322 protein-coding genes, 18 tRNA genes, 1 other RNA gene, 4 pseudogenes and 1 riboswitch (1 of these 346 only partly in view) are annotated in these 360,196 nt (G+C 70.6%); of the genes and pseudogenes, 176 read left to right on the forward strand and 169 right to left on the reverse strand.

Annotated features, from left to right (window positions below):
• Window positions 1-328 carry the 3' portion of a type 2 periplasmic-binding domain-containing protein gene (locus P1K89_RS23445; RefSeq protein WP_284618956.1) on the forward strand. Its footprint begins 125 nt before the window's first position, so only the last 328 of its 453 coding nucleotides appear in the window; its start codon lies off the left edge, out of view; it ends in the stop codon at window positions 326-328.
• On the forward strand, window positions 318-2,012 hold the full coding sequence (locus P1K89_RS23450) for a diguanylate cyclase domain-containing protein (protein WP_284618957.1): 1,695 nt from the start codon (window positions 318-320) through the stop codon (window positions 2,010-2,012). The genes P1K89_RS23445 and P1K89_RS23450 overlap by 11 nt, the downstream gene beginning before the upstream one ends.
• A 9-nt stretch (window positions 2,013-2,021) precedes the next feature.
• Here P1K89_RS23450 and P1K89_RS23455 read toward each other — a convergent pair whose 3' ends face one another.
• Both P1K89_RS23455 and P1K89_RS23460 read right to left on the reverse strand, forming a co-directional pair.
• Window positions 2,022-4,520, reverse strand: coding sequence for a hybrid sensor histidine kinase/response regulator (locus P1K89_RS23455; protein WP_284618958.1), 2,499 nt, complete (start codon window positions 4,518-4,520; stop codon window positions 2,022-2,024).
• Window positions 4,517-5,668 carry an ATP-binding protein gene (locus P1K89_RS23460; protein WP_284618959.1) on the reverse strand — a complete coding sequence of 384 codons (1,152 nt, stop codon included), beginning with the start codon at window positions 5,666-5,668 and terminating at the stop codon, window positions 4,517-4,519. The genes P1K89_RS23455 and P1K89_RS23460 overlap by 4 nt, the downstream gene beginning before the upstream one ends.
• Before the next feature lie 372 nt (window positions 5,669-6,040).
• Between P1K89_RS23460 and P1K89_RS23465 the strand changes: the two genes are divergently transcribed.
• From P1K89_RS23465 to P1K89_RS23495, 7 genes are all read left to right on the forward strand, one after another.
• The gene (locus P1K89_RS23465; protein ID WP_284618960.1) at window positions 6,041-7,237 is read left to right on the forward strand and encodes a substrate-binding domain-containing protein; all 1,197 of its coding nucleotides are present in this window, start codon (window positions 6,041-6,043) and stop codon (window positions 7,235-7,237) included.
• A gap of 85 nt (window positions 7,238-7,322) precedes the next feature.
• Window positions 7,323-8,102: an ABC transporter ATP-binding protein gene (locus tag P1K89_RS23470; protein WP_284618962.1), complete on the forward strand. Its 780-nt coding sequence runs from the start codon at window positions 7,323-7,325 to the stop codon at window positions 8,100-8,102.
• The gene (locus P1K89_RS23475; protein ID WP_284618963.1) at window positions 8,099-8,836 is read left to right on the forward strand and encodes an ABC transporter ATP-binding protein; all 738 of its coding nucleotides are present in this window, start codon (window positions 8,099-8,101) and stop codon (window positions 8,834-8,836) included. The genes P1K89_RS23470 and P1K89_RS23475 overlap by 4 nt, the downstream gene beginning before the upstream one ends.
• Window positions 8,837-9,011: 175 nt before the next feature.
• Complete coding sequence (locus P1K89_RS23480) at window positions 9,012-9,938, forward strand: branched-chain amino acid ABC transporter permease (RefSeq protein WP_439898031.1); 927 nt, start codon at window positions 9,012-9,014, stop codon at window positions 9,936-9,938.
• A gap of 9 nt (window positions 9,939-9,947) precedes the next feature.
• Window positions 9,948-11,018, forward strand: coding sequence for a branched-chain amino acid ABC transporter permease (locus P1K89_RS23485; protein ID WP_284618965.1), 1,071 nt, complete (start codon window positions 9,948-9,950; stop codon window positions 11,016-11,018).
• Window positions 11,015-11,851, forward strand: a complete 837-nt coding sequence (locus P1K89_RS23490; protein WP_284618967.1) for an alpha/beta fold hydrolase — start codon at window positions 11,015-11,017, stop codon at window positions 11,849-11,851. The genes P1K89_RS23485 and P1K89_RS23490 overlap by 4 nt, the downstream gene beginning before the upstream one ends.
• A gap of 31 nt (window positions 11,852-11,882) precedes the next feature.
• Window positions 11,883-12,866 carry an esterase/lipase family protein gene (locus P1K89_RS23495; RefSeq protein WP_284618968.1) on the forward strand — a complete coding sequence of 328 codons (984 nt, stop codon included), beginning with the start codon at window positions 11,883-11,885 and terminating at the stop codon, window positions 12,864-12,866.
• 9 nt (window positions 12,867-12,875) lie between these two features.
• Here P1K89_RS23495 and P1K89_RS23500 read toward each other — a convergent pair whose 3' ends face one another.
• Both P1K89_RS23500 and P1K89_RS23505 read right to left on the reverse strand, forming a co-directional pair.
• The gene (locus P1K89_RS23500; RefSeq protein ID WP_284618969.1) at window positions 12,876-15,299 is read right to left on the reverse strand and encodes a hybrid sensor histidine kinase/response regulator; all 2,424 of its coding nucleotides are present in this window, start codon (window positions 15,297-15,299) and stop codon (window positions 12,876-12,878) included.
• A 12-nt stretch (window positions 15,300-15,311) separates the two neighbouring features.
• The gene (locus P1K89_RS23505) at window positions 15,312-16,421 is read right to left on the reverse strand and encodes an ABC transporter substrate-binding protein (protein WP_284618970.1); all 1,110 of its coding nucleotides are present in this window, start codon (window positions 16,419-16,421) and stop codon (window positions 15,312-15,314) included.
• 322 nt (window positions 16,422-16,743) lie between these two features.
• Here P1K89_RS23505 and uvrA point away from each other — a divergent pair, with 322 nt between their 5' ends.
• Complete coding sequence (gene uvrA / locus P1K89_RS23510; protein WP_284618971.1) at window positions 16,744-22,467, forward strand: excinuclease ABC subunit UvrA; 5,724 nt, start codon at window positions 16,744-16,746, stop codon at window positions 22,465-22,467.
• A 22-nt stretch (window positions 22,468-22,489) separates the two neighbouring features.
• Here uvrA and P1K89_RS23515 read toward each other — a convergent pair whose 3' ends face one another.
• From P1K89_RS23515 to P1K89_RS23550, 8 genes are all read right to left on the reverse strand, one after another.
• On the reverse strand, window positions 22,490-22,729 hold the full coding sequence (locus P1K89_RS23515; RefSeq protein ID WP_284618972.1) for a hypothetical protein: 240 nt from the start codon (window positions 22,727-22,729) through the stop codon (window positions 22,490-22,492).
• Between the two features lie 70 nt (window positions 22,730-22,799).
• Window positions 22,800-23,402, reverse strand: a complete 603-nt coding sequence (locus tag P1K89_RS23520) for a hypothetical protein (RefSeq protein ID WP_284618973.1) — start codon at window positions 23,400-23,402, stop codon at window positions 22,800-22,802.
• Window positions 23,403-23,516: 114 nt separating this feature from the next.
• Window positions 23,517-24,668: a hypothetical protein gene (locus tag P1K89_RS23525; RefSeq protein WP_284618974.1), complete on the reverse strand. Its 1,152-nt coding sequence runs from the start codon at window positions 24,666-24,668 to the stop codon at window positions 23,517-23,519.
• Window positions 24,669-24,741: 73 nt separating this feature from the next.
• On the reverse strand, window positions 24,742-25,371 hold the full coding sequence (gene msrQ, locus P1K89_RS23530) for a protein-methionine-sulfoxide reductase heme-binding subunit MsrQ (protein ID WP_284618975.1): 630 nt from the start codon (window positions 25,369-25,371) through the stop codon (window positions 24,742-24,744).
• A gap of 13 nt (window positions 25,372-25,384) precedes the next feature.
• On the reverse strand, window positions 25,385-26,368 hold the full coding sequence (msrP, locus tag P1K89_RS23535; RefSeq protein ID WP_284618976.1) for a protein-methionine-sulfoxide reductase catalytic subunit MsrP: 984 nt from the start codon (window positions 26,366-26,368) through the stop codon (window positions 25,385-25,387).
• 81 nt (window positions 26,369-26,449) lie between these two features.
• Window positions 26,450-27,817: a c-type cytochrome biogenesis protein CcsB gene (gene ccsB / locus P1K89_RS23540; protein ID WP_284618977.1), complete on the reverse strand. Its 1,368-nt coding sequence runs from the start codon at window positions 27,815-27,817 to the stop codon at window positions 26,450-26,452.
• On the reverse strand, window positions 27,814-29,982 hold the full coding sequence (locus tag P1K89_RS23545; RefSeq protein ID WP_439898027.1) for a cytochrome c biogenesis protein ResB: 2,169 nt from the start codon (window positions 29,980-29,982) through the stop codon (window positions 27,814-27,816). The genes ccsB and P1K89_RS23545 overlap by 4 nt, the downstream gene beginning before the upstream one ends.
• A gap of 197 nt (window positions 29,983-30,179) precedes the next feature.
• Window positions 30,180-30,800 carry a c-type cytochrome gene (locus P1K89_RS23550; protein ID WP_284619272.1) on the reverse strand — a complete coding sequence of 207 codons (621 nt, stop codon included), beginning with the start codon at window positions 30,798-30,800 and terminating at the stop codon, window positions 30,180-30,182.
• A gap of 87 nt (window positions 30,801-30,887) precedes the next feature.
• On the opposite strand from P1K89_RS23550, the gene yihA reads away from it, so the two are divergent.
• Entirely contained in the window at window positions 30,888-31,631 is a 744-nt protein-coding gene (gene yihA, locus P1K89_RS23555) for a ribosome biogenesis GTP-binding protein YihA/YsxC (RefSeq protein WP_284618978.1), read from the forward strand.
• Complete coding sequence (locus tag P1K89_RS23560) at window positions 31,571-32,506, forward strand: alpha/beta fold hydrolase (protein WP_284618979.1); 936 nt, start codon at window positions 31,571-31,573, stop codon at window positions 32,504-32,506. The genes yihA and P1K89_RS23560 overlap by 61 nt, the downstream gene beginning before the upstream one ends.
• 15 nt (window positions 32,507-32,521) lie before the next feature.
• Here the strand turns inward: P1K89_RS23560 and P1K89_RS23565 are convergent, their stop codons facing one another.
• Window positions 32,522-34,795 (reverse strand): patatin-like phospholipase family protein, encoded by a 2,274-nt coding sequence (locus P1K89_RS23565; RefSeq protein ID WP_284618980.1) that lies wholly within the window; start codon window positions 34,793-34,795, stop codon window positions 32,522-32,524.
• On the reverse strand, window positions 34,795-36,210 hold the full coding sequence (locus P1K89_RS23570) for a DUF1631 family protein (protein ID WP_284619273.1): 1,416 nt from the start codon (window positions 36,208-36,210) through the stop codon (window positions 34,795-34,797). The genes P1K89_RS23565 and P1K89_RS23570 overlap by 1 nt, the downstream gene beginning before the upstream one ends.
• Here P1K89_RS23570 and P1K89_RS23575 point away from each other — a divergent pair.
• Together P1K89_RS23575 and P1K89_RS23580 are read left to right on the forward strand one after the other, a co-directional pair.
• Complete coding sequence (locus P1K89_RS23575) at window positions 36,100-36,435, forward strand: hypothetical protein (RefSeq protein WP_284619284.1); 336 nt, start codon at window positions 36,100-36,102, stop codon at window positions 36,433-36,435. The two genes, P1K89_RS23570 and P1K89_RS23575, sit on opposite strands and share 111 nt — an antisense overlap.
• A 101-nt stretch (window positions 36,436-36,536) precedes the next feature.
• The gene (locus P1K89_RS23580; RefSeq protein WP_439898028.1) at window positions 36,537-37,340 is read left to right on the forward strand and encodes a choice-of-anchor L domain-containing protein; all 804 of its coding nucleotides are present in this window, start codon (window positions 36,537-36,539) and stop codon (window positions 37,338-37,340) included.
• 171 nt (window positions 37,341-37,511) lie between these two features.
• On the opposite strand, the gene groL is transcribed toward P1K89_RS23580, so the two are convergent.
• The 10 genes from groL to ispB form a co-directional block, all read right to left on the reverse strand.
• The gene (groL, locus tag P1K89_RS23585) at window positions 37,512-39,155 is read right to left on the reverse strand and encodes a chaperonin GroEL (protein WP_284618982.1); all 1,644 of its coding nucleotides are present in this window, start codon (window positions 39,153-39,155) and stop codon (window positions 37,512-37,514) included.
• A 55-nt stretch (window positions 39,156-39,210) separates the two neighbouring features.
• Entirely contained in the window at window positions 39,211-39,501 is a 291-nt protein-coding gene (gene groES / locus P1K89_RS23590; protein WP_140626030.1) for a co-chaperone GroES, read from the reverse strand.
• Between the two features lie 151 nt (window positions 39,502-39,652).
• The gene (locus P1K89_RS23595) at window positions 39,653-39,871 is read right to left on the reverse strand and encodes a DNA gyrase inhibitor YacG (RefSeq protein WP_284618983.1); all 219 of its coding nucleotides are present in this window, start codon (window positions 39,869-39,871) and stop codon (window positions 39,653-39,655) included.
• Window positions 39,872-39,894: 23 nt separating this feature from the next.
• Complete coding sequence (gene zapD / locus P1K89_RS23600) at window positions 39,895-40,650, reverse strand: cell division protein ZapD (protein WP_284618984.1); 756 nt, start codon at window positions 40,648-40,650, stop codon at window positions 39,895-39,897.
• A gap of 72 nt (window positions 40,651-40,722) precedes the next feature.
• Window positions 40,723-41,328, reverse strand: coding sequence for a dephospho-CoA kinase (coaE, locus tag P1K89_RS23605; RefSeq protein ID WP_284618985.1), 606 nt, complete (start codon window positions 41,326-41,328; stop codon window positions 40,723-40,725).
• Between the two features lie 3 nt (window positions 41,329-41,331).
• Window positions 41,332-42,204, reverse strand: a complete 873-nt coding sequence (locus tag P1K89_RS23610) for a prepilin peptidase (RefSeq protein ID WP_350081996.1) — start codon at window positions 42,202-42,204, stop codon at window positions 41,332-41,334.
• 66 nt (window positions 42,205-42,270) lie between these two features.
• Window positions 42,271-43,491 (reverse strand): type II secretion system F family protein, encoded by a 1,221-nt coding sequence (locus tag P1K89_RS23615; RefSeq protein ID WP_284618987.1) that lies wholly within the window; start codon window positions 43,489-43,491, stop codon window positions 42,271-42,273.
• A 52-nt stretch (window positions 43,492-43,543) separates the two neighbouring features.
• Window positions 43,544-45,259, reverse strand: a complete 1,716-nt coding sequence (gene pilB, locus P1K89_RS23620; RefSeq protein WP_284619274.1) for a type IV-A pilus assembly ATPase PilB — start codon at window positions 45,257-45,259, stop codon at window positions 43,544-43,546.
• A 165-nt stretch (window positions 45,260-45,424) separates the two neighbouring features.
• Window positions 45,425-45,501, reverse strand: a tRNA-Pro gene (locus P1K89_RS23625).
• A 49-nt stretch (window positions 45,502-45,550) separates the two neighbouring features.
• The gene (gene ispB / locus P1K89_RS23630) at window positions 45,551-46,492 is read right to left on the reverse strand and encodes an octaprenyl diphosphate synthase (RefSeq protein ID WP_284618988.1); all 942 of its coding nucleotides are present in this window, start codon (window positions 46,490-46,492) and stop codon (window positions 45,551-45,553) included.
• A 218-nt stretch (window positions 46,493-46,710) separates the two neighbouring features.
• On the opposite strand from ispB, the gene rplU reads away from it, so the two are divergent.
• The 4 genes from rplU to proB all read left to right on the forward strand — a co-directional run bounded on the left by rplU (window position 46,711) and on the right by proB (window position 49,579).
• Window positions 46,711-47,022 carry a 50S ribosomal protein L21 gene (rplU, locus tag P1K89_RS23635; RefSeq protein ID WP_284618989.1) on the forward strand — a complete coding sequence of 104 codons (312 nt, stop codon included), beginning with the start codon at window positions 46,711-46,713 and terminating at the stop codon, window positions 47,020-47,022.
• 32 nt (window positions 47,023-47,054) lie between these two features.
• Window positions 47,055-47,312, forward strand: coding sequence for a 50S ribosomal protein L27 (gene rpmA / locus P1K89_RS23640; RefSeq protein WP_284618990.1), 258 nt, complete (start codon window positions 47,055-47,057; stop codon window positions 47,310-47,312).
• Window positions 47,313-47,394: 82 nt separating this feature from the next.
• On the forward strand, window positions 47,395-48,468 hold the full coding sequence (gene cgtA, locus P1K89_RS23645; RefSeq protein WP_284618991.1) for an Obg family GTPase CgtA: 1,074 nt from the start codon (window positions 47,395-47,397) through the stop codon (window positions 48,466-48,468).
• The gene (gene proB, locus P1K89_RS23650; protein WP_284618992.1) at window positions 48,461-49,579 is read left to right on the forward strand and encodes a glutamate 5-kinase; all 1,119 of its coding nucleotides are present in this window, start codon (window positions 48,461-48,463) and stop codon (window positions 49,577-49,579) included. The genes cgtA and proB overlap by 8 nt, the downstream gene beginning before the upstream one ends.
• A 34-nt stretch (window positions 49,580-49,613) precedes the next feature.
• Here the strand turns inward: proB and P1K89_RS23655 are convergent, their stop codons facing one another.
• Both P1K89_RS23655 and P1K89_RS23660 read right to left on the reverse strand, forming a co-directional pair.
• Complete coding sequence (locus P1K89_RS23655) at window positions 49,614-50,387, reverse strand: tetratricopeptide repeat protein (protein WP_284618993.1); 774 nt, start codon at window positions 50,385-50,387, stop codon at window positions 49,614-49,616.
• Window positions 50,388-50,415: 28 nt separating this feature from the next.
• Window positions 50,416-51,081, reverse strand: a complete 666-nt coding sequence (locus P1K89_RS23660) for a TetR/AcrR family transcriptional regulator (protein ID WP_284618994.1) — start codon at window positions 51,079-51,081, stop codon at window positions 50,416-50,418.
• Window positions 51,082-51,315: 234 nt separating this feature from the next.
• On the opposite strand from P1K89_RS23660, the gene P1K89_RS23665 reads away from it, so the two are divergent.
• The 15 genes from P1K89_RS23665 to P1K89_RS23735 all read left to right on the forward strand — a co-directional run bounded on the left by P1K89_RS23665 (window position 51,316) and on the right by P1K89_RS23735 (window position 61,442).
• Entirely contained in the window at window positions 51,316-52,242 is a 927-nt protein-coding gene (locus P1K89_RS23665; RefSeq protein WP_284618995.1) for an ABC transporter ATP-binding protein, read from the forward strand.
• Window positions 52,239-53,000: an ABC transporter permease gene (locus tag P1K89_RS23670; protein WP_284618996.1), complete on the forward strand. Its 762-nt coding sequence runs from the start codon at window positions 52,239-52,241 to the stop codon at window positions 52,998-53,000. The genes P1K89_RS23665 and P1K89_RS23670 overlap by 4 nt, the downstream gene beginning before the upstream one ends.
• A gap of 16 nt (window positions 53,001-53,016) precedes the next feature.
• Complete coding sequence (locus P1K89_RS23675) at window positions 53,017-53,295, forward strand: BolA family protein (protein WP_284618997.1); 279 nt, start codon at window positions 53,017-53,019, stop codon at window positions 53,293-53,295.
• 102 nt (window positions 53,296-53,397) lie between these two features.
• Window positions 53,398-54,054, forward strand: a complete 657-nt coding sequence (hisG, locus tag P1K89_RS23680; RefSeq protein ID WP_284618998.1) for an ATP phosphoribosyltransferase — start codon at window positions 53,398-53,400, stop codon at window positions 54,052-54,054.
• Window positions 54,051-55,382 (forward strand): histidinol dehydrogenase, encoded by a 1,332-nt coding sequence (gene hisD / locus P1K89_RS23685; RefSeq protein WP_284618999.1) that lies wholly within the window; start codon window positions 54,051-54,053, stop codon window positions 55,380-55,382. Before hisG ends, hisD begins: the two co-directional genes overlap by 4 nt.
• Window positions 55,383-55,433: 51 nt before the next feature.
• The gene (locus tag P1K89_RS23690; RefSeq protein ID WP_284619000.1) at window positions 55,434-55,670 is read left to right on the forward strand and encodes a CopG family transcriptional regulator; all 237 of its coding nucleotides are present in this window, start codon (window positions 55,434-55,436) and stop codon (window positions 55,668-55,670) included.
• Entirely contained in the window at window positions 55,667-56,116 is a 450-nt protein-coding gene (locus tag P1K89_RS23695; RefSeq protein ID WP_284619001.1) for a PIN domain-containing protein, read from the forward strand. The genes P1K89_RS23690 and P1K89_RS23695 overlap by 4 nt, the downstream gene beginning before the upstream one ends.
• Window positions 56,113-57,207, forward strand: coding sequence for a histidinol-phosphate transaminase (gene hisC, locus P1K89_RS23700; protein WP_284619002.1), 1,095 nt, complete (start codon window positions 56,113-56,115; stop codon window positions 57,205-57,207). Before P1K89_RS23695 ends, hisC begins: the two co-directional genes overlap by 4 nt.
• A gap of 23 nt (window positions 57,208-57,230) precedes the next feature.
• Window positions 57,231-57,821: an imidazoleglycerol-phosphate dehydratase HisB gene (hisB, locus tag P1K89_RS23705; RefSeq protein ID WP_284619004.1), complete on the forward strand. Its 591-nt coding sequence runs from the start codon at window positions 57,231-57,233 to the stop codon at window positions 57,819-57,821.
• The gene (gene hisH, locus P1K89_RS23710; RefSeq protein WP_284619005.1) at window positions 57,818-58,480 is read left to right on the forward strand and encodes an imidazole glycerol phosphate synthase subunit HisH; all 663 of its coding nucleotides are present in this window, start codon (window positions 57,818-57,820) and stop codon (window positions 58,478-58,480) included. Before hisB ends, hisH begins: the two co-directional genes overlap by 4 nt.
• Window positions 58,481-58,498: 18 nt before the next feature.
• Window positions 58,499-59,248 carry a 1-(5-phosphoribosyl)-5-[(5-phosphoribosylamino)methylideneamino]imidazole-4-carboxamide isomerase gene (gene hisA / locus P1K89_RS23715; RefSeq protein ID WP_284619006.1) on the forward strand — a complete coding sequence of 250 codons (750 nt, stop codon included), beginning with the start codon at window positions 58,499-58,501 and terminating at the stop codon, window positions 59,246-59,248.
• Window positions 59,249-59,256: 8 nt separating this feature from the next.
• Window positions 59,257-60,018 (forward strand): imidazole glycerol phosphate synthase subunit HisF, encoded by a 762-nt coding sequence (gene hisF, locus P1K89_RS23720; RefSeq protein ID WP_284619275.1) that lies wholly within the window; start codon window positions 59,257-59,259, stop codon window positions 60,016-60,018.
• Window positions 60,015-60,623 carry a 16S rRNA (guanine(966)-N(2))-methyltransferase RsmD gene (gene rsmD / locus P1K89_RS23725; protein WP_284619007.1) on the forward strand — a complete coding sequence of 203 codons (609 nt, stop codon included), beginning with the start codon at window positions 60,015-60,017 and terminating at the stop codon, window positions 60,621-60,623. The genes hisF and rsmD overlap by 4 nt, the downstream gene beginning before the upstream one ends.
• Before the next feature lie 5 nt (window positions 60,624-60,628).
• Window positions 60,629-61,135, forward strand: coding sequence for a pantetheine-phosphate adenylyltransferase (gene coaD, locus P1K89_RS23730; RefSeq protein WP_439898029.1), 507 nt, complete (start codon window positions 60,629-60,631; stop codon window positions 61,133-61,135).
• 19 nt (window positions 61,136-61,154) lie between these two features.
• Window positions 61,155-61,442 carry a YfhL family 4Fe-4S dicluster ferredoxin gene (locus tag P1K89_RS23735; RefSeq protein ID WP_284619009.1) on the forward strand — a complete coding sequence of 96 codons (288 nt, stop codon included), beginning with the start codon at window positions 61,155-61,157 and terminating at the stop codon, window positions 61,440-61,442.
• 4 nt (window positions 61,443-61,446) lie between these two features.
• Here P1K89_RS23735 and P1K89_RS23740 read toward each other — a convergent pair whose 3' ends face one another.
• The 3 genes from P1K89_RS23740 to P1K89_RS23750 are packed head-to-tail and all read right to left on the reverse strand — an operon-like array spanning window position 61,447 to window position 63,420.
• A complete protein-coding gene (locus tag P1K89_RS23740) occupies window positions 61,447-61,851 on the reverse strand; it encodes a hypothetical protein (protein ID WP_284619010.1) in 405 nt (134 codons plus the stop codon).
• Complete coding sequence (pth, locus tag P1K89_RS23745; RefSeq protein WP_284619011.1) at window positions 61,848-62,468, reverse strand: aminoacyl-tRNA hydrolase; 621 nt, start codon at window positions 62,466-62,468, stop codon at window positions 61,848-61,850. The genes P1K89_RS23740 and pth overlap by 4 nt, the downstream gene beginning before the upstream one ends.
• Window positions 62,469-62,475: 7 nt before the next feature.
• Window positions 62,476-63,420, reverse strand: coding sequence for a LysR family transcriptional regulator ArgP (locus P1K89_RS23750; protein ID WP_284619012.1), 945 nt, complete (start codon window positions 63,418-63,420; stop codon window positions 62,476-62,478).
• Between the two features lie 99 nt (window positions 63,421-63,519).
• On the opposite strand from P1K89_RS23750, the gene ald reads away from it, so the two are divergent.
• Window positions 63,520-64,635 (forward strand): alanine dehydrogenase, encoded by a 1,116-nt coding sequence (gene ald / locus P1K89_RS23755; RefSeq protein ID WP_284619013.1) that lies wholly within the window; start codon window positions 63,520-63,522, stop codon window positions 64,633-64,635.
• Window positions 64,636-64,731: 96 nt separating this feature from the next.
• Here the strand turns inward: ald and P1K89_RS23760 are convergent, their stop codons facing one another.
• The 6 genes from P1K89_RS23760 to P1K89_RS23785 all read right to left on the reverse strand — a co-directional run bounded on the left by P1K89_RS23760 (window position 64,732) and on the right by P1K89_RS23785 (window position 69,883).
• Window positions 64,732-65,388 carry a 50S ribosomal protein L25/general stress protein Ctc gene (locus tag P1K89_RS23760; RefSeq protein WP_284619014.1) on the reverse strand — a complete coding sequence of 219 codons (657 nt, stop codon included), beginning with the start codon at window positions 65,386-65,388 and terminating at the stop codon, window positions 64,732-64,734.
• Window positions 65,389-65,507: 119 nt separating this feature from the next.
• Window positions 65,508-66,470: a ribose-phosphate pyrophosphokinase gene (locus P1K89_RS23765; RefSeq protein ID WP_284619015.1), complete on the reverse strand. Its 963-nt coding sequence runs from the start codon at window positions 66,468-66,470 to the stop codon at window positions 65,508-65,510.
• Between the two features lie 71 nt (window positions 66,471-66,541).
• A tRNA-Gln gene (locus P1K89_RS23770) sits at window positions 66,542-66,618 on the reverse strand.
• Between the two features lie 38 nt (window positions 66,619-66,656).
• Complete coding sequence (gene ispE / locus P1K89_RS23775) at window positions 66,657-67,562, reverse strand: 4-(cytidine 5'-diphospho)-2-C-methyl-D-erythritol kinase (protein ID WP_284619016.1); 906 nt, start codon at window positions 67,560-67,562, stop codon at window positions 66,657-66,659.
• A 3-nt stretch (window positions 67,563-67,565) separates the two neighbouring features.
• Complete coding sequence (locus tag P1K89_RS23780) at window positions 67,566-68,105, reverse strand: outer membrane lipoprotein LolB (protein ID WP_284619017.1); 540 nt, start codon at window positions 68,103-68,105, stop codon at window positions 67,566-67,568.
• On the reverse strand, window positions 68,105-69,883 hold the full coding sequence (locus P1K89_RS23785) for a tetratricopeptide repeat protein (RefSeq protein ID WP_284619018.1): 1,779 nt from the start codon (window positions 69,881-69,883) through the stop codon (window positions 68,105-68,107). Before P1K89_RS23785 ends, P1K89_RS23780 begins: the two co-directional genes overlap by 1 nt.
• Before the next feature lie 138 nt (window positions 69,884-70,021).
• Between P1K89_RS23785 and mutM the strand changes: the two genes are divergently transcribed.
• From mutM to mutY, 3 genes are all read left to right on the forward strand, one after another.
• On the forward strand, window positions 70,022-70,849 hold the full coding sequence (gene mutM / locus P1K89_RS23790) for a bifunctional DNA-formamidopyrimidine glycosylase/DNA-(apurinic or apyrimidinic site) lyase (protein WP_284619019.1): 828 nt from the start codon (window positions 70,022-70,024) through the stop codon (window positions 70,847-70,849).
• Window positions 70,850-70,969: 120 nt separating this feature from the next.
• Window positions 70,970-72,964: a dynamin family protein gene (locus P1K89_RS23795; RefSeq protein ID WP_284619020.1), complete on the forward strand. Its 1,995-nt coding sequence runs from the start codon at window positions 70,970-70,972 to the stop codon at window positions 72,962-72,964.
• The gene (gene mutY, locus P1K89_RS23800) at window positions 72,961-74,016 is read left to right on the forward strand and encodes an A/G-specific adenine glycosylase (RefSeq protein ID WP_284619021.1); all 1,056 of its coding nucleotides are present in this window, start codon (window positions 72,961-72,963) and stop codon (window positions 74,014-74,016) included. The genes P1K89_RS23795 and mutY overlap by 4 nt, the downstream gene beginning before the upstream one ends.
• Before the next feature lie 33 nt (window positions 74,017-74,049).
• On the opposite strand, the gene P1K89_RS23805 is transcribed toward mutY, so the two are convergent.
• Genes P1K89_RS23805 through P1K89_RS23820 form a run of 4 tightly spaced genes read right to left on the reverse strand, consistent with a single transcriptional unit; the run spans window position 74,050 to window position 78,216 of the window.
• A complete protein-coding gene (locus P1K89_RS23805; RefSeq protein ID WP_284619022.1) occupies window positions 74,050-74,685 on the reverse strand; it encodes an LON peptidase substrate-binding domain-containing protein in 636 nt (211 codons plus the stop codon).
• Window positions 74,682-75,587, reverse strand: coding sequence for an RNase adapter RapZ (gene rapZ, locus P1K89_RS23810; protein WP_284619023.1), 906 nt, complete (start codon window positions 75,585-75,587; stop codon window positions 74,682-74,684). The genes P1K89_RS23805 and rapZ overlap by 4 nt, the downstream gene beginning before the upstream one ends.
• On the reverse strand, window positions 75,584-77,341 hold the full coding sequence (locus tag P1K89_RS23815; RefSeq protein ID WP_284619024.1) for a DNA repair protein RecN: 1,758 nt from the start codon (window positions 77,339-77,341) through the stop codon (window positions 75,584-75,586). Before P1K89_RS23815 ends, rapZ begins: the two co-directional genes overlap by 4 nt.
• The gene (locus P1K89_RS23820; RefSeq protein ID WP_284619025.1) at window positions 77,341-78,216 is read right to left on the reverse strand and encodes an NAD kinase; all 876 of its coding nucleotides are present in this window, start codon (window positions 78,214-78,216) and stop codon (window positions 77,341-77,343) included. The genes P1K89_RS23815 and P1K89_RS23820 overlap by 1 nt, the downstream gene beginning before the upstream one ends.
• A gap of 108 nt (window positions 78,217-78,324) precedes the next feature.
• Here P1K89_RS23820 and hrcA point away from each other — a divergent pair, with 108 nt between their 5' ends.
• On the forward strand, window positions 78,325-79,353 hold the full coding sequence (hrcA, locus tag P1K89_RS23825) for a heat-inducible transcriptional repressor HrcA (protein WP_350082010.1): 1,029 nt from the start codon (window positions 78,325-78,327) through the stop codon (window positions 79,351-79,353).
• Here hrcA and P1K89_RS23830 read toward each other — a convergent pair.
• The gene (locus tag P1K89_RS23830; RefSeq protein ID WP_284619027.1) at window positions 79,350-80,285 is read right to left on the reverse strand and encodes a LysR substrate-binding domain-containing protein; all 936 of its coding nucleotides are present in this window, start codon (window positions 80,283-80,285) and stop codon (window positions 79,350-79,352) included. The two genes, hrcA and P1K89_RS23830, sit on opposite strands and share 4 nt — an antisense overlap.
• 100 nt (window positions 80,286-80,385) lie before the next feature.
• Between P1K89_RS23830 and P1K89_RS23835 the strand changes: the two genes are divergently transcribed.
• Complete coding sequence (locus tag P1K89_RS23835) at window positions 80,386-80,745, forward strand: DUF2917 domain-containing protein (RefSeq protein WP_284619028.1); 360 nt, start codon at window positions 80,386-80,388, stop codon at window positions 80,743-80,745.
• On the opposite strand, the gene P1K89_RS23840 is transcribed toward P1K89_RS23835, so the two are convergent.
• Window positions 80,711-81,385, reverse strand: a complete 675-nt coding sequence (locus P1K89_RS23840; protein WP_284619029.1) for a hypothetical protein — start codon at window positions 81,383-81,385, stop codon at window positions 80,711-80,713. The two genes, P1K89_RS23835 and P1K89_RS23840, sit on opposite strands and share 35 nt — an antisense overlap.
• A 139-nt stretch (window positions 81,386-81,524) precedes the next feature.
• On the opposite strand from P1K89_RS23840, the gene P1K89_RS23845 reads away from it, so the two are divergent.
• Both P1K89_RS23845 and P1K89_RS23850 read left to right on the forward strand, forming a co-directional pair.
• Window positions 81,525-81,601 (forward strand) — tRNA-Ile (locus P1K89_RS23845).
• An 89-nt stretch (window positions 81,602-81,690) separates the two neighbouring features.
• Window positions 81,691-83,157 carry an ATP-binding protein gene (locus tag P1K89_RS23850; RefSeq protein ID WP_284619030.1) on the forward strand — a complete coding sequence of 489 codons (1,467 nt, stop codon included), beginning with the start codon at window positions 81,691-81,693 and terminating at the stop codon, window positions 83,155-83,157.
• Here P1K89_RS23850 and P1K89_RS23855 read toward each other — a convergent pair.
• Genes P1K89_RS23855 through P1K89_RS23925 form a run of 15 tightly spaced genes read right to left on the reverse strand, consistent with a single transcriptional unit; the run spans window position 83,105 to window position 103,493 of the window.
• Window positions 83,105-83,782, reverse strand: coding sequence for a response regulator transcription factor (locus P1K89_RS23855; RefSeq protein WP_284619031.1), 678 nt, complete (start codon window positions 83,780-83,782; stop codon window positions 83,105-83,107). The genes P1K89_RS23850 and P1K89_RS23855 overlap by 53 nt on opposite strands.
• A gap of 4 nt (window positions 83,783-83,786) precedes the next feature.
• The gene (locus P1K89_RS23860; protein ID WP_284619032.1) at window positions 83,787-85,076 is read right to left on the reverse strand and encodes an NAD(P)-binding domain-containing protein; all 1,290 of its coding nucleotides are present in this window, start codon (window positions 85,074-85,076) and stop codon (window positions 83,787-83,789) included.
• Window positions 85,073-86,440: a c-type cytochrome biogenesis protein CcmI gene (gene ccmI / locus P1K89_RS23865; RefSeq protein ID WP_284619033.1), complete on the reverse strand. Its 1,368-nt coding sequence runs from the start codon at window positions 86,438-86,440 to the stop codon at window positions 85,073-85,075. Before ccmI ends, P1K89_RS23860 begins: the two co-directional genes overlap by 4 nt.
• Window positions 86,437-86,928 carry a cytochrome c-type biogenesis protein gene (locus P1K89_RS23870; RefSeq protein WP_284619034.1) on the reverse strand — a complete coding sequence of 164 codons (492 nt, stop codon included), beginning with the start codon at window positions 86,926-86,928 and terminating at the stop codon, window positions 86,437-86,439. Before P1K89_RS23870 ends, ccmI begins: the two co-directional genes overlap by 4 nt.
• Window positions 86,912-87,451: a DsbE family thiol:disulfide interchange protein gene (locus P1K89_RS23875; RefSeq protein ID WP_284619035.1), complete on the reverse strand. Its 540-nt coding sequence runs from the start codon at window positions 87,449-87,451 to the stop codon at window positions 86,912-86,914. The genes P1K89_RS23870 and P1K89_RS23875 overlap by 17 nt, the downstream gene beginning before the upstream one ends.
• Window positions 87,448-89,517 carry a heme lyase CcmF/NrfE family subunit gene (locus P1K89_RS23880; RefSeq protein WP_284619036.1) on the reverse strand — a complete coding sequence of 690 codons (2,070 nt, stop codon included), beginning with the start codon at window positions 89,515-89,517 and terminating at the stop codon, window positions 87,448-87,450. The genes P1K89_RS23875 and P1K89_RS23880 overlap by 4 nt, the downstream gene beginning before the upstream one ends.
• On the reverse strand, window positions 89,514-89,933 hold the full coding sequence (gene ccmE / locus P1K89_RS23885; protein ID WP_284619037.1) for a cytochrome c maturation protein CcmE: 420 nt from the start codon (window positions 89,931-89,933) through the stop codon (window positions 89,514-89,516). The genes P1K89_RS23880 and ccmE overlap by 4 nt, the downstream gene beginning before the upstream one ends.
• The gene (gene ccmD / locus P1K89_RS23890) at window positions 89,933-90,112 is read right to left on the reverse strand and encodes a heme exporter protein CcmD (protein WP_284619038.1); all 180 of its coding nucleotides are present in this window, start codon (window positions 90,110-90,112) and stop codon (window positions 89,933-89,935) included. Before ccmD ends, ccmE begins: the two co-directional genes overlap by 1 nt.
• On the reverse strand, window positions 90,109-90,888 hold the full coding sequence (gene ccmC / locus P1K89_RS23895) for a heme ABC transporter permease CcmC (RefSeq protein WP_284619039.1): 780 nt from the start codon (window positions 90,886-90,888) through the stop codon (window positions 90,109-90,111). The genes ccmD and ccmC overlap by 4 nt, the downstream gene beginning before the upstream one ends.
• A 5-nt stretch (window positions 90,889-90,893) precedes the next feature.
• Window positions 90,894-91,634, reverse strand: a complete 741-nt coding sequence (gene ccmB / locus P1K89_RS23900; protein ID WP_350082016.1) for a heme exporter protein CcmB — start codon at window positions 91,632-91,634, stop codon at window positions 90,894-90,896.
• Window positions 91,631-92,284 carry a cytochrome c biogenesis heme-transporting ATPase CcmA gene (gene ccmA / locus P1K89_RS23905; protein ID WP_284619040.1) on the reverse strand — a complete coding sequence of 218 codons (654 nt, stop codon included), beginning with the start codon at window positions 92,282-92,284 and terminating at the stop codon, window positions 91,631-91,633. The genes ccmB and ccmA overlap by 4 nt, the downstream gene beginning before the upstream one ends.
• Window positions 92,274-94,661, reverse strand: coding sequence for a tetratricopeptide repeat protein (locus P1K89_RS23910; RefSeq protein ID WP_284619041.1), 2,388 nt, complete (start codon window positions 94,659-94,661; stop codon window positions 92,274-92,276). Before P1K89_RS23910 ends, ccmA begins: the two co-directional genes overlap by 11 nt.
• A gap of 32 nt (window positions 94,662-94,693) precedes the next feature.
• The gene (locus P1K89_RS23915; RefSeq protein ID WP_284619042.1) at window positions 94,694-100,546 is read right to left on the reverse strand and encodes a cytochrome c3 family protein; all 5,853 of its coding nucleotides are present in this window, start codon (window positions 100,544-100,546) and stop codon (window positions 94,694-94,696) included.
• Complete coding sequence (locus tag P1K89_RS23920) at window positions 100,543-102,555, reverse strand: cytochrome c3 family protein (protein ID WP_284619043.1); 2,013 nt, start codon at window positions 102,553-102,555, stop codon at window positions 100,543-100,545. Before P1K89_RS23920 ends, P1K89_RS23915 begins: the two co-directional genes overlap by 4 nt.
• 29 nt (window positions 102,556-102,584) lie before the next feature.
• Window positions 102,585-103,493, reverse strand: coding sequence for a hypothetical protein (locus P1K89_RS23925; protein WP_284619044.1), 909 nt, complete (start codon window positions 103,491-103,493; stop codon window positions 102,585-102,587).
• Between the two features lie 423 nt (window positions 103,494-103,916).
• Here P1K89_RS23925 and P1K89_RS23930 point away from each other — a divergent pair, with 423 nt between their 5' ends.
• The 4 genes from P1K89_RS23930 to P1K89_RS23945 all read left to right on the forward strand — a co-directional run bounded on the left by P1K89_RS23930 (window position 103,917) and on the right by P1K89_RS23945 (window position 108,595).
• Window positions 103,917-104,891, forward strand: coding sequence for a chromate resistance protein ChrB domain-containing protein (locus P1K89_RS23930; RefSeq protein WP_284619045.1), 975 nt, complete (start codon window positions 103,917-103,919; stop codon window positions 104,889-104,891).
• 113 nt (window positions 104,892-105,004) lie between these two features.
• Complete coding sequence (locus P1K89_RS23935; RefSeq protein ID WP_284619046.1) at window positions 105,005-105,910, forward strand: Fe-Mn family superoxide dismutase; 906 nt, start codon at window positions 105,005-105,007, stop codon at window positions 105,908-105,910.
• Between the two features lie 51 nt (window positions 105,911-105,961).
• Complete coding sequence (locus tag P1K89_RS23940; protein WP_284619047.1) at window positions 105,962-106,891, forward strand: ornithine cyclodeaminase family protein; 930 nt, start codon at window positions 105,962-105,964, stop codon at window positions 106,889-106,891.
• 60 nt (window positions 106,892-106,951) lie between these two features.
• A complete protein-coding gene (locus tag P1K89_RS23945) occupies window positions 106,952-108,595 on the forward strand; it encodes a M28 family metallopeptidase (RefSeq protein ID WP_284619048.1) in 1,644 nt (547 codons plus the stop codon).
• A 33-nt stretch (window positions 108,596-108,628) separates the two neighbouring features.
• On the opposite strand, the gene rtcA is transcribed toward P1K89_RS23945, so the two are convergent.
• The 22 genes from rtcA to P1K89_RS24055 form a co-directional block, all read right to left on the reverse strand.
• Window positions 108,629-109,687: an RNA 3'-terminal phosphate cyclase gene (gene rtcA, locus P1K89_RS23950; protein WP_284619049.1), complete on the reverse strand. Its 1,059-nt coding sequence runs from the start codon at window positions 109,685-109,687 to the stop codon at window positions 108,629-108,631.
• Window positions 109,668-110,501 carry a nucleotidyltransferase domain-containing protein gene (locus P1K89_RS23955; protein ID WP_284619050.1) on the reverse strand — a complete coding sequence of 278 codons (834 nt, stop codon included), beginning with the start codon at window positions 110,499-110,501 and terminating at the stop codon, window positions 109,668-109,670. Before P1K89_RS23955 ends, rtcA begins: the two co-directional genes overlap by 20 nt.
• A 57-nt stretch (window positions 110,502-110,558) precedes the next feature.
• Window positions 110,559-111,782 carry an RtcB family protein gene (locus P1K89_RS23960; protein ID WP_284619051.1) on the reverse strand — a complete coding sequence of 408 codons (1,224 nt, stop codon included), beginning with the start codon at window positions 111,780-111,782 and terminating at the stop codon, window positions 110,559-110,561.
• Between the two features lie 552 nt (window positions 111,783-112,334).
• Complete coding sequence (locus tag P1K89_RS23965) at window positions 112,335-113,909, reverse strand: vWA domain-containing protein (protein ID WP_284619052.1); 1,575 nt, start codon at window positions 113,907-113,909, stop codon at window positions 112,335-112,337.
• A gap of 50 nt (window positions 113,910-113,959) precedes the next feature.
• Window positions 113,960-114,532, reverse strand: a complete 573-nt coding sequence (locus P1K89_RS23970; RefSeq protein WP_284619053.1) for an HNH endonuclease — start codon at window positions 114,530-114,532, stop codon at window positions 113,960-113,962.
• A gap of 159 nt (window positions 114,533-114,691) precedes the next feature.
• Window positions 114,692-114,829 carry an SEC-C metal-binding domain-containing protein gene (locus P1K89_RS23975; protein WP_284619054.1) on the reverse strand — a complete coding sequence of 46 codons (138 nt, stop codon included), beginning with the start codon at window positions 114,827-114,829 and terminating at the stop codon, window positions 114,692-114,694.
• 203 nt (window positions 114,830-115,032) lie between these two features.
• Window positions 115,033-115,117 (reverse strand) — tRNA-Leu (locus tag P1K89_RS23980).
• Window positions 115,118-115,126: 9 nt separating this feature from the next.
• Window positions 115,127-115,202: transfer RNA gene (locus tag P1K89_RS23985), tRNA-Lys, on the reverse strand.
• A 21-nt stretch (window positions 115,203-115,223) separates the two neighbouring features.
• A tRNA-His gene (locus tag P1K89_RS23990) sits at window positions 115,224-115,294 on the reverse strand.
• A 45-nt stretch (window positions 115,295-115,339) separates the two neighbouring features.
• A tRNA-Pro gene (locus P1K89_RS23995) sits at window positions 115,340-115,415 on the reverse strand.
• Between the two features lie 11 nt (window positions 115,416-115,426).
• A tRNA-Pro gene (locus tag P1K89_RS24000) sits at window positions 115,427-115,504 on the reverse strand.
• Window positions 115,505-115,520: 16 nt separating this feature from the next.
• A tRNA-Ile gene (locus P1K89_RS24005) sits at window positions 115,521-115,597 on the reverse strand.
• An 8-nt stretch (window positions 115,598-115,605) separates the two neighbouring features.
• Window positions 115,606-115,681 (reverse strand) — tRNA-Asn (locus P1K89_RS24010).
• A gap of 34 nt (window positions 115,682-115,715) precedes the next feature.
• Window positions 115,716-115,802: transfer RNA gene (locus P1K89_RS24015), tRNA-Cys, on the reverse strand.
• Window positions 115,803-115,813: 11 nt separating this feature from the next.
• Window positions 115,814-115,889, reverse strand: a tRNA-Trp gene (locus tag P1K89_RS24020).
• 42 nt (window positions 115,890-115,931) lie between these two features.
• Window positions 115,932-116,008, reverse strand: a tRNA-Arg gene (locus P1K89_RS24025).
• Between the two features lie 18 nt (window positions 116,009-116,026).
• A tRNA-Asp gene (locus P1K89_RS24030) sits at window positions 116,027-116,102 on the reverse strand.
• A 40-nt stretch (window positions 116,103-116,142) separates the two neighbouring features.
• Window positions 116,143-116,226 (reverse strand) — tRNA-Tyr (locus P1K89_RS24035).
• 7 nt (window positions 116,227-116,233) lie between these two features.
• Window positions 116,234-116,309: transfer RNA gene (locus P1K89_RS24040), tRNA-Ala, on the reverse strand.
• A gap of 90 nt (window positions 116,310-116,399) precedes the next feature.
• Window positions 116,400-116,477, reverse strand: a tRNA-Glu gene (locus P1K89_RS24045).
• A 132-nt stretch (window positions 116,478-116,609) separates the two neighbouring features.
• Window positions 116,610-116,685: transfer RNA gene (locus P1K89_RS24050), tRNA-Gly, on the reverse strand.
• A 246-nt stretch (window positions 116,686-116,931) separates the two neighbouring features.
• A complete protein-coding gene (locus P1K89_RS24055; RefSeq protein WP_284619055.1) occupies window positions 116,932-117,141 on the reverse strand; it encodes a hypothetical protein in 210 nt (69 codons plus the stop codon).
• 197 nt (window positions 117,142-117,338) lie between these two features.
• Between P1K89_RS24055 and P1K89_RS24060 the strand changes: the two genes are divergently transcribed.
• The 4 genes from P1K89_RS24060 to P1K89_RS24075 all read left to right on the forward strand — a co-directional run bounded on the left by P1K89_RS24060 (window position 117,339) and on the right by P1K89_RS24075 (window position 119,248).
• Window positions 117,339-117,701 (forward strand): hypothetical protein, encoded by a 363-nt coding sequence (locus P1K89_RS24060; protein WP_284619056.1) that lies wholly within the window; start codon window positions 117,339-117,341, stop codon window positions 117,699-117,701.
• Between the two features lie 77 nt (window positions 117,702-117,778).
• A complete protein-coding gene (locus tag P1K89_RS24065) occupies window positions 117,779-117,916 on the forward strand; it encodes a type II toxin-antitoxin system HicB family antitoxin (protein ID WP_284619057.1) in 138 nt (45 codons plus the stop codon).
• Window positions 117,913-118,239: a hypothetical protein gene (locus tag P1K89_RS24070; RefSeq protein WP_284619058.1), complete on the forward strand. Its 327-nt coding sequence runs from the start codon at window positions 117,913-117,915 to the stop codon at window positions 118,237-118,239. The genes P1K89_RS24065 and P1K89_RS24070 overlap by 4 nt, the downstream gene beginning before the upstream one ends.
• Window positions 118,240-118,339: 100 nt before the next feature.
• Complete coding sequence (locus tag P1K89_RS24075) at window positions 118,340-119,248, forward strand: relaxase/mobilization nuclease domain-containing protein (RefSeq protein WP_284619059.1); 909 nt, start codon at window positions 118,340-118,342, stop codon at window positions 119,246-119,248.
• Window positions 119,249-120,186: 938 nt separating this feature from the next.
• Here P1K89_RS24075 and P1K89_RS24080 read toward each other — a convergent pair.
• Window positions 120,187-120,897: an NYN domain-containing protein gene (locus P1K89_RS24080; protein WP_284619060.1), complete on the reverse strand. Its 711-nt coding sequence runs from the start codon at window positions 120,895-120,897 to the stop codon at window positions 120,187-120,189.
• Between the two features lie 269 nt (window positions 120,898-121,166).
• Between P1K89_RS24080 and P1K89_RS33395 the strand changes: the two are divergent.
• Window positions 121,167-121,262: pseudogene (locus tag P1K89_RS33395) on the forward strand (restriction endonuclease); the annotation flags it as partial.
• Here the strand turns inward: P1K89_RS33395 and P1K89_RS24085 are convergent.
• Complete coding sequence (locus P1K89_RS24085; protein ID WP_284619061.1) at window positions 121,262-121,450, reverse strand: hypothetical protein; 189 nt, start codon at window positions 121,448-121,450, stop codon at window positions 121,262-121,264. The pseudogene P1K89_RS33395 and the gene P1K89_RS24085 sit on opposite strands and share 1 nt — an antisense overlap.
• A gap of 106 nt (window positions 121,451-121,556) precedes the next feature.
• On the opposite strand from P1K89_RS24085, the gene P1K89_RS24090 reads away from it, so the two are divergent.
• Window positions 121,557-122,030 carry a disulfide bond formation protein B gene (locus P1K89_RS24090; protein WP_284619062.1) on the forward strand — a complete coding sequence of 158 codons (474 nt, stop codon included), beginning with the start codon at window positions 121,557-121,559 and terminating at the stop codon, window positions 122,028-122,030.
• 104 nt (window positions 122,031-122,134) lie between these two features.
• Window positions 122,135-122,593 (forward strand): annotated as a pseudogene (locus tag P1K89_RS24095) (DsbA family protein); the annotation flags it as partial.
• A gap of 376 nt (window positions 122,594-122,969) precedes the next feature.
• On the opposite strand, the gene P1K89_RS24100 reads toward P1K89_RS24095, so the two are convergent.
• The gene (locus P1K89_RS24100; RefSeq protein WP_284619063.1) at window positions 122,970-123,659 is read right to left on the reverse strand and encodes a Crp/Fnr family transcriptional regulator; all 690 of its coding nucleotides are present in this window, start codon (window positions 123,657-123,659) and stop codon (window positions 122,970-122,972) included.
• Between the two features lie 142 nt (window positions 123,660-123,801).
• Between P1K89_RS24100 and P1K89_RS24105 the strand changes: the two genes are divergently transcribed.
• From P1K89_RS24105 to P1K89_RS24150, 10 genes are all read left to right on the forward strand, one after another.
• Complete coding sequence (locus P1K89_RS24105) at window positions 123,802-125,421, forward strand: FAD-binding protein (protein WP_284619064.1); 1,620 nt, start codon at window positions 123,802-123,804, stop codon at window positions 125,419-125,421.
• A gap of 24 nt (window positions 125,422-125,445) precedes the next feature.
• The gene (locus P1K89_RS24110) at window positions 125,446-127,125 is read left to right on the forward strand and encodes an acetolactate synthase large subunit (protein ID WP_284619065.1); all 1,680 of its coding nucleotides are present in this window, start codon (window positions 125,446-125,448) and stop codon (window positions 127,123-127,125) included.
• A gap of 147 nt (window positions 127,126-127,272) precedes the next feature.
• Window positions 127,273-130,371 carry an ATP-binding protein gene (locus P1K89_RS24115; RefSeq protein WP_284619066.1) on the forward strand — a complete coding sequence of 1,033 codons (3,099 nt, stop codon included), beginning with the start codon at window positions 127,273-127,275 and terminating at the stop codon, window positions 130,369-130,371.
• Between the two features lie 38 nt (window positions 130,372-130,409).
• Window positions 130,410-131,075 (forward strand): redoxin domain-containing protein, encoded by a 666-nt coding sequence (locus P1K89_RS24120; protein ID WP_284619067.1) that lies wholly within the window; start codon window positions 130,410-130,412, stop codon window positions 131,073-131,075.
• A gap of 73 nt (window positions 131,076-131,148) precedes the next feature.
• A complete protein-coding gene (locus tag P1K89_RS24125; protein WP_284619068.1) occupies window positions 131,149-135,636 on the forward strand; it encodes a DEAD/DEAH box helicase in 4,488 nt (1,495 codons plus the stop codon).
• A 130-nt stretch (window positions 135,637-135,766) separates the two neighbouring features.
• On the forward strand, window positions 135,767-136,579 hold the full coding sequence (locus P1K89_RS24130; RefSeq protein ID WP_284619069.1) for a crotonase/enoyl-CoA hydratase family protein: 813 nt from the start codon (window positions 135,767-135,769) through the stop codon (window positions 136,577-136,579).
• Between the two features lie 2 nt (window positions 136,580-136,581).
• On the forward strand, window positions 136,582-138,423 hold the full coding sequence (locus P1K89_RS24135) for a feruloyl-CoA synthase (protein WP_284619070.1): 1,842 nt from the start codon (window positions 136,582-136,584) through the stop codon (window positions 138,421-138,423).
• Window positions 138,424-138,439: 16 nt separating this feature from the next.
• Complete coding sequence (locus P1K89_RS24140) at window positions 138,440-139,222, forward strand: SDR family NAD(P)-dependent oxidoreductase (protein WP_284619071.1); 783 nt, start codon at window positions 138,440-138,442, stop codon at window positions 139,220-139,222.
• 49 nt (window positions 139,223-139,271) lie between these two features.
• On the forward strand, window positions 139,272-140,153 hold the full coding sequence (locus P1K89_RS24145; protein ID WP_284619072.1) for an amidohydrolase family protein: 882 nt from the start codon (window positions 139,272-139,274) through the stop codon (window positions 140,151-140,153).
• 46 nt (window positions 140,154-140,199) lie between these two features.
• Window positions 140,200-141,207, forward strand: a complete 1,008-nt coding sequence (locus tag P1K89_RS24150) for a Bug family tripartite tricarboxylate transporter substrate binding protein (protein WP_284619073.1) — start codon at window positions 140,200-140,202, stop codon at window positions 141,205-141,207.
• A gap of 45 nt (window positions 141,208-141,252) precedes the next feature.
• Here the strand turns inward: P1K89_RS24150 and P1K89_RS24155 are convergent, their stop codons facing one another.
• The 5 genes from P1K89_RS24155 to P1K89_RS24175 all read right to left on the reverse strand — a co-directional run bounded on the left by P1K89_RS24155 (window position 141,253) and on the right by P1K89_RS24175 (window position 147,689).
• Complete coding sequence (locus tag P1K89_RS24155) at window positions 141,253-143,529, reverse strand: xanthine dehydrogenase family protein molybdopterin-binding subunit (protein WP_284619074.1); 2,277 nt, start codon at window positions 143,527-143,529, stop codon at window positions 141,253-141,255.
• Window positions 143,526-144,014, reverse strand: coding sequence for a (2Fe-2S)-binding protein (locus P1K89_RS24160; RefSeq protein WP_284619075.1), 489 nt, complete (start codon window positions 144,012-144,014; stop codon window positions 143,526-143,528). Before P1K89_RS24160 ends, P1K89_RS24155 begins: the two co-directional genes overlap by 4 nt.
• 288 nt (window positions 144,015-144,302) lie before the next feature.
• Complete coding sequence (locus tag P1K89_RS24165) at window positions 144,303-146,186, reverse strand: hybrid sensor histidine kinase/response regulator (protein ID WP_284619076.1); 1,884 nt, start codon at window positions 146,184-146,186, stop codon at window positions 144,303-144,305.
• A gap of 8 nt (window positions 146,187-146,194) precedes the next feature.
• Window positions 146,195-147,307, reverse strand: a complete 1,113-nt coding sequence (locus P1K89_RS24170) for an amino acid ABC transporter substrate-binding protein (RefSeq protein WP_284619077.1) — start codon at window positions 147,305-147,307, stop codon at window positions 146,195-146,197.
• Between the two features lie 166 nt (window positions 147,308-147,473).
• Window positions 147,474-147,689, reverse strand: a complete 216-nt coding sequence (locus tag P1K89_RS24175; RefSeq protein ID WP_284619078.1) for a hypothetical protein — start codon at window positions 147,687-147,689, stop codon at window positions 147,474-147,476.
• Between the two features lie 286 nt (window positions 147,690-147,975).
• Between P1K89_RS24175 and P1K89_RS24180 the strand changes: the two genes are divergently transcribed.
• On the forward strand, window positions 147,976-148,344 hold the full coding sequence (locus P1K89_RS24180; RefSeq protein WP_284619079.1) for a BON domain-containing protein: 369 nt from the start codon (window positions 147,976-147,978) through the stop codon (window positions 148,342-148,344).
• 95 nt (window positions 148,345-148,439) lie between these two features.
• On the opposite strand, the gene P1K89_RS24185 is transcribed toward P1K89_RS24180, so the two are convergent.
• The 3 genes from P1K89_RS24185 to P1K89_RS24195 form a co-directional block, all read right to left on the reverse strand.
• A complete protein-coding gene (locus P1K89_RS24185) occupies window positions 148,440-152,093 on the reverse strand; it encodes an ABC transporter permease/M1 family aminopeptidase (protein ID WP_284619080.1) in 3,654 nt (1,217 codons plus the stop codon).
• A gap of 17 nt (window positions 152,094-152,110) precedes the next feature.
• Complete coding sequence (locus P1K89_RS24190; protein WP_284619081.1) at window positions 152,111-153,019, reverse strand: ABC transporter ATP-binding protein; 909 nt, start codon at window positions 153,017-153,019, stop codon at window positions 152,111-152,113.
• Window positions 153,020-153,166: 147 nt separating this feature from the next.
• Window positions 153,167-153,724 carry an HNH endonuclease gene (locus tag P1K89_RS24195; protein ID WP_284619082.1) on the reverse strand — a complete coding sequence of 186 codons (558 nt, stop codon included), beginning with the start codon at window positions 153,722-153,724 and terminating at the stop codon, window positions 153,167-153,169.
• Window positions 153,725-153,982: 258 nt separating this feature from the next.
• On the opposite strand from P1K89_RS24195, the gene P1K89_RS24200 reads away from it, so the two are divergent.
• The 11 genes from P1K89_RS24200 to P1K89_RS24250 all read left to right on the forward strand — a co-directional run bounded on the left by P1K89_RS24200 (window position 153,983) and on the right by P1K89_RS24250 (window position 165,068).
• Window positions 153,983-154,672: a TetR/AcrR family transcriptional regulator gene (locus P1K89_RS24200; protein WP_284619083.1), complete on the forward strand. Its 690-nt coding sequence runs from the start codon at window positions 153,983-153,985 to the stop codon at window positions 154,670-154,672.
• 35 nt (window positions 154,673-154,707) lie between these two features.
• Window positions 154,708-156,498, forward strand: coding sequence for an acyl-CoA dehydrogenase C-terminal domain-containing protein (locus tag P1K89_RS24205; RefSeq protein WP_284619084.1), 1,791 nt, complete (start codon window positions 154,708-154,710; stop codon window positions 156,496-156,498).
• Between the two features lie 32 nt (window positions 156,499-156,530).
• The gene (locus P1K89_RS24210) at window positions 156,531-156,965 is read left to right on the forward strand and encodes a DUF2147 domain-containing protein (RefSeq protein ID WP_284619085.1); all 435 of its coding nucleotides are present in this window, start codon (window positions 156,531-156,533) and stop codon (window positions 156,963-156,965) included.
• Between the two features lie 126 nt (window positions 156,966-157,091).
• Window positions 157,092-159,473 carry a 3-hydroxyacyl-CoA dehydrogenase/enoyl-CoA hydratase family protein gene (locus P1K89_RS24215; protein WP_284619086.1) on the forward strand — a complete coding sequence of 794 codons (2,382 nt, stop codon included), beginning with the start codon at window positions 157,092-157,094 and terminating at the stop codon, window positions 159,471-159,473.
• Between the two features lie 14 nt (window positions 159,474-159,487).
• Complete coding sequence (locus P1K89_RS24220) at window positions 159,488-160,717, forward strand: acetyl-CoA C-acyltransferase (protein WP_284619087.1); 1,230 nt, start codon at window positions 159,488-159,490, stop codon at window positions 160,715-160,717.
• 4 nt (window positions 160,718-160,721) lie between these two features.
• Window positions 160,722-161,252 (forward strand): DUF1569 domain-containing protein, encoded by a 531-nt coding sequence (locus P1K89_RS24225; protein ID WP_284619088.1) that lies wholly within the window; start codon window positions 160,722-160,724, stop codon window positions 161,250-161,252.
• 22 nt (window positions 161,253-161,274) lie between these two features.
• The gene (locus P1K89_RS24230) at window positions 161,275-162,135 is read left to right on the forward strand and encodes an alpha/beta hydrolase family protein (protein WP_284619089.1); all 861 of its coding nucleotides are present in this window, start codon (window positions 161,275-161,277) and stop codon (window positions 162,133-162,135) included.
• A 21-nt stretch (window positions 162,136-162,156) separates the two neighbouring features.
• Window positions 162,157-162,924 carry an enoyl-CoA hydratase gene (locus P1K89_RS24235; protein WP_284619090.1) on the forward strand — a complete coding sequence of 256 codons (768 nt, stop codon included), beginning with the start codon at window positions 162,157-162,159 and terminating at the stop codon, window positions 162,922-162,924.
• Window positions 162,925-162,944: 20 nt separating this feature from the next.
• The gene (locus P1K89_RS24240) at window positions 162,945-163,676 is read left to right on the forward strand and encodes an SGNH/GDSL hydrolase family protein (RefSeq protein WP_284619091.1); all 732 of its coding nucleotides are present in this window, start codon (window positions 162,945-162,947) and stop codon (window positions 163,674-163,676) included.
• A gap of 11 nt (window positions 163,677-163,687) precedes the next feature.
• Window positions 163,688-164,530: an SDR family oxidoreductase gene (locus P1K89_RS24245; RefSeq protein WP_284619092.1), complete on the forward strand. Its 843-nt coding sequence runs from the start codon at window positions 163,688-163,690 to the stop codon at window positions 164,528-164,530.
• A gap of 10 nt (window positions 164,531-164,540) precedes the next feature.
• Entirely contained in the window at window positions 164,541-165,068 is a 528-nt protein-coding gene (locus P1K89_RS24250) for a DUF2799 domain-containing protein (protein WP_284619093.1), read from the forward strand.
• Between the two features lie 5 nt (window positions 165,069-165,073).
• Here P1K89_RS24250 and P1K89_RS24255 read toward each other — a convergent pair whose 3' ends face one another.
• Together P1K89_RS24255 and P1K89_RS24260 are read right to left on the reverse strand one after the other, a co-directional pair.
• Window positions 165,074-165,748, reverse strand: a complete 675-nt coding sequence (locus tag P1K89_RS24255; protein WP_284619094.1) for a flavodoxin family protein — start codon at window positions 165,746-165,748, stop codon at window positions 165,074-165,076.
• A complete protein-coding gene (locus tag P1K89_RS24260; protein ID WP_284619095.1) occupies window positions 165,733-166,641 on the reverse strand; it encodes a MaoC family dehydratase in 909 nt (302 codons plus the stop codon). Before P1K89_RS24260 ends, P1K89_RS24255 begins: the two co-directional genes overlap by 16 nt.
• A gap of 90 nt (window positions 166,642-166,731) precedes the next feature.
• Between P1K89_RS24260 and P1K89_RS24265 the strand changes: the two genes are divergently transcribed.
• Entirely contained in the window at window positions 166,732-167,685 is a 954-nt protein-coding gene (locus P1K89_RS24265) for a LysR family transcriptional regulator (RefSeq protein WP_284619096.1), read from the forward strand.
• Between the two features lie 47 nt (window positions 167,686-167,732).
• On the opposite strand, the gene P1K89_RS24270 is transcribed toward P1K89_RS24265, so the two are convergent.
• The 3 genes from P1K89_RS24270 to P1K89_RS24280 all read right to left on the reverse strand — a co-directional run bounded on the left by P1K89_RS24270 (window position 167,733) and on the right by P1K89_RS24280 (window position 169,988).
• Window positions 167,733-168,143 carry an Rrf2 family transcriptional regulator gene (locus tag P1K89_RS24270; RefSeq protein ID WP_284619097.1) on the reverse strand — a complete coding sequence of 137 codons (411 nt, stop codon included), beginning with the start codon at window positions 168,141-168,143 and terminating at the stop codon, window positions 167,733-167,735.
• Between the two features lie 10 nt (window positions 168,144-168,153).
• Window positions 168,154-168,642: a GNAT family N-acetyltransferase gene (locus tag P1K89_RS24275; protein WP_284619098.1), complete on the reverse strand. Its 489-nt coding sequence runs from the start codon at window positions 168,640-168,642 to the stop codon at window positions 168,154-168,156.
• Window positions 168,643-168,746: 104 nt separating this feature from the next.
• Complete coding sequence (locus P1K89_RS24280) at window positions 168,747-169,988, reverse strand: carbohydrate porin (protein ID WP_284619099.1); 1,242 nt, start codon at window positions 169,986-169,988, stop codon at window positions 168,747-168,749.
• Between the two features lie 283 nt (window positions 169,989-170,271).
• On the opposite strand from P1K89_RS24280, the gene P1K89_RS24285 reads away from it, so the two are divergent.
• From P1K89_RS24285 to P1K89_RS24375, 19 genes are all read left to right on the forward strand, one after another.
• Window positions 170,272-171,420 (forward strand): ABC transporter substrate-binding protein, encoded by a 1,149-nt coding sequence (locus P1K89_RS24285; RefSeq protein WP_284619100.1) that lies wholly within the window; start codon window positions 170,272-170,274, stop codon window positions 171,418-171,420.
• Between the two features lie 36 nt (window positions 171,421-171,456).
• Window positions 171,457-172,332 (forward strand): branched-chain amino acid ABC transporter permease, encoded by an 876-nt coding sequence (locus P1K89_RS24290; protein WP_284619101.1) that lies wholly within the window; start codon window positions 171,457-171,459, stop codon window positions 172,330-172,332.
• Window positions 172,307-173,302, forward strand: coding sequence for a branched-chain amino acid ABC transporter permease (locus tag P1K89_RS24295; RefSeq protein WP_284619102.1), 996 nt, complete (start codon window positions 172,307-172,309; stop codon window positions 173,300-173,302). The genes P1K89_RS24290 and P1K89_RS24295 overlap by 26 nt, the downstream gene beginning before the upstream one ends.
• Entirely contained in the window at window positions 173,299-174,093 is a 795-nt protein-coding gene (locus P1K89_RS24300; RefSeq protein ID WP_284619103.1) for an ABC transporter ATP-binding protein, read from the forward strand. Before P1K89_RS24295 ends, P1K89_RS24300 begins: the two co-directional genes overlap by 4 nt.
• 11 nt (window positions 174,094-174,104) lie before the next feature.
• A complete protein-coding gene (locus P1K89_RS24305; RefSeq protein WP_284619104.1) occupies window positions 174,105-174,797 on the forward strand; it encodes an ABC transporter ATP-binding protein in 693 nt (230 codons plus the stop codon).
• Window positions 174,798-174,818: 21 nt separating this feature from the next.
• Window positions 174,819-175,265 carry a thioesterase family protein gene (locus P1K89_RS24310; protein ID WP_284619105.1) on the forward strand — a complete coding sequence of 149 codons (447 nt, stop codon included), beginning with the start codon at window positions 174,819-174,821 and terminating at the stop codon, window positions 175,263-175,265.
• A 19-nt stretch (window positions 175,266-175,284) separates the two neighbouring features.
• The gene (locus P1K89_RS24315; RefSeq protein WP_284619106.1) at window positions 175,285-178,098 is read left to right on the forward strand and encodes a molybdopterin-dependent oxidoreductase; all 2,814 of its coding nucleotides are present in this window, start codon (window positions 175,285-175,287) and stop codon (window positions 178,096-178,098) included.
• Entirely contained in the window at window positions 178,095-178,994 is a 900-nt protein-coding gene (fdhD, locus tag P1K89_RS24320; protein WP_284619107.1) for a formate dehydrogenase accessory sulfurtransferase FdhD, read from the forward strand. Before P1K89_RS24315 ends, fdhD begins: the two co-directional genes overlap by 4 nt.
• Before the next feature lie 10 nt (window positions 178,995-179,004).
• Window positions 179,005-179,664 (forward strand): 4Fe-4S dicluster domain-containing protein, encoded by a 660-nt coding sequence (locus tag P1K89_RS24325; RefSeq protein WP_284619108.1) that lies wholly within the window; start codon window positions 179,005-179,007, stop codon window positions 179,662-179,664.
• Between the two features lie 67 nt (window positions 179,665-179,731).
• A complete protein-coding gene (locus tag P1K89_RS24330; protein WP_284619109.1) occupies window positions 179,732-180,574 on the forward strand; it encodes a hypothetical protein in 843 nt (280 codons plus the stop codon).
• A 24-nt stretch (window positions 180,575-180,598) separates the two neighbouring features.
• A complete protein-coding gene (locus tag P1K89_RS24335) occupies window positions 180,599-181,930 on the forward strand; it encodes a phenylacetate--CoA ligase family protein (RefSeq protein WP_284619110.1) in 1,332 nt (443 codons plus the stop codon).
• Between the two features lie 80 nt (window positions 181,931-182,010).
• Window positions 182,011-182,511, forward strand: a complete 501-nt coding sequence (locus P1K89_RS24340; RefSeq protein ID WP_284619111.1) for a (2Fe-2S)-binding protein — start codon at window positions 182,011-182,013, stop codon at window positions 182,509-182,511.
• Complete coding sequence (hcrA, locus tag P1K89_RS24345; RefSeq protein ID WP_284619112.1) at window positions 182,508-184,853, forward strand: 4-hydroxybenzoyl-CoA reductase subunit alpha; 2,346 nt, start codon at window positions 182,508-182,510, stop codon at window positions 184,851-184,853. Before P1K89_RS24340 ends, hcrA begins: the two co-directional genes overlap by 4 nt.
• Window positions 184,854-184,875: 22 nt before the next feature.
• Window positions 184,876-185,850, forward strand: coding sequence for a 4-hydroxybenzoyl-CoA reductase subunit beta (gene hcrB / locus P1K89_RS24350; protein WP_284619113.1), 975 nt, complete (start codon window positions 184,876-184,878; stop codon window positions 185,848-185,850).
• A 38-nt stretch (window positions 185,851-185,888) separates the two neighbouring features.
• On the forward strand, window positions 185,889-187,388 hold the full coding sequence (locus tag P1K89_RS24355; protein ID WP_284619114.1) for an AMP-binding protein: 1,500 nt from the start codon (window positions 185,889-185,891) through the stop codon (window positions 187,386-187,388).
• A 70-nt stretch (window positions 187,389-187,458) separates the two neighbouring features.
• Window positions 187,459-187,725, forward strand: a complete 267-nt coding sequence (locus P1K89_RS24360; RefSeq protein WP_284619115.1) for a DUF2249 domain-containing protein — start codon at window positions 187,459-187,461, stop codon at window positions 187,723-187,725.
• 16 nt (window positions 187,726-187,741) lie between these two features.
• Window positions 187,742-189,049, forward strand: coding sequence for a hypothetical protein (locus tag P1K89_RS24365; RefSeq protein ID WP_284619116.1), 1,308 nt, complete (start codon window positions 187,742-187,744; stop codon window positions 189,047-189,049).
• A 57-nt stretch (window positions 189,050-189,106) separates the two neighbouring features.
• Complete coding sequence (locus P1K89_RS24370) at window positions 189,107-189,583, forward strand: hemerythrin domain-containing protein (protein WP_284619117.1); 477 nt, start codon at window positions 189,107-189,109, stop codon at window positions 189,581-189,583.
• Between the two features lie 31 nt (window positions 189,584-189,614).
• On the forward strand, window positions 189,615-190,628 hold the full coding sequence (locus P1K89_RS24375) for a GNAT family N-acetyltransferase (protein ID WP_284619118.1): 1,014 nt from the start codon (window positions 189,615-189,617) through the stop codon (window positions 190,626-190,628).
• Here the strand turns inward: P1K89_RS24375 and P1K89_RS24380 are convergent.
• The 9 genes from P1K89_RS24380 to had form a co-directional block, all read right to left on the reverse strand.
• Window positions 190,615-191,205: a DUF1579 family protein gene (locus tag P1K89_RS24380; RefSeq protein ID WP_284619119.1), complete on the reverse strand. Its 591-nt coding sequence runs from the start codon at window positions 191,203-191,205 to the stop codon at window positions 190,615-190,617. The two genes, P1K89_RS24375 and P1K89_RS24380, sit on opposite strands and share 14 nt — an antisense overlap.
• Before the next feature lie 117 nt (window positions 191,206-191,322).
• A complete protein-coding gene (locus tag P1K89_RS24385; RefSeq protein ID WP_284619120.1) occupies window positions 191,323-191,568 on the reverse strand; it encodes a YfhL family 4Fe-4S dicluster ferredoxin in 246 nt (81 codons plus the stop codon).
• A gap of 41 nt (window positions 191,569-191,609) precedes the next feature.
• Window positions 191,610-192,455, reverse strand: coding sequence for a benzoyl-CoA reductase subunit D (gene bcrD / locus P1K89_RS24390; protein WP_284619121.1), 846 nt, complete (start codon window positions 192,453-192,455; stop codon window positions 191,610-191,612).
• Window positions 192,452-193,786, reverse strand: a complete 1,335-nt coding sequence (gene bcrA / locus P1K89_RS24395; RefSeq protein ID WP_284619122.1) for a benzoyl-CoA reductase subunit A — start codon at window positions 193,784-193,786, stop codon at window positions 192,452-192,454. The genes bcrD and bcrA overlap by 4 nt, the downstream gene beginning before the upstream one ends.
• Before the next feature lie 17 nt (window positions 193,787-193,803).
• A complete protein-coding gene (gene bcrB, locus P1K89_RS24400; RefSeq protein ID WP_284619123.1) occupies window positions 193,804-195,174 on the reverse strand; it encodes a benzoyl-CoA reductase subunit B in 1,371 nt (456 codons plus the stop codon).
• Between the two features lie 465 nt (window positions 195,175-195,639).
• The gene (bcrC, locus tag P1K89_RS24405) at window positions 195,640-196,818 is read right to left on the reverse strand and encodes a benzoyl-CoA reductase subunit C (RefSeq protein ID WP_284619124.1); all 1,179 of its coding nucleotides are present in this window, start codon (window positions 196,816-196,818) and stop codon (window positions 195,640-195,642) included.
• The gene (locus P1K89_RS24410) at window positions 196,818-197,591 is read right to left on the reverse strand and encodes a cyclohexa-1,5-dienecarbonyl-CoA hydratase (protein ID WP_284619125.1); all 774 of its coding nucleotides are present in this window, start codon (window positions 197,589-197,591) and stop codon (window positions 196,818-196,820) included. The genes bcrC and P1K89_RS24410 overlap by 1 nt, the downstream gene beginning before the upstream one ends.
• Complete coding sequence (oah, locus tag P1K89_RS24415) at window positions 197,584-198,711, reverse strand: 6-oxocyclohex-1-ene-1-carbonyl-CoA hydratase (protein WP_284619126.1); 1,128 nt, start codon at window positions 198,709-198,711, stop codon at window positions 197,584-197,586. Before oah ends, P1K89_RS24410 begins: the two co-directional genes overlap by 8 nt.
• Window positions 198,712-198,724: 13 nt before the next feature.
• Window positions 198,725-199,792, reverse strand: coding sequence for a 6-hydroxycyclohex-1-ene-1-carbonyl-CoA dehydrogenase (gene had / locus P1K89_RS24420; RefSeq protein WP_284619127.1), 1,068 nt, complete (start codon window positions 199,790-199,792; stop codon window positions 198,725-198,727).
• Between the two features lie 232 nt (window positions 199,793-200,024).
• Between had and P1K89_RS24425 the strand changes: the two genes are divergently transcribed.
• The 9 genes from P1K89_RS24425 to P1K89_RS24465 all read left to right on the forward strand — a co-directional run bounded on the left by P1K89_RS24425 (window position 200,025) and on the right by P1K89_RS24465 (window position 209,270).
• Window positions 200,025-201,782 (forward strand): 2-oxoacid:acceptor oxidoreductase subunit alpha, encoded by a 1,758-nt coding sequence (locus tag P1K89_RS24425; protein ID WP_284619128.1) that lies wholly within the window; start codon window positions 200,025-200,027, stop codon window positions 201,780-201,782.
• A 58-nt stretch (window positions 201,783-201,840) separates the two neighbouring features.
• On the forward strand, window positions 201,841-202,674 hold the full coding sequence (locus P1K89_RS24430; protein ID WP_284619129.1) for a 2-oxoacid:ferredoxin oxidoreductase subunit beta: 834 nt from the start codon (window positions 201,841-201,843) through the stop codon (window positions 202,672-202,674).
• The gene (locus tag P1K89_RS24435) at window positions 202,671-203,177 is read left to right on the forward strand and encodes a ferritin family protein (protein WP_284619130.1); all 507 of its coding nucleotides are present in this window, start codon (window positions 202,671-202,673) and stop codon (window positions 203,175-203,177) included. Before P1K89_RS24430 ends, P1K89_RS24435 begins: the two co-directional genes overlap by 4 nt.
• A 14-nt stretch (window positions 203,178-203,191) precedes the next feature.
• A complete protein-coding gene (locus P1K89_RS24440) occupies window positions 203,192-203,626 on the forward strand; it encodes a RidA family protein (protein ID WP_284619131.1) in 435 nt (144 codons plus the stop codon).
• Window positions 203,627-204,168: 542 nt separating this feature from the next.
• On the forward strand, window positions 204,169-204,738 hold the full coding sequence (locus P1K89_RS24445; protein ID WP_284619132.1) for a 2-oxoacid:acceptor oxidoreductase family protein: 570 nt from the start codon (window positions 204,169-204,171) through the stop codon (window positions 204,736-204,738).
• Window positions 204,735-206,387, forward strand: a complete 1,653-nt coding sequence (locus P1K89_RS24450) for an FAD-dependent oxidoreductase (protein WP_284619133.1) — start codon at window positions 204,735-204,737, stop codon at window positions 206,385-206,387. The genes P1K89_RS24445 and P1K89_RS24450 overlap by 4 nt, the downstream gene beginning before the upstream one ends.
• Window positions 206,384-207,535: a pyruvate ferredoxin oxidoreductase gene (gene porA / locus P1K89_RS24455; RefSeq protein ID WP_284619134.1), complete on the forward strand. Its 1,152-nt coding sequence runs from the start codon at window positions 206,384-206,386 to the stop codon at window positions 207,533-207,535. Before P1K89_RS24450 ends, porA begins: the two co-directional genes overlap by 4 nt.
• An 11-nt stretch (window positions 207,536-207,546) precedes the next feature.
• The gene (locus P1K89_RS24460; protein ID WP_284619135.1) at window positions 207,547-208,482 is read left to right on the forward strand and encodes a thiamine pyrophosphate-dependent enzyme; all 936 of its coding nucleotides are present in this window, start codon (window positions 207,547-207,549) and stop codon (window positions 208,480-208,482) included.
• A gap of 17 nt (window positions 208,483-208,499) precedes the next feature.
• The gene (locus P1K89_RS24465; protein WP_284619136.1) at window positions 208,500-209,270 is read left to right on the forward strand and encodes an ABC transporter ATP-binding protein; all 771 of its coding nucleotides are present in this window, start codon (window positions 208,500-208,502) and stop codon (window positions 209,268-209,270) included.
• A gap of 4 nt (window positions 209,271-209,274) precedes the next feature.
• On the opposite strand, the gene P1K89_RS24470 is transcribed toward P1K89_RS24465, so the two are convergent.
• Window positions 209,275-210,201, reverse strand: coding sequence for a LysR substrate-binding domain-containing protein (locus P1K89_RS24470; protein ID WP_284619137.1), 927 nt, complete (start codon window positions 210,199-210,201; stop codon window positions 209,275-209,277).
• Between the two features lie 99 nt (window positions 210,202-210,300).
• Between P1K89_RS24470 and P1K89_RS24475 the strand changes: the two genes are divergently transcribed.
• Window positions 210,301-211,098 carry a crotonase/enoyl-CoA hydratase family protein gene (locus P1K89_RS24475; protein ID WP_284619138.1) on the forward strand — a complete coding sequence of 266 codons (798 nt, stop codon included), beginning with the start codon at window positions 210,301-210,303 and terminating at the stop codon, window positions 211,096-211,098.
• 13 nt (window positions 211,099-211,111) lie between these two features.
• Here P1K89_RS24475 and P1K89_RS24480 read toward each other — a convergent pair whose 3' ends face one another.
• From P1K89_RS24480 to P1K89_RS24490, 3 genes are all read right to left on the reverse strand, one after another.
• Entirely contained in the window at window positions 211,112-212,038 is a 927-nt protein-coding gene (locus tag P1K89_RS24480; RefSeq protein WP_284619139.1) for a YihY/virulence factor BrkB family protein, read from the reverse strand.
• A gap of 16 nt (window positions 212,039-212,054) precedes the next feature.
• Window positions 212,055-212,231 carry a DUF1328 domain-containing protein gene (locus tag P1K89_RS24485; protein ID WP_284619140.1) on the reverse strand — a complete coding sequence of 59 codons (177 nt, stop codon included), beginning with the start codon at window positions 212,229-212,231 and terminating at the stop codon, window positions 212,055-212,057.
• Between the two features lie 107 nt (window positions 212,232-212,338).
• On the reverse strand, window positions 212,339-212,764 hold the full coding sequence (locus P1K89_RS24490) for an acyl-CoA thioesterase (protein ID WP_284619141.1): 426 nt from the start codon (window positions 212,762-212,764) through the stop codon (window positions 212,339-212,341).
• Between the two features lie 112 nt (window positions 212,765-212,876).
• On the opposite strand from P1K89_RS24490, the gene P1K89_RS24495 reads away from it, so the two are divergent.
• Together P1K89_RS24495 and P1K89_RS24500 are read left to right on the forward strand one after the other, a co-directional pair.
• On the forward strand, window positions 212,877-214,736 hold the full coding sequence (locus tag P1K89_RS24495; protein WP_284619142.1) for an ABCB family ABC transporter ATP-binding protein/permease: 1,860 nt from the start codon (window positions 212,877-212,879) through the stop codon (window positions 214,734-214,736).
• Window positions 214,737-214,779: 43 nt separating this feature from the next.
• On the forward strand, window positions 214,780-215,745 hold the full coding sequence (locus P1K89_RS24500) for a LysR substrate-binding domain-containing protein (RefSeq protein WP_284619143.1): 966 nt from the start codon (window positions 214,780-214,782) through the stop codon (window positions 215,743-215,745).
• Window positions 215,746-215,778: 33 nt separating this feature from the next.
• Here P1K89_RS24500 and P1K89_RS24505 read toward each other — a convergent pair whose 3' ends face one another.
• The 5 genes from P1K89_RS24505 to P1K89_RS24525 all read right to left on the reverse strand — a co-directional run bounded on the left by P1K89_RS24505 (window position 215,779) and on the right by P1K89_RS24525 (window position 220,491).
• Window positions 215,779-216,522: an amino acid ABC transporter ATP-binding protein gene (locus P1K89_RS24505; protein WP_284619144.1), complete on the reverse strand. Its 744-nt coding sequence runs from the start codon at window positions 216,520-216,522 to the stop codon at window positions 215,779-215,781.
• Between the two features lie 5 nt (window positions 216,523-216,527).
• A complete protein-coding gene (locus tag P1K89_RS24510; RefSeq protein ID WP_284619145.1) occupies window positions 216,528-217,631 on the reverse strand; it encodes an amino acid ABC transporter permease in 1,104 nt (367 codons plus the stop codon).
• 1 nt (window position 217,632) lies between these two features.
• Complete coding sequence (locus P1K89_RS24515) at window positions 217,633-218,817, reverse strand: amino acid ABC transporter permease (protein WP_284619146.1); 1,185 nt, start codon at window positions 218,815-218,817, stop codon at window positions 217,633-217,635.
• A gap of 24 nt (window positions 218,818-218,841) precedes the next feature.
• Window positions 218,842-219,870 carry an amino acid ABC transporter substrate-binding protein gene (locus tag P1K89_RS24520; protein WP_284619147.1) on the reverse strand — a complete coding sequence of 343 codons (1,029 nt, stop codon included), beginning with the start codon at window positions 219,868-219,870 and terminating at the stop codon, window positions 218,842-218,844.
• Between the two features lie 228 nt (window positions 219,871-220,098).
• Window positions 220,099-220,491 carry a nuclear transport factor 2 family protein gene (locus tag P1K89_RS24525; protein ID WP_284619148.1) on the reverse strand — a complete coding sequence of 131 codons (393 nt, stop codon included), beginning with the start codon at window positions 220,489-220,491 and terminating at the stop codon, window positions 220,099-220,101.
• An 86-nt stretch (window positions 220,492-220,577) separates the two neighbouring features.
• Between P1K89_RS24525 and pyrC the strand changes: the two genes are divergently transcribed.
• Genes pyrC through P1K89_RS24540 form a run of 3 tightly spaced genes read left to right on the forward strand, consistent with a single transcriptional unit; the run spans window position 220,578 to window position 224,515 of the window.
• On the forward strand, window positions 220,578-221,630 hold the full coding sequence (pyrC, locus tag P1K89_RS24530; protein WP_439898030.1) for a dihydroorotase: 1,053 nt from the start codon (window positions 220,578-220,580) through the stop codon (window positions 221,628-221,630).
• A gap of 8 nt (window positions 221,631-221,638) precedes the next feature.
• Window positions 221,639-222,220: a GNAT family N-acetyltransferase gene (locus tag P1K89_RS24535; RefSeq protein ID WP_284619278.1), complete on the forward strand. Its 582-nt coding sequence runs from the start codon at window positions 221,639-221,641 to the stop codon at window positions 222,218-222,220.
• Between the two features lie 51 nt (window positions 222,221-222,271).
• Window positions 222,272-224,515 (forward strand): patatin-like phospholipase family protein, encoded by a 2,244-nt coding sequence (locus tag P1K89_RS24540; RefSeq protein ID WP_284619149.1) that lies wholly within the window; start codon window positions 222,272-222,274, stop codon window positions 224,513-224,515.
• Between the two features lie 73 nt (window positions 224,516-224,588).
• On the opposite strand, the gene cysK is transcribed toward P1K89_RS24540, so the two are convergent.
• Window positions 224,589-225,503, reverse strand: a complete 915-nt coding sequence (cysK, locus tag P1K89_RS24545) for a cysteine synthase A (RefSeq protein ID WP_284619150.1) — start codon at window positions 225,501-225,503, stop codon at window positions 224,589-224,591.
• Between the two features lie 38 nt (window positions 225,504-225,541).
• Between cysK and rnpB the strand changes: the two genes are divergently transcribed.
• An RNA gene (gene rnpB / locus P1K89_RS24550) (RNase P RNA component class A) lies at window positions 225,542-225,989 on the forward strand.
• Window positions 225,990-226,249: 260 nt separating this feature from the next.
• Here rnpB and P1K89_RS33310 read toward each other — a convergent pair.
• A pseudogene (locus P1K89_RS33310) lies at window positions 226,250-226,558 on the reverse strand (hypothetical protein); the annotation flags it as partial.
• 80 nt (window positions 226,559-226,638) lie between these two features.
• Here P1K89_RS33310 and P1K89_RS24560 point away from each other — a divergent pair.
• The 3 genes from P1K89_RS24560 to P1K89_RS24570 all read left to right on the forward strand — a co-directional run bounded on the left by P1K89_RS24560 (window position 226,639) and on the right by P1K89_RS24570 (window position 229,508).
• A complete protein-coding gene (locus tag P1K89_RS24560) occupies window positions 226,639-226,983 on the forward strand; it encodes a winged helix-turn-helix transcriptional regulator (protein ID WP_284619152.1) in 345 nt (114 codons plus the stop codon).
• Window positions 226,984-227,044: 61 nt separating this feature from the next.
• Window positions 227,045-228,250: a multidrug effflux MFS transporter gene (locus P1K89_RS24565; protein ID WP_284619153.1), complete on the forward strand. Its 1,206-nt coding sequence runs from the start codon at window positions 227,045-227,047 to the stop codon at window positions 228,248-228,250.
• Between the two features lie 127 nt (window positions 228,251-228,377).
• Window positions 228,378-229,508, forward strand: a complete 1,131-nt coding sequence (locus tag P1K89_RS24570) for a carbonic anhydrase (RefSeq protein WP_284619154.1) — start codon at window positions 228,378-228,380, stop codon at window positions 229,506-229,508.
• Window positions 229,509-229,511: 3 nt separating this feature from the next.
• Here P1K89_RS24570 and P1K89_RS24575 read toward each other — a convergent pair whose 3' ends face one another.
• Complete coding sequence (locus tag P1K89_RS24575) at window positions 229,512-229,931, reverse strand: MarR family winged helix-turn-helix transcriptional regulator (RefSeq protein WP_284619155.1); 420 nt, start codon at window positions 229,929-229,931, stop codon at window positions 229,512-229,514.
• Window positions 229,932-230,033: 102 nt separating this feature from the next.
• Between P1K89_RS24575 and P1K89_RS24580 the strand changes: the two genes are divergently transcribed.
• The 24 genes from P1K89_RS24580 to P1K89_RS24695 all read left to right on the forward strand — a co-directional run bounded on the left by P1K89_RS24580 (window position 230,034) and on the right by P1K89_RS24695 (window position 258,407).
• Window positions 230,034-230,810, forward strand: coding sequence for a siderophore-interacting protein (locus tag P1K89_RS24580; RefSeq protein WP_284619279.1), 777 nt, complete (start codon window positions 230,034-230,036; stop codon window positions 230,808-230,810).
• Between the two features lie 144 nt (window positions 230,811-230,954).
• Window positions 230,955-231,551, forward strand: coding sequence for a hypothetical protein (locus P1K89_RS24585; RefSeq protein ID WP_284619156.1), 597 nt, complete (start codon window positions 230,955-230,957; stop codon window positions 231,549-231,551).
• 312 nt (window positions 231,552-231,863) lie between these two features.
• Window positions 231,864-232,304, forward strand: a complete 441-nt coding sequence (locus P1K89_RS24590; protein WP_284619157.1) for a division/cell wall cluster transcriptional repressor MraZ — start codon at window positions 231,864-231,866, stop codon at window positions 232,302-232,304.
• The gene (gene rsmH, locus P1K89_RS24595) at window positions 232,304-233,239 is read left to right on the forward strand and encodes a 16S rRNA (cytosine(1402)-N(4))-methyltransferase RsmH (RefSeq protein WP_284619158.1); all 936 of its coding nucleotides are present in this window, start codon (window positions 232,304-232,306) and stop codon (window positions 233,237-233,239) included. The genes P1K89_RS24590 and rsmH overlap by 1 nt, the downstream gene beginning before the upstream one ends.
• 1 nt (window position 233,240) lies before the next feature.
• Entirely contained in the window at window positions 233,241-233,525 is a 285-nt protein-coding gene (ftsL, locus tag P1K89_RS24600) for a cell division protein FtsL (protein WP_284619159.1), read from the forward strand.
• Window positions 233,526-233,535: 10 nt separating this feature from the next.
• The gene (locus P1K89_RS24605; RefSeq protein ID WP_284619160.1) at window positions 233,536-235,302 is read left to right on the forward strand and encodes a peptidoglycan D,D-transpeptidase FtsI family protein; all 1,767 of its coding nucleotides are present in this window, start codon (window positions 233,536-233,538) and stop codon (window positions 235,300-235,302) included.
• A gap of 14 nt (window positions 235,303-235,316) precedes the next feature.
• Window positions 235,317-236,882: a Mur ligase family protein gene (locus P1K89_RS24610; RefSeq protein WP_284619161.1), complete on the forward strand. Its 1,566-nt coding sequence runs from the start codon at window positions 235,317-235,319 to the stop codon at window positions 236,880-236,882.
• A 14-nt stretch (window positions 236,883-236,896) separates the two neighbouring features.
• Complete coding sequence (locus tag P1K89_RS24615) at window positions 236,897-238,282, forward strand: UDP-N-acetylmuramoyl-tripeptide--D-alanyl-D-alanine ligase (protein WP_284619280.1); 1,386 nt, start codon at window positions 236,897-236,899, stop codon at window positions 238,280-238,282.
• Window positions 238,272-239,450 carry a phospho-N-acetylmuramoyl-pentapeptide-transferase gene (gene mraY, locus P1K89_RS24620; RefSeq protein WP_284619162.1) on the forward strand — a complete coding sequence of 393 codons (1,179 nt, stop codon included), beginning with the start codon at window positions 238,272-238,274 and terminating at the stop codon, window positions 239,448-239,450. The genes P1K89_RS24615 and mraY overlap by 11 nt, the downstream gene beginning before the upstream one ends.
• Window positions 239,447-241,216 (forward strand): UDP-N-acetylmuramoyl-L-alanine--D-glutamate ligase, encoded by a 1,770-nt coding sequence (gene murD / locus P1K89_RS24625; protein ID WP_284619163.1) that lies wholly within the window; start codon window positions 239,447-239,449, stop codon window positions 241,214-241,216. Before mraY ends, murD begins: the two co-directional genes overlap by 4 nt.
• A 70-nt stretch (window positions 241,217-241,286) precedes the next feature.
• Window positions 241,287-242,555, forward strand: coding sequence for a putative lipid II flippase FtsW (gene ftsW / locus P1K89_RS24630; protein ID WP_284619164.1), 1,269 nt, complete (start codon window positions 241,287-241,289; stop codon window positions 242,553-242,555).
• A complete protein-coding gene (murG, locus tag P1K89_RS24635; protein WP_284619281.1) occupies window positions 242,555-243,628 on the forward strand; it encodes an undecaprenyldiphospho-muramoylpentapeptide beta-N-acetylglucosaminyltransferase in 1,074 nt (357 codons plus the stop codon). The genes ftsW and murG overlap by 1 nt, the downstream gene beginning before the upstream one ends.
• Window positions 243,625-245,052: a UDP-N-acetylmuramate--L-alanine ligase gene (gene murC / locus P1K89_RS24640; protein WP_284619165.1), complete on the forward strand. Its 1,428-nt coding sequence runs from the start codon at window positions 243,625-243,627 to the stop codon at window positions 245,050-245,052. Before murG ends, murC begins: the two co-directional genes overlap by 4 nt.
• On the forward strand, window positions 245,049-246,038 hold the full coding sequence (locus P1K89_RS24645; protein ID WP_284619167.1) for a D-alanine--D-alanine ligase: 990 nt from the start codon (window positions 245,049-245,051) through the stop codon (window positions 246,036-246,038). The genes murC and P1K89_RS24645 overlap by 4 nt, the downstream gene beginning before the upstream one ends.
• A 1-nt stretch (window position 246,039) precedes the next feature.
• A complete protein-coding gene (locus tag P1K89_RS24650) occupies window positions 246,040-246,852 on the forward strand; it encodes a cell division protein FtsQ/DivIB (RefSeq protein WP_284619168.1) in 813 nt (270 codons plus the stop codon).
• Between the two features lie 12 nt (window positions 246,853-246,864).
• Window positions 246,865-248,097 carry a cell division protein FtsA gene (gene ftsA, locus P1K89_RS24655; protein WP_173132847.1) on the forward strand — a complete coding sequence of 411 codons (1,233 nt, stop codon included), beginning with the start codon at window positions 246,865-246,867 and terminating at the stop codon, window positions 248,095-248,097.
• Between the two features lie 84 nt (window positions 248,098-248,181).
• On the forward strand, window positions 248,182-249,402 hold the full coding sequence (gene ftsZ, locus P1K89_RS24660; RefSeq protein ID WP_284619169.1) for a cell division protein FtsZ: 1,221 nt from the start codon (window positions 248,182-248,184) through the stop codon (window positions 249,400-249,402).
• Window positions 249,403-249,549: 147 nt separating this feature from the next.
• A complete protein-coding gene (locus P1K89_RS24665; RefSeq protein WP_284619170.1) occupies window positions 249,550-249,789 on the forward strand; it encodes a hypothetical protein in 240 nt (79 codons plus the stop codon).
• 86 nt (window positions 249,790-249,875) lie between these two features.
• Window positions 249,876-251,111, forward strand: coding sequence for a serine hydrolase domain-containing protein (locus P1K89_RS24670; protein WP_284619171.1), 1,236 nt, complete (start codon window positions 249,876-249,878; stop codon window positions 251,109-251,111).
• Window positions 251,112-251,235: 124 nt separating this feature from the next.
• A complete protein-coding gene (locus P1K89_RS24675; RefSeq protein WP_284619172.1) occupies window positions 251,236-253,320 on the forward strand; it encodes a C2 family cysteine protease in 2,085 nt (694 codons plus the stop codon).
• A gap of 106 nt (window positions 253,321-253,426) precedes the next feature.
• Complete coding sequence (locus tag P1K89_RS24680; protein WP_284619173.1) at window positions 253,427-254,920, forward strand: protein adenylyltransferase SelO; 1,494 nt, start codon at window positions 253,427-253,429, stop codon at window positions 254,918-254,920.
• 133 nt (window positions 254,921-255,053) lie between these two features.
• Window positions 255,054-256,415, forward strand: coding sequence for an alpha/beta hydrolase (locus tag P1K89_RS24685; RefSeq protein WP_284619174.1), 1,362 nt, complete (start codon window positions 255,054-255,056; stop codon window positions 256,413-256,415).
• Between the two features lie 59 nt (window positions 256,416-256,474).
• Window positions 256,475-257,419 (forward strand): LysR family transcriptional regulator, encoded by a 945-nt coding sequence (locus tag P1K89_RS24690; protein ID WP_284619176.1) that lies wholly within the window; start codon window positions 256,475-256,477, stop codon window positions 257,417-257,419.
• A 10-nt stretch (window positions 257,420-257,429) separates the two neighbouring features.
• Entirely contained in the window at window positions 257,430-258,407 is a 978-nt protein-coding gene (locus tag P1K89_RS24695; protein WP_284619177.1) for a tripartite tricarboxylate transporter substrate binding protein, read from the forward strand.
• 33 nt (window positions 258,408-258,440) lie between these two features.
• On the opposite strand, the gene P1K89_RS24700 is transcribed toward P1K89_RS24695, so the two are convergent.
• On the reverse strand, window positions 258,441-259,712 hold the full coding sequence (locus tag P1K89_RS24700) for an MFS transporter (protein WP_284619178.1): 1,272 nt from the start codon (window positions 259,710-259,712) through the stop codon (window positions 258,441-258,443).
• A 125-nt stretch (window positions 259,713-259,837) separates the two neighbouring features.
• On the opposite strand from P1K89_RS24700, the gene P1K89_RS24705 reads away from it, so the two are divergent.
• Entirely contained in the window at window positions 259,838-260,761 is a 924-nt protein-coding gene (locus P1K89_RS24705; RefSeq protein WP_284619179.1) for a LysR family transcriptional regulator, read from the forward strand.
• 12 nt (window positions 260,762-260,773) lie between these two features.
• On the opposite strand, the gene P1K89_RS24710 is transcribed toward P1K89_RS24705, so the two are convergent.
• Entirely contained in the window at window positions 260,774-263,458 is a 2,685-nt protein-coding gene (locus P1K89_RS24710; protein WP_284619180.1) for a winged helix-turn-helix domain-containing protein, read from the reverse strand.
• A gap of 143 nt (window positions 263,459-263,601) precedes the next feature.
• Here P1K89_RS24710 and P1K89_RS24715 point away from each other — a divergent pair, with 143 nt between their 5' ends.
• A complete protein-coding gene (locus P1K89_RS24715) occupies window positions 263,602-264,081 on the forward strand; it encodes a SixA phosphatase family protein (protein WP_284619181.1) in 480 nt (159 codons plus the stop codon).
• 36 nt (window positions 264,082-264,117) lie between these two features.
• Here P1K89_RS24715 and P1K89_RS24720 read toward each other — a convergent pair whose 3' ends face one another.
• The gene (locus tag P1K89_RS24720) at window positions 264,118-264,624 is read right to left on the reverse strand and encodes a hypothetical protein (RefSeq protein WP_284619182.1); all 507 of its coding nucleotides are present in this window, start codon (window positions 264,622-264,624) and stop codon (window positions 264,118-264,120) included.
• Window positions 264,625-264,696: 72 nt separating this feature from the next.
• The gene (locus P1K89_RS24725; RefSeq protein WP_284619183.1) at window positions 264,697-267,105 is read right to left on the reverse strand and encodes an HzsA-related protein; all 2,409 of its coding nucleotides are present in this window, start codon (window positions 267,103-267,105) and stop codon (window positions 264,697-264,699) included.
• A gap of 236 nt (window positions 267,106-267,341) precedes the next feature.
• Here P1K89_RS24725 and P1K89_RS24730 point away from each other — a divergent pair, with 236 nt between their 5' ends.
• Complete coding sequence (locus P1K89_RS24730; RefSeq protein WP_284619184.1) at window positions 267,342-267,977, forward strand: hypothetical protein; 636 nt, start codon at window positions 267,342-267,344, stop codon at window positions 267,975-267,977.
• A 57-nt stretch (window positions 267,978-268,034) separates the two neighbouring features.
• On the opposite strand, the gene P1K89_RS24735 is transcribed toward P1K89_RS24730, so the two are convergent.
• Window positions 268,035-268,439: a hypothetical protein gene (locus P1K89_RS24735; RefSeq protein WP_284619185.1), complete on the reverse strand. Its 405-nt coding sequence runs from the start codon at window positions 268,437-268,439 to the stop codon at window positions 268,035-268,037.
• 113 nt (window positions 268,440-268,552) lie between these two features.
• Between P1K89_RS24735 and lpxC the strand changes: the two genes are divergently transcribed.
• The 3 genes from lpxC to P1K89_RS24750 are packed head-to-tail and all read left to right on the forward strand — an operon-like array spanning window position 268,553 to window position 269,962.
• Window positions 268,553-269,488 carry a UDP-3-O-acyl-N-acetylglucosamine deacetylase gene (lpxC, locus tag P1K89_RS24740; RefSeq protein WP_284619187.1) on the forward strand — a complete coding sequence of 312 codons (936 nt, stop codon included), beginning with the start codon at window positions 268,553-268,555 and terminating at the stop codon, window positions 269,486-269,488.
• 17 nt (window positions 269,489-269,505) lie between these two features.
• Complete coding sequence (locus tag P1K89_RS24745; RefSeq protein WP_284619188.1) at window positions 269,506-269,691, forward strand: hypothetical protein; 186 nt, start codon at window positions 269,506-269,508, stop codon at window positions 269,689-269,691.
• A 58-nt stretch (window positions 269,692-269,749) separates the two neighbouring features.
• Complete coding sequence (locus P1K89_RS24750; protein WP_284619189.1) at window positions 269,750-269,962, forward strand: hypothetical protein; 213 nt, start codon at window positions 269,750-269,752, stop codon at window positions 269,960-269,962.
• A gap of 12 nt (window positions 269,963-269,974) precedes the next feature.
• Here the strand turns inward: P1K89_RS24750 and P1K89_RS24755 are convergent, their stop codons facing one another.
• From P1K89_RS24755 to P1K89_RS24775, 5 genes are all read right to left on the reverse strand, one after another.
• The gene (locus P1K89_RS24755) at window positions 269,975-270,670 is read right to left on the reverse strand and encodes a dienelactone hydrolase family protein (protein WP_284619190.1); all 696 of its coding nucleotides are present in this window, start codon (window positions 270,668-270,670) and stop codon (window positions 269,975-269,977) included.
• 16 nt (window positions 270,671-270,686) lie between these two features.
• Complete coding sequence (gene ruvC, locus P1K89_RS24760) at window positions 270,687-271,235, reverse strand: crossover junction endodeoxyribonuclease RuvC (RefSeq protein WP_284619191.1); 549 nt, start codon at window positions 271,233-271,235, stop codon at window positions 270,687-270,689.
• The gene (locus P1K89_RS24765; RefSeq protein WP_284619192.1) at window positions 271,232-272,233 is read right to left on the reverse strand and encodes a phosphatidate cytidylyltransferase; all 1,002 of its coding nucleotides are present in this window, start codon (window positions 272,231-272,233) and stop codon (window positions 271,232-271,234) included. The genes ruvC and P1K89_RS24765 overlap by 4 nt, the downstream gene beginning before the upstream one ends.
• Window positions 272,230-272,877 (reverse strand): lysophospholipid acyltransferase family protein, encoded by a 648-nt coding sequence (locus tag P1K89_RS24770; protein WP_284619193.1) that lies wholly within the window; start codon window positions 272,875-272,877, stop codon window positions 272,230-272,232. Before P1K89_RS24770 ends, P1K89_RS24765 begins: the two co-directional genes overlap by 4 nt.
• Before the next feature lie 98 nt (window positions 272,878-272,975).
• Complete coding sequence (locus P1K89_RS24775) at window positions 272,976-273,812, reverse strand: alpha/beta hydrolase (protein ID WP_284619194.1); 837 nt, start codon at window positions 273,810-273,812, stop codon at window positions 272,976-272,978.
• 37 nt (window positions 273,813-273,849) lie between these two features.
• Here P1K89_RS24775 and P1K89_RS24780 point away from each other — a divergent pair, with 37 nt between their 5' ends.
• Both P1K89_RS24780 and P1K89_RS24785 read left to right on the forward strand, forming a co-directional pair.
• A complete protein-coding gene (locus tag P1K89_RS24780) occupies window positions 273,850-274,758 on the forward strand; it encodes an NAD-dependent epimerase/dehydratase family protein (protein ID WP_284619195.1) in 909 nt (302 codons plus the stop codon).
• Window positions 274,755-275,348, forward strand: a complete 594-nt coding sequence (locus P1K89_RS24785; protein ID WP_284619196.1) for a GNAT family N-acetyltransferase — start codon at window positions 274,755-274,757, stop codon at window positions 275,346-275,348. Before P1K89_RS24780 ends, P1K89_RS24785 begins: the two co-directional genes overlap by 4 nt.
• A 14-nt stretch (window positions 275,349-275,362) precedes the next feature.
• Here P1K89_RS24785 and P1K89_RS24790 read toward each other — a convergent pair whose 3' ends face one another.
• The 5 genes from P1K89_RS24790 to thiC are packed head-to-tail and all read right to left on the reverse strand — an operon-like array spanning window position 275,363 to window position 280,986.
• On the reverse strand, window positions 275,363-276,958 hold the full coding sequence (locus P1K89_RS24790) for a PfkB family carbohydrate kinase (RefSeq protein WP_284619197.1): 1,596 nt from the start codon (window positions 276,956-276,958) through the stop codon (window positions 275,363-275,365).
• A gap of 58 nt (window positions 276,959-277,016) precedes the next feature.
• The gene (locus tag P1K89_RS24795) at window positions 277,017-277,829 is read right to left on the reverse strand and encodes a thiazole synthase (RefSeq protein ID WP_284619198.1); all 813 of its coding nucleotides are present in this window, start codon (window positions 277,827-277,829) and stop codon (window positions 277,017-277,019) included.
• Window positions 277,830-277,833: 4 nt separating this feature from the next.
• Complete coding sequence (gene thiS, locus P1K89_RS24800) at window positions 277,834-278,049, reverse strand: sulfur carrier protein ThiS (RefSeq protein WP_284619199.1); 216 nt, start codon at window positions 278,047-278,049, stop codon at window positions 277,834-277,836.
• Window positions 278,042-279,106 (reverse strand): FAD-dependent oxidoreductase, encoded by a 1,065-nt coding sequence (locus P1K89_RS24805; RefSeq protein ID WP_284619200.1) that lies wholly within the window; start codon window positions 279,104-279,106, stop codon window positions 278,042-278,044. The genes thiS and P1K89_RS24805 overlap by 8 nt, the downstream gene beginning before the upstream one ends.
• 2 nt (window positions 279,107-279,108) lie before the next feature.
• Window positions 279,109-280,986 (reverse strand): phosphomethylpyrimidine synthase ThiC, encoded by a 1,878-nt coding sequence (thiC, locus tag P1K89_RS24810; protein WP_284619201.1) that lies wholly within the window; start codon window positions 280,984-280,986, stop codon window positions 279,109-279,111.
• A gap of 118 nt (window positions 280,987-281,104) precedes the next feature.
• Window positions 281,105-281,209, reverse strand: a riboswitch (TPP riboswitch).
• A gap of 88 nt (window positions 281,210-281,297) precedes the next feature.
• Between thiC and P1K89_RS24815 the strand changes: the two genes are divergently transcribed.
• Complete coding sequence (locus tag P1K89_RS24815) at window positions 281,298-281,783, forward strand: ribosomal protein L7/L12 (protein WP_284619202.1); 486 nt, start codon at window positions 281,298-281,300, stop codon at window positions 281,781-281,783.
• A gap of 12 nt (window positions 281,784-281,795) precedes the next feature.
• Here P1K89_RS24815 and P1K89_RS24820 read toward each other — a convergent pair whose 3' ends face one another.
• From P1K89_RS24820 to P1K89_RS24830, 3 genes are all read right to left on the reverse strand, one after another.
• The gene (locus P1K89_RS24820; RefSeq protein ID WP_284619203.1) at window positions 281,796-283,355 is read right to left on the reverse strand and encodes a methyl-accepting chemotaxis protein; all 1,560 of its coding nucleotides are present in this window, start codon (window positions 283,353-283,355) and stop codon (window positions 281,796-281,798) included.
• 23 nt (window positions 283,356-283,378) lie between these two features.
• Entirely contained in the window at window positions 283,379-283,840 is a 462-nt protein-coding gene (locus P1K89_RS24825) for a cache domain-containing protein (protein WP_284619204.1), read from the reverse strand.
• Between the two features lie 236 nt (window positions 283,841-284,076).
• Entirely contained in the window at window positions 284,077-284,505 is a 429-nt protein-coding gene (locus P1K89_RS24830) for a GFA family protein (RefSeq protein WP_284619205.1), read from the reverse strand.
• Window positions 284,506-284,706: 201 nt separating this feature from the next.
• Here P1K89_RS24830 and P1K89_RS24835 point away from each other — a divergent pair, with 201 nt between their 5' ends.
• Entirely contained in the window at window positions 284,707-285,621 is a 915-nt protein-coding gene (locus P1K89_RS24835; RefSeq protein WP_284619206.1) for an alpha/beta fold hydrolase, read from the forward strand.
• Here P1K89_RS24835 and P1K89_RS24840 read toward each other — a convergent pair.
• From P1K89_RS24840 to dusB, 11 genes are all read right to left on the reverse strand, one after another.
• Window positions 285,608-286,477 (reverse strand): PEP-CTERM sorting domain-containing protein, encoded by an 870-nt coding sequence (locus P1K89_RS24840; protein ID WP_284619207.1) that lies wholly within the window; start codon window positions 286,475-286,477, stop codon window positions 285,608-285,610. The two genes, P1K89_RS24835 and P1K89_RS24840, sit on opposite strands and share 14 nt — an antisense overlap.
• Entirely contained in the window at window positions 286,470-287,525 is a 1,056-nt protein-coding gene (locus tag P1K89_RS24845) for a PEP-CTERM sorting domain-containing protein (protein ID WP_284619208.1), read from the reverse strand. Before P1K89_RS24845 ends, P1K89_RS24840 begins: the two co-directional genes overlap by 8 nt.
• An 87-nt stretch (window positions 287,526-287,612) precedes the next feature.
• On the reverse strand, window positions 287,613-290,435 hold the full coding sequence (locus P1K89_RS24850) for a serine/threonine-protein kinase (RefSeq protein WP_284619209.1): 2,823 nt from the start codon (window positions 290,433-290,435) through the stop codon (window positions 287,613-287,615).
• A 1-nt stretch (window position 290,436) separates the two neighbouring features.
• A complete protein-coding gene (locus P1K89_RS24855) occupies window positions 290,437-290,994 on the reverse strand; it encodes an ECF-type sigma factor (protein WP_284619210.1) in 558 nt (185 codons plus the stop codon).
• A gap of 51 nt (window positions 290,995-291,045) precedes the next feature.
• Complete coding sequence (locus tag P1K89_RS24860; protein WP_284619211.1) at window positions 291,046-291,819, reverse strand: hypothetical protein; 774 nt, start codon at window positions 291,817-291,819, stop codon at window positions 291,046-291,048.
• Between the two features lie 204 nt (window positions 291,820-292,023).
• A complete protein-coding gene (locus P1K89_RS24865; protein WP_284619212.1) occupies window positions 292,024-292,977 on the reverse strand; it encodes a spherulation-specific family 4 protein in 954 nt (317 codons plus the stop codon).
• 102 nt (window positions 292,978-293,079) lie between these two features.
• Entirely contained in the window at window positions 293,080-293,418 is a 339-nt protein-coding gene (locus P1K89_RS24870) for a hypothetical protein (protein ID WP_284619213.1), read from the reverse strand.
• Entirely contained in the window at window positions 293,412-293,954 is a 543-nt protein-coding gene (locus tag P1K89_RS24875; RefSeq protein ID WP_284619282.1) for a nucleotidyltransferase family protein, read from the reverse strand. The genes P1K89_RS24870 and P1K89_RS24875 overlap by 7 nt, the downstream gene beginning before the upstream one ends.
• Before the next feature lie 31 nt (window positions 293,955-293,985).
• The gene (gene purH, locus P1K89_RS24880) at window positions 293,986-295,563 is read right to left on the reverse strand and encodes a bifunctional phosphoribosylaminoimidazolecarboxamide formyltransferase/IMP cyclohydrolase (RefSeq protein ID WP_284619214.1); all 1,578 of its coding nucleotides are present in this window, start codon (window positions 295,561-295,563) and stop codon (window positions 293,986-293,988) included.
• Between the two features lie 58 nt (window positions 295,564-295,621).
• A complete protein-coding gene (locus tag P1K89_RS24885) occupies window positions 295,622-295,858 on the reverse strand; it encodes a Fis family transcriptional regulator (protein WP_284619215.1) in 237 nt (78 codons plus the stop codon).
• 73 nt (window positions 295,859-295,931) lie between these two features.
• Window positions 295,932-296,969, reverse strand: coding sequence for a tRNA dihydrouridine synthase DusB (dusB, locus tag P1K89_RS24890; protein WP_284619216.1), 1,038 nt, complete (start codon window positions 296,967-296,969; stop codon window positions 295,932-295,934).
• A gap of 169 nt (window positions 296,970-297,138) precedes the next feature.
• Here dusB and P1K89_RS24895 point away from each other — a divergent pair, with 169 nt between their 5' ends.
• From P1K89_RS24895 to P1K89_RS24910, 4 genes are all read left to right on the forward strand, one after another.
• Window positions 297,139-297,621, forward strand: a complete 483-nt coding sequence (locus P1K89_RS24895; RefSeq protein WP_284619217.1) for a YqaA family protein — start codon at window positions 297,139-297,141, stop codon at window positions 297,619-297,621.
• A gap of 106 nt (window positions 297,622-297,727) precedes the next feature.
• The gene (locus P1K89_RS24900) at window positions 297,728-298,348 is read left to right on the forward strand and encodes a hypothetical protein (protein WP_284619218.1); all 621 of its coding nucleotides are present in this window, start codon (window positions 297,728-297,730) and stop codon (window positions 298,346-298,348) included.
• Window positions 298,345-298,902, forward strand: a complete 558-nt coding sequence (locus P1K89_RS24905; protein WP_284619219.1) for a hypothetical protein — start codon at window positions 298,345-298,347, stop codon at window positions 298,900-298,902. Before P1K89_RS24900 ends, P1K89_RS24905 begins: the two co-directional genes overlap by 4 nt.
• Before the next feature lie 109 nt (window positions 298,903-299,011).
• The gene (locus P1K89_RS24910) at window positions 299,012-300,508 is read left to right on the forward strand and encodes a carboxypeptidase M32 (RefSeq protein ID WP_284619220.1); all 1,497 of its coding nucleotides are present in this window, start codon (window positions 299,012-299,014) and stop codon (window positions 300,506-300,508) included.
• Here P1K89_RS24910 and P1K89_RS24915 read toward each other — a convergent pair.
• Window positions 300,496-301,308, reverse strand: a complete 813-nt coding sequence (locus P1K89_RS24915) for a helix-turn-helix domain-containing protein (RefSeq protein ID WP_284619221.1) — start codon at window positions 301,306-301,308, stop codon at window positions 300,496-300,498. The two genes, P1K89_RS24910 and P1K89_RS24915, sit on opposite strands and share 13 nt — an antisense overlap.
• Before the next feature lie 86 nt (window positions 301,309-301,394).
• Here P1K89_RS24915 and P1K89_RS24920 point away from each other — a divergent pair, with 86 nt between their 5' ends.
• Window positions 301,395-301,814 carry an MAPEG family protein gene (locus P1K89_RS24920; protein ID WP_284619222.1) on the forward strand — a complete coding sequence of 140 codons (420 nt, stop codon included), beginning with the start codon at window positions 301,395-301,397 and terminating at the stop codon, window positions 301,812-301,814.
• Between the two features lie 16 nt (window positions 301,815-301,830).
• Here P1K89_RS24920 and P1K89_RS24925 read toward each other — a convergent pair whose 3' ends face one another.
• The 3 genes from P1K89_RS24925 to P1K89_RS24935 form a co-directional block, all read right to left on the reverse strand.
• Window positions 301,831-303,042, reverse strand: coding sequence for a patatin-like phospholipase family protein (locus P1K89_RS24925; protein ID WP_284619223.1), 1,212 nt, complete (start codon window positions 303,040-303,042; stop codon window positions 301,831-301,833).
• A gap of 138 nt (window positions 303,043-303,180) precedes the next feature.
• On the reverse strand, window positions 303,181-303,786 hold the full coding sequence (locus tag P1K89_RS24930) for a phasin family protein (RefSeq protein WP_284619224.1): 606 nt from the start codon (window positions 303,784-303,786) through the stop codon (window positions 303,181-303,183).
• Window positions 303,787-303,946: 160 nt separating this feature from the next.
• Window positions 303,947-305,557: a phospholipase D family protein gene (locus P1K89_RS24935; protein ID WP_284619225.1), complete on the reverse strand. Its 1,611-nt coding sequence runs from the start codon at window positions 305,555-305,557 to the stop codon at window positions 303,947-303,949.
• 102 nt (window positions 305,558-305,659) lie between these two features.
• Here P1K89_RS24935 and P1K89_RS24940 point away from each other — a divergent pair, with 102 nt between their 5' ends.
• From P1K89_RS24940 to P1K89_RS24955, 4 genes are all read left to right on the forward strand, one after another.
• On the forward strand, window positions 305,660-306,589 hold the full coding sequence (locus P1K89_RS24940; RefSeq protein ID WP_284619226.1) for a hypothetical protein: 930 nt from the start codon (window positions 305,660-305,662) through the stop codon (window positions 306,587-306,589).
• A 212-nt stretch (window positions 306,590-306,801) separates the two neighbouring features.
• Entirely contained in the window at window positions 306,802-308,799 is a 1,998-nt protein-coding gene (locus P1K89_RS24945) for an SDR family oxidoreductase (protein ID WP_284619227.1), read from the forward strand.
• A gap of 353 nt (window positions 308,800-309,152) precedes the next feature.
• On the forward strand, window positions 309,153-310,835 hold the full coding sequence (locus P1K89_RS24950) for an AAA family ATPase (protein ID WP_284619228.1): 1,683 nt from the start codon (window positions 309,153-309,155) through the stop codon (window positions 310,833-310,835).
• A gap of 11 nt (window positions 310,836-310,846) precedes the next feature.
• Window positions 310,847-311,716 (forward strand): DNA adenine methylase, encoded by an 870-nt coding sequence (locus P1K89_RS24955; RefSeq protein ID WP_284619229.1) that lies wholly within the window; start codon window positions 310,847-310,849, stop codon window positions 311,714-311,716.
• Between the two features lie 257 nt (window positions 311,717-311,973).
• On the opposite strand, the gene P1K89_RS24960 is transcribed toward P1K89_RS24955, so the two are convergent.
• Window positions 311,974-313,473 (reverse strand): AAA-like domain-containing protein, encoded by a 1,500-nt coding sequence (locus P1K89_RS24960; RefSeq protein ID WP_284619230.1) that lies wholly within the window; start codon window positions 313,471-313,473, stop codon window positions 311,974-311,976.
• 745 nt (window positions 313,474-314,218) lie between these two features.
• On the opposite strand from P1K89_RS24960, the pseudogene dctP reads away from it, so the two are divergent.
• Window positions 314,219-314,546: pseudogene (gene dctP / locus P1K89_RS24965) on the forward strand (TRAP transporter substrate-binding protein DctP); the annotation flags it as partial.
• 36 nt (window positions 314,547-314,582) lie between these two features.
• On the opposite strand, the gene P1K89_RS24970 reads toward dctP, so the two are convergent.
• The gene (locus P1K89_RS24970; RefSeq protein ID WP_284619231.1) at window positions 314,583-315,872 is read right to left on the reverse strand and encodes a lipase family alpha/beta hydrolase; all 1,290 of its coding nucleotides are present in this window, start codon (window positions 315,870-315,872) and stop codon (window positions 314,583-314,585) included.
• Between the two features lie 74 nt (window positions 315,873-315,946).
• Complete coding sequence (locus tag P1K89_RS24975) at window positions 315,947-316,402, reverse strand: GNAT family N-acetyltransferase (RefSeq protein ID WP_284619232.1); 456 nt, start codon at window positions 316,400-316,402, stop codon at window positions 315,947-315,949.
• Window positions 316,403-316,707: 305 nt separating this feature from the next.
• Between P1K89_RS24975 and P1K89_RS24980 the strand changes: the two genes are divergently transcribed.
• From P1K89_RS24980 to P1K89_RS24995, 4 genes are all read left to right on the forward strand, one after another.
• Entirely contained in the window at window positions 316,708-319,788 is a 3,081-nt protein-coding gene (locus tag P1K89_RS24980; protein ID WP_284619234.1) for an AAA family ATPase, read from the forward strand.
• A gap of 149 nt (window positions 319,789-319,937) precedes the next feature.
• Entirely contained in the window at window positions 319,938-320,924 is a 987-nt protein-coding gene (locus P1K89_RS24985) for a TRAP transporter substrate-binding protein (RefSeq protein ID WP_284619235.1), read from the forward strand.
• Between the two features lie 11 nt (window positions 320,925-320,935).
• Complete coding sequence (locus P1K89_RS24990) at window positions 320,936-321,430, forward strand: TRAP transporter small permease (RefSeq protein ID WP_439898032.1); 495 nt, start codon at window positions 320,936-320,938, stop codon at window positions 321,428-321,430.
• Window positions 321,427-322,701 (forward strand): TRAP transporter large permease, encoded by a 1,275-nt coding sequence (locus P1K89_RS24995; RefSeq protein ID WP_284619236.1) that lies wholly within the window; start codon window positions 321,427-321,429, stop codon window positions 322,699-322,701. The genes P1K89_RS24990 and P1K89_RS24995 overlap by 4 nt, the downstream gene beginning before the upstream one ends.
• A 69-nt stretch (window positions 322,702-322,770) precedes the next feature.
• Here the strand turns inward: P1K89_RS24995 and P1K89_RS25000 are convergent, their stop codons facing one another.
• Window positions 322,771-323,490, reverse strand: a complete 720-nt coding sequence (locus tag P1K89_RS25000) for a DAPG hydrolase family protein (RefSeq protein WP_284619237.1) — start codon at window positions 323,488-323,490, stop codon at window positions 322,771-322,773.
• A 79-nt stretch (window positions 323,491-323,569) separates the two neighbouring features.
• Here P1K89_RS25000 and P1K89_RS25005 point away from each other — a divergent pair, with 79 nt between their 5' ends.
• Window positions 323,570-324,205, forward strand: a complete 636-nt coding sequence (locus P1K89_RS25005) for a TetR/AcrR family transcriptional regulator (protein ID WP_284619238.1) — start codon at window positions 323,570-323,572, stop codon at window positions 324,203-324,205.
• A 311-nt stretch (window positions 324,206-324,516) separates the two neighbouring features.
• Entirely contained in the window at window positions 324,517-327,078 is a 2,562-nt protein-coding gene (locus tag P1K89_RS25010; protein ID WP_284619239.1) for an EAL domain-containing protein, read from the forward strand.
• Window positions 327,079-327,090: 12 nt separating this feature from the next.
• Here the strand turns inward: P1K89_RS25010 and P1K89_RS25015 are convergent, their stop codons facing one another.
• A complete protein-coding gene (locus P1K89_RS25015; protein WP_284619240.1) occupies window positions 327,091-327,858 on the reverse strand; it encodes a glutathione S-transferase N-terminal domain-containing protein in 768 nt (255 codons plus the stop codon).
• 76 nt (window positions 327,859-327,934) lie between these two features.
• Here P1K89_RS25015 and P1K89_RS25020 point away from each other — a divergent pair, with 76 nt between their 5' ends.
• Both P1K89_RS25020 and P1K89_RS25025 read left to right on the forward strand, forming a co-directional pair.
• Window positions 327,935-328,630, forward strand: coding sequence for a hypothetical protein (locus P1K89_RS25020; RefSeq protein ID WP_284619241.1), 696 nt, complete (start codon window positions 327,935-327,937; stop codon window positions 328,628-328,630).
• Window positions 328,630-329,088: a hypothetical protein gene (locus tag P1K89_RS25025; protein WP_284619242.1), complete on the forward strand. Its 459-nt coding sequence runs from the start codon at window positions 328,630-328,632 to the stop codon at window positions 329,086-329,088. The genes P1K89_RS25020 and P1K89_RS25025 overlap by 1 nt, the downstream gene beginning before the upstream one ends.
• A 25-nt stretch (window positions 329,089-329,113) precedes the next feature.
• Here P1K89_RS25025 and P1K89_RS25030 read toward each other — a convergent pair whose 3' ends face one another.
• The 4 genes from P1K89_RS25030 to P1K89_RS25045 all read right to left on the reverse strand — a co-directional run bounded on the left by P1K89_RS25030 (window position 329,114) and on the right by P1K89_RS25045 (window position 332,849).
• Window positions 329,114-329,623, reverse strand: coding sequence for a cupin domain-containing protein (locus P1K89_RS25030; RefSeq protein ID WP_284619243.1), 510 nt, complete (start codon window positions 329,621-329,623; stop codon window positions 329,114-329,116).
• Window positions 329,624-329,670: 47 nt separating this feature from the next.
• On the reverse strand, window positions 329,671-331,530 hold the full coding sequence (locus tag P1K89_RS25035) for a DUF885 domain-containing protein (protein WP_284619244.1): 1,860 nt from the start codon (window positions 331,528-331,530) through the stop codon (window positions 329,671-329,673).
• A gap of 12 nt (window positions 331,531-331,542) precedes the next feature.
• Entirely contained in the window at window positions 331,543-332,193 is a 651-nt protein-coding gene (locus P1K89_RS25040; protein WP_284619245.1) for a hypothetical protein, read from the reverse strand.
• 65 nt (window positions 332,194-332,258) lie between these two features.
• Window positions 332,259-332,849, reverse strand: coding sequence for a hypothetical protein (locus P1K89_RS25045; RefSeq protein WP_284619246.1), 591 nt, complete (start codon window positions 332,847-332,849; stop codon window positions 332,259-332,261).
• A gap of 258 nt (window positions 332,850-333,107) precedes the next feature.
• On the opposite strand from P1K89_RS25045, the gene P1K89_RS25050 reads away from it, so the two are divergent.
• The 4 genes from P1K89_RS25050 (at window position 333,108) to P1K89_RS25065 (ending at window position 336,677) form a co-directional block, all read left to right on the forward strand.
• A complete protein-coding gene (locus tag P1K89_RS25050) occupies window positions 333,108-334,064 on the forward strand; it encodes a hypothetical protein (RefSeq protein ID WP_284619247.1) in 957 nt (318 codons plus the stop codon).
• Window positions 334,065-334,147: 83 nt separating this feature from the next.
• Window positions 334,148-335,872, forward strand: coding sequence for a right-handed parallel beta-helix repeat-containing protein (locus tag P1K89_RS25055; RefSeq protein WP_284619248.1), 1,725 nt, complete (start codon window positions 334,148-334,150; stop codon window positions 335,870-335,872).
• Between the two features lie 195 nt (window positions 335,873-336,067).
• A complete protein-coding gene (locus P1K89_RS25060; RefSeq protein ID WP_284619249.1) occupies window positions 336,068-336,379 on the forward strand; it encodes a type II toxin-antitoxin system RelE/ParE family toxin in 312 nt (103 codons plus the stop codon).
• Complete coding sequence (locus tag P1K89_RS25065; protein ID WP_284619250.1) at window positions 336,363-336,677, forward strand: helix-turn-helix domain-containing protein; 315 nt, start codon at window positions 336,363-336,365, stop codon at window positions 336,675-336,677. The genes P1K89_RS25060 and P1K89_RS25065 overlap by 17 nt, the downstream gene beginning before the upstream one ends.
• A 42-nt stretch (window positions 336,678-336,719) precedes the next feature.
• Here P1K89_RS25065 and P1K89_RS25070 read toward each other — a convergent pair whose 3' ends face one another.
• Entirely contained in the window at window positions 336,720-337,277 is a 558-nt protein-coding gene (locus tag P1K89_RS25070; protein WP_284619251.1) for a GNAT family N-acetyltransferase, read from the reverse strand.
• A gap of 334 nt (window positions 337,278-337,611) precedes the next feature.
• On the opposite strand from P1K89_RS25070, the gene P1K89_RS25075 reads away from it, so the two are divergent.
• Genes P1K89_RS25075 through P1K89_RS25090 form a run of 4 tightly spaced genes read left to right on the forward strand, consistent with a single transcriptional unit; the run spans window position 337,612 to window position 342,750 of the window.
• Window positions 337,612-338,838, forward strand: a complete 1,227-nt coding sequence (locus P1K89_RS25075) for a 3-methyl-2-oxobutanoate dehydrogenase (2-methylpropanoyl-transferring) subunit alpha (RefSeq protein ID WP_284619252.1) — start codon at window positions 337,612-337,614, stop codon at window positions 338,836-338,838.
• Window positions 338,839-338,851: 13 nt separating this feature from the next.
• A complete protein-coding gene (locus tag P1K89_RS25080; protein ID WP_284619253.1) occupies window positions 338,852-339,913 on the forward strand; it encodes an alpha-ketoacid dehydrogenase subunit beta in 1,062 nt (353 codons plus the stop codon).
• A gap of 2 nt (window positions 339,914-339,915) precedes the next feature.
• A complete protein-coding gene (locus tag P1K89_RS25085) occupies window positions 339,916-341,241 on the forward strand; it encodes a dihydrolipoamide acetyltransferase family protein (protein ID WP_284619254.1) in 1,326 nt (441 codons plus the stop codon).
• Window positions 341,242-341,268: 27 nt separating this feature from the next.
• Window positions 341,269-342,750: a dihydrolipoyl dehydrogenase gene (locus P1K89_RS25090; RefSeq protein WP_284619255.1), complete on the forward strand. Its 1,482-nt coding sequence runs from the start codon at window positions 341,269-341,271 to the stop codon at window positions 342,748-342,750.
• Between the two features lie 29 nt (window positions 342,751-342,779).
• Here P1K89_RS25090 and P1K89_RS25095 read toward each other — a convergent pair whose 3' ends face one another.
• From P1K89_RS25095 to dmeF, 3 genes are all read right to left on the reverse strand, one after another.
• The gene (locus tag P1K89_RS25095) at window positions 342,780-345,689 is read right to left on the reverse strand and encodes a CHAT domain-containing tetratricopeptide repeat protein (RefSeq protein ID WP_284619256.1); all 2,910 of its coding nucleotides are present in this window, start codon (window positions 345,687-345,689) and stop codon (window positions 342,780-342,782) included.
• Window positions 345,690-345,791: 102 nt separating this feature from the next.
• The gene (locus P1K89_RS25100; protein WP_284619257.1) at window positions 345,792-346,883 is read right to left on the reverse strand and encodes a calcium:cation antiporter; all 1,092 of its coding nucleotides are present in this window, start codon (window positions 346,881-346,883) and stop codon (window positions 345,792-345,794) included.
• Complete coding sequence (dmeF, locus tag P1K89_RS25105; protein WP_284619258.1) at window positions 346,880-347,935, reverse strand: CDF family Co(II)/Ni(II) efflux transporter DmeF; 1,056 nt, start codon at window positions 347,933-347,935, stop codon at window positions 346,880-346,882. Before dmeF ends, P1K89_RS25100 begins: the two co-directional genes overlap by 4 nt.
• Window positions 347,936-348,040: 105 nt before the next feature.
• On the opposite strand from dmeF, the gene argB reads away from it, so the two are divergent.
• The 3 genes from argB to slmA all read left to right on the forward strand — a co-directional run bounded on the left by argB (window position 348,041) and on the right by slmA (window position 350,447).
• Window positions 348,041-348,949, forward strand: a complete 909-nt coding sequence (gene argB / locus P1K89_RS25110; RefSeq protein WP_284619259.1) for an acetylglutamate kinase — start codon at window positions 348,041-348,043, stop codon at window positions 348,947-348,949.
• 5 nt (window positions 348,950-348,954) lie between these two features.
• Window positions 348,955-349,641 (forward strand): pyrimidine 5'-nucleotidase, encoded by a 687-nt coding sequence (locus tag P1K89_RS25115; protein WP_284619260.1) that lies wholly within the window; start codon window positions 348,955-348,957, stop codon window positions 349,639-349,641.
• A gap of 125 nt (window positions 349,642-349,766) precedes the next feature.
• Window positions 349,767-350,447 carry a nucleoid occlusion factor SlmA gene (slmA, locus tag P1K89_RS25120; protein ID WP_284619261.1) on the forward strand — a complete coding sequence of 227 codons (681 nt, stop codon included), beginning with the start codon at window positions 349,767-349,769 and terminating at the stop codon, window positions 350,445-350,447.
• 38 nt (window positions 350,448-350,485) lie between these two features.
• Here slmA and P1K89_RS25125 read toward each other — a convergent pair whose 3' ends face one another.
• From P1K89_RS25125 to P1K89_RS25160, 8 genes are all read right to left on the reverse strand, one after another.
• Window positions 350,486-351,757 carry an AGE family epimerase/isomerase gene (locus P1K89_RS25125; protein WP_284619262.1) on the reverse strand — a complete coding sequence of 424 codons (1,272 nt, stop codon included), beginning with the start codon at window positions 351,755-351,757 and terminating at the stop codon, window positions 350,486-350,488.
• A 2-nt stretch (window positions 351,758-351,759) separates the two neighbouring features.
• On the reverse strand, window positions 351,760-352,836 hold the full coding sequence (locus tag P1K89_RS25130; RefSeq protein ID WP_284619263.1) for an ABC transporter ATP-binding protein: 1,077 nt from the start codon (window positions 352,834-352,836) through the stop codon (window positions 351,760-351,762).
• A gap of 24 nt (window positions 352,837-352,860) precedes the next feature.
• Window positions 352,861-353,994, reverse strand: a complete 1,134-nt coding sequence (locus tag P1K89_RS25135; RefSeq protein ID WP_284619264.1) for an ABC transporter substrate-binding protein — start codon at window positions 353,992-353,994, stop codon at window positions 352,861-352,863.
• 14 nt (window positions 353,995-354,008) lie between these two features.
• Window positions 354,009-354,863 carry a carbohydrate ABC transporter permease gene (locus P1K89_RS25140; RefSeq protein ID WP_284619265.1) on the reverse strand — a complete coding sequence of 285 codons (855 nt, stop codon included), beginning with the start codon at window positions 354,861-354,863 and terminating at the stop codon, window positions 354,009-354,011.
• Window positions 354,860-355,738 (reverse strand): carbohydrate ABC transporter permease, encoded by an 879-nt coding sequence (locus P1K89_RS25145; RefSeq protein ID WP_284619266.1) that lies wholly within the window; start codon window positions 355,736-355,738, stop codon window positions 354,860-354,862. Before P1K89_RS25145 ends, P1K89_RS25140 begins: the two co-directional genes overlap by 4 nt.
• Window positions 355,739-355,860: 122 nt before the next feature.
• Window positions 355,861-357,123 carry an ABC transporter substrate-binding protein gene (locus P1K89_RS25150; protein WP_284619267.1) on the reverse strand — a complete coding sequence of 421 codons (1,263 nt, stop codon included), beginning with the start codon at window positions 357,121-357,123 and terminating at the stop codon, window positions 355,861-355,863.
• A 57-nt stretch (window positions 357,124-357,180) separates the two neighbouring features.
• On the reverse strand, window positions 357,181-358,386 hold the full coding sequence (locus P1K89_RS25155; protein WP_284619268.1) for a maltoporin: 1,206 nt from the start codon (window positions 358,384-358,386) through the stop codon (window positions 357,181-357,183).
• Between the two features lie 146 nt (window positions 358,387-358,532).
• Window positions 358,533-359,978 carry a sensor histidine kinase gene (locus tag P1K89_RS25160; protein ID WP_284619269.1) on the reverse strand — a complete coding sequence of 482 codons (1,446 nt, stop codon included), beginning with the start codon at window positions 359,976-359,978 and terminating at the stop codon, window positions 358,533-358,535.
• Between the last annotated feature and the right edge of the window lie 218 nt (window positions 359,979-360,196).

Genomic DNA, 360,196 nt, shown 5'->3' on the forward strand with positions numbered 1-360,196 from the left:
GCTGACGCAGAAGGAGGCGGTCGACCTCTTCATGGGCAAGACCCGCCACTTCCCGAACGGCGACTTCGCGCTGGCCTTCGACCTGCCGCGCGACAGCCCGGCCCGCGCGGCCTTCTATCAGGCGCTGACCGGCCAGGGCGTCGCGCAGGTCAACAGCTACTGGGCGCGGCTGATGTTCACCGGCCAGACACTGCCGCCGCAGCCGGTGCCCGACGAAGCGGCGATGGCCGAGCTGGTCAGGCGCAACCCGAGCGCGATCGGCTACCTGTCGCGCGAGCCCGGCGACCGCGGGCTGCGCATCGTGCTGGTGCTCAAGGATGGGCACTAGGGCGCACGAGCGCGCCGGCCCGGCGCCGGCGACACCGGGCGAGGCGCCGTCGTCCGACGGCACGCACCGCGCGCTGCCGCTGCTGCGCCTGCGCAGCCTGCAGCTGCATTTCACGCTGGTGCTGGTGGCCGGCGCCGCGGTGGTCAGCGCGTTGCTGGGCACGCTGTCGTACTACATCGGCTACGAGCGCGCGATCGGCTTCCGCCGCGACGCGCTGGGCGCGATGCTGCAGGCGGTGGAGAAGAGCGCGGCGGTGGGCGCCTACGCGCGCGACCGCATCCTGCTCGACGAGCTGACCGACGGCCTCGCGCGCAATCCGCTGGTCGCGCGCGTGGAAGTGCTGGCGCCGGACGGGACGCTGCTGGCGCAGCGCGGCGCCGCGCGTACGGCCGACGCGGCCGACGTGGTGGTCGAGGCGCGGCTGGCGGCGCCCTTCGATGCGAACGAGTCGGTCGGCCGGCTGCGCATCGTCGCCGACCCGGACCGCGTGCGCGCCGACGCGCGCGGCCGCGCCGCGACGCTGGCCGCGGCGATGGTCGCGCAGACCGCGGTGCTCGCCTTGCTGCTGTACGTCTTCGGTGCGCGGGTGGTGTCGCAGCCGATCGTGCGGCTGGCGCGCGAGCTGCGCGAGGCCCAGCCCGGCAGCGGCCGCCGGCTGACGACGCCGTGGAGCCACCGCGATGACGAGCTCGGCACCTTGATCGCCGGCGCCAACGCACTGCTCGACACCAATGACGCGGCGCTGGCGCGCGAACGCGAGCTGCGCGCCAGCATCGAGGTGATGGAAGCGCAGTACCGGCAGATCTTCGACTCGACCAGCGCCGGCATCTTCGTGCTCGGGCCCGACGGCCGGCTGATCAACGGCAACCCGACGGTGCTGAAGGTCATCGGCATGCCGGTCGACGAAGTGCGGCGTTGGCAGGGCGGGGAGTTCATCCAGCGCGTGTTCGCGCGGCCCGACCGGGTCGAGGCGATGATCGACGAATCGATCGCCCGCGGCGAGACGGTCTCGGCCGACCTCGAGCTGCTGCGCCGCGACGCGGAGCCGCGCTGGGTGCACTGCCTGATCTCGGTACAGGGGGATGCGGCCAGCGGCAGCGACATGATCGAAGGCGTGATGTACGACATCACCGAACGGCGCCGCGCCGAGCACGACGCGCGCCACCAGGCCGAGCACGACCCGTTGACCGGGTTGAAGAACCGCGCCGCGTCCGAGGCGCAGATCGACCGCTTCATCGCCGAGGCCGCGGCAGCCGGCGGCGAGATGGCGCTGCTGTACATCGACCTCGACGGCTTCAAGCAGGTCAACGACCGCCTCGGCCACAAGGCCGGCGACGTGGTGCTGCAGCGCTGCGCGGCCCGCCTGCAGTCGGCGGTGCGGCGCACCAGCGACCTCGTCGGCCGCATCGGCGGCGACGAGTTCGTCGTCGCGCTCGGCCACAGCGGGCCGCAGGACGCGGCGCTCGGCCAGATCGCCCGCACGATCGTCACGCGCCTGTGCGAGCCGCAGGAAGTGGATGGCGAGCCGGTGCAGATCGGGGCGTCGATCGGCATCGCCTGCTACCCGCACCATGGCACGGTGCGGCGGCAGCTGATGCAGGCGGCCGACGAGGCGATGTACGAGGTCAAGCGCTCGGGCAAGAACAGCTTTGCGATGGCGGCGGCGCCGGGCCGCGCGGGCTGAGCGCGCGGGTCAGCCGATCGCCGTCTCCGCGGCGACGATGCGCGCCAGCTGGCCGCTCACTTTGTCGTTCAGCTCGCGCAGCGCCTTCAGCTGCAGCGCGACCTCGTCCGGCGCGATATCTGCAGAAGCCAGGGCCTGCCGGACCGACGCCGCCTGCATCGCCACCTCGCGCAAGCCGAGCGTCGCCGCCGCGCCACCCAGCGCATGCAGCAGCCGCAGCAGCTCGTCGACCGCGTCGGCCTGGTACAGCCGCAGCGCCTCGTGGCCATCCTGCGCGTGCAGCCGGTGGTAGGTCGCGAGCAGGCTGCGGTAGAGCTTCAGGTTGCCGCCCAGGCGTTCGAGCCCGTCGCGCACGTCGACCGTCGGCAGCAGCCCCTGCAGCGCCTGCACGTCGCCGTCCGCAGCCGGTGTGGCGGCGGCCGCGGCTGCGGCCGCCGTCGAGGCGCCGGGCACGATCCACGTCAGCAGCATCGTCTCCAGCGCTTCGGGGCTCACCGGCTTCGGCAGGTGCGCGTTCATGCCGGCGTCCAGGCAGTCCTGGCGGTCGCGTTCGAGCGCCGAGGCGCTCATCGCGACCACCGGCACGCCGCCGTTGGGCAGCCGGCGCAGCAGCCGCGTCGCCTGCAGGCCGTCCATCACCGGCATCTGCACGTCCATCAGCACCAGGTCGAAGGCCGCGGCGCGCAGGCGGTCGAGCGCGTTGATGCCGTCCTGCGCGATCGTCACCTGCAGGCCGGCGTTGGCCAGCATCTCGCCGGCGACCTGCTGGTTGATCGGGTTGTCCTCGACCAGCAGCACGCGCGCGCCGCGGATCGCCTGCAGGGCCGCCGCGCGCTCGGCCGGCGGCCGCGGCGCAAGGCCTGCATCGTCGGCCGGCCGGCCGAAGCGCGCGCTGAAGCTGAACTCCGAGCCGCGTCCCGGTTCGCTGCGCACGGTGATCTCGCCGCCCATCATCTCGACCAGGCGCTTGCAGATCACCAGGCCCAGCCCGGTGCCGCCGAAGCGCCGCGTCGTCGAGCGGTCGGCCTGCGCGAAGGGCTTGAACAGCCCGGCGGCCTGGTGCGGCGTCAGGCCGATGCCGCTGTCCTGCACGGCAAAGCGCAGCACCGCGTGCTCGGCCTGCTGCGCGAGCAGCGTCGCGCTGATCACCACCCGGCCTTCGCGGGTGAACTTCAGCGCGTTGCCGACCAGGTTGTTGAGCACCTGCGACAGCCGCAGCGCATCGCCGACCAGGCGCGGCGGCAGCGCCGGGTCGAGCTCGACCGCCAGCGCCAGGCCGGCCAGCTCGGCGCGTGCGGAGAACAGGCCGGTGACGTCGTGCACCACCCGGCCGGGCTCGAAGACCTCCTGCTCCAGCGCCAGCTTGTCGGCTTCGATCTTCGAGTAGTCGAGGATGTCGTCGAGCAGCCGCATCAGCGACTTCGATGCCGCCTGCACCTTCACCAGGTAGTCGCGCTGGCGCGCATCCAGCGGCGTGGCCAGCGCCAGGTGCGTCAGGCCGATGATGGCGTTCATCGGCGTGCGCACCTCGTGGCTCATGTTGGCGACGAAGCGGCCCTTGGCTTCGTCGGCCGCCTGCGCGGCGTCGCGCGCGGCGGCCAGCTCGGTGGCGCGGTCGTGTTCCTCGCGGTGCATCTGCACCAGCCGGGCATGCAGCCGGCCGTTCTCGACCAGCAGTTCCATCAGCACGTAGCTGGCGGCGAACAGGCCGTAGATGCGGCCGAAGTAGAAGCCCAGGTCGAAGCGGCCGGCATTGAAGACCGCGGACAGCGCGACGTCGGCGATCCACGCGCCCATCACCACCAGCAGCCACAGGTCGAGCACGCTGCGGCGCCGGCCCGCGGCCAGTTGCCAGGCCAGCACCGCGAAGGCCGCGGCCGCCGCCAGCCACACGCTGCCGACGACCATCAGCATCGCCGGCGTGTAGCGGTTACCGGCCATGATCGGCGGCAGCAGCGCCTCCCCGGCGGTGGCCAGGCGCACCAGCGCCGCGGCGACCGCCAGCAGCAGCAGTCCGCCGACCAGCACCTGGCGCGGCGACAGCGGCGCGTGCGGATCGCCGCGTGCGTAGGCGATCACCAGCAGCGGGAAGCCGGCATGCCAGAACATGTAGAGCCACGCGGTGCTCTGCGCGCCACCGCCGATCAGCCCGCCCGGCGCGAACAGGCCCGGAAAGCTCAGCAGGTGCGCGCCGGCCAGCAGCGCAGTGAAGAGGTAGGCGCCGGCCAGCAGCGCCAGCCCGCGCGCGCGGGCGACGCGGTACTGGCCGGCGAGCAGCGCCGCGGTGATCAGGTCGCTGACGATGAGCGCCGATTCGTAGACCGGGATGAAGCCGGGCAGCGGCGGCAGCGGCTGTTTCGCGAAAGGCAGCAGCGCGGCGCAGACCAGCGCCGAGCCGGCGACCATGCCGAGCGCGCGGCGGCGCATGCCGGCCGGCACGCCGTCGGACGACAGCACCAGCGGTCCGGCCAGCGCCGCGCGATCCTCGTCGATCCGCGCGGCGGTCAATTCGCCGTCTCGCCGAGCGTGAAGTAGAAGCTGGCGCCCGCGCCGGGCGTCGCGTCGGCCCAGACCTCGCCGCCGTGGCGGTGCACGACGCGCTCGACGATCGACAGCCCGACGCCGTTGCCCTCGAACTCGTCGGGCCGGTGCAGGCGCTGGAAGGCCTGGAACAGCTGTTCGGCCTGCGCCATGTCGAAGCCGGAGCCGTTGTCGCGCACGTGGAACACGGTGCGGCCGTCGCGCCGCGCGCTGCCGATCTCGATGCGGGCCGCGGGGGTGTGGCGGGTGAACTTGAAGGCGTTGGACAGCAGGTTCATGTAGACCTGGCGCAGCAGCGAGGCATCGCCGTCGACGGTGGGCAGTTCGCCGAAGGTGATCTCGGCGCCGTGCGCGGCCTGGTGGCGCTTCAGGTCCTCCAGCACGTCCTGCACCAGGGGCTGCAGCGCGACGGGGCGTCGCTCGAGCGCCTGGCGACCCAGGTGCGACAGCCGCAGCAGGTCGTCGATGAGCCGGTTCATGCGCCGCGCCGAGGACTCGATGTCGGCCAGCCACTGCTGGTGCCGGGGTTCCAGCGTCGACGACGCATGCTTGCGCAGCAGCAGCGCGAAGCCGAGCACCGCGTTCAGCGGCGAGCGCAGGTCGTGCGACGCCGAGCGGGTGAAGGCATCGAGCTCGCGGTTGCTGGCTTCCAGGTCGGCGACGTGGCGGCGCACGCGCTGCTCCAGCTCGGCGTTCTGCTGGCGCAGCCGCCGCATGGCCAGGCCGCGCTCGATGGCCGCCAGCACGCCGTCGAGCTGGAAGGGCTTGAGCAGGTAGTCGCCGGCACCGGCGCGCATCGCCTCGACGGCGCTGCCGATGGTGCCCTCGGCGGTCATCAGCAGCACCGCGATCAGCGGGTCGATCCGAAGGGCCTCGCGGGTCAGCGCGATGCCGTCGGTGCCGGGCATCACCAGGTCGGTCAGCAGCATGTCGTGGCTGCCCGGACGCAGGTGGACCAGGGCTTCGGCGGCGCTGCTGCAGCCGGTGATCTGGAAGCCGCGGCCTTCGAGCGCACCGCACAGCGCCAGCAGCTGCACCGGCTCGTCGTCGACGATCAGCAGCCGTGCGGGCGAAGCCGCCGTGCCGTTCCAACCGGTGCGTTGCTGGCCGCTCATCGTTGCCCTGCCGCTGCGTTCGGATGATAGGAAGGAGAGCACTGCACCCGACCCTCTCCCGCCGCGCAGCATGCCATGCAGCGCGACCGGTGTCAGGGCCCATTGCGCCGGGGCGGGGCATTCGCCTGGAATTCAGACACCGCCATCACGCGGTTGACCGGATATCGGACATTCATGGTGACTGAATTTCGGGCAATCGAGCCGCTGGCGGCGGTGATGTGCACTGGAAGCGCGCGCACACCGCCCGCTTTCCTGCGGTTTGCTCGGGGTTTGCACTAGGTTCGTGCGTTCCGGCATGGGCGTTGCACAGGAGTTGCCCGACCGCGGGCCGAGGTCGTCCCGCGCCATTCATTCCAACGAGGAGCATCACCGATGAAGCGTCGCCCGTTCAGCCTGGGCCTGATGGCCGCTGCCAGCCTTGCCGTGCTGGCCGCCGGCACCGCCGCGCAGGCCGCCGACGAGATCCGCATCGCGCACGTCTACAGCAAGACCGGCCCGCTGGAAGCCTACGGCAAGCAGACCGCGCTCGGCTTCATGATGGGCCTGGAGTACGCGACGCAGGGCACGATGGCCGTCAACGGCAAGAAGCTCGTCGTCATCGAGAAGGACGACCAGGGCAAGCCCGATCTCGGCAAGAGCCTGCTGGCCGCGGCCTACAACGACGACAAGGCCGACCTCGCGGTCGGGCCCACGTCGTCGGGTGTCGCGCTGGCGATGCTGCCGGTGGCCGAGGAAGCCAAGAAGATCCTGCTGGTCGAGCCTGCGGTGGCCGACTCGATCACCGGCGACAAGTGGAACAAGTACATCTTCCGCACCGGCCGCAACAGCTCGCAGGACGCGATCTCCAACGCCGTTGCGCTGGACAAGCCCGGCATCACGATCGCCACGCTGGCGCAGGACTACGCCTTCGGCCGCGACGGCGTGAAGGCCTTCAAGGAGTCGATCAAGAACGCCAAGATCGTCCACGAGGAATACCTGCCGACGACCACCACCGACTTCACCGCCGGTGCGCAGCGCCTGATCGACAAGCTGAAGGACCTGCCGGGCCGCAAGGTGATCTGGATCATCTGGGCCGGCGCGGGCAACCCGTTCAAGATCGCCGACCTCGACCTGAAGCGCTACGGCATCGAGATCGCCACCGGCGGCAACATCCTGCCGGCGATGGCCTCGTACAAGCAGTTCCCGGGCATGGAAGGCGCCACCTACTACTACTTCGGCATCCCGAAGAACCCGGTCAACGAGTGGCTGGTGGCCAACCACTACTCGAAGCACAAGGCGCCGCCGGACTTCTTCACCGCCGGCGGCATGAGCGCGGCGATCGCGGTGGTCGAAGCACTGAAGAAGACCAAGGGCGACACCAACACCAACAAGCTCATCCAGACGATGGAAGGCATGAGCTTCGACACGCCCAAGGGCAAGATGACCTTCCGCAAGGAAGACCACCAGGCCATGCAGAGCATGTACCACTTCAAGATCAAGGCCGACCCGGCCTTCGCGTGGGGCGTGCCGGAGCTGGTGCGCGAGATCAAGCCTGAAGAGATGCAGGTTCCGATTCGCAACAAGCGCTGACGCGCTCACCGCAGTGGCATCGAGGCGCCCCCGGCCGCGCCGGGGGCGACGTTTGCGCTCGCGCTGACTTCCGAATGACGCGGCCATGCTAGAGACCCAGAACCTGACCATCCGCTTCGGCGGCCACGTGGCGGTGGACCACGTGAGCTGCCGCTTCGCGCCCGGCACCTTGACCGCCATCGTCGGCCCGAACGGCGCCGGCAAGACGACCTACTTCAACCTCATCTCCGGCCAGCTGCCGGCGAGCGAGGGCCGCGTGCTGCTCGATGGCGAGGACCTGACCGCGCTGCCGGCGCCGCTGCGCACGCGCCGCGGCCTCGGCCGCGCGTTCCAGCTGACGCAGCTCTTCCCGAACCTCACCGTGCGCGAAAACGTGCGGCTGGCGATCCAGGCGCGTGAATCCGGCCGTGGCCACGGCGGCCCGCTCGGCGGCCTGGACCTCTGGCACGTCTGGCTCGACCGAAAGGCCTGGGTCGACGAAGCCGAAGCGCTGCTCGCGCAGGTTCGGCTGGCGGACAAGCACGACATCGCCGCCTCCGCGCTGCCGCACGGCGACCAGCGCAAGCTGGAGGTGGCGCTGCTGATCGCGCTCGATCCCAAGGTCTTCATGTTCGACGAGCCGACCGCCGGCATGAGCGTCGACGAGGTGCCGGTGATCCTCGACCTGATCCGCCAGTTGAAGCAGCGCCGCGACCGGCTGATCCTGCTGGTCGAGCACAAGATGGACGTGGTGCGCGAGCTGTCCGACCGCATCATCGTGCTGCACAACGGACAACTCGTCGCCGACGGCGAGCCGGCCGCGGTGATCGCCTCGCCGGTGGTGCAGCAGGCCTACCTGGGCATGGCGGCGGAGGAGCCGGCATGAACACGCCTATCCTCGAACTGACCGGCGTGCACACGCACATCGGCGCGTACCACATCCTGCACGGCGTCGACTTCGCGGTGCCGGCCGGCGAGGTGACGATGCTGCTGGGCCGCAACGGCGCCGGCAAGACGACCACGCTGCGAACCATCATGGGCCTGTGGCAGCCCAGCCAGGGCGACGTGCGCTTCAAGGGCCAGAGCCTGAAGAGCATGGGGACGCCGGACATCGCGTCGCGCGGCATCGCCTACGTGCCCGAGAACATGGGCATCTTCTCGGACCTGACCGTCAAGGAGAACATGGTGCTCGCCGCCCGCCAGGCGCGCCATGCCGGCGAGCTGGACACCAAGCGCCTCGACTGGATCTTCGACCTCTTCCCGGCGCTGAAGAAGTTCTGGCTCTATCCCGCAGGCAAGCTCTCGGGCGGGCAGAAGCAGATGCTGGCCGTCGCGCGCGCGATCTGCGAGCCGCGCGAGCTGATCCTGATCGACGAGCCCAGCAAGGGCCTCGCGCCGTCGATCATCCAGAACCTGATCTCGGCCTTCAGCGAGCTGAAGCGCCAGCGCACGACGATCCTGCTCGTCGAGCAGAACTTCATGATGGCCAAGGCGCTCGGCGACTCGGTCGCGGTGATGGACGACGGTCGCGTCGTGCACCGCGGCGCGATGCGCGAGCTGGCCGAGGACGCATCGCTGCAGCAGCGTCTGCTGGGGCTGTCGCTGGGAGCGCATCAATGATCGCCGCCGGGCCGTTCCCAAGGCGATCGCTCCCCCGTGGGGGGACCGGCGCGCAGCGACGTAGGGGGTACAAATGAACACCGCCGTGAATACCGGCGCGGCTCCGGCGGCCACGGCCGCGGCCGCGGTGCCGAAGGCCCGCTTCGACTGGCTGCCGCTGGCCATCGTCGCCGCGATGGCGCTGATCGCGCTGCCGCTCATCGGCAGCGGCAGCACCTGGCTGACGCTGACCGTCGCCGGCCTGGCGATGGGGCTGATCGTCTTCATCACCGCGTCCGGTCTGACGCTGGTCTTCGGCCTGATGGACGTGCTGAACTTCGGCCACGGCGTGTTCATCGCGCTCGGCGCCTTCGTCGCCACCAGCGTGATGGGCGCCACCGCCGGCTGGACCGGCGGTGCCGGCCAGCTCGGCGGCGTATTCCTCGCGATGCTCGCGGCGATGGCCACCGCCGGCGCGATCGGCTGGGCCTTCGAGCGCGTGATCGTGCGGCCGGTCTACGGCCTGCACCTGAAGCAGATCCTGATCACGATGGGCGGCATGATCGTCGGCGAGGAGATCATCAAGGTGATCTGGGGGCCGGGCCAGATCCCGCTGCCGCTGCCGGAGGTGCTGCGCGGCTCCTACCTCATCGGCGACGCGGCCATCGGCAAGTACCGCGTGCTGGCGATGGTGATCGGGCTCGTCGTGTTCGCGGCGCTGGTGTTCACGCTCAACCGCACGAAGATCGGCCTACTGATCCGCGCCGGCGTGCAGGACCGCGAGATGGTCGAGTCGCTCGGCTACCGCATCCGGCGGCTGTTCGTCGGCGTGTTCGTCGCCGGCTCGGCGCTGGCCGGACTGGGTGGCGTGATGTGGGGCCTGTTCCAGCAGAACGTCATCCCGCAGCTCGGCGGCCAGGTCAACGTCCTCATCTTCATCGTCATCATCATCGGCGGCCTCGGCTCGACGCTGGGCTGCTTCGTCGGCGCGCTGATGGTCGGGCTGCTGGCCAACTACACCGGCTACCTGGCGCCGAAGGTGGCGCTGTTCTCGAACATCGGGCTGATGGTGGCGATCCTGCTGTGGCGGCCCCAGGGCCTCTATCCGGTGACGAATCGCTGAAGGCCAGCCATGCTCCATCGAATCCTCTCCCATGACCTGCCGAAGAGCCGCTGGCTCGCCGTCGCGCTGGTCGTGATCCTCATCGCCCTGGCCGTCGCGCCCTTCGCCTTCCCCGGCAGCAAGGCGCTCGGCGTCGCCGCGAAGATGCTGGTCTTCGTGCTGCTGGTCGCCAGCTACGACCTGCTGCTGGGCTACACCGGCATCGTCAGCTTCGCGCACACGATGTTCTTCGGCATCGGCGCCTACGGGGTGGCGGTCGCCAGCACGCGGCTCGGCGAAGGCTTCGGCGCGGTGCTGACCGGGCTGGTGGTCGCGCTGGCGATCTCGCTGGTGCTGTCGCTGGTGATCGGCCTGTTCTCGCTGCGCGTCAAGGCGATCTTCTACGCGATGATCACGCTCGCCGTCGCCGCCGCCTTCCAGACGCTGGCCTCGCAGCTGTCCGACCTGACCGGCGGCGAGGACGGGCTGAGCTTCAGGAACCCGGCGGTGCTGAGCCCGTCCTTCGAGCCTTTCGAGAACCCGGTGCTCGGTGTCACGGTCGACGGCAAGCTCTTCAGCTACTACCTGCTGTTCGTGGTCGCTCTGGTGCTGTTCCTGGCGCTGCTGCGCATCGTCAACTCGCCCTTCGGCCGCGTGCTGCAGGCGATCCGCGAGAACGATTTCCGGGCCGAGGCGATCGGCTTCCGCACCGTGGTCTATCGCACGCTGAGCAACGTGATGGCGGCCCTGTTCGCCACCATCGCCGGCGCGCTGCTGGCGCTGTGGCTGCGCTACACGGGACCGGACACGACGTTGAGCTTCGAGATCATGCTGGACATCCTGCTGATCGTCGTCATCGGCGGCATGGGCACGATGTACGGCGCGGTGGTCGGCGCGGTGCTGTTCGTGCTGGCGCAGAACTACCTGCAGGACCTGCTGAAGCTCGGCGAAGCGGCGCTCGCCGACGTGCCGGTGCTGTCCAGCCTGGTATCGCCCGACCGCTGGCTGCTGTGGCTGGGCGTGCTGTTCGTGCTGTCGGTCTACCACTTCCCGACCGGCATCGTCGGCCGCCTGCGCCTGGCCGCTCGGAGGGCTTCATGAGCCGTACATCGCACTACATGCACTGCGAAGGGCGCGAGCTGCACTACGTCGAGTGGGGCGCGCAGCACGCCGAGACCGTGATCGCCTGGCACGGCCTGGCGCGCACCTGCCGCGACATGGACGACATCGCCGCGCACCTGTCGCAGCGCTTCCGCGTGATCTGCCCCGATACCCTCGGCCGCGGCCTGTCGCAGTGGAGCCCCGAGCCCGAGAAGGAATACTGCCTGGCGTTCTACGTGCGGCTGGCGAGCGCGCTGCTCGACCAGCTCGGCCTGGAGCGCGTGCACTGGCTCGGCACCTCGATGGGCGGCGCGATCGGCACGCTGGCCGCAGCCACCGCGCTGCGCGGCCGCATCAAGCGCCTGGTGCTCAACGACAACGGGCCGCAGCTCGCGGCGTCGGCGATCGATCGCATCCGCAGCTACGTCGGCAACCCGGCCGCGTTCGCGACCGTCACCGAGCTGGAGCAGTACTTCCGCAGCGTCTACAAGCCCTACGGCTGGTTGTCGGACGCGCAGTGGCGGCGACTGGCCGAGACCTCGACGCGCCGCCTGCCCGACGGCCGCGTGACGCCGCACTACGACCCGGCGATGGTGATGCAGTTCACCCACCACGACGACGACTACAACCTGTGGTCGGCGTGGGACACGCTGGACCTGCCGGTGCTGTGCCTGCGCGGCATCGATTCCGACCTGCTGCTGCCCGAGACCGCCGACGAGATGCGCAAGCGCGGGCCGCGCGCGGTGGTCGTCGAGATTCCCGATTGCGGTCACGCGCCGGCGCTGAACACGCCGGCGCAGTTCGCGCTCGTCGAGCGCTTCCTGTCTGCATGAGCGTCCTTAACCAACCACGAGGAGAGATCGGATGACACGGTGGATCAAATGCCTGGGCGCTGTTGCGGCGGCGCTGGCGATGGCCTGCGGCGCGGCGCGGGCCGACACGGTGGGCACGAGCTTCCCGGCCGACTTCCCGGTCATCACGGACGCCTCGCTCGGCGTGCCGGTGATCGGCTTCGGCGCCGCCGGCGCGGTCAAGCGCACGCCGGTGATCTTCCTGCACGGCAACAACGACGTGCCCTACGCGGCCGGCACCTGCCAGCCCTTCCAGGGCAACATCCACCGCCTCGCGCAGCACCTGGCCGACAACGGCTACGCGACGAGCGAGCTGTGGGGCCTGGGCTACCAGGGCACGCAGTGCGACCTGCTGGCCGACAATACGCGGCGCTCGGGCGTGGCGCACACCGCGACCGCCAACGTCGACGACCTGCGCCGCTTCGTGCGCGCGGTGATGGACTACACCGGCGCCAGGGAGGTCGACATCGTCGGCCACAGCCTGGGCGTGGTGCTCGCGCGCGAGTGGATGCGGCAGGACAAGGCGTGGCGGATGGTGCGCCGGCTGGTCGCGATCGACGGGCCCAACCACGGCATCATCAACTGCTCGCCGTCGCCGGCGAACTACTACCAGCTCGCGGCGTTCGGCGGCTTCACGCCGCAGAGCGCGGTGTGCCAGGAGCTGGGCTCGCCGAACACACCGTTCCTGCAGCGCCTGAACCGCGGCAGCGACACGCAGGGCTCGACGCGCATCCTCGCGATCCGCAATGCCGACACGAGCTTCGTCTATTTCTCGGCGCAGGACGGCTTCTTCACGCCGGTGCCGGCGATGGACGTCTACGGCGAGGCGGTCGACTTCTCGGAGAGCGCGGCGCTCAAGGGCGCCGACCGCCTCGACCTGACCGGCCAGGGCGCGTACGACCCGATCCTCGGCACCGCACACCTGGGCATCCTCAGCTCGCCGGTGACCTGGCAGGCGGTGCTGCAGTACCTGACGTCGGAGTCGAAGCGGCGCTGACCGCGTTCGCTAACGGTCGTTGTCCTCGGCCCCGAGCCATTGCAGCAGCGCCTGCCGCAGCGCTTCCAGCGCCAGCGGCTTCGTCAGCACGCCGTCCATGCCGGCGGCCAGGCAGGCGTTGCGGTCGGTGGCCGCGGCGTGCGCGGTCAGCGCAATGATCGGCGCGCCCGGCCAGCGGCCGGCCTGCTGCAGCAAGCGCAGCCGGCGCGTCGCCTCCAGGCCGTCCATGCCCGGCATCTGCAGGTCCATCAGCACCAGCGACGGCGGGCGCTCGAGGCAGGCCTCGATGGCCTGCGCGCCGTCGGTCGCGGTGCGCACCGCCAGCCCCAGCGTGCGCAGGAACTCCTGGCCGATCAGCTGGTTCACCGGGTTGTCCTCGACCAGCAGCACCTCGCTGCCGACGCGCCAGCGCGAGGCGACCGGCGCCAGCGCCGGCCGGGTCACCGTGACGGCGGACAGCGGCGCCGGCGCGTCGATCTCTTCGCCGAGCGCGGCCAGTGCCGACGGCGCGAGCGGCGCCACGGCCTGACCGATGCCCAGGCGCCGGGCCTGGGCCTCCAGCGCCGGTTCATGCCAGTCGGGCCGGATCAGCAGGTGCATGGGCACCCGCGGCAGCGCAGCGCGCAGCGGCGCGAGGTCGAGGCCGGCGTGCAGCGCCAGCTCCGACAGCAGCACCAGCTGCGGCTGCTGCTCGCGGCTGGCGGCCAGCAGCTGATCGAGCGAGGGCAGCAGGCGCACCTGCCAGCCCAGCCGGCGCAGGCGCCGCGACAGCCAGTCGCCGCCACCTTCGGTCGTCGCGACCAGCCAGGCCGTGCCGCGGAGTCGCGGGGGCGGCGGCGCTTGGTTGTCCGGCCCCGGCTGCATGCGCAGCTTCAGCGTGAAGCGGGCGCCGCCGCCCGGCGGGCTGTCCAGCACGATGTCGCCGCCCATGTCGAGCGCCAGCGCGCGGGAGATCGCCAGGCCCAGCCCGGTGCCGCCATGCTCGCGCGCCAGGCTGTCGTCGCCCTGCTCGAAGGCATCGAAGACCTGCGCGCGCCGTTCGGGGGGGATGCCGGGGCCGGTGTCCTCGACGCTCAGGGACACGTCGAGCCAGCCGTTGGCGGCGTCGGTGACCTCGACGACGACGCCGATGTAGCCGCGTTGCGTGAACTTGGCGGCATTGCCGATCAGGTTGGTGGCGATCTGGCGCAGGGCGCGCTCGTCGCCGATCAGCTGGCCGTCGCGGCCGATCCAGTCGAACATCAGCAGCACGCCGCGTTCGCGGGTCAGCGGCATCACGCCGCGCATCGTCGCGATCAGCGCCTGCACGAGATCGAAGGGGCGCGGCTTCAGCTCGGCGCGGCCGGCCTCGACACGCGAGAAGTCGAGCACCGCGTTGATCACCTGCAGCAGTGTCTCGCCGGAGCGCCGCGCGGTCTCCAGGTAGCGCTGCTGATCGGGCAGCGTGGCGACACGCTGCGCCAGCTCGAGCATGCCGAGCACGCCGTTCAGCGGCGTGCGGATCTCGTGGCTCATGTGGGCGACGAAGCGCGACTTGGCGGCGTTCGCGCGTTCCGCCTCGATCTGGCGCTCGCGCGCCAGCTGCAGCGCCGACTCGAGCCGCGCGGTGCGCTCGGCCACCAGGGCCTCCAGCTGGGTGCGCGTGCGCTCGAGCTCGTGGCGCTGCAGCGTCTGCTCGTGCACGTCGGCCAGCATGCCGGTGATCAGCGTGCGGCCGTCGGGCAGGCGCTCGGCGCGGCCGCGCTGGCGATACCAGCGGTATTCGCCGTTGCCGTGGCGGAAGCGGTAGTCGAGCTCCCAGCGCCGGCCGGCGCGCATGGCGTCGCCGACCACCTGGCGGAAGCGCTCGTGGTCGTCCGGGTGCAGCCGCCGGCCCAGGGCCTCGGGCTCGGTCGGCGCGTCCTCGCGGCGGTCGCCGATCAGCTCGAGGTAGCGGTCGGTCATGAACAGGCCGGGCTCGCCGAGCACGCGCTCGAACAGGCCCTCGGCCGACGCATCGACCGCCCGCTCGAAACGTCGCGTCAGCGCCAGCAGCGACTGCTGCGCGGTCTTCTCCGCATGCACGTCGCTGATCGCGCCGGTGATGAAGGCCGGCTTGCCGTCGTCGCCGGCCCAGACGCGGCCGCGCCCGCGGACCCAGCGCCACTGGTCCTGCGCGTCGAGGTAGCGCAGCTCGTAGCTGAAGCGGCCCAGCGTGGCGATGGCCTGCTCGTAGCGCGCGAGGAATTCCGGCATGTCGTCCGGATGCATGCGCGCGTTGACGATCCTGCGGTCGTCGGGCAGGGCATCGGGCGCGAAGCCGAACATCTCGCGGAAGCTGGGCGAGTACCAGCTGGTGTCCGCGCGCAGGTCGCGCTCCCAGTAACCGTCGCGCGAGCCGCTGGTGACGCGCTCCAGGCGCTCCAGGCGTGCGCGCAGCTGCTCGTCAGTCACTGGCAGGGGGTCCTAACGCTTGAAGCGACCGTCCGATCCGACGATCGACAGTTCGGAGTAGACGAGGCCGGTGTGGTCGCCGGGCGAGTAGCTGACCTCCAGCCCGCCGATGTCCACCCGGTTCATCGAATCGAGCGCGCGCTGCAGGCTGCTGCGCGTGAGGTCCTTGCCGGCGCGGCGCAGGCCTTCGACCAAGACCTTCGCGGCGGCGAAGCCTTCGAGCATCGCCGGCGACACCTCGGCCAGGCCCTTGGCCACCGCGAGGTCGTGCGCTTCCTTGACGATCGGCGCGGCCAGCGAGCGTTCGTACGGGAACACCTGGCTGACGATGGTGCCGCGCGCGTGGTCCTTCAGCGACTTGACGAAGCCGGCCGACGCGTTGTTCGACAAGGTGACGAGCTGCGCCCGCGAGCCGGCCGCGCGCAGCTGGTTGATGCCGTCGACGACCGCGTCGCCCGAGCCGATGAACATGATCGCCTGGGCCTGCGACGCGACCACCTTCGGCACGATGGCGCTGAAGTCCGGCTTCGTGCGGTCGTACTTCTCGTGCAGCACCGGCGCGGTGACCGGCGCCTTGAAGCCCTTCAGCGCGCCGGTCGCGGCATCGGCGCCGAACGGATCGTCGACCTGGATGATCGCGATCTTCTGCATGCCGATCGACGCCAGGTGCGACACCGCGCGCTCGGCCTCGCGCTGGTAGGTGGCGCGCACGTTGAAGACCCACGGGTTGACCGGCTGGTGCAGCGCCATCGCACCGGTGGACGGCCCGACCAGCGGCAGCTTGTGTTCGGCCAGCAGCGGCAGGATGGCCTGCGAATGCGGCGTGCCGCGCGTCAGGAACAGCGCCACCACGCCCTGGTCGATCAGCTTCTTCGCGTTCTTCGCTGCTTCGGCGGGCTTGAAGTTGTCGTCCAGCGAGATCAGCTCGATCGTTTGGCCGTTGACGCCGCCCTTGGCATTCACCGCGTCGAGGTAGAGCCTGGCGCCGTCGGTGATCTCCTTGACGCCGGCGGCGACCGGGCCGGTGAAGCCGGCCGTCTGGCCCACCTTGATCTGCGCCATCGCGGCGCCGTGCGCAAGAAGCCCCGCCATCAACCAGACGATCGCCCGCAACGACTTCATGCCCTGTCTCCCACGTTGCCCCCAAAGGACGCCTTGCGCCGGCCCCCCGGAAGGGGCGTCGTCGCCTGGGGACGGCCCGGCGGCGACTGTCGACCCGCTGTGCGCGGTGGCCGACATTCTGAGCCCAGCGGGTGGGCTTGCGTCTGTACGTAAGGACCGCCGGGGGCGTGACGGATTGCGCGCGAGCGCCGCCGGGACGCCCGGCGCCTGCTGACAACGCGGTGTCAGCAGGCGCCGGCGGTGCGCTTCCCCCCTCGCTGCAGGGTCGGGGGCGCTGCATAGAATGCCCCGCTCCGCCTCCTCGAGCCCGTCCCGAGCCCCCATGAACGGCGCCGACCTGCCCCCCGATTCCCTCCGCCACGGCGCCGGCCTGATCCGCATCCGCGGCGCCCGCCAGCACAACCTGAAGAACCTCGACCTCGACATCCGCACCGGCGAGATGACGGTGGTCACCGGGCCGTCCGGCTCGGGCAAGTCGAGCCTGGTCTTCGACACGCTGTACGCCGAGGGCCAGCGCCGCTACGTCGAGACCTTCAGCGCCTACGCGCGCCAGTTCCTCGACCGCATGGACCGGCCGGCGGTCGACAAGGTCGACGGCGTGCCGCCGGCGATCGCCATCGACCAGACCAACCCGGTGCGCACCTCGCGCTCGACGGTCGGCACGATGACCGAGCTGAACGACCACCTGAAGCTGCTGTTCGCACGCGCGGCGGAGCTCTTCGACCGCCAGACGGCGCAGCGGGTGCGCCACGACTCGCCGGAGACGATCTACGCGGACCTGGTCGCGCGGGCGGCCGCGGCGGGCGACCCCCGGGTCGTGATCACCTTCCCGGTCGAGCTGCCCGAAAGCGTGACGCCGGCCGAGGTCGAGCAGTGGCTGTCGGCGTCGGGCTTCACCCGGGTGCAGGCCGAGCGCATCGTCGAGCATCGCAAGCTGCTCGACGTCGTCGCCGACCGCTTCCGCATCGCGGGCACCGAGAAGGCGCGGGTGGTCGAGGCGATCGAGCTGTCGCTGCGGCGCGGCAGCGGCCGCGTCAATGTCTACGCCTTCACGAACGGGGCCGATGAAGCCGCTGATTTGTGGCGTTATTCCACCGGCTTGCACTGCCCCGACAGCGACCTGCGTTATGCCGATCCGCAGCCGGCGCTGTTCAGCTTCAACTCCGCCTTCGGCGCCTGCGAAGCCTGCCGCGGCTTCGGCCGGGTGATCGGCGTCGACTTCGGCCTGGTGATCCCCGACCATCGCAAGACGCTGCGCGCCGGTGCGATCAAGCCGCTGCAGACGCCGGCCTGGAAGGAGTGCCAGGACGACCTGATCAAGTACGCCGGCGAGGCCGGCATCCCGCGCGACACCGCGTGGAGCCAGCTGACCAAGGCGCAGCAGGACTGGGTGATCGAGGGCTCGCCGCACTGGAACGGCAACTGGAACAAGCAGTGGTACGGCGTGCGCCGCTTCTTCGGCTACCTGGAGAGCAAGGCGTACAAGATGCACATCCGCGTGCTCCTGTCGAAGTACCGCAGCTACACGCCCTGCGACACCTGCGGCGGCGCGCGGCTGAAGACCGAGGCGCTGCTGTGGCGCCTGGGCGCGAAGGCCGATGCCGATGGCGTGATGGCGTCGGGCCGGCGCTTCCTGCCCAAGGGCGTGACCTGGTCGCGCGCGCAGCTCGAGGCCTTGTCGGGCCTGTGCCTGCACGACCTGATGCTGCTGCCGATCGAGCGCCTGCGCCGCTTCTTCGACGGCCTGACCTTGCCGAGCACGATGCTCGACGAAGCGCTGAAACTCCTGCTCGACGAGGTGCGCACGCGGCTGAAGTACCTCTGCGACGTGGGCCTCGGCTACCTGACGCTCGATCGCCAGAGCCGCACGCTGTCCGGCGGCGAGGTGCAGCGCATCAACCTGACCACCGCGCTCGGCACCTCGCTGGTCAATACGATGTTCGTGCTCGACGAACCGTCGATCGGCCTGCACCCGCGCGACATGAACCGCATCGTCGAGGCGATGCACCGCCTGCGCGATGCCGGCAATACGCTGGTGGTCGTCGAGCACGACCCGGCGGTGATGCTGGCCGCCGACCGGCTGATCGACATGGGGCCCGGCCCCGGCGAACGCGGCGGGCAGATCGTCTTCGACGGTCCGCCCGAAGCCGCGCGCCACGCCGACACGCTGACCGGCGCCTACCTCGGCGCGCGCAAGCACGTGGGCATCGGCATCCGGCGCTTCGTCAACGAAGCGACGCCGAAGCTGATCCTCGAAGGCGCGCGCGAGCACAACCTGAAGGACCTGCACGTCGAGTTCCCGCTGCAGCGGCTGACGGTGGTCACCGGCGTCTCCGGCTCCGGCAAGAGCACGCTGGTGCAGGACGTGCTGGTGCCGGCGCTGCTGCGCCACTTCGGCAAGCCGACCGAAGGCGCCGGCGAGCACGACCGGCTGCTCGGCGCCGACTGGCTCGCCGACACGGTGTTCGTCGACCAGAGCCCGATCGGCAAGACCGCGCGCTCGAACCCCGTGTCCTATGTCGGCGCGTTCGACGAGATCCGCAAGCTGTTCGCGCAGGCACCGCTGGCGATCGAGCGCAACTACGGCGCCGGCATGTTCAGCTTCAACGCCGGCGACGGCCGCTGCGCGACCTGCGGCGGCTCGGGCTTCGAGCACGTCGAGATGCAGTTCCTGTCCGACGTCTACCTGCGCTGCCCGGATTGCGACGGCAAGCGTTTCCGCGCCGAGCTGCTCGAAGTCAAGCTGACGCGCGGCCACTACCGGCTGTCGGTGGCCGACGTGCTGGAACTCACCGTCGCCGAGGCCTGCATCGTCTTCAGTGGCGACCCGCAGGTGGTCGCGCGGCTGCAGCCGATCGTCGACGTCGGCCTGGACTACGTGCGGCTCGGCCAGCCGGTGCCGACCTTGTCCGGCGGCGAGGCGCAGCGCCTCAAGCTGGCGGGGTTCCTCGCCGAGGCCGCGAGCGGGCCGAAGCAGCCGGCGGCGAAGAAGGGCACGCTGTTCCTGTTCGACGAGCCGACCACCGGCCTGCACTTCGACGACATCGCGAAGCTGATGCGCTCGCTGCGCAAGCTGCTGGAGGCCGGGCATTCGCTGATCGTCATCGAGCACAACCTCGATGTGATCCGCTCGGCCGACTGGATCATCGACCTCGGGCCGGAAGGCGGCGATGCCGGTGGTGAGATCGTCTGTGCCGGCACGCCGGAGGACGTGAAGAAACACGCCGCGTCGCACACCGGTCGCGCGCTGCGCGAGTACGAAGCGGCGCTGGGCATCGGCGAGCACCGGGTCGAAGAGGGCCGGCCGCTGCAGCTGATCGCGAAGGCGAAGCGCGACGCGCGCAAGGTGATCGACGAGTCGATCCGCATCGTCAACGCGAAGGAGCACAACCTCCAATCGCTGAACGTCGACATCCCGCGCGGCAAGTTCAGCGTGATCACCGGCGTCTCGGGCTCGGGCAAGAGCACGCTGGCCTTCGACATCCTGTTCAACGAGGGCCAGCGCCGCTACCTCGAGTCGCTGAACGCCTACGCGCGCAGCATCGTGCAGCCGGCGGGCCGGCCCGAGGTCGACGCTGTGTACGGCATTCCGCCGACGGTGGCGATCGAGCAGCGGCTGTCGCGCGGCGGCCGCAAGAGCACGGTGGCGACGACGACCGAGGTCTGGCACTTCCTGCGCCTGCTGTGGGTCAAGCTGGGCGCGCAGTACTGCGTCAACGACGGCGCCGAGGTGCGGCCGCAGAGCATCGAGAGCATCGCGGCGCAGATCCTGCGCGACTACAAGGGCCAGCATGTGGGTCTGCTCGCGCCGCTGGTGGTCAACCGCAAGGGCGTCTACACCGACCTGGCGAAATGGGCCAAGGCGCGGGGCCACTCGCACCTGCGTGTCGACGGCGAGTTCCTGAAGGTCGACCCGTGGCCGCGCATCGACCGCTTCAAGGAGCACACGATCGAGCTGCCGGTCGGCGACCTGATCGTCAACGCCGACGACGAGGGCGCCCTGCGCGAAATGCTGGCCAAGACGCTGGAACTGGGCAAGGGCGTGCTGCACCTCCTGGCGCCGCTGGACGGGCTGGCCGGCGCGATGGCCACCGGCGGCGCCACCGGCCGCATCGGCGCGCTGAAGGTCTTCTCGACCAAGCGCGCCTGCCCGCAGTGCGGCACGAGTTATCCCGAGCTCGACCCGCGCATGTTCTCGTACAACAGCAAGCACGGCTGGTGCACCACCTGCGTCGGCACCGGGCTGACCTTGACGCGCGAGCAGCGCAAGGCCTACGACGACTCGGTGCGCTCGGACGACGACAAGGGCCGCGAGCAGAGCTTCCCTTCGGAGGAGATCGAGCCCGAGGGCCTGGGCGGCGAACCCTGCCCGGACTGCGCGGGCACGCGGCTGAACCCGGTGTCGCGCTCGATCCGCTTCGACGACCAGGCGATCACGACGGTCGCGCAATGGTCGGTCGGCGAAGCGCGGCAGTGGGTCGAGGCGCTGGAACCTTCGGGCCGCCTGAACAAGCGCGACCTGGCGATCGCGCGCGACGTGATCGTCGAGATCCGAAACCGGCTCGAGTTCCTCGAGGAGGTGGGCCTGGGCTACCTGACGCTGGACCGCGCGGCGCCCACCCTCTCCGGCGGCGAGGCGCAGCGCATCCGGCTGGCCGCGCAACTGGGCAGCAATCTGCAGGGTGTCTGCTATGTGCTCGACGAGCCGACGATCGGCCTGCATCCACGCGACAACGGCATCCTGCTGAAGGCGCTCGGCCGGCTGTCGGAGCAGGGCAATACGCTGGTCGTCGTCGAGCATGACGAGGACACGATCCGCCGCGCCGACCACATCATCGACATCGGTCCCGGCGCCGGCAAGCGCGGCGGCCGGCTGATCGCGCAGGGCCGCACCGCCGATCTCGCGAAGCACGCCGATTCACTGACCGGCCGCTTCCTCGCGAACCCGTTGAAGCATCCGTTGCAGTCGCGGCGCGTGGTGAACCTCGCGACCTTCCAGCTCGCGCTGGAGGGCGCGCACCTGCACAACCTGAAGCAGATCGGCGTGCAGGTGCCGCTGCAGCGGCTGGTCGCGGTGACCGGCGTCTCCGGCTCCGGCAAGAGCACGCTGGCGCGCGACGTGCTGCTGGCCAACGTGCAGACGGCGGTGCAGCTGAAGGCGACCAAGGCCGGGCGCGAATCGCTGGCCAAGGGGCTGGCGCTGGTGGGCTGCACGGGCCTCGCGGGCTACGAGCCGATCGACCGCGTGCTCGAGGTCGACCAGACGCCGATCGGCAAGACGCCGCGCTCCTGCCCGGCGACCTACATCGGCTTCTGGGACAACATCCGCAGGCTCTTCACCGAGACCCTCGAAGCCAAGGCGCGGGGTTACGCCGCCGCGCGATTCAGCTTCAACACCGGCGACGGCCGCTGCGCCGCCTGCGAAGGCCAGGGCGTGCGCACGATCGAGATGAGCTTCCTGCCCGACGTGAAGGTGCCCTGCGACCAGTGTCACGGCATGCGCTTCAACCCGGAGACGCTGGCGGTCAGCTGGCGGGGCAAGAGCATCGGCGAGGTGCTGCAGATGGAGGTCGACGAGGCGGTCGAGTTCTTCGCGTCGATGCCGTCGATCGCGCACCCGCTGAAGCTGCTGCAGGACGTCGGTCTCGGCTACCTGACGCTGGGCCAGCCGTCGCCGACCTTGTCCGGCGGCGAGGCGCAGCGCATCAAGCTGGTCACCGAGTTGAGCAAGGTGCGCGACGACATCACGCGGCGCGGCCAGAAGCCGCCGCACACGCTGTACGTGCTCGACGAGCCGACGGTCGGCCTGCACATGGCCGATGTCGAGAAGCTGATCCGCGTGCTGCACCGGCTGGTCGACGGCGGCCACAGCGTGGTCGTCATCGAGCACGACCTCGACGTCATCGCCGAGGCCGACTGGGTGCTGGACCTGGGGCCCGAGGGCGGCGGTGCCGGTGGCACCATCGTCGCGGCCGGGCCGCCAGAGCTGCTGGTCGAACGGCGCACGCACACCGGCGAGGCGTTGAGGCCGGTGCTGCAACGCTGAGCGCGGTGCCCGGCGCGGTTCGTCAGACGTCGAGCTCGTAGACCTCGGCCGCCGCCCGCGCGGCCGGCGTGCTGCCGGCGAGCGCCTTGTCCCACTCGGGCGCGGTGGCGCTGCGCGTCGGTGCGAGGCCGGTGGTCATCACCGCGATCTCCTCGGTGCCGGCGTCGAACTCGGCGACACGCAGGCGCGCGGCGGTGAAGAGCATCGCGGTCTGCGCACCGTCGCTGTCGATGATCACGAGGTAGCGCGCGGGCGCTTGCATGCGGCAGTCTCCGGGGACATCGGTCCTGCCGAGTGTGCCGCAAAGCGCCGGGCCGCGACCGGCGCGCCGCTCACATCAGCAGCATCGAGCCCGGTGCCAGCGTCGGCTCGGCGCCTTCCTGTGCGGCGCGCGACAGGTCGGCATTCAGGCCCATCAGGCTGATCGCCCGGTTCTGCATCGTCGCCGCGTCGTCGTGGTCGCCGCAGCGCTCCAGCACGTCGCTGATGCGCAGCAGCACCTTCACCTCCCACTGGGCGTCGCTGGTCTGGCCGGCCAAGCCGGCCGCCTCGAAGGCATGGTCGCGGGCGCGTTCGAGCGCGGCGCGCAGCACTTGTCGGTCCTCCTCGCCGGCGGCCTGTTCCGATTCGGCGATCGCGCAAGCCACTTCGGCGAGCTCGCAGACGAGGTCGACGCGGGCATCGAGGCCGGGCACCAGCGTGCTCCAGCGCAGCGCCTGCGTGAGGTAGTCCTCGGCGGGGATGAAGGCACCGAGCGCCTTCAGGCAGCGCGCCACCTGCGCCAGCGCGTTGCTCAGGTCGGCCGGGCGGCCGCGCAGCTCGGCGAGGTCGAGGGCCTTCATCGCCAGCGTCAGCGCCTGGCGCGCGAAGCCTTCGGGCAGGCCGCGCTCGGCGCGGTCCATCAGGGCGGCGTGGGGGCGATGGTCGGGCTGCATGGGTGAGATGCTAGGCACGGCGTGCGCGCTTGCCTTCCCCGCGAGCCCGGGGGACGACGGGCCGTCGATCGTGACCGGTTTCACGAACGGCGGCGACGAGCCGCCACGTGCGGCTCAGCCGCGCTGAAGCGGCATCGGCGCGCTGGCGAAGGGCGTCGGCGCCGAAGCCAGCGCCATGTCGACGTCCTGCCGGTTGACCATCAGCCGCGCCTGCGCGCGGGCCTGCAGCGACAGGCGCTGCATCTCCATCGCGTGGTAGGCCTCGAAGTGGTTCAGCGCCGGCTCGAAGCGGCCGAGCGCCTTGTACGACTGGTGCAGCGCGCGGTGTACGCGCATGCGGGTGTTGGCATGGTCGTTCTGGCGCAGCGCCTCGAGCGACGCATGCAGTTCGATCAGCGCGTCGTCGTGCCGGCCCTGCAGCATGCGCAGCTCGCCCAGGTTGTAGCGGGTGCGCAGCTCGACGGCCTTGTAGCCGCGATCGCGCGCGACGCTCAGCGTCTGCAGCAGCAGCGCCTCGCCGAGGTCGAACTCGCCGAGCAGCGACAGGATCTCGCCCAGGTTGCCGCGCACGACGCACTGCCGGTAGGCATCGGCGGCGCGGTCCACCAGCTGCAGCACGGCTTCCGCATGCGCGCGGCCGCGTCGCAGGAAGGCATGCGCGCTGGCGTTCTCGCCGCGCTGCGTCAGCAGGTGGTAGGCGCCGATGCCGGTGGCTGCCAGGTTGTTCAGCGCCATCGTCTCGGCCGGTTCGTCGCCGAGGGCGCGCGCCTGCTGCAGCGCGCTGAGCAGGTACTGCTCGCCCCGCTCGGGGTCGCCCAGGCGTTCGTGGCAGATGCCGAGCCGGTTCAGCGCCTCGACCTCGCGCGTGGCCAGGCCGTGGCGGCGCGACAGGTCGAACGCCGCGGCGGCATGGCGCAGCGCTTCTTCATGCAGGCCGAGCTCGGTGAACGCGGTGGCGATCAGGCAGTGGGTCTCGCAGGCCGGGCCGGGATCGCCGAGCTGCTGCCACAGCACCAGCGCACGGCGCGCGGTCAGCGCAGCGTCCTCGAAGAGACCCAGGCGCCACTGGTGGGTGGCCAGCAGGTGGAAGGCACGCGCCAGGTCGGCGGGCGGCAGCGCGGCGGCCTGCGCGCGTTCGATGGCCAGCTGCGCCTCCTCGGCGCCTTGCGCATGTCGTCCTTCGGCCAGCGCCCGCGCCGAGGCCTGCAGCCGGTTCGAGAACTCGGCATCCGCGGTGGGGGAGGAGGGCGCGGCAGTGTCGGTCATCGGTCAGGGCCGAGCGCGATGACACTCATTGTGGCCCTGCGGCGCGGTGGGCGCCACGGCGGGCGCCTGCGGGTCAACCCGCGCCTTGGCGGCCCGGCCTCAGGACGGCACGGCTGGCCAGGTGGCGCAGCCGCCAGCCGAGCAGCAGCGCGACGATCACCGCGTAGACCGACCACTCGGCGAAGTCGTTCTTGCCGGCGCGCATCCAGAAGAAGTGCAGCAGGCCCAGCAGCACGATGGCGTAGACCAGCTTGTGCAGCGCCTTCCATCGCGCCGCGCCCAGCGCCTTGATCGCGCGGTTGAACGAGGTGGCGGCCAGCGGCGCCATCAGCAGCAACGCCAGCGTGCCGACCAGCACGAAGGGCCGCTTCGGGATGTCGCGCACGATGTCCTCGAGCACCAGGCCCATGTCCAGCCAGGCATAGCAGAGGAAGTGCAGCACGCCGTAGAAGAACGCGAACAGCCCCAGCATGCGGCGCAGCCGCGCCAGCGCGCTCCAGCCGGTCAGCTCGCGCAGCGGCGTGACCGCCAGCGTCAGGCACAGCAGGCGCAGCACCCAGTCGCCGGTGCCACGGATCAGCGCCTCGGCCGGGTTCGCACCCAGCGTGTCGAGGATCGCGCCGGCCAGCAGCTGCACGAAGGGCCCCAGCGCCAGCACGAACAGCGCCGGCTTGGTGGCCGGGTGCAGCAGCAGCTTGTTCACGCGACCGACCGGATCAGTAGTTCTTCGCCAGGTCCAGCCCGGCGTAGAGCTGGCCGACCTGCGGCTCGTAGCCGTTGAACATCAAGGTCGGCCGCTTCTTGGCGAAGATGCCGCCGGCCTCGCCGATGCGCCGCTCGGTGGCCTGGCTCCAGCGCGGGTGGTCGACCTTCGGGTTGACGTTCGAATAGAAGCCGTATTCCTGCGCCGCCGCCTTGACCCACGCGGTGCGCGGCTGCTTCTCGACGAAGCGGATCTTGACGATCGACTTTGCGCTCTTGAAGCCGTATTTCCAGGGCACCACCAGCCGCACGGGTGCGCCGTTCTGGTTCGGCAGCACCTCGCCGTACATGCCGAAGGACAGCAAGGTCAGCGGCTGCATCGCCTCGTCCAGGCGCAGGCCTTCGACATACGGCCAGTCGAGCACGCGCGAGCCGACGTAGGGCATGGTCTTCGGATCGGCCAGCGTTACGAACTCGACGAACTTCGCGTTGCCGGTCGGCTCGGCCTGCCGGATCAGCTCGGACAAGGAGTAGCCGACCCACGGGATCACCATCGACCAACCTTCGACGCAGCGCAGGCGGTAGATGCGCTCTTCCATCGGGGCGAGCTTCAGCAGCTCGTCGATGTCCCAGGTCTTCGGCTTCTTCACCTCGCCCTCGATCGCGACGGTCCACGGCCGTGTCTTCAGCGTGTGGGCATTGCGCGCGGGGTCGGATTTGTCGGTGCCGAACTCGTAGAAGTTGTTGTAGGTGGTGGCGTCGTTGTAGGCTGTCGGCGCGTCCATCGCCATCGCACCGGCGACGCTGCTGCGCGCACCGGCGAGCTTCGGACCCTTGCCCTGCGCATGCGCCGGGCCGCTGCCGAGTGCGGCGGGGCCGCCGACGGCCATCGCGGCGCCGGCCAGCAACCAGTCGCGGCGGCGCAGGTAGCTCTCGCGCGGGGTGATCTCGGACGGATGCGGATGGATGAATCCGCGGTCTTGCGGCAGCAACAGCATGGTGCTCGGGCTCCTGGTTGAACCGTCAGTCGGGGTGGGAGCGCCAAGCCTTACGCCGAGTTCACTCCGGCGTGCCGAGAATCACAACTCGCCGTACGAATGCAGGCCAGACAGGAACATGTTGACACCGAGGAAGGCGAAGCTCGTGACCAGCAGGCCGGCCAGTGCCCACCAGGCCGACATTGCGCCGCGCAGGCCCTTCATCAGGCGCATGTGCAGCCAGGCCGCGTAGTTCAGCCAGACGATCAGCGCCCAGGTTTCCTTCGGGTCCCAGCTCCAGTAGCCGCCCCAGGCCTCGGCGGCCCAGAAGGCGCCGAGGATGGTGGCGATCGTGAAGAACGCGAAGCCGACCGCGATGGACTTGTACATCACGTCGTCGAGCACCTCGGGCGCCGGCAGCTTGGCGGCGATGCGCCGGCGCGCGGCGAGGATGCCGCCGACGATCAGCAGTGCGACGCCGAAATACACCGCCCAGTAGCTCGACAGCCCGGCGATCGCGTTCTTGCGGAAGACCACCGGCTGCAGGCACAGCACCACGCCGACCAGCGCCAGCGGCGCCAGCTTCCACCAGTTCGTCTCGCCCGCCGAGCGCTGCACCAGGTAGGCGAAGGCCACCATCGCGGCCAGCGAGAAGGTGCCGTAGCCGATGAAGTTCGCCGGCACGTGCAGCTTCATCCACCAGCTCTGCAGCGCCGGCACGAGCGGCTGGATCTGGTGCGCGTCGCGCGCGACCGTGTACCAGAGCAGGAAGCCGACCGCCGCAGACACCACCAGCATCACGAAGGCGCCGAGCGCGCGCGTCTTGTAGTGCTGCTCGTAGTACAGGTAGAACACCGCCGTCAGCCAGCAGAACAGCACGAAGACCTCGTAGAGGTTGCTGACGGGGATGTGGCCGATGTCCGGGCCGATCTGGTGGCTTTCGTACCAGCGCACCAGCGTGCCGACCATCGCCATGAAGACGCCGGCCCACGCGAGCAGCGAGCCGACCTTCTGCGCGGTGTTGTCGTCGGCCTTCACCAGCAGCCCGATCCAGTACAGCACGGTGCTCATGAAAAACAGCACGCCCATCCACAGGATCGCGCTCTGGCTGGACAGGAAGTACTTCAGCAGGAAGACGTTCTCGGCCTGCGCGAGGTCGGCGCCGAAGCTGTCCGCGGCCCGGCCGTAGAGCGCGATCGCCAGCAGCGCCGCGGCGCCGACACCGACCGCCAGCGCGCGCATCGAGCGCCAGAACCAGCCCACGGCGATCAGCGCCGGCACGCTGCCGACGAGGATCGCCTGTTCGTAGCCGTCCATCGAGGCCTGGTAGCGGCGGAACGCGTAGATCGCGCCGGCAACGATGGCCAGCGCGAACAGCCAGTCGGCGAGATCGCGCCGGGCCAGGAAGCCCGGGCGGCCGATGGCGATGGTCTGCGTCGTCGCGGCGGAAGGGGTCGTCGTGGTGTTCATGTCGCTGCCTGGTCGGTCGCGTGGCGGGCTTGATCAGGGCGCCGTGCATCGTGCAGCAGCGCGGTCTTCAGGGTCTCGAACTCGGCGTCGGCGTCCAGCGTGCGCCGCGTCGTCGACAGCGCCGCGCGCACGCGCGTGCCGCCGGCCGGGTCCGGTTGGAGCCAGATCCACAGCCGGCGTTCCCGGATGTACAGCATCGCGAACACGCCGATGATCAGCAATGCCGCGCCGAGGTAGACGAGCTTCTGCCCCGGCGCGCGCGCGACCTGGAACACGCTGGCCTGCACCTGCTTGAAGTCGGCCAGCTGCAGCAGCACCGGCGCCGGGTAGAACACCGCGTCGGACAGCGACAGCACGGCCTGCTGCATGAAGCGCGCGGTGGCGTCGTCGGCCGCCAGGGCCTTGAGCCCGGCGCGTTCGCGCGACAGGTTGGCCAGCTCGAACAGGCAGCCGTTGAGGATGCGCAGCATCACCTCGGAAATGCGCGGCCGCTCGGCCTCGGGCACCGTGGACTCGATGAATTGCGCCAGCGCGTTCAGGCCGCCGGACGGGCCGGACGACGCGGCGGCGGACGGCGGGGTGCCGCCGGCGAAGAGCTGCAGCACGCGCTGCGCGGTGATGAACAGCTGCTCGGCCATCTCCGGCTTGTCGGTGGGTGTGGCGAGCGCGACGTAGCGCTTCGCGGCCTGCTCGCGCAGCGCCGGGTCGGCCAGCGCCGCCTTCAGGCGCATCCAGCCGTCGATGCTGCCTTGCTCGTCGGCCGGCATGCGCAGGTAGCGGAAGGGCTCGTTCGGCGTGTCGCGCACGCCGGCGAGGAACAGCGTCTGGCCGTCCAGCTGCACCGGCAGCATGTAGTTGTTGTACTCGCGCGCCTGGCCGCTGGCGTCGCGCAGCTTGTAGCTGAACGACGGGCCGACGTTGCGGAGGGACTTGTCCTTCGGCGCCTTCGCGCCCGAGCCCAGGTGTTTGTCCAGCGAGCCGACGAGGTCGACCTTGCGCACGTCGGTCGCGCCGGTCTCGGCGGCGCCGGCGCTGTTGCCGTCGAGGTTCTCGACGTTGATCACGCGAAGGCCGGTGAACTCGACCGTCAGCTTCTGGTCACCGTTGGTCAGGGCCGTCGAGCTGCCGACGGTGGATTCGATGGCGAAGCGCTGGCCACCGGCGTTCATCGGCAGCGCCTGCAGCTTCAGCTGCGAGCCGCCGTCGTCGAAGCTGCTCTGGTAGATCGCGATGCCGCGGTGGATCGCCGGCTCGTTGACCTTCACCGCCGCTTCGGTGCGCGTGCCGTCGATGCGGTCGTGGATCACGATGTCGCTGGCGAACAGCTTCGGCATGCCGGTGTCGTAGAAGTCGACCTTGAACTTCTTCAGCTCGACATCGAAGGGCAGGTCCTGCAGCACGATGCCGTCGGACATGCTCAGCACGGCGACGCCGGCGCGCGTGCCCTCGGACACCAGCAGGTTGCCGCGGAAGGTCGGGTTGCGCTCGGACAGGCGGTGCTTCTCGGCCACGTCGCGGATCAGCCCGCCGCCGGCGTAGGTGGTCTTGCCGAGCGCGGCCATCTGCAGCCGCACGATCAGATCGCCGTCGAGCAGGCCGCCGATGCAGATCAGCACGATCGCCGAATGCGCCGCGAGGTAGCCGATCTTGTTGGCCATGCCCTTGCGCGCGGCGACCATCGTGCCGCCCTCGCGCAGTTGCGCCTTCGCCTGCCAGCCATGTGATGAAAGCAGCGCCGACGCGCGCTGCAGCGCGGCCTCGGGCGCCAGCGCCAGCGTGCCGTGCGCGCGGTGGTGGAAGGCCATCAGCGCGCTCTCGCGCACCGATTCCTTGTAGCTCTTCAGCTCGGCGACGATCTTCGGCGTATTGCGCGCGATGCACAGGCTGGTGGAGATCACCAGGAAGCCGAGGATCAGCAGGAACCACGGCGTGCTGTAGATCGCGTACAGCCCGACCGAACCGAACACCTCGGCCCAGTACGGCCCGAACTGGTTGACGTAGTTGTTGTAGGGCTGGTTCTGCTGGACGACCGTGCCGATGATCGAGGCGATGCAGATCAGCACGAACAGCGCGATCGCAAAGCGCATCGACGACACCAGCTCGTAGGTGTCGCGCAGGCGGTGCGAGGCGGCGTGCGGCGGCAGGCCGGCGGGGACGGAGGACATCAGCGCCCGCCCGGCCGCCCGAAGGGCGCTGAGCCCCCCGGGGTCCCGAAGGGGATCCTTCGGATCCTTGGGGGAGCGAACAAAGTGAGCAGGGGGTCGACCATGGGGCGGATTATCCGGTCGAGGGGTCCGGAAACGACGAAGGCCGGTCAGTGACCGGCCTTCGTGACGGGGGAAGCAGCAGCGAGCGCGCGCGATCAGCGCAGGCCGGCCATGTAGTCGGCGACGGCGCGGATCTCGCGGTCGCTCATCTTCTGCGCGACCTGCTGCATCTGCGGCGAGTTGCCGCGCTTGCCGTCGCGGAAGGCGATCAGCTGCGCTTCGGTGTAATCGGCATGCTGGCCGCCCAGGCGCGGGTACTGCGCGGGGATGCCGGCGCCGGTCGGGCTGTGGCAGCCGGCGCAGGCCGGCACGTGCTTGTCGGCGATGCCGCCGCGGTAGATCTTCTCGCCCAGCGACACCAGCTGCTTGTTGCGCGCGAAGCCGGGCTTGCTGTCCTTGCTGCCGTAGAACGCGGCGACGTTCTTCACGTCGGCTTCCGACAGCGGCGCGGCCATGCCCTGCATCACCGGGTTCAGGCGCTTGCCTTCCTTGAACTCCATCAGCTGCTTGGCCAGGTAGGCCGGGTGCTGGCCGGCGATGATCGGGTTCGCCGGTGTGCCGCGCGAGCCGTCGGCGGTGTGGCAGGCGGCGCAGACCTGCTTCGAGATCGCCTCGCCCTTGGCGAGGTCCGGCTTGGCCGCTGCGGCGGGGGCGTCGGCGGCAAACGCAGGCGCGGCCAGCGCGGCCAGCAGCGTCACGGAGAGCAGCGACTTCATGACGGTCGGGGCGTGCAGCGACTTCATGTCGGAATGGACCTTGGCTTGGTGTGCGGGAAGCAAAACCGGGCGATTTTACAATGCTCCATGACCTCCCCCGACCGCGCCGCCCCGGCGCCCGCCGCGCCCCCCGCGGTCAGCCCCGAAGAACGCACGGCCCTGGCCTGGACGCAGAGCGCCCGTTTCCTCACCACCGCCAGCAAGCTCGACCAGTTGCCGCCGCCCGGCCTGCCGGAAATCGCGTTCGTCGGCCGCAGCAATGCCGGCAAGTCGACGGCCATCAATACGCTGGCGCAGCAGCGCCGCCTGGCCTTCGCCTCGAAGACGCCGGGCCGCACGCAGCACATCAACCTGTTCCAGCTCGGCCCCGCCGAAGCACCGGATGCACTGTGGGCCGACCTGCCGGGCTACGGCTACGCCGCGGTGGCGCGCGACGCCAAGCTGCGCTGGCAGCAGGTGATGGCCGACTACCTCGCGCACCGCCATGCGCTGGCCGGCGTCGTGCTGATGGTCGATGCCCGCCACGGCTTCACGACGCTCGACCGGCAGCTGCTCGGCTTCGTCGGCGAGCGTGTCGGCAACGGCGAGGTCAAGCTGCTGGTGCTGCTGACCAAGGCCGACAAGCTCAGCCGCAACGAGGCGGCGAAAGCGCTGATGCAGGCGCAGAAGGTGCTGGCCGAGCTGGCGAGCGACGACGCCGACATCGGCATCACGCTGTTCTCGGCACTTACGCGACAGGGCCTGGGCGACGCGGCCTGTACGCTGCGCGCATGGACCAGCCCGCCCGCTTCGAATCCCCAGCCGACGCCGGAATCGACACCTTCGACCTGACGCTGCCGCACGGCATCACGCTGTCGTGCCGCGGCGCGGGCGCGGCCGACGCACCGCAGCGCGTCGTGCTGCTGCACGGCTTTCCCGAGGCCGCGTTCGTCTGGGACGAGGTGATGGCCGCGCTCGGCGGCGCCGCGGTGCGTTGCGTCGCCCCCAACCTGCGCGGCTACGAGCGTTCGAGCGCGCCCGAAGGCATCGAGGCCTATCGTGCAAAGCACCTGGTGGCGGACCTGGTGGCGCTGATCGAGGCGATCGGCGCGCCGATCGACGTGCTGGTCGCGCACGACTGGGGCGGCGCGGTCGGCTGGAACCTGGCGGCGCTGCGGCCGGACCTGGTGAAGCAGCTGGTGGTCATCAACTCGCCGCACCCGGGCACTTTCCTGCGTGAGCTGCGCGACAACCCGGCGCAGCAGGCGGCCAGCGACTACATGAGCTGGCTCGTGCGCCCCGATGCGGCGGTGCTGCTGGCGCAGGACGATTTCGCGCGGCTGTTCGCGACGCTCGACCGCTTCGGCCGCGCCGACTGGCTGACGCCGGCGCTGCGCGAGCGCTACCGCGCCGTGTGGTCCTGCGGGCTCGAGGGCCCGCTGAACTACTACCGCGTGTCGCCGCTGCGGCCGCCGACCGCCGGCGATCGTTCGATCGACTCGCTGCAGCTGCCCGATTCGGTGCTGAAGGTCGCGCTGCCGACGCGCGTGCTGTGGGGCGACGCCGATGCCGCGCTGTTGCCGGTGCTGCTGCAGGGGCTGTCGCAATGGGTGCCCGACCTCTCGGTGCGGCACGTGCCCGACGCCACGCACTGGATCGTGCACGAGCGGCCGGCGCTGGTGATCGAGACGATCGCCGACGCGCTGCGCGACGCCCGCGCCGCCTGAAGGCACCGCCGCCCGTCAGGGCCGGCCGATGAACAGCACGACGCCTGGCACGCCGCGCGGCGCCCAGGTGAAGCCCAGATAGAGCGGGCCGATGCCGGTGTCGGCGCCGACGAACAGGCTCATGCCGCTGCGCAAGGAACCGATCGACATGGCGCGGTGGTCCGCCCAGGCGTTGCCCAGCTCGAGCGAGCCGCCGACGAAAAAGCCGCGCGTCAAGGTCGGGGCCTGGTTCAGGCGCCGGTACCAGGTCAGCCGCAGCAGCAGCACGTCGTTGCCGCTCAACTGGCCGCTCTGGTAGCCCGACAGCTGGTGGAAGCCGCCGAGCGAATAGCGCTGGATGCTGTCGCCACGGCGCTGGCCCGCCATCAGCAGCGTGCCGTGCAGGTTCACCGTGTGCGAGCCGCGGCTGGTGGCGCCGGTGGCGTGCAGCTCCAGCCGCGTGAAGTCGCCGCGCAGGTCGCCGGTGCGGCGACCCCAGGCGAGCTCGCCGTCGAGGCGGTAGCCGGACGACGGGAAGCTGGCGTAGTCGAGCTGGTCGATCACGACGCGGGCGCGCGGGCCGTTCTCGGCCAGGTGCAGGCGCTGCGTCGGCCCCTGGAACCCGGCACCGATGACGATGGGCACCGCGCGCAGGCCCAACGTCGACCAGCCCAGGCGCAGCTCGCCGAACTCGCCCCACGGCTGGCCAAGGTCGATACCACCGACGAAGAGATCGCGGCGGAAGACCGCGTCCTCGTCGCCGGTGTCGGCGGCGTAGATCGGCTGGCGCCGCCGCTCGACGCCGGCATACGCCGCGGCGAACCAGTCGTCGGCCCGCGACGAGGTCCACAGCAGCGGGTGATAGATCTCGGTGAAGACGCCGGGCGACTCACCGATCTGCACGCGGTTGCGCCACTCGGTGCCGTTCTTCGTCAGCCAGTGGCGGTTGTGGCTGAGCTTCAGCGTGAAGGCGCTGCGGCCGCGGAAGTCGGTCGACAGGTCGAGGCCGGCGCGCAGGTAGTTCGGTCCCCAGGCCTTGTCCTCGAGGTCGAATACCAGGCCGTCGCCGGCCGCTTCGCGCACCAACTGGTAGTCGGCGCGCACGTAGTCGCCGCCGCCGGCGAGGCGCTTGGCGTCGAGCTCGGCCCGCGCCGCGTCGAAGACCTGGCCCGGTTTCGACTCGAGCATCGCCTGCAGGCGCTCGGGGTTGGTCTGCGTCGTGCCCTCGATGCGCACGAAGGCCAGGCGGGTCGGTGCGAGCGAACGGGCGGCATGGCCGGCGCGCCACGCGGCATATGCGGGTGGTTCGAGCGCCAGGCCGGTCAGCCGGTCGCTGCGGCCGCGCGCGCCGGCGTCACCCAGCGCGATCAGCTGCCGCACCTGCGCGAAGTCCGACGAGCTCAGCGTGCCGAGCGATGGCGCGATCAGCACGTCCTGGGCCTTCAGCGTCGCCAGGCTGCGCTGCACGTTCTGCTCGGTCAGGATGTTGATCATCTGCTGCGTCAGCCCGAGGGCGGACCCGAAGGTCTCGCGGCCGGCCAGCGGCGTGCCGATGTTGACGACAATGACGATGTCGGCGCCGAGTGCGCGCACGACGTCGACCGGCGTGTTGTTGACGAGGCCGCCGTCGCCGAGGATGCGGCCGTCGACATCGGTGGGCGCGAAGACGCCGGGCACGCTCATGCTCGAGCGCAACGCCAGCGCGAGGTCGCCCCGATCGAGGATCACCGCCGCGCCGGTTTCCATGTCGGTGGCCACCGCGCGGAAGGGGATCGGCAACTCGTCGAAGGTCGCCGCGTGGCTCACCGGCAGCGTGTAGCGGCGCAGCAGCGATTCGAGTCCGCGGCTCGAGACGGCACCCTGCGGCGTGCGCAGTTCGCCATCGCGCAGGCCGAGCTCGATCAGCGGCGAGATCTCGAAGTCCTCTTCCTTGCGCCGCTGCGACAAGTGGCGGCGTTCGATGCGGGGCGAGAACACCTCGTCCCAGCGAACCTGCATCAGTTCGCGCTCGAGCTCGGCGGCGCGCATGCCGCTGGCGTACAGGCCGCCGACGATCGCGCCCATCGACGTGCCGGCGATGACGTCGACCGGCACCTGCATCTCCTCCAGCACCTTCAGCACGCCGACGTGCGCCAGGCCGCGCGCGCCGCCGCCGGACAGCACGAGGCCGATCTTCGGGCGCTGGCTGTCGGCCTTCGGCGTGGCGGCCGCCGCGTTGGTCTGGGCCGGTGCGTCGGCCGGAACAACAGCCAGGACGGCGAATGTCGCCACCGCCAGCAGCCCGGCGCGCAACATCCGCGCGCCGAGCATCAGCGCGCGATGGGCGGCATCGAGCGCAGCATGCGGTCGGCCGCAGTGCGCACCAGCGAACGCGGCCGCACCGGCAGCGCCAGCTGCGCTGCGGCCAGGCGTTCGACCGCGCGCAGGCGCAGCGCCCAGTGGCGCGTCGTCGCGGCATCGCGCAGCAGCCAGGTCTCGCCGCTGCGGTCGGTCCACAGCAACTGCATCAGGCGCCAGTCGCCCTGCAGGTAGGCGCGCAGGTGCTCGCCGGGCAACAGCACCACCGGCTGGATGGCGTTGGCCGGCGTGATCGTCGCGTCGTCGGGCAGCAGCTCGGCGGGCACGGTGTCCATCGTCTCGATGTCCAGCGTCTGCTCGGCCGGATCGGCAGTCTGCTGCAGGCTGCTGATCTCGGGTTGCGCGACCAGCAGCGCACGCTCGAAGCTGTGGCGCTCGTACGCGGTGATGCGCTCGAGCGCCCATTGGAAGCGCGCGACATCGGCGGCGCCATCGGCGACCAGGTGGTCCACCAGCTGGCGGGCGAACTGCAGCCAGCGCTCGAGCTCGATCGCGTGCGCGGTCGAGATGCAAAAGGCCAGCCGGTCCATGAAGCGCCAGACCGGGTGGTCGTAGTCGTCGAGCATCGAGGCGTCCTGAACCGCGAGGCGCAGCGCGGTCGGATGCAGCCGCAGCAGCAGCGCGAGGCAGGGGGGCGGCAGCGAGCGGTCGGACTGGATCGCGTCGAACAGGCGCGACAACAGGTCGATCAGCTGGTGGTCGATGCGTGGGCCGGCGGCATGGGATGGCAGCGGCGGCACGCCGCCCAGCGGCATCGGCAGGCTGTCGCGGATCTCCTGCAGGCTGACGTCCACCTGGGCGGCCGCCGTCTCATGGTGCATCGGGCCGCCGCGGGTGGCGGGCGATACGACGATCGTGCGGTAGACGGCCGGCTCGATGCCCTGATCCTCGAGGCGGCTGCAGGCGGCGGCGTAGCCCTGGCGCAAGGTCTTTGCCAGCGCGTCGGCGGCATCGTGCAGCAGCGCAGCCTGGCCGCCGCGGCTCATCGGCAAGGTCTGCGCGCCCTGCCACAGCGCACGCACGTAAGCTTCCGGGCGGAAAGGGTTGGTGTCCTTCGACACGTTGAAGTCACCGACCAGCGCGGACGTGAAGGCCTGCAGCTCGCGAAGCTCGAACTCCGCCATCGACTTGATGCGCTCGATCGCGCGCGAGACCTCGATGTCGGCGGCCACCTCGTCTTCGTCGATCAACGACAACTCGAGCTTTTGGGGTGCCGCGGGGCCCCCGGCCCCCGGCACGGCGGCGGCAGGCCCGCGATGCGCCGATACCTGCTGGCGCAATGCGCGCACCGCCTCGGACACGAGATCGCCGCGGTGGCTCTGAAGTACCCGGGGCGCATCGATGCCGTGGCGCAGGCCGTGGCCGATCGCCTTGCGCCACATCTCGAGCACGGCGTCGACGACCTGGTCGAAAAGCAGAGGCGCACGCAGCATCTCGTCATCGACGAAATCCTGCAGGGTGGGACGGCGGTTCGACTGCATTGGCTGTTGGCAGATTATGCGTCTGGCGTCGAAGCGACCCGGCGACACCCAGAACAGGGGTGTCGGGCGCGCTTACAGACCACGCTGAAACCGCTGGATACGATCTTCTAAGTCATTGATGAAAAAAGAGTTTTAGACAATGGCACACAGGTTGCTTTTTGTTGGCCGGGATTGGGGCCACCCAGGCTCCGCAAACCAACCAGGAGAAGCAGATGATGTTCAAGCGGATTGCCGCAGCGTGCGCTCTCGTAGCCGCCGCCGCGGGTGCCCAAGCGATCGTGGTGACCAACAACACGGACGCCACGGCGCTTGCCAACGCGATCGCCGGTTCGGGCGTGACGATCACCAACGCGACGTTGACGTCCAACACCGCCGCCCCGTCGGGCACGTTCACCGGCGGCGCCAACTCGGTCGGTTTCGAGTCCGGCATCGCGCTGACGACCGGTACGACCGGTTGCATCCCCGGCCCGAACAACCAGGGCAGCTGCACCGGCGCCGGCAACATCACGACGCTGGCCTTCGACTTCACGACGACCACCGGCGAGGTGTTCTTCAACTACGTGTTCGGCTCCGAGGAGTACACGCAGTACGCACCGTCGGGCTTCAATGACCGTTTCGACCTGCTGCTGAACGGCGTCAACATCGCCCAGCTGCCGAATGGTCTCGGCGTCGTCGAGATCAACAACGTGAACTGCCTGACGAACTCGCAGTTCTACCGCAACAACCGCGACGGCGAGGCCAACCAGCCCCCCGGCTGCGTGAACCAGAACCTCGACATCCAGCTGGACGGCCTGACTGTCGTGCTGAAGGCGACCGGCCTGCTGCAAGCCGGCACCAACCACTTCGAGTTCCGCATCCGCGACATCGGCGACAGCAACCTCGACTCCGTCGTGTTCATCCAGGCCGGCTCCTTCGGCGGCACGGATCCGAACAACCCGGCGCCGGAACCGGCGTCACTGGCCCTGGCGGGCCTGGGCCTCGCCGCGCTGGCTGCGTCGCGCCGCCGCCGCGCCTGAAGACCGAAAACACTGCCAGTCGGAAAGGGCGCCCTCGGCGCCCTTTCTTTATGCCCGCTTTCGGGGGCCGCGCTGGCCAAGAAAAAACCCTCCAGGGCGTGAGCCCGGGAGGGTTTCGTGGATGGGGCTTGAGGCCGCGAGCGGCAGGTGCGACAGCACCTGCCTGCGACATCACATGTCCATGCCCATGCCGCCCATGCCGCCCATGCCACCGCCCGGCATCGCCGGCGCGTCTTCCTTGGGGGCCTCGGCGACCATCGCTTCGGTCGTCAGCATCAGGCCGGCGACCGACGCGGCGTTCTGCAGCGCGGTGCGGGTGACCTTGGTGGGATCCAGGATGCCCATCTCGATCATGTCGCCGTAGGTGTCGTTGGCGGCATTGAAGCCGAAGTTGCCCTTGCCCTCGAGCACCTTGTTGATCACGACGCTCGGCTCGCCACCGGCGTTGGCGACGATCTCGCGCAGCGGCTGTTCGACGGCCCGCAGCACGATCTTGATGCCGGCGTCCTGGTCGGCGTTGTCGCCCTTGATCGAGCCGATCGCGGCGCGGGCGCGCAGCAGCGCGACGCCACCACCGGCCACGATGCCTTCTTCGACGGCCGCACGCGTGGCGTGCAGCGCGTCTTCGACGCGGGCCTTCTTCTCCTTCATCTCGACTTCGGTCGCGGCACCAACCTTGATCACCGCCACGCCACCGGCCAGCTTGGCCACGCGTTCCTGCAGCTTTTCACGGTCGTAGTCGCTGGTCGCTTCCTCGATCTGCACGCGGATCTGCTTGACGCGCGCCTCGATGTCGGCAGCGGCACCGTTGCCGTCGATGAGCGTGGTGTTCTCCTTGCCCACCTCGACGCGCTTGGCCTGGCCCAGGTCGGCGAGGGTGACCTTCTCGAGCGTCAGGCCGACTTCCTCGGCGATCACCTTGCCACCGGTCAGGATCGCGATGTCCTCGAGCATGGCCTTGCGACGGTCACCGAAGCCCGGCGCCTTGACGGCGACGACCTTCAGGATGCCGCGGATCGTGTTGACGACCAGGGTCGCCAGCGCTTCGCCTTCGACTTCCTCGGCGATGATCAGCAGCGGCCGGCCGGCCTTGGCGACTTGCTCCAGCGTCGGCAGCAGGTCGCGGATGTTGCTGATCTTCTTGTCGAACAGCAGCACGAACGGGTTCTCGAGGATCGCCGACTGCTTGTCCGGGTTATTGATGAAGTACGGCGACAGGTAGCCGCGGTCGAACTGCATGCCTTCGACGACGTCGAGCTCGTTGTTCAGGCTCTTGCCGTCCTCGACGGTGATGACGCCTTCCTTGCCGACCTTGTCCATCGCGTCGGCGATGATCTTGCCGATCGACTCGTCGGAGTTCGCCGAGATCGAACCGACCTGGCTGATCTCCTTGCTGGTCGTCGTCGGCTTCGAGGCCTTCTTCAGCTCTTCGGTCAGGGCGGTGACCGCCTTGTCGATGCCACGCTTCAGGTCCATCGGGTTCATGCCCGCGGCGACGAACTTCATGCCTTCGCGCACGATCGACTGCGCCAGCACGGTCGCGGTCGTGGTGCCGTCACCGGCGTTGTCGCTGGTCTTGGAAGCGACTTCCTTGACCATCTGGGCGCCCATGTTCTGGAGCTTGTCCTTGAGCTCGATCTCCTTGGCGACCGAGACACCGTCCTTGGTGACGGTGGGGGCGCCGAACGAGCGCTCGAGCACCACGTTGCGGCCCTTGGGACCGAGCGTGACCTTGACGGCATTGGCCAGGATGTTCACACCCTCGACCATGCGATGGCGCGCGTCCGCGCCGAAGACAACGTCTTTTGCTGCCATTTGATTGCTCTCCGGATTCAGTTCAGGGGTTCAGGCGGGCGGCCGACAAGGCCGGTCACTTCTCGACGACGGCGAAGAGGTCCTCTTCGCGCATCACCAGCAGTTCGTCGCCGTCGACCTTCACGGTCTGGCCGCTGTACTTGCCGAACAGCACGCGGTCGCCGACCTTGACGTTCAGGGCGACGAAGTCGCCCTTGTCATTGCGCTTGCCCGGGCCGACCGCGAGCACTTCGCCCTGGTCGGGCTTCTCGGCCGCGTTGTCGGGGATCACGATGCCCGAGGCGGTCTTGGTTTCGTTTTCGAGGCGCTTGACGATCACGCGATCGTGCAACGGACGAAGTTTCATCGCATCTCCTTGATTGGTCGCTGTCAACCTGAAACAGCAGCGCCCGCTTGTCGGGCGCTGTCTTGATGGTCGTGCCGGTGGATTATCCGGCCGTTAGCACTCGCGATCGGTGAGTGCTAGCAATCGGATTATAGGGACGGGTGGGGCGGCTTCAAGGGGTCGCCGCAGGATCGTCATCGCCGTCGTCGCGCCGGTCACCGGATACGTCCACGCGGTAACGCTCGCTGGCCCATGCGCCGAGGTCGACGCTGCGGCAGCGCTCGCTGCAGAAGGGCCGCCAGCGGTTGCTGGGCGCGAAGAGCGTCATTGCGCCGCAGGTGGGGCAGCGCACCCGACGCGCCGTGGTCGGGTCGTTCCCGGTCGACGCCATCCTCGAGCGGCCGAGTCGTCCGGTCAGGCGCAGAGCGCCAGTTCGAGCGGCAGGTCCTCGGCCGCGGGCCGCAGACGCCCGTCCGCGTCGCAGCGCATCAGTCGGATTGAGACCATCAGCCGGTGACCCGAGATCTCGGGTATCAGCCCGGTAGAGCCGTCCATCCTCAGGCGCAGCAGCTGGTAGGCGCGGCCGGGCGGAATGCCCTGCTGGTACTGGCCGCCGGTGGTGAAGACCTTGTGCGGCGCGCCGGTGTCGCGCAGCAGCTGCAGCAACAGTTGCACCGCCTCGGCCATCGGCTCCAGCGTCGCCACCCAGCCCTGCAGGTCGACGCGCCGACGCGCTCCCTCGAGCTGCTGCCAGGCGTAGTACGCCGGCAGATCGAACTCGCAGGTACCGGCCGGGATGCTGATGCGGCTGCGCACGCTCATCAACCACTCATGGGCACTCAGTGACACGCCGGCCTTGCCGGCCTGGTGGCTGAGGCCATCGAAGGCGTGCTCGATGCGCGAGATCACGTCGTCGAGCGTCTTCTGCGAAACCTGCGGGTTGCTGCGATAGGCCACGAGCTGTGACTTGTGGCGCTCGAGCTCCTTCAGCAGGTCCGACTTCAGGTCGGCGCGGGATGAGACGTCGAGGATCTCGAACAGCGTGACCAGCGCGAAGTGGTGGTCGACCGCTGCGTCGCGGGGCAGCAGCTGGCCCAGCCGATCGAACAGATGCTCGAGGCGGAGCATCGTTCGGATGCTCTCGTTGAACGGGTACTCGTAGAGAACCAAGGGGGGCTTCCTCTTGTCGTGCGTTGCCGCACGCTGGCTGAGGATTGTTTCACACGCGCCCGGCCCGACGTTTCAAGATCGAACGGCGAGCCAGCGTCGCCACAGCGCTGTGGCCTGCTCCCGGACTTCGTCGAGCGACAGGCCGTCGTTGTGGATCACGGCGTCGGCGATCGAGCGGCGCAGGCCGCGTGGGGCCTGCTGCGCGATGACCTGGCGCACCTGCTGCTCCGGCCAGCCCGAGCGCGCCATCACCCGCTGCACCTGCGTCGCTTCGCTGCAGTCGACGACCGCGATGCGGTCGCACCGCTGTCGCCAGTGGCGGGTTTCGGCCAGCAGCGGCACGTCGAAGACCACGGCGCCGGAGGCCGCGGCAGCCTGGCGTTGCGCCTCGGCACCGATCATCGGGTGCAGCAGGGCCTCGAGCCGGCGGCGGGCATCGGGCTCGGCGAAGACGATCGCCCGCATCCGCACCCGATCGAGTCCTGCTTCCGGCGCCTGTTCGATGTGATCGCCGAACGCATGCCGCAAGGCCGGCATCGCGGCGCCGCCCGGGCCGGTCAGCGCGTGCGCGATGGCGTCGGTGTCCACCAGCGTTCCGCCCAATGCCACCCATGTGGCTGCCACCGTGCTCTTGCCACTGCCGATACCGCCGGTGAGGCCGATGCGGACCGTGGGCAAGGTTCAGCCGATCTGCCAGAGATGGCCCAGCTGCGCGCCGAAGAACAGCGCCGCCACGCCACCGCCGGCCAGGTAGGGGCCGAACGGAATCGGCACGCTTCGTTCATGCCGGCGCGCAACGATCATGGAAACGCCTACGGCCGCGCCCACCACCGACGACAGCAGGATGATCGACGGCAGCGCCTGCCAGCCCAGCAGCGCTCCGAGTCCGGCCAGCAGTTTGAAGTCGCCTTCGGCCATGCCTTCGGCGCCACGAAGCACGCGGTACAGCCACGCGACCGCCCATAGCGCAAAGTAGCCGAAGAGGGCGCCCAGCGCCGCATTGGCCAGCGTCACCGGGATCCACTGCTGCCATGCGGCCACCAGTCCCAGCCCGATCAACGGCAGCGTCAGGTCGTCCGGCAGCAGGGTGGTGTCGAAGTCGATGAAGGCCGCGGCGATCAGCACGGCGACCGCCAGGCAGTACACGAGCGTCGATGCGGTCGGTCCGAAGCGCCAGCCGACCGCCCAGAACAAGGCGCCCGTCAGCAACTCGACGAGCGGATATCGCCCGGAAATCCTGGTCTTGCAGCCCGCGCACTTTCCGCCGAGGCGCAGCCAGCCGAACAGCGGAATGTTCTCGTGCCAGGCGATCGGTCGGGCGCAGTTCGGGCAGCGCGAGCGTGGCCGCGACAGGCTCAGCGCTGGCAGCGCCTCCAGCTCGCCTTCGAGGGCTCGCCCGACGCCGGCGAGCTCGTCCAGCCGGCGCCGGTTCGGGCCCAGCACGCGTTGCATCGCAGTGCCGTCCTGCAGGTACTGGGCCGCGTCATTCAGCCACTGGCGCTCGAGCAGGACCGGCTTGCGGTGGATGACGACGTTGAGGAAGCTGCCGATCACCAGACCGAGCACGCCCAGGGCCAGCGGCGACAGCAGCCCGTCCCAGATTCCTGCCAGCATGCGCGACTAGACGACGGCGCCGAGCTTGAAGATGGGCAGGTACATCGAGATCACGATGCCGCCGATCATCACGCCGAGGATGACGATGATGAACGGTTCCATCAGGCTCGACAGGCCCTTCACCATGTCGTCGACTTCTTCCTCGTAGAACTCGGCGGCCTTGGCGAGCATGTGGTCGAGCGAGCCTGCTTCCTCCCCGATGGACGTCATCTGCAGCACCATCGTGGGGAACACGCCGGTCGTCTGCATCGCGGTCGTCAGCGCCGAGCCGGTCGAGACATCGCGCTGGATCTGCTGCGTGGCCTCGACGAACACGGCATTGCCCGAGGCGCCGCCGACGGAGTCGAGCGCCTCCACGAGCGGCACGCCGGCGGCGAACATCGTCGACAGCGTGCGGGTCCACCGCGCCAGCACCGACTTGTTGATCAGCGATCCGAAGACCGGGATCTTCAGCAGCAGACGATCCATGAACATCTGCATCTTCTCGGAGCGCTTCCAGGTCTGGAAGAACATGTAGCCGCCACCGATCATCACGCCGAAGATGATGTACCAGTAGGACACGAAGAACTCGGACATCGCGATCACCGCCAGCGTCGGCGCCGGCAGGTCGGCGCCGAACGACTTGAAAACGTCCTTGAACGCCGGGATCACCTTGATCATGATCACCGTCAGCACGATGAAGGCGACCACGATCACCGAGATCGGGTACATCAGCGCCGACTTGATCTTGCTCTTCAGAGCCATGATCTTTTCCTGGTAGATCGCCAGGCGGTCGAGCAGCGCTTCCAGGATGCCGCCCGCTTCGCCGGCCTCCACCAGATTGCAGTACAGCGCGTCGAAATACATCGGATGCCGGCGGAATGCTGCCGACAGGCTGGTGCCCGTCTCGACATCGGTCCGGATGTCGTTCAGCAGGCGCGTCAGTTTCGGGTTCGTCGCGCCGCGCGCGACGATGTCGAACGACTGGAGCAGCGGCACGCCGGCCTTCATCATCGTCGCGAGCTGGCGCGTGAAGACAGCGATGTCCTTCTGCTTGATCGAGCGGCCGCCGCTGGTGCGGCGCTTCTTCAGCTTCGTCAGCAGGATGCCTTGTCGGCGCAGGCTGGCACTGACCGCCGCCTCGCCGCCGGCACGCACCTCGCCGCGCACGATCTTGCCGTTCTTGTCCCGTCCTTCCCACTCGAACACCATTTCCTTGATGCTCTTCGCGGCCGCTGCAGTCGCCATGGTTGCTCCGACTCTTTCGTGTTGCTGCGACGGATCTTTGCCCGTCGGACCGTCATTCGTTGGTGACCGCGATCACCTCTTCCAGCGTGGTCACGCCCAGGCGGACCTTGACCAGACCTGACTGGCGAAGGTCGCGGACTCCGTCCTTGCGGGCCTGCGCGGCGATGTCCATCGCGGTGCCTTCGGACAGGATGATGCGCTGCTGGGCCTCGGAAATCGGCATCACCTGGTAGATGCCGACGCGGCCCTTGTAGCCGGCATTGCAGGCCGAACAGCCGACCGCGCGGTACGGTCTCCAGCTGCCGTCGAGATCCTCTGGCTGGTAGCCGGCCCGCAGCATCGCCTCACGCGGGTAGTCGGCCAGCTGCTTGCAGTTCTCGCACAGCCGCCTCGCGAGGCGCTGCGCCGTGATGAGGATCACGCTCGACGCCACGTTGAACGGCGCGACGCCCATGTTGAGCAGCCGGGTCAACGTCGTGGGGGCGTCGTTGGTGTGCAGCGTGGACATCACCATGTGGCCGGTCTGCGCGGCCTTGATCGCGATGTCGGCCGTCTCCAGGTCGCGGATTTCGCCGACCATGATGATGTCCGGGTCCTGCCGGAGGAAGGACTTCAGGGCCGCCGCGAAGGTCAGCCCGGCCTTGTCGTTCACGTTGACCTGGTTGATGCCGGGCAGGTTGATTTCCGCCGGATCCTCCACGGTCGAGATGTTCACGCCCGGCTGGTTCAGGATGTTCAGGCAGGTGTACAGCGATACCGTCTTGCCCGAGCCGGTCGGGCCGGTCACCAGCACCATGCCGTAGGGCCGCACGATCGCGGCCATCAGCCGGTCCTTCTCGATCTTCTCGTAGCCGAGGGCTTCGATGCCGAGCCGGGCGCTGGACGGGTCGAGGATCCGGATGACGATCTTTTCACCGAACAGCGTCGGCAGCGTCGAGATCCGGAAGTCGATCGCCTTGCTGCCGAACTTGAGCTTCATGCGGCCGTCCTGGGGCACGCGCTTTTCGGCGATATCCAGGCGGCTGATGACCTTGATGCGCGAGGCTAGCTTTTCCTTGATCGCGATCGGCGGCTGCGTGATCTCGCGCAGTTCGCCGTCGACGCGGAAACGCACGCGGTAGTGGCTCTCGTAGGGCTCGAAGTGAAGATCCGATGCGCGCATGTTGATCGCGTCGATCAACATCTTCTGGAGGAAGCGCACGACGGGCGCATCCTCGACATCGGTGGCGACTTCGGCCGACTCCGGCGCGGTGTCTTCTTCGGTGACATCGAACTCGAAATCGCTGCCGGCGATGCTCTCCAGGGCCTCGGCGGCGCTGGTGCCCTGCGACTCCAGCATGCGGGCCAGCTTGTCGTATTCGACGATCACCCATTCGGGCGACAGCTGCGTCGCGAACTTGATGCGTTCGCTGGCCTCCTGATCGGTCGGGTCAGCGCCGCCGATGAACAGTCGGCTGCCTCGGCGCGCGAGCGGAACGATCTGGTATTGCTGGGTCAGCTTGTTGTCGACAATGGCCTTGGGCAGCTTCTCGACGTCGACCGCGTTGAGGTCGACCAGCGGCACCGCCAGGGCCCCGGACAGCGTGTGCGCCAGATCCGACGCGGAGATCGCGCCGGAAGCAATGACGGCCGCGACGAAGCCGATCTTGCGGTCGTGCGCGGTCTTCGAGAGTTCCTCGGCGGCCTTGCTGCTCAGCTTGCCGGCGTTGACAAGTACCCGGGCCGCGCCGGAAAGGCTGGACTGGGGGCTGTCGACAAGTGTGTCCACGCAGGAAGGCTCTTCACGAAGCAAGCAATGAGGCGATCAGACCATGATCACCGATCCCTTGCGCACTGTAAACCGAAGAAGCCAGCGGTTTCGGACCGACTTCACGCGATGCCGCCTGCCGAACGAAAACGGCCTGTGCAATGCACAGGCCGTTTCATGATGTCCTGGTCGGGGTGAGAGGATTCGAACCTCCGGCCTCTACGTCCCGAACGTAGCGCTCTACCAGGCTAAGCTACACCCCGATGAGGCCCGATCTCGGCAGACAAGTGCCTGCGGGCCGCTGATTTCAGGTCAAGAAGATCTCTCCACCGACCGAACACATAATTCTAGCAGAGCTTCGCGAGCCGGCGTTGCGGGCAACACACAAATTGCCTTGCGGGCCTTGTCGGCCTCGCTGCGGGCGGCGTCGCGCGTCACTTCCAGGGCCCCGGTGTGTCGCACGATCGAGATGATTTCGCCGAGGCGTTCGCTCTCGCCGTGTTCGATCGCGTGACGGATCGTCTGGCGTTCGGCGGGCGTGCCGCGCTCCATCGCGATCAGCAGCGGCAGCGTCGGCTTGCCCTCGCGAAGATCGTCACCGACGTTCTTGCCGAGGGCCTGCGTGTCACCCTCGTAGTCGAGCAGGTCGTCGATGAGCTGGAAGGCCGTGCCGAGTGCACGACCATAGTCGGCACAGGCCGTCTCGAGTGCGCGATCCGCATTCGCCAGCACCGCGCCGAGCTGCGCGCTCGCTTCGAACAGCTTGGCGGTCTTGTAGCGGATCACACGCAGGTAGTCGTCGACCGACAGATCGGCGTCATGCATGTTCATCAGCTGCAGGACCTCGCCTTCGGCGATGACGTTGGTGGCATCGGCGAGGACTTCGAGCACGCGCATGCGCTCGACGCCGACCATCATCTGGAACGCGCGCGAGTAGAGGAAGTCGCCCACCAGCACGCTCGCAGCATTGCCGAACAGCGCGTTGGCGGTCTGTCGGCCCCGGCGCAATGACGATTCGTCGACCACGTCGTCGTGCAGTAGCGTCGCGGTGTGGATGAACTCGACGGTTGCCGCGAGCTCGAAGCGTTCATCCCCGGTGAAACCGAACGCGGATGCGAACAGCAGTACGAGGCGCGGCCGGATGCGCTTGCCGCCCGCACTGACGATGTAATGCGCGATCTGGTTGATCAGCACCACTTCCGACTGCAGGCGCCGGCGGATCACGTCGTCGACCTGCCGCATCTCGGCGGCCATCGGATCACTGGTGGCCGGGGCGAGGGAAGGGCGTTCGGTCACGGGCGCGTAGGGGCGGAAGTCAGCCGGAAATTATAGGGAGCGCCGCAGCCAAGCCCGACGGAGCGGTCGCGCCGAAGGCGGCGAACCGACGACCGCGGCGGCAGTGCTATACTTTAAGGTTCCTTCGTCCCGCCCGGGGCGGAGGTGCTTTTTCAGTTTATCGCAAAGAGGCACTTATGTACGCGGTCATAAAAACCGGCGGCAAGCAATACAAGGTTGCAGCCGGCGAAAAGATCAAGGTAGAACAGATTGCTGCGGACGTGGGCCAAGAGATCACCATCGACCAGGTTCTGGCAGTCGGCAACGGCGCGGATCTGACGGTCGGGACTCCCTTGGTGGCCGGCGCCAGCGTGAAAGCCACGGTGGTGTCGCACGGCAAGCACGACAAGGTTCGCATCTTCAAGATGCGCCGTCGCAAGCACTACCAACGGCACGGCGGCCATCGCCAGACCTACACCGAGCTTCAGATCAGCGCCGTGAGCGCCTGATCGACACGCCGAATCCGCAGGAGTTCTGAACCATGGCACAGAAAAAAGGCGGCGGTTCCACCCGCAACGGCCGCGACTCGCAACCCAAGATGCTCGGCGTCAAGGCCTTCGGTGGCCAGGTCGTCCCGGCCGGCTCGATCATCGTGCGCCAGCGCGGCACGCGCTTCCATGCCGGCGACAACGTCGGCATGGGCAAGGACCACACGCTGTTCGCGCTCGTCGACGGCCAAGTGTCCTTCGCCACGAAGGGTGCGTTGAACCGGCAGACGGTCAACATCACCCCGGTCTGACGCAGCGTCGCACAGGCCAACGAAGCCCCGGCCTGCCGGGGCTTTTTTTCTTTTCCGGGTCGCGCTCCGCGACACTGACACCATGAAATTCGTCGACGAAGCCACCATCGATATCGCGGCCGGCAACGGCGGCGCCGGCTGCGTGAGCTTCCGGCGCGAGAAGTTCATTCCCTTCGGCGGTCCGAACGGGGGTGATGGCGGGCGCGGCGGCAGCGTGTACGCCATCGGCGACCGCAACCTGAACACGCTGATCGACTACCGCTATGCGCGCCGCCACGAGGCGCGCAACGGCGAGCCCGGGCGCGGTTCGGACCAATTCGGCGCCGCGGCCGACGACATCGTGCTGCGCATGCCCGTCGGCACGATCATCAAGGATGCCGAGACCGGTGAGGTGCTCGCCGAGCTGCTCGCGCCGGACGAGCTCGTGCTGCTCGCCAAGGGTGGCGACGGCGGTTTCGGCAACATGCACTACAAGACGAGCACCAACCGGGCGCCGCGGCAGAAGACGCCGGGCTGGCCCGGCGAGCAGAAGAAGTTGAAGCTCGAACTGCGCGTGCTCGCGGACGTCGGCCTCCTGGGCATGCCCAACGCCGGCAAGTCGACGCTGATCGCGGCGATCTCCAACGCGCGACCGAAGATCGCCGACTATCCCTTCACGACGCTGCACCCGAACCTGGGCGTCGTGCGCGCCGGCCCCGAGCGCAGCTTCGTCGTCGCCGACATTCCGGGTCTGATCGAGGGGGCGTCCGAAGGCGCTGGCCTCGGCCACCAGTTCCTGCGGCACCTGCAGCGCACGCGGCTGCTCCTGCACATCGTCGACCTGGCGCCCTTCGACGAGGCCGTCGATCCAGTCGCCCAGGCCAAGGCCATCGTCAAGGAGCTGCGCAAGTACGACGAATCGCTGTACGAGAAACCGCGCTGGCTGGTCTTGAACAAGCTCGACATGGTGCCGGCCGAGGAACGCGAGGCGCGCGTGAAGGACTTCGTCAAGCGCCTGCGCTGGAAGGGCCCGGTCTTCCAGATCTCGGCGCTGGCCCGCAACGGCCTCGATCCGCTCGTCCAGTCGATCTACGAACACGTCGCCGCGCACGTGGAGAAGGCGCCGCCGGACGTTGATCCTCGTTTCGAGGCCTCCGTCGGGGGTGCCGATGCCTGATGTCCTGAAGCAGGCTCGCCGCATCGTCATCAAGGTCGGCTCCAGTCTGGTCACGAACGAAGGGCGCGGCATCGACGCGGCCGCCATCGGCAACTGGTGCCGGCAGCTGGCCGCGCTCGCGCGCGAAGGCCGCGAGGTGATCATGGTGTCCAGCGGCGCGATCGCCGAGGGCATGAAGCGCCTGGGCTGGACGACGAGGCCGACCGAGCTGCACGAGCTGCAGGCCGCCGCCGCCGTCGGCCAGATGGGACTCGCGCAGATGTACGAGACCCAGCTGTCGCAGCACGGCATCGGCAGCGCGCAGGTGCTGCTGACGCATGCCGACCTGGCCGACCGCGAGCGCTACCTGAATGCACGATCGACGCTGCTGACGCTGCTCGGCCTGCAGGTGATCCCGGTCATCAACGAGAACGACACCGTCGTCAACGACGAGATCAAGGTCGGCGACAACGACACCCTGGGCGCGCTGGTCGCGAACCTCGTCGAAGCCGACGCGCTCGTGATCCTGACCGACCAGCGCGGGCTGTACTCGGCCGATCCTCGGCGCGATCCGCAGGCTCGGTTCATCGACGAGGCCACCGCGGGCGACCCGGCGCTCGAACGCATGGCCGGCGGCGCGGGGTCCTCGATCGGCAAGGGCGGCATGATCACCAAGATCCTGGCCGCCAAGCGCGCGGCGCGCAGCGGGGCGTCGACCATCATCGCCTGGGGCCGCGAGCAGGATGTGTTGCTGCGCCTGGCCGCTGGCGAGGCGATCGGCACCGCGCTGATCGCCGGCACGGGCAAACGCGCCGCGCGCAAGCAGTGGATGGCCGATCACCTGCAGCTGCGCGGCGCAGTGCTGGTCGACGACGGCGCGGTGGTGAAACTGCGCGACGAAGGCAAGAGTCTGCTGCCGATCGGCGTGACCGGCATCGAAGGCGACTTCCATCGCGGCGACGTGATTGCCGTACGCACCGCGGCGGGCGTGGAGATCGCGCGTGGCCTGGCGAACTACTCGTCGGCCGAGGCTCGGCTGATCGCCCGCAAGCCGTCGTCGCAGATCGCCGGGCTGCTCGGGTTCGCCAACGAACCCGAGCTGATCCACCGCGACAACCTGGTGCTGTCCTAGCGCGTGAAAGCTGCGGGCTCGCCGCGCGGCCCGATCAGTCCTCGAGCTCGGCCTTCGCCATCTCGACGTCGAGGCACTCCATCGCATCGGCCGGCTCGACGGCCGCGGCATCGGCGTAGAGCTTCTCGGCCTCCTTCATGCGCTTGTCGCCTTCGAGCATCACGAGGCCGTTGGCGTACTCGACCATGGCGATGGCCGAGCCCGGGTTGAGCTTCAGCGCCTGCTGGTACATCTTCAGGCCGGTCGAGGTGTCGGCGCCCTGCGTCTTGCCCAGCAGCTTGCCGACCTTGTCGATCACCTCGGCGTGGAACGCGCCCAGCGCGATGTGCGCGTCGGCATGCTTGGGCGCGAGCTTGATGGTCGTCTCGAGCGCCGTCTTGACCTTGCCCCCGAGGCCCTGGGCGAGCGCCTTCGCGACGCTGATGCCCTGGCTGTAGCGACCCAGCGCGTACGCCATCCAGTAATGCGCGTTGGCGTTCTTCGGGTCCTCCGCAGCCTGCGCCTCGGCGCGCTCGGCCACTTCCTGGAACATCGCGAGCTTGGTCTTCTCGCTCTTCTCGAGGTAGTTCGCGTAGATGGCCTGCGCCTTGTTGGCGACGGTGATGCCGGCGCCGCCCGCCTTCATGCCGGCGTCGTAGGCCTTCTGAAACTCGCCGGCATGGAACAGCGCCCATGCAGCGAGCACCTTGTCGTCCTTCGGCAGCGGTTCGGCGTCGCCGGCGTGCAGGCGTGCCCACTGCTTCTTCAGCGTCGCGGCGTCGTAGGTGTACGCGCCGTTGTCGTAGGGAAAGGCGGTCCACTTGGCCATGCGTGTCTCCTCGTCGTCAGGGAAGGGGTCAGTCGCCGTTGCGGTACGCACCGGCGAGGCGGAACAGGTGCTCGCGGCTCTGCTGGTCCAGGTAGGGCATCAGCAGGCTCAGCACGTGGTAGGCGCCACGCGCGAGCGCGGCGCCAGCGCTGTCGGGTTCGAGCGCCTTGCGCGGATCGCGCACGTACTCGTAGCTCAACCAGTAGGTCAGCACGACGACCATCGCGTTCGCGACCGCATCGGCTTCGCGCGCGTCGATGCGCACGGCGTGCGCGCGCGTCAGGCCGTTCAGCACGATGCCGACGGCGCGTGACTTGTTCTTCAGAACGAACTGGAAGTGCGTCTCCAGCCGGCGGTTCTTGCTGAGCAGGTCGTTGAGGTCGCGGTACAGGAAGCGGTACTGCCAGATCAGCTCGAACAACATGTGGAAGAAGAGCCACGCGTCCTCGACGTTGCCGACGTTGTCAGCCGCGTTGAGCAGTTCCGACAGCGCGCGTTCGTAACGGTCGAACAGCGCGTTGATCAGCTCGTCCTTCGCCGGGTAGTGGTAGTACAGGTTGCCCGGGCTGATGCCCAGTTCCGCCGAGATCAGCGTGGTGCTGACATTGGGCTCGCCGAAGCGATTGAAGAGATCGAGCGTGACCTCGAGGATGCGTTCGGCCGTTCGGCGTGGCTTCTTGGTCGTGGGCTGCATGGGACGGCTGCGAAGGCTCGCCGGAATCTAGCACCAGAAGCCGGCCTCACGAAGTCGGCCATGCTGGCAGGCGACCTGGCCCAAGGCGCCGTGGCGAACGCCGGAGACGGGGTCGCCAGCAGGGACCGAGCGCTCTCCCTACAATCGCGCGCCCATGATCGACCCCCAGCCCACTGCAGTCGCGCGTGCTTTCGAGGGCATGGCGCCCGCCGGCCTGACGACGAGCGCCCACTGATGCCCGCCGTCTGCTTCCAAGAGGTCGCGAAGACCTACGTCGGGCCGCGCGGCCGCTTCCAGGCCTTGAGCGGCGTCAGCTTCGACATCGAGCAGGGCGAGTTCTTCGGCCTGCTCGGACCCAACGGTGCCGGCAAGACGACGCTGATCAGCATCCTCGCCGGCTTGACGCGGGCCACGGCCGGCCGCGTCACCGTGATGGGCCACGACGTGCGCGAGGACTACGCGGCCGCGCGCAAGGCGCTCGGCATCGTGCCGCAGGAGTTGGTCTTCGACCCGTTCTTCTCGGTGCGCGAGGCGCTGCGCATCCAGAGCGGGTACTTCGGCGTTCGGAACAACGACGCGTGGATCGACGAGCTGCTGGAGAACCTGGGCCTGGCCGACAAGGCGAACAACAACATGCGCCAGCTGTCGGGCGGCATGAAGCGTCGCGTGCTGGTCGCGCAGGCGCTGGTGCACCGGCCGCCGGTGATCGTGCTCGACGAGCCGACCGCCGGTGTCGACGTCGAGCTGCGGCAGACGCTGTGGGCCTTCATCGCGCGCCTGAACCGCGAGGGCCACACGGTGCTGCTGACCACGCACTACCTCGAGGAAGCCGAGGCCCTGTGCCACCGCATCGGCATGCTGAAGCAGGGCCGGCTCGTCGCGCTGGACCGCACGGCGCAGCTGCTCGCCGGCACCGCGAGCACGATGCTGCGCTTCAAGACCGACCATGCGCTGCCGCCGGCGCTGCAGGCGCAAGCCCGGGTCACCGGACGCATCGTGCAGCTGAAGGCCCATGACGCGGGCGAGGTCGAGCAGCTGCTCGCAGCGCTGCGCTCGGCCCAGGTGCCGATCGAGGACCTCGAGATCGGCCGCGCCGACCTGGAGGACGTGTTCCTCGAGATCATGCAGGGTGGCGGTGCGCTGGCGGAGGCCTCGGCATGAGGCTCGAAGGCGCCCGCACGCTGTTCTACAAGGAGGTGCTGCGCTTCTGGAAGGTGGCCTTCCAGACCGTCGCCGCGCCGGTGCTGACCGCGGTGATGTACCTGCTGATCTTCGGCCATGTGCTCGAGGACCGTGTGCAGGTCTTCGAAGGCGTCGGCTATACCAGCTTCCTGATCCCTGGCCTGGTGATGATGAGCGTGCTGCAGAACGCGTTCGCCAACAGCTCGTCGAGCCTGATCCAGAGCAAGATCACCGGCAACCTCGTTTTCCTGCTGGTCTCGCCGCTGTCGCACTGGGCCTGGTTCGTGGCCTATGTCGGCGCGTCGGTGGTGCGCGGGCTGGCGGTGGGCTGCGGGGTCTACCTCGTCACGGTGTGGTTCGCGCCGCCGGCCTATGCCGAGCCGTGGTGGATCCTGATCTTCGCGGCGCTGGGCGCCGGCATGCTGGGCTCGCTGGGCCTGATCGCCGGCCTGTGGGCCGAGAAGTTCGATCAGATGGCCGCTTTCCAGAACTTCATCATCATGCCGATGACCTTCCTCTCCGGCGTGTTCTATTCGGTGAAGTCGCTGCCGCCGGTGTGGCAGGCGGTGAGCCACCTGAACCCGTTCTTCTACATGATCGACGGTTTCCGCCGCGGCTTCTTCGGCTCGAGCGATGTTTCGCCGTGGCTGAGCCTGGGCATCGTCGGCACCAGCTTCATCGTGGTGTCGAGCGTCGCGCTGAAGCTGCTGGCCAGCGGCTACAAGCTGCGCCAGTGAGATAATCCGCCGCATCATGGCCGACCCGACCGCCGACGACGTGCGTGGCTTCATCGCCGCGGGCCTCGATTGCGAGCATCTCGCAGTCGAGGGCGACGGGCGCCATTTCTTCGCGACGATCGTCTCACCGGCGTTCGAAGGGCTGAGCCGCATCAAGCGCCACCAGCGCGTGTATGCCGCGCTCGGCGAGCGCATGCGCGAGCAGGTCCACGCGCTGTCGATGAAGACGCTCACGCCCGCCGAGTGGGCCGCCGACCCCGGCAGCTCGGCCACCCCGGCCCACGCCCACCACTGATCCATCCGCGGCCCGTAGCGCTGCGGACGATGCCGACGCGTCCCTTCCCGACGACATCGGCCTCAGCCTTCAGCACGGCGTGCCGCACAAGCGAGCAGACCCATGAATGCCCCGATCACGCTGGCCCTGTCGAAGGGGCGCATCTTCGAAGAGACCCTGCCGCTGCTCGCTGCCGCTGGCATCGAGGTCGCCGAGGACCCCGAGAAGAGCCGCAAGCTGATCCTAGCGACCAGCCGGCCCGACGTGCGCGTCGTGCTGGTGCGCGCAAGCGACGTGCCGACCTACGTCGAGCAGGGTGGCGCGGACCTCGGCGTCGCCGGTCTCGACATCCTGATCGAGCACGGCGGCGCGGGCCTGTACCAGCCGCTGGACCTGGGCATCGCGCGCTGCCGCATGAGTGTCGCGACGCGCGCCGACTTCGACTACGCCGCTGCGGTCAAGCAGGGTTCGCGCATCCGTGTCGCGACCAAGTACACCCAGATCGCGCGTCAGCACTTCGCCGACAAGGGCGTGCACGTCGACCTGATCAAGCTGTACGGCTCGATGGAGCTGGCGCCGCTGACCGGCCTGGCCGAGGCGATCGTCGACCTCGTGTCCACCGGCAGCACGCTGCGCGCGAACCACCTCGTCGAGGTCGAGCGCATCCTCGAGGTCAGCTCCCGCCTCGTCGTCAACCAGGCCGCGCTGAAGCTCAAGCGCGAGACGATCCGCGGCGTCATCGACGCCTTCGCCCAGGCCACCTCGAAGGCCGTGCCATGACCGACCTTGCCCTCCGCCAGCTGCGCAGCGATGCCACCGACTTCGACGAGCAGCTGCGCCGCCTGCAGCACTGGTCGGCCGAGACCGACAAGGCGATCGAGCAGCGCGTCGGCGAGATCATCGACGACGTGCGCCGCCGCGGCGACGCCGCGGTGCTGGAGTACACCGCGCGCTTCGATGCGCTGCCGGTGCCCTCGATGGCCGCGCTGCAGTTGTCGCGCGACGAGCTGAAGCAGGCCTTCGACGCCATCACGCCGGCGCAGCGCGACGCGCTGCAGGCCGCCGCGCAACGTGTGCGCAGCTACCACGAACGCCAGCTCGAGGCCTGCGGCCGCAGCTGGCAGTACCGCGACGAGGATGGCACGCTGCTCGGACAGAAGGTCACGCCGCTGGACCGCGTCGGCATCTACGTGCCGGGCGGCAAGGCCGCCTACCCGTCGTCGGTGCTGATGAACGCGCTGCCGGCGCAGGTGGCCGGCGTGGCCGACATCGTGATGGTGGTGCCGACGCCGCGCGGCGAACGCAATGCGCTGGTGCTCGCGGCGGCCTATGTCGCCGGCGTCACGCAGGCCTTCACCGTGGGTGGCGCGCAGGCAGTCGCGGCCCTGGCCTACGGCACGGACACCGTGCCCCGCGTCGACAAGATCACCGGCCCCGGCAACGCCTATGTCGCCAGCGCGAAGCGGCGGGTCTTCGGGCAGGTCGGCATCGACATGATCGCCGGCCCGAGCGAGATCCTGGTGCTCGCCGACGGCAGCACGCCGCCCGACTGGGTGGCGATGGACCTCTTCAGCCAGGCCGAGCACGACGAGCTGGCACAGAGCATCCTGCTGTGCCCCGACGCGGCCTACATCGACGCCGTGCGCGAGTCGATCGGCAAGCTGCTGCCGGCGATGCCGCGCCGCGACGTGATCCGCGCGTCGCTCGAAGGCCGCGGCGCGCTGATCCTGACGCGCTCGATGGCCGAGGCCTGCGAGATCAGCAACCGCATCGCGCCGGAGCACCTCGAGGTCAGCTCGCGCGATCCCGGGCGCTGGGAGCCGCTGCTGCGCCATGCCGGCGCGATTTTCCTCGGCGCGTTCACCAGCGAGAGCCTGGGTGACTATTGCGCCGGGCCGAACCACGTGCTGCCCACCTCGGGCACCGCGCGCTTCAGCTCACCGCTGGGGGTGTACGACTTCCAGAAGCGAAGCAGCCTCATCGAAGTCAGCGAAGCCGGCGCTCACAAACTGGGGCCGATCGCGGCCGAGCTGGCCTACGGCGAAGGCCTGCAGGCGCACGCACGGGCGGCCGAGATGCGACTCGAGCGCGGCATCGAACGCGATTGACACGAAGTTCGTGGAACACGAGAATCGTGCAACACTGAGTTCGTGTCGACAATGAGGAACGTCACCGTCACGATGGAAGACAGCGTCGCCGAATGGGCCCGGCTCGAGGCGGCGCGCCGCAATACGAGCGTCTCGCGGCTGATCGGCGAGATGCTGGCCGAGAAGATGCGGCACGACGACGCCTACGAGCGCGCGATGCGCGAGGCGCTGGAGTTCAAGAGCTTCGGCGCCTCGGAAGGCCGCTATCCGACGCGGGCCGAGACCTACACCCGGGGCCAACGCGGATGAGCGAGGTCTTTGTCGACACGAACGTCCTGCTGTACGCCGTCGACGACCGCGACCTCGTCAAGCGCGACGCCGCGCGGCGCTGGCTGGCCGAATGTTGGCACCGCCGTTGCGGGCGCCTGAGCAACCAGGTGCTCAGCGAGTTCTATGTCAGTGCGCGCAGGAAGTTTCCGAGCGCCGTCTCCGCCGGCGATGCGCGTGCCGAGGTGCGGCGCTACCAGAACTGGCGTCCGTGGGTGACCGATCACCCGACCGTCGAGTCCGCGTGGGCGATCGAGAGTCGCTACGGCCTGAGCTACCGGGACGCGTTGATCGTCGCCGCCGCGCAGCAGCAGGGCTGCACGCGCCTGATCTCCGAAGAACTGCAGCACGACCTGCTGATCGACAGCGTGCGCATCCTCAACCCCTTCATCGTGGGCCCCGAAGTCCTCGACGCCCCCGCCGCATGAACACCACCGTCTCCCTCGAAGCCAGCATGGCGCGCTCGATCCGCAGCGACATCCAGGGCATGCACGCCTACGCGGTGCAGCCGAGCGCCGGCATGGTCAAGCTCGACACGATGGAGAACCCGTACCGGCTGCCCGAGCACCTGCAGCAGGCGCTGGGCGAGCGGCTGGGCCGCATCGCCATCAACCGCTACCCGGCCGAGCGCACCGACGACCTGCGCCGCGCGCTGGCCGCGCATGCCCGTCTGCCCGAAGGCTGTGCGTTGACGCTGGGCAACGGCTCCGACGAACTGATCACGATGCTCGCGATGGCCTGCGACCTGCCGGGCGCCGCGGTGCTCGCGCCCGAGCCCAGCTTCGTGATGTATGCGATGTCGGCTGCGCTGCAGGGCATCCGCTACATCGGCGTGCCGCTGACGGCGTCGTTCGAGCTCGACGAGGCCGCGATGCTGACGGCCATCGAGACGCAGAAGCCGACGCTGCTGTACCTCTCGTACCCGAACAACCCGACCGCGAACCTGTGGGACGACGGCGTGATCGACCGGCTGATCGAGGCGATGGGCCGCATCGGCGGCTTGGTGGTGATGGACGAGGCCTACCAGCCCTTCGCCGCGCGTGACTCGATGGCGCGGCTGCAGCGCTGGCCGCATGTGCTGGTGATGCGCACGATGAGCAAGTTCGGCTTGGCCGGTGTGCGCATCGGCTACCTGATCGGCCGTGCGCCGCTGATCGCGCAGATCGACAAGCTGCGGCCGCCGTTCAACATCAGCGTCCTGAACGCCGAGGCGGGCCTGTTTGCGCTCGAGCATGTCGACGAGTACGCCCGCCAGGCGGCGGCGATCCGCAGCGAGCGCGAACGGCTGCTGCGTGAGCTCGCCGAACTGCCCGGCGTGCACCCGTTCCCCAGCCAGGCCAACATGATCCTCGCGCGCGTGCCCGACTCGGCGAAAGCCTTCGCCGGCATGAAGGAACGCGGCGTGCTGGTCAAGAACCTCGGCCGCATGCACCCGCTGCTGATCAACTGTGTGCGCCTGACCATCGGCACGCCCGACGAGAACGCCTCGATGATGGCTGCGCTGCGCGCCTCGATGTGAAACCCGCCACCGACCACCCCATCATGGACCGCACCGCCGACGTCCGCCGCGACACCAAGGAAACGCAGATCCGCGTTCGACTCAACCTCGACGGCAGCGGCCAGTCGAAGCTGGCCACCGGCATCGGCTTCTTCGACCACATGCTCGACCAGGTCGCGCGCCACGGCCTCATCGACCTCGACATCGAGGCCCAGGGTGACCTGCACATCGACGGCCACCACACCGTCGAGGACGTCGGCATCACGCTGGGGCTGGCGGTCGCGCAGGCGGTCGGCGACAAGAAAGGCATCACGCGTTACGGGCACTCGTACGTGCCGCTCGACGAGGCGCTGTCGCGCGTGGTGATCGACTTCTCCGGCCGGCCCGGGCTGCACATGGACATCCCGTTCCGCGCCGGCATGATCGGCGCGTTCGACACCCAGCTGACCTACGAGTTCTTCCAGGGCTTCGCGAACCATGCGCTGGTCACGCTGCACATCGACAACCTGAAGGGCGCCAACGCGCACCACCAGGCCGAGACGGTATTCAAGGCCTTCGGCCGCGCGCTGCGCATGGCGCTGACGCTCGATCCGCGCTCGGCCGGCGTGATCCCGTCGACCAAGGGGTCGTTGTGAGCCGACGTCTCGTCGCCGTCGTCGACTACGGCATGGGCAACCTGCGCTCGGTATCGCAGGCGGTGCAGCATGTCGCCCTCGGCAGTGATGTCGAGGTGGTCGTCACCCAGCGCCCCGACGAGGTCTACGCGGCCGAGCGCATCGTGCTGCCCGGCCAGGGCGCGATGCGCGACTGCATGCGCGAGCTGCACGACTCCGGGCTGAAGGAGGCGGTGCTCGACGCCGCGAAACGCAAGCCGCTGATGGGCGTGTGCGTCGGCATGCAGATGCTGCTGGACCGCAGCGAGGAGCAGGACACGCCGGGCCTCGGCCTGCTGCCGGGCGAGGTGCGCCGGTTCCGCCTGGAAGGCCAGCGCCAGCCCGACGGCAGCCGCTTCAAGGTGCCGCAGATGGGCTGGAACCGCGTGTTCCAGGCCGCGCACGACGGCAGCCCGCATCCGATCTGGGCCGGCGTGCCCGACGGCAGCTACTTCTACTTCGTGCACAGCTACTACACGGTGCCGAAGCATGCGCGCGACAGTGCCGGCGAGGCCGACTACGGCGGCCGCTTTACCTGCGCCGTGGCGCGGGATAACATTTTTGCCACCCAGTTCCACCCAGAGAAGAGTGCCGACCAGGGCCTCGCCCTGTACCGCAACTTCCTCTCCTGGCGGCCCTGAAGCGGTCGCTCCCTTTCCATGTTGTTGATCCCCGCAATCGACCTCAAAGACGGCAAGTGCGTGCGCCTGAAGCAAGGCGACATGAATGCCTCCACCACCTTCGGGGAAGACCCCGCGGCGATGGCCCGACGATGGGTGGACGCCGGTGCCCGGCGCCTGCACCTGGTCGACCTGAACGGCGCCTTCGCCGGCAAGCCGGTCAACGAAGCGGCGGTCAAGGCCATCCTCGCCGAGGTCGGGGATGAAATCCCGGTGCAGCTCGGCGGCGGCATCCGCGACCTCGACACCATCGAGCGTTACCTCGACGACGGCCTGAGCTTCATCATCATCGGCACCGCAGCGGTCAAGAACCCGGGCTTCCTGAAGGACGCCTGCAGCGCCTTCGGCGGCCACATCATCGTCGGCCTCGATGCGAAGGACGGCAAGGTCGCCACCGACGGCTGGAGCAAACTGACCGGCCACGAAGTGGTCGACCTGGCGCAGAAGTTCCAGGACTACGGCGTCGAGGGCGTGATCTACACCGATATCGGACGCGACGGCATGCTGACCGGCATCAACATCGATGCGACCGTCAAGCTGGCGCGGGCATTGACGATGCCGGTGTACGCGTCCGGCGGGTTGTCCGGCCTCGAGGACATCGAGCGCCTGTGCGCGGTGCAGCAAGAAGGCATCGACGGCGTGATCTGCGGCCGCTCGATCTACACCGGCGCGCTCGACTTCGCGGCCGCGCAGGCCCGCGCCGACGCGCTGCTGCAGGCCGCGTCGTGACGCCCGCGATGCTGGCCAAACGCATCATTCCCTGCCTGGATGTCACTGGCGGGCGCGTCGTCAAGGGCGTCAACTTTGTCGAGCTGCGCGATGCCGGCGATCCGGTCGAGATCGCCGCGCGCTACAACGAGCAGGGCGCCGACGAGCTGACCTTCCTCGACATCACCGCCACCAGCGACGCCCGCGACCTGATCCTGCCGATCATCGAAGCCGTGGCGTCGCAGGTCTTCATCCCGCTGACCGTCGGCGGCGGCGTGCGCACCGTCGAGGACGTGCGCCGGCTGCTCAATGCCGGCGCCGACAAGGTCAGCTTCAACTCCGCCGCCGTGGCCAACCCGCAGGTCATCGCCGACGCGTCGGCGAAGTACGGCGCGCAGGCCATCGTCGTCGCGATCGATGCCAAGGCGCGCGCCGATGGCGGCGGCTGGGACGTCTACACGCATGGTGGCCGGCGCAACACCGGGCTCGATGCCGTGGCCTGGGCGCGGCAGATGGCCGAGGCCGGTGCCGGCGAGATCCTGCTGACCAGCATGGACCGTGACGGCACCCGCGCCGGCTTCGACCTCGCGCTGACGCGTGCGGTCAGCGACGCGGTGCCGGTGCCGGTGATCGCCTCCGGCGGTGTCGGCAACCTCGAGCACCTGGCCGATGGCGTGCAGCAAGGCGGCGCCGACGCGGTGCTGGCCGCGAGCATCTTCCACTACGGCGAATACACGGTCGGCCAGGCCAAGGCGCTGATGGCCGCACGCGGCATTCCGGTGCGGCAGTGACGGCGCGTCGCGGCGGCGGTCCGCCGCCGCACGAGGTCCGCCTGATCGGCGGCCAGTGGAAGCGCAGCAAGCTGCCGGTCGCCGACCGGCCGGGCCTGCGGCCCACACCCGACCGCGTGCGCGAAACCTTGTTCAACTGGCTGGGCCAGGACCTCGCCGGTTGGCGTGTGCTCGATGCGTTCGCCGGCAGCGGTGCGTTGGGCTTCGAGGCTGCGTCGCGTGGCGCAGCGCAGGTGGTGCTGCTCGAACGCGACGCCGAGCTGGTGCGCAGCCTGAAGGCCAGCCAGCAACGATTGAACGCCGGTGCGCTGACGGTGCAACCGGCGGACGCCCTGGTGTGGATGGCGAGCCAGGCGCCGGGCCGCTTCGACCTCGTGCTGCTCGATCCGCCGTTCGACGCCGGCCTGCTCCCACCGGCGCTGAAGGTCGCCGCACCGCTGGTCGCGCCGAACGGCTGGCTCTACGTCGAGAGCGGCGCGCCGCTGCAGGAGCCGCTGCCTGAGGGTTTCGCCGCCTGGCGCGACGGCCGTGCGGGCGCGGTGTTCTATCACTTGCTGCGCCGCAGCAGCTACACTGCCGCCGAGCCAGCCGACGACCAGGAGTGAACGTGGTGGAGCACCCGAAGCCGCTGATTGCCGTCTATCCGGGTACTTTCGATCCGATGACCCTGGGCCACGAGGACCTGATGAAGCGGGCCTCGCAGCTGTTCGACAAGTTGATCCTCGCGGTAGCCGCCGGCCACCACAAGCGCACGATGTTCACCATCGCCGAGCGCCTGGAGATCGCCACCGAGATCGCGCTGCCGTACAAGAACGTCGAGGTCGTCGCCTTCCGCGGGCTGCTGCGCGACTTCGTGGTCGCGAATCACGGCAAGGTGGTCGTGCGCGGCCTGCGCGCGGTCAGCGACTTCGAGTACGAGTTCCAGATGGCCGGCATGAACCGCCAGCTGATGCCCGAGGTCGAGACGCTGTTCCTGACACCGTCGGACCAGTACCAGTTCGTCAGCGGCACCTTCGTGCGCGAGATTGCCACCTTGGGCGGTGATGTCTCGAAGTTCGTGGCACCGTCGGTGCTTTACCGGCTGAAGGAGCGCGTGGCGCACGTGCCGGAAGCCTGAGAGGGAGTGAGGCCGCGGTATGGCCCTGATGATCACCGACGACTGCATCAACTGCGACGTCTGCGAACCCGAATGCCCGAACCAGGCGATCTCGATGGGCGAGGAGTTCTACGAGATCGACCCGAAGAAGTGCACCGAGTGCGTCGGCCACTTCGACGAGCCGCAGTGCGTGCAGGTCTGTCCCGTGGCCTGCATCCCGGTGAACCCGGCCCACATCGAGACCCGCGACCAGCTGTGGGGCAAGTACCGGCAGCTGATGGGCATCACCGAAGTCGCGGCCACCGTGCCGCCGACCCCGACCGACTGACGGATCAGCGCTGCGGCGCGGACGCCTTCGGTTTCGAGGGCTTCGGCTGCTTCGGCTTCGGCTTGCCCTGCGTCTTCTTCGGCGCCGAGGCGCCCGCTGACGCCTGCGCTGCGGCGGGGCCCACGTTGGCCGCTGCGGCCGGCACGATGGCCTTCTCGCGCGCACGGCGATCGGCCGCCAGCCGATCCGCCAGCTTGCGGTCGCGCGCCGCGACGTCCTCGGCCGCGCGGCGCTCTTCAGCGCTGCGGGCATCGTCGGGCAATGCGCTCCCGCCTGGGCAGGGCGTCGCCGAATACTGCTTGCCGTCCGGCCCGCAGCGGTAGACGGTGCCGGTCGTCGCCGGCTGGGCGTGCAGCGCACTGGCGGCCAGCGTCAGCGCAACAAGCATCATCGATCGCATCCTGTTCATGAAGCCTCCTCCGCCGGGCGCGATGCCGGCGGCGGCTTCGGCCGCGGCGGCTTGGAATGGATCTTCATCATCGCCCGTTCCATCGGTCCGTCCAGCAGCAGCGGCAGCGCCTCGATCGACTGCGCGATGCACTGCTCGATCGCCTCGCGATGCTCCGGCGCCGGCTTGCGCAGCACCCAGTTGGCGACCTCCGATCGCACGCCCGGATGCCCGATGCCGATGCGCAGCCGCCAGAAGTCGGCGCTGCCCATCTGCGCCTGGATGTCCTTCAGCCCGTTGTGCCCGGCGACGCCGCCGCCCTGCTTGATCTTCATCTGGCCGGGCAGCAGGTCGAGCTCGTCGTGCACGACCAGGATCTCGCTCGGGTCGATCTTGAAGAAGCGCGCGAGCGCACCGACGGACTTGCCCGACAGGTTCATGTAGGTCTGCGGCTGGAGCAGCCACACCGGGCCCTCGGGCCGGTTCACGCGGGCGACGAGCCCGTGGTACGCGCGGTCGTGCGACAGGCGTGCGTTCAGCACGCGCGCGGCGGCGTCCACCCACCAGAAGCCGGCGTTGTGGCGCGTGCCTTCGTATTCCGGGCCCGGGTTGCCCAGGCCCACCAGCAATCGAATCATCCCTCGATTATCCCGGGGCGGGCTTGAGCGCCACGCGCGCGCCGTCGATCAACGCGTGGCCGATGCGGTCCAGCGCGCCGGCGCGCAGCGCGGGTTCGGCGCTCGAGTCGTCGGTGCGCAGCTTCCACTGGTGCCAGTGCAGCAGCACGTCGATCCACACCTCGGGGAACAGGCCGACCAGCGCGCCGTCGGCCAGGGCCGGCGCCGCCATCTGCTCGGGCATCACCCCGATGCCCCAGCCCATCTCGGCGGCGCGCACATGGGCCTCGGTCGACGGCACGAAACGTTCGACCAACCGCGGCCCCTGCACGCCGAAGGCCTTGGAGACCCACAGCGCGTGCATGTCGTCCTTGCGATTGAAGACGAGCCACGGCACGCGTGCGAAGTTGCTGCGGTTCAGGCCCTCCGGCAGCAGCCGTTCGCAGAACGACGGGCTGGCGACCGCGATGTAGCGCATCGTGCCCAGGGCCACCGCGCTGCAGCCGCGCAGCGCCTCGGCCACCGTGCTGACGCAGCCGAGCACCGCGCCCTCGCGCAGCCAGTCGTGCGTGAAGTCCTGGTCGTCGACGATCAGCTCGAGACCGAAGCCGTCCCGCAGGCCCGCCTGGGCCACCGCATCGAGCGCCGGCAGCACCCAGGTGGCGAGGCTGTCGGCATTGATGGCGATCGGCAGCCGCTCATCCTGGCCGAGGGTGGCGCCGAGCTCGCGCGACAGGTCGGCGCGCATCGCCTGCATCTGGCGTGCATAGCGCAGCAGGACCTTGCCGGGTTCGGTCAGCCGCAGCGGCCGCGAGCGCACGACCAGCAGCCGGCCCAGCGCCGTCTCCAGCGACCGCAATCGCTGCGACACCGCCGACTGCGTGATCGACAGCTGCTGCGCCGCACGGTCGAAGCTGCCGGCATCGGCCAGCGCGGCCAGGCACTCCAAGGCGGCAGGATCGAACGCATTCATCAGCGGAGCTAATGTAATCGGACAAATCCAGATGCACCTTCGTGCGGCCGGCCGCGATTTCCACAATGACGCGATCGACCCACACGACGGAGGCAGCCCATGCGCATCGCGGTACCCAAGGAGATCAAGAACCATGAATACCGCGTCGGCCTGACGCCGGCCAGCGCACGTGAGCTCGTCGAGCGAGGGCACGAGGTGTGGGTCGAGCGCGGCGCCGGCGCGGCGATCGGATTGAGCGATGCGGCCTACGAGGCGGCCGGCGCGAAGCTGGCCGCCGATGCGGCGGAAGCCTTCCAGCGCGGCGAGATGATCGTCAAGGTCAAGGAGCCTCAGGCCGCCGAGATCGCACGGCTGCGCGAAGGCCAGCTGCTCTACACCTACCTGCACCTGGCACCGGATCCGGAGCAGACCGCGGGGCTCGTCAAGTCGGGCGCGGTGTGCATCGCCTACGAGACCGTCACCGGCCCCGGCGGCGGCCTGCCGCTGCTGGCGCCGATGAGCGAAGTCGCCGGCCGCATGGCGGTGCAGGCGGGCGCGGCACACCTCGAGAAGTCCAAGGGCGGGATGGGCGTGCTGCTGGGCGGCGTGCCGGGCGTGGCACCGGCGCATGTGGTGGTGCTGGGCGCGGGTGTCGTCGGCACCCATGCGCTGCAGATGGCCGTCGGCATGGGCGCGCGCGTGACCGTACTCGACAAGAACGTCGACCGGCTGCGCCAACTGGACCTGATCTTCGGCAACCGCATCACGACGCTGTACTCGACCGCGCACAGCGTCGAGGAAGCGGTGCTCGCGGCCGACCTCGTGATCGGCGGCGTGCTGATCCCCGGCGCGGCGGCACCGAAGCTGGTGACGCGCGCCATGGTCTCGCGCATGAAGCCGGGCGCGGTGGTCGTCGACGTGGCGATCGACCAGGGCGGCTGCTTCGAGACCTCGCGGGCCACGACGCACGCGGAGCCGACCTACGTCGTCGACGGCGTCGTGCACTACTGCGTCGCGAACATGCCGGGCGCGGTTGCACGCACGTCGACCTTCGCGCTGAACAACGCGACGATCGGCCATGCGATCACGTTGGCCGACCAGGGCTGGCGGGCCGCGCTGCGCGACGACGTGCACCTGCGCGCGGGCCTGAACGTCGCGTTGGGGCAGGTGACCTGTGCGCCGGTGGCCGAGCAGCTGGGCTACGCGTACGCACCGGCGGAGACGCTGCTGGGCTGAAAAGCAGACAACCCCGCCGAGGCGGGGTTGTCGTCGAAGCCGGAAGGCGACCGTGCGGGCCGCGCAGTCCCGAAGCGGCCCTTCAGCCGCGTCGGATCACTTCTTCTTGGCGTCCTTCGCCGGGGCCTTCGCGGCGGGCTTGCCGCCCTTGGCCGGGGCTGCCGGCGCGGCGTCGGCCGGGGCTTCTTCGGCCTCGACCTTCGGCGGCGTGGCGGCGACGATCACCGGGTTCAGGCTGCCATGGCGCACCAGCTTGATGCCCGCGGGCAGCTGGATGTCGGTGGCGTGCAGCGACTGGCCCTTGGTCAGGCCCGACAGGTCGACGGCGATGAACTCGGGCAGCTGGGTGGCCAGGCACTCGATCTCGATCTCGTTGGCGACGTGGCTGACCAGGCACTTGTCGGTCTTCACCGCGACGGAATTCTCTTCGCCCGAGAAGTGCAGCGGCACCTTCTTGTGCAGGCGGGTCGTGTCGTCGACGCGCTGGAAGTCCACGTGCAGCACCTGTTGCTTCCACGCGTGCATCTGGAAGTCGCGCAGCAGGACCTTCTGCGTCGCGCCGGCCAGGTCCATCTCGAGGATCGACGAGTGGAAGGCTTCCTTCTTCAGCGCGAAGTACAGCGCGTTGTGGTCCAGCTCGATGGTCTTGGGCTCACCGGCCCCGTACACGATGCCGGGCACCTTGCCCGACAGACGCAGGCGGCGGCTCGCTCCGGTCCCCTGCAGCGTGCGCTCGTAAGCGACGAATTTCATGGTTGACTCCATGTGGGAGCGCCCGCGACCAGGCGCTCGAGGTAACGCGGCCGGACGGCCGCAACAAACGGAATGGGTTGCCTGAGACTGGCTCCTGGCCGCCCGTTCCTACGACTACTTCAGAAGTTATTGTTCTGCTCGGCGAACAGCGACGTCACCGACTCGCCGTCCGAGATGCGCCGGATGGTCTCCGCGAACAGGAAGGCCACCGACAGCTGGCGGATCTTCTTGCAGCCCTGCGCCGCATCCGACAGCGGGATGGTGTTGGTGATGACGACCTCGTCGAGCTGGCTGCCGGCGATGCGCTCGATCGCCGGGCCGGAGAAGATCGGGTGCGTGCAGTACGCGAAGACGCGCTTCGCGCCGCGCTCCTTCAGCACCTCGGCCGCCTTCACCAGCGTGCCGGCGGTGTCGATCATGTCGTCCATGATCACGCAGTTGCGGCCTTCGATCTCGCCGATGACGTGCATCACCTCGGAGACGTTCGCCTTCGGGCGGCGCTTGTCGATGATGGCCAGGTCGCTGCCGAGCTGCTTGGCCAACGCGCGTGCGCGCACCACGCCGCCGACGTCGGGCGACACGACCACGAGGTCGGGGTAGGCCTTGCTCTTCAGATCGGACAGCAGCACCGGCGACGCGTAGATGTTGTCGACCGGGATGTCGAAGAAGCCCTGGATCTGGTCGGCGTGCAGGTCCATCGTCAGCACGCGCTCGACACCGACGGTCTCGAGCAGGTTGGCGACCACCTTCGCGCTGATCGGCACGCGCATCGACCGCGGGCGGCGGTCCTGGCGCGCGTAGCCGTAGTAGGGGATCACGGCGGTGATGCGGCGCGCGCTGGCGCGCTTCAGCGCATCGACCATGATCAGCAGTTCCATCAGGTTCTCGTTCGTCGGCGCGCAGGTCGGTTGCACGACAAAGACGTCGCGGGCGCGCACGTTCTGATGGACCTCGACGGTCACCTCGCCGTCGGAGAAACGGCCGACGGTGCACTTGCCGAGCTCGACACCGAGGCTCTTGCCGATCTCTTCGGCCAGGGCGGGGTTGGCGTTGCCGGTGAACAGCACGGTGTTGAACAGCACGGCTTAGCTCCGCGAAGGCTCAGATCTGCTGGGAATGAACGACGGAACGACGACGGAGAAAGCGAGATGTTTGGCAGGGGAGGAAGGACTCGAACCCTCGCATGTCGGAATCAAAATCCGATGCCTTGACCAACTTGGCGACTCCCCTACACAGGACCCGGCTCGCGCCGGACCCTTGAAATCCTTTCAGTCCGCCCAGCCCACCAAGGGGTGCTGGTCGAGACTGCGGCTCAGGCGGCCGACCCATCGGGGCGGGAGATCACTCTCGTCCCAAGTCGCCACGGGCTTGTCGCCTGCGCCGGCTCTTGCGAACACCGTGCTGCCGGAACCCGACATCCGGCTGTTGCCGAAGCGGTCTTCCAACCACCGGGCGGCTTGCGCCACCTCGGGACAATGGTGCTCGGCCGGGGCTTGCAGGTCGTTGCGGCCATACTGCATCGCCGCTGATCCCGTCCCTTCGCCGGACAACCACTGCGTAAGCTGGGTGTCTGCGAGAAAGTCCGCCACTATAGCAGCTTCGTTATCGCGCCGCAGCAGAGGGCTGGAAAAAATCGCCGCGGTCGGGATCGAGGCCTCGGGCTTCACGAGGGCGAACCACTGGCGCGGCAGTGCGATCGGTGTCAGCTGCTCGCCGATGCCTTCGACGAAGGCGTTGTGGCCACCGACGAAGAACGGCACGTCGGCGCCCAGCGGCAGGGCGAGCTGCTGCAGGCGTTCGCGCGGCCAGTGCAGGTTCCACAAGCGATTGAGCGCGAGCAGCGTGCTGGCGGCATCCGAGCTGCCGCCGCCGAGGCCCGCGCCCCAGGGCACCTGCTTCTGCACTGCGATGTCGGCACCGAGCGCCGTGCCGCTGGCCAGCTGCAATGCGCGCGCGGCACGCAGGCTCAGGTCGTCCGCGGGCAGCGCTGCCCCGAGGTCTTGGCGTGCGAGCTGCCCGTCGTGCCGCAGCTCGAAGTGCAGCGTGTCGCACCAGTCGAGCAGCACGAACACCGATTGCAGCAGGTGGTAGCCGTCGGCGCGCCGGCCGACCACGTGCAGGAACAGGTTCAGCTTGGCCGGGGCCGGGACGTCGAGCAGCGCGCGCAAGCCCACGGTCTACGAGCCGGCGCCGTCCAGCTTCGCGCGCACCGTGACCACCGGCGCGGCCGGCCGCCGCGCCTCGACCCAGCCCTCGGACCAGCGCGCGAGGCTGATGCGCCAGCCCAGCTGCTCGAAGCCCGCTTCGCCGTCGCTGCGCGGTGTGGATTTCGCGCCCGGCCAGGCGCGGCCGCGCAGCCAGTCGAACAGCGCGGCGATCGGAATGCGTTCGCCGAGGGCCTCGACCGCCAGGCTGTCGAGGTCGGGATAGGCGGTGCGGCCGTCGCTGGTGATCAGCGCGGCTTCGCCGGGCGCCCAGCGCGCCTGCGCCGCGGTGGCGCCGAGCGGGCCGCTCAGCACGAGCAGGCCTTGCGCCGGCGTGCCGGTGAGCTCGAAGCTGGCGCTCATGCTGCGCGGCGGCTGGCTGTCCACACGCACCGCGAGCCGGCCGGACAGTGTTTCCGCGGCGCCCGGTGCACCGGGCCGGGGCGGCGTCGCGCAGCCGGCCAGCAGTGCTGCCATGCCGAAGGCCAGCAGGTCGCGGCGCGGCGGACGCATCACAGCCCGACCTTCAGGCGAGTGAGCGTCTCGCGCAGCACTTCGTTCTCGGCGTCGCGGCCGCGCGCGTCCTGCCAGATGCGGCGCGCTTCATCACGTTCGCCCATCGACCAGAGCACCTCGCCCAGGTGCGCGGCGATCTCGGTGTCGGGGCGCGCCCGGTAGGCCTGGCGCAGCAGGCGCGCCGCTTCCTCGCGGTTGCCGAGGCGGTACTCGACCCAGCCGAGGCTGTCGGTGATGAACGGGTCGCCGGGCGACAGGTCGAGCGCCTTGCGGATCAGGTCGCGCGCTTCGGGCAGGCGCTGCCCGCGATCGGCCAGCGAGTAGCCGAGCGCGTTGTGCGCATGCGGATGTTCGGGCTTGAGCTCGATCACGCGGCGCAGCAGGCGTTCCATCTCGCTGAAGCGTTCGACCTTCTCCTCGGCCATCGCCTGCTCGTAGATCAGGTCGGCGTCGTCGGCGAAGCGCCGGTTCGCGGCGGCCAGGACGTCGACCGCGTCGCGCCAGCGCTTGCCGTCGCGCAACAGCTGGGCTTCGGCCAGCAGCTTGGCGCGCACGTCGTCGGCATTGCGCTCGGGCACGGCCTGGATCAGCGCGCGGGCCTCCTTGACCTTGCCCTGGCGCAGCAGCATCGATGCGCGCCGGCTCTGCACCTCGAGCGCGCGCTGCGGGCTGTCGACACGCGAGAGCCACTGCTCGGCGGCCTTCATGTCGCCGCGCTGTTCGGCGACCTGCGCCAGCAGCAGCCAGGCCTGCGTGGTCGCACGGTCGGCGATCGTCGCCGGCGTATCGTCGTCGTCGTCTTCGCGCACCTCGGCCTGGGCCTCGCCGCGCTGGGCGATCTCGACGAAGCGCATCAAGGCGGCCTCGGCTTCGCGCAGCTGCTTCAGTTCCAGCCGCAGCGCGCCCAGCGACAGCCAGGGTTCCGCCAGCTGAGGGCGTTCGCGCGTCAAGGTCTCGAGCTGGATCGCGGCATCGGTGTAGCGCTGGGCCTGGGTCAGCAGGCGCACGTAGGCCAGGCGCACCGCCGGCTCGGCCGTCGGCTTCGACAGGTGATCCAGCACGATGGCTTCGGCCGCCGTCGTCGCCGGCAGCATGTCCAGCGCGACCAGTGCCGGCCCCGGCGCCACCGGATCGGCGGCCTGCGCTTCGCGCAGGCGTTCCAGCGCCGCGGCGTTCTCGCCGGCGTTGACCTGCGCGCGGGCCAGGGCGACGAGGCTCGGAATGCGCGTCGCGGGCTGGTTCGCGTACGGGGCGAGGGCCTGCTCGGTGATCGCCAGCGCACGCTTGCGGTCGGCCGCGCGCTGCAGCATGCGGGGCAGCGAGGCGATCAGCAACGGCCGGTCCGCCGGCGACACCGCGCCCAGCCAGGCCTGCAGCGGTTCGCCGATGTCGTCGATGCGGTTCAGCGCCAGCAGGATCTGCACCTCGTAGCGCATCGCCTCGACCACCTGCGGTCGGGCAACGCGCCACGCGCGAGCAGCCGCGAGCGCCTGGTCGCCGGCGCGGGCCTGCAGCGCGATCTCGACGGCGCGGCGGAACAGCGCGTCGTCGTTGTGCCGGCGGGCGGCGTCGAGCATCACCTCGAACGCACTGCCGGCACGGCCCGCGCTCAGCTCGAGCTCGCCGATCAGCAGCTGGTAGAACAGCGGCGCATCGAGCGGCGAGTTGACGGTGGGCGACTCGTCCTGGGCGAGAACGGCGCCAGCGCCGATCGTGAGCACCGCGCTGGCGATCCAGGACCGCAGGCGGCGCGAAGGCGCAAGGCAACGGGGCATCGTGATTCCTCGAACAGGCGTCGATTCTATGGGGGTGGTTTCGGTCGGGATAATGCCGAGATGTCATGCCCCCAGCTCACCATGTTCGCGGCCCCCGAGGGGCGCTCAGCGCCCTTCGGGCGGCCGGGCGGGCGCTGAATGCCGGAGCTGCCCGAGGTCGAAGTGACACGCATCACGCTGGCCGAGCGCCTGCGTGGCGGGCGGGTGCAATCGGCGCGCCTGGGCAAGCCGCTGCGCTGGCCGCTGGGCTGTGCGCCCGAGGCGCTGGCCGGCCTGCAGGTGGGTGAGCTGCAGCGCCGCGGCAAGTACCTGTGGATGCCGCTGGCCGGTCCGGCGCGGCGGGGCGGGCTGCTGCTGCACCTGGGCATGTCCGGCTCGCTGAACCTGGCCGATGCACCACCACCGGCCGGCGTGCACGACCACTTCGAGCTGCGCACCGACCGCGGCACCTTGCGGCTGACCGATCCGCGCCGCTTCGGCGCCGTCGTCTGGTCCGACGGGCTGGACGCGGCGCCCGCATCGACGCTGCTCGCCCGGCTCGGCCCCGAGCCCTTCGATCCGGCGTTGACGCCCGAAAGCTTTCACCGCGCGCTGCATGCCCGCCGCTGCAACGTCAAGGCGGCGCTGCTCGGCGGTGAGCTGATCGTCGGCGCCGGCAACATCTACGTCAGCGAGGCGTTGTTCCTCGCCGGCATCGATCCGCGCGCCCGCTGCGACCGCATCAGCCGTCCGCGTGCGGAAAAGCTGCTGGCGGCGCTGCGGCAGACGCTGGCGCGGGCGATCGCGCTCGGCGGCTCGACCCTGCGCGACTTCCGCGACGCCCACGGCATGAGCGGCGCTTTCCAGGACCAGGCCCATGTCTACGGGCGCGAAGGCGATGGCTGCACGCGCTGCAGCGGCACGGTGCGCCGGATCGTCCAGGGCCAGCGCTCGACCTTCTTCTGCCCCGGCTGCCAACGGCGCTGACCGGTTCGTCGTGGCGGCGCGACGCCGGTCACGCTGAATGCACCGAGCGCGCCTTTTGCACGCCGATGGAAAGAATGCATGCGCTAGCATCTTTTGCATCTCCGTCCGCCACCTGATCGCATGTCGTCGACCCTGTCGCGTGAGCTCGATTCCCTGGCCGATTGGCGCCGGTCGCTCGACCGCCGCATCGACCAGTTCGCCGCCCTGCTCACCGACCACGACCTGCTCGATCCGGAAGCCTCGGCGCTCGCCACCACGCTGCGCCAGCGGCTCGCGTCGGACCGGCTGGTGCTGGCCTTCGTCGCCGAGTTCTCGCGCGGCAAGTCCGAGCTGATCAACGCGCTGTTCTTCGCCGACAACGGCCGCCGCGTGCTGCCCGCGACCCCGGGGCGCACGACGATGTGCCCGGTCGAGCTGGCCTGGGACCCGCAGGAATCGCCGGGCCTGTCGCTGCTGCCGATCAATACCCGGCGCGGTGGCCAGCCGGTGTCGGCGCTGCGGACGCGGCCCGAGCTGTGGGAGACGCGCAGCCTGCCGGCCGGCGACCCGGCGGGCCTGGCGAAGGTGCTGGAGGAAGTCACCCGCACGCAGCGCGTGCCGATCGACGACGCCCGCGGCCTGGGTCTGTGGGACGACGAGACGCCCGAGGACAACCCGCCGCGCGACGAGAACGACATGGTCGAGGTGCCGGCCTGGCGCCACGCGCTGATCAACTACCCGCACCCGCTGCTCAAGCGCGGGCTGGTGGTCGTCGACACGCCGGGCCTGAACGCGATCGGCGCCGAGCCCGAGCTGACCCTGGGCCTGTTGCCGTCCGCGCATGCCATCGTCTTCCTGCTGGCCGCCGACACCGGCGTGACCCGCTCCGACCTGTCGATCTGGCGTGACCACCTCGGCGACCGTTCGCTCGAGCGCTTCGTCGTGCTGAACAAGATCGACATCCTCAACGATCCGCTGCTCGACGCCGCGCAGATCCAGGCCCAGGTCACGCACCAGTGCCAGACGGTGGCCGAGACGCTCGGCATGCCGCCGCAGCGCATCTTCCCGATGTCGGCGCGCGAGGCGCTGCTGTCGCGCCTGGGCGATGCCGACGTCGGCGACGGCGGCCTGCCGGCGCTGGAGCAGGCGCTGTCCACCGAACTGCTGCCGCAGCGCAGCGCGGTGATCGGCCGCCTCGTCGAGGACGGCGTGCTGGTGCTGCAGCAGCGGGCGCTGAAGCGCCTGACCGACCGCCGGCGGCAGGTCACCGAGCAATTGCTCGACCTGCGCGGCCTGCGCGGCAAGAGCAGCACGAAGCTGCAGATGGTCACGCGGCGCTTCGAGGCCGATGCGCAGGCCTTCGAACAATGCATGCCGCGGCTTGCGGCGCTGCGTGCGGTGCAGTCGCGCCAGCTGCGCGACGTGCTGAAGCTGCTGGCCAGCGACCGCGTGCGCGCCGAGACCCAGCGCATGCAGCACGACAGCGAATCGAGCTTCTTCAAGCTCGGCGCCGGCAAGGCCTTCGCGCAGCTGGGCGAACGGCTGCGCTCGATGCTCGACGCGGCCCAGATCGGCATCGACGAGATCGACCAGATGCTCGGCGCGAGCTACCGCCAGCTCAACGCCGACTTCGGCTTCGCGCTGGCCGCGTCGCCGAAGCCGGACATCGACAGCGCCCGCCGCGAGCTGCAGCGCATCGAGGCCAGCTACAGCCGCTACTTCGGGCTGACGAAGCTGTGGCGCCTGTCGGAACCGGGGTTCCTCACCCAGTTCCAGCAGGTGCTGCTGTCGCGACTGCGCGTGGTGTTCGAGAGCGCCGCGGTCGAGATCGAGCTGTGGGGCAAGGCGGCGACGTCGCAGCTGGAATCGCAGCTGCGCGAACGCCGCCGCAGCCTGCGCCACCGGCGCGAAGCCTATGCGCGCATCCAGGCTGCCGAGGGCGAACTCGAGTCGCGCATCAGCGAGGTCGAAGGCCAGGAGCAGCGCCTGCAGCAGACGGTTGAACGGGTTGAGGCGGCGGTCGATGCGCTGCGCATCCTCGCCGCATCGCCGCCGCGCGCCGATGCGGCGCACGAGCCGGCGCCGCGGCTGTCGCTGGTGCACTCGAGCGCCCAGGCCTCGCGCGGCGCCGCGTGACGGCGGCAAAGCCGTCGGCGGCGGCGCTGATCGCCTGGCAGCGCACGCACGGCCGTCACGAGCTGCCGTGGCAGCGCACGCGCGATCCGTACCGCGTCTGGCTGTCGGAGATCATGCTGCAGCAGACACAGGTGTCGACGGTGGTCGGCTACTACGAGCGCTTCCTGCAGCGCTTTCCCGACGTGCAGGCGCTGGCCGCCGCGCCGCAGGACGAGGTGCTGGCGCTGTGGAGCGGCCTGGGCTACTACAGCCGCGCGCGCCATCTGCATGCGTGCGCGAAGGCGGTGGTCGAGTGCCATGGTGGCGCCTTCCCGCGCAGCAGCGCGGCGCTGGCAAAGCTGCCCGGCATCGGCCGCTCCACCGCGTCGGCGATCGCCGCGTTCTGCTTCGGCGAGCGCACCGCCATCCTCGACGGCAACGTCAAGCGCGTGCTGACGCGTGCGCTCGGCTTCGATGCCGACCTGACCGTCGCGGCCAATGAGAAGCGCCTTTGGCAGCACGCCGAAGCGCTGCTGCCTAAGGACGGCATCGAGGCCTATACGCAAGGCCTGATGGACCTGGGCGCGACGATATGCACGCTGCGCCGGCCGGCCTGCGACGCCTGCCCGTGGCGAGCGCCCTGCGTCGCAAGGGCGCAGGGCCGTCCCGAGGCCTATCCGGTCAAGACGCGCAAGCTCAAACGCGGCCAGCGCGACAACAGCCTGCTGCTGCTCAGCGCCGGCCGCCAGCTGTGGCTGGTGCAGCGTCCGACGCCGGGCGTGTGGGCCGGCTTGTGGAGCCTGCCCGAGTACGACGCCGAGGCCGTCGCGCTGCTGTTGCTGGCCGACCGCGGGCCCGGCGAGATCGAGCGCCTGCCGGCGGTGCGGCATGTGCTGACGCACTTCGACTGGCAGTTGCGCCCCTGGCACTGGCGCCTGCCGGAGAAGGTGGCGGCGTCCACGCGGTCGCGCATCGAGCGCTCGCTTCCGCCAGGGCGCTGGTTTCACGTCGACGAAGCGTTGGCCGCCGGGCTGCCGGCGCCGGTGCGCAAGCTGATCGAGGCGCTGGCCTGAATTGAAGAGCGGACGGGCGGCTCCGCCGCCGCTTCAGCGGTTGCCCTGGATCACGCCCTTGCCGCGCAGGTACTCGTCGACGAGCTTGAGCCGCATCTCCGGTTCGGGCAGCTCCATCAGCTTCTGCTTCGCCGCCAGCGAGATCGGCAGGATCTCGCACCAGCGGTTGGCGACCCAGGCGGCATCGTCGAGGCGGTAGGGTTCGGCGAATGGCACGTGGCCCTGCTGGCGCAGCGATTCGATCGCGTTCGTCAGCGCAACCACCGTCGCCGCCTGCTCCGGCGGCGGCGGCTGGATGGCATCGGCCGGCAGCAACTGCGCTTCGGCGGTCCACAGCCCGTCGGTCTGCTGCTTCGGCATGCCGGTGCGAAAGCGCAGCCCGCCGCGGCAGCGCACGCGCAGGATGCCGGTCTGCTCGGCATCGACATCCTCCAGGTGCGCCAGCACGCCGACGGCCTCGAAGCGCACACGCTCGCCGCCGGCGAGCTGCACGTCCGAGCCCTGGTTCAGGCAGACGACGCCGAAGGGCGTGGCCTGGCGCAGGCAGCGGCTGACGAGGTCGAGGTAGCGCGCCTCGAACACCTTCAGGCTCAGCAGGCCGCCCGGGAAGAGCACCGTCTGCAGCGGGAACAGGGGCAGACCGGCGAGGCGCTTGGCCGATTCAGTCAATCGATGGCATCCAGTTCGCGGTGGCGTGTCAGCGTAGCACCGTGGTCGACGAAACGTTCGCGCAATTGCTCGACGATGTACACGGAGCGGTGCTGGCCGCCGGTGCAGCCGATCGCCACGGTGACGTAGGCTCGCTGGTCGGTGGCCAGCGCCGGCAGCCAGCGGCGCAGGAAGGCCTCGATCTGGTCGAGCATCTCGCCGGCCTCCGGCTGCTCGGCGAGGAACTGCGCCACCGGCGCGTCGCGGCCCGACAGCGGCCGCAGCGCGCGCACGTAGTACGGGTTCGGCAGCATGCGCACGTCGAACACGTAGTCGGCATCTAGCGGCACACCGTACTTGAAGGCGAAGGATTCGAACACCAGCGTCAGCCGGTCGTGACGCGCCTCGACCAGGTTGCGCACCTGCTGCCGCAGGCCCGCCGGGCGCAAGGTGCTGGTGTCGATGACCGTCGACACCTCGCGCAGCTCGGCCAGCAGCAGGCGCTCGAGCTCGATCGCCTCGATCAGCGCGTGGTGCGTACCGCCGGCCGCATCGGGCTGCGACAACGGGTGCGGGCGGCGCGTCTCGGAGAAGCGCCGCACCAGCGTATCGGTGCTGGCATCGAGGAACAGCGGGCGGATGGTCACGCCTTCGCTGCGCAGCTCGAAGATCAACGGCACCAGCGCCGGCAGCGAGCGGGCGGCGCGCGCATCGACGGCGATCGCCACGCGCTCGGTGTAGCGCGGGTGGTCCAGCCGCATGTACTCGCGCAGCAGCTCGGGCGGCAGGTTGTCGACGCAGAAATAGCCGGCGTCCTCCAGCGCATGCAGCGCGACCGACTTGCCCGAGCCGGAGATGCCGGTGATCAGGATCAGCTCGCGCGAGACGTCCTCGGCCCGGCGTGATGCGTTGGCGTCGTTCATGCCTTGGTCTTGCGCTTGGGCGCGGGCGCCGCATCGCCGCCAAGCAGCGCCTGCGCATGGGCGAGGCTGGTGCCGGCCAGGTGCTCGCCGCCGAGCATGCGCGCGATCTCGGCGACGCGGGACTCGCCGGCCACCAGCTGCACGTCGCTGGTCGTATGGCCGCGCTGCTCGGACTTCGAGACGACATAGTGCTGGTCGGCACAGGCGGCGACCTGCGCGAGGTGCGTCACCGCCAGCACCTGGCGCTCGCGGCCGAGCTGCTTCATCAGCGCGCCGACGGTGTCGCCGACGGCGCCGCCGATGCCCGCATCGATCTCGTCGAAGATCAGCGTCGCGGCACCGCCGTCACGCCGCCCCTTGGCCGTCGCTTCGCTCCGTCCGTCCCCCGAGGGGATGGCGGGAAGTGGCAGAGCCACATTCCCGCCGCCGCGCACCGTGGTGACCGCGATCGCCAGCGCGAGGCGCGACAGCTCGCCGCCCGAGGCCACCTTGGCGAGCGGCCGCGGCGTGCTGCCGGCATGGCCGGCGACGGTGAACTCGACCGACTCCATGCCGAAGCTCTGCGGTGCGCTGACCGCCGGCAGCGTGACCTCGAAACGGCCGCCCGCCATGCCCAGCGTCTGCATTGCCTGGGTCACGGCGCTCGACAGGGCCGCGGCCGCCTTCCTGCGGGCGGCGCTGACCTTCTTCGCTTCGTCAAGATAACGTGCATCGGCCGTGGCCAGGGCGTGCTCCAGCGCGGCCGTGTCGGTCGCGGCGTCGAGCGCCCGCTGTTCGTCGCGCCAGCCGGCCAGCAGCGCCGGCAGCTCTTCCGGCGGCCGGCGGTAGCGGCGCGCCAGGCCCAGCCACGCCGCCAGGCGCGCATCGACCTCGGCGAGGCGATCGGGGTCGAGCTCGGCATGGCCGAGGTAGCCGTTCAGCGAGTGGGCGGCATCCTGCAGCTGCGCCATCGCGCCCTGCAGCACCTCCATCACCGGCTGCAGCCGCGCGTCGTGCGCGACGACGTCGGCCAGCGCGTCGATCGCGCGCTGCGTCAGCCCGGCGGCGGGCGCTTCGCCGTCGTCGATCGCATCGAGCGCACCGCGTGCGGCGTCGATCAGCGCCTGCGCATGCGACAGGCGCTGGTGCTCGGCGCTCAAGTCGGTCCATTCGTCGTCGCCTGGCGCCAGCTTGTCGAGCTCGCCGATCTGCCAGGCCAGGCGCTCGCGCTCGCGCTCGATCTCGTCGCTGCGTTCACGCGCACGCTGCAGCGCATCGGCCGCGGCCTTGCGCGCGAGGTACGCGTGCGCCAGCGGTGCCGTGTCGATACCGGCCTGGCCGTCGAGCAGCTCGCGCGTCGCGGCCGGCCGCGTCAGGCCCTGCCAGGCATGCTGGCCGTGGATGTCGAGCAGCGCGTCGGCCAGCTCGCGCAATTGCGCGATCGTCGCCGGGCTGCCGTTGATCCACGCGCGGCTCTTGCCCTGCGCATCGATCGTGCGGCGCAGCAGCAGCGTGTCGTCTGCAGCGAAACCGGCTTCGTCGAGCCAGCCGGCCAGCGAGGGCAGCGCGTCGAACTCGGCGCTGACCTCGGCGCGGGGCGCGCCTTCGCGCACGACGCCGGCATCGCCGCGGCTGCCCAGCGCGAGCTGCAGCGCGTCGATCAGGATCGACTTGCCGGCGCCGGTCTCGCCGGTCAGCACCGAGAAGCCCGCGTGGAACTCCAGTTCCAGCGTCGGGACGATCACGAAATCCCGCAGCGCGAGGCGGCGCAGCACTAGACCACTCCTTCGTACCAGCGCAGCTTGCGCCGCAGCGTGGCGTAGTAGCTCCAGCCGCGCGGATGCAGGAAGCGCACCTTGCGCGCCGAGCGCTGCATGCGCACCTGGTCGCCGTGCAGCAGGCTGGCCAGGCGCTGCATGTCGAAATTCGCCGACGCGTCGCGGCCGGCGACGACGGTGATGCGCACCTCGCCGCTGTCCGGCAGCACGATCGGCCGGTTGGACAGCGTGTGGGACGCGATCGGCACCAGCACCCAGCCGGCGATGCCGGGGTGCAGGATCGGTCCGCCGGCGGACAGCGAATAGGCGGTGGAGCCGGTCGGCGATGCCACGATCAGGCCGTCGGCGCGGATGTTGGCGACGAATTCGTCGCCGATGTCCACGCGCAGCTCGACCATGCCCGCGGTGGCGCCGCGGCTGACGACCACGTCGTTCATCGACAGGCCTTCGAAGATGCGCTCACCGTCGCGCCAGACCTCGCCCTCGATCATCGCGCGGTGTTCCTCGGCATAGTCGCCGGCGATCATCGGTGCCAGCGCGTCGCGGAACTGGCCGATCGGCACGTCGGTGATGAAGCCCAGGCGGCCCTGGTTGATGCCCACCAGCGGAATGTCGAAGCGGGCGAGCTCGCGCGCGAAGCCGAGCATCGTGCCGTCGCCGCCGACGACGACGGCCAGGTCGCAGCGCGCACCGATGGCCTCGGCGTCGAGTGCGTCGTAGTCGGTGACGCCGGTGTTGTGCGCGGTCTGCTGCTCGAACGAGACTTCGAGCCCCTGGCGGACGAGGAACTGCGCAATCTCTTCCAGCACCGGCCGGATGCCTTCGGCCTGGTACTTGCCGACCAGAGCGGCATGCTGAAAACGTCGGCCCATCGGCGGCGCGAGTTGCGGGGAATGCGAGGCATTACACCACAGCAAACCCGGCGCAACGACGCGCCGCCGAGGGGCGGCCGCGGGCGGATTCGTACAATGAAAACCGAGATGGACGAGCGTTCCCGTACCCTGCTGAAAGCGCTGGTCGAGCGTTACATCGCCGATGGTCAGCCGGTGGGCTCGCGCACGCTGTCGAAGGCCTCCGGGCTGGAGCTGTCGCCGGCCACCATCCGCAACGTGATGGCCGACCTCGAGGACCTGGGGCTGATCGCCAGCCCGCACACCTCGGCCGGCCGCGTGCCGACGCCGCGCGGCTATCGGCTGTTCGTCGACACGATGCTCACCGCGCGCCCGGTCGACCTGGCGCATGCGCCGCCCGAGATGGCGGGCGTGCGCGAGCAGCTGCAGCCCGACCAGCCGCAGCGGGTGATCGCCCAGGCCGCGCAGTTGCTGTCGAACCTGTCGCACTTCGTCGGCGTGGTCACCGCGCCCAAGCGCGCCGGCGTGTTCCACCACATCGAGTTCATGCGCCTGGGCGAGAAGCGCGTGCTGGTGATCCTGGTGTCCTCCGACGGCGACGTGCAGAACCGCGTGATCTTCACGCGGCGCGACTACTCGCCCTCCGAGCTCTCCGAAGCCACCGCGCTGCTGAACACGCACTACGCGGGCCTGGCGATCGACGAGATGCACACCCGGCTGCACGGCGAGATCGAGTCGCTGCGCGGCGAGATCGCGGTGCTGATGCAGGCCGCGGTGCAGGCCGGCACCGATGCGCTGCAGCAGGGCAGCGAGCAGGTGGTGGTGTCCGGCGAGCGCAACCTGCTGGGCGTCGAGGACTTCGGCCACGACCTCGGCTCGCTGCGCAAGATGTTCAACCTGTTCGAGCAGAAGACGGAGCTGATGCGGCTGCTCGAAAGCTCCGGCCGCGCCGAGGGCGTGCGCATCTACATCGGCGGCGAATCGGGCGTCGTGCCCTACGAATCGCTGTCGGTGGTGTCGGCGCCCTACGAGGTCGACGGCCGGGTCGTCGGCACGCTGGCCGTCGTCGGGCCGACGCGCATGGCCTACGACCGCATGATCCAGCTGGTCGACATCACCGCGCGCCTGGTCGGCAACGCGTTGTCGGGACCTCGCTAACTCAATTCGAGCGCGTCCATCAGCGTGCGCGTGCGCGCCGCTTCTTCGAGCAGCCAGTCGACGAAGCGCCGCCGCGAGGCTGAATCGCCGCCGCGGCGCTCGATCAGCCAGTAGCCGTAGTCGGCGCTCAAGGGCCGGCCGCGGGACTTCAGCGCGACCAGGCGCCCGTCGGCGATCAGCTGCGCCACCAGCGGCGCCCGGCCGAGCGCAACGCCGTTGCCGGCGAGTGCGGCGAAGATCACCTGGTCGTACTGGCTGAAGCCGAGGCGCGCGCGAGGTTTCAGCCGGCCGAGGCCGAGTGGCCGGATCCAGTCGGTCCAGCGCAACCAGGGCTGCGCGATCTCGTCGTACTCCAGCAGCGTCAGCCGGCTGAAGTCGTTGTCCTCCAGCGTGGCCTCGAGCCCGAGCGCGGGGCTGGCGACCGCGACGATGGTCTCGCCGAAGCAGCGCACCGCGCCGTACGGTGCCCGTTCGGGCGGGCCGTAGCGCAGCGCCAGGTCGACGCCCTCGCGCTCCAGGTCGACTGCGCGGTTGCCGGCCGAGACCCGCACGTCGAGCGACGGGTGCGCGGCCTGGAACTCGCCCAGCCGCGGCAGCAGCCACAGCGAGATGGCGCCGATCGTCGAGGTCAGCGTCACCGGCGTCTCGGCGTGGCGCTGGCGCAGCGACTCGACATGCTCGGCCAGCTGCACGAACCACGCGTCGGCCAGGCGGAACAGCCGCTCGCCTTCCGGCGTCAGCTCGATCGCGCGGTGGCGGCGCAGGAACAGCGGCACGCCGAGGTGCTCTTCCAGCCCGCGGATCTGTCGGCTCACCGCCGACTGCGTCAGGAACAGGTCGGCCGCCGCCAAGGTGACGCTGCCGCGCCGCGCGACCGCGACGAAGCCGCGCAGCAGATCCAGCGACGGCAGGCGGGCGAGGGCGCTATCCATGAGCCTGATGCATGCGAAGCGTGCGAATTGATCGTTCGACGGGAAGCGGATGCTCAGGTGAAATGCCGTCACCGTCAACGCGAATCCCGAAGGGAAGATCATGAACCTGATGCATGTCATTCCGAACCGTGGCGAACTGCCGTCGACGACGGCGATGCGGCTTCAGTCCTCGGACCTGATCGCACTGGACCTGCAGGCCGGCGACCGCCTGCGCAGCGATGCCGGCACGCTCTGGATCACCGTCGACGGCGAGCCCGACGACCTGATGCTGCAGGCGGGCGACGTGCACACCGTCGCGGCCGACAGTCGGCTCAACGTCTCGGCGCTGCGCAGCGCCAGTCTCGTCGTGCTGGGCCGCGGGCCGCTGCGCTGGCAGCGCGCCAGCGAGGCCGGCCGCGGCGTCGCGGACCGCATCGCCGACGCCTTCAGGGCGCTGTCTTCACGACCTGCGTGGCATTGAAGCTCGTCGCCTGCGGCGGCCTGGCCAGGGTCGTGTAGGTCCCGGTCAGCCCGCCACTGCCGTTGAAGGCGAGTCGCGACGTCAGGCCGGCGCCGTTGGCCGACACGCCGGTGAACTGGCTGCCGACCAGCGCGCCGGTGAAGATCTGCTGGCTCACCGTCTTGTCGGCGTTCAGCGTGACGTCGATCTGCAGTCCGATGCGGCCGCTGCCGGTCTCGAGCACGCAGAAGACGAGGTAGGCGTTGGCCGGCGACGTCTTCTGCCAGATGCCCGCGTATTCCGTGCCGACCCAGGCCAGCGCGAGCGACGCGTTGAACGGCTGCTGCACGCCGCCGAGCGTCATCGAGCCGTTCATCGCCGAGCCGGCGACGTTGGCGACCAGCAGGTCGTTCGGCTGCACCAGCCCCTGCAGGCTGAGCGCCGACGCCGAGCCCGTGCCCAGCCAGACGCGCAGGCCGTCGAGCGTCGACGGCACCTGCAGCGCGAAGGTCGAGCCGCTGGTGGCGTCCTGCAGGAAGAGCGCGTAGTCGCCGCTCGACGTGGTCCACAGCCCGTTGAAACCGGCTGCCTGCGCGGTCGAGGCGAGGGCGCTGCAGGCGAGCAGCCAGAAGGTCAGCAGGCAGCGGCGCAGCAGCGGCATGGTGGTCGTCTCCGGGATCGGATGGGGGCTGGCATCGATTGGACCGCGCGCGGCGGCCGGGCAATGCGATGAAATCCGACGCCTTCACCCGCCTTTGTGACGTCCGGGCCCCTCCTACAATCGGCCGCCTTCGCCCGGGGGGCCGTTAGCTCAGTCGGTTAGAGCAGAGGACTCATAATCCTTTGGTCGCAGGTTCGAGCCCTGCACGGCCTACCAGAACGATGCGGCAAATTGCTCGCGCTGGCGCGCAGCGAGCCCCAGCGGGCAGGTCCGACCGCGTCGCCCGTCCGCCGTAAAGTCGATCCATGCGCCCCGCCGACGCAGAACCCACGCCGCTGCACGCCAGCGCGGCGGACCAGTCGCCCGAACTGCGGCCGTGGTCCATCCGTCGCCGCATGCTGGGCATCGCTCTCGGCGTCGCATTGCTCGCTTGGCTGGTGGGCGGCGTGGCGGCGTACCTGGCCGACCAGCAAGCCGATGCCCAGCTGCGCGACGGCCGGCTGGCCCACCTCGCGGAGACGCTGGCGGCGCTCTCCGAGCATGAGCTCGGCGAGCAGGCAGCCGATGCGCCCGGCGCGGAAGGGCACGGCACCGTGCGGCTGGAGCGCGACGTGCTCGGCGGCCGCTACCTGTTCCAGGTCTGGCGCGCCGATGGCCGCCTGGTGCTGCGCAGCCGCAGCGCGCCGGCCGATGTTCCGCTGATCGCACGCGCCGAGCCCGGCTTCGGCGCGTCCGTGCAGGGTGGCGATCGCCTGCGCACGTACCTGATGCGCAGCCGCGGCGGCGGTGGACCCGATGCGCTCGAGATCCACGTGGCCGAACGGCTCGACCCGGCTGAGAACAACTTCGCCACCTTGGGCGCCGGGCTGGTGGCCGCCATGCTGCTGTCGATGGGTGCCGTGGCGCTGCTGGCCGGATGGCTCGTGGTGCGTGCGCTGCGGCCCATGGGCGTGATCGAGGCGGCATTGAGGGGGCGCCAGCCTGCCGACGTCGCACCGCTGCCGGCCCACGACGTGCCGGAGGAGATGCGACCCATGCTGGCCGCCTTGAACGGCCTGATCCGTCGTGGTGGCGAGCGCCTCTCGCGCGAGCGTGGCTTCACCGCGCTGGCCGCGCACGAGCTGCGCATGCCGCTGGCCACGCTGCGGCTGCGGGCGCAGGTGGCGCTGCGCGAGACCGATCCCGACAAACGCGCGGCCCAACTCGCCGCGCTGCTGCCGGTGGTCGATCGCTGCGATCACCTGATCGCGCAATTGCTGACGCTGGCGCGTCTGGAGCAGGACGAACGCGCCGAGGCGCCCGAGCCGGTCGATCTGCGTGCGCTGGCCGACGAGTTGCTCGACGAGCTGGAGCCCATGGCCGCGAAGCGCCGTGTCCGGACGGTGCTCGAGCTCGACGCGCCGCAGTTGCGAGGCCGCCGCTTCGGCCTGCAGATGCTGCTGCGCAACCTGGTGGTCAACGCGCTGCGCCACAGCCCCGAAGGCGGCACCGTGCGCATCGCCAGCCGGCACGAGCCCGGCGCGACGCTGATCGAGGTCGACGATGCCGGTCCGGGCATTGCGCCCGCCGACCGTGAGCGCGTGTTCGAGCGCTTCGTGCGCCTCGATCGCGATGCCGCGGGCGTCGGCCTCGGGCTGTCGATCGTGCGCGCGGTGGCCGAGGCCCATGGCGCGAGCACGGCCCTGCTCGAGGCGCCCGGCGGCGGCCTGCGCGTGCGCGTCAGCTTTCCGGATGGGCCGGGCCCAGCCGGTAGCCCAGGCCCCGCACCGTGACGATGATGTCCGGCGCGAGCTTGCGGCGCAGGTAGTGCACGTAGACCTCGATCGTATTGCTCTCGATGCCGGTGGGGCCGCCGTAGAGCGCAGCTTCCAGCTGCGTGCGCGAGAAGAGGTGCGTCGGATGACGCATGAACTGCTCCAGCAGCCAGCGCTCGCGTTCGCGCAGCACGATGCGGCGGCCACGCCAGGACACCGTGCCCTGCGCCGGGTCGAGTCGCAGCGCGCCGTGCTGCAGCGCGCTGCCGCGGCCCGGCTGCGCATGCACGCGGCGCGTCACCGCGCGCAGGCGGGCGCTCAGCTCGCCGAGGTCGATCGGCTTGACCAGGTAGTCGTCCGCGCCGAGGTCGAGCATGTCGATGCGGTCGCTGTGCTGGCCACGCGCGGAGATCACGATCAGCGGCGTCGTGTCGCGGCGCTGGCGCATCTCGCGCAGCAGCACCTGGCCGTCGGCGTCGGGCAGCGTCAGGTCGAGCAGCACCGCGTCGAAGCGGTCGGACAGCAGCATCGATTCGAAGCGTGCGCCGCCGCGGACCCACAGCACCTCGTGACCCTCCTGCTGCAGGCCGTCGCGCAGCGCGGCGCCGAAGTCCTCGTCATCCTCGATCAGCAGCAGCTTCATTGCGCTACGCGGTCCCGAACTTGGTTTCGAAGCGGATGCCGACCTTCTGCAGCAGCGGCGTCGGCAGCAGGCCGCCGGCGCAGACGATCACCGCGTCGTTGGGCAGCTCCCGGCGGCCCTCGGCCAGGCGCAGCGTGACGCGGTCGGCCGCGATGGCCTCGACCTGCGAGGACAGCAGCACCTCGATGCGGCCGTCGCGCTGCGCCAATTGCAGCGCGTCGCGGTTCCTGGCCTTCACGCGCGAGAAGGCCTCGCTGCGGTAGGACAGCGTGACCGTGGTGCCGGGCTCGGCGGCCAGCGCGAGCGCGGCTTCGAGCGCGCTGTCCCCGCCGCCGACGACCAGCACGCGCTGGCCGCCGTACTGGGCCGCGTCGATCAGGCGATAGCAGACCTTGGGCGAGTCCTCGCCGGGCACATCCAGCTTGCGCGGCGTGCCGCGCCGGCCCATCGCGAGCAGCACGCAGCGCGTGCGGTACGCGTGCTGCTGGGTGTGCACGACGAAGCCTTCGCCGTCGGCGACGATGTCCTGCAGGCACTCGCGAAACTCGATGCGCAAGCCGGTCTTGTCCACGACACCGTTCCAGAACTCCAGCAGCGCTTCCTTCTGCACTTCGCCGAAGCGCACCTGCCCGACGACGGCCAGCTTCACCGGCGCGGTCATCGCGATCTTCTGGCGAGGATAGTGGAACACCGCCCCGCCCAGCGAGTCTTCCTGCTCCAGCAGCTTGTAGCGCAGCCCGTGCTCGATGCAGGCCAGGCCCGCCGACAGCCCGGCCGGCCCGCAGCCGACGATCACCACGTCGAGCTCGAAGCCGCTGCCGCCGCGGCGGCGGATCGCGTCGACCGCCTGCCGGCCCTGCTCGGCGGCCTTGCGGATCAGGCCCATGCCGCCGAGCTCGCCGGCGATGAACAGGCCCGGCACGTTGCTCTCGAACTGCGGCGAGACGTCGGGGATGTCGATGCCGCGGCGCTCGGTGCCGAAGACGAGGCGGATCGCCTCGAACGGGCAGGCGGCGTGGCAGGCGCCATGGCCGATGCAGGCGGCGGCATTGACCAGCGTCGCCTTGCCGCCGACCATGCCGAGCGCGCCTTCGGGACAGGCCTTGACGCACGAGCCCGAGCCGATGCAGGTCAGCGGGTCCACCACCGGATGCAGCGACGGCGGCTCGATCAGGCCGGCCTCCAGCGCCTGCTGCAGCTCCGCCGCATGCGCGCGCTGCTGCCGCTGTCGGCGCACGACGTAGAACGCCAGCACCAGTGCGAGCGCGACGGCGTACAGCGGCAGCCAGTTCATCGTGGCGGGGTCGGCGGCGTGACCGCCTGATCGATCTCGATGCGCAGGTCGCCGCTGCCCGGCGCGATTGCGGGCGACAGGCCCTGCAGGTCCCCGGGCTGCGGCTGCGCCTGGCCGCTGCGGCTGACGCGCGCGCCGACCACCACGCGTGCATCCCGCGGCAGCGCCGACAGCCGCGCGGCCGGCGACATCGCATGGCGGTCGTCGAGCGTGAAGCGCAGCGGCAGGTCGCGCACCCGGTGGCGCGTGATCGCCAGCGGCATGCGCCCGCCCTCGGCAGCGCGGGCGAAGACGAAGACGGTGTCGTCCGGCGCGGCCTGCGCGCGCAGCGCGGGTGACAGCGTGACCAGGCCGGCCAACGTGGCGGGCGACGGCTTGGCCGACGCGGTGACTGTCGCTGTCGCGGCCGTCCCGGCTGTCGCCGATGCGTCGGGTGTTGCCCGTGCCGCGGGTGCAGCGGGCGCCCCGGCCATGGTGCGCGCCTCGTCGATGGCCGGCAGGACCTGGCGGCGCATCGGGTTGTCGGCGGGCGCGGTGTCACGCAGGTGCTCCCAGTGCGCGAGTGCGCCGGCCGGGTCGCCGCGGTCGAAGGCTTCGGTGCCGGCGAGGAACAGGGCCTTCGGGTTGTCGGGCTGCAGCTCGAGCGCGCGCCGCACCAGGCGGATCGGCTCGCCGTCCAGCCGCCGCTGCTGCGTCATCGCCAGCGCATCGGCGAAGTCGGCCAGCAGCATGGCGTCGTCGGGCTGGCGCTTGCTGGCCTGGCGGAAGGCCGGCACGGCCTGGTCGTGGCGGCCGGTCACCGCGTACGAGCGCGCCAGCATCGCCCAGCCGGCGGCGTCGTCGGGCTGCTGCTGCAGGCGGGCGGCGAGGCGCTCGGTCATGCCGGCGATCTGCTCGCGGCCCAGCTCGTGTGGCGCGGCCGGGTCGCCGGCGGTGGCCGCCTCGGGGCCGAGCGACGGATGGCCGGCGGGCATCGCGCCCGCGGTGGGTGGCGCGGCGTCCAGGGCCGCCAGATCGCCGAGCCATGAATAACCGCCGATCAGCACGGCCATCGCCATCGCCACGATCGTGCCGATCAGCCGCCGCGGCAGCGGCCGTCGTGCGGCGGCGGCGGACGCCGGCACCGCGGCAGCGACGTGCGCGCCGATCTGGCGCTCGAGCGCGGCGCGGGCCTCGGCGTGCGCCGGGTCGCCCAGCGCGCCGGCGGCGTGCAGGCCGTCGAGCTGGTGCAACTGCTCGCGCCAGCGCGGCAGCGGATCGTCGATCGCCGGCGTGCGGTGCGGCGCGGCATGCCACAGCGGGCGGGTCAGCACCAGCAGGGTCAGCGCGGCCAGCGCGGCGGCGAGCATCAGGAAGGTGGTCATCGCGCGGCCTCCGGCTCGTCGTCCATCTCGGTGTCGAAGCGGCCGGGGTCCAGCCGCGCGCGCCGGCGCAGCGTCAGCGCCAGCGTGCCGAGCGCACCGGCCAGCAGCAGCCCGGGGCCGGCCCACAGCAGCCACGTCGCCGGCTTCAGCGGCGGGCGGTAGAGCACGAAGTCGCCGTAGCGCTCGGTCATGTAGCGGCGCACCTCGTCGTCGCTGGCGCCGCGCTTCAATTGCACGCGCAGCTCGCGCCGCAGGTCCTCGGCCAGGCCCGAATGCGAGTCGGCGATGGTCTGGTTCTGGCACACCAGGCAGCGCAGCTCGGCCGCGACGGCGAGCATGCGCGCCTCGAGCGCCGGGTCGTCGGCCGCGGGGGCCGCCTCGCCGGCATGGGCGGGCAGCAGCGCGGCCAGGCACAGCGCCACGGCGGCCGACCGGAGGGTGTGGCGCAGGCAGGGCAGGGGGCGCAGAGCCTCAAGGCGTCTTCGCATGCAGTGTCTCCAGCAGCGGCACCAGCTGGCCGCGAATGATCTCGGCATCGAGCGGACCGACGTGCTTGAACCGCACCACGCCGGCGCGGTCGATCACGAAGGTCTCCGGCACGCCATAGACGCCGAAGTCGATGCCGGCGCGGCCGTCGCCGTCGTGCAGCGACATCGCATACGGATCGCCGTGGCGCGCCAGCCAGCGCGTGGCGGCGCCGCGCTCGTCCTTGTAGTTGAGGCCGACGATGCGTACCGCCCGCTGCCGGGCGAACGCCAGCAGCGCCGGGTGTTCCGCCGCACAGCCGGTGCACCAGGAGGCCCACACGTTGAGCAGCCAGACCTCGCCGGCGAAGTCCTCGCGCCGTATGGTGCGCGCGGCGTCGTCCAGCCGCCCCAGCGCGAACGCCGGCGCCGGCTTGCCGACCAGCGGGCTCGGCACCGCGCGCGGGTCGAGTTGCAGGCCGCGGCCGAGGAAGAAGACCAGCACGGCGAACACCGCCAGCGGGATCGCGAAGCGCAGCCACTTCATGCGGCGGCCTCCTGCGGATGAGCGGCGGACGGCGGCCCGGCTGTGGTGGCCGGTGACGCTGCGACGGCGGTCATCTCCGCCGCGGCACCGGCGGCCGCCGCGGTCGCGGCGTCGACAACGCCGGCCTTGGCCGCGTTCTTCGCGCGATAGCGACGGTCGCTCGCCGCCAGCGCGCCGCCCAGCGCCATCAGCACGCAGCCGCCCCAGATCCAGTCGATGAAGGGCTTGACGTACAGCCGCACGATCCAGGTGCGGTCGTCGACCGGCTCGCCCAGCGACACGTACAGGTCGCGCAGCAGGCCGGGCGCGATCGCCGCCTCGGTCATCGGGTTGCGCTGCACGCGGTAGACGCGCTTCTCCGGCGCCAGCCGCGCGATGACGCGGCCGTCGCGCTCGACCGTCACCTCGCCGCGCACGGCGTCGTAGTTCGGCCCCGGCACGTCGCGCAGCGCGGCGAGCGTGAAGCGCAGGCCGTCGAGCTCGGCATGGTCGCCGACGCCCATGCGCAGGTCGCGCTCGACCTCGTGGCTGCGCACCACCGTGACGCCCAGCACGAAGGCGGCGACGCCCAGGTGCGCCAGCATCATGCCGGCGCTCGCGCGCGGCAGGCTGCGCAGCCGCGCCAGGCGGGAGCCGGCGGCACCCGGTGCGAGCCAGCGCGCGAAGTCCGCGACCGTCGTCGCGACGATCCACAGCGCGACGACGAGGCCCACGGTCGTCAGGCTGGCCAGCCGGCCGCCCAGCGCGGCGATCGTCACGCCGGCGCCGATCGCGAGGCCGGCGCACCAGGCCAGCGGCCGCGCGAGCTGGCGCCACGAGGCCTGCTTCCACGCCGCCAGCGGGCCGATGCCCAGCAGCAGCAGCAGCGGCAGCATCACGGGCACGAACACGGTGTCGAAGTAGGGCGGGCCGACCGAGATCTTGCCCAGCCCCAGGGCATCCAGCGCCAGCGGGTACAGCGTGCCCAGCAGCACGCTGGCCATCGCGGCGACCAGCATCACGTTGTTGGCCAGCAGCATCGACTCCTTCGATACCAGCCCGAAGCGCGCGCCCAGGCCGATGCGCGGCGCGCGCCAGGCGTACAGCGCGAGCGACGCGCCGACCACCAGCGCGAGGAAGCCGAGGATGAACAGCCCGCGCCGCGGATCGGTGGCGAAGGCATGCACCGACGACAGCACGCCCGAGCGCACGAGGAAGGTGCCCAGCAGCGACAGCGAGAAGCCGAGGATCGCCAGCAGCACGGTCCAGCTCTTGAACGCGCCGCGCTTTTCGGTCACCGCCAGCGAGTGGATCAGCGCGGTGCCGACCAGCCACGGCATGAAGGAGGCGTTCTCCACCGGGTCCCAGAACCACCAGCCGCCCCAGCCCAGCTCGTAGTAGGCCCACGCGCTGCCGAGCGCGATGCCCAGCGTCAGGAAGCACCAGGCCGCGGTGGTCCAGGGCCGGGTCCAGCGCGCCCAGCGGTGGTCGAGGTCGCCGCCGATCAGCGCCGCGACCGCGAACGCGAACGCCACCGAGAAGCCGACGTAGCCCATGTACAGCAGCGGCGGATGGAACACCATGCCCGGGTCCTGCAGCAGCGGGTTGAGGTCGCGCCCATCGGGCGGCACCGGCCACAGGCGGTCGAACGGGTTCGACGTGACGAGCAGGAAGACGAGGAAGCCGACCGACAGCATGCCCATCACCGCGAGGATGCGCGCCAGAACCGGCGCCGGCAGCGCGCGGCCGAGGCGGCTGACGGCCAGCGTCCAGCCCTGCAGCATCAGCAGCCACAGCAGCATCGAGCCCTCGTGGCCGCCCCAGACGGCGGCGATGCGGTACGGCAGTGGCAGCAGCCGGTTCGAGTTCTGCGCGACGTAGGCGATCGAGAAGTCATGCCGCACGAAAGACGCGGCCAGCAGCGCGAAGGCCAGCACCACCAGCAGCGCCTGCGCGTCGGCGGCGCTGCGGCCCAGCGCCATCCAGTCGTCGCGCGCGCGCGCGGCACCCGCCAGCGGCAGCGTGGCCTGCACGAGGGCCGCGCCGAGCGCGAGCAGCAAGGCCACCTGGCCCAGTTCAGCGATCACTTGCGCGCCTCCTGCAGGGCCTGCGCCGCTTCCGGCGGCATGTAGTTCTCGTCGTGCTTGGCCAGCACTTCCTGCGCGACGAAGACCCCGTCGGCGCCCAGCCGGCCCTGCGCGACGACGCCTTTGCCCTCCTTGAACAGGTCCGGCAGGATGCCCTCGTAGCGCACGGCGATCGTGCGCGCGGTGTCGGTGACGCGGAAGTGCACCGTCAGGTCGCGCCGCTGCACGCTGCCGCGCTCGACCAGGCCGCCGAGGCGGAAGGTGCGGGCCGCGGGCGCCTCCTGCGCCGCCACCTGGCTGGGCGAGTAGAAGAACACGAGGTTGCGGTTGAACGCGTTGAGCACCAGCGCGACGGCGGTGCCGAGCACCGCGAGCCCCGCGGCAATGGCCGCCATGCGGCGGTGGCGTGGTTTCATCAGCGGGTCTCCGTGTCCAGGTCGTCGAAGTCGCGCGGCGCCTCGCCGCGGCGCTCGGTGCGCCGCGCCGCCCAGGCCTCGGCCAGCAGCGCGAGCAGCGTCAGGCCGTAGGCACCCCAGACGAAGACGCCATGGCCGCCGAGCGCCAGCCATGCGGGCCAGTCGGCAACGGCACTCATGCGCGATGCTCCTGATGGGCGCGGGCCCAGTCGTGGACCGCTTCGCGCGCCAGCGCGAGGCCGCGCGCGCGGGTGAAGACGGCGGCGAAGGCGAAGGCCCAGAAGGCCAGCGTCATCACCAGCATGGCCGCCAGCATCGTTCGCGCCATCGTCGGCGCGGCCGTGATGCTGACGCTCGCGCCCTGGTGCAGCGTGCTCCACCAGCGCACCGAGAAGTAGATGATCGGCACGTTCAGCGCGCCGACGATCGCCAGCAGCGCGGTCGCCGCGTCGGCGCGGCGGCGGTCGTCGATGGCCGCGCGCAGCGTGATCACGCCGAGGTAGAGGAACAGCAGGATCAGCTCCGAAGTCAGCCGCGCGTCCCAGACCCAGTAGGTGCCCCAGGTCGGCCGGCCCCACAGCGCGCCGGTGACCAGCGCGACGGCGGTGAACATCGCCCCGGTGGGCGCGATCGCCTCGGCCAGGATCGCGGCCATGCGCACGCGCCAGGCCCAGCCGACCGCCGCCCAGCCGGCCATCGCCAGGTACAGCAGCATCGACATCCAGGCCGCCGGCACGTGGATGTAGATGATCCGGTAGGCCTCGCGCTGCACCGCGTCGGTCGGCGCGACGGCGAAGCCGAGCCACAGGCCCACCAGCGCGAGCGCGATGCAGGCGGCCCAGAGCCAGGGTACGACGGTCCTTGCCAGCGCACAGAAGCGCACCGGCGCGGCCCAGGTGGTCAGGCGCCAGCGCGCGCCGGGGGCGGGCGAGGGCAGGTCGAGGGCGGGAAACATGCGAGTCACTCCATGGCGATGCGCAGCGCGTGCGCGGTGGCCCAGGGGGCGAGCACGGCGCTGAAGAGCGCGAAGGCGCCCAGCAGCGACAGGTGCGCCGCCGCGCTCAGGCCGTCCTGCGCCGCGGCCACCGCGGCGGCGCCGAACACCAGCACCGGCGTCAGCAGCGGCAGGATCAACAGCACCAGCAACATGCCGCCGGCGCGCAGGCCCAGCGTCAGCGCGGCACCCAGGCCGCCCAGCAGGCTGAGCACCGGTGTGCCGAGCGCGAGCGAGGCCACCAGGACGCCCAGCGCCGCGGCGTCGAGCCCGAAGACCAGGCCGATCACCGGCGCGGCCAGCAGCAGCGGCACGCCGGTCACGCACCAGTGCGCCATGGCCTTGGCCGCGGCGAGCGCGAAGCCGCTGCGCGGCGCCAGCAGCATCTGCTCCAGCGAGCCGTCGGCGGCATCGGAGGCGTACAGCGTGGCTACCGACAGCATCGCCGCCAGCAGCGCCGCGACCCACAGCACGCCGGCCGCCATCTGGCGCAGCACCGCGGCCTCCGGCCCCACGCCGAGCGGGAACAGGCTGGTGGCGATGACGAAGAAAGTGAGCGGCAGAACGATGTCGATGCGGCGGCGCGAGGCGAGCAGCAGGTCGCGCTGCAGCAGCGCGGCGAAGCCGAGCTCGTCGTCGACCTCGTCGGCCGGCATCGCGTCGCCCGCCAGCGATTCGGCCGGCAGCGCCGGCACGGCTGTCCTCATGGCCGCACCTCGTCCAGGTCGAGCACGTCCACGGCCGGCATGCCCTGCGGCGGCGGCTGGTGGCTCGCGAACATCAGGCTGCCGCCGCGCGCCACATGCGCCGCGGCCAGGCGGGCGAGCCAGCGCAGCGCGTCGGCATCGAGTGCGTCGAAGGGCTCGTCGAGCAGCCACAGCCCCGGTGCGTCCTCCAGCGCCAGACGCGCCAGCGCGACGCGCCGGCGCTGGCCTTGCGACAGCGTGCGCACCGGCCGCACCGCGTGCGTGGCGACGCCGGCGCCCTCCAGCGCCGCGGCGATGCGCGGCGCGTCGAAGCGGCGGCCGTGCAGCCGCGCGACGAAGCGCAGGGCCTCGGCGGCACTCAGGTCGTCCTTCAGCGCGTTGCCGTGGCCGATCCAGACCCGCTCGCGCCGGAAGCGCGCGCTGCGCGCCAGCGGCTCGTCGCCCCACTGCAGCGTGCCGGCGGCCGGCTCCGCCAGGCCCGCGGCCAGCCGCAGCAGGCTGGTCTTGCCGCGGCCGTTGCGCCCGCGCAGCCACAGCGCGCGGCCGGCCGGCAGCGTCAGGGCGAGGCCGTGGAACAGCCAGCGCTCGCCGCGCCGGCAGGCCAGCGCCTGGGCGCTCAGCGTGGGCAGTCGATGGTGCTCAGAACTCAATGCGCACCCCCAGCGAGTAATTGACGCGGCGCGTGGACTCCTGCGTCGTCGTCAGCGCGCCGTCGACGGCGTTCTGGTGCCGCGTCGCGCGGCCGATCTCCCAGGTCACGGCCGACTCGACCGCCAGCCGCTTCCAGCCGCGATAGGTCACGCGCAGGCCGGGCGACCAGCGGCGATTGCTGCTGCCGGTGCTGGTGGTGTCGCGGTACCACTGCAGCGTCGGCTCGACCAGCCATGAACCCAGCAGCGACGAGTTGTTGTAGCTGACGAGCGTGCCGTCGAGCAGCACGCTGGCGATGCGGCTGACCGACAGCACGTGCGTGTCGCGCGCCGAGTACAGGTTCAGCCCGATCAGCTGCGCGCTGGTGGTGACGATGTCGCCGGTGGCCGGGCGGCCGTTCTCGAAGCCGGCGACCTCGGGCACCGGCGGGATTGCGCCGGTGTTGGTCAGCTGCACGCTGCCGGCGACCTGCCAGTTCTTGTTCAGCGGCTTGGTGACGCCGACCTGCGCCTGCGTGATGTCCGGCGTGATGCGCCTGACCTGGTCGCGCAGCGCCGCCACCGTGGTGCCGGCCAGCCGGTCGCGGATGCGCCGCATCAGCACGCCGGGCTGGGCCGGGTCCTCGAAGGTCAGCGCGTTGCCCAGCGCCAGCGTGCTGAGCTTGCGCCGGTCGTAGAGCGCGTTCCACACCGTGTTGTCCTCGGTGATCAGGGTCGCCTGCACGCTGGCGGTGTTCAGCGCGCCGATCGCCACGTCGTAGTCGAACTGCGAGAACACCGTGGTGCCGGCGCGGAAGAAGCGCAGGTCCAGGCCGACCGCGCGGCGATCGGTCAGGCCGTCGATGCGCTGCTCGATCGCGTAGACGCCGAGGCCGAAGCCGCCGGGCAGCCGCTCCGCGTCGACCGACGCGCCGAGGAAGCGGCGCTTCGAGTCGAAATAGCGGTCGGTCGGCTCGCCGGCCACGGCGCCGATCTTCAGGCGCGGCGTCAGCTGGTAGCTGCCCCTGGCGCCGTCGAAGCGGCTCGTCACGCCGCCGCCGGTGGGCGACTGGCGGCCCAGGCGCACGCTCCAGCCGCCGGCGATCGAGCGGTGGTCGAAGTACAGCGCCGACAGGCGGTTGCGGCTCTTGTCGGGACGCAGCTGGTCGCGCGTGTACGAGTCGCGGAAGACGAAGCGCTGTTCGAGCGCGCTGTTGCGGCGGCGCCAGTTGAGGTCGACGTCGGTGTAGAGCTGGCGCGAGCGATCGGCGCTCAGCGTCGGGTCGCCGGCGACCTGCGGCACGCCGGCGATCGGCGAGTCCAGGAAGTCGCGGCTGCGCACCTGGCCGTTGCCGCCGTACGCGGTGAGCGAGGTCGAGCCGTTGATGGTGACCTCGGGCTCGGGTGGCGGTGCGGTGATGGCCTCGGCCATGGACGGGGCGCCCGGCATGCCCGGAGTGGCCAGCGTGGGTGCCGCCGGCAGCGTGGCCAGCAGCGCGCGCACGCGGTCGCTGCCCTCGCCCTGCGGCCACAGCGTCAGGTAGGTCTCCAGCTCGGCGCGGGCGCGCGCGGGGTCGCCGGCGGCCAGGTGCACGCGGCCGGCGAGCTCCTGGGCGTCGCGCGTCGACGTCGTCGGCGGCAGCTCGAGCAGCTGGTTCAGCGCCTCGATCGCCTCGGCATGGCGGCCGGCGTCGAAGGCGGCGCGGGCGCGGGCGAGAAGCTCGGCGGTGCGGGCTTCGAGCTCGGGCGACGCGGCGGCCGTCGCGGGCGCCGCGGCGGTGCCGGGCGCGGCGCCTGCCGGCGGCGCGACCGGAGGCCCGGCCGTGGGGGCGGTAGTGGGTGGTGCGGTGATGGGTGCGGTGGTGGGCGCGGCTGTCGGGGCGGGCGCGGGGACGGGTGCCGGGGCCGGGGCCGGGGGGCGTGCGGGTGCGGCGCGTGCGGCCGGGGACGCGGGCAGCGGCAGGCCGCGTCCTTTGCCCGTCAGCACGACGTCGATCGCGCGGTTGCCGCGGCCTGCCCGCACACGCAGCTGCACCGGCTCGCCGAAACGCAGCACCAGGCGGCGCAGCTGGTCGCCGGGTTCGCTGCGGTCGGCCTCGTCGGTCAGCTCGATCTCCGGCACGCCGGCGGCAGCGCGCAGCCGCCGCGCCTGCATCGGCGTCGCCAGCTGGCGGTTGGTCGTCGTCAGCAGCGAGTAGACGACCTGCGTCAGGTCGCCCGAACGGGTGGTGGCGGAGCGCTGGAACTGCACTTCGGTGGCGAAGCGCACCTGCAGCACGGCATCGTCGCCTTCGCGCCGGATGTCGACCTCGTCGATGACCTGCGAGCAGGCGGCGCCGGCAGCGAACAGCAAAGGCGCGGCAAAGGCGCAGGGCAGGATCGGGAATGGTGGCTTCAAGGCGGTGCTGCGGGCGGGTTGGAGGAGGCGGGTCAGTCCCACTTGGTGTACGGGCTGCCCTTGGTGCCGAGCGGGCGGTGGCAGCCGGACTGCGAGCAGTCGGTGACGCCGGTGGACTTCTCGTGCGTCAGCGACTTGCGCTCCATGCCGCCGGCGTAGCTGGTGCCGCTCTGGTGGCAGGCCTTGCACCAGCCGGCGCCGTTGCCGAGCGAGCCGTTGTGGTTCATCTTCTGCGTGCCCCAGCTCGTCGTGCTGCTGTGGCAGGCGTTGCAGTCCATGCCCGCGCCGTTGAGCAGCTGCACCTCGGGAATGTGGTTCGCCGGCTTGGCCAGCGCGTTCGAGCCGGTGTAGCTGCCGTTGTGGCAGGACTTGCACAGCCCGGTGGTGACCACGCTGTGGTTCATCGTCACCGAGGTGGTCCACGAGGCCTGCGACTTGTGGCAGGAATCGCAGCGCGCGATGCCCGACGGGATCGGCAGGTGCGTGGCGGGCTTGCCCTTCGCGGTGCTGCCGTTGTGGCAGGTGTCGCAGGTGCCGGTGCCCACCGCATTGCTGGGCGAGTGCGCGAACGACACGTTGGCCCAGCTGGCGGTGGACTTGTGGCAGCTCTCGCAATTGCCGGTGACGGTGGCGTGCAGCGGCGTCGGGGGCTTGCCGACGGCGTTGAGGTAGCTGCCGGTGTGGCACGAGAAGCAGCCGGTGGAGACGCTGTAGGACGCGTGGAACTTGCCGTTGGCCCAGGTCGTGGTGCTGCCCTTGTGGCAGGCGTCGCAATTGGCGGCGGCGGACACGGCGACCGTCTGATAGGGGATGTGGTTGCCCGGGCGGCCGTCCGCAGGTGGGTAGCCGCCCGTGTGGCAGCTGGCGCATTGCGCGGCGACCAGCACTTGCGTGTGGTTCCACTTCGACGGCACCCATGCGGTGGTGCCGTGGCAGGCGAAGCAGTTGGTCGCGCCCACGGGGATGTGCGTGCCGGGCTTGCCGGTGGCGCTGCTGCCGTTGTGGCAGTTGGCGCAGATCGTCGCGTCGTTGAAGCCGGTGTGGTCGACCTTGGCGCCGGCCCAGGTGGTGGTGGACTTGTGGCAGCTCTCGCAGTTGCCGGTGACGGTGGCGTGCACGGACGTGGCGGGCTTGCCGACGGCGTTGAGGTAGCTGCCGGTGTGGCACGAGAAGCAGCCGGTGGAGACGCTGTAGGACGCGTGGAACTTGCCGTTGGCCCAGGTCGTGGTGCTGCCTTTGTGGCAGGCGTCGCAGTTGGCGGACGACGACACGGCGACGGTCTGGTACGGGATGTGATTGCCCGGCCGGCCATCGGCAGGCGGATAGCCGCCGGTGTGGCAGGACGCGCATTGCGCGGCGACCAGCGTCTGGGTGTGGTTCCACTTCGATGGAATCCACGAGGTCGTGCCATGGCAGGCGAAGCAGTTGGTCGCGCCCACGGGGATGTGCGTGCCCGGCTTGCCGGTGGCGCTGCTGCCGTTGTGGCAGTTGGCACAGATGGTCGCGGCGGTGAAGCCGCTGTGATCGACCTTGGCGCCGGCCCAGGTGGTGGTGGACTTGTGGCAGCTTTCGCAGTTGCCCGTGACGCTGGCGTGCACGGCGGTCGCCGGCTTGCCCACCGCATTGAGGTAGCTGCCGGTGTGGCAGGAGGCGCAGCCGGTGGAGACGCTGTAATACGCGTGGAACTTGCCGTTGGCCCAGGTCGTAGTGCTGCCCTTGTGGCAGGCGTCGCAGTTGGCGGACGACGACACGGCGACGGTCTGGTACGGGATGTGATTGCCCGGCCGGCCATCGGCAGGCGGATAGCCGCCGGTGTGGCAGGACGCGCATTGCGCGGCGACGGCGGTCTGGGTGTGGTTCCGCTTCGACGGTACCCAGCCGCTGGTGCCGTGGCAGGTGAAGCAACTGGTCGAGCCCGCGGGGATGTGCGTCCCGGACTTGCCGGTGGCCGACGAGCCGTTGTGGCAGCTCGCGCAGTTGGTCGCGTCGTTGAAGCCCGTGTGGTCGACCTTGGCGCCGCCCCACGTGGTGGTGGACTTGTGGCAGCTCTCGCAATTGCCGGTGACGCTGGCGTGGATCGGCGTCGAGGGCTTGCCGACGGCATTGAGGTAGTTGCCGGTGTGGCAGGCGGCACAGCCCGACGAGACGCCGTAGTAGGCGTGGAACTTGCCATTGGCCCAGGTCGTGGTGCTGCCCTTGTGGCAGGCGTCGCAATTGGCCGACGACGACACGGCCACGGTCTGGTAGGGGATGTGGTTCGCCGGCCGGCCATCGGCAGGCGGATAGCCGCCGGAGTGGCAGGACGCGCATTGCGCGGCGACGGCGGTCTGCGTGTGGTTCCACTTCGATGGAATCCACGACGTCGTGCCATGGCAGGCGAAGCAGTTGGTCGCCCCGACGGGGATGTGCGTGCCGGACTTGCCGGTGGCGCTGCTGCCGTTGTGGCAGCTCGCGCAGTTGGTCGCGCCATTGAAGCCGCTGTGGTCGACCTTGGCGCCGGCCCACGTGGTTGTCGACTTGTGGCAGCTCTCGCAATTGCCGGTGACGCCGGCATGGATCGGCGTCGAGGGCTTGCCGACGGCATTGAGGTAGTTGCCGGTATGGCAGGAGGCACAGCCGGACGAGACGCCGTAGTACGCGTGGAACTTGCCATTGGCCCAGGTGGTGGTCGATCCCTTGTGGCAACCGTCGCAATTGGCCGATGACGAGACCGAGACCGTCTGGTACGGGATGTGGTTCGCCGGCCGGCCATCGGCAGGCGGATAGCCACCCGAGTGGCAGGACGCGCATTGCGCGGCCACAGCGGTCTGCGTGTGATTCCACTTCGACGGCGTCCAGCCACTGGTGCCGTGGCACGCGAAGCAGTTGGTCGAGCCCGCCGGGATGTGCGAACTCGACTTGCCAGTGGCCGACGAGCCGTTGTGGCAGCTCGCGCAGTTGGTCGCGTCGTTGAAGCCGGCGTGGTCGACCTTGGCACCGGACCAGGTCGTCGTCGACTTGTGGCAGCTCTCGCAGTTGCCGGTGACGCCGGCGTGGATCGGCGTCGAGGGCTTGCCGACGGCATTGAGGTAGTTGCCGGTATGGCAGGAGGCACAGCCGGACGAGACGCCGTAGTACGCGTGGAACTTGCCATTGGCCCAGGTGGTGGTCGATCCCTTGTGGCAACCGTCGCAATTGGCCGATGACGAGACCGAGACCGTCTGGTACGGGATGTGGTTCGCCGGCCGGCCATCGGCAGGCGGATAGCCACCCGAGTGGCAGGACGCGCATTGCGCGGCGACGGCGGTCTGCGTGTGATTCCACTTCGACGGCGTCCAGCCACTGGTGCCGTGGCACGCGAAGCAGTTGGTCGAACCCACCGGGATGTGCGAGCTCGACTTGCCGGTGGCCGACGAGCCGTTGTGGCAGCTCGCGCAGTTGGTCGCGTCGTTGAAGCTGGCGTGGTCGACCTTGGCGCCGGACCAGGTGGTGGTGGACTTGTGACAGCTCTCGCAGTTGCCGGTGACGCTGGCGTGGATCGGCGTCGAGGGCTTGCCGACGGCGCTCAGGTAGTTGCCGGTATGGCAGGAGGCGCAGTTGGACGAGGCGCCGTAGTACGCGTGGAATTTGCCGTTGGCCCAGGTCGACGTCGACCCCTTGTGGCACCCGTCGCAATTGGCCGACGACGACACGGCGACGGTCTGGTACGGGATGTGGTTCGCCGGCCGGCCATCGGCGGGCGGATAGCCGCCGGAGTGGCAGGACGCGCATTGCGCGGCGACGGCGGTCTGCGTGTGGTTCCACTTCGATGGAGCCCAACCGCCGGTACCGTGGCAGGCGAAGCAGTTGGTCGAGCCCGCCGGGATGTGCGTGCCGGACTTGCCGGTGGCCGACGAGCCGTTGTGGCAGCTCGCGCAGTTGGTCGCGTCGTTGAAGCCCGTGTGGTCGACCTTGGCGCCGGCCCACGTGGTGGTGGACTTGTGGCAGCTCTCGCAGTTGCCGGTGACGCTGGCGTGGATCGGCGTCGACGGCTTGCCGACGGCATTGAGGTAGTTGCCGCCATGGCAAGCCGCGCAGCCGGCCGAGACGCCGTAGTACGCATGGAACTTGCCGTTGGCCCAGGTCGTGAACGAACCCTTGTGGCAGGCGTCGCAGTTGGCCGATGCCGCCGCCGCGATGTTCTGGTACGGGATGTGGTTGGCGGGTCGCCCGTCGGCCGGCGCATAGCCCCCCGTGTGGCAGGCGCTGCATTGCGCGGTGACGGTGGCCTGCGTGTGGTTCCATTTCGATGGCAGCCAGCCCGTGGTCGTGTGGCAGCTGGCGCAGTTGGCGCTGCCCACCGGGACGTGCGTCGCCGCCTTGCCCGCGGCGGCCGTGCCGTCGTGGCAGCTCGCGCAGGCGGTGCCGGCGCTGAAGCCGGCGTGGTCGACCTTGGTGCCGGCCCAGGTGCCGGTGGACTTGTGGCAGCTCTCGCAGTTGCCGCTGACGTTGGCGTGGACCGCATTGGACGGCTTGGCCGTGGCGGCCAGCCGGGTGCCGTCGTGGCAGGCGGCGCAGCCGGTGGCGACGGTGAAGTTCGCATGCAGCCGGCCGTTGGCCCAGCTCGTCGTGCTGCCCTTGTGGCAGGCATCGCAGTTGGCGGAGGCCGTCGCGGCGACGCTCTGGTTAGGGATGTGCCTGGCCGGGCGGCCGTCGGCGGGCGGGAAGCCCCCAGAGTGGCAGCTGGCGCATTGCGCTGCCACCGCGAACTGCGTGTGGTTCCAGGTCGACGGCTTCCAGCCGGTCGTCGCGTGGCAGGCGCCGCAGGTCGCCGCGCCGGCGGGCATGTGCGTGGCCGGCTTGCCCGCGGCGGCCGCGCCGTCGTGGCAGCGCGCGCAGGCGGTCGATGCGTCGAACACGGCATGGTCGACCTTGGCGCCGGCCCAGCTGGTGGTGGACTGGTGGCAGCGCTCGCAGGTGCCGCTCACATTGGCGTGTATCGTGTCGGCCGGCTTCGCTGCGGCATTGGCGACGCCGCCGCCGTGGCAGGTGGCGCAGCCGCCGGACAGCGCGACGCCGGCATGCACGCGCGCGCCGGACCAGCTCGCATACCCGGCCTTGTGGCAGGCGCCGCAGTCCGCGCCGGCGATCGCGGCCACGCTCTGGTAGGGCACGTGGTTCGCCGGCTTGCCGTCGGCCGGCGGGTAGCCGCCCGAGTGGCAGCCGGCGCACTGGCCGGCGACCGGCAGCTGCGTGTGGTTCCACGCGGTCGGCCGCCACTGCGCGTACGAGCGGTGGCAGTCGTCGCAGGCCGCCGCGCCGGTAGGCACGTGCTGTGCCGGCCTGGCCGTCGCGCGGCTGCCGTTGTGGCAGCTCGCACAGCTGCCCGGCGCGACGCCGGCGTGGTCGAAGGCGACCAGCGGCAGCCAGGCGCCGCTGCGGTGGCAGCTGTCGCACGAGGCACGTGTGGCGACGTGGTTCGCGGGCTTGCCCGGCGCGGCGCTGCCGTTGTGGCAGGTGGCGCAGCCGCCGTTGGCAGCGGCGGCATGGTTGAAGCGCGCGCCGGCGAAGGACTTGGTGCCGTGGCAGCTGTCGCAGGCCAGCGTCGTGGGCAGGTGGTTGGCCGGCATCACCACGTTGCCGCGCGCGAAGCGCTGGCCGGCACGGTGGCAGGCGGCACAGTCGCGCGGCGTGCCCTGCAGGATGCCGTCCTGGTGGCAGGCCTCGCAGCGCGCCTGCGCATGCTGGCCGCTCAGCGCGAAGCCGGTGCGCAGGTGGTCGAAGCCGGACGTGCCCGCCTGGCCGCGCGCCGCGGTGGCCGCGGCCAGCACCGCCAGCACCAGCAGCAGCAACCCCAGCCACAGGCGCGCGCGCCGGCCGGAACCCGGCGGCGCCCCGGCGCCCAGGCGGTGCCGACGGCCCGTCATGACGGCGCCCTCGGTGCCGGCGTCTCGCTGCCGCGGTGGCGGATGCGCTTCCAGTCGCCGGTGTCGTGGCAGCGCTCGCATTGCGCGCCGAAGGCGCCGTCGTGGCGGTCGTCGCGTTGGTGGCAGGCCAGGCAGCCGCCGCCGATGGGCGCGATCGGCTGGCCGCGTGGCGCGGGCGCCGCGTGGCAGCGCTCGCAGGCCAGCTTCAGGTGCGCGCCGTCGAGCGCGAAGCGCGTGCGCCGCGCATGGTCGAAGGACCACAGCCGCCAGCTTCGTGCGTTATGACAGCTGTCGCAGGCGCTGCCCAGGCGCAGCTGGTGGCGGTCGTCGGCGCGGTGGCAGCCGTCGCAGTCGCGCGGCGCCTCGCGGTAGCGCTTGCTCTTGTGGCAGGCGCCGCACTCGACCGCCAGGTGTCGTCCCAGCAGCGCAAACCGGGCGCGCGCATGGTCGAAGCGCACGTCGAGCCAGCGCGTGTCGGCATGGCAGGCCTCGCAGCGCTCGCCGAGCTGGCCGGCGTGGCTGTCGTCGCGGCGATGGCAGGCGATGCAGTCGCGTGGCGTGTCGCGGTAGTGCTTCGCGTCGGCATGGCAGTCGCGGCAGGCGATGCGCGGTGCCGCATGCGCGCCGCGCAGCGCGAAGCGGGTGCGCTGGTGGTCGAAGGCCGGCGCCGGCTTCCAGGCCGCCTCGCCATGGCAGTCGGCGCAGCGCGGGCCCAGCGTGCCGGCATGACGGTCGTCCGTGCGGTGGCAGGCCGCGCAGTCCGTCGGCGTGGCGCGGTAGTCGGCACTGCGGTGGCAGGCGGCGCACTTCGTGTCGCGATGGCGGCCGCGCAGCACGAAGCGGGTCTTGTCGTGGTCCAGGCGCGCGACGTCCTTCCAGCCGCGCTCGGCGTGGCAGGCGGCACAGTCCTCGCCCAGGCTCGGCCGGTGCCGGTCGTCCTGGCGGTGGCAGGCGATGCAGGTCGACGGCGTGTCGCGGTAGCGCGTGTCGCGGTGGCAATCGGCGCAGCGCACGTCGCGGTGCCGGCCCAGCAGCGCGAAGCGCGTGCGGTCATGGTCGAAGCGGCCGCCGGTCTCCTTCCAATCGCGCTCGCCGTGGCAGGCCTGGCAGTCGCGGCCCAGCGCACCCTGGTGCTTGTCGTCGCGGCGGTGGCAATCGATGCAGGCGCTGCCGAGCTTGTCGCGGTACAGCGCCCCGGTGTGGCAGGCGCCGCACTCGGCGCTGCGGTGCTTGCCGCGCAGCGCGAAGCGCGTCTCGGCCTCGTGGTTGAAGCGGTGCGGCTTCCAGGCCTGCGTGCCGTGGCAGCTCTCGCACTTGGGGCCGTAGCGGCCGCGGTGGCCGCGCGCGCCGTCGTCGTCCTTGCGGTGGCAGCCGATGCACTCGCGCGGGGTCTCGCGCAGCGCGCCGCCGCGGTGGCAGTCGGCGCACTTGGCGTCGGCATGGCGGCCGGCCAGCGCGAAGCGCGTGCGGTCGTGGTCGAAGCGCGCGGGTTTCCAGCCGGCTTCGCCGTGGCAGTCGGCGCAGGCGTTGCCGAGGCTGCCCTTGTGCACGTCGTCGCGGCGGTGGCACGAGGCGCAGTCGGCGGGCGCCTGGCGGTGCTTGCGGCCGGCCGGGTGGCACTGGCTGCACGCCACCTCGCGGTGGCGGCCGCGCAGCGCGTAGTCGGTCTGGGCATGGTCGAAGCGCTTCTCGTCGAGCAGGACGATGCGCGCGTCGCGCCCCTTGTGGTCGGTGTGGCAGCCGCGGCAGGGCTGCGGCCGCTGGCGGCCATGGAACCCGGTGTGCTGCCGCACGTCAGCCCCGACGTCCTGGTGGCAGGCCATGCAGCGCTCGTTCTGCGCGGCGCGGTCGAAGCGCACGTGGCATTGCGCGCAGTCGTCGTCCCACTTCGCATGGCCGCGGATGAGCTCGCCCGGACGCAGCACCGATTCGATGCCCTGCGCCGGCGCCGCGGCCGCGGCCAGCAGCAGGGCGCAGGCGGCGATCAGCCGGCGCAGCGCGGAGTGCATCGATGTCCGTCATCGGCGCGCATCGGCGGTCAATAGGCATGCACCGCGACCACGTGCACCACCGCGCTGATGCCCAGCAGCACCACGAAGGGCAGGTGCGCGACGTGCCACAGCGCGAACACGCGTTCGTAGGCGCTGAACTGCGCCACGCGCACCACGGCCTCCAGGTAGCGCGCGACGAGCCGGCGCGCGTGGCGGCGCCGGCGCTGCAGCACGCCGCGCGGCGCGGGGTCGCGCACGGCGCGCTCGGCCAGCGGTCGTTCGAGCGCGCGGCTGCACTGCAGGCGGACGTGCCACTGCTGCAGCGGCAGCCACAGCACGTGCCGCAGCGCGGTGGCCAGGCCCGGCGGCGCGGCGAGCACGCGCTGCTCGAAGGCGAGCAGCGCCGACTCGACGTCCGGCGCGAAGGCCAGCCGGGAGCGGGCATTGTTCTCGATGAAGCCGGCGCGCGCCTGCAGCTCGCGCAGCGACGTGCGCTCGCCGTCGAGCCCGCGGTGGACCCGCACGTACAGGTAGCGGCCGACGAGGCCGCTGATCACCACGATCACCATGCTCCACAGCGCGACGCCGGCATTGAGCGAGCCGATGCGCCATGTCGAGTGCACGAGGATCAGCCAGGGGCCCAGCAGGCCGCAGGCCATGTGCATCAGGAACCAGCCGCGCACGCGGCCCCATTCGCGCATGAAGCGCAGGTGCTTGCGCGCCGGGTACAGCAGCAGCACCGCCATCATCGAGCCACCGAGCACGGCCATCCAGTAGCTGATGTCGTCCCCGGAGCGGAACCAGCCGGAGCGGCCTATCCACCACGCCGAGGCGGTCATCAGCATCAAGGCCACGGCGATCGGGCTGCCGTGCCCCCTGCGGCCGCGGTCGGCCCGTTCGCGTGCCGGCGGTGCCACCGCCGGGCCGCTGCCCTTGCTCGCCACGCTGGTTCCCATCGTCGCCCTCGCCGCCGGCGACAAGCCCTGGCCCCTCGGGCCATGCGTCGCCCGAGATGCCGGCGTCGCGCCGTTCCCAACGTCTTTCATTCGACCGCAGACCCTGCACCGGGCTGCGAGCCGATGATCGGGCGCCCGACGACAGGTGCGACTAAGGCGAATTAAGGGATGAAGCGGAGTGTTTCAGGGCGCGAGGATTCCACTGCAGGCAGTCGAGGAGCGTCTGCTGCACATCCACGGGGATGGCGCTTCCGGTCTCTCCGAAGGGCTGCCGAAGCGTTGCGGAACAGAAATGACCCGCGAGCCTCGGGGCGGACGTGTTCCGACTTGCCCAGGTTCTGGACCGTCCTCTCGTCCATTTCTCTACATGGATGTAGAGATAAGCACTTGTAGATATGCGGACAAGTATGTATCGTTCGCTACATGGCCAACGAAGATCCACCGGGCTGGCTGCTGCTGGTCGTCTCGCTGCCCACCGACGGCGCGACCGCGCGAATGCGCATATGGCGGGCCCTGAAGGCCCTCGGGTGCGTAGCGCTGCGCGACGGCGCCTATCTGATGCCAGGTGGTGATGAACGTGCCCAGGCGCTGAAGGACCTGGCCGATGAGTGCATCCGCGAGCGCGGCAACGCATGGTTGATGGCCGTGCAGCCTCGCCTGGCCGACGAGGACGAGACCTGGCGCGCGCTCTTCGATCGCTCGAACGAGTACGCCGAACTGCGCAAGACGTGGAAGGAAGCGAACCGCGGCCTCGCGGCCCTTTCAGCGGCCGAGCTCGCTCGCCTGCAGCGCAAGCTGCAGCGTGAGTTCGATGCGCTGAAGGCCATCGACTTCTTCCCGGGCGATGCTTCGGCCGAGTCCGAGGCGGCATGGACGGACTTCTGCCGCCGCATCGACTCCGTGCTGTCGCCCGACGAGCCGCACGAGATGGCCGGCAGCATCCCGCGGCTCGACCCCGCGCAGTACCAGGGCCGCACCTGGGCCACGCGGCGTCGCCTGTGGGTCGACCGCGTGGCCAGCGCCTGGCTGATCAGGCGCTTCATCGATTCCGAGGCGCGCTTTCGCTGGCTCGCCGCGCCGTCCGATTGCCCCAAGAGCGCGCTGGGGTTCGACTTCGATGGCGCGCGCTTCACGCACGTCGGCAACCGCGTGACCTTCGAGACGCTGATGGCGAGCTTCAGTCTCGACGGCGACCCCGCGCTGCAGCGGCTGGCCACCATCGTGCACCACCTCGACGTCGGCGGCGATCCCGTGCCCGAAGCCAGTGGCTTCGAGGCCGTGATGGCCGGCGCTCGGGAACGCCTGGACGATGACGACGCCTTGCTGGCGGAAATGAGCACGGTGCTCGATTCGTTGTACGCGCACTTCGAGCGCGCTGCGCACAAGGCCAAGACCTGAGGACGACCCTGCCATGAACGAGACGGCAAGCCCTTCGGATGGCGGAGGCACCTCATCGGGCTGGTGCCGCACCCCTTGATGACCCGCTGAACCAACCATTGAAAGAGAGCCGCATGGACTCGCTCATCCAAGACCTGCCGTTCGACCCCGCTTCCCTCGAGGGACTGTCCGAGAAGCTGCTGCGCAGCCACCATGCGAACAACTACAGCGGTGCGGTGAAGCGGCTGAATGCGCTGCGCGCGCGACTGGCGCAGACCACGATGGCCACGGCGCCCGGCTTCGAGCTCAACGGGCTGAAGCGCGAGGAGCTGATCGCGACCAACTCGATGCTGCTGCACGAGCTGTACTTCGCGAGCCTCGCCGGCGGCGGCAAGGTCATGGAGCCGGCGATGGCGCTTGCGCTCGCGGCCAGCTTCGGCAGCGTCGACCGCTGGCGCGAGGAGTTCGTTGCCTGCGCCAAGGCGCTGGGTGGCGGCTCGGGCTGGATGCTGCTGCAGTTCCAGCCGCGCGAGGGCAGCCTCGTCAACCAATGGGCGGCCGACCACACACATGCGCTCGCCGGTGGCGTGCCGATCCTGGCACTTGACATGTACGAGCACGCCTACCACCTGGACTTCGGCGCCGCCGCCGGCGCCTACGTCGACGCCTTCATGGGCAACATCGACTGGGCCGCGGTGTATCAGCGCTACCAGGTCGCAGTGCATGCGGCCAGCGAGCCGTTCGCTGCGACGCAGGACGACGCGGCCTCGGCGCTCGTGATCGACGTGCGCCGAGCCGGTGTCTTCGAGAAGGCCAAGCAGATGCTTCCAGGCGCGCGCTGGTTCGACCCCGCGTCCGTGGCCCAGTGGGCCGGGGAGTTGCCCAAGGACCGCGACGTCGTCGTCTACTGCGTCTACGGCCACGAGGTCGGCCGCTCCACGGCCATGCGCCTGCGTGCGGCCGGTGTCAATGCGCGTTATCTGCAGGGCGGCTTCGACGGCTGGCAGGCCGCCGGCCGATCACTTGCGCCGAAGTCCTGAGCAGGCCAGCGCCGGCGCGCGCGTCGCTCATCCTTGCCCAGGGCGGCCGTCATGCTGATCTCGTCGGAACAAGTGCTGCGCGACATCCAGATCGGCCAGGCCATCACGGCTGTCGAGCAAGCCCTCCTGCGCATGGGAGCCGGGCTGGTGAGCGCCCCGGTGTCGATGGGGGTGGCGGTCGCCGATGGCACGTTTCATGTCAAGGCCTGCACATCGACGCCACCGGACGCTGCCGGCCTCTTCGTGGCCAAGATCAACGCGAACTTCCCGGCCAATTCCGCCACGGGCAGGCCGACGATCCAGGGCGCGATCGCCGTGTTCGACACACGCCACGGCGATCTGCTCGCGATCGTGGACTCACCCTCGATCACCGCACTTCGCACCGCAGCGACGACCGCCCTGGTGATCCGGCACCTGGCGCCGCGCGACGCCCGTGTGGCAACCGTCGTCGGGTGCGGCATGCAGGGGCGCTTCCACCTGGAAGCCCTCCAGGCCTGCGGCATTCAACGCGTCCATCTCTTCGACACGGTGTCGCCGCAGGCTCGCGCGCTGGCGCAGTGGGCGCGCGTCACGCTCGGCATCAATTGCGAGGCCGTCGACGACATGCGGCGTGCAACGCTGGCAAGCCGGGTCATCGTCACCTGCACGCCGTCGCGCCAAGCGTTTCTCGGCGCCGACGACGTGGGGCCGGGCACGCTGGTCGCGGCAGTCGGTGCGGACAACGAAGGCAAGTCGGAGATCGATCCGGCATTGCTCACGCGGGCGCGCGTGGTGACCGACCTCACCGCGCAGTGCCTCAAGGCCGGCGACCTCCATCACGCGCCGACATCCGTTGTCTGCGGCGAACTGGCCGACGTCGTGGCGGGCCGGGTGGCGCGAACCGCAGCGGACGACATCGTGGTCTTCGATTCGACCGGGCTGGCAGTGCAGGACCTGGCGCTCTGCGAATTGCTCGTCTCGGCCCGCCCGCCGTTCGCATGAGCGCGCTGCAATGACCGCCCGGCACCTGCCGTCGATGAACACGACCACCCGGAGGCCATCATGAAGTCCTGCGCGCTTGCCTGCGTGATCTCGTGCGCCCTGTCGACGGGCGCGTTGGCCGCGGTCGGCGATGCGGACCCAGCCACGATCAAGGCGCATGTCGAGTTCCTGGCGGACGATCTGATGGAAGGCCGGGAGGCGGGAACCCGCGGCTACGACATCGCGGCCCGCTATGTCGCGAGCCAGTTCGCACGCATCGGCCTTCGACCTGGCGGCGACGCGGGCACGTTCCTGCAGCGGGTGCCGTTGCGTTCCACGCAGTTGCTGCCGAACACATCGGAGTTCGAGGTGGCCGGGCCTGGACAGGTAGGGCCATACAAGTTCGGCGAAGACTTTGTCGTGCTTCCCAGCCGCCATGCCGACAGCACGGACGCGAGTGCCGAGGTCGTCTATGCCGGTCACGGCATCGTGGCCCACCACCTCGGCGTCGACGACTATGCAGGCCTCGATGCCAAGGGAAAGTTCGTCGTCGTGCTGGCAGGCAGTCCGCCCCTTCTGTCCGGCGACCAGGCGGCGCACTTCGCGAACCCGCGGCTGAAACAGGAGTTCGCCGCCGCGCGCGGTGCAGTCGGCGTGATCACGCTGCAGACGCCGGCCAACGAAGCACTCTTCCCCTTCGCGCAGATCCCGCGAACGCTGCACTTGTTCCGTTCATTCGCCTGGCTCGACGCCAACGGAACGCCCCACGGCGGCGGCACCGCGGTTCCCCACCTGGCCACCTTGTCGATCGCCGGCGCGGAGAAGTTTCTCGGCCATGCAGGCCTGAAACTGGCGGACCTCGTCGCACGGGCCGGGCAGGGACTGCCACCGCGCACCGTCGAGATGACCGCCAAGGTCCGGATCGCACGCAAGAGCCGCATGCAGGACGTGGCCAGCGCCAACGTCGTCGGGGTCATCGAAGGCAGCGACGCGCTGCTGAAGCACGAGCACATCGTGGTGTCGGCGCACCTGGACCACCTGGGCATGGTGCCGGGAACGACCGGCGACACCATTCATAACGGCGCCCTGGACAACGCCACCGGCGTCGCCGTGATCACCGAGGCGGCGCGCCTGCTTGCCGCGATGCCGAGCCGGCCGAAGCGCTCCATCGTCTTCGTAGCCTTGACCGGCGAAGAGGCCGGCCTGCTGGGGTCCGAGCACTTCGTGAGCCGCTCGCACGCGGCGGGAACGGCGCTGGTGGCCAATCTCAACGTCGACATGCCGATACTGACCTACGACTTCCGCGACATCTGCGCCTTCGGCGCGGAACATTCGAGCATCGGCGAACTCATCGCCAGGGTCGCGCAGTCCAAAGGCGTGCAGGTATCGCCGGACCCCAAGCCGGAGCGGCGCCGATTCACACGCTCGGACCAGTACTCGTTCGTGAAGGCCGGGATTCCGGCGGCGTTCCTGAACACCGGCGTGCACTCGATGAACGAGGACGGCGCGGGTCAGAGGGCCCGGGACGAGATCGAGGCGAGGCACTACCACCGCGTCAGCGACGACACCTCCCTGCCGATCAACTACGGCGCCGCGGCGCGGTTCGCGGGGCTGGGCGCGGCGATCCTCGTCGAACTGGCGAATGCGCCGACACGCCCGCATTGGAAGCCGGGGAACTTCTTCGGCGAGACCTTTGGTCGAGGCAGCGGCGAACTGGCGCGCTGACGAGAGCGATGGCGGGACCCGGGCGCGAGGCGCTCATCGTTCAGTCGCCTGCCCGGCAATCACACGCACGCGAGGGCACGAGCCCGTCGAGTGCACATCGAACCTCACCGGCAGGAACTGCTCGATCACGCCGATGTTGGTCGTGGCATGGTCGGTCATCGTGGTGCAGGTGAATGACGCCTCGCCGCCTCGTGCCGCGACGGCGAGTGCCAGCGGCAACATCCACTGGTCCGCCAGGTGCTGCCCCAGAGCACCCTCGCTCGCCTGGTGCGCCCTGATCTCCTGGACCAAGGCATCCGCCACCTGCTCGGCACGCACGCCCTTCTCGCCGAAACTCGTCACGACCTCGTTCACATGCGCATAGCCCAGCGTGGCCATCAGCGCGTTGCCCGGGCCTTCGTTCTGCCGCACGGCCGGCGTGCGCAGCTGCTCACCCGACCAGCCCAGTGCGCGCGACAGCGCCGCGAGTTCGCGCGCCGCCACGGCGCTCGGCAAGGCCGGCGCGAAACACTCTGCGTACGCCTCCTGCAGCGGTCCGCGATCGGTCAGGTCGAAGGGTTGCAGGCCCGCGGCGGCCGGATGCACCACGGCTGAAATCTCGCCGCCGCCCGCCGGATAGAAGCCCAGCCGGCGCAGGTCCAGGTCGAGACCCACACCGAGGCGCCGCAGCAGCGGTGCGAAGCTGCGTTCGAGGAAGTGAAACGGCGGCGCCATCGGGTTGTGCGTGCCGCCGCTGAGCGACACGCGGCTGGGCTCGGCACCGAGCATCAGGGCCGGCAGCACCGTCTGCAGCACCAGCGTGCAACTGCCCGCGGTGCCGACATTGAAGGCGTAGTCGCCGGCGCGCACGGCGCCAGGCTCGAAGACCACGGTCTGCGAGCCGAGCTCCGCCCCCTCCACCCGCGCGCCGCAGACGGCCACGGCCGCCTGCACGCAGGTCAGGTGCTGGCGCATCAAGCCCGGCTTCGCACGCTTCGCACGGATGCGTTGGATCAGCATGGGCTGGCCGGTGCACATCGACAGGGCCAGGCCCGTGCGCAGGATCTGGCCACCACCTTCACCGGTCGAGCCATCAAGTTCGATCACGTTCATTCTTCTCTCGTTCTTCCCTCAGGACCGTCTCGGCCAGGAAGGCGTCCAGCATCGTGGTGTCAGCGCGAGACGGATCCACGACCACCTGGGTCGCGGCCGTAGCGAGCTCGCTCTCGATGAAGGCGTGGATGGCGGTCCACCGAGGACTCGTGGCCGCTTCACCGGCACGCATCTTCACTTCGAGCAGTCGGTTGATCTCGTCCAGCAGTGCGTGGTCGTCGAGCGTGGCCTGCGCCAACGCCGCAAAGCGCATCGGCGGCACACCTCGCCCGTCGCGAATCCACCGGGCGGCCAGCAACGGCCGCAGCACGTACAGGTATTTCTTGTAGCGAACCTCTTCCCCACGCAGATGCTCGCGGAAGTTCTTCTTCGCCATCGACACGTAGTGGTGGTAGCCGCGCACGGCCGAGAAGCCGTCTTTCGCCAGCACACGCAGGCGCGCTGCCGCGTCGACCTCTTCGCGGTAGATGATCGGCGAGCGCAACCATTCGAGCAGCGTCGGGTTCGACTGGCGCAGCAACAGCAGCGTCTTGCGCAGGTCCCAGCCGTTCACGTCGAGGTCGCCGCTGATCGGCTGCTCGATCACGTCGCGCCCCGGCTCGACAGTCAGGTACCACGACAGGCGGTTCACATAGATGAAGCGCACGTCGTAGTCGCTGTCGGGCGACGCGAAACCCCAGCCGCGACTGCCGGACTCGCAGGCGAACAGCACCTTCACATCGTTAGCGGCCTCGATCTGCCGCAGACAGTCGAGGATCCGATCGCGCATCGCCGGGTCGATCGGGTGCGCACTGATCAGTGTTTCGTTCTTCATGACTCTCTCCCCATCCTCTTCAGAAGGGGAGGGAGCCACCCGGCCCGACCTCCCCAACTAGCCCTTCACACACACCACCTGCTTCAAGGTGTGGACGACTTCCACCAGGTCCTTCTGCGCCTCCATCACCGCATCGATGTCCTTGTAGGCCATCGGGATCTCGTCGATCACGTCCTTGTCCTTGCGGCACTCGACACCTTCGGTCGCCTTGATCTGGTCGTCGATCGTGAACAGCTTCTTCGCCTTGGTGCGGCTCATCACGCGGCCGGCACCGTGGCTGCAGCTCTCGAAGCTCTCGGCGTTTCCCAGGCCGCGCACGATGTAGCTGCGCGCACCCATGCTGCCGGGAATGATGCCCAGCTGACCACGCTTCGCGCTCACCGCGCCCTTGCGCGTCACGAACACGTCCTCGCCGAAGTGATGCTCCTGCTGCACATAGTTGTGGTGGCAGTTCACCGCCTCGACATGCGATTCGAACGGCTTCGTGATCACCTTGCGCACCGTCGCGATCAGGTTGCTCATCATCACCTCGCGGTTGCGCGCCGCGAACTTCTGCGCCCAGCCCACGCCGCGCACGTAGTCGCCGAAGTACTGCGCACCTTCCTCGAAGTACGCCAGGTCCTGGTCCGGCAGGTTGCGTTGGTGCAGTTCGGCGTCCTTCTTCGCCAGTTCGATGAAGTGCGTGCCGATCGCATTGCCCACGCCGCGCGAACCCGAGTGAAGCATGAACCACACGAAACCGTCCTCGTCGAGGCAGACCTCGATGAAGTGGTTGCCGGTGCCCAGCGTTCCCAGGTGCTTGCGGTTGTTCGTGTTCTTGAGGCGCGGGTGCAGCTCGCACAGCGCGTCGAACTCGTCCGCCAGCATCGCCCAGACCTGGTCCACCGCCTCGGGCGGGTTCTCCCAGCTGCCCTGGTCGCGGCCACGGTTGCGCGGTGACGAGCCGTGCGGCACGGCACGCTCGATCGCGGCACGCAGCGGCGCCAGGTTGTCGGGCAGGTCGTTCGCGTGCAGCGTGGTCTTGCAAGCCATCATGCCGCAGCCGATGTCCACGCCGACGGCGGCCGGGATGATCGCGCGCAGGGTCGGGATCACCGAACCCACGGTCGCACCGATGCCCAGGTGCACGTCGGGCATCGCGGCGATGTGCTTGAACACGATGGGCAGGCGCGCCGCGTTGGCGAGCTGCTGCTTCGCTTCGTCTTCCACGGGCACGCCGCGCGTCCACATCTTGATGGGCACGCCGCCTTCGGGTTGCTCGGTGTAGTAGTTCTGTTCCATGTTCATCATCTACCGCAAAAATGGTGCCTCGTTGCGACAAGGGTTGGTGAAACGTCGTGCTCTACCGGACTGAGCTACGGCCCCCCTGATGTGAGACCGGCGGGATTCGAACCCGCGACCACGAGATTAAGAGTCTGTAGTTCCACCTGCATTCGCAACGCGACATCAATACAAACGCGACAAGGGACGGCAAGACGTCTTGCCATTGCCGGTTTCCCGGCAACGGGGGATCGAACCCCCATGGCTCCCGATGTAGTCCTGCCTGCATTCGCGTCAAAACCTCAATTCCTTCGAATGCTCTCGAGTGGCGACTAGAAATCCGGTGAAACCTTGAGCGTGGACAACGATGTAGTTCCACCAGGCATTCGCCACTCGACAACATTCACGGTCAGGTCGGTACCGCACGCGACCAGATTCGCAAGAGTTGCCGGCCAGCGTCTTGATCAAAAGAGCGCTGGCTGCGGGCTTGCAGGCCCGCGTGGCAGTGTGGTGCTGTACTCCTGCGCGCATTCGCATGCGGCACCTTCCTTACTTCACTTCCTTCCCTTCTTGCTACTGTGCGGCCAGCGAGACCTTCTCGATCTCGCCCACCCAGTGTTCCGGGCCCGTCTTGCCCTCGGCGAACGCGGCCATCACCGAGAACACCGCATCCGAGAAGCCGCCGACATTCATGATGTCGTGCCGCTCCGCCGCCTGCGTCGTGCCGTGCGGCTGGACGTCGATGCACACGAGCCGTGCTTGCGGGTTGCGCTGCTTCAGCACTTCCCACTCGCGCATCGTCTGCGTCGCACCGCGCCGCGTGGCATCGACCCACGACTCGTTGTCCGAGACGAGGATCACCAGTTCCACCTTCGCACGCTCCTTGTTGAGCAAGGCCAGCGGCGCGCTGCAGTTGGTGCCACCGCCTCCGATGGCGGCCAAGGCTTGCGCATTGGTCATCACCGAGTCGCGGGTGTTCAACGACAGCTTCACCACGTCCTGCTCGAACGGCAGAACACGCGCCGCCGGGTTCTTGCGCAACACCGCTGCCGAGACCAGGGCCGCGACATCGATGCAACGCACGCTCGACGTTGCCGAGCCGCGGTGACCCGTCACTGACGAGCTCATCGAGCCCGACACGTCGGGGCACACCACCACACGGCCATCGAACGCCGGCACGTTGGCCAGCGCCGCCTCCATCGCGTCCTGCAGCGCATCACGAACCACCGCCGGCACACCTTCTCCCGTCGCCTTGAAGGCCGACATCAGCTGGTACGGCAGCACGCGCGCGTGAACCACAGCCTTCGGGTCCCGCAGCTTGGCTGCGATCGCCTCGGCCATGCCGTCAAGCTCGAACACGCCGTGACGCGCGAAGGTGTTCAGGTTCTGGCGCACCATCTGCCACGAACCCGCACGCGCGATCTGCGCCCACTTCGCGGTGCTCAGCGCCAGCGCGGTCAGCATCTGGAACGGAACGTCCGGCACCTCGCACACCGCGCCATCGGCCACGGCCCGCTTGAAGCGCTCGAAAGCTTGCGTGATGGGCGGCAGCGCCGTCTCATCGACGGCCTTGCCGATCAACCACGCGAACCACGCAGCGCGCCAGGCCTCTGCCGGCTTCGGGTGAACCATCTTCACCACGTCGGCCAGCGACGGCGTGTTGCCCACCGCGGCGTTCAACAGCTGCTTCTCGCTGGCGGTCAGCAGCCAGTGCTGAACGAGCTTCTTCGGACGCGAACCCAGCGACCTGCGGCCCACCGAGCCACTGCGCACGATCTGCACGAAGTTGCGCAGCATCTTGCCGTTGTCGACCACGCGGCCGAACACCTGGCCCAGCAGTGCCACGTCGCGCACGGCAAGCGTGGCGGCCAGCACGGCCGGCATGTCCTTCATGTGGCCGGCCTGGCGTGCGTAGATGGCGGTCTTGGCCACGAACGCTGCGTCCACGGTTTGCGCCAGGGCACGCACCGTGTCCAGCTGCGAGTCCGCGCTCGCATAGAAGGTCTGGTTCAGGCAGCCGGTCGCAGCGAGCTGCGCCAACTGATGGCGCGCGCTCAGGGCATAGGCCGGCGCCTGCTCGTGGTTGCGAGCGGTGGCATCCGGCAGCAGCACGCCCTTGAGCGTCTTGAAGAGTTGGGTGTTGACCATGAGTGTGTTCTCCTCTCTGTGCATTCAACTTGTATGGCGATGCGCGCGGCTCAGTTCAGTCGCGAGCCCTTCGGCAGCCTCGCGGTGAGCCACTCGTGCACGTCCGCCCGGATGTGCCGGCCTTCGAGCAGGAAGTCCTCGAAGCGGCTCGGCACGTAGGGCAGGTACAGCAGCGGCATGCTCGCTTCCTCGGGCGTGCGGTCGGCCTTGCGGCCGTTGCAGGCACCGCAGGCGGTGACCAGGTTCATCCAGGTCCAGCGGCCGCCGCGCGATTCCGGCACGATGTGTTCGCACTGCAGGTCACGCTCGTTGAAGCGCTGGCCGCAGTAGGCGCACGTCAGCCGGTCACGCCGGAACAGCTTGCCCTTGCTGAACGCGGGCACCACGTCGAACAGGTTGACCTTGGACGCGCCGTGCAGCGCGATGATCGGGTGCACATCGATGATCGACTGCCGGCCGCGCCCGACGTTGAAGCCCCCACGCAGCGTCGCTAGCGGGCCATCGCCGTCGACCCACGCCACCGAGTCCGTGGCCACATGCAGGGCCGCGTGCTCGAGCGAGATCCACGCCTGCGGCGTGCCCTGGATGTCGAGTTGCAGCACATGGCTGTGGCGTGGGTGCATGGGTGGCCTCCCTTCTTGGCCGCTTCGTGGATGATTTCGGTTTGGCACGTGATGGCGGGGGTGACAGGATTCGAACCTGTGTGCACCGGGTCAAAGCCGGCTGTCTGAGGCCACTCGACTACACCCCGTCGTCCGTTCAACGCTGATAGTGATCGCGGTTCACGCCGTCAAAAGCGACCGCTGCGCATGCAGCAACGCTTGAAACGACTTCGCGGAGCCGCATGGGCACGGATCGTTGCGCCCGAGCTTCTCGATGAGTTCCTTCGCGCCGCCGACGATGCGGTCACCGCGCTTCACACCCGTCTCGGACGGGAAGCCTTTGCGCCGTTTGCTCGTAGTCGTGAAAGCTCACGTCGTCTTCATGGATCGGTTTCATGGCATACCTCCCGGGTGGTTGATGTTCTCGGCTCTGCTGTAGTTGGTGGTCCGGGGTGGGCACGATCCACCGGCCTTCGCCTTGTGAGGGCGCTGCTCTGCCGCTGAGCTACCGGACTGCTGCCTGGTCCCCTCGGTCCGAGTCGAACGGACATGCCCTGCGGCTCCGGTTTCTGAGACCGGTGCGTCTGCCTATTCCGCCACGAGGGGGTTGATGGGTGGTGCGTCGCCACGGGCTTGAACCCTGACCATCCGGGGTAAGAGCCCGGTACTCTGCCGCTCGAGTTCGCGACGCGTTGAAAGGCATGCGCTTGGGGGTGACCAGCCGGAGTCGAACCGGCACCAGCGGGTCCACAACCCACGGCTCTGCCATTGAGCTACGGCCACACCCAAACGCACGACATGCGGTGCACTTCGGTGTCCTGGAACTGATGGTCTCGGCGGCAGGGATCGAACCTGCGACCTGATGCTCCCAAAGCACCCGCGCTTCCAACTGCGCTACACCGAGAAGGTTGAGAATGGTCGGCGTGGGCGGATTTGAACCGCCGGTCTTCGCGTCCCGAACGCGACGGATTGGCCAGGCTTTCCCACACGCCGTGGAACTGGTTGATGATGGTGGCCACAGTTGGACTCGAACCAACGACTCCCGCCTTATCAAGACGGTGCTCTACCGGGCTGAGCTATGCGACCCCGAATGGTGGCTCCCCGAGACGGCCTCGAACCGCCGCGCTTCCGGTTAACAGCCGGACGCTCTACCCACTGAGCTATCGGGGAAAAGGTGCGGCAACATGCTGCCGCAGGTGCAAGATGGACTCGACGGACGGATTCGAACCGACGCGGGCTGGACGCCGACAGTTTTGCAGACTGCGGCCTTCGACCACTTGGCTACGTCGAGTGAGGAAACTGTGGCGGGGGTGCACGGACTCGAACCGCGTACCTTCGGTTTTGGAGACCGACGCTCTGCCTGTGGAGCTTCACCCCCTCTTTGACACGCTGAGCGAACACGGTTGCTACGTATTCGGTCTGGAGCCTCGTGCACGATTCGAACGTGCGACCTCCGATTTCGTAGACCGGCGCTCTGGTCCGCTGAGCTAACGAGGCGTGTGATGGTGTAAGACCTGGCGCCCCGTGCGGGAGTCGAACCCGCGGCTTCCGGCTAGACAGGCCGGCACTCTGGCCACTGAGTTAACGGAGCATGCGAGAACCGGCGGCCGGCCGGGTCGGGTGTTGATGAGTGGTGGGCGCTGATGGATTCGAACCACCGTGTCCTTGGAAACTGCTTTACAGGCAGCCGCATTCGACCTCTCTGCCAAACGCCCGGCGAACTGGTGGAGATGGCCGGCTTCGAACCGACGACCCTCTGCTTGCAAAGCAGGCGCTCTGCCATCTGAGCTACACCCCCTGTGAAGTGTCCGGTGACGGGTTCCGGCGCCGCCCAATCGTTGCGGCCGATTTCCGCCCTCGAGGCGCGCTTGCGCCGAGGGCTCCTGTCTGGCATCCCGTACGGGAAGTCGAACCCGTGATCTCCGAGTTGAAAGCCCGGTGTCCTTGACCACTAGACGAACGGGACATGGGAATCCATGTCGGCTGTGCCCACACGCGCGGCGCCCGGTGCACCAGGCGCATCGCTGCACGTGCCCCGCAGCGTGGCCACGCACATGCACGCCGGCGGACCGGCGCTTGTGCACGGACACACCCGACATGGAGCGGATGACGAGTCTCGAACTCGTGGCCCCGACCCTGGCGAGGTCGTGCTCTGCCAACTGAGCTACATCCGCATGTTGCGAAAACGACCTGCCGGCCAGTACCGGCGTCGCCTCGCTGCAACTTGTTAAAGAGCCACCTGCAGCCAATGCGGCAGGTGTCGCGGACCAAACAGCCTCGGTCCGCTGCGACCTGCCTGCCAGGCAGGTCGCGGTTGGGTTGATGACGCCTGGGCAGCGCCTGGAATGACAAAGGCCCGGATCCTTTCGGATTCCGGGCCTCTTTCGAGCCTGCTCTCGCGAGCTGGGAGGGATGTGCGTCTACGCGCTCCCCTCGCCCGGTTGCATCTGGTCCTCATACGCTGCCAGTTCAAGCCTGGCGGCGACGACGCACGGATGCAGGTTGGTGCACCGATCCAATGCCTTGGCATTGACCATGACCTTCGAGAACGCCGGCCAACCGGCGCGCACGGCCGCACCGCAACCCGATGCGGGTCGAATGCTGGTCGTTGCAAATCGGCTGGCGTTCACGGCGTGTCCTCGATGGGTCCTGGTGGTTCGGTCGGTTGTTCGGTCCTGGTTCCGTCGGACAAGTCTTTGACCTGACGTCCGGAACCGATGGGCTGAAGTGTGAAGACTCTTCACGCGGGCGTCAACCCCTTTCTGTGAAGAATCTTCACGTTGATGCGAAAATCCCATCTTCGCTTCCAAGACCGTCCGCTGCTCCCGTGACCGACCCCCACCACGTCCGCCGCAACAACGCCCACGCGGCGTTCCAGGCCTTCGCAGAGCAGCGCCTGGCATCTGGCCATGCGCCGAAGGGGCTCGAACAGGCATTCGCCGAGGTGCTGGAGATCAGCCCGGCACTGTGGTCGATGACCAAGTCCGGCTCGCGCCCGATGAGCGACAAGCTCGCTCGCCAGTTCGAGGTGCGGCTGGGCAAGCCGGTCGGCTGGATGGATGAGGAGCGCGAGCCGCATGGGCTGACGCAGGCGGAGCAGCACACGATGGCACTTGCGCTGGCGGCGTATCGACGCACCAACGCCGAGGGGCGCCGGCGCCTGCGCGCCTTGCTGAAGGATTTCACTTGAGCTGCGCGGGGTCGCTCACGTGCACCACCGGGTAGGCCGGACGTCGATACGATCGAACCCGTCGATGGAGCGTGAACATGGCAAAGCTTGTCGACTACCCGTTCGAGGTTCGTCCGCTGGGTCAAGAAGAAGGCGGGGGCTATCTCGTCTCCTTCCCCGACTTCGCTGAGTGCATCTCAGACGGCGAAACGATTGAAGAAGCAATCGTGCAGTGAAGGCCATGCTCGACGAGACACCGCGCGACGCAGGCGACGGCAGCCCGATCGATTGCGCCGCCGACACCCAGGCCATCAGGGTCACCTTGCGCATGTCCGGCTCACATGCCGTGACGCTCGCCAGCCGCGCCCGCGCGGCCGACGTCTCGCAAGGAACGTACGTCGCCAGGCTCATCGACGGCACGCCGGCCCAGCCGCTTTCGCCGGATCACACGCAGGCCATTACCGCGCTGATGGCGTCGACCGACCGACTCGCCGCCCTCAGCGTCGATCTCAATGCCTTCATGCGCCTCCTGGGCCGCGCACAGAAGAGCGAACTCTAGCCCTACCGCACCGCCTCCAGTCCCTGATCAAGGACGTTCGTGTGCACCTTGAAGCCGCCGCGGCGCTGGTTGCTGCGCTGCGCGCAGCGAGAGGACGGCGATGAGCTCGGGACCCACCGTCGACGGTGTGCTCGTGCAATGGGGCGAGCGGCTCTTCTATCCATCCAACCGGATCGTCAAGCCAGCGCCGACCCCGCGCCTGAACACGCTGACGCGACGCAAGGCTGCCGTGATCCGCCGGCGCATCGAAGCGACGGCCACATGGCGAGCGCCACAGGTGATGGTCAAAGTGACGGGCGGAGGTCGGGACATGAAGGCGATCGCCGCTCACTTCCGCTACATCAGCAAGAACGGCCGGCTCGCCATCGAAGACGATCGAGGTGTCGTGCGAGACGGCAAGGAAGCGCTGCACGACCTGGCCGAGCAGTGGCGCTACGGCGGATCGTTGATCGGCGACGTGGGGCACCGGCGCGAGGCCTTCAACATCATGCTGTCGATGCCGCACGGCACCGATCCGCGCCTGGTGCAGAAGGCAGCGCGCGAGTTCGCGCAGGCCGAGATGTCGGAGCATCGCTACGTGATGGTTCTGCACGAGCACCAGGCCAATCCCCACGTGAACCTGAGCGTTCGTGCGGAGTCGCGGACGGGCGAACGCCTGAACCCGCGCAAGACCGACCTTCACCGTTGGCGAGAGACGTTCGCCGAGAAGCTGCGAGGGTGTGGCGTCGAGGCCGAGGCGACGCGTCAGGCCACGCGCGGCGGGAACCGCAACTTCGATCCGCTGTGGCGCGTGAAGGCCAGGCAGGACGGTCGCCTGCGCCAGACCGGTGCCGCGACGAAGGCCGGCCAGCGCTACTGGGACAGCCGGGCCGACGCCATGAGGGGCTGGGCGCACATCATGAAGGCGTTGGCAGCCTCCGAGAGTCCTGAGGCCCGCAAGCTGGCCGAGCACGTCTCGCGCTTCGTGCGAGGCGCGCCCTTCGTGCGGGAGGCGGTGCGTCAGCGGTAAGCGGAGGTGGCCGTCGCATCCCGGCAGCCGCCCGGCCCGCAGCCACAGAGCGGCAAGGCGATCGACCGACCCGGCCCTGAGCTCGAGCGTTGACCCCACCCCACCCCCTCACCCCGCCCCCGCGGGGCGGGGCAGTCCTTGCCGCCGGACGGGCTCGGGGGCTGGCCTCACCTGGTGACGCCAGCCCCCAGTCAGCGTGCAGCTTGCCACTCCCCGTCAAGGGTTCGCTGCGCCGGGCGCTGCCCGCCCTTGACCGGGCGCGGCCAGCTGGAGAGTGCGTGTCGCTGCGCACAGGGATTGCAGCACTGCGCCAGCGGCAAAGCCTTGGGGCACAAACTGACCGACAGTCCAGGCCTCGATTTCCGAGATTTCAAACTGCACCCGCCTGGTCCTGGCCCGCAATTGCGCGCACGGAATTCAGAACGTCCTGCGCCCACAGTGCGACGCGCCCTTGTCTAGGGTTGACTGCGCCCTTTGATGCCACGACTGGTGGGTATGTGCTGTTCAGGCCGCTGTTTCCTGGGTGAGCTACCTTGACTACTCGCTTCCCGTACGGGCCAAGTTTCCCGGCGAGGAGTTGAGCCTTCCTTCCGCAGAGGACCACCAGATCGCAGCCATTCAGTTCCTCGATCACTCGTGCCACGTTCTGGGCCTCGACGACCTCAGCGTCTCGTGCTTCCGAGGAACTGTCGCCGAGCGATTTGGCGCGGGCCTTGGCGAATGCGTTTGTGATTCTGTACTCGTAGCGTCCTGTGGAAGGGAAGTTCGTCGGGTCTTCCGCATGCAGGAGATGCAACGCGGCGTCAAGGTTTGCTCCCGTGTCCCCAGAGACCGGCCGTCCGGCGGCAGCTTCTGCAGCGCCCGGTACGCTCAGGACGAAGGCCGTAGATTGCGTGCCATGACAGTAGTGAGGGGAGAAGGCAGGCATCTGGTGCGGCCTAACGCAGTTTCACCGACAGGTGCACGAACCCAGAGGCGTCCGTCGTCTCCTTGACCTCCAGGTAAACCTGCTTGCGCACGAGTTCGCTCAGCTTGGTGAAGCCGTAGTTCCGAGGATCGAAGGAGGTGTTGTTCTTATTGATGAAAGATCCGACCGCAGACAGCGGGGCCCAACCACTGTCTCGCAACGTCTCCCGGACAGCGTGCATCAGCAATGCCTTCAGATCCGGCATCCCCGCCACTTGCACCGGAGGAGCAGCGTCCGAGGGCCTGTGAAGAACTTCGAAGAAGATGAACTTGTCGCACGCGGCGATGAAGGGCTCAGGCGTCTTGCGTTCACCCAGCCCGTAGACGATCTTGCCTGCTTCGCGCATCCGCGTGGCGAGGCGAGTCAAGTCACTGTCGCTCGAAACCAGGCAGAAGCCGTCGACGTTGCCGGCGTACAGCAAGTCCATGGCGTCGATGATGAAGGCCGAGTCGGTGGAGTTCTTGCCCTTGGTGTAGGCGAACTGCTGCATCGGCTGGATCGCGTGGCGATGCAGGTGCTCCTTCCAGCCCACAAGGTTCTGCGTGGTCCAGTCGCCGTAGGCACGTTTGATCGTGGCCGTGCCGTACTTCGCGACCTCTTCAAGCAGCTCCTTGACGACAGATGCCGTGGCGTTGTCAGCGTCGATCAGTACCGCCAGGCGCGCGGTCTCCGTTGCAGCCATGTCGTGAGCTTCCTCCCGTCGTGGCCCACGTTACGCCGGACCGGTGCCTTCCGTCAAACCGGCCGAGCTGATCGAGAGGGAAGCCGGCAGGCCGTCGACCGCCTCTCTCGCGGCGCCCGGCAGGGCCGTGGTCGGACTGTCCGACTCGCAGGCTCGAGACGCGACCGACTGCATGGATGACTTCTTGGTGATTGCAGGATAGGCTGCCCGCCAGCAATTGGCTGCCACGCAGCCTGGTACAAGAGCGACCAGAGGGAGGCGACGCCGCGATGGCAAGACGGAAGAAGTCCAGTCCTATCGAGGACCTCGTCGAACTGGTCGCCATGCTGCCGTGGTGGGCTGGTGTCGTCCTCGCTCTGCTGAGCTAGATGCCGATGGGCTCGCGGGATGTCTTGCCCTCGAGCGAGTAGCGCCAGTAGAACTGCACCGCCTTGCCGGACAGCATGCGCACCTGCAGCGAGCCGCCATGCGGCAGCTGCTCCACCGTCACGAAGGTTCCGGGGGGTGCGTACTTCAGCAGCGAGGGGATGCCGCCCGGCTTGTTCGAGCTCATGTCGGTTGCTATCGTTCGACCCACGAGAGGGCGTCCCGGTGGTCATCAACGCACTGCGCTTTCTGGCGTACAAGTCGGCCGTGGCCACAGCAGCGGACGCCGGTTCATGAAGCGACCTCACCTCGACCCGCCGCCCACGACAGCCAGCGCCGAGCGCTCGGCGAAGCACGCGACCTGGACGCTGTTGTTTCTCGCGTGGTCGATTGCCTTGTCCGCGACCGCCGGTGCGCTGTTCCTGGGCGAGGTGATGGGCATGACGCCGTGCGTGTTGTGCTGGTACCAGCGCATCGCGATGTTCCCGCTGGTGATGATCCTCGGCGTCGGCCTGCTGGAGCCCGATGCTCGCGCCATTCGATACGCGTGGCCGCTTGCGTGGGTCGGCTGGATCCTCGCGGCCTACCACTGCCTCGTCTTCTGGGGCGTCGTGTCTGAAGCCCTGGTGCCGTGCGGCAAGGGCACGTCGTGTGCAGACGTCGACGTGCAGGTGGCCGGCGTGGTCCCGATCCCGTTGGTATCGCTGGGCGCCTTCACGGCCATCCTGGCCCTGTTGTGGGTTGCACGAAGAAGGGAGACATCGTGAACTGGAAGCTGCTGGTCGCCTCGACGCTGGCTGTGGTCGTGGTGGCCTTCGTCGCCGCCGTCGTGATCTATCGGGGTCGCGCCGACCAGGTGGCGGCGACGGTCGTGCAGAACAACAACCAGGCGCTGGTCAGGGCACATTCGCCGGTCTACGGCAATCCCGCCGCGCAGGTCACCATCGTCGAGTTCTTCGATCCCGCCTGCGAGACCTGTCGTGCGTTCTATCCGCTCGTCAAGCGCATCGTCAACGCGAGCTTCGGCCAGGTGCGGCTGGTGATGCGATATGCGCCGCTGCACCAGGGCTCGGACACGGCCGTCAAGATCCTGGAAGCGGCCCGGGAGCAGGGCAAGTACTGGGAGGCGCTCGAACGGACGCTCGGCGAGCAGCCCCGGTGGGCCTCGCACCACAAGCCTGAGCCCGAGCTGATCTGGAGCCTGATCTCCGATCTCGGCATCGACATGGCAAAGGCGCGGGCCGATGCAGCCGGCCCGGCCATCGCCCAGCGGCTGAGCCAGGACGTCGCCGACATGCAGGCCTTGAAGGTCGACAAGACGCCTGGCTTCTTCGTCAACGGCACGCCGCTGCGCGACTTCGGGCACGAGCAGTTGAAGGCCCTGGTCGAGCAGGAGACCCGGAAGTCAAGGCGCCGTAGGTCCGCTGCAGGGGCGCGGTGGGTTCCCGCTCGGCGCCGGCGGCCGCCTTGCGCCCGCTTCGCGCGCCGCGGCGGTTCCAAAGTGACGCGGGCGCTGCCACCGGTGGTGGAAGCGCCCGCGGGTCTGGTCGAGACCTGGCTACATCACGTAGAGAGGTCCCTCTCGGACCAAGAGAATGAAGACATATCACCTCCTTTCGCTGTTGCCGGGAGGACTGAAGCGTACTCCTTCTCGGAATCCCCGGTGGCCGAGCGGGGTCGTTCCAGTCGGATATTCGGGCCGTCCTTCACGCCGCGCTGCGCAGCGCCGCCAGATCCAGCACCTCGATCGCCGCGCGGCTGCGCCGGATCGCCCCGGTCGCTTCCAGTTCCTTCAGCGCCTGGTTCACGGTCTGCCGCGACAGCGCCAGCATCTGCGCGAGCTGTTCCTGCGAGACCTTGAGCACGCGCGCGCCGCCGCGGTCGAGCGCGCCGTGGCCGGTGGCCATCAGCGCCAGGCGGCCGGCGACGCGCGGGGTCGGCGGCAGCAGCACCAGGCCTTCCATCGCGACGAATGACACGCGCAGTTTGTGTGTCAGCAACCGGCCGAAGTGGCGCCAGTGCGCGGGCTGCTGCGACAGCAGCTCGTCGAGCGCGAACTGCGGCACGTGCCGCAGCGTGGCGTCGGTCTGCGCCCAGGCGTCATGCGTGCGCGGCTCGTTGTCGAAGAGCGCGATCTCGCCGAACCACTGCGGCGCTTCGCAGATCGCGAGGATCGCTTCCTGCCCGGTTTCAGTGATGCCGGTGAAGCGCATCTGCCCGGCCGTGATGCCGTAGAGGCCGTCCGGTTGGTCGCCGCGGGCGAACAGGCGCTGGCCGGCGCGCAGCGCGACGGGCCGGGCCGTGCCCAGCAGCCATTGCCGCAGCGATGCCGGCAGCGACTGCAGCCACGGATCGGGAGCGGCTTCGCAGACATCAAGTCCGGCACCCGGGTTCATGCGGGGGCCTTGTGTCGAAGCCCCGACAGACGGCCGGCCGGGCCGTCGGCAAGATGCGGTGGCACTGCAAAGCACATGACGCGAGACGCTGCGTGGGATCGCTGATCGTAGCGGCCGCAGCGGCCGGCTCGCCCACAACGCCATGCCTGTTCCGTCCTCCCCTTCGTCCGATGTCGTGGTCGCCGGCGGCGGCCTCGCGGGCATCGTCACCGCGCTGGAAGCGCTGCGCGCCGGCCTGCGCGTCACGCTGATCGACCGCGACAGCCCCGAGCGCCTCGGCGGCCTCGCGTTGTGGGCCTTCGGTGGCATGGCGCTGGTGGGCACGCCGCTGCAGGCGCGCATGAAGATTCCCGACACCCCGGAGATTGCGCTGCGCGACTGGCTGCGCTTCGGCGAGCTCGATGCCGACGACGTGCACGCGATGCAATGGGCACGGCACTACGTCGAACAGTCGCGCGGCGGCGTGCACGACTGGCTGGTCGGCGAGGGCCTGTCGTTCATGCCCGCGGTGAACTGGGTCGAGCGCGGACTGCATGGCGAGGGCAACAGCCTGCCGCGCTATCACATTGTCTGGGGCACGGCGCGCGAGCTGGTGCGCCGCCTGGTCGCCGCGATGCGCCGCGCGGGCAGCGGCGGGCGGCTGACCGTGCTGCACCGCTGCCGCGTCTCGGCGGTGGAGCGCGCGGGCGGACGCATCGCCGGCGTGCAGGTGTGCGATGACACCACCGGCGCGACGGCGCTGGTGCGCGCGCCGGTGGTGGTGCTGGCGATGGGCGGGCTCAACGGCAGCCATGCGCAGGCGCGCGCGAACTGGCCGGCGGCACGGGCGCGGCCGGCGACGATGCTCAACGGCGCGCACCCGTATGCCGATGGCCTCCTGCACGAACATGTGCGCGACACGTTCGGCGGCCGCATCGTGCGCGCCGGCGAGATGTGGAACTACGCCGCCGGCATCCCGCATCCCTATCCGCACTTCGACGGTCATGGCCTGTCGCTGATCCCGTGCAAGTCGGCGCTGTGGCTGGACCACCGCGGCCGGCGCATCGGCCCCGAGCCGCTGGTCACCGGCTTCGACACCCACTGGCTGTGCCAGCGCGTCGCGCAGCAGGAGAAGCCCTGGACCTGGCACCTGCTGAACTGGCGCATCGCCACGAAGGAACTCGCGCTGTCCGGCGCCGAGCACAACCCGCGCATCCGCGACCGGCAGTTCCCGCTGTTCGTCAAGGAGACGCTGCTCGGCAACCACCGCCTGGTGCGGCAGATGGCGCGCCAGAGCCCGCAGTTCCTGGTCGACGATAGCCTGAGCGGCCTGGCCGCGAAGATGAATGCGCTGACCTGCTCGCACGACATCGATCTGACCGTGCTGCAGGCCACCGCCGATGCCTTCGATGCCAACTTCGCCGGCGGCCGTCGGCTGCACAACGACGACCAGATCCGCCGCATCCTGCATGCGCGCCAGTGGGGCCCGGACCGCTTGCGCACCTGCGCGCCGGCGCCGCTGCAGCAGCGCTGGGCGGGGCCCTTCATCGCGATCCAGGTGCAGCTGATCACCCGCAAGAGTCTGGGCGGGCTGCGCACCGACCTGCAAAGCCGCGTGCTCGATGCCGATCAACGGCCGATCGATGGCCTCTACGCCGTCGGCGAGGCCGCGGGCTTCGGCGGCGGCGGTGCCTGCGGCCGGCGCTCGCTCGAAGGCACCTTCCTGCCCGGCTGCATCCTCACCGCGCGCGCGGCGGCGCGGTCGATCGCCGCCGGACGCTGAAGACGAACACCCAGGAGACATGCGATGCCCGACCGACCGGCCCCCCCGACGAATGGCGCGCAGGCGCTGATGAAGACGCTGGTGGAGGCCGGCATCGAGGTCTGCTTCACCAACCCCGGCACCAGCGAGATGCATTTCGTCGCCGCGCTCGACAAGGAGCCGAAGATGCGCGCGGTGCTCACGCTGTTCGAAGGCGTGGCCACCGGCGCGGCCGATGGGTATGCCCGCATGGCCGACAAGCCGGCGGCCACGCTGCTGCACCTGGGCTGCGGGCTGGGCAACGGCCTGGCCAACCTGCACAACGCGCGCAAGGGCAAGGTGCCCGTCGTCAACATCGTCGGCGACCACGCCACCTTCCACGTGCCGCTGGACGCGCAGCTGCAGTCGGACATCGAGACCGTCGCGCGCAATGTCTCGCCCGGCTTCGTGCGCACGTCGCGCAGCACCGCCGAGCTGTGCCGCGACGCGGCCGACGCGGTCGCCGCCGCGCGTGGCCTGCCGGGCAGCGTGGCCACGCTGATCCTGCCGGCCGACGTGTCCTGGGGCGCGGGCGGCCAACCCTGCGCGGTGGCGCCCGTCACCGCGGCCCCGGTGGCCGACGACACGGCCGTCGCGGCCGTGGCCACCGCCATCCGCTCCGGCGGCAAGGTGGCGCTGCTGCTGGGCGGACGCTCACTTCGAGAGTCATCCCTGATCGCCGCCGCCCGCATCGCCGCGCACAGCGGCGTGGTGCTGCTGGCCGAAGTCTTCCCGACGCGGCTGACCCGCGGCGCCGGCTTGCCGGCGGTCGAGCGCATCGCCTACCTCGCCGAGATGGCCGGGGTGCAGCTGGCCGACCTCCAGCACCTCGTGCTCGTCGATGCCAAGGCGCCGGTGTCCTTCTTCGCCTATCCCGGCAAGCGCAGCCAGCTGGTGCCCGAGGGCTGCACCGTGCACACGCTGGCCACGCCGGCGCAGGATGCCGGCGCCAGCCTGCAGAAGCTGGCCGACGCGCTGGGTGCCGGGCATGCCGAGCCGCGGCTGCAGCCCGCGCTGCGCCCGGGCCGGCCGCGCGGCCGGCTCAGCGCGGCGAAGGTCTGCAAGGCCGTCGGCCACCTGCTGCCCGAGAACGCGATCCTGGTCGACGAGGCGATCACCTCCGGCCTGATGCTGTCGGTGATGACCGCCGGGGCGCCGCGCCACGACCTGATCACGCTGACCGGCGGCGCGATCGGGCAGGGCCTGCCGAACGCCATCGGCGCGGCCATCGCCTGCCCGGACCGGCCGGTGCTCGCGCTGGTGGGCGACGGCACCGCGATGTACACGATCCAGGCGCTGTGGACGATGGCGCGCGAACGGCTGCCTGTCATCTGCATCGTCTTCAACAACGCGTCGTACTCGGTGCTCAACGTCGAGCTCGAGCGCGTGGGCGCCGACGAGGTGGGCCCGAAGGCACGTTCGCAGCTCGACCTGCGCGGGCCGGTGCTGAACTTTGCGCAGCTCGCGCAGGGCATGGGCGTGCATGCGGTGCGCACCGATTCGGCGGACGAGTTCAGCGCGGCGCTCGAGTACGCGCTGGCCCAGCCCGGTCCGCACCTGATCGAAGCCGTGGTGCCCGAAGCGCTGTCCGGCGCCAAGCGCAGGCTGCTGCCGTGGCTGCTGCGCTCGATGCCGCGCCTGCCGCAGCCGGTGGCACGGGCGCTGAAGCGCAAAATCGCGCCCTGAGCATTCGACGGCGGCCCGCCTCGGGTCGCTGCGCTCGCCGAGGGATCCCAGGCGATGGTGATGCGCTGCAGCGGCTGCGGTTTCGAAGCCCCGCCGGCCTTTGCGTTCTGCCCACAGTGCGGGCAGCGGCTCGCGGGCGCGGCGGCGATGCCGGTCGGTGCCGTCGCCCCGGTTGCGCCCGCCCTCCCGGTCGCCCCGGTCGCCGCACCCGTCCCCAGCGTCGCGCCGGCCGACGCCACCGACGGCGCCGACCGCCGCCCGGTCACCGTGCTGTTCGCGGACCTCACCGGCTTCACCTCGCTGTCCGAGTCGCTGGACCCCGAGCACGTTCGCGCCTTCCAGAACGCGATGTTCTCGATGCTGGCGCAGGCGATCGAGCGCCATGACGGCTTCGTCGAGAAGTTCGTCGGCGACGCGGTGATGGCGGTGTTCGGCGCACCGGTCGCGCACGAGGACGACCCCGCGCGCGCCTTGGCCGCGGCGCTGGCGATGCAGCAGGGCATGGCCGCGCTCGCCGAGCGCTGGGCCGCGCGCCTGGGCCGCAGCGTGCAGCTGCACATCGGCGTGCATACCGGCCCGGTCGTCGCCGGCCACCTCGGCGCCGGCGCCGGCAGCGCCTACGCGGTGACCGGAGACACGGTGAACACCACCGCGCGGCTGCTGTCGGCCGCCGACCCGGGCACGGTGCTGGTGTCCGAGGTCACGCAGCGGCTCGCGAACCACCGCTTCGCCTTCGCGCCGCCGATCGAGCTCGAACTGCGCGGCAAGGCGCGCACGGTGCGTGCGCACCGCCTGCTGCAGCCGCTGGATCAACCGGGCAACGCGCGCGGGCTCGCCGCGCTGGGGCTCGCGGCGCCGCTGGTCGGCCGCGCGGACGAGCTGGCGGCGCTGCGAACGGCCTTCGACCGCATGCAGGCCGGCCGTGCGCAGCTGGCGGTGCTGGCCGGCGAAGCGGGCAGCGGCAAGTCGCGCCTGCTCGCCGAGTGGCTCGCGGGCCTCGGCGCCGACGGCCGGCTGGCGGGCCTCGCCGTGCGCCGCATGGCCTGCTCGTCGCTGGGCGAACCGACCTACGGCGTGTTCGCCGCGCTGTTTCGCGAGGCCTACCAGGTCGACCAGGCCGATTCGCTGGCCGCGGCCCATGACAAGCTCGATGCCGGCCTGCGTGCGCTGGGGGCCCTGCCCGACGAAGCGGCGTCGATCGCCGGCGTGCTGCAGCACCTGCTCGGGCTGGCGCCGATCGGCGCGGCCGACATCGATCCCGAACAGCTGCAGCGCCAGATCGGCCTGGCCGCCGTCGCGCTGGTCGAGCGCCGCCTGCAGCAGCAGCCGCTGCTGGTGATCGTCGAGGATCTGCATTGGGCCGACGCGGCGTCCGTGGACCTGCTCGGCGTGGTGCTGGACCGGCTGGCCGACCGGCCGCTGATGCTGCTGGCGACGCAGCGCCCGGAGGCGCGCAGCGTGCACGCACCGGCGGCCGGCGAGACCCGGCTGCCGCTGTCCGCGCTGCCGACCGCGCAGGCGCAGGCCCTGGTCGGCGCGCTGCTCGGCTGCGGCGCCGACGCGGCGCTGCAGGCCTTCGTCGCGCGGCGCTCGGGCGGCAACCCGCTCTTCGTCGAGGAGATCCTGCGCAGCCTGATCGCCGACGGCCGGCTGGCGCGCGATGGCGAGGGCTGCTGGCGCGGCGCGCCGTCGCTCGAGCAGGCCGACGTGCCCGATACGCTGCACGGCCTGCTGCTGTCGCGCATCGACCGGCTCGATGGCGCCGCGCGGCAACGGCTGCAGGTGGCCGCGGCGCTGGGGGCGGAGTTCGACGCCGCGCTGTGGCGGCAGGTGGGCGGCGCGCCCGCGGACGCCGCCGCGACGGCGCTGGCCGATGAAGCCGTCGATGCGCTGGTGCGCAGCGACCTGCTGCAGCCGGCGGGCGAGGGCCGCTGGCGCTTCAGCCATGCGCTGCTGCACGAGGTGGTCTACCGCAACCTGCTGCTGGCGCGCCGCACCGAGCTGCACCGGCGCATCGGCTGTGCGCTGGAGGCGGCGGTCGGGCCGGTGCCGCAGCGCCTGGCCGACCTGGAGGCGCTGGGCCACCACTGGAGCCTGTCGGACGAGCCGCGCAAGGGCGCCGGCTACCTGCTGTCGGCCGGGGAGCGTGCACGGGTGCTGTACGCGAACGACGACGCGATGCGGCACTTCGAGCGCGTGCTGCACACGCTGGGCGAGGAGTCGGCGCTGGCCGAAGCGCTGGCCGCCCGCGAGGCGCTGGCCGACCTCTGCGGCCTCGTCGGCCGCCGCGACGACGCGCTGGCGCACTACGGCGCCTTGCTCGCGCGGCGCAGCGACCGCGACGACCCCGTGCGCACGGCCCGCCTGCAGCGCAAGATCGGCGGCCTGCAGTGGGAAGCCGGTGAACGCGAGCGTGCACTGGCCTGCTTCGACGCCGGCCTGACCGCGCTCGGTGTCGAAGCGTCGCCCGTCGCGGCGATCGAACGCGGGTGGCTGCTGCAGGAGCGTGGCCGCCTCGCGTTCCGCGCCGGCGACCACCCGTCGGCGATCGCGCTGGCCGAACAGGCGCTGCGGTCCATCGCGGGCGTCGAGGGCCGCGATGCCGTCATGGTCGAGGTGCAGGCGCGCAACACGCTGGGCATCGCGCTCGCGCGCAGCGGCCGGCCCGCCGATGCGGTGGCGCAGATCGAGCGCAGCATCGCGCTCGCCGAACGCCACGAGCTGCTGCAGACGGCCTGCCGCGGCCACACCAACCTCGGCGTGCTGTACGCGTCGCTCGACCCGCCGCGCAGCATCGAGACCTGCCAGCGCGGCCTGGCGCTGGCGCGCCAGGTCGGCGACCTGGGCTTCCAGTCGCGCCTGTACGCGAACCTCGCGGTCGCCTACTGCGCGCTGACGAACCGCTGCGAGGCCGAAGGCATCGAGGCCGCGCAGGCGGCCGTTCAGCTCGACCGCCGGCTCGGGCTGCTGGACCACCTGGCCGTGCCGCTGATCGTGCTGGGCCAGATCGCGCAATGCCACGGCGACCTCGGCCAGGCGCTGGCCTGCTACCGCGAAGCGCTGGCGCTGGCCGAACGCATCGGCGAACCACAGCTGCTCTTCCCTTGCTACGATGGCCTGGCGACCCTGCATCTCGACGCGGGCGACCCGGCCCAGGCCGAGGCCTACCTGGCGCAGGCACAGGCGGTGTGCGAGCGCGCGGGCCTCGACCCCGACGCGCTGACGCTGCTGCCCTTCCTGTGCTGACCGCGCCGCGACGTCACCCGGCCGCGAAGGAGATCGTCATGTCGACCCCCGCACCCCGACCGCCCGTCGGCCCCGGCGAAGCGGCGCCACCGTTCGCGCTGCCGGCCGTCGCCCGGCCCGACCGCTTGGTCACGCTCGACGACTACCGCGATCAGAGCCCCTTGTTCCTGGCGCTGATGGTCGGGCTGTGGTGCCCGTTCTGCCGCCGCCAGCTGGTGCAGCTGGCCGCTGTCGACCAGAAGCTGAAGGCGCTGGGCGTGCAGAGCCTGGCGGTCGTCGCGACGGCGCCGGAGAACGCGCAGGTCTACTTCCGCTTCCGCCCGACGACGCTGATGCTCGCGTCCGACCCGGCGCTGGCCACGCACCGCGCCTATGGCGTGCCGAAGCCGGAGGTCACGCCGGCCCTGCTGTCGGAGATGGAGGCGACGCGCATCAACCCCTTCGGCGATGCGCCCGCGCCGATGGCGCCGAGCCAGCTCGGCGCCTGGATGCAGCAGCGCGACGGCTACCAGCCCACGCCGTCCGACCAGGGCGACGTCGACCGCCAGTGGCCGCAGCTGAAGGGCCAGTTCCTGATCGACCGCCACGGCATCGTGCGCTGGGCCTACATCGAATGCGCCACCGAGGGGCTGGCGGGCCTGGGCAAGCTGCCGACCGACGAGACGATCCTGGCCGCGGCGCAGTCGGTGCTGAATCCCCATTGAGCGCTGCAGGGGCATCGCCGACCGATCGCACAATGGTCCGATCGCGGGCACGGCGCCTGCAACGCCACCCGCCATGCCCGCGAACCTGCCTCTGCCTTTCCATCCGGCCGTCGCCGGCTGGTTCCTCGACCGTTTCGGCCAGCCCACCGAGGTGCAGGCCCGCGCCTGGGCGGTTACCACGCAGCACCGCCACGCGCTGATCGCCGCGCCGACCGGCTCGGGCAAGACGCTCGCGGCCTTCCTGTCGGCGATCAATGACCTGGTGGTCGAAGGCCTGGCGACCGGACGCGAGGGCCAGGGCACCGGCCTGGCCGACGAGGTGCACGTGCTCTACGTGTCGCCGCTGAAGGCGCTGTCCAACGACATCCGCAAGAACCTGCAGGAACCGCTGGCCGGCATCCGCGCGGCGCTGCAGGCGCAAGGCCTGCCCGACGTGCCCATCCGCGACGCGGTGCGCACCGGCGACACGCCGCAGGCCGACCGTGACCGCATGCGCCGCCAGCCGCCGCACATCCTGGTGACGACGCCGGAATCGCTGTACATCCTGCTGACCTCGGCCGCCGGCCGCACGATGCTGCGCTCGGTGAAGAGCGTGATCGTCGACGAGCTGCATGCGGTGGCCGGCAGCAAACGCGGCGCGCACCTGATGCTGAGCCTGGAACGGCTCGAGGCGCTCGCCGAGCGGCCGCCGGTGCGCATCGGGCTGTCGGCGACGGTGAAGCCGCTGGACGAGATGGCGCGCTTCCTGGTCGGCGCGCGCGATCCCGGCGCCGGCGGCGCGGTCGAGGTCATCGACACCGGCCACGCGCGCCGGCGCGACATCGCGCTCGAGCTGCCGCGCTCGCCGCTGGCGGCGGTGATGGCCAACGAGGTCTGGGACGAGATCTACGACCGCCTCGCCGAGCTGATCGCCCAGCACCGCACGACGCTGATCTTCGTCAACCAGCGGCGCGTCGCCGAGCGGGCGGCGCGGCACCTGGCCGAACGTCTCGGCGAAGAACACGTCACCGCGCACCACGGCAGCCTGGCGCGCGAGCACCGCCTGCAGGCCGAGCAGCGGCTGAAGGCCGGCGCGCTGAAGGCGCTGGTGGCGACCAGCTCGCTGGAGCTGGGCATCGACATCGGCGATGTCGACCTCGTCTGCCAGCTCGGCTCGCCGCGCGGCATCAACGCCTTCCTGCAGCGCGTGGGCCGTGCCGGGCATGCGGTGCGCGCGGTGCCGAAGGGGCGGCTGTTCCCGCTGTCGCTCGACGACCTGCTCGAGTGCAGCGCGCTGCTCGATGCGGTGGCGCGCGGCGAGCTCGACCGCATCCGCACGCCGCTCGCCCCGATCGATGCGCTGGCGCAGCAGATCGTCGCCGAGGTGGCGTGCCGCGAGTGGGGTGTGCAGGCGCTGTACGAATGCTTCGTGCGGGCGCAGCCCTACCGGCGGCTGTCTCGTGCGACCTTCGACGACGTGGTGCGCATGCTCGCCGAGGCCTACACCACGCGCCGCGGCCGCGCCGGCGCCTACCTGCACCACGACGCGGTCAACGGCATGCTGCGCGCGCGCCGCGGCGCGCAGCTGACGGCGGTCACCAACGCCGGCGTGATTCCCGACCAGTTCGATTCCGACGTCGTGCTGCTGCCCGAGGAGCACCGCGTCGGCACGCTGAACGAGGACTTCGCGTTCGAAAGCCTCGCCGGCGACGTGTTCCAGCTCGGCAATACCTCGTACCGCATCGTCAAGGTGGAGACCGGCAAGGTCTTCGTCGAGGACGCCAGGGGCCAGCCGCCGTCGATGCCGTTCTGGCTCGGCGATGCGCTGGGCCGCAGCGACGAGCTGAGCCAGGCGGTCGCGCGGCTGATGGAGAACGCCAGCGGCTGGCTCGGCGACGCGCGGGACGAGAGCGGCACTGTGCTGGTCGATAGCGAACGATGTGAGCGTCAGCTGCGCGACGAGCTCCACCTGCCCGAGCCCGCCGCCCGGCAGCTGGCGCACTACCTCGGCGCCGCCAAGGCCGCGCTCGGCGTGCTGCCGGGCGACCGGCGCGTGGTGATCGAGCGCTTCTTCGACGAGGTCGGCGACACCCACCTCGTGATCCATGCGCCGGCCGGCTCGCGCATCAACAAGGCGTGGGGGCTGGCGCTGCGCAAGCGCTTCTGCCGCCAGTTCAACTTCGAGCTGCAGGCCAGCGCGCTGGAGGATTCGATCGTGCTGTCGCTCGGGCCGACGCACAGCTTCGCGCTCGACGACGTCAAGCGCTACCTGCGCTCGGCCAGCGCGCGCGACGTGCTGGTGCAGGCGCTGCTCGACGCGCCGATGTTCGCCACCCGCTGGCGCTGGAACGCGACCGCCGCGCTGGCCGTCAAGCGCATGCGCGGCGCGCGCAAGGTGCCGCCGCAGTTCCAGCGCAGCGATGCGCAGGACCTGCTGTGCGTGGTCTTCCCGGACCAGGTGGCCTGCGCCGAGAACATCACCGGCCCGCGCGAGATTCCCGACCATCCGCTGGTGCAGCAGACGCTGCACGACTGCCTGCACGACACGATGGACGTCGACGGCTTCCTGCGGCTGCTGTCGCGCATCGAATCGGGCGACATCGAGGTGGTCACGCGCGAGCTGACGGCGCCTTCGCCGCTGTCGCTGGCGGTGCTGAACGCGCGGCCCTATGCCTTCCTCGACGACGGCGCGGCGGAGGAGCGCCGGACCAAGGCCGTTCGGCAGGGCGGGCTGCCGGACCTGCACAGCGCGGCGGACATCGGGCGGCTGAACCCGGAGGCGATCGCGCAGGTGCGCGACGAGGCGCGGCCGTCGATCGCGCACGCGGACGAGTTGCACGATGCGCTGGTCGTGCACGGTTTCCTGACGGCCGATGACGTGCGCGACGGCGGCGCCGAGGCGGTGGACGTGTGGATCGAGGCGCTGCAGGCCCAGCGCCGCTGCACCTGGCTACAGGCGCCGTCCGGCGCACCGCTGCTGGTGGCGGCCGAACGGCTGCACGAACTGCAGGCGGTGTTGCCGGGTGCGCCGATCCGGCCGCCGATCACGGCGGTCGGCGCGGTGCCGGCCGATGCCGGCGACGCGCTGCGCGAGCTGGTGCGCAACCGGCTCGAGATGCTCGGTCCGGTGACGCTGGCCGCGCTCGCGGCACCGCTGGGTCTGGCGCCCGATGCCGTGCACGGCGCGTTGCTGCGCCTGCAGGCCGAAGGCGCGGTGATGCAGGGGGGCTTCACCTCGGCGAGTGCCGACGAGTGGTGTGACCGGCGCCTGCTCGCCCGCATGCACCGCCATACCCGCGACCAGCGGCGTGCCGAGATCCGGCCAGTGACTGCTGCGCAGTTCATGCGCTTCCTGTTCCGCTGGCACCAGCTGAGCGGCGCCGACGGCCGCGCGGACGACATCGACGAGCGGCCCGACGGCGAGCCGGGCCTGCTGGCCGCGCTGCGCCGGCTCGAAGGTTTCGGCGCGCCGGTGGCCGCCTGGGAGGACGACCTGCTGGCGGCCCGCGTGCGCGACTATTCGCCGGCGATGCTCGACCGGCTGTGTGCGACCGGGCGGATCAGCTGGTGGCGGCCGGTCAGGGCGGTCGCCGCCGACAGCCCGCAGGAGGCCCGGCCGAAGTCCGGCCCGATCCGCGCGACGCCGGTGCTGCTGTGCGAGCGCGAGGCGCTGGTGCACTGGCAGCTGGCGGCGGCCGGCGAGTCGGTCGAAGGCGGGGAAGGCCCGGCGCTGTCGCCCAAGGCCGCGCGCGTGCTGGACGTGCTGCGCACGCAGGGCGCGAGCTTCTTCGCCGACCTGCTGCACGACACGCGGCTGCTCGGCACCGAGCTGGAGAACGCGCTGGCCGAGCTGGTGGCGCAGGGCCTCGTCAGCTGCGACAGCTTCGCCGGCCTGCGGGCGCTGGTGATGCCCGCCGACCGGCGCGACAAGCTGCGCCGCCGTCATCCGGGCCGCGACCCGGCGATGGACGATGCCGGACGCTGGTCGCTCGCGCGGCGGCAGCGTGCGGCGGTCGACGCACCGGGCGCGCTGGCCGATCCGCATGTGGAGCACATCGCGCGTGTGCTGCTGCGGCGCTACGGCGTGGTCTTCCGCATGCTGCTCGAGCGCGAGGACGGCCTGCCGCCGTGGCGCGACCTGCACTACGTGCTGCGCCGGCTCGAGGCGCGCGGCGAGATCCGCGGCGGGCGCTTCGTCGGCGGTTTCGCCGGCGAGCAGTTCGCGTTGCCGGAAGCGGCGGCGGCGCTGCGCGCGCTGGCGCGTGAACCGCGAGACGCCGGCTCGGCGTCGGTGGACGGGGCCGGCGACGGGCCCGGGGAGGCCGCCGCGCTCGAACGCGTGACGATCTCGGCCGCCGATCCGCTGAACCTCGTCGGCATCCTGGTGCCGGGCGAGAAGGTGCCGCGGCTGCCCGGCAACCGCGTGCTGTTCGAGCGCGGGGTGCCGGTGGCCGTCGAGGTCGGCGGCGACGTGCGCTACCTGAAGCCGCTCGACGCGGCGCAGCAGTGGGCGCTGAAGAACCTGCTGATCCGCCGCCAGCGGCCGGGCAGCCTGCTGCCGCCGGGGCGGTTGGCGCATTGAGCAGGCTTTCTAGTTAACGCATTGAATTACTGAGGCAGGCTTTCAATCGCCGTTTTGGTGTTGAAGTAGGTATTTTCCCGAGTCATCTTCATTCACTTACTGAACTACATTGACGGCAACAGGAGGCCGCATGAGCCACGTCTTCACGCCCGTCACCGAAGGTCCGCTCGCCGCGCTGGACCTGCTGCAGATCAGCACCGACGGTGCCGTCGCGCACATCCGGCTGAACCGCCCCGCCAAGCGCAATGCACTGAGCGATGCGCTGATCCAGCAGCTGCACACCGCCTTCGTCAACCTGCCCGCCGGCATCGGCGCGGCCGTGGTCAGCGGCGAGGGTGAACATTTCTGCGCCGGGCTGGACCTGGCCGAACTGGTCGAGCGCGACGTCGCCGGCGGCGTGCTGCATTCGCGCATGTGGCATGCGGCCTTCGACCAGGTGCAGTTCGGCCGCGTGCCGGTGGTCGCGGTGCTGCACGGCGCGGTGGTCGGCGGCGGGCTGGAACTGGCGGCCTCGTGCCATGTGCGCATCGCCGAACAGTCCGCCTACTACGGCCTGCCCGAAGGCCAGCGCGGCCTGTTCGTCGGCGGCGGCGGCTCGGCGCGCATCCCGCGCCTGATCGGCGTCGCGCGCATGAGCGACATGATGCTCACCGGCCGCGTGCTCGACGCCGCCGAAGGCGAACGCGTCGGCCTCGCGCAGTACCTCGTCGCCGACGGCGCTGGCCTCGCCAAGGGCATCGAGCTCGCGCGCCGCATCGCGACCAACTCGCCGATGTCGAACTTCGCGGTGATGCAGGCGCTGCCGCGCATCGCCGAGCAGTCGCAGAGCGAGGGGCTGTTCACCGAATCGCTGATGGCCGCGGTGGCCGAGAGCACGCCGGACGCGCAGGCGCGGTTGCGCGCCTTCCTGGAAAAGCGCGCTGGCAAGGTCGTGAAGGGCTGAGCATGGCCGCTCCTCGTTATCGCGATGCGAACGTCGGCGGCTGCGTCGCCGCCACCCTCGAACGCCGGGCCGACGGCAGCACGCTGCTGCGCTCGACGACGCCGCTCGGCGCGCATCCGCCGCGGCTGACCGATCACCTCGAACACTGGGCCCGCGAAGCGCCGCAGCGCACCTTCGCCGCCCGGCGTGATCAGGGCGGCGACTGGCGCCGCATCGGCTACGCCGAGATGCTGCAGCGCGTGCAGTCGGTCGGCCAGGCGCTGCTGGACCTCGGGCTGTCGGTCGAGCGGCCGCTGGTGATCCTGTCGGGCAACGACCTCGAGCACCTGACGCTGGCGCTCGCCGCGATGTGGGCCGGCATCGCGCACGCGCCGGTGTCGCCGGCGTATTCGCTGATCGCGCAGGACTTCGGCAAGCTGCGGCACATCGCCCAGACGCTGACGCCGGGCGCGGTCTATGCGGCCGATGCGTCGTACGGGCGCGCGATCGACGCGGTCTTCGACGGGCTGCCGGTGATCCTCGGCCAAGGCACGTTGGAAGGCCGGGCCAGCCTGGCGTTCGACGCACTGCTCGACACCGCGCCCGGTGAATCGCTGCAGCGCGCGCACGCGGCGGTCGGCCCGGACACGGTGGCCAAGTTCCTCTTCACCTCCGGCTCGACCAAGCTGCCGAAGGCGGTGCCGAACACCCAGCGCATGCTGACGGCGAACCAGCAGATGCTGCGCCAGTGCATGCGTTTCCTGGCCGACGCACCGCCGGTGCTGGTCGACTGGCTGCCGTGGAACCACACCTTCGGCGGCAACCACAACGTCGGCATCGTGCTGAGCAACGGCGGCACGCTGTACATCGACGACGGCAAGCCGACGCCCGCGGGCATGGCCGAAACGCTGCGCAACCTGCGCGAGATCTCGCCCAGCGTGTACTTCAACGTGCCCAAGGGCTTCGAGGAGATCGCGCGTGCAATGGACGACGACGCGGTGCTGCGCACGACGCTGTTCCGCGAGGTCAAGGCCTTCATGTTCGCCGGCGCCGGCCTGGCGCAGGCCGTGTGGGATCATCTCGACGCGCATGCCGAGGCCACCATCGGCGAGCGCATCCGCGTGATCACCGGCCTCGGCATGACCGAGACCGCGCCCAGCTGCACCTTCGCGGTCGGCACCGACGTGCGCGCCGGCTGGATCGGGCTGCCGGTGCCGGGCGTCGACGTGAAGCTGGTGCCGCTCGGAGACAAGACCGAGATCCGCTTCCGCGGCCCCAACGTGATGACGGGTTATTGGCGCGCCCCCGAAGAGACCGCCGCGGCCTTCGACGATGAAGGCTTCTACTGCACCGGCGATGCCGTGGTCGGCGTCGACCCGGCCGACCCGACGCGGGGCCTGATGTTCGACGGCCGCATCGCCGAGGACTTCAAGCTCTCCAGCGGCACCTTCGTCAGCGTCGGCCCGCTGCGCGCGAAGGTGCTGGCGCTGGGCGCCCCGATGGTGCAGGACTCGGTGGTCGCCGGGCTGAACCGCGACGACATCGCGCTGCTGGTGTTCCCGCGCCTGGAGGACTGCCGCCGCCTCGCGGGCCTCGACGCGGGCAGCGCCGCGCCTGCTGTGGTCCGGCATCCGGCGGTGCGCCACTTCTTCCAGCAGCTCGCCGACCGCCTCTGGCACGAGGGCACCGGCAGCGCGAACCGCGTCGCCCGCCTGCACGTGCTCGCCGAGCCGCCGTCGCTGGAGGCCGGCGAGCTGACCGACAAGGGCTCGATCAACCAGCGCGCGGTGCTCAAGCGCCGCGCCTCGCTGGTCGACGCGCTGTACGAGGGCGCGGACCCGCTGGTCATCCTGCCCAACCGCTGATCACGAGGAGACACGCATGAAGATCGAAGGCCATGTGGCGATCGTCACCGGCGGCGGCTCGGGGCTCGGCGCGCAGACCGCGCGCGGGCTGGCGGCGCTCGGCGCGAAGGTGGCGGTGCTGGACATCAACGGCGATGGCGCCGAGCGCGTGGCCGGCGAGATCGACGCCGACCGCGGGAACCGCGCCATCGGCCTGCGCTGCGACATCACCGACGAGGCCAGCGTCGAGGCCGCGCTGGCCGCCGTGCGCGAACGCTTCGGCCCGGTGCGCCTGCTGATGAACGTCGCCGGCATCGGCAGCGCCAAGCGCATCGTCGGCAAGGACGGCCGCGCCGCGCCGCTGGCCGACTTCCGCCGCGTCATCGAGGTCAACCTGATCGGCACCTACAACGTCGCGCGCCTCGTCGCGGCGCAGATGGCCGCGCTGGAGCCGCTGGCGGACGGCGAACGCGGCGTGATCGTCAACACCGCGTCGGTCGCCGCCTTCGACGGCCAGGTCGGCCAGGAAGCGTATTCGGCGTCCAAGGGCGGCATCGTCTCGATGACCTTGCCGATGGCGCGCGACCTCGCGCAGCACGGCATCCGCGTCGTGACGATCGCGCCGGGGCTGTTCCTGACGCCGCTGGTCGCCGAGCTGCCCGAAGCCGTGCAGGCGTCGCTGGCCGCCAGCATCCCGTTCCCGCAGCGCCTGGGCAAGCCCGAGGAATTCGCGCAGCTGGCGGCGGCGATCGTCGAGAACGTCGCGCTCAACGGCGAGGTGATCCGCCTCGACGGCGCGCTGCGCATGGCGCCGCGCTGATCCCGCGTTAGCGACAAGGTAGCGACAAGGTAGCGACAAGGACCCCGCGATGAATCCCGACGCGCTGATCGCCATCGACACGCACACCCACCTCGAGGTGTCGTGCCGCAACCCGTTCGACAACTACGGCGAGGAATACGACCGCGCCGCCGACAAGTACTTCAAGTCCTCGCGCCGGCCGACGATGCAGGAGACGATCGACTTCTACCGCGAGAAGAAGATCGGCTTCGTCAACTTCACCGTCGATGCCGAGACCCAGCTCGGCCGCCGCCGCATCCCGAACGAGGAGATCGCCGAGGCCGCGCTCGCGAATCCGGACATCATGATCGCCTTCGGCTCGATCGATCCGCACAAGGGCAGGATGGGCGGGCGCGAGGCCCGCAAGCTGGTCGAGGAGTTCGGCGTCAAGGGCTTCAAGTTCCACCCGACGGTGCAGGGCTTCGAGCCGGCCGACCGCATGGCCTGGCCGATCTACGAGGTCATCAACGAGCACAAGCTGCCGGCGGTGTTCCACAGCGGCCACTCGGGCATCGGCAGCGGCATGCGCTGCGGCGGGGGCCTGCGGCTGCAGAACTCGAACCCGATGCTGCTCGAGGACGTGGCGATCGCCTTCCCCGACATGCAGATCATCATCGCCCACCCGTCGTGGCCGTGGCAGGACGAGGCGATCTCGCTGGCGATGCACAAGCCCAACATCTGGATCGACCTGTCGGGCTGGAGCCCGAAGTACTTCCCGCCGCAGCTGGTGCAGTACGCGAACACGCTGCTGAAGGACCGCATCCTCTTCGGCAGCGACTTCCCGCTGATCTCGCCCGACCGCTGGCTCGCCGACTTCGAGCAGGCGGGCTTCAAGGACGAGGTCAAGCCGCTGATCCTCAAGCGCAATGCGATGCGCCTGCTCGGACTGGAAGGCAGCAACAAGACTGCCTAGTTCCTGAAAGGAGCGTCATCGGGGCGCTCCACCCCTCGGAGACTTCATGCAACGCAGAGACCTTCTGCTGGCCGCCGCCACGGCCAGCATGGCGCCGCTCGCCCTGGCGCAGCCAGTGCCATCCCCGCAGCCCGCGCAACCGGCGCCCGCCGCGCCGCTGGACACGTCGCGCATCCTCACCGGCTTCCCGGCCGGCGGCACGGTCGACGTCGTCGCCCGCCGCATCGCCGACCGGCTGCGCGGCCCGCTCGCGAAGACCGTGCTGGTCGACAACCGCGCCGGCGCCGGCGGCCGGCTGGCGGTCGACGAGCTGCGCCGCAGCGCGGCCGACGGCTCGACCTTGCTGGTCAGCCCGGCGGCAATGGTCACGCTGTACCCGCACCTGTACCTGAAGCTGCCCTACGGCCTCGACGACGTGACGCCGGTGGCCGGGCTGACCTCGGTGGTCTTCGGCCTCGCGGTCGGTCCCGCGGTGCCGGAGTCGGTGAAGACGCTGAAGGACTTCCTGGCCTGGGCCAAGTTGAATCCGAACGCCGCCAGCTACGGTTCACCCGGCGCCGGCTCGCCGCCGCACCTCGTCGGCGCGCTGCTGGAGAAGGAGAGCGGCGTCGCGCTGAACCACGTGCCCTACCGCGGCACGATGCCCGGCATCCAGGACCTGCTGGGCGGCCAGATCGCCAGCTTCAGCGGCCCGATCGGCGACTACCTGCCGCACGTGAAGACCGGCAAGCTGCGCGTGCTGGCGACCTCCGGTCCGAAGCGCTCGCGCTACCTGGCCGAGGTGCCCACCTATGCCGAGCTGGGCTTCAAGGCGCTGGAGCAGGTCGAGTGGTACGGCCTGTTCCTGCCGGGCAGGGCGTCGCCGGAACTGGTCAGGCGCGTGTCGGAGCAGGTGCGCGCGGCGATGCTGGCGCCCGAGATGGCGCCGGCGCTGGCGCAGTTCGGCCTGGAGGTCGCGCCGACCTCGCCCGCGGAGCTTCAGAAGGCGGTGCGCGACGAACACGCCGCGTGGGGGCCGATCGTCAAGCGCGTGGGCTTCACGCCGGAATCCTGACGCCCGAAAGACGCGGCAGGGCGGGACGCGGCAGGACCGGGCGAATCAGGCCCCTGCGCCGCCGACGCGCCCCAGGTCGAAGGGCAGCGCGCGCAGCCGCCGCCCGGTCGCCGCGAACACCGCATTGGCCAGCGCCGCGGCGGTGCAGTGCGACGCCGGCTCGCCGATGCCGGTCGGCGGCGCGTCGCTGTCGACGAGCACCGTCTCGATCGCCGGCATCTCGTCGAAGCGCAGCAGCGGCAGGTCGTGGAAGTTGCTCTGCTGCAGGCGGCCGTCGACCACCGTCGGCGCGGGCTTCAGCGCCGCGGTCAGCGCGAAGACGATGCTGCCCTCGACCTGCGCCTTCACCAGCTGCGGGTTGATCACTCGGCCGCAGTCGATGGCGCTGATCACGCGCACGATCTTCAGGCCGGGGCCCTGCGGCGCGAGCTCGATCACCTGCGCGACGTAGCTGTCGGTGCAGGTGCTCGCCAGGCCCCGGCCGGCGCCGGCGGGCATCGCGCGGCCCCAGCCGGCGGCCTCGCAGGCCAGGCGCTGCACGGCCGCGAGGCGGCCGGTGTCGATGGTCTCGAAGTCGCCCTCGTTCTCGTAGCGCAGCATCCGCGCCGGCGCGAGCAGGCGCTGGCGGTACGCCAGCGGATCTTCCTTCGCGGCGTGCGCGCACTCGTCGAGCAGCACTTCGTTGACCAGCGTGTTGTTGGCGGTGAAGCCGCGCCGCCACCACAACACGCGCATCGTCTGCTCGACGATGCGGTGACGCACGTGCATCTGCGCGGCGCCATAGGGGAACTTCTCGCCGTCGATGACGATGCTGCGGTCCAGGCCGCTCGGCGCGATCGACGCGCGTTCGCTCTGCTGGCGCACCGACAGCGCGGCCACCGAATGTTCCAGCGCGGCGATGCGGCCGTCGGCGGCGAGCGCCGCGCGCACGCGGTGGCGGCTGGGCGGCGAGAAGAAGCCGTGCTGGAAGTCGTCCTCGCGTGTCCACAGCAGCTGCACCGGCCGCCCGGCCTCGCGCGACAGCATCGCCGCCTCGATCGCGTAGTCCGGCATCAGCCGGCGGCCGAAGCTGCCGCCCAGCAGCGGGGTGTGGATGATCACGCGCTCCGCCGGCAGCCCGGTGAGCTCGCGCAGCGCGCGCAGCAGCAGGCTCTGGAAATGGCAGGGCGCCCAGACCTCGCAGCGCTCGGCGCTCCAGTGCGCCACGGCGTTCATCGGCTCCATCGGCGCATGCGGGAGCATCGGCACGTCGACCTCGAAGTCCAGCACCTGGCGTGCGCCGGCGAAAGCCTGCGCCAGGCCCTCTGGCGTGCCGGTGTGCAGGCCGCTGACCCACGGGTGCAGGCCTTCGCGCGGGGCGTCGGGGGTACCGTCGGCGAGCGCGCGCCTGAAGTCCTCGGCCAGCGATGCGGTCGAGGCCAGTCGGCCGCCGCGCGGCTTGCGGTCGGCGCCGCGCTCGTTCCACGTCGCCTTCAGGCGGCGCCGGCCCTGCAGCGCGGCCCAGGTCGAATCGGCCAGCACCGCGACGCCGTCGCGGATGTAGAGCTCGGCATCGGGGAAGGTATTGCCGCGCATCGGGATCACGTGGCGCACGCCCTTCACCGCGCGCGCCGCACGCTCGTCGAAGCCGGCGAGGCGGCCGTTGATGACCGGGCTGCGCTCGATGCTGGCGAACAGCATGCCGGGCACGCGCACGTCGATGCCGTAGACGGCCTGGCCGCGCACGATGGGCGTCAGGTTCTTGGCGGGCAACGGGCGGCCGATCAGCTGTTGCGCGGCGCGGTCCTTCAGCGCGGGCTGGGCCGGCACCGGCAGCGTGGCGGCGCGCGCGGCGAGCTCGCCGTAGCCCGCGCGCCGGCCGCTGGCCGGGTGCAGCACCGCGTGGCGCTCGGTGCGGCAGTCGGCCGCCGGAACGCCCCAGGCCAACGCGGCCGCCTCGCGCAGCATCTCGCGCGCCTGGGCGCCCGCGATGCGGGCCGGCTGCCACGCGCCGCTGATGCTGTACGAGCCGCCGGTGATCATGAACTGCTTGCCGTCGGGCCGCATCGTGCCGACGGCGACGCGGTCCCAGTCGGCGTCGAGCTCGTCGGCCACCAGCATCGCGAGGCCGGTCGCGGTGCCCTGGCCCATCTCGGTCTTCGAGATCGAGACCCGCACGGCGCCGTCGCGCGCGATCGTGAGCCAGGCGTTCGGCCGGAAGTCGGCCGCCGGCGCGGCGGCTTGCGCGTGGGCCGCGCCGCCGAGGCGGAAGCCCAGCACCAATGCGGCGCCGGCGCGCATCAGGTCGCGCCGCGTCGGCGCAGGCTGCAGCGCGGCGCTCACGAGCGCCTCCCGCGGTCGGTCATCAGCGCTGCCGCGCGGTGCACCGCGGCGCGGATGCGCGCATAGGTGCCGCAGCGGCACAGGTTGGCGCGCATCGCGTCGTCGATCTGCGCATCGGTCGGCCGCGGCACGCGCTGCAGCAGCGCGGCGGCCGACATCATCTGGCCGGCCTGGCAGTAGCCGCACTGCGGCACGTGGTGCTCGGCCCAGGCCTGCTGCACCGGGTGCAGGCGCTCGCCCTGGCCGAGTCCTTCGCACGTCAGCACATTCCGGCCGTCGAGCGCCGTCATCGGCTGCGCGCAGGCGCGCACCGCCTGGCCGTCGACGTGCACCGTGCAGGCGCCGCAGGCGCCGATGCCGCAGCCGTATTTGGTCGCCGTCAGGCCGAGCTCGTCGCGCAGCATCCACAGCAGCGGCTGCTCGCCGTCGCCCGCGTACGAACGCGCGACGCCGTTGACCGTCAGCCGTATCCGTCGTGCCGCCATGCCGGCCTCCCGTGAAAGGTATTCGGGCGGCATTCTTCGGCGCCAGCGGCCGCGCCACCAGCGCACATCGACGGACGACGGTATTCGAACCGCGAACCGCGGTGATCCCACAGGCGGTGGGGTTTGCCGGCCGGGCGACGATTCAGGGACGCGGAGGCTGGACGTGTGGCAGCCCCTGCGGGCTGCCGCACGCCTGCCGACGGGCCCGAGCTCTGCGAGGGCGCGGCCTGCAAGGCTGAGGAGCCCGGCCGGCAAACCCCGCCGCCTGTGGCGCAGGCCACCAGCCCGCTACTCCGCGTACACCCAGTCCAGCCCCAGCCGCGCGCCGATCTGCGCCACCAGCTCGTCGGGCCGCAGCGGCTTGGTGATCACGTCGTCCGCCCCGGCATCGAGCGACGCGCGCAGGTCCTCGGCGAAGGCGCCGGCGGTCACGGTGAGGATGGGCGTGCGGCGGAACTCGTCCATCGCCCGCAGCCGGCGCGTCGCCTCCAGCCCGTCCATCACCGGCATCACGCAGTCCATCAGGATCAGGTCCGGCCGCAGGCGGCGCGCGGTGTCGATGCCGGTCGCGCCGTTGTCGGCCTCGATCACCTGGAAGTCCAGTTCCTGCAGCAGGTCGCCGATCAGCGCGCGGTTCTCGTCGACATCGTCGACCACCAGCACTGCGCGCCGCGCGCCCTGGTAGCCGATCGGTCGGCGCGCCGGCCGCGGGGCATCGTCGGGCGAGGGCAGCACCGGCAGCATCAGCTCGAAGCGGAAGACGCTGCCCTGGCCCGGCGTGCTGTCCAGCGCGATGTCGCTGCCCATCGTGCGCACCAGCTGGCGGCTGATCGCCAGGCCGAGCCCGGTGCCGGCGGCGCGCCGCTGCGCGTCACCCAGTTGTTCGAAGGGCTGGAACACCATCTCGTGGCCGCTGGCCGGGATGCCGGGGCCGGTGTCCTGCACCTCGAAGCGCAGCACGGCCTGCAGGGCGTCGCCGCCCAGGCAGCGCCGGATGCGCAGCGTGACCTCGCCACGCTCGGTGAACTTGATCGCGTTGCCGACCAGGTTCAACAACACCTGCCGCAGCCGGCGCTCGTCGGCCAGCACCTGTGCCGGCAGGTCCGGGTCGAGGTCGAGCGCGAAGCGCAGCTGGCGTGTCTGCGCCTGCACGCGCGCCAGGTCGGCGACCCCGGCCAGCAGCCGCTGCAGCTCGAAAGGCGCGGGCACCAGCGCGAAGCGGCCCGCTTCCACCTTCGCGAGGTCCAGCACGTCCTCGATCAGCCGCAGCAGGTGGGCGCCGCTGTCCTCGATCGTGCGCAGCCGCGCGACCACCTTCGGCGCCAGCCCGGGCGTGCGCTGCAGCAGCTGCGCGAAGCCCATGATCGCGTTCAGCGGCGTGCGCAGCTCGTGGCTCATGCTGGCGAGGAAGCGGCTCTTGGCCTGGTTCGCGGCTTCGGCCGCCTCGCGCGCGCGGCGCTCGGCCTCGGCCCGGCGCGTCGCCTCCATCATCGATCCGATCGAGTGGCCGAGCTGCTCGAACTCGGCGACGCCCTCGTAGCTCGGCGGCCGGTTGTGCTGCACGTCGTCCATGATGTGGCGGATCGGCGCCTCCAGCCGCGACGCGATCAGGAACATCATCAGCGCGACGCCGACGGCCAGCGCCAGCGAGGCCACGCCGGCCAGCGCGAACAGCTCGCCGAAGAGTCGTGAATACGGCGCGAGGTCCTGCACCACCGTCAGCTGCCAGCGCCAGGGCTCGAAGCGGCGCGTCATCTGCCGCGCATCGTCGGGCATCAGCGACAGCAGCCCCCGCGCGGCCGGTGCCGCGGCGCCCAGGTCCTCGATGCGGCCCTCGTCGCCGGCATCGATGCGCACCGCCAGGCGGTTCACTCGTGCATAGTCCTCCACGGCGACCAGCGCCAGCAGGCGGCGTTCGCGGATCGCGGCCGCGTCGCGCTGACGGCCGGTGCGCTGCAGCTCGTCGTGGCTGGACTCGACGATCTGCATCACGCCGAGCGAGCGCCAGTGCAGGTCGGCGGCCGCCTGCCGGCCGACGAACTCGGCGACCGCGGCGGTCGCGGCCACCAGTGCGATCAGCCCGAGCAGCAGCGCGAACAGCCCGGCCGGGGCCATCAGCCGGAAGGCCAGGCGGCGGCGCAGCGGGACCGGTGGCGCGGCGGTGGGGCCCATGGACCGGTTCAGCGCACGAACAGCGGCGGCGCGGTGCGCAGCTCGCTGGGCCAGACGATCTCGCGCTTGCCGCCCTGCCACTGCACGATCAGCGCCAGCGCCCTGGCCTGCGCGCCGGTGGCGTCGGCGGCATAGCGGCCGATGATGGTGGTGGTGTCCAGCGTCGCGAGCGCGCGCCGCACCGCGGGCCGCTCGGCGCTGCCGGCCCGGGCCACCGCCTGCTCCAGCAGCTGCCCGCCCGCAAAACACAGCGCCGCGTGGTAGGACGGCGCTTCACCGAAACGCTGCAGGAAATCGCGCAGGAAGTCGGGCGAGCCGGGATGCGCGAGGTCCGGACGCGGCTCCCACAGCGAGGTGCCGAAGGTGCCCTGCGCGTCCGCGCCGAGCTGCTCGTGGTAGCGCGGCATCGCGGCACCGGCGGAGACGTAGTACGGCGGCGACCACGCCAGCGCCTTCAGCACCCGCCGCATCGCGACGCCTTCGTCGAGCCGGCCGGCCAGCAGCAGGGCCTGCGCGCCGGCGTCGCGCGCCTGCACGGCCAGGCGCTCGAAGTCCTCCACCCCGGAGGCCGCGATCGCGAAGGCGACCAGCCGCAGCCCGACCACCGGCGCCCATTTGCGCGCGCCCTCGGCGACGCTGCGCGGACCGGCATCCGGCAGGCCGATCACGGCGATGCGCTCGATGCCGGCTTCGCGGAACAGCGACAGCGCGCCGAGCGCGTAGCGGCTGGTCAGCGGGTACAGGCCGAACAGGTGGTCGTAGCCGGCGTTCCACAGCTCGTCGCTGGCGCCGCCGACGGCCAGCAGCGGATGCCGGTGGCGCTGCGCCACCGGCGCCACCGCCGCGGTGATGGCGCTCGAATAGGGCCCGAGCAGCAGGTCGACGCGGTCCTCGCGGATCAGCTGCTCGTAGGCGCTGGCGGCGCGCGCGGGGTCGCTGGCATCGTCGCGCACCACCAGCTCGATGCGCCGGCCGAGCAGGCCGCCGCGGCGATTGACGTCGGCTTCCCAGAGCCGGCAGCCCTTGGCCTGCATGCCGGCCAGCGCCGAGTAGGGGCCGCTCAGGCTGAGCGACATGCCCACGCGCAGCGGCGAGGTCGTCGCGGCGGGGCAGGTCGCCATGGCGAGTGCGGCGAGCGCAAACGCCGCGATCGGTCGTCGGTGGGACGGTGACAAGCGCAGCTCCCCCGATGTGGCGGGCTGCGTCGGATCTTAGGCGCGTCGGCGGTGCCGGGTCATGGCTGAAAACGCGGAAGGCGGCGGCCGAAGGCCGCTGCGCTGACGGATTTCACCAGCCGCGCTGCAGCTTCGCCTCTCGCGCCGGGCCGTCCGCCGACGGCGCGGACCAGGGGCCGTCCGGTGGCGCGTCGTAGTCCGACGCGGGATCGATCCGCGAATCGATCATCCATTCCAGCGGACGCTGCAGCTGTCGGCTGATCCAGCCCATCATCGCCAGCGCGGCGACGGCCAGACCTGCGACGACCAGCCATTCATGCCATTCCATGACCGCTCCCCGTCCGTGCGCCGGCTCGGGTGCCGGCAGCTGGACGTCAGTGTCCGGCGCGGGGGTGCCCGAGCGGGCGGGCAGGCGCCGGCTTCTTCTGCCAGCCAACACTGCGCCGTCCCGTAGGAAGGCGCCGACAGCAGTCGGTTGGCTCCGACAGGACAACCCGTCCATGACCGATCCGGCCCGCGGGGGGCGCCGCCTATCGTTGACACCAGCCGCCGGTCATGCGGCGCGAGTACCCACCGCTCATCCGCTCCATCCACCTTTCGCAAGGAGAACTTTCATGAACGCTTCGATGACCCGCACTTCGCTGATCGCCGCCGCCTGCGCGGCCGCGCTGACCATGGGCCTGGCCGGCTGCGACCGCCGCGAGGCGGCAGCGCCCAAGGACGGCACGGTGACCGGCCAGGTGGAACGTGGCGCCGACAACGCGCAGGTCGCCATCAACGACGCCGCGATCACCGCCTCGGTCAACGCCCGCCTCGCGCGCGACAACGAACTGAGCGCGCTGCGCATCGACGTCGACACCGTCGACGGCAAGGTCGCGCTGAAGGGCACGGCGCCGAATGAAAGCGCGCGTGAGCGCGCGGCGAAGCTGGCGCAGGCCGTCGATGGCGTGCGCACGGTCGACAACCAGCTGACGATCGGCTGAGCCTCGGCCGGCCGCCGCGTCGGCCACGTCAATCGCACTGGATCCTGGACGCCGGCCCGCGGGCAACCCGGGCCGGCGTCGTGTTTCTTCCCCGCTCAGCGCCGCTCGACCGCCTTCAGGTTGTCATCGCTGAGCCGGTCGATGCGCTTGTTGTACGGATCGACGCCGGCCCACTGCGGCTCGCGGTCGAGCACCAGGTTGAAGGTCTGGCGGCCGCTGCGCAGCGGCTGCACCGCCAGCGACAGCACCGCCGCCGGCCCGAAGCCGGCCTTGCCCGGTTCCGCTGCGAACACGCCGATCTCCACCGGCTCGTCCTGCAGCGGCGCGTCGGTTTCCTTGCCCAGGCCGTCGGCGTAGCGCTTGTGCGCCTCGATCACGAGCTCCAGCTCCCAGCGCCTGTCCTCGCGCGGGCGCTTGATCGCCGACACTGTCTTCAGGTCCAGCAGCGTGATCTTCTCGAACAGGTCGGTGATCAGCGCGTCGTGCTGCGGGCCGGCCTCGGCGCGCAGCAGCGCGAGGAAGTCGCGTGTGTTCGGATACGGCGCGGCCTTGAACGCATGCTGCGCGAGGAACTTCGACAGCGCCCGGTTCAGCGCCGGCTCGCCGACGCGCTCCTTGAGCCAGTACATCGCGAGCGAGCCCTTGTTGTAGTGGATGTAGGGCTGGTTCTCGACGCGCGCCAGCGGCAGCTCCTCGACCACTTCGCCGCCGCGCGCGCGCAGGTAGCGGTCGAGCTCGTACTTGAGGAACCTGCGGATCTGCTCCGGCCCGTACAGCCGCTCCATCACCAGCAGCGCCGAGTACTGCGCGAAGGTCTCGACCAGCATCGTCGCGCCCTGCTGGTACGCCGGCACCAGCTGGTGGCCCCACCACTGGTGCGCGATCTCGTGCGCGGTGACGTAGCTGACCATGTCGATCTTCTCCGGGTCGACCTGGCGGTGGATGAAGCCGATCGTCTCCGAGTACGGGATGGTGTTCGCGAAGCTCTGCGCGAAGTCGGCGTAGGCCGGGAACTCCAGGATGCGCGCCTGCTGGAACTGGTAGGGGCTGAACTGCTCGGAGAAGACCTGCAGCGACAGCTTCATCGCCGCCAGCATGCGGTCGACGTTGTACGGATGCGCCTCGTGGTAGTAGACGGCGAGCTGCACGTCCTGGCCCGGCGACGCCTGCGGAGCCTGCGGATTCGCCGACCCGGTGGGCCGCCAGCTGTCGCGCCTGACCGCGTAGCGCGCCGACTGGATCGAATAGAAGTGCTCGATCGGCGCATCGGGCTTGAAGCGCACGGTGCGGCGGCCACCGGTCACCGTGTCGGACAGCGTGGTGCCGGGGGCGATCGGCGTCTGGTCGGCATCGGTGGTGACGCTCATTTCGAGCGTCACGAATCCGCTGTCGGGCCGGAACAGCGTGCGGGCGCGTCCGCTGTCGTCCTCCAGCGTCGGCGGCCGCAGGTCCGGCGGCAGGCCGTGCTTGCGGCGCTTGCTGCGGTCCTTCAGCAGCGCCTCGCGCGATGCGCCGATGAAGGGGGTGATCTCGGTGTTGTCGAGGAAGCTGCCGTTGGCGACGATGCGCGTCAGCGGCGCGCGGTTCGGGAAACCGCGTTCTTCCAGCGTGGTCGTGAAGCCCAGCGTGCGTCGCTCGCCGGGCTGCATCGGCTGCGCGAGCCGGTAGATGCGGTAGTGCAGCGTCGGCCATTCCTGCTCGAGGCGCGCGCCGTCGAGCTCGACCGCATCGAGCTTCAGCGCCGGCACCCACGCCAGGTGCAGCGTGTCGATCGCGGCGGCCGTGCGGTTCTCGATGACATAGCGGCCGCGCGTGATCGCGCGCGCCTCGCGCGGATGCAGGTCGACGTCCAGCGTGACCGCGGTGATGGTCGGCTGGGCCACCGTCTCGAACTTCAGCAGCGTCTTCTCGGCCTCGGCGAGCAGCGCTTCCTGCTCGGGTTCGGGCCGGTAGCGGTTCAGCACGTTGGTATTGAAGAAGATCCACGCGCCGCTGCCGGCCCAGACGGCGAGCGCGCCGCCGAGCACGATCAGCGCGCGGCCGCGCAGGCGGCGCGTCAGCTGCGCCAGGCGCGGGCGCAGCGCAATCGTCGCGCCCCGGCGCCACAGCGCGTAGGCGAAGACCGTCAGCACCAGCGCGAAGGCCGACCAGTAGACCTGCGTCCACGCGGCGCCGATCCAGAAGCGGCCGAGCCCGTTCATGTCCGACAGCGGCACCGGCGTCGTCGCGCCGTAGTTGTAGAGCACGTGCTCGAAGCCGGCATTGCCGAGCGAGATCGATGCCACCAGGAACACCAGCATCGCGCCCCAGCCGAGGAACTTCTGCGGCACCAGCACCTGCACGAAGACCGACAGCACCGCCAGCTGCAGCGCGCCGATCGCCGTGGGCAGGACGAACCACAGCACGTAGGCGTCGAGCTGGTAGCGGTGGAAGCCCTTGATCGTCTGCACGACGATGCCCGCCAGCGCGCCGACCGCCGCGGTGGCCAGCAGCACCAGCGCGATCGCGATGATCTTCGGCACCAGATGGGCCCAGTCCGGCGCCGCGGTGGCATCGACGATCTCGTGCATGCGGCGCTCGCGGTCGCGCCAGACCAGCTCGCCGCCGTAGTAGATCGCGATGATCACCGGCATGATCGTGTAGGCGTTGTTGAGCGCCTGCACCATCAGCCGCGTCACCGGCCACGACGGGCTGCCGTAGAGCTCGCCGTCGAACCACAGGCTCGCGCCGGCGTTCAGCAGGCCGATCGCCAGCAGCACGAAGAAGGCCGGGCTGCGGAAGACGAAGGCCATGTCGAAGCGCGCGAGGGCCCAGGCCTGGGCCCGGCGCGTGGCGCCATCGCTGCGCGGCGAGGGCAGCGCGACCGGGCCGCGCTGGGCATCGGCCAGGCGCGCCAGGCGCGCGGCGGTGCTGGCGTCGTCATCGGCCGCCGCAGCAGTGACGCTGCGCTGCGTGCGGCCCTCGAAACGGAACAGCCGGTAGGCCAGCGCGAACAGCGCCAGCGCGATGCCGGTCCACAGCACGCGGTTGGCCAGCAGCAGGCCGGCGAGCGCGGGCAGCTGGCTGTTGCGTTCGGCGGCGGTCCAGTAGCGCGTGGTGATGCGCAGCACCGACATGCCGAAGGGATCGACCAACGCCGCCACCGCATCGTGGCGCGGGTCGCGCAGCAGCACGCTGGTGACGAAGTACAGCACCAGCAGCCCGACCGTGCCGACGTAGGTCCACATCATCGAGCGCGTGGCGGTGGCCAGCGCGAAGAAGGCCGCGGCGGTGATCAGCAGCGTCGGCAGCGCGAAGACGAACAGCGGCCACAGGTAGTCGGCCCAGCGCCAGGGGCCGATCTTCTCGGCATCGAGCCAGGGCATCAGCGTGCCGAGCGCGATGGCCAGCGGAATCGTGCACAGCACCAGGAAGGCGGCCGCGCTGGCGCCCACGAAACGGCCACCGAGGTAGGCGCCCTTGCTGACCGAGGTCGAGCGCAGGATCGGCGCGAAGCCGGTCTCGTCGTCGCGGATCACGACGTTGGCGACCATCGCGACGGTGACGAAGACCGCGAACAGGCTCATCACCGCCAGCGTCTGCAGGATCGCGTACGGCGCGTTGACGTTGACGTTGCCGCGGCTGCCGATCTGGATCTGCTCGATCGTCGTCGCGCCGAAGGTCAGCAGGAAGAAGATCAGGCAGCCGACCCAGAACACCGGGCTCTTCAGCTGGTAGCGCCACTCGAAGGCGGCGATGTGTCGAAACATCGTTCAGGCCTTTCGAGTCATGCGGCGGCGGTTTCGCCGTTGCGGCGCCGTTCGCGGTGCAGCGTCGCGAAATAGACGTCCTCCAGCGCCGCCGCCACCGGCTCGAAGCGCGGATCGGGCGCCGCGTCGGCCAGCACGTGGATCTGCGTGCGGCCGGCACGCAGCCGCGTCGCGATGACCTGGAACTGCTTGCGCAGCTCGGGCAGCTCGGCCTTGTCGATCACGCTGGTCCAGACGCGGCCGGCGATCGACTCGATCAGCGCCGTCGGCGTGTCCTGCGCGACGATGCGGCCGTCGACCAGGATCGCCAGCCGCGAGCACAGGTCGGCGACGTCGTCGACGATGTGCGTCGACAGGATCACGACCACGCTCTCGCCGATCTCGCTGAGCAGGTTGTTGAAGCGGTTGCGCTCCTCGGGGTCGAGGCCGGCGGTGGGCTCGTCGACGATGATCAGCTGCGGATGGCCGATCAGCGCCTGGGCGATGCCGAAGCGCTGGCGCATGCCGCCGGAGAAGCCGGCGATCGCGCGCTTGCGCACGTCCCACAGGTTCACCTGCTGCAGCAGCGCCTCGACCGTCTCGCGCCGCTCGCCGCGCGAGGCGATGCCCTTGAGCACCGCCAGGTGGTCCAGCATGTCGGTGGCCGATACGCGCGGGTAGACGCCGAAGTCCTGCGGCAGGTAGCCCAGCGTCGCGCGCAGGCGTTCGGGCTCGGCATTGACGTCGATGTCGCCGAAGCGGATGCGGCCGGTCGTCGGGATCTGCAGCGTCGCCAGGCAGCGCATCAAGGTCGACTTGCCGGCGCCGTTGGGCCCCAGCAGGCCGAACATGCCGCGCGGAATCTCGAGGTTCACGCCGTCGAGCGCGCGTGTGCCGTTGGGGTAGACATGGCTGAGCTGCTCGATCTGCAGCAGGGGCGGGGACATCTCGGGGCTCTCCGGAAGCTGGCTCGGGCGCCATGTTCCCACCTCGCCGCGCGAGGACAAGCGCGGGGCGACGAAGCGGCAGGGCGGAGGGACGAGGCGTCGGGCCGGCGCCACAGGCGGGCCCGCGCGGGGCGGCGGGGCCGAGGCTCAGCCGTGCAGCCGGCTCGAGCGCGGCACGCTCGCCAGCAGGAATTCCATCTGGTCGGTCAGGATGCGGCGGCCGCGCAGGATCATGTCCTCGTGCAGGCTCGGGATGTAGGGCAGGTACAGCAGGGTCATGCGCGCTTCTTCGGGCATGCGATTGCCCTTGCGGCCGTTGCAGGCGCGGCACGCGGTGATGCAGTTCATCCAGGTGTCGCGGCCGCCGCGCGAGACCGGCACGATGTGCTCGCGCGTCAGCGTGTCGAAGCCGAAGCGGCCGCCGCAATAGGCGCAGACATGGCGGTCGCGCACGAAGAGCTTGGTGTTCGTCAGCGCCGGGGTCTGCCGCCAGGCGCGGCTGGGGATGGCGCCGCGCACCGCGACGATCGAGTGCACCTCGATGCGCGACTGCAGGCCGGTGGTGCGCTGGATGCCGCCGCGCAGCACGTGGCAGGCGCGGCCGAGGGTCCAGGCGATGCCGTCGCTGGCGTAAAGCAGGGCCGCCTCCCGCGGCGTGATCCACGCTTGCGGGCGTCCGGATACATCGAGCTGCAAAACGTCCAAAGGGCCAGGCCTCCGGTGCACGACGTCCCGAGCGTAATGCATTCCGGTGTCATTCCATCACTACAAGGCATCTTTCGTGCCGTGATGCGCCAGAGGGACGGACTCGCACCCCCGGGTGAACCCGGACGGGGCGCCGCGAGGGGGAAATTGCTGCAGCTTCTAGAACCTGAACCCTAGAAAAACCGGGATTTCCTGGCGACACGGCGGATCGGACTTCTGCAAAATAGCACGATCGTTCGTTCCATTCGGGACCCCACCGTGACCGTCACGCCCCTGCCTCCGCCGCGCAAACGCTCCTCCGCCAGCGCCGCCGCGCGTTCGCTGCAGAAGGGCCAGCAGACCCGCGCCGCGATCCTCGAAGCCGCGCTGGGCCTGGCGTCGCACATGGGCCTGGAAGGCCTGTCGATCGGCGCGCTGGCCGAAGTGACGCAGATGAGCAAGTCGGGTGTCTTCGCCCACTTCGGCTCGCGCGAGGAACTGCAGATCGCGGTGATCCGCGAGTACCACCAGCGCTTCGAGGAAGAGGTGTTCTTCCCCGCGGTGCGCGAGGCGCGCGGCCTGCCGCGGCTGCGCGCGCTGTTCGAGCGCTGGGTCCGGCGCGTCTCGGTCGAGCTCGACTCGGGCTGCATCTACATCAGCGGCGCCGTCGAGTTCGACGACCGGCCCGGCCCGGTGCGCGATGCGCTGGCGTCGATGGTGCGCGCCTGGCAGGCCGCGCTGGAGCGCGCGATCCGGCTGTCGATCGACGAAGGCCACCTGCGCGCCGACACCGACACCCTGCAGATGTTGTTCGAGATCCACGGCCTGATCCTCGCGCTGCACCACGACGCGCGCTTCCTGCGCCTGCCGGGCGCCGTCGAGCGCGCGCGCACCGGCTTCGAACGCATCGTCACCCAGTACGTCACCGCGACGCCGGACCGCAAGGCCGCGCGGGCCGCGGTGCGCTGATCGTTTCCCTTCGTCGTCACTTCAGGAGCTGTCCCATGCCCCAGTACACCCCGCCGCTTCGCGACATGCAGTTCCTGATGCACGAGGTGCTGAACGCCGTCGACGAACTGAAGCTGCTGCCCAAGCATGCCGACGTCGACGCCGAGACGCTGAACGCCGTGCTGGAAGAGGGCGGCAAGTTCGCCGCCGAGGTCATCGCGCCGGTGAACCTGTCCGGCGACGCCGAAGGCTGCAAGCTGGACAAGGCCACGCACGAGGTCAAGACGCCCAAGGGCTTCAAGGAAGCCTATGCGACCTACGTCGAAGGCGGCTGGCCGGCGCTGAGCGTCGACCCCGAGTTCGGCGGCCAGGGCCTGCCGATCCTGGTGAACCAGTGCTTCTACGAGATGCTGAACTCGGCCAACCAGGCCTGGACCATGTACCCCGGCCTGTCGCACGGCGCCTACGAGGCGCTGCATGCGCACGGCACGCCGGAGCAGAAGGCGTTGTACCTGCCGAAGCTGACCAGCGGCAAGTGGACCGGCACGATGTGCCTGACCGAGCCGCACTGCGGCACCGACCTCGGCATGCTGCGCAGCAAGGCCGAGCCGCAACCCGACGGCACCTACCGCATCAACGGGCAGAAGATCTTCATCTCGGCCGGCGAACATGACCTGGCCGACAACATCGTGCACCTGGTGCTCGCGCGCCTGCCGGACGCGCCGGCCGGCTCGAAGGGCATCTCGCTGTTCGTCGTGCCGAAGTACCTGGTCAATGCCGATGGGTCGATCGGCGAGCGCAACGGCATCTTCTGCTCGGGCCTCGAGCACAAGATGGGCATTCACGGCAATTCCACCTGCCAGATGACGCTGGAGGACGCCGTCGGCACGATGGTCGGCGAGCCCAACAAGGGCCTGATGGCGATGTTCGTGATGATGAACGCGGCCCGCCTGGGCGTGGGCAACCAGTCGCTCGGCCTGACCGAGGTGGCCTACCAGAACGCCGTGGCCTACGCGAAGGACCGCATCCAGATGCGCGCGCTGTCCGGCCCGAAGGCGCCCGACAAGCCGGCCGATCCGATCATCGTGCACCCGGACGTGCGCAAGATGCTGCTGACCGCCCGCGCCTACGCCGAGGGCGGCCGCGCGCTGTCGATGTTCACCGCGCTGCAGCTGGACAAGCTGCTGGCCAGCGACGACGAGGACGAGCGCCGGGACGCCGACGACCTCGTCGCACTGCTGACGCCGATCATCAAGGCCTTCCTGACCGACAACGGCTGGATCGCCACCTCGCACTGCATGCAGGTCTTCGGCGGCCACGGCTACATCCACGAATCGGGCATGGAGCAGTACGTGCGCGACGCGCGCATCAACATGATCTACGAAGGTACGAACACCGTGCAGTCGCTGGACCTGCTGGGCCGCAAGGTGCTGTCGGACAACGGCAAGAAGCTGAAGAAGTTCGGCAAGCTGATCGCCGAGTTCGTCGAGGAAGAAGGCGTCGACGAGGCGATGCAGGAGTTCGTCAACCCGCTCGCCGACCTGGGCGACAAGGTGACCAAGCTGACCACCGAGCTCGGCATGAAGGCCTTCGGCAATGCCGACGAAGTGGGCGCCGCGGCGGTGGACTACCTGCGCATCGTCGGCCACCTGTGCTTCGCCTACTTCTTCGCCCGCATGGCGAAGGTGGCGCTGGCCAAGCAGGGCGCGGGCGATCCGTTCTACACCGCCAAGCTGCACACCGCGCGCTTCTACTTCGCCAAGCTGCTGCCCGAGACCGCGTCGCTGATCCGCAGCGCGCGCGCCGGCCTGGCGCCGCTGATGGCGATGGACGAGGCCTTGTTCTAAGCTGCCGCCTCCTAACCTTGGAGACGCACGCCATGAAGAAGCCTCTTGTTGCAATCGCCCTCGCCCTGACCGCCGGCGTCGCCTTCGCGCAGGCCTCGCCGGTGGGTCTGTGGAAGACGATCGACGACGAGACCAAGACCGAGAAGTCGCACGTGCGCATCAGCGAATCGGGCGGCGTGCTGACCGGCAAGATCGAGAAGTTCCTCGATCCGAAGGCCAAGCAGGACGCCGTCTGCGACAAGTGCAGCGACGAGCGCAAGGACAAGCCGATCCTCGGCATGACCATCGTCCGCAATGCCAAGCCCGATGCCGAGAAGGAGCACTGGGAAGGCGGCGACATCCTCGACCCGAACAACGGCAAGGTCTACCGGCTGCGCCTGAAGCCGCTGGACGGCGGCAAGAAGCTCGAAGTGCGCGGCTACATGGGCCCGTTCTACCGAAATCAACAATGGATCAGGGTGGAATGACCCCCCCGTAGCGCCTGCGGCGCCTCCCCCCAGGGGGCACCGCCAGCGGCCCGGCAGAGCCGGTTCCGCGTCGGTCGCTTGGGAAGGCACGACGGTGGCTACAGCAACGATTTTTCTGGAGAAGACATGAGCAAGTTCAACGTGCGCAAGGTCGCCGTGCTGGGCGCTGGCGTGATGGGGGCGCAGATCGCGGCCCACCTCGTCAACGTCAAGGTGCCGGTCGTTCTGTTCGACCTTCCGGCCAAGGAAGGCCACAAGAACGGCATCGTCACCAAGGCGATCGAGGGCTTGAAGAAGCTGAAGCCCTCGCCGATCGGCAACGCCGACGACCTGGGTTTCATCCAGGCCGCGAACTACGAAGAGCACCTGGACCTGCTCAAGGACTGCGACCTGGTGATCGAGGCGATCGCCGAGCGCATGGACTGGAAGCTCGACCTCTACACGAAGATCGCGCCGCACGTCGCCCCGCACGCGATCGTCGCCTCCAACACCTCGGGCCTGTCGATCACCAAGCTCGCGCAAGCGTTGCCGGAGTCGATCAAGCCGCGCTTCTGCGGCATCCACTTCTTCAACCCGCCGCGGTACATGTACCTCGTCGAGCTGATCCCCACCCCGACCACGCAGCCGCAGGTGCTGGACCAGCTCGAGACCTTCGTGACCTCGGGCCTGGGCAAGGGCGTCGTGCGCGCCATGGACACGCCGAACTTCGTCGCCAACCGCGTCGGCATCGCCGGCATGCTGTCGACGATCAAGGAGGCCGAGAACTACGGCCTCACGTACGACATCGTCGATGACCTGACCGGCAAGAAGCTCGGCCGCGCCAGCTCGGGCACCTTCCGCACCGCGGACGTCGTCGGCCTCGACACGATGGCCCACGTCGTCAAGACGCTGCAGGACAACCTGCAGGACGACCCCTTCTATCCCGCCTACGCCACGCCGCCGGCGGTGCAGAAGCTGCTGGACGCCAAGGCGCTGGGCCAGAAGACCGGTGCCGGCTTCTACAAGAAGGTCGGCAAGGACATCCTGCGCTTCGATCTCGCCAAGGGCGACTACGTGCCCGCGGGCGCGAAGGCCGAGGCCATCGTCGACCGCATCCTGAAGAAGCCCGCCGCCGAGCGCCTGAAGCTGCTGCGCGAATCGAGCCATCCGCAGGCGCAGTTCCTGTGGGCCATCCTGCGCAACAGCTTCCACTACGCCGCGGTGCACCTGGCCGAGATCGCCGACTCCGCGCGCGAAGTGGACCAGGCGATGCGCTGGGGCTTCGGCACCAAGCAGGGCCCGTTCGAGCTGTGGCAGGAAGCCGGTTGGCAGCAGGTGGCGACCTGGGTCAAGGAAGACATCGATGCCGGCAAGGCGCTGTCGAAGGCGCCGCTGCCCGCGTGGGTGTTCGACGGTCGCACTGGCGTGCACACGCCGGAAGGCTCGTGGAGCGCGTCGCAGAACAAATACCTGGCGCGCTCGTCGCTGCCGGTCTATGCGCGCCAGCTGTTCCCCGAGGCGCTGCTGGGCGAAGGCGCGACGTCGCCGCTGCAAGCCGGCACCGAGGAATTCAAGAACGACGAGCTGCGCGCGTGGACGCTCGACGGCGAGGTGCTGATCGCGACGATCACCTCGAAGATGCACCTGATCGGCCCGGGCGTGATCGATGGCCTCTTGAAGGCGGTCGAGCTGGCCGAGGCCAAGTACAAGGGCCTGGTGATCTGGTCGCCGGATGAGCCGTTCTCGGCCGGCGCCAACCTCGAGGCGATGCTGCCGACCTTCATGAAGTCGGGTGCCAAGGGCATCGCGCCGGAGATCAAGAAGCTGCAGGATGCGCTGCTGCGCGTGCGCTACGCTTCCGTGCCGACGATCGCCGCGGTGCGCGGCATGGCGCTGGGCGGCGGCTGCGAGATCGCGGTGGCCTGCGCGAAGCGCGTCGCTCACATGGAAAGTTATGTGGGCCTGGTGGAAGTGGGCGTCGGCCTGCTGCCCGGCGGCGGCGGCCTGACCTACATCGCGCGCCGCGGCGCCGAGAAGGCGAAGGCAGCCAACAACACCGACTACCTGGCGTTCGTCAAGGATGGCTTCCAGGCCGCGGCGATGGCCACCGTCGGCACCAGCGCGCTGGAAAGCCGCAAGCTGGGCTACCTGCTGGATGACGACGTGATCGTCGCCAACAAGGACGAACTGCTCTACGTCGCGATCGCGCAGGCCAAGGCGATGACCGACGCCGGCTGGCGTGCGCCCTTGAAGGCCTTGATTCCGGTGGCCGGCCGTTCCGGCATCGCGACCATCAAGGCCCAGCTCGTCGCGATGCGCGACGGCGGCTTCATCGGCCCGCACGACTACCACATCGCCAGCCTGATCGCCGACGTGGTCTGCGGCGGCGAGGTCGATGCCGGCTCGCTGGTGACCGAGGAATACCTGATGACGCTGGAGCGCAAGCACTTCTGCTCGCTCTTGGAACATCCCAAGACTCAGGAGCGGGTCATGGGCTTCCTGCAGACCGGCAAGCCCGTGCGCAACTGATCGGAGCAAGAGACATGAGCAAGCAGATTCAAGACGCCTACATCGTCGCCGCCGCCCGCACGCCGATCGGCCGCTCGCACCGCGGTTTCTTCCGCAACACCCGTCCGGACGACCTGCTGGTCGCGGCGATCCAGGGCGCGCTGCGCCAGGTGCCCTCGCTGGACCCGAAGGCGATCGAGGACGCGATCGTCGGCTGCGCGATGCCCGAGGGCGAGCAGGGCCTGAACGTGGCGCGTGTCGCCGCGCTGCTGGCCGGCCTGCCGAATTCGGTCGGCGGCATCACCGTCAACCGCTTCTGTGCCTCCGGCCTGTCGGCCGTGCAGATGGCGGCTGACCGCATCCGCGTCGGCGAGGCCGACGTGATGATCGCCGGCGGCGCCGAGAGCATGAGCATGGTGCCGATGAGCGGCAACAAGCCCTCGTTCAACCCGGCCGTGTTCGCCAAGGACGAGAACGTCGGCATCGCCTACGGCATGGGCCTGACGGCCGAGAAGGTCGCGCAGCAGTGGAAGGTCAGCCGCGAGGCGCAGGACGCCTTCGCGCTGCAGTCGCACCTGAAGGCGATCAAGGCGCAGCAGGCCGGCGAATTCACCGACGAGATCGTGCCGGTCGACGTGCTCGAGCGCCTGCCGAACCTCGCCACCGGCGAGGTCGACATCAAGACGCGCACCGTGGCGCTCGACGAAGGCCCGCGCGGCGACACCACGCTGGAAGCGCTGGCCAAGCTGAAGACCGTCTTCGCGTCGGCCAAGACCCCGGGCGGCCAGCCCACCGGCCTCGGCTCGGTCACCGCCGGCAACAGCTCGCAGACCAGCGACGGCGCCGGCTGCCTGATCCTGGCCAGCGAGAAGGCCGTCAAGCAGTTCGACCTGAAGCCGCTGGCGCGCTTCGTCAGCTTCGCGTCGCGCGGCGTGCCGCCGGAGATCATGGGCATCGGCCCGATCGAGGCGATTCCCGCGGCGCTGAAGTACGCGAACCTGAAGCTCGAGGACATGGGCTGGATCGAGCTGAACGAGGCCTTCGCGGCGCAGGCGCTGGCGGTGATCAACACCGTGGGTCTGAACCCGGACGTCGTCAACCCGATGGGCGGCGCGATCGCGCTGGGCCACCCGCTGGGCGCCACCGGGGCGATCCGCGCGGCCACCGTCGTGCATGCGCTGCGCCGCCACAACCACAAGTACGGCATGGTGACGATGTGCGTCGGCACGGGGCAGGGCGCCGCCGGCATCTTCGAGCGCGTCTGATCCGATGCTGCGCCGGCGACACCTGATCGTTGCCGGCGTGGCCGGCAGTGCGCTGCCGTTGTCCGGTTGCAGCGAGACACCGCCGCAGCTCTTCGCCTCGATTGCCGCGGCGCGGGATGCGGTGGCGGCGCTGCCGAAGCGAACAGGCGCGCGCAGCACCGGCGCCTGGGGCCTGCCCCAGGTGCTGCAGCATGCGGCGCAGAGCATCGAGTACTCGATCGACGGCTACCCGGCCATGAAGTCGGTGCTGTTCCAGGGCACCGTCGGTGCGGCGGCGTGGCGCGTCTTCAGCGCGCGCGGCCGCATGAACCATTCGCTGGACGAGCCGATCCCCGGCGCGCCGGCGTTGGACACGTCCCTGACGCTCGAGGCCGCTGCCACGCGCCTGCTGGCCGCCTTCGAGCGCTTCGACAAGCACACCGGCGCGCTTCGGCCGCACTTCGCCTATGGCGCGCTCGACAAGGCTGCCTACACCCGCGCTCACCTGATGCACCTGGCCAACCACTGGTCCGAGGTGTCCTTCGCCACCGCCTGATCCGCCAACAGGAGTTGAAGCGATGCAGTCGATCACCATCACCACGGCCGACGGCTTCGCGCTCGCCGGCACCGTCTACGGCGACCCCGCCACCGCGCGCGCGGCCCTGCTGATCGCGCCGGCGATGGGCGTCGCGCAGAACTACTACGCGTCCTTTGCGCGTTGGCTGGTTGGGCAGGGCCTCGTCGTGCTGAGCTTCGACTACCGCGGCATGGGCCAGTCCCGCCCGTCCGAACACGCGCGCTCGCTGCGCGGCTTCGAGGCCGACATCCACACCTGGGCCGAGCAGGACGCCGCGGCCGCGCTGGCGGCGCTCGACGGCCTGGTGCCGGCGGCTACGCCGATCCACTGGCTCGGCCACAGCCTGGGCGGCCAGATCTTCGGGCTGGTGCCCAACCGCGCGCGCGTCGATCGCCTGGTCACCGTCGGCTGCGGCTCGGGCTATTGGCTCGAGAACGCGCCGCCGCTCAAGCGCATGGTCTGGTGGCTGTGGTTCGTGATCGTGCCGGTGGTGCTGCCGCTGGCCGGCTACTTCCCGGGGCGGCGGCTGAAGAAGGTCGGCGACCTGCCGGCCGGCGTGATCGCGCAATGGCGCCGCTGGTGCCTGGATCGTGACTACATGATGGGCGAAGGCGGCCCCGAGCTGCGCGAGCAGTACGCCCGCGTGCCGACGCCGATCCTCTCCTTGAGCTTCACCGACGACGAGTTCATGTCGGCGCGCAACATCGAGTCGCTGCACGGCTTCTATGCCGGCGCACCGCGCACGATGCGCCGCATCGCGCCGGCCGAAGTCGGCGAGCGCCGCATCGGCCACTTCGGCTTCTTCCGCCCGCAATTCCAGGCGTCGCTGTGGCCGCACGTGAGCGGCTTCCTGGCCACCTGAACGATCCAACGAGGAGACACCATGACGGACCACATCAAGACCGCGACGATCAACGGCGTGCTGACGATCGAGATCGCGCGGCCGGAGAAGAAGAACGCGCTGACGCAGGCGATGTACCAGGCGATGGCCGACGCGATCAACGGTGCGGCCCAGGACAACGCGGTGCGCGCGCTGCTGATCACCGGGCAGCCCGGCATCTTCACCTCGGGCAACGACCTCGAGGACTTCATGCAGCGTCCGCCGCAGGGCGCCGACTCGCCGGTGTTCCGCTTCATGCAGGCGCTGGTGGCCTGCGACAAGCCGGTCATCGCCGCGGTGACCGGCGGCGCGGTCGGCATCGGCACGACGCTGCTGCTGCATTGCGACTTCGTCTACGTCAGCGACGAGGCGCGCCTGGCGATGCCCTTCGTCAGCCTGGGCCTGGTGCCGGAGTACGCGTCCAGCCTGGTGCTGCCGGCACTGATGGGCCATGTGCGCGCGGCCGAGAAGCTGCTGCTCGGCGAACCCTTCACCGGCGCCACGGCGGTCGAGTGCGGCATCGCCAACGCGGTGCTGCCGGCCGCCGAAGTGGTGCCGCATGCGCGTCGCATGGCCGAGCGCTTCAACGCGCTGCCGCCCGGCGCCGTGCGCGACACCAAGAAGCTGATGCGCGCGCCGCAGCGCGAGGCCATCCTGAAGACCATCGCCACCGAGGGCGAGATCTTCGGCGCACGGCTGCGCAGCCCCGAGGCGATGGAAGCCTTCCAGGCCTTCTTCCAGAAGCGCAAGCCGGACTTCTCGAAGTTCTGATCGCGTCCGCCACAGGTCCGATGTCGCTGGCGCTGAAGCTCGCGCTGTCGCCGCTGCTGCTGACGCAGGCGGTGCTGACGCGCCGGCGCCTGCCGAGGCTGCCCGAGGCCGACGGCCCGCGCCGGGGCAGTGTCGGCCGCGGGCGCGTGCTGTCGCTGCTGGTGGTCGGCGATTCGTCGGCCGCCGGCGTCGGCGTCGACACGCAGGACGACGCGCTGGCGCTGCAGTTGGCGACCGCGCTGGCGGGGCAGGGCGGCCGGCGCGTGCGCTGGCAGCTCTGCGCGCGCTCGGGCGTCACGACGGCCCAGGCGCTGGACCTGCTGCGCGAGGACGCGCCGAGCCCGGCCGCGGTCGCGGTGCTGGTGACCGGCGTCAACGACGTGATCGACCAGGTGCCGACGGCGCGCGCCGTCGCCGCCCGCGAGACGCTGCACCGCACGCTGCGCCACGATCATGGCGTGCGCCACCTCGTGCTGACGCCGGTGCCGCCGATGCAGCGCTTCGCCGGGCTGCCGCAGCCGCTGCGCTGGATTGCCGGGCGCGACGCCGCGGCGCATGATCGCGCGATGGCGGCCTGGGCGGCCGGCCGCGACGACGTCAGCCACCTGCCGTTCGACCTGCCGCTGGACGGCCCGCTGCTGGCGCGCGACGGCTTCCATCCCGGCCCGCAGGTGTACCGGGCCTGGGCGCAGACGCTGGCCGATCACATCAGCCGGCAGGTGCTGCCGCGCATCGAACGCACCAACCACTGAGGAGACATGCCATGACACAGGAACGCACGCTGAAGGGCCAGACGCTGTTCATCACCGGCGCATCGCGCGGCATCGGCCTGGCCATCGCGAAGCGCGCCGCGCAGGACGGCGCGAACATCGTGCTGGTCGCCAAGACCACCGAGCCGAACCCCAAGCTGCCCGGCACGCTGTACAGCGCCGCGGAAGAGATCCAGGCCGCCGGCGGCCAGGCGCTGCCGGTGCAGACCGACATCCGCGACGAGGAGGCGGTGGCCCGTGCGGTGGCCGCGGGCATCGAGCGCTTCGGTGGCATCGATATCCTGGTGAACAACGCCAGCGCGATCAACCTGACGCCGACGGCCGCCACGCCGATGAAGCGCTTCGACCTGATGATGGGTGTCAATGCGCGCGGCACCTACTGCTGCACGCAGGCCGCGCTGCCGGCGCTGATCAAGTCGGCGCAGGCCGGCCGCAACCCGCACGTGCTGAACATGTCGCCGCCGCTGTCGATGAAGGACCACTGGTTCGCGCCGCATGTCGCGTACACGATGGCCAAGTACGGCATGAGCATGTGCACGCTGGGCCATGCGCGCGAGTTCAGGAAGCACGGCATCGGCGTCAACAGCCTGTGGCCGCGCACGGCGATCGCCACCGCCGCGCTGCAGATGATTCCCGGCGTCGACACCAACAAGTGCCGCGTGCCGGAGATCCTGTCCGACGCCGCGTACTTCATCCTCACGAGCGACGCGAAGGCCACCAGCGGCAACTTCTTCATCGACGACGAGCTGCTGGCGCAGCACGGCATCACCGACCTCGACAAGTACGCGGTCGTGCCGGGCACGACCGACTTCATCCCCGACTTCTTCATCGACTGAAAGCCGTTCGATGCGCGCCGCCTTCGCGATCGCCTTCGGCACGCTGGTTCTCTCGGGCTGCGCCACGCTGTCCGAGAAGGAATGCCGCAACGCGAACTGGCAGAGCATCGGCCAGCGCGACGGTGCGTCCGGCTACACGATGAGCCGCCTCGACGAACATGCGAAAGCCTGCCGCGAGGTCGGCGTGGTGCCCGATCCCGCGGCCTGGGCACGCGGCCGCGAGCAGGGGCTGCTGCAGTACTGCCAGCCGGCCGTCGGCCGCACGAAAGGGGCGGAGGGTGCGAGCTACTACAACGTCTGCAGCGGCCCGGCCGAAGTCGGTTTCCTGCGCGGCTACCAGGTCGGCAAGCAGATCCACGACCTGAAGAAGCTGCAGGACAGCAACCGCCGCCAGCGCAAGGAGCTGACCGACGCGCTGGCGAAGAAGGACATCAAGGAAGACGAGAGCAAGCGCATCCGGCGCGAGCTGGAGCGGCTGGACAACGACGACCGGCGGCTGCAGCGGCTGGTCGAGCAGGCGTACCAGATCCCCCTCTAGAGCGTTCAGGCGGCCCGGAGGCGGGCTGCCCGCAGCGCCGCCGCCGTGGCCAGGTCATCCACCCGCTCGGTCACGTGCGTGCCCTCGCCGCGCCAGTGGCGCACGATGCTGGCGAATCGTTCTCCGTAGCGCTCGCCGGTGCGCAGGTCGCTGGCCGGTATGGACTGCTCGAGCGGCAGATCGGTGATCGCCTGGCTCATCGGGCCCAGGAAGGCACCGAGCCGGTTGTTGTCGTCCGCGCTTCCCCCGCTCCAGTTGGCGCCGGGGTGGTCGCCCATCGGCACCCACATCATCCCCATCTGCGCGGCGAATACGAGCAATTGGATCTGGGTATTGGTCTTGTCGCCATTGAGCGAGGCCGAGTTGGTGAAGCCCCCCGCGAACTTGTCCTTCCAGCCTTGTGCCGCCCAGGGCACGAAGGCGCCTTCCATGAAGGCCTTGAAGGGTGCGCTGACCATGCCCATCAGCGTGGGACAGCCGAAGACGACGCCATCGGCGGCCATGATCGCGGCGCTGATCGTGTCGTCGCGCCAGCGGCCGTTGGCGCCGATCTGGGTCGCGGTGATGCGGTGCGTCGCCACGTCGACGTGTTCCAGCCGTGCCGCGCCGCGGTGCACGGCCTGCGCCAGCAAGGCGGTGTGGTTGCTGCCGGAGTGGTAGACGATCACGATGCGGGCCATGCGCGGTTCCTTCGAAGTTGGGGCATCAGCGAGCCGGTGAGATGCGGCTTGCCGCTGCGGGAATCGGCCAGGCCAAAGGCCGTGCCGCCCCCGGCCTGCCGCTCGACACTGAAGTCGACCTGTGCCGGCAGCAGCACGGGCGACTTGAATTGCACGTCGACGCTGAAGGCATCGGGAAGGCTGTGCTCGAGCGCCGCGAGGCAACGCGCCTTGGTCCACATGCCGTGGGCGATGGCACGCGGAAATCCGAACAGCCTGGCCGTGATCGGGTAGAGATGAATCGGGTTGTGGTCGCCCGAGGCACTGGCATATCGGCGTCCGGTATCGGCGGGAACCGTCCATTGCTCGGCGGCGTGCGCCGCGGGCGCATCGGCGCCACGCGCCGCGGGCGCATCGGCGCCGCGCGCCGCCTTGGCCGGGCTGCCACTGCCCTGTCGACGCAAGGTGCTGCTCACCGACTCCCAGACCACTTCGTCGGCCACGCTGAGCGTGACGAGGGTGTCGAACTGCAAGCCCTTGTCGTGGGGTCGCAGGTTGGCCGCCCTGACGCTCAAGGTGAGCGGCTCGGCGAGGCCGATGGGCCGATGCTGCCGAATCCTGTTCTGCAGATGCACCACGCCGATGATCGGGAACGGGAACGCCGCATCGGTGAGGATTTCCATCTGCAAGGGAAAGGCCAGCACGAAGGGATACGTCGGCGACAGCATGTCCGCACGGCGGAAGCCGCAGGCCTGGTTGTAGGCAGCGAGGTGCGCGTGGTCGACGGTGACGTGGCGCCTCACCAGTTCCAGTTCGGGCAAGGTGCCTTCGGTGCGCCTTGCAAAGGCACCGAGCAGGGCGCGCGTCAGAAGGGTGGTCGACCGTGCCGGCGCGGCGACTTCTCGAACGGTCATGTGCGGGGTGTCCTTTCGTCGCGGGCCGCGTGGGGGTTGGGGCATGGGCGGGATCGGCCCACGCCGGGAGCGGACTCTACAATTCCGTCCATGCAATCGAAATGCGCACCCGTGGAATCAACGATTGCATCGGCGCAATACAGGGTGTCGACCGACGAGCTGGTCACGCTGCTGTCCCTGGCACGCTCGCGCACGCTGGCGCAAGCCGCCCTGCAATGCGGCGTGGCCGCCTCGACGGTCTTCCGTACCGTCCAGCGGATGGAGCAGGGGCTCGGGCGGCGACTCTTCGAGCGTTCCAGGGCAGGCTACCGGCCCACGGAGCTGGGCGAGCAGCTGTGCCGGCACGCGCTGGCCATCGAGGAAGCGCTGCAGGCCGCGCACGGCGCTTGCGCCCTGACCGACAGCGAGGTGTCCGGCGTCGTGCGCATCAGCGCGGTCGACGCGGTCCTGCACCGGTTCGTGGTCCCGGCGCTCGGTTCCATGCTGGCGGCCCACCCGATGCTGCGCGTCGAGCTGCAGGGGTCCAATGCACTTCGCAGCCTGACCCACCGCGATGCGGACATCGCGCTGCGTTCGACGGACCGCCCACCCGAACACCTGGTGGGCAAGCGCCTGGGCGCGATGCACTTCGCGGTCTACGCCGGGCGAGGCTTGAAGCGCGGCCAGCGCGGGGCCCTGTCCTTGCCGCAGCTGGCGGCCATGCCCTGGATCGGCATCGACGAGGCCATGCCCGACCACCCCGGCGTCGCCTGGCGCAAGCGCATGCTGCCGAAGGTGCAGCCGGTGCTGCAGGTCAACAGCATGGTCACGGCAGTCCAGGCGATCGAGGCCGGACTCGGCGTCGGCGTGGTGGCCCTGTTCCATGCCGCGCAGCGCAAGGCGCTGGTGCAAGTCAGCCCGACCCTGGACCATTGCGAAATCGGCCTGTGGTTGTTGACCCATCCGGAGTCGCGCCACTTGCGGCGAATCGCCGCGGTGGCCGGCCGGATCGAGCAGCACAGCTTGTCCGTCGGGGTGGATGGGCAGCGCGATCCGCCCCCTTAGCGCTGCTGGCCCCAGGCTTCCCCGGCGCCGTTGAAGTCGCGCTGCGCTCAGCCCCGCGCTGCGCGCGCGACCATCTTCAACATCGTCGCGATCGTCACCGATCCGAACGTGGCCTGCGAGATCTGGTCGATCTCGGCCAGCACGCCGGCCAGCGCCAGCTGCACCGGCGTGCTGCTGCCGGCGGCCGCCGGCGACTCGGGGTCCAGGTTCTCGAAGAGGCGGATCACGTCCAGCAGCGTCAGCCGGCGCGCGTTGCCGACGAAGCGGTAGCCGCCACCGACGCCGCGCACCGAGTCGACGAGGCCGGCGCGTGCGAGGTCGGACATCACCTTCGCCAGGTGGTGCGCGGATTCGCCGTACGTCTCCGCCACCTCGATCGCCGAGACGAACTGCCCCGGCCGCGCCGCGAGCTCCAGCACGCTGTAGAGCGCCAGGCGGGTGTTCTTCTGCAGTTTCATGCGGCCGTCCTCAGGCGCCCGGGCCGATCGGCAGTTCCAGCGGCAGCAGCTTGCCCGCCGTCATGCCCTGGCTGCGGAAGAACGACAGGATCAGCGTGTTGTCGACGTGCAGCATCGTGCGCAGCATGTCGACGCCGACGTGCTCGAAACATTCGCGCAGCGCCGCCAGCAGCTTCGCGCCCAGGCCGTGCTCGCGCCAGCGCGGGTCGACGTCGATCGCGAACAGCCAGCCGCAGGGCGGGGAGCCGAACTCCCAGTCGCGCACCTCGCCGATGACGAAGCCGGCGACCTCGCCGTCGCAGGTGGCCACCAGGAAGTGCCGCAGGCCTTCGCCGGCCTGGCCGTAGCGGCGGTAGATGCGCTGCCAGTAGTCGGCCTTGTGCAGCCCGGTGACGGTGGCATCCAGCGCGATCACCGCCGGCAGGTCGGCGCGGCGCACCGGGCGCACCTTGACCACCGTCTCGCGGTCCGGCGCCGCCCGCCTGGCGTTCCCTCGCATCGACGTCTCCTCGAGCCTGTGCGGAGCGGATTCTAAAGTTGTATTCCAGTACCGGAATGGGTCTGGGCGGATCGATCGACGGCCCGCCGCCCTGTGCGCAGCGCTCACCAAGCCAGCTTCGCACGCAGGCCGATCACGGTGAAGCCCGGCGCGCCGGCCTGGGCGGCCGCGCGGCCGATCCACTGCAGGTCCGGAGACAGCTCGATCCGATCGGTGACGTGCCAGCGGTAGTACAGCTCGGCGATGCGCTCGGCGCGGAGGGCGTGCTGGCCTGCAAAGGACGCGTCCGAGGCGGCGCTGCGCCCGGCCGAGCCCGCGGGCAGCCAGGCCAGCGCGACGCCGAAGCCATCGGCCGGGCGGCGCCACGCCTCGCCGCTGATCTCGGCGCCGAGCGTCGTCGCGCGGTCGAAGGCACCGTGGCCGGTGGTGCGGCGCCCGTGGCGGCCGAACAGCCGCACCGAGTCGCTCAACGCCTGGTCCACCGAGACGCCCCAGCCGCGGTGCCTGCGCGTGCTGCCATCGGCTTCGGTGGCCTCCCCGTTGTGCCAGGCGTAGAAGCGCCAGTGCCCCTGCAGCGTGCGCCACGGGAACCAGATGGTCTCCAACTGCCCGATCACGAAGGCGCGTCCGGGCAAGCCGGAGAAGCGGGCGGCCGTGCCGGCGCCGAAGACGCCCAGCGACGCGCCCCAGGCCGGACCCGCATCGGCCCCTCTCCGATACGCCAGGCGCAGTCCGGGCGCGAATCCGTAGGCATCGGCACCCACGTCGCCGCCCGAGTCGAGCAGCGGGTTGTGCACGAACACGTTGTTGACGAAGCGGGTGGATTCGTCGTCGGCCGCGGCGTTCTGGTCGAAGAAGACGAAGGGGTCGAGCTTGCCCACGGTGAGCTCGAGGCGGCGACCGGCGGGTTGCTCGGCGCCACCCGGCGACAGCGGCAGCGTGAGCTGGTACCACGCCTGGGCCAGCACGGCGAAGGACGAGTGCGCGCCATCGTCGCCGGAGAACTCGAAGGCGGTGCTGTTGGCGCTGCTGGTGAAGGTCGGCCGCAGGGCCACGCCCTGGCCGCGGCCGAAGCGCAGGTGGGCGAAGAGCTGCCCCTCGGCCTCACCCGGTGCGGCGGCCGGCAGCGTGAGCGTCAGGTCGCCGCGGACGTTGGCGCGCGTGGCCGGGTGGCCGTCGGCGCTGCCGCCACCGCCTGCCCGCTGCACCATCGACGTGAGCGCGACGCTCACCGTGGGTCCGTCCGGCGCCTCCCCGGCGGGCGCGCTGTCGGCGATGGCGGGCGCGGCGGCCAGCGCGAGCAGCGCCGCCGCGGCGAGCGCCCTGGGTGGTGCGGATGCGGCCATGGTCAGTGTCTGCCTTTGTCCTGCGGACGGGTCCGTGCAGTGTTGACGACGGTGTCGGGCCGGTGCAAGGCGACTCCTCGGATGCAAACACGAATGCTTCGCAACGGTCAGGGGCTTCGATCGACTTCACCCTGCGCTGGCTCACCCGCGATGTTCGCCTAGGGTTCCCTCGCATCGCGAGTCTCTGCCGACCTAATCCAGATCAAACTTCAAAGCGGTATTCCAGTACCAGAATGGGTTTGATCGGGTCCCGTTGCGTTCCTTTGCCTACCAGGAGACGACCATGACCGTTCCTTGCCGCGCCCGCCGCTGGGCCCTGGCCACGATGCTCGCGCTGCCGCTGTGTGCCGCCTGGGCCGAGGAGCCGATCCGCGTCGGCGCCTTCCTGTCGGTCACCGGCCCGGCCGCCTTCCTCGGCGACCCGGAGCTGAAGACGCTGGAGATGCTGGTCGACAAGCTCAATGCCGACGGCGGCGTGCTCGGCCGCAAGCTGCAGCTGATCGCCTACGACGACGCCGGCGATGCCGAGAAGGCGCGCACCTTCGCCAAGCGGCTGCTGGAACAGGACAAGGTCGACCTGATCGTCGGCGGCTCGACCACCGGCACCACGATGGCCGCGGTGCCGCTGGCCGAGCAGGCCGGCGTGCCCTTCGTCTCGCTGGCCGGCGCGGTGGTGATCGTCGAGCCGGTCAAGCGCTGGGTGTTCAAGACGCCGCACACCGACCGCATGGCCTGCGACAAGATCTTCGTCGACATGAAGGCCCGCGGCTTCACGCGCGCGGCGCTGATCTCCGGCGGCGGCGGCTTCGACAAGTCGATGCGCGGCGAGTGCCTGAAGGTGGCGGGCAACCACGGCGTGCAGATCGTCGCCGACGAGACCTACGGCGCGGCCGACAACGACATGACCGCGCAGCTGACGAAGATCCGCGGCTCGGGTGCGCAGGCGGTGCTCAACGCCGGTTTCGGCCAGGGCCCGGCGATCGTCACGCGCAACCACCGCCAGCTCGGGCTGGCGCAGCCGCTGTACCAGTCGCACGGGGTCGCGTCGAAGGAATACATCAAGCTCTCGGGCGACGCCGCCGAGGGCGTGCGCCTGCCGGCCGCGGCGCTGCTGGTGGCCAACCTGCTGCCCGCGGGCGACCCGCAGAAGCCGGTCGTCACCGCCTACCGCGATGCCTACGAGACGCGCTACAAGAGCGAGGTCTCGACCTTCGGCGGCCATGCCTACGACGGCCTGATGCTCGCGGTGCAGGCGCTGAAGACCGCCGGCAGCGCCGACAAGGCGAAGGCGCGCGATGCGCTGGAGGCCACGCGCGGTTATGTCGGCACCGGCGGCATCGTCAACATGTCCGCGAACGACCACATGGGTCTGGACCTGAGCGCCTTCCGCATGCTGGAAGTGCGCAACGGCCAGTGGACGCTGGTCCGGTAGCGCCCGGACGACGGCTCCACCCGACAGCGCGACACCATGGGCGGCTCGTGGCTGCAATTCGTCGCCGGCGGCGTCACCGCCGGCTCGATCTACGCGCTGGTCGCGCTCGGCTTCTCGATCGTCTACGGCGCCAGCCACGCGATCAACTTCGCGCAGGGCGAGTTCGTGATGGCCGGCGGGCTGGGCGCGGTGTCGCTGCTCGCGCTGGGGCTGCCGCTGATCGTCGCGGTGCCGCTGGCGGTGGCCGGCGCGGCGCTGGCCGGCCTGCTGGTCGAGCGCTGCGCGATCGAGCCGGCCGGTGATGCCAGCGTGGTCACGCTGATCATCATCACGATCGGCGTCTCGCTGGTGCTGCGCGGGCTGGCGCAGGTGGTGTGGGGCAAGGGCCTGCACGTGCTGCCGGCCTTCACGGGCAGCGCGCCGATCACGTTCTTCGGCGCGTCCATCGTGCCGCAGAGCCTGTGGGTGCTGGGCGGCAGCGCGCTGGCGGTGGGTGCCCTCGGCTGGTTCTTCAACCGCACGCTGTTCGGCAAGGCGATGCGCGCAACCGCGCTGAACCCGCTGGCCGCGCGGCTGATGGGCATCGATACGCGGCTGGTGATGCGGGTCAGCTTCGCACTCGCCGCGATGCTGGGCGCGCTGGGCGGTGCGCTGACCGCGCCGATCACCTTCGCCTCCTACGACGTCGGCGTGATGCTCGGCCTGAAGGGCTTCGCCGCGGCGATCCTCGGCGGGCTGGGCAGCTTCGGCGGCGCGGTGGCCGGCGGGCTGCTGCTGGGCCTGCTCGAGAGCTTCAGCGCGGGTTTCATCTCGTCGGCCTACAAGGACGCGATCGCCTTCGTCGTGCTGCTGGCCGTGTTGTTCTTCCTGCCAAGGGGGCTGTTCGGTGCCGGCCATTCCGAACGCGTCTGAACGCGCCGCCCCGCGCGCCAGCGGCCGGCCGTCGCTGCGGCTGCCGTCGCGCCGCGCGGCGCTGGCCGGCTTCGCGCTGGCGCTGGCGCTGCTGCCCTTCGCGCTGCCGAACAGCTACTTCCACGAGCTGGCGATCACCGTCGCGTTGAACGCGATCGTCTGCATCGGCCTGAACCTGCTGATCGGCTACGCCGGACAGATCAGCCTCGGCCATGCGGCCTTCTATGCGCTGGGCGGCTACGGCAGTGCGCTGCTGGCCGCGCATGCCGGCTGGCCGCCGCTGCTGGCGATGCCGGCGTCGGTGGGCGCGGTCGGCGCACTGGCCTGGCTCGTCGGCCGGCCGACGCTGCGCTTCTCGGGCCACACGCTGGCCATGGGCACGCTGGGGCTGGGCGTCATCGTGTCGATCGTGCTGACGAACGAGGACCGCCTGACCGGCGGGCCCGATGGCATGGCCGTGCCGCCGCTGGGCTTCGGCAGCGTCGCGCTCGCCGGCGAGCACACCTGGTACGTGATCGTCGCGCTCGCGCTGTGGCTGGCGGTGTGGGGCGCGCTGAACCTGATCGAGTCGCCCACCGGCCGCGCGCTGCGGGCGCTGCACGGCTCGCCGATCGCCGCCGAGACGCTGGGCATCCCGGTCGCGCGCTACAAGCTGCGGGCCTTCGTGCTGTCCGCGGTGTTCGCCGCCGCCGCGGGCGCGCTGGCCGCGCACCACGCCGGCTTCATCACGCCGGCCAAGGCCTCGTTCCTGCACTCGGTCGAGCTGGTGATCATGGTGGTCTTCGGCGGCATGGCCTCGGTCGGCGGCGCGCTGCTCGGCGCGGTGGTGCTGACCCTGCTGCCGCAGCTGCTGACCGCCCTGAAGGACTACGAGATGGTCGCCTTCGGTGCCGTGCTGGTGGCGACGATGGTGTTCTTCCCGCGCGGCGTCGTGCCCACGCTGGCGCGCTGGCTGGGGGAACGACGATGAACCCGCTGCTGACGGTGCGGGGCCTGGGCAAGCGCTTCGGCGGCCTGCAGGTGCTCGACGGCGTGGGCTTCGACGCCGAGGCCGGCCGCGTGTTCTCGATCATCGGCCCGAACGGCGCCGGCAAGACCACGCTGCTGAACCTGCTGGCCGGCGTCTACCGGCCCGATGAAGGCCACATCACGCTCGGCGGCCAGGTGCTGAACGGCCCGTCGCCGCATCGCCATGCCGCCGCGGGCCTGGGACGCACGTTCCAGAACCTGCAGGTGTTCTTCAACATGAGCGCGCTCGACAACGTGATGACCGGGCGCCACCTGCACGAGCCGCAGGGCATGGCGGCGGCGATGTGGCGCGCGCCGTCGGTCCGGCGCGCCGAAACCGCGAGCCGCGCGCGGGCGGTCGCACTGCTGCAGCAGCTGGGCCTCGACGCCTGGCTCGACGCCCCCGCCGACGCGATGCCCTACGGCGCGCTGAAGCGCCTGGAGATCGCCCGCGCGCTGGCCGCCGAGCCGCGCCTGCTGCTGCTGGACGAGCCGGCCGCCGGCCTCAACGCCACCGAAGCGCAGGAGATCGGCGCGCTGGTGCGCCGCCTCGCGGCCGACGGCATGGCGGTGCTGCTGGTCGAGCACAACATGCGGCTGGTGATGTCGGCCTCCGACCGGGTGCTGGTGCTGGACCATGGCCGCAAGCTGGCCGAAGGCACGCCGCAGCAGGTGGCGGGCGATGCGCGCGTGATCGAGGCCTACCTCGGCGCGCAGCCGGCGGCCGAGGCCGAGGAGCCCAGCCATGCCTGAGGAGCGCGCTCATGCTTGAAGTGCGGGCACTCGGCAGCCGCTACGGCCGCATCCCGGCCCTGAGCGGCATCGACCTCGACGTGCGCGCCGGCGAGCTCGTCGCCGTGGTCGGCGCCAACGGCGCGGGCAAGACCACGCTGCTGCGCACGCTGTCGGGCGTGCAGCCGGCTTGCGGCGGCACGCTGCGCTTCGAGGGCCGCGACATCGGCCGCACGTCGCCGCGCGAGCGGGTGAAGCTGGGCATCGTGCAGGTGCCCGAGGGCCGGCAGCTCTTCGGCGCGCTGAGCGTCGAGGACAACCTGCTGCTCGGCGCCTTCGCGCGCGGCGCGGCATCGCGCATCGACGAGGTGTGGGCCCTGTTCCCCATCCTGCACGACAAGCGCGCGCAGCCGGCCGGCATGCTCTCCGGCGGGCAGCAGCAGATGCTGGCGATCGGCCGCGCGCTGATGGCCGAGCCGACGCTGCTGCTGCTCGACGAGCCCAGCATGGGCCTGGCGCCGAAGCTGGTGGCCGAGATCTTCGGCCACGTCGCTGCCCTGAAGCGCCGTGGCACGACGGTGCTGCTGGTCGACCAGAACGCGCAGGCCGCGCTGTCGATCGCCGATCGCGGCTACGTGATGGAGACCGGCCGCATCGTCGACGCCGGCCCCGCCCAGACGCTGCTGCGCGACCCCCGCGTGCGCGAGGCCTACCTCGGACTCTGAACTTCGCGAAGGAACGACACCATGAAGACCACGCTGCAAGCCGGACTCGCCGACACGGTCACGCTGACCGTCGACCGTGAGCGCACGATCGATTTCATGGGCGAGGCCGCGCGCGTCTACGCCACGCCGATGCTGGTGCGCGACATCGAGATCGCCTGCCGCGAGCTGCTGCTGAAGCACCTTGATCCGGGCGAGGACTCGGTGGGCACGCGGGTCGAGATCGACCACCTCGCCGCGACGCTGCTGGGCATGGCGGTGACGCTGGAGGTGCGCCTCGTCGGGCTCGACGGCCGCGCGGCGGTCTTCGAGATCGAAGGCCGCGATGCGGTCGAGCCGATCGTGCGCGGCCGCCACCACCGCTTCATCGTCGACACCGCGAAGACCGCGCAGCGGCTCGCGGGCAAGGCGCAGAAGGCCCGGCAGGCCCAGCAAGCCCAGCAGGCGCCCACCGCCGCCGGCGCGGCCTGAGCTGGCAGGAGCATCCACCATGTCCTCGACCGCCCACGACATCCGGCGCGTACCGACGTACTGCTACCAGTGCGTCGCCGGCCCCGACCTGATGACGGTGAAGGTCGAGGACGGCGTCGCCACCGAGGTCGGCCCGAATGCCAAGGCCGCCGGCATCCATCCCGCCGACGGTCGGCCCTGCGTGCGCGCCTACGGGCTGATCCAGAAGACCTACAACCCGCACCGCGTGCTGACGCCGATGAAGCGCAGCAACCCGAAGAAGGGCCGCGACGAAGATCCCGGCTTCGTGCCGATCTCGTGGGACGAGGCCCTGGACGCCATCGCCGCGAAGCTCAATGACATCCGCGCGCGCGGCCTGCTCGACGAGCAGGGGCTGCCGCGCGTGGCCGCGACCTTCGGCCATGGCGGCACGCCGGCCAGCTACATGGGCAGCTTCCCGGCGTTCCTCGCGGCGTGGGGACCGATCGACTACAGCCTGGGCTCCGGCCAGGGCGTCAAGTGCGTGCACTCCGAGCACCTCTACGGCGAGTTCTGGCACCGCGGCTTCACCGTCTGCGCCGACACGCCGCACACGCGATTCGTGCTCTCGTTCGGCGCCAACGTCGAGGTCTCCGGCGGCGCCTGCGCGGTGCGCCGCCATGCCGATGCGCGCGTGCGCGGCGTGCGGCGCATCAACATCGAGCCGCACCTGTCGGTCACCGGCGCCTGCTCGGCCGAATGGGTGCCGATCAAGCCGAAGACCGACGCGGCCTTCATGTTCGCGCTGCTGCACGTGCTGCTGTGCGAGGTGGCGCCGGAGCGGCTGGACCAGGCCTTCCTGCGCGACCGCAGCGCGTCGCCCTACCTCGTCGGCCCCGACGGCCATTACCTGCGTGATCCGGCCAGCGGCAAGCCGCTGCTGTGGGACACGCGGTCGATGCAGGCGGTGCCGCACGATACGCCGGGCGCGGTGCCGGCGCTCAACGGCCAGTTCCTGGTCGAGCATGCCGTGAGCCAGCGTGCCGACGGTGAACGCGCAGAGCACCACGACGTGCTCGGCCGCACCGCGCTCGACGAGACGATCCACGCGATGCGCGACTGCACGCCCGAGTGGGCGGCGGTGATCTGCGACGTGCCGGCGGCGACGATCCGCCGCGTCGCCATGGAGTACCTCGACGCGGCCTGCATCGGCGAGACGGTGGTGATCGACGGCCGCACGCTGCCCTTCCGTCCGGTCGCGGTGACGCTGGGCAAGACCGTGAACAACGGCTGGGGCGCCTACGAATGCTGCTGGGCGCGCACGATGCTGGCGCTGCTGGTGGGTGCGCTCGAAGTGCCCGGCGGCACGCTGGGCTCGACGGTGCGCCTGAACAAGCCGCACGACAACCGCCTGGCGAGCGTGACGGCCGGCGACGACGGCTTCATGACGTGCCACTTCAACCCCACCGGGGAGAAGACCTGGGCCGCGAAGCCCACCGGCCGCAACGCGCACCGCACGCTGGTGCCGCACGTCGGCAACTCGCCGTGGAGCCAGGCGCTGGGGCCGACGCACCTGGCGTGGCTCTTCATGCGGGAGGCCCCGCCGCGCTGGACGCAACCCACGCTGCCCGAGCTCTGGTTCGCCTATCGCACCAACCCGGCGATCTCGTTCTGGGGCAACGATCGCCAGGTCGAGACCATCGCGAAGCTGCCGTTCATCGTCGCCTTCGCGTACACGATGGACGAGACCAACCACCAGGCCGACATCCTGCTGCCCGAGGCCACCGACCTCGAGAGCACGCAGCTGATCCGCTGCGGCGGCACCAAGTTCGTCGAGCAGGCCTGGTATTACCGCGGCGTCGTGCTGCGCCAGCCGGCGGTCGAACCGCGCGGCGAATCGCGCGACTTCAGCTGGATCGCCACCGAGCTCGCGCGCCGCAGCGGGCTGCTGGCCGAGTACGTCGACCGCATCAACCGCGGCAACGCGCTGGTGCCGCTGAAGACCGCCGGCCACGACTTCTCGCTGCCGACCGACCGCGCGCCCGACGTCCAGCAGATCTGGGACGCGGTGTGCAAGGCCGCGACCGCGGAGTTGAGCGGCGGCGCCGAGGTGCACGGCCTCGACTGGATGAAGAAGGAGGGCTTCTACGTCGTGCCGCACACCCGGCTCGACTGGTACCTGACGCCGACGATGGAAGACCTGGGCCTGCGCTACGAGCTGCCGTACCAGGAACGGCTGCTGCGCATCGGCGAGGAACTGCGCCGCCGGCTGCACGGCCAGGGCATCAGCTGGTGGGACAAGCAGCTGGCCGAGTACACCGCGCTGCCGGCCTGGCACGACTTCCCCGGCCTGTGGAAGCAGGCGGTGCGCGCGGTCGGCGAAGACCCGGACGACTACCCGTTCTGGGGCCTGACGACCAAGGTGATGGCCTACAGCGCCGGCGCCAACGTCGGCATTCCGCTGATGGACGAAGTAGGCGCCAATGTACGCGGCCACGGCCGGGTGGTGATGAATGCCGGGGCCGCCGGGCGGCTGGGCATCGTGCAGGACGACTGGGTCGAGGTGCAGTCGACGACCGGCCGCACGCGCGGCCGCGCCGAGCTGGTGCAGGGCTGCCGGCCCGACACGATCGTGATCCCGGGCCAGTTCGAGCACTGGAAGACGCCGTACGCGAAGGACCTGCAGTACCCGTCGCTGAACGCGGTGACGCCGATGAGCCGCGAGACGCTGGACCTGACCGACGCCACCGGCTCGGGCGCCGACATCGTGCGCGTGCGCGTGCGGCGCGTGGCGGGGCCGCTCAGCGGGCAGGACAGCGGGCAGGACAGCGGGTCCGACAGCTCGGCGGTGACCGCCGCAAGGAGGGCCGCATGATCGCGATGCCGGTGGCCGCACGCTGGACCGATGCCGTCCCGGCGGCCGACGAGACGCCCGACGACGAGCTGGGCACGCTGTCGCCGCTGAGCGTGCAGCGCTGGCGGCACGGGCACGTCGAGACCGACGTCGACTGGCTGGCCGAGGAAGTGCCGGTGGCGCTCGAGTACAACGGCGTCGGCCATGCGGTGATGATGGCCACGCCCGATGCGCTGGAAGAGCTGGGCCTGGGCTTCAGCGTCAGCGAAGGCATCGTTGCCGACGCCGCCGAGGTGCTGGACCTCGATCTGCAGCGCGCACCGAACGGCGTGCGCGTCGCGATGCGCATCACCGCGCAGCGTTTCGACGCGCTGAAACAGCGCCGCCGCAACCTGGCCGGCCGCACCGGCTGCGGCCTGTGCGGCGTCGACAGCCTGGACCAGGCGCTGCGGGCCGTGCCGACGCTGCCGCCGATGCTGCACAGGCTCGACCCGGCCCGGCTCGTGGCCGCGATGGCGGCGCTGGACGATGCGCAGCCGCTGCGCCGCCAGACCGGGGCGGCCCATGCGGCCGCGTGGATGTCGCCCGAGGGCCGACTGCAATCGGTGCGCGAGGACGTCGGCCGCCACAACGCGCTCGACAAGGTGATCGGCACGCTGCTGTTCGCCGGTGTCGACACCGGCCGCGGCGCGGCGCTGGTGACCAGCCGCGCCAGCGTCGAGCTGGTGCAGAAGGCGGCGAGCGCCGGCATCGGCGTGCTGGTCGCGCGTTCGGCGCCGACCGCGCTGGCGGTGCGACAGGCGCAGGCGCTGGGGCTGGCGCTGGCCGGCTTCGCGCGCGACGGCCGCCTCGTCGCATATGCCCATGCCGGCCGCCTGCTCGGCGGCGGCACCGGGCTCCGGGGAGACATTGCATGAGGGCGCTGCCATGACCCGCTACGCGATGGTCGCCGACCTGCGCCGCTGCGTCGGCTGCCAGACCTGCACCGCGGCCTGCAAACATGCCAACGCGACACCGCCCGGCGTGCAGTGGCGGCGCGTGCTGGACATGGAATTCGGAAGTTATCCCGACGTGCAGCGCGCCTTCGTGCCGGTCGGCTGCCAGCATTGCGACGACCCGCCGTGCGCTTCGGTCTGCCCGACCACCGCGACGAAGAAGCGGCCCGACGGCATCGTCACGATCGACTACGACGTCTGCATCGGCTGCGCCTACTGCGCCGTCGCCTGCCCCTACCAGGCCCGCACCAAGGTCGACCGCGCCACCTTCGCCTATGGCGACGAACCGGGCGAGTCCGAGGCCCTGCGCTTCGACCCCGACCGGCTCGGCGTGTCGACCAAGTGCACCTTCTGCGTCGACCGCATCGACGCCGGACTGGCGCGCGGCCTCGTGCCCGGCGTCGACGTGGCCGCGACGCCGGCCTGCGTCAACGCCTGCATCGCCGACGCGCTGGCATTCGGCGACATCGAGGACCCGGCGAGCAATGTCTCGACGCTGCTCGCCGAGAACCAGCACTTCCGCATGCACGAGGAACTGGGCACCGGCCCGGGCTTCTTCTACCTGTGGGACCGCGCGGAGTCGACGTCATGAGCCCGCACGGCCGCCCGAAGGGCGAATTCCCCCGCGGGGGGACGGCGCGCAGCGCCAAGGGGGCCACATGAGCAGTTCCACGATGCGTTTCGGCGCCGCGCCTCGCCAGCAGCCGGTGTGGGACTGGCGGGCCGCGGGCAACTTCATGGCCGGTGGCGCCGGCAGCGGGCTGATCGTGTTGACCGGTTGGCCGGGCGCGGGCGGCTGGCCGCTGGGGCTCGGCCTGGCACTGGTCGGCCTGGGCCTCTTCTGCGTGTGGCTGGAGATCGGCCGGCCGTGGCGCGCGCTGAACGTGTTCCTGAACCCGCGGCGCTCGTGGATGTCGCGCGAGTCGATCGTCGCGCTGCTGCTGATGCCCGCCGGCGCGGCGGCCTTGCTCGGCGTGCCGGGCGCCGGCTGGCTGTGCGCGCCGCTGGCGTTGGCTTTCCTGGTCTGCCAGGCCGGCATCCTGCATGCGGCCAAGGGCATCCCGACCTGGCGGGAGCCGCGCCTCGTGCCGCTGATCATCACCACCGGGCTCGCCGAAGGCGGCGGGCTGCTGCTGCTGGCCGCGCTGGTCCACGGGCTGACGGTGCCGCGTCTTTCGGCCGTCATCATGGTGCTCGCGCTGCTGGCGCGGCTGGCGCTGTGGCGCGCCTGGCGACTGCGGCTGCGCACCGCTGACCGCGCGCTGCAGGAGATCGACCGCGGCGCCGTCTTCTTCATCACCTGCACGCTGGCGTCGCTGATCGCGCTGGTCACGCTGCTGGCGGCGGCGCCGCCCGATCCGGCCGCGGCGCTGCTGCAGGCCGCGGCCGGCCTGCTGGCCGTCGCCGGCGGCCAGTGGTTCAAGTTCACGCTGATCACGCGGGCCGCCTTCACCCCGGGCTTCACCTTGCCGCACCGGCCGGTGCGCGGCGCGGTCCGCTGAGCCCCCTCCCACTGGAGTGTCGCGATGCATGCCGTGATCGATTCCGAACGCACGAGTGCCGGCCGGCTCGACGCCGCCGAGACGCTGTCGCGCGATGCGCTGGCAGCGCTGCAGCTGGAACGCCTGCGCGGCGTGCTGCGCAACGCCTGGACGAACGTGCCCTGGCAGCGCGAGCGCCTGGAGGCGGCCGGGCTGCATCCGGAAGCGCTGCTGCAACTCGATCAACTGAGCGCGCTGCCGTTCACCTTGAAGACCGACCTGCGCGACCACTACCCGTTCGGCCTGTTCGCACGGCCGGTGGAACAGCTGGCGCGCGTGCATGCCTCCTCGGGCACCACCGGCAAACCGACCGTCGTCGGCTACACCGCGCGCGATCTCGAGCACTGGGCCGCGCTGATGGCGCGCTCGATGCGCGCGGTGGGCGTGCGGCCGGGCGACCTGGTGCACAACGCCTACGGCTATGGCCTCTTCACCGGCGGGCTGGGCGCGCATGCCGGCGCCGAGCGCCTGGGTTGTCCGGTCGTGCCGATCTCGGGCGGCGGCACCGAGCGCCAGGTTGCTCTGCTGGTCGACTTCGGCGCGCGCGTGCTGTGCTCGACGCCGTCGTACGCGCTGGCGATCGCCGAGGTCGCCGAGACGATGGGCGTCGACCCGCGGCAGGCGGGCAAGCTGAAGATCGGCCTCTTCGGCGCCGAGCCCTGGAGCGCCGCGATGCGGGCCGAGATCGAGGCCCGGCTGGGCCTCACGGCCTACGACGTCTACGGCCTGTCGGAGATCATGGGTCCCGGCGTGGCCTGCGAATGCGCCTGCCGCGACGGCCTGCACGGCTGGGAAGACCACTTCCTGTTCGAGCTGATCGACCCGGAGACCGGCACGCCGGTGCCCGACGGCGCGGCCGGCGAGCTGGTGATCACCACGCTCAGCAAGCAGGCGCTGCCGATGCTGCGCTACCGCACGCGCGACATCACGCGCCTGGTCACCACGCCCTGCGCCTGCGGCCGCACGCACCTGCGCATCCTGCGCGTGGCCGGCCGCAGCGACGACATGCTGATCATCCGCGGCGTCAACGTCTACCCGTCGCAGATCGAGGCGGTGCTGCTCACCTTGCCCGCGCTGTCGCCGCACTACCAGCTGGTGGTCGAGCGCGACGGCAAGCTCGACCGGCTGACGGTGCAGGTGGAGGCGCAACCCGGCGTCGCCGCCGAGGGTTTCGAGGCGCTGGCGCGCGGCGCTGCGCACCACATCAAGTCCACCGTCGGCGTCAGCACCACGGTCGAGGTGCTCACGCCGGGCACGCTGCCACGTTCGCAGGGCAAGGCGGTGCGGGTGCGGGACCTGCGGCCGAAGGCGGGTTGACATGCAGCCGCCGCGCCCACGCCTGTCGCAGCCCCGCGAGGGGGCGTTCAACGGCTGCGCAGCGGCCGGGGGGCGCTGACATGCCCAAGCGCCTGCTCACCCTGCACGTCAACGGCCGCGAGCACACCGTGGCCGCGGCCGACGGGGCGCTGCTGATCGACGTGCTGCGCGATGCGCTGCAGCTGACCGGCACCAAACAAGGCTGCGACGGCGGCGAGTGCGGCGCCTGCACCGTGCTCGTCGACGACCGGCCGCGCCTGGCCTGCTCCACGCTGGCGGTGCAGGTCGAGGGCAAGCGGATCGAGACGATCGAGGGCCAGGCGCGGCAGGGCCGCGGGGGCCGCGAGGGCAGCCAGGGCTGCCTGTCGCCGCTGCAGCAGGCCTTCCACGAGCGGCTCGGTGCCCAATGCGGCTTCTGCACGCCGGGCATGGTGATGGCGTCCGAGGGCCTGCTGCGCGCCCATCCGGATCCGACGGTCGACCAGATCAAGGCCGCGCTCGCCGGCAACCTGTGCCGCTGCACCGGCTACGTGAAGATCATCGAATCGGTGCAGGCTGCCGCGAAAGGCTCGTCGCGATGAAGCCCCGCTTCACCCGCGCCGGCGGCATCGGCACGCGCACGCCGCTGATCGACGGCATCGACAAGGTCACCGGCCGCGCCCGCTACACCGCGGACATCGCGGCGCCCGGCGCGCTGGTCGGCCGCATCCTGCGCAGTCCGCATGCGCACGCGCGCATCGTCGCCATCGACACCCGCGCGGCGCGGGCGCTGCCCGGCGTGCACGCGGTGTGCACCGGCGAGGACACGCCGGTGCCCTTCGGCGTGCTGCCGATCGCCGAGAACGAGTACCCGCTGGCGCGCGGCAAGGTGCGCTACCGCGGCGACCCGGTGGCCGCGGTGGCCGCGGTCGACGAGGCCACCGCCGAGCGCGCGCTGGCGGCCATCGAGGTGACGTACGAGGTGCTGCCGGCGCTGTTCACGCCCAAGGCGGCGATGAAGCCCGGCGCGGCCGTGATCCACGACGACAAACCGGACAACGTGCTGCGCGAGGTGCATGCCGAGTTCGGCGACACGGCGGCCGGCTTCGCTGCCGCCGACCTGGTGCGCGAGAAGACCTTCACCTTCGCCGAGGTGAACCACGCGCACCTGGAGCCGAACGCCACGCTGGCGGCCTACGACGCCGAGCGCGACGGCGTCACCCTGCACACCACCACGCAGGTGCCGTACTACGTGCACCTGAAGGTGGCGTCCTGCCTGCAGATCGAGGAATCGCAGGTGCGCGTGATCAAGCCCTTTCTCGGCGGCGGCTTCGGCGCGCGCACCGAATGCCTGCACTTCGAGATCATCGCGGCGCTGCTGGCGCGCCAGGCGCGCGGCACCGTGCGCCTGCTGCAGACGCGCGAGGAAACCTTCATCGCGCACCGCGGCCGGCCGTGGACGCTGGTGAAGATGAAGATCGGCCTGACGAGCGAGGGCCGCATCACCGCGCTGGCGCTCGAGGCCACGCAGGCCGGCGGCGCCTACGCCGGCTACGGGATCATCACCATCCTCTACACCGGCGCCTTGATGCACGCGCTCTACGACATCCCGGCGATCAAGCACGACGCCTGGCGCGTCTATACCAACACGCCGCCGTGCGGGGCGCAGCGTGGCCACGGCACGGTCGACACCCGCGCCGCCTTCGAGGCGCTGCTCACCGACATGGCCGCGGAACTGGGGCTCGATGCACTGGCGGTGCGCCGGAAGAACCTGCTGCCGCAGATTCCCTACCGCACGATGTACGCGCAGAACGTGCTGAGCTACGGCCTGCCCGAGTGCCTGGAGCGGGTCAAGGCGGCGTCGGGCTGGGCCGAGCGCAAGGGCCGCATGCCCAAGGGGCGCGGCCTCGGGCTTGCCTGCTCGCACTTCGTCTCGGGCACCTCGACGCCCAAGCACTGGACCGGCGAGCCGCATGCCACGGTGCAGCTGCGGCTGGACTTCGACGGCGGCGTGACCCTGTTCACCGGCGCTTCCGACATCGGCCAGGGCTCCAGCACGATGGCCGCGCAGTGCGCCGCCGAGGTGCTGGACATCGCGCTGTCGCGCATCCGCGTGATCGCGTCCGACAGCGCGCTGACGCCCAAGGACAACGGCAGCTATTCCTCGCGCGTGACCTTCATGGTCGGGCGGGCGTCGATCGCCGCGGCGCAGGAACTGAAGGCGCTGATGGTCAGGGCGGCGGCCGCCCGGCTCCAGGCGCCGGAGGCCGACATCGAGGTGCGCGACGGGGTGTTCTGCGTCCGCGACGGCGATCCGGCGGCGGGCCTGCCGTGGATCGAGGCGGTGCGCGCGACGATGGTCGGCAGCGGTGCCGTGACGGTGAAGGGCACCTACACCTGCCCGATCGAGTTCCAGGGCGACAAGAAGATCCGCGGCAGCGCGATCGGCGCGACGATGGGCTTCTGTTATGCGGCACAGGTGGTGGAGGCCTCAGTCGACGAGCTGACCGGCCGCGTCACCGCGCACAAGGTGTGGGTGGCGGTCGATGTCGGGCGCGCGCTCAATCCGCTCGCGGTGGAAGGCCAGACGCAGGGCGGCGTCTGGATGGGCATGGGCCAGGCGCTGTGCGAGGCCACCGACCACGATGCCGGCCGCATGCTGCACGGCAACCTGCTCGACTACCGCGTCCCGACGATGGCCGAGAGCCCCGACATCGAGGTCATCATCGTCGAGAGCATCGATCCGAACGGGCCCTTCGGCGCCAAGGAGTCGTCCGAAGGCATGCTGGCCGGCTTCCTGCCCGCGGTGCGCGAAGCGGTGCACGAAGCCGCCGGCGTGCGCTGCGACAGCTTCCCGCTCAGCCCCGACCGCATCGCCGACCTGATCGACGCCCGCGATGCGGCGGCGGCGCGGGCGGCGAAGGCCGCCGAGGAAGTGGCGTGAGCCCGCACGCCAGGGGGGCGACATGAACGCACTGCACGAACTGCGCACGGTGCGGCCGTCCAGCGTCGATGACGCGACACGGGCGCTCGCCGAGAGCGGCGCGCAGGCGCTGGCCGGCGGCACCGACCTGCTGCCGAACCTGCGGCGCGGCATCGGTGCACCCCTCGTGCTGGTCGACCTGGGCGCCGTCGCCGGGCTGGCCGGCATCGACGTGCAGCCCGACGGCAGCCTGCGCCTGGGCGCCGCGACGACGCTGGCCGCGCTGGCCGGCCATCCGTCGGTGCGCGCCGACTGGCCGGTGCTGGCCAAGGCCGCGAGCCTCGTCGCCGGCCCGACGCACCGCGAGGCCGCCACGCTCGGCGGCAACCTGTGCCAGGACACGCGCTGCGTGTTCTACAACCAGAGCGACTGGTGGCGCGCCGGCAACGGCTGGTGCCTGAAGTACCGCGGCGACAAGTGCCACGTCGTCGTCAAGAGCGACCGCTGTTACGCCACCTACCACGGTGACGTCGCGCCGGCGCTGATCGCGCTCGACGCCGGCGTCGAGATCGCCGGACCCGGCGGCATGCGCACGCTGCCGCTGGCGGCGCTGTACGTCGAGGACGGCCGGCAGCGCCTCACACTGTCGTCCGGCGAGTGGCTCACCGCCGTGGTCGTGCCGCCGAGCGCCGGCTGGCGCGCCGACTACGCCAAGGCGCGCATCCGCGACGCGGTGGACTTCCCGCTCGCCGGCGCCGCGGTGGCGCTGCGGCGCGACGGCCATCGGATCGCCGGGTTGCGCGTGGCCATCACCGGCACCAACTCCGCGCCGCTGGTCGTGCCGACGCTCGGCGTCGTCGGCGCCACGTGGGATGCCGAGTCCGCGGCCGTGTTGGCCAAGGCGGTGCAGGCCACGGCCAACGTGCTGGCGACCACCGTCGCGCCGGTGCGGTACCGTCGTCGCATGCTGCTGGCGCTGGTGCGCCGGCTCGTCGACGAGCTCTGGAACGAAGGCTGAGCGGTCACGGCCGGCCACCACCGGAAGGCGCCGACACCATGCCGTGCCCCCCGTGCCATCCGCCGCAGGCCACCGGCGCCCCGCTCAATGGGGCCGAGTTGCTGCTCGGCGCGCACGACGCCGCGGCGACCGCGATCGAGTGCGATGGCCGGCGCATCGGCTACGGCGCGCTGCGCGAGCGCGTCGCACGCGCCGGGGCCCTGTGGCGCGCGCGTGGGGTGCAGCCGGGCAGCCGCGTCGCCGTCAAGCTGCCCGACGGCATCGACTGGGTGATCGCCTGGCTGGGCGCGATCTGGGCCGGTGGCGTCGCCGTCGGCATCAACCCGAAGATCCCTGCGCCCGAGTGGCAGTACATCCTCGACGAGGCGGGCTTCGACCTCATCGTCGCCGAGTCGGACGAGGGCACGCCGGCGCCGTGGTGCACGCGCGTGATCCGGGTCGACGACGCCCGGCGCGCGGTGGCCGCGATGGCGCCGATGCGCGCGCTGCCGATGCCGGCCGAGGCGCCCGCCTTCTGGGTGCACTCGTCGGGCACCTCGGGCAAGCCCAAGGCGGTGGTGCACGCGCAGCGCAGCCTTGGCGACATCGCGTGCATCTCGGCCGAACGGCTGGGCATCGAGCCGGGCGACCGGCTGTTCTCGAGCTCGCGCCTGTTCTTCTGCTATCCGCTGGTGAACGTGCTGCTGGCCGGCCTGCGCATCGGCGCGACGCTGCTGCTGGAGCCGCAGTGGCCCACCGCGGAGAACGTCGCCGCCACGGTGGCGCGCACGCGGCCGACGGTGCTGTTCTGCGTGCCCGCGCTGTACCGCGACATGCTGCGCCGAGGCATTGCGCCGCAGCTGGCCGCTGCCGGCGTGCGACGCTTCGTGTCGGCCGGCGAGGCGCTGCCGGCCACGCTGCGCGAGGCCTGGCGTGCCGCGACGGCGCGGCCGATGATCGACGGCTACGGCGCCTCGGAAGTGCTGTGCCTGGTGCTGACCGCGCTCGACGGCGACGACGGCCTGCGGCCCTCGCCCGGCGTGCAGGCGCGGCCGCTGGACGCCCGGGCCGCCGACGCCGGCGGGCCCACGCGCCTGCTGATCCGCACCTCGACGCTCGCGCTCGGCTACCTCGACCGCCCCGCGGCGCAGGCCGACAGCTTCCGCGACGGCGCGTTCTGCCCGGCCGACCTGTTCGTGCGCACGGCCGGCGGAGGCTGGCGCTTCGCCGGCCGCGAGGACGCGCTGGTGAAGGTGCGCGGCCGCTGGGTCGACCTCACCGCGCTGGGCGAGCAGCTCGGCGAGGGCCTCGAGGGCCTGCGCGAGGGCGCCTGCGCCTGCGTGCACGACGCCGACGGCGTGGAGGCGCTGGCCTACTTCTACGCCGCCGAGCCGCACGACGCCGAACGGCTGGCCGAGGCGCTGCGCGCGCGCGTCGCCCGGCTGTCGCCGTACCAGCGTCCGGCCTGGCTGCGTCGGCTGGACGCGCTGCCGCGCACCGCGGCGGGCAAGCTGCTGCGGCGCCAGCTCGCGGCCGCGCTGGACGAGTCGGCCCGATGAGCGCCGCAGGGATGCGCCCTGCACGGCGGCCGCGCGGCCGCGCCGCGGGCACCGAGGGCAGGACCTTCCGATGACCGCTCCGGACCCCATCGGCGCCCGCACCTGGCACGAGGCCGACGGCCTGCATGTCGACGTGCGCGGGCTGCCGCCGCCGCAGCCGCTGGTGCTGGTGCTGCGGCTCATCGATGGCCCGCAGGCGCCGCCGGTGGTGATCCTGCACCACGACCGCGAGCCGAGGCTGCTGTACCCGGAGCTCGCCGAACGCGGCTGGCAGGCTTCGCACCTGGCGGGCGATCCGGGCGAGGTGCGGTTGCGGCTCGAACCCTTCGTGCCGTGATCGCGGCGCTGCAACCGTGAAGACCCCGCTCGCCCGGCCCGCCGCTGCGGCGCCCGGCATCGTGCTGGCCGGCGCGCGCGGCCGGCTGCTGCCGGCCTCGATCCCGCTGCGCTTCTTCGGCGCCGCGGTGGTCTTCCACGTGCTGGCCTGGGTGGCGCTGGCGGTGGGCACGATGCAGGGCGCCGGCTGGCACGGCGGGCTCGGCTGGCCGCTGGCGGCCCTGCACCTGGTGACCCTGGGCACGCTGATGTCGGCGGCGATCGGCGCCAGCCTGCAGCTGCTGCCGGTGGCCACGCGCCAGCCGCTGCAGTCGCACCGGCTGGCCGCGGCGCTGTGGTGGGGCTTCACGCCCGGCGTGGTGCTGCTGGTGCTGGGCATGGGCCTGGCGCGGCCGCCGTGGCTCGCCGCCGGCGCGGCGCTGGTGATCGGGGCGCTGCTGCTTCACGCCGTGCTGCTGGTGGCCAACCTGCGCGCCGCGCGCGGCATGCCGGGGGTCGTGCTGCACGGCTGGGGCGCGCTGGCCGGGCTGGCGCTGCTGCTGGCGAGTGCCGCGGCGCTGGTGCTGGGCTGGCTCGGCCGGCCGCTCATCGACCGCGATAGCGCGCGCGCCCTGCACCTGCTGGCCGGCGTGTTCGGCACGATGGGCCTGCTGGCGTTCGGGCTGTCGGCCATCCTGCTGCCGATGTTCGCGCTGGCGCCGGTGCCCCCGCTGCGCGGGCAGCTCGCCTCGGGCACGGCGGCGCTGGCGGCGATCTCGATCGGCGCCGCCGCCGCCGCGGGCCTCGCGCCGCTGCCGCTGCGCGCGGCCGCGCTGGCGCTGGGCGCGCTGGGGGTCGCGATCCACCTCGTGCAGATGCAGCGCACGCTGGCGCAGGGCATGCGGCAGGACCTCGGCCTGTCGCTGTCGATGATGCGCGGCGGCTGGGCCGCGCTGGTGGCCGCGCTGGTGCTGGCGGCGCTGCAGCTGGTGACCGGCCACGGGCCATCGGGCCACGTGGTGCTGGTGCTGCTGGTCGGCGGCTGGCTGACGAGCTTCCTGTTCGGCGTGCTGCAGCGCATCCTGCCCTTCCTGGTGGCGATGCACTGTCCGCCCGGACGGCGCGCACCGACGCCGTCGGCCCTGACGGTGCAGGCGCCGCTGCGCGTGCATGCCGTCGCGCACGCCGCCGCGCTGGCGCTGCTGCTGGCCGGCCTGCTGGCCGACGAGGCGGGGCTGCTCGTGTCCGCGGCGGCCGTCGGCGCCGTCGGCGCGCTGGCCTTCGGATGGTTCTTCGCCGTGCTGCTGCGGCGCTGGCAGCGCGCGCTCGCGCCGGTTTTGCGCTGACGCAAGCGCCGCCGCGCTGATTCCTCTATTCTGGTACTTCAATACCGGAATTGAGCCATGAGCTTCTCGCGCCAGACCGCCCGACTGCTCGATGACGAGCACCGCGCCAACCTGCAGCTGCTGGAGCGCGTCGAACGCGCGCTGCGCGGCGACGATGCGGGGCTCGCGGCGCTGGCCGCGCCGCTGGTGCGTCAGCTCGATCACGAGATAGGCCGCCACTTCAACTTCGAGGAAGAGGCGCTGTTCCCGCTGATGGCCGACGCCGGCGACGGCGACCTCGCGACCTTGCTGGCCGAGGAGCACGCGACGCTGCGCGAAGTGGCCGCCGAGCTGCTGCCGCTGGCCCGCGCCGCCGCCGCCGGACCGCTCGGCAGCGAGGACGCTGCGGCGCTGCGGCGCCTCGCGGCCGAGCTGGTCGAGCGCCTCGTCGCGCACATCCAGAAGGAGACGATGGGCCTGCTGCCGCTGCTGGACGACCTGCTCGACGACGAGGCCGACCGGCGCCTGGCCTTCGAGTACGCGGTCGACGCCTGACCCCGCTTTGAATCCCCCTGCAGGAACCGCCATGCCGCACCCGAACACCGACCACTCCTGCGCCGTGCGCGCGCTGACCGCCGCCGACCTCGATGCCGTCGTCACGATCGACGCCGCGCTCGAAGGCCGCTCGCGCCGCGACTACGTCGAACGCCGCCTCGCCGCCGCGCGCCGCGAACCCGCGCTGCACGCGCAGTTCGCGGTGGACGAGGGCGGCGAGCTCGCCGCCTACCTGCTGGCGCGCGTGCTGCACGGCGAGTTCGGCCGCAGCCGGCCGTCGCTGCGCATCGAGCTGGTCGGCGTGCGGCCCGAGCGCCGCGGTCGCGGTTATGCCAGCGCGCTGCTGCGTGCGCTGCAGGACTGGGGCCGGCGCCACGGTGCCGACGAGATCCACACGCTGGCCGCGTGGACCGACGCCGGCCTGCTGCCCTGGCTGCACCGCCGCGGCTTCGCGCTGGCACCGCACCACGTCATCGAATCGGCGGTCGACGAGGGCCGCTGGCGGCCCGAGCGCGACGGCCCGGTCTCGCTGCCGCCGGGCTTCGGCGCGCCGGCCGAGATCGACTACGGCCGCACCGAGAGCAACGACCATGAGCGCCTCGCGCGCGACGAGGCCGACGTGCGCGCGATGACGGCCGACGACCTCGACGCGATCGTGCGCATCGACCGCGACATCGTCGGCAGCGACCGCCGCGACTACATCGCCGCGCGCCTGGCCGAGGCGCTGCACGACGCGGCGATCCGCATCTCGCTGGTCGCGCGCCGCGGCGGCGCGATCGTCGGCTACCTGATGGCGCGCGCCGACTTCGGCGACTACGGCCGCACCGAGCCGGTCGCGGTGCTCGACACCATCGGCGTCGACCCCGCGTGGACGCAGCGCGGCGTCGGCCATGCGCTGCTGTCGCAGCTGTTCGCCAACCTCGGCGCGCTGCGCGTCGAACGGGCCGAGACGGTGGTCGCGCAGCGGTCGCTCGGCCTGCTGGGCTTTCTCTACGCCACCGGTTTCGCGCCGTCGCAGCGGCTGATGTTCGTCATCCCGGTGTGAGCCCCGACGCCGCGCCGGCCTGCGTGGCCGGCCGTTTCGTGAACACGATGCGCACGAGCGGATGCGCATTCGGCTTCACGATGCCGAGCTGGAAGAAGCTGAAGATGCGGGTGTCGCCCTTGAATTCCTCGGTGGCGCGGTAGTCCACCGAGTGGCCTTCGCCGTCGTTGACCTTCGACGACCAGATCATCGTCTGCTCGGGCGCATGCCAGTAGCCGTGGTCGATGCGCACCGAACGGTCGTTGGTATCGACCCAGGTGTTGACGTAGTGCTTGGCCACCGGGTCCCAGCCCCAGGTGCCGATGCCCTGGTAGGCGGGCAGCTTGGCCATGGCCGGGATGCGGAAGTCGTTGACGATCCAGTGGCCGTTGACCAGCAGCGTATTGACCTGCACGCCCTTGGCGCTGCCGCTGGGCTGGCCGTTCTCGAAGAAGGTGACCTCGGCATCCCACGTGCCGGCTTCCATGCGCAGCGGTTCGTAGACCGAGTCGGGCACCGGGTTGGCGGCGCGCACCGGCATGGCGAGCAGGCTGAACGCGGCGGCGCCGGCCGCGAGCGCGGCGGGCCATGAGGGCATCGACAGGGACATGGCGATCGGCGGGCAGTCGTTGGAAGGGGCTGATGATAGTCAGCCCTGTCGCATGCCCTCGCGTGCCGAATGCGCCGCGCCGGCCACCGGCCGCGCCGCGTCCGTTCAGCCGTGCAGCGACTCGTACTTCGCCTGCAGCTCTTCGGGCGACTCGACGAAGTCCGGGTTCGGCACGATGCAGTCGGCCGGGCAGACGAGCTTGCACTGCGGCTCGTCCTCTGCGCCGACGCATTCGGTGCAGCGCAGCGCGTCGATCACGTAGATCGGGTCGCCGACCGAGATCGCCTCGTTCGGGCACACCGGCTTGCAGGCATCGCAGGCGGTGCAGTTGTCGTTGATCAGCAGGGCCATGGCGGGTCTCCGGCGGGGTCAGGCGAGGTTCGGGCTCGTTGTCAGGCGGTGGCGGCTTCGTGCTCAAGCGCGGCGATGCGGGCGTGGCGGAAGGCGCCCCACAGCGCGGCGCCGATCGCGCCGGCATAGATCGAGTCGGCATGCGAACGCACGTCGACCTTCACCTTCTCGTTCTGCATCTCTTCCTGGATGGCCGCCAGCAGCCCGGTGTCCAGCGCCAGGCCGCCGGTCAGCAGCGCGCTGCCTTCCTTCACGCCGGTCACCTTCAGCAGCTTGACGATGCGCGAGGCCATCGACAGGTGGATGCCCTTCAGGATGTCGGGCGTCGCGATGCCGCGGCTGACCATGTTGATGACGTCGGTCTCGGCCAGCACCGCGCAGATCGAGCTGACCTTCTCGGGGTCCTGCGAGGTCTTCGACAGCGGCCCGATCTCCTCGACCGCGACGCCGAGGTAACGCGCGATGTTCTCGAGGAACTGGCCCGAGCCCGACGCGCACTGGCTGGTCATCTTGTAGCTCAGCACCTTACCGCGGCCGTCGATCGAGATCGCGCGGCCGTTGAGCGCGCCGATGTCGACCACCGCGCGCGCCTCGGGCGCGAGGAAGACGCCGCCGCGCGCATGCGTGGTCATCGAGTAGAAGTGACCGGTCGCGAAGCTGACGTTCTCGCCTTCGCCGGTGGTCGCGACGTAGGCCACGTCGCCGCGGGCCAGTCCCGCGTCGGCCAGCACGCCGTCGTGGCCTTCGCGCGCCAAGGTCATCGGGTCGCGGCGGCGGATGCGCTCGCAGCGGCGCGCCAGCCAGCGCGGCGACGCGGGGTCGGAACTGTCGAACAGCACGGTCTTCACCGCGCCGGAGCCGATGTCGATGCCGATGGTCAGCGTCATGCTCTTGCCTCCGCGGTCTTGCCTTCTTCCACCACCGCGCGCCACGCGAAGGTCGCGCCGCCGAGCGCGCCGGTGTAGATCGAGTCGGGGTTGATGTTCAAGGTCAGCCGGCCGTAGTTCTCCTCGACCAGGTCGGTCAGGGCCTTCACCGCGGCCTCGTTCTTCGCGACGCCGCCGGTGAAGGTGAACTGGTCGCGGATGCCGCCCGAGCGCGCCAGGATCGACATCGCGCGCAGGATGATCGCGCGGTGCAGGCCGGCCATGATGTCCTCGCGCTTGTCGCCCAGCGCGAGACGGTCGCGCAGCTCGGCGCCGGCGAACACGGTGCAGGTGGAATTGATGCGGATCGACTTGGTCGACTGCATCGCCAGCGGCCCGAGCTCGTGCAGGCCCATGTTCATCTCGTCGGCGATGTAGCCGAGGTAGCGGCCGCAGCCGGCGGCGCAGCGGTCGTTCATCTGGAAGCTCTCGACGATGCCGGCCGGGTCGACCTGGATCGCCTTGGTGTCCTGGCCGCCGATGTCCAGCACGGTCGCGGTGCCGGGGTACATCACGTGCGCGCCGAGCCCGTGGCAGAGGATCTCGCTGCGGATGTGCTCCTTCGAGAACGGCAGCCGCGCGCGGCCGTAGCCGGTGCCGACGATGTAGGTCTCCTCCATCTCGGTGTCCAGCACCTGCTTGATCGGCGCCTCGATCGCGCCGCGCCGGGCTTCGGTCTCCGGCAGTGCCGCGAAGCTGCGTTCGAGCGCCGACAGCAGGTGGCGGCGCACCGAGTCGGCATAGACGCGGTTCTCGACCTCGATGATCGAGCGGTCGAACAGGTTCAGCAGGTGCTCGTAGCGCGTGCCCGCCGCCTTGGCCACTTCCTCGCCGATGGCCAGGTACTGGCTGCCGGCGATGTCGCGGAAGAAGTCGCTCTTGCGCCGCGCGCCGGGCGCGAAGAGCGCCGGTGCTTCCTCGGCGAGGCGGCGGAACACCTCGTCGAGCGTCGCGCGTTCGGTCGCGCTGCCGAAGGCCGAGGTGCCGAGGTTGCGCTGGCAGGTGGCCTCGAGGTCGCGCAGCTGCTCGAGGTACTGCTCGGCGCGGAAGTCACGTTCGAGCTGGTTGATGAAGGTGTCGAGCGAACCGTTCAGCGCGCCCGTGCCCTGCAGCGCCTGCCGGAACAGGTGGAAGCGCCCGTTGACCATCGCCTCGATCTTGGCCACCGCCGCGGCCGTGTCGTAGTTCGAGCGCGAGTTGGTGATGCCGCGGCCGAGCACGTTCTGGTGCTCGTCGATGACCACCGCCTTCGTGGTGGTGGAGCCTAAGTCGATGCCGATGAAACAACGCATGGTGTGCTCCTGGCCGGTCAGTGCGCGTGGATCGGGATCGCGCGGGCCAGATTGCCCGGGTCCGGATGGCCGTAGGTGCGCTTCTGCTTGACCATCTGGAAGTAGCTTTCGAGCCGGTTCTTGACGTTGGCCGCCGAGAAGTAGCGCGGGTCGACGAGGTCGGTCTCGATGAAGGCCGCGGGCTTGCCGGTGCGGCGCTCCACTTCACGCAGGATCAGCAGCTGCCCGGCGGAGAAGCTGTTGCAGCTCTTGATGGAGTTGATCAGCAGGCCGTCGGCGTCGTACTCCTCGATGTAGCGGCAGATCATGTCGATGCGCGAGGGCAGGTTCAGGTTGGTGTAGCAGCCCAGGCAGTACTCGGCCAGCGACTCCAGCGGATGCTCGGGGTCGTGGCGGAAACCGAAGTCGTAGAGGCCGCCGACCTTCGCGTAGGTCGACGAGACGACCACCGCGCCCTCGTCGTAGAACATCTTCCAGAAGTCGCGGAAGCTGGTCCAGTTGGGCGGGCCCTCGACGACGAGGCGGTACTTCTCCTCGCCCATCTCGCCGTCGGGCGTGACGGGGCCCTTGCCGAGCCGGACGCGCTCGTCGATCTCGTTGCGCAGCACGCGGTAATACTCGGTGGCCTCGGGCGTGCCGCGGAAGGCGGTGAAGATCGGGCCGATGTAGTACACCGCGCCGAAGTAGCCGTCGATCGGGCTCGGCCGGTGCTTGGCCGAGTGCAGCACCTTCACCAGGTCTTCCTCGGCCTTGACCGATTCGCGCATGTACTGGCGCAGCCGGTCGATGTCGAACTTGACGCCGGAGATGCGCTCGAGCGCGGGGATCACCGTTTCCTTCAGCTGGCGCACGACATAGTCGCGCATGCCGGGCTGGATGCGGCCCTCGCCCTGGTACGGCACATGCAGCATCACTGTCTCGCAGCCATACTTGTGGCGGATCAGCTCGAACCACTTCATGAAGGTGAAGCAGCCGGTGTACGACAGCAGCAGCACGTCGGGCTTGGGCAACACTTCGCCGGTGGGGCCGACCTCGCCGCCCATCATCATGCCGAGGTCGGCCTTCACATAGGTGCAGACGTCCTCGCTCTGGCCGTCGCGCTCGGCATCCATGATCAACTTGCCGCTGCGCTTGCGCATGCCGTTCTGCAGCGCATTGGTTTCCGGCAGGCTGCGTGCGAAGTCGAAGCACATCAGCAGCTCGTTGAGGTTGCCGGGCACGAAGGTCGCCGACACCTTGCGGTTGGCCGCACGCGCGCCCGCCAGCTCCGCGTAGTTGCGGTTGATCAGCTCCTTCTGCAGCCACATCGCGTCCTCTTTCTGGACGTTCTGCGGGCGCTTGGCCGTGCCGGTGGGGGCGGGCATCGCGATGGTCGACGTGGTGCTCATGGGGCTGTCCTTGCGATGTGGCGGATGGCGTGGGTCGTCGTTGTCGTTGTCGTCGTCGGAGAGAGATCAGGCCGGCGGGGCGCTCTGTTCCGCTCATGTCCCCCGGGCCGGGCTGCGCTGATACGCCCCGGGCAATACCCGGCCGGCCCTCCTCCTTGACTTCGCTCCACAGAGCGCCCCGCCGTCCTGATCCGCACCGCTCTGGCACCTGGGCGCATGCCACGGTGTCGCATTGGCCAAGGGCGCTGGGTGCCCGGCGTAGCGAAGTCAAGGAGGAGGGCCGGCCGTGATCCAGCATCAGCCGTATCGGCGGTGCACGGCCCGGGGGACATGAGCGGAGCCGGGCACCCAGCGGCCTTGGCGCGCTCGGTGTCGGCATGCGCAGTCCCCGCATGCGGGCACCCAGTGGCCTTGGCACGCCACGCACCGCTGCACAGGACGGAGAACGTCGCTACGCGTGACATCTCAAGCCGCCGCATTCCACAACTTGATCGAATCGGCGAACGTGCCCGCCTGCTCGCGGATCGGCGCCATCTGCCCGGTGTTCTCCGCGTACTTGAACGCGGTGTGCGGGATGCCGTGCTTCGACAGCACGTCCTGCAGCATCGGCCGCTCCAGCAGCGCGGGATCGCAGAAGGAGGGCGCGGCGAAGACCACGCCTTCGGCACCGCGCGTCTTGACCTGCTTCATCAGGAAGACGCCCTTTTCCTCGCGCGTCGCGTCGTACTTCGCCGCGGTGGAGGCCGAGCGGTGCAGGAAGGCCTTGGACAGTTCGGCCAGCGGGTCGCCGTCGGCCGGCACGTCGTCGAGCAGCCAGCGCGTGACGAGCATGAAGTCGTCGTCGACGATGTAGCAGCCCGACATCTCGATCGACTTGATCAGCGCCAGCGGCGGTTGCTCGCAGAAGCTGCCGTTGAGCACGATGCGCGCGTTGTCGCGCTTCGGGCGCGGGAAGGCTTCGGCCGCCGCAAGGTACTCGCGCACCAGCGCGGTGTGTTCTTCCACCGGCAGCACCATGCCCGCGCGCAGCAGCAGGTAGACCTCGGAGGTCGGCGCCTGCCACGGCTTCGCCGCGCGGTAGGCGTAGAGATCGCGGATGGCGCTGCGGTTGTCGTTGTAGACCGCGATCGATGCGTTCAGTTCGGCATCGGTGATCGGCGCACCGCGCAGCCGGCCGAGGTCGTCGCGGATGTGCTGCATCTCGCCGATGTAGAAGCGCCCGCCCACCTCGTCCTGGTAGTTCTGCGGCACGTCGACATAACGAACGTACTTGTCCTTGAACAGGATCTGCCACATGCCCGAGAGGTTGCGGATCACGTCGCAGATCGACGGGAACAGCATGCCGTCCAGGCAGTCGAGCCGGCCGGTCAGGCCGAGCTCGATCGTCGAGCGCGGGATGCGGCAGATATAACTCTGGTAATACGCGTCCCCCTGGATCACCTCGATCTGGTCGCCGCCGCCGAGGATGCCCACCGGCAGCATGCCGGCCGCGTGGATCAGCTCGCGCGGCACGTAGACCGGCATGTAGCCGATCGCCTGGCGGCCGGGCGCGGCGGCCTTCCAGTCCTTGACCGCGTTGAAGTGCAGGTCCTCGAACAGCGCCTCGCAGCGCCTGACGATGCGGATCACATCGGGCTCGTTCATCAGCGGTGCTCCCAGCGCGGTGCGCGCTTGGCGAGGAAGGCACTCAGGCCCTCGTTCGCGTCGTGCGTGGTCATCAGGCGGTGCAGGTACAGGTGCTCGACCTCGGCCAGGCGGGCGCCGAGCTCGCGGGCGCGTGTCGCGCGCGTGGCCTCGATCGCCAGCGCCAGGGTCGCGGCGCTCTTGCCGGCGAGCTGTTCGTCGAAATGGGCGAGGGCGGCGGCCTCGGGGTCGTCGGCCAGCGCGTGCACCAGGCCGATGCCGAGAGCGCGCGTGCCGTCGATGCTGCGGCCGCTCAGCAGCAGCTCCTCGGCGGCGGCCGGGCTGACGCGCCACGGCAGCAGGCAGGATGCGGCCGGCGCGAACACGCCGAGGCGGATCTCGGGCTGGCCAAACATCGCGTCGGGCCGCGCGAAGATCGGCCCGCCGGCGAGCGCCACTTCCAGCCCGCCGCCCAGGCACTGGCCGCGCACGGCCACCAGCACCGGCGCCGGGAAGCGCACCATCGCCATGATCAGCGCATGCAGGCTGGCCAGCATCTGCGCGCAGCGGTCGGGCAGGTGTTCCTCGACGCTGGCGCCGAAGCTGAAGTGCGGGCCCTCGGCATCCAGCAGCACGCCGCGCAGCGGCTGGCGCGCATGGCCTTCGAAGGCGTCGTGCAGCGCGTCGATCATCGCCGCGTCGCACAGGTTCGCCTTCGGCCGCGCCAGGCGCAGGCGCAGCAAGGCGCCGTCGCGGTCGAGCCACACGCGCAGCGGGGACGTCGCGTCAGCCACGCGCTGCTCCCGGCTGGATCTGGTCGTGCAACGGGCCGACCCAGCTCTGCCCGGCAGCCAGCTTCTGCCGCAGCAGCACGAAGTCGACCTCGCGGTCGTCCTTCGGGCCGTCGTTGAACGCGGTGAAGCCGGCGCGGGCCTCGGTCATCATGTTCAGCGCCAGCCAGGCGCGCGCGTTCTCCTTGTTGCGGTTCCAGGCGTCGAGCTTGGGCTTGCGCAGCTCCTCGATCGTCTTGGTCGTGCAGTCCGGGAAGGTCAGCAGGATCTTGGCGCACAGCTCCTCGACCTTCGCGTCGAGCAGCGACAGGTCCACCGTGCCGCGCTTCATCAGCGCCTTGCCTTCCTCGAGCGCGGCGCCGGTCTTCGGCTCGCCGTAGCACAGGCGTCCGAACTCGTCGACGAAACGCTGGGTCTCGACCGTCGGGTTGGCGACGAAAGCCCCATCGACCTTCAGCGCCGGCACAAGGTCGGTGAGGATGCCCATCTGGTAGGCCTTGTGCGCGCTGAAGGGCTCGCACAGCACGCAGGCGGCCATCGCGCGTTCGGCGCCCATCATCACCGGCAGGAAGTCGGTCGCGCCGCCGATCGGCGCCGAGCCGTGCTTGGGGCCGGCCTGGCCGAAGCGCGCCAGGTCCTGCGCGACCGAGAAGTCGCAGGCCATGCCGATCTCCTGGCCGCCGCCGATGCGCATGCCGTTGACGCGGCAGATCACCGGCTTGTCGCAGGCCAGGATCGTGCTGACCATGTCGTTGAACAGCCGCATGTACTGCCGGTACTCCTGCGGCTGGCCGGCGTAGTACTCGGCGTACTCCTTGGTATTGCCGCCGGTGCAGAAGGCCTTGTCGCCGGTGCCGGTGAAGACCACGCAGTTGACCGCGCGGTCGTTGCTCGCCGCGCGCAGCGCGAGGATCACGCCCTTGACCATGTCGGTCGTGTACGAGTTGTACTGCGTCGGGTTGTCGAGCCAGATCCAGGTGTTGTAGAGGCCCTCGGCAACGCGGCCGTCGGGCCGGCGCGCCGGGCGACGCTCGATGCGCACGCCGGGCTTGGCGATGTCGTCGACGAGGTCGTGCTGCTTGAAATCGTGCGCGGGGGCTTGCAGGCGTTCGGGGGCGTTCATCGTCAGGACTCCTTCAGGGCACGAGCACGACACGGCGCGTGATCTCGCGCGCATGCACGGCTTCGAACACGGCGTTGATCTGGTCGAGCGGGCGGCGCTCGACGAAGGGGGCGAGCTGCACCTGGCGGTCGAGCACCAGGTCCAGCGCCTTGGGGTACAGCTCGGGCGGACAGCCCCAGTTGCCGATCGCGCGGGCATCGAAGGCCATCAGGTTCGACACCCGCAGCTCGACCTTGTCCATCGTGAAGCCGACGATCGACAGCGTGGCGCCGTGCACCAGCAGGCCGAAGGCCGTCTGCTGGCCCGGCGCGCTGCCGGAGCATTCGAAGATCTTCCACTCGGTGGCGCGCAGGCCCTGCTGGCGCGCGAGCTCGGCGACGGCCTTCTTCAGCGCCTTGGCGTCGTGCGCGCGCGCATCCAGCGTCAGCGCGACGACGCCCTCGTCGGACAGCGCCTGCAGCTTGCGCGGGTCGACGTCGATCGCCACCACCGCGGCGCCGAAGGCGCGTGCGATCTGCGCGCAGTAGCCGCCGACGCCGCCGACGCCGATCACCACCGCGACGTCGCCCGGGGCCACGCCGGCGCGGCTGACGGCCTGGTACGGCGTGGTCAGCGCGTCGGCGACGATCGACACCTGCCACAGCTCGAGCCCGGCGCGCGCGAGGCGCTCCTCGTCGACTGGGCAGAGGCCGCGCGCGGGCACGACGATGTGCGTGCCGAAGCCGCCTTGGATGTCGTTGCCCGGCATCTTCTGCGCGCGGCAGATCGTCGACAGCCCGCGCTGGCAGAGGTCGCAGGTGCCACAGGGCAGCACCGCCGGCACGATCACCGCACTGCCGATCCAGCTGCCGGCGCCGGCGCCGGCGGCGATGACCCGGCCGCTGATCTCGTGGCCCAGCGCCAGCGGCAGCGGGTGGTTGGTGCGCACGCCGTCGTAGACGTAGCCCAGGTCGGTGTGGCAGACGCCGCAGCCGGCGATCTGCACCACCACCTCGCCGTCGCCGGGCCGCGGCACGAAGGCCTCGTGGACCATCGGCAGGTTGCGTTCGACGAAGCTCCAGCGGTGCGCTGCGATGTCCATTCGCGGTCCCTTTCGTGCCCTGGCCGGGCGGTGAAAAACGGGAGGAAGTGCGGGATGAAACACCGGCAATGAGGTAAATCGGTACCGCATTGCTGGTTTAGGGCGATTCTGGCGACGCGGTGCGCAGTGCGTTTGATCCAGGTCAGAAGCTGCCGGCGGCGGCCGCCGTCAACTCCGCATCGACAGCGTCGTGTCAGACGAACCGACGACGAGCACCGTGGAGACCCAGACGATGAGCGACCGTGTTTCCTCGCCCCCCCGCAGTCTCTCGTTCGCCATTGCAGGCAGCGGCGGCAGCGGCGTGATGACGGCCGGCACCCTGCTGCTGGACGCGGCCGCGAAGGCCGGCTTCCATGGCCTGATGGTGCGCACCAGCGGCCCGCAGATCCGCGGTGGCGAGGCGGCCGCGCTGGTGCGCCTGGCCGATGCGCCGGTCGACGCGCTGGACGACCGCTTCGACGTGCTGCTGGCGATCGACTGGACCAACGTGCAGCGTTTCGCCGACGAGATCCCGCTGCATGCGGGCAGCCTGATCGTCGGCGACATCGATGGTGGCGAGGTGCCGCCGGTTTTCGCCGCCAGCGGCGCGCGCGTCGTGCAGCTGCCGCTGAAGAAGACGGCCAAGGGCCTCAAGGGCAGCTGGATCAACATGCTGGCGCTGGGCATCGCGGGTGCGCTGGCGCACATCGACGTCGCGACGCTCGAAGCGGCGGTGTCCGCCGGCTGGCAGCGGGATGCGGATGCGCTGGCGGCCAACCTCGCGGCCCTGCGCGCGGGTGTCGAAGCGGCGGCAGCCCTGCCGGCGCTGCCGACCCTGCAGCCGGCGCCGGCGTCGGCCGCGCCGCGCTGGCAGCTCAGCGGCAACGAGGCGGCCGGCTACGGCGCGCTGCGCGGCGGCGTGCGTTTCGTGGCCGCCTACCCGATCACGCCGGCCACCGAGATGCTCGAGTGGATGGCCCCGGCGCTGGCCAAGGTCGGCGGCACCCTGCTGCAGGCCGAGGATGAGCTGGCATCGGTGAACATGATCATCGGCGCGTCCTATGGCGGCGTGCCCTCGCTGACCGCCACCGCCGGTCCCGGACTCGCGCTGATGACCGAGGGCATCGGCCTCGCGGTGGCCGCGGAAGTGCCGATCGTGATCGTCGACGTGATGCGCGGCGGCCCGTCCACCGGCATCCCGGCCAAGAGCGAGCAGAGCGACCTGTCCTTCGCCGTCAGCGGCCTGCACGGCGACGCGCCGCGGCTGGTGCTGGCGCCGTCGTCGATCGGCGATTGCGCGGCCACGACACAGTGGGCCGTCGAACTGGCCGAAGCGCTGCAGGCGCCGGCGATCGTGCTGTCGGACCAGTTCATGGGCCAGTCGCGCGCGATCATCCCGCGGCCGGCGCTGCCGCCGCGGCAGCCGTCGCCGCGGCTGGTGGCTGAACCGATGGCCGCGGATTACAAACGTTATGCCGATACACCATCGGGTGTCTCGCCGATGGCCATTCCCGGCAATCCCGGCACCGTCTACACCGCCGATGGCCTGGAGCACAGCGAGCGCGGCATTCCGAGCAGTCAGGCGGCTGACCACCGGCGCCAGCTCGACAAGCGCGCGCGCAAGCTGATGCAGCACGACTACGGGCCGCGCTGGGCCGACGTCGAAGGCGAGGGCCCGTTCGCGGTGATCACCTTCGGCTCCGCGGCCGGGCCGGTGCGCGAAGCGGTGAAGCGTGCCGCCGCCCGCGGCCATGCGGTCAGGCTGATCGTGCTGCGCCTGCTGGCGCCGCTGCAGCCGGCGGCTTTCGAGGCCGCGCTGGCCGGCATCGAGCAGGTGCTGGTGATCGAGCAGAACCACGGCGGCCAGCTGCTGCGTCACCTGCGCGGCGAGCTCGACCTTCCGGGCCGCCCGGCCGGATTCCACCGGCCCGGACCGCTGCCGCTGCGGCCGGGCGAGGTCTGTTCCGCGATCGAGCAGTGGATGGGTGCGGAACTGGAGGCACTGGCATGAACGCGCGCGGCCGTTCCGAAGCGCCCATGCCGGATCACGACATGCGGAGGAGACTGCAATGAACGACATGGTGCCGCCCACCGTCCTCGGCGCGGCCGACTACAAGTCCGACTACAAGCCGATCTGGTGCCCGGGCTGCGGCGACTACACCGTGCTCGGCTCGGTGACGCGCGCGCTGGCGCTGCTGCAGCGGCCGCCGCACGAGGTGGCGGTGGTTTCCGGCATCGGCTGCTCGTCGCGCATTCCCGCGTACACCGCGTGTTATGGATTCCACGGCGTGCACGGGCGCTCGCTGGCCGCGGCCACCGGCCTCAAGGTGGCCCGGCCCGAGCTGACGGTGCTGGTGGCCAGCGGCGACGGCGACGGCTACTCGATCGGCGGCAACCATTTCCTGCATGCCTGCCGCCGCAACGTGGACCTGACCTACATCGTGATGGACAACCACGTGTACGGCATGACCAAGGGCCAGGCGTCGCCGACCACGGAGCCCGACTGGGACAACAAGCTCGCGCCCGGCGGCACCGGCGTGCGCGCGTTCCATCCGCTGGTGATCGCGCTGGCCGCAGGCGCCAACTTCGTCGCCCGCGCGTTCGCCGGCGACCAGGCCGGCACCGCGGACATCATCGCGCAGGCGGTGCGCCACCCCGGCTTCTCGTTCATCGAGATCCTGAGCCCCTGCGTCACCTTCCGACCCGAGCAGCGCGGCTGGAAGGACCTGGTGCACCCGGCCTCGGTGACGGTGACCGACGACCCCGCGCGCGCCGCGCGCCGCATCATGACCGACGACGGCTTCAACATCGGCGTGCTGTACGCCGGCCACCGGCCGGCCTACGTGCCGCGCCCGTCCGAACCGGTCGACATCGAGGCGCTGGAGCAGGAGTTCGTTCTGTGAGCGGCCCCCGACCCGACTCGATCGACGCGCTGATCGCCGCCGCCTTCGCGATGGAGCAGCATGCCGCGCGCCGCTACGCCGAGCTGGCCGACACGATGGAGGCCTGCAACAACCGCGAGGTCGCCGCGCTGTTCCGCAAGATGGCGGGCTACGAGGCCGAGCATGCCGAGGCGATGCGCCGCCGGCTGGCGACGCAGGACCACCCGCCGGCCTTCGCCGATCCCGAGCTCGACGGCCCCGAGACGGTGCCGACCGATGCGCTGCACTACCTGATGCATCCCTGGCACGCGCTGCAGCTGGCGATGGCCGCCGAACGCCGCGCGCACGACTTCTTCGCCAAGCTCGCCGAGGGCATGGACGACGGCGAACTGCGCCGCGCCACCCTGGCGCTGCAGCGCGAGGAGGCCGAGCACATCGCGCTGCTCGAGGACTGGATCGAGCGCTACCCGCCGCCGGACAAGGACTGGTCGCTGGATCCGGACCCGCCGCGCTACAACGACTGAACGAAAGGCCCGCGATGAGAGTCCTGCTGCCCGAAGGCTGGCAATCGCCGGTGGGTTATGCGAACGGCATCGAAGCCGACCTCGGCCTCGAAGGGGGCCGGCTGGTCTTCCTGGCCGGCCAGGTCGGCTGGAACGCGCAGCAGCGCTTCGAGTCGGAAGCGATCGCCCCGCAGTTCGAGCAGGCGCTGCGCAATCTGGTCGCGGTGCTGGCCGCGGCCGGCGGCGAGCCGCAGCACCTCTGCCGGATCACCGCCTACTGCTGCGACAAGCCGGCCTACCTGGCGGCGCGGCGCGAGCTCGGCGAGATCTGGCGCCGCATCATCGGCCGCCACTACCCGGCGATGAGCATGGTGTTCGTCTCCGACCTGCTCGACCACCCCGCGAAGATCGAGCTGGAAGCGACGGCGGTGCTGCCGCACGTCTGCACGTCGAGCTTGCTCGAGGACTGAATGGCACAGCGCTGCTCGCCCACCTTTCTCGGCCCGTTGCGGAGGTTTGCCGTCGCGTGCGGAGGTCTGCACAAGATCAGGCCGGCGGGGCGCTCTGTTCCGCTCATGTCCCCCGGGCCGGGCTGCGTCGATACGCTCCGGATGGTGCTCGGCCGGCCCTCCTCCTTGACTTCGCTCCACAGAGCGCCCCGCCGTCCTGATCCGCTCCGCCCTGGCAAGGGATCGCACGCCGCGGTGTCGCATGAGCCAAGGGCGCTGGGTGCCCGGCGTAGCGAAGTCAAGGAGGAGGGCCGGCCGGGAGCCAGGCTCAGGCGTATCGGCGGCGCACGGCCCGGGGGAGTGAGCCCGGACACAAACAGTCCAGTGGACTGTTTGTGCCTGGCGAACGCCAGGGCCGCGAGGCCCTGGCATGAGCGGAGCCGGGCACCCAGTGGCCTTGGCGCGCTCGGTGCTTGCATGCATGACCGCAACGGGCCCCCAGCCGCCAATGACGCTACCGCCCAATTGAAGCGTGGCGGCTCTCGCGAATTGGAGCAACCACCATGCTTCAGATAATCATCCAGGGCCGCGGCGGGCAGGGTGCCCAGACCGCGGGCAACCTGCTGGCCGCCGCGTGGTTCGCCGCCGGCTGGCAGGTGCAGTGCTTCGCCAGCTATGGCGGTGCACGTCGCGGTACGCCGGTCAGTTCGACCTTGCGCGTCGACCAGCGCCCGGTTCGCCTGCGCTGCGACGTCGAACGCGCGGATGCCATCCTGTGCTTCGATGCCAGCCTGCTCGCCGGACCACTTTCGCGCACGGCCGACGAGCGTACGTTGGTCTTCGTCAATTCGTCGCGGCCGGCCGCTCACTTTGCGGACGATCTGCCCGGGCGGCGCGTGCTGCCGCTGGACGCGCTGGCGATCGCGCGCCGGCACGGGCTCGACCGCATCGTCAATTCGGCGCTGATCGGCGGCTTCGCGCGCGCACTCGCCGGGGCCGGTGCGCCGGGCCTCGACGTGCTGGAAGCCTGCTTGGGCGATGCCGGCAAGGGGCGCACTGCGCAGAACATCGCCGCCTGCCGCGACGGATGGCGGGCGATCGATGCCGCGCTGCAGCCGGAGGTCCGCGAATGAATGCCCCGCCATCGCCCACGCTGGTGCCGACCACCTGGACCACCGGCTCGACCGAGGTCTTCAAGACCGGCACCTGGCGCTCGATGATCGCGCGCCATGTGCACGCGCCGTCGCCCTGCCACCAGGCCTGCCCGGTCGGCGGCGACATCGCCGAATGGATCGGCCTGGCCGGTACCGGTGACCTGCGCGCCGCATGGACCGTGCTGACGCGCCACAACCCCTTCCCCGCGGTCGCCGGCCGCATCTGCCATCACCCGTGCGAGTCGGCCTGCAACCGCGCCGCGTACGACGAGGCGCTGTCGATCTGCAAGCTCGAGCGTTTCGTCGGCGATGCGGCGATCGCCGGAGGCTGGGCCTTCGATGCGCCGGGCGTCTCACGCGATGGCCATGTCGCGATCGTCGGCGGGGGGCCGGCCGGGCTGTCGGCCGCCTTCCAGCTGCGCCGCCGCGGCTGGCGCGTGACCCTGCACGAAGCCGGCACGGCGCTGGGCGGGTTGATGCGCCACGGCATCCCGGCGTACCGGCTTGCGCGCGACGTGCTCGATGCCGAGATCGCGCGCATCGTCGCGCTGGGTGTCGAGCTGCGGTTCGGCTCGCCGGTGCAGACACCGGCGCAGTTCCAGGCGCTGCGCGACGCGCACGATGCGGTCTTCGTCGCCACCGGCGCGGCCCGCTCGCGGCGCCTGGCGCAGCTGGACTATGCGCAGCCCGGCATCGTCGACAGCGCGGCCTGGCTCGAGGGCTGCAATGCCGGCAGGCCCTTGCCGTTGGGGCCGCGCGTGGTGGTGATCGGCGGCGGCAGCGCCGCGCTGGACGCCGCGCGCAGCGCGCGCCGCGCCGGGCATGCGGTGACGCTGCTGACGCTGGAGTCTCGTGGCCAGCTGCCGGCGCAGGCCGAGGAGGTGGTCGAGGCGCTCGAGGAAGGCATCGACCTGTGCGACGGCGCGATGCTGCAGGCCTGCGAGCGCGGTGCCGACGGCTTCGTGCTGCACTGCCGGCGCGTGCGCTTCGAGCCCGGTGCGCAGCGCGGGCAGTTCCAGCTCACGCCGCTCGACGAGCCCGCGTTCACGCTCGAGGCCGACGCGGTGATCAGCTCGGTCGGCCAGGAAACCGAGCTCGAGCCCTTCGGCCTGCCGGCCGAGCGAGGCGTGCTCGCGGTCGACGCCCGGCAGCGTGCCGGCGATGGAACGGTGTGGGCCGGCGGCGACGTCGCCAGCCTGGCCCGCCACGTCACCGAAGCCATCGGCATGGGCGAGCGCGCCGCGCTGGCGATCCACCGCGCGTTGCTCGGCGTGCAGACGCCCGACGAGACCGAGGGGCCGACGGCGGCCATCGAATCGATCGCCACCTGGTACCACCCCCGGGCGCCGCGCGCGCAGTCGCGCGTGGTGCCACCCGCCGAGCGCCTGGCCGATGGCGCCGAGGTGCAGCTGGGCCTGACGCGCGAGCAGGTGCGCGACGAAGCGGCGCGCTGCTTCTCCTGCGGCCACTGCACGTCCTGCGACACCTGCGTCGTCGTCTGCCCGGACCTCGCGGTGCGCCACGACGCCGGCGGCTACGAGGTGCTGGGCGACTACTGCAAGGGCTGCGGCCTGTGCGTGCGCGAATGCCCGAGCGGCGCGATGACGATGGAGGACGAGCTGCGATGAGCGAACAACGCGTCTTGCTGACCGGCAACCACGCCGCCGCGTGGGCGGCGCGCCTCGCGCGGCCGCAGGTCGCGCCGGTCTACCCGATCACGCCGCAGACGCCGGTGCTGGAGCTGCTGACCGAGTTCCAGTCGCAAGGCGAGTTCGACGCCGAGATCATCACCGTCGAGTCCGAGCATTCGGTGATGTCGGCCTGCATCCCGGCTTCGCTGGCCGGCGCGCGGGTCTTCACCGCCACCGCGTCGCAGGGCCTGCTGCTGATGCACGAGCTGCTGCACTACGCGGCCGGCGCACGCGCGCCGATCGTGATGCTCAACGTCAACCGCACGGTCGCGTCGCCCTGGGCGTTCTGGCCCGACCAGACCGACAGCCTCGCGCAGCGCGACACCGGCTGGATCCAGTTCTACGTCGAGAGTGCGCAGGAGGCGCTGGACACTGTGCTGCAGGCCTACCGCGTCGCCGAAGGCGTGATGCTGCCGGCGCTGGTGAACCTCGACGCGTTCTACGTCTCTCACGCGCTGGAGCCGGTGGCGATTCCGCCGCAGGACCTGGTCGACGAGTACCTGCCGCCCTTCGATCCGGCGCAGCGGCTCGATCCGCAGCGCGGCGCGTCCTGGGGCAACGTGGTGACGCAGGAGATGTTCTGCCGCCACCGCCGGGCCGCCGAAGACGCGATGGCGCAAGTGCCGGCGCTGGCCGCCGAGGCCGACCGGCTCTGGGGTGAACGCACCGGCCGCGCCTGGGGCATCGTCGAGCGCTACCGCTGCGAAGGCGCGAGCACGGTGATCGCCACGATGGGCAGCATGAGCGGCACCGCGCGCGAGGCGGTCGACGTCCTGCGTGCCGCGGGCGAGCTGGTCGGGTTGCTCAAGCTGCGCCTGTTCCGGCCGCTGCCGGTGGCCGCGCTGCGGGCGGCGCTGGCCGGCGTGCGCGAAGTGATCGTGCTCGACCGCAACCATTCGCCGGGCCTCGGCGGCGTGCTGCACCAGGAACTGCGGGCCGCGCTCTACGGCGTCGAGGCGCCGCCGCGCGTGCACGGGCTGCTGGCCGGTGTCGGCGGCGTCAACGTGTCGGTCGAGCGCATCGTCGCGCTGGTGCGCGAGACGCGCGGTGCGCCCGAATGCAGCGCGTCGCAGTGGATGCGTTGAAGGAGCGGGACATGACCGTCCGATCGATTCCCGAAGACCGCGCGATGCTGTGCAGCGGCCATGCCGCCTGCCCCGGCTGCATCGACGCGCTGACCGTGCGCCATGTGCTCGCCGGCGTCGGCGCCGACGCGATCGCGGTGGTGCCGCCCTCGTGCATGGCGATCATCGCCGGGCCGCAGCCCTTCAGCGCGCTGAAGATCCCGGTTTACCAGCCGACGCTCGAATCCAGCGCCGCGGCGGCTTCGGGCCTGCGCCGCGCGCTCGATGCGCAGGGCCGGCACTCGACGACGGTGGTGGTGCTCGCCGGCGACGGCGGCACCTACGACATCGGCTTCCAGTGCCTGTCGTCGGCGGCCGAGCGCAACGAGGACATGCTGTACTGCTGCCTCGACAACGAGGGCTACATGAACACCGGCGCGCAGAAGTCCTCGTCGACACCGCGCCATGCCTGGACCGGCTCGACGCCGGCGGGCAAGACCTCGCGCAAGAAGAATCTCACCGAGATCATGGCCGCTCACAACGTGCCTTATGTGGCCACCGCCAGCGTGGCCCACCTGGCCGACCTGCGGCGCAAGGTGGACAAGGCGATGGGCCTGCGCGGCCTGCGCTTCCTGAACCTGCTGATTCCCTGCCTCGACGGCTGGGGCCTGCGCGACGATGCCGGCCTGGCGGCGGCGCGGCTGGCGGTCGAGAGCGGCGCCTTTCCGCTCTACGAGGTGGAGGACGGCGCCCGCTGGACCGTCAACTCGGCGAAGACCCGGCCGGTCGCCGACTACCTGGCGCTGCAGGGCCGCTACCGGCACCTGACGGCCGAGCAGGTTGCCGCGTTGCAGGACGAGATCGATGCCGGCTGGGCGCGGCTGCAGCGGCAGGCGTCGGCGTCGGCGGCTCCGTTGGCGATGCCGGCGACGCCGGCGGTGCCGGCGGATCGCGCGCCGGCCGGCTGAGCGCGAAGGCCATCGCGATGGGTGTCGGTGGCCTGATCGCGGACCTCGTCGGCCTGCCGCGGCCGCATGTCGTGCGGTCGTCGCACGGGCCGCTGCTCGAGGCGCACGGCGTGCATGCCTGGTACGGCTCCAGCCACGTGCTCGACGGCGTCGACCTGGTGATCGAGCGCGGCCAGTCGCTCGGCCTTCTGGGCCGCAACGGCATGGGCAAGACGACGCTGATCCGCACGCTGCTGGGGCACCTGCGCCAGCGCGAGGGCCGCATCGTCATCGCCGGCCGCGACGTCTCCCGCGCGCGGCCGCACGAGGTGGCGCGGCTGGGCGTGGCCTACGTGCCCGAAGGCCGCGGCGTGTTCCCGAACCTGAGCGTGCGCGAGAACCTGGTGATGGCCGCCTGCAGCCGCGCCGACGGCAGCGGCTGGACGCTCGATCGCGTGCTGCAGACCTTCCCGCGGCTGCGCGAGCGCTTCGGCCACTTGGGCGGCAATCTGTCCGGCGGCGAGCAGCAGATGCTGGCGATCGGCCGCGCGCTGATGACCGACCCGGCGCTCCTGATCCTCGACGAGGCCACCGAGGGGCTGGCGCCGCGCATCGTCGCCGAGATCTGGCAGGTGATCGATGCGATCCGCGCCGACGGCATCGCGGTGCTGATCGTCGACCGCGACTACCGGCGCGTCGCGCGCCATGCCGAGCGGCTGGTGGTGCTGCAGAAGGGGCGGGTGGTGCTGGGCGGGCCGGCCGTCGCGCTGCGCGACGACCCGGCGCTGGCGGGTTTCCTCGGCGTCTGACGGCCTAACCCGCATCCTCCTCGGCCAGCGCCGAGACCAGCCAGTCGGCGACGCGCTGCACCTCCGGCCGCCCGCGCGCGCCGTCGGCGAGCACCAGGTGGTAGCGCAGCCCGTCGAGCTGGTGCGCGGGCAGCACCACCTGCAGCCGGCCGTCGTGCAGCGCCGGGTCGATCAGCGGCGTGCGCCCGATCGCCAGGCCGGCGCCTTCCTGCGCCGCCTTCAGCAGCGGCTCGTACTGCGAGAAGTGCACCACCGGCTGGCGCGGCGAGGGGGGCAGCCCGAGCTCCGCGAGCCAGTGCGACCACGACATCCAGGGATGGCGCTCCACCGCATGGCGGAAAACCAGCAGCGGCAGCGTGGCGATGTCGTCCGGACGGTGCACCGCGGCGGCCAGCGCCGGCGCGGCGACCAGCATCACGCGCTCGCGCAGCAGCGGCGTCCAGCCGGCGGCGGCCTCGTCGTCGCGGGCCTGGCGCACGGCCAGGTGAAAACCTTCGCGATCGAGCGGGCGCGCGGCTTCCGACGCATCGATGTGCAGGTCGACGAAGGGTTCGCGGCGCTGCAGCTCGGGCAAGCGCAGCGCCAGCCACAGAGAGCCGAAGGACGGCGTGACGCTGATCGACACCGTCCGCCGCGTGCCGCCGGCCAGCGGCGCCAGCGCCGCTTCGAAGCCGCGCAGCAGCGGCTGCACGGCATCGAGCAGCACGCGTCCTTCGGGCGTCAGCAGCAGCCCGCGCGGGCTGCGCTGGAACAGCGGCTTGCCGACCGCGTCCTCGAGCGCCTTGACCTGCTTGCTGACCGCCGATTGCGTCAGGCTCAGCTCGTCGGCCGCGGCGGTGAAGCTTTCCAGTCGCGCGGCCGACTCGAAGCCGCGCAGCGCGTCGAGCGACAGCGCGCGGGCCAGACGGGCGGCGGCAGAGGGTGGGGCCATGACGGCGGGGAATGGCGGCAGGACGGAATGTCGCGCCGCGCGGCGCGCGGCGTCGCGATCATGCCCGACACCACTTCACCGCCGAGAAGGATTGCCCGCATGACCTCCACCGCCAATCTGCTGATCGACCGCGAAGGCCCGCACCTGGTGCTGACATTGAACCGCCCGGCCAAGCTGAACGCGCTGGACTATGCGCTGATCGACCGGCTGATGGCCGAGCTGGCGGCCATCGAGCGCGACCCCACGGTGCGCGCGATCGTGCTGACCGGCGCCGGCGAACGCGCCTTCAGCGCCGGCGCCGACATCGCCGGCTTCGCCGACGACCTGGCCGCGTCGCCGGAAACCGCGCGGCGCGAGTTCGTCGACCGCGGCCAGGCGCTGACGCGGCGGCTGGAGGCCTTCCCGAAGCCGGTGATCGCCGCGGTCAACGGCCTGGCCTTCGGCGGCGGCTGCGAGGTGGTCGAGGCCTGCGCGCTGGCGCTGGCCGCGCCGCATGCGCGTTTCGCGAAGCCGGAGATCGCGCTCGGCTTTCCGCCGCCTTTCGGCGGCACGCAGCGGCTGCCGCGCCATGTCGGCCGCAAGCGCGCGCTGGAGATGGTGCTGGGCGGCGATGCGATCGACGCGGCACGGGCCGCCGAGATCGGCTTGATCAACCGGGTGGTCGAGACCGGCGCGCTGCTCGATGCAGCCCTGGCGCTGGCGGCCCGTCTGACGCGGCATTCGATGGTCGCGGTCAGCGCCGCGCTGCGCGCGGTCAACCGCGGCCTCAACCTGCCGATCGACGAGGCGCTGCAGGTCGAGGCGGCGCAGTTCATGATCGCCGCCGCGTCGCAGGATGCACGCGACGCGACGCGGGCCTTCGTCGAGAAACGGGTGGCGCGGGTGAACGACCGCTGAGGGAGCGAGGGGGTCAGCCCGGCGTGCGCAAGGGCTTGGGGTCCTGCGCCGGCTCGGGCGCCGCGTCGCGGTCCAGGCGCTCGGCTTCGGCGATCACCTGCGCGCCGAGCAGCAGCAGGATGCCGGCGACCTCCAGGCTCAGCAGGATCGCGATCGCGGTGGTGAACGAGCCGTAGACCCGGCTGATCTGCGACAGCGTCTCGAAGTACCAGACCAGCGCGTGGCGCGACAACTCCCACAGCAGGGTCGCGACCAGCCCGCCCAGCAGCGCGTGGCGCAGCGACAGCGGGCCGACCGGCATCACCAGGTAGATCGACGTGATCACCAGCACTTCGCCGGCCAGGCCCAGCGCGTACAGCATCGCGCCCGACAGGCGGCCGGCCGACCACTCGTGGCCCAGCCAGTGCCATTCGCGCTCGCCGAAGGCCTGCAGCCCGGTGGCGACGATGGTCACCACCAGCATGCCGATGCCCAGGCACAGCACGTAGGCATAGGGCAGCGCGGCCGAGACCAGCGCATGGCGGCGGCGGATCGCGACGCGGTGCCGGAAGATGATCGACATCGCGTTCTCCAGCGCGGTGAACGCGAGCGTGCTGAAGAACAGCATCGTCGCCAGCAGCAGCCAGCCCAGCGTGCCGCGGTTCGCATGGAAGTGGCGCAGCTCGGCGATCAGCGGGTCGGACTGGCCCGGCACCAGCCAGGCCAGGTAGCGGTCGAGCGCGGCGAAGACCGCGTCTTCGCCGAGCAGCGCGCTTAGCGCCGACACCGACAGCACCAGCATCGGCACGATCGAGACCAGGGCGTAGTAGGCCACCCCGCCGGCGAGCAGGAAGCCCTGGTTCGCGCGGAACGCGCGCAGCACCTGCCACGTGAAGCGCAGCGGGTGCCGCGCGATGGTGGTCAGCTCGCGGCCGAGCAGGCCCCGGACGTCGGCCTTCACGGCCGGGCCGCCAGGGTCACTTGCTGATCGCCTTGGCCCCCATCAGCGCCATCGCCAGCACGACGATGAAGGCGATCAGGAACAGCACGAACAGCACCTTGGCGATGCCGGCCGCGCCGGCCGCGATGCCGGTGAAGCCGAATACCGCGGCGATGAGCGAGATCACTCCGAAGATGATGGCCCACTTCAACATGGCGACGTCCCTTTCTTTGCAGCGGCCGCCGCGGCGAAGTCCGGGCGGTTCGGTGCTGGCTCGGGGCAGATGACGTGCCCGGCGCCGTGCGCGGCGCCGGGCCGGTGCTACTTCGGAATCGGCCGCGGCTTGCCGTCGTGGTCGATCGCCACGTAGGTCAGGTTGGCCTCGGTCACCTTGACCACCTGCAGGTTCGCCGGGTCGCGCTCGGAGAACACCGACACGTGCACGGTGATCGAGGTATTGCCGATGCGCACGACCCGGGCGTAGAAGCTGACCAGGTCGCCCACCGACACCGGCTGCTTGAAGGTGAACTCGTTGACCGCGACGGTGGCGATGCGGCCCTTGGCGATGCGCGCCGGCAGCACCGCGCCGGCCAGGTCGACCTGGGCCATCAGCCAGCCGCCGAAGATGTCGCCATTGCCGTTGACGTCGGCGGGCATCGGCATCACGCGCAGCACCAGTTCGCCGCCATCGGGCAAACTGGTGGGGCCGGTGAGGGCCGACGGCGTCGGGCTTGAAGAGTCGGACATCGGCTTGATCTCGGTCGTGGCGGGCCGCCCGATTGTCCATGACGCTTCCGGCGGGCTCGCACGCTCCGGCCCACCTTCCCCGCCAGCCGAACGCCAGCTTTCCTTCTTCCCCATGCGCCGACACCAGAGCCTGTCCCTGCCGCTCGCCGACCAGGCGGCCGGCCCGCGTTCCGACTGGGACACGCTGCGCCGCCTGCTGCCCTTCCTGTGGCCCTACCGCTGGCGCATCGGTATCGCGCTGCTGTTCCTGTTCAGCGCCAAGGCGGCCAACGTCAGCGTGCCGGTGCTGCTGAAGCACCTGGTCGATGCGCTGGACATCAAGGCCGGCGATCCGAGGGCGCTGCTGGTGGTGCCGATCGGCCTGCTGCTGGCCTATGCCGGCCTGCGGCTGGCGACCACCGTGTTCACCGAACTGCGCGAGCTGGTGTTCGCGAAGGTGTCGTTCGGCGCGTCGAAGCTGATCGCGCTGCAGGTGTTCCGCCACCTGCATGCCCTGAGCCTGCGCTTCCACCTCGAACGCCAGACCGGCGGCCTGTCGCGCGACATCGAGCGCGGCACGCGGGCGCTGCAGTCGCTGGTGTCGTACTCGCTGTACACCATCCTGCCGACCCTGGTCGAGGTGATCCTGGTGCTCTCGGTGCTGGGCTACAAGTTCGATTCGGGCTACGTGTGGATCACGCTCGGCGCGCTGGCCGCCTACACCGTCTACACCGTCGCGATCACCGAGTGGCGCACCCGCTTCCGGCGCGAGATGAACGAGCTCGATTCGAAGGCGCACACCCGCGCCATCGACGCGCTGCTGAACTACGAGACGGTCAAGTACTTCAACAACGAGGACCTCGAGGCCCACCGCTACGACCAGGGGCTGGAGGCCTACCGGCAGGCGCAGATGAAGTCGCAGCGCACCTTGTCGCTGCTCAACGTCGGCCAGCAGGCGATCATCGCGGCGAGCCTGGTCGCGATGTTGTGGCGGGCCACGCAGGGGGTCGTCGACGGCCGCCTGACCCTGGGCGACCTGGTGATGGTCAACGCCTTCCTGATCCAGCTCTACATCCCGCTGAACTTCCTCGGCGTGCTGTACCGCGAAGTGAAGCAGAGCCTGACCGACCTGGAGCGCATGTTCGGCCTGCTCGAGCGCGAGCGCGAGGTCGCCGACAAGCCCGATGCGCCCGATCTGCGCATCAGCGACGCGACGGTGCGCTTCGAGAACGTCAGCTTCGCCTACGACCCGGCGCGGCCGATCCTGCACGAGGTGAGCTTCGAGGTGCCGGCCGGCAAGACGGTGGCGGTGGTCGGCGCCTCGGGCGCCGGCAAGAGCACGCTGGCGCGGCTGCTGTACCGCTTCTACGACGTCTCCGGCGGCCGCATCACGATCGACGGCCAGGACATCCGCGACGTCACGCAGGCGAGCCTGCGCCGCTCGATCGGCATCGTGCCGCAGGACACGGTGCTGTTCAACGACACGGTGGGCTACAACATCGGCTACGGCCGCGCCGGCGCCACGCAGGAACAGATCGAGGGCGCCGCGAAGGCCGCGCACATCCACGGCTTCATCGCCGCGACGCCCAAGGGCTACGAGACCATCGTCGGCGAGCGCGGATTGAAGCTGTCCGGCGGCGAGAAGCAGCGGGTGGCGATCGCCCGCACCCTGCTGAAGAACCCGCCGATCATGATCTTCGACGAGGCGACCTCGGCGCTCGATTCGGCCAACGAGCGTGCGATCCAGGCCGAGCTGAAGAGCGCCGCGCTGGGCAAGACGGCGCTGGTCATCGCGCACCGGCTGTCGACGGTGGCCGATGCGCACGAGATCGTCGTGCTCGATGCTGGCCGCGTCGTCGAGCGCGGCCCGCATGCCGCGCTGCTGGCGGCCAACGGGCGCTATGCGCGCATGTGGCGGCTGCAGCAGGCGCAGCACGATGCGCCGCACCCGGCGGACGCCGCCGATTCGGCGCCCGCGCTGGACGCTCCGTAGAAGCCGCCGGTCCGGCGCCGGGGCACCACTTAAACTCGCCGTCGTGGAAACCAAGTGGCTCGAAGACTTCGTCAGCCTGGCCGAAACCCGGAGCTTCTCGCGCTCCGCGCAGTTGCGCCACGTCACGCAGCCGGCGTTCTCGCGCCGCATCCAGGCGCTCGAAGCCTGGGCTGGCATCGACCTCGTCGACCGCTCGGCCTACCCGACGCGGCTGACCTCCGCCGGTGAGACGCTGCATGCGCAGGCGCTGGAGATCCTGACCGCGCTGCAGTCGGCGCGCAACCTGATGCGCTCGCACCGCGCGAGCGGGCTCGACGTCATCGAGTTCGCGCTGCCGCACACGCTGGCCTTCACCTTTTTCCCGCACTGGCTGATGGAGTTGAAGCGCAGCTTCGGCTCGGTCAAGACGCGGCTGATCGCGCTGAACGTGCACGACGCGGTGCTGCGGCTGACCGAAGGCGGCTGCGACCTGCTGATCGCCTACCACCACGCGTCGCAGCCGCTGCAGCTGAGCCCCGACCGCTACGAGATGCTGTCGCTGGGCCACGAGACGCTGGCCGCCTACGCGAAGGCCGATGCCGAAGGCCAGCCGATGTTCCGGCTGGCGACCACCGGCGCGCCGGCGCCGCTGCTGGCCTATGCGTCGGGCGCCTACATGGGCTACATGGTCGAGCAGATCATCCGCCAGATGGCCGCCCCGCCGGCGCTGGAGACGATCTACGAGACCGACATGTCCGAAGGCCTGAAGGCGATGGCGCTCGAAGGCCACGGCCTCGCGTTCCTGCCCGCGTCGTCGGTGCGCAAGGAACTGAAGGCCCGGCGCCTCGTCGCCGCCGCGCCGCCGGGCATCGGCGAGCTGACGATGGAGGTGCGCATCTACCGCGAGCGGCCGGAAGTCGCGCGGCATGCGAAGTCGGCCGCGCATGCGCTGTGGGAGTACCTGCGGGCGCAGGCCGGCAATGCGGTGCGCACCACCGCCGACCGGCCGGTCAAGGACCGCGCCGGCTGACGGGCGAGCCGGCGCCTGCCGGCGGGCGCCGCGTCAGTGCCCCAGGATCTTCGACAGGAAGTCCTTCGTCCGCTCGCTTTGCGGGTTATCGAAGAACTGGTGCGGCGAGTTCTGCTCGACGATCTGGCCCTGGTCCATGAAGATCACGCGGTCGGCCACCGCCTTCGCGAAGCCCATCTCGTGCGTCACGCACAACATCGTGATGCCCTGGCCGGCAAGCTCGATCATCACGTCGAGCACTTCCTTGATCATCTCCGGGTCGAGCGCCGAGGTCGGCTCGTCGAACAGCATGATCTTCGGCGTCAGGCACAGCGCACGCGCGATCGCCACGCGCTGCTGCTGGCCGCCCGAGAGCTGCAGCGGGTACTTCAGCGCCTGCTCGGCGATGCGCACCCGCTTCAGCTGCTGCATCGCGCGGTCCTCGGCCTCGGCGCGCGGCATCTTGCCGACCCACATCGGCGCCAGGGTCAGGTTCTCCAGCACCGTGAGGTGCGGGAACAGGTTGAACTGCTGGAACACCATGCCGACCTGCTTGCGGATGGCCTCGATCGCCCTCACGTCGTCGCTCAGCTCGACGCCGTCGACGCGCAGCACGCCCTCCTGGTGCTCTTCCAGCCGGTTGATGCAGCGGATCAGCGTCGACTTGCCCGAGCCCGACGGGCCGCAGATGACGATGCGCTCACCGCGCGCGACCTCGAGGTCGATGTCGCGCAGCACGTGGAAGCTGTTGCCGTACCACTTGTTGACCTTCTGGAAGGAAATGATGCTGTCGGTCATGAGGGTCAGCGGCTTTTGCTCTTCGACACGTGCTTCTCGACCCACAGGCTGTAGCGCGACATCGAGAAGCAGAACAGGAAGTAGATCGCGGCGATGAAGATGTACGCCTCGATCTTGAAGGGGCGCCAGTTGGCGTCGGAGTTCAGCGCCAGGCCCATCGCGCCGGTCAGCTCGTAGAGGCTGACGATGGTGACCAGCGAGGTGTCCTTGAAGATCGAGATGAAGCTGTTCATGATGCCCGGCACCACCATCGCCAGCGCCTGCGGCAGCACGATCTTGCGCTGCGTCTGCCAGTAGGTCAGGCCGATCGACGCCGCCGCCTCGTGCTGGCCCTTCGGGATCGCCTGCAGGCCGCCGCGCACGATCTCGGCCATGTAGGCCGCGGTGAACAAGGTGATGCCCACCAGCACGCGCAGCAGCACGTCGATGCTGGTGCCCGGCGGCATGAACAGCGGGAACATGAAGCTCGCCATGAACAGCACGCTGATCAAGGGCACGCCGCGGATCAGCTCGACATAGACGATGCACAGCGTGCGGATCGCCGGCATGTGCGAACGCCGGCCCAGCGCGACCAGCACCGACAGCGGGAAGGCCAGCACGATGGCCAGCGAGGCCAGCATGATCGTCAGCGGCAGGCCGCCCCAGCGGTCGGTCGTGACGACCGAGAGCCCCGCGAAGCCGCCGTGCATCAGCCCGAAGAAGAGCGCGAACACCGCCACCCACAGCACCGCGAGCCAGGGCCGCCAGAAGCGGCGCGTGCAGCTGCCGACCAGCAGCGCGACCAGCGCCACGGTCGCGACCTCGGGCCGCCACTGCTGGTCCAGCGGGTAGCGGCCGAAGATGATCAGCCGGTACTTCTCGGCCACCACGCCCCAGCAGGCGCCGAGGCCGCGTGCGTTCTGGCAGCGGTCGGCATCCGGCACGAACACCGCGCGCGCCACCGCCCAGTCGATGAAGCCCGGCAGCCACCACAGCGCCAGCGCGATCATCACGATCGTCACCGTCGCATCGCGAAAGTCGCCGAAGAGGTTGCGGCGCACCCACGGCACGAGGCCTTCGGTGCGGACTGGGGACGGGCGGGGGGCGACGGGCTGGAAGATCTCCGCCACGTCAGCGTTCCTTGATCGCCGCGCGCTGGTTGTACCAGTTCATCAGCCCCGAGGTGGTCAGCGAGGTGAACAGGTAGACCAGCATGATGATCGCGATGCACTCGACGGCGCGGCCGGTCTGGTTGATCGCGGTGTTCGAGATCGACACCACGTCCGGATAGCCGATGGCCACCGCGAGCGAGGAGTTCTTGGTCAGGTTCAGGTACTGGTTCGTGATCGGCGGGATGATCACGCGCAGCGCCTGCGGCAGCACCACCAGCCGCATCTGCTGGCCACGCGACAGGCCCAGGGCGCCCGCGGCCTCGACCTGGCCGTGCGGCACCGACTGGATGCCCGCGCGCACCACCTCGGCGACGAAGGCCGAGGTGTAGAAGGTGAGCCCGAACAGCACCGACAGGAACTCCGGCGTCAGCGCCGAGCCGCCTTCGACCGCGACGTCGCCCACCTTCGGCACGTTCCACGCGGTCGGCGCGCCGCCGGCCAGCCAGCCGAGCAGTGCGCCGGCGAGCAGCAGCGCGACGGTCGGCCACGCCACCGGCAGCGGCTTGCCGGTGCGCTCGAAGCGCACGCGCACCCAGCGCGCATAACCCCAGGCTGCAGCGGCCCCGACGACCAGTCCCGCACCGGAAAGCGCCTGCGCCGCCCCCCACACCGGCACCGGGTAGGTGAGGCCGCCCTTGCTGAGGTACACCAGGCCGAAGGCCGACAGCGGCTCGCCCGGATCGGGCAGCCACTCGGTCAGCAGCAGGTACCACATCAGCAGCTGCAGCAGGATCGGCACGTTGCGGAACAGCTCGACGTAGCCGTAGCACAGGCCGCGCACGATCGCGTTGTTCGAGAAGCGGCCGACACCCAGCAGCGTGCCGAGCACGGTGGTCATCACGATGCCGAGGATCGCGACGCGCAGCGTGTTCAGCAGGCCGATGCCGAAGGCCTTCCAGTACGGATCGAGCGCGTCGTACGACACCGGCATCTCGCCGATGTCGAAGCCCGCCGGCTGCGTCAGGAAATCGAAGCCGCTCTGGATCCCGCGCACACGCATGTTCTCCATGGTGTTGTGCGCGAGGAACCAGACGGCGCCGACGATCAGCACCAGCGCGAGCAGCTGGTACAGCAGCGCCCGCACCGCGCGGCTGCGCAGCGACCAGTCGCGCTTGCGCTTCGGGGCGGCGCGGGCGGTCGTCATCAGCCGGTCAACGACAGCCGATGCTTAACGGACGGGCGGGGCGTACATGATGCCGCCCTTGTTCCACAGGTTGTTGACGCCGCGCGGCAGCCCGAGCGCCGACTTCGGGCCGACGTTGCGCTCGAAGATCTCGCCGTAGTTGCCGACGGCCTTGATCGCGCGGTAGGCCCAGTCCTTGTCCAGGCCGAGCAGCTTGCCGGTGTCTTCGGACGTGCCGAGGATGCGCTGCACGACCGGATCGGTGCTCGACTTCTGCTGGTCGACGTTGGCCTGCGTGATGTCGTATTCCTCGGCCTCGATCAGCGCGTAGACCACCCACTTGGCGATCGCGAAGAACTCGTCGTCGCCGCGGCGCACCGCGGGGCCGAGCGGCTCCTTCGAGATCAGCTCGGGCAGGATCAGGTGGTCGGCCGGCGTCTTGGCTTCCTTGTTGCGCACCGAGGCGAGGCCCGAGGCGTCGGTGGTGTAGGCCTGGCAGCGGCCGGCGAAATACGCGCCGGTGGCGGCCTCGACCTTCTCGAACACCACCGGCTTGATGTCGAGCTTGTTGGCGCGCGAGAAGTCGGTCAGGTTCTTCTCGGTCGTGGTGCCGGACTGCACGCAGACCGTCGCGCCCTTGAGCTGCTTGGCGCTCTTGATCTTGCCCTTGCTCGGCACCATGAAACCCTGGCCGTCGTAGTAGGTGACGCCGGTGAAGTTCATGCCCAGCGAGGCGTCGCGGGTGAGCGTCCAGGTGGTGTTGCGCGACAGGATGTCGACCTCGCCGGACTGCAGCGCGGTGAAGCGCTGCTGCGCGTTCAGCGGCACGTATTTCACCTTGGCGGCATCGCCCAGCAGCGACGCGGCGATGGCCTTGCAGACGTCGACGTCCAGGCCGGTCCAGTTGCCGTTGCTGTCGGCCGCCGAGAAGCCGGCCAGGCCGGTGTTCACGCCGCAGACCAGCTGGCCGCGCTGCTTGATCGTGTCGATCGTCTTGCCGGCGTGCGCGGGCAGCGCGCACACCGCCAGCACGGTCGCGGCGAGCGCGCCGCCGAGCCAGGACTTCTTCGTCATCGCCTTCATCTCGAGCATCCCCAGGTTGTGTGATTCGAGTGCGTCAAATACCGGCGGCCGTCGGCATCCGGCGGCCGCGAGCGTCGGCGGGTATAGGGACGCAAGAAGCGTGCGCACCCTCGCGGCAACCCTAGCGAAAGGGCGTGGCCATAAGGGTGCGATGGCCGCGTGGCGCGAAGGCGGCGCGGCGCCGCGCGAAGGTGTCGCGGCGCCCTCGCGCCGTGGGATTCAGGGCCGCGCGTTGGCCGCGGCCTCGCTGTCGTAGATGCCGAAGAAGCGCGCGACGAGGCCGTCCTTCAGCTGCCACACATGCACCCAGTCGCACTCGAACACCCGCCCGTTCGGCAGCGCCTGCGTGCGTTCCCAGCCGATCACCGTGACGTGATCGGGGCCGACGAGGAACTCGCGCGGCTCGAAGGCCTGGATGCCGTCGTTCGCGGCCACGAGGCCGAACCACTCGGCCACCTGGCCGTGCCCGCGCACGGTGCCGGTGTAGGGCGCCTTGCGGTCGCCGACGAACTGCCAGGTGACGTCGGTGCTCAGCATCGACAACAAGCCCGGCAGGTCGCCGCTTCCGAACGCGGCGTAGATGTTCTGGACGGTGGACAGCGGATCGCTCATGGCACGCTCCTTCGGTGCAGGGTGGAGACCTGCATCGTTTACGGGCGCAGCGCGGCTGCGGATGCACCGGATGGGAAAATCGATCGATGAGCATGCCGACCACCTCGCCGACCTCCCTGACGATCACCCGCCCCGACGACTGGCACCTGCACCTGCGCGACGGCGCCGCGCTGGGCGCGGTGCTGCCGTACACCGCGCGCCAGTTCGGGCGCGCGATCGTGATGCCGAACCTGAAGCCGCCGATCACGACGACCGCGCAGGCGCTGGCCTACCGCGAGCGCATCGTCGAGGCCCTGCCCGAGGGCGCGGACTTCGAGCCGCTGATGACGCTGTACCTGACCGATCTGATGGAGCCCGACGAGATCCGCCGCGCGCGCGAGGCCGGCGTCGTCGCCTGCAAGCTCTACCCGGCGGGGGCGACGACCAACAGCGACGCCGGCGTCACCGACGTGCGCAAGATCCACCGCGTGCTCGAGGTCATGCAGCGCGAGGGCGTGCTGCTGCTGGTGCATGGCGAGGTCACCGATCCGGCGGTCGACGTGTTCGACCGCGAGGCGGTGTTCATCGACCGCGTGATGCAGCCGCTGCGGCGCGACTTCCCCGGGCTGAAGGTGGTCTTCGAGCACATCACGACGAAGGAGGCGGCGCAGTACGTCGCCGAGGCCGGCCCCCAGACCGCGGCGACGGTCACCGCGCACCACCTGCTCTACAACCGCAACGCGATCTTCCAGGGCGGCCTGCGCCCGCACTACTACTGCCTGCCGGTGCTCAAGCGCGAGCAGCACCGTGCAGCGCTGGTGGCGGCGGTGGCCTCCGGCAGCGCGAAGTTCTTCCTCGGCACCGATTCGGCGCCGCATGCCTCGGTGATGAAGGAGGCCTCGGTCTGCGGCGCCGGCTGCTTCACCGCGCTGAGCGCGATGGAGCTGTATGCCGAGGCGTTCGAGGCCGCCGGCGCGCTCGACAAGCTGGAAGGGTTCGCGAGCCACCACGGCCCGGACTTCTACGGCCTGCCGCGCCATGCCGGCACCGTGACGCTGCGGCGCGAGACCTGGACCTTGCCCGACAGCGTGCCCTTCGGCGATGCGCAGCTCAAGCCGCTGCGCGGCGGCGAGACCCTGGCCTGGCGGCTGCAGCCATGAACAAGCCGATGCGGCGCTTCGACGAGGTGCGGCTGCAGACCACGCGCCTGGACCTGCGGCCGCTGCAGGCCGGCGACGCCCCGGCGTTGCTCGCGCTGTTCTCGGACCCGGTGGCGATGCGCTACTGGAGCACGCCGCCTTGGACGTCGATCGAGCAGGCGCAGGCCTCGATCGCGGTCGATCTCGACGGCCTGCCGAAGGGCGAACACCTGCGGCTGGGGCTGCAGTCGCGCGACGACGGCCAGCTGCTCGGGACCTGCTCGCTGTTCGCGCTGCACCCGACCTCGCGCCGCGGCGAGATCGGCTACCTGCTGCGCTCCGATGTCTGGGGCCGCGGCCTGATGCACGAGGCGCTGCAGGCGCTGGTGCAGTTCGCGTTCGGCGAGCTGCAGCTGCACCGGCTCGAAGCCGACATCGACCCGCGCAACGCGGCGTCGGCGCGCAGCCTCCAGCGCCTGGGCTTCACGAAGGAAGGCCACCTGCGCGAGCGCTGGATCGTCGACGGCGAGGTCTCCGACACGGCGCTCTATGGCCTCCTTCGCAGCGAGTGGCCGGGCCCGGCGTACCCACAATCGGACGGACGCCGCTGAGCGCTCGCTGCGGCACACTGCCGGGCATTCGCGACCTTCGAGGGGACGAGCATGCCGGACGATGGCGATCGCGCCCGCGCCTTTCTGGCCGGGACCGAGCTGTGTTTCGAGGAGGCCGACGCGCTCTGGCAGCGGCTGAAGAAAGCGGGCGAGCTGTCGCTCGCGCGGCGGGTGCTGGAGCAGGTGCGAGACAGCCATTGCCTGCTCGATGGCCTGCCGGCCAACTCGCAGGTCAAGCGCAGGCTTTGCCAGCAGGAGGCGCTGCTGACCAGCAAGGACCCGGAGTTGGGTTCGACGCTGCGCCACGACGCGGCGTTGCGCATCCTCTGCGAGGTGTTCGACGACCTCGACGATCCGGCCCACAACGTCGACGCTGAGACCCTGGGCATCGCCGGCGGTATCGTCAAGCGGCGCTGGCTCGAGCTTGGCCAGTCAGACGACCTGCGCCGAGCCGCCAGGTTTTATGGCCGTGCCGCGCAGGGCCCCGTGGGCGTTGACGCCTATCCGCACATCAACGCGGCCTTCGTCGAGGACCTGCTCGCCCGCGCGGGTGACGACGCCGATGCCCGTGGCGCGCGCGCGCGCGCCCTGCGCGAGCGCATCGTCGCCGAACTGCCGCTGCCGGCCGCCGTGCCGCCGGACAAGGCGTGGTTCAACGCGATGACGCGCGCGGAGGCGCATTTCGGTCTCGGCAACCATGCGGCGGCCACCGAGGCCGTTGCCACATGCCCGCAGCGCCCGGAACCCTGGCAGCTCGAGACGACGGCGCGCCAGATCGCGACGCTCGCCCACCTGCAGACCGACAACCCGCTCGAGCAGCCGGAGATCCGTGCGTTCTTCGAGGCCCTGCTGCCGGGCGCGTCGTCGGCGGTCCGGTCGTCGCTTATCGGCAAGGTTGGCCTGGCCCTGTCGGGGGGCGGCTTCCGCGCTTCGTTCTATCACCTGGGTGTGCTGGCGCGACTGGCCGAGCTGGATGTGCTGCGGCACGTCGACGTGCTGTCCTGCGTCTCCGGCGGCAGCATCGTCGGCATGTGCTACTGGCTCGCGCTGCGTCGGCGCCTGTCCGAGGCGAATCCGCTCGAGCACGATGACTATCTGCAGCTTGTGCGCGAGGTCATGCAGCACTTCCTTGATGCGGTGGCAACCGACCTGCGCCACAGCGTGCAGCCCTCGAAGGCCGCCGCCGCATGGCGCCTGCTGCGCGGCGAGAAGGGCGTGCTCGATCCCGAGTTGGCGGCGCAGAAGCTCGAGGACATCTTCTACCGCCCGCTGCTGAACTGGACGGCGTCGAACGGCCAGGCGCGCGCCCGCCCGTTCATGCACGACCTGCGGTTCCGGCCGGCAGACCACGACCCGAAGCTGACGCAGTCGAACGACTTCAACCCGACGCAGCACAACTGGCTGCGCGCGCACAAGGTGCCTGTGCTGGTGATCAATGCGACGACGGTCAACACCGGGCATGCGTGGCAGTTCACGCCGACCTGGATGGGCGAGTCGCCGTGGGCGATGCATGAGGCTGCCGACAGCATCCCGCGGCTCGAATGGTCGACATACGAGCCGCAGGCCGGCTGGCAGATGGAACTGGGCCGGGCGGTCGCCGCGTCCGCGTGCGTGCCGGGCGTGTTCGCGCCGTTGCAGGTCGCGAGTGCGTACCCGAACATGAGAATCCAGTTGGTCGACGGGGGCGTGCACGACAACCAGGGCGTCGTGGCGCTGCTGGCGCACGACTGCAACGTGTTGCTGGTCAGCGATGCCTGCGGCCAGCTGTTGCTTGAGGAACAGCCCAAGCCGGGGCCCGCAGGGCTGGCGTCGTACGCGCAGCGCTCAATGGACACGTTGATGGAGCGCGTGCGCCTCGCGATGCACGGGGACCTGAGCGCGCGGCAGCTTTCAGGCCTGCTGCGCGGCCTGATGTTCCTGCATATGAAGGCGGGACTCGACGCGGACCCGATCCGCCTGAAGTTCTCGCAGGCGTCCTACACGCTCGACCGCAGGACCCACTCGCCCAGCGGCGTGCGCAAGGACTTCCAGCAGGCGCTCGCCGAGCTGCGGACCGATCTCGACGCGTTCTCGCTCGACGAGTCGCACGCGCTGATGGCCTGCGGCTACCAGATGTGCGGCTGGTCCTTCGAGCGTTGCCTGGCGCGGCTGAAGAAGAATCTGGCGTCCGCGCCGAAGCGGCACGAGTGGCCCTTCAAGGCGATGCTCGGGGAGATCACGTCGACGGCCGCGAAGACCCCTCGGCGCGACGAGATCCTCGCCGACCTGCGCGAAGGCAAGACGGTCCGGCTTTGAGAAGCCGAGGACGAATCCGCCACACCCGCTCAGGACCGCGAGGGCGACCGCGGCGGCCCGCTGCCTGCGCCGCTCACGCCGGCAGGAACCCTTCGATCGACAGGTAGCGCTCGCCGGTGTCGTAGTTGAAGCCGAGCACCCGGCTGCCCGCCGGCAGCGCCGGCAGCTTCTGCGCGATGGCCGCCAGCGTGGCGCCGCTGGAGATGCCGACCAGCAGGCCTTCTTCGCGTGCGCAGCGCCGCGCCATCTCGCGCGCGGCCTCGGCCTCGACGGTGATCACGCCGTCGAGCAGCGCGGTGTGCAGGTTCTTCGGCACGAAGCCGGCGCCGATGCCCTGGATCGGGTGCGGCGCGGGCTGGCCGCCGGAGATCACCGGCGAGGCGGCGGGCTCGACCGCGAAGACCTGCAGCTGCGGCCACTTCGCTTTCAGCACCTGCGCGCAGCCGGTGATGTGCCCGCCGGTGCCGACGCCGGTGATCAGCACGTCGAGGCCGTCGGGGAAGTCGGCCGCGATCTCGGCGGCGGTGGTGCGCACGTGCACGTCGATGTTGGCCGGGTTGTCGAACTGCTGCGGCATCCACGCGCCGGGCGTCGCCTCGACGATCTCCTGCGCGCGGGCGATCGCGCCCTTCATGCCCTTCTCGCGGGGCGTCAGGTCGAAGCTCGCGCCATAAGCCAGCATCAGGCGGCGGCGCTCGATGCTCATGCTGTCGGGCATCACCAGCACCAGCTTGTAGCCCTTGACCGCCGCGACCATCGCCAGCCCGATGCCGGTATTGCCCGAGGTCGGCTCGACGATGGTGCCGCCGGGCTTCAAGGCGCCACGCGCTTCCGCGTCTTCGACCATCGCCAGCGCGATGCGGTCCTTGATCGAGCCGCCCGGGTTCGAGCGTTCGGACTTGACCCATACCTCGGCGCCGGGGAACAGGCGGTTGACGCGGATGTGCGGTGTGTTGCCGATCGTGGCGAGGACATTGTTGGCTCTCATCGGTGCATCTCTCCTTGCACCGCGATAATCGCACGCGTGAAGCAGGCCAGACCGCCGCTGGGGCAATCGCCGAAAGGCGGCCCTGGAGGAAGGTCCGGACTGCACAGGGCGGCGTAGCAGCTAACGGCTGTCCACCGTGAGGTGAGGATCAGAGCAACAGAGACGAGTTGGATCGGGTTGCCTGCGAAGGGTGTTCTGCGTTGCGCCTGCGAAAGCAGGTGCCCGGACGGCGAAGCCGGACGGATCCGGCGACAGCCGGATGACAGCGGCCACCTGGATCGGGCGCCAGCCCGATCCAGGTGAAACGGGCAATCTCTACGCGCAGCAACACCGAATAGGCCGGCATTGATGTGGTCCCGCGGAGCCGGCGGGTAGGTGGCACCGAGCCGGTGGGGCGACTCCCGGCCCAGAAGAATGGCGGTCACGGCGCGGTCTTCGCAAGAAGGCCGCGCTGCACAGAATCCGGCCTATCGGTCTGCTTCACACTTTTCTTCGTCCATCGGCAGCGCCGCGCCGTACGGATCGGCGTCGGGCCGGATCAGCGCGCACAACATGCCGACGCCCGCGTACAGCCCGACCAGCTGCGTCACCTCGATCAGCAGCGCCTCGTCGGCGTGTTCTCGCAGCCGGGCGAACAGTGCGTCGTCGACCTCGTGCCGCTGCACCAGCGCGTCGACCAGCTGGAACAGCACGAAGGTCTGCGCCGGCCACAGCGCCGGGTCCGGCCGCGCGCGGCGGGTGTCGGCGATCTGCGCGTCAGTGAGACCCATGCGGCGCGCGATCGTGCCCACGTGCAGCTGCCACTCGTAGTGGTTGCGCCAGGCGACGCAGGTGCGCAGGATCAGCGCCTCGCGCAGCGCCGGCGGCAGCGCGTGGCGGTCCAGCAGGCCGCTGGGGCCGAGCAGTCCGGTGTCGACCATGTGCTTGAACAGGCCCTCGTTGCGCGCCACGGCGCGGAACAGCACCGGCGGCGCCATGCCGGGCGGCAGCAGGCGCGCGAAGCTCGCGGCCAGCGCGGCGGAGTAGGGGGCGGTGACGGGTTCGATGCGGCTCATGCGGTCCTCGTGGGGTGTCGGAACAAGCGGAATAATCGCTACTGAATCGGTAGCATCGCCGATGCTACAGTAAACGTAGCATGTCGACACGATCTTCCCGCGCCACCGGTTCGCCGTCCCCCCGCCAGCTCGAAGCCAAGCAGGCGATCAACACCGCGCTCGAGCTTTTCCACCGCCGCTGGATGCTGCGCGTGATCTGGGAGCTGCGGGACGAGCCGATGACCTTCCGCGCGCTGCAGGCCGCCTGCGGCGAGCTGTCACCCACCGTGCTGAACCAGCGCCTGGCGGAGCTGCGCGAGGCCGGCCTCGCCGAAGCCGGGGAGACCGGCTACGCGCTGACGCCGCTCGGCCGCGAGCTGCTGATCGCCTTCGAGCCGATGACGGCCTGGGCGCTGCGCTGGCAGCGCAGCCAGCCACGCGAATGAGCGTTCCTGTCTAGACGGGTGCCCGCCGCTCATGGAGCGGCCGCTACACTCGCGCCTCCCGATGAACCCCGATTCCCATCTGCTCTGGCGCCGCCCGCGCTGGGCACTCGCGATGCTGCTGGCCTGCCTCGGCACGCTGGGGCCCTTCGCGATCGACACCTACCTGCCTGCGTTCCAGGGCATCGCCGCGTCGCTGAACGCCACGCCGGCGCAGATGCAGCAGACGCTGTCGGCCTACCTGTTCGGATTCGCGCTGATGAACCTGTTCCACGGCGCGCTGTCCGATGCGATCGGCCGGCGACCGGTGGTGCTGGGGGGCCTCGCGATGTTCACGCTGGCCTCGATGGGCTGTGCGCTGTCCGAGTCCATCGGCGCGCTGATCGCCTTCCGCGCGCTGCAGGGCATGTCGGCCGGCGCCGGCATCGTCGTGTCGCGGGCGATCATCCGCGACATGTTCCCGCCCGCCGACGCGCAGCGGGTGATGTCGCAGGTGACGATCTTCTTCGGCGTCGCGCCGGCGGTGGCGCCGATCCTCGGCGGTCTGCTCTTCGTGCACGCCGGCTGGCATTCGATCTTCTGGCTGCTGACCGTCATCGGCGCGCTGCTGATCGCGCTGAACTGGAAGATGCTGCCGGAGACGCTGCACCTCGACCAGCGCCAATCGTTCCACCCGGTGCCGCTGCTGCGCGGCTACGGCCAGCTGCTTGGCAACCCGCGCTTCGTCGCGCTGCTGTTCGCCTCGGGCGTGCCGTTCAACGGCATGTTTCTCTACGTGCTGTCCGCGCCGGAGTGGCTGGGTACCCACCTGCAGCTCGGACCGACGCAGTTCTTCTGGTTCTTCGGCCTGACGATCAGCGGGATCATGGGGGGCGCCTTCCTGTCCGGCCGTGTCGCCGGCAAGCTGCCGCCGCGCAAGCAGATCCGCATCGGCTTCATCGTGATGGTCACGATCTCGCTGGTGAACATCGTGCTGAACCTCACGCTGAAGCCGCATGCGGCGTGGGCGCTGCTGCCGGTGGCGGTGTTCGCCTTCGGCTGGGCGCTGATGGCGCCGGTGGTCACGCTGATGGTGCTCGACCTCGCGCCCGACCGGCGCGGCATGGCCTCGTCGCTGCAGGCCTGCGTCGGCAGCGTCGCCAACGGCTTCGTCGCCGGCGTGATCGCGCCGCTGGTGATGCACTCGACCGTCGCGCTGGCGATCGCCTCGTTCGGGCTGATGAGCATCGGCCTGGTCGCCTGGAGCTGGGTGCGACGCCGCACGGTGTGAGCCTTCGCGCAGGCCGGCGGGCTCGTCGGCTCAAGAAGGTGCCCGCGCCAGCCGATAGAGCGAGGCAATGGGGCCGCATCCCGGCGGCCTTCAGCCTTTGACACCACCGATGCGCGCCCACCCCGCCTTGTCCCTCCTGCCGAGCCGGCTCGCCGCCGCGCTGGTCGTTGCCTGCGCCGCGTCCGGCCCCGTGCTGGCCGCAGGTGATGCGCCGGCCATGCCGCGCCCGAACCCGATGCGCCTGGGCCTGGGCATCGAGACCAAGGGCAAGCCGACGGAGCATGCACCGGTGCCGGCGCAGCCGCGCGACCAGCGCGATCCGATGGATGTGCTGCGCGAGCGCCTGGCCGAGCGCCTGGGCGCGCAGAAGACGCCCGACACCAGGTCGCCGAACGTGCTGCAGGTCACGAGCAGGACCGAAGGCGAGGACCACAAGGCGCCGGCCGCCGCGGCGCAGGCGGCCACCGCCGCGCCGAAGCCGCGCAAGGCCGCCGCGCCGGCCGAGGGGGCCAGGGAATCCACCGGCGATCTGGTCGCCCGGCTGCGCGCCGAGAAGGCCGCGCACGGCGGACCGTCGGGGGCGTCGCCGCACTGGAGCTACGACGGCCAGGGCGGCCCCGAGGCCTGGGCGCGGCTGAACCCGGAGTTCGCGAAGTGCGGCAGCGGCCAGCGCCAGAGCCCGATCGACATCCGCGGCGGCATCCGCGTCGACATGGATCCGATCCAGTTCGACTACCGCCCGGCGGCTTTCCGCGTGATCGACAACGGCCACACGGTGCAGGTCAACGTCGGCGGCGGCAATACGATCGAGGTGCAGGGCCGCCGCTACGACCTGGTGCAGTTCCACTTCCACCGCCCGTCCGAGGAGCGCATCGACGGCCGGCTGTTCGACATGGTCGCGCACCTGGTGCACAAGGATGCCGAAGGGCGGCTGGCGGTGGTCGCGGTGCTGCTGGACCGCGGCAGCGCGCAGCCCGTGGTGCAGCAGGTATGGAACAACCTGCCGCTGGAGAAGAACGAGGAGCTGGCCGCCAAGGCGCCGCTCGACCTGAACCAGCTGCTGCCGCAGGACAAGCGCTACTACACCTACATGGGCTCGCTGACGACCCCGCCCTGCAGCGAGGGCGTGCTGTGGATGGTGATGCAGCAGCCGGTGGCCATCGCGCAAGAGCAGATCAATGTCTTCGCGCGGCTGTACCCGATGAACGCGCGGCCCATCCAGTCGGCGGCCGGGCGGCTGATCAAGCAGTCGAACTGAGGTTCAGGCGTCGTCCGGCGCGCCGAGCTGCGCGTCGACGTGCCGCAGCAGCCGCAGCAGCTCGCTGCGTTCGGCCGCGGCGAGGCCCTGCACCGCCGTCTGCGCGACCCGCTTCTGCTGCCGCCGCAGCGTCGCCTGCATCGCGGCGCCGGCCGCGCTGAGCTTCAGCGGCTGGCTGCGCCGGTCGCTGCCGGCTTCGGCGTGCTCCAGCAGCCCGATCTCCAGCAGGCGTTTGACCAGCTTCGCCAGCTGCGCCTTGTCGCGGCCGCTGTGGGCGGCCAGCGCGCTCAGCGTGTCGCCGGGATGGCGCTCGAAGTAGTTCAGCACCTTGTATTCCAGGTGCGTGATCGCCTGCGGCGAATCGCGCAGCACCGCGTACTGCAGCGCCCGGAAGCGGTGCATCACGCGGTGCACGAGGTCCATGACCTCATCACCTGAATTGGTTGACATTGTCCATCATCGCCGGCAGGATAGGGGACATTGTCCACCAATTCGAAGGAGCCGGCCCTGAACCCGAGCATCAGCCTGACCCCGAGCCCGTCCCCGAGCCCGTCTCAGGGCGAGACCTCCCCGGCCCGCCGCGTGCAGCGCGTGCGCCATGAAACCCGGCGCCGCACGCTGCAGGTCAAGCGCGTCGAGGACCTGAGCCCGGGCCTGCGGCGCATCACGCTGGCGGGCGACGAGCTGGCGGGCTTCGTGAGCGCGTCGTTCGACGACCACGTCAAGCTGATCTTCGATGCCGGCGATGGCCAGGCCCGGCCGGCGGTGATGCGCGACTACACGCCGCGTCGCCATGACGCCGCCGCCGGTGAGCTCGACATCGTGTTCGCCCTCCACGGCGACGGCCCGGCCGCCGCCTGGGCCGCGCAGGCCACGGCGTGCCAGCCGCTGGTGGTCGCCGGCCCGCGCGGCTCCTTCGTGATCCCGCTCGATTACGACTGGCACCTGCTGGCCGGCGACGAGACGGCGCTGCCGGCGATCGCGCGGCGCCTGGAAGAGCTGCCGGCCGGCGCGCGTGCGATCGTGCTGCTGATGGTGGCGCCCGCCGACCGCCGCCCGCTGGCCAGCGCCGCCGACGTTCGGCTGCAATGGGTGGACGACGGCGCCGCGCTGCTGGCCGCCGCACGGGCGCTCGACCTGCCGGCCGGCGAGGGCTACGCGTGGTGCGCCGGCGAAGCCGCGCTGATGGCCGCGCTGCGCCGCGTGCTGGTCGACGAAAAGGGCCATGACCGGCACGCGATCCGCGCCGCGGCGTACTGGAAGCAGGGCGCCATCGCGCACCACGAGAACCTGGAGGCGTGACGGCGCCGGTTTCGCCGGCAGCACGGAGGCAGGCGCGGGCACCCAGATGGGCGGGGGGGTCGCGCCGGCGCGATACCCTGGGACTATGATGGCTCGCGCACGCCCCGTCCACGGCGGCGTGCCGCTACTCCGGGAGCTCCGACCATGCTCGGCCGACACGTCCGCAGTGCCATCGCGCGGTTCGCGCTTGCGGCCACGGTCGCATTCGCCGCCCTCATGCCGGCGCAGGCCGCCATCTACGTCAGCACCTTCGACCCGCTCGATTTCTACGGCGTCGCCACGTTCGACGTCGACGACGGCTGCCTCGCCCCGGACGGATTCAAGCTCAACGACGGCATGACCTGCTCGGTCAGCTGGCTCGATGCCACGGTCACGCTGACCGACCTGCCCGACACCCCCGCCACGCTCACCTACTCGTATGCCGCATTCCTGCCGAGCACGAGCGCCGTCGTGGGCATCGACGTGCTGCTCGGCGAACTGGCCGGCGTGCACTCGTCGATCATCGGCCCGGTGGTGATCGCCGGCGACCCGACGCCCGACTTCAACGGCGCCTTTTCGCTGGCGTTCAACGGCGACGTGGTGACGCTGTACAAGGACGGGCAGCCGGTCGCCACGGCCGACGCGGTCTTCATGCGCGTCGACGAGCCCGATGGCCTCGCGCTGGCGCTGCTGGCGCTGGGCGCTGCCGGCTTCGCGATCAGGTCGCGCCGAGCGCCTGGCGCGCACCGTCCTCGCGCCTAGTCGGACGCCCTCGGGCTGCACCCGCGGCGGACGACCGTCGATCACGCGAGCGAGGTCTGCGGCGCAGTGTCGCCCCACACTTCCCCACACCCGAGCTTTCCCGCCCCACGCTCCGCCAGCGTGTGTCAGCTGCTCACGCAAAGCTTTCACAGCCCCTGGTAAGTCCTTATTTTTGAAGCAATTTTTACTTCACCGAAGTGCTTGCACACTCGTTACTAAGTTCTTGATTTCATTGATTATTTCTAGCGCCTCGCGTTGACCCACCCCACTTCGTCGGCTAAAGTGTCGCGAAGTGGCGCAAGGTGGAGAATCGTGGCGGGGGTGGTCTTTCAAGGGACGTCGGCACTGACGCTGGACGTGAAGGGGCGGCTCAACGTCCCTTCGCGCCATCGCGACGCGCTGATGGCCTCCACCAACGGCCAGCTCACCCTGACCAAGCACCCGGTCGGCTGCCTGCTGCTGTTCCCGCGCCCCGCCTGGGAAACCTTCCGCGACAAGCTGCTGGCGCTGCCGATGTCGGCCGACGGCTGGCGGCGTGTCTTCATCGGCAGCGCGGTCGACGTCGACATCGACTCCGCCGGCCGCCTGCATGTCTCGCCGGAGCTGCGCGCCGCCGCCGGCCTGGTCAAGGACCTGCTGCTGCTGGGCATGGGCCAGCGGCTCGAGCTGTGGGACGCCGCCCGCTACGCGGCCCACGAGGCGCAGACGATGGCCGGCGAGATGCCCGACGCCATCAAGGACTTCGTCTTCTGATGTCCGCCGACGCCCGATGGCAGCACACCACCGTCCTCCTGGCCGAAGCGATCGATGCGATCGCCACCCGCCCGGACGGCGTCTTCGTCGACGGCACCTTCGGCCGCGGCGGCCATTCCCGTGCGCTGCTGGCGCGCCTGGGCGCGGCGGCGAAGCTCTTCGTCTTCGACAAGGACCCCGAGGCGATCGCCGAGGCACAAGCGCTGGCCGCGTCGGATGCGCGCGTGACGCCGGTGCACGCCAGCTTCGCCTCGATGGGTGCCGCGCTCGCCGAGCGGGGGGTGCAGCAGGTGCACGGCATCCTGCTGGACCTCGGCGTCAGCTCGCCGCAGATCGACAACCCCGCCCGGGGCTTCAGCTTCCGCTTCGATGCGCCGCTGGACATGCGCATGGACACGACCCGCGGCGAGACCGCCGCGGACTTCCTGGGCCGCGCCGATGAACGGCAGATTGCAGAGGTGATCCGTGACTACGGCGAAGAACGGTTTGCTGTATCGATTGCAAAGGCGCTTGTTGCTCGCCGGGCAGGCGGGCAGCCTGTTCGAACCACGCGGGAGCTTTCCGAAGTCGTGGCTCGTGCGGTCAAGACCCGCGAACCGGGCCAGGACCCTGCAACGCGCACATTTCAAGCTCTTCGGATTCTCGTCAACGCTGAGCTCGAGGATCTCGAGCAGGCCCTGACGGGCACGCTCGCGCTGCTCGCTCCCACCGGGCGCCTGGCCGTGATCAGCTTCCACTCGCTGGAGGACCGCATCGTCAAGACCTTCATCGCGCGCGAAAGCCGCGCGACGGTCGACCGGCGCGCGCCTTTCGCCGAGCCGAAGCCGACGCGGCTGAAGGCGCTGGGCCGCATCAAGCCGAGCGAGGCCGAGGTCGCGGCGAATCCGCGGGCCCGGTCAGCGATCCTCCGTATCGCAGAGCGCACGGAAGCCTGAAATGAACAGGCTCAACCTCCTGCTGCTGGTCGCCGTCATCGCCAGCAGCCTGCTCCTGATTCGCAGCGCCTACGACGCGCGGCGCCTGTTCGCCGAGATCCACAAGGCCGAATCGGAAGCCGTGCGCCTGGAAGGCGAATTCAAGCGGCTGGAAGCCGAACGCCAGGCCCAGGCCACCAGCCTGCGCGTCGAACGCACCGCGCGCGAGAAGCTCGCGATGCGCACCGTCACGCCCGCCGTGACCCATTACGTGGTCGATCCCGCCGCCTCCGCGGTGACCCGCTGATCACCCGACCATGAAGAAGCTCTTCGCCCCCGCCACCACCCGCGGCGTCAACTACGCCACCAGCCCGTTGCTGGCGTCGAAGACGCCGAACTGGCGCAGCCGTTTCGTCGTCGCGCTGGTCGCCTTCAGCTTCGTCGGCCTGCTGGGCCGCGCGGCCTACGTGCAGGTGATCGGCCACGAGTTCTTCCAGAAGCAGGGCGAGAAGCGCTACGCGCACACGCTGGAAGTGCCCGCGAGCCGCGGCCGCATCCTCGACCGCCATGGCCTGCTGCTGGCCACCAGCGTGCCTTCGCCCAGCGTGTGGGCGATCCCGAAGGACTTCGACGCTTCGCAGGCGCAGCGCCGCAAGCTGCTGCCGCTGCTGGGCATGGATGCGAAGGAGTTCGACGCGCGCCTCGCCTCCGGCAGCCAGAACTTCGCGTGGATCAAGCGCCAGGTCGATGCCGAGACCTGGGGCCAGATCAAGACGCTGGGCATCAAGGGCCTCTACGAGACGCGCGAGTACAAGCGCCGCTACCCGGAAGGCGAATCCGCGGCGCACGTCGTCGGTTTCACCAACATCGAGGACCAGGGCCAGGAAGGCATCGAGCTCGCGTTCCAGGCCGACCTGAAGGGCCACCGCGGCTCGCGCGAGGTGGTCAAGGATCGCCTGGGCCGCGTCGTCGAGGACATCGGCCAGGGTGTCGAGTCGGCCAATGGCCGCGACGTGCAGCTGGCGATCGATTCGAAGGTGCAGTTCTTCGCCTACCAGCGCGTGCGCGATGCCGTCGCCGAACACCGCGCGAAGGCCGGCAGTGTGGTCGTGCTCGACGTGCAGACCGGCGAGATCCTCGCGCTCGCCAACTACCCCAGCTACGACCCCGGCCAGCGCCAGCGCCTGTCCGGCGAGCAGCTGCGCAACCGCGCGCTGACCGACGTCTTCGAGCCCGGCTCGACGATGAAGCCCTTCATCGCCGCGTGGGCGATGGAAACCGGCCGCGTGCGGCCGGACACGATGTTGAACACCGCGCCGGGCAGCCTCGTCGTCACCGGCGTGCCGATCCGCGATGCGCACCCGCACGGTTCGCTGACGGTGTTCGAGTCGATCCAGAAGTCCAGCAACATCGGCGCCGCGCGCCTGGCGATGCAGATGCAGCCGCGCGAGCTGTGGGAGCTGTTCTCCAGCGTCGGCTACGGCCAGAAGCCGCAGATCGACTTCCCCGGCACCGTCACCGGCCGGCTGCGCCCGTACAAGAGCTGGCGCCCGATCGAGCAGGCGACGATGTCCTACGGCTACGGCCTGTCGGCGTCGCTGCTGCAGATGGCGCGCGCCTACACGGTCTTCGCCAACGACGGCGAGGTGATCCCGGTCAGCATGCTGCGCCAGGAACAGCACCAGCCCGGGCTGCGCGTGATCTCCAAGGAGACGGCGCGCGAGGTACGCAGGATGCTCCAGGCGGCTGCGGGCCCCGGCGGCACCGGCCCGCTGGCGCAGACCATCGGTTATTCGGTCGGCGGCAAGAGCGGCACCGCGCACAAGCAGGAAGGAAAGGGTTACGCGAGCAACAAGTACCGCTCGTGGTTCGTCGGCATGGCCCCGATCGACAAGCCGCGCATCATCGTCGCGGTGATGCTCGACGAGCCGAGCAACGGCGTGTACTACGGTGGTGCGGTGGCGGCCCCGGTGTTCAGCCAGGTGGTGCAGCAGACGCTGCGCATGCTGGGCGTGCCGCCGGACCTGGACGTGAAGCCGCAGGTGGTCGCGAAGGCGCTGCCGGCGGTGCAAGAGAGTTTCTGAAGGAAAGCGCAAAGATGTTGACGCGCTTGAAGTCCCCCGAAGCCGCCGCGCGCTGGCTCACGGAGTGGGTCACCGGCACGCTGCGCACCGACAGCCGCCAGGTGCGGCCGGGTGACGCCTTCATCGCCTGGCCGGGTTATGCGACCGACGGCCGCAAGTTCGTCGCCGCCGCGCTGGCCGCGGGTGCATCGACCTGCCTGGTGGAGGACGACGGCATCGAGGCTTTCGGCTTCGACACCGACGGCCACGCCGGCTTCATCCACGGCAATGCGCGCATCGGCACGCTGCCGGCGTTGAAGGCCGCGACCGGGCCGATCGCCGCCGCCTATTTCAACCGGCCGAGCGAGCCGCTGCAGGTGCTGGCCGTCACCGGCACCAACGGCAAGAGCTCCACCGCGTGGTGGACCGCGCAGGCGCTGTCGCTGCTGGGGCGGCGCTGCGGCGTGGTCGGCACGCTCGGTATCGGCCAGCCGCCGCTGCCGGCGGGCGGCAAGGTGGGCGGGACGATGCCACCGGCCGGCTCGGTCGGCAGCGTGCAGTTCACCGGCCTGACGACGCCCGACCCGGTGATGCTGCAGGCCGCCTTCCGCCGCATGGTCGGCGAGGGCTACACGGCCTGCGCGATCGAGGCCTCGTCGATCGGCGTGGCCGAGCACCGCCTCGCCGGCACGAGCATCCGCGTCGCGCAGTTCACCAACTTCACCCGCGACCACCTGGACTACCACGGCGACATGGCCGCCTACTGGGCGAGCAAGCGCGCGCTGTTCGACTGGCCGGGGCTCGAAGCGGCGGTGATCAACATCGACGATGCGCAGGGCGCGCTGCTGGCCAACGAACTGAAGCGCACGACCTTGTCGCTGTGGACCGTGTCGGTCGGCGGCACCGGCCGCCTGGACGCGCAGAACCTGCGTTATGTCGACGGTGGCCTGGCCTTCGAGCTGGTCGAGGACGGCGCCGCCGTGCCGGTGCGCAGCACGCTGATCGGCGACTACAACGCCCACAACCTGCTCGGCGTGATCGCCGCGCTGCGCGCGACCGGCGTGCCGCTGGTGGATGCGGTCGCCGTCGTGCTGGCGCTGACGCCGGTGCCCGGCCGCATGCAGCGCGTGGCACCCGGCGCGACCGGCGTGCCCGAAGTGGTCGTCGACTATGCCCACACGCCCGACGCGCTGGAGAAAGCCGTCGCCGCGCTGCGTCCGCTGGCCGATGCCCGCGGCGGCCGGCTGTGGTGCGCCTTCGGCTGCGGCGGCAACCGCGACGCGAGCAAGCGCCCGCTGATGGGCGGCATCGCGAAGCGGCTGGCCGATCGCGTGGTGGTCACCAGCGACAACCCGCGCCATGAAGACCCGGCGGCAATCGTCGCGCAGATCGTCGAGGGCATCAGCGATCGAAGCGGCGTCGACGTGATCGTCGACCGCCGCGACGCGATCCACCACGCGCTGCAGGCCGCCGATGCGCGCGACGTCGTGCTGATCGCCGGCAAGGGCCACGAGGACTACCAGGAGATCGCCGGCGTCAAGCACGCCTTCTCCGACGTCGAGGTCGCGGCCGAGGCGCTGCGCGCGAAGGGAGCCGCGTGAGCGAGACCCTGCTGATGACCCTCGGCGACGCGCACGCGCTGCTGCCCGGCTCGGTGCTGGTCGGCGACGCCGCGACACCGATCGCCCGCGTGCACAGCGACACCCGCACGCTGCAGCCGGGCGACCTGTTCGTCGCGCTGCGCGGCGAGCGTTTCGACGCGCATGACTTCCTGCCGCAGGCGAAGACCGCCGGCGCCGCCGCGGCGCTGGCCGAACGCGGCCTGGCCGAAGCCGGCCTTGCCGGCCTGCAGGTCGCCGATTCGCTGGCCGCGCTGCAGCAGCTGGCCACCGCGTGGCGCGCGCGCCTGCACCTGCCGGTCATCGCGGTGGCCGGCAGCAACGGCAAGACCACCGTCACGCAGATGATCGGCGCGATCCTGCGCGCCTGGCGCGGCGAGGCCTCGCTGGCGACCGCCGGCAACCTGAACAACCACATCGGCGTGCCGCTGACGGTGTTGCGCCTGAAGCCCGCGCACGAGGTCGCGGTGATCGAGCTCGGCATGAACCACCCGGGCGAGATCGCCGAGCTCGCGCAGATCGCACAACCGACCGTCGCGGTGATCACCAACGCGCAGCGCGAGCACCAGGAATTCATGGCCACCGTCGAAGCCGTCGCGCTGGAGAACGGCGCGGCCATCGCTGCGCTGCCGGCCAGCGGCGTCGCGGTGTTTCCGGCCGACGATGCGCAGGCGCCCGTCTGGCACCGGCAGGCGGGAGCGCGCGGTCACCTGACGTTCGCGCTGCATGGCGAAGCGGACGTCGTCGACGACGCGCTCTGGGTCGACGACCACTGGGTGCTGCGGGTGAAGACCCCCGCTGGCCAGGCCGAGTTCATGCTGTACGCGGCCGGCGAGCACAACGTGCGCAATGCGCTCGCCGCCACCGCGGCCGCGCTGGCGGCCGGTGCGCCGCTGGAAGCGGTGATGCGCGGCTTGGAGCGCTTCCGCCCGGTGTCGGGCCGCTCGCAGGCCAGCACGATCGAGCTCGGCGGCCGCCGCATCACGCTGGTCAACGACAGCTACAACGCGAACCCCGATTCGATGCGCGCGGCGATCGCGCTGCTCGCATCGCTGCCGGGTCCGCACTGGTTGCTGTTCGGCGACATGGGCGAGGTCGGCGACCAGGGCGAGGCCTTCCATGCCGAGGTCGGCGCCCATGCGCGCGAACGCGGCATCGAGCATTTCTGGTGCGCCGGGTCGTCGATGGCGCACGCCGCGGCGGCCTATGGCGCCAACGCGCGCCACTTCGCCCGCGTCGAGGACCTGATCGCCGCGCTGCCGCAGGCCCCGGCCTGCGCCTCGGCGCTGGTCAAGGGCTCGCGCTTCATGGCGATGGAGCGCGTGGTCAAGGCCCTGCAGGCCGCCGCCGGCGCGACGACGGGAGGCCCCCATGCTGCTTAGCCTGTCGCAGTGGCTGGTGGCGCAGTACCCCGAGCTCGGCTTCCTGCGCGTCTTCCAGTACCTGACCTTCCGCGCGGTGATGTCGGCGATGACCGCGCTCTTGATCGGCCTGACCTTCGGTCCCTGGGTGATCCGCAAGCTCACCGAGCTGAAGATCGGCCAGCCGGTGCGTGCCTACGGCGTCGAGACGCACCTGAAGAAGCACGGCACCCCGACGATGGGCGGCGTGCTGATCCTGATCGGCATCGCGATCGCGACGCTGCTGTGGTTCGACTGGAGCAACCGATTCGTCTGGGTGGTGATGCTCGTGACCTTCGGCTTCGGCGCGGTGGGCTGGGTCGACGACTGGCGCAAGGTGGTGCACAAGAACCCCGAGGGCATGAGCTCGAAGGAGAAGTTCTTCTGGCAGTCGCTGATCGGGCTGCTCGCGGCGCTGTACCTCGCGTTCAGCGTGTCGGAGACCACCAACCTGCGCGTGCTCGAGCTCTTCATCCGCTGGGTGCAAAGCGGTTTCTCGAACGACCTGCCGCCCAAGGCCGACCTGATGCTGCCGTTCTTCAAGACGGTGAGCTACCCGCTGGGCGTGTTCGGCTTCATCGCGACCACCTACTTCGTGATCGTCGGCGCCAGCAACGCGGTGAACTTCACCGACGGCCTCGACGGGCTGGCCATCATGCCGGTGGTACTGGTCGGCTCGGCGCTGGGCATCTTCGCCTACATCGTCGGCAGCTCGGTCTATTCGAAGTACCTGCTGTTCCCGTACATCCCGGGCGCCGGCGAGCTGCTGATCTTCTGCGGCGCGCTGGCCGGCGCGGGCCTCGCGTTCCTGTGGTTCAACGCGCACCCGGCGCACGTGTTCATGGGCGACGTCGGCGCGCTGTCGCTCGGCGGCGCGCTCGGCACGATCGCGGTGATCACGCGCCAGGAGATCGTGCTCGGCATCATGGGCGGCGTCTTCGTCGCCGAGGTGCTGTCGGTGATGCTGCAGGTGGCGTGGTTCAAGTACACCAAGAAGACCACCGGCCAGGGCCGGCGCATCTTCAAGATGGCGCCGCTGCACCACCATTTCGAGAAGTCCGGCTGGACCGAGACGCAGGTCGTGATCCGCTTCTGGATCATCACGATGCTGCTGTGCCTGGTCGGCCTCGCGAGCCTCAAGTTGCGATGAAATTCCTCAAGGGTCGCACTGTGCTCGTGCTGGGACTCGGTGAATCCGGGCTGGCGATGGCGCGCTGGTGCGCGCGCTGCGGCGCGGACGTGACGGTGTGGGATTCGCGCGCGCAGCCGCCGCAGCTGGCGGCGCTGCAGGTCGAACTGCCGGCCGTGCGCTTCGTCAGTGGCGAGTTGTCGACCGCCGGCCTCGAGGACGTGCAACTGGTGCTGAAGAGCCCCGGCCTCGCGCCCGGAGATGCCAAGGTCGCGCCGCTGCTGCAGGCCGCGCGCGGGCTGGACATTCGCATCGCCGGCGAGCTCGACCTGTTCGCCCAGGCGCTCGCCGACCTGAAGGCCGAGCGGGGCTACGCGCCCAAGGTGCTGGCGATCACCGGCACCAACGGCAAGACGACGACCACCGCGATGACCGCGATGCTGGTCGAGCGCACCGGCAAGCGCGTCGCCGTGGCCGGCAACATCGGGCCGACGATGCTCGATACGCTGGCCGTGGCGCTCGACAAGGAGCCGGTGCCCGCGGTGCCCGACCAGCCGCCGCCGCCATCGCCCGCACCGGCGCCCGCGACCGAACCCGAGGCGCCGCCGGTGCCGGAAGCCCCCGGCACCGACGAGCCGTCCGTCGAGCAGCCGACCGAGCCCGACGAGGTCCAGCCAAGCAGCGGCGCGATGCCGCTGGACGATGACGACGCACCGCTGCAGCTCGCGCCGCCGCCACCGGCCGCGCCGGTGTTCGAATACCTGCCCGAGGTCTGGGTGCTGGAGCTGTCGAGCTTCCAACTCGACGGCGTGACCGGCTTCGAGCCCAGCGCCGCGACGGTGCTCAACGTCACCCAGGACCACCTCGACTGGCATGGCTCGATGGGCGCCTACGCGGCGGCGAAGGCCCGCATCTTCGGCCCGTCGTCCGACAGCAGCACGGTGATGGTGATCAACCGCGACGACGTGGCCGTCGAAGCGATGATCCCGGCGCCGGTGATGGTCAAGGGCGCACGCGGCCGGCCCGCGAAGGCGATCCACCGCAAGGTGATGCGTTTCGGCCTCGACGCGCCGCAGCGGCCCGGCGACTTCGGCCTGGTGATCGAGAACGGCATGGCCTGGCTGGTGCGGGCGCTGGAAGCCGACGAGACGGTGAAACGCCGCAAGGACGAGGCCGAGGAGATCCATCTGCAGCGCCTGATGCCGGCCGATGCGCTGCGCGTGCGCGGCCGCCACAACGCCGCCAATGCGCTGGCCGCGCTGGCGCTGGCCACCGCCATCGGCTGCCCGCTGGCGCCGATGCTGCACGGGCTGCGCGAATACGCCGGCGAGCCGCACCGCGTCGAGTACATCGGCACGATCGCCGACGTCGAGGCCTTCGACGACAGCAAGGGCACGAACGTCGGGGCCACCGTCGCCGCGCTCGAAGGCCTGGGCGCGGACAAGGCGCCGGGCAAGCTGATCGTGATCCTCGGTGGCGACGGCAAGGGCCAGGACTTCATGCCGCTGGCCGCGCCGATCGCACGTCATGCGCGTGCCGTCGCGTTGATCGGCCGCGATGCCGGCGCGATCGAGACGGCGATCGCCGAAACCGGCGTGCCGATGGTGCGCCACGGCACGCTCGAGGCCGCTGTGGGCTGGTGCTTCGAGCAGGCGCAAGCGGGCGACGCGGTGCTGCTGAGCCCGGCCTGCGCCAGCCTGGACATGTTCCGCAACTACGCCCACCGCGCCGAGGTCTTCGTGCAGGCGGTGCAGGCGCGCGCGGCGGACCGGGGAGAGGCCTTGTGAACGCCGCCGGGCCGCTCCCAAGGCGTTCGCTCCCCCTCGGGGGGACGGCGCGCAGCGCCAAGGGGGCCACATGAGCGCCGCGTTCGTGCAGCTCTTCAGCCTCGACGCCTGGCGCAGCCGGATCGCCGCCTGGCGCGGCGGCGACGAGGACGCGGCGGTGCCCATCCGCGACTGGACCGGCGCTTCCGACGGCCAGCCCACGCGCATCGCCGGCTTCGACCGCACGCTGGTCTGGCTGGTCGTGGGCCTGCTCGCGCTCGGGCTGGTGATGGTCTATTCGGCGAGCATCGCGCTGCCCGACAACCCGAAGTTCGCGCGTTATTCGCCGACGCACTTCCTGTCGCGCCACGCGCTGTTCATCGCCATCTCGGTGGCCGCCGCGCTGGCCGCGGTGCAGGTGCCGATCGCCGTCTGGGAGAAGTGCGCGCCCTGGCTCTTCGTCGCCGCGCTGCTGCTGCTGGCGGTGGTGCTGCTGCCGCATGTCGGCAAGGGCGTGAACGGTGCGCGGCGCTGGCTGCCGCTGGGGGTGATGAACTTCCAGCCCAGCGAGCTCGCCAAGCTGGCGATGGCGATGTACGCGGCCAGCTACATGGTGCGCAAGATGGACGTCAAGGAGCGCTTCTTCCAGGCCGTGTGGCCGATGGCGGTGGCGCTGGCCATCATCGGCCTGCTGCTGCTGGCCGAGCCCGACATGGGCGCGTTCATCGTCATCGCGGCCATCGCGCTCGGCATCCTGTTCCTCGGCGGCGTCAACGGCCGCATGTTCTTCTTGAGCGTCGCCGTGCTGGTCGGCGCCTTCGCGCTGATGATCGCGTCCAGCCCGTGGCGGCGCGAGCGCATCTTCGCGTTCCTGAACCCGTGGGACCCGGTGTACTCGCAGGGCAAGGGCTACCAGCTGACGCATTCGCTGATCGCCTTCGGCCGCGGCGAGTGGACCGGCCAGGGTCTCGGCGGCAGTGTCGAGAAGCTGCACTACCTGCCCGAGGCGCACACCGACTTCCTGATGGCGGTGATCGGCGAGGAGCTCGGCTTCATCGGCGTCGCGCTGGTCATCGTCGCCTTCTTCTGGCTGACGCGCCGGATCTTCGTCATCGGCCGCCAGGCGGTGATGCTCGACCGCGTCTTCGCCGGGCTGATGGTGCAGGGCATCGGCATCTGGATCGGCGGGCAGACGCTGATCAACCTGGGCGTGAACCTCGGCGCGCTGCCGACCAAGGGGCTGACCCTGCCGCTCTTGAGCTACGGCGGCTCGGCGATCCTGATGAACCTGGTCGCGCTGGCGATCGTCGTGCGGGTCGACGTCGAGAACCGCGTGCTGATGCGGGGAGGGCGCGCGTGATGCCCCACCTCGTGATCATGGCCGCCGGCACCGGCGGGCACATCATCCCCGGCCTGGCGGTCGCGCGCGAGGTGCAGCGCCGCGGCTGGACGGTCAGCTGGCTGGGCACGCGCACCGGCATGGAAAACAAGCTGGTGCCGCCGGCCAAGATCCCGCTCGATGCGATCGGCTTCAGCGGCCTGCGCGGCAAGGGCCTGCTGCACACGATGACCGGCGGGCTGCGGCTGCTGAAGGCCTTCTGGGATTGCATCGGCATCCTGCGCCGGCGCGGCGCCGACGCGGTGCTGGGCATGGGCGGCTACGTGTGCTTCCCCGGCGGCCTGATGGCCTCGCTGCTGAACAAGCCGCTGATGCTGGTGAACGCCGACGCGGCCTTGCTGCTGTCGAACAAGGCGCTGCTGCCGGTGGCCGACCGCATCGCATTCGGCTTCGACGGCCCGGCGGCGCAGGTCAAGCGCGGCATCGTCACCGGCAACCCGGTGCGCGCCGAGATCGAAGGCATGGCCGCGCCGGATCAGCGTTATGCGGGTCGGTCGGGCCCGCTGAAGCTGCTGGTCGTCGGCGGCAGCCTGGGCGCGCAGGTGCTGAACCAGACCGTGCCGCCGGCGATCGCCGCGCTGCCGGCCGACGCGCGCCCGCAGATCATCCACCAGACCGGTGCCGCGCAGCTGGAGCAGGTCAAGGCCGCCTATGCGCAGGCCGGCCTAGCCGCCGAGGTGCTGCCCTTCATCGACGACATGGCCGCGCGGCTGGCCGACTGCGACCTGATCGTCTGCCGCGCCGGCGCAGTGACGGTCAGCGAGCTCTGCGCCGCCGGGGTGCCGGGCATCCTGGTGCCGCTGGTCGTCAACACCACCTCGCACCAGCGCGACAACGCCGAGCACCTGGCCCGACACGGCGCGGCGATCCACCTGCCGCAGGCCGAGCTGAGCTCGCGCACGCTGGCCGAGAAGCTGCAGGCGCTCGACCGCACGCAGCTGCTGCAGATGGCCAACGCCGCGCGTGCGCTGGCCAGGCCACAAGCGGCTGAACGTGTCGCCGACGAGCTCGAACGACTGGTGGCGACGTCATGAAGCACGCCATCCGCCACATCCACTTCGTCGGCATCGGCGGCGCCGGCATGAGCGGCATCGCCGAGATCCTGCACAACCTCGGCTACACGGTGTCGGGCAGCGACATCGCCGACAGCGCGACCGCGCGCCGGCTGGGCGACCTCGGCATTCGCGTCTTCATCGGCCATGAGGCCGCGCACATCGAAGGCGCAGGCGCGGTGGTCACGAGCACGGCGGTGAAGGCCGACAACCCCGAGGTGCTCGCCGCGCGCGCGAAGCGCATCCCGGTGGTGCCGCGCGCGGTGATGCTGGCCGAGCTGATGCGCATGAAGCAGGGCATCGCGATCGCCGGCACGCACGGCAAGACGACGACGACCTCGCTGGTGACCAGCGTGCTCGCCGCGGCCGGCGTCGACCCGACCTTCGTGATCGGCGGCAAGCTCAATGCCGCCGGCGCCAACTCGCGCCTCGGCTCGGGCGACTACATCGTCGTCGAGGCGGACGAGAGCGATGCGTCCTTCCTGAACCTGCTGCCGGTGATGAGCGTCGTGACCAACATCGACGCCGACCACATGGACACCTACGGCCACGACGTCGGCCGGCTCAAGGCCGCGTTCGTCGACTTCCTGCACCGCATGCCGTTCTACGGCGCGGCCATCATCTGCACCGACGACCCCGGCGTGCAGTCCATCGTGCCGCTGATCGAGCGGCCGGTGATCGGCTACGGCTTCAACGACGAGGCGCAGGTGCGCGCGGTGAACGTGCAGGCGCTCGAAGGTGGGCAGATGCGCTTCAGCTGCCTGCGCAGCGAGAACGGTCACGCCGCGATGCCGGCGCTGGACGTCACCTTGAACCTGCCCGGCGAGCACAACGTGCGCAATGCGCTGGCGGCCATCGCGGTGGCCACAGAGCTGCAGCTGCCGGACGCGGCGATCGTCCAGGCGCTGGCCGAGTTCAGCGGTGTCGGCCGGCGCTTCCAGCGCTACGGCGACTGGCCGGTCAGCGCCGAAAACGGCGGCGGCACCTTCACGCTGATCGACGACTATGGCCACCACCCGGTCGAGATGGCCGCGGTGATCGCGGCGGCGCGCGGTGCCTTCCCGGGCCGCCGCCTCGTGCTGGCCTTCCAGCCGCACCGCTACACCCGCACGCGCGACTGCTTCGAAGACTTCGTCAAGGTGATGGGCAGCGCCGACGCCGTGCTGCTGACCGAGGTCTATGCCGCAGGCGAAGCGCCGATCGTCGCCGCCGACGGCCGTTCGCTGGCGCGTGCGTTGCGCGTGGCCGGCAAGGTCGACCCGGTGTTCGTCGACGACGTCGCGCAGCTGCCTGCCGTGATCGTCGAGCAGGCGCGTGGCGGCGACGTGGTGATCGCGATGGGCGCCGGCTCGATCGGCGCGGTGCCGGGCAAGGTGGTCGAGATGATGCAAGGAGGCACGCCATGAGCGGCTCCATCGATACGAAGGCCCTCGGCAAGACCGCGGTGCTGATGGGCGGCACCAGCGCCGAGCGCGAGGTGTCCTTGATGTCAGGCTCCGGCGTGCTGCACGCGCTGAAGTCGCAGGGTGTCGACGCCTACGCGTTCGACCCGGCGACACGCGAGCTCGCCGAGCTGAAGCGCGAAGGTTTCCAGCGCGTGTTCATCGCGCTGCACGGCCGCCATGGCGAGGACGGCTGCGTGCAGGGTGCGCTGGAGCTGCTGGGCCTGCCCTACACCGGCTCCGGCGTGATGGCCTCGGCGCTGTGCATGGACAAGACCATGACCAAGCGCATCTTCGTCGCCGAGGGTCTGCCGACGCCGCGCTGGTTGTGGCTGGGCGCGGCCGACCTGGCCCGCGAGCGCATCCGCACGATTCCCGACGAGCTCGGCCTGCCGCTGATCGTCAAGCCGCCGCGCGAGGGTTCGTCGATCGGCATCACGAAGGTCGAAGGCTATTCGGACATGGCCGAGGCCGTGAAGCTGGCGACGCAGTACGACCCCGACCTGCTCTGCGAGGAGTTCATCGACGGCGAGGAAGTCACCTGCCCGGTGCTGGGCGCCGGCGACACCGCGCACGCGCTGCCGGTGATCCGCATCGTCGCGCCCGAGGGCAACTACGACTACCAGCACAAGTACTTCACCGACGACACGCACTACCTCGTGCCCAGCGGCCTGCCCGAGGCCGAGGAGCGCGAGATCCAGCGCCTCGTGGTGCACGCCTACCGCGCGCTCGGCTGCCGCGGCTGGGGCCGCGCCGACCTGATGATCCGCAAGTCGGACCGCCAGCCCTTCCTGCTCGAGATGAACACCTCGCCGGGCATGACGGGTCACTCGCTGGTGCCGATGTCCGCCAAGGCCGCCGGCATGAGCTACGAGCAGCTGTGCGTTCATCTGCTGGCCGCCGCCACGCTGGACGGCGCGCGTCCGGCCACGACGGGAGCCCCAGCCTGACATGGCCCGCGCCAAAGCCACTGCCGCGATGATGCCGGTGCCGCTGCCGCCCGACGTGCGGCTGATGCAGTCGGCCGCCCAGGCGCTCGCCGTGCTGGCGGGCATCGCCATCGGTGCCGCGCTGGTGATGTGGATCGTGCGCCTGCCGGTGTTCGCGCTGCGCAGCATCTCGGTCGAAGGCGAGGTCGCGCGCAACAGCGCCAGCACGATCCGCGCGAACGCGGCGCCCAAGCTCGCCGGCAACTTCTTCACGATGGACCTGCAGCGCGCGCGCGCTGCCTTCGAGGCCGTGCCCTGGGTGCGCCATGCGGTGGTGCGCCGCATCTGGCCGAACCGGCTCGCGGTGACCCTGGAAGAGCACCGTGCCGCGGCGCTGTGGAGCGCCGACGACGGCAATCACAAGCTCGTCAACAACCACGGCGAAGTCTTCGAGGCCAACCTGGGCGACGTCGAGGACGACGCGCTGCCGCGCTTCGCCGGCCCCGAGGGCAGCGCGCCGCAGATGCTGGCGCTGTACCGCCGCCTGCAGCCGGCGCTGCAGCCGCTGGACGAGGGCGACGTCGAGCGCCTGGCGCTGTCGGGCCGCGGCTCGTGGCGCGCCGAGCTCGACAGCGGCGCCGCGATCGAGCTCGGCCGCGGCAGCGACGACGAGGTCCTCGCGCGTGCCGAACGTTTCGTGCGCACGCTGCGCCAGGTCACCGATCACTACCAGCGCCCCTTGCAGTACGCCGACCTGCGGCACCCGGACGGTTATGCCGTGCGACTGAAAGGCGTCACCACCGTGCTGCCGAAAGAACCGGCCCGAAAGCGATAACACAGCATCACCATGGCCAAGGAATACAAGGATCTCGTCGTCGGGCTGGACATCGGCACCGCCAAGGTGATGGTCGTCGCCGCGGAGGTGATGCCGGGCGGCGAGCTGCGCCTGGCAGGCCTGGGCGTCGCGCCGACGCATGGCCTGAAGCGCGGCGTCGTCGTCAACATCGACGCCACGGTGCAGAGCATCCAGCAGGCGCTGAAGGAGGCCGAGATGATGGCGGCCTGCAAGATCGAGCGCGTCTACACCGGCATCACCGGCAGCCACATCCGTGGCCAGAACTCCACCGGCATGGTGATCGTGCGCGACAACCGCGAGGTGTCGACGACGGACGTCAACCGCGTCGTCGAGACCGCCAAGGCCATCAACATTCCGAACGACCAGCGGCTGCTGCTCGTCGAGCCCCAGGAGTTCATCATCGATGGGCACGAGGTGAAGGAGCCGATCGGCATGAGCGGCAGCCGGCTCGAAGTCAAGGTGCACATCGTGACCGGGGCCCAGAGCGCCGCCGAGAACATCCTCAAGTGCGTGCGCCGCTGCGGCCTCGAAGTCGAACGGCTGGTGCTGAACCCCAGCGCCAGCGCGGCCGCGGTGCTGACCGAGGACGAGAAGGACCTCGGCGTCGCCGTCGTCGACATCGGCGCCGGCACCACCGACGTCTCGATCTACACCGACGGCTCGGTGCGCCACACGGCGGTGATCCCGATCGCCGGGGACCTCATCACCAGCGACATCGCGATGGCGCTGCGCACGCCGACCAAGGACGCCGAGGAGATCAAGGTCGAGTACGGCGTCGCGAAGCAGCTGCTCGCCGACCCGAGCGAGAACCTGGAAGTGCCGGGCCTCGGCGACCGCGCGCCGCGCATGTTGAGCCGCCAGGCGCTGTCGGGCGTGATCGAGCCGCGCGTCGAGGAGATCTATTCGCTGGTGCACCAGGTGATCCGCGAGTCCGGCTACGAGGAGCTCCTGTCCTCCGGCATCGTGATCACCGGCGGTTCGGCGGTGATGCCGGGCATGGTCGAGCTCGGCGAGGACATCTTCCTGAAGCCCGTTCGCAAGGGTCTGCCGACCTACAACGGGCCGTTGTTCGACATGGTGGCCAACCCGCGGTCGGCCACGGTGATGGGCTTGCTGGAGGAAGCCCGCATGGCGCGCGCAAGAGGCATCAAGGCTGCGGCCCAGGCGGGTTCGGTGCAGACCTTCTTCGGCCGCGCGAAGGACTGGTTCTTGGGAAATTTCTAACAGGGATGGTCAACGTCCCGTGCTCTTTGAACGTCACTACGTTTTACCCATTGGCAACTGCTTGCGAAGACTAGGAGGTTCCACATGCCTATCGAGATGATCGAAGAATTCGACCAGGGCACCCGCATCAAGGTGGTCGGCGTCGGCGGCGGCGGCGGCAATGCCGTCGAGCACATGATCACGCAGGGGGTGCAGGGCGTCGAATTCGTCTGCGCGAACACCGACGCGCAGGCGCTCAACCGCTCGAGCGCGCACACGCTGATCCAGCTCGGCGACAACGGCCTCGGCGCCGGCGGCAAGCCCGAGAAGGGCAAGGCGGCGGCCGAAGAAGCCGAGGGCCGCGTGCGCCAGTCGCTCGAAGGCGCGCACATGGTCTTCATCACCGCCGGCATGGGCGGCGGCACCGGCACGGGCGCGGCACCGATCATCGCGCGTGTCGCGAAGGAGATGGGCATCCTGACGGTCGGCGTCGTGACCAAGCCCTTCGAGTTCGAAGGCGGCCGCCGCATGAAGCAGGCCGACGTCGGCACCACCGAGCTCGAGGCGAACGTCGACAGCCTGATCGTCGTGCTGAACGAGAAGCTGCTCGAGGTGCTGGGCGACGACGTCACGCAGGACCAGGCCTTCGCGCATGCCAACGACGTGCTGAAGAACGCCGTCGGCGGCATCAGCGACATCATCCACATGCACGGCCTCGTCAACGTCGACTTCGAGGACGTGAAGACGGTGATGAGCGAGCCCGGCAAGGCGATGATGGGCACGGCGATCGCCGGTGGCCCGGACCGCGCCAACAAGGCGGCCGAGCTGGCGGTGGCCTGCCCGCTGCTCGAAGGCATCGACCTGTCGGGCGCGCGCGGCGTGCTGGTGCTGATCGCGGCGAACAAGAACAACTTCAAGTTGAACGAGAGCAAGGCCGCGATGAACACGATCCGCCGCTACGCCGCGGAGGATGCGCACATCATCTACGGCGCCGCCTACGACGAGACGCTGGGCGACCAGCTGCGCGTCACGGTGATCGCCACCGGCCTGTCGCGCTCCAACAGCAAGCCGCAGGCCGCGCCGCTGACGGTGGTGCAGCCGACCGCCGCGCATGCGCTGCGCACCGGCACCGACAACCTGCCGATCCTCAACAACGTCGCGCAGCCCGGGCCCGCCCAGGCGCAGGCGCACGACTACTCGGGCCTGTCGACGCCCAGCGTGTGGCGTTCGGCGCGCACGCAGGCGGCGGCCAAGGTCGAGGCGCTGAGCTCGAACGGCATGGACGAGATCGAGATCCCGGCGTTCCTGCGCAAGCAGGCCGACTGATTTGGACCACCCCCGAAGCGCCTCCGGCGAGGCCCCCTCGGCCTCCGGCCTCTCCCCCTCAAGGGGGCCACCCCAGCGGACCGGCAGAGCCGGCTCCGCGGCGTGTGCTTGGCCTGAGCGGCACTTCGGTCGTGGGGGGGACCGACCATGACAACCTCGACAGACCCGTCGTGTCGCTTCGAGCTGCGCTTCGTCGCAACCCAGGCGGACGGCCATGACTTCGCCTTCCCGTGCGACCAGCACGGCCGCGTCGACCTCGACGCGCTGCCCGAGCGCGAGCGCACCGAATACTTCTTCGCGCGCGCGCTGATCGGCCGCGATGTCGCGCGCCCCGTGGTGGTGGCGCTGCAGGAGACGCCGGTGGAGATCGTCAAGCGCGCTGCCTGAAGCACACGCCGCTCGAGCCGGGCACGCGCCACGCCTGACGCGCTACCCTCTCGCTTCGAACGACCTGTGTCGTCGGAGGAGACGGGATGAAGCTGAAGAAGGTCCTGGTTGGCCTGCTGGCCATCGTGGCGGTGGCCGCCACCGCGGGTTGGTTCAGCCTGCACAAGGATGCACGCGCGGTGGTGGCGACGATGCCGACCAACCGCGACCTGCTGTTCTGGAGCCAGCCGCAGCGCGATGCCGCGTTCCGCGCGCTCGATCGCCTGCCGCTGCTGGCGAAGGTGCGCGACATCCCGGCCGGGAGCACGCCGCTGCCGCTGCCGCCGGGCCCGCCGCTGAAGCTGCCGCTCGACGTCGATGCCTACATGGCCGGCCAGCGCAGCGCCGCGCTGCTGGTGCTGCACGACGGCCGATTGCGGCTCGAGCGCTACGGGCTCGGCTTCGATGCCAGCGGCCGCTGGACCAGCTTCTCGGTGGCCAAGTCGATGACCTCGACTCTCGTCGGCGCGGCGCTGCGCGACGGCCACATCCGCAGCATGGACGACAAGGTCAGCGACTACATCCCGGCGATGAAGGGCTCGGCCTACGACGCGGTCAGCATCCGCCAGCTGCTGACGATGACCTCCGGCGTGCAGTGGAACGAGGACTACGCCGACCCGAAGTCGGACGTTGCGCTGTTCAACAAGCACGAGCCCGAGCCCGGCGTCGACGCGCTGGTGAGCTACCTGCGCCGGCTGCCGCGCGCCGCACCACCCGGCGAGCGCTGGCTCTACAGCACCGGCGAGACCAACCTCGTCGGCATCCTGGTGAGCCAGGCGACGAAGCGGCCGCTGGCGGACTACCTGTCCGAGAAGGTCTGGAAGCCGGCCGGCATGGAACAGCAGGCCACCTGGATCCTGAACAAGACCGGCCAGGAGATCAGCGGCTGCTGCGTGCAGGCCGCGGCCAGGGATTTCGTGCGTTATGGCCAGTTCATCCTGAACGGCGCCCGCGTGAACGGACAGGCCATCGTGCCCGACGGCTGGCTCGCCGAGGCGACCAGCGAACGCACCGGCATCGGCCAGCCCGGCCGCGGCTACGGCTACCAGTGGTGGACCTACGCCGATGGCACCTTCGCCGCGCGCGGCATCTTCGGCCAGGGCCTGTTCATCGATCCGAAGCGCAAGCTGGTGATCGCGTCGAACGCCAACTGGGCCGGCGGCGCGCGCGATCGCACGGCCAGTGCCGCGCGCGAGGACTTCTACCGCGCGGTGCAGCGGGCGGTCGATGAGGAAACGGGCGGCGGTGTGGCGACCGGTGCGGCCGCCAGTGCAGCGAAGTAAGCCCGAGCATCGCGCCGAACGCCTTCCACTTTTTGCACATTTCACTTGTGGGCGGCCTCGCCCGGGGGGATAGTGCGCCTCCCCGGCTCGCACGCGTCGAGCTGCCCACGCGAGGAGATGTCCCATGGCGATCGAACAGGTCGAGGTTCTCGAACCGCATGCCCGCCACATCGGCAGCGCGATGCTGGTGATCACCGCCGACGGCAGCTGGGCCGTCGGCACGACGATGGGCAATGCCGTCAAGGTCTCGTTGGGCGACACGACGTCAATCACCGACGAGACGTTCGCGTTCTCTGCCGTCGCGGTCGAGAAGGACGGCGCCGGCTACCGCCTGTTCGTGCGCAGCGACGCCGACGAAGACATGATCGTGCAGGTCGCCCTCGACGCGCAGGGCCGCGCCGACGCGGCATCGCTGGCGGTGCTGCAGGGTGCGTCGCTGTACGCGGCGGAAGAGCAGTACAAGCTCGACCTCAACGACAGCGGCGGCTTCGGCCAGGGCGACGTGCTGCTGCAAGGCGGCGCGGTGAACCTCTACGTCAACGAGCTGGGGCATTACCGCGTCGGCGACGGCAGCGGCAGCGCGACCACGCTGACGGTCGGTGGCGTCCCGCTCGACGACCAGTTGCTGGCGGCCGGCACCGAGATCGTCGAGGTGGTGGCGCAGGCCGGCGGCGGCTGGCGGCTGTTCACCGAGGATGCGACCGGCACGGTGTTCGAGGCCATCGTCGCGGCCAGCGGGGCGGTCGGCGCCGGCAGCGCGGTCACCGGTGCCGCGCTCGATGCGCTGGAGCAGCAACTGGGCGTCGACATCGACGGCGACAACGACCTGCCGGCGCCCGCCGGCTGGACCAGCATCATCCAGACGCCGTCGCTGCGCACGGCGATCGAGCAGGCGCTGAGCTCGGCGCCGGGCCAGGCCGCGGCGCTGGCGCCGGACGGCGCGGGCCCGGTGTCCGTCCCGCTCGCCGATGCGCCGAACACGATGACGCATGCCGAGCTGGTGAACATGCTGCGCGGCATCGTCAGCGCGCACCGCGCCAACAACAATGTGCCGATCACCGCGCAGGAAGTGGCCGACCTGCAGGCACTGGCCGCGCGTGGCACTGCGGCTTTCGCCGGCAACGGGGCGGCGGCCGAATACCTGTCGTATGTCTTCTCGCGCCTCGTCGAGGGCTCCGAGGCCAACCGCTTCTACAACGGCGGCAGCGCGCAGCGCAGCGAGCTCGGCAGCCTGGCCGCAGGCTCGTCGGTCGACCAGTTCGAGAAGCTGATCGACAAGTGGCTGCTCGGTGGCGACATGCCGGGCGCCACCACCGCCGGCGACTCGGCCACCGGCGCGGCGAAGGCGGTGGTCGCGACCTATGCGAAGTCCAGCGGCGCGCTGTTCGTCGACGGCATCGCGCTGTCCGACGTCAACCAGGGCACGGCGGGTGACTGCTACCTGATCGCGGCGATCGGCGGCCTCGCGGCCACCAAGCCGACGGCGCTGGAGACGCTGTTCGTCGAGAACGGCACCGTCGGCGGCTCGCGCAGCTGGGGCGTGCGCCTGTTCGATGCGCAGGGCAACGCGCACTGGGTGACGGTCAACGACATGCTGCCGGTCCCCGAGGCCGGTGCGTCGACGGTGGCCTATGCCGGATCGGCGAACAAGGACCTCAACGGCGAGATCTGGGTGCCGCTGCTGGAGAAAGCCTACGCCCAGGCCAACACGCTGGGCATCCTGCCGCGCGCCGAGAGCCGCGGCCAGAACACCTACGCGGCCATCGAGGGCGGGCAGGGTGATCCGCTGGGCGCGCTGGTGAAGAGCCGCGTGCTCGCCACCGCCGACCCCGGCAGCAGCTACGGCGACAACGGCTACATCACGGCCTTCCCGATGGACCGCACCGATCCCGCGGTGCGCGCGCAGCTCGAGGCCATCCTCGCGTCGGTGCTGAACGCCGGCAAGGTGGTCTGGCTCGGCGTGACGACGAGCTTCAAGGACGGCTTCGAGAACCAGCTGCTGGTCGGCAGCCATGCCCACTTCATCATCGACGCGAACCCGAACGACCCGAACAACACCGACGTGCTGGTCTACAACCCCTGGGGCCTGTCGGCGTTGCCGACGCCCCCCGGGCCGGCACCCGGCAACTTCGTCAGCCCGGCGACGATGACGATCGCGCAGCTGGTGGGCATCGCGGGCCTGGACTTCATGGCGCTGGAAGGGGGCTGAAGCCGCGGCACGACAGGCCCGCCCGGACAGGGGTCGGGCGCCGCGGGGCATGATGCGGCGGTGTGCCGGCACTTCCTTTGCCGGCAGCCGCCTCGAAAGCCCCGTCGTGACCGAACCCGCCCTGCGCCCGCTCTTCCACTTCGACAACAGCTACGCCCGCGACCTGCCCGGCTTGGCCGTGCCCTGGCAGCCGCGCCGGGTCGACGCGCCGTCGCTGCTGTGGTTCAACCGCGCGCTGGCCGAGGAGCTGCAGCTCGATGCCGAGGCGCTCGCCGGCGAACGCGGCGCGGCGATCTTCGGCGGCAACGAGGTGCCCGAAGGCGCGACGCCGATCGCGCAGGCCTACGCCGGCCACCAGTTCGGCGGCTTCTCCCCTTCGCTGGGGGACGGGCGTGCGCTGCTGCTGGGCGAGGTGCTCGACCGCCACGGCCGGCGTCGTGACATCGCGTTCAAGGGCTCGGGCCCGACGCCGTTCTCGCGCGGCGGCGATGGCCGCGCGGCCGTCGGCCCGGTGCTGCGCGAGGTGATCATCGGCGAGGCGCTGCAGGCCCTGGGCATCCCGACCACGCGCGCGCTGGCCGCGGTGGCCACCGGCGAGCCGGTGTTCCGCGAGGGCACGCTGCCGGGCGCGGTGCTGACGCGCGTCGCCGCCAGCCACCTGCGCGTCGGCACCTTCCAGTTCTTCGCCGCGCGGGGCGACATCGACAAGCTGCGCCTGCTGGCCGACCATGCGATCGCGCGCCACGACCCGCAGCTGGCCGGCGACCCCGATCGCTACATGGGCCTGCTGCGCGCGGTGGCCGAGCGCCAGGCGGCGCTGATCGCGCGCTGGATGCATGTCGGCTTCATCCATGGCGTGATGAACACCGACAACATGACGATCTCCGGCGAGTCGATCGACTTCGGGCCCTGCGCCTTCATGGAGGCGCATGACCCCGATGCGGTGTTCAGCTCGATCGACACGCACGGGCGCTATGCCTACGCCAACCAGCCGCTGATCGCACGCTGGAACCTCGCGCGGCTGGCCGAGGCGTTGCTGCCGCTGGTCGACGCCGACGACCCGCAGCGCGCCGTCGCCGGCGCCACCGACGTCATCGACAGCTTCCCGGCGCTGTACGACCGCCACTGGCTGACCGGCGCGCGCGCCAAGCTCGGGCTGGCGCGCGGCGACGACGGCGACCAGGCGCTCGCCGACGACTGGCTCGCGCTGCTGCAGTCGCAGGCGGTCGACCACACGCTGGCATGGCGTTACCTGGCCGATGCCGCCGACGGCGACGGCCCGAAGCTGCAGGCGCTGTTCGAGGACGCGCGGCCGCTGCACGAGTGGCTGGCGCGCTGGCGCGCACGCGCGCAGGCCGAATCGTCGATGCCGGCGCAGCGCGCGGCGGCGATGCGGCGCGCCAGCCCGCTGTACATCGCGCGCAACCACCACGTCGAAGACGCCCTGCGCGCCGCCAGTGCCGATGGCAACCTGCAGCCGCTGCACGCGCTGCTCGCCGTGTTGGCGCAACCCTTCGACGAGCGGCCGGGGCTCGAGGCCTATGCGATGCCGGCGCCGCCCGAAGTCACGGCGCATTACCGCACGTTCTGCGGCACCTGAAGGCGCCGCCCCGCCGCTTCATATGCGGCACGTATGGCCACCGGCCGTTCTGCATATTTGACGTCTTGAAGCCGTCTCCGTAAGGTCGCGCCCCGGGTCCGCTTCGGGCTCCGCGCATCACAGGGAGACACGCTTGGCCTTCGCCCGCATTCACAACCCGGTCCGGCGCATCGGCGCCTTCGGCATCGCGCTGCTGCTCGGGGCCTGCGCGCTGCAGGCGCCGGCGCCGGCAGGGCCCGGCGCCGACGAACCCGCGCCGCAGGCCACCGCCTGCCCGGCCGGGCTGCCCGCCACCGTGCGCTGCCTGGGCGGCCGCGACCGGGCCGGCGCCTTCTACCTGATCGCGATGCCGGCCGACTGGAACGGCCGCCTCGTCGTGCATGCGCACGGCGGCCCGTTCCTCGGCGCGCCGACCGCCAAGCGCATCGAGGACGACCTGACGCGCTGGGCCATCGTGCCGCGCGCGGGCTACGCCTGGGCCGGTTCCAGCTTCCACCAGGGCGGCGTCGCGGTGCGCTCGGCCGCCGAGGACACCGAGCGCGTGCGCGGCCTCTTCATCCGCCACGTCGCGAAGCCGAAGCTCACGCTGCTGCATGGGCAGTCATGGGGCGCCAGCGTCGCCGCCAAGGGCGCCGAGACCTACACCGCGGGCCAGCCCTACGACGGCTTGCTGCTGACCAGCGGCGTGCTCGCCGGCGGCACGCGCGCCTACGACATGCGGCTGGACCTGCGCGAGGTCTACCAGGTGCTGTGCCGCAACCATCCGCGCCCCGACGAAGCCGCCTACCCGCTGTGGATGGGCCTGCCCGAGGGCTCGACGATGACGACTGCCGAGCTCGCGAAGCGGGCCGACGAGTGCCTCGGCCTCGGCCGTCCCGCGGCGCAGCGCACGCCCGAGCAGGCGCAGAAGCTGAAGACCATCGTCGACGTGCTGCACATCCCCGAGCGGGCGGTGATGGGGCACCTGAACTGGGCCACCTTCCACTTCCAGGACATCGCGCGGCGCAGCGGCGGCAAGCCGGTATTCGGCAATGTCGACGCACGTTACCGCGGCTCGGCCGACGACGCGACGCTGAACGCCGCGGTCGCACGCACCGCCACCGATGCCGCGGCACTGGCGCGCTTCGCCGACGACACCGACCCCACCGGCCGCATCCCGGTGCCGGTGCTGACGGTGCATGGCATCCACGATCCGACGGCCTTCGTCGAGATGCAGCACACCTTCGCGCAGACGATGGCGGCGGCCGGCCGTGGCGACGCGCTGGTGCAGACCTTCACCGACGATCACGAGCACAGCTACCTGAGCGATGCGACCTACGTCGCGCTGCTCGACGCACTGGTGCGCTGGGTCGAGACCGGCGCGAAGCCGACGCCGCAGCAGGTCAGCGACGGCTGCCGGCGCGCGCAGGCGGCCTTCCCGTCGAGCTGCCGTTTCGTGCCGGACTACCGGCCATCGCCGCTGGACACCCGCGTGACCCCGCGCCGCCGCAGCTAGCGCCAACCCTTACGTAGTGCCCGCGGGCCCCCTGGCCGGGGCCGCGCATACGATGGGCCATGGACCTGCGCCATCTGCGCTACTTCGTCGCCGTGGCCGAAGAAGGCCACATGACCCGGGCGGCTGCGAAGCTGGGCATCCAGCAGCCGCCGCTGTCGCAGCAGATCAAGGCGCTCGAGACCATGCTCGGGCTGCCGCTGCTGCTGCGCCATCCGAAGGGCGTGAGCCTGACCGACGGCGGGCGCCTGTTCCTCGCCGAAGCCAGGCGCCTGCTCGAGGATGTCGACGCGATGCGGCATCGCATGGCGCTGGTCGCGCGCGGCGTGCGCGGCGTGCTGTCGGTCGGATTCACCAGCTCCGCGGCGACGCATGCGCTGACGCCGCGCACCCTGCGCGCGTGTCGCACGCGCTACCCCGACATCGAGCTCGAACTGCACGAGCACAACGCGGCCGAGATCACCGAGGCGCTGGTCGCCGGCCGGCTGCACTGCGGCTTCCTGCGCGTGCCGGTGGCGCGGCCGCCGGGCCTGCGCTTCGACACGCTGCTCGACGAGCCTGCGGTGCTCGCGGTGCCCGCCGACCATGCGCTGGGGCGCGTGCGGTCCAAGCGCACGCCGGTGCCGCTGAAGGCGCTGCACGGCGAGCGGCTGATCCTCGTGCGCCGGCCGAACGCGCCCGGCCTCTACGCCAACCTGCTCGCGGCCTGCGCGCGCGCCGGCGTCGAGCCGGTGATCGTCGCCGAGGTCGACCGCATGGTCAGCAACCTGAACCTCGTCGCGTCGGGCGAGGGCCTGTCGATCGTGCCGGCGTCGATGAAGGGCACGCATGCGCAGTCGGTGGTCTTCCGGCCGCTCGATCCGAAGCTGAAGCTCGACGCGCCGCTGACACTGGCCTATCGCGAGATCGACGCGGCCACGCCGGGACCCGCGGCGAGCTTCATCGGCATGGTCGCGGAGGTGGCTGCCGCGCACCGGCGCGGCGAAGCGTCGGCGGCCCGGCGCTGAGGGCGAAGCGGTGGCGATCCGAGACCTGCCAGCGGCCCGGCGCCGGGCGCTCGTCGCGCTGGCCGGGCTCGGCGCGGGGCTGCTGCTGCCGGCGGAGCTCCGGGCTGCGGAGGATGACCGCCCGCTGCGCATCGTGCTCGCCTATCCGCCCGGGGGCGTCAGCGACGAGGTGGCGCGGCTGCTGGCGGACCGACTGGCGGCCGAGCGCGGCACGCCGGTGCTGGTCGAACACCGTCCGGGCGGTGGCGGCGGCATCGCGATGGAGATGCTCGCGCGCGCCGCGCCCGACGGCCGGCTGCTGGTGTTCTCGGCGATCACGCCGCTCACGCTGCTGCCGCGCTATGGCCCGGTGCGCTACCAGCCGCAGCGCGACATCGCGCCGGTGGCCGCGGTGATGTCCACCGCGACGCTGGTCGCCGGCACGCCGGCGCTGCCCGCCGACAGCTTCGCGCAGCTGCTGGCGCTGGCCCGTGCGCGGCCGGGTGCGCTGCGCTGGGCCACCACCGGCGTCGGCACCACCGGCTACCGCGTGCTGGAGGCGGTCGGCCAGGCGCTGAAGCTGGACATCACGCACATCCCGTACAAGGGCGGCGGCCAGAGCCTGCAGGACGCGCTCGGCGGCCAGTTCGAGGTGATGTCGACCAACGTCGCGCCGGCGCAGCTGCAATATGTCGCGCAGCGGCGGCTGAAGGCGCTGGCGGTCGGTGCGCCGCGGCGCCTGCCCGAGTTGCCCGACGTGCCGACGCTGGCCGAGCTCGGCGTGCCCGACGCGAACCTGGTGTCGCGCTTCGGCCTCTTCGCGCCGGCCGGCACGCCGCGCGCGCTGCGCCGCGCGCTGAATGCCGAGGTCAACCGCGCACTGCGCGAGCCGGCGCTGCGCGAGCGCCTGCGCGCCGGCCACAACGCGGTGGCCGAGGGCGGGGTCGAGGACTTCGAAGCGGCGATCTGCGCCGAGATGCCGTCGCGCGGGGCCTGCCACTGGGGCTGACGTCAGAAAGACGCGGCCGCGGCGCGGCCGCCGTCAGCCGCGGGCCGGGCGGGCGCGCCAGCCGATGAGCAGCGCCAGGCCGACCAGCCCGCTGGCGACGACGAAGCACAGCTGCAGGCCGGCGGCCACCGCGGCCGGCGCCGCGGCCTGCGGTGCCGGCCCGACGGCAAGCGCGAACACCGCGCCCAGCCCCGACGCCCCGGCGACCAGCCCGAGGTTGCGCGACAGGCCCAGCAGCCCGGAGACGGTGCCGCGCTGCGCCGGTGTCACGTCGGCCAGCACGGCGGTGTTGTTCGCCGCCTGGAACAGCGCGTAGCCGGCGGTCAGCAGCATGAGCGGGCCGACGTAGCCGACGAGGCCGGCCCGCAGCGGCATCGCGGCAAGCAGCATGCAGGCGGCGGTCGCCGCCGCCAGCCCGAGCAGGCTCGCCCGGTGCGCGCCGAAGCGGTCGACCACGCGCCCGGCCGGCACGCCGGCGAGGGCCGACACCACCGGCCCGACCGCCATCGCCAGCCCGACCAGCACGGTCTGCAGGCCGAGCGCGCGCGACAGGTGGAAGGGGCCGACCACCAGCGTGGCCATCATCACGCTCGACACCAGCGCGCTCATCGCGATGCCGGCGCGCAGCCGCGCATCCCGTTGCAGCAGGACGCGCATCGGGACCGCCGCCACCCTGGCGGCCGGCCGGTCCGCCGGCAGCGCGCGGCGTGCCAGCAACGCCGCCAGCCCGGCCAGCGGCAGCGTGGCGGCGAACAGCGCGCGCCAGCCGAAGCCGGCAACCAGCAGCCCGCCCAGCGAGGGCCCGAGCGCCGTGCCGACCGCCGACATCGTGCCCAGCAGCCCCATCGCGCGGCCGCTGTGCGACTTCGGCACCACGTCGCCGACGAGGGCCAGCGCCATCGCCATCATCGCGGCGGCCCCGCTGCCCTGCAGCGCGCGTGCCGCGATCAGCCACGGCAGCGAGGGCGCCGCGGCGCACAGCGCCGACGCGACGCCGAACAGCAGCAGGCCGCCGAGCAGCCCGCGGCGCCGGCCGAAGCGGTCGCCGAGCCGGCCGGCGATCACCACCAGCGCGGTGTTGGCCGCGAGGTAGGCGATGACGATCCACTGCACCGCGGCGAACGGCGCGTCGAAGGCCTGCGCGAGCGCCGGCAGGCCGACGTTGGCGATGCTGGTGCCGAGCGAGGACAGCAGCATCGCAAGCGACAGCGTGGCGAACACCGCGCGCGGCGCGGCATCGAGAGGGGCGGCGCCCGACAAGGGCGACGCGAGCACGGTGGCGGGGGCAACAGGGGGGGAGGACATGGCGCTCAGCCTGGAGATCACGATGCCGCCAGCCTAGGCACCCCCGCGCAGCGGCGGAAGGCGCGCCGTGTGCACGCCAGCCGTGCGTTTGACGCCATGGCATCGCTGTGCCAAGGTCGCGCGCCATGTCGATGCCCGACCTGAACCTGCTGGTGACGCTGGACGTGCTGCTCGCCGAGGGCAACGTCGCGCGCGCCGCGAAGCGGCTGCGCCTGAGCGCCTCGGCGATGAGCCGCACGCTGGCGCGGTTGCGCGAGACCACCGGCGATCCGCTGCTGGTGCGCGCGGGCCGCCAGCTGGTGCCGACGCCGCATGCGCTGGCGCTGCGCGAGCGCGTCGGCCAGCTGGTGCAGGAGGCCGAAAGCGTGCTGCGGCCGGCGCGGGCGCCGGAGCCGGCGCAGCTGCAGCGCCAGTTCACGCTGCGCAGCCGCGACGGCTTCGTCGAGAACTTCGGCCCCGCGCTGCTGGCGCGCATCGGCGCCGAGGCGCCGGGCGTGCGCCTGCGCTTCGTGCAGAAGACCGAGCGCGACAACGCGCCGCTGCGCGACGGCCTGGCCGACCTGGAGATCGGCGTGGTCGGCGCCGAGACCGGCGCCGACCTGCGCGTGCAGGCGCTCTACCGCGACCGCTTCGTCGGCGTCGTGCGCGCCGGCCATGCGTTGGCGCGCGGCGCGATGACGCCGGCGCGGTACGCTGCCGGACGCCACATCGGGCTGTCGCGATTCGGCCGGCAGGGCCTCGACCGCGGCGCGATCGACGACGCGCTGCAGGCACTCGGCCTGGAACGCCAGATCGCCACCGCCGTCGGCAGCTTCTCGACCGCGCTGGTGCTGGCCCGCGGCACCGACCTGATCGCCAGCGTGCCCGAGCGCCACACCGGCCGCCTGCGGGACGGCATGCGCAGCTTCGCGCTGCCGGTCGAGGTGCCCGGCCTGACGGTGTCGATGCTGTGGCATCCGCGCCTGCACGCCGACCCGGCGCACCGCTGGTTCAGGGACTGCGTGCGCGCGGTGTGTGCGGACGCGACGGCCGCACCCAATAAAGGTTAGGAGCCGTCGGCGTCAGGCGGCGCGGTTGACGCCCAGGTAGCGCGCCGCCGCCTGCCCGCGCGAGCCGACTCCGAGCTTGCCGAGGATGTTGGCGACATGGCGCTTCACGGTGTGCGGGCTCAAGTCGAGCCGGCGCGCGATCAGCTTGTTGCTGTCGCCGGCGGCGATCAGCGCCAGCACCTCGAGCTCGCGCGCGCTCATCGGCTCGATGCCGCCGAGCTCGTCCGGTCCCGGCGGCGCGACCACGGTGGCCGGCGCGCGCGACAGCGTGGCCTCGGCATCGTCGTCGTCCATCGGCACGATCGAGCGCAGGATCGCGCGCTGGGCATCGTCGAGCATGTCGGCCGCCGCGCCGTCGGCCAGGCGCTGCAGCAGCGCGGCGCCGGCGAAGTGCGCCGACACCGGGTAGCCGCGCTGGCGGATGCCGTCGAGCGCTTCCTGCAGCGCGCGGCCGGCGTCGGTGCTGCGGCCGAGCTGCTGCAGGAGGCCGGCGCGCTGCAAGGTCAGTGCGGTGACGATGCCCACCGCGTCGTGCTGGCGGTAGTGCGACTGCACGGCCTGCATCTGCGCGGCGGCGGTCGCGAGATCGCCGTCGAGCCAGGTCGTGTAGGCCTCGATCACGCGCACGACGCCGACGTGCGAGGTCGCGGTGCTGGCCGGCATCGTGCGGCGCAGCGCCTCGAGCGCGCTGCGGGTCAGGTCGCGGCGCTCGGCCATCACCGCGCAGCGCAGCTCGAACCAGTGGAAGTACCAGCCGGGGCCGCGGCCGTCGTCGCCGAAGACGTCGCTCACCCGCGGCAGCTCGTCGTGGTACGCGGCGAGCGCGGCATCGATCTCGCCCTGCATCGTGCGGCACACCAGGCGCCCGGTCAGCGCATACAGGCTCAGGCCCTGCGGGAAGTTGACCCAGGCGCACAGCGAGGCCGCCTCGTCGAGCTGCGTGCGCGCCTCGGCGAACTCGCCGCGCCACAGCTGCGTGCAGCCGCGGATCGCCAGGGCCACCGCGCGCAGCGCCGGGTAGTCCTCGCCCGCCGCGCGCAGCGCGCCGGCGGCGTAGCGCTGCAGCATCGGCTCCAGCGCACGCACGCCGAAGTAGGCGACACCGGGCACGATCTGGTACCACAGGGCGACGTCGCGGTGATTGGCCAGCTGGTCGAGCAGTTCGCCGTAGTGGCGATTGGTGGATTCGAAGTCGGCCAGGTCGAAGGCATGCCAGGCCCGGTGCAGCGCGACGATCGCGCGCGTGAGCGGCGGCGTGGCCTCGGTCACGGTGACCTCGAACGCCGGGTCGACCTGCGGCGCGCCGATCGGGCTCATGCCGTTGACCGCCAGCGCCGCGTAAGCGCGCGCCAGGTCGTTGCCGGCGACATCGCCGCGCGCGGCGAACTCGCGCGCCGCGTGCTTCATGTGGCCCAGCATGGCTTCCAGGTCCATGCTGACCTCCCAGGCCACCATGCCGCGCAGCAGCGCGACGTCGGGCGATTGCGCCAGCAACTCGGGCGGCAGCTTCGCCAGCATCTCGCGCACCGCGTCGATCATGCCGGCCGCGGCCAGCGCCGGCGCGGCCCGCGTCAGCGCCTGCACCGCGGCGTCGTGCGCGCGGGCCTGCATCAGGTAGTGGAAGCGGCGGGTGATGTCGGGCTCGCTGTCGGCGGCGCGGCGCCACAGCGCGTCCTGCTCGGGCCCCGGCAGTCGTTCGCGCTCGGCCTGCAGCGCGTCGCGGAACAGGTCGTGCAGCTTCAGCGTGCGCTCGATGCTGTCGACCTCCTGGTAGAAGAGGCCGCGGCGCTCGATGTCGTCGAGGCAGGCGGCGGCATCGGCGCGGGCGCTGACCGCGGCGGCGCGTGCGGCGGTCAGTTCCGGCAGCACCGACGTCGCGACCAGGAAGCTGCGCAGGTCGGCCGGCAGGTGGTCCAGCACCTCGCTGCGCAGGTAGTCGATCGCATGGCGTGCGCTGCGCACCGGCGACGCGGTGCGCGGCCCGGCGATCGCCAGCGACACGCCGACCGGCCAGCCTTCGGTGCGCGCCAGCAGCTCGTCCGGGGCCTCGCTCAGGCCTGGCCCGGCGCGCGCGGCCAGCGCCTCGATCTCGCCGGCGCCGAAGCGCAGGTCGTCCTGGCGGAACTCGGCGAGCTCGCCGCTCGCGCGCAGCCGCGCCAGCGGCCAGGGCGGATCGACGCGTGTGATCATCGCCAGCCCCCAGTGCTCGGGCAGCAGCGGCGGCAGCGTGGCGAGGAACTCGAGCAGGCGTTCGTCGGTGAGGCGGTGCACGTCGTCCAGCACGATCACGCCGCGCGGCAGCTCGGTGGCCGCCAGTGCGTTGACCAGCGCATCACGGAATCCGCGCTGGCCATCGGGGCGGTCGAGCGCGCCGATCAAGGCCTCCGGCGACAGCCGCCACGGCAGGTCGAAGGGCTCCAGCGCCGCGACCAGCGCCGTGGCCAGCCGCGCCAGCGTGTCGCCGTCGTCGCAGGCGATCCAGGCGAAGCGCAGCTGTCCGCGCGCCGTGGCGGTTTCCAGCGCCTGCACGATCGCGCTGCTCTTGCCGAAGCCGCCGGGCGCGCTGATCAGCGTCAGCCGCGCGTGCAGCAGGTCGCCGGCGATGCGTTCGGCCAGCGCGGCGCGCAACAGCAGCCCGGCGCGCAGGCGTGGCGGCTGGATCTTGGTGCGGGCAAAGTTGAACGCGTCGGAGGCCATTCACAAATCGTAGCCGACGGCCCCACGCGACGGGGCCGGGCCTTCGGGCGCCTCGGGGGTGCGCGCACCTCACGCAGCGCATGCAGCGCATTCAGCGCATGCACCGCACAATCCGCGGCACGCCCGTTGCCCGCCCGCGCCCCATGAAGACGCTCTACCTTGTCCGCCATGCCCAGGCCGAGCCGCCCGCGGCCGCCCGCAGCGACCGCGAGCGTGCGCTCGATGCGCGCGGCGTGGACGATGCCGCCCGCGCCGGCGCCCGCCTCGCCGCCCGCGGCGTGCGGCCGGCCCGGCTGATCGCCAGCCCGGCGCTGCGCGCGCTGACGACGGCGCAGCTGTTCGCCGATGCGCTGGGCATCGCGCGCGGCCGCATCGTGATCGACGAGCGGCTCTACGCCAGCACCGTCGAGACGCTGCTGGCGATCGTGCGGGCGCTTGATCACGAGCCGGACGTCGACAGCGTGATGCTGTTCGGCCACAACCCGGAGTTCAGCGACCTGGCGCGGCGGCTGTCGCCGGCGATCGCCGGCCTGCACACGTGCGCGGTGGCGGTGTTCGATCTCGACGGCACGTGGCGCGAGCTCGGCGTGCGCGCGCCGCTGCGCGCGGCGCTGGACGCCTAGCGGCGCGGGCCGCCTGGCGCCGCGGGCCGCGCCGCGTCAGGGCGCCGGCACCGGCCGCGGCGCTTCCGCCAGCTTGAAGTGCCGCATGAAGCCGAAGGGCCGATGCACGCCGGGAGGGTCGCCGAGGAAGGGCAGGCGGGCGGCGGCCGACTCGAGCAGTTCCAGCGACCAGTCGCCCTCGCCGCCGAAGCGGAAGCTCAGCGACTGCCCGTGCACCATCAGCAGGTGGAAGTGCTCGTTGGCGTCCGCGATGCCGATGGACGCCGAGTCGAGCACTTCGAGCGAGCGGTCGAGCAGGTGGATGCCCAGGCTTTCGTCGTAGAGCTCGGCGTCGGTGGTGAACAGCAGCGTGCGGCCGTCGCTGCAGTCGAGGGCGGCCTCGAGCACGCGGCCGGGCACCCGCTTGCCGGTGATCCGACCGTCGCGCAGCACCTCGCTGCACGGCGGCTCGCCGCCCTCGTCGGCGGCACACGGCCGCAGCGCCAGCGCACCGTTGCGCAGCGGCTGCAGCATCGTGCTCTTCATCGATTCGCGCTGTCCCACGGGGGCAGTATGGGCGGCGGTCTTCGCGGCGCTCCATCCCTAAGGCGCCGGCAAGTGAATTGTTCCCAGGGGTCAATAACCCGCGTTCTTGGCCTGGTCGAGGAATTGCTGCAGCGCACCCACGTCCTGCGGCGCCGGCGTGATGCCGGGCTTGAAGTAGTAGACACGGCCGTCCTTCGCGCCGACGTACTCGTCGGTCGACGGGTAGTAGCGGTAGGTGTAGCCCGCGCCGCTCGCGGTGGCCGGATTCTTCGGCAGGAAGTTGTTCGGATACACCCGCTCGGCCCAGTTGAACACCCGGTCCTCTGCCGCCGGCGTCATGCCGGCCTTGTACAGCTTCAGCAGCCGGCGCAGCCCTTCCGGTGGGTTCTGCGGCTCGCCGCTGCCGGCCTGCGACTGCTGGTTGATGCCGTGGCAGGACGCGCAGACGCGGATCTCGCCCTTCTGGAACGAGATCCAGTAGCGCTCGCGCACCACCGGCGTGGCGCCGTCGGTGAGCTGCCAGCTCATCGCGCGCTGCGCCGGCACCAGCGCGGCCACCGAGCCGTCCGGTGCCAGCGCGACGGCGCCGGGCACGCCCTGGAACGGGTTTGCGGCCTTCGGCTCGTGCATCACCTGCGCCAGCACGCGGCGTCCCGGCCGCGGGTTGGCGGTGCCGCCGAGGCCGCGCACCTGGTCGCCCTGCACGAACTGCAGGTGGCTGACGTCGTAGGCCTTGCCGCTGGATCCGGTCGTGGACGCGCCGCCCTTGATGCGCAGGTTGTAGGGCTGCTGGCGATCCGCCTTGTCGCGCAGCGTGACGTTGCGGCTGACCATCAGCGCGAGGTTGTTCTGGCGCAGGTAGTCCTGGAACGCGGCGACGTTGACGCCCTCTTCGGCGAACACCCGCTGTTCCGGCGCGGGCAGCGCGGCGCTGCGCCGGGCGGGCCGGGCGCGCGGGCGCAGCTCGACCGGATTCAGCTCCCACAGCGCACCGCTGTGCGTGACGAGGTTGTCCGGGTCGTACCAGCTGACCGACTTGCTGATGCCCGCCGTCAGCGCCTCGCCGGCGCGGTGCACGCCGCTGCCATCGGCCGTGACCAGGCGCAGCCGGAATTGATAACGTGAAATCGACGCGCCATCGGCGCCTTCGTTGCGGTCGGCGCGCGTCTCGGTGGTGTGCGACGCGATCAGCCGGCCGTCGGACAGCGGCAGCGGGTCGCGGTACAGGCCGCTGTGCGCGGCGTCGGGCGTGCGGCCCTCCTCGGTGGCGAAGGCGGTGGCCTCGGCGGTGAGCCAGGTCACGCTCATGCGGTCGGGGTTGACGCTGGGCGCGCCGTCGATCGCGGCGAGCTGGCCGGCCGCGTGCGTGCCGAACTCCATCGCGCTGGTGCCGACGAAGCGGCCCGGCCGCGTCGGGTCTTCCTTGATGTGGAAGAGGCTGTCGTTGTTCAGCCGGAAGCGGTTGAAGCGGGTGCCGCTGTCGCAGCACTCGCGCAGGTTGGCGTCGTCCAGGAAGCTCTGCGTGCCGTAGCTCGCGAGCTCCTGGCGTCCCACGTGGTTCAGCGTCTCCTCCTCGGTGCCGTCCTCGTTGATCTGCCACGGGAAGAACTGGTTGAAGCGGTGCTCGCTGACCTGGCCGACGGTCTGGCGCGGCTCGGGGAAGACCTCGCTGCGGTCGGCCAGGCGCGCGGCGTTCGCCGCTTCGCTGGCGTAGTTGAAGGTGCCGTAATCGGTCTGGCCGGCGCGGTCGCCATCGGCCTGCTGGTCGCGCTGCAGGTGATCCCACCGGGTGAAGATCACGCGGCCGAAGCTGTCGATGATCGGCGTGAAGGCGCCCGACGGGGCGTGGTTCAGCAGCGTCAGGCTGCCGGTCTTCGGGTCGAGGCTCCACAGGCCGGTGACGGTGGGCGCCTCCTCGTACTCGTCGAGCTGCGGCCACAGGTGGCGCTCGCCGCTGCGCGGGCGGTCGCTGGTGAAGACGATGCGGTCGTCGCTGCCGTAGACCGGGCTGATGTTGTTGTAGTCGGCCGGCTGGTTCGCGACCTTCGTGACCACCGGCGTCTCGTTGGCGCCCAGGCCGCTCATCTCGTAGAGCTGCCAGACCGTGGCCGGCTCGGTGTAGCGCTGCGTCGGCGCGCCGACCACCGCGGCGAAGACGATCTTCTGGCCGTCCCAGTGCGGAGACGGGTCGCGCACCGCGATCGCGCTGGCGCCCTGCAGCCCGCCGGCGCTGCCGAGGCCCGCGGCGGCGGTCAGGTTGCGCAGCGTGCCGTCGGGGTAGCGGATCCACAGGTCGCCGCCGCGCGGCACCGAGGCCATCGTCGGCAGGTGGTTGCCGAAGGTCGAGCCGATGGTCGTGAAGTCCGCCGGCATCGGCACCTGGGTGACGAAGACGATCGGGTAGGGCGTGCTCACCGCGGCGTGGGACGCGGGCGCGAGGGCGGCGAGCAGCACGCCGAGCAGGGCGCTGAGGATCGCGAATGCGGAACGGCGTGGCATGGCAGACCCCTGTGCGAAAGGCGTCGGCAGTCTCGCGCCGGCCGGCGCTGCCGCGACATGACCAAGGTGTGTCACCAGTCGTTCGCGACAGCCGGTCCGTGACGCAAGTCACCGGCTAGCACAGCGCTCGCGCCGCTGCAAACGATGCCGGGCGTCGGCACGGGGTCAAGCGCTTGACGCTGCGGGCATCGGCGCTGCATCGTGCGGATGATCTGTCGAGGATCCTGCGACGCGCCATGAAGACCGTGCCCGAGCTGATCGCGCACATCGAGCACCTGGTGCCCGAGGGCGCGCCGTTCGGCACGCGCGCGAAGGCCTCGCTGCCGATCGATGCGCCGGTCGGGCGGCTGGACGTCGCCGTGGCCGCGCGCATCGACGCGAAGGGCGGCCGCCGCCTGCAGTACTGGTGCGACGGCATCCGCGTCGAGCGCCATGTGCTGCTGCGGCTGACCTGCCCCGAAGGCGCCTGCCCGCAGTCGCGCGCGATCCGCGCGCAGTGGCAGGACTTCCTGCGCGGCGAGCGCGGGCCGGCCGAGCCGGCCGCCGCGTTCGCGCCGTCGCCGCAGCCGCTGATCCAGGACCTGCCGCTGCGCTTCGGCCGTGCCGAGTGCGTCGCCCGCCCGGCGAGCTTCCGCTGCTTCACGCCCTGCCCGAACGGCGCGCACCCGCCGATGTCGATCGACCAGCCGGGCTTCGACCTGTTCGAGGACGGGCGCTGCGTCGGCGGCGGCGTGGTGACCGGCACCGACGGCGTGCGCCGCCCGCGCCTGCCGACGCTGCAGGCGGCCGAGGCCTTCGTGCTGGCGCGCCGGCTCGAGGCGCTGGCGGCGGTGGCCGGGGCGCGGGATGCGACGGACCGGCGGTCGGACTGATCGCCGCGCGATGCCCGCCCGCCGGCGTCCGACGGACGGGTCGCGCGGCCGCTCACGCTACTTCCATTCCCAGACCTGCCCCTTGGTCTGACCCTGGGCATCCACCTCGTACTCGAACACCCCGGCAACGCTGTTCAGCTTCGCCCAGGCCGGCGAGGCGCTCTGGTAGTAGATCGCGCCGCGGTAACTGATCGAGCCGTCGGGCTTCATGCGGCCGATGCCCGAGCCGGTCCAGGTGGCCGCCTCGCCGGTCTTGCCCATCACCACGCCCTGGCCCTGGCCGAACAGGGTGCCGTCCGGCCGCAGCGATGCGATGTAGGTGGCGGTTTCGGTGCTCGGCACGCCATAGAGCGTGCCCGCCGCCTGGAACGATGTCTCCATCGTCGGCGCGCCGTTGACCGACGGCAGCACGCGTTGCGACGTGACCTTGCCGATTTCTTCGCCAATGCGTTCGCCCAGCATTCGATGCTCCTTTCCTGCAGCGCGGGTCCGGCCCCGGACCTGCTGAGATCAACTTAGGCGCCGCGATGCCCCCGCGCCATCCGGCGAACCACGCGGGCGGCGAGAATGAGGCCATGCTCCAGCAACGCACCCTGAAGTCGCTGACCCACGCGGTCGGCGTCGGCATGCACAGCGGCCAGAAGGTCGAGCTGACGCTGCGGCCGGCGCCGGTGGATGCCGGCATCGTCTTCCGGCGCGTCGACCTCGTGCATCCGGTGGAGATTCCGGTGCGGCCGGATTCGGTCAGCGACACCCGCATGGCCTCGACCATCTCCGCCGGCGGCGACCCCGGCGCGCCGAAGGTGCAGACCATCGAGCACCTGATGTCGGCCTGCTGCGGCCTGGGGCTGGACAACCTGATCGTCGACATCAATGCCGACGAAGTGCCGATCCTCGACGGCTCGGCCGCCAGCTTCGTCTTCCTGCTGCAGAGCGCCGGCATCGTGCTGCAGGACGCGCCCAAGCGCTTCCTGCGCGTGCTCAAGCCCGTGGAGGTGCGCCAGGGCGAAGGCGCGAAGCTGATCTGGGCCCGGCTGGAGCCGTATCACGGCTTCAAGCTGACCTTCGAGATTCACTTCGGCCACCCGGCGGTCGATGCCACCGGCCAGCGCACCACCTTCGACATGGGCTCGGGCCGCTACAAGCGCGACATCGCGCGCGCCCGCACCTTCGGCTTCACGAAGGACTTCGACGCGATGCGCTCGCGCGGGCTGACGCTGGGCGGCAGCATGGACAACGCGATCGTCGTCGACGATTCGCGGGTGCTGAATGCCGACGGCCTGCGCTACGACGACGAGTTCGCCAAGCACAAGATCCTCGACGCGATCGGCGACCTCTACAACGCCGGCCGGCCGATGCTGGCCGCGTACACCGCGTTCAAGAGCGGGCACGCGCTGAACAACCTGCTGCTGCGCAAGCTGCTGGACGACCGCAGCGCGTGGGACATCGTCAGCTTCGACGACGCTTCGCAGGCGCCGCCCGGCTTCGCCGAGCTGGCGCCGCTGTGGTGAACCGCTGACACCCGCGCATGCTGCTGTTCCGCCTCGTCTTCGGCCTGCTGCTGGTGGCCAGCGTGCTGTGCTTCGCGATGTTCGTCGGCACCAACCAGCCGGTGTGGAAGCGCCGCGGCGTCATCGTGCTGAAGTGGACGCTGATCGCCGCCGCCTGCTTCTTCGCGGTGCTGATTCTCGAGCGGCTGGCGGTGCTGCTTTAGTTTCGAGAGGGGACCGCGGTCCCGTGCCGGCGGATGCCTGCGGTAGAGTCGCGGCCCAATGAAGGCGATCTACTGGCTCTGCGGCATCCTGTTCACGCTGACGGCGGTGCCCTCGGTCGTGTTCTTCGGCCTGCACATCGCCACCGGCGAGCACGTGCCGAGGGAGCGCGCGATCGCGCTCTACCGCTGGGCGGTGGTCATCGCGCTCGGCACCTTCAACATCTGGATCTTCAAGCGCGTGCTCGACGGCATCATTGCGCTGATCCGCTGACGGCTGCCGCCGTCAGAACAGCTGCGTCAGGAACTGCAGGCTGCGCCCGTGCGCCAGCGCGGCGCTCGGCGCGTCGTACGACGCCCGGGCCCAGCAGTTGAAGCCGTGCATCGCGTCGGGGTAGACGTGGATCTCGTGCGGCTTGCCGGCCATCGCGGCGCGCACCTTGTCAACCGCCGCGGGCGGGATGTGGTCGTCGCGGCCGGCATAGTGGAACTGCACCGGGCAGGTGATGCGCCCGGCGAGGTCCAGCTGGTTCTGGATGCCGCCGCCGTAGTACGCCACCGCGGCATCGACACCGGCCAGCGCCGCCGCGGCGTAGGCGAGGCGCCCGCCCATGCAGTAGCCGATCGCGCCGATCTTGCGGCCGGCGGTCTCGGCGCGGCCGCGCAGCGCGGTGGCCGCGGCCTGCAGGTCGGCGACCACCTCGGCCGGCTGCAGCTGGCCCGCCAGCTCGACGCCGCGTTGGCGGTCGTGGCCTTCGTAGCCCAGCTCGATGCGCGGCGACTGGCGCCAGAACACGTCGGGCGCCAGCACGACGAAACCATCCATCGCGTACTGCCGCGCGACGGCGCGGATGTGGTCGTTGACGCCGAAGATCTCCTGCAGCACCAGCAGCCCCGGGCCGCTGCCGGCCGGCGGCAGCGTCAGGTGGGCGGCGAAGCCGGGTTCGATCTCGATCCATTCGCTGTGAACGGGCAGGCTCATGGGGTTCTCTCCTTGATCAGTACGTTCTTCCGCGTTTGTACTGCGCATGGGTTCGCCGGGCCAAGGGTGTGGCTTGCGCCAGCGCCTCGAAGCTGCGCGCCGCGTGCGCGTGCGTGATCGCCAGGCCCAGCGCATCGGCGGCGTCCTTGCCGGGCAGGCCCGGCAGCTTCAGCAGCCGCATCACCATCTCCTGCACCTGGGCCTTGTTCGCCAGGCCGTGGCCGGCGATGGCCTTCTTCATCTGCACGGCGGTGTACTCGGCCACCGGCAGGTCGCCGTGCACCAGCGCGGCCAGCGCGGCGCCGCGCGCCTGGCCCAGCAGCAGCGTGCTCTGCGGGTTGACGTTGACGAAGACGATCTCCACCGACGCCGCCTCGGGCTGGTAGCGCTGCATCACCTCGGCGACGCCGGAGAAGATCAGCTTCAGCCGCTCGGGCAGGTGGCCGCGCGGCGCTTCGGCGGTGGAGATGGTGCCGCTGGCCACGTAGGCCAGCTGCGCGCCCTGCACGTCGACCACGCCGAAGCCGGTGCACCGCAACCCCGGGTCGATGCCCAGGATTCTCATGGTTTCAGTCCGAAGTACCAGGCGATCGAGTGGAAGAACACCGGCGCGGCGAAGCAGATCGGCGCCACGCGGTCGAGCAGGCCGACGGCGCCGGTCACCGACGCCGTATTGCCCCAGTGGCGCACGCCGGCATCCTTCTTCAGCGCGTGCATCACGAAGTCGCCCATCGCGCCGGACGCGGCGGCGATGGTCGACATCGCCAGCGCCTGCGGCACCTTGAAGCCCAGCGTCGTCCAGCCCAGCAGCATGCCGACGAGCGCGCCGGTGCCGACGCCGATGCCGAACGCGCGCCAGGAGAAGTCGCGGTGAATCTGCCGCGCCACCGGGCGCCGGCGCAGGCGGCGGCTGGCGAGCTCCTGCGCGATCTGCGCGGTGGCCGACACCATCACCAGCATGAACAGCAGGAACGCACCCTTGCCCTGCGCACGCGGCAGGTTCAGCAGCAGCAGCGCCGGCGCATGCGACAGCCCGAAGATGCAGACCATGATGCCCCACTGGATCTTCGCGTTGCGCTCGAGGAAGCGCTCGGGGTCGTTGGCCAGCGCGCTGACCACCGGGATCGCGATGAACACGTAGACCGGCACGAAGACGGTGAACAGCCACAGGTCGCTCTGCCCGACCAGCACGTACTGCAGCGGCAGCACGGCGAAGAAGGCCAGCAGCAGGCTGCGGTGGTCGCTGGCGCGTGTCTTCAGCAGCGTGATGTATTCGCGGAAGGCCAGGAACGAGACGATGCCGAACAGCAGCGTCGCGCCGACCGGGCCGAACACCCACGCCAGCCAGAAGACCGTCGCGGTGACCCACACCGCGCGCAATTCGCGGGTGAAGCGGTCGGTGTGCAGCGCGGCGGCGCGGTCCTCTTCGCGCACGGTGCGCAGCACGCCGTAGGCCGAGGTCGCCAGCAGCGCGCCGAAGAGCCCCAGGAAAAGCAGCTGCACCTGCTGCGGGCCGCTCAGCTGCCGCAGCGGGTCGAAGACGATGCGCAGGGTGTCGATCATGCGGGCGTGCCCACGGCAGCAGGGCGCTCGGCGTTCGGCCGCAGCGCGACCACCGCCTCGCGCGCGCGCTGCAGGAACAGCTTCTTGTCCTCACCCGGCTGCAGCTGCAGCGGCGCGCCGAAGGTCACGGTGCACAGGATCGGCACCGGCACCACTTCGCCCTTGGGCATCACCCGCTGCACGTTGTCGATCCAGGCCGGGATCAGCTGCACGCCGGGGAACTGCTCGGCCAGGTGGTACAGCCCGCTCTTGAACGGCTGCGGCAGGCCCTTGTTGCTGCGCGTGCCCTCGGGAAAGATCACCAGCGAGTCGCCGTTCTTGAGCGCCTCGACCAGCGGCTCCAGCGGATCCTGGTCGTCGGTGCGCTGCCGATTGACGTACACCGCGTTGAACACCTCGCGCGTCAGCCAGTGCTTGAACCGGCCGGCGGTCCAGTAGTCCTTCGCGGCGATGGGCCGCGTGACCGCACGCAGGTCGCTCGGCAGCGCCGCCCAGATCAGCACCCAGTCGAGGTGGCTCTGGTGGTTCGCGAAGTAGATGCGCTGCTCGGCCTTCGGCGGGCAGCCCTTCCAGTGGCCCTGCGCGCCGGTGATCAGGCGCGCGACCGCCGACAGCAACAGGCCCATGGCCTCGGCTCGTGTCATCCGTGCCTGCCCGGCCGCCCGAAGGGCACGGAGCGCCCCTTGGGGGCCGCGAACGAAGTGAGCTGGGGGCTGACCATTTCTGGAATGTTAAGCGGGCTTCACTTGACGTCGTACAGCCAGCGCACCGCGCGCGCGAACTCGGCACGCCAGGCGGCTTCGTTGTGGTCGGCTTCGGGCACCAGGCGGTATTCCAGCGCCACCGGCTGCTGGCGCAGCAGCGCGTGCATGCGCTGCACGTCGGGCACCATGTCGCCGCCTTCGCGGCCGCCCATGTAGAGGTACACCCGCGCCTCGGCCGGCAGCGGTTTCTGCGCGGCTTCCTCGAAGATCGCCGGCGCGGTCCAGTAGGCGGGCGAGAAGATGCCGGCCTTGCCGAAGACCTGCGGGTAGCGCTGCATCGCCGCGTGCGAGATCAAGCCGCCCATCGAGCTGCCGATCACCGCGGTGGCCTTGGCCTCGGGTTGCGTGCGGTACTGCGCGTCGATGAACGGCTTGACCACCTCGACGACGAAGCGCAGGTACTGCTCGCCTTCGCCAGGCCCCAGGCGGGGATGCGGCCAGGGGTTCAACTCGTTGAAGCGCTTCTCGCCGCCATGGTCGATGCCGACCACGATGGCCTCGAAGGCGGTGGTGCGCGCGAGCTCGTTCATCGCCTCGTCGACGCCCCATTCGCCGACATACGAGGTTGCGTCGTCGAACAGGTTCTGGCCGTCGTGCATGTAGATGACGGGATAGCGCCGCGTGCTTTGGGCGTAAGAGGACGGCAGGTAGATGCGCAGCGTGCGCTGGCGCTCGAGCACCGGCATCGCCAGCGGCGGGCTCAGCACCTGCACGTTCGGCAGGGCCGACGGGGCGCGCGGCGGCGGTGGATTGGACGAGCAGGCCGCGAGCAGCAGCGCGGCGGCGGCGAGGAAGAGGGATTGCATCGAGGACATGCGCGGATGCTAACGAAGCGCGGTGCAGAATCGGCCGATGGCTGCCGCATCACCGCTGAAGGTCCTGGTCACCGGCGCCAGCGGACGCATCGGCCGCGCGATCTTTGCCCGGCTGGCGCGCACGCACCGGGTGAGCGGCCTCGACCGCGTGCCGTCGTCGACCGCCGAGTTCGTCGGCGACATCGGCGCCCGGGATCTGCTGGAGCGCGCGCTCGACGGCGTGCACGCCGTGGTGCACACCGCAGCGTTGCATGCGCCGCACGTGGGCGTGGCGGCCGATGCCGAATTCGAGCGCATCAACGTCGCGGCCACCGGAGCGCTGATGCAGTGCGCGCGCCGCGCCGGCGTGCGGCACCTCGTATTCACCAGCACCACCGCGCTGTACGGCGCCGACACCGCGCAGCGGCAGGCGGCCTGGATCACCGAGCACACCGTGCCGGCGCCGCGCACGGTCTACCACCGCAGCAAGCTCGCCGCCGAAGCGCTGCTGATGCAGGCCGCGGCCGACGGCGGCCCGGCGCTGACCGTGCTGCGCATGTCGCGCTGCTTTGCCGAGCCGGCGCCGCTGATGGCCGCCTACCGCCTGCACCGCGGCATCGACGCGCGCGACGTCGCCGAGGCGCATGCGCTGGCGATCGAGCAGCCGCCGGCGGCGCCGCGGCTGCTGGTGATCTCGGGCGCGACGCCGTTCGAGCCGGCTGATGCCGCGCGCCTGTTCTCCGATGCGCCGCTGGTCATCCGGCGCCGTGCGCCGGCGCTGGCCGAGGCCTTCGAGCGTCGCGGCTGGCCGCTGCCGCCGTCGATCGACCGTGTCTACGTGTCCGCGCAGGCCCAACAGGCGCTCGGCTGGCAACCGCGTTTCGGCTTCGACGAAGTGCTGCGCGCGCTCGATGCCGGCGCGCCCGAGGTGCTGCCGCCGCGCGTGGACTGGCAGGCGAGCGAATGAGCACGAGCCCGCCGGCCGCCGCTCGCCCTGCGCTGAAGGTGCAGCGCCTGACGTCTGCGCGCTTCGACGACCTGCAGGCGCTGTTCGCGGCCCGCGGCTGCTCGGTCGCGCGCAACTGCTGGTGCATGTACTACCGCTGGAGCGGCCACCCGCCGCCCGGGCGCCGCGCCGAGGTCAGCCGCAGCGCGTTCAAGGCGTTGCTCGACGAGGGCCGCCACATGGGGTTGATCGCCTACGCGGGCCGCGAGCCGGTGGGCTGGCTGTCGGTGGGCCCGCGCGAGGACTACGCCAAGCTCGCGCGGTCGCCGGTGATGAAGCCGGTCGACGAACAGCCGGTGTGGTCGGTGGTCTGCTTCGTCGTCGCCGGGCGGTGGCGCGGGCAGGGCGTCGCGAAGGCCTTGCTCGACGCGGCGGTCGAGCGCGCACGCAGGAAGAAGATCACGCTCGAAGCCTATCCGGTCGACAAGCCCGTCCGCCAGGACGACGACAACCTGTGGTTCGGGCCGAAGTCGATGTTCGACGCCTGCGGCTTCGACGAGGTCGCGCGGCGCAAGCCGACACGGCCGGTGGTGCGGCTGGTGCCGGGCTGAGGCCTGGACACCCGCTACGGAACGAACGCCGACGACAGGCTCGGGCGGGGCAGGGCCGGCACGGGCTCGCGCGCGGCGCCATGGCCCGATCGGATCGCCGCGGCGAAGACCGGCACCTGCTGCCGCGGATCGTCGCCGAGCCCGCGCACGATGCACACGCCCGACGCGCCGCAGCGCGCCGCGGCGGCCGCCTGCTGCGGCTCGAGGATGCCGCCGATCGCCACCACCGGCGCCGGCGCCATCGCGCTCCACCACGCCAGGTTGTGCAGGCCCTGCGGCCGCCACGGCATCTGCTTGGTGAGCGTCGGCCACACCGGTCCGCAGGCGATGTAGGCCGGTTGCCATGCCGCCGCCTGCGCCAGCTCCCACAGGCTGTGCGAGCTGATGCCCAGCTGCAGGCCATCGCGCTGCGCGGTCCGCAAGGCCGCGCGCTCGCCGGTGTCCAGCGCCAGCAGGTCTTCCTGGCCGAGGTGCACGCCGCCGGCGCCGAGCTCGAGCGCCAGCCGCCAGTGGTCGTTGACGAAGAGCCGCGCGCCGGCGGCGCGTGCGGACGCGATGGCGCGGGCGAGCGCGTCGCGCAGCGCCGGGTCGTCGCGCCGATCGGCCTTGATGCGCAGCTGCAGCGTGCGCACGCCGGCGGCCAGCACCGCGTCGATGCGCTCGGCGCTGTCGACGATCGCGTAGAGGCCGAGCGCCTCGCCGCCGCGCGCGCCGGCCGCCGCCGGGGTGAACGGCACGGCGTCGTCGGTCAGCCACGGCAGCACCGCCGGGTCCGTCGCGAAGCCGGCGCGCAGCCGCACCGGGCCCGGGCCGGCGCCCGGCGTCGGCCGGTCGGCGTCGTGCCGCAGTGCGTGCGCCACCGCCATCTTCGCCAGCACCACGGCATCGGCCGGCACGAAGCCCAGCGCCAGCGCCGAGGCGATCGCGCTGGCGAAGCTGCAGCCGGTGCCGTGTGTGTGCTGCGTGTGGACGCGCGGCAGGCCCAGCCAGCGCTCGACGGGTGGTTGGGCGCTGCCGGCAGGCGCGCTGAGCAGCCAGTCGAAAGCCCCCGCGGCGTCGGCCTCGTCGCCGCCGGTGATGCAGACGGTGCCGGCGCCCAGCGCCTGAAAGATGCGTGCAGCGGCCGGCAGCTCGTGCCGCGCGAAGGGCGGTTCGCCGAGCAGCAGCGCCGCCTCGCGCCGGTTCGGCGTGACCACGTCGGCGCGCGGCAGCAGCTCGCGGCGCAGCGCCGCGAGCAGGTCGCGGTCCGCCAGTGCCGCGCCGCTGGAGGCGCGCAGCACCGGGTCGACCACCAGCGCGACCGGGCCGCGTTGGCGCAGCCGGTCGACGCAGGCCGCGACCCGCCCGACGTTGCGCGCGCTGCCCAGCACGCCGGTCTTGATCACGCGCGGCGGCAGGTCGGCTTCCAGCACCTGCAGCTGGGCGTCGAGCAGCTCGGGCGCCACCGCATCGACGCGCAGCACCGCGGTCGAGTGCTGCGCGGTGACCGCCGCCACGACCGGCGCCAGGTGCACGCCGAAGGCATCCGCCGCACGCTGGTCGGCCGACAGGCCGGCGCCGCCGCCGCTGTCGGTGCCGGCGATGCTCCAGACGATCGCTCGGCCGCTCACTGGACTACCCTCCGCACTGCGTGCTTCGGGATGAGCCCTTCGGAACGGCCGGGCGGGCTCATGCCAGCAGGAAAGGCCGTGCATCGACCGGGGTGCTGGCGCGGCCGAAGTCCTGCGCCGCGATCGGCCCGGCTTCGAAGCCCAGCCGCCCGGCCGCCACCGCCTGCGCCATCGCCGCGGCCATGCGCACCGGGTCGCCGGCCTTCGCGACCGCGGAGTTCAGCAGCACCGCATCGAAGCCCAGCTCCAGCGCCTGCACCGCATGCGAGGGCGCGCCGATGCCGGCATCGACGATCAGAGGCACATCGGGCAGGCGGGCGCGCAGCGTGCGCAGCGCCCATGGATTGACCAGGCCCTGGCCCGAGCCGATCGGCGCACCCCAGGGCATCAGCACCTGGCAGCCGGCGTCGAGCAGGCGGCGACAGGCGACGAGGTCCTCGGTGCAGTACGGGAAGACCTCGAAGCCCTCGCGCACCAGCGCCTCGGCGGCGATCAGCGTTTCCCATGGGTCGGGCTGCAGCGTGTGCTCGTCGCCGACCACCTCCAGCTTGATCCAGCGCGTGTCATAGAGCTCGCGCGCCAGTTGCGCCAGCGTGATCGCCTCGCGGGCGCTGCGGCAGCCGGCGGTGTTGGGCAGCAGCCGCGCGCCATGGCGCTGCACCGCGTCGCGCACGCCGGCGATGAAACCGTTGTCGCTGTCTTTGGGGGATAGACCGGCGCCCAGGATGCGCTTCAGGCCGACGGTGACCACCTGCGTGCCCGACGCGGCGATCGCATCGGCGAGCACCTGCGGCGACGGGTAACCCGCGGTGCCGAGCAGCAGGCGACTGGTCAGCGGCTGGCCGTAGACGGTCCAGGGGGTGGGGCTCATGGAATCAACCTCCAACGATGGCCTGGAACACGGTCAGCGCGTCACCGGGCTGCAGAAAGGTGTGCTCTCGCGCGCTTCGGGCGACGAACGCGCCGTTCAGCGCGGTCGCGGCGGCCTCGGGCGCGAGGCCGCGTTCGGCCAGCAGCGCGGCGACCGTCAGGCCGGGCGACCAGTCGCGCGGCGTGCCGTTGACGCTGACGGTGGGCGGCGACTCAGGCATGCATCGCCTCCTCGGCCGGCGCGTGCAGGCCCAGCGCCGCCAGCGCCTCGTCGACCAGCGCCGGCGCGATCAACCAGCCGTGCCGGTACAGCCCGTTGACGCGCAGCAGGCCGGGTTCGTGCTGCACCAGCGGGGCGTTGTCGGGCAGCGCGGGCCGCAGGTTGGTCTCCAGGTGCACGATGCGCGCCTCGGCGAGCTCGGGGCAGACGCTGTGCGCGGCGGCCATCAGCTCGACCGCGCTGCGCAGGCTGACGGGCGAACGGTCCTCGCTGTCGATCTCGGTCGCGCCGAGCACGATGACGTCGTCCGGCCGCGGCACCAGGTACATCGGATGGCGCGGATGCACGAGGCGCACGGGCCGCTGCAGCACGACGCCCGGCGCGTGCAGCCACACCAGCTCGCCCCGCACGCCGCGCAGCGGCACCGGCGGGCGGGCGCCCAGGCCGCGCACGTCGATCGCCAGATCGACGCGGCGGCACTCGCCGTCGCACAGCCGCAGCGCCTGCGGTTCAACCGCCTCGACCGCCCGGCCCCAGTGCCAGCCCACGCGCGGCGCGTCGTCGTGCAGCGCGCCGAGCAGCGGCGCCGGCAGCACCTGCGCTTCGCCGGGCAGCTCCCAGGCCAGCAGGCCGCGCGTCAGCGCGGGCTCCAGCGCGGTGAACCGGTCGGCCTCCAGCGGGCGCGGCAGCGGCCGGCCGGGGACGCTCACGATGCGCGCCAGCAAGCGTTGCGCCGAGCCGGCATCGCCGCGGTGCGCGACCAGCAGGCTGCCGTGTTCGCGCATGAAGGCCGCGGGTCCGCCCGGCAGCGCCGCGGCAATGGTGCGCCAGCGATCGATCGAGCGCCAGCCCAGCTCGGCGATGCGGGCGCCGCCGACGGCACTCTCCGCCAGCGGGCTCAACATGCCGGCGGCGGTGAAGGCCGCCGCGCCGCGACCGTCGCGGCGCAGGGCGGCATCGGGCGCGGGATCGAACACCTCGACCGCATGCCCGGCCTGCGCCAGCCGCCATGCCAGCAGCCGGCCGAGCAGCCCGGCGCCGGCGATGCCGATGCGCATCATCACGAGGCCTGGATGGGGATGTACAGCTCGCCGCCCGTCGCCCGGAACTCGGCCGATTTCTCGGCCATGCCCCGCTGGCGCTGTTCCTCGGCGCCGATGGTCTGCGCCTCGGCGAAGGCGCGCACGTCCTGCGTGATCTTCATCGAGCAGAACTTCGGCCCGCACATCGAGCAGAAGTGCGCGTGCTTCATCGCGTCCTTCGGCAGCGTCTCGTCGTGGAATTCGCGGGCGGTGTCGGGGTCGAGCCCGAGGTTGAACTGGTCCTGCCAGCGGAACTCGAAGCGCGCCGCGCTGATCGCGTCGTCGCGCGAACGTGCACCCGGATGGCCCTTCGCGATGTCCGCCGCGTGCGCCGCGATGCGGTAGGCGATCAGGCCCTGCTTCACGTCGTCGCGGTTCGGCAGCCCGAGGTGCTCCTTCGGCGTCACGTAGCACAGCATCGCGGTGCCCATCCAGCCGATCATCGCGGCGCCGATCGCGCTGGCGATGTGGTCGTAGCCCGGCGCGCAATCCACCGTCAGCGGCCCGAGCGTGTAGAAGGGCGCCTCCTGGCAGTGCTTCAGCTGCTCGTCCATGTTGGCCTGGATCAGGTGCATCGGCACGTGGCCCGGGCCTTCGATCATCGTCTGCACGTCGTGCTGCCAGGCGATGCGCGTCAGCTCGCCCAGCGTGCGCAGCTCGGCCATCTGCGCGTCGTCGTTGGCGTCCGACAGGCTGCCGGGGCGCAGGCCGTCGCCGAGCGAGAAGCTGACGTCGTAGGCCTTCATGATCTCGCAGATCTCTTCGAAGCGCGTGTACAGGAAGTTCTCGCGGTGGTGCGCGATGCACCACTTCGCGAGGATCGAGCCGCCGCGCGAGACGATGCCGGTGCGGCGATTCACGGTCAGCGGGATGAACGGCAGCCGCACGCCGGCATGGATGGTGAAGTAGTCGACGCCCTGTTCGGCCTGCTCGATGAGCGTGTCGCGGAACACCTCCCACGTCAGGTCCTCGGCGATGCCGCCGACCTTCTCCAGCGCCTGGTAGATCGGCACCGTGCCGATGGGCACCGGCGCGTTGCGCAGGATCCAGTCGCGCGTGGTGTGGATCTGCGCGCCGGTGGACAGGTCCATCACCGTGTCCGCGCCCCAGCGCAGCGACCACACCAGCTTGTCCACCTCCTCGGCGATGCCCGAGCTGAGCGCCGAGTTGCCGATGTTGGCGTTGACCTTGACCTTGAAGTTGCGGCCGATCGCCATCGGCTCGAGCTCGGGGTGGTTGATGTTCGCCGGGATGATCGCGCGGCCGCGGGCGACCTCGTCGCGCAGCCACTCGGGCGTGATCACGCGCGGGATCGCGGCGCCGCGCGCGTCGCCGGCGAGGCGCCGCTCACGTTCGGCGTCATTCGCGTAGGCCTCGGCCCATTCGCGGCGGCCGTTCTCGCGGAGTGCCACGTATTCCATCTCCGGCGTCACGATGCCGCGGCGCGCATAGTGCATCTGCGTGACGTTGGCACCGGCCTTGGCGCGGCGCGGCGTGCGGCGCAGGGTCGCGGCCTCGGCCTGCAGTGCGGCCAGGCGCGCGGCCTGCGTGGGGTTGCGCAGCCCGTCGTCGGCCGCCTGCGGCGCGCGGCCGGCGTAGGCCTCGGTGTCGCCGCGCGCCTCGATCCAGGCGGCACGCGGGGCGCCAAGGCCGGCGCGGATGTCGATCACCGCGTCGGGGTCGGTGTAGGGGCCGCTGCAGTCGTACAGCGTGACGGTCTCGCCGTTGCTCAGGGCGACTTCGCGCATCGGCACGCGCACGCCCGGCAGCGCGCCGTCGACATGGACCTTGCGGGACGCAGGGAAGGGCTCGCGCGAGGCGGCGAGCAGCGCATCGAAGGATTCGGGGGCGTTCATCGGATCTCCAGGGCAGCGGTGGACTCACGTGCTCCGGAGATGCGCCATCGATCGCGAGCGATCACCCCGTTCGGGGCCCGGGTCGGGCGCACGTCCATGAAGGCACGCGCACAGCGACGAGGTCAGGCTGGGCTCTTCTTCCGCCGGTACGAACCGGATCAAGTTCTCGGGTTCGGTCTCGAATCGACCGTCTCAGCGCGCTGGCGCACCCCGGAGCGGGGCGGAGTGTGCCGGCACTGGCCCTGCAGCGTCAAGTGCGCGACGATGTGCGTCGAAGGCCGCGCTTCGGCGGCCGCCTGCGGGACCGTACGATGAGCCAAGCGCCCCTGCCCGATGACGTGCGCGCCGCGCTTCAGCGCGGCAGCCTGATCGAGGCCATCAAGCTGCTGCGACGCGCCGGCGTGACGAACCTGGCGCAGGCCAAGGCCATGCTGGAAGCCGAGGCCCGCCGCATGGGGTCGGGGGCCGGCACGGCGGCACGCACGCCCGGCCGTCCGACCGTCGCGACATCCCCCGGTGGCTTGCCGGCCGCGGCGCTCGCGGCGCTGCGGCAAGGCCGCAAGATCGAGGCGATCCGCATCGTGCGCGAGCACCACGGGCTGGGGCTGAAGGAAGCCAAGGACTTCGTCGAGTCGCACGAGCGCTCGATGCCGATCACGGCCGACAGCCTGTCGCCGGGCGATGGCCTGTCACCCGGCGAGGTGCCGCGCACCGGCAACCGCATCACCTGGCTGCTGGTGGCGGCCGTGATCGGCGCCGGGTTGCTCTACCATTTCCTGCTGCGCAGCCCGGGTTGAACCCGCGGCGGCTCAGGCGATGCGGAACGCGCCGACCGCCGCCACCAGCCCCTGCGCCTGCTGGCGCAGCGACTCCGCCGCGGCCGCGGCCTCTTCGACGAGCGCGGCGTTCTGCTGCGTGCTGCGGTCCATCGCGCCGACGGCGCTGTTGACCTCGTGGATGCCGACGGACTGCTCGGCGCTGGCGCGCGAGATCTCCGCCACCACGGTGTTGACCTGGCCGATGCCGTCGACGATGCGCTGCATCATCGCGCCGGCATGCTGCACCTTGGTGGCGCCGGCCTCGACCTGCTGCACCGAGCTGCCGATGAGGCCGCGGATCTCCTTGGCGGCGCCGGCGCTGCGCTGCGCTAGGCCGCGTACTTCCTGCGCCACGACCGCGAAGCCGCGGCCGGCGTCGCCGGCGCGCGCGGCCTCGACCGCGGCATTGAGCGCGAGGATGTTGGTCTGGAACGCCAGCCCGTCGATCGTGCCGATGATCTCGCCGATGCGGCGCGACTGCGTGCTGATCGCGTCCATCGTGCGCACCACCTCGTCGACCGCGGTGCCGCCGTCGGCAGCGATGCGCGCGGCATCGCCGGCCAGGCGGTGCGCGGTGTCGGCGTTGCGGGCATTGGCCGCCACGGTGTCGGTCAGCTGCTGCAGCGATGCGGCGGTCTGCTGCAGCGCCGAGGCGGTCTGCTCGGTGCGCGCGGACAGGTCGCCGTTGCCGAGCGCGATCTCGCGCGCCGCAGTATCGATCTGGTCGGCGCCCTGGCGGATGCCGGCGACCGTGGCGTTCAGCCGCCGGGTGACCTCGGCCAGCGCACCGAGCACCTGGCCGGTCTCGTCGGCGGCCGCCGCGACCTCGCGCGTGCGCAGGTTGCCGTCGGCGACCTCGCGGGCGATCTGCAATGCGCTGCGCAGCGGCGTGACGATCAGCCGCACGCTGGCCCAGGTGGCCAGCAGCCCGGCCAGCAGCGCGGCGGCGGTCAGCAGCAGCGAGAAGTTGCGGCCTGCCTGCAGCGTGGCGGCGGTCTGTTCACCGCGGGCGGTGGCGGCGCGCGTTTCCTCGGCCGACAGCTCGGCGAGCACGCCGCGCGCCTCGTCGTAGGCCTTTTCGGCGCGGCTCATGAAGGTCGCGGCGGTGCTCAGGTCGGCGTCCTTCATGTCCAGCGTCTCGCGCGCGGCCTTCACGTAGCCGCCGAAGGCGGTGTGCAGGCGCTCGGCGCGCGCGGCCTGCGCGGCATCGCCGGCCAGCGCGGTGCGCAGCGTGTCGATGCGGGACTGCGTCTGCAGCAGTTCGGCGTCGATGCGCTTGTCGAGCGCCTGGATCACCTCGGGCTTCAGGCCGGCCCCGGCGTAGGCGATGCTCTGCATCACCATCGCGTTGGCCGCGACGACGCGCTGCTGCGTCTCCGCGGCCTGCGCGACACGCACCATGCTCTGCTGCGTCAGCATGTCGAGCGTCGCGGCGGTCTTGCGCGCGGTCCACGCGTTCGACCCGGCGACGATCACCAGGCACAGCAGCACCAGCAGCGGCGCGAGCGCCACCTTGGCCATCAGCGGCAGGCGTTCGATCAGGCGCTTCATCGCGGCCTCGATCCGGCGGCGGATCAGCGGTAGGCGCCGACGGCGACACCGACCTCGGTGCCGGCGACGCGCTTGACGAAGGTGGTCTTGCCGTCGACCTTCTTCGTCGCCGGGTTGCTCCAGTCGTAGTCGACCCAGCCTTCGCCCTTCGTCGTGACCACCTGGATGATCTCGCGCACGAACGGCTTGCCGTTCTGGTCCTTCAGGTCGATCATGTTCTTGCCGACGAGCTTCTCGTTCGTGCCATGCGCGAGCCAGTTCGCCTTCAGGTCGAAGGCGAACACGTACAGGTCCTTGCGCACCCAGTTGGCCTTGTCGCCGGTGAAGTCCTTCATCGCCTGCTCGACGCCGACCTTCTTCACGTGCGCCGCGGCCGACTCGGCCATGGCCTTGGCTTCGTCCTTCGTGCCGCGCTCCTGCGCCTGCGCGGACAGGGCGAGGAAACCGGCCAGGCACAGCGCCAGCAGGGAACGGATGATCTTCATGGGGTTGTCTCCGATGGTCGTGTGGGAAGGGCGATCGACGCGATCGGCCCGAACACGGGTCTTCGGTTTCATTCAGGCCCCAGTTGATGGCGTACTACTACGCTGTGATTAATCCCAGGTCGCCAGGCGCCTGGCGCACTCGTCGGCCTTCGCCGGTGCCGGCGTCATGATTCAATCGACGAGCCGCCCGCTGCGCCAACGGATCGGCCGCGCGGCCTGCGCGGGGCGGCGCCTGATCACGTGCCGGCAGGGCGCTGCGGCGGCGCCGGCTGGCCGTCGATGCGCTCGAGCGCGGCATCGAGGCAAGCCCAGGCCGGCGCGCTGGCGCTCCAGATGTTCGCGACCGGCCGGATCGACGAAGGGTCCTCGAGCGTGCCGACGCGCACGACCGTGAGCTGCGGTCGGCCGGTCGAGTCGGCGAAGAGGTGGCATCCGCAGCGCGCACAGAAGCGGCGGCGCACCTGGTTGCCGCTGTCGGCGGTCTTGAGGTACTCGGCCGGCTCGCCGTCGATCTCCAGCCGTTCGGTCGGAAAGATCGCATTGGCCGTGCCATTGCCGGCAATGCGCTGGCAGTCGCGGCACCAGCAGACGCGCGCGATGACCGGCTCGCCGGTCACGCGGTAGCGCACCTGGCCGCACAGGCAGCGTCCGGTTCGTTCGCTCATGTCGATGCTCCCGCGGGTGAAGGCGGCCGACTCTACGGCCTGCCGATGCCTGCGGCGGGCCCGGTGGTCCCGGGCGCCGTCGAGCCTCTCCTAGACGCCTTTGGCGCGTTCGATATCGACGTTGTCATTCTCGCCAATGGCCCGAAAGCGCCTGCGTGCCTACAGTGGCGCCACTGACGAAGCCGCCAAGGACCTGCAACGATGAACCCGTACCAACCGCTCGAAGACCGCTACGTGACGCTGGGCCCGCATCGCGTGCGCTACTGGCAGGCCGGTGACGCCGGCCCGGCCGTGGTGCTGGTGCACGCGCTCGGCGCCTCGGTCGAGTACTGGGCCCGCGTGATGCCGACGCTGGCGCGGCACCACCGCGTCTTCGCGTTGGACCTGCTCGGCTTCGGCCTCAGCGACAAGCCCGACCTGCCCTATGGCGAAGCTCTGCTCGCCGGTGTCGTGCGCGACTTCGCCGACGGGATGGGTCTCGAGCGCTTCCACCTCGTCGGCAACTCGATGGGCGGCGCGGTCTCGCAGCGCGTGGCCCGCGAGAACCCGCAGCGCATCGCGAGCCTCGCGCTGGTGTGCTCCGGCGGGCTCGGCACCGCGATCAGCCCGCGCGTGCGCCTGCTGAGCGTGGCGCTGGTAGGAGAGTTCCTCGCGCGGCCGCGGCCCGAGATGACGAAACGCTTGATCCGCGGCGGCATGGTGGTACGCGAGGGTGCACCGCGCGAACTGCTCGACGCATCGCTCGCGCATGCGCGCAGCCCGGGCGCCCGCCGTGCGTTCCTCGCCACCTTGCGCAACGGCATCCGGCTCGACGGCCAGCGGCCGGCCATCGTCGACGCGCACCGCGCCGCCTTCCCGCGCATGACCTGGCCGACGCTGGTGATGACCGGCGACCGCGACCCGATCATCCCGACCGACCACGACGACGCGATCCGCGCGATCCCGCTGCTCACGACGCACCGCTTCGCCGGCTGCGGCCACTACCCGCAGCTGGAGCAGCCCGAGGCGTTCTGCGACGTGCTGCTGCGTTTTCTCGAGGCCGCGCCAACGCCGGCCGCGAGCGGCGCGACCGGCGTGGGCGCACTCACCGCGCAGCGCACGCTCAGCCCGGCGTGAGGCCGGCCGGGTGCAGTCTGCCGCGCGCGTGTTGCCCGGGCCGCGGTCGGCGCGACGCGCCTGCCGCGGCCATCGCCGCCAGCGCCATCAGCAGCACCGGCGCGGGCTCCGGCACGGTCGCGGGCGGCAGCGTCGGGAAGACAAAACCGCCGCCCGCGACGTAGCCACCGCCGGGCGTGAGCACGTCGACGTAGAAGGTCGACGTGTCGAGCGCGTTCGTTTCGACGGCCGATTCGATGTGGGCATGCGACAGGACGGTCAGGCGGCTCGCGACGCGGATCACGCTGCCGACGTCGAACTCGTACGCGACCAGCGCGAACTCGTCGATCAGGAACGCCGGGGTGTCGAAGCTGCTGGCGAAGCTCCAGTCGGCCAGCACCTGGCCGGCGACGAAGGTCCTCGAGGTCACGGCGCCGCCGAAGGCCGAGCCGGGGCCGAAGCCGCTGCCCGCGACGAAGCCGTCGAGTGCCGTCGCGAACTGCAGCGTGACCTTCTCGCCCGGCGTGCCGGTGATCAGCAGGTCGGCGTACCAGCTCAGGTCGTCGGCCGCCTGCGCGCTGTGGAAGGCGCCGCTCGTGTAGGTGAGCCCGCGGCCGCCTAGCGCGCCCACGCTGGCGTAGGCACTGGTCGATGCGGTCTGCGCGCCACCGCCCTTGGTGTCGGCGATGGCCTGCGTCACGAGGCCGGTGCCGGCCGCCGGCCCCGCGTCGGCGAGGTTCACGAACCAGTGCGCGTTGCCCGCATCGAGCGCGAGGTAGGCGGCGACGCCGATGTCGAGCACCGGTGCGGCGCGCGCGGGCAGCAGGGCCGTCGCGGCGAGCACGGCGAGCAGGAAGAGGCTGCGGCGCTCACGCATGATCGGCTCCCGGCGCCACGCGCAAGTCGTGTGGCGCATCGGTGCGGCGACGCCGCCAGACCGCGGCGACACCGAGGCCGAGGGCCGTCAGCACGAAGCTGCCCGGTTCCGGCATCGGCGTCGCGACGAAGCCGTGGATCACGCCGGCCGCGTCGGCATAGGTGCCGGCGATGAGACCGGCGTTGTTGATGTCGCTCGCCTGCGCATACAGCGCGGCGGGCGGCTCGATCGGCACGAAGGCGCCGTCGGCCCACAAGTAGCCGCTCAACTCGTCGCCTTCGCCGTACCAGCCGACGATCGCGCCCCCGTCGTTGAGGCCGAACGCGCCCGAGCGGGTGGCACCGAACGGCGTGATGATCGTCAGCGTGCCGGCGGACCACAGGAAGCCCGACGACGCGGCGCAGCCCGCGCACGACGCCTCGACGGCGCCGACGACCTGGCCGAGGTCGTTGATGCCCACCGGCAGCGTGCTGTCGGCACCGGGCACGTCGAGCGTCGTGAAGGCCCCACCCGACCAGACGTAGCCGTGGTATCCGGTGCCGGGCGGTCCGGTGCGGTACGAGCCGACCACCGTCAGCGCGCCGTTGACGCCGAACGCGCCGGCCTGCTGCGAGCCGGGCGGCACGAGGGCGGTGTACGCGCCGCTGGCCAGCAGGTAGCCGAAGGCCGGATCGGCATTGCCGATCTGCGGCACGCTGCTTGCGGTGCCGGCCACCGCGCCGCTGCTGCCGATGCCGAACGCGTCGGTGTACGCGGCGCCCGGGTAGTCGATCGTCGAGACGACGCCGCCGCCGCCGCCGCTGGTGCGGAAGCCGTGCCAGGCGCCACCGGCGTCGAGGTACGCGCCGACCACGGCGCCGCTGTCGTCGATGCCCTGCACATGGGTCTGCACGGCACCGGGCACGTCGATCGTCGTGTACTTGTAGACCGGCGCGGCGGTGGCCGTCGGGCCGACGGTGAATGCCGCGCCGGCCAGCAGCAGCGCGGCCGCGAGCGTGTGGCGGGACTTGCGCGTCGTGCGCGTCTCGAGGGTCTTGCGAGGGGTCATGATGGCTCCTGAATGGGGACTTCCCATCCAGCAAGACGCCAAAGCGCCTGGCTCGTCCGCCGCGCCAAGCTAGGGGGGCGGGCCTGATCAGCGCATCACGCTCGATGCCGCGTGCATCAGTTCACGCGCCGCGCGGCTGGCCGCGGCGGATTCGCCGTCCAGGCGCTGGCTGGCCTGCAGCGCGCGCGCCGCCAGTTCCTGCGCCTGCGCCCGGTCGCCGAGCGCGAGCGCCAGCGCGGCACGGTCCCGCCACACCTCGGGCTGCACGCGCAGGTCGAACGCGCCTCGCAGCTGCTGCGCGGCCTGCAGCGCCTGGTCGCCGTGGCGCCGCGCGGACGCGGTGTCGCCGCGGGCCAGCGCGATCTTCGCCAGGCCCATCTGCGCGAGGGACGCGGCGGCGATCGGGCGTTCGCCGGCGGCCCGCAGTACCGCGTCGAACTCCGCTGCCGCGGCGGGCGACTGGCCGGTGTCGGCGAGCCATTGCGCGTAGCGCACGCGGGCGTCGCAGGCGGCCACGGCGCCTGCCGGCTCATGGCGCGCGTAGTCGTCGAGCGCTTCGCGGAACAGGCGCTGCGCCTCCTCGCCGCGGCCGAGCGCGGCCAGGGCGCGCGCGAGCAGCACGGCCGCATGGCGGCGGTCGGCCTCGCGGTCGGGGCGGGCGACGATCACGCGGTAGGCCGCCTCCAGCGGCGGCAGCGCCTGCGCCGCGCGGCCTTCGGCGAGCAGCGCCTCGCCCCACGATCGCAGCAGCATCGCGTCATGGCCGGTGGCGCCGCTGCCGGGCGGTGTCGGCAGCAGCGGCAGCGTCTCGTCGTACAGGCGAAACGCGGCCTCGCGCTCGCCGCGCCGGTGCAGGAAGCGCGCGTATTCGTCGATGACCATCCAGTGCGTCGGCAGTTGCACGCCGGCGCTGCGCGACAGGCGTTCGGCCTCGCGGAAGGCATTCGCCGCGCCGGTCTGGTCGTCGAGCTGGTGCAGCGCGAGTGCCAGGTTGCGCTGCGTCATCGCCAGGTCCCCGGCCTCGGGCTGGCGCTGGCGCCGGCCGGCAGCCAGGGCCTGCAGGTAGCGATCGCGCGCGGCCGCCGGCTCGCCGCGCTTGAGGTGCTCGTTGCCGGCGTTGGCCAGCGCGGCCAGGTAGCTCGGATGGTCCGCGTCGAGGCGGCCGAAGAGCTCGATCGCGCGCTGCAGCGCGCGCATGCGCTCGTCGCCGGCGCCGGGAACGGCCTGCAGCGCCTGCGCCTGCGCGAGCCACCACTCGGCCGCCTGCAGCGACCGGGCGCCGGCGCGCACGCCGATCAGCGCATCGATCGCGTCGAGGCGGCGCCGGGCCTCGTCGCGCTGCTGCGAGAAGATCAGTGACCAGGCCTCGGTCAGCAGCGCATCGATCACCAGCGGATGCCGCTCGCCGTAGTGGGCCCGCGCCAGCGCCAGGCGTCGCGCCGACAGCTCGTCGTAGCGCTGCTGCTCGAGCAGCCAGCCGTAGATCTCGCTCGTGATGCCGAGCAGCTCGATCGCGGTGGCGGGATCGTGCTTGAACTCGGTCTCGATGCGCGCTGCGTTGGCGTCGAGCAGCTCGCGCGCGGTGACCTCGCCCGGCGGCCGGTCGCGCAGCAGGCGCGGATCGCCGGCGCGGAAGACGCTGACGAGGAAGTCCTTGATCGCGCCGGCCCGCGCGGCCTCGCGCTCGGCCCGCTGCATCTGCCAGACGGTGGCGGCCATGCCGGCGCCGATCGCCCCCAGCAGCACGGAGGCCGCCGCGTAGCGCCAGGCGTGCCGGCGCAACTGCTTGCCGATGCGGTAGCCCAGTCCCGCCGGACGCGCCGCGACCGGGCGCGAATCGAGGTGGCGGCGGATGTCCTCGGCGAAGGCTTCGGCCGAGCGATAGCGATCGGCCGGCCGCAACGCCAGCGCCTTGATGACGATCGCGTCGACGTCGCCGCGCAGCGCGCGCCGGTGCGCCGGCGGCGCACCGGCACTGGGCAGCGTGATGCCGCCGTCGAGGATCGCCTCCTCGATCGCCCCCGGCGTCGCGCGCGCGAGCCGGTACGGCAGGCGGTGAGCGAGCAGCTCGTACAGCAGCACGCCGAGCGAATAGATGTCGGTGGCCGTGCTCAAGGCGCCGCCGGCGATCTGCTCCGGCGACGCGTACTGCGGTGTCATCGCGCGGCCGCCGAACTGCGTCAGCGCCGTCGGCGGTGCGTCGGCGCCGTCGCCGCCGAGCAGCTTGGCGACGCCGAAGTCCAGCAGCTTCACGCGGCCTTGGCGATCGACGAGCACGTTGGCCGGCTTGATGTCGCGGTGGATCACGAGCTGGCGGTGCGCATGGCCCACCGCGTCGAGCACCTGCAGGAAGAGCCGCAGGCGGTCGGCGACGGCCAGGCCGCGTGCGGCCGCTTCGTCGGTGATCGGCCGGCCGTCGACGTATTCGAGCGCGAGCCAGGGCTGGCCCTGCGATGCGCCGGCGTCGCGCACCGCGGCGATGCCCGGGTGATCGAGGCTGCGCAGGATGTCGCGCTCGCGCGCGAACCGTTCGGCGAGCATCGCGGCGCGCAGCGGGTCGGCGAACGGCAGCTTCAGCGCCACCGGTGGCGCGGTGGGTGCGTCGATGCGCGTGGCCAGGTGCACGACGCCCATGCCGCCGCGCCCGAGCTCGCGCACCAGCTGCCACGGGCCGAGGGTGCCCCCGTCGCAGGCGGCGGGCTCGTCGCGCGCCAGCCGCGGCAGCGTCGACAGGAAGCCCTCGCGCTCGAGCGTCGCGCGCTGCGCGAGCAGCTCGGTCAGCGAGGCGCGCAACCGGGCATCGTCGCCTTGCAGCGCGGCGAGTGCGGCGGCCTGCCCGGCCGGTGCCTCATCGAGCAGCCCGTCCAGCAGCTCGAGCAGGCGAGGCCAGTCGCCGCGCGCGATGTCCACGTCAATTCCGCAGGCTCTGGTAGAGGAACAGCCGGGCCCGCTCCCAGTCGCGCTCGGCGGTGCGCTTGCCCACGCCGAGCGCGAGCGCCACCTCCTCCATCTCGAGGCCGGCGAAGTAGCGCAGCTCGACCACCCGCACCAGGCGCTCGTCGTGCGCGCCGAGCTCGGCGAGTGCCTCGTGCACGCGCAGCACTTCGGCGGCGTCGGCGGCGCCGGCGGGCTCGGCGTCGACGCCGGTGTCCAGCGGCAGCGCGGCCTCGCCGCCGCCGCGTCGCGCCGCGCGCGCCGCGCGCACGAGGTCGACGACGATCGAGCGCATCACCCGCGCGACGTAGGCGAGGAAACGCGGCCGGTCGGCCACCTCCAGCCGCTCGAGCCGGACGAGCCGAAGGAAGGACTCGTGCACCAGCGCGGTGGTGTTCAGCAGCTCCTGTGCGGACCCGCGCAACCGCGCATGCGCGATGCGGCGCAGGTCGGGGTACAGCAGCTCGAACAGCCGGCCCAGCGCGACCTCGTCGCCGCGCTGCGCGGCGTGCAGCCATTCGGTGACGTCGGCCATCGCGGTGGCCCGGATGCGGTGCCGCGGCGGCGAGCGGCCTCGGGCAGCCGGTCAGCCCGCCGCGGGCGCTCGCCGGCCGCGCCGCCGCGTGGACGCGGCCAGCGCCAGCAGCGCGACGGGCGCCAGCGCCCACGTCGCCGGCTCCGGCACCGCCGCCTGCGGGATCATCAACTGGTCGAGGCCGATCGCGTCCTCGTCGGGATTGAGCGCCGGGTTGGTGATGAAGAAGCCGGTGATGGGATTCGCCGGGTCGGCGAGCACGCCGAAGAAGGCGACATTGCCGTTGACCACCTGCGACGGGCTGATGTCCAGCAGGTCCAGCACCGTCTCGCCCTGTGCATGCATCAGGTGCACCTGCAGGCTCGCGAGCGGGCTCGTCGTGCCCAGCCAGTCGCTGGCATCGGTGAGGTAGAAGCCGAAGCCCGGCAGCGCGCTGCCGAAGGCCATCGTGAAGTAGGTCGAGCCGTTGTCGCTGAGCGAATCGATGAACTGCGTGCCGTCGGTCGCGAAGGTCGAGAAGGTGCCGACGCCGGTGGCGATCTGCGTGTACTGCGTGGCCTGGTTCGTGAACCCGACGTCGACCGTGCCGACGGTGAAGCTCGCCGGCAGCGCGCCGGTCGCGAAGCCTTCGAAGCTCTCGGTGGCGAGTGGTCCGGCGGCGGCGGCGAACGCGGCGGCCGCTGCGTCGGCCACCGGATGGCTGCCGCCAGGCAGGATGGTGGCGTTGTCGATGCCGAAGTAAACGGTCGGCGCGGCCTGGGCGCCGGCCGCCAGGGCAGCGGCCACCAGGCCCGCGCTGCAGCCTTTCAGGATGTGCAGGTGCATGTCGCCTCCTCTTGTCTGCAAGCCGGGGAGCGTAGCAACGGATCGCAGCGGCGACTAGGGGACTTCTAGGTGTCGGTGCGTGCCGGCATCGAGCCGTTGCCCGACACGTCCGGGCCGCTTGCGGCCCGCGTGCGGCCCGATACCGAAGCTGTCGTTGCCGGAAGGCATCGGTCCGCAGGGCGGCACCCGTTGCCGCGGCCACCGTTATGCATGGCGCCTGGCCGCGCAACGTTGGCGATAGGTCCCGAGCGCGGATCGCGCTGCGCTGCGCTGCATCACCTTCCGCAGCCGCACGATCCCCAGCGCGGCCAGGGCCGCCGCCAGCAGGGCCCCGGCGTGCGGTTCCGGCACGGCCGCGACCGCGGCGACTTCCTCGCTCCAGTAGCCGGGCAGCGTGTCCCACGGGTTCGGCTCGGCCGGGTTGCCGGGCGTGTAGCGGTCGTTGGTGATGTAGACGTAGCCGGCGTGGCGCTGCACGGCCTCGGCCAGCAGCATCAGCATCGAACTGGTGTCGCTCACGTTGTAGTGCAGGTGCGCCTGCCGCGATGCGGGCGCGGTGTGCATCCACGGTTCGGTGGCGATGCCGTCGTACGAGCCGGTGCCACGTTCGACGGTGACGATCGTGTCGATGAACGCCAGGTAGTCCGCCGGCGCGGCAGTGCCGGGATTGCCGAAGAGCTGCCAGTCCGGATGCGCGCCGCGCACGGCGTGCGACACCTGCTGGTAGAACGGCAGCGCGGCGGTCTGGTTCGACATTTCGTCGAGGAAGATGCCGTCCACCGGATACCACTGCGCATAGCGCTGCACGTCGGCCAGCACGTCGTCGACCGACCGCGTCGCGGGCAGTCCGGCCGCGCACTGGTGATTGCCGTAGCAGGTGTACACGTAGCCGAGCACGCGGCCGCCCGCGGCGCGGAAGCTCTGCACCGCGGCCAGGTAGTCGCTGTTGGGTGCGCCGCCCGGCCCGTTGTTCACGTTCATGATCGCGGTGATGCTCGCGCCCTGGGCCAGCGCGGCCGTCATCTCGTCCCACTGGCTCTGCGCCGGATCGAACGACGGGTAGAAGTACGCCGGCACCAGCAACCCGACCGCGTGGGCCGAGCACGCGGCCAGGCTCAGCACGGCCGCGGCGACGGACTTGAACAGCGATGGCGCCATGCGCGCACTCCCCGGGTGATCGTTGTGGCGCGCAGTATCAGGACCACGCTGACGGGCGTCTGACGCGGCCAGGCGCCACCCGCGAACCCGGGGGTGGACCGGTCAGCCCGGCGCGATGCGCAGCGGCTCCAGCGCGGCACGCAGCCGTTCGAGCGACAGGGCGAACGGTGGCCGGGCCTCGCACACCGGCAGGCCGAGCCAATGCGGCAGCGGCGCGTCGTAGGCGATCTCCATCGCCTTGCGGTGCGTGTCGGCGCGTGCCACCGGCGCGGCCATCAGCGCGGTCCACAGCGCATCGAGGTCGCGCGCGGCCTCGTGCGGCCGCTCGATGCGGAACGCGCCGACGCTGCGCCAGGCGTTGACGGCGCCGACCTCGGCGAAGGCCGGCATCGCGAACTGGCCCGAGGTGGGGCGTTCGAGCACAAAGGGCCACTTCAGCATGCGACGACCCGCACGCGCGGCCAGCGCTCGGCATAGCGCTTGGCCGCGCAACGTTGGCGATAGGTCTCGACGCTGCCGCGGATCGGGTTGCGTCGCACCGTCATCGAAAAGAGGTCGTCGAGGCCGTGCGGGGCGATGACGTGCAGGCGATCCTGGTCGTCGATCCACACGCCCACCGAGGTGGCGTATTCCGGCCACGACGCGATCGCCTCGTCGAGCGAGCGCAACGGCTCGACGGCATGGCCGAAGTGGGCCTCGAACCAGCAGTGCACCGCGGCCTGGTTGATCACTTCCCACGGCAGCGACGGGTGCGCGGCACGGAGCCGCGCTTCGATCGCGCGTTCGCTTTCGGGACGCAGGTCGTCGCCATCGAAGTAGGCGACGTCGACATCGACCAGCGGCGAGGGCACGGCGTGTCCGTGCAGGTGGTCCCAGACCAGGTTGCGCACCGCACCGGCGCCGATGCACCACGACGCCAGGCCTTGGTCACGCACCGCCCGCAGCGCCGCCATGAACCACGGCGCCGCGCGCACGATGCCGATCAGCGCATCGCGCTGACCGGCGGCGTCAATGCCGGAAATGCCGCGTCCCGGTGAAGACCATCGCGATGCCGCGCTCGTTCGCCGCGGCGATGACTTCCTCGTCGCGCATCGAGCCGCCGGGCTGGATCACGCAGCTGGCGCCGCCGTCGATCACGACGTCCAGGCCGTCGCGGAACGGGAAGAAGGCGTCGCTCGCCACCGCGCTGCCCTTGAGCGTCAGGCCGGCGTTCTCGGCCTTGATGCCGGCGATGCGTGCGGAGTCGATGCGGCTCATCTGGCCGGCGCCCACGCCCAGCGTCATGCCGCCGGCGCAGAAGACGATCGCGTTGCTCTTGACGAACTTGGCCACCTTCCACGCGAACAGCAGGTCCTGCATCTGTTCGTGCGTCGGCTGCAGCGTGGTGACGATGCGCAGCTCGCTGGCGGCGACGTTCTTCGCGTCGGCCGATTGCAGCAGCATGCCGCCACCGATGCGCTTGAAGTCCAGCGCATTGCCCTGGCGCGAGAGCGGCACTTCCAGCAGGCGCAGGTTCTGCTTCTTCGCCAGCAGCTCGCGCGCCTCGGGCGTCACCGCCGGCGCGATCAGCACCTCGATGAACTGCTTCGCGGTGTTGATGGCCTCGACCACCGCGACGTCCACCGCCTGGTTGAAGGCGACGATGCCGCCGAAGGCCGAGGTGGGGTCGGTCTTCAGCGCCTTCGAGTAGGCCTCGAGCGCGGTGCCGCCGATCGCCACGCCGCAGGGGTTGGCGTGCTTGACGATCACGCAGGCCGGCGCGTCGAAGGTCTTCACGCACTCCCAGGCGGCGTCGGCATCGGCGATGTTGTTGAACGACAGCTCCTTGCCCTGCAGCTGCGTCCAGCCGGCCAGCGTGCCGGGCGCCGGCTGCCGCTCACGATAGAAGGCAGCACTCTGGTGCGGGTTCTCGCCGTAGCGCAGGTCCTGGGTCTTCTCGATCTGCAGCGTGTAGATGCCGGGGTACTCGCTGCGGGCGGGCACCGCGGCGGGCTTGTCCTCGGCGCCGGGCTCTAGCGCGCTGAGGTAGTTGGTGATCATGCCGTCGTAGGCGGCGGTGTGCGCGTAGACCTTCTTCGCGAGGCCGAACTTGGTCTTGCGCGTCAGGCCGCCGGCGTCGAGCTCGGCCAGCACCTGCACGTAGTCGGCCGGGTCGATCACCACGCCGACATCGGGCCAGTTCTTCGCCGCCGCACGCAGCATCGCCGGGCCGCCGATGTCGATGTTCTCGATCGCGTCTTCCAGCGTGCAGTCGGGGCGCGCGGTGGCCTGCGCGAACGGGTACAGGTTGATGACCAGCAGGTCGATGGTCGCGATGCCGTGGGCCTTGAGCGCCGCCATGTGCTCGGGCATGTCGCGGCGGGCCAGCAGGCCGCCGTGGATGCGCGGATGCAGCGTCTTCACGCGGCCGTCGAGCATCTCCGGGAAGCCGGTGACTTCCGAGACCTCCGTGACGGGCAGGCCGTTGTCGGCCAGCAGGCGCGCGGTGCCGCCGGTGGACAGCAGCTTGATGCCGCGCTGGTGCAGGGAACGTGCGAACTCGACGATGCCGGTCTTGTCGGAGACCGAGAGCAGGGCGGTGGTCATGGTGCGGGCCGGGAAGTGGAAGGAATTCGGGGGCGGCGCGGGCAGGGCGGTGTAGCGCTCACTTGATCAGCTTGTGATCGAGCAGCTTGCGGCGCAGCGTATTGCGGTTGATGCCCAGCCAGTCAGCGGCCTTGCTCTGGTTGTTGTCGGCATGGCGCATCACGACCTCGAGCATCGGCTTCTCGACGGCACCGACGATCATGTCGTGCACGGAGTGCGGCTCGGTGCCGCGCAGGTCCTTGAAGTACTGCTCCAGGCTGTCGCGGATGCACTCTTCGATCTTCTTCTTGCTCATTGGAGCCCCAAGGCCGCTGCGCGTCCGTCCCCCGAGGGGAGCGAACAAGCCTCGAGGCGGCTCGTCGTCTTGTTCATGCCTCTAGTGCCAGCAGGTCGTCGTTGGCGGCCGCATGCTGCGGCAGCAGGGGGAATTCGTCGGCCAGCCGATCGAAGAAGGTGCCGACCGCGGCGACCTGGGCATCGATCGAGTCCAGCGTGTTCATCACCGCGCGGAAGGCTTCGCCGCCGGGCAGCGCACGCACCGCCCAGCCGATGTGCTTGCGGGCGGTGCGCACGCCGGTGAATTCGCCGTACAGCGCGTAGTGCTCGTGCAGGTGCTCCAGCAGCCAGCCGCGTACTTCGGAGGTTGGGGGCGGCGCCAGCTCGGTGCCGGTGGCCAGGTAGTGCGCGATCTCGCGGAAGATCCACGGCCGGCCCTGCGCCGCGCGGCCGATCATCAGCGCATCGGCGTTCGTGAAGGCCAGCACCTCGCGCGCCTTCTGCGGCGTGGTGATGTCGCCGTTGGCGACCACCGGGATCGTCAGCGCCGCCTTGACGGCCGCGATCGTCTCGTACTCCGCCGCGCCCTTGTAGCCCTGCTCGCGCGTGCGGCCGTGCACCGTCAGCAGCGCGATGCCGGCGCTCTGGGCCGCGCGCGCGATCGACAGCGCGTTGCGCTCCGCATCGCACCAGCCGGTGCGCATCTTCAGCGTGACCGGCACGCCGCGCGGCGCGCACACCGCGACCACCGCCTCGACGATACCCAGGGCCAGCGCCTCGTCGCGCATCAGCGCCGAGCCGGCCCACTTGTTGCACACCTTCTTCGCCGGGCAGCCCATGTTGATGTCGATGATCTGCGCGCCGCGGTCGATGTTGTAGGCGGCGGCCTCGGCCATCATCTGCGCATCGGTGCCGGCGATCTGCACCGCGATCGGCCCCGGCTCGCCGGCATGGTCGGCGCGGCGCGAGGTCTTCAGCGAGTGCCACAGGTCCTTGCGCGAGGTCACCATCTCGCTCACCGCATGGCCGGCACCGAGCCGCCGGCACAGCTGGCGGAAGGGACGGTCGGTGACGCCCGCCATCGGCGCGACGAACAGACGGTTCGGCAGCTCGAAAGGGCCGAGGCGCATGGCGGGGGGGAGGGAAGGGACTGCTGAAAAAGGAGGCAGGAGTATAGCGGCCGGGTCCTGGCCGATCGTGACACCCGCCGGTTCGCGGCGAGCGGGCGTGCGGTGGTGCACGCTGGCCGGCGGCACGCCGCATGCCTATCATCCGCCGACTCTTTCGCCGCCGCTCGTGATGGAAGCCTGGATCGAATCGCTGCTCACTGCGCTCGCGCTGCCGAAGTTCGGCCTGACGACGGTGTTCATCGTCGCGCTGATCTCCGCCACGCTGCTGCCGGTGGGCTCGGAGCCCGCGGTGTTCGGCCTCGTGAAGCTGAACCCCGAGCTGTTCTGGCCGGCGGTACTCGTGGCCACGGCGGGCAATACCGTCGGCGGCGCGATCAGCTGGTGGATGGGCTACGGCGCCGAGAAGGTCTACGAACGCGTGAAGCACCATCCGTTCGAGGCCCAGGCGCTGAAGTGGCTGGAGCGCCTGGGCCCGAAGGCCTGCCTGCTGTCCTGGCTGCCGCTGGTCGGCGACCCGCTGTGCGCGGTGGCCGGCTGGCTGCGCCTGTCGTTCTGGCCGTGCATCGTCTTCATGGCCATCGGCAAGTTCGGCCGCTACCTCGTGATGACGGCCGGGCTGCTGTGGTTCTTTCCGGGGCAGTACACGCCGTGATTCGTGCTGTTGATGCGCGGCAGGGTCAGCGTCCGGCGCGCGGCTAACATGCGCCGCGGCGGCGGGGAGCCGCCGCAGACAACAAGCACTCTTTCGGAGGAATTCCATGTTCGAGACTCGTCCGGCCCGCGCGGCCGGCTGGCGCGCGTTCGTGCGCGCCGCCTGCGTCGTCGCCACGCTCGCCCTCGGCGGCTGCGGCAGCTTCTACGTCGACAGCGGCACGCCCGAGGTGCAGGCCTCGCAGTACAGGAAGCCGGCGCAGGCCAAGCCGGTGCAGCTGATGTTCGAGTTCCAGACCAAGGGGGCGCCGAACGCGCGCGCCACCGAGATGCTCAAGGCGCAGATCAGCGAACAGGTCAAGACCAGCGGCCTGTTCGCCGACGTCGCCGAGCAGCCGGTGCCCGGCGGCGCGATGCTCAGCATCGTGCTGAACAACGTGCCGCTGACCGACGATGCGTTCACCAAGGGCTTCGTCACCGGGCTGACCTTCGGCCTGGCGGGCAACCAGGTGTCGGACGGTTATGTCTGCACCGCGAAGTACCTGGGCGAGGGCCAGGCGCAGCCGATCGTCAAGAGCGCGCGCCACGCGATCCACACCACCGTCGGTGCCGCGGCGGCGCCGGCCAACGCGGTGAAGGCCGACAGCATCGAAGCCGCCGTGCGCACGATGACGCGCCAGATCGTCAGCACCACGCTGAACGAGTTGTCGCAGGAGATCGCCAAGTGAGGCTCGCTGCGTTGCTGCTGGTCGCCGCACTCGGCGGCGGCTGTGCCCAGATCCAGCTGACCGCTCCGATGCCCGACCTGTCCAACGTGCCGAAGGTGCGCGAGGCGGTCGGTGCGCCGGTGGCGCTGGGCGAATTCACGCTCGCCCCGGGCAAGCCGGCGGAGATGGACGCCGGCATCAACCTGCGTTCGAACACCGTCAGTTCGCCGATCCAGGGCTCGTTCGCGCAGTACCTGAAGGAAATGCTGGCGGCCGACCTGAAGGCCGCGGGCCTGCTGGCGCCCGCGTCCGACCGGGTGATCAAGGGCAGCCTCACCGAGAACCGCCTCGAAGCGCCTGTCGGCCAGGGCAGCGGCAGCATCGCCGCGCGCTTCGTCGTGCTGCGCGCCGCCCAGCCGGTCTACGACCGGGAACTGCGCGTCAGCGGCACGTGGGACTCGCCTTTCGCCGGCTACGTCGCGATCCCGGGTGCGATCGGCGAATACACCGCGCTGCACCGCAAGCTGATCACGCAGCTGCTCGACGATCCGGCCTTCCGCGCGGCGCTGAAGTAGCGCGGCGGGTGCGGCCGGTGGTCCGGGCCAGGCCGATGACCCCCGGGCCATCGGCCTCGTCCCCGCGGGGCCAGAATCGGCGCTTTCCGACTCGATTCGGCGGATCCCGATGACGACCCACACGACCCCGGCCTACGACGGCCTGGCCGCGACCTTCCAGCGCCTGCATCGGCTGCACCACCTGCAGTCGATCGCCTCCTGGGACCAGGCGGCGAACATGCCGCCGCGCGGCAGTGAAGCGCGCGGCGCGGCGCTGGCCGAGATGGCCGCGCTGATGCACCGCGTGCGCACCGACCCGCGCCTGCGCGACGAGCTGCAGCGCGCCGAGCAGGAGCCGCTGAGCGACCTGCAGCGCGCGAACCTGCGCGAGATGCAGCGCGAGTGGCAGCACTCGAACGCGCTGCCCGAATCGCTGGTGCAGCGCGCGCAGCTGGCCACCTCGCGCTGCGAGCACGCTTGGCGCAAGCAGCGCCCGGCCAACGACTGGGCCGGCTTCGTCGAGAACTTCCGCGAGGTGCTGGCCTGCGGCCGCGAGGAGGCCGCGCTGCTGGCCGAGCAGTCGGGCCTGTCGAAGTACGACGCGATGATCGAGCGCTACGAGCCCGGCATGCGCTGCGCGCAGCTCGACCGCATCTTCGGCGACGTGCGCCAGTGGCTGCCGGGGCTGATCCAGCGCGTCGTCGACAAGCAGTCGCGCGAGGCGGTGATCGCGCCGGACGGCCCGTTCCCGGTGCCGGCGCAGCGCGACCTGTGCGAGCGCGCGATGCGGCTGCTGGGCTTCGACTTCGACGCCGGCCGGCTCGACGTCAGCACCCATCCCTTCGCCGGCGGCGTGCCCGAGGACGTGCGCCTGACCACGCGCTTCCGCGAGGACGAATTCCTGATCAGCCTGATGGGCACGATCCACGAGACGGGCCACGGCCGCTACGAGCAGAACCGCCCGCGCGAGCTGCTCGGGCAGCCCGTGTCGCTGGCGCGTTCGATGGCGATCCACGAGAGCCAGTCGCTGTCCTTCGAGATGCAGCTCGGCAGCCACCCCGGTTTCGCGAACCTGCTGGCGCCGCTGGTGCGCGAGGCCTTCGGCGACCAGCCGGCCTTCACGCCGGCCAACCTGAACAAGCTGATCACGCGCGTGAAGCCGGGCTTCATCCGCGTCGATGCCGACGAAGTGACCTACCCGGCGCACATCATCCTGCGCTACGAGATCGAGCGCCCGCTGATCGAAGGCGAGATCGAGCCCGAGGACGTGCCGGCGCTGTGGGACGCGAAGATGGCCGAGCTGCTCGGCATCGACACCCGCGGCAACTTCAAGGACGGCCCGCTGCAGGACGTGCACTGGCCCGAGGCGCTGTTCGGCTACTTCCCGTGTTATTCGCTGGGCGCGATGTACGCGGCGCAGTGGTTCGCGACGATGCGCAGGCAGATGCCCGATCTCGATCAGCGCATCGCGCGCGGCGACCTGAGCGGCGTGTTCGACTGGCTGAAGGCCAACATCTGGGAGCAGGCGAGCCGCTACACCACCGACGAGCTCGCGCAGCGCGCCACCGGCGAGGTGCTGAACCCGGCGCACTTCCGGGCGCACCTGGAGGCGCGCTACCTGGGTTGAGGGCGCACTAGGCCGCCGGCGGTGCCGGCGCGCCGCCATGCCGTGGGCGTGCTGCCGAAGCGCTGCCTGAAGCGCCGCGCGAAGTGCGATGCGTCCTGGAAGCCGAGGGCATGCGCGACGTCCGTGATCGGCGGGGCCCCATGGCCTTGCAGGCGTTCCGCGGCCAGGACCAGGCGCCGCTCCCAGATGGCCTGCGCCGCGGTGCCGCCGCCGCTGGCGAACGTGGCGTCCAGGTGGCGGCGGCTGACGCGCAACTGCGCGGCCAACTGCTCGGCGTCGATGGTCGCGACGTGCAGGTCGATCAGCGCAAGCGCGCGTTGACGCAGGAGCGCGGCGTGGTCGGGCGCCGGTGCCGCTGGCGAGAGGGCTTGCAGCAACGTGATCACCGCGCCGGCCGCGGCGTGCTGCGTGGCCGGTGCGAGCTCGCCTTGTTCCTGTGCCGCCGCCCACCCGGCCGCCAGGTTGCGCAGCAAGCCATCGTCCGGCGAGCCGCCGTGGACCAAGGCCGTGCGGCGGTCGATGCCGCGGTAGCGAGCCACGACGGTCTCGCGCGGCAGGGCCACCAGCAGATGCACGAAGGCTTCGTCGGCCAGCACGCTGAACGGCGTGGTCCCATCGATCAGCGTGAATTCGCCCGCGGACAGCTGCGCCCGGCGGCCGCCCTGCGCGACCTCCGAGCGGCCCTGCTGCACGAACAGCAGCTTGAAGGGCGACGGAGCGTCGGCCGGCCGTGTCCGCGCGAGTGCGAGCGCGGCGCCGCGCACGGTCCGGACGCCCGGTGAGTTCCGCAGAGGTTCCATCGCAGGCCATTGTGCGTTCCGGCGCAGACCTGCGCCCAGGCGTGCGGCAAGACACAGTGCGCTCGCATCTGTTTCGGAGACTCTTGATGACCGCACCTGTCGCGCCGGACCTGCTCTGGCTCGCCGCCTCTTGCACGATGACCGCGCTGCTGTGGATTCCGTACGTCGCGAATCGCTTCAAGGAGCTCGGGCCGCCGGGTTGGCGCTGGTTCCCTGAACCCGATCCGCCGCCGCGCGCGCGCTGGGCCGAGCGGGCAATGCGCGCGCACGCCAACGCCGTCGAGAACCTGGTGGTGTTCGCGCCGCTCGCGCTGGCTGCACACGCGGTGCTGCCCGGCCAGCCGCTGCTGCTGGCAGCGAACCAGCTGTACTTCGCCGCCCGCGCGGCGCACTACCTGGTCTGCATCCTCGGCCTGCCGATCGTGCCGCGCACCATCGCATTCCTCGCCGGCGTCGCGGCGCAGCTGGCGCTGGCAGCGGGGCTGCTGGGCGGCGTCGCCGGCTGACGCCGCAGGGCGTTCTTCAGGCGCCCACCGGAGTTGCCAGCGCCAGCTCCAGGTCGTCCAGCACCTCATCCAGCTTCTTCAGCGGCCGCGCCAGCGCGGTGAAGCGCGTGCCGCGCGGCTCGACGAGGTGGCGGCGCGGATCGTCCAGCGCCGCGTCGTCGAGCGCGAGGCCGTGCTGCTGCAGCATCGCGCCGAGCGAGCTGCGGCGCGAGCGCAGGTCTTCGCGCGTCTTCTGGTACGCGTGCTCGGCGAGCTGGCGGCGCTGCGAGTAGCTGAGGATGTTCGCGAGGAACATCTCGGGGTCGCGCTGGTCGGGTTCCACCAGCACGATGTCGGTGTCCGGGTGCGAGGCCTCGTAGCCCTTCAGGCCGAGCTCCAGCCGCGAGTGGATCAACGTGCGGAAGGTCTGCGACAGCACCAGCGGCAGGCCGCCCTGCACGATGTGCGGGATGCGGCTGCCGCCTTCGAACAGGCGGTGGCGCGGCGCGTGCGACGCATCGAAGGGCACCAGCGGGTTCAGCGCCAGCAGCAGGTCCAGGCCTTCGTCGAGCAGCACGCGCGCGTGCAGCGTCTTCTTCAGCGCGCCGTCGACGTACCAGCGGCCGCCGATCGCCACCGGCGGGAACAGCCCGGGCAGCGCGGCGCTGGCGGCCACCGCGCGCGAGATCGGCACGTGGTCCCAGCCGGGCTGGCCGAAGGGCGCGGCTTCGCCGCTGTCGAGGTCGGTGGCCACCAGCACGACACGCTGCTTCAGCCGCCGGAAGTCGTTGCTGCGGCCGGCGGCCGAGAACACCTCGCGCAGCCGCGCTTCCAGCGGTGCGTGGCTGAACAGCCCCGTCGGCAGCGCGCGGCCCAGGCGTTCGATGGTCGCGATGAACGAGCGCCGGCCGAGCGCCAGCTGCCAGCCGGCCTGCGTGGTCAGCAGCGGCAGCGACAGCAGACGCGCGAGCAGTTCGCCGACGGCGGGGCGCACGAACAGCGTCGGGCTGACGACGTCGGTGGCGACGGCCGGATCGTTCTCGATGAAGGACGCGCAGAGCGCGCGCGGCCGCATGCCGTTGGCCAGGGCCGCGGCGATGAAGCTGCCGGCCGACACGCCGACGTAGCCGTCGAGGTTCGTGAAGTCGAGGCCGGGGATGGCCTCTTCCAGCGCGCACAGCGCGCCGATCTCCCAGGTGGCACCGAGCGGGCCGCCGCCGGCCAGCGCCAGGCCGATGCGGCTGCGCATCGGGCCCGACCGGCCCTTGCGGGGGCGCGCGCCGGACGCCGTGGCGCGAAGCACCTCCGAGGAGCGCGCGGGACGATGAAAAAAGGGCGCCACGGCGGCGCCCTTGGTCCTGCGCATCGTCTGCGAGCGAGAAATGGTTTACTCCGCGGCGGCCGTCGTGGCGGCGGCCGTCTTGCGGGCGGCGCGGCGCTTGGCGGCCGGCTTGGCGACGCCGTTGGCTTCGGCGGCCTTGGCGGCCTTGCGCGGGGCGCGCGGCGCCTTGGCGGCGGCCTTCGGGGCTGCCTTGGCGCGCGGCGCCTTCGGGGCCTCGACCTTGCCGCCGAGCTTGGCGACAGCGGCGGCCAGCGCTTCGACGCGCTCGGTCAGCGCGGCGACGTCCTTGGCGGTCGGCACGCCCATCTTGTTCATCGCGCGGGCGGTGCGCTCCTCGAAGATGGTCTCGAGCTTGTCCCACTGCGCGTTGGCCTTGCCGCCGACCTCGCGGGCCATCGCGCTCATGTTGCCGGCCACGTCGCCGAGCTTTTCGCTGGCCACGGCCTGTGTCTTGCGATGCAGGCTCTGGCCTTCCTTCATCAGCGTGTCGAACACCTTGGTGCCTTCGTTCTGCGCCTTGGCGAACGCGCCCAGTCCGGCGAGCCAGATCTGCTGGGCCGACGCCTTGATCGTATTGGCGAGCTGGCTGTCGAGCAGGCTGGCAGGCGACGTTGCCTTCTTGTCGGCCATCTTCTGGAGCTTCTTGACCATGGTGCGTTCCTTCGCTGCGGATGATTCGGGTGACAGGCGGGGCGGTTCGTGGACCACCTCTGTGGGACAGCAGTGTAGGCAGCGCCGTTCGAGGTGGCAGCCTAAATCGCTAGGGCGGGTGCCCTAGGGGAACCCCCTGGAAAAACCGCCGGCGAAACGTCTAGAGCAGCTCTTCCGGCACCAGCGGGCTCAGCAGCCACAGCTTGAAGCGCAGCCAGGGCGTGCTGTCGGGTTCTTCGTCGAGCACGACGTCGCCTTCTTCGTCGGTGCCCAGCCACTCCAGGCCGTTGCCGTTGGCCTTGAAGCGCACGCGGTAGGCGCTTTGCAGGCGGTCGAGGTCGATCACGCGCTGCAGCTCGCGCGCCAGCGCGGGGCTGTCGATCACCGCGCCGAGCTCGGTGTTGATGGTGGCCGAACGCGGGTCGAAGTTCATCGAGCCGATGAACGAGATGCGCTTGTCCACCACCGCCAGCTTCGCGTGCAGCCGGCCCAGGCTTTCGCCGAAGTGGAACAGCCGCTTGTTGCGCTTCACGCGCTGGTTCGACAGCTCGTACAGCTCGACGCCCATGCGCAGCATGTCCGGCCGGTAGCGGCTGTAGCCCAGGTGCACCACCGGTTCGTCGGTGGAGCCGAGCGAGTTGGTCATCACGCTGACCTTCACGCCGCGCCCGCGCAGCTCGCGGAAGAACTGCATGCCGGTGGGTCCGGGGATGAAGTAGGGCGACGAGATCACCACCTCGCTCTTGGCCTGCTTCATCGCCTCCAGCACGTTGTAGGTCACGCTGGTCTCGAGCAACTCGCCGCCCACCGAGCCGTCGAAGGGCTTGTCGGGATGGTCGGCGAAGACGTAGCCCTCGCCCCAGATCAGCCCGAGGCGGCCGTCTTCGAGGTCGTCGCCCACCGGGCCGTAGCCGAGGATGTCGTTCGGCGGCAGCGGCGGCGGCGGCGGGGTCTTCGCCGGGCCGGTGATGTCGTCGAAGTAGGCGCGCAGCGCGGCGGCGTCCATCGAGGTCTTCGCGATTGCGTCGTAGGGGTACACCGCGTCGCTGTTCCAGTAGCGGTCGAACAGCGCCGCCAGCGGCTCGATCACCTTGCCGACGACGAAGGCGTCGAGGTCGACGAAGTTGTCGGTCTCGCCGCGCAGGTAGTACTCGTTGGCGATGTTGCGCCCGCCGATCACCGCGGCGATGCCGTCGGCGACGAAGAGCTTGTTGTGCATGCGGTGGTTCACCCGGCCCCAGTCGCCGATCGACGCCAGGAAACGCGTGCTCTGGCCCGAGCCGCGCGCGCAGCAGAACGGGTTGAACAGGCGCACCTGCACGTTCTTGTGCGCCGCGAAGGCCAGGAACAGCTCGTCGTGGCCGCCGGTGTAGAAGTCGTCGACCAGCAGGCGCACGCGCACGCCGCGCTCGGCCGCGTCGCGCAGCGCGCGCAGCAGCCAGCGGCCGGTTTCGTCGCCTTCGAAGTGGTAGTACTGGACGTCCAGCGACACCTGCGCGCGGCGCGCCAGCTGCACCCGCGTGTCCAGCGAGAACGAGCCCAGCGGCATGAGCCGGAAGCCCGAATGCGCATCCGGCCCCGGCGTGGAGTTGGCGACGATCTTCGACAGCGTGGTGGCGGGCGACGCCGGGATCGCCTCGCTGGCGATCTTCGCGCGGTCGATGGCCGGCAGCGCGGTGGCGCAGCCGCCGAGCAGGAGCACCAGCAGCAGCGGCGTCAGCAGACGCAGCAGCCATGGCGGCGGATCGGGCAGGGCGGCAGACAGGCGCATGGCAGGACCGGAGAGGCGATCGAGGCGGATTCTCGCCACGAACGCAGGCTTCGTGCAGTGGCATCGACCCCGGTTCGTCGCGCGGACCGCACAATGCCTTGCATGGTGCAGTCGGCAGCGCATCGGCGGCGGGTGCTCGCGGGCATCGGCGCCGTGCTGCTCGTGCCGATGTGGCCGGCCTCGGTGCGCGCCCAGCCGGTGATCGCCGAGCTGCAGGCCGGCGGCGCGCGCATCGAGCTGCAGTTCGCCGAAGGCTTCGACGCCGCGCTGCGCCAGCGCGCGACGCGCTGGGTGGAGCGGGCGCTGGTCGCCATCGTCGGCTACTTCGGCCGCTTTCCGCTGACGGAGGTCGAGCTACTGGTGCAGCCGGTGGCCGGCGCCGGCGTGCGCCACGGCACCGCCTTCGGCCATCCGGCGCCCTATGTGCGGCTGCGCGTGGGCACGGACACCACGACCGCGCAGTTCGACGACGACTGGGTGATGGTGCACGAGTTCGTGCACCTGGCCGTGCCGCGCGTGCCGCGCCGGCAGAGCTGGCTGCAGGAAGGCCTGGCCACCTACGTCGAGGGCATCGCCCGCGTGCGCGCCGGGCAGCTGGACGCCGCGGCGATGTGGCACGGGCTGCAGCGCGACATGCCGCAGGGCCAGCCGCAGGCCGGCGACGCGGGCCTGGACCACACGCCCACCTGGGGCCGCACCTACTGGGGCGGCGCGTTGTTCAGCCTGCTGGCCGACGTGCAGATCCGCCGCCGCAGCGGCGTGCAGCGCGGCCTGGAGCATGCGCTGCGCGGCGTGCTGGCCGCCGGCGGCAGCTACGCCGACGCCTGGGACCTGCCGCGCATCCTGGCGGTCGGCGATGCGGCGATCGGCCAGCCGACGCTGGAAGAGCTGTACGCGCTGATGAAGGACTGCCCGGCGCCGATCGACCTGGCCGGGCTGTGGGCGGATCTCGGCGTGGTGGCGCGCGGGCCCACCGTCGAGTTGCGCGACGACGCGCCGCTGGCCGCGGTGCGGCGGGCGATCGCGGGCTGAATCGCCGCCGTGGCCCGCCAGGCGCCGCGTGGGCGCGATGGCCGCCTGACGGGGCCGGACTGGTTCGGTCGGCGCACAAAAGCGCTTGCGGCGCCGCAACACCCTCGGGTTACCGCGCAACGGACCCCCCGCGGCATTGCCTAAGATCGGGCGCCAAGAACGTCTTGCCGCACCCCGTTCGCGGCTTCAGCCCCTGCCCCTGGAGGAGTTCCATGCACTATTTCGTCACCGGCGCCACTGGTTTCATCGGCAAGCGCCTTGTCAAGGCGTTGTTGGCCCGGCGCGGCTCGACGGTGTCTTTCCTGGTCCGCGAGGGCAGCGAAGGCAAGCTTGCCGACCTGTACAAGTTCTGGGGCGTCAACAAGACGCGCGCCGTGCCGGTCACCGGCGACCTGACGGCGAAGAAGCTCGGCGTGGCCAGCGACGACATCAAGGCGCTGAAGGGCCAGGTGGATGGCGTCTACCACCTGGCGGCGGTGTACGACCTGTCGGCCGACGAAGAAAGCCAGGTGCTGGTGAACGTCGAGGGCACGCGCAACATGTGCGAGTTCGCGAAGGCCATCGACGCCAAGCACGTACACCACGTGTCGTCGATCGCCGCCGCCGGCATGTACGAAGGCGTGTTCCGCGAGGACATGTTCGACGAGGCCGAAGGCCTGGACCACCCGTACTTCATGACCAAGCACGAGAGCGAGAAGATCGTGCGCAAGGAGTGCAAGGTGCCGTGGACGGTGTACCGCCCGGCGATGGTGGTGGGCGACTCCACCACCGGCGAGATGGACAAGATCGACGGCCCGTACTACTTCTTCAAGCTGATCCAGCGCATGCGCCAGATCCTGCCGCCGTGGATGCCGGCGGTGGGCCTGGAAGGCGGCCGCGTCAACATCGTGCCGGTGGACTTCGTCGTCGCCGCGCTCGACCACATCTCGCACACCGTCAAGGACCTGAAGGGCAAGTGCTACCACCTGGTCGACCCGGTGGGTTACCGCGTTGGCGACGTGCTGGACATCTTCAGCAAGGCCGCGCACGCGCCGAAGATGAACCTCTTCGTCAACGCCGCACTGCTGGGCTTCATTCCGAAGAGCGTGAAGAAGGGCCTGATGGCGCTGGCGCCGGTGCGCCGCGTGTACCACGCGGTGATGAAGGACCTCGGCCTGCCCGAGGACATGATGAACTTCGTCAACTACCCGACGAGGTTCGACTGCCGCGAGACACAGAAGGCGCTGGAGGGCTCCGGCATCGCCTGCCCGAACCTCCGGGACTACGCGTGGCGCCTGTGGGACTACTGGGAACGCCACCTCGACCCCGACCTCTTCATCGACCGCAGCTTGAAGGGCACCGTCGGCGGCAAGGTGGTGCTGGTGACCGGCGGCTCGTCCGGCATCGGCCTGGCGGCGGCGATGAAGTTCGCCGAGGCCGGCGCCATCACCATCATCTGCGCGCGCGGCGAGGACAAGCTGGCCGAGGCGGTGAAGGAGATCAAGGCCTTCGCCGGCAAGGACGCCAAGGTGTTCAGCTACTCGGTGGACATCGCCGACGAGCAGGGCTGCGCAGAATTCGTCAAGACGCTGGAAGAAGAGCACGGCGGCGTCGACTTCCTCATCAACAACGCCGGCCGCTCCATCCGCCGCGCGATCGAGAACAGCTACGAGCGCTTCCACGACTTCCAGCGCACGATGGACCTGAACTACTTCGGCTGCCTGCGCATCACGATGGGCCTGCTGCCCGGCATGGTGAAGAAGCGCAAGGGGCACGTGGTGAACATCAGCTCCATTGGCGTGCTGACCAATGCGCCGCGCTTCTCGGCGTATGTGGCCTCGAAGGCGGCACTGGACGCGTGGACGCGCTGTGCATCGAGCGAGTTCAGCGACCAGGGCATCACCTTCACGACCATCAACATGCCGCTGGTGCGCACGCCGATGATCGCGCCGACGAAGATCTACCAGAACGTGCCGACGCTGGCGCCGGAAGAGGCGGCGGACATGATTGCGGAGGCTTGTGTGTACAAGCCGGTGCGGATTGCGACTCGACTCGGCATCACCGGACAGGTGCTGCACGCGTTTGCGCCGAAGGTGGCGCAGATCGTGATGAACACGACGTTCCGGATGTTCCCGGATTCGGAAGCGGCGAAGGGGGAGAAGGGGGAGAAGGCGAAGTTGTCGGCGGAGGCGATGGCGCTGCAGCAGATGATGCGGGGGATCCATTTCTGACAGGTGACGGACGCGCGGGGCGCGTCGTCCCTGTTGTGCGCGTTGGATGCGACAGCGCTAGCGCGCTGCGCATCAACTTGCACGAGGCCCGCGCTGACGCGCGGGCTGCGGCGCGCGGGGCGCGCCTGTGGGTGGCTGCTTTGCAGCGTGAGCCGTCACTGGCATCGCGGTGCCGCATGACTGCTCCTCGCGAAACGCCGTCCTCGGAGTTGACCTACTTTCGCGGACCTCGAAATCCAAGCCCCAACCGCTTCTCTGGAGCGAGGCAGTTCCACCTCTACCTTTGCCATGTAGGACAATGACACCCATAAGGCCTGACTCACGGCAGCAGGCCGTCTATGCAGGGATATGGCATGGCGACCGTGAACAAAAAGATCAGACTTGCATCCTTGGAGTTCAGCGCGTCACCGTTCCGCAAGCTGCGCGGGTTCAAGATTGACTTCGCCGAGCGGCTGACGATCGTTGCCGGTCACAACGGCATTGGCAAATCGACGATCCTTGGATTGGTGGCGAACACGTTCGGCCTCACGGGATCCAGCGACCCCAAGAGCTACGCGGGCGATCCGTTCTACGCGAACGTAGAGCGCATCGTCTACTTGGCATTGGCCGAAGTCGGACCTGCGCAAGCGAGTCCGTCCGAAGCGCCAGTGGTGTCGGCGAACGTCTACGGCATGTCAATGCGGAAGCGATGCTCAATGACGCAGCGGAGCCAGTGGCAGCGTGCCCGCATCGTGCCGCGCACCATCGAACCTAAAGACGACGACGCGGTCGGGCCAGACGCGAAGATTCCACTGCCGACCCTTTACCTCGGCATCCGCCGGCTCGCGACCATCGGCGAGGCGAGCGAAAAGGAAGTCCAGGTTGGCGCGCTGGACATGCATGTCGATGACCGCCAGGTCATGGTCGATTTCGCCAACGCCGTCATGCTGGGCATCACTGTCACGCCCGACGTGACCTTGCAGAGCATAAAAGGATCGCTGAAGAGGACCGCACAACCCGGCTATCCCGACCACGAGGCCCTTGCGGTATCGCTCGGGCAGGACAGTCTCGGAAGCATCGGCACGGCGCTAGCGTCGTTCAATCGTCTGAAACGGGAAATGGGGGACAACTATCCGGGCGGATTGCTGGTTATCGACGAAATCGACGCCGGGTTCCATCCACACGCGATCGACCGGCTGGTGACTGCCCTCAAGGCACAAGCCCGACGCCTAGATCTTCAGATTGTCGCGACCACGCACTCACCCCGCATGATCGAAGCAGTGCATCCTGAGGGACGAGGAAACATGCGTGCCCCAGACAAGGTGGTCTATCTGATCGACACGCGGCGGCCGCGACTCGCGGAGAACCAATCACTAGCCGCCATCCTGAGCGACATGGCGCTGAGAGACGATGAGCCGCCGAGCAAGCCCGTACTGTGTGCCTACTTTGAGGACGAGGAGGGGATGCAGTTCTTCGATGCGCTATTTCCGCGCGCGAAGCGAGCCGGTCTTGGCCGTCGCCTTGGCGTTCAGATCAAGCTCATTGCTCTGGGCGTCGGCGGCTCGCACCTGATCGGCCTTCCCAGCAAGGATCCGATCTTCAAAGACCGCGTGCTCGTCGTCGATGCCGACACGACGATCCCCAATGCGGCCGCGGAGCGTGGCAACGCGATTAAGCTTCCATGCGCCGTCGGAGCGCGGGGCAAGGCCCGGTCACCGGAGAACACCATTCGGCTCTTTTTGCGCGGAGTTGTCGAAGCGCAAGGCGGGCCTCTGCACGACGCCATTCATGGATTCACGGTCACCAATCCAAGCACGGACAGGCTTCTCGCCACCTTTTTCGACAATGGAGCCGGAACCAGCGACGAACGGGAAAGCACGAAGGCTTGGTGGATCGCGATGTGGAAGAAGTTGAAGAGCTGGGGTGTGCTTGAAGTCTGGGCGACCTTGCACGCAGCAGAGGTGGAAGAATTTCGTCGCGCGTTCGAAGCTGCGTGCACCGTTACGGCAACGCGGGTTAAGTTGACGGCTCTGTCCAGCGCCAAGAGCAACGTCTAGAAAACCCGGCCATGTATTCCAACACTCTCTACACCCCTCTGCGCTATCCGGGTGGCAAGGCGCGATTCGCACCGCTCATCGCGGATGTCATTCATTCGAATGCACTGACGGGCGGCCACTACATGGAGCCTTACGCGGGTGGCGCCGGCGTCGCGCTCATCCTGCTCTTCGACGGGCACGTCTCACAAGTGCATATCAACGACGCCGATCCTGCTGTTGCAGTCTTTTGGCGTGCCGTCACGGCCAAGTCGTCAAGCATGGCCGACATGGTCGCAAACGAGCCCGTCAACATTGATGCCTGGCATCACTGGCGATCCGTCATGCTGGGACAAACGCAAGCCACGGAACTCGAACGGGGCTTTGCGACGCTGTTCATGAATCGGACAAACCGCTCCGGGATCCTCATGGGCGGCATCATCGGCGGCAAAGGTCAGTCGGGGCCGTACAAGCTTGACGCCCGCTTCATGCGCGATCAACTGTGCGAGCGCATCGAGCGCATCGGCAAGCATGCGGCCGCGATCAAAGTCTATGAGGAGGATTCGCGTGCACTGCTGACAAGGTGTCATACATTTCTACCCCCAAACTCGTTGGTCTACCTCGATCCGCCGTACTACGTTAAGGGCTCGGACCTATACCGCAATTTCTACACGCACGGCGACCACGAGCGCATAGCCAAATTGTTGGCGAGCACGCGGTTCCGGCGTCCATGGATTGTCTCGTATGACAACGTCGTCGAGATTCGCGCAATGTACGAATACGCGCGGTCGTTCGACTATGGGCTCAACTACACGGCCCAGCGCCGCTATGTCGGTGCCGAAGTCATGTTTTTCAGCGACCGGTTGCTACTGCCGACCGAGGTCACCACCAAGAGCGCTGCATAGTGAAAGTTCGGTGGTGTTGTCGACACGAGATCGGACGCCGAGAGGCGTGAGGCGCAGATGGCTCAAAGGAGTGCCGCGTTCGTGGCGCTCTGCATATGGTTGTGAATATCGTGGTGCCTGCTATGAGCGGGGGCTACGACGCACGGGCTTGAGCTGAGGTGGAAAGGGTGCCATCGCATGCGAAGTGCGCTTAGCCGGCGCATGGCATTTGCTTCCTCGCCCTTTGACAATGCGGCAGCCAAGGCCGCTCTGGGCGCCTACTTTCCGAATGCAACTCGGAATAGCGCATTCGCGAACCAGAAGCGTCCGTGATCGTCCTCGTGAACTAGCCCCAACTCAAGCAACTTAGAAAATTGACGACCTTGACGTTCGTACTCTGCACCGTCGGTGAACCCGGCAAGCGCCGCAGTCGCCTCGGGATCTGAGTCAAGCTGGTGACGCAAGGTCATCAGCGGCATGGCGAAGTGTCCGATGTAGGTTCTCGGATCGCTGGAAATTGACTCCAACGAGATGTTGGCGGTAAGGGTCACATGAATCGCTTGCTGCGCAAGGTAGGGATGACCACCGCAGATATTCCAGAGCGCCTCTAAGTTCGCTGGATCGTGCAGCGCCGGAAAGACGGCAAGAAGTGCACTCAGTTCTTCACGATCTAGGGGCTCAATCCGAAAGTGGAATCCAATGTTAAAGGGAGAACGATGTGAATAGCCGTCTTCTAGTCTTACCGGATGCTCGTAGCAGCCAAAGAGGAGTTTGATCGTTGCCCGTCTATCCCTTTGCTCGCGGACGCGGACACTGTCATCGAGGAGCCCGCGCAGTGTGCCCAAGACCGGTTCTGCATCCTCCAGGCGTCTGATGTAGTCAAACTCGTCGAGCGCAACAATTGTTGGGCCGGCGACGTTGCGGAACAAGCGACGGAAATAGCGCGTCGCTAGGGGAAGGCTCTCCGAGAGTTGTTCAAAACTGGGCGGCCCGTCGTAGTAAATCCCTTGATCAGAAAGTTCGTCCGCTATCGCTGCCAGGAATTGAGCGGCATCCGCTGCGCCTAGCGTGGAGCAATCGATTCGCGCGGTTTGAACGCCTTTCGCCCTCGCGACGTGCAACGCGCGGCCAATCATTGACGACTTCCCCATTTGACGGGGCCCCCAAACCGATAAGGCTGTAGTCGAATTCTCAAAGAGGCGGACGTGCAGCGATTCTTCTTGGTGACGAACCACATACAATGGAGAATCTTGGGGAACTGAGCCGCCGAGCTGAACTGATGACGTCGGTTTCGCAGACTCCTCGATACTTCTTGCGGCGGTCTGGTCCGCGCTCGCGTCGATATGCCGCCGTGCCGCATTTAGGTCGATGCTACGCAATACTTCCTCGGCGTGGGCCTCCGTCGTTCCAATCCGGGCGTCAACGAACTTCAGTCTGGCCAAAGTCAGTGGTACACGGCAGGAATCAGTCACTACTGGGATGATCGAGCGCGCGGCGGCGTCGGGATCTCGATGCAGCGAAGAAGTCCATTCGAGGGTGACCCAACGACTCCCCAGTGCCTCGGCCGAGAGCACTAATACGACATGCCTGCTCTGCGCTAACGCAACTTCGATCGTGTGAACGACATCGTCACCCGGCAATACACAGTCCTCATCGAAGAATACACTCAGTGCCCGACTTCTAAGAGCGCTGACGAGTTCGCGAGCGTATGGCTTCTGCGCACCGTTGTGGCTAAGGAATATGTGAAAGGCATACGTGGCTGTGTTGAATTCATACACGTTTCGATCCCTTCGAACGCTGCTGCCGGACTATCGCTTCGCGATCGAGCCGCCGACCATGTGAATGACGTCGCCGATCAATTTTGAGTCCATTCTCACTTCCAGAACGGCATCTTCGCCATCGGAGAGCCTCGCGTCGCAAGGCAGGTGCCGCCACAAGGCGAATCCCGTCTCCCACGTTCTCACGGGCGTGTGCGGCGCGCTCGGGCCAGCGCCGAAGCGGCGCCGAAGGCATCGATCAGGTGCTCCATGCTGTCAGGGGTGCAGTACTCCAGGCCTGCGACGAGAGCCCCTTCATCGCTGCCCGAGGGGTGGCGACATCGGCACTTCTAGCATCGCGATCTCCAGGCTGGCGAGCAGGGCGGACAGCTCTGCGTCATCCGAAGGGTCGTCGGCGTCAGGCCTCATCGGTGGCGTCGCCCTCGACGCACCGCTTCAGATCCGACCGCGCGTTCAAGTTCAGAGGTTCTCATTGCTGTTCGCTCCCCAACCTTGGCGGTGTCGGCGCAGTATCGGGCGCCCGTGGCCGCCGCGGCAAGGTGAGCTCCGGACGTGTGGCCCGAAAACACCGTTGCATCGCCGCCGGCCGCAACGGGCCTCCGCGCGCACCGCTTCATCGCCGTCTGGGCCAGGGCGGCGGCGAGGCGCGGGAGGGTGTTCATCGGGGTGGGCTCCGGAGCGGGTGGGCGAGGTGTGTTTTTAGCGGACCATCGGGCGTTTCCGGCCCCGCGCGTGCCCTGATGCGATCAGCATCTCGGTGGCGCAGAACTCGCACCACGGCATCGGCATCGACACCTTCGCAAAGGAGGTCGAGAAGCGCACCCCCGGGCGGTACAAGGTGCAGACCTACTATTCCGGATCGCTCGGCGGCGAGCGCGAGAGCATCGAGGCGGTGCAGATCGGCACCCAGGAGCTGACTTCACCTCCACCGGCCCGGTGCCCAATTTCATGCCCGCATCCTCGGCATCCCTTTCCTGCTCCGCGACAAGGCGCGTGCCCGCGCGGTGCTCGACGGCCCGATCGGGCAGGACATGCTGAAGGCCTTCGAGCCCAAGGGCTTCAAGGCGCTGGCCTGAGGCGAGAACGGCGTGCGGGTGTGTGGCCGAAACCTACTGCCGCAGCACCCGCCCTGACCGCCCACCCGTCCCCAGCAGCTCATTGACCAGTTGATGCACCGCCGGATTCTCGAGAACGCTCATGTGATCGTCGTCGAATCCGCGCAGCGTGCTCGCCTGGGCCTGCGCCTCGGGGCGCAGCTGGCTGGCCAGCGGAATGACGCCGTCCCCGCTGCCGCGACGCAAGCCGGACTCGTTGCGGAAGCTGAACAGCAGGTGATGCTCGACATCACCCGGCAAGGGCTCGTCGAAGAGGTGGTCGAGAAAGGGCGATCCGGGTGCCAGGTTTCGCCACACCGGCACCACCACCGGCGCATACGCCACACCGAGCCCGGCGGTGGCTTCGCCCGAGAACGGCGTCGAGATGGAGATGAACTGGCGCAGGTAGCCGCAGGTGCGGCCCCGCGCGCACTCGGCGACGAACTCCCGGCCGACCAGGCCGCCCATGCTGTGGGCGACGACGTGCAGTGAGCTGAAGGCGTGGCGCAGGCGCAGTTCGGCCATCAGGCCGACGAGGCCATCCCCCAGTGCCCGCAGGTCGAGTCCCGAGGGGTAGTGCATCACCCAGGGCTGGAAACGGCGGCGGTCGAGTGCGCGGATCAAGTCCGTGAAGTCGCGTGGCGTTCCGTTGATGCCGGGAATGAACAGCACCGGCGTGCGCGCGGCATCGTAGGGCTCGAGGAAGAAGATGCCGGCGTTGCCCTGCTTCATGAAGCGCACCGGCTCCCAGACGCCCATCTCCGCGGCCGCAGGGGAGAAGCGCTCGTCCTCCAGCGTCGCCAGCTGCCCCATCTGCACATCGACGCGGCCGAGCGTGGCGCCGCGCAACTCGAACAGGTTGAGCATGCCGGGCGGTGCCGGCCGCACGAGCGGCCCGCCGAGACGCAAGGCGATGTCCGTCGCGGTCAGGCCCTCGAAACGCGTGCCGGCCAGCTCGTGCCATGCCGCCGGCTCCCCCGGCTGGTAGGAGAAGTCGCGGTTCGTGTCCTGGAAGGCGAACAGATGCCTCGATTCGCGCAGGGCGGCGATGCGGAAGCTGCCGCTGCGCTCGAAGACGCGGAAGTTGTGGACCACCGGCGGGGACTCGTCGCCCAGCACGACAACGATCAGCGGGCACTCCGCACAGGTCGGGGCCTCGAGGTTCCCTTCGAGGATGCGCAGCCGTTCGCGCGTCTCGCGCGTGTCGGCAGACAGGCGCAGCAGGTTGGTGCAGCCGGCCAGCAGCGCGATGCCGATCAGCGCCAGCAGCCAGCCGCAGCGGCGCTGACATGCCGTGCGACGCATGCCGGGGAACGGCTGCCAGGCGGGGTGTTCGATCTGGCTTTCCAGAGTTGGCAGCCAGTGCATTGCTTCCGCCGTCACGGCTCACGCACGAAGCCGAGCGATTCGTACAGCAACCTCGCAGGCTCGTTGTCGATCGTGACGACCAGACGCAGCTCGGTCTCACCGCTCTGACGCAACAGGTGCATCGATCGTTCGAGCGTCGCGCGCGCGAGCCCTTGCCGGGCAAAGGCCGGATCGGTCATCGTGAACGCCACGAAGGGCCGTTCCTGCCAGTGCGTGACCAGTGTGGCGCTGACCAGCCGTCCCGATCGCTTCGCAACGGTCGAATGGGCAGGATCGAAAGCCCCGTATTCGCCGACGAAAGTCCTGCGCACCTCGGCGAGCGCCTCTTCCGCGGTCTCGCCGTCGTAGTCGATCGTGCCGGCATAAGCCCGGTACATCAAGCCGCCCAATGCATCGACGTCGTCCTCGGTGGGGCGGCGCAGCCCGGCGAGCTCGGTCGCGGGGATGTCCCGCAGCAGCGCGCGCATGGAGCAGCGGTGAACGGGCTGTGGCATGGATGGTCTCGACGTCGCCCCGACGCCCTTCGGCACCGGACCGATTTTCTCGCCATGGAGTGGGTGCCACGCAGTATCGGCACGATGCGTCGCACTGGCAATGCAGGCGCACGCCCCGGCGAGCCAGGTCCGCTGCGGGCGTGCGGCGCTAGACTGGTGCGATGGTGCGATGCCCCGCGTGCGGCGCCGACTGCCCGGCCCAGTTCAGGCTGTGCGGGCAGTGTGGAACCCCGCTCGCCACCGCCGGGCCGGATGCGCCGCACGAGGTCCGACGGACCGTGACGGTCGTCTTCACCGACCTCAAGGGCTCCACGGCGCTCGGCGAACGGCTGGATGCCGAATCGCTGCATGCCGTCAAGAAGCGCTACTTCGCGGCCATGGCCGCCGAGATCCGGCGCCACGGCGGCAAGGTGGAGAAGTACATCGGCGACGCGATCATGGCGGTGTTCGGCCTGCCGCGTGCGCACGAGGACGACGCGCTGCGCGCGGTGCGGGCAGCCGACGCCATGCGCTCGGCGCTGGCGCAGGTCAACGCCGCGCTCCAGCGCAGCCACGGCGTGGAGTTGCGCAACCGCACCGGGGTGAACACCGGCGAGGTGGTGGCCAACATCGATCCCACCGCCCACGAGGAGCTCGCCACCGGCGACGCGGTGAACGTGGCCGCGCGGCTGGAACAGGCCGCTCCCGACAACGGCGTGCTGATCGGCGAGCTCACGTTCCGTCTGGTGTGCGACGCGGTCATCGCCGAGCCGGTGACGCCGATCGAGGCCAAGGGCAAGAGCGCGCCGGTGCCGGCGTGGCGGCTCGTGGGCCTGCGTGCGGCGGAAGGCAGCCTCCGGCGCATCGACACGCCGGTGGTGGGGCGCGATGCCGAGCTGGCGTCGCTCGACGAGGCCGTGCGCGAGGTCACGCTGCAGCGCTGCGCGCGCATGGTGACGGTGATCGGCGATGCCGGCGCGGGCAAGTCGCGCCTGGTGATCGAGCTTATCCGGCGCCTGGACGCCCGCGTGCAGGTCGTTCGCGGCCGCTGCCTGCCCTATGGCGACGGCATCACGTTCTGGCCGCTCACCACGATGCTGCGCGAGGCCGCGCAGATCCACGACGGCGACAACCCCGAGGCCGCGCGCACGAAGCTGCTGGCGCTGGTCGGCGAGCACGACGTTGCCGAACGGCTCGCGTCGGCAACGGGTTCGAGCGCATCCACGTTCCCGCTCGCCGAACTGGTCTGGGCCGCGCGCAAGTTCCTCGAAGGCCTGGCCGCACGCGGACCGCTGGTGGCGGTGGTCGACGACATCCACTGGGCGGAAGCCGCGTTCCTCGAACTGATGGAGCATGTGCTCGACGCATCGGCCGGCGTGCCGATGCTGTTGCTGGCCACCGCGAGGCCGGAACTGCTGGACGCGCGTCCGCCATGGGGTGAACGGCCCGGATCGGCGCGCCTGATGCTCGGGCCGCTCGCGCCGGAGGCGTCGGCCCAGATCGTGAGGCACCTCACCGGCACGGCGGGCCTGGGCGATGACGTGGTGGCGCGCATCGTCGCTGCGGCCGACGGCAACCCGCTCTACGTCGAGCAGTTGCTCGCCTGGCTGATCGACCGCGGCACCCTCACGCCGAACGACGGGCGCTGGCATCGCGGCGATCTGCAGGCGCCGGTGCCGGTGCCGCCCACCATCCAGGCGCTGCTGCAGGCCCGCCTCGATGCGTTGAGCCGCGACGAACGGGCCACCGCCGAGCCGGCATCGGTGATCGGCCTGGAATTCGAGTCGCGTGGCATCGCATCGCTGGTGCACGTCGAGGACCCGGCCGTGGTCGATGCCCGGCTCGCCAGCCTCGCCAGCAAGCGGCTGATCGACCCGTGGGCCCGGGCGGGCGCGGACCCGGTGTACCGTTTCCACCATCACCTGCTGCGCGAGACGGTGTACCACTCGATGCTCAAGCGCACGCGAGCGGACCTGCACATCGCGTTCGTGCGCTGGGCCGACGCGCTCGATCCCGACGGGGACCGCGCCTTCGAGCACCAGGAGGTGCTGGGCTTCCACCTGGAGCAGGCCAGCCGCTTCCTGCGCGAGCTGGGCCCGCTCGACGAGGCCGGCCACGCGGTGGCCGCCGACGCGGCACGCCGGCTCGGCGACGCCGGCCGGCGCGCCTACCTGCGCGGCGACATGCATGCCGCGACCAACCTGTTCCAGCGCGCCGGAAACCTGGTGCCGCCGCTGGACGCCGGGCGGCTCGCGCGATTGCCGCTGCTGGCCGAATGCCTGGTCGACAGCGGCGACTTCGATGCGGCAAGCGCGGTGCTCGACGAAGCGGTGGCCGGCGGCGAGCAGCTGGGCGATGCGGTGCTCGTGACCTGGGCGCGGCTGAACGGCATGTTCGTGCGGCTGTACCGCGGCGAGCAGGCCGACTGGTCTGCCGAGGCGCTGCGCATGGCCGAGGCGGCCGTGCCGATGCTGGAAGCCGCCGGCGCCGTCGACGTGCTGGCCCGCGCATGGCGCCTGATGGCCTTGGCGCACGGGGTGTCCGGCCGCTACCGGCTCGCCGGCGAGGCGACCGTGCACTACGCCGCCGCGGCGCGGGCCGCCGGCAACGAGCGGCTGATGGCACGCAGCGCGCTCGGCTTGTCGATGAACGCCCAGTACGGTCCGATGCCGGCCGCGGAGGCGATCGCGGTGTGCGAGGACGCGCTGGCCCGGAACATCGGCGATCGCGTCAGCGAGAACCTGGTGTGCTGCGTCATCGCGCAGATGAAGGCCATGTGCGGCGACTTTGCCGCCGCACGCGCGCTGTTGCACGATGCGCGCGCCCGTCTGCGCGAGCTCGGGCAGGGCGTGTTCCTGGCGTCGACGGCGATCGATGTCGCGCGTGTCGAGTTGCTGGCGGGCGACCTGGCCGGCGCCGAGCGCGCGGTGCGCGCCGACCACGACTTCCTGGCCGGCAAGGGCGAGTCGTACTACCTGCCCACGGTGGCTGCGCTGCTCGCGTGCCTGGTGCGCGAGCAGGGCCGAGACGAGGAGGCGCTGGCGCTGCTCGACGCCGCCGAACGGATCGCCAGTGCGGACGACCACGAGGCGCAGGCGCTGTGCCGGCTGGTCCGGGCGCCGATCGTGGCGCGCGCGGGCGACCTGCCGCAGGGCGAGGCCCTGGCGCGCGCTGCCATCGAGCTGGCCGCGCGCACCGAAGGCCCCATCCTGCAGGCGGAGGCCTGCTGGGCGCTCGGGCAGGTGCTCGCGCTGGCCGGCCGCCAGGACGAAGCACTGGCCAGTGCCGCCCAGGCCCGGGCGCTGTACGCCGCCAAGGGCGACGTGGTGTCGACGGCGCGCCTCGATGCGTTCGTGTCCAGCGCGGCGGGTTGGTCCTGATCCGCTCATTTGGTGAGTTAGGTACGCCGTCGAACGCTGCGATGGCCCTGGCACGGGCGCGAGCACCCCGCATCAGGGCTGCCCCGGGGGCACAACGCGCGCAGCTCCGCTAAAAACACAGGTCGCCCACCCGCTCCGGAGCTCACCCGATGAACACGCTCACGCGCCTCGCCGCCGCCCTGTCGCTGCCTGCCGTCCTGGCCCTCGCCCCGGCCACCCCGGTGCTCGCCCAGACGTCGATGAAGATCAGCATCTCGGTGGCGCAGAACTCGCACCAGGGCATCGGCATCGACACCTTCGCCAAGGAGGTCGAGAAGCGCACCGCCGGGCGCTACAAGGTTCAGACCTTCTATTCGGGATCGCTCGGCGGCGAGCGCGAGAGCATCGAGGCGGTGCAGCTCGGCACGCAGGAGCTGACCTTCACCTCCACCGGCCCGGTGCCGAACTTCGTGCCCGAGGCGCGCATTCTCGACATCCCGTTCCTGTTCCGCGACAAGGCGCATGCGCGTGCGGTGCTCGACGGCCCGATCGGGCAGGACATGCTGAAGGCCTTCGAGCCCAAGGGCTTCAAGGCGCTGGCCTGGGGCGAGAACGGCGTGCGCCACATGACCAACAGCAAGCGGGCGGTGAATTCGCCCGACGACCTGAAGGGCCTGAAGATGCGCACGATGGAGAACCCGGTGCACGTGGCGGCGTACAAGGGCTTCGGCATCATCACCACGCCGATGGCCTTCCCGGAGGTGTTCACCGCGCTGCAGCAGGGCACGGTGGACGGCCAGGAGAACCCGCTGTCGGTGATCATGGCGGCCAAGTTCGACCAGGTGCAGAAGCACCTGAGCCTGACCGGTCACGTCTACAGCCCGGCGATCTTCCTGATGAACAAGGCCAGCTTCGACAAGCTGTCCGCCGCCGACCAGGCCGCGTTCATCGAGGCCGCGAAGGAAGCCGTGAAGGCCAACCGCGCCCGCGTGGACGAGGACGACGCCAAGGGCGTGGCCGAGCTGCGCAGCAAGGGCATGCAGGTGGTCGAGAACGTCGACAAGGCCAAGTTCCAGGCCGCGCTGACGCCGGTGTACGCGCAGTTCGAGCAGCAGTTCGGCAAGGCCAACATCGACAAGATCCGGAACTTCCGTTGAGCGCCGGCGGCGTGCGCGGCGCCATCCTGCGCTTCGAGCACTACGCCACCGCGCTGGCCACCACGGGCGCCTGCGCGATGCTGGTCATCGCGTCGGCGCTCGGCATGTGGCAGATCGTCACCCGCTTCATCATCGAGCGGCCCGCCGAGTGGACCGAGGTGCTGATCCGCTTCAGCCTGATCTGGATGGTCTTCCTCGGCATCCCGCTCGCGTTCCGCATCGGCGCGATGGTCAGCGTGGACGTGCTGTACCGCTGGAGCGGGCAGCGCCTGCGCCGCGTGCTGGATACGCTGGTGTCGCTGGCCGCGCTGGGGCTGGTGTTGGTGATCATCGTGGTGGGCTGGGACTACGCCCGCCGCGGCAGCGTGCAGAGCGTCATCGGCCTCGAGGACGTCTCGATGTTCTGGGCCTACCTGGCCATGCCGGTGGGCGGCGTGTTCTGCGTCGTCGCGATCGTCGGCCACTGGCTCGACCCGCAGCGCATGGAGCTGGAGACCGCGCAATGACCACCGCGATGGTCCTGACGATGGTGCTGTGCTTCGCGCTCACCATCTCGGTGGCGGTGTCGATCGGGCTGGCGGCGCTGGTGGGCATCCAGGTCAGCCACGTCAACATGCTGGTCTCGGTCAAGGAGATGTTCTCCTCGATCAACAAGTTTCCGCTGGCGGCGATTCCGTTCTTCATCCTCGCCGGCAACCTGATGGAGACGGGCGGCATCAGCCGGCGGCTGGTGGAGTTCGCGAAGAGCCTGGTCGGCGGCGTGCAGGGCGGCCTGCCGATGACCTGCGTGCTGACCTGCATGATCTTCGCCGCGGTGTCGGGCTCCAGCGTGGCCACCACCTTCGCCATCGGCGCCATCCTGATCCCGGCGCTGATCAAGCACGGCTACCCGACGAGCTGGGCCGCCGCGCTGCAGGCCAGCAGCGCCGAGCTGGGCGTGATCATCCCGCCGTCGATTCCGATGATCCTGTACGGCGTGGCGGCCGAGGTGTCCATCGGCGAGCTGTTCATCGCCGGCTTCGGCCCGGGCCTGTTGATCGGCGGCGCGCTGATGGGGTTCGTCTGGCTGTGGTGCAAGCGCAAGGGCTGGGGCAAAGCCGATGGCGAGGGGCGGCTGCCGGTGGGCCGGGCCACCTGGCAGGCCGGCTGGGCGCTGCTGATGCCGGTGATCATCCTGGGCGGCATCTACGGCGGCATCTTCACGCCGACCGAGGCGTCGGCGGTGGCGGTGTTCTACGCGCTGGTGGTGGGCATGCTCATCTACCGCGAGATCCGCCTCGCCGACCTGGTCGCGATCCTGAAGAAGTCGGTGATCTCGTCGTCGGTGATCATGTTCGTCATCGCCAACGCGGGCCTGTTCGCGTACCTGATCACCCGCGCCGGCGTGCCCGAGGCCATCGGCCTGTGGCTGAAGGAGGTGCTGCAGAGCCCGGCCCTCTTCCTGCTGGGCGTGAACGCGGCGCTGTTCATCATCGGCATGTTCATCGAGACCAGCGCCGCCATCATCGTGCTGGCGCCCATCCTCGCGCCGGTGGCGCAGTTCTTCGGCATCGACCCGGTGCACTTCGGCATCGTGATGGTGGTGAACCTGGCGCTGGGCATGATCACGCCGCCCTTCGGCGTCAACCTGTTCGCGGCCTGCACCGTCGCCCGCATCTCGCTGGACCGCATCGTCACCCAGCTGGTGCCCTTCGTGCTGGTGGTGCTGGGCTGCCTGATGGTGATCACCTACGTGCCGGGCCTCGCGCTGTTCCTGCGCGATGCGGTGTACCGCTGAGCGCAGGACGCTGACGGCGGACGGCGGACGAATGCGGCGAGGGCGCGGCCCGGCGGTCGCGCCGTCGCATCAGTCCTGCAGGCCGGTCTCCTGGCGGTAGAGCGGCGGCAGGATGTGCTCGAAGAGGCCGACCTCCTCGATGTTGTGCCGCAGCCAGGCCTGCCCGCGCGATTCCCCGAAACCGAAGCGCTGGATGAACGGGCTGATGGCGCGTCGCCAGCCGTCGATTCCGCCGATCAGCAGCCGGTTGACGTAGCGCGTGCCACCGGCGACGCGCTCGAAGCGGTACTCCATGCGTACGAGGCCCGGGATGCCATGCAGGCTCGGGTTGTGGATGAAGCCCTCTTCGTCGAGCTTCTCGATCGTCGTGACGGTGTGGACCGGATAGCGCGGGTCGCCGTTGAGGAACTCGCGCAGCCGGATCTGCGCGCCCGGCCCGATGCTGCCGTCCGGGCAGCGCCGCGCGTAGCTCGCATGCACGTGGTCGTAGGGATGCCAGGCGCGGTAGCGGTTCACGCGCCGCCCGGCGATGACGACGTCGCCTTCCAGGTGGGCGAACCACCAGGCCAGCATGCGCGGCGTGACGCCGCGCACCGTGTCATGCTCGATCCAGTAGCTGCGCCGGCCATCGGCCAGCGTTTCGGCGCCGAAGCGCGCGCTGCCCAGCCCCTTGAGCGGGAAGGGCACGGGCCACGGCTCCGGCGGGCACGAGCGTGACGCGGGATAGGCCGGCACCGCCTGCAAAGGCGTGGCATCGGCTGGCCCGGGTTGCAGGGCGAGGTCCGTCATGGGCGGCTTCCGTGAAGGTATAGCAGAGACTATACAGACGGCTGGCACTTCTATCAAGTGATCGCTATACACTTGGCGCATGTCCGAACCCACCCCTTCGCCGCGGCGCGGCCCGGCACCGACGAAGCATGTCGACATCCTGTGGACGGCGGTGCGCCTGTTCGCTCGCCAAGGCGTCGCGCAGACGACGACGCGCGAGATCGCGGCCGAGGCGGGCACCACCGAGCGCACGCTGTTCAAGCACTTCGGCTCCAAGGAAGGCCTGGTGGAGGCGGTGATCGCGCAGGCCGTGCTGCCGCACCTGGCGCCGACCTCGCTGGACGCGCTGCGCCGCGTGATCGACGCGAATGGCGAGGACTTCGTCGCATGGCACGAGGCGCTGCTGATCAACCGCTCGCAGGTGATCGGCGCGAGCCCTGAATTGACCGGGCTGTTGCTCGTCGAGTTGCTGCGCGACCAGCTGCTGCGCCGGCGTTTCGAAGACGCGTGGCGGCCGGCCGTCTGGGAGCCGCTGCTCGGCCTGGTCCGGCGGCTGCAGGCGGAAGGCCGGCTGCGGCGCGACATCGCGGCCGACACGCTCGTGCGGGCCTTCCTGTCGCTGAACCTGGGTTACCTCGTCACCCGCCACATCCTCGCACCGGACCGGGCGTGGGACGACCAACCGGAGTGCGCGGCGCTGGCACGGTTGTTCTCCGAGGGCGCCGCCCGGCGTTGACCGGAAGAAGGCGCCAGTCCCATGGCGGGCAGCCTGAACCCGGGGTGGCGCCGATACCCGAAGGCTGGCGCGGGCGAGCAGTCCCAGGGCGCCGGCGCTGCGGCGCCCCGCGCGGACCGGATTCGGTCACGCTCCGCGGCAGGCACCCCGGGCTTGACCCACCTCAAGTGCCCCGCCGGTTCGCCGATAGTCGAGGAACGCCGTCCTGCCGGGCCGCGCCGACGTGGGCGCGGGCAGGCGGCGGGCACACGGTCCGGCCCGACACCCATGAAAGCAGTACCCCGGTGAGCGCTGTCCGCAAGACTCAAGGCTTGCATACCTTGTCCGTGCTGATCGGCGTGTTCGCGCTCGCGTCGGCCGGCGGCTACCTGGTGGTGCGGCATGCGGTGAACAGCACCATCGAGCACCAGGCGCTGACCGTGGCCGAGATCGTCGCCAGCCAGGCGACGACCGCCCGGTCGGTCTATTCCAGCGAGGTGGCGAACAAGCTGTCCCGCGACGGCTTCGGGCCGAACGTCGACTGGGACAAGATGCCCGGCCATGTGCCGATTCCGGCGCAGTTCCTGAAGATGGTCGGCCGGGCGTCGTCGGAGAACTCGGCACGGCTGTACGAGTACAAGCCGGTCAGCCGCTGGAACCTGGAGCCGACGCAGGGGCTGACCGACGAGTTCCTGCGCTGGGCCTGGCCGCAGCTGGAAGCGCAGGACCGACCCGCGCCCAAGGCGCCGATCGAGTGGAAGGCGGTGTCGCGCATCGAGACCGCCCCCGACGGCCAGCGCGTGCTGCGCTACCTGTCGGCCGATGCCGCGTCGCAGCAGTCCTGCGCGGCCTGCCATAACGCCTATGAGAAGCGGCCGGACATCCTGGCGCGCCGGGTGGCCGACGGCGTGCCCACCGGCAAGCAGTGGCAGCAGCACCAGCTGCTGGGCGCGCTGTCCATCACCATCCCGCTGGACAAGGCCCAGGCGCTGGCCGGCACGCAGATCAACGAGACGGCGGTGTTCATCTTCGCCATCCTGGTCGCCAGCTTCTCGGCGATGTTCTGGTTCAACTGGCGGCTGGCGCGCCAGGAACGCAGCCTGCGCGAGACCGAGGGCCAGCTGAAGAGCCGCGAGCTCGAAGCGCGCACGGCCAACGAACTGCTGCAGGCGCGCCAGGGCGTCGAACGCGCGTTCGCCGAGCTGTCGACCTACATGCAGGCGATCGACCAGCACGCCATCGTCTCGGTGGCCGACCGCGCCGGCCGCATCGTGCAGGTCAACCACCGGCTGCTGGCGGTCAGCGGCTACGCGCGCCACGAGCTGATCGGCCAGGACCACCGCGTGCTGAACTCCGGCACGCACGCGCCCGAGTTCTTCGCCCACATGTGGCACACGCTGGAACGCGGCGAGATCTGGCGCGGCGCGATCTGCAACCGCGCGAAGACCGGCGAGCTCTACTGGGTGGATTCGGCCATCGTGCCGCTGACCGATGCCGGCGGCCAGGTCGACCGCTACCTGTCGATCTGCATCGACATCACCGAGCGCAAGCGCGCCGAGCAGGACATGCTGCGCATGGCCACGCACGACAGCCTGACCGGCCTCGTCAACCGCGCGCTGCTGCACGACCGCATCCACCAGGCGCTGGAAGCCGACAAGCGCGCGCATGCGCAGGCGGCGGTGCTGTTCATCGACCTCGACCAGTTCAAGGCGGTCAACGATTCGCTGGGCCACAAGACCGGCGACATCGTGCTGGTGGAGGTGGCGCGGCGTCTGCAGGCCTGCGTGCGTGGCGAGGACACCGTGGCGCGCCACGGCGGCGACGAGTTCATCGTCTTCCTGCCGCACCTGCAGGACGCGCAGGCCGCCGGCGTGATGGCCGAGCGCGTGCAGAACCGGCTGGCGCTGCCCTTCATGGTCGACGGGCGCGAGCTCTTCGTCGGCTCGAGCATCGGCATCGCGGTGTTCCCGGATGACGGCCACGACGCCGACACGCTGCTGAAGAACAGCGATGCGGCGATGTACCAGGTGAAGGATTCGGGCCGCAACCACTACACCTTCTTCGCGCCGCACATGAACCAGCTGGCGACCGACCGCTACACGATGGTGTCCGAGCTGCGCGGCGCGGCCGAGCGCGGCGAGCTGCTGCTGAACTTCCAGCCGATCATCGGCATGGACAGCGGCCGCATCGAGGCCATGGAGGTGCTTCTGCGCTGGCAGCACCCGCAGCGCGGGCTGGTCTCGCCGATGCAGTTCATCCCGCTGGCCGAGAGCTCGGGGCTGATCGTGCCGATCGGCGAATGGGTGATCCGCAGCGCCTGCGAGCAGATCCGCGCCTGGGCCGCCGCGGGGCTGCGCGTGCCGACGCTGGCGATCAACCTGTCGGCGATCCAGGTGCACCACAAGGCGCTGGTCGAGCGCATCGCCGCCGTGCTGTACGAGACCGGCGTCGATGCCAGCGCGCTGGAATTCGAGATCACCGAAGGCAGCCTGATGAACAAGACCGACGAGGTCATCACCACGCTGCAGCAGCTGTCCCAGCTCGGCCTGCGGCTGGCGATCGACGACTTCGGCACCGGTTACTCGAGCCTGAGCTACCTGAAGCGCCTGCCGGTGGACACGCTGAAGATCGACCGCTCGTTCGTGATGGACATCCGCGGCGGCACCGGCGCCGATGCCGACGACGCGGCCATCGTGCGCGCGGTGATCTCGATGGCGCGCAGCCTGAAGCTGAAGGTGATCGCCGAAGGCGTCGAGACGCCGCACCAGCTGCAGTACCTGCGCGTGCTGGGCTGCGACCAGTACCAGGGCTACCTGGCGAGCCGCCCGCTGGCGGCCGCGGATGCGGCGAAGCTGCTGGCGTCGCCCAAGGTGGTCGCGGCTACGGCGACTTGAGCGCGCGTCGAGTCACGCTGCGTACGTGCGCTCCAGGTACGCCAGGATCGCCTGCGACTCGAACATCTCGACGCCGTGGTTCGGGTCGATCAGGTAAGGCACCTGCACCTTGCCGTGCCGCTGGAAGAAGGCGTCGCGCTTGGTGCCGGGCACAGGCTTGTAGCGGGCCGGCGCCAGCACGCGCGGGGCCGACGGGCCCATGTCCGACCACTGCCCCTTGCCCAGGTTGATCAGCTGGTACGGCAGTTCCAGCTCGCACAGGCGCTCGCGCACCGGCCGCGAGTACGGGCTGGATTCGAAGCTGTACAGCACCAGCGGCTGCTCGGGTGCGATCGATGGGCGTGCGGACAGGCCCAGCGGGCTGCGCACCAGGCCCGCCAGCCGCGCCGCCAGCAGGTTGGGCAGCGAGGCCCGCATCGCCAGCGGCACGTCGCGATCGAGATAACGCTCGAAGAGGTAGGGCACGATGGTGGCGGCGCCGACCAGCGTCTGCTTGCTGTTCGGATCGACCAGCACCGGTGCGTCGCTGTTGTCGGGTGCCGTTGCCGGGCGCTGCGCCGCGAAGCGTTGGCCGCCCGCGGGGCAGGGGTAGACCATCGCGTCGAGGTTCAACTCGGTCAGCGCCTCGCGCACCAGCCGGCATTCGGCACCGTCCTCGCGGTCGTACAGCGCCAGCAGCTGCTTCGGTGTCTTCGCAGCGGGCCGGTCGCCCCAGGTGCCGCGCCACAGGCGCAGCGAGGAGGCGATGCCGGAGGTCAGCAGGTCGAGGGGGCGGTTCATCCGACGATTCCAGCACATGAAGGATGACGCCACGCGCCACGCGATGTAGAAGACGGTCTGGTTGCAGGAGGATGTGATGGCCGCGCTGATTTCTTCCGCCTTGATGCGCTACCTGAACGAGCTCAAGGGACCGCAGTTCGAGAAGACGATTCCATACATGTACGTGGACACCGTCAAGGCGGTCACCGTCGGGGTCGGTCACAACCTGAAGATGCACCAGGACCAGGCCGAGCTGCCGTTCGTCATCAAGCGCTTCGAGCGCAAGGCCGTGCTCGGCGGTGACCGGGGCATTCCGATCGCCGCCACCCGCCGCGTGATCGGCCTTCGCGCCACGCCGGCGGAGATCGCGAACGACTACGCCTTCCTCGACAAGCACACCGGCCTCGGCAAGTTCGGTCCGGAGCAGTTGGCCGCCTACACCACGCTGGAGCTGGAAGCGGCGGCGATCGATGCGATCTTCGCCGCCGACCTGCAAGCGCACCTGGCCATCGCGAAGCGGGAGTTCCCGGACTTCGACAGCTATCCCGTGTCCTGCCAGGCCGGGCTGGTCGACATCGCCTTCAACTGCGGCGGCTTCTCGACCTTCCAGGGCAACTTCGCGCCGGCCATCAAGGGCATCAAGCCGCACGACGGCAAGACGCTGGCGCAGCGCTGGCGTTTCGCGGCCCAGCATTGCCGGCGCGGCGCCATCAGTCCGACACGAAACGCCCGGGTGGCGCAATGGTTCCTGGACGGCGCCACCGAGATCGAGCGCGCGATGGCGGCGCAGTGATGCGATGCCTCGGGCCGGGGGCGCTGGCGCTGCTGCTGGCCGTGCTGCCGGCTGCAGCGGCGCGGGCGGATGAGGGTGGCGGCGCGAGCCGGCCGCCCGCGGCCGGACGCTACACGGGCCGGGTCGGCAGCGTGCCCTCGTCGACGCGCGCAAAAGCGGCGCTGAACACGCTGGAGATCTCGCGCCCCGCGGCGGGCGGCTTCCAGCTGCGCATCCACCTGGAGTGGGCGGGCGGCCATCTGTGCGACCTCAGCGGCCCGGCGCAGTCGGCGCCGGACGGCTCGCTGCGCTACACCGAAGCGGTGGCGTCCGGCCCGGCGTGCGAGTTGCGGGTTCGCTCGATCGCAGACGACCTGGTGCTGTCGGACGAGCGCGCCGCATGCCGGCGCCTGTACTGCGGCAACCGTGCGGGCTTCGACGGCGTGCGGTTCAGCGTGCGCTCGCGTCGCCCGAACTAGGGCCCTCCCATCGCGTTAACAGGCCCTAGGCAGCACCCGCGTTCGGCCCCGGCCCGCCGGGCTCGCCGTCCCAGTAGTCCAGCCCCGCCGTGCGGCGCGACAGGTGACCTTGCATGCCCTCGGCATAAGCCGCGATCTTCTGCGAGTCGGGGTACTCGCAGACCTCCACCGGGCTCTGCGTGCTGATCGACAGGTAGGCAAGCTCCTCGTCGGAGTCGTTGATGATCTGGTGCGCCGTCTCGGGGCCGCCGGTGGGGCAGCAGATCACGTCGCCGGCCTTGATCGCGCGGGTCTCGCTGCCGTAGCGCAGCAGTCCGCGGCCGCGCACGATGAAGAACATCTCCTCCTCGGCGCGGTGGCTGTGGAACGGGCACGAGCGCTTGCCCGGCGGCACGATGTCGTAGCCGTAGCCCAGGTCCTTCGCACCGACCAGCGGGCCGATGCGGGCGCACTGGGTGTCGTAGGCCTCGCCGCGTTGCGAGCGTTCGAGCTTCAGGTCGGCGATGTTGATCACGCGCTGGTCGATGACGCCCATGCGGGCTCCCTTCGGGGTGTGTGGTCCGGCTCCGGAGCCTACCCGCTTCAGCGCCCGCCGGCAGCGATCCAGGCATTCATGCGCTCGCGCAGCAGGTCCAGCGGCAGGTGGCCCTGGGCGAGCAGCGCGTCGTGGAAGGCGCGCAGGTCGAAGCGCGGGCCCAACTGCCGCTCGGCGCTGCGGCGCAGCGTGGTGATCGTCATCTCGCCCAGCTTGTAGCCCAGCGCCTGCGCCGGCCAGGCCAGGTAGCGGTCGACCTCGTTCGCGGCGTTGCCCGGGGTCTGCGCGCATTCGTCGACGAGGTAGCGGATCGCCTGCGCACGCGTCCAGCCCTTGGCATGCAGGCCGGTGTCGGCCACCAGCCGGCCGGCGCGGTAGAGCTCGTCGAGATAACGTCCCAACAGCGCGGCCGGCTCGTCGTACAGCCCGAGCTCATGGCCCAGCGATTCGGCGTACAGCGCCCAGCCTTCGCCGAAGGCGCTGATCCACAGCTGGCGGCGGTAGGCGGGCAGCCCGAGCTCGCGCCGCAGCGTGCCGTCGAGGTGGTGGCCGGGCATGCCCTCGTGCAGCAGCAGCGAGGCCAGGCCGAGGGTGGAGCGCCGCTCGGCATCCATGATGGGCAGCGCGAAGATGCCGGGCCGCGTGCCGTCGCTCGACGGCGGGTACCACTGCGCCGGCGCCGAGGCGGCGATGGCCGGGTCGGTCGGGCGGATCTCCAGCCGCGCCTTCGGCAGCTGGCCGAACAGCGCCGGCAACCTGGGCAGGATGCGCGCGTGCAGGCGGTTCAGGTGGTCCAGCACGTCCTGCGGCGCCTTGAACGGGTAGTACTCGGGCTGCTGCCGCAGCCAGCCGCGAAAGTCGGACAGGCGGCCGCTGTAGCCGATGCCCGACATCGCCGGTGCCAGCAGGCCCTGGATGCGCTTCACCTCCTGCAGCCCGAGCTCGTGGATGCGGTCCGGGCCCATGTCGACGGTGGCATGGCGGCGGATCTGGTGGCGGTAGATCGCGGCGCCGCCCGGCAGCGCGCCAAGGCCGGCACTGGTGCGCGCGTGCGGCAGGTACTCGGTGCGGACGAACTGCGTCAGCCGGCGCGCCGCGGGCAGCACGTCGGCGGCCAGCAGGTGGCGGTACTCGGCCTGCAGCGCGCCGCGGGTCGCGGCGTCGAGCGACGCGGGCAGGCGCGTGATCGGCGACCACAGCGCGCTGCCCGTCGGATCGTCGTCCGCCGGTGCCAGTGCGTCCAGCTGCACGAGGCAACGTTCGACCACCGGGCGGGGAATCGTCTGGCCCGTCGCGATGCCGTCCTTCAGCACCTGCACCGCGGCATCGAAGAAAGCCGGATAACGCGCCAGGCGCCGGAACCACGCGCGTGCATCGGCTTCGTGGCGCATCGGCTGCCGCCCCGCCAGCTTGACCAGGTCGACCGCGATGCCGCCGTCCACCGGGATCAGCAGCGTGTGCTGCGGCAGCGGCAGGTCAAGGCCGGCGAGGCCGAGCTCGGCCTCGCGCTGGAGCAGCCGGTGCGTCAGGCGATCGGTGGCATTCAGCTGCGACAGGGCGATCGTGCGCAACTCGGCGAGCGCCGCTTCATGGTGCCGGCGCTGGCGCGCACGGTGCTCGGCGGTGAAGCCGGGCTCCAGGCGGTCCTGGCGCGGGCCGATCTCGGCGCCCGGCGCCTCGCTGGTGGGCAAGAGCTCGAGGGGGGCGCGCAGCGTGGTGCGGGCCAGGCGTTCGAGGCGGACCGACGCCGGCTCGGTCGACGGCGCGGACTCGGGCGGCGACGTCTGCGGCGTTTCCGGCGTCAGCGCGCGCGGCGTCTGCGGCGGCGCGGCGCAGGCGGCGATCAGCAGCGGCAGCAGCAGGCCGGCCAGGCGCATCGCGATCGGCGAACGGGCGGCGTCACGCACCGCGGGCCTCGCTCAGCGCGCCGCGTCCATGCGCACCCAGCCGTTGGGCGTCCAGCGGTGGTAGGTGCCCTGCGCGTCCTGCGCGTAGGCGTTGTGCCCGTCGCGGTAGACCTCGCCGGCCGACAGGTGGTGCGGCAGCATCTGCCGCGCGCCGGTCTGCGAGTCGACGTAGGGCCCGACGCCGCGGATGGCCTGGTTGGTGTAGTTCGCCACCGCGGCCGACTGGCGCGCGCTGTTCGCCGCCATCGCCGCGTTGTAGCTGGAATGCGCCTGCTGCACCGTGCGGTAGGCGGCCTGGTTGCCTTCGAACTGCGCGCGCTGCGCGGCAAGCGCGCCCTGCACGTTGGTGCCGGCGGCGGTCATCAGGTCCCAGTAGGCGAACTGCTCGAAGGTGACCGAGCGGTTGCCCGAGGCCAGCAGCTGCTGGTACTGGTAACGCAGCCGCGGGCCGTTCATCTGCAGGTGCTGCTGCCACAGCCGCTGCTGCGCCATCGCGGTCTGGCGCTGCATGTTGGCGAGCATCGCCGCCTGCTGCTGGTCGAAGGCCATGTTCATCGCGGCAATCTGCGACAGCGACTGCGCGTGTGCCGTCGCGCTGGCGCCGGCCCAGATGGACAACGCGCCGAGCGCGGTGAGCAGCAGGCGGGTGGCGAGGCGGTGCATCGAATCTCCTCGGGTGACCGGTTCGGCGGGCGTGGCGGGTTGTGCCGTCTGCGCTGCGCGTGGGGTCAGGGCGTGTACACCTGCTTCAGCGTCTCGGGATCGGCGTGCACGTTGGTCACCAGGCCCTTGGCATCGAAGTGCACGCTGAACGGGCCGTTGTAGGCCGCGTATTTCCACGGCGTGGCTTCGAGCACCGGGTTGTCGTTGGCGGTGGGGTAGCCCAGCGAGATGATCACCTGCGCGCGCGTCATGCCGCGGGTGACGCGGGCCGTCTCGATCATCTTCTGCACCTTCGCCGACGCGCCGGTGTAGGCCGGCTGCTTGCGCGGGTCCTTCTGCACCAGGTAGCGGCGGCCGAACTCTTCCATCGAGAGGTTGCGGCTGTAGTCGTTGCCGATCTCCAGGCGCCGGCCCTCGATGTCCACCTGCATGCGGCTGCGGCCCCAGCCGGCGTGGCGCAGCGGCGTGCCGAAGGGAATCATCACCTTGCTGGTGTCGCCGCGGTAGTTCTGGTCGGAGATCCAGGTGCCGCTGGCGAGCATGTTGCAGCAGAGGTAGCCCTGGCCGAGGTCGATGTTCTCTTGGGCCTGCGCGGCCGGCGTGACGGCCAGCAGCACGGTGGTGATGGTGGACAGCAGCGGGGCGGCGATCTTCATGGTGGCGAACCTCGTGACGACGGCGACGCGCCGGATTGTGCAGAAGCACGGTCGTGCGGGTTCGCGAAATCCGGCGCGCATTCCGCCGCCCGACGGACCCGCATGACCAAAGCCACCCGCGCGGCGACGGCGACGGACCTAGGGGGACGCGGCCTGCATCGCGGCCCCGTAGGTGCGGTCGTGTGCGGCCCCAGGCGGAACCGCACACCGGCCGCAGCGGCTGCTTCGTTCCGCCGTCTTCACCCCAGGGAGCCTTCCATGCCCATCGACGCCATCATCACCCTCGACACGCTGACCTGCTCGAAAGAGAGCGACGGCACCGGCCACTCCGAGCCCTACCTGTGGCCCGTGCTGCTGCGCGTGGACGACGAGACGCTCGCCACGCCGCAGCTGCTGAGCTCGTTGCACCCGGCCGAGCAGTTCGCACGCGCCGTGGTCAAGCAGGACATGAAGCGCGGCGATTCCGCGCCGGTGCCACAGGGCCAGCGCAGCTTCACCTTCCGCTTCTCCGACAACCTGAGCATGCACAACGTGATCCTGGTGATCGCGCTGCTGGAGCACGACGAGACGCCCGAGCGCGCCGTCAAGCAGGGCTACATCGCCTTCCGCACCGAGGTGCCGAAGGCCGTCGGCACGCTGGACCGGCTGCTGCGGCTGCAGAGCAACGATGCCACTGTCGTCAACGGCGCCATCGCCGAAGTGAAGACGCAGGTCGGCGACGCGGTGCGCGCGGCGATCAAGAACAACCTGACCGCCGGCGAGAAGCTGCGCGTGCTGATCGGCACGCTGAACCTCGACGACGAGATCGCGGTGTCCCACCTGCGCTTCAGCCAGCTGACGACCAGCGCCGGCGCGGTGATCGACCAGCCGTTCTCGACGCTGCTGGTGCGCAAGACCGGCAGCAGCAACAAGACCGTGACCGACCTCTACGAGCTGCGCGGCCGTTTCCAGACGCGGCGCGTCGTGCGCGACCGCTGCCAGGCCAGGGTCGACGCGGTGAAGGCCGCGCAGGACCAGGTGGACGCATTCCAGCGCGAGATCGACGAGCTGCAGGAGGACTTCAACGGCGGCGACCTCAACGAGCTGATCGAGAAGATCCGCAAGGAAGACCTCGAACCGGCACTGGCCGCGCTGGATGCGGCGCGTGCCGCGCTGGCGAAGTGCCGCGCCGGTGGCGTGGTGGTCGGCGGCACCGGCGGCGTGGTGATCGCATGAGCCCGCTCGGCCGCCCGAAGGGCGAATACCGGAGGGCGCAGCCCGAAGGTGTCCCGATGAAAGCGGGGCGCACGATGACACCGATGCGTCGGCTCCTCGCGGCGCTCGCTCTCTCGGCGGGCACCGCGGTCCATGCCCTGCCGCCGGTGACCCCGGACGGACCTTCGGGTCCGCCGCCGTGCACCGATGCGGCGGTCGTCAAGCTGACCAGCTCCGCGAGCGAAGTCGTCTTTCCGAACCCGCGCACCGTGACGTGGTCACTCTCGGCGCCCGCCGGCTGCAAGGGCCTGAGCCTGGAGCTCGACGGCGCCGTGGTGCCGGCCACCGGCACGCGCACCGACCGGCCGCCGCGCAGCGAGCAGAGCACGCTGAAGCTGATGTGGACCGGCCTCGGCCAGCGTGCGCTGCTGCGCACCGCGCGGGTCAACGTCACCGTGCGTTATCCCACGCGCATGACCATCGATGCCACGACGCAGCGGCCGGTGCAGGCGCTGCTCGGGGTGCTCGATGCGAGCAACGCCAATCCGACGCAGGTCATCGAGCTGTGCAACGTCGACCTCGACCTGACCGGCCAGGCCAACCTGATGCTCACCGACAACCGCAGCCTGGTCGCCGCGCCGGGCTGCGAGCGCGGGGCGCGATCCCTCGGGCCGCGCATCTTCGTCACCGACCGGCGCGGGCCCGGCAAATCGCTGTTCCTGATCCGCTCGGACAAGGTGAAGATCGCCGGCTTCCGCCTCGAAGGGCCGACCGCGGGCATCGGCGACGACGACGACCACAACGTCGAGGGCGCGATCCGCATCTGGCCTTTCGGCTCCGCCACCTCGGCACCGATCACCAGCATCGTGGTTTCCAACATGGAGATCTCGAAGTGGAGCGGCATCGGCGTCGAAGTGGGCGATGCCGGCGACGGGCCGCTGCCCGGGCGCCTGACCCACCCCAACGTCGGCGCGGTGCGCATCAGCGGCAACTACTTTCACCACAACCGCCACCGCGGCAAGGAAGGCTACGGCGTGCTGGTGACCGGCGGCGGTTACGCGCTGATCGAACACAACGTGTTCGAGGAGAACCGCCACGCCATCGCCGGCGGCAGCTGGGACGGCCGCGGCGACTTCTCCGGCTACACCGTGCGCGAGAACCTGGTGCTGCCCGGTGGTGGCCTGCACTGCGGCTTCCTCAACATCTGCTGGCAGACGCACCAGATCGACATGCACGGCGACCGCGGCCACTTCGACAGCGACTGGTGCTGCGGCCGCGCCGGCGAGACGCTGATCATCGAGCGCAACACCGTGCTCTACACCGGCGGCTGGCGCACGGTGATGGTCAACGGCCAGCCGCAGCAGGTGTGGAGCGACGGGCTGGCGATCAAGGTGCGCGGCAACCCGGTCGACAAGGCGGTGGTCGCCGGCAATGTCTTCCGCCATGCCAGCCGCGACGACGCGATCGGGCAGAACGGCTCATTGGGCATCATCGGCGACAACATCTCGAACCCGATCGACGTGCGGCCGGACAACGTCTTCGGCGCCGACCCGATGGCCACGCTGGGGTCCTGCGACTTCGCCGGCGACGGAAAAGCCGACAGCTTCATGGCCACCGGCGTCACCTGGTGGGCCCGCTCGGCCACGACGCAGCAATGGCGCTTCCTGAATGCGCAGCCGCAGAAGCTGGCGCAGCTGATGTTCGCCGACGTCAACGGCGATGGCCGCTGCGACGTCGTGCTGAAGCCCCAGGCACCGGCGACGCAGCCAGCGTTCTATTCGAGCCGCGGCACGGGGGCGTGGACCATGATCGGGGTGAATGCGCCGTAAGGGAGGCGGGCGCGGCGTCCAGCGAGCGATTCCCTAACTCGCAAGCGACGCGCCGCAGCGACTTCGAGCAGACTTCGCGGCGCCCGTCGTGCACGCACGAGCGAGGGCAGCAAGAAGCGGGGAGGGATCGACGATGGCCTGCTCGGGTACCAAGGCTGTGTATTGGGATATGCGCCTAAGGCGTATAGTCAAGCCTTGTTCACCGTCGTAGAGACGCTCCTGTTCCAGCGGCAGTGGCCGCTGTACTGGACGGAGGAAGAAAGGGGTTCCTTCGCGGCATACATCGCCGAGCATCCCTCCGCTGGTGATGTCGTGCCTGAGTCCGGCGGCATCCGCAAGGTGCGCTGGGGTAGAGCGGGATCAGGCAAGTCCGGCGGCGTGCGAGTCATCTACTTCACCCGTACCGCTGAAGGTGAAATTGTTCTGCTGACGCTCTACGCCAAGGCCAAGACGGACAACCTCACCGGGCCCAAGTTGAAGGAGATTCGCCGTGCCCTCGAAGAGTAAACCCCTCAGTAAGGCGAAGCTCGCTGCCTACGAAGCCGAGCGGGATCTCGCTTCCGAGCTCCTGCAAGCCGTGCGCGAGATGAAGTCCGGTCAGGTGCAGGTCGTCACTTCGCCGGTCATCGAAGCGCGGAAGAAGACCGGCCTGTCGCAGTCCCAGTTCGCGGCGCTGCTCGGCGTGTCCGTGCGGACCTTGCAGGGATGGGAACAGGGGCGCAAGCAGCCGAGCGGAGCAGCGCGCACGCTGCTGGCCATCGCGAACACCAACCCCAAGGCCCTGCTGGCGGTCGCGGGCAAGTGATGCGGCCTTGGACGGGTTCGATCGGCGCTGCAACGTCAAGGTTCACGCCAAGTCGATCCGATACCGCAACCCCGCCTTGCCCCCGAACTGCGCCGGCTTGTCGAACCGCTCGACCAGCACGCCGCCGTTGGCTTCGATCACGCGCTGCGACGCGGTGTTGTCGAGGTCGGTGGTGATGATCACGTGCGGCAGGCCGACGGCGCGGGCTTCGGGCAGCAGCTGCTTCAGCGCTTCGGTCGCGTAGCCGCGCTGCCGCTTCCACGGCACCACCGCGTAGCCGATGTGGCCGAGGCAATGCGGCGGCAGCTCGGCGGTGCCGGCCTGCCAGCGCAGGTTGATGCTGCCGCAGAACTCGCCGTCCCACAGCCAGCGGCGGAAGCCGGGCAGGCGCGGCACGGTGGAGCCGTCGGGCAGCGTGACCGGGCCGCCCTGGGCCTCGCGGTCGTCCATGCCGGCGATGAAGGCGACGGCATCGGCCTCGATGCGGGCCAGCTCTTCGGCCGCCGCCGCGGCACCGCGGACGGTGTCGGCGGACCAGCCGCGCTGCAGCGCATCGATGTAGCCGGGCAGGTGGTCGGCGGTCGGACGGACGAGCTGCATGGGCGGGCGCGCAAGGGCTGAAGCGGCGATGCCGGCATTGTTGCAGGCGGGCCGCCCGGCTTGACCCCGCGCATGCCGCGATCGAGGGGAGCCCCGCACCGTGGCAGCCCCGGATATCCGTTACGCTAGCCGCGTCCGTCCGCACCGACCGTGCGGGCGCGACAGGCCCCGGCACCGCGCCCCACCCGGCGGGTGGCCGGGACATCCACGGCGATTCGGCCCGACACGATCGGGCCTCGGAGCATGCATGGACCAGCAGCCATCGGCAGCGGCGCCTTCGGCGGCCTCGACCGCTTTGCCCGCGGCATCATTGCCGCCTCTGCCCGCGGCCTCATTGCCGCCTCTGCAGTTGCACGTGCCGGAGCCCACCGGGCGGCCGGGCTGTGCCACCGATTTCTCCTTCCTCCACGTGTCCCCCGCCGGCGAGGTGCGCCGGCCGCCGGTGGACACCGCGCACGCCGGCACGCAGGACCTCGCCTACGCGCTGATCCGCGTGCTCGACGAACAGGGCCGTGCGGTCGGGCCCTGGGCGCCGCAGCTCGACGCGGTGCAGCTGCGCCGTGGCCTGCGCGCGATGATGAAGACGCGCATCTTCGACGCTCGCATGCTGATCGCGCAGCGGCAGAAGAAGCTGTCGTTCTACATGCAGTGCCTCGGCGAGGAAGCGATCGCGGTAGCGCATGCGCTGGCGCTGCAGCCCGGCGACATGTGCTTCCCCACCTACCGCCAGCAGGGCCTGCTGCTGTCGCGCGACGACATCTCGATGGTCGAGATGATGTGCCAGCTGATGAGCAACGAGCGCGACCCGATCAAGGGCCGCCAGCTGCCGGTGATGTACTCGTACAAGCGCGCCGGCTTCTTCACGATCTCGGGCAACCTCGCGACGCAGTTCATCCAGTCGGTGGGCTGGGCGATGGCCTCGGCGATCAAGGGCGACACCAAGATCGCCTCCGGCTGGATCGGCGACGGCTCCACCGCCGAGAGCGACTTCCACACCGCGCTGACCTTCGCGCACGTCTACCGCGCGCCGGTGATCCTGAACGTCGTCAACAACCAGTGGGCGATCTCGACCTTCCAGGCCATCGCCGGCGGCGAATCCACCACCTTCGCGGCACGCGGCGTGGGTTGCGGCATCGCAAGCCTGCGGGTGGACGGCAACGACTTCCTCGCGGTGTACGCGGCCTCGTGCTGGGCGGCCGAACGCGCGCGCCGCAATCTCGGTCCGACCTTGATCGAATGGGTGACCTACCGGGCGGGACCCCATTCCACTTCGGATGATCCATCGAAGTACCGCCCCGCCGACGACTGGCAGCGCTTCCCGCTCGGCGACCCGATCGAGCGCCTGAAGGTGCACCTGATCGGCCTGGGCGAATGGTCGCAGGCGCAGCACGAACAGGCACAGAAGGAGCTCGAAGCCGAAGTGGCCGCGGCGCAGAAGGAGGCCGAATCGCACGGCTCGCTGCTCGATGGCCACATTCCGAGCGCGGCCTCGATGTTCGAGGACGTCTACCGCGACATGCCATGGCACCTGCGCGAGCAGCGCCAGCAACTGGGCGTCTGAGGGAGAGCACAACATGCTGACCAAGACCGAACAAGCCAAGCTGCTGGCCGATGCCGGCCCGACGCAGCCGATGACGATGATCCAGGCGCTGCGCTCGGCACTGGACGTGACGATGGCGCGCGACCCGAACGTCGTCGTCTTCGGCGAGGACGTGGGCTACTTCGGGGGCGTCTTCCGCGTCACCGAAGGCCTGCAGCAGAAGTACGGCAAGTCCCGCTGCTTCGACGCGCCGATCAACGAAGGCGGCATCGTCGGCGTGGCCATCGGCATGGGCGCCTACGGCCTGCGGCCGGTCGCCGAGATCCAGTTCGCCGACTACTTCTATCCGGCGGCGGACCAGATCATTTCCGAGGCCGCCCGCTTGCGCTTCCGCTCGGCCGGCGACTTCACCGCGCCGCTGACGATCCGCATGCCCTGCGGCGGCGGCATCTACGGCGGCCAGACGCACAGCCAGAGCCCGGAGGCGATCTTCACGCACGTGTGCGGGCTGCGCACGGTGATGCCGAGCAACCCGATCGATGCCAAGGGCCTGCTGATCTCGGCGATCGAGTGCGACGACCCGGTGATCTTCCTCGAGCCCAAGCGCCTGTACAACGGGCCGTTCGACGGCCACCACGACCGGCCGGTGGTGCCTTGGTCCAAGCACGAGCTGTGCAACGTGCCGACCGGGCACTACACGACGCCGCTCGAATCGGCGGCGATCTTCCGCCCCGGACAGGAACTGACGGTGATCACCTACGGCACGATGGTGTGGGTCTCGGCCTGTGCCGCGGCCGAAACCGGCATCGATGCCGAGATCATCGACCTGCGCTCACTTTGGCCGTTGGACATCGAGACCATCGACGCGTCGGTGAAGAAGACCGGCCGCTGCGTCGTCGTGCACGAGGCCACCCGCACCTGCGGCTTCGGCGCCGAGCTGCTGTCGCTGGTGCAGGAACGCTGCTTCTACCACCTGGAAGCACCGATCGAGCGCGTCACCGGCTGGGACACGCCGTACCCGCATGCGCAGGAGTGGGCCTACTTCCCCGGCCCCGAACGTGTCGGCGCTGCGTTCAAGCGCGCGATGGAGAAGTGAGCATGGGCCAGTACATCGTGAAGATGCCGGACATCGGCGAGGGCATCGCCGAGGTCGAGCTGGTGCAGTGGAACGTCAAGCCCGGCGACGAGGTGAAGGAAGACCAGATCCTCGCCGACGTGATGACCGACAAGGCCACCGTCGAGATTCCGTCGCCGGTGTCGGGCACCGTGCTGGCGCTGGGGGGCGAGGTCGGCAAGCTGATGGCCGTCGGGTCCGAGCTGATCCGCCTTGAAGTGGCGGGCGCCGGCAACGTGAAGGGTGAAACTTCCCCGCGGCCTGGTGCCGCCGCGGCGCCCGCTCCGGCGCCGACGCCGACGCCGGCCAAACCCGCGCCGCGCGAGGCCGAGCCCAGGTCCGAGCCCGAGCGCGAGGCGACCAGCCCCGCGGTCGCGGCGGCCACCCGCCGCGCGCCGGCACCGACCGCGCCGACGCGCCCCGCCGGCGAGAAGCCGATCGCCTCGCCCGCGGTGCGCAATCGCGCGTGGGAGCTCGGCATCGAGCTGCAGTTCGTGCACGGCAGTGGCCCGGCCGGCCGCATCACGCAGCAGGATCTCGAGGTCTACTTGGCCGCCCGCGGCCAGCCGATGAGCACCCGCGGCAGCGGCGGCCCGGCCTACGCCGAGCGCCACGACGAGCAGCAGCTGCCGCTGGTCGGCCTGCGCAAGCGCATCGCGCAGAAGATGCAGGAGGCCAAGCGCCGCATCCCGCACTTCAGCTACGTCGAGGAGATCGACGTCACCGAGCTCGAGGCGCTGCGCGTGCAGCTGAACCAGCGTCATGCCGCCGAGCGCGGCAAGCTCACGCTGCTGCCGCTGATCGCCCGCGCGGTGGTGCTGGCGCTGCGCGACTTCCCGCGCCTGAACGCGCGCTTCGACGACGACGCCGGCGTGGTGACGCAGCACGGCGCGGTGCACCTGGGCATCGCCGCGCAGACCGACGCGGGGCTGATGGTGCCCGTGGTCCGCCATGCCGAGGCGCGCGACGTCTGGGGCATCGCTACCGAGATCAACCGGCTCGCCGAGGCGGCGCGTTCGAACTCGGCCACGCGCGACGAGCTCAGCGGTTCGACGATCACGATCTCCAGCCTCGGGCCGCTCGGCGGCATCGTGTCGACGCCGGTCATCAACCACCCCGAGGTGGCGATCGTCGGCGTCAACCGCATCGTCGAGAAGCCGGTGGTCAGGAACGGCGCGGTGATCGTGCGGCAGACGATGAACCTGTCCTCGTCCTTCGACCACCGCGTGATCGACGGCATGGACGCCGCGCGCTTCATCCAGGCCGTGCGCGGCCTGCTGGAAGCACCGGCGCTGCTGTTCGTCGACTGAACTTCAGGGACGCTCACTTCAGAGACCATGCAACGACAACACACCACGCTGCTGGTGATCGGCGGCGGACCCGGCGGCTACGTCGCCGCGATCCGCGCCGGCCAGCTCGGCATCCCCACCGTGCTGGTCGAGGGCGACAAGCTCGGTGGCACCTGCCTGACCATCGGCTGCATTCCGTCGAAGGCGCTGATCCATGCGGCGGACGAGTTCGAGAAGGCGCGGCACTGGGGCAATCGAGTCGATCCGGCTCTGCCGGGCGACTCGACCCCCTCGGGGGGCGGCGGCGCAGCCGCCTGGGGGTCAGTCTCGCCCTTGGGCATCCAGGTGCAGCAGCCGTCGATCGACATCACGAAGACCGTGCGCTGGAAGGACGGCATCGTCGACCGCCTGACCGGCGGCGTCGGTGCGCTGCTGAAGAAGGCCGGCGTGCAGGTGCTGCGCGGCTGGGCCACGGTGCGCGATGGCAAGACGGTCGACGTGCAGCTGCAGGCCGGCGGCGAAACCCGCACGCTGACCTGCGACCACCTGCTGCTGGCCACCGGCAGCGTGCCGGTCGAGCTGCCGTTCATGCCGTTCGGTGCCGGTCCGAGCGGTACGGTCATCTCGTCCACCGAGGCGCTGTCGCCCGCCGCGCTGCCGAAGCGGCTGATCGTCGTCGGCGCCGGCTACATCGGCCTGGAGCTGGGCATCGCCTACCGCAAGCTTGGTGTCGACGTTGCGGTGGTCGAGGCCACCGGCCGCGTGCTGCCGGCCTATGACGAGGAACTGACGCGGCCGGTGCTCGCGACCCTGAAGCGCCTGGGCGTCGTGCTGCACCTGGACTGCAGCGTCGAGGGCCTGACCGAGGACGGCAGCGGCGTGCGCGTTCGCAGCGCCACCGCCGACCAGTTCGTGCTGCCGGCCGACCGCGTGCTGGTGGCCGTGGGCCGCCGCCCGCGCACCGACGGCTTCGGCCTCGAGTCGCTGCAACTGGAGATGGCCGGGCGCGCGCTGAAGGTCGACGAGCAGTGCCGCACCTCGATGCGCAATGTCTGGGCCATCGGCGACCTCACCGGCGAGCCGATGCTCGCGCACCGCGCGATGGCGCAGGGCGAACTGGTCGCCGAGGTGATCGCCGGCCACAAGCGCCGCTTCACGCCGGCGGCGATTCCCGCGGTGTGCTTCACCGATCCGGAAGTCGTCGTCGTCGGGCTCGATCCCGGGGAAGCCCGCAGGCGCGGCCTGGACGTGATGCACGCGCACTTCCCGTTCGCCGCCAACGGCCGCGCGATGAGCCTGGAATCGACCGAGGGCTTCGTGCGCGTCGTCGCCCGCCGCGACAACCACCTGATCGTCGGCTGGCAGGCGGTGGGCCGCGCGGTGTCCGAGCTGGCCGCGGCCTTCAGCCAGTCGATCGAGATGGGCGCGACGCTGGAAGACGTGGCCGGCACGATCCACGCCCATCCGACGTTAGGCGAAGCGGTGCAGGAAGCCGCGCTGCGCGCGCTGGGGCACGCGCTGCACGTCTGATCGGGCCGCCGCGCCCCCACCAGCGCCGGTCAGGGCCCGCCGTCGCCCAGCAGCACGAAGGGCGCCCAGTAGGCCGGGTGCGCGTAGCGCGGCGTGCCGGCCAGGGCCAGCATCGCCTGGCGCAGGCTCTCGGCCTTGCGCGCGCCGGGGTTCGTGGCGCGGTGCTCGAAGGTGGCGGTGGTCAGGCGCTTGGCGCTTTCGGTCTCCACCGCCCAGTGCGTGGCCAGCAGCGTGCGCGAACCGGCGTAGAGGAAGCCGCGCGCCAGGCCCGACAGCGCCTCGTCGCCGCGGCCGTCCGGCGCTGCGGTGTTGCAGGCGCTCAGCACCACCCATTCCGCGTTGAGCTTCAGCGCCAGCACGTCGTCCAAGGTCAGCAGCGGCGCCAGCGGCGTCTTGTCGCCGGGAGCGGCGGCCAGCGCCAGCGCCGGCTGCTGCAGCCCCGGCAGGTCGCCGCTGACGAGCCCGTGCGTCGCGAAGACGACGACGCGCTTGCGCGCCAGCGTGCCGTTGCGGCTGGCGGCGAGCACGCTGTCGCGCGTGGCGGCGGCGCCGAGCAGCAGGTCGCGGCCGGCATCGGCTTTCAGCGAGGTGGCGATGCCCTGCAGCTCGTCGCGGCTTTCGGGCAGCGGCGGCAGGTCGCCGTAGCGGAAGGCGGCGCCGGCGCGCGTGGATGCGCCCGCGCCGCGGGCGCCCGGCAGCGCGAAGGCCGGGTCGCCCCACGCGATCAGCGGCTCCGGCGCCGGCCGCGCCGGCGGCAGCGCGCGCAGCGACAGCCAGGCCGAGACGCTCGGCACCTGGCCGATGGTCCAGCGCTTCATCAGCCAGGGCAGGGTGCCGTCGGGCGCGGCGTCGCCGGTGACCAGCGCCGCGAACGGCAGCGAACCCAGCGGCCCCGACGTGGCGATGACGAGGTGGCGGGCCTTGGCCAGCGCCGGGGCGACCGGCGCGATCAGCCGGTCGTGCAGCTGGCGTGCGGCGTCGACATCGAACTTCGGCAGCGGCCCGCGTCCGAACTCGACGCTCTTGCGCACGCGCATCACCAGCGCTTCGAGCTGGCGCGCGGCGAGCTCGACGCGCACGAACTGCGGCAGGTCCTGCGCGGTGATCGCCCACACCAGCACCTCGTGCTCGCGCGGCAGCAGGAAGACCAGCGCCTCGTCGCCGGCCAGCAGCTGTGCGACGGCGCTGGTGTTCGGCTGCGGCGGGCTGGCCAGCTGGTCGTAGGCCGGGTAGCGCGCGCGCACCTGCACGCGCACCTGCGCGCGGCGCTGTTCCAGCTCGACCAGGCGCGCGCGCATCTTCTGCGCCGCCTCGGGCGGCGGGGCGTCGTTGCCGCCCTGGGCCAGCGAGACCTGCAGCGCCTGCATCTCGTGCTGCGCGTCCTGGTCGTCGCGCACCAGGCCGCGCAACTCCTCGTCGCCGGAGGCGCCGCGCAGCGCGGCGGCGGCCATCGCCTGGGCGGTGACACCCGGCCCCAGGCCGTCGGCGACGCCCAGCGCCAGCAGCGCCGGCAGGCCGCCGCGCGCGGCCGCGGCCTCGACGTAGGTGGACAGGATCAGCGTGCGGATCAATGGCCGGATGCCGCGATCGAGCTGCACGCCCATCTGCTGCGGCGACAGCAGGCGCGTGGTCGCACGCCGCAGCAGCTCGTGCGCCTCGTCGCGGCTGGCCGCGCTGCCGCTGCGCCACAGCGCGACGCCCTGCAGGCCCTCGGCCTGCGCATGCGCGTAGTGGCCTTCGCCCCAGGTGCGCAGGTTGGACCTGGCGAGGGCGTCGAACTCCTTCGCCGCATCGCCCGCGCGGCCGATGCCCAGCAGCACCAGGCCGCGCGAGAACGGCATGCGGACACGTCCGGCCAGCGCCGGCAAGCCGCGCGCGCGGGCATCGAGCGCTTCGATCTCGCGCCAGGCCTCCGCCGAGCGCTGCATCGCCCACAGCGCGCAGGTCAGCAGCCCGACGTCGTCGACGCGCCCGACCGTCATCGACTGCGTGCCCAGCTGATCTCGCAGTGCCAGCGCACGGCGCAGGTGGGTCTCGGCCTGCGCGAAGTCGCGCTGCGCATAGCGCAGGTTCGCCGCGGCCACCGCGGCGCCGATGTCCCAGCCCGGCGGCAGGTTGTGCTCGCGGATGAAGGCGCGGTGCGCGTCGAGCGCGGCGGCGGCCTCGTCGAAACGGTCCAGGTCGACCAGCCGCGCGGCGATCTCCTTCTGGAACTGCGCGAGGTCCGACGCGGCATGGCGGATCGCCACCGGGTGTTTCGTGCGCTGCGCGAGCGCCAGCGCCTCCTGCGCCTGCTTCTCGGCCAGCTTCAGTGCCGCCAGGCTGTCCGCGTGGCGGCCCCGGCGCTGCTCGAGGTGGGCCCGCAGGCCGTGCGCGGTGGCGATCACGCGCGCGGCGGCGATGCGCTCGGAGTCGTTCAGGTTGCCCGCCTGCAGCGCCAGCGCCTCGTCGATGATGCGCGTGGCCTGCGTGCGGGCCTCGTCGTCGGCATAACGCGCGGCGGTCAGGCGCGCCAGGCGGCTTTCGAAGAACAGGCGGTCGACCGGCCGCTTCGCCAGCGACAGCGCCTGCCTGACGAGCTTCTCGCTGTCGGCGAAGCGGCCTTCGTCGGCCAGCATGATCGCCAGGTCGTTCGGCCAGCGCGGCGCCGTCGGCTCGCGGTCCATCGCCATCGCCAGCAGGTCGCGGTGCAGGCCGCGGTCGCCATGGCGCAGCGCGACCTCGATCCGCTCGACCAGCATCTGGTTCAGCTTCGCGCCGGTGATCTCGGGCGGGATCGGCGCCAGCAGGCGCTCGCGCAGGCGGGCCGTCTCGGCGGCGTTCGGCGCGGCGCCCGAGGGCGCCTCGGTGCGCTCATCGGCTTGCGCGGCGGCGATGCCCGGCGACAGCAGCAGTGCGACCGTCACCAGACTGCATGACAGGACCGTGATGGCACGCATCGTTCACCTCCGCACCCGGCACGCCGGCGCCGGCGTGCGAGGCACCGATGCTAGTGCCGCGACTGCAGCCCGGGGTGTGACTTTGGATGCCCTGGTCCGGCTTCAGGGCACCAGCGCGAGGAACAGGAAGGCCGCGAAGATCACCAGGTGCACGGCACCCTGCATCAGGTTCGTGCGGCCGGACACCAGCGTGAAGGTGGTGGTCAGGAAGGTCAGGACCAGCAGCACGAGGTCCTTCGGGTCGAGCCCCAGCACCAGCGGCTGCCCGAGCAGGATCGACGCGATGGCCACCGCGGGGATCGTCAGCCCGATGCTGGCCAGCGCCGAGCCGTAGGCGAGGTTCAGGCTGGTCTGCATGCGGTCGGCCCTCGCGGCGCGCACGGCGGCCCAGGTCTCGGGCAGCAGCACCAGCAGCGCGATCGCGATGCCCAGCACCGCGGGCGGCGCACCGGCGGCAGCGAGCCCGCCCTCGATCGCCGGCGACAAGAGCTTGGCGAGGCCGACCACCGCCACCAGCGCGATCAGCAGCAGGCCGAAGCTGGTCCACGCCGCGCGGGCCGTCGGCGGCGGCGCATGCGCGTCCTCGTCGGCGCGCGCACCCGGCGGCAGGAAGTAGTCGCGGTGGCGCACGGTCTGGAAGAACACGTAGGCCGCCCACAGCGCCAGCGACGCCACCGCGGCGAACAGCAGCTGCGCCACGCTGTAGGTGCCGCCGGCGGTGCTGGTGGTGAAGGCCGGCAGCACCAGCGACAGGGTGGACAGCGCGACGAGGGCCGCGACGCCGGTGTTGGCGCCCTCGACGCGGAAGCTCTGCTCGCGGTGGTGCAGCCCGCCGACCAGCAGGCACAGCCCGACGAGGCCGTTGCAGATGATCATCAGCGCCGAGAAGATCGTGTCGCGCGGCAGCGTGGCCTTGTCGGGGCCGCCGGCGCGCATCATCGCGACAATCAGCGCGACCTCGATCACCGTGATCGCCACCGCCAGCACCAGCGTGCCGAAGGGCTCGCCGATGCGGTGCGCGACGACCTCGGCATGGTGCACCGCCGACAGCACCGCGCCGACCAGCGCGGCGACGCAGGCGATCACCATCAGCGCGCCGGCCACCCCCACGAACGCAGCGGTGGCGAGCAGGATCGCGGCCGCCAGCGGCACCAGCCACGGCCAGGCGGCGAACAGCCGGGATGCTGACGTCATGGATGAGCGTGCGTGCCCGACGCATGAGCGGCGCCGGACGCCGTGGCCGCGCCGGTGCAGCGATGCACCTCGACGGTGACATGGCGCAGCCCGCCGATGCCTTCGAGCCGCTGGCGGTAGGCCAGCGCCGGCTTCGGATCGTCGGCGACGACGCTGGCAACCACCGACCAGGCCTCGGGCCCGACCTGCCACACGTGCAGGTCGGCGAGCTTCGCGTCGCCATCGGCTTCGATCGCCGCGCGCACCGCGTCGCGCAGCATCGGCTTGGCGCTGGAGTCGACCAGCGCGGTCGCGGTGTCGCGCAGCAGGCCGAAGCTCCACTGGCCGATGATCAGCGCGCCGACCAGCGCGACCACCGGGTCGAGCCAGCCCCAGCCGAACCACAGCCCGCCGGCCAGCGCGCCGATCGCCAGCACCGAGGTCAGCGCGTCGGCCAGCACATGCAGATAGGCCGCGCGGAAGTTGCTGTCGTGGTGGTGGGCGTGGCCATGGTCGTGACCGTGAACATGTCCATGTGCATGTCCGTGCCCGTGCCCGTGCCCGTGGTGATCGTGCCCCGGCCCGCCGCCCTGGCCGCGCGACAGCAGCCACACGCTGGCGAGGTTCACGACCAGCCCCAGCACCGCGACCGCCATCGCTTCCCGATAAGCCACCGGCCGCGGCGTGATCAGCACCTGCACCGCGTCGAGGCCCAAGCCGATCGCCACGGCCGCGAGCAGCAGCGCGCTGGTGTACCCGGCGAGCACCTCGATCTTCCAGCCGCCGAAGGCGTAGCGTTCGTCGTCGCGGACCTTGCGCGACCAGTGCAGCGCGAACCACGCGCCCCCCAGCGCCGCCGCATGCGTGCCCATGTGCCAGCCGTCGGCCAGCAGCGCGAGCGAGCCGCTCCACCAGCCGGCGATCAGCTCGACCACCATCGTGACCAGCGTCAGCCCCGTGACACCGGCCAGCGCCCGGCCGCGCGCGCGCTGCTCGGCATCGCTGCTGCCGAAGGCATGGTCGTGGCGGAACGGGCGCAGGTCGTGCTGGTGGGTGGGCGTCGGCGTGGCCATCGGCCGAGGGTAGCAAAGGCGGCCGTGCGCTGGCCGCTTGCCCTCGGTGCGATGTCGCGGTGCCTACAATGACCGCATCCCTTTCGACCGCTTGCGAGCGAGGCCATGAAACACACCGCCGCCACGCCGAACCTGGACCACGTCACGCCGCGCGACAAGGCCGAGATCCTGTCGCAGGCGCTGCCCTACATCCGCAAGTACCACGGCAAGACCATCGTCATCAAGTACGGCGGCAACGCGATGACCGACCCGGCGCTGCAGCAGGATTTCGCCGAGGACGTCGTGCTGCTGAAGCTGGTCGGCATGAACCCGGTCGTCGTGCACGGCGGCGGGCCGCAGATCGACGAGGCGCTGGCCAGGATCGGCAAGAAGGGCACCTTCATCCAGGGCATGCGCGTGACCGACGAGGAGACGATGGGCGTCGTCGAGTGGGTGCTGGGCGGCGAGGTGCAGCAGGACATCGTCAGCCTGATCAACGCTGCCGGCGGCAAGGCGGTGGGCCTGACCGGTTTCGACGGCGGCATGATCCGCGCGCGCAAGCTGCGCATGCCCGACAAGGACGATCCGAGCAAGGAGCACGACATCGGCCAGGTCGGCGAGATCGAGTCGATCGACCCCAGCGTCGTCAAGGCGCTGCAGGACGACGCGTTCATCCCGGTGGTCAGCCCGATCGGCTTCGGCGCGGACCACCAGAGCTTCAACATCAACGCCGACCTCGTCGCCGCCAAGCTGGCCGAGGTGCTGAAGGCCGAAAAACTGATGATGCTGACCAACACGCCGGGGGTGCTCGACAAGGCAGGCCAGCTGCTGACCGACCTGACCGCGCGCCGCATCGACGAGCTGTTCGCCGACGGCACGATCTCCGGCGGCATGCTGCCGAAGATCGCCGGCGCGCTCGATGCCGCGAAGAGCGGCGTCAACGCGGTGCACATCATCGACGGCCGCGTGCCGCACGCGATGCTGCTGGAGATCCTGACGGACCAGGCCTACGGCACGATGATCCGGTCGCATTGAGCGGCATGGCCCGCACCGTCTGGCTCTTCGACCTCGACAACACGCTGCACGACGCCGGCTCGCAGGTGTTCGGCGCGCTGAACCGCTCGATGGGCGAGTTCGTGATGCGCGAGCTGCGCCTGGACGAAGCGGAATCGAACGCGCTGCGCCACCGCTACTGGCAGCGCTACGGCGCGACCATGCTCGGGCTGCACCGGCACCATGGCATCCGGCCCGCGCATTTCCTCGAAGACACGCACCGGCTGCCGGGGCTGGAAGCGCAGGTGGAAGGCCATCGGCATGACTTCGTCGCGCTGCAGCGCCTGCGCGGGCGCAAGTACATCCTGACCAATGCACCGCGCAGCTACGCGCTGCGCGTGCTGCGCGCACTGGGCATCGAGCGCCTTTTCGACGGTGTCCTGGCGATCGAGGACATGGTGTGCTTCGGCCAGTGGCGGCCGAAGCCGGATGCGCGCATGCTGCGCTGCATCGCCGCGCGGCTGCGCGTTGACCCGTCGCGCTGCGTGCTGGTGGAGGACACGCTGCAGCACCAGAAGTCGGCCTGCCGCATCGGCATGCGCACGGTGTGGATGCAGCGTTACGCGCGCGCCAATCCGTACGGCGGCCACTGGGAGCGCTGGAGCAAGCGCCCGGCGTACGTGCACCGCGTGGTGCGCACCCTGCGGCCGCTGCTGCGCATGGCCCACGGCTGAAGAGCCGCTTTCGCGCCGAGCGCTCCTAGTGTTTACCTGCCCCCGGCCGCTCGGGGGGGCTGTGCCAGAATGTTTCGGTTCTCGCGCCTTCGTGCGCGCGCACCATGACAACCGTTCACGCCGAGATGTCCGACCAGTCAGTGCCATCCGGCGACGCCAGCGTCGCACCCGAGCAGGACGTGCCGCTGGCGGTGGCGAACGACGCGGCGCCTGCCGCCCCGGTGCGCAAGCGCCCGCGCCCCGGCGAGCGCCGCGTGCAGATCCTGCAGACGCTGGCCGCGATGCTCGAGCAGCCCGGCGCCGAACGCATCACCACCGCCGCGCTCGCGGCACGCCTGGAAGTCAGCGAAGCGGCGCTCTACCGTCACTTCGCCAGCAAGGCGCAGATGTTCGAGGGGCTGATCGAGTTCATCGAGTCGAGCGTCTTCACGCTGGTCAACCAGATCACCGAACGCGAGCCCGGCGGCGCGGTGCAGGCGCAGAAGATCGCCACGATGCTGCTGCAGTTCGGCGAGAAGAATCCCGGCATGGTGCGGGTGATGGTCGGCGATGCGCTGGTGTTCGAGAACGAACGCCTGATCGCGCGCATGAACCAGTTCTTCGACCGCGTCGAAGGCCAGCTGCGGCAGGGCCTGCGCAATGCCGCCGACGCCGGCGGCTCGATGACGCCGACGGTCGATGCGAACGCGCTCGCCTCCGGCCTGACCGCGATGATCGTCGGCCGGCTGCAGCGTTATGCGCGCTCGGGCTTCAAGCGCAGCCCGACCGAGCACCTCGAGTCGCTGCTGCCGCGGTTGACCGAGTAGCGCCGCGCGCGCTCGCGCACTCGTGCGCGGCGGGCCGTTCAGGCGCCGTCGCCCAGCGTCTCCAGCACGTCCAGGCACGCTCCGATCGTGTGGTAGTCCGTCTTGCCGGGCGGGCTCTTGTGGTCGTCGAGGCGGCGGTTGTCCGGCGTCAGGATGCGGAACCAGGCGCCGTGCCGGTGATCGACGAAATGGGACCACGCGTAGTCCCACAACCGGTCATACCGACGCCAGGCCTGCGCACGCGCCGCGGCATCGGGCAGCCGGCAAGCCAGCCGCGCGGCAGCGGCGAACGATTCCGACTGCACCCAGAAGTACTTGTGCGCATCGCACACCGCGTAGCGGCCGGGCCGCTCGTCGTCGCCGTCGATGAAGCCGTAGACGAGACCCCCGTGCGCTTCGTCCCAGCCTGCGCGCCATGCGAGGTCGAAGAGACGCTGCGCACGGCCGACGCGGTCCAGGCCGGTGTGTGCATCGGGCACGCGTGCTTCGAGCGCCAGCAGCAGCTTGGCCCATTCGGTCTGGTGGCCGGTCTGCAAGCCCCAGGGGCGGAACAGGTTCGCGGGATCGTCGCGGTGGTAATCGCGGTCGATGCGCCAGGACGCGTCGTAGTGCTCCCAGACCAGCCCGTCGGGCTGCTGCCCGGCGAGCCCGACGGTGATGCTCTCGGCAATCGCACCGGCACGCGCCAGGAACCAGGCCTGCCCGGTGGCATCGAAGGCCGCGAGCATCGCCTCGCAGGCATGCATGTTGGCGTTCTGGCCGCGGTAGGGCGAGACGGTCCAGTCGGCGCTGGCCTCGTCGGCATGACGCTGCGCCGCGGGCTCCCAGAAGCGCTGCTCCATCAGCTCGACCGTCGCGTGCAGGCCCGCGGCCGCACCGTGAATGCCGATGCGCAACGCCTGCGCATAGGCCAGCAGCACGAAGGCCAGGCCGTAGCAGTGCTTGGTGCCGTCGCGCACGGTGGCGCGCGCCCCGTCCCAATCGATCAGCCAGTGGTAGCCGCCGTGCACCGGGTCGCGGTGCGCGGTCTCGAGGAAGTGCAGGCCGTGCGCGACGGCCTCGCGCCAGGCGCTCGCGCGCGGATGCGCCGGGAACGCACGCGCCGCCATCGCGAACGTGATGACGAAGCGTGTGCTGCCCACCAGGTGGCGGGTGCGTTCATCGTCGACGCGGCCATCGTCGCGGTAGCTGTGGAAGAAGCCACCCGTCGGGTCGATGCAGCGGCCGTCGTAGAACGCCAACGTCTGAAGGACGTGGCCGCGCAGGAATGCGGGCGATCGGAAGTCGGGCAACGGCGGGATCGCCTGCATGCTCAGGCCAGGCGCGCGTCGGAGCGCGCGTCGAACAGGTGCGCGTCCTGCGGCTGCCACTGCAGGTGCACGCGCTCGCCGACGCGCTGATGCGCATGGCCCGGCGCGCGCACCGTCAGCTGGCCGACGGCGGTGTCGACCAGCAGGTAGGTCTCGGGACCGGTGGGCTCGATCATCGCCAGCGTGCCGGGCAGGCCGGTGTCGGCGAACTGCAGGCACTCGGGGCGCAGGCCGTAGACCACCTCGCTGCCCGCGGCCTTCGCCAGTGCGCCGCGCTGGCTGTCGTTCGCCGCCAGCTCGATGCCGTGCGACGACAGCGACGGGCCGTGGCCGTTCGCCGCGACGGTGGCGGTGATCATGTTCATCGCCGGCGAGCCGATGAACTCGGCGACGAAGCGGGTCGCCGGCCGCCCATAGATGTCGTCGGGCGTGCCGAACTGCTGCACCACGCCGTCCTTCATCACCGCGATGCGGTCGCCCAGCGTCATCGCCTCGACCTGGTCGTGCGTGACGTAGACGGTGGTCGTCTTCGTGCGCTGGTGCAGCAGCTTGATCTCCGCGCGCATCTCGACGCGCAGCTTGGCGTCCAGGTTCGACAGCGGTTCGTCGAAGAGGAACAGCTTCGGGTCGCGCGCCAGCGCGCGGCCCATCGCGACACGCTGGCGCTGCCCGCCGGACAGCGCGCCGGGCTTGCGATCGAGCAGGTGGCCGATCTGCAGCATCTTCGCGACGCGCTGCACGGCGGCCTCTCGTTCGGGCTTCGGCACCTTGCGCATCTCGAGGCCGAAGGCGATGTTCTGCGCCACGTTCATGTTCGGGTAGAGCGCATAGCTCTGGAACACCATCGCGATGTCGCGGTCCTTGCTGGGCACGTGGGTGACGTCGCGCTCGCCGATGTGGATCGAGCCGGAGGTCGGCACGTCGAGCCCGGCGATCATGTTCAGCAGGGTCGACTTGCCGCAGCCCGAAGGCCCGACAAGGATCAGGAATTCGCCGGCCTCGATCTCGATGTCGATGCCTTTGAGGATCTCGACGGGACCGAAGGTCTTGCGGACCTGGCGGATGGACAGGGCTCCCATGCGCGGCTTCTTTCGTTGAAGGCTTCAGAAAAGCAGTTGGCCGTCGCGGCCGATGGCCGAGAGGCTGCGGAAAGTGGCGCCGCGGCGCTTCAGGCTCAGCGGCAGGCCGGCAAGCTCGAAGCTCGGCGGCGCAGCGGCCAGCGTGCGCTGCAGCGCTGCGCCGGTGGCCTGCGGGCCGGTGCGCTGCAGCTGCGCGATCAGTACGCGCGCGGCGATGTAGGCCTCGGTCATCGCCAAGGTCGGGGCGAGTTCCGGCGGACCATGGCGCTTGTACGCGGCGCTGAACTCGCGCATCAGCCGGATCTTCGGATCGCGCGGATGCGGCACCAGCTGCGAGATCAGCAACCCGCGCGCGGCGCTCGCGCCGACCACCGCGGCCAGCTGCGTCGCTTCGGCCGACGACAGCGCGATCAACCGCGCGCGGCCCCCGCCGGCGGCATACAGCTTCGCGAAGTACGCGACGGCCGCGGTGTTGGTGGCCAGCACGACGACATCGTGCGGCAGGCGCAGCGTGGCGGTCACCGCCTCGGCCACTTCGGCGCTGTCGGCCGGATGCGGCGGCACGGTCATCAGCTGCAGGCCGGCGCTGCCGGCGCGCGCAGCGGCCAGCGCGGCGACCTCATGGCCGTCGTCGTCGTGGCCCGTCACCAGCACGATGCGCCGGGCATGCACTGTCGCGGCATGGGCGAGCACCTGGTCGATCTCGTGCGCGAACGTGCCGCGGATGTTGAAGAGCCAGGGTGCATCGAAGCCGGGTGCGCTGGCGCTGCCGGACATCACGCCCAGCACCGGCAGGCCGGCCCGCGCGGGCAGCCCGCTGCGCGCAAGCTCGCCGACGGTGCCGCGGCCATGCAGCGCGAGCAGCGCGAGGGCTTCGCTGTCGCGCAGCGCACCGCGCACCTGCGCGGCGACCTGGCCGGGCTCTTCGTCCAGCGTCATCAGCCGCAGGGTGCGGCCGAACGCTGCGCCGGCGGCATTCGCCTCGGCGAAGGCCACCAGCGCGCCCACGCGCAGGTGCCAGCCGATGCCACCGTTGACGCCGGACAGCGGCACCACCTGCAGTACCGGCCAGTCCGATGGTGTCGGCGCGGCCGCGGCACCGCGCGCGGCGAAGGCGGCCGCGGCGGCGAGGCTGAACTGGCGGCGCGTGCTGGCCATCGTGTTGTCCGCGCTCAGCCCTTGACGGCGCCGGCCGTCAGCCCGCGCACGAAGTACTTGCCGGCGACGACGTAGACGAACAGCGTCGGCAGCGCGGCGATCAGCGCGGCGGCCATGTCGACGTTGTATTCCTTGACCGAGCTCGAGGTGTTCGACAGGTTGTTCAGGCCCACCGTGATCGGCTTCGAGTCGGCGCCGGAGAACACCACGCCGTAAAGGAAGTCGTTCCAGATGTTGGTGAACTGCCAGATCAGCGTGACGACGAGGATGGGCGTCGACAGCGGCAGCACGATGCGGGTGAAGATCTGCCAGAACGACGCGCCGTCCAGCATCGCCGCCTTCACCAGCTCGTCGGGCAGGCCGACGTAGTAGTTGCGGAAGAACAGCGTCGTCGACGGGATGCCGGCGATCACGTGCACGAGGATCAGGCCCCAGATCGAGCTGGCGATGCCGAGCCAGCCGAGCACCTGGCTCATCGGCAGCAGCACCACCTGCATCGGCATGAAGACGCCGAACAGCATCAGCGCGAACAGCGTCTCGCTGCCGCGGAAGCGCCATTTGCTGAGCACGTAGCCGTTGAGCGCGCCGATCAAGGTGGACACCGCGACCGCCGGCACCACCATCAGCACGCTGTTGACGAAGAAGGGCTTCAGGCCGCCGCAGTCGGTGCCGGTGCAGGCGCTGCTCCAGGCCTTGGCCCACGCGGCGAAGGTCGGGTCGGTCGGCAGCGACAGCAGATGGCCGGTGCGCACCTGCTCCATGTCCTTCAGCGAGGTCACCAGCATCACGTACAGCGGCGCCAGGAACCAGGCCGCGAACAGCAGCAGCACGGTCCACAGGAGCACGCGGTGAATCGTCAGGCGATTCATTTCTTGGACCTCAGCTCGGAATACAGGTAGGGCACGACGATCGCGGCCACGGTGGCCAGCATCACCGTCGCGCTGGCGGCGCCGAGGCCCAGCTGGCCGCGGGTGAAGCTCATCGCGTACATGAAGGTCGCGGGCAGGTCGGTGGCGTAGCCGGGGCCGCCGGCGGTCAGCGCCATCACCAGGTCGAAACTCTTGATCGCCAGGTGGCTCACCACCATCAAGGTCGAGAAGAAGACCGGCCGCAGGCTGGGGATCAGGATGCGCCAGTAGATGCGCGGCAGGCTCGCGCCGTCGACCTGCGCGGCCTTGATGATCGATTCGTCGATGCCACGCAGTCCGGCGAGGAAGAGGGCCATCACGAAGCCCGCGCTCTGCCAGATGCCGGCGATCGCGACGCAGTAGATCGCCTTGTCGGGCTGCACCAGCCAGTCGAAGCTGAAGGCCGTGAAGCCCCACTGGTGCATCAGGTGCTCGAGGCCGAGGCCGGGGTTGAGCATCCACTTCCACGCGGTGCCGGTGACGATGAACGAGATCGCCATCGGGTAAAGGTAGATCGTGCGCAGCACACCTTCGGCGCGGATCTTCTGGTCGAGCAGGATGGCCAGGAAGAGCCCCAGCGCCATCGCGCCACCGATGAACAGGCCGCCGAAGATCGCCATGTTCTTCAGCGCGACGCGGAAGCGTTCGCTCTCGAAGAGGTTGACGTACTGCTCGACGCCGACGAACTCGTAGTTGGGCAGCAGGCGTGACGCGGACAGCGACAGGTAGCCGTTCCAGGCGATCAGCCCGTAGATGAAGAACAGAGCCAGCACGAAGCTGGGGGCCACCACGAGCTTGGGCAGCCAGGGGGTGCGCAATGCGCTCGGGGCGGACATTCGTTGCAGAAACCTGTTCGCTGAAATGAGCGGGTTCAAAAGGGCGCCACGCGCGCGGCAGCGACACGTGGCGCCAAGCTCCGGTGAAGAAGCAGCTCTCTCTTATCGCTCGCTCGCCTGGATCACTTCGTCTTCGCGGCGCTCGCGATGCGCGCCTGCGCATCGGCCACCGTCATCTTGTCGTCGTTCCAGAACTGGCTGACGACGTCCTTGATCGCGCCTTCGACGGCCGAGGGCACGGCCATGCCGTGCGCGATCGAGGGCACCAGCGCGCCGGACTTGGCGGTGTCGACGAAGTCCTTCGACGAGGCCTTGGCGCACTCGTCGAACTTGTCCATCTTCATGTTCAGCCGCACCGGGATCGAGCCCTTGTAGAGGTTGAAGAGCTCCTGGAAATTCGGCGCCATGATCTCCTTGGCCAGCTCCTTCTGCGCCGCGACGTTGGCCGCGTCCTTCAGCTTGAACATCGCGAACGAGTCGACGTTGAAGGTATAGGCCTTCGCGGTGCCGGGGGCCGGCACGCAGACGAAGTCGGTGCCCGGGTTCTTGCCGGCGGCGATGAACTCGCCCTTGGCCCAGTCGCCCATCAGCTGCATGCCGGCTTCGCCCTTGATGACCATCGCGGTGGCCAGGTTCCAGTCGCGGCCGGCGGCGTTCTTGTCGGTATAGCCCTTGACCTTCTTGAAGGTCTCGAGCACCTTGGTCATCTGCGGGCCGGTGAGCGTGGCCGCGTCCAGCTGCACCAGCGCCTTCTTGTAGAAGTCGGCCCCGCCGACGCCGAGCGCGACGCTCTCGAAGGTGGTGAAGTCCTGCCAGTTCTGGCCGCCATGCGCGACCGGGATGATGCCGGCCTTCTTCAGCGCGTCGGCGGCGACGAAGAACTCGTCCCAGGTGGTCGGCACCTTGGCGCCGGCCTTCTTGAAGGCCTCGGGGTTCGCCCACAGCCAGTTGACGCGGTGCACGTTGACCGGCGCGGCGATGTAGTTGCCCTTGTACTTCATGATGTCCGAGACGACCTTGGGCAGCAGCTCGTCCCACTTCTCGGCCTTGGCGACGTCGTCGATGTTGGCCAGCACGCCTTCGCGCGCCCATTCCTGCAGCGACGGGCCCTTGATCTGCGCGGCCGAGGGCGCATTGCCCGAGACCACGCGCGACTTCAGCACCGTCATCGCCGAATCGCCGCCGCCGCCGGCCACCGCGAAGTCCTTCCAGCGATGGCCGCCCTTCTGCAGCGTCAGCTTCAGCGCGGCCGCGGCCTTGGCCTCGCCGCCGGAGGTCCACCAGTGCAGCACTTCCACTTCGCCGGCCTGCGCCGCGGTGCCCGCGAGCAGCGCGCCGCAGGCGAGGGTGATCGCGCCGAGGCGCAGGGTCTGGATTCGATTCATCTGTCTGTCTCCTGAGAGTTGAGCGAGCTTAGGCCGCGTGGGTGCGGCCGACCATCGTCAGAACCACCACTCCACCTGGGCGCCGTAGCTGGTGCCCGAGGTCTCGCCGTTGAAGGCGGCCTGGCCGGTCACGTTGCCGGCGGCCTTGTTCCACTTCGCGGTGGTCACGTAGAGGCGGAACTCCGGTCGCGTCCAGAAGTCGGGACCCACCGACAGCGTCGGCGCGAAGGTGAACTTCGTCAGCCGCGCGGTCTGGCCGCCTTCGGGCTTGTATTGCGACAGGCCGGCTTCGGCCAGCAGCTTGAAGTTCTTCGTCAGCGCGTACGACACGCGACCGCCGACGCTGGCCGAATCGGTCTTCAGGCCGGCGCCGTTCTTTTCGCTCGCCAGCAGCAGCATCGCCTGGCCGCCGAGCGCACCGCTCTGGCCGTTGAAGGTCTCGACGATGCGCCAGCTCTTTGCCTTCGAGCCTGCGGTCAGGTCGCCCCAGTTGCCGTTCAGGCCGGCCGAACCCTGCGCGAACTGCAGCCACAGGCTGTTCGACAGTCCGGTGCCGAAGAGCTTGGCCTGGTCGTGGCGCACGGTGAAGCCGGCGCCCGACTTCCCGCCCTTGAAGTCGCCCTTGGTGGCGTGGAAGAAGAAGTTCAGCGTGCCGTCCGGATTGACCGGCAGGCCGAGGTACTCGACGTTGACGCGGTTGCCCGGGCGCGGGTAGTCGCTGTCGGTCTTGTAGAAGGCGACGCCGAGCTTGCCGGCGCCCACCGGCTGGTTCTTGAAGCCGGCGCCGACGCCGAGCATCTCGATGAAGAAGGTGTCGACGATGTGCACGTCGCCGCGACGGCCGCGTTCCTTGCCGATCCAGAAGGTGGCGTTCGGCGCGATGTCGAAGCCGCGCGCTTCGGCCCACATCTGCTCGATGTTCAGGCCCTTGTCGCCGGCGTTCTGCGTCTGCGGCGTGTACTGGTTGACCATCAGCGTCGCGCGGTAGTCGATGCCGTCCTTCTGGAAGCCCTGGCTGAGCTGGAACTCGCCGTAGAAGTCGCACTCGTTGCCGAGCCGGTACTTCATGCCGGCGCTGCCGCCGTTCAGCCCATAACACGCACGGGACGTGTCCTCCGAGGTCAGCCCCGGCCCGGCGCGGAAGTAGCCGGTGTAGTCGACGGCCTGCGCGCTGCCGGCGGCGGCGAGCAGCGCGAGCGCGGCGGCCGAGGCCAGCCGGGCGCGGCGCGGCGTGGCGCTGGGGGAAGGGATGGGTGCATGCATGGCGTCGAGGTCTCCGTCGTTGTGGGGGGTGCCTCGCCGCCCGTGCAGCCACGGAGCATCAACGCAAGGCAGCGTTAATGTTCCATAAAGCTTTAATGAGAGTCTCTAGGTATTAATGCTAGATTAATGTTACGTTCAGGGATTGATCAAGTCTGCAGCGGCAGGTCCAGGCGCGCGCGCAGGCCCTGCGGCTGGTTGGGCTGGAGGCTCACCTGGCCGCGGTGGCGTTCGGCGATCTCGCGCACGATCGCCAGGCCCAGGCCGCAGCCGGTGCCTTCGTGGGTGGCGCGCACGAAGCGGCCGAAGACGGCTTCGCGCTGCTCGGCGCTCAGGCCCGGGCCGTTGTCGGCGACCTCGACGATCGCGTGGCCGCCCTCGGCGCGCACCGACACCGTGACCTCCGTGCCGCGGCCGGCGTAGCGGATCGCGTTGTCGACGAGGTTGAAAACGGCCTCGCGCAGCAGCAGCTCGTGGCCCATCACCAGGATGTTCACCCGCCCACTTTGCGTGTCATCACCCGCCTCGTCGACGCCGAGGTCGATGCCGGCCGCGAGCGCCCGCGGCACGCATTCGGCGACCAGCGCGACGACCAGCGCGCGCAGGTCGACGGTGCTGCGCGGCAGCGCCGCAGCAGCCTCGGGCTCGGCCCGCGTCAAGGTGAGCAGCTGGTTGACGAGGTGCGCGCTGCGCACCGCGCCTTCGTGCACGCGCTGCAGCCGTGCGGCGAGCTCGGGATCGCGGTTGGTCTGCAGCGCGATCTCGGCCTGGCTCTTCAGCCCGGCCAGCGGCGTGCGCAGCTGGTGCGCCGCGTTGCTGATGAAGCGGCGCTGCGCCGCGACGCTTTCCTGCACCGCGGCCAGCAGGTCGTTCAATGCGCGGGCGAGCGAACGCACTTCCTGCGGCGCCGCCTCGAGCTGCAGCGGCGCCAGGTCGTTCGGCGCGCGGTCCTCGACCAGCGCGCGCAAGCGCGCCAGCGGCGCCAGGCCGGCGCGGATGCCGGCCCAGACGATCATCGTCATCAGCGCGATCAGTGCCGACAGCGGCAGCACCGTGTCGAGCAGGATGCTCTTGGCCAGCTCGTCGCGGCTGGCCTGGCTGCGCGCGATCTGCACCAGCAGCACCTGGTTCGAGCCTTTTTCGCCGATCGGCAGAAACAACGCCGCGAGGCGGATGCGCACGGCGTCGAGTTTCGCGTCGTAGAACACCGGCTCGCCCAGCCGCGGGGTTTCCGCGCCCGGCGGCAGCGGCAGCTGCCGGTTGCCGAGGATGAACTTGCCCGGCGGCGTCGACACCATGTAGTAGACGCGGTCGTCGGGGTCGGCCTCGATGATGTCCTGCGCGGCGCGCGGGAAGTCGATGAACAGCCCGTCGCTCATCGGCTTGACCTGTCGCGCCAGCGAGCGCGTGGCCTGCAGCAGGCTGGCGTCGATGCCGCGGCTGGCGTAGCGCTCGGCGACGTTGTAGGTCACGAAGGCCGCGGCCATCCACAGCACCAGCTGCGGCAGCAGCAGCCACAGCAGCAGCTGGCGGTGCAGCGAGCGGTGGCCGAGCGCGCTGCCGAGCGCACGGGTCAGGAATGGGGGTGGACGCATTCAGGGGGCCACGTGGCTGCTGTCGGCCCGTTGTGGTCGTTCGCGTGCGTAATCGAAGGACTGGCGATTTGTGGAGCGACAAAGGCGCGGCCGGGCAGCCCGCACCGCGCGACTCCGGCGGTCGGCCCCGGGGGGGCCGACTTCCCGGGCTCGAGCGGCTCGGGGGCGCGCCGTCCATTTAGCTTCACTCGCTGCGCTCGTTTCGCACAGCGCCGGCG

The organism is Aquabacterium humicola (assembly GCF_030167915.1).
GTDB classification, from domain to species: domain Bacteria; phylum Pseudomonadota; class Gammaproteobacteria; order Burkholderiales; family Burkholderiaceae_C; genus Pseudaquabacterium; species Pseudaquabacterium humicola.

Bases quoted from the DNA above. Each gene is read 5' to 3' on its own strand.
- P1K89_RS23450 (WP_284618957.1), top strand. From the start codon at position 318: ATGGGCACTAGGGCGCACGAGCGCGCCGGCCCGGCGCCGGCGACACCG.
- P1K89_RS23460 (WP_284618959.1), bottom strand. From the start codon at position 5,668: ATGAGCGGCCAGCAACGCACCGGTTGGAACGGCACGGCGGCTTCGCCC.
- P1K89_RS23465 (WP_284618960.1), top strand. From the start codon at position 6,041: ATGAAGCGTCGCCCGTTCAGCCTGGGCCTGATGGCCGCTGCCAGCCTT.
- P1K89_RS23470 (WP_284618962.1), top strand. From the start codon at position 7,323: ATGCTAGAGACCCAGAACCTGACCATCCGCTTCGGCGGCCACGTGGCG.
- P1K89_RS23475 (WP_284618963.1), top strand. From the start codon at position 8,099: ATGAACACGCCTATCCTCGAACTGACCGGCGTGCACACGCACATCGGC.
- P1K89_RS23480 (WP_439898031.1), top strand. From the start codon at position 9,012: ATGGCGCTGATCGCGCTGCCGCTCATCGGCAGCGGCAGCACCTGGCTG.
- P1K89_RS23485 (WP_284618965.1), top strand. From the start codon at position 9,948: ATGCTCCATCGAATCCTCTCCCATGACCTGCCGAAGAGCCGCTGGCTC.
- P1K89_RS23490 (WP_284618967.1), top strand. From the start codon at position 11,015: ATGAGCCGTACATCGCACTACATGCACTGCGAAGGGCGCGAGCTGCAC.
- P1K89_RS23495 (WP_284618968.1), top strand. From the start codon at position 11,883: ATGACACGGTGGATCAAATGCCTGGGCGCTGTTGCGGCGGCGCTGGCG.
- P1K89_RS23505 (WP_284618970.1), bottom strand. From the start codon at position 16,421: ATGAAGTCGTTGCGGGCGATCGTCTGGTTGATGGCGGGGCTTCTTGCG.
- uvrA (WP_284618971.1), top strand. From the start codon at position 16,744: ATGAACGGCGCCGACCTGCCCCCCGATTCCCTCCGCCACGGCGCCGGC.
- P1K89_RS23515 (WP_284618972.1), bottom strand. From the start codon at position 22,729: ATGCAAGCGCCCGCGCGCTACCTCGTGATCATCGACAGCGACGGTGCG.
- P1K89_RS23520 (WP_284618973.1), bottom strand. From the start codon at position 23,402: ATGCAGCCCGACCATCGCCCCCACGCCGCCCTGATGGACCGCGCCGAG.
- P1K89_RS23525 (WP_284618974.1), bottom strand. From the start codon at position 24,668: ATGACCGACACTGCCGCGCCCTCCTCCCCCACCGCGGATGCCGAGTTC.
- msrP (WP_284618976.1), bottom strand. From the start codon at position 26,368: ATGCTGTTGCTGCCGCAAGACCGCGGATTCATCCATCCGCATCCGTCC.
- ccsB (WP_284618977.1), bottom strand. From the start codon at position 27,817: ATGAACACCACGACGACCCCTTCCGCCGCGACGACGCAGACCATCGCC.
- P1K89_RS23545 (WP_439898027.1), bottom strand. From the start codon at position 29,982: ATGTCCTCCGTCCCCGCCGGCCTGCCGCCGCACGCCGCCTCGCACCGC.
- P1K89_RS23550 (WP_284619272.1), bottom strand. From the start codon at position 30,800: ATGAAGTCGCTGCTCTCCGTGACGCTGCTGGCCGCGCTGGCCGCGCCT.
- yihA (WP_284618978.1), top strand. From the start codon at position 30,888: ATGACCTCCCCCGACCGCGCCGCCCCGGCGCCCGCCGCGCCCCCCGCG.
- P1K89_RS23560 (WP_284618979.1), top strand. From the start codon at position 31,571: ATGGACCAGCCCGCCCGCTTCGAATCCCCAGCCGACGCCGGAATCGAC.
- P1K89_RS23565 (WP_284618980.1), bottom strand. From the start codon at position 34,795: ATGCTCGGCGCGCGGATGTTGCGCGCCGGGCTGCTGGCGGTGGCGACA.
- P1K89_RS23575 (WP_284619284.1), top strand. From the start codon at position 36,100: ATGCGCCGATACCTGCTGGCGCAATGCGCGCACCGCCTCGGACACGAG.
- P1K89_RS23580 (WP_439898028.1), top strand. From the start codon at position 36,537: ATGATGTTCAAGCGGATTGCCGCAGCGTGCGCTCTCGTAGCCGCCGCC.
- groL (WP_284618982.1), bottom strand. From the start codon at position 39,155: ATGGCAGCAAAAGACGTTGTCTTCGGCGCGGACGCGCGCCATCGCATG.
- groES (WP_140626030.1), bottom strand. From the start codon at position 39,501: ATGAAACTTCGTCCGTTGCACGATCGCGTGATCGTCAAGCGCCTCGAA.
- P1K89_RS23595 (WP_284618983.1), bottom strand. From the start codon at position 39,871: ATGGCGTCGACCGGGAACGACCCGACCACGGCGCGTCGGGTGCGCTGC.
- P1K89_RS23615 (WP_284618987.1), bottom strand. From the start codon at position 43,491: ATGGCGACTGCAGCGGCCGCGAAGAGCATCAAGGAAATGGTGTTCGAG.
- ispB (WP_284618988.1), bottom strand. From the start codon at position 46,492: ATGGCCGCCGAGATGCGGCAGGTCGACGACGTGATCCGCCGGCGCCTG.
- rplU (WP_284618989.1), top strand. From the start codon at position 46,711: ATGTACGCGGTCATAAAAACCGGCGGCAAGCAATACAAGGTTGCAGCC.
- rpmA (WP_284618990.1), top strand. From the start codon at position 47,055: ATGGCACAGAAAAAAGGCGGCGGTTCCACCCGCAACGGCCGCGACTCG.
- cgtA (WP_284618991.1), top strand. From the start codon at position 47,395: ATGAAATTCGTCGACGAAGCCACCATCGATATCGCGGCCGGCAACGGC.
- proB (WP_284618992.1), top strand. From the start codon at position 48,461: ATGCCTGATGTCCTGAAGCAGGCTCGCCGCATCGTCATCAAGGTCGGC.
- P1K89_RS23655 (WP_284618993.1), bottom strand. From the start codon at position 50,387: ATGGCCAAGTGGACCGCCTTTCCCTACGACAACGGCGCGTACACCTAC.
- P1K89_RS23660 (WP_284618994.1), bottom strand. From the start codon at position 51,081: ATGCAGCCCACGACCAAGAAGCCACGCCGAACGGCCGAACGCATCCTC.
- P1K89_RS23665 (WP_284618995.1), top strand. From the start codon at position 51,316: ATGCCCGCCGTCTGCTTCCAAGAGGTCGCGAAGACCTACGTCGGGCCG.
- P1K89_RS23670 (WP_284618996.1), top strand. From the start codon at position 52,239: ATGAGGCTCGAAGGCGCCCGCACGCTGTTCTACAAGGAGGTGCTGCGC.
- P1K89_RS23675 (WP_284618997.1), top strand. From the start codon at position 53,017: ATGGCCGACCCGACCGCCGACGACGTGCGTGGCTTCATCGCCGCGGGC.
- hisG (WP_284618998.1), top strand. From the start codon at position 53,398: ATGAATGCCCCGATCACGCTGGCCCTGTCGAAGGGGCGCATCTTCGAA.
- hisD (WP_284618999.1), top strand. From the start codon at position 54,051: ATGACCGACCTTGCCCTCCGCCAGCTGCGCAGCGATGCCACCGACTTC.
- P1K89_RS23690 (WP_284619000.1), top strand. From the start codon at position 55,434: ATGAGGAACGTCACCGTCACGATGGAAGACAGCGTCGCCGAATGGGCC.
- P1K89_RS23695 (WP_284619001.1), top strand. From the start codon at position 55,667: ATGAGCGAGGTCTTTGTCGACACGAACGTCCTGCTGTACGCCGTCGAC.
- hisC (WP_284619002.1), top strand. From the start codon at position 56,113: ATGAACACCACCGTCTCCCTCGAAGCCAGCATGGCGCGCTCGATCCGC.
- hisB (WP_284619004.1), top strand. From the start codon at position 57,231: ATGGACCGCACCGCCGACGTCCGCCGCGACACCAAGGAAACGCAGATC.
- hisA (WP_284619006.1), top strand. From the start codon at position 58,499: ATGTTGTTGATCCCCGCAATCGACCTCAAAGACGGCAAGTGCGTGCGC.
- hisF (WP_284619275.1), top strand. From the start codon at position 59,257: ATGCTGGCCAAACGCATCATTCCCTGCCTGGATGTCACTGGCGGGCGC.
- P1K89_RS23735 (WP_284619009.1), top strand. From the start codon at position 61,155: ATGGCCCTGATGATCACCGACGACTGCATCAACTGCGACGTCTGCGAA.
- P1K89_RS23740 (WP_284619010.1), bottom strand. From the start codon at position 61,851: ATGAACAGGATGCGATCGATGATGCTTGTTGCGCTGACGCTGGCCGCC.
- pth (WP_284619011.1), bottom strand. From the start codon at position 62,468: ATGATTCGATTGCTGGTGGGCCTGGGCAACCCGGGCCCGGAATACGAA.
- P1K89_RS23750 (WP_284619012.1), bottom strand. From the start codon at position 63,420: ATGAATGCGTTCGATCCTGCCGCCTTGGAGTGCCTGGCCGCGCTGGCC.
- ald (WP_284619013.1), top strand. From the start codon at position 63,520: ATGCGCATCGCGGTACCCAAGGAGATCAAGAACCATGAATACCGCGTC.
- P1K89_RS23760 (WP_284619014.1), bottom strand. From the start codon at position 65,388: ATGAAATTCGTCGCTTACGAGCGCACGCTGCAGGGGACCGGAGCGAGC.
- P1K89_RS23780 (WP_284619017.1), bottom strand. From the start codon at position 68,105: ATGCGTCCGCCGCGCCGCGACCTGCTGGCCTTCGGCATGGCAGCACTG.
- P1K89_RS23785 (WP_284619018.1), bottom strand. From the start codon at position 69,883: ATGCCCCGTTGCCTTGCGCCTTCGCGCCGCCTGCGGTCCTGGATCGCC.
- mutM (WP_284619019.1), top strand. From the start codon at position 70,022: ATGCCGGAGCTGCCCGAGGTCGAAGTGACACGCATCACGCTGGCCGAG.
- P1K89_RS23795 (WP_284619020.1), top strand. From the start codon at position 70,970: ATGTCGTCGACCCTGTCGCGTGAGCTCGATTCCCTGGCCGATTGGCGC.
- rapZ (WP_284619023.1), bottom strand. From the start codon at position 75,587: ATGAACGACGCCAACGCATCACGCCGGGCCGAGGACGTCTCGCGCGAG.
- P1K89_RS23820 (WP_284619025.1), bottom strand. From the start codon at position 78,216: ATGGGCCGACGTTTTCAGCATGCCGCTCTGGTCGGCAAGTACCAGGCC.
- hrcA (WP_350082010.1), top strand. From the start codon at position 78,325: ATGGACGAGCGTTCCCGTACCCTGCTGAAAGCGCTGGTCGAGCGTTAC.
- P1K89_RS23830 (WP_284619027.1), bottom strand. From the start codon at position 80,285: ATGGATAGCGCCCTCGCCCGCCTGCCGTCGCTGGATCTGCTGCGCGGC.
- P1K89_RS23835 (WP_284619028.1), top strand. From the start codon at position 80,386: ATGAACCTGATGCATGTCATTCCGAACCGTGGCGAACTGCCGTCGACG.
- P1K89_RS23840 (WP_284619029.1), bottom strand. From the start codon at position 81,385: ATGCCGCTGCTGCGCCGCTGCCTGCTGACCTTCTGGCTGCTCGCCTGC.
- P1K89_RS23850 (WP_284619030.1), top strand. From the start codon at position 81,691: ATGCGCCCCGCCGACGCAGAACCCACGCCGCTGCACGCCAGCGCGGCG.
- P1K89_RS23855 (WP_284619031.1), bottom strand. From the start codon at position 83,782: ATGAAGCTGCTGCTGATCGAGGATGACGAGGACTTCGGCGCCGCGCTG.
- P1K89_RS23860 (WP_284619032.1), bottom strand. From the start codon at position 85,076: ATGAACTGGCTGCCGCTGTACGCCGTCGCGCTCGCACTGGTGCTGGCG.
- ccmI (WP_284619033.1), bottom strand. From the start codon at position 86,440: ATGACCACCTTCCTGATGCTCGCCGCCGCGCTGGCCGCGCTGACCCTG.
- P1K89_RS23870 (WP_284619034.1), bottom strand. From the start codon at position 86,928: ATGCGAAGACGCCTTGAGGCTCTGCGCCCCCTGCCCTGCCTGCGCCAC.
- P1K89_RS23875 (WP_284619035.1), bottom strand. From the start codon at position 87,451: ATGAAGTGGCTGCGCTTCGCGATCCCGCTGGCGGTGTTCGCCGTGCTG.
- ccmE (WP_284619037.1), bottom strand. From the start codon at position 89,933: ATGAAACCACGCCACCGCCGCATGGCGGCCATTGCCGCGGGGCTCGCG.
- ccmD (WP_284619038.1), bottom strand. From the start codon at position 90,112: ATGAGTGCCGTTGCCGACTGGCCCGCATGGCTGGCGCTCGGCGGCCAT.
- ccmC (WP_284619039.1), bottom strand. From the start codon at position 90,888: ATGTTTCCCGCCCTCGACCTGCCCTCGCCCGCCCCCGGCGCGCGCTGG.
- ccmB (WP_350082016.1), bottom strand. From the start codon at position 91,634: ATGAGGACAGCCGTGCCGGCGCTGCCGGCCGAATCGCTGGCGGGCGAC.
- P1K89_RS23915 (WP_284619042.1), bottom strand. From the start codon at position 100,546: ATGACGGGCCGTCGGCACCGCCTGGGCGCCGGGGCGCCGCCGGGTTCC.
- P1K89_RS23920 (WP_284619043.1), bottom strand. From the start codon at position 102,555: ATGCACTCCGCGCTGCGCCGGCTGATCGCCGCCTGCGCCCTGCTGCTG.
- P1K89_RS23925 (WP_284619044.1), bottom strand. From the start codon at position 103,493: ATGGGAACCAGCGTGGCGAGCAAGGGCAGCGGCCCGGCGGTGGCACCG.
- P1K89_RS23930 (WP_284619045.1), top strand. From the start codon at position 103,917: ATGGCCAACGAAGATCCACCGGGCTGGCTGCTGCTGGTCGTCTCGCTG.
- P1K89_RS23935 (WP_284619046.1), top strand. From the start codon at position 105,005: ATGGACTCGCTCATCCAAGACCTGCCGTTCGACCCCGCTTCCCTCGAG.
- P1K89_RS23940 (WP_284619047.1), top strand. From the start codon at position 105,962: ATGCTGATCTCGTCGGAACAAGTGCTGCGCGACATCCAGATCGGCCAG.
- P1K89_RS23945 (WP_284619048.1), top strand. From the start codon at position 106,952: ATGAAGTCCTGCGCGCTTGCCTGCGTGATCTCGTGCGCCCTGTCGACG.
- rtcA (WP_284619049.1), bottom strand. From the start codon at position 109,687: ATGAACGTGATCGAACTTGATGGCTCGACCGGTGAAGGTGGTGGCCAG.
- P1K89_RS23955 (WP_284619050.1), bottom strand. From the start codon at position 110,501: ATGAAGAACGAAACACTGATCAGTGCGCACCCGATCGACCCGGCGATG.
- P1K89_RS23960 (WP_284619051.1), bottom strand. From the start codon at position 111,782: ATGGAACAGAACTACTACACCGAGCAACCCGAAGGCGGCGTGCCCATC.
- P1K89_RS23965 (WP_284619052.1), bottom strand. From the start codon at position 113,909: ATGGTCAACACCCAACTCTTCAAGACGCTCAAGGGCGTGCTGCTGCCG.
- P1K89_RS23970 (WP_284619053.1), bottom strand. From the start codon at position 114,532: ATGCACCCACGCCACAGCCATGTGCTGCAACTCGACATCCAGGGCACG.
- P1K89_RS24065 (WP_284619057.1), top strand. From the start codon at position 117,779: ATGGCAAAGCTTGTCGACTACCCGTTCGAGGTTCGTCCGCTGGGTCAA.
- P1K89_RS24075 (WP_284619059.1), top strand. From the start codon at position 118,340: ATGAGCTCGGGACCCACCGTCGACGGTGTGCTCGTGCAATGGGGCGAG.
- P1K89_RS24080 (WP_284619060.1), bottom strand. From the start codon at position 120,897: ATGGCTGCAACGGAGACCGCGCGCCTGGCGGTACTGATCGACGCTGAC.
- P1K89_RS24085 (WP_284619061.1), bottom strand. From the start codon at position 121,450: ATGAGCTCGAACAAGCCGGGCGGCATCCCCTCGCTGCTGAAGTACGCA.
- P1K89_RS24090 (WP_284619062.1), top strand. From the start codon at position 121,557: ATGAAGCGACCTCACCTCGACCCGCCGCCCACGACAGCCAGCGCCGAG.
- P1K89_RS24100 (WP_284619063.1), bottom strand. From the start codon at position 123,659: ATGAACCCGGGTGCCGGACTTGATGTCTGCGAAGCCGCTCCCGATCCG.
- P1K89_RS24105 (WP_284619064.1), top strand. From the start codon at position 123,802: ATGCCTGTTCCGTCCTCCCCTTCGTCCGATGTCGTGGTCGCCGGCGGC.
- P1K89_RS24110 (WP_284619065.1), top strand. From the start codon at position 125,446: ATGCCCGACCGACCGGCCCCCCCGACGAATGGCGCGCAGGCGCTGATG.
- P1K89_RS24115 (WP_284619066.1), top strand. From the start codon at position 127,273: ATGCCGGTCGGTGCCGTCGCCCCGGTTGCGCCCGCCCTCCCGGTCGCC.
- P1K89_RS24120 (WP_284619067.1), top strand. From the start codon at position 130,410: ATGTCGACCCCCGCACCCCGACCGCCCGTCGGCCCCGGCGAAGCGGCG.
- P1K89_RS24125 (WP_284619068.1), top strand. From the start codon at position 131,149: ATGCCCGCGAACCTGCCTCTGCCTTTCCATCCGGCCGTCGCCGGCTGG.
- P1K89_RS24130 (WP_284619069.1), top strand. From the start codon at position 135,767: ATGAGCCACGTCTTCACGCCCGTCACCGAAGGTCCGCTCGCCGCGCTG.
- P1K89_RS24135 (WP_284619070.1), top strand. From the start codon at position 136,582: ATGGCCGCTCCTCGTTATCGCGATGCGAACGTCGGCGGCTGCGTCGCC.
- P1K89_RS24140 (WP_284619071.1), top strand. From the start codon at position 138,440: ATGAAGATCGAAGGCCATGTGGCGATCGTCACCGGCGGCGGCTCGGGG.
- P1K89_RS24145 (WP_284619072.1), top strand. From the start codon at position 139,272: ATGAATCCCGACGCGCTGATCGCCATCGACACGCACACCCACCTCGAG.
- P1K89_RS24150 (WP_284619073.1), top strand. From the start codon at position 140,200: ATGCAACGCAGAGACCTTCTGCTGGCCGCCGCCACGGCCAGCATGGCG.
- P1K89_RS24160 (WP_284619075.1), bottom strand. From the start codon at position 144,014: ATGGCGGCACGACGGATACGGCTGACGGTCAACGGCGTCGCGCGTTCG.
- P1K89_RS24165 (WP_284619076.1), bottom strand. From the start codon at position 146,186: ATGGGCCCCACCGCCGCGCCACCGGTCCCGCTGCGCCGCCGCCTGGCC.
- P1K89_RS24170 (WP_284619077.1), bottom strand. From the start codon at position 147,307: ATGGCGACCTGCCCCGCCGCGACGACCTCGCCGCTGCGCGTGGGCATG.
- P1K89_RS24175 (WP_284619078.1), bottom strand. From the start codon at position 147,689: ATGGAATGGCATGAATGGCTGGTCGTCGCAGGTCTGGCCGTCGCCGCG.
- P1K89_RS24180 (WP_284619079.1), top strand. From the start codon at position 147,976: ATGAACGCTTCGATGACCCGCACTTCGCTGATCGCCGCCGCCTGCGCG.
- P1K89_RS24185 (WP_284619080.1), bottom strand. From the start codon at position 152,093: ATGTTTCGACACATCGCCGCCTTCGAGTGGCGCTACCAGCTGAAGAGC.
- P1K89_RS24190 (WP_284619081.1), bottom strand. From the start codon at position 153,019: ATGTCCCCGCCCCTGCTGCAGATCGAGCAGCTCAGCCATGTCTACCCC.
- P1K89_RS24205 (WP_284619084.1), top strand. From the start codon at position 154,708: ATGCCCCAGTACACCCCGCCGCTTCGCGACATGCAGTTCCTGATGCAC.
- P1K89_RS24210 (WP_284619085.1), top strand. From the start codon at position 156,531: ATGAAGAAGCCTCTTGTTGCAATCGCCCTCGCCCTGACCGCCGGCGTC.
- P1K89_RS24215 (WP_284619086.1), top strand. From the start codon at position 157,092: ATGAGCAAGTTCAACGTGCGCAAGGTCGCCGTGCTGGGCGCTGGCGTG.
- P1K89_RS24220 (WP_284619087.1), top strand. From the start codon at position 159,488: ATGAGCAAGCAGATTCAAGACGCCTACATCGTCGCCGCCGCCCGCACG.
- P1K89_RS24225 (WP_284619088.1), top strand. From the start codon at position 160,722: ATGCTGCGCCGGCGACACCTGATCGTTGCCGGCGTGGCCGGCAGTGCG.
- P1K89_RS24230 (WP_284619089.1), top strand. From the start codon at position 161,275: ATGCAGTCGATCACCATCACCACGGCCGACGGCTTCGCGCTCGCCGGC.
- P1K89_RS24235 (WP_284619090.1), top strand. From the start codon at position 162,157: ATGACGGACCACATCAAGACCGCGACGATCAACGGCGTGCTGACGATC.
- P1K89_RS24240 (WP_284619091.1), top strand. From the start codon at position 162,945: ATGTCGCTGGCGCTGAAGCTCGCGCTGTCGCCGCTGCTGCTGACGCAG.
- P1K89_RS24245 (WP_284619092.1), top strand. From the start codon at position 163,688: ATGACACAGGAACGCACGCTGAAGGGCCAGACGCTGTTCATCACCGGC.
- P1K89_RS24250 (WP_284619093.1), top strand. From the start codon at position 164,541: ATGCGCGCCGCCTTCGCGATCGCCTTCGGCACGCTGGTTCTCTCGGGC.
- P1K89_RS24255 (WP_284619094.1), bottom strand. From the start codon at position 165,748: ATGGCCCGCATCGTGATCGTCTACCACTCCGGCAGCAACCACACCGCC.
- P1K89_RS24260 (WP_284619095.1), bottom strand. From the start codon at position 166,641: ATGACCGTTCGAGAAGTCGCCGCGCCGGCACGGTCGACCACCCTTCTG.
- P1K89_RS24265 (WP_284619096.1), top strand. From the start codon at position 166,732: ATGCAATCGAAATGCGCACCCGTGGAATCAACGATTGCATCGGCGCAA.
- P1K89_RS24270 (WP_284619097.1), bottom strand. From the start codon at position 168,143: ATGAAACTGCAGAAGAACACCCGCCTGGCGCTCTACAGCGTGCTGGAG.
- P1K89_RS24275 (WP_284619098.1), bottom strand. From the start codon at position 168,642: ATGCGAGGGAACGCCAGGCGGGCGGCGCCGGACCGCGAGACGGTGGTC.
- P1K89_RS24280 (WP_284619099.1), bottom strand. From the start codon at position 169,988: ATGGCCGCATCCGCACCACCCAGGGCGCTCGCCGCGGCGGCGCTGCTC.
- P1K89_RS24285 (WP_284619100.1), top strand. From the start codon at position 170,272: ATGACCGTTCCTTGCCGCGCCCGCCGCTGGGCCCTGGCCACGATGCTC.
- P1K89_RS24290 (WP_284619101.1), top strand. From the start codon at position 171,457: ATGGGCGGCTCGTGGCTGCAATTCGTCGCCGGCGGCGTCACCGCCGGC.
- P1K89_RS24300 (WP_284619103.1), top strand. From the start codon at position 173,299: ATGAACCCGCTGCTGACGGTGCGGGGCCTGGGCAAGCGCTTCGGCGGC.
- P1K89_RS24305 (WP_284619104.1), top strand. From the start codon at position 174,105: ATGCTTGAAGTGCGGGCACTCGGCAGCCGCTACGGCCGCATCCCGGCC.
- P1K89_RS24310 (WP_284619105.1), top strand. From the start codon at position 174,819: ATGAAGACCACGCTGCAAGCCGGACTCGCCGACACGGTCACGCTGACC.
- P1K89_RS24315 (WP_284619106.1), top strand. From the start codon at position 175,285: ATGTCCTCGACCGCCCACGACATCCGGCGCGTACCGACGTACTGCTAC.
- fdhD (WP_284619107.1), top strand. From the start codon at position 178,095: ATGATCGCGATGCCGGTGGCCGCACGCTGGACCGATGCCGTCCCGGCG.
- P1K89_RS24325 (WP_284619108.1), top strand. From the start codon at position 179,005: ATGACCCGCTACGCGATGGTCGCCGACCTGCGCCGCTGCGTCGGCTGC.
- P1K89_RS24330 (WP_284619109.1), top strand. From the start codon at position 179,732: ATGAGCAGTTCCACGATGCGTTTCGGCGCCGCGCCTCGCCAGCAGCCG.
- P1K89_RS24335 (WP_284619110.1), top strand. From the start codon at position 180,599: ATGCATGCCGTGATCGATTCCGAACGCACGAGTGCCGGCCGGCTCGAC.
- P1K89_RS24340 (WP_284619111.1), top strand. From the start codon at position 182,011: ATGCCCAAGCGCCTGCTCACCCTGCACGTCAACGGCCGCGAGCACACC.
- hcrA (WP_284619112.1), top strand. From the start codon at position 182,508: ATGAAGCCCCGCTTCACCCGCGCCGGCGGCATCGGCACGCGCACGCCG.
- hcrB (WP_284619113.1), top strand. From the start codon at position 184,876: ATGAACGCACTGCACGAACTGCGCACGGTGCGGCCGTCCAGCGTCGAT.
- P1K89_RS24355 (WP_284619114.1), top strand. From the start codon at position 185,889: ATGCCGTGCCCCCCGTGCCATCCGCCGCAGGCCACCGGCGCCCCGCTC.
- P1K89_RS24360 (WP_284619115.1), top strand. From the start codon at position 187,459: ATGACCGCTCCGGACCCCATCGGCGCCCGCACCTGGCACGAGGCCGAC.
- P1K89_RS24370 (WP_284619117.1), top strand. From the start codon at position 189,107: ATGAGCTTCTCGCGCCAGACCGCCCGACTGCTCGATGACGAGCACCGC.
- P1K89_RS24375 (WP_284619118.1), top strand. From the start codon at position 189,615: ATGCCGCACCCGAACACCGACCACTCCTGCGCCGTGCGCGCGCTGACC.
- P1K89_RS24380 (WP_284619119.1), bottom strand. From the start codon at position 191,205: ATGCCCTCATGGCCCGCCGCGCTCGCGGCCGGCGCCGCCGCGTTCAGC.
- P1K89_RS24385 (WP_284619120.1), bottom strand. From the start codon at position 191,568: ATGGCCCTGCTGATCAACGACAACTGCACCGCCTGCGATGCCTGCAAG.
- bcrD (WP_284619121.1), bottom strand. From the start codon at position 192,455: ATGACGCTGACCATCGGCATCGACATCGGCTCCGGCGCGGTGAAGACC.
- bcrA (WP_284619122.1), bottom strand. From the start codon at position 193,786: ATGCGTTGTTTCATCGGCATCGACTTAGGCTCCACCACCACGAAGGCG.
- bcrB (WP_284619123.1), bottom strand. From the start codon at position 195,174: ATGAGCACCACGTCGACCATCGCGATGCCCGCCCCCACCGGCACGGCC.
- bcrC (WP_284619124.1), bottom strand. From the start codon at position 196,818: ATGAACGAGCCCGATGTGATCCGCATCGTCAGGCGCTGCGAGGCGCTG.
- oah (WP_284619126.1), bottom strand. From the start codon at position 198,711: ATGAACGCCCCCGAACGCCTGCAAGCCCCCGCGCACGATTTCAAGCAG.
- had (WP_284619127.1), bottom strand. From the start codon at position 199,792: ATGGACATCGCAGCGCACCGCTGGAGCTTCGTCGAACGCAACCTGCCG.
- P1K89_RS24425 (WP_284619128.1), top strand. From the start codon at position 200,025: ATGAGCGACCGTGTTTCCTCGCCCCCCCGCAGTCTCTCGTTCGCCATT.
- P1K89_RS24430 (WP_284619129.1), top strand. From the start codon at position 201,841: ATGAACGACATGGTGCCGCCCACCGTCCTCGGCGCGGCCGACTACAAG.
- P1K89_RS24440 (WP_284619131.1), top strand. From the start codon at position 203,192: ATGAGAGTCCTGCTGCCCGAAGGCTGGCAATCGCCGGTGGGTTATGCG.
- P1K89_RS24445 (WP_284619132.1), top strand. From the start codon at position 204,169: ATGCTTCAGATAATCATCCAGGGCCGCGGCGGGCAGGGTGCCCAGACC.
- P1K89_RS24450 (WP_284619133.1), top strand. From the start codon at position 204,735: ATGAATGCCCCGCCATCGCCCACGCTGGTGCCGACCACCTGGACCACC.
- porA (WP_284619134.1), top strand. From the start codon at position 206,384: ATGAGCGAACAACGCGTCTTGCTGACCGGCAACCACGCCGCCGCGTGG.
- P1K89_RS24460 (WP_284619135.1), top strand. From the start codon at position 207,547: ATGACCGTCCGATCGATTCCCGAAGACCGCGCGATGCTGTGCAGCGGC.
- P1K89_RS24465 (WP_284619136.1), top strand. From the start codon at position 208,500: ATGGGTGTCGGTGGCCTGATCGCGGACCTCGTCGGCCTGCCGCGGCCG.
- P1K89_RS24470 (WP_284619137.1), bottom strand. From the start codon at position 210,201: ATGGCCCCACCCTCTGCCGCCGCCCGTCTGGCCCGCGCGCTGTCGCTC.
- P1K89_RS24475 (WP_284619138.1), top strand. From the start codon at position 210,301: ATGACCTCCACCGCCAATCTGCTGATCGACCGCGAAGGCCCGCACCTG.
- P1K89_RS24485 (WP_284619140.1), bottom strand. From the start codon at position 212,231: ATGTTGAAGTGGGCCATCATCTTCGGAGTGATCTCGCTCATCGCCGCG.
- P1K89_RS24490 (WP_284619141.1), bottom strand. From the start codon at position 212,764: ATGTCCGACTCTTCAAGCCCGACGCCGTCGGCCCTCACCGGCCCCACC.
- P1K89_RS24495 (WP_284619142.1), top strand. From the start codon at position 212,877: ATGCGCCGACACCAGAGCCTGTCCCTGCCGCTCGCCGACCAGGCGGCC.
- P1K89_RS24505 (WP_284619144.1), bottom strand. From the start codon at position 216,522: ATGACCGACAGCATCATTTCCTTCCAGAAGGTCAACAAGTGGTACGGC.
- P1K89_RS24515 (WP_284619146.1), bottom strand. From the start codon at position 218,817: ATGACGACCGCCCGCGCCGCCCCGAAGCGCAAGCGCGACTGGTCGCTG.
- P1K89_RS24520 (WP_284619147.1), bottom strand. From the start codon at position 219,870: ATGACGAAGAAGTCCTGGCTCGGCGGCGCGCTCGCCGCGACCGTGCTG.
- P1K89_RS24525 (WP_284619148.1), bottom strand. From the start codon at position 220,491: ATGAGCGATCCGCTGTCCACCGTCCAGAACATCTACGCCGCGTTCGGA.
- pyrC (WP_439898030.1), top strand. From the start codon at position 220,578: ATGAGCATGCCGACCACCTCGCCGACCTCCCTGACGATCACCCGCCCC.
- P1K89_RS24535 (WP_284619278.1), top strand. From the start codon at position 221,639: ATGCGGCGCTTCGACGAGGTGCGGCTGCAGACCACGCGCCTGGACCTG.
- P1K89_RS24540 (WP_284619149.1), top strand. From the start codon at position 222,272: ATGCCGGACGATGGCGATCGCGCCCGCGCCTTTCTGGCCGGGACCGAG.
- cysK (WP_284619150.1), bottom strand. From the start codon at position 225,503: ATGAGAGCCAACAATGTCCTCGCCACGATCGGCAACACACCGCACATC.
- P1K89_RS24560 (WP_284619152.1), top strand. From the start codon at position 226,639: ATGTCGACACGATCTTCCCGCGCCACCGGTTCGCCGTCCCCCCGCCAG.
- P1K89_RS24565 (WP_284619153.1), top strand. From the start codon at position 227,045: ATGAACCCCGATTCCCATCTGCTCTGGCGCCGCCCGCGCTGGGCACTC.
- P1K89_RS24575 (WP_284619155.1), bottom strand. From the start codon at position 229,931: ATGGACCTCGTGCACCGCGTGATGCACCGCTTCCGGGCGCTGCAGTAC.
- P1K89_RS24585 (WP_284619156.1), top strand. From the start codon at position 230,955: ATGCTCGGCCGACACGTCCGCAGTGCCATCGCGCGGTTCGCGCTTGCG.
- rsmH (WP_284619158.1), top strand. From the start codon at position 232,304: ATGTCCGCCGACGCCCGATGGCAGCACACCACCGTCCTCCTGGCCGAA.
- ftsL (WP_284619159.1), top strand. From the start codon at position 233,241: ATGAACAGGCTCAACCTCCTGCTGCTGGTCGCCGTCATCGCCAGCAGC.
- P1K89_RS24605 (WP_284619160.1), top strand. From the start codon at position 233,536: ATGAAGAAGCTCTTCGCCCCCGCCACCACCCGCGGCGTCAACTACGCC.
- P1K89_RS24610 (WP_284619161.1), top strand. From the start codon at position 235,317: ATGTTGACGCGCTTGAAGTCCCCCGAAGCCGCCGCGCGCTGGCTCACG.
- P1K89_RS24615 (WP_284619280.1), top strand. From the start codon at position 236,897: ATGACCCTCGGCGACGCGCACGCGCTGCTGCCCGGCTCGGTGCTGGTC.
- mraY (WP_284619162.1), top strand. From the start codon at position 238,272: ATGCTGCTTAGCCTGTCGCAGTGGCTGGTGGCGCAGTACCCCGAGCTC.
- murD (WP_284619163.1), top strand. From the start codon at position 239,447: ATGAAATTCCTCAAGGGTCGCACTGTGCTCGTGCTGGGACTCGGTGAA.
- ftsW (WP_284619164.1), top strand. From the start codon at position 241,287: ATGAGCGCCGCGTTCGTGCAGCTCTTCAGCCTCGACGCCTGGCGCAGC.
- murG (WP_284619281.1), top strand. From the start codon at position 242,555: ATGCCCCACCTCGTGATCATGGCCGCCGGCACCGGCGGGCACATCATC.
- murC (WP_284619165.1), top strand. From the start codon at position 243,625: ATGAAGCACGCCATCCGCCACATCCACTTCGTCGGCATCGGCGGCGCC.
- P1K89_RS24645 (WP_284619167.1), top strand. From the start codon at position 245,049: ATGAGCGGCTCCATCGATACGAAGGCCCTCGGCAAGACCGCGGTGCTG.
- P1K89_RS24650 (WP_284619168.1), top strand. From the start codon at position 246,040: ATGGCCCGCGCCAAAGCCACTGCCGCGATGATGCCGGTGCCGCTGCCG.
- ftsA (WP_173132847.1), top strand. From the start codon at position 246,865: ATGGCCAAGGAATACAAGGATCTCGTCGTCGGGCTGGACATCGGCACC.
- ftsZ (WP_284619169.1), top strand. From the start codon at position 248,182: ATGCCTATCGAGATGATCGAAGAATTCGACCAGGGCACCCGCATCAAG.
- P1K89_RS24665 (WP_284619170.1), top strand. From the start codon at position 249,550: ATGACAACCTCGACAGACCCGTCGTGTCGCTTCGAGCTGCGCTTCGTC.
- P1K89_RS24670 (WP_284619171.1), top strand. From the start codon at position 249,876: ATGAAGCTGAAGAAGGTCCTGGTTGGCCTGCTGGCCATCGTGGCGGTG.
- P1K89_RS24675 (WP_284619172.1), top strand. From the start codon at position 251,236: ATGGCGATCGAACAGGTCGAGGTTCTCGAACCGCATGCCCGCCACATC.
- P1K89_RS24690 (WP_284619176.1), top strand. From the start codon at position 256,475: ATGGACCTGCGCCATCTGCGCTACTTCGTCGCCGTGGCCGAAGAAGGC.
- P1K89_RS24700 (WP_284619178.1), bottom strand. From the start codon at position 259,712: ATGTCCTCCCCCCCTGTTGCCCCCGCCACCGTGCTCGCGTCGCCCTTG.
- P1K89_RS24705 (WP_284619179.1), top strand. From the start codon at position 259,838: ATGTCGATGCCCGACCTGAACCTGCTGGTGACGCTGGACGTGCTGCTC.
- P1K89_RS24710 (WP_284619180.1), bottom strand. From the start codon at position 263,458: ATGGCCTCCGACGCGTTCAACTTTGCCCGCACCAAGATCCAGCCGCCA.
- P1K89_RS24715 (WP_284619181.1), top strand. From the start codon at position 263,602: ATGAAGACGCTCTACCTTGTCCGCCATGCCCAGGCCGAGCCGCCCGCG.
- P1K89_RS24725 (WP_284619183.1), bottom strand. From the start codon at position 267,105: ATGCCACGCCGTTCCGCATTCGCGATCCTCAGCGCCCTGCTCGGCGTG.
- P1K89_RS24730 (WP_284619184.1), top strand. From the start codon at position 267,342: ATGAAGACCGTGCCCGAGCTGATCGCGCACATCGAGCACCTGGTGCCC.
- P1K89_RS24735 (WP_284619185.1), bottom strand. From the start codon at position 268,439: ATGCTGGGCGAACGCATTGGCGAAGAAATCGGCAAGGTCACGTCGCAA.
- lpxC (WP_284619187.1), top strand. From the start codon at position 268,553: ATGCTCCAGCAACGCACCCTGAAGTCGCTGACCCACGCGGTCGGCGTC.
- P1K89_RS24745 (WP_284619188.1), top strand. From the start codon at position 269,506: ATGCTGCTGTTCCGCCTCGTCTTCGGCCTGCTGCTGGTGGCCAGCGTG.
- P1K89_RS24750 (WP_284619189.1), top strand. From the start codon at position 269,750: ATGAAGGCGATCTACTGGCTCTGCGGCATCCTGTTCACGCTGACGGCG.
- P1K89_RS24755 (WP_284619190.1), bottom strand. From the start codon at position 270,670: ATGAGCCTGCCCGTTCACAGCGAATGGATCGAGATCGAACCCGGCTTC.
- ruvC (WP_284619191.1), bottom strand. From the start codon at position 271,235: ATGAGAATCCTGGGCATCGACCCGGGGTTGCGGTGCACCGGCTTCGGC.
- P1K89_RS24765 (WP_284619192.1), bottom strand. From the start codon at position 272,233: ATGATCGACACCCTGCGCATCGTCTTCGACCCGCTGCGGCAGCTGAGC.
- P1K89_RS24770 (WP_284619193.1), bottom strand. From the start codon at position 272,877: ATGACACGAGCCGAGGCCATGGGCCTGTTGCTGTCGGCGGTCGCGCGC.
- P1K89_RS24775 (WP_284619194.1), bottom strand. From the start codon at position 273,812: ATGTCCTCGATGCAATCCCTCTTCCTCGCCGCCGCCGCGCTGCTGCTC.
- P1K89_RS24780 (WP_284619195.1), top strand. From the start codon at position 273,850: ATGGCTGCCGCATCACCGCTGAAGGTCCTGGTCACCGGCGCCAGCGGA.
- P1K89_RS24785 (WP_284619196.1), top strand. From the start codon at position 274,755: ATGAGCACGAGCCCGCCGGCCGCCGCTCGCCCTGCGCTGAAGGTGCAG.
- P1K89_RS24795 (WP_284619198.1), bottom strand. From the start codon at position 277,829: ATGAGCCCCACCCCCTGGACCGTCTACGGCCAGCCGCTGACCAGTCGC.
- thiS (WP_284619199.1), bottom strand. From the start codon at position 278,049: ATGCCTGAGTCGCCGCCCACCGTCAGCGTCAACGGCACGCCGCGCGAC.
- P1K89_RS24805 (WP_284619200.1), bottom strand. From the start codon at position 279,106: ATGCGCATCGGCATCGCCGGCGCCGGGCTGCTCGGCCGGCTGCTGGCA.
- thiC (WP_284619201.1), bottom strand. From the start codon at position 280,986: ATGAACGCCCCCGAATCCTTCGATGCGCTGCTCGCCGCCTCGCGCGAG.
- P1K89_RS24815 (WP_284619202.1), top strand. From the start codon at position 281,298: ATGAGCCAAGCGCCCCTGCCCGATGACGTGCGCGCCGCGCTTCAGCGC.
- P1K89_RS24820 (WP_284619203.1), bottom strand. From the start codon at position 283,355: ATGAAGCGCCTGATCGAACGCCTGCCGCTGATGGCCAAGGTGGCGCTC.
- P1K89_RS24825 (WP_284619204.1), bottom strand. From the start codon at position 283,840: ATGAAGATCATCCGTTCCCTGCTGGCGCTGTGCCTGGCCGGTTTCCTC.
- P1K89_RS24830 (WP_284619205.1), bottom strand. From the start codon at position 284,505: ATGAGCGAACGAACCGGACGCTGCCTGTGCGGCCAGGTGCGCTACCGC.
- P1K89_RS24835 (WP_284619206.1), top strand. From the start codon at position 284,707: ATGAACCCGTACCAACCGCTCGAAGACCGCTACGTGACGCTGGGCCCG.
- P1K89_RS24840 (WP_284619207.1), bottom strand. From the start codon at position 286,477: ATGCGTGAGCGCCGCAGCCTCTTCCTGCTCGCCGTGCTCGCCGCGACG.
- P1K89_RS24845 (WP_284619208.1), bottom strand. From the start codon at position 287,525: ATGACCCCTCGCAAGACCCTCGAGACGCGCACGACGCGCAAGTCCCGC.
- P1K89_RS24855 (WP_284619210.1), bottom strand. From the start codon at position 290,994: ATGGCCGACGTCACCGAATGGCTGCACGCCGCGCAGCGCGGCGACGAG.
- P1K89_RS24860 (WP_284619211.1), bottom strand. From the start codon at position 291,819: ATGCACCTGCACATCCTGAAAGGCTGCAGCGCGGGCCTGGTGGCCGCT.
- P1K89_RS24865 (WP_284619212.1), bottom strand. From the start codon at position 292,977: ATGGCGCCATCGCTGTTCAAGTCCGTCGCCGCGGCCGTGCTGAGCCTG.
- P1K89_RS24870 (WP_284619213.1), bottom strand. From the start codon at position 293,418: ATGCTGAAGTGGCCCTTTGTGCTCGAACGCCCCACCTCGGGCCAGTTC.
- purH (WP_284619214.1), bottom strand. From the start codon at position 295,563: ATGACCACCGCCCTGCTCTCGGTCTCCGACAAGACCGGCATCGTCGAG.
- P1K89_RS24885 (WP_284619215.1), bottom strand. From the start codon at position 295,858: ATGAGCAAGAAGAAGATCGAAGAGTGCATCCGCGACAGCCTGGAGCAG.
- dusB (WP_284619216.1), bottom strand. From the start codon at position 296,969: ATGCGCCTCGGCCCTTTCGAGCTGCCGAACCGTCTGTTCGTCGCGCCG.
- P1K89_RS24895 (WP_284619217.1), top strand. From the start codon at position 297,139: ATGGAAGCCTGGATCGAATCGCTGCTCACTGCGCTCGCGCTGCCGAAG.
- P1K89_RS24900 (WP_284619218.1), top strand. From the start codon at position 297,728: ATGTTCGAGACTCGTCCGGCCCGCGCGGCCGGCTGGCGCGCGTTCGTG.
- P1K89_RS24910 (WP_284619220.1), top strand. From the start codon at position 299,012: ATGACGACCCACACGACCCCGGCCTACGACGGCCTGGCCGCGACCTTC.
- P1K89_RS24915 (WP_284619221.1), bottom strand. From the start codon at position 301,308: ATGGAACCTCTGCGGAACTCACCGGGCGTCCGGACCGTGCGCGGCGCC.
- P1K89_RS24920 (WP_284619222.1), top strand. From the start codon at position 301,395: ATGACCGCACCTGTCGCGCCGGACCTGCTCTGGCTCGCCGCCTCTTGC.
- P1K89_RS24925 (WP_284619223.1), bottom strand. From the start codon at position 303,042: ATGCGCAGCCGCATCGGCCTGGCGCTGGCCGGCGGCGGCCCGCTCGGT.
- P1K89_RS24930 (WP_284619224.1), bottom strand. From the start codon at position 303,786: ATGGTCAAGAAGCTCCAGAAGATGGCCGACAAGAAGGCAACGTCGCCT.
- P1K89_RS24935 (WP_284619225.1), bottom strand. From the start codon at position 305,557: ATGCGCCTGTCTGCCGCCCTGCCCGATCCGCCGCCATGGCTGCTGCGT.
- P1K89_RS24940 (WP_284619226.1), top strand. From the start codon at position 305,660: ATGGTGCAGTCGGCAGCGCATCGGCGGCGGGTGCTCGCGGGCATCGGC.
- P1K89_RS24945 (WP_284619227.1), top strand. From the start codon at position 306,802: ATGCACTATTTCGTCACCGGCGCCACTGGTTTCATCGGCAAGCGCCTT.
- P1K89_RS24950 (WP_284619228.1), top strand. From the start codon at position 309,153: ATGGCGACCGTGAACAAAAAGATCAGACTTGCATCCTTGGAGTTCAGC.
- P1K89_RS24955 (WP_284619229.1), top strand. From the start codon at position 310,847: ATGTATTCCAACACTCTCTACACCCCTCTGCGCTATCCGGGTGGCAAG.
- P1K89_RS24970 (WP_284619231.1), bottom strand. From the start codon at position 315,872: ATGCGTCGCACGGCATGTCAGCGCCGCTGCGGCTGGCTGCTGGCGCTG.
- P1K89_RS24975 (WP_284619232.1), bottom strand. From the start codon at position 316,402: ATGCGCGCGCTGCTGCGGGACATCCCCGCGACCGAGCTCGCCGGGCTG.
- P1K89_RS24985 (WP_284619235.1), top strand. From the start codon at position 319,938: ATGAACACGCTCACGCGCCTCGCCGCCGCCCTGTCGCTGCCTGCCGTC.
- P1K89_RS24995 (WP_284619236.1), top strand. From the start codon at position 321,427: ATGACCACCGCGATGGTCCTGACGATGGTGCTGTGCTTCGCGCTCACC.
- P1K89_RS25000 (WP_284619237.1), bottom strand. From the start codon at position 323,490: ATGACGGACCTCGCCCTGCAACCCGGGCCAGCCGATGCCACGCCTTTG.
- P1K89_RS25005 (WP_284619238.1), top strand. From the start codon at position 323,570: ATGTCCGAACCCACCCCTTCGCCGCGGCGCGGCCCGGCACCGACGAAG.
- P1K89_RS25015 (WP_284619240.1), bottom strand. From the start codon at position 327,858: ATGAACCGCCCCCTCGACCTGCTGACCTCCGGCATCGCCTCCTCGCTG.
- P1K89_RS25020 (WP_284619241.1), top strand. From the start codon at position 327,935: ATGGCCGCGCTGATTTCTTCCGCCTTGATGCGCTACCTGAACGAGCTC.
- P1K89_RS25025 (WP_284619242.1), top strand. From the start codon at position 328,630: ATGCGATGCCTCGGGCCGGGGGCGCTGGCGCTGCTGCTGGCCGTGCTG.
- P1K89_RS25030 (WP_284619243.1), bottom strand. From the start codon at position 329,623: ATGGGCGTCATCGACCAGCGCGTGATCAACATCGCCGACCTGAAGCTC.
- P1K89_RS25040 (WP_284619245.1), bottom strand. From the start codon at position 332,193: ATGCACCGCCTCGCCACCCGCCTGCTGCTCACCGCGCTCGGCGCGTTG.
- P1K89_RS25045 (WP_284619246.1), bottom strand. From the start codon at position 332,849: ATGAAGATCGCCGCCCCGCTGCTGTCCACCATCACCACCGTGCTGCTG.
- P1K89_RS25050 (WP_284619247.1), top strand. From the start codon at position 333,108: ATGCCCATCGACGCCATCATCACCCTCGACACGCTGACCTGCTCGAAA.
- P1K89_RS25055 (WP_284619248.1), top strand. From the start codon at position 334,148: ATGCGTCGGCTCCTCGCGGCGCTCGCTCTCTCGGCGGGCACCGCGGTC.
- P1K89_RS25070 (WP_284619251.1), bottom strand. From the start codon at position 337,277: ATGCAGCTCGTCCGTCCGACCGCCGACCACCTGCCCGGCTACATCGAT.
- P1K89_RS25080 (WP_284619253.1), top strand. From the start codon at position 338,852: ATGCTGACCAAGACCGAACAAGCCAAGCTGCTGGCCGATGCCGGCCCG.
- P1K89_RS25085 (WP_284619254.1), top strand. From the start codon at position 339,916: ATGGGCCAGTACATCGTGAAGATGCCGGACATCGGCGAGGGCATCGCC.
- P1K89_RS25090 (WP_284619255.1), top strand. From the start codon at position 341,269: ATGCAACGACAACACACCACGCTGCTGGTGATCGGCGGCGGACCCGGC.
- P1K89_RS25095 (WP_284619256.1), bottom strand. From the start codon at position 345,689: ATGCGTGCCATCACGGTCCTGTCATGCAGTCTGGTGACGGTCGCACTG.
- P1K89_RS25100 (WP_284619257.1), bottom strand. From the start codon at position 346,883: ATGACGTCAGCATCCCGGCTGTTCGCCGCCTGGCCGTGGCTGGTGCCG.
- dmeF (WP_284619258.1), bottom strand. From the start codon at position 347,935: ATGGCCACGCCGACGCCCACCCACCAGCACGACCTGCGCCCGTTCCGC.
- argB (WP_284619259.1), top strand. From the start codon at position 348,041: ATGAAACACACCGCCGCCACGCCGAACCTGGACCACGTCACGCCGCGC.
- P1K89_RS25115 (WP_284619260.1), top strand. From the start codon at position 348,955: ATGGCCCGCACCGTCTGGCTCTTCGACCTCGACAACACGCTGCACGAC.
- slmA (WP_284619261.1), top strand. From the start codon at position 349,767: ATGTCCGACCAGTCAGTGCCATCCGGCGACGCCAGCGTCGCACCCGAG.
- P1K89_RS25125 (WP_284619262.1), bottom strand. From the start codon at position 351,757: ATGCAGGCGATCCCGCCGTTGCCCGACTTCCGATCGCCCGCATTCCTG.
- P1K89_RS25130 (WP_284619263.1), bottom strand. From the start codon at position 352,836: ATGGGAGCCCTGTCCATCCGCCAGGTCCGCAAGACCTTCGGTCCCGTC.
- P1K89_RS25135 (WP_284619264.1), bottom strand. From the start codon at position 353,994: ATGGCCAGCACGCGCCGCCAGTTCAGCCTCGCCGCCGCGGCCGCCTTC.
- P1K89_RS25140 (WP_284619265.1), bottom strand. From the start codon at position 354,863: ATGAATCGCCTGACGATTCACCGCGTGCTCCTGTGGACCGTGCTGCTG.
- P1K89_RS25145 (WP_284619266.1), bottom strand. From the start codon at position 355,738: ATGTCCGCCCCGAGCGCATTGCGCACCCCCTGGCTGCCCAAGCTCGTG.
- P1K89_RS25150 (WP_284619267.1), bottom strand. From the start codon at position 357,123: ATGAATCGAATCCAGACCCTGCGCCTCGGCGCGATCACCCTCGCCTGC.
- P1K89_RS25155 (WP_284619268.1), bottom strand. From the start codon at position 358,386: ATGCATGCACCCATCCCTTCCCCCAGCGCCACGCCGCGCCGCGCCCGG.
- P1K89_RS25160 (WP_284619269.1), bottom strand. From the start codon at position 359,978: ATGCGTCCACCCCCATTCCTGACCCGTGCGCTCGGCAGCGCGCTCGGC.